Source organism: Streptomyces sp. NBC_01471, assembly GCF_041438865.1.
In the GTDB taxonomy this organism is placed as follows: domain Bacteria; phylum Actinomycetota; class Actinomycetes; order Streptomycetales; family Streptomycetaceae; genus Streptomyces.
This window is the reverse complement of the sequence record NZ_CP109450.1, coordinates 7,052,326-7,507,845: the sequence shown is the minus strand read 5'-3', so window position 1 is coordinate 7,507,845 and position 455,520 is coordinate 7,052,326. Positions and strand designations below refer to the sequence as shown.

At 69.3% G+C, this 455,520-nt stretch carries 446 protein-coding genes, 13 pseudogenes and 1 riboswitch (2 of these 460 cut by a window edge); of the genes and pseudogenes, 216 read left to right on the top strand and 243 right to left on the bottom strand.

Translation table 11 applies throughout. The features are described from left to right. Positions 1-1,158 carry the 5' portion of a sensor histidine kinase gene (locus OG285_RS33985; RefSeq protein WP_371793229.1) on the bottom strand. It extends 258 nt beyond the left edge of the window, so the window shows 1,158 of its 1,416 coding nt (coding positions 1-1,158); it begins with the start codon at positions 1,156-1,158; its stop codon lies beyond the left edge, outside the window. Positions 1,159-1,437: 279 nt separating this feature from the next. Then, on the bottom strand, positions 1,438-2,754 hold the full coding sequence (locus OG285_RS33980) for a geranylgeranyl reductase family protein (RefSeq protein WP_371793228.1): 1,317 nt from the start codon (positions 2,752-2,754) through the stop codon (positions 1,438-1,440). 166 nt (positions 2,755-2,920) lie between these two features. Here OG285_RS33980 and OG285_RS33975 point away from each other — a divergent pair, with 166 nt between their 5' ends. After that, complete coding sequence (locus tag OG285_RS33975; RefSeq protein ID WP_371793227.1) at positions 2,921-4,294, top strand: dipeptidase; 1,374 nt, start codon at positions 2,921-2,923, stop codon at positions 4,292-4,294. Positions 4,295-4,306: 12 nt separating this feature from the next. Here OG285_RS33975 and OG285_RS33970 read toward each other — a convergent pair whose 3' ends face one another. The 5 genes from OG285_RS33970 to OG285_RS33950 all read right to left on the bottom strand — a co-directional run bounded on the left by OG285_RS33970 (position 4,307) and on the right by OG285_RS33950 (position 10,393). Beyond that, positions 4,307-5,344 carry an NUDIX domain-containing protein gene (locus OG285_RS33970; protein WP_356831781.1) on the bottom strand — a complete coding sequence of 346 codons (1,038 nt, stop codon included), beginning with the start codon at positions 5,342-5,344 and terminating at the stop codon, positions 4,307-4,309. A 229-nt stretch (positions 5,345-5,573) separates the two neighbouring features. Next, positions 5,574-7,064, bottom strand: coding sequence for an FG-GAP-like repeat-containing protein (locus tag OG285_RS33965; protein WP_356831779.1), 1,491 nt, complete (start codon positions 7,062-7,064; stop codon positions 5,574-5,576). 184 nt (positions 7,065-7,248) lie between these two features. Next, positions 7,249-8,166 (bottom strand): carbohydrate ABC transporter permease, encoded by a 918-nt coding sequence (locus OG285_RS33960; protein ID WP_356831777.1) that lies wholly within the window; start codon positions 8,164-8,166, stop codon positions 7,249-7,251. Beyond that, positions 8,163-9,077: a sugar ABC transporter permease gene (locus OG285_RS33955; RefSeq protein WP_356831775.1), complete on the bottom strand. Its 915-nt coding sequence runs from the start codon at positions 9,075-9,077 to the stop codon at positions 8,163-8,165. Before OG285_RS33955 ends, OG285_RS33960 begins: the two co-directional genes overlap by 4 nt. A gap of 23 nt (positions 9,078-9,100) precedes the next feature. After that, positions 9,101-10,393: an ABC transporter substrate-binding protein gene (locus OG285_RS33950; protein ID WP_356831773.1), complete on the bottom strand. Its 1,293-nt coding sequence runs from the start codon at positions 10,391-10,393 to the stop codon at positions 9,101-9,103. 267 nt (positions 10,394-10,660) lie between these two features. Here OG285_RS33950 and OG285_RS33945 point away from each other — a divergent pair, with 267 nt between their 5' ends. After that, the gene (locus OG285_RS33945; RefSeq protein ID WP_371793226.1) at positions 10,661-12,691 is read left to right on the top strand and encodes an NPCBM/NEW2 domain-containing protein; all 2,031 of its coding nucleotides are present in this window, start codon (positions 10,661-10,663) and stop codon (positions 12,689-12,691) included. On the opposite strand, the gene OG285_RS33940 is transcribed toward OG285_RS33945, so the two are convergent. Continuing rightward, the gene (locus tag OG285_RS33940) at positions 12,681-13,640 is read right to left on the bottom strand and encodes an ROK family protein (RefSeq protein WP_356831769.1); all 960 of its coding nucleotides are present in this window, start codon (positions 13,638-13,640) and stop codon (positions 12,681-12,683) included. The two genes, OG285_RS33945 and OG285_RS33940, sit on opposite strands and share 11 nt — an antisense overlap. 137 nt (positions 13,641-13,777) lie before the next feature. Here OG285_RS33940 and OG285_RS33935 point away from each other — a divergent pair, with 137 nt between their 5' ends. After that, positions 13,778-14,806 carry a LacI family DNA-binding transcriptional regulator gene (locus tag OG285_RS33935; protein ID WP_371793225.1) on the top strand — a complete coding sequence of 343 codons (1,029 nt, stop codon included), beginning with the start codon at positions 13,778-13,780 and terminating at the stop codon, positions 14,804-14,806. Between the two features lie 128 nt (positions 14,807-14,934). Here the strand turns inward: OG285_RS33935 and OG285_RS33930 are convergent, their stop codons facing one another. The 5 genes from OG285_RS33930 to OG285_RS33910 all read right to left on the bottom strand — a co-directional run bounded on the left by OG285_RS33930 (position 14,935) and on the right by OG285_RS33910 (position 19,500). Beyond that, on the bottom strand, positions 14,935-16,233 hold the full coding sequence (locus OG285_RS33930) for an aldolase (protein ID WP_371793224.1): 1,299 nt from the start codon (positions 16,231-16,233) through the stop codon (positions 14,935-14,937). A 152-nt stretch (positions 16,234-16,385) separates the two neighbouring features. Continuing rightward, complete coding sequence (locus OG285_RS33925) at positions 16,386-17,348, bottom strand: electron transfer flavoprotein subunit alpha/FixB family protein (RefSeq protein ID WP_371793223.1); 963 nt, start codon at positions 17,346-17,348, stop codon at positions 16,386-16,388. Positions 17,349-17,409: 61 nt separating this feature from the next. Then, positions 17,410-18,195 (bottom strand): electron transfer flavoprotein subunit beta, encoded by a 786-nt coding sequence (locus OG285_RS33920; RefSeq protein WP_371789892.1) that lies wholly within the window; start codon positions 18,193-18,195, stop codon positions 17,410-17,412. A gap of 200 nt (positions 18,196-18,395) precedes the next feature. Next, the gene (locus OG285_RS33915) at positions 18,396-18,962 is read right to left on the bottom strand and encodes a flavin reductase family protein (RefSeq protein ID WP_356835916.1); all 567 of its coding nucleotides are present in this window, start codon (positions 18,960-18,962) and stop codon (positions 18,396-18,398) included. A 211-nt stretch (positions 18,963-19,173) separates the two neighbouring features. Continuing rightward, complete coding sequence (locus tag OG285_RS33910; RefSeq protein ID WP_371793222.1) at positions 19,174-19,500, bottom strand: TlpA family protein disulfide reductase; 327 nt, start codon at positions 19,498-19,500, stop codon at positions 19,174-19,176. Positions 19,501-19,861: 361 nt separating this feature from the next. On the opposite strand from OG285_RS33910, the gene OG285_RS33905 reads away from it, so the two are divergent. Next, a complete protein-coding gene (locus OG285_RS33905) occupies positions 19,862-20,590 on the top strand; it encodes a lysophospholipid acyltransferase family protein (protein ID WP_356835912.1) in 729 nt (242 codons plus the stop codon). Positions 20,591-21,054: 464 nt separating this feature from the next. Here OG285_RS33905 and OG285_RS33900 read toward each other — a convergent pair whose 3' ends face one another. Genes OG285_RS33900 through OG285_RS33890 form a run of 3 tightly spaced genes read right to left on the bottom strand, consistent with a single transcriptional unit; the run spans position 21,055 to position 24,286 of the window. Continuing rightward, positions 21,055-22,134, bottom strand: coding sequence for a low specificity L-threonine aldolase (locus tag OG285_RS33900; RefSeq protein WP_356835910.1), 1,080 nt, complete (start codon positions 22,132-22,134; stop codon positions 21,055-21,057). Continuing rightward, entirely contained in the window at positions 22,113-22,859 is a 747-nt protein-coding gene (locus tag OG285_RS33895) for an SDR family NAD(P)-dependent oxidoreductase (RefSeq protein ID WP_356835926.1), read from the bottom strand. The genes OG285_RS33900 and OG285_RS33895 overlap by 22 nt, the downstream gene beginning before the upstream one ends. Positions 22,860-22,885: 26 nt before the next feature. After that, positions 22,886-24,286 (bottom strand): DUF6421 family protein, encoded by a 1,401-nt coding sequence (locus OG285_RS33890; protein WP_371793221.1) that lies wholly within the window; start codon positions 24,284-24,286, stop codon positions 22,886-22,888. Positions 24,287-24,664: 378 nt separating this feature from the next. On the opposite strand from OG285_RS33890, the gene OG285_RS33885 reads away from it, so the two are divergent. Further along, on the top strand, positions 24,665-25,315 hold the full coding sequence (locus tag OG285_RS33885; RefSeq protein ID WP_356835924.1) for a glycerophosphodiester phosphodiesterase family protein: 651 nt from the start codon (positions 24,665-24,667) through the stop codon (positions 25,313-25,315). Positions 25,316-25,321: 6 nt separating this feature from the next. Here the strand turns inward: OG285_RS33885 and OG285_RS33880 are convergent, their stop codons facing one another. Then, the gene (locus OG285_RS33880; protein ID WP_356835906.1) at positions 25,322-25,888 is read right to left on the bottom strand and encodes a GNAT family N-acetyltransferase; all 567 of its coding nucleotides are present in this window, start codon (positions 25,886-25,888) and stop codon (positions 25,322-25,324) included. A 209-nt stretch (positions 25,889-26,097) separates the two neighbouring features. Here OG285_RS33880 and OG285_RS33875 point away from each other — a divergent pair, with 209 nt between their 5' ends. The 4 genes from OG285_RS33875 (at position 26,098) to OG285_RS33860 (ending at position 29,318) form a co-directional block, all read left to right on the top strand. After that, a complete protein-coding gene (locus tag OG285_RS33875) occupies positions 26,098-26,706 on the top strand; it encodes a DUF5134 domain-containing protein (RefSeq protein ID WP_371793669.1) in 609 nt (202 codons plus the stop codon). Positions 26,707-26,799: 93 nt separating this feature from the next. Then, on the top strand, positions 26,800-27,735 hold the full coding sequence (locus OG285_RS33870; protein ID WP_356835903.1) for a M56 family metallopeptidase: 936 nt from the start codon (positions 26,800-26,802) through the stop codon (positions 27,733-27,735). A 64-nt stretch (positions 27,736-27,799) separates the two neighbouring features. After that, positions 27,800-28,489 (top strand): HAD family hydrolase, encoded by a 690-nt coding sequence (locus OG285_RS33865; RefSeq protein ID WP_371793668.1) that lies wholly within the window; start codon positions 27,800-27,802, stop codon positions 28,487-28,489. 211 nt (positions 28,490-28,700) lie between these two features. Next, positions 28,701-29,318 (top strand): helix-turn-helix domain-containing protein, encoded by a 618-nt coding sequence (locus OG285_RS33860; protein WP_356835901.1) that lies wholly within the window; start codon positions 28,701-28,703, stop codon positions 29,316-29,318. Between the two features lie 13 nt (positions 29,319-29,331). Here the strand turns inward: OG285_RS33860 and OG285_RS33855 are convergent, their stop codons facing one another. Further along, positions 29,332-29,676 (bottom strand): transcriptional regulator, encoded by a 345-nt coding sequence (locus OG285_RS33855; protein ID WP_356835899.1) that lies wholly within the window; start codon positions 29,674-29,676, stop codon positions 29,332-29,334. A gap of 136 nt (positions 29,677-29,812) precedes the next feature. On the opposite strand from OG285_RS33855, the gene OG285_RS33850 reads away from it, so the two are divergent. After that, positions 29,813-30,892, top strand: coding sequence for an NADH:flavin oxidoreductase/NADH oxidase (locus tag OG285_RS33850; protein WP_371793220.1), 1,080 nt, complete (start codon positions 29,813-29,815; stop codon positions 30,890-30,892). A gap of 64 nt (positions 30,893-30,956) precedes the next feature. On the opposite strand, the gene OG285_RS33845 is transcribed toward OG285_RS33850, so the two are convergent. The 5 genes from OG285_RS33845 to OG285_RS33825 are packed head-to-tail and all read right to left on the bottom strand — an operon-like array spanning position 30,957 to position 36,383. After that, positions 30,957-32,045: a mandelate racemase/muconate lactonizing enzyme family protein gene (locus OG285_RS33845; RefSeq protein ID WP_371793219.1), complete on the bottom strand. Its 1,089-nt coding sequence runs from the start codon at positions 32,043-32,045 to the stop codon at positions 30,957-30,959. Positions 32,046-32,099: 54 nt separating this feature from the next. Next, positions 32,100-32,729, bottom strand: a complete 630-nt coding sequence (locus OG285_RS33840) for an LUD domain-containing protein (protein WP_356835893.1) — start codon at positions 32,727-32,729, stop codon at positions 32,100-32,102. Then, entirely contained in the window at positions 32,726-34,144 is a 1,419-nt protein-coding gene (locus tag OG285_RS33835; RefSeq protein WP_356835891.1) for a LutB/LldF family L-lactate oxidation iron-sulfur protein, read from the bottom strand. Before OG285_RS33835 ends, OG285_RS33840 begins: the two co-directional genes overlap by 4 nt. After that, complete coding sequence (locus OG285_RS33830; protein WP_371793218.1) at positions 34,141-34,896, bottom strand: (Fe-S)-binding protein; 756 nt, start codon at positions 34,894-34,896, stop codon at positions 34,141-34,143. The genes OG285_RS33835 and OG285_RS33830 overlap by 4 nt, the downstream gene beginning before the upstream one ends. Positions 34,897-34,943: 47 nt before the next feature. After that, positions 34,944-36,383 (bottom strand): sugar porter family MFS transporter, encoded by a 1,440-nt coding sequence (locus OG285_RS33825; protein WP_356835887.1) that lies wholly within the window; start codon positions 36,381-36,383, stop codon positions 34,944-34,946. A gap of 213 nt (positions 36,384-36,596) precedes the next feature. Here OG285_RS33825 and OG285_RS33820 point away from each other — a divergent pair, with 213 nt between their 5' ends. The 3 genes from OG285_RS33820 (at position 36,597) to OG285_RS33810 (ending at position 38,572) form a co-directional block, all read left to right on the top strand. Next, on the top strand, positions 36,597-37,460 hold the full coding sequence (locus tag OG285_RS33820) for a fumarylacetoacetate hydrolase family protein (protein WP_371793217.1): 864 nt from the start codon (positions 36,597-36,599) through the stop codon (positions 37,458-37,460). Further along, complete coding sequence (locus tag OG285_RS33815; RefSeq protein WP_356835883.1) at positions 37,460-37,783, top strand: L-rhamnose mutarotase; 324 nt, start codon at positions 37,460-37,462, stop codon at positions 37,781-37,783. Before OG285_RS33820 ends, OG285_RS33815 begins: the two co-directional genes overlap by 1 nt. A 108-nt stretch (positions 37,784-37,891) precedes the next feature. Beyond that, positions 37,892-38,572, top strand: coding sequence for a GntR family transcriptional regulator (locus OG285_RS33810; RefSeq protein ID WP_371793216.1), 681 nt, complete (start codon positions 37,892-37,894; stop codon positions 38,570-38,572). A gap of 57 nt (positions 38,573-38,629) precedes the next feature. On the opposite strand, the gene OG285_RS33805 is transcribed toward OG285_RS33810, so the two are convergent. The 4 genes from OG285_RS33805 to OG285_RS33790 are packed head-to-tail and all read right to left on the bottom strand — an operon-like array spanning position 38,630 to position 41,206. Next, positions 38,630-39,070, bottom strand: a complete 441-nt coding sequence (locus tag OG285_RS33805; protein ID WP_371793215.1) for a hypothetical protein — start codon at positions 39,068-39,070, stop codon at positions 38,630-38,632. Positions 39,071-39,117: 47 nt separating this feature from the next. Next, complete coding sequence (locus OG285_RS33800) at positions 39,118-39,861, bottom strand: methyltransferase domain-containing protein (protein WP_356835877.1); 744 nt, start codon at positions 39,859-39,861, stop codon at positions 39,118-39,120. Next, a complete protein-coding gene (locus OG285_RS33795; protein ID WP_371793214.1) occupies positions 39,858-40,532 on the bottom strand; it encodes a DUF2064 domain-containing protein in 675 nt (224 codons plus the stop codon). The genes OG285_RS33800 and OG285_RS33795 overlap by 4 nt, the downstream gene beginning before the upstream one ends. Next, a complete protein-coding gene (locus tag OG285_RS33790; RefSeq protein WP_371793213.1) occupies positions 40,529-41,206 on the bottom strand; it encodes a glycosyltransferase family 2 protein in 678 nt (225 codons plus the stop codon). The genes OG285_RS33795 and OG285_RS33790 overlap by 4 nt, the downstream gene beginning before the upstream one ends. Before the next feature lie 168 nt (positions 41,207-41,374). Between OG285_RS33790 and OG285_RS33785 the strand changes: the two genes are divergently transcribed. Continuing rightward, positions 41,375-42,262: a response regulator transcription factor gene (locus OG285_RS33785; RefSeq protein WP_371793212.1), complete on the top strand. Its 888-nt coding sequence runs from the start codon at positions 41,375-41,377 to the stop codon at positions 42,260-42,262. Further along, positions 42,259-43,374 (top strand): HAMP domain-containing sensor histidine kinase, encoded by a 1,116-nt coding sequence (locus OG285_RS33780; RefSeq protein WP_356835871.1) that lies wholly within the window; start codon positions 42,259-42,261, stop codon positions 43,372-43,374. The genes OG285_RS33785 and OG285_RS33780 overlap by 4 nt, the downstream gene beginning before the upstream one ends. A gap of 81 nt (positions 43,375-43,455) precedes the next feature. On the opposite strand, the gene argG is transcribed toward OG285_RS33780, so the two are convergent. After that, on the bottom strand, positions 43,456-44,907 hold the full coding sequence (argG, locus tag OG285_RS33775) for an argininosuccinate synthase (protein WP_356835869.1): 1,452 nt from the start codon (positions 44,905-44,907) through the stop codon (positions 43,456-43,458). 27 nt (positions 44,908-44,934) lie between these two features. Next, on the bottom strand, positions 44,935-46,014 hold the full coding sequence (locus OG285_RS33770; RefSeq protein WP_371793211.1) for a helix-turn-helix transcriptional regulator: 1,080 nt from the start codon (positions 46,012-46,014) through the stop codon (positions 44,935-44,937). A gap of 101 nt (positions 46,015-46,115) precedes the next feature. Between OG285_RS33770 and OG285_RS33765 the strand changes: the two genes are divergently transcribed. The 5 genes from OG285_RS33765 (at position 46,116) to OG285_RS33745 (ending at position 51,037) form a co-directional block, all read left to right on the top strand. After that, positions 46,116-46,694: a DinB family protein gene (locus OG285_RS33765; RefSeq protein WP_371793667.1), complete on the top strand. Its 579-nt coding sequence runs from the start codon at positions 46,116-46,118 to the stop codon at positions 46,692-46,694. A gap of 215 nt (positions 46,695-46,909) precedes the next feature. Beyond that, positions 46,910-48,121 (top strand): low temperature requirement protein A, encoded by a 1,212-nt coding sequence (locus OG285_RS33760; RefSeq protein WP_371793210.1) that lies wholly within the window; start codon positions 46,910-46,912, stop codon positions 48,119-48,121. Between the two features lie 161 nt (positions 48,122-48,282). Continuing rightward, positions 48,283-48,960, top strand: coding sequence for a uracil-DNA glycosylase (locus OG285_RS33755; RefSeq protein WP_371793209.1), 678 nt, complete (start codon positions 48,283-48,285; stop codon positions 48,958-48,960). Next, entirely contained in the window at positions 48,957-50,018 is a 1,062-nt protein-coding gene (locus tag OG285_RS33750) for a BadF/BadG/BcrA/BcrD ATPase family protein (protein ID WP_356835861.1), read from the top strand. Before OG285_RS33755 ends, OG285_RS33750 begins: the two co-directional genes overlap by 4 nt. Positions 50,019-50,110: 92 nt before the next feature. Then, a complete protein-coding gene (locus tag OG285_RS33745) occupies positions 50,111-51,037 on the top strand; it encodes a hypothetical protein (protein WP_356835859.1) in 927 nt (308 codons plus the stop codon). Between the two features lie 147 nt (positions 51,038-51,184). Here the strand turns inward: OG285_RS33745 and OG285_RS33740 are convergent, their stop codons facing one another. From OG285_RS33740 to OG285_RS33685, 12 genes are all read right to left on the bottom strand, one after another. After that, positions 51,185-52,228, bottom strand: a complete 1,044-nt coding sequence (locus OG285_RS33740) for a lactonase family protein (protein WP_356835857.1) — start codon at positions 52,226-52,228, stop codon at positions 51,185-51,187. 98 nt (positions 52,229-52,326) lie between these two features. Continuing rightward, complete coding sequence (locus tag OG285_RS33735) at positions 52,327-53,238, bottom strand: ABC transporter permease (protein WP_356835855.1); 912 nt, start codon at positions 53,236-53,238, stop codon at positions 52,327-52,329. Beyond that, the gene (locus tag OG285_RS33730; protein ID WP_356835853.1) at positions 53,238-54,242 is read right to left on the bottom strand and encodes an ATP-binding cassette domain-containing protein; all 1,005 of its coding nucleotides are present in this window, start codon (positions 54,240-54,242) and stop codon (positions 53,238-53,240) included. Before OG285_RS33730 ends, OG285_RS33735 begins: the two co-directional genes overlap by 1 nt. Continuing rightward, positions 54,239-54,493, bottom strand: coding sequence for a hypothetical protein (locus OG285_RS33725; protein WP_356835851.1), 255 nt, complete (start codon positions 54,491-54,493; stop codon positions 54,239-54,241). The genes OG285_RS33730 and OG285_RS33725 overlap by 4 nt, the downstream gene beginning before the upstream one ends. A 392-nt stretch (positions 54,494-54,885) precedes the next feature. Continuing rightward, positions 54,886-57,105: an NADP-dependent isocitrate dehydrogenase gene (locus OG285_RS33720; protein ID WP_371793208.1), complete on the bottom strand. Its 2,220-nt coding sequence runs from the start codon at positions 57,103-57,105 to the stop codon at positions 54,886-54,888. 105 nt (positions 57,106-57,210) lie between these two features. After that, positions 57,211-58,074 carry an endo alpha-1,4 polygalactosaminidase gene (locus OG285_RS33715; RefSeq protein WP_356835847.1) on the bottom strand — a complete coding sequence of 288 codons (864 nt, stop codon included), beginning with the start codon at positions 58,072-58,074 and terminating at the stop codon, positions 57,211-57,213. Positions 58,075-58,260: 186 nt separating this feature from the next. After that, the gene (locus tag OG285_RS33710; protein WP_371793207.1) at positions 58,261-60,369 is read right to left on the bottom strand and encodes a xanthine dehydrogenase family protein molybdopterin-binding subunit; all 2,109 of its coding nucleotides are present in this window, start codon (positions 60,367-60,369) and stop codon (positions 58,261-58,263) included. Between the two features lie 17 nt (positions 60,370-60,386). Beyond that, on the bottom strand, positions 60,387-61,376 hold the full coding sequence (locus OG285_RS33705) for a xanthine dehydrogenase family protein subunit M (RefSeq protein ID WP_371793206.1): 990 nt from the start codon (positions 61,374-61,376) through the stop codon (positions 60,387-60,389). Then, positions 61,373-61,942 (bottom strand): 2Fe-2S iron-sulfur cluster-binding protein, encoded by a 570-nt coding sequence (locus OG285_RS33700; protein WP_371793205.1) that lies wholly within the window; start codon positions 61,940-61,942, stop codon positions 61,373-61,375. The genes OG285_RS33705 and OG285_RS33700 overlap by 4 nt, the downstream gene beginning before the upstream one ends. Before the next feature lie 213 nt (positions 61,943-62,155). Continuing rightward, complete coding sequence (locus OG285_RS33695) at positions 62,156-63,211, bottom strand: chitinase (RefSeq protein WP_356835840.1); 1,056 nt, start codon at positions 63,209-63,211, stop codon at positions 62,156-62,158. Between the two features lie 160 nt (positions 63,212-63,371). After that, positions 63,372-64,502: a PP2C family protein-serine/threonine phosphatase gene (locus OG285_RS33690; protein ID WP_371793204.1), complete on the bottom strand. Its 1,131-nt coding sequence runs from the start codon at positions 64,500-64,502 to the stop codon at positions 63,372-63,374. A gap of 136 nt (positions 64,503-64,638) precedes the next feature. After that, positions 64,639-65,193, bottom strand: a complete 555-nt coding sequence (locus OG285_RS33685; RefSeq protein ID WP_356835836.1) for a YceI family protein — start codon at positions 65,191-65,193, stop codon at positions 64,639-64,641. A 275-nt stretch (positions 65,194-65,468) separates the two neighbouring features. On the opposite strand from OG285_RS33685, the gene OG285_RS33680 reads away from it, so the two are divergent. Next, on the top strand, positions 65,469-65,681 hold the full coding sequence (locus OG285_RS33680) for a hypothetical protein (protein WP_356835834.1): 213 nt from the start codon (positions 65,469-65,471) through the stop codon (positions 65,679-65,681). 96 nt (positions 65,682-65,777) lie between these two features. Here the strand turns inward: OG285_RS33680 and OG285_RS33675 are convergent, their stop codons facing one another. Beyond that, positions 65,778-66,488, bottom strand: a complete 711-nt coding sequence (locus OG285_RS33675; protein WP_371793203.1) for a hypothetical protein — start codon at positions 66,486-66,488, stop codon at positions 65,778-65,780. Positions 66,489-66,761: 273 nt separating this feature from the next. Between OG285_RS33675 and OG285_RS33670 the strand changes: the two genes are divergently transcribed. Together OG285_RS33670 and OG285_RS33665 are read left to right on the top strand one after the other, a co-directional pair. Next, a complete protein-coding gene (locus OG285_RS33670) occupies positions 66,762-68,153 on the top strand; it encodes a mannosyltransferase family protein (RefSeq protein WP_371793202.1) in 1,392 nt (463 codons plus the stop codon). A gap of 168 nt (positions 68,154-68,321) precedes the next feature. Then, positions 68,322-69,029, top strand: coding sequence for a DUF2470 domain-containing protein (locus OG285_RS33665; protein ID WP_371793201.1), 708 nt, complete (start codon positions 68,322-68,324; stop codon positions 69,027-69,029). Between the two features lie 21 nt (positions 69,030-69,050). Here OG285_RS33665 and OG285_RS33660 read toward each other — a convergent pair whose 3' ends face one another. Beyond that, positions 69,051-69,692 (bottom strand): DUF998 domain-containing protein, encoded by a 642-nt coding sequence (locus OG285_RS33660; RefSeq protein WP_371793666.1) that lies wholly within the window; start codon positions 69,690-69,692, stop codon positions 69,051-69,053. An 814-nt stretch (positions 69,693-70,506) separates the two neighbouring features. Here OG285_RS33660 and OG285_RS33655 point away from each other — a divergent pair. Next, a complete protein-coding gene (locus tag OG285_RS33655) occupies positions 70,507-70,857 on the top strand; it encodes a DUF6479 family protein (RefSeq protein ID WP_356835822.1) in 351 nt (116 codons plus the stop codon). A 251-nt stretch (positions 70,858-71,108) separates the two neighbouring features. Here OG285_RS33655 and OG285_RS33650 read toward each other — a convergent pair whose 3' ends face one another. The 11 genes from OG285_RS33650 to OG285_RS33600 are packed head-to-tail and all read right to left on the bottom strand — an operon-like array spanning position 71,109 to position 77,010. After that, on the bottom strand, positions 71,109-71,513 hold the full coding sequence (locus tag OG285_RS33650; RefSeq protein WP_371793200.1) for a hypothetical protein: 405 nt from the start codon (positions 71,511-71,513) through the stop codon (positions 71,109-71,111). A gap of 38 nt (positions 71,514-71,551) precedes the next feature. Continuing rightward, on the bottom strand, positions 71,552-71,965 hold the full coding sequence (locus OG285_RS33645) for a gas vesicle protein K (protein ID WP_356835818.1): 414 nt from the start codon (positions 71,963-71,965) through the stop codon (positions 71,552-71,554). A gap of 8 nt (positions 71,966-71,973) precedes the next feature. Continuing rightward, the gene (locus OG285_RS33640; RefSeq protein WP_356835816.1) at positions 71,974-72,183 is read right to left on the bottom strand and encodes a gas vesicle protein; all 210 of its coding nucleotides are present in this window, start codon (positions 72,181-72,183) and stop codon (positions 71,974-71,976) included. After that, the gene (locus OG285_RS33635) at positions 72,180-72,983 is read right to left on the bottom strand and encodes a GvpL/GvpF family gas vesicle protein (RefSeq protein WP_371793199.1); all 804 of its coding nucleotides are present in this window, start codon (positions 72,981-72,983) and stop codon (positions 72,180-72,182) included. The genes OG285_RS33640 and OG285_RS33635 overlap by 4 nt, the downstream gene beginning before the upstream one ends. Next, positions 72,980-73,417, bottom strand: a complete 438-nt coding sequence (locus tag OG285_RS33630; protein ID WP_371793198.1) for a gas vesicle protein — start codon at positions 73,415-73,417, stop codon at positions 72,980-72,982. Before OG285_RS33630 ends, OG285_RS33635 begins: the two co-directional genes overlap by 4 nt. A 34-nt stretch (positions 73,418-73,451) precedes the next feature. Then, the gene (locus OG285_RS33625; protein ID WP_371793197.1) at positions 73,452-74,618 is read right to left on the bottom strand and encodes an SRPBCC family protein; all 1,167 of its coding nucleotides are present in this window, start codon (positions 74,616-74,618) and stop codon (positions 73,452-73,454) included. Then, positions 74,611-75,171, bottom strand: coding sequence for a hypothetical protein (locus tag OG285_RS33620; protein WP_356835808.1), 561 nt, complete (start codon positions 75,169-75,171; stop codon positions 74,611-74,613). The genes OG285_RS33625 and OG285_RS33620 overlap by 8 nt, the downstream gene beginning before the upstream one ends. A 27-nt stretch (positions 75,172-75,198) precedes the next feature. Next, positions 75,199-75,456 carry a gas vesicle protein GvpG gene (locus OG285_RS33615; RefSeq protein ID WP_356835806.1) on the bottom strand — a complete coding sequence of 86 codons (258 nt, stop codon included), beginning with the start codon at positions 75,454-75,456 and terminating at the stop codon, positions 75,199-75,201. Positions 75,457-75,493: 37 nt separating this feature from the next. After that, entirely contained in the window at positions 75,494-76,207 is a 714-nt protein-coding gene (locus OG285_RS33610; protein ID WP_356835804.1) for a GvpL/GvpF family gas vesicle protein, read from the bottom strand. 3 nt (positions 76,208-76,210) lie between these two features. Then, the gene (locus tag OG285_RS33605) at positions 76,211-76,657 is read right to left on the bottom strand and encodes a gas vesicle structural protein GvpA (RefSeq protein WP_356835802.1); all 447 of its coding nucleotides are present in this window, start codon (positions 76,655-76,657) and stop codon (positions 76,211-76,213) included. A gap of 59 nt (positions 76,658-76,716) precedes the next feature. Then, entirely contained in the window at positions 76,717-77,010 is a 294-nt protein-coding gene (locus OG285_RS33600) for a gas vesicle protein (protein WP_371793196.1), read from the bottom strand. 250 nt (positions 77,011-77,260) lie between these two features. On the opposite strand from OG285_RS33600, the gene OG285_RS33595 reads away from it, so the two are divergent. The 7 genes and pseudogenes from OG285_RS33595 to OG285_RS33565 all read left to right on the top strand — a co-directional run bounded on the left by OG285_RS33595 (position 77,261) and on the right by OG285_RS33565 (position 81,845). Then, positions 77,261-77,503 (top strand): DUF6479 family protein, encoded by a 243-nt coding sequence (locus OG285_RS33595; protein WP_356835798.1) that lies wholly within the window; start codon positions 77,261-77,263, stop codon positions 77,501-77,503. Between the two features lie 162 nt (positions 77,504-77,665). Next, the gene (locus OG285_RS33590) at positions 77,666-77,794 is read left to right on the top strand and encodes an LPFR motif small protein (RefSeq protein ID WP_356835796.1); all 129 of its coding nucleotides are present in this window, start codon (positions 77,666-77,668) and stop codon (positions 77,792-77,794) included. A 245-nt stretch (positions 77,795-78,039) separates the two neighbouring features. Beyond that, a pseudogene (locus OG285_RS33585) lies at positions 78,040-78,501 on the top strand (LLM class flavin-dependent oxidoreductase); the annotation flags it as partial. A gap of 218 nt (positions 78,502-78,719) precedes the next feature. After that, positions 78,720-79,724 carry an acyl-CoA dehydrogenase gene (locus OG285_RS33580; protein WP_356832144.1) on the top strand — a complete coding sequence of 335 codons (1,005 nt, stop codon included), beginning with the start codon at positions 78,720-78,722 and terminating at the stop codon, positions 79,722-79,724. Then, positions 79,721-80,485, top strand: coding sequence for a PIG-L deacetylase family protein (locus tag OG285_RS33575; protein WP_371793195.1), 765 nt, complete (start codon positions 79,721-79,723; stop codon positions 80,483-80,485). The genes OG285_RS33580 and OG285_RS33575 overlap by 4 nt, the downstream gene beginning before the upstream one ends. Next, the gene (locus tag OG285_RS33570; RefSeq protein ID WP_371793194.1) at positions 80,482-81,099 is read left to right on the top strand and encodes an SAM-dependent methyltransferase; all 618 of its coding nucleotides are present in this window, start codon (positions 80,482-80,484) and stop codon (positions 81,097-81,099) included. The genes OG285_RS33575 and OG285_RS33570 overlap by 4 nt, the downstream gene beginning before the upstream one ends. Further along, positions 81,096-81,845, top strand: a complete 750-nt coding sequence (locus OG285_RS33565) for a glycosyltransferase (RefSeq protein WP_356832150.1) — start codon at positions 81,096-81,098, stop codon at positions 81,843-81,845. Before OG285_RS33570 ends, OG285_RS33565 begins: the two co-directional genes overlap by 4 nt. Positions 81,846-81,890: 45 nt before the next feature. On the opposite strand, the gene OG285_RS33560 is transcribed toward OG285_RS33565, so the two are convergent. Next, positions 81,891-82,217, bottom strand: a complete 327-nt coding sequence (locus tag OG285_RS33560; RefSeq protein ID WP_356832152.1) for a plasmid stabilization protein — start codon at positions 82,215-82,217, stop codon at positions 81,891-81,893. Between the two features lie 447 nt (positions 82,218-82,664). On the opposite strand from OG285_RS33560, the gene OG285_RS33555 reads away from it, so the two are divergent. Next, positions 82,665-83,306: an endonuclease gene (locus tag OG285_RS33555; protein WP_371793665.1), complete on the top strand. Its 642-nt coding sequence runs from the start codon at positions 82,665-82,667 to the stop codon at positions 83,304-83,306. 133 nt (positions 83,307-83,439) lie between these two features. Continuing rightward, entirely contained in the window at positions 83,440-83,619 is a 180-nt protein-coding gene (locus tag OG285_RS33550; RefSeq protein WP_356832154.1) for a DUF6480 family protein, read from the top strand. Between the two features lie 56 nt (positions 83,620-83,675). Here the strand turns inward: OG285_RS33550 and OG285_RS33545 are convergent, their stop codons facing one another. Beyond that, positions 83,676-84,173, bottom strand: a complete 498-nt coding sequence (locus OG285_RS33545) for an ion channel (protein WP_356832484.1) — start codon at positions 84,171-84,173, stop codon at positions 83,676-83,678. A 199-nt stretch (positions 84,174-84,372) separates the two neighbouring features. After that, on the bottom strand, positions 84,373-84,774 hold the full coding sequence (locus OG285_RS33540) for a PPOX class F420-dependent oxidoreductase (protein ID WP_356832156.1): 402 nt from the start codon (positions 84,772-84,774) through the stop codon (positions 84,373-84,375). A 131-nt stretch (positions 84,775-84,905) separates the two neighbouring features. Between OG285_RS33540 and OG285_RS33535 the strand changes: the two genes are divergently transcribed. The 4 genes from OG285_RS33535 (at position 84,906) to OG285_RS33520 (ending at position 90,064) form a co-directional block, all read left to right on the top strand. Continuing rightward, the gene (locus OG285_RS33535; protein ID WP_356832158.1) at positions 84,906-85,565 is read left to right on the top strand and encodes a pyridoxamine 5'-phosphate oxidase family protein; all 660 of its coding nucleotides are present in this window, start codon (positions 84,906-84,908) and stop codon (positions 85,563-85,565) included. 274 nt (positions 85,566-85,839) lie between these two features. Next, a complete protein-coding gene (locus tag OG285_RS33530) occupies positions 85,840-87,402 on the top strand; it encodes an MFS transporter (RefSeq protein WP_371793193.1) in 1,563 nt (520 codons plus the stop codon). Continuing rightward, positions 87,399-88,856, top strand: a complete 1,458-nt coding sequence (locus OG285_RS33525) for an amidase (protein WP_371793192.1) — start codon at positions 87,399-87,401, stop codon at positions 88,854-88,856. The genes OG285_RS33530 and OG285_RS33525 overlap by 4 nt, the downstream gene beginning before the upstream one ends. Positions 88,857-89,074: 218 nt before the next feature. Then, complete coding sequence (locus OG285_RS33520; RefSeq protein ID WP_356832164.1) at positions 89,075-90,064, top strand: phospholipase D-like domain-containing protein; 990 nt, start codon at positions 89,075-89,077, stop codon at positions 90,062-90,064. Between the two features lie 54 nt (positions 90,065-90,118). Here the strand turns inward: OG285_RS33520 and OG285_RS33515 are convergent, their stop codons facing one another. Then, positions 90,119-91,006: an RNA polymerase sigma factor SigF gene (locus OG285_RS33515; RefSeq protein WP_356832486.1), complete on the bottom strand. Its 888-nt coding sequence runs from the start codon at positions 91,004-91,006 to the stop codon at positions 90,119-90,121. A 179-nt stretch (positions 91,007-91,185) separates the two neighbouring features. After that, positions 91,186-91,305, bottom strand: a pseudogene (locus OG285_RS33510) (PRC-barrel domain containing protein); the annotation flags it as partial. A gap of 99 nt (positions 91,306-91,404) precedes the next feature. Here OG285_RS33510 and thpR point away from each other — a divergent pair. From thpR to OG285_RS33480, 6 genes are all read left to right on the top strand, one after another. Further along, the gene (gene thpR, locus OG285_RS33505) at positions 91,405-92,001 is read left to right on the top strand and encodes an RNA 2',3'-cyclic phosphodiesterase (protein WP_356832166.1); all 597 of its coding nucleotides are present in this window, start codon (positions 91,405-91,407) and stop codon (positions 91,999-92,001) included. A 341-nt stretch (positions 92,002-92,342) separates the two neighbouring features. Then, positions 92,343-92,426, top strand: coding sequence for a putative leader peptide (locus OG285_RS33500; RefSeq protein WP_356832488.1), 84 nt, complete (start codon positions 92,343-92,345; stop codon positions 92,424-92,426). Between the two features lie 185 nt (positions 92,427-92,611). Continuing rightward, positions 92,612-93,481, top strand: a complete 870-nt coding sequence (locus OG285_RS33495) for an ABC transporter permease (RefSeq protein ID WP_356832168.1) — start codon at positions 92,612-92,614, stop codon at positions 93,479-93,481. Then, complete coding sequence (locus OG285_RS33490; protein WP_356832170.1) at positions 93,454-94,191, top strand: ABC transporter ATP-binding protein; 738 nt, start codon at positions 93,454-93,456, stop codon at positions 94,189-94,191. The genes OG285_RS33495 and OG285_RS33490 overlap by 28 nt, the downstream gene beginning before the upstream one ends. A gap of 64 nt (positions 94,192-94,255) precedes the next feature. Then, positions 94,256-95,299 (top strand): ABC transporter substrate-binding protein, encoded by a 1,044-nt coding sequence (locus OG285_RS33485; protein ID WP_371793191.1) that lies wholly within the window; start codon positions 94,256-94,258, stop codon positions 95,297-95,299. Continuing rightward, positions 95,296-96,453 (top strand): LLM class flavin-dependent oxidoreductase, encoded by a 1,158-nt coding sequence (locus OG285_RS33480; protein WP_371793190.1) that lies wholly within the window; start codon positions 95,296-95,298, stop codon positions 96,451-96,453. Before OG285_RS33485 ends, OG285_RS33480 begins: the two co-directional genes overlap by 4 nt. Positions 96,454-96,633: 180 nt before the next feature. Here OG285_RS33480 and OG285_RS33475 read toward each other — a convergent pair whose 3' ends face one another. The 6 genes from OG285_RS33475 to OG285_RS33450 all read right to left on the bottom strand — a co-directional run bounded on the left by OG285_RS33475 (position 96,634) and on the right by OG285_RS33450 (position 105,231). After that, positions 96,634-98,907 carry a PQQ-binding-like beta-propeller repeat protein gene (locus tag OG285_RS33475; protein ID WP_371793189.1) on the bottom strand — a complete coding sequence of 758 codons (2,274 nt, stop codon included), beginning with the start codon at positions 98,905-98,907 and terminating at the stop codon, positions 96,634-96,636. A 207-nt stretch (positions 98,908-99,114) separates the two neighbouring features. Beyond that, complete coding sequence (locus OG285_RS33470; RefSeq protein ID WP_371793188.1) at positions 99,115-100,317, bottom strand: cytochrome P450; 1,203 nt, start codon at positions 100,315-100,317, stop codon at positions 99,115-99,117. A gap of 91 nt (positions 100,318-100,408) precedes the next feature. After that, positions 100,409-101,530: an XdhC family protein gene (locus tag OG285_RS33465; RefSeq protein ID WP_371793187.1), complete on the bottom strand. Its 1,122-nt coding sequence runs from the start codon at positions 101,528-101,530 to the stop codon at positions 100,409-100,411. Continuing rightward, complete coding sequence (locus tag OG285_RS33460; protein ID WP_371793186.1) at positions 101,523-103,670, bottom strand: xanthine dehydrogenase family protein molybdopterin-binding subunit; 2,148 nt, start codon at positions 103,668-103,670, stop codon at positions 101,523-101,525. Before OG285_RS33460 ends, OG285_RS33465 begins: the two co-directional genes overlap by 8 nt. Beyond that, positions 103,667-104,659, bottom strand: coding sequence for a xanthine dehydrogenase family protein subunit M (locus OG285_RS33455; protein WP_356832184.1), 993 nt, complete (start codon positions 104,657-104,659; stop codon positions 103,667-103,669). The genes OG285_RS33460 and OG285_RS33455 overlap by 4 nt, the downstream gene beginning before the upstream one ends. Next, entirely contained in the window at positions 104,656-105,231 is a 576-nt protein-coding gene (locus OG285_RS33450) for a 2Fe-2S iron-sulfur cluster-binding protein (RefSeq protein WP_356832186.1), read from the bottom strand. The genes OG285_RS33455 and OG285_RS33450 overlap by 4 nt, the downstream gene beginning before the upstream one ends. Before the next feature lie 189 nt (positions 105,232-105,420). On the opposite strand from OG285_RS33450, the gene OG285_RS33445 reads away from it, so the two are divergent. Then, on the top strand, positions 105,421-106,008 hold the full coding sequence (locus OG285_RS33445; RefSeq protein ID WP_356832188.1) for a helix-turn-helix domain-containing protein: 588 nt from the start codon (positions 105,421-105,423) through the stop codon (positions 106,006-106,008). 201 nt (positions 106,009-106,209) lie between these two features. On the opposite strand, the gene OG285_RS33440 is transcribed toward OG285_RS33445, so the two are convergent. The 5 genes from OG285_RS33440 to OG285_RS33420 all read right to left on the bottom strand — a co-directional run bounded on the left by OG285_RS33440 (position 106,210) and on the right by OG285_RS33420 (position 110,943). Continuing rightward, the gene (locus OG285_RS33440; protein ID WP_356832190.1) at positions 106,210-106,917 is read right to left on the bottom strand and encodes a glycerophosphodiester phosphodiesterase family protein; all 708 of its coding nucleotides are present in this window, start codon (positions 106,915-106,917) and stop codon (positions 106,210-106,212) included. Continuing rightward, positions 106,914-108,281: an ABC transporter substrate-binding protein gene (locus OG285_RS33435; protein WP_356832192.1), complete on the bottom strand. Its 1,368-nt coding sequence runs from the start codon at positions 108,279-108,281 to the stop codon at positions 106,914-106,916. Before OG285_RS33435 ends, OG285_RS33440 begins: the two co-directional genes overlap by 4 nt. Beyond that, positions 108,278-109,156: a carbohydrate ABC transporter permease gene (locus OG285_RS33430; protein ID WP_356832194.1), complete on the bottom strand. Its 879-nt coding sequence runs from the start codon at positions 109,154-109,156 to the stop codon at positions 108,278-108,280. The genes OG285_RS33435 and OG285_RS33430 overlap by 4 nt, the downstream gene beginning before the upstream one ends. Continuing rightward, a complete protein-coding gene (locus OG285_RS33425; protein WP_371793185.1) occupies positions 109,153-110,112 on the bottom strand; it encodes a carbohydrate ABC transporter permease in 960 nt (319 codons plus the stop codon). Before OG285_RS33425 ends, OG285_RS33430 begins: the two co-directional genes overlap by 4 nt. Before the next feature lie 408 nt (positions 110,113-110,520). Continuing rightward, positions 110,521-110,943 carry a secondary thiamine-phosphate synthase enzyme YjbQ gene (locus tag OG285_RS33420; RefSeq protein WP_371793184.1) on the bottom strand — a complete coding sequence of 141 codons (423 nt, stop codon included), beginning with the start codon at positions 110,941-110,943 and terminating at the stop codon, positions 110,521-110,523. Between the two features lie 131 nt (positions 110,944-111,074). On the opposite strand from OG285_RS33420, the gene OG285_RS33415 reads away from it, so the two are divergent. Continuing rightward, entirely contained in the window at positions 111,075-112,178 is a 1,104-nt protein-coding gene (locus OG285_RS33415) for an NAD(P)-binding domain-containing protein (RefSeq protein WP_356832206.1), read from the top strand. Between the two features lie 387 nt (positions 112,179-112,565). Here the strand turns inward: OG285_RS33415 and OG285_RS33410 are convergent, their stop codons facing one another. Then, entirely contained in the window at positions 112,566-114,368 is a 1,803-nt protein-coding gene (locus tag OG285_RS33410) for an ABC transporter ATP-binding protein (RefSeq protein ID WP_371793183.1), read from the bottom strand. Between the two features lie 186 nt (positions 114,369-114,554). On the opposite strand from OG285_RS33410, the gene OG285_RS33405 reads away from it, so the two are divergent. The 4 genes from OG285_RS33405 (at position 114,555) to OG285_RS33390 (ending at position 121,824) form a co-directional block, all read left to right on the top strand. Then, the gene (locus OG285_RS33405) at positions 114,555-115,013 is read left to right on the top strand and encodes a MarR family transcriptional regulator (RefSeq protein WP_356832210.1); all 459 of its coding nucleotides are present in this window, start codon (positions 114,555-114,557) and stop codon (positions 115,011-115,013) included. Positions 115,014-115,093: 80 nt separating this feature from the next. Further along, entirely contained in the window at positions 115,094-118,042 is a 2,949-nt protein-coding gene (locus OG285_RS33400) for an FAD-binding and (Fe-S)-binding domain-containing protein (RefSeq protein ID WP_371793182.1), read from the top strand. A 135-nt stretch (positions 118,043-118,177) separates the two neighbouring features. Then, positions 118,178-120,046 carry an ABC transporter transmembrane domain-containing protein gene (locus tag OG285_RS33395; protein WP_371793181.1) on the top strand — a complete coding sequence of 623 codons (1,869 nt, stop codon included), beginning with the start codon at positions 118,178-118,180 and terminating at the stop codon, positions 120,044-120,046. Further along, positions 120,043-121,824, top strand: coding sequence for an ABC transporter ATP-binding protein (locus tag OG285_RS33390; RefSeq protein WP_356832215.1), 1,782 nt, complete (start codon positions 120,043-120,045; stop codon positions 121,822-121,824). Before OG285_RS33395 ends, OG285_RS33390 begins: the two co-directional genes overlap by 4 nt. A 47-nt stretch (positions 121,825-121,871) precedes the next feature. On the opposite strand, the gene OG285_RS33385 is transcribed toward OG285_RS33390, so the two are convergent. Continuing rightward, positions 121,872-122,666, bottom strand: a complete 795-nt coding sequence (locus OG285_RS33385; protein ID WP_356832217.1) for a metal-dependent hydrolase — start codon at positions 122,664-122,666, stop codon at positions 121,872-121,874. 72 nt (positions 122,667-122,738) lie between these two features. Here OG285_RS33385 and OG285_RS33380 point away from each other — a divergent pair, with 72 nt between their 5' ends. The 3 genes from OG285_RS33380 to OG285_RS33370 all read left to right on the top strand — a co-directional run bounded on the left by OG285_RS33380 (position 122,739) and on the right by OG285_RS33370 (position 127,061). Further along, positions 122,739-125,321 (top strand): DUF3516 domain-containing protein, encoded by a 2,583-nt coding sequence (locus OG285_RS33380; protein WP_356832219.1) that lies wholly within the window; start codon positions 122,739-122,741, stop codon positions 125,319-125,321. Between the two features lie 70 nt (positions 125,322-125,391). Further along, positions 125,392-126,282 (top strand): acyl-CoA thioesterase, encoded by an 891-nt coding sequence (locus OG285_RS33375; protein ID WP_371793180.1) that lies wholly within the window; start codon positions 125,392-125,394, stop codon positions 126,280-126,282. A gap of 383 nt (positions 126,283-126,665) precedes the next feature. Continuing rightward, positions 126,666-127,061, top strand: a complete 396-nt coding sequence (locus tag OG285_RS33370) for a hypothetical protein (protein WP_371793179.1) — start codon at positions 126,666-126,668, stop codon at positions 127,059-127,061. Positions 127,062-127,345: 284 nt separating this feature from the next. On the opposite strand, the pseudogene OG285_RS33365 reads toward OG285_RS33370, so the two are convergent. After that, positions 127,346-127,822: pseudogene (locus OG285_RS33365) on the bottom strand (ATP-binding protein); the annotation flags it as partial. Between the two features lie 677 nt (positions 127,823-128,499). Here OG285_RS33365 and OG285_RS33360 point away from each other — a divergent pair. From OG285_RS33360 to OG285_RS33350, 3 genes and pseudogenes are all read left to right on the top strand, one after another. Further along, a pseudogene (locus OG285_RS33360) lies at positions 128,500-128,828 on the top strand (hypothetical protein); the annotation flags it as partial. A gap of 26 nt (positions 128,829-128,854) precedes the next feature. Next, positions 128,855-129,166: a hypothetical protein gene (locus OG285_RS33355; protein WP_371793178.1), complete on the top strand. Its 312-nt coding sequence runs from the start codon at positions 128,855-128,857 to the stop codon at positions 129,164-129,166. Positions 129,167-129,176: 10 nt separating this feature from the next. Further along, entirely contained in the window at positions 129,177-133,604 is a 4,428-nt protein-coding gene (locus OG285_RS33350) for a DUF6531 domain-containing protein (RefSeq protein WP_371793177.1), read from the top strand. Between the two features lie 1,806 nt (positions 133,605-135,410). Here OG285_RS33350 and OG285_RS33345 read toward each other — a convergent pair. The 3 genes and pseudogenes from OG285_RS33345 to OG285_RS33335 all read right to left on the bottom strand — a co-directional run. After that, positions 135,411-136,064, bottom strand: a complete 654-nt coding sequence (locus tag OG285_RS33345) for a hypothetical protein (protein ID WP_371793693.1) — start codon at positions 136,062-136,064, stop codon at positions 135,411-135,413. Positions 136,065-136,192: 128 nt separating this feature from the next. Beyond that, positions 136,193-136,354, bottom strand: a pseudogene (locus OG285_RS33340) (recombinase family protein); the annotation flags it as partial. Positions 136,355-136,493: 139 nt separating this feature from the next. Next, a pseudogene (locus tag OG285_RS33335) lies at positions 136,494-136,934 on the bottom strand (recombinase family protein); the annotation flags it as partial. Positions 136,935-137,140: 206 nt separating this feature from the next. Between OG285_RS33335 and OG285_RS33330 the strand changes: the two are divergent. Both OG285_RS33330 and OG285_RS33325 read left to right on the top strand, forming a co-directional pair. After that, positions 137,141-138,331, top strand: coding sequence for a serine hydrolase (locus OG285_RS33330; RefSeq protein ID WP_356832223.1), 1,191 nt, complete (start codon positions 137,141-137,143; stop codon positions 138,329-138,331). A gap of 105 nt (positions 138,332-138,436) precedes the next feature. Next, on the top strand, positions 138,437-138,925 hold the full coding sequence (locus tag OG285_RS33325) for a glutathione peroxidase (RefSeq protein ID WP_371793176.1): 489 nt from the start codon (positions 138,437-138,439) through the stop codon (positions 138,923-138,925). Positions 138,926-139,008: 83 nt separating this feature from the next. On the opposite strand, the gene OG285_RS33320 is transcribed toward OG285_RS33325, so the two are convergent. After that, complete coding sequence (locus OG285_RS33320; protein ID WP_371793175.1) at positions 139,009-140,238, bottom strand: acyl-CoA dehydrogenase family protein; 1,230 nt, start codon at positions 140,236-140,238, stop codon at positions 139,009-139,011. A gap of 206 nt (positions 140,239-140,444) precedes the next feature. Here OG285_RS33320 and OG285_RS33315 point away from each other — a divergent pair, with 206 nt between their 5' ends. Further along, a complete protein-coding gene (locus OG285_RS33315) occupies positions 140,445-141,104 on the top strand; it encodes a TetR family transcriptional regulator (protein ID WP_356832229.1) in 660 nt (219 codons plus the stop codon). Between the two features lie 60 nt (positions 141,105-141,164). Here OG285_RS33315 and def read toward each other — a convergent pair whose 3' ends face one another. Beyond that, positions 141,165-141,698 carry a peptide deformylase gene (gene def / locus OG285_RS33310; protein WP_356832231.1) on the bottom strand — a complete coding sequence of 178 codons (534 nt, stop codon included), beginning with the start codon at positions 141,696-141,698 and terminating at the stop codon, positions 141,165-141,167. Positions 141,699-141,813: 115 nt separating this feature from the next. On the opposite strand from def, the gene OG285_RS33305 reads away from it, so the two are divergent. The 5 genes from OG285_RS33305 to OG285_RS33285 all read left to right on the top strand — a co-directional run bounded on the left by OG285_RS33305 (position 141,814) and on the right by OG285_RS33285 (position 146,242). Next, entirely contained in the window at positions 141,814-143,052 is a 1,239-nt protein-coding gene (locus tag OG285_RS33305) for a MurT ligase domain-containing protein (RefSeq protein ID WP_356832233.1), read from the top strand. Positions 143,053-143,069: 17 nt separating this feature from the next. Next, on the top strand, positions 143,070-143,798 hold the full coding sequence (locus OG285_RS33300; RefSeq protein WP_356832235.1) for a glutamine amidotransferase: 729 nt from the start codon (positions 143,070-143,072) through the stop codon (positions 143,796-143,798). A 141-nt stretch (positions 143,799-143,939) separates the two neighbouring features. Beyond that, positions 143,940-144,965 (top strand): 6-phosphofructokinase, encoded by a 1,026-nt coding sequence (locus OG285_RS33295; protein WP_356832237.1) that lies wholly within the window; start codon positions 143,940-143,942, stop codon positions 144,963-144,965. Between the two features lie 106 nt (positions 144,966-145,071). Continuing rightward, positions 145,072-146,025 carry a cytochrome c oxidase assembly protein gene (locus tag OG285_RS33290; protein WP_356832240.1) on the top strand — a complete coding sequence of 318 codons (954 nt, stop codon included), beginning with the start codon at positions 145,072-145,074 and terminating at the stop codon, positions 146,023-146,025. 55 nt (positions 146,026-146,080) lie between these two features. Then, positions 146,081-146,242, top strand: a complete 162-nt coding sequence (locus OG285_RS33285) for a hypothetical protein (protein ID WP_356832242.1) — start codon at positions 146,081-146,083, stop codon at positions 146,240-146,242. 17 nt (positions 146,243-146,259) lie between these two features. Here OG285_RS33285 and OG285_RS33280 read toward each other — a convergent pair whose 3' ends face one another. Next, positions 146,260-146,658, bottom strand: coding sequence for an SSI family serine proteinase inhibitor (locus OG285_RS33280; RefSeq protein WP_356832244.1), 399 nt, complete (start codon positions 146,656-146,658; stop codon positions 146,260-146,262). A gap of 282 nt (positions 146,659-146,940) precedes the next feature. On the opposite strand from OG285_RS33280, the gene OG285_RS33275 reads away from it, so the two are divergent. Then, complete coding sequence (locus OG285_RS33275; RefSeq protein WP_356832246.1) at positions 146,941-147,642, top strand: lysophospholipid acyltransferase family protein; 702 nt, start codon at positions 146,941-146,943, stop codon at positions 147,640-147,642. Between the two features lie 88 nt (positions 147,643-147,730). Here the strand turns inward: OG285_RS33275 and OG285_RS33270 are convergent, their stop codons facing one another. Then, on the bottom strand, positions 147,731-149,242 hold the full coding sequence (locus tag OG285_RS33270; protein ID WP_371793664.1) for an alpha/beta hydrolase: 1,512 nt from the start codon (positions 149,240-149,242) through the stop codon (positions 147,731-147,733). A 772-nt stretch (positions 149,243-150,014) separates the two neighbouring features. Beyond that, a riboswitch (cyclic di-AMP (ydaO/yuaA leader) is annotated at positions 150,015-150,232 on the top strand. Between the two features lie 3 nt (positions 150,233-150,235). Between OG285_RS33270 and OG285_RS33265 the strand changes: the two genes are divergently transcribed. Continuing rightward, positions 150,236-150,709 carry a C40 family peptidase gene (locus tag OG285_RS33265; RefSeq protein ID WP_356832250.1) on the top strand — a complete coding sequence of 158 codons (474 nt, stop codon included), beginning with the start codon at positions 150,236-150,238 and terminating at the stop codon, positions 150,707-150,709. A 31-nt stretch (positions 150,710-150,740) separates the two neighbouring features. Here OG285_RS33265 and OG285_RS33260 read toward each other — a convergent pair whose 3' ends face one another. After that, a complete protein-coding gene (locus OG285_RS33260; RefSeq protein WP_356832252.1) occupies positions 150,741-151,172 on the bottom strand; it encodes an ATP-binding protein in 432 nt (143 codons plus the stop codon). Between the two features lie 235 nt (positions 151,173-151,407). Between OG285_RS33260 and OG285_RS33255 the strand changes: the two genes are divergently transcribed. Both OG285_RS33255 and OG285_RS33250 read left to right on the top strand, forming a co-directional pair. After that, positions 151,408-152,265 carry a helix-turn-helix domain-containing protein gene (locus OG285_RS33255; protein ID WP_371793174.1) on the top strand — a complete coding sequence of 286 codons (858 nt, stop codon included), beginning with the start codon at positions 151,408-151,410 and terminating at the stop codon, positions 152,263-152,265. A gap of 9 nt (positions 152,266-152,274) precedes the next feature. Then, positions 152,275-152,523 (top strand): DUF397 domain-containing protein, encoded by a 249-nt coding sequence (locus OG285_RS33250; RefSeq protein WP_356832256.1) that lies wholly within the window; start codon positions 152,275-152,277, stop codon positions 152,521-152,523. 53 nt (positions 152,524-152,576) lie between these two features. Here OG285_RS33250 and OG285_RS33245 read toward each other — a convergent pair whose 3' ends face one another. Then, positions 152,577-153,734 carry an 8-amino-7-oxononanoate synthase gene (locus OG285_RS33245; protein ID WP_371793173.1) on the bottom strand — a complete coding sequence of 386 codons (1,158 nt, stop codon included), beginning with the start codon at positions 153,732-153,734 and terminating at the stop codon, positions 152,577-152,579. A 143-nt stretch (positions 153,735-153,877) separates the two neighbouring features. On the opposite strand from OG285_RS33245, the gene bioB reads away from it, so the two are divergent. The 8 genes and pseudogenes from bioB (at position 153,878) to OG285_RS33205 (ending at position 161,720) form a co-directional block, all read left to right on the top strand. Continuing rightward, positions 153,878-154,939 carry a biotin synthase BioB gene (gene bioB, locus OG285_RS33240; RefSeq protein ID WP_356832260.1) on the top strand — a complete coding sequence of 354 codons (1,062 nt, stop codon included), beginning with the start codon at positions 153,878-153,880 and terminating at the stop codon, positions 154,937-154,939. Beyond that, positions 154,932-156,203, top strand: coding sequence for an adenosylmethionine--8-amino-7-oxononanoate transaminase (locus OG285_RS33235; protein WP_371793172.1), 1,272 nt, complete (start codon positions 154,932-154,934; stop codon positions 156,201-156,203). Before bioB ends, OG285_RS33235 begins: the two co-directional genes overlap by 8 nt. A 1-nt stretch (position 156,204) precedes the next feature. Beyond that, positions 156,205-156,957, top strand: a complete 753-nt coding sequence (bioD, locus tag OG285_RS33230; protein ID WP_356832264.1) for a dethiobiotin synthase — start codon at positions 156,205-156,207, stop codon at positions 156,955-156,957. A 64-nt stretch (positions 156,958-157,021) separates the two neighbouring features. Next, the gene (locus OG285_RS33225; protein ID WP_356832266.1) at positions 157,022-157,705 is read left to right on the top strand and encodes a class I SAM-dependent methyltransferase; all 684 of its coding nucleotides are present in this window, start codon (positions 157,022-157,024) and stop codon (positions 157,703-157,705) included. Positions 157,706-157,759: 54 nt separating this feature from the next. Beyond that, a pseudogene (locus tag OG285_RS33220) lies at positions 157,760-158,176 on the top strand (GNAT family N-acetyltransferase); the annotation flags it as partial. Between the two features lie 183 nt (positions 158,177-158,359). Continuing rightward, positions 158,360-159,730, top strand: a complete 1,371-nt coding sequence (locus OG285_RS33215) for a hemolysin family protein (protein WP_371793171.1) — start codon at positions 158,360-158,362, stop codon at positions 159,728-159,730. Continuing rightward, positions 159,727-160,761: a hemolysin family protein gene (locus OG285_RS33210; RefSeq protein ID WP_356832270.1), complete on the top strand. Its 1,035-nt coding sequence runs from the start codon at positions 159,727-159,729 to the stop codon at positions 160,759-160,761. Before OG285_RS33215 ends, OG285_RS33210 begins: the two co-directional genes overlap by 4 nt. A gap of 107 nt (positions 160,762-160,868) precedes the next feature. Beyond that, a complete protein-coding gene (locus OG285_RS33205; RefSeq protein ID WP_356832272.1) occupies positions 160,869-161,720 on the top strand; it encodes an SGNH/GDSL hydrolase family protein in 852 nt (283 codons plus the stop codon). Between the two features lie 73 nt (positions 161,721-161,793). Here OG285_RS33205 and OG285_RS33200 read toward each other — a convergent pair. Both OG285_RS33200 and OG285_RS33195 read right to left on the bottom strand, forming a co-directional pair. Beyond that, positions 161,794-163,327, bottom strand: a pseudogene (locus tag OG285_RS33200) (ATP-dependent DNA ligase). 231 nt (positions 163,328-163,558) lie between these two features. Then, positions 163,559-164,185: an alpha-ketoglutarate-dependent dioxygenase AlkB gene (locus OG285_RS33195; RefSeq protein WP_371793170.1), complete on the bottom strand. Its 627-nt coding sequence runs from the start codon at positions 164,183-164,185 to the stop codon at positions 163,559-163,561. Between the two features lie 117 nt (positions 164,186-164,302). On the opposite strand from OG285_RS33195, the gene purB reads away from it, so the two are divergent. Together purB and mug are read left to right on the top strand one after the other, a co-directional pair. Next, the gene (purB, locus tag OG285_RS33190; protein WP_371793169.1) at positions 164,303-165,736 is read left to right on the top strand and encodes an adenylosuccinate lyase; all 1,434 of its coding nucleotides are present in this window, start codon (positions 164,303-164,305) and stop codon (positions 165,734-165,736) included. Positions 165,737-165,743: 7 nt separating this feature from the next. Beyond that, on the top strand, positions 165,744-166,328 hold the full coding sequence (gene mug, locus OG285_RS33185; RefSeq protein ID WP_371793168.1) for a G/U mismatch-specific DNA glycosylase: 585 nt from the start codon (positions 165,744-165,746) through the stop codon (positions 166,326-166,328). Positions 166,329-166,472: 144 nt separating this feature from the next. On the opposite strand, the gene OG285_RS33180 is transcribed toward mug, so the two are convergent. The 3 genes from OG285_RS33180 to OG285_RS33170 are packed head-to-tail and all read right to left on the bottom strand — an operon-like array spanning position 166,473 to position 168,644. Continuing rightward, on the bottom strand, positions 166,473-166,919 hold the full coding sequence (locus tag OG285_RS33180; RefSeq protein ID WP_371793167.1) for a hypothetical protein: 447 nt from the start codon (positions 166,917-166,919) through the stop codon (positions 166,473-166,475). A 45-nt stretch (positions 166,920-166,964) separates the two neighbouring features. Continuing rightward, the gene (locus OG285_RS33175) at positions 166,965-167,708 is read right to left on the bottom strand and encodes an ABC transporter permease (RefSeq protein ID WP_371793166.1); all 744 of its coding nucleotides are present in this window, start codon (positions 167,706-167,708) and stop codon (positions 166,965-166,967) included. Between the two features lie 3 nt (positions 167,709-167,711). Further along, positions 167,712-168,644, bottom strand: coding sequence for an ABC transporter ATP-binding protein (locus OG285_RS33170; protein WP_371793165.1), 933 nt, complete (start codon positions 168,642-168,644; stop codon positions 167,712-167,714). A 108-nt stretch (positions 168,645-168,752) separates the two neighbouring features. Here OG285_RS33170 and OG285_RS33165 point away from each other — a divergent pair, with 108 nt between their 5' ends. The 3 genes from OG285_RS33165 (at position 168,753) to OG285_RS33155 (ending at position 171,783) form a co-directional block, all read left to right on the top strand. Continuing rightward, positions 168,753-169,877 (top strand): sensor histidine kinase, encoded by a 1,125-nt coding sequence (locus OG285_RS33165; protein ID WP_371793164.1) that lies wholly within the window; start codon positions 168,753-168,755, stop codon positions 169,875-169,877. A 4-nt stretch (positions 169,878-169,881) separates the two neighbouring features. Next, positions 169,882-170,532 carry a response regulator transcription factor gene (locus OG285_RS33160; RefSeq protein WP_356832290.1) on the top strand — a complete coding sequence of 217 codons (651 nt, stop codon included), beginning with the start codon at positions 169,882-169,884 and terminating at the stop codon, positions 170,530-170,532. A gap of 90 nt (positions 170,533-170,622) precedes the next feature. Beyond that, positions 170,623-171,783 (top strand): ROK family protein, encoded by a 1,161-nt coding sequence (locus OG285_RS33155; RefSeq protein ID WP_371793163.1) that lies wholly within the window; start codon positions 170,623-170,625, stop codon positions 171,781-171,783. A 109-nt stretch (positions 171,784-171,892) separates the two neighbouring features. Here OG285_RS33155 and OG285_RS33150 read toward each other — a convergent pair whose 3' ends face one another. Beyond that, positions 171,893-172,660 carry a GntR family transcriptional regulator gene (locus tag OG285_RS33150; protein WP_371793162.1) on the bottom strand — a complete coding sequence of 256 codons (768 nt, stop codon included), beginning with the start codon at positions 172,658-172,660 and terminating at the stop codon, positions 171,893-171,895. Positions 172,661-173,046: 386 nt separating this feature from the next. Beyond that, the gene (locus OG285_RS33145; RefSeq protein WP_371793161.1) at positions 173,047-173,931 is read right to left on the bottom strand and encodes an RNA polymerase sigma-70 factor; all 885 of its coding nucleotides are present in this window, start codon (positions 173,929-173,931) and stop codon (positions 173,047-173,049) included. Positions 173,932-174,250: 319 nt separating this feature from the next. Here OG285_RS33145 and OG285_RS33140 point away from each other — a divergent pair, with 319 nt between their 5' ends. After that, complete coding sequence (locus OG285_RS33140; RefSeq protein ID WP_371793160.1) at positions 174,251-175,081, top strand: alpha/beta fold hydrolase; 831 nt, start codon at positions 174,251-174,253, stop codon at positions 175,079-175,081. A gap of 84 nt (positions 175,082-175,165) precedes the next feature. On the opposite strand, the pseudogene OG285_RS33135 reads toward OG285_RS33140, so the two are convergent. Then, positions 175,166-175,954 (bottom strand): annotated as a pseudogene (locus tag OG285_RS33135) (EamA family transporter); the annotation flags it as partial. Between the two features lie 47 nt (positions 175,955-176,001). Here OG285_RS33135 and OG285_RS33130 point away from each other — a divergent pair. Together OG285_RS33130 and OG285_RS33125 are read left to right on the top strand one after the other, a co-directional pair. Next, positions 176,002-177,444 (top strand): PLP-dependent aminotransferase family protein, encoded by a 1,443-nt coding sequence (locus OG285_RS33130; RefSeq protein WP_371793159.1) that lies wholly within the window; start codon positions 176,002-176,004, stop codon positions 177,442-177,444. Between the two features lie 186 nt (positions 177,445-177,630). Beyond that, positions 177,631-179,100 (top strand): GNAT family N-acetyltransferase, encoded by a 1,470-nt coding sequence (locus OG285_RS33125; RefSeq protein ID WP_371793158.1) that lies wholly within the window; start codon positions 177,631-177,633, stop codon positions 179,098-179,100. On the opposite strand, the gene OG285_RS33120 is transcribed toward OG285_RS33125, so the two are convergent. Next, entirely contained in the window at positions 178,991-180,229 is a 1,239-nt protein-coding gene (locus tag OG285_RS33120) for a PLP-dependent aspartate aminotransferase family protein (RefSeq protein WP_371793157.1), read from the bottom strand. The two genes, OG285_RS33125 and OG285_RS33120, sit on opposite strands and share 110 nt — an antisense overlap. 59 nt (positions 180,230-180,288) lie before the next feature. Here OG285_RS33120 and OG285_RS33115 point away from each other — a divergent pair, with 59 nt between their 5' ends. After that, positions 180,289-180,762 carry an Lrp/AsnC family transcriptional regulator gene (locus tag OG285_RS33115; protein WP_356832306.1) on the top strand — a complete coding sequence of 158 codons (474 nt, stop codon included), beginning with the start codon at positions 180,289-180,291 and terminating at the stop codon, positions 180,760-180,762. Between the two features lie 66 nt (positions 180,763-180,828). After that, positions 180,829-182,520, top strand: a complete 1,692-nt coding sequence (locus OG285_RS33110; protein WP_371793156.1) for a DUF885 domain-containing protein — start codon at positions 180,829-180,831, stop codon at positions 182,518-182,520. Between the two features lie 177 nt (positions 182,521-182,697). Here OG285_RS33110 and OG285_RS33105 read toward each other — a convergent pair whose 3' ends face one another. The 3 genes from OG285_RS33105 to OG285_RS33095 all read right to left on the bottom strand — a co-directional run bounded on the left by OG285_RS33105 (position 182,698) and on the right by OG285_RS33095 (position 188,029). Beyond that, complete coding sequence (locus OG285_RS33105) at positions 182,698-185,709, bottom strand: AAA family ATPase (RefSeq protein ID WP_371793155.1); 3,012 nt, start codon at positions 185,707-185,709, stop codon at positions 182,698-182,700. Beyond that, complete coding sequence (locus tag OG285_RS33100; RefSeq protein ID WP_371793154.1) at positions 185,706-186,872, bottom strand: exonuclease SbcCD subunit D; 1,167 nt, start codon at positions 186,870-186,872, stop codon at positions 185,706-185,708. The genes OG285_RS33105 and OG285_RS33100 overlap by 4 nt, the downstream gene beginning before the upstream one ends. 167 nt (positions 186,873-187,039) lie before the next feature. Next, on the bottom strand, positions 187,040-188,029 hold the full coding sequence (locus OG285_RS33095; RefSeq protein ID WP_356832314.1) for an NADPH:quinone reductase: 990 nt from the start codon (positions 188,027-188,029) through the stop codon (positions 187,040-187,042). Between the two features lie 93 nt (positions 188,030-188,122). Here OG285_RS33095 and OG285_RS33090 point away from each other — a divergent pair, with 93 nt between their 5' ends. The 6 genes from OG285_RS33090 to OG285_RS33065 all read left to right on the top strand — a co-directional run bounded on the left by OG285_RS33090 (position 188,123) and on the right by OG285_RS33065 (position 195,623). Then, positions 188,123-188,563 carry a GNAT family N-acetyltransferase gene (locus OG285_RS33090; RefSeq protein ID WP_356832316.1) on the top strand — a complete coding sequence of 147 codons (441 nt, stop codon included), beginning with the start codon at positions 188,123-188,125 and terminating at the stop codon, positions 188,561-188,563. Positions 188,564-188,651: 88 nt separating this feature from the next. Then, positions 188,652-189,194 carry an SRPBCC family protein gene (locus OG285_RS33085; protein WP_356832318.1) on the top strand — a complete coding sequence of 181 codons (543 nt, stop codon included), beginning with the start codon at positions 188,652-188,654 and terminating at the stop codon, positions 189,192-189,194. A gap of 94 nt (positions 189,195-189,288) precedes the next feature. After that, entirely contained in the window at positions 189,289-190,863 is a 1,575-nt protein-coding gene (locus OG285_RS33080) for an AMP-binding protein (RefSeq protein WP_371793153.1), read from the top strand. Continuing rightward, positions 190,860-192,116 carry an FAD-dependent monooxygenase gene (locus OG285_RS33075; protein ID WP_371793152.1) on the top strand — a complete coding sequence of 419 codons (1,257 nt, stop codon included), beginning with the start codon at positions 190,860-190,862 and terminating at the stop codon, positions 192,114-192,116. Before OG285_RS33080 ends, OG285_RS33075 begins: the two co-directional genes overlap by 4 nt. Before the next feature lie 55 nt (positions 192,117-192,171). Beyond that, on the top strand, positions 192,172-194,199 hold the full coding sequence (locus tag OG285_RS33070) for an FAD/NAD(P)-binding protein (RefSeq protein ID WP_371793151.1): 2,028 nt from the start codon (positions 192,172-192,174) through the stop codon (positions 194,197-194,199). Next, complete coding sequence (locus tag OG285_RS33065) at positions 194,196-195,623, top strand: adenylosuccinate lyase family protein (RefSeq protein WP_356832326.1); 1,428 nt, start codon at positions 194,196-194,198, stop codon at positions 195,621-195,623. Before OG285_RS33070 ends, OG285_RS33065 begins: the two co-directional genes overlap by 4 nt. Before the next feature lie 173 nt (positions 195,624-195,796). Here OG285_RS33065 and OG285_RS33060 read toward each other — a convergent pair whose 3' ends face one another. The 8 genes from OG285_RS33060 to wrbA all read right to left on the bottom strand — a co-directional run bounded on the left by OG285_RS33060 (position 195,797) and on the right by wrbA (position 204,864). After that, entirely contained in the window at positions 195,797-196,993 is a 1,197-nt protein-coding gene (locus OG285_RS33060; protein WP_371793150.1) for an MFS transporter, read from the bottom strand. A gap of 179 nt (positions 196,994-197,172) precedes the next feature. After that, positions 197,173-197,427 carry a hypothetical protein gene (locus OG285_RS33055; protein WP_371793149.1) on the bottom strand — a complete coding sequence of 85 codons (255 nt, stop codon included), beginning with the start codon at positions 197,425-197,427 and terminating at the stop codon, positions 197,173-197,175. Between the two features lie 74 nt (positions 197,428-197,501). Further along, a complete protein-coding gene (locus OG285_RS33050) occupies positions 197,502-199,100 on the bottom strand; it encodes an FAD-dependent monooxygenase (protein WP_371793148.1) in 1,599 nt (532 codons plus the stop codon). Next, positions 199,097-200,671, bottom strand: a complete 1,575-nt coding sequence (locus OG285_RS33045; RefSeq protein WP_356832333.1) for an AMP-binding protein — start codon at positions 200,669-200,671, stop codon at positions 199,097-199,099. The genes OG285_RS33050 and OG285_RS33045 overlap by 4 nt, the downstream gene beginning before the upstream one ends. Positions 200,672-200,825: 154 nt before the next feature. Continuing rightward, the gene (locus tag OG285_RS33040; protein WP_371793147.1) at positions 200,826-202,763 is read right to left on the bottom strand and encodes an anthranilate synthase family protein; all 1,938 of its coding nucleotides are present in this window, start codon (positions 202,761-202,763) and stop codon (positions 200,826-200,828) included. After that, positions 202,760-203,383: an isochorismatase family protein gene (locus tag OG285_RS33035; RefSeq protein ID WP_356832337.1), complete on the bottom strand. Its 624-nt coding sequence runs from the start codon at positions 203,381-203,383 to the stop codon at positions 202,760-202,762. Before OG285_RS33035 ends, OG285_RS33040 begins: the two co-directional genes overlap by 4 nt. A gap of 34 nt (positions 203,384-203,417) precedes the next feature. Continuing rightward, positions 203,418-204,188: a 2,3-dihydro-2,3-dihydroxybenzoate dehydrogenase gene (locus OG285_RS33030; protein WP_371793146.1), complete on the bottom strand. Its 771-nt coding sequence runs from the start codon at positions 204,186-204,188 to the stop codon at positions 203,418-203,420. A gap of 58 nt (positions 204,189-204,246) precedes the next feature. Beyond that, the gene (gene wrbA, locus OG285_RS33025; protein WP_356832341.1) at positions 204,247-204,864 is read right to left on the bottom strand and encodes an NAD(P)H:quinone oxidoreductase; all 618 of its coding nucleotides are present in this window, start codon (positions 204,862-204,864) and stop codon (positions 204,247-204,249) included. Between the two features lie 440 nt (positions 204,865-205,304). Between wrbA and OG285_RS33020 the strand changes: the two genes are divergently transcribed. Beyond that, the gene (locus tag OG285_RS33020; protein WP_371793145.1) at positions 205,305-207,314 is read left to right on the top strand and encodes a helix-turn-helix domain-containing protein; all 2,010 of its coding nucleotides are present in this window, start codon (positions 205,305-205,307) and stop codon (positions 207,312-207,314) included. Here OG285_RS33020 and OG285_RS33015 read toward each other — a convergent pair. Then, positions 207,268-208,494, bottom strand: a complete 1,227-nt coding sequence (locus OG285_RS33015) for a transposase (protein WP_356832345.1) — start codon at positions 208,492-208,494, stop codon at positions 207,268-207,270. The genes OG285_RS33020 and OG285_RS33015 overlap by 47 nt on opposite strands. Positions 208,495-208,724: 230 nt before the next feature. Then, positions 208,725-209,351 (bottom strand): YigZ family protein, encoded by a 627-nt coding sequence (locus OG285_RS33010; RefSeq protein WP_356832347.1) that lies wholly within the window; start codon positions 209,349-209,351, stop codon positions 208,725-208,727. A 58-nt stretch (positions 209,352-209,409) separates the two neighbouring features. Between OG285_RS33010 and OG285_RS33005 the strand changes: the two genes are divergently transcribed. Continuing rightward, positions 209,410-209,829, top strand: a complete 420-nt coding sequence (locus OG285_RS33005; protein ID WP_356832349.1) for a CoA-binding protein — start codon at positions 209,410-209,412, stop codon at positions 209,827-209,829. 37 nt (positions 209,830-209,866) lie between these two features. Here the strand turns inward: OG285_RS33005 and OG285_RS33000 are convergent, their stop codons facing one another. Next, on the bottom strand, positions 209,867-210,421 hold the full coding sequence (locus OG285_RS33000) for a YbaK/EbsC family protein (RefSeq protein WP_371793144.1): 555 nt from the start codon (positions 210,419-210,421) through the stop codon (positions 209,867-209,869). A 211-nt stretch (positions 210,422-210,632) separates the two neighbouring features. Beyond that, a pseudogene (locus OG285_RS32995) lies at positions 210,633-210,746 on the bottom strand (transcriptional regulator); the annotation flags it as partial. A 19-nt stretch (positions 210,747-210,765) separates the two neighbouring features. Here OG285_RS32995 and OG285_RS32990 point away from each other — a divergent pair. Next, the gene (locus tag OG285_RS32990; RefSeq protein WP_371793143.1) at positions 210,766-211,584 is read left to right on the top strand and encodes an EamA family transporter; all 819 of its coding nucleotides are present in this window, start codon (positions 210,766-210,768) and stop codon (positions 211,582-211,584) included. 66 nt (positions 211,585-211,650) lie between these two features. Here OG285_RS32990 and OG285_RS32985 read toward each other — a convergent pair whose 3' ends face one another. Further along, positions 211,651-212,373 carry an acyltransferase gene (locus tag OG285_RS32985; RefSeq protein WP_371793142.1) on the bottom strand — a complete coding sequence of 241 codons (723 nt, stop codon included), beginning with the start codon at positions 212,371-212,373 and terminating at the stop codon, positions 211,651-211,653. 160 nt (positions 212,374-212,533) lie between these two features. Between OG285_RS32985 and OG285_RS32980 the strand changes: the two genes are divergently transcribed. The 3 genes from OG285_RS32980 (at position 212,534) to OG285_RS32970 (ending at position 214,008) form a co-directional block, all read left to right on the top strand. Beyond that, a complete protein-coding gene (locus OG285_RS32980) occupies positions 212,534-213,058 on the top strand; it encodes a gamma carbonic anhydrase family protein (RefSeq protein WP_371793141.1) in 525 nt (174 codons plus the stop codon). A gap of 99 nt (positions 213,059-213,157) precedes the next feature. Then, positions 213,158-213,673, top strand: coding sequence for a CrcB family protein (locus OG285_RS32975; protein WP_371793140.1), 516 nt, complete (start codon positions 213,158-213,160; stop codon positions 213,671-213,673). Next, positions 213,670-214,008, top strand: a complete 339-nt coding sequence (locus OG285_RS32970; protein ID WP_371793139.1) for a DUF190 domain-containing protein — start codon at positions 213,670-213,672, stop codon at positions 214,006-214,008. The genes OG285_RS32975 and OG285_RS32970 overlap by 4 nt, the downstream gene beginning before the upstream one ends. Positions 214,009-214,077: 69 nt before the next feature. Here the strand turns inward: OG285_RS32970 and OG285_RS32965 are convergent, their stop codons facing one another. Both OG285_RS32965 and OG285_RS32960 read right to left on the bottom strand, forming a co-directional pair. Continuing rightward, the gene (locus tag OG285_RS32965; protein ID WP_356832364.1) at positions 214,078-214,734 is read right to left on the bottom strand and encodes a DedA family protein; all 657 of its coding nucleotides are present in this window, start codon (positions 214,732-214,734) and stop codon (positions 214,078-214,080) included. Positions 214,735-214,940: 206 nt separating this feature from the next. Then, positions 214,941-215,378, bottom strand: coding sequence for a DUF4442 domain-containing protein (locus OG285_RS32960; RefSeq protein ID WP_356832490.1), 438 nt, complete (start codon positions 215,376-215,378; stop codon positions 214,941-214,943). A gap of 109 nt (positions 215,379-215,487) precedes the next feature. Here OG285_RS32960 and OG285_RS32955 point away from each other — a divergent pair, with 109 nt between their 5' ends. Together OG285_RS32955 and OG285_RS32950 are read left to right on the top strand one after the other, a co-directional pair. Beyond that, positions 215,488-216,534, top strand: coding sequence for a hypothetical protein (locus tag OG285_RS32955; RefSeq protein ID WP_371793138.1), 1,047 nt, complete (start codon positions 215,488-215,490; stop codon positions 216,532-216,534). A 113-nt stretch (positions 216,535-216,647) separates the two neighbouring features. Beyond that, positions 216,648-218,021: an MFS transporter gene (locus OG285_RS32950; RefSeq protein ID WP_356832367.1), complete on the top strand. Its 1,374-nt coding sequence runs from the start codon at positions 216,648-216,650 to the stop codon at positions 218,019-218,021. On the opposite strand, the gene OG285_RS32945 is transcribed toward OG285_RS32950, so the two are convergent. Then, the gene (locus OG285_RS32945) at positions 217,983-218,828 is read right to left on the bottom strand and encodes a spermidine synthase (protein ID WP_371793137.1); all 846 of its coding nucleotides are present in this window, start codon (positions 218,826-218,828) and stop codon (positions 217,983-217,985) included. The genes OG285_RS32950 and OG285_RS32945 overlap by 39 nt on opposite strands. Before the next feature lie 87 nt (positions 218,829-218,915). Beyond that, complete coding sequence (locus OG285_RS32940) at positions 218,916-219,878, bottom strand: phosphatidylinositol-specific phospholipase C (protein WP_371793136.1); 963 nt, start codon at positions 219,876-219,878, stop codon at positions 218,916-218,918. A 358-nt stretch (positions 219,879-220,236) separates the two neighbouring features. Here OG285_RS32940 and OG285_RS32935 point away from each other — a divergent pair, with 358 nt between their 5' ends. Beyond that, positions 220,237-220,941, top strand: a complete 705-nt coding sequence (locus OG285_RS32935) for a TVP38/TMEM64 family protein (protein WP_371793135.1) — start codon at positions 220,237-220,239, stop codon at positions 220,939-220,941. 123 nt (positions 220,942-221,064) lie between these two features. After that, on the top strand, positions 221,065-221,940 hold the full coding sequence (locus tag OG285_RS32930; RefSeq protein WP_371793134.1) for an undecaprenyl-diphosphate phosphatase: 876 nt from the start codon (positions 221,065-221,067) through the stop codon (positions 221,938-221,940). Positions 221,941-222,465: 525 nt separating this feature from the next. On the opposite strand, the gene OG285_RS32925 is transcribed toward OG285_RS32930, so the two are convergent. Continuing rightward, on the bottom strand, positions 222,466-222,627 hold the full coding sequence (locus tag OG285_RS32925) for a hypothetical protein (protein ID WP_371793133.1): 162 nt from the start codon (positions 222,625-222,627) through the stop codon (positions 222,466-222,468). A 207-nt stretch (positions 222,628-222,834) separates the two neighbouring features. Here OG285_RS32925 and OG285_RS32920 point away from each other — a divergent pair, with 207 nt between their 5' ends. The 5 genes from OG285_RS32920 to OG285_RS32900 all read left to right on the top strand — a co-directional run bounded on the left by OG285_RS32920 (position 222,835) and on the right by OG285_RS32900 (position 225,252). Next, positions 222,835-223,326 carry a hypothetical protein gene (locus OG285_RS32920; RefSeq protein WP_371793132.1) on the top strand — a complete coding sequence of 164 codons (492 nt, stop codon included), beginning with the start codon at positions 222,835-222,837 and terminating at the stop codon, positions 223,324-223,326. 10 nt (positions 223,327-223,336) lie between these two features. Further along, entirely contained in the window at positions 223,337-223,582 is a 246-nt protein-coding gene (locus OG285_RS32915) for a hypothetical protein (protein ID WP_371793131.1), read from the top strand. Then, positions 223,579-224,001, top strand: coding sequence for a hypothetical protein (locus OG285_RS32910; protein WP_371793130.1), 423 nt, complete (start codon positions 223,579-223,581; stop codon positions 223,999-224,001). The genes OG285_RS32915 and OG285_RS32910 overlap by 4 nt, the downstream gene beginning before the upstream one ends. A gap of 500 nt (positions 224,002-224,501) precedes the next feature. Beyond that, positions 224,502-225,038, top strand: a complete 537-nt coding sequence (locus OG285_RS32905; protein ID WP_371793129.1) for a hypothetical protein — start codon at positions 224,502-224,504, stop codon at positions 225,036-225,038. A 67-nt stretch (positions 225,039-225,105) separates the two neighbouring features. Next, positions 225,106-225,252: a hypothetical protein gene (locus OG285_RS32900; protein WP_371793128.1), complete on the top strand. Its 147-nt coding sequence runs from the start codon at positions 225,106-225,108 to the stop codon at positions 225,250-225,252. Positions 225,253-225,813: 561 nt separating this feature from the next. On the opposite strand, the gene OG285_RS32895 is transcribed toward OG285_RS32900, so the two are convergent. Next, positions 225,814-226,323 carry a helix-turn-helix domain-containing protein gene (locus tag OG285_RS32895; RefSeq protein WP_371793127.1) on the bottom strand — a complete coding sequence of 170 codons (510 nt, stop codon included), beginning with the start codon at positions 226,321-226,323 and terminating at the stop codon, positions 225,814-225,816. A gap of 420 nt (positions 226,324-226,743) precedes the next feature. Here OG285_RS32895 and OG285_RS32890 point away from each other — a divergent pair, with 420 nt between their 5' ends. The 7 genes from OG285_RS32890 to OG285_RS32860 all read left to right on the top strand — a co-directional run bounded on the left by OG285_RS32890 (position 226,744) and on the right by OG285_RS32860 (position 234,259). Then, the gene (locus OG285_RS32890; RefSeq protein WP_371793126.1) at positions 226,744-227,136 is read left to right on the top strand and encodes a hypothetical protein; all 393 of its coding nucleotides are present in this window, start codon (positions 226,744-226,746) and stop codon (positions 227,134-227,136) included. A gap of 138 nt (positions 227,137-227,274) precedes the next feature. Further along, on the top strand, positions 227,275-228,579 hold the full coding sequence (locus OG285_RS32885; protein WP_371793125.1) for a hypothetical protein: 1,305 nt from the start codon (positions 227,275-227,277) through the stop codon (positions 228,577-228,579). 57 nt (positions 228,580-228,636) lie between these two features. Beyond that, positions 228,637-230,814 carry a phage tail tip lysozyme gene (locus OG285_RS32880; protein WP_371793124.1) on the top strand — a complete coding sequence of 726 codons (2,178 nt, stop codon included), beginning with the start codon at positions 228,637-228,639 and terminating at the stop codon, positions 230,812-230,814. 196 nt (positions 230,815-231,010) lie between these two features. Continuing rightward, the gene (locus OG285_RS32875) at positions 231,011-231,991 is read left to right on the top strand and encodes a hypothetical protein (protein WP_371793123.1); all 981 of its coding nucleotides are present in this window, start codon (positions 231,011-231,013) and stop codon (positions 231,989-231,991) included. Further along, positions 231,988-232,689, top strand: a complete 702-nt coding sequence (locus OG285_RS32870) for a hypothetical protein (protein WP_371793122.1) — start codon at positions 231,988-231,990, stop codon at positions 232,687-232,689. Before OG285_RS32875 ends, OG285_RS32870 begins: the two co-directional genes overlap by 4 nt. A gap of 74 nt (positions 232,690-232,763) precedes the next feature. Beyond that, positions 232,764-233,552 (top strand): hypothetical protein, encoded by a 789-nt coding sequence (locus tag OG285_RS32865; RefSeq protein ID WP_371793121.1) that lies wholly within the window; start codon positions 232,764-232,766, stop codon positions 233,550-233,552. Next, positions 233,549-234,259, top strand: coding sequence for a hypothetical protein (locus tag OG285_RS32860; RefSeq protein WP_371793120.1), 711 nt, complete (start codon positions 233,549-233,551; stop codon positions 234,257-234,259). The genes OG285_RS32865 and OG285_RS32860 overlap by 4 nt, the downstream gene beginning before the upstream one ends. Before the next feature lie 218 nt (positions 234,260-234,477). On the opposite strand, the gene OG285_RS32855 is transcribed toward OG285_RS32860, so the two are convergent. From OG285_RS32855 to OG285_RS32785, 15 genes are all read right to left on the bottom strand, one after another. Next, entirely contained in the window at positions 234,478-234,699 is a 222-nt protein-coding gene (locus tag OG285_RS32855; RefSeq protein ID WP_371793119.1) for a hypothetical protein, read from the bottom strand. Positions 234,700-235,273: 574 nt separating this feature from the next. Further along, positions 235,274-235,696: a hypothetical protein gene (locus OG285_RS32850; RefSeq protein WP_371793118.1), complete on the bottom strand. Its 423-nt coding sequence runs from the start codon at positions 235,694-235,696 to the stop codon at positions 235,274-235,276. 77 nt (positions 235,697-235,773) lie between these two features. Next, positions 235,774-235,914: a hypothetical protein gene (locus OG285_RS32845; RefSeq protein ID WP_371793117.1), complete on the bottom strand. Its 141-nt coding sequence runs from the start codon at positions 235,912-235,914 to the stop codon at positions 235,774-235,776. 102 nt (positions 235,915-236,016) lie between these two features. Continuing rightward, a complete protein-coding gene (locus OG285_RS32840) occupies positions 236,017-236,925 on the bottom strand; it encodes an AAA family ATPase (RefSeq protein ID WP_371793116.1) in 909 nt (302 codons plus the stop codon). After that, positions 236,925-238,010: an RNA ligase gene (locus OG285_RS32835; protein ID WP_371793115.1), complete on the bottom strand. Its 1,086-nt coding sequence runs from the start codon at positions 238,008-238,010 to the stop codon at positions 236,925-236,927. The genes OG285_RS32840 and OG285_RS32835 overlap by 1 nt, the downstream gene beginning before the upstream one ends. Positions 238,011-238,139: 129 nt before the next feature. Continuing rightward, entirely contained in the window at positions 238,140-238,286 is a 147-nt protein-coding gene (locus tag OG285_RS32830) for a hypothetical protein (RefSeq protein WP_371793114.1), read from the bottom strand. A 117-nt stretch (positions 238,287-238,403) separates the two neighbouring features. After that, positions 238,404-241,202 (bottom strand): UvrD-helicase domain-containing protein, encoded by a 2,799-nt coding sequence (locus OG285_RS32825; protein ID WP_371793113.1) that lies wholly within the window; start codon positions 241,200-241,202, stop codon positions 238,404-238,406. Positions 241,203-241,515: 313 nt separating this feature from the next. After that, the gene (locus OG285_RS32820) at positions 241,516-241,767 is read right to left on the bottom strand and encodes a hypothetical protein (protein WP_371793112.1); all 252 of its coding nucleotides are present in this window, start codon (positions 241,765-241,767) and stop codon (positions 241,516-241,518) included. A gap of 130 nt (positions 241,768-241,897) precedes the next feature. After that, positions 241,898-242,341, bottom strand: a complete 444-nt coding sequence (locus tag OG285_RS32815; protein ID WP_371793111.1) for a hypothetical protein — start codon at positions 242,339-242,341, stop codon at positions 241,898-241,900. Positions 242,342-242,615: 274 nt separating this feature from the next. After that, complete coding sequence (locus tag OG285_RS32810) at positions 242,616-242,903, bottom strand: hypothetical protein (protein WP_371793110.1); 288 nt, start codon at positions 242,901-242,903, stop codon at positions 242,616-242,618. Positions 242,904-243,013: 110 nt separating this feature from the next. Next, positions 243,014-244,921, bottom strand: coding sequence for an AAA family ATPase (locus OG285_RS32805; RefSeq protein WP_371793109.1), 1,908 nt, complete (start codon positions 244,919-244,921; stop codon positions 243,014-243,016). Positions 244,922-245,097: 176 nt separating this feature from the next. Continuing rightward, positions 245,098-246,783, bottom strand: a complete 1,686-nt coding sequence (locus tag OG285_RS32800; protein WP_371793108.1) for a hypothetical protein — start codon at positions 246,781-246,783, stop codon at positions 245,098-245,100. A 104-nt stretch (positions 246,784-246,887) separates the two neighbouring features. Then, a complete protein-coding gene (locus OG285_RS32795) occupies positions 246,888-248,129 on the bottom strand; it encodes an AAA family ATPase (protein ID WP_371793107.1) in 1,242 nt (413 codons plus the stop codon). A 338-nt stretch (positions 248,130-248,467) separates the two neighbouring features. Next, complete coding sequence (locus OG285_RS32790; protein ID WP_371793106.1) at positions 248,468-249,514, bottom strand: hypothetical protein; 1,047 nt, start codon at positions 249,512-249,514, stop codon at positions 248,468-248,470. A gap of 100 nt (positions 249,515-249,614) precedes the next feature. Beyond that, positions 249,615-250,538 (bottom strand): hypothetical protein, encoded by a 924-nt coding sequence (locus OG285_RS32785; RefSeq protein WP_371793105.1) that lies wholly within the window; start codon positions 250,536-250,538, stop codon positions 249,615-249,617. Between the two features lie 283 nt (positions 250,539-250,821). Between OG285_RS32785 and OG285_RS32780 the strand changes: the two genes are divergently transcribed. Next, entirely contained in the window at positions 250,822-251,292 is a 471-nt protein-coding gene (locus tag OG285_RS32780) for a LysM peptidoglycan-binding domain-containing protein (protein WP_371793104.1), read from the top strand. 116 nt (positions 251,293-251,408) lie between these two features. Here the strand turns inward: OG285_RS32780 and OG285_RS32775 are convergent, their stop codons facing one another. The 8 genes from OG285_RS32775 to OG285_RS32740 all read right to left on the bottom strand — a co-directional run bounded on the left by OG285_RS32775 (position 251,409) and on the right by OG285_RS32740 (position 257,335). Further along, positions 251,409-251,726 (bottom strand): hypothetical protein, encoded by a 318-nt coding sequence (locus OG285_RS32775; RefSeq protein ID WP_371793103.1) that lies wholly within the window; start codon positions 251,724-251,726, stop codon positions 251,409-251,411. Positions 251,727-251,822: 96 nt separating this feature from the next. Further along, positions 251,823-252,455: a hypothetical protein gene (locus tag OG285_RS32770; protein WP_371793102.1), complete on the bottom strand. Its 633-nt coding sequence runs from the start codon at positions 252,453-252,455 to the stop codon at positions 251,823-251,825. 31 nt (positions 252,456-252,486) lie between these two features. Continuing rightward, positions 252,487-252,978: a hypothetical protein gene (locus tag OG285_RS32765; protein WP_371793101.1), complete on the bottom strand. Its 492-nt coding sequence runs from the start codon at positions 252,976-252,978 to the stop codon at positions 252,487-252,489. After that, positions 252,975-253,145, bottom strand: a complete 171-nt coding sequence (locus tag OG285_RS32760; protein WP_371793100.1) for a hypothetical protein — start codon at positions 253,143-253,145, stop codon at positions 252,975-252,977. Before OG285_RS32760 ends, OG285_RS32765 begins: the two co-directional genes overlap by 4 nt. A gap of 335 nt (positions 253,146-253,480) precedes the next feature. Beyond that, positions 253,481-253,828, bottom strand: coding sequence for a hypothetical protein (locus tag OG285_RS32755; protein WP_371793099.1), 348 nt, complete (start codon positions 253,826-253,828; stop codon positions 253,481-253,483). Positions 253,829-254,606: 778 nt separating this feature from the next. Further along, positions 254,607-255,176: a hypothetical protein gene (locus tag OG285_RS32750; protein ID WP_371793098.1), complete on the bottom strand. Its 570-nt coding sequence runs from the start codon at positions 255,174-255,176 to the stop codon at positions 254,607-254,609. A gap of 104 nt (positions 255,177-255,280) precedes the next feature. Further along, entirely contained in the window at positions 255,281-255,937 is a 657-nt protein-coding gene (locus OG285_RS32745) for a hypothetical protein (RefSeq protein ID WP_371793097.1), read from the bottom strand. A gap of 879 nt (positions 255,938-256,816) precedes the next feature. Then, positions 256,817-257,335 carry a hypothetical protein gene (locus OG285_RS32740; RefSeq protein WP_371793096.1) on the bottom strand — a complete coding sequence of 173 codons (519 nt, stop codon included), beginning with the start codon at positions 257,333-257,335 and terminating at the stop codon, positions 256,817-256,819. A gap of 692 nt (positions 257,336-258,027) precedes the next feature. Here OG285_RS32740 and OG285_RS32735 point away from each other — a divergent pair. Genes OG285_RS32735 through OG285_RS32725 form a run of 3 tightly spaced genes read left to right on the top strand, consistent with a single transcriptional unit; the run spans position 258,028 to position 261,097 of the window. After that, on the top strand, positions 258,028-258,876 hold the full coding sequence (locus tag OG285_RS32735) for a helix-turn-helix transcriptional regulator (protein WP_371793663.1): 849 nt from the start codon (positions 258,028-258,030) through the stop codon (positions 258,874-258,876). Further along, the gene (locus OG285_RS32730) at positions 258,873-259,670 is read left to right on the top strand and encodes an SAM-dependent methyltransferase (RefSeq protein WP_371793095.1); all 798 of its coding nucleotides are present in this window, start codon (positions 258,873-258,875) and stop codon (positions 259,668-259,670) included. Before OG285_RS32735 ends, OG285_RS32730 begins: the two co-directional genes overlap by 4 nt. Continuing rightward, on the top strand, positions 259,667-261,097 hold the full coding sequence (locus OG285_RS32725; RefSeq protein WP_371793094.1) for a helix-turn-helix domain-containing protein: 1,431 nt from the start codon (positions 259,667-259,669) through the stop codon (positions 261,095-261,097). Before OG285_RS32730 ends, OG285_RS32725 begins: the two co-directional genes overlap by 4 nt. Positions 261,098-261,170: 73 nt before the next feature. Here the strand turns inward: OG285_RS32725 and OG285_RS32720 are convergent, their stop codons facing one another. From OG285_RS32720 to OG285_RS32685, 8 genes are all read right to left on the bottom strand, one after another. Then, the gene (locus OG285_RS32720; protein WP_371793093.1) at positions 261,171-261,527 is read right to left on the bottom strand and encodes a hypothetical protein; all 357 of its coding nucleotides are present in this window, start codon (positions 261,525-261,527) and stop codon (positions 261,171-261,173) included. Beyond that, positions 261,524-261,652 (bottom strand): hypothetical protein, encoded by a 129-nt coding sequence (locus OG285_RS32715; protein ID WP_371793092.1) that lies wholly within the window; start codon positions 261,650-261,652, stop codon positions 261,524-261,526. Before OG285_RS32715 ends, OG285_RS32720 begins: the two co-directional genes overlap by 4 nt. Beyond that, positions 261,649-261,813: a hypothetical protein gene (locus OG285_RS32710; RefSeq protein WP_371793091.1), complete on the bottom strand. Its 165-nt coding sequence runs from the start codon at positions 261,811-261,813 to the stop codon at positions 261,649-261,651. The genes OG285_RS32715 and OG285_RS32710 overlap by 4 nt, the downstream gene beginning before the upstream one ends. Further along, the gene (locus tag OG285_RS32705; RefSeq protein ID WP_371793090.1) at positions 261,810-262,397 is read right to left on the bottom strand and encodes a hypothetical protein; all 588 of its coding nucleotides are present in this window, start codon (positions 262,395-262,397) and stop codon (positions 261,810-261,812) included. The genes OG285_RS32710 and OG285_RS32705 overlap by 4 nt, the downstream gene beginning before the upstream one ends. Then, positions 262,394-262,951: a hypothetical protein gene (locus OG285_RS32700; protein ID WP_371793089.1), complete on the bottom strand. Its 558-nt coding sequence runs from the start codon at positions 262,949-262,951 to the stop codon at positions 262,394-262,396. The genes OG285_RS32705 and OG285_RS32700 overlap by 4 nt, the downstream gene beginning before the upstream one ends. A gap of 303 nt (positions 262,952-263,254) precedes the next feature. Beyond that, a complete protein-coding gene (locus OG285_RS32695; protein ID WP_371793088.1) occupies positions 263,255-263,506 on the bottom strand; it encodes a hypothetical protein in 252 nt (83 codons plus the stop codon). A gap of 1,078 nt (positions 263,507-264,584) precedes the next feature. Further along, on the bottom strand, positions 264,585-264,929 hold the full coding sequence (locus OG285_RS32690; RefSeq protein WP_371793087.1) for a hypothetical protein: 345 nt from the start codon (positions 264,927-264,929) through the stop codon (positions 264,585-264,587). 281 nt (positions 264,930-265,210) lie between these two features. Then, on the bottom strand, positions 265,211-267,136 hold the full coding sequence (locus OG285_RS32685) for an SNF2-related protein (protein ID WP_371793086.1): 1,926 nt from the start codon (positions 267,134-267,136) through the stop codon (positions 265,211-265,213). A 258-nt stretch (positions 267,137-267,394) separates the two neighbouring features. Here OG285_RS32685 and OG285_RS32680 point away from each other — a divergent pair, with 258 nt between their 5' ends. Together OG285_RS32680 and OG285_RS32675 are read left to right on the top strand one after the other, a co-directional pair. Next, positions 267,395-267,604 (top strand): hypothetical protein, encoded by a 210-nt coding sequence (locus tag OG285_RS32680; RefSeq protein WP_371793085.1) that lies wholly within the window; start codon positions 267,395-267,397, stop codon positions 267,602-267,604. A gap of 109 nt (positions 267,605-267,713) precedes the next feature. Next, a complete protein-coding gene (locus OG285_RS32675; protein ID WP_371793084.1) occupies positions 267,714-268,865 on the top strand; it encodes a DUF4132 domain-containing protein in 1,152 nt (383 codons plus the stop codon). A gap of 71 nt (positions 268,866-268,936) precedes the next feature. Here the strand turns inward: OG285_RS32675 and OG285_RS32670 are convergent, their stop codons facing one another. The 10 genes from OG285_RS32670 to OG285_RS32625 form a co-directional block, all read right to left on the bottom strand. After that, the gene (locus OG285_RS32670) at positions 268,937-269,344 is read right to left on the bottom strand and encodes a hypothetical protein (RefSeq protein ID WP_371793083.1); all 408 of its coding nucleotides are present in this window, start codon (positions 269,342-269,344) and stop codon (positions 268,937-268,939) included. Positions 269,345-269,502: 158 nt separating this feature from the next. Then, positions 269,503-269,763 carry a hypothetical protein gene (locus OG285_RS32665; RefSeq protein WP_371793082.1) on the bottom strand — a complete coding sequence of 87 codons (261 nt, stop codon included), beginning with the start codon at positions 269,761-269,763 and terminating at the stop codon, positions 269,503-269,505. A 311-nt stretch (positions 269,764-270,074) separates the two neighbouring features. Continuing rightward, positions 270,075-270,371: a VRR-NUC domain-containing protein gene (locus tag OG285_RS32660; protein WP_371793081.1), complete on the bottom strand. Its 297-nt coding sequence runs from the start codon at positions 270,369-270,371 to the stop codon at positions 270,075-270,077. Further along, complete coding sequence (locus OG285_RS32655) at positions 270,368-270,868, bottom strand: hypothetical protein (protein WP_371793080.1); 501 nt, start codon at positions 270,866-270,868, stop codon at positions 270,368-270,370. The genes OG285_RS32660 and OG285_RS32655 overlap by 4 nt, the downstream gene beginning before the upstream one ends. Before the next feature lie 177 nt (positions 270,869-271,045). Next, complete coding sequence (locus tag OG285_RS32650) at positions 271,046-274,222, bottom strand: hypothetical protein (RefSeq protein ID WP_371793079.1); 3,177 nt, start codon at positions 274,220-274,222, stop codon at positions 271,046-271,048. A 65-nt stretch (positions 274,223-274,287) separates the two neighbouring features. Beyond that, positions 274,288-274,434: a hypothetical protein gene (locus OG285_RS32645; RefSeq protein ID WP_371793078.1), complete on the bottom strand. Its 147-nt coding sequence runs from the start codon at positions 274,432-274,434 to the stop codon at positions 274,288-274,290. A gap of 81 nt (positions 274,435-274,515) precedes the next feature. Then, positions 274,516-276,363, bottom strand: coding sequence for a phage/plasmid primase, P4 family (locus OG285_RS32640; protein WP_371793077.1), 1,848 nt, complete (start codon positions 276,361-276,363; stop codon positions 274,516-274,518). 1,374 nt (positions 276,364-277,737) lie between these two features. Further along, positions 277,738-278,148, bottom strand: a complete 411-nt coding sequence (locus tag OG285_RS32635; RefSeq protein WP_371793076.1) for a hypothetical protein — start codon at positions 278,146-278,148, stop codon at positions 277,738-277,740. 181 nt (positions 278,149-278,329) lie between these two features. Then, positions 278,330-279,133 carry a lysostaphin resistance A-like protein gene (locus OG285_RS32630; RefSeq protein ID WP_371793075.1) on the bottom strand — a complete coding sequence of 268 codons (804 nt, stop codon included), beginning with the start codon at positions 279,131-279,133 and terminating at the stop codon, positions 278,330-278,332. Positions 279,134-279,158: 25 nt separating this feature from the next. Beyond that, positions 279,159-281,012, bottom strand: a complete 1,854-nt coding sequence (locus OG285_RS32625) for a DHH family phosphoesterase (RefSeq protein ID WP_371793074.1) — start codon at positions 281,010-281,012, stop codon at positions 279,159-279,161. Positions 281,013-281,220: 208 nt separating this feature from the next. On the opposite strand from OG285_RS32625, the gene OG285_RS32620 reads away from it, so the two are divergent. Then, positions 281,221-281,556: an Lsr2 family protein gene (locus OG285_RS32620; protein WP_371793073.1), complete on the top strand. Its 336-nt coding sequence runs from the start codon at positions 281,221-281,223 to the stop codon at positions 281,554-281,556. A gap of 75 nt (positions 281,557-281,631) precedes the next feature. Here the strand turns inward: OG285_RS32620 and OG285_RS32615 are convergent, their stop codons facing one another. Further along, entirely contained in the window at positions 281,632-282,135 is a 504-nt protein-coding gene (locus OG285_RS32615; protein ID WP_371793072.1) for a hypothetical protein, read from the bottom strand. Positions 282,136-282,246: 111 nt separating this feature from the next. Then, positions 282,247-282,552 carry a hypothetical protein gene (locus OG285_RS32610; RefSeq protein ID WP_371793071.1) on the bottom strand — a complete coding sequence of 102 codons (306 nt, stop codon included), beginning with the start codon at positions 282,550-282,552 and terminating at the stop codon, positions 282,247-282,249. Between the two features lie 1,757 nt (positions 282,553-284,309). On the opposite strand from OG285_RS32610, the gene OG285_RS32605 reads away from it, so the two are divergent. Both OG285_RS32605 and OG285_RS32600 read left to right on the top strand, forming a co-directional pair. Beyond that, on the top strand, positions 284,310-284,744 hold the full coding sequence (locus OG285_RS32605) for a hypothetical protein (protein WP_371793070.1): 435 nt from the start codon (positions 284,310-284,312) through the stop codon (positions 284,742-284,744). Positions 284,745-284,802: 58 nt separating this feature from the next. Beyond that, positions 284,803-286,101 (top strand): hypothetical protein, encoded by a 1,299-nt coding sequence (locus tag OG285_RS32600; protein WP_371793069.1) that lies wholly within the window; start codon positions 284,803-284,805, stop codon positions 286,099-286,101. Positions 286,102-286,109: 8 nt separating this feature from the next. Here the strand turns inward: OG285_RS32600 and OG285_RS32595 are convergent, their stop codons facing one another. Beyond that, positions 286,110-286,964: a hypothetical protein gene (locus tag OG285_RS32595; RefSeq protein ID WP_371793068.1), complete on the bottom strand. Its 855-nt coding sequence runs from the start codon at positions 286,962-286,964 to the stop codon at positions 286,110-286,112. Between the two features lie 126 nt (positions 286,965-287,090). Between OG285_RS32595 and OG285_RS32590 the strand changes: the two genes are divergently transcribed. From OG285_RS32590 to OG285_RS32560, 7 genes are all read left to right on the top strand, one after another. Next, positions 287,091-288,092 (top strand): DUF6884 domain-containing protein, encoded by a 1,002-nt coding sequence (locus OG285_RS32590; RefSeq protein ID WP_371793067.1) that lies wholly within the window; start codon positions 287,091-287,093, stop codon positions 288,090-288,092. A gap of 81 nt (positions 288,093-288,173) precedes the next feature. Then, complete coding sequence (locus tag OG285_RS32585) at positions 288,174-289,388, top strand: recombinase family protein (protein ID WP_371793066.1); 1,215 nt, start codon at positions 288,174-288,176, stop codon at positions 289,386-289,388. Then, positions 289,385-289,777, top strand: a complete 393-nt coding sequence (locus tag OG285_RS32580) for a hypothetical protein (protein WP_371793065.1) — start codon at positions 289,385-289,387, stop codon at positions 289,775-289,777. Before OG285_RS32585 ends, OG285_RS32580 begins: the two co-directional genes overlap by 4 nt. After that, a complete protein-coding gene (locus OG285_RS32575) occupies positions 289,774-289,914 on the top strand; it encodes a hypothetical protein (RefSeq protein ID WP_371793064.1) in 141 nt (46 codons plus the stop codon). Before OG285_RS32580 ends, OG285_RS32575 begins: the two co-directional genes overlap by 4 nt. Next, positions 289,911-290,669 carry an N-6 DNA methylase gene (locus tag OG285_RS32570; protein WP_371793063.1) on the top strand — a complete coding sequence of 253 codons (759 nt, stop codon included), beginning with the start codon at positions 289,911-289,913 and terminating at the stop codon, positions 290,667-290,669. The genes OG285_RS32575 and OG285_RS32570 overlap by 4 nt, the downstream gene beginning before the upstream one ends. A 182-nt stretch (positions 290,670-290,851) precedes the next feature. Next, on the top strand, positions 290,852-292,600 hold the full coding sequence (locus OG285_RS32565) for a hypothetical protein (protein ID WP_371793062.1): 1,749 nt from the start codon (positions 290,852-290,854) through the stop codon (positions 292,598-292,600). A 486-nt stretch (positions 292,601-293,086) separates the two neighbouring features. Continuing rightward, complete coding sequence (locus tag OG285_RS32560) at positions 293,087-293,776, top strand: IS701 family transposase (protein WP_371793061.1); 690 nt, start codon at positions 293,087-293,089, stop codon at positions 293,774-293,776. Between the two features lie 181 nt (positions 293,777-293,957). On the opposite strand, the gene OG285_RS32555 is transcribed toward OG285_RS32560, so the two are convergent. The 19 genes from OG285_RS32555 to OG285_RS32465 form a co-directional block, all read right to left on the bottom strand. Continuing rightward, entirely contained in the window at positions 293,958-294,836 is an 879-nt protein-coding gene (locus OG285_RS32555; protein WP_371793060.1) for an ATP-dependent DNA ligase, read from the bottom strand. Between the two features lie 95 nt (positions 294,837-294,931). Next, complete coding sequence (locus tag OG285_RS32550; RefSeq protein ID WP_371793059.1) at positions 294,932-295,462, bottom strand: hypothetical protein; 531 nt, start codon at positions 295,460-295,462, stop codon at positions 294,932-294,934. Between the two features lie 360 nt (positions 295,463-295,822). After that, positions 295,823-298,405 (bottom strand): Helicase associated domain protein, encoded by a 2,583-nt coding sequence (locus tag OG285_RS32545; protein WP_371793058.1) that lies wholly within the window; start codon positions 298,403-298,405, stop codon positions 295,823-295,825. 94 nt (positions 298,406-298,499) lie between these two features. Further along, positions 298,500-299,066: a hypothetical protein gene (locus OG285_RS32540; protein ID WP_371793057.1), complete on the bottom strand. Its 567-nt coding sequence runs from the start codon at positions 299,064-299,066 to the stop codon at positions 298,500-298,502. Positions 299,067-299,092: 26 nt separating this feature from the next. Then, complete coding sequence (locus OG285_RS32535) at positions 299,093-299,599, bottom strand: hypothetical protein (RefSeq protein WP_371793056.1); 507 nt, start codon at positions 299,597-299,599, stop codon at positions 299,093-299,095. A 260-nt stretch (positions 299,600-299,859) separates the two neighbouring features. Further along, positions 299,860-300,240 (bottom strand): DUF6233 domain-containing protein, encoded by a 381-nt coding sequence (locus OG285_RS32530; protein WP_371793055.1) that lies wholly within the window; start codon positions 300,238-300,240, stop codon positions 299,860-299,862. After that, complete coding sequence (locus OG285_RS32525) at positions 300,237-300,509, bottom strand: hypothetical protein (RefSeq protein WP_371793054.1); 273 nt, start codon at positions 300,507-300,509, stop codon at positions 300,237-300,239. Before OG285_RS32525 ends, OG285_RS32530 begins: the two co-directional genes overlap by 4 nt. Positions 300,510-300,747: 238 nt before the next feature. After that, positions 300,748-301,191 (bottom strand): hypothetical protein, encoded by a 444-nt coding sequence (locus OG285_RS32520; RefSeq protein ID WP_371793053.1) that lies wholly within the window; start codon positions 301,189-301,191, stop codon positions 300,748-300,750. Positions 301,192-301,297: 106 nt separating this feature from the next. After that, positions 301,298-301,858, bottom strand: coding sequence for a glyoxalase/bleomycin resistance/dioxygenase family protein (locus OG285_RS32515; RefSeq protein WP_371793052.1), 561 nt, complete (start codon positions 301,856-301,858; stop codon positions 301,298-301,300). A 71-nt stretch (positions 301,859-301,929) separates the two neighbouring features. Next, positions 301,930-302,274 carry a hypothetical protein gene (locus OG285_RS32510; RefSeq protein ID WP_371793051.1) on the bottom strand — a complete coding sequence of 115 codons (345 nt, stop codon included), beginning with the start codon at positions 302,272-302,274 and terminating at the stop codon, positions 301,930-301,932. An 85-nt stretch (positions 302,275-302,359) separates the two neighbouring features. Beyond that, complete coding sequence (locus OG285_RS32505) at positions 302,360-302,572, bottom strand: hypothetical protein (protein WP_371793050.1); 213 nt, start codon at positions 302,570-302,572, stop codon at positions 302,360-302,362. After that, positions 302,569-302,814, bottom strand: coding sequence for a hypothetical protein (locus OG285_RS32500; protein WP_371793049.1), 246 nt, complete (start codon positions 302,812-302,814; stop codon positions 302,569-302,571). The genes OG285_RS32505 and OG285_RS32500 overlap by 4 nt, the downstream gene beginning before the upstream one ends. A gap of 323 nt (positions 302,815-303,137) precedes the next feature. After that, positions 303,138-304,817 carry a hypothetical protein gene (locus tag OG285_RS32495; protein ID WP_371793048.1) on the bottom strand — a complete coding sequence of 560 codons (1,680 nt, stop codon included), beginning with the start codon at positions 304,815-304,817 and terminating at the stop codon, positions 303,138-303,140. Between the two features lie 1,000 nt (positions 304,818-305,817). Continuing rightward, positions 305,818-306,243, bottom strand: coding sequence for an SLOG family protein (locus tag OG285_RS32490; protein WP_371793047.1), 426 nt, complete (start codon positions 306,241-306,243; stop codon positions 305,818-305,820). Next, a complete protein-coding gene (locus tag OG285_RS32485) occupies positions 306,240-306,512 on the bottom strand; it encodes a hypothetical protein (RefSeq protein ID WP_371793046.1) in 273 nt (90 codons plus the stop codon). Before OG285_RS32485 ends, OG285_RS32490 begins: the two co-directional genes overlap by 4 nt. A 177-nt stretch (positions 306,513-306,689) precedes the next feature. Beyond that, positions 306,690-307,082: a hypothetical protein gene (locus OG285_RS32480; RefSeq protein WP_371793045.1), complete on the bottom strand. Its 393-nt coding sequence runs from the start codon at positions 307,080-307,082 to the stop codon at positions 306,690-306,692. A 104-nt stretch (positions 307,083-307,186) separates the two neighbouring features. After that, the gene (locus tag OG285_RS32475; RefSeq protein WP_371793044.1) at positions 307,187-307,660 is read right to left on the bottom strand and encodes a hypothetical protein; all 474 of its coding nucleotides are present in this window, start codon (positions 307,658-307,660) and stop codon (positions 307,187-307,189) included. Next, positions 307,660-307,782 (bottom strand): hypothetical protein, encoded by a 123-nt coding sequence (locus OG285_RS32470; protein WP_371793043.1) that lies wholly within the window; start codon positions 307,780-307,782, stop codon positions 307,660-307,662. The genes OG285_RS32475 and OG285_RS32470 overlap by 1 nt, the downstream gene beginning before the upstream one ends. 137 nt (positions 307,783-307,919) lie before the next feature. Beyond that, positions 307,920-308,621 (bottom strand): hypothetical protein, encoded by a 702-nt coding sequence (locus tag OG285_RS32465; RefSeq protein WP_371793042.1) that lies wholly within the window; start codon positions 308,619-308,621, stop codon positions 307,920-307,922. 167 nt (positions 308,622-308,788) lie between these two features. Between OG285_RS32465 and OG285_RS32460 the strand changes: the two are divergent. Then, positions 308,789-309,004: pseudogene (locus OG285_RS32460) on the top strand (hypothetical protein); the annotation flags it as partial. Between the two features lie 204 nt (positions 309,005-309,208). On the opposite strand, the gene OG285_RS32455 reads toward OG285_RS32460, so the two are convergent. The 32 genes from OG285_RS32455 to OG285_RS32300 all read right to left on the bottom strand — a co-directional run bounded on the left by OG285_RS32455 (position 309,209) and on the right by OG285_RS32300 (position 345,067). Then, a complete protein-coding gene (locus OG285_RS32455) occupies positions 309,209-310,357 on the bottom strand; it encodes a hypothetical protein (protein WP_371793041.1) in 1,149 nt (382 codons plus the stop codon). Between the two features lie 362 nt (positions 310,358-310,719). After that, the gene (locus OG285_RS32450; RefSeq protein ID WP_371793040.1) at positions 310,720-312,093 is read right to left on the bottom strand and encodes a hypothetical protein; all 1,374 of its coding nucleotides are present in this window, start codon (positions 312,091-312,093) and stop codon (positions 310,720-310,722) included. Positions 312,094-312,443: 350 nt separating this feature from the next. Then, entirely contained in the window at positions 312,444-312,971 is a 528-nt protein-coding gene (locus OG285_RS32445; RefSeq protein WP_371793039.1) for a hypothetical protein, read from the bottom strand. Between the two features lie 306 nt (positions 312,972-313,277). Beyond that, complete coding sequence (locus tag OG285_RS32440) at positions 313,278-313,682, bottom strand: hypothetical protein (protein WP_371793038.1); 405 nt, start codon at positions 313,680-313,682, stop codon at positions 313,278-313,280. Positions 313,683-313,701: 19 nt separating this feature from the next. Continuing rightward, entirely contained in the window at positions 313,702-314,097 is a 396-nt protein-coding gene (locus tag OG285_RS32435) for a hypothetical protein (protein WP_371793037.1), read from the bottom strand. Positions 314,098-314,688: 591 nt separating this feature from the next. After that, a complete protein-coding gene (locus OG285_RS32430; RefSeq protein WP_371793036.1) occupies positions 314,689-315,171 on the bottom strand; it encodes a single-stranded DNA-binding protein in 483 nt (160 codons plus the stop codon). A gap of 106 nt (positions 315,172-315,277) precedes the next feature. Further along, entirely contained in the window at positions 315,278-315,616 is a 339-nt protein-coding gene (locus OG285_RS32425) for a hypothetical protein (RefSeq protein WP_371793035.1), read from the bottom strand. A 1,043-nt stretch (positions 315,617-316,659) separates the two neighbouring features. Continuing rightward, positions 316,660-317,946: a UDP-glucose/GDP-mannose dehydrogenase family protein gene (locus OG285_RS32420; RefSeq protein ID WP_371793034.1), complete on the bottom strand. Its 1,287-nt coding sequence runs from the start codon at positions 317,944-317,946 to the stop codon at positions 316,660-316,662. Positions 317,947-318,110: 164 nt separating this feature from the next. Beyond that, on the bottom strand, positions 318,111-319,667 hold the full coding sequence (locus OG285_RS32415) for a glycosyltransferase family 4 protein (protein WP_371793033.1): 1,557 nt from the start codon (positions 319,665-319,667) through the stop codon (positions 318,111-318,113). Positions 319,668-319,696: 29 nt separating this feature from the next. Next, complete coding sequence (locus OG285_RS32410) at positions 319,697-321,148, bottom strand: Gfo/Idh/MocA family oxidoreductase (protein WP_371793032.1); 1,452 nt, start codon at positions 321,146-321,148, stop codon at positions 319,697-319,699. A gap of 82 nt (positions 321,149-321,230) precedes the next feature. After that, complete coding sequence (locus tag OG285_RS32405) at positions 321,231-322,574, bottom strand: putative PEP-binding protein (RefSeq protein ID WP_371793031.1); 1,344 nt, start codon at positions 322,572-322,574, stop codon at positions 321,231-321,233. Between the two features lie 2 nt (positions 322,575-322,576). Beyond that, on the bottom strand, positions 322,577-323,920 hold the full coding sequence (locus tag OG285_RS32400; protein ID WP_371793030.1) for a UDP-glucose/GDP-mannose dehydrogenase family protein: 1,344 nt from the start codon (positions 323,918-323,920) through the stop codon (positions 322,577-322,579). Positions 323,921-324,026: 106 nt separating this feature from the next. Beyond that, positions 324,027-324,875 (bottom strand): class I SAM-dependent methyltransferase, encoded by an 849-nt coding sequence (locus OG285_RS32395; RefSeq protein WP_371793029.1) that lies wholly within the window; start codon positions 324,873-324,875, stop codon positions 324,027-324,029. Between the two features lie 496 nt (positions 324,876-325,371). Continuing rightward, positions 325,372-326,298 (bottom strand): hypothetical protein, encoded by a 927-nt coding sequence (locus OG285_RS32390; RefSeq protein ID WP_371793028.1) that lies wholly within the window; start codon positions 326,296-326,298, stop codon positions 325,372-325,374. Positions 326,299-327,242: 944 nt separating this feature from the next. Then, entirely contained in the window at positions 327,243-327,392 is a 150-nt protein-coding gene (locus OG285_RS32385) for a hypothetical protein (protein WP_371793027.1), read from the bottom strand. Beyond that, on the bottom strand, positions 327,389-327,877 hold the full coding sequence (locus tag OG285_RS32380) for a hypothetical protein (protein WP_371793026.1): 489 nt from the start codon (positions 327,875-327,877) through the stop codon (positions 327,389-327,391). The genes OG285_RS32385 and OG285_RS32380 overlap by 4 nt, the downstream gene beginning before the upstream one ends. A gap of 319 nt (positions 327,878-328,196) precedes the next feature. Next, positions 328,197-328,556 carry an HU family DNA-binding protein gene (locus OG285_RS32375; RefSeq protein ID WP_371793025.1) on the bottom strand — a complete coding sequence of 120 codons (360 nt, stop codon included), beginning with the start codon at positions 328,554-328,556 and terminating at the stop codon, positions 328,197-328,199. 552 nt (positions 328,557-329,108) lie between these two features. Beyond that, a complete protein-coding gene (locus tag OG285_RS32370; RefSeq protein ID WP_371793024.1) occupies positions 329,109-330,866 on the bottom strand; it encodes a PcfJ domain-containing protein in 1,758 nt (585 codons plus the stop codon). 457 nt (positions 330,867-331,323) lie between these two features. Continuing rightward, on the bottom strand, positions 331,324-331,500 hold the full coding sequence (locus tag OG285_RS32365; protein WP_371793023.1) for a hypothetical protein: 177 nt from the start codon (positions 331,498-331,500) through the stop codon (positions 331,324-331,326). 443 nt (positions 331,501-331,943) lie between these two features. After that, positions 331,944-332,960: a hypothetical protein gene (locus OG285_RS32360; protein ID WP_371793022.1), complete on the bottom strand. Its 1,017-nt coding sequence runs from the start codon at positions 332,958-332,960 to the stop codon at positions 331,944-331,946. Positions 332,961-333,379: 419 nt separating this feature from the next. After that, the gene (locus OG285_RS32355; protein WP_371793021.1) at positions 333,380-334,618 is read right to left on the bottom strand and encodes an ATP-grasp domain-containing protein; all 1,239 of its coding nucleotides are present in this window, start codon (positions 334,616-334,618) and stop codon (positions 333,380-333,382) included. Positions 334,619-334,691: 73 nt separating this feature from the next. Next, positions 334,692-335,927, bottom strand: a complete 1,236-nt coding sequence (locus OG285_RS32350) for an MFS transporter (protein ID WP_371793020.1) — start codon at positions 335,925-335,927, stop codon at positions 334,692-334,694. 382 nt (positions 335,928-336,309) lie between these two features. After that, positions 336,310-337,203, bottom strand: a complete 894-nt coding sequence (locus OG285_RS32345) for a hypothetical protein (protein ID WP_371793019.1) — start codon at positions 337,201-337,203, stop codon at positions 336,310-336,312. A gap of 724 nt (positions 337,204-337,927) precedes the next feature. Then, positions 337,928-338,512 (bottom strand): hypothetical protein, encoded by a 585-nt coding sequence (locus OG285_RS32340; RefSeq protein ID WP_371793018.1) that lies wholly within the window; start codon positions 338,510-338,512, stop codon positions 337,928-337,930. An 863-nt stretch (positions 338,513-339,375) separates the two neighbouring features. After that, positions 339,376-339,669, bottom strand: coding sequence for a hypothetical protein (locus tag OG285_RS32335; protein ID WP_371793017.1), 294 nt, complete (start codon positions 339,667-339,669; stop codon positions 339,376-339,378). 86 nt (positions 339,670-339,755) lie between these two features. Next, entirely contained in the window at positions 339,756-340,088 is a 333-nt protein-coding gene (locus tag OG285_RS32330) for a hypothetical protein (protein WP_371793016.1), read from the bottom strand. Positions 340,089-340,386: 298 nt separating this feature from the next. Continuing rightward, on the bottom strand, positions 340,387-340,689 hold the full coding sequence (locus tag OG285_RS32325) for a hypothetical protein (RefSeq protein ID WP_371793015.1): 303 nt from the start codon (positions 340,687-340,689) through the stop codon (positions 340,387-340,389). A gap of 2 nt (positions 340,690-340,691) precedes the next feature. Further along, positions 340,692-340,892: a hypothetical protein gene (locus tag OG285_RS32320; protein WP_371793014.1), complete on the bottom strand. Its 201-nt coding sequence runs from the start codon at positions 340,890-340,892 to the stop codon at positions 340,692-340,694. 274 nt (positions 340,893-341,166) lie between these two features. Continuing rightward, positions 341,167-341,975, bottom strand: a protein-coding gene (locus OG285_RS32315) for an IS5 family transposase (protein WP_371793662.1) whose coding sequence is annotated in 2 segments (ribosomal slippage) — positions 341,167-341,621 and positions 341,621-341,975 — 810 coding nt in all. Because the reading frame shifts where the segments join, the coding sequence is not laid out codon by codon here. Positions 341,976-343,122: 1,147 nt separating this feature from the next. Continuing rightward, complete coding sequence (locus OG285_RS32310) at positions 343,123-343,908, bottom strand: SAM-dependent methyltransferase (protein ID WP_371793013.1); 786 nt, start codon at positions 343,906-343,908, stop codon at positions 343,123-343,125. A 62-nt stretch (positions 343,909-343,970) separates the two neighbouring features. Then, positions 343,971-344,201 carry a DUF397 domain-containing protein gene (locus OG285_RS32305; protein WP_371793012.1) on the bottom strand — a complete coding sequence of 77 codons (231 nt, stop codon included), beginning with the start codon at positions 344,199-344,201 and terminating at the stop codon, positions 343,971-343,973. Beyond that, on the bottom strand, positions 344,198-345,067 hold the full coding sequence (locus OG285_RS32300; RefSeq protein ID WP_371793011.1) for a helix-turn-helix domain-containing protein: 870 nt from the start codon (positions 345,065-345,067) through the stop codon (positions 344,198-344,200). Before OG285_RS32300 ends, OG285_RS32305 begins: the two co-directional genes overlap by 4 nt. A 618-nt stretch (positions 345,068-345,685) precedes the next feature. Between OG285_RS32300 and OG285_RS32295 the strand changes: the two genes are divergently transcribed. The 5 genes from OG285_RS32295 (at position 345,686) to OG285_RS32275 (ending at position 350,133) form a co-directional block, all read left to right on the top strand. Continuing rightward, positions 345,686-347,029 (top strand): hypothetical protein, encoded by a 1,344-nt coding sequence (locus OG285_RS32295; protein ID WP_371793010.1) that lies wholly within the window; start codon positions 345,686-345,688, stop codon positions 347,027-347,029. An 11-nt stretch (positions 347,030-347,040) separates the two neighbouring features. Then, positions 347,041-347,820, top strand: a complete 780-nt coding sequence (locus OG285_RS32290) for a 2'-5' RNA ligase family protein (protein ID WP_371793009.1) — start codon at positions 347,041-347,043, stop codon at positions 347,818-347,820. Positions 347,821-347,834: 14 nt separating this feature from the next. Beyond that, positions 347,835-348,689: a hypothetical protein gene (locus OG285_RS32285; protein ID WP_371793008.1), complete on the top strand. Its 855-nt coding sequence runs from the start codon at positions 347,835-347,837 to the stop codon at positions 348,687-348,689. 138 nt (positions 348,690-348,827) lie between these two features. Further along, entirely contained in the window at positions 348,828-349,235 is a 408-nt protein-coding gene (locus OG285_RS32280) for a hypothetical protein (protein WP_371793007.1), read from the top strand. 10 nt (positions 349,236-349,245) lie between these two features. After that, a complete protein-coding gene (locus tag OG285_RS32275; RefSeq protein WP_371793006.1) occupies positions 349,246-350,133 on the top strand; it encodes a bifunctional diaminohydroxyphosphoribosylaminopyrimidine deaminase/5-amino-6-(5-phosphoribosylamino)uracil reductase RibD in 888 nt (295 codons plus the stop codon). Between the two features lie 395 nt (positions 350,134-350,528). Here the strand turns inward: OG285_RS32275 and OG285_RS32270 are convergent, their stop codons facing one another. From OG285_RS32270 to OG285_RS32260, 3 genes are all read right to left on the bottom strand, one after another. Then, positions 350,529-351,287 carry a transposase family protein gene (locus tag OG285_RS32270; protein ID WP_371793005.1) on the bottom strand — a complete coding sequence of 253 codons (759 nt, stop codon included), beginning with the start codon at positions 351,285-351,287 and terminating at the stop codon, positions 350,529-350,531. Between the two features lie 402 nt (positions 351,288-351,689). Further along, complete coding sequence (locus OG285_RS32265) at positions 351,690-352,745, bottom strand: aldo/keto reductase (RefSeq protein WP_371793004.1); 1,056 nt, start codon at positions 352,743-352,745, stop codon at positions 351,690-351,692. Next, complete coding sequence (locus OG285_RS32260) at positions 352,742-353,230, bottom strand: ATP-binding protein (RefSeq protein ID WP_371793003.1); 489 nt, start codon at positions 353,228-353,230, stop codon at positions 352,742-352,744. The genes OG285_RS32265 and OG285_RS32260 overlap by 4 nt, the downstream gene beginning before the upstream one ends. 1,247 nt (positions 353,231-354,477) lie before the next feature. Here OG285_RS32260 and OG285_RS32255 point away from each other — a divergent pair. From OG285_RS32255 to OG285_RS32160, 20 genes are all read left to right on the top strand, one after another. Beyond that, positions 354,478-356,766 (top strand): nitrate- and nitrite sensing domain-containing protein, encoded by a 2,289-nt coding sequence (locus OG285_RS32255; RefSeq protein WP_371793002.1) that lies wholly within the window; start codon positions 354,478-354,480, stop codon positions 356,764-356,766. Continuing rightward, a complete protein-coding gene (locus OG285_RS32250; RefSeq protein ID WP_371793001.1) occupies positions 356,763-357,197 on the top strand; it encodes a roadblock/LC7 domain-containing protein in 435 nt (144 codons plus the stop codon). The genes OG285_RS32255 and OG285_RS32250 overlap by 4 nt, the downstream gene beginning before the upstream one ends. A gap of 5 nt (positions 357,198-357,202) precedes the next feature. Continuing rightward, positions 357,203-357,565: a DUF742 domain-containing protein gene (locus OG285_RS32245; protein WP_371793000.1), complete on the top strand. Its 363-nt coding sequence runs from the start codon at positions 357,203-357,205 to the stop codon at positions 357,563-357,565. Beyond that, positions 357,552-358,133 (top strand): ATP/GTP-binding protein, encoded by a 582-nt coding sequence (locus tag OG285_RS32240; RefSeq protein WP_371792999.1) that lies wholly within the window; start codon positions 357,552-357,554, stop codon positions 358,131-358,133. The genes OG285_RS32245 and OG285_RS32240 overlap by 14 nt, the downstream gene beginning before the upstream one ends. A gap of 33 nt (positions 358,134-358,166) precedes the next feature. Next, complete coding sequence (locus OG285_RS32235) at positions 358,167-359,393, top strand: cytochrome P450 (protein WP_371792998.1); 1,227 nt, start codon at positions 358,167-358,169, stop codon at positions 359,391-359,393. Next, the gene (locus tag OG285_RS32230; protein ID WP_371792997.1) at positions 359,390-359,818 is read left to right on the top strand and encodes a hypothetical protein; all 429 of its coding nucleotides are present in this window, start codon (positions 359,390-359,392) and stop codon (positions 359,816-359,818) included. The genes OG285_RS32235 and OG285_RS32230 overlap by 4 nt, the downstream gene beginning before the upstream one ends. Positions 359,819-359,820: 2 nt before the next feature. After that, positions 359,821-359,994 (top strand): hypothetical protein, encoded by a 174-nt coding sequence (locus OG285_RS32225; RefSeq protein WP_371792996.1) that lies wholly within the window; start codon positions 359,821-359,823, stop codon positions 359,992-359,994. A gap of 59 nt (positions 359,995-360,053) precedes the next feature. Next, entirely contained in the window at positions 360,054-363,179 is a 3,126-nt protein-coding gene (locus tag OG285_RS32220; protein WP_371792995.1) for a lantibiotic dehydratase, read from the top strand. 64 nt (positions 363,180-363,243) lie between these two features. Continuing rightward, the gene (locus OG285_RS32215) at positions 363,244-365,154 is read left to right on the top strand and encodes a glycoside hydrolase family 15 protein (protein WP_371792994.1); all 1,911 of its coding nucleotides are present in this window, start codon (positions 363,244-363,246) and stop codon (positions 365,152-365,154) included. 52 nt (positions 365,155-365,206) lie between these two features. After that, positions 365,207-366,376: a hypothetical protein gene (locus OG285_RS32210; RefSeq protein WP_371792993.1), complete on the top strand. Its 1,170-nt coding sequence runs from the start codon at positions 365,207-365,209 to the stop codon at positions 366,374-366,376. Between the two features lie 77 nt (positions 366,377-366,453). Then, complete coding sequence (locus OG285_RS32205; RefSeq protein ID WP_371792992.1) at positions 366,454-366,675, top strand: hypothetical protein; 222 nt, start codon at positions 366,454-366,456, stop codon at positions 366,673-366,675. 89 nt (positions 366,676-366,764) lie between these two features. Continuing rightward, positions 366,765-366,989 carry a hypothetical protein gene (locus OG285_RS32200; RefSeq protein ID WP_371792991.1) on the top strand — a complete coding sequence of 75 codons (225 nt, stop codon included), beginning with the start codon at positions 366,765-366,767 and terminating at the stop codon, positions 366,987-366,989. Between the two features lie 45 nt (positions 366,990-367,034). Then, entirely contained in the window at positions 367,035-368,033 is a 999-nt protein-coding gene (locus tag OG285_RS32195) for an MvdC/MvdD family ATP grasp protein (protein WP_371792990.1), read from the top strand. Next, positions 368,030-368,407, top strand: a complete 378-nt coding sequence (locus OG285_RS32190; protein WP_371792989.1) for a DUF6415 family natural product biosynthesis protein — start codon at positions 368,030-368,032, stop codon at positions 368,405-368,407. Before OG285_RS32195 ends, OG285_RS32190 begins: the two co-directional genes overlap by 4 nt. Continuing rightward, entirely contained in the window at positions 368,404-369,300 is an 897-nt protein-coding gene (locus tag OG285_RS32185) for an SAM-dependent methyltransferase (protein WP_371792988.1), read from the top strand. Before OG285_RS32190 ends, OG285_RS32185 begins: the two co-directional genes overlap by 4 nt. Continuing rightward, entirely contained in the window at positions 369,297-370,100 is an 804-nt protein-coding gene (locus OG285_RS32180; protein WP_371792987.1) for a hypothetical protein, read from the top strand. The genes OG285_RS32185 and OG285_RS32180 overlap by 4 nt, the downstream gene beginning before the upstream one ends. A 278-nt stretch (positions 370,101-370,378) precedes the next feature. Further along, complete coding sequence (locus OG285_RS32175; protein WP_371792986.1) at positions 370,379-370,888, top strand: LuxR C-terminal-related transcriptional regulator; 510 nt, start codon at positions 370,379-370,381, stop codon at positions 370,886-370,888. Then, entirely contained in the window at positions 370,885-371,433 is a 549-nt protein-coding gene (locus tag OG285_RS32170) for a hypothetical protein (RefSeq protein ID WP_371792985.1), read from the top strand. Before OG285_RS32175 ends, OG285_RS32170 begins: the two co-directional genes overlap by 4 nt. A 52-nt stretch (positions 371,434-371,485) precedes the next feature. Beyond that, positions 371,486-372,430, top strand: coding sequence for an endonuclease/exonuclease/phosphatase family protein (locus OG285_RS32165; protein ID WP_371792984.1), 945 nt, complete (start codon positions 371,486-371,488; stop codon positions 372,428-372,430). A 50-nt stretch (positions 372,431-372,480) separates the two neighbouring features. Next, positions 372,481-373,374, top strand: coding sequence for an endonuclease/exonuclease/phosphatase family protein (locus OG285_RS32160; RefSeq protein ID WP_371792983.1), 894 nt, complete (start codon positions 372,481-372,483; stop codon positions 373,372-373,374). Between the two features lie 92 nt (positions 373,375-373,466). On the opposite strand, the gene OG285_RS32155 is transcribed toward OG285_RS32160, so the two are convergent. Continuing rightward, positions 373,467-373,850 carry a peptide deformylase gene (locus OG285_RS32155; protein ID WP_371792982.1) on the bottom strand — a complete coding sequence of 128 codons (384 nt, stop codon included), beginning with the start codon at positions 373,848-373,850 and terminating at the stop codon, positions 373,467-373,469. Between OG285_RS32155 and OG285_RS32150 the strand changes: the two genes are divergently transcribed. The 18 genes from OG285_RS32150 (at position 373,810) to OG285_RS32065 (ending at position 392,272) form a co-directional block, all read left to right on the top strand. Continuing rightward, positions 373,810-374,883: a Gfo/Idh/MocA family protein gene (locus OG285_RS32150; RefSeq protein WP_371792981.1), complete on the top strand. Its 1,074-nt coding sequence runs from the start codon at positions 373,810-373,812 to the stop codon at positions 374,881-374,883. The two genes, OG285_RS32155 and OG285_RS32150, sit on opposite strands and share 41 nt — an antisense overlap. 15 nt (positions 374,884-374,898) lie before the next feature. Further along, complete coding sequence (locus OG285_RS32145; RefSeq protein WP_371792980.1) at positions 374,899-375,276, top strand: hypothetical protein; 378 nt, start codon at positions 374,899-374,901, stop codon at positions 375,274-375,276. 20 nt (positions 375,277-375,296) lie between these two features. Next, positions 375,297-375,560, top strand: a complete 264-nt coding sequence (locus tag OG285_RS32140; RefSeq protein ID WP_371792979.1) for an HAD-IA family hydrolase — start codon at positions 375,297-375,299, stop codon at positions 375,558-375,560. A 611-nt stretch (positions 375,561-376,171) separates the two neighbouring features. Continuing rightward, the gene (locus OG285_RS32135; RefSeq protein WP_371792978.1) at positions 376,172-376,516 is read left to right on the top strand and encodes a hypothetical protein; all 345 of its coding nucleotides are present in this window, start codon (positions 376,172-376,174) and stop codon (positions 376,514-376,516) included. Beyond that, positions 376,513-377,382 carry a class I SAM-dependent methyltransferase gene (locus OG285_RS32130; protein WP_371792977.1) on the top strand — a complete coding sequence of 290 codons (870 nt, stop codon included), beginning with the start codon at positions 376,513-376,515 and terminating at the stop codon, positions 377,380-377,382. Before OG285_RS32135 ends, OG285_RS32130 begins: the two co-directional genes overlap by 4 nt. Beyond that, the gene (locus OG285_RS32125; protein ID WP_371792976.1) at positions 377,379-378,824 is read left to right on the top strand and encodes a phosphotransferase; all 1,446 of its coding nucleotides are present in this window, start codon (positions 377,379-377,381) and stop codon (positions 378,822-378,824) included. Before OG285_RS32130 ends, OG285_RS32125 begins: the two co-directional genes overlap by 4 nt. Beyond that, on the top strand, positions 378,821-379,861 hold the full coding sequence (locus tag OG285_RS32120; RefSeq protein WP_371792975.1) for a GNAT family N-acetyltransferase: 1,041 nt from the start codon (positions 378,821-378,823) through the stop codon (positions 379,859-379,861). The genes OG285_RS32125 and OG285_RS32120 overlap by 4 nt, the downstream gene beginning before the upstream one ends. Continuing rightward, positions 379,858-380,514: a M15 family metallopeptidase gene (locus OG285_RS32115; RefSeq protein ID WP_329155960.1), complete on the top strand. Its 657-nt coding sequence runs from the start codon at positions 379,858-379,860 to the stop codon at positions 380,512-380,514. The genes OG285_RS32120 and OG285_RS32115 overlap by 4 nt, the downstream gene beginning before the upstream one ends. Positions 380,515-380,552: 38 nt before the next feature. Further along, positions 380,553-382,877 (top strand): methyltransferase, FxLD system, encoded by a 2,325-nt coding sequence (gene fxlM, locus OG285_RS32110; RefSeq protein ID WP_371792974.1) that lies wholly within the window; start codon positions 380,553-380,555, stop codon positions 382,875-382,877. Beyond that, on the top strand, positions 382,856-383,662 hold the full coding sequence (locus OG285_RS32105; protein ID WP_329155956.1) for a PIG-L deacetylase family protein: 807 nt from the start codon (positions 382,856-382,858) through the stop codon (positions 383,660-383,662). Before fxlM ends, OG285_RS32105 begins: the two co-directional genes overlap by 22 nt. Before the next feature lie 60 nt (positions 383,663-383,722). Continuing rightward, positions 383,723-384,817: an NUDIX domain-containing protein gene (locus OG285_RS32100; RefSeq protein WP_371792973.1), complete on the top strand. Its 1,095-nt coding sequence runs from the start codon at positions 383,723-383,725 to the stop codon at positions 384,815-384,817. Between the two features lie 39 nt (positions 384,818-384,856). Further along, the gene (locus OG285_RS32095) at positions 384,857-385,378 is read left to right on the top strand and encodes a GFA family protein (RefSeq protein WP_371792972.1); all 522 of its coding nucleotides are present in this window, start codon (positions 384,857-384,859) and stop codon (positions 385,376-385,378) included. A gap of 160 nt (positions 385,379-385,538) precedes the next feature. Further along, positions 385,539-386,654: an NUDIX domain-containing protein gene (locus tag OG285_RS32090; protein WP_371792971.1), complete on the top strand. Its 1,116-nt coding sequence runs from the start codon at positions 385,539-385,541 to the stop codon at positions 386,652-386,654. Positions 386,655-386,753: 99 nt separating this feature from the next. After that, positions 386,754-387,710 (top strand): endonuclease/exonuclease/phosphatase family protein, encoded by a 957-nt coding sequence (locus tag OG285_RS32085; RefSeq protein WP_371792970.1) that lies wholly within the window; start codon positions 386,754-386,756, stop codon positions 387,708-387,710. After that, positions 387,710-388,195: a 2'-5' RNA ligase family protein gene (locus OG285_RS32080; protein ID WP_371792969.1), complete on the top strand. Its 486-nt coding sequence runs from the start codon at positions 387,710-387,712 to the stop codon at positions 388,193-388,195. Before OG285_RS32085 ends, OG285_RS32080 begins: the two co-directional genes overlap by 1 nt. A 114-nt stretch (positions 388,196-388,309) precedes the next feature. After that, positions 388,310-389,413, top strand: coding sequence for a tyrosine-type recombinase/integrase (locus OG285_RS32075; protein ID WP_371792968.1), 1,104 nt, complete (start codon positions 388,310-388,312; stop codon positions 389,411-389,413). Between the two features lie 19 nt (positions 389,414-389,432). Beyond that, the gene (locus OG285_RS32070) at positions 389,433-389,786 is read left to right on the top strand and encodes a helix-turn-helix domain-containing protein (protein WP_371792967.1); all 354 of its coding nucleotides are present in this window, start codon (positions 389,433-389,435) and stop codon (positions 389,784-389,786) included. A gap of 113 nt (positions 389,787-389,899) precedes the next feature. Then, positions 389,900-392,272, top strand: a complete 2,373-nt coding sequence (locus OG285_RS32065) for a site-specific integrase (protein WP_371792966.1) — start codon at positions 389,900-389,902, stop codon at positions 392,270-392,272. On the opposite strand, the gene OG285_RS32060 is transcribed toward OG285_RS32065, so the two are convergent. The 5 genes from OG285_RS32060 to OG285_RS32040 form a co-directional block, all read right to left on the bottom strand. Beyond that, positions 392,203-392,838 carry a 2'-5' RNA ligase family protein gene (locus OG285_RS32060; protein WP_371792965.1) on the bottom strand — a complete coding sequence of 212 codons (636 nt, stop codon included), beginning with the start codon at positions 392,836-392,838 and terminating at the stop codon, positions 392,203-392,205. The genes OG285_RS32065 and OG285_RS32060 overlap by 70 nt on opposite strands. Positions 392,839-392,978: 140 nt before the next feature. Further along, positions 392,979-393,158, bottom strand: a complete 180-nt coding sequence (locus OG285_RS32055) for a hypothetical protein (protein WP_371792964.1) — start codon at positions 393,156-393,158, stop codon at positions 392,979-392,981. Between the two features lie 27 nt (positions 393,159-393,185). Continuing rightward, positions 393,186-393,488 carry a hypothetical protein gene (locus OG285_RS32050; RefSeq protein ID WP_371792963.1) on the bottom strand — a complete coding sequence of 101 codons (303 nt, stop codon included), beginning with the start codon at positions 393,486-393,488 and terminating at the stop codon, positions 393,186-393,188. A gap of 574 nt (positions 393,489-394,062) precedes the next feature. Continuing rightward, on the bottom strand, positions 394,063-394,803 hold the full coding sequence (locus OG285_RS32045; RefSeq protein WP_371792962.1) for a hypothetical protein: 741 nt from the start codon (positions 394,801-394,803) through the stop codon (positions 394,063-394,065). Positions 394,804-395,142: 339 nt separating this feature from the next. Next, positions 395,143-395,403 (bottom strand): hypothetical protein, encoded by a 261-nt coding sequence (locus OG285_RS32040; protein ID WP_371792961.1) that lies wholly within the window; start codon positions 395,401-395,403, stop codon positions 395,143-395,145. Between the two features lie 503 nt (positions 395,404-395,906). Between OG285_RS32040 and OG285_RS32035 the strand changes: the two genes are divergently transcribed. The 5 genes from OG285_RS32035 (at position 395,907) to OG285_RS32015 (ending at position 400,656) form a co-directional block, all read left to right on the top strand. Continuing rightward, on the top strand, positions 395,907-397,091 hold the full coding sequence (locus OG285_RS32035) for a ferritin-like domain-containing protein (RefSeq protein ID WP_371792960.1): 1,185 nt from the start codon (positions 395,907-395,909) through the stop codon (positions 397,089-397,091). A 209-nt stretch (positions 397,092-397,300) separates the two neighbouring features. Further along, positions 397,301-397,528 carry a hypothetical protein gene (locus OG285_RS32030; RefSeq protein WP_371792959.1) on the top strand — a complete coding sequence of 76 codons (228 nt, stop codon included), beginning with the start codon at positions 397,301-397,303 and terminating at the stop codon, positions 397,526-397,528. 2 nt (positions 397,529-397,530) lie between these two features. Then, positions 397,531-398,862, top strand: a complete 1,332-nt coding sequence (locus OG285_RS32025; RefSeq protein ID WP_371792958.1) for an Nramp family divalent metal transporter — start codon at positions 397,531-397,533, stop codon at positions 398,860-398,862. A gap of 543 nt (positions 398,863-399,405) precedes the next feature. Beyond that, a complete protein-coding gene (locus tag OG285_RS32020; RefSeq protein ID WP_371792957.1) occupies positions 399,406-399,636 on the top strand; it encodes a DUF397 domain-containing protein in 231 nt (76 codons plus the stop codon). Between the two features lie 99 nt (positions 399,637-399,735). Next, a complete protein-coding gene (locus OG285_RS32015; protein ID WP_371792956.1) occupies positions 399,736-400,656 on the top strand; it encodes a helix-turn-helix domain-containing protein in 921 nt (306 codons plus the stop codon). 61 nt (positions 400,657-400,717) lie between these two features. On the opposite strand, the gene OG285_RS32010 is transcribed toward OG285_RS32015, so the two are convergent. From OG285_RS32010 to OG285_RS31995, 4 genes are all read right to left on the bottom strand, one after another. After that, entirely contained in the window at positions 400,718-401,548 is an 831-nt protein-coding gene (locus OG285_RS32010; protein ID WP_371792955.1) for an SAM-dependent methyltransferase, read from the bottom strand. A 99-nt stretch (positions 401,549-401,647) separates the two neighbouring features. Further along, entirely contained in the window at positions 401,648-402,166 is a 519-nt protein-coding gene (locus tag OG285_RS32005; RefSeq protein ID WP_371792954.1) for a hypothetical protein, read from the bottom strand. A 53-nt stretch (positions 402,167-402,219) separates the two neighbouring features. Next, positions 402,220-402,999: a hypothetical protein gene (locus OG285_RS32000; protein WP_371792953.1), complete on the bottom strand. Its 780-nt coding sequence runs from the start codon at positions 402,997-402,999 to the stop codon at positions 402,220-402,222. A 318-nt stretch (positions 403,000-403,317) separates the two neighbouring features. Continuing rightward, the gene (locus OG285_RS31995) at positions 403,318-403,626 is read right to left on the bottom strand and encodes a hypothetical protein (RefSeq protein WP_371792952.1); all 309 of its coding nucleotides are present in this window, start codon (positions 403,624-403,626) and stop codon (positions 403,318-403,320) included. An 813-nt stretch (positions 403,627-404,439) separates the two neighbouring features. Here OG285_RS31995 and OG285_RS31990 point away from each other — a divergent pair. From OG285_RS31990 to OG285_RS31955, 8 genes are all read left to right on the top strand, one after another. Continuing rightward, positions 404,440-404,664: a hypothetical protein gene (locus OG285_RS31990; protein ID WP_371792951.1), complete on the top strand. Its 225-nt coding sequence runs from the start codon at positions 404,440-404,442 to the stop codon at positions 404,662-404,664. Between the two features lie 177 nt (positions 404,665-404,841). Continuing rightward, positions 404,842-405,318: a hypothetical protein gene (locus tag OG285_RS31985; protein ID WP_371792950.1), complete on the top strand. Its 477-nt coding sequence runs from the start codon at positions 404,842-404,844 to the stop codon at positions 405,316-405,318. A gap of 336 nt (positions 405,319-405,654) precedes the next feature. Next, positions 405,655-406,515, top strand: coding sequence for a hypothetical protein (locus tag OG285_RS31980; RefSeq protein WP_371792949.1), 861 nt, complete (start codon positions 405,655-405,657; stop codon positions 406,513-406,515). Positions 406,516-406,945: 430 nt separating this feature from the next. Beyond that, the gene (locus OG285_RS31975; protein WP_371792948.1) at positions 406,946-408,952 is read left to right on the top strand and encodes a protein kinase; all 2,007 of its coding nucleotides are present in this window, start codon (positions 406,946-406,948) and stop codon (positions 408,950-408,952) included. Positions 408,953-409,106: 154 nt separating this feature from the next. Further along, on the top strand, positions 409,107-409,397 hold the full coding sequence (locus tag OG285_RS31970) for a helix-turn-helix transcriptional regulator (protein ID WP_352048231.1): 291 nt from the start codon (positions 409,107-409,109) through the stop codon (positions 409,395-409,397). Next, positions 409,394-410,413 (top strand): hypothetical protein, encoded by a 1,020-nt coding sequence (locus OG285_RS31965; RefSeq protein ID WP_371792947.1) that lies wholly within the window; start codon positions 409,394-409,396, stop codon positions 410,411-410,413. Before OG285_RS31970 ends, OG285_RS31965 begins: the two co-directional genes overlap by 4 nt. A 1,307-nt stretch (positions 410,414-411,720) precedes the next feature. Next, positions 411,721-412,404, top strand: coding sequence for a restriction endonuclease (locus OG285_RS31960; protein WP_371793661.1), 684 nt, complete (start codon positions 411,721-411,723; stop codon positions 412,402-412,404). Between the two features lie 156 nt (positions 412,405-412,560). Next, a complete protein-coding gene (locus tag OG285_RS31955; RefSeq protein WP_371792946.1) occupies positions 412,561-413,127 on the top strand; it encodes a restriction endonuclease in 567 nt (188 codons plus the stop codon). A gap of 108 nt (positions 413,128-413,235) precedes the next feature. On the opposite strand, the gene OG285_RS31950 is transcribed toward OG285_RS31955, so the two are convergent. Both OG285_RS31950 and OG285_RS31945 read right to left on the bottom strand, forming a co-directional pair. Beyond that, positions 413,236-413,469 carry a DUF397 domain-containing protein gene (locus OG285_RS31950; RefSeq protein WP_371792945.1) on the bottom strand — a complete coding sequence of 78 codons (234 nt, stop codon included), beginning with the start codon at positions 413,467-413,469 and terminating at the stop codon, positions 413,236-413,238. Next, positions 413,466-414,323 carry a helix-turn-helix transcriptional regulator gene (locus OG285_RS31945; RefSeq protein WP_266814758.1) on the bottom strand — a complete coding sequence of 286 codons (858 nt, stop codon included), beginning with the start codon at positions 414,321-414,323 and terminating at the stop codon, positions 413,466-413,468. The genes OG285_RS31950 and OG285_RS31945 overlap by 4 nt, the downstream gene beginning before the upstream one ends. 215 nt (positions 414,324-414,538) lie before the next feature. On the opposite strand from OG285_RS31945, the gene OG285_RS31940 reads away from it, so the two are divergent. The 15 genes from OG285_RS31940 (at position 414,539) to OG285_RS31870 (ending at position 429,221) form a co-directional block, all read left to right on the top strand. Continuing rightward, positions 414,539-414,961, top strand: coding sequence for an ATP-binding protein (locus OG285_RS31940; protein WP_371792944.1), 423 nt, complete (start codon positions 414,539-414,541; stop codon positions 414,959-414,961). 56 nt (positions 414,962-415,017) lie between these two features. Further along, entirely contained in the window at positions 415,018-415,479 is a 462-nt protein-coding gene (locus OG285_RS31935) for a GNAT family N-acetyltransferase (protein ID WP_371792943.1), read from the top strand. A gap of 145 nt (positions 415,480-415,624) precedes the next feature. After that, on the top strand, positions 415,625-417,052 hold the full coding sequence (locus OG285_RS31930; RefSeq protein WP_371792942.1) for an NAD(P)/FAD-dependent oxidoreductase: 1,428 nt from the start codon (positions 415,625-415,627) through the stop codon (positions 417,050-417,052). Continuing rightward, positions 417,042-417,518 (top strand): hypothetical protein, encoded by a 477-nt coding sequence (locus OG285_RS31925; RefSeq protein ID WP_371792941.1) that lies wholly within the window; start codon positions 417,042-417,044, stop codon positions 417,516-417,518. The genes OG285_RS31930 and OG285_RS31925 overlap by 11 nt, the downstream gene beginning before the upstream one ends. Continuing rightward, a complete protein-coding gene (locus OG285_RS31920) occupies positions 417,515-418,921 on the top strand; it encodes a glycosyltransferase (RefSeq protein WP_371792940.1) in 1,407 nt (468 codons plus the stop codon). Before OG285_RS31925 ends, OG285_RS31920 begins: the two co-directional genes overlap by 4 nt. Beyond that, complete coding sequence (locus OG285_RS31915) at positions 418,914-421,274, top strand: aspartate aminotransferase family protein (protein ID WP_371792939.1); 2,361 nt, start codon at positions 418,914-418,916, stop codon at positions 421,272-421,274. Before OG285_RS31920 ends, OG285_RS31915 begins: the two co-directional genes overlap by 8 nt. Beyond that, positions 421,271-422,155, top strand: a complete 885-nt coding sequence (locus OG285_RS31910) for a phosphotransferase family protein (RefSeq protein ID WP_371792938.1) — start codon at positions 421,271-421,273, stop codon at positions 422,153-422,155. The genes OG285_RS31915 and OG285_RS31910 overlap by 4 nt, the downstream gene beginning before the upstream one ends. Next, the gene (locus OG285_RS31905; protein ID WP_266814742.1) at positions 422,152-422,661 is read left to right on the top strand and encodes an NUDIX domain-containing protein; all 510 of its coding nucleotides are present in this window, start codon (positions 422,152-422,154) and stop codon (positions 422,659-422,661) included. Before OG285_RS31910 ends, OG285_RS31905 begins: the two co-directional genes overlap by 4 nt. Before the next feature lie 37 nt (positions 422,662-422,698). Further along, complete coding sequence (locus tag OG285_RS31900) at positions 422,699-423,718, top strand: monodechloroaminopyrrolnitrin synthase PrnB family protein (protein WP_371792937.1); 1,020 nt, start codon at positions 422,699-422,701, stop codon at positions 423,716-423,718. Further along, complete coding sequence (locus OG285_RS31895) at positions 423,715-424,821, top strand: hypothetical protein (protein ID WP_371792936.1); 1,107 nt, start codon at positions 423,715-423,717, stop codon at positions 424,819-424,821. The genes OG285_RS31900 and OG285_RS31895 overlap by 4 nt, the downstream gene beginning before the upstream one ends. Then, a complete protein-coding gene (locus OG285_RS31890; protein WP_371792935.1) occupies positions 424,818-425,462 on the top strand; it encodes a class I SAM-dependent methyltransferase in 645 nt (214 codons plus the stop codon). The genes OG285_RS31895 and OG285_RS31890 overlap by 4 nt, the downstream gene beginning before the upstream one ends. A 20-nt stretch (positions 425,463-425,482) precedes the next feature. Further along, the gene (locus OG285_RS31885) at positions 425,483-426,523 is read left to right on the top strand and encodes a hypothetical protein (protein WP_371792934.1); all 1,041 of its coding nucleotides are present in this window, start codon (positions 425,483-425,485) and stop codon (positions 426,521-426,523) included. Further along, the gene (locus OG285_RS31880) at positions 426,510-427,730 is read left to right on the top strand and encodes a hypothetical protein (protein WP_371792933.1); all 1,221 of its coding nucleotides are present in this window, start codon (positions 426,510-426,512) and stop codon (positions 427,728-427,730) included. Before OG285_RS31885 ends, OG285_RS31880 begins: the two co-directional genes overlap by 14 nt. Further along, a complete protein-coding gene (locus OG285_RS31875) occupies positions 427,727-428,485 on the top strand; it encodes a phosphotransferase (RefSeq protein WP_371792932.1) in 759 nt (252 codons plus the stop codon). The genes OG285_RS31880 and OG285_RS31875 overlap by 4 nt, the downstream gene beginning before the upstream one ends. Before the next feature lie 19 nt (positions 428,486-428,504). After that, complete coding sequence (locus OG285_RS31870) at positions 428,505-429,221, top strand: HAD family hydrolase (protein WP_371792931.1); 717 nt, start codon at positions 428,505-428,507, stop codon at positions 429,219-429,221. A 121-nt stretch (positions 429,222-429,342) separates the two neighbouring features. On the opposite strand, the gene OG285_RS31865 is transcribed toward OG285_RS31870, so the two are convergent. Continuing rightward, a complete protein-coding gene (locus OG285_RS31865) occupies positions 429,343-429,627 on the bottom strand; it encodes a hypothetical protein (protein ID WP_371792930.1) in 285 nt (94 codons plus the stop codon). 288 nt (positions 429,628-429,915) lie between these two features. Here OG285_RS31865 and OG285_RS31860 point away from each other — a divergent pair, with 288 nt between their 5' ends. The 8 genes from OG285_RS31860 to OG285_RS31825 all read left to right on the top strand — a co-directional run bounded on the left by OG285_RS31860 (position 429,916) and on the right by OG285_RS31825 (position 436,863). Beyond that, the gene (locus tag OG285_RS31860) at positions 429,916-430,389 is read left to right on the top strand and encodes a hypothetical protein (RefSeq protein WP_371792929.1); all 474 of its coding nucleotides are present in this window, start codon (positions 429,916-429,918) and stop codon (positions 430,387-430,389) included. Between the two features lie 224 nt (positions 430,390-430,613). Further along, positions 430,614-431,645 carry a glycosyltransferase family 4 protein gene (locus OG285_RS31855; RefSeq protein WP_371792928.1) on the top strand — a complete coding sequence of 344 codons (1,032 nt, stop codon included), beginning with the start codon at positions 430,614-430,616 and terminating at the stop codon, positions 431,643-431,645. A gap of 107 nt (positions 431,646-431,752) precedes the next feature. Then, a complete protein-coding gene (locus tag OG285_RS31850; RefSeq protein ID WP_371792927.1) occupies positions 431,753-431,944 on the top strand; it encodes a hypothetical protein in 192 nt (63 codons plus the stop codon). 391 nt (positions 431,945-432,335) lie between these two features. Then, complete coding sequence (locus tag OG285_RS31845; RefSeq protein WP_371792926.1) at positions 432,336-434,489, top strand: hypothetical protein; 2,154 nt, start codon at positions 432,336-432,338, stop codon at positions 434,487-434,489. Positions 434,490-434,549: 60 nt separating this feature from the next. Then, positions 434,550-434,780 carry a hypothetical protein gene (locus OG285_RS31840; RefSeq protein ID WP_371792925.1) on the top strand — a complete coding sequence of 77 codons (231 nt, stop codon included), beginning with the start codon at positions 434,550-434,552 and terminating at the stop codon, positions 434,778-434,780. A gap of 182 nt (positions 434,781-434,962) precedes the next feature. Further along, a complete protein-coding gene (locus OG285_RS31835) occupies positions 434,963-435,598 on the top strand; it encodes a hypothetical protein (RefSeq protein ID WP_371792924.1) in 636 nt (211 codons plus the stop codon). Next, the gene (locus OG285_RS31830) at positions 435,595-436,350 is read left to right on the top strand and encodes a hypothetical protein (protein WP_371792923.1); all 756 of its coding nucleotides are present in this window, start codon (positions 435,595-435,597) and stop codon (positions 436,348-436,350) included. The genes OG285_RS31835 and OG285_RS31830 overlap by 4 nt, the downstream gene beginning before the upstream one ends. A 192-nt stretch (positions 436,351-436,542) precedes the next feature. Then, the gene (locus OG285_RS31825; RefSeq protein ID WP_371792922.1) at positions 436,543-436,863 is read left to right on the top strand and encodes a hypothetical protein; all 321 of its coding nucleotides are present in this window, start codon (positions 436,543-436,545) and stop codon (positions 436,861-436,863) included. Between the two features lie 8 nt (positions 436,864-436,871). Here the strand turns inward: OG285_RS31825 and OG285_RS31820 are convergent, their stop codons facing one another. From OG285_RS31820 to OG285_RS31775, 10 genes are all read right to left on the bottom strand, one after another. Further along, positions 436,872-437,498, bottom strand: coding sequence for a hypothetical protein (locus OG285_RS31820; RefSeq protein WP_371792921.1), 627 nt, complete (start codon positions 437,496-437,498; stop codon positions 436,872-436,874). A gap of 14 nt (positions 437,499-437,512) precedes the next feature. Then, the gene (locus OG285_RS31815) at positions 437,513-438,724 is read right to left on the bottom strand and encodes a methyltransferase domain-containing protein (protein ID WP_371792920.1); all 1,212 of its coding nucleotides are present in this window, start codon (positions 438,722-438,724) and stop codon (positions 437,513-437,515) included. A gap of 14 nt (positions 438,725-438,738) precedes the next feature. Then, on the bottom strand, positions 438,739-439,635 hold the full coding sequence (locus OG285_RS31810; RefSeq protein WP_371792919.1) for a radical SAM protein: 897 nt from the start codon (positions 439,633-439,635) through the stop codon (positions 438,739-438,741). Positions 439,636-439,717: 82 nt separating this feature from the next. Further along, positions 439,718-440,854 (bottom strand): hypothetical protein, encoded by a 1,137-nt coding sequence (locus tag OG285_RS31805; RefSeq protein WP_371792918.1) that lies wholly within the window; start codon positions 440,852-440,854, stop codon positions 439,718-439,720. Beyond that, on the bottom strand, positions 440,848-441,744 hold the full coding sequence (locus tag OG285_RS31800) for a lactate dehydrogenase (RefSeq protein ID WP_371792917.1): 897 nt from the start codon (positions 441,742-441,744) through the stop codon (positions 440,848-440,850). The genes OG285_RS31805 and OG285_RS31800 overlap by 7 nt, the downstream gene beginning before the upstream one ends. Beyond that, a complete protein-coding gene (locus OG285_RS31795) occupies positions 441,741-442,919 on the bottom strand; it encodes a phosphotransferase (protein ID WP_371792916.1) in 1,179 nt (392 codons plus the stop codon). The genes OG285_RS31800 and OG285_RS31795 overlap by 4 nt, the downstream gene beginning before the upstream one ends. Further along, positions 442,916-443,227 (bottom strand): hypothetical protein, encoded by a 312-nt coding sequence (locus OG285_RS31790; RefSeq protein WP_371792915.1) that lies wholly within the window; start codon positions 443,225-443,227, stop codon positions 442,916-442,918. Before OG285_RS31790 ends, OG285_RS31795 begins: the two co-directional genes overlap by 4 nt. Next, positions 443,224-443,433 (bottom strand): hypothetical protein, encoded by a 210-nt coding sequence (locus OG285_RS31785; protein WP_371792914.1) that lies wholly within the window; start codon positions 443,431-443,433, stop codon positions 443,224-443,226. The genes OG285_RS31790 and OG285_RS31785 overlap by 4 nt, the downstream gene beginning before the upstream one ends. Continuing rightward, on the bottom strand, positions 443,430-443,741 hold the full coding sequence (locus OG285_RS31780; RefSeq protein ID WP_371792913.1) for a hypothetical protein: 312 nt from the start codon (positions 443,739-443,741) through the stop codon (positions 443,430-443,432). The genes OG285_RS31785 and OG285_RS31780 overlap by 4 nt, the downstream gene beginning before the upstream one ends. A gap of 39 nt (positions 443,742-443,780) precedes the next feature. Next, the gene (locus tag OG285_RS31775) at positions 443,781-445,034 is read right to left on the bottom strand and encodes a helix-turn-helix domain-containing protein (RefSeq protein WP_371792912.1); all 1,254 of its coding nucleotides are present in this window, start codon (positions 445,032-445,034) and stop codon (positions 443,781-443,783) included. A 137-nt stretch (positions 445,035-445,171) separates the two neighbouring features. On the opposite strand from OG285_RS31775, the gene OG285_RS31770 reads away from it, so the two are divergent. Together OG285_RS31770 and OG285_RS31765 are read left to right on the top strand one after the other, a co-directional pair. Then, entirely contained in the window at positions 445,172-445,576 is a 405-nt protein-coding gene (locus tag OG285_RS31770) for a hypothetical protein (RefSeq protein ID WP_371792911.1), read from the top strand. Between the two features lie 356 nt (positions 445,577-445,932). Further along, positions 445,933-446,628, top strand: a complete 696-nt coding sequence (locus OG285_RS31765; protein ID WP_371792910.1) for a restriction endonuclease — start codon at positions 445,933-445,935, stop codon at positions 446,626-446,628. Between the two features lie 24 nt (positions 446,629-446,652). On the opposite strand, the gene OG285_RS31760 is transcribed toward OG285_RS31765, so the two are convergent. Then, positions 446,653-447,132: a hypothetical protein gene (locus OG285_RS31760; RefSeq protein ID WP_371792909.1), complete on the bottom strand. Its 480-nt coding sequence runs from the start codon at positions 447,130-447,132 to the stop codon at positions 446,653-446,655. Between OG285_RS31760 and OG285_RS31755 the strand changes: the two are divergent. After that, positions 447,104-447,322, top strand: a pseudogene (locus OG285_RS31755) (ATP-binding protein); the annotation flags it as partial. The gene OG285_RS31760 and the pseudogene OG285_RS31755 sit on opposite strands and share 29 nt — an antisense overlap. 143 nt (positions 447,323-447,465) lie before the next feature. Next, positions 447,466-447,996 (top strand): GNAT family N-acetyltransferase, encoded by a 531-nt coding sequence (locus tag OG285_RS31750; protein WP_371792908.1) that lies wholly within the window; start codon positions 447,466-447,468, stop codon positions 447,994-447,996. Between the two features lie 639 nt (positions 447,997-448,635). Here OG285_RS31750 and OG285_RS31745 read toward each other — a convergent pair. From OG285_RS31745 to OG285_RS31730, 4 genes and pseudogenes are all read right to left on the bottom strand, one after another. Further along, positions 448,636-449,181, bottom strand: a complete 546-nt coding sequence (locus tag OG285_RS31745) for a hypothetical protein (protein WP_371792907.1) — start codon at positions 449,179-449,181, stop codon at positions 448,636-448,638. Between the two features lie 49 nt (positions 449,182-449,230). Next, on the bottom strand, positions 449,231-449,440 hold the full coding sequence (locus OG285_RS31740; protein ID WP_371792906.1) for a hypothetical protein: 210 nt from the start codon (positions 449,438-449,440) through the stop codon (positions 449,231-449,233). Between the two features lie 3 nt (positions 449,441-449,443). Next, a pseudogene (locus OG285_RS31735) lies at positions 449,444-450,237 on the bottom strand (IS5 family transposase); the annotation flags it as partial. Between the two features lie 80 nt (positions 450,238-450,317). After that, positions 450,318-450,755, bottom strand: a complete 438-nt coding sequence (locus OG285_RS31730; RefSeq protein ID WP_371792905.1) for a hypothetical protein — start codon at positions 450,753-450,755, stop codon at positions 450,318-450,320. Between the two features lie 322 nt (positions 450,756-451,077). Between OG285_RS31730 and OG285_RS31725 the strand changes: the two genes are divergently transcribed. Then, positions 451,078-451,761 carry a hypothetical protein gene (locus OG285_RS31725; protein ID WP_371792904.1) on the top strand — a complete coding sequence of 228 codons (684 nt, stop codon included), beginning with the start codon at positions 451,078-451,080 and terminating at the stop codon, positions 451,759-451,761. A 63-nt stretch (positions 451,762-451,824) separates the two neighbouring features. Here the strand turns inward: OG285_RS31725 and OG285_RS31720 are convergent, their stop codons facing one another. The 4 genes from OG285_RS31720 to OG285_RS31705 form a co-directional block, all read right to left on the bottom strand. Next, positions 451,825-452,316: a hypothetical protein gene (locus OG285_RS31720; protein WP_371792903.1), complete on the bottom strand. Its 492-nt coding sequence runs from the start codon at positions 452,314-452,316 to the stop codon at positions 451,825-451,827. Further along, positions 452,303-452,761 carry a hypothetical protein gene (locus OG285_RS31715; protein WP_371792902.1) on the bottom strand — a complete coding sequence of 153 codons (459 nt, stop codon included), beginning with the start codon at positions 452,759-452,761 and terminating at the stop codon, positions 452,303-452,305. The genes OG285_RS31720 and OG285_RS31715 overlap by 14 nt, the downstream gene beginning before the upstream one ends. A gap of 257 nt (positions 452,762-453,018) precedes the next feature. Then, the gene (locus OG285_RS31710) at positions 453,019-453,240 is read right to left on the bottom strand and encodes a DUF397 domain-containing protein (RefSeq protein ID WP_371792901.1); all 222 of its coding nucleotides are present in this window, start codon (positions 453,238-453,240) and stop codon (positions 453,019-453,021) included. Further along, complete coding sequence (locus tag OG285_RS31705) at positions 453,237-454,169, bottom strand: DUF5753 domain-containing protein (RefSeq protein ID WP_371792900.1); 933 nt, start codon at positions 454,167-454,169, stop codon at positions 453,237-453,239. Before OG285_RS31705 ends, OG285_RS31710 begins: the two co-directional genes overlap by 4 nt. A gap of 200 nt (positions 454,170-454,369) precedes the next feature. Between OG285_RS31705 and OG285_RS31700 the strand changes: the two genes are divergently transcribed. Both OG285_RS31700 and OG285_RS31695 read left to right on the top strand, forming a co-directional pair. Then, on the top strand, positions 454,370-454,834 hold the full coding sequence (locus tag OG285_RS31700) for an ATP-binding protein (protein WP_371792899.1): 465 nt from the start codon (positions 454,370-454,372) through the stop codon (positions 454,832-454,834). Between the two features lie 256 nt (positions 454,835-455,090). Beyond that, on the top strand, positions 455,091-455,520 hold the beginning of the coding sequence (locus tag OG285_RS31695; RefSeq protein ID WP_371792898.1) for a UDP-N-acetylglucosamine 1-carboxyvinyltransferase. 881 nt of this gene lie beyond the right edge of the window; the window shows 430 of its 1,311 coding nt (coding positions 1-430); its start codon is at positions 455,091-455,093; its stop codon lies off the right edge, out of view.

The window sequence follows — 455,520 nt, the reverse complement described above, 5'->3', positions numbered from 1 at the left end:
GACGCGCAGGACGAGGGACTCCGGGGCGTAGGCGAGGGTGACACGGGCAGTACGGGAGCCGGAGTGGCGCACCACATTGGTCAGCGCCTCCTGGACGATACGGAAGGCGGCGAGGTCGGCGCCGGGCGGGAGTTCGCTTCGTACACCTTCGGTCACGGTGTCCACCGTGAGACCGGCGGCGGACGCCTGCTCGACGAGTTCGGCGAGCCGGTCGAGTCCCGGGGCCGGGGCCCGCGGGGCCGCGCCGGGCGCCCGCAGGGTGTCGAGCACCTGGCGCACCTCGCCCAGCGCCTCCTTGCTCGCGGCCTTGATGGTGGTCAGGGCGGTACGCGCCTGCTCGGGGTCGGAGTCCAACAGGGCGAGCCCGACGCCGGACTGCACATTGATGACCGAGATGCTGTGGGCCAGCACGTCGTGGAGCTCACGGGCGATGCGCAGCCGTTCCTCGTCGGCGCGACGCTTCTCGGCGGCCCGGCGTTCGGCCCGTTCGCGGGCCCACCGCTCGCGCCGCACCCGGGCGAGCTCGGACGCGGCGAGGATCGCCACCACCCAGGCGGCGACCGCCAGTTCCTGCCCCCAGGGGGCCGCGTGGTCACCGGCGGGCGGGAGCCCGCGGTAGAGCCAGTGGGCGGCCAGGACGTGGCCGGCCCAGAGCATGGCGACGGCGGACCAGGCGGCATAGCGGTGGCCGGCGACGATGGCTCCGAAGCAGCCGACGGCGACGGTGAGGAACACCGGTCCGTACGGATATCCGGCGCCCAGGTAGACCATCGCGCAGGCCGCGGTGGCGAAGGCGGTGAGGACCGGGTACCTGAGGCGGAGCAGCAGGAACGCCTGTCCGGCCAGCAGCAGCAGCCGGGCCCATACATCGAGCGGAGCCCGGTAGCCGGCCTGCCCGTGGGCGGCGATGGTGGTCCCCACGAAGACGATCACGGTGAGGACCAGCGTGGAGCGCCACGGCACCCGGCCCGCCGGTGTTTTTTCCCACGGAGGCTGCCACCGGCCCGGGCCGCCGCCGTCCCACGCCGGATGCCGTCGGCCGCGTCCGCGGCGTCCGCCACGTCCTCGCGGCGTACGGCCCCGGCCGGACCGGGCGTGCGCCCATGGCGGCCCGTCCCTCAGGGATCCGCCTCGCTCGTCCGTGCCGGGCTGGTCCATGGAGGCAACGCTAGACCGGCGGGGGCGCCCGGCACGTCAGCCCGGCGTGGCGGTCACGTCTACTCCCGGCGGAGTAGACCGACGGAGTCGGCGAGGTTCTCCGAGGCCCGCTCGAAGAACACGTCGCGGTCCGTCACCACCCGGTCTTCCGCATCACCGCGTCGGAGTGAGACCCGGCACGGGCACCTGCGGAGGCACTGGCTCCGGCACCGATGCCTCCGCCGGACAGGACCGAAGGGTCACCGTCACCCTCCCGCTGCCCGGCCCGCTGGACAGTGCCTAGTCGACCGGGCTGACTTCCCTGCTCGCGTCCTCGCCGCTGCCCTCGGCGGCCTCGTCCTCCGCATCCGTGACCGGTGTCTTACCGGCCGTCCTGGCGGCCTCCTTGCGGTCCAGCACTCCGAGCGCGCGCTGTGCCAGCGGATGCGTACGCACCAGCTCGCCCAGGGACGTGGAACCCCGGGTGATCCCGGCGAACGCCTTCCAGGCCGGCCGGAACCCGGTGATCACCGCGTGCAGCATCCCCGGACGACGCTCGAACACCTTGAGCATCCGGCGCCCGACCGCCATCTCGACACCGAGCCCGGCCTTGATGGCGAAGGCGTAGTTCAGCGCCTGGCGGCGGGCGTCCACCGCGTCGTGCGCCTCGGCCACCCGGACCGCCCACTCGCCGGCCAGCCGGCCCGAGCGCAGCGCGAACGAGATCCCCTCGCGGGTCCACGGCTCCAGCAGCCCGGCCGCGTCACCGCACACCAGCACCCGGCCCCGGGACAACGGCGAGTCCTCGCTGCGGCACCGGGTCAGATGGCCGGACGAGACGGACGGCTCGAAACCGGCCAGCCCCTGCCGGGCGATGAAGTCCTCCAGATACCGCTTGGTGGCCGCGCCCTCGCCGCGCGCCGAGATCACGCCGACGGTGAGCGTGTCGCCCTTGGGGAACACCCAGGCGTAACTCCCGGGAATGGGGCCCCAGTCGATGAGCACCCGTCCGGCCCAGTCCTCGGCGACCGTCGGCGGAACCGGGATCTCGGCTTCGAGACCGAGGTCCACCTGATCCATCTTCACCCCGACATGGGCCCCTATCCGGCTGGCACTGCCGTCGGCGCCGACGACCGCGCGCGCCAGGACCGTCCCGCCGTCGGCGAGGACGACCGCGACCGTGCGCCGGTCGGGCACGGCGGATCCGTGCTGCTCGACACGGGAGACGGCCACGCCGGTGCGGATCTCGGCACCCGCCTTCTGTGCCTCCTCGACCAGCCCCTGGTCGAACTCGGGGCGGTTGATGAGCCCGAAGAGCATCTGCTTGGACCGGCGGGTCCGGGTCATCTTGCCGTTCATCGAGAACGTCACCGCGTACACCCGGTCGCGCAGCGGGAGTTCGAATCCCGGCGGCAGGGAGTCGCGTGACGGCCCGATGATGCCTCCGCCACATGTCTTGTACCGCGGCAACTCGGCCTTCTCCAGGAGGAGAACCCTCCGTCCCGCCACCGCCGCGGCGTACGCCGCGGAGGCACCTGCCGGACCTGCTCCGACCACCACCACATCCCATACCGGCTGGTCGTGCTCCGTGCCCGCGTCTGCGTTCTCGCTGCTCACGATGTGCTGCTGCTCCTGATCCGACCAGTGGCCCGTGCTTGTCGACGGCATACTACGGCGCGCTGCCGGCCGACCCCGCTGTGGGAGGATCGGTCAGCCCGCAAACGAACGCATGTGTGCACACACGTACACGTACTTCAACGTCGCACCCACGAGGAGCGTGCCCATGACCGCGAATCCGATTGCCGAGACCGTCGCCTCGCTGATGCCCCGCGCACAGACGGAGCTGACCGAGCTCGTGGCCTTCCAGTCGGTCGCGGATCCGGCGGTCTTCCCCCGCAGCGAGTGCGAGGGCGCCGCGGACTGGGTCGCCGGGGCGCTGCGCGCCGAGGGCTTCCAGGACGTCGCGCTCCTCGACACCCCCGACGGCTCCCAGTCCGTCTACGGTCTCCTGCCGGGCCCCGAGGGCGCGCCGACCGTGCTGCTCTACGCGCACTACGACGTGCAGCCGCCCCTCGACGAGGACGCCTGGCTCTCGCCGCCGTTCGAGCTGACCGAGCGGAACGGCCGCTGGTACGGGCGCGGGGCCGCCGACTGCAAGGGCGGGTTCATCATGCACCTGCTCGCGCTGCGCGCCCTCAAGGCGAACGGCGGCGTCCCGGTCTCCGTGAAGGTGATCGCGGAGGGCTCGGAGGAACAGGGCACGGGCGGCCTCGAGCGGTACGCCGAGGCGCGCCCCGAGCTGCTCACGGCCGACGCCGTCGTCATCGGCGACACCGGGAACTTCCGCGTCGGCCTGCCGACCGTCACCGCCACGCTGCGCGGGATGACGATGCTCCGGGTCCAGCTGGACACCCTCGAAGGCAACCTGCACTCCGGCCAGTTCGGCGGCGCGGCGCCCGACGCACTCGCCGCGTTGATCCGGCTGCTGGACTCGCTGCGCGCCGAGGACGGCTCGACGACGGTCGACGGGCTCGCCGCCGACGCCGCGTGGGAAGGACTCCAGTACCCGGAGGACGAGTTCCGCCAGGACGCGAAGGTCCTCGACGGAGTCGAGCTGATCGGCGGCGGCACGGTGGCGGACCGCGTCTGGGCGCGCCCGGCCGTCACCGTCATCGGCATCGACTGCCCGCCCGTCGTGGGCTCGACGCCGTCGGTGCAGGCGAGCGCGCGGGCCCAGGTCAGCCTGCGGGTGCCGCCGGGCACCGACGCCGCAGAGGCGACGGAGCTGCTGACCGCGCACCTGAAGGCGCACACGCCGTGGGGTGCGCGGCTCTCGGTGGAGCAGGTCGGCCAGGGCCAGCCGTTCCGCGCCGACACCAGCAGCCCCGCGTACACGTCGATGGCCGACGCCATGCGCGTCGCGTACCCGGGCGAGGAGATGCAGTCGGCGGGCATGGGCGGCTCGATCCCGCTCTGCAACACGCTGGCCACGCTCTACCCGGAGGCGGAGATCTTGCTGATCGGGCTGAGCGAGCCGGAGGCCCAGATCCACGCCGTCAACGAGAGCGTCTCACCGGAGGAGCTGGAGCGCCTCTCGGTCGCCGAGGCGCACTTCCTCGTCAATTACGCGCACGCTCAGAAAGCGAAGCGGGCGTAGCCACGGCGCCCGTCAGCCGACCGGCACCCCGGCCTCCAGGTTGAGCACGGCCGAGCGCTCCCGGGCGCGCAGGGCCCAGCGCAGCCGCTGGTACCGGTTGGGCGGCAGCAGGTGTGCCGCCTCCTGTTCGCTGACGAAGCGCCAGCCGCGCAGTTCGGAGCCGGGCAGCAGGAGCCTCTCCGCTTCGGTGCTGCCGAGGCGGCCGCCGTCGAAGAGGAGCCGCAGACCGCCGTAGCCGGGGGGCTTCGGCGGCTCCCAGTCGACCACCAGGAGTCTCGGGACCTGCTCGAGCTGTATCCCTATCTCCTCGGCCACCTCCCGGATACCTGCCTGCGCCGGGGCCTCACCGTTCTCGACCACCCCGCCGGGAAACTCCCAGCCCGGCTTGTACGTCGGGTCGACGAGCAGCACTCTGTCCTGCTCGTCGAAGAGGAGGACGCCGGCGGCGAGCGTCTCGGCGGTCGGCTCCGGGGTCTGGACGATCTCACAGGCCCCGGCGGCCCCGGAGCGCAGCGCCCCGGCGATCCGCTCCGCGGTCGCGGCCGGGGTCAGCGCGGTGTTGTCGACGGTGTGGGCGTCGGCGGTGAGCCAGCCGAGCGCCGTCCGGTACGGCTCGATGTGCTCGTAGCACCACTGCCGGACGCGTTCGCTGCCCCCAGGGTCGTCGGGCAGTTCCACGCGCCCCTCGATCCGCTCCCGCAGGATCGTTTCCTCTGTTGTCAGCAGCACATGACAGACCGGGATCCGGCGGGAGGCGAGCCCGCCGAAGATCTCGTCGCGGTACTCCTGTCTCAGCAGCGTCATCGGCACCACGAGCACCCCGCCGGCATCGGCGAGAAGCGCGGCCGCCGTGTCGACCACCATGCGCCGCCAGACCGGCAGGTCCTGGAAGTCGTTCACCTCGGCCAGTCTCTTCTGCGGCAGCAGGAGACGCAGCGCCCCGCCGAGCACCTCGGGGTCGTAGAAGGTGCTGTTCGGGATCAGGTCGATCAGTTCTCGCGCGGTGCTCGTCTTGCCCGCGCCGAACGCACCGTTGATCCAGACGATCACGGTTCCCCCCTCTTCCCGGCCTGATCCGGACGAAAGGCCCCAGGCCCCAGTGGTTTGCCCGCAACACCCTGCCACGGAAACCCGGTTGTGCGGCATGGTGCATCGGCCGGGCGATTCGCCGTGCGGCCGTCGCCGCCGCCTCCGGTGTACGGGGCCGGGCGGGGCCGGCACAGAGATGCCCAGGGCGGGCCCTGGGCATCCTGTGTCAGCGGTTGGTGCTGCCTGCGGGTCAGCGGTTGAAGGACGACCCCAGCCCGGCGTTCGTCGGGTCGGTCCCGAGCGTGCCGGCGCCGAAGGTCAGCGAACCGGTGCCGGTCGTGCCGGCGGTGCTGCCCGGCAGGACCCAGACGGATCCGGCGTTGGCGTTCTCGCCGGGCGAGCCCACGACGAGCTCGGCCCGGCCGTCGCCGTTGGCGTCCACCAGCGACGTCGCCCCGCCGAAGGCGTCGTTGGGCTCGGCGGCACCCTCGACACCCGGGGTGTCCTGGTTGTACGCCTTGGAGCCGGTGCCGGTGGGACCGGTCGCGGTGCCGGGCAGGACGATCACCTGTCCGGCCTTCGCCTTGGTGCCGAGGGCCTCACCGGGGAGGCCGACCGCGATGTCGCCGTAGCCGTCGCCGTTGGTGTCACCGACGGAGACCGCCTGGCCGAACTTGTCGCCCACCTCGGACGCCCCGGGGACGCCCGCACTGTCCTGGCTGAAGGCCTTGGCCTTGGTCCCCTGCGGGCCGGAGGCGCCGCCGGGGATGTACATGATCATCCCGCCCTTGGCGAGGGGCAGGTTGACATCGCTGTCGTAGCCCTCCACCGGACGGCCGACAACGATGTCGGCGTAGCCGTCGTGGTTCACATCGCCCGTGGTGACGTGCTCGCCGCCCTGGACCCTGTCGCCCTTGGCGTCCTCGACGACCGTGGGGGCGCCGAGGCCCTTCGCCGTCCCGGGCAGGAAGCGGACCCGGCGGAAGTCGTACTCGTCACCGTCGTAGACCGTGCCGACCAGGTCGGTGACACCGTCGCCCGTGACGTCGCCGGCCGCGATGTCGAGGTAGCGGGAGTCCTCGGTGTCGCGGATGATCGACGTGCTCTTCGCCGATCCGTCCCGCGTGAAGGGGCCGGAGAACACGCGCAGGTGCTGGTTGCCCGCGACGGTCACCACGTCCTGGCCGCCGTCACCGTTGAAGTCGCCGACGGCCAGCCTGTCGCCGATGTCCCCGGAGTCGGTGTCGCCCTTGGCGAGCACCGCACCGCCCGAGAGGCCGGTGGCGCTGCCCCAGAGCACGGTGAGCGTGCCGAGCTTGCCGACGCCCGCGTCCTCGTTCGACGCGCCCACGATGAGATCCGTGTAGCCGTCGCCGTCGAGGTCGGCGGAGGCGATGGCGCTGCCGAAGGCGTCGGCGGACTCGGCGGAGTCCGGGACACCCGCGGAGTTCTGGTCGATGACCTGTTTGGAGGCCTTGTTCACACCGGACTTGGAGCCGTACATCACACCGACGTATCCGGCGCCCTTCTTGCCACCGACGGTGGCCGACGGTGCGGTGAAGGCGGTGTCGGCGAAACCGTCGCCGTTGAAGTCGGCCTTCTTGGCCGTTCCGGCGGCCGGTGCGGACTGCGCGGTCCGTATGGAAGACGGGGACGCAGCTTGGGCTGCGGGTGCGGCCACAGCGGCGGACACCACTGCTACGGCGATGGCCAGACCTGCGCCCAGGGCTCGGGATTGCACACGAACTCCGATCATTTGGAAAGCGGTTCACCTCCCCTGACACACGGGAGCCCGCGATGGTTGCACCCGCCAACACTTTGCCGGAACATTTCGGTTCGCAGAGCCCGGTTTGACCTGATCCGACGTCGGTGGTGGTGGTGCGGACGGACCGCCACCGGGCCTGCCCGCGGCCGGCGTCGCCCGCTCACTTGGTGGATCCGAGGGTCAGCCCCGCGATGAAGTGCCGTTGCAGCAGCAGGAACACGACGAGCGTCGGCAGCGCCACGATCACCGAACCCGCGGCCAGCAGGTTGTAGTCCGTGAAGAACTGGCCGCGCAGGTTGTTCAGTGCCGAGGTGATCGGCAGTTTGTCCCCGTCGGACATGAAGACCAGCGCCCACAGGAAGTCGTTGTACATCCAGGTGAACTCAAGGGTGGCGAGTGCGGCGATGGCGGGGCGGCACAGCGGCAGGGTGATCCGCCAGAACTGCGTCCACACGCCCGCGCCGTCGACGATCGCCGCCTCCAGGATCTCCTGCGGCAGCGTGCGCATGAAGTTCGCGAGGACGAAGACGCAGAACCCGATCTGGAACCCGACCTGGACCAGGACGACGGCCCAGTACGAGTCGAACATCGTCATCGAGTCGGACATCCAGTACGGCAGCGGGATGCGGTTGAACACGACGTACAGCGGGGTGACGATGACCTGCTGCGGCAGCAGGTTGCCCGCGGTGAAGAGCATCAGCAGGACGATGCCGCCGCGCAGCCGGATCCGGGACACCGCGAAGGCCACGAACGACGCGAGGAAGAGCGTGACGATGACTCCGGGCACGGCGATGATCAGCGTGTTGACGAAGTACTTCGTCATGCCCGAGTCGCTGAAAGCCTGCTTGTAGTAGTGGAAGGAGAGATGCCGCGGCAGGGAGAAGTAGCCGTACTTGGAGGTCTCGTCGTACGGCCTGAGCGAGGCGTAGACCGCGAGCAGCAGGGGCGCGAGGAAGGCGATCGAGACGCCCATCAGGAACACGTGCAGCCCGATCCGGCCGGGGCGGGTGCCCCGGCGGCGGGCGGCGGGCGCGGACGCCGGGACCGCGGTGGGCGGCGGAGCGGTGTCGACGGTCATCGGGACTTCTCTCCTCGGATCTCCTGCACCAGATACGTCACGACGAAGCCCATGGAGACGGCCAGCAGCACCACGGCGATGGCCGAGCCGAAGCCGATCCTGCTGGCCTCGCCGATGATGTTGTCGGTGACGAGCACCGAGAGCACTTCCAGGCCGTTGCGGCCGTGGTTGACCGCGTAGACGATGTCGAAGGCGCGCAGCGACTCGATGACGGTGATGACTCCGACGATGACGTTGACCGGCCGCAGGGTCGGGAAGACGACCCGGAAGAAGGTCTGCGCCTCGCTCGCGCCGTCGATGGCCGCCGCCTCCTTGAGCGAGGGGTCCACGGCCTTCAGCCCGGCCAGATAGAGGATCATCACGTAGCCGGTGTGCCGCCAGGCGGCGGCCAGCAGGATCATCCAGATGTTGAGCCTGGGGTCACCGAGCCAGTCGACGGGGTTCTTGGTGTTGCCGATGACGGCGTTGAGCACACCCTGGTCGCGGGAGAAGATCAGCTGTGCGATGAAGCCGACGACGGCGAGGGAGAGCACCACCGGCATGTAGAGCGTCGACTGGTAGAAGCGGCTGAAGCGCACGCCCCGGTCGATCAGTACCGCGAGCAGCAGCCCGAACGGCACCGCGACGAGACCGAGGAAGCCCAGCCACAGCAGGTTGTGCCGGACCGCCGGCCAGAACGGCGGGTAGTTGGTGAAGAGGTTCGCGTAGTTCTGCGTTCCCACCCACTTGATGGATCCGACGCCGTCCCAGCTGGTGAAGGAGAGCACGACGGACGCGAGGGTCGGTCCCCACACGATGGCGATGTCGAGCAGGACGGGTATGCCCAGCAGCAGCCCGAGTACGACGAGGTCGCGCCGGGTGAAGCGGCGGCGGCCTCGTCGTGCGGAGCGCCGCGCGGTGTTGAGCGCCACGGTCTGTTACTCCAGGGGGCTGTTCACTCGGAAGCGAAGATGGTCTTCTTCTGCCGCTCGATGTCGTTGCACAGTCCGTCGACATCGTTCGGGGTGGAGATGAACTTCTGGATGGCCGGGATCATCACCGTCGACGCGAAGTCCGGGCGGGTGTCGCGGTCCATGAACTGCGAGATCTGCTTCGCCCCGGCTATCAGCTCGGCCGACTTCTTCTGCAGCGCGGTGTACTTCGACAGGTCCGCCCCGCTGTTGACCGCGATGTTGTTGGGGTCACCGGCCAGGTAGACGTCCTCGGCCTTCGGGGTGGCCAGCCACCTGAGCAGGTCCTTGGCGCTCTCCATGGACTTCTTGTTCTTGAGCTCCTTCGACTTCTTCGCCAGCAGGAACCCGTCGATGGGCGCCTCGACGGCGTCCTGGCCGTGCTCCGGGTTGATCTCGGGGAAGGCGAAGAAGTCGATGTCGGACCGCTCGGCGGCGGGGAACTGCTGGCCAGGGTGCGGCATCCCCAGGACCACCATGCCGATCTCGCGCTTCTGGAGGCTCTGCCCCGTCTCCTGCCAGGTACGGCCGTTGGCGCCCGGCTGGCAGTACGGGAGGAGGCGCCGCCAGGTGTCGAAGACGTCCTTGACCCGCTTGTCGGTCCACGCCTCCTCGCCCGCCATCAGGGACTTGTGGAAGTCGTAGCCGTTGGTCCGCATGTTGATGTAGTCGAAGGTGCCCATCGCGGGCCACCCGTCCTTGTCGCAGAAGCCGATGGGGACGAGCTTGTCCTTCTTCATCTGCTTGGCGAGTGCGATGTACGCGTCGAGCGTCTTCGGGGCCTCGTAGCCGTACTTGGTGAAGAGGCTCTTCCGGTGGAAGACCGCCCACGGGTAGTAGTAGTACGGCGTGAAGTACTGCTTCCCGTCCGCACCCGTCGACTGGGCCTTCAGCGCGGGACTGAACCCCTTGTAGTCCTGCCAGAGGTCGCTGATGTCGTACAGCAGGCCCTTCTTGGCGAAGTACTGCATGCGGTTCCCCGCGAACCACATGAAGACCTCGTCCGGGTCGCTCTGCAGATAGCGGTTGATGTTCTCCTGGAAGCTGTTGTGGTCAACGGTGTTGACCTTGATCTTGCGGCCTTCCTTGGACTGCTTCTCGTACGCGGCGAAGGCGGAGGCGAATGCCTTCTCCGGTACCGCGTCCGACGAGTTGGACCCCAGCTTGATGGTCTTGCCGTCTCCTCCGGGCCCGCTGCTGCACGCCGTCAGGAGCGAAGGCAGCGCCACAGCACCGGCACCGAGGGCCGCGCCACGCAGAAGATTCCGACGGGACATCCGATGTCCAGCCACACTTCCGGGCACGACTGAACCGTTGTACGAAGACTGCGCCATGTCCCCCTCCTCCAGGGTGAAACTCAACACAACCGAACGCGAGGATTGGATCTCACTCCCAACTGACGTGCCAGTCAAGGGTTCTGGCGAGATATCGGACAACCGTTACCGCGCCCCTTCCAACAGACTCAAACAAGCCCTACCGTAAACGCTCGCCATGACGCGTACATGAAGACATCCGATCACGGGCACCTACGGAGGAACGTCACGATGCGTCACCTTCCCCCCAGCCACTCCCGTCCCCTGCGTCAAAGAGTCCTCGGAGCACTGGTCACCGCACTGCTCTGCGCCGGCGGGCTCGCCTCACCGGCCGTCGCCAGCAGCGCGCCGGACACCGTGACGCCCAAGGCCGACAACGGCCTCGCGCTCACACCTCCGATGGGTTTCAACAACTGGAACTCCACACACTGCCGCGCGGACTTCAACGAGGCGATGGTGGAGGGCACCGCCGACCTCTTCGTCGACAAGGGTCTCAAGGCGGCCGGATACCAGTACGTGAACCTCGACGACTGCTGGGCGCTCCCCCAGCGGAACGCCGACGGGAAACTGGTGCCGGATCCGGTGCGGTTCCCCAACGGCATCAAGGCAGTTGCCGACTACGTCCACTCCAAGGGGCTCAAGCTCGGCATCTACACGAGCGCGGGCACCAGGACCTGCGACAGCACCGGGCTGCCCGGAGCCCTGGGCCATGAGGCCAGTGACGCCCAGCAGTTCGCGGACTGGGGCGTCGACTACCTCAAGTACGACAACTGCAACAACCAGGGCGTCGACGCCGTGAAGCGATACACCGCCATGCGCGACGCACTCGCCGCCACCGGCCGCCCGATCGTCTACAGCATCTGCGAATGGGGCTCCAACAAGCCCTGGGAGTGGGCCGGTGACGTCGGGAACCTCTGGCGTACGACGGGTGACATCAGCGACAACTGGGCCTCGATGCTGTCGATCCTCAAGCAGAACCTGCCGCTCGCCGCGGCTGCGGGGCCGGGGCACTGGAACGACCCGGACATGCTGGAGGTCGGCAACGGCGGGATGACCGACACCGAGTACCGCACACACTTCTCGATGTGGTCGGTCATGGCGGCGCCGCTGCTGATCGGTACGGACCTGCGCAAGGCGTCGGACGAGACCTACGACATCGTGACCAACAAGGAGGTCATCGCCGTCGACCAGGACCCGCTCGGCAAGCAGGGCACCGTCCTCTCGTCCGGCGCCGGGCGCTGGGTCGTCGCCAAGGAGATGAAGGACGGCAGCCGCGCCGTGGCGCTCTTCAACGAGTCGGACAGCCCGCAGCGCATCTCCACCACGGCTGCCGCGGCCGGTCTGCCGAAGGCGGCCGCGTACACCGAGCGCGACCTGTGGCAGCACAGGACGTACAGCACCGCGGGCACCCTCTCGGCCACCGTGCCGGCGCACGGCACGGTGCTGCTGCGCGTCAGGGCGGACCGCGCGTGGGCCAAGTACCCCTCGGCCGTCGACACCGGCATCAGCGGCCCGCTGCTGGCCGAGGCGGGCAAGGCCACCGGGGTGACCACCACGGTCACCGACCTGGGCCGTGTCCCGGCCCTCCAGGTCGGCGCCTCGCTCACCGGCCCGGCCGGCTGGACCGTGAAGGCACTCTCCAGGGCCTCCGCGCCCGCTGTGCCGACCGGGAAGTCACTGAGCACCTCCTGGCAGCTCACCGCTCCCCCGGGGACGGCCGCTGGCGACTACGAGATCGAGCTGGCTTCGACGTACCGCTCGGCGAGCGGCGAACGTATCCGGTCCGGGCAGCCCGTCCCGGTGCATGTCGTCGTGGCACCGCCCGCCGGGAGCCCGTACCTCAGTGATCTGCGGGCGCTCTCGTCCAGCAACGGCTGGGGCCCGGTGGAGAAGGACACCAGCAACGGCGAGGACCAGGCGGGCGACGGAAAGCCGATCACGATCGGCGGGACCGTGTACGCCAAGGGGCTCGGGGTGCACGCGCCGAGCGCCGTCGAGTACTACACGGGTGGCGCCTGCTCCGAGGTGAGCGCCGAGGTGGGGGTCGACGACGAGAAGGACGGCAAGGGGACGGTCGCCTTCGAGATCTGGGCCGACGGCCGGAAGGCCGCGTCGACCGGCGTCCTCACCAACGGCATGCCGGCGCAGCCGCTCTCGGCCGATGTGAGCGGAGCGCGGACGGTACGCCTGGTGGTCACCGACGGCGGGGACGGGAACGACTCCGACCACGCCGACTGGGCCGGAGCGCGGCTCAGCTGCTGACGCCCGCTGCCGCCCCGTCCGGTTCGCCGAGCGTGGCGGCAGCCGCAGCCCCGACCAGACCGGCGTCGTTGCCCATCAGAGCGGGAGCCACTTTCAGCTGCTGCACGAAGGAGAGCGTGGCGTAGTCCCGCAGTGCGCGGCGCAGCGGACCGAACAGCACGTCGCCCGCGCCCGCCACTCCCCCGCCGATCACCGCGATGTCGATCTCGACCAGGGTCGCGGTGGCGGCGATCCCGGCGGCGAGCGCCTGGGCCGCGCGCTCGAAGGACGCGAGGGCCGTACTGTCGCCCGCGCGCGCCGACGCGGCCACCGCGGCGGCGGTGGCGTCGCCGTCCGGGCCGGGGCGCCAGCCGCCCGCCAGGGCGCGGCGGGCGATGTTCGGGCCGCTGGCGATGCGCTCGACGCAGCCGCGCGAACCGCACGGGCAGGCGTCCCCGTCCAGATCGACGCTGATGTGGCCGATGTGCCCGGCGTTGCCGCTGGGGCCGGGACGCAGGGTGCCGCCCAGCACCAGACCACCGCCCACGCCTGTGGAGACGACCATGCACAGGGCGTTGTCGTATCCGCGGGCCGCGCCCTGCCAGTGTTCCGCCGCGGTCATGGCGACGCCGTCCCCGACGAGCGTGACCGGCAGGCCGCCGACCGCGCCGCGCACCCGCTCGACGAGCGGGTAGTCGCGCCAGCCGGGCACGTTGACCGGGCTGACGGTGCCGGCCGACGCGTCCACGGGCCCGGCGCTGCCGATGCCGACAGCGGTGGCGCGCTCCCACCTGGGGTCGGCCGCGAGCCCGTCGAGCACCTCCTTGACGGCGCCCATCACGGTGTCGCCGTCCTCCCTGGCGGGTGTCGGCGCCTGCGCTCGTACGAGAATCTGCCCCCTGCCGTCCACCAGCGCGCCGGCGATCTTTGTGCCGCCGATGTCCAGCGCGGCTACGAGGTGGTTGTGCATTGCTGTCGGATCTCCAGGTGACAAGGGGTAATGAGGAGTGTAAGTGGTCAGTCTCCATTCACCTGACAACGTTGTCCAGGCCCTATGCTCGACACGCATCTCCCACAGCACACCAGCCGACGACAGGACAGCGCACCGTGGACCGGACCACCAGCCACTCCGAGCCCCGCTACGGCAACCGGCCGACGATGAAGGATGTCGCCGCGCGTGCCGGAGTCGGCCTCAAAACAGTGTCGCGGGTGGTGAACGGCGAGGCGGGCGTCACGCCCGACACCGAGCGCCGGGTTCAGGAGGCCATCGAGGCCCTCGGATTCCGCCGCAACGACAGCGCACGCGTGCTGCGCAAGGGCCGCACCGCGAGCATCGGCCTGGTCCTGGAGGACCTCGCCGACCCTTTCTACGGGCCGCTGAACCGCGCGGTGGAAGAGGTGGCCCGGGCCCACGGCGCGCTCCTCATCAACGGTTCCAGTGCCGAGGATCCGGAGCGGGAGCAGGAGCTGGTCCTCGCGCTCTGCGCCCGCAGGGTGGACGGGCTGATCGTGATCCCGGCCGGGGACGACCACCGCTATCTGGAACCGGAGATCGCCGCCGGGGTCGCCACCGTCTTCGTGGACCGTCCCGCCGGGAAGATCGACGCGGACATGGTGTTCTCGGACAACTTCGGCGGCGCCCGCGACGGCGTCGCCCATCTGATCGCGGGGGGCCACCGCAGGATCGGCTTCGTGGGCGACCAGCCGCGGATCCACACGGCCACCGAGCGCCTGCGCGGCTACCACGCTGCCATGGCGGAGGGCGGACTGGAGGTGAACGACGCCTGGGTCTCACTCGGTGTCACGGAGGCCGACCGCGTGCGGGCCGCGGTGGAGACGCTGCTGGACGGTCCCTCACCGGTCACCGCGATCTTCGCGGGCAACAACCGTGTGACGGTGACCGCCGTACGTGTCCTGGCCGAGCGCGAGCAGCAGGTGGCCCTCGTCGGGTTCGACGACATCGAGCTGGCCGACCTGCTGGGGATCACGGTGATCGCGCAGGACTCGGCGGCGCTGGGGCGTACGGCGGCCGAGACGCTCTTCCGCAGGCTGGACGGCGCGGACGACGCCCCCGCGCAGAAGGTGCTGCCGACCCGGCTCATCGCGCGCGGTTCGGGCGAGATCCCGCCCGCGTAGCAGCGTTCTCGGTACGGACTCAGCGCTGCCCCCGCCGTTTGTCCGGACGGGGGCAGCGCTGTCGGCGCACCCTGGTGGCGGGACCGGGTCCCGGTGCGTGAGCCGGGGTGCGGTCGGGACGGCGACGGTCAGGGGGCGGTGATCGTCAGGTCCGCGCGGCGCGGGCCCGAGAAGCCCTCCATGTCGGCGCGGGTCAGACCGGTGAGCCGGGTGACCTCCGCGTCGTCGAGTGCGCCGCAGTCGAGGCCGCGCAGCAGATATCCGCTGAGCGCCTTGGCGGTCGCCGGCTCGTCCATGACGTCACCGCCGGCCTTGGCCACGTAGGCGGCGAGCCGGGCGGCAGCCGGTTCCAGGCCCTCCCGGTAGAAGGCGAACACCGCCGCGTAGCGGGTCGGCAGATGCGCCGGGTGCATGTCCCAGCCCTGGTAGTAGGCGCGGGCCAGCGCCCGGCGCGTGAGGCCGTAGTGGAGCCGCCAGGCCTCGTGCACGTGCTCGGTGCTACCGATCGGCAGGACGTTGGTCGAACCGTCCGACACACGTACACCGGTGCCGGCCGCCGCGACCTGCATGACGGCCTTCGCGTGGTCGGCCGCCGGGTGGTCGCTGGCCTGGTGGGCCGCGCTGACGCCGAGGCAGGCGCTGTAGTCGAAGGTGCCGTAGTGCAGCCCGGTGGCCCGGCCCTCCGCGGCGCCGATCACCCTGGCGACGGCCGCGGTCCCGTCGGAGGCCAGGATGGACTGGCTGGTCTCGATCTGGATCTCGAAGCCGATCCGGCCGGCGGGGAGGCTGTGCGTCTTCTCGAAGGCTTCGAGGAGACGCACGAAGGCGGTGACCTGCTCGGGGTAGGTCACCTTGGGAAGGGTCAGGACGAGCCCTTCGGGCAGGCCGCCCGCCTGCATCAGACCGGTGAGGAAGATGTCGGTGGTGCGGATGCCGCGGTCGCGGACCGCCGCCTCCATGCACTTCATCCGGATGCCCATGTACGGAGCGGCCGTGCCGTTCGCGTACGCCTCGGAGACCAGCCGGGCGGCGCGGGCCGCTGCCTCGTCCTCCTCGGCGTCCGGGCGGGGGCCGTAGCCGTCCTCGAAGTCGATACGCAGGTCCTCGACGGGCTCGCGCTCCAGCTTCGCCCGCACCCGGTCGTGGACGGCCGTGGCGAGCTCGTCGCCGATGCCGAGAAGCCCGGCGAAGGAAGCGGCGTCGGGGGCATGGGTGTCGAGGGAGGCCAGCGCCTGATCGCCCCAGGAGCGGATGGTGCCCGCGTCGAACGCGTCACCGGGGACGTACACGGTGTGGACGGGCTGACGGGTGCCCGGGTCCCCCGGGTAGCGGCTCGCCAGCTCCTCGTCGACCGGGACCAGGGAAGCGCTGATGTCCTCGCTGACCGCACCGGCGAGGCTCGTTGCCACCTTCTCCTGCTGACCCATCCTGCACCCTCCTATTTTCCGCTTCACGGAATCAACAATCCGCATAGCGAAGTTAACGGGCGGTCATGACCTGCGTCAATGGTTGGCTGAAACAGCCGGGGGCCGCGCGGCGAAAGTCACCGCGCGGCCCCCGGCCACTGAGAAGAGGCAGGTCAGCCCTTGCGGGTGGTGACTTCTTCGGTGAGCTGCGGGACGACCTGGAAGAGGTCGCCGACGATGCCGTAGTCGACGAGGTCGAAGATCGGCGCCTCGGCGTCCTTGTTGACCGCGACGATGGTCTTCGACGTCTGCATGCCGGCCCGGTGCTGGATCGCCCCGGAGATACCGTTGGCGATGTAGAGCTGCGGCGAGACGGACTTACCCGTCTGACCGACCTGGTTGGAGTGCGGATACCAGCCCGCGTCCACAGCCGCACGCGAGGCGCCGACAGCGGCGCCGAGCGAGTCCGCGAGAGCCTCGATGATGTGGAAGTTCTCCGCACCGTTGACCCCACGCCCACCCGACACCACGATCGCGGCCTCGGTCAGGTCCGGGCGGCCCGTCGACTCACGCGCTGTGCGCGAGACGACCTTGGTGCCCGTCGAGTTCTCACCGAAGGACACGGACAGCGCCTCGACCGTGCCCGCGGCCGGGGCCGCCTCGACCGGCGCCGAGTTCGGCTTGACAGTGATGACCGGGGTACCGCGGGAGACGCGGGACTTGGTGGTGAACGACGCCGCGAACGCCGACTGCGTGGCGACCGGACCATCCGCACCCGCCTCCAGGTCGGTGGCGTCGGTGATGATGCCCGAGCCGATACGCACCGCGAGACGCGCGGCGACCTCCTTGCCCTCCGCGGACGACGGCACCAGCACCGCGGCCGGGGACACCGCGTCACAGGCGGCCTGCAAAGCGTCCACCTTCGGGACGACGAGGTAGTCGGCGAACTCGGGGGCATCAGAGGTGAGAACCTTCACCGCACCGTGCTCCGCGAGAGCGGCAGCGGTGTCGGCGGCACCCGCGCCCAGCGCGACAGCGACCGGGTCACCGATCCGCCGGGCCAGCGTCAACAACTCCAGCGTCGGCTTGCGAACGGCACCATCGAGGTGATCGACATAAACGAGAACTTCAGCCATGGGATTGCTCTCCTGCTGCGAATACGAAGAATCTGAGGGCGATTGAGAGGCTCGGGGAGCCTCAGATGAACTTCTGGCCCGCGAGGAACTCCGCGAGCTGCTTGCCGCCCTCACCCTCATCCTTGACGATCGTGCCGGCGGTACGGGCCGGACGCTGCGCCGCGGAGTCGACCTTCGTCCAGGCACCCTCCAGACCGACCTCACCGGCCTCCAGGCCCAGGTCCTCCAGGTCCAGGGACTCCACCGGCTTCTTCTTCGCCGCCATGATGCCCTTGAACGACGGATAGCGGGCCTCGCCCGACTGGTCCGTCACGGACACCACAGCCGGCAGCGAGGCCTCCAGCTGCTCACTGGCGGTGTCGCCGTCACGCCGGCCCCGCACCGTGGTGCCCTCGACCGACACCTCGGACAAAAGCGTCACCTGCGGGACACCGAGCCGCTCCGCGAGGAGCGCCGGGAGCACGCCCATCGTGCCGTCGGTCGAAGCCATCCCGCAGACGACCAGGTCGTAACCGGTCTTCTCGACGGCCTTCGCCAGCACCAGCGACGTACCCATCACATCAGTACCGTGCAGATCGTCGTCCTCGACATGGACCGCCTTGTCCGCACCCATCGACAGCGCCTTGCGCAACGCGTCCTTCGCATCCTCCGGACCGACCGTCAGGACAGTGATCTCCGCGTCGTCAGCCTCGCCCGCGATCTGGAGCGCCTGCTCCACCGCGTACTCGTCGAGCTCCGACAGCAGCCCGTCGACATCATCACGGTCCAGCGTCAGGTCATCGGCGAAATGCCGGTCACCAGTGGCATCGGGCACATACTTCACACAGACAACGATCCTCAAGCTCACGCCGGCTCTCCTACTGCATCGTCTTTTCCGGGCTGCCTTGTTGCTCGCAGCATAGGCGCCTGATGGGGCGATTTCCGGTTGGGGGTTCCGACGCCCCCAACGAAATATTACTCGCCAGTACATCCAGAATGTACCCACTGAGCAAGCGCTTTGAACTGTGACGTGAGCAACGCTCCGTAGCCGGGGATTCCGGGAGAGCCTCAGTCCCGCAGCGCGTTGAAGCGCCCCTGGTGATAGAGCAGCGGGCGCCCGGCCCCGGCCGGATCGCCCGTGACGACCTCGGCGATCACGATGCGGTGGTCCCCGGCGGGGATTCGCGCCACGACCCGGCAGACCAGCCAGGCCAGTACGCCGTCCAGCAACGGCACGCCCTCGGGGCCGCTGCGCCAGCGGGTGGGAGCGGCGAACCGGTCGGCGCCGCTGCGCGCGAAAGTGGTGGCCAGCTCCTGCTGGTGTTCGCCGAGTATGTGAACCCCGACGTGTTCGGCCCCGGCGACCACCGGCCAGCTCGACGAACCCGTCCCGACTCCGAAGGAGATCAGCGGCGGCTCGGCGGCGACGGAGCTGACCGAGGTGGCGGTGAAGCCCACCGGCCGCTCACCGGCCGCCGTGATCACCGCGACACCCGCGGCGTGGCGGCGGAAGACCGAGCGGAGCAGTGCGGGGGCGTCGAGCGGGCCGGCTCCGGGATGCGCGGGCGCCGGGGCGGTCCGCGCCGCAGGTACGGCGGGCGGCGTTGACGGCTGGGTCGGCGTGGGTGTCGTCATGCGGGTGTCCTTCTCCGGTGTGAGCGAACAGGGCCGGGGATGGTCAGACACCCGGACAGCCCGCGCAGGCGTTCCTGGCGGGGTCCGCGGGGACCCGGCGATGGACACACCGGCCGTCAGAGGGAGAGAGCTGCGACATAGCGTCAGATTGATGATTCAGGGGACGCCCCGTCAAGGGTGTTCCGGGATGTGGGAGATCACTCACGGTGAGTCAGACCACTTGTCCCAGCGCGGCGATGACGTCGGCCTTGCGCGGCTGCCCCGACGCCCGGCGGACGATCCGGCCCCGCGCGTCCAGCACCAGGACAGTGGGGGTCCGGAGGATGTCCAGCTCCCGTACGAGCCCGAGCCGGGCCTCGGCATCGAGCTCGACATGGGTGACTCCGTCGACCATGGCGGCCACCTCCCGCAGCGTCCACCAGGTGGCCCGGCAGGGCCGGCAGAAGGCGCTGGAGAACTGGACGAGCGTCGCCCGCTCCCCCAGCTCCTCGCCCAACTCCGCGGCCCCGAGCCGCCTTTCGCCGTCCTGCCCGTGCACGTCCTGCTCCGTTCCTCGGCCGCCGTACCGGCCGGAAGCCGTACGGTTCCACCACCGCCGGTCCGGCCGCGCGTACCGCCACCAGCCGCACCCGCGGTCTCCCCGGGTGCAGCGCTTGCGCGGCCAGGATGATTCCCGTGGCGGCGCGCGGGGCCGCGCCGGTCGTGCCGAGCGGTGTATGTGCTGCTCGGGAGCGGTGCGGGCGGATTACGCACGACGTGACGAGGATCTCCCGGCCCCACGTCACCAGGGGTGGCTACTCTGGTCGCCATGGGGCACGATCTGCCCCATGCCGCAAACCTACGGCAGCGTAACTTCCGCCGGGGGGGCACGTCCCCGGGCACAGAAGGGTCTTCTCCAGATGGCAGAACTCGTCTATCGACCGGTCATCGGCGCCGCTCGGGGGCTCTTCAAGGCGCTCGACCTCAAGATCGATACACAGGGTTCGGAGAACATCCCCCGCTCCGGCGGGGCGGTGCTCGTCAGCAACCACATCGGCTATCTGGACTTCATCTTCAACGGTCTGGCCGCACTCCCGCAGAAGCGCCTGGTGCGCTTCATGGCCAAGGAGTCGGTCTTCCGCCACAAGATCTCCGGGCCGCTGATGCGCGGCATGAAGCACATCCCGGTGGACCGCAAACAGGGCGAGGCCGCCTACCGGCACGCCCTCACGGCGCTGCGCTCCGGCGAGATCATCGGCGTCTTCCCCGAGGCCACGATCTCGGAGTCCTACACGCTCAAGAGCTTCAAGTCAGGCGCGGCACGGCTGGCCCAGGACGCGGGCGTACCGCTGATCCCGATGGCGCTGTGGGGCACCCAGCGGCTGTGGACCAAGGGCAGGCCGCGCAATCTCAAGCGCAGCCACATCCCGGTCACGGTCCGGGTGGGCGAGCCCATGGAGGCGCCCACCGACGAGTACGCGGGAGCGATCACCCGCAGGCTCCGCGAGCGCATGCAGGAGCTGCTGGAAGCGGCGCAGCGCGCCTACCCGGTACGCCCGAAGAACGCTTCGGACACCTGGTGGATCCCGGCCCATCTGGGCGGTACGGCGCCGACTCCCGCGCAGGTGCGCGAGGCCGGGGCCGGCTGAGACCGGGTGCGGGTCCCTCGTCCCGCCCGCGTTCCCGCGCCGGGCGGCGCATCGCGGGGCTCGCATCGCCGGGGTCAGAGCGCGGTCGGCAGCGTCCGCAGCGGGTGCGCGGAGTCCGGGGCCGTCCGCAGGGCGTCCAGCACCGCCGGGTGCGGTCGGCGTACAGCATTGGATAGTCCACCTCGCCGAGCTGCGGACGCACCCGCCAGGCCGGCCGCTCCGCGCCGAGGGAGAACCGCGTGCTGACGCCCGGCTTGTCGCCCCGGGCGTCCTGGCGGGCCCAGCCGCGCCCCTCCGGCAGCCGCACCGCGACCGGACCGTGGACCACCGGATCCGATCCGCCGTCCTCCGTGAGCCGCTGGCAGCAGAAGGCCGTGGGGACCGACCCGGCGCGCGGCAGTGCGGCGAGCGCGGATCGCACATTTATGCACCCAAGCCCAAGGGGCCTTTCAGCAGCGGTCCGTTCAGCGGGCCAGTTCTTCCTTCAGCGCCAGCAGAAAACCGTCCACGTCTTCTTCCGTGGTGTCGAAGGAGCACATCCAGCGGACGTCGCCCGCGGGCTCGTCCCAGAAGTAGAAGCGGTAGCGCTTCTGCAGTCGCTCGCTGACGTCGTGCGGCAGCCGTGCGAACACCGCGTTCGCCTGGACGGCATGCAGGATCTCGACCCCGTCCGTGTCACGTACCCCCGCCGCGAGTCGCTGGGCCATGGTGTTGGCGTGGCGGGCGTTGCGCAGCCACAGGTCGCGGGTGAGCAGCGCCTCCAGCTGCACGGAGACGAAGCGCATCTTGGAAGCGAGCTGCATGGACATCTTCCGCACATGCTTCATGTGCCGCACGGCGTCCGGGTTGAGGACCACGACGGCCTCACCGAAGAGCATGCCGTTCTTCGTGCCGCCGAAGGAGAGGATGTCCACGCCCACCGCGTTGGTGAAGGCACGCATCGGCACGTCGAGCGATGCCGCGGCGTTGGCTATCCGGGCCCCGTCGAGGTGCACCTTCATCCCGTAGCCGTGGGCGTGCTCGCAGATCGCCCGGATCTCGCCGGGTGTGTAGACCGTGCCGAGTTCGGTGTTCTGCGTGATCGAGACGACCTGTGGCATCGCCCGGTGCTCGTCGTCCCAGCCGAAAGCCTGACGGTCGATCAGCTCGGGTGTGAGCTTGCCGTCGGGCGTGGGTACGGTGAGGAGCTTCAGCCCGGCGACGCGTTCGGGGGCACCGCCCTCGTCCACGTTGATGTGCGCCGTCTCGGCCGCGACGACGGCGCCCCAGCGGTCGGTGAGTGCCTGCAGCGCGACGACGTTGGCTCCGGTGCCGTTGAAGACCGGGAAGGCCTCGGCGCTCGGGCCGAAGTGGCTGTGGATCAGCCGCTGGAGGTGGTCGGTGTACGCGTCCTCGCCGTACGCGATCTGGTGCCCGCCGTTGGCGACGGCGAGCGCGGCCAGGATCTCCGGGTGCGCCCCCGCGTAGTTGTCACTGGCGAAGCCACGGACCTGCGGGTCGTGGTGGCGTACGGCATCGGTCCTCACGGGGCGGGTGTCAGCCACAGGCGCTTTCCGTTCACGTCTCCGGCGGGCTGGTCCCAGACACCGGCGATGGCCTCGGCCAGCTGCGCGACGTCGGTGAAGCCCGAGAACTTGGCATTCGGACGCTCGGCACGCATCGCGTCGTGCACCAGAGCCTTGATCACCAGGACGGAAGCAGCCGTCCGCGGACCGTCCTCGCCGCCCGCCTTGCGGAAGGCGTCGCCGAGCGCCAGGGTCCAGGCCTCGGCCGCGGCCTTCGACGCCGCGTAGGCGGCGTTGCCCGCGGTGGGCTTGGACGCACCGGCCGCGCTGATCAGCACATAGCGGCCGCGGTCGCTGCGCAGCAGCGCGTCGTGGAAGGCCAGCGAGGTGTGCTGCACCGTACGGATCAGCAGCTTCTCCAGCAGGTTCCAGTCGGCGATCTCGGTCTCGGCGAAGCTGGGGCTGCCGCGCCAGCCGCCCACCAGATGCACCAGACCGTCGATACGGCCGAACTCGGCCTCCGTACGGTCGGCCCAGGCCCGGGTGGCCTCCAGGTCCAGCAGATCGACCGTCTCACCGGTGACGGTGGAGCCGCCGTGCGCGTAGCGCGCCGCGTCCACCGCCTCGGCGAGCCGGGCGACGTCGGCGTCGGCGCCGACCACGGTCGCCCCGGCCTCGGCCAGCCTCAGCAGCGCGGCGCGGCCGGCCGGCCCCGCGGCCCCGGCCACCGCGACCACGGCTCCGTCCAGCGATCCCTTGCTCATCGTCTCCGCCTCCTGCCTGCGGGCGCTCACGCGGCTTCCCGCTCGGGAACGCCCGCCGCGGTGATGCCCTTCGTCGAGGCGACCACGCTCTTCAGCTTCTTGGCGAGCGCCTCATAGAACATGCTGAGCGGAAACTCGTCCGGAAGCACGTCGTCCACAAGTTTACGCGGCGGCTGGCTCAGGTCCAGGGCGTCGGGCCCCTTGGCCCAGCGCGATCCCGGGTGCGGGGCGAGGTAGCGGGAGACCAGGTCGTAGGCGGCGAACCAGTGGACCAGCTTGGGGCGGTCGATGCCGGCCCGGTACAGGTCCTCGATCTCCGCGCAGAGCTGCTGGGTGACCTGCGGGGCGCGCTCCCAGTCGATCTTCAGGGTGCTGTCGGTCCAGCGCACCACGTCGTGCTGGTGGAGATAGGCGAAGAGCAGCTGGCCGCCGAGGCCGTCGTAGTTGCGCACGCGCTCGCCGGTCACCGGGAAGCGGAACATCCGGTCGAAGAGCACGGCGTACTGGACGTCGCGGCCCTGTCCGAAACCGTCGGCCTCCAGCCGCACGGCCTCCCGGAAGGCGGTGAGGTCGCAGCGCAGCTCTTCGAGGCCGTACATCCAGAACGGCTGGCGCTGCTTGATCATGAAGGGGTCGAACGGCAGGTCGCCGTGGCTGTGGGTGCGGTCGTGGACCATGTCCCACAGCACGAACGCCTGCTGGCAGCGGTCCTGATCGGAGACCATCTCCCGGATGTCGTCCGGCAGTTCGAGCCGCAGGACCTTCACGGCGGCCTCCGTGACGGCCCGGAAGCGTGCCGCCTCGCGGTCGCAGAAGATGCCGCCCCAGGTGAAGCGGTCGGGGGCTTCACGGACGGCGATGGTCTCGGGGAAGAGCACCGCGGAGTTGGTGTCGTACCCGGACGTGAAGTCCTCGAAGGTGATGCCGCAGAAGAGCGGGTTGTCGTAGCGCGTGGCCTCCAGCTCGGAGAGCCACTCGGGCCAGACCATGCGCAGCACGACCGCTTCGAGATTGCGGTCCGGGTTGCCGTTCTGCGTGTACATCGCGAAGACGACCAGGTGCTGGAGTCCGTCGGCGCGCAGGTCGGCCGGGTGGAAGGCGAGCAGTGAGTCAAGGAAGTCCGGGACGGCGAATCCGCCTTCCGCCCACGCGCGGAGGTCGGCGACGAGCGCCCGGTGGTACGCGGCGTCGTGGGGCAGCAGCGGGGACAGCTCCTCGATCGCGCCCGTCACGCGTGCGAACGCGGCGTCGACGGCCGTTCGGGAGGGGGCTCCGTCGGCTGCGAAGTCGATGGAGCCGTCCTTCGACTGCCAGGGCCGGATCTGCTCGACGGCATTCTTGAGCACGGGCCAGGCCGGGTGCTCGACCACGCGCTGGGCGCCGGATATACCGCCGTCGACCGCGTCCTGCACAAGAATTTTCGTCATGTCACTTCCTCCACAGCAGAACTTACCGTCCAAGCGCTGGGACACCGTATCCATGTTGAGAGCGCTCATTCAAGGGCGCATGCAACAGATTGTCCCGCCGAACCCCCTTGATCGCAGCGAATCTTCCTGCCGTAGCCCCCTGTGGAACCGCTTCCACCCCCACAGGGCCCGGAAAAACCGCACATCGAGAAGTCAGCGATACGGTCCCCCTCCGGCCGGAAAAGCGGACGCTCCGCGGCATCACCGGGACCGGGGACGGCGGCGGGGCCGGAACGTTAGGCTGCGGTTCTGCCAGCTGGGTAGCAATGCCACGCGAGAGCCGCCGTCGACGGAAGCGAGAGAACCTTGAGTCTCCTCATCATCGGACATCGCGGGGTCATGGGCGTCGAACCGGAGAACACCCTGCGGTCCTTCCGCCACGCCGAACAGGCGGGTATGGACGCCATCGAGCTCGACCTGCATCTGAGCAAGGACGGCGCACTCGTCGTCATGCACGACACCGACGTGGACCGCACGACCGACGGCAAGGGCGCCATCGCCGACCGGACGCTCGCCGAGCTGCGTGAGCTCGACGCCGGGCAGGGCGAGCGGATCCCGGTCTTCGAAGAGGTGCTGGACGCGGTCGGCTCACCGATCCAGGCCGAGATCAAGGACGCCGCCGCCGCGCGGGCACTCGCCGAGGTGATGCTCCGGCGCGACCTGGCCGGACGGGTGGAGGTCTCCTCGTTCCACGACGAGGCGGTCAGCGAGATCGCCGCGCTCGTGCCGGGCGTACGGACCGTGCTCATCGCGAGCCGCTGGGGGCCGGACATCGTGGCCCGCGCCAAGGCCGCCGGCGCCGCGACGGTGGCGCTGAACATCCGCAGGCTGACCCTGGAGACCGTCGAGAAGGCGCACGCGGAAGGGCTGAAGGTGCTCGGCTGGGTGGTGAACACCCAGGACCACCTGCGGCTGGTCCGGGCGCTGGATCTGGACGGCGCGACCACCGACTACCCGGAGATCCGGCGCACCGGGCGGTTCACGGCCTGAGCACCGCTACTCCGTGCGCGCTCCGGGGATTCCGGCCGGGAGCGGCTTGACCAGCAGCTCGAACTGCAGGTCGTCGCGGAGCGGGATACCGAACCGCTCGTCGCCGTACGGGAAGGGGAACATCCTCCCCGTACGGCGGTAGCCGCGCCGCTCGTACCAGGCGATGAGGTCGTCCCGTACCGAGATCACCGTCATGTGCATCTCGTCGGCGCCCCACTCCGTGCTCACCCGGCGTTCGGCCTCCGCGATGATCCGCTTGCCGAGTCCGGCACCCTGCAGAGCCGGACTCACAGCGAACATCCCGAAGTAGGCCGCGTGGCCGCGCCGCTCCAACTGGCAGCAGGCGACGGGCTCGCCGTCGCGCTCCACCACCATCACCCGGCTAGCGGGCGCCGCGATGACTCCGCGCACCCCGTCCGGGTCGGTGCGGCGGCCTCCCAGGATGTCCGCCTCCGTGGTCCAGCCGGTGCGGCTGGTGTCGCCGCGGTAGGCCGACTCGATCAAGGTGACGAGCGCCGGTATGTCGGTCTCTGCCGCGTCCCTGAAAGTGATCCGGTCGGGGGCGGTGTCCATGGGGTGAGGTCTCCCGTCGAAGGCGGTTCCGGGCGGTCCGGAGCTGTCGGCCGCTGCTGTCCAGACAGTAACGCGCCCATGACGCGCTCCCCTGTGCCCCCCTGCGCTTGCGTGCGCTCCGCCCGGTCCGGGCATCGATGCGTCGAGGCCCGGACCGGGCGGAGCCGACGCGTCGAACGGGGAGGTACGCCGTGCACGGTGGATCCGCGATGTCCGGCTGGCTGCTGATGTCACTGAGCGCGGCCACCGGCGCCTACTGCCTGCTGCGGATGCGCAGCACCTCGCAGCGGGCGCGGACGGCTGCGGGGAGCGAGGCGGTGATGGGGTTCGGCATGGCGGCGATGGCCCTGCCCGCCGCGGTGGCCACTCCCCCGCAGTGGGGCTGGACGGTGCTCGCCGCGGTCTTCGCGGCGGGCGGCCTCCGGGCGCTGTGGCAGCTCCGCACGAGCGCTCACCATCTGCACCATCTGGTCGGCTCGCTCGCCATGGTCTACATGGCGCTCACGATGGCAGCGGGGACGGCACCGGGCGGAGCGTCCGGCGGAACCAACATGGAGCACGCGGCGCACTCGGCGGGCGGGGTCCCGCTGCTCACCGGCGCGCTGCTCGCCTACTACGCGGTGTACGTACTGCGCGCGGGCGCCACCCTGGTGCCCTCGCCGGCGACGCCCGGCCCCGTGACGGGCGGGGCGGCTGCCGGTGGTGCGGCACTGGGTGCGTCCGGCGGGGCCATCGGCCGGGGCGCCGGGCCGGAGCTGGCGCTCGCCTGCCGACTCGCCATGGGAATGGCCATGTTCGCGATGCTGTTGACGATCTGACCCCGGCAGGGCGGCGGAAGCCGACCGTGTCCTGCGTCACTTGCGGGCCGAGGCCATACCCCGGTGGGGCGCCGACTCCATAAGCTGGCGACCATGGTGGTCTCCCTAGCGCTGTTGCTACTCGGAGCCGTGGCTGCTGTTGCGGCACCGCGGCTTCTGGCGCGCGCCCAGTGGCCCGAACGGGAGCCCGTGGTGGCGCTGTGGGTGTGGCAGTGCGTGGTGGCCGCCGTGCTGCTCTGCTTCGCGCTGGCCATGACCTTCAGCGCGTCGGCGGCCTGGCAGCTCGTGCGGGGCAACGTCTTCGCCCCCGCCCCGCACGCGGTTGTGGAGGCGTACGCACTCGGCGCGTACGCCCAGTGGTCGGCGGCGACAGCGACGGTGCTGGCCGCGGGCGGTGTCTGGACGGCCGCGATGCTCACCCGGGAGATCCGCCGCGCACGGGCCGCCCGCCGGCGGAGCCGCAGGGAGCTGCTGGTGCGCTCCCCCGTGCTGCCCGGCGAGGAGCCCGGCAGCGAGCGTCTCGTCGTGCTGGAGGGCGAGCGTCCCGACGCCTGGTGGCTGCCCGGTACGGCCCCCCAACTGGTCATCACCACGGCGGCACTTCGGGGGCTGAAAGGCCGTCAGCTCGACGCGGTGCTCGCCCACGAGCAGGGCCACGCGCGGGCCCGGCACGACTGGCTGCTGCACTGCTCGGCCGCGCTGGCCGTGGGCTTCCCGCAGATCCCGGTCTTCGCCGCCTTCCGCAACGAGATGCACCGGCTGGTGGAGCTGGCCGCCGACGATGTGGCGTCGCGCCGCTTCGGCCGGCTGACGATCGCACTGGCGCTGGTCCAACTCAACGAGCACCGGGGGGTGTTCGGCCCCTGCCCGACCCCCGACGCGGAGCTTCCGCACCGCGTCGACCGGCTGCTGAGCGCGGCCCCGCGCCTCACCACTGGCCGCAGGCTGAGGCTCACCGCCGCCGCCTCGCTGGTGCCGGTCGTGCCGCTGCTGGTGGCGTTCGTCCCGGGACTGCGCGCGCTCGGATAGCGGTGGCTGCGAGAACGCCGGCGACTGCCGCGACAGCAGGCCGGGAAAGAATGCCCCCATGACGATCAAAGCCGTACTCTTCGACTTCTCCGGGACGCTCTTCCGGGCCGAGTCCGTCGCGGCATGGCTGCGCGCCACCCTGGACCAGGCGGGCGCCACGCTGAGCCAGGAGGAATTCGCCCTCCGCACAGCGGAGTTGACGGCCGCAGGCGCACAACCCGGCGGGCCGGTCCCCCAGCGGGTGCCGTCCTCGCTCGCCGGGCTCTACGCCTCCCGAGACGAGAGCGCCGAGCAGCACCGCGCCGCGTTCACGGGCCTCGCCCGTCAGGTCGCGCTGCCGGATCCGGCGCTGTACGACGCCCTCTACGCACGCCATATGACGCCGGCCGCCTGGAGCCCCTACCCGGACACGGCCGAAGTGCTCGGCGCCCTGCACGCCCGCGGGATCGGGGTCGGGGTGGTGAGCAACATCGGCTGGGACCTCCGGCCGGTGTTCCGCGCCCACGGGGTCGATCCGTTCGTGGACCACTACACCCTGTCGTACGAGCACGGCATCCAGAAACCCGACGTACGGCTGTTCCGTGCCGCCTGTGAGGCACTGGGCCAGGACCCGGGCGAGACCCTGATGGTCGGCGACGACCGGCGCGCCGACGGGGGTGCCCGGAATCTGGGCTGCGCCGTCCATTTCGTGGACCATCTCCCGGCCACTGAACGCCCGGACGCACTCCGCCCGGTCCTGGATCTCACCGGCTGACCCGCCCGCACGGCCGGATCGGCTCGCCAGAAATCAGCACGAACCGTCCTGAACCGGCTGAAATCCCCTGGATGGAGACAGCGGAAATCCGGACCGGACAGTCCCCCGCGCCGCCCGGTCCGGACGATTCCCGCAGGAGGACCCCTGACGGGGCCCTGTGCAGGATGCGCTGATTATAGTTGGCTGAGAGCCAGTCAACGCAGGAGTAAGCATGTCCCCGCGCAGCCAATCGGTCAATGAGGAGTTGCGGCGGCGTTCCCGCGAGCGGCTTCTGCAGGCCACAGTGGATCTTGTCGGCGAGCGCGGGTACGAGGCGACGACACTGGCGGACATCGCCGACCGTGCCGGATCCGCCCGCGGCCTCGTCTCGTACTACTTCCCGGGCAAGCGCTACCTGCTGCAGTCCGCCGTGCACCGCCTGATGCACCGCACGCTCACCGCGGCCCTGGAGCGCGAGCCGCGCACCGACGACGGGCAGGAACTGCTGGCGCGGGCCATCGACGCGATCCTGGGGCTCGCCGCCGACCATCCCGTACTGATGCGGACCCATATGGCCGGAATCCTTCAGGAGCAGGGGTTCGTGCAGTGCCCCGAACAGCAGCAGCTCGCCCGGGCCCTGCGCTCGACCGTGGAACGGTACGGATCACCCGACCCGGACACCGACTACCCGCTGCTGCGTGCCCAGCTGATGGGCACGGTCTTCGCACAGCTGCTGCCGGGCGCACCCATGCCGCCCGCGCGGCTGCGGGCCGAACTGTTCCAGCGGTACGGACTCGACTGGAAGCTCGGAGCGCCCCCGGACGACGGGGCCGCCCCGCCACCGTCCTGACAGCGGCGGGGGTTCACGCCTCCCGCGCGGCCTCGGCCGCCGCCGCGGCGAGGACACTGTCCAGCAGGCCGGGGAAGACCGCGTCCAGGTCGTCCCTGCGCAGCACGTTCATCTTCGCGGTCCCCCGGTAGATCTGCCGGATCACACCGCTCTCGCGCAGCACCCTGAAGTGGTGGGTGGTGGTCGACTTGGTCACCGGAAGGTCGAACCGGGAGCAGGTCAACTCCCCGCCGTCCAGAGCGAGTTCCCGCACCACGCACATCCGCATGGGGTCGGCCAGCGCATGGAGCACACCGTCCAGACGGATCTCGTCCCGCGCCGGATGAGCGAGTGCACGGCTGCTCGTTGCGGTCGCCACGACGGCTCTCCTTCATTCGGGCCCGGACGGATTCGGGGACGGCTCCATTGTACGAGTTCCATCGTAGTTTGACATTCACCGTACTACGACGAGTATCGTACAAGCTGTCCCGACACCGTTGTGAATGGAGCCTGTCGTGAGCGCCCTTTTCGAGCCGTACACCCTGCGGTCGCTGACCTTCCCCAACCGCGTATGGATGCCGCCCATGTGCCAGTACTCGGCGGCCACTTCGGGGCCCGGCACGGGCGTCGCCAACGACTGGCACTTCGCGCACTACGCCGCGCGGGCCGCCGGGGGCACCGGCCTGGTCATCGTCGAGGCCACCGCCGTCAGCCCCGAGGGCCGGATCAGCCCCGCCGACCTGGGCATCTGGAACGACGCCCAGGTGGAGGCGCTCCGCCGGATCACCACCTTCCTCAAGGGGCAGGGCACGGTTCCCGGCATTCAGCTCGGTCATGGCGGACGCAAGGCCTCGACCGACCGCCCCTGGAACGGCGGCGGCCCGGTCGGCCCGGACCAGGACGGGTGGCAGCCGGTCGCCCCCAGCCCGGTCCCGTTCGCCGCGGGCGAGCACGTGCCCGACGAGCTGACCACCACTGGGATACAGGAGATCGTCGGCCAGTTCGCCGATGCCGCCCGGCGTGCGCTCGACGCGGGGTTCCAGGTCGCCGAGATCCACGGCGCACACGGCTATCTGGTGAGCGAGTTCCTCTCGCCGCACAGCAACCACCGCACCGACGAGTACGGCGGATCGTTCGAGAACCGCACCCGCTTCGCACTCGAAGTCGTGGACGCCGTGCGGGCGGTGTGGCCCGACGAGCTGCCGCTCTTCTTCCGCATCTCGGCCACCGACTGGCTGGACGAGGGCGGCTGGACGGCCGACGACACGGTGCGCCTCGCCCCGCTGCTCAAGGAGCACGGCGTCGACCTGCTCGATGTGTCCACCGGCGGCAACGCGCCCGGGGTCCGCATCCCGGTCGGCCCCGGCTACCAGGTGCCCTTCGCCGCGCGCGTCAAGGCCGGGACATCCCTCGCTGTCGCCGCCGTCGGGCTGATCACCGAGGTCGAGCAGGCCGAGAAGATCCTGGCCAACGGTGAGGCGGACGCGGTCCTGCTCGGCCGCGAGCTGCTCCGCAACCCGTCCTGGGCGCGGCACGCGGCCCGGGTGCTCGGCGCGGACGTCCACGTACCGCAGCAGTACCACCGCTCCGTCTGAGCACCGGCCGGGAGGGCGCGGCGCCCTCCCGGCCGGCTCCCGGGTCTGCGGGGAGGGGACTGCCCTACGCGACCCGCAGATCCGCGATGGCGTCCTCGTCCCACTCGATGCCGAGCCCGGGCGTCTCCGGCGGGACGACACAGCCGTCCTCGATGACCAGCTCACTGCGGGTGATCGCGCCGAGCTGCGGAATGTGCTCCACGTACATCCCGGCGGGCACCGCGCAGGCCAGGCTCGCGTGCAGCTCCATCAGGAAGTGCGGGGCCACCCGCACATTGCATGCCTCGGCGGCGTGCGCGACCTTCAGCCACGGGGTGATGCCGCCGACGCGGGCCACATCTGCCTGCACGATCCCGGCGGCGCCCGTCGACAGGTACTCGGCGAAGTGCCCGACGCTGTACACCGATTCACCCACCGCGACCGGCACCGTGGTCGAGCGGGCGAGCCTCAGGTGTCCCGCCACGTCCTCGGCCGGCAGCGGCTCCTCGAACCACGCGATGTCGAGCGGCTCGAAGGTGCGGGCCCGGCGGATCGCCTCCGCCCCGGTGAGCGACTGGTTGGCGTCGACCATGATCTCGAAGGCGGGCCCGGTCTCCTCGCGGACGGCCGCGAGCCGCTCCGCGTCCTCGACCGCGGTGGGCTTGCCGACCTTCAGCTTGGCTCCGCGCAGCCCCGACGCCTGGGCCGCCGAGACGTTCTTCACCAGTTCATCGGTGCTCAGATGCAGCCAGCCGCCCTCGGTGTCGTACACGGGCAGCCGGTCGTGCGCCCCGCCCGCGAGCCGCCAGAGCGGTTCACCGGCGCGCAGGCACCGCAGGTCCCACAGGGCCGTGTCGACGGCGGCCAGTGCCAGTGAGGTGAGGAGCCCGAACGCGGTGGCCCGGGTCGCCGCGAGCATCCGGGCCCAGACCGCCTCGACGTTACGGGCATCGGCGCCCAGCAGCGTGGCGGCGAGGTGGTCGCGCAGCAGCGCCAGTACGGAACTGCCGCCGGTGCCGATCGTGTAGGAGTACCCGGTGCCGCTCAGCCCGTCGTCGGTCCCGACGGTGACGAGGATGGTCTCCTGCCGGACGAAGGTCTGGCTGGCGTCGGTGCGCAGCGTCTCGGGCTCGATGAAGACGAGCCGGCAGTCGACGCTCGTGATTCTGCTCATGGGTGTGGTCTCCCGCTGTTCCGTCGCTCGTTGATGGTCCCCACGGCCCCGGTGTCACTCCTCGACGAGGACGACTTCGAGGGTCCGGGGGCCGTGGACGCCTTCGACCCGGTCGAGTTCGATGTCGCTGGTGGCCGAGGGGCCCGAGATCCAGGTGAGCGGGCGCGCCGGGTCGAGGCGTGGGAGGGCCTGCGGCACCGAGGCGACCACCTGGGCCGGGGCCCGTACGACGCAGATGTGGTGGTCGGGGACGAGGGTGATCCGGCGGCGGCCCTGGCCTGCGCCGCCGTCCAGGACGAGGGTGCCGGTCTCGGCGATGGCCACCGCGCATCCGGTGACCACACTGTCCACGGCGTCGAGTTCCTGTGCGGTCGACGCCGGTGTGTCAGCGGTCAGGGTCGCAGTGGACCCGGCCAGCCACTCGGCGGGCAGCCCGGGCGGTGCAAGTACCGTCGTGGCGCCGCGCCCGGCCAGCAGCCGGGCCAGGAGCGCGGGCAGCCCGCCGGGCCGGGTCCGGTGCACGAGGGCGCGGTAGTCCGCGAGGTTCTCGTGGAGGAGGTCCAGCACGGCCGCCGGGTCGTCGGCGGTGTGCGTGGTGAGGTAGTCGCGGGTGACCTCGGGGGCCTCCGGCGCGTCGGCGACCGCGGCACGTACGCGGGCGAGGATCTGGTCGCGGGAGCTCATGTGCGGTTCTTCTTCCACCAGTCACGGAACGGTTCGGGCGGCAGCTCGGGCAGGTCGCGGCTGTCGGTCCACGCCGCCGCGCCCGGCAGCCGCTTGGGGTGCAGCCCACGGGTCCTCGATGCCGCCCTCTCACCCGCGGCGAGTGCGGCCGGATGGTTCAGCACCCAGCCGGCCGCCTTCATCGCCGCCTTCTCAAGACGGTGGCCCCTGCCGCCCTGGCCTGCGACCCGCTCCCGCAGGTGGACCAGGACCTCGGGGATGTCGATGGCGACCGGGCACACGTCGTAGCAGGCACCGCAGAGCGAGGAGGCGTACGGCAGCGAGGCGTCGATCTCGCTCTCCGTGCCCCGGAGTTGCGGGCTGAGGATGGCGCCGATGGGGCCCGGGTAGACCGAGCCGTACGCGTGGCCGCCCGCCCGTTCGTAGACCGGGCAGACGTTGAGGCAGGCCGAGCAGCGGATGCAGCGCAGCGCCTGGCGGCCGACCTCGTCGGCCAGGGTGGCGGTGCGGCCGTTGTCGAGCAGCACCAGGTGGAAGTCCTGCGGTCCGTCCGCGTCGGTGGTGCCGGTCCAGGTGCTGGTGTACGGGTTCATCCGCTCGGCCGTCGACGACCGCGGCAGGGTCTGGAGGAAGACCTCCAGGTCCTGCCAGGTCGGCACGATCTTCTCGATGCCCACCACGGAGATGAGCGTCTCGGGCAGCGTCAGGCACATCCGGCCGTTGCCCTCGGACTCCACCACGACCAGGGTGCCGGTCTCCGCGACCATGAAGTTGGCCCCCGAGATCCCCACCTTCGCCCGGAGGAACTTCTCCCGCAGATGCAGCCTGGCGGCCTCGGCCAGTTCGGCCGGGGAGTCGGTCAGCCCCTCCGGGGCCGGCCGCCCCCACTCGCTCATCGTCCGGGCGAAGATCTCACGGATCTCGCCCCGGTTGCGGTGGATCGCCGGGACCAGGATGTGGCTGGGGCGGTCCTCGCCCAGCTGCACGATCAGCTCCGCGAGATCCGTCTCGTACGCGGCGATGCCCTCGGCCTCCAGCGCCTCGTTGAGACCGATCTCCTGGGTCGCCATCGACTTGACCTTGACGACCTCGCGCTCGCCGGTCGCCTTCACGAGCCCGGCGACGATCCGGTTCGCCTCGTCGCCGTCGGCCGCCCAGTGGACGGTGCCCCCGGCGGCCGTGACCGACTCCTCCAACTGCACCAGGTACTCGTCCAGATGACGCAGCGTCCGGTCCTTGATCTGCTTGCCCGCCTCCCGCAGCTGCGCCCAGTCGGCGAGCTCCGCCACGGCCTTCGCCCGTTTGTCGCGGATGGTGTGGGTGGCGTGCCGGAGGTTCCCGCGCAGCGTCTCGTTGTGTACGGCTTCCCTGGCCGCCTTCGGGAAGGACGGCATCCCGAGGTAGGTACCGCTCATGCGTGGGGCTCCTCTTCGGTGCTCGCCAGGATCTCGGCCAGGTGGAGCGCCCGCAGTGGCGCGTCCTGGCGGCGCAGGATGCCGCCGATGTGCATCAGACAGGAGTTGTCGGCCCCGCACAGCACATCGGCGCCGGTCGACACCGCGTTGCGCACCTTGTCCTCACCCATGGCGGCCGACACGTCCGCGTTCTTCACCGCGAAGGTCCCGCCGAAACCGCAGCACTCCTCGGCCCCTTCCAGCTCCCGCAGCTCCAGCCCCCGTACCGCGTCGAGCAACCGGCGCGGCCGGTCACCGAGCCCCAGCATCCGCAGGCCGTGGCAGGACGGGTGGTAGGTCACCGAATGCGGGAAGTACGCCCCGACATCGACCACCCCCAGCACATCCACCAGGAACTCCGTCAGCTCGTACGTCTTTGGCACGGAGCGGGCCGCCGCGTCGGCGAGCTCGTGGCCGCGGTGCTCCGCCGCCGCCTTGCGGCCGATCCGCGGATAGTTGTCGCGGACCATCGCCGCGCAGGAGCCCGACGGCGTGACGACGTAGTCGTAGGGAGCGAACTCCCGGTCGTAGCGACGGACGAGTGGTTCGGTCTCGCGCCGGTAGCCGGTGTTGAACTGCGGCTGTCCGCAGCAGGTCTGTCCGGCGGGGAAGCCGACCTCCACCCCCAGCCGCTCCAGCAGCTTCACCACGGCGATTCCGGTCCGTGGATACAACGCGTCATTCACACACGTCACGAAGAGTCCTACCCGCATGTGTCCTTCTCGGGGTCGTCCACGGCTCGGGGCCGCGGCGGATGTGGTCAGGCGGCGGCCGGGGCGGAGGACTGCGCCGCGTCCCTGCGCCGCCACTCCGCCTCGATCTCCTCCAGCGACCGGTTCGCTGTCTCGGGTACCCGGCTCAGGACGAATGCGAGCCCCAGTGCGGAGATCACCGCGTAGATGCCGAAGACCCAGAAGCCGATCGCATCGAGGATGTCAGGAAAGGTCAAGGAGAAGAGGAAGTTGAAGAGGTACTGGGTGAACGTGACGGCTCCCATGCCGAGCGCGCGGGCGCGCAGCGGCAGGATCTCCGGGATGTAGAGCCAGAAGACCGGGCCGAGCCCGAACCCGAAGGCGAAGGTGAAGACGAAGACGCAGATGACGTCGAGAGCGGACGAGTGCGGGAACAGGGCCAGCAGGATGAGCGGCGGCACCTGGCCGCCCAGACTCCAGGCGAGCATCCTGACCCGGCCGAGCCGGTCGATCAGCGGCAGCGAGATGGCGGTGGAGATCACCAGGGCGCCGCCGACACTGTAGTTGGCGATGATGCCGGTGTCGGCGGAGTGCCCGGTGGCTCCGGCGAAGACGGTGGGCGCGTAGTAGACGACCGCGTTGATCCCGGTGAACACCTGGAAGAAGGTCAGGAGCAGTCCGATCCGCAGGGCGGGGCGGTAGCGGTGCAGCAGCTCCCGCAGACCGGCCTCCTGCATCCCGAGGCTCTGCTGGATCTCGGCCGCTTCCGCGTCCGCCTCGGCGCGCGACGACCGCAGCCTCATCAGTACGGCATGGGCTTCGGCCTCCCGGCCGCGCAGGCTCAGCCAGCGGGGGCTGGCGGGGCTGAGCACCATGCCGACGAGGAAGAGCAGGGCGGGCAGCGCGCCCAGCCCGAGCATCCACTGCCAGGAGCCCGAGCCGCGCAGGGCGTCACCGGCGCCGTAGGCGATCAGGATGCCGACGTTGACGCTGAGTTGGTAGAGCGCGCTGATCAGGCCGCGCACCCGCTTCGGCGCCAGTTCGGTGAGGTGGATCAGGCCGAACATATTGGCCAGGCCCACGGCGAGGCCGAGGACGAACCGGGAGACGAGCAGCATCGCGACGCTGGTCGACAGGGCGCAGCCGAGCGACCCCACGGCGAAGACGACTCCGGCGACGATCAGCAGATGCCTGCGGTCGAACCGCTTGGAGGCCAGCGACCCGACGACGATCGACGGCAGCGCGCCGAGCAGGATCAGGCTGGTGACCAGGCCCTGTTCGGTGGAGGAGAGGCCGAAGCGGTCGGTGGCGAAGGGCAGTGCGGTGGCGATGGCGCCGGAGTCGTAGCCGTACAGCAGACCCGCCATTCCGCCGAGCACGGCGACGGCCTTGACGAACCGGGGAAGCGGCGGGGTGACCGCTCCGGTGGTTCCGGGGGCGGATCCGGGTCCGGGCAGGTCTCCGGACGGTGGGCGCGCGGTGGGGACGGAGTGGGGGGAGTCGGCCATGACGCCTCCAGAACAGCCGGATTTTTCCTATAGGAAATTGAGGATCATCGGAGGTTAGCCATGGCGCCCTGGCACACGTCAACCCTTGAGTCGGGCTTTTCTGGCCCTACAGAGGCCATATGAAGACCGGGGTTCTCCCCTGCCTCGTTTTCCTATAGCTTTCGTCTCATTAACATCCGACCTCTGAGTCCGACACATGAGGAGGCTGCTGTCATGCAGCTCATGCGACTGGGCGATCCGGGCAGCGAACGCCCCGCCGTACGCGAAGCCGGTGTCCTCTACGATCTCGGCCCGCTGACCGACGACATCGACGGGCGGTTCCTCGCCGGCGGCGGTATCGCCCGGGTGCGCGAAGCCCTCCGGGCGGGGGCGCTCACCGAACTCCCGGGAGCGGAGCGGCTCCGGGTGGGCGCACCGGTCGCCCGGCCCGCCGCGGTCCTCTGTGTCGGCCAGAACTACGCGGCCCACGCGGCGGAGTCGGGCAGCGAGCCGCCCACCGCACCGATCATTTTCTTCAAGCACCCCAACACCGTGGTCGGGCCGTACGACGACGTCCTGATCCCGCCCGGGGCGAAGACCGTGGACTGGGAGGTCGAACTGGCCGTCGTCATCGGGCGCACCGCGCGCTACCTGGAATCGGCGGACGCGGCGGCGGAGTGCATCGCGGGGTACGCGGTCTCCCATGACGTATCGGAACGGACGTACCAGCTCGACGAGTCGGGCGGCCAGTGGTCGAAGGGGAAGTCGAGCGAGACCTTCAACCCGCTCGGGCCGTGGCTCGTACCGGCCGGCGAACTGCCCGGCGGGCCGCAGGCCCTGAACCTCCGCAGCCGGGTCAACGGCGCGCCGCGCCAGGACTCCAGCACCGCGGACATGATCTTCGGGGCGCATGAGCTGGTACGCCACCTCAGCCACTATCTGGTCCTGGAACCCGGCGACATCATCAACACCGGCACCCCGGAGGGTGTCGCGCTCTCCGGCCGCTTCCCGTACCTCTCGGCGGGCGATGTGGTCGACCTCGAAATCGACGGGCTCGGCGCGCAGCGCCAGACGGTGCGAGCGGCGGTGGCGGGCTGATGCGGCGGGTCGCGCAGGTGATCCGAGTACGTCCGGAGAAGCTGGCGTACTACCGCGAACTGCACCGGGCGGTCCCGGAGCCGGTACTCGCCCGGCTGCGGGCGAGCCATATCGCCAACTACTCGATCCATCTGCTCGGGGACCGGCTCTTCAGCTATTTCGAGTACCACGGCGACGACCTGGCAGCGGACCTCGCCGCGATGGGCCGGGACGAGGCCACCCGCGCCTGGTGGGAGCTGACCGATCCCTGCCAGGAGAAGGTGCCCGAGGCGGGACCCGACGACTGGTGGACCCCCATGGAGCAGGTCTTCCTCATGGAGTAGGGAGGCACGATTCCTATAGAATCGGCGGACCCCGGGGCGGGGCCGTTCCGGTGGATCAGGCCGGGCCCGGGAGCCCTGGTCGCCATCCGACGGGCTGGAGGAGGCCGGATGCTGTCGGACGAAGGAACGTCGTCGCCGCAGCGCCAGGTACTGGGCGACAGTGTCTACGAGGCTGTCAAGGCGATGGTCATGGACCACGAGATCAGGCCGGGCGCACGGGTCGGTATCGAGGCGCTCGCCCGTACATTGCAGGTCTCGCCGACGCCGGTACGCGAGGCGCTGGCCCGGCTGGAGTCGGACGGCCTGGTCACGAAGCGGTCCCTCGCGGGGTACCGGGCCACCGAACTGCTCACCCCGCAGGGCCTGGAAGAGCTGTTCGAGATGCGTCTGCTGCTCGAACCGGCTGCGGCGGCGCTGGCCGCGGCCCATGCTGACGACGAGCAGCTCGACAGCATCGAGAGCCTGGTGGAAGAGATGCGCGACCGCCCGGGCTCGGGTGAACGGTACGCCGTCTACCGGGAGTTCGCGGCGGGCGACCAGCGCTTCCACGACACGATCGCCCGGGCCGCCGGCCGTCCCCTGCTGGCGGACGCGGTGAGCAGACTCCACTCACATCTGCACATCTTCCGCCTCAGCAGCATCCAGGGTGCCACCGAGCCGACCCTCGCCGAGCACGACCGCGTTCTGCGCGCCGTGCTGCGCCGCAGCCCGGAGCGCGCGGCGGAGGCGATGACGGACCATCTGCGGCGCAGCATCGAACGCCAGCGCAGCCGCCAGCAGCAGCGCTGACCTCGGGATGCGGGGCGGGCGGGCGCCGGGGCAGCCGGCGCGCCTCACACCTGGCGGTCAGCCAGCGATTCGGCACCTGACGAACGTGAGACCTTGCTGCCCGCTGCTGGAACCGCCGCCGGTTCCCGAGTTGCCCTCCCGGACCTGCGCGAGGAGCTTCTCGCAGGTGTCCGGCGCAGCGCCGGGGCAGTCGGCCTCGAGCCGCTGCTCGCACTCGGCCTGCGGGTCGGTGCGGCCGGACGGCTGCGGCGCTTCGCCGGCCTCCCATGTGCCGATCCCGTAGGAGACGGCGACGGCGATCAGGACGATCGCACCGAACACCATGAGCGGCCGGAACCGCCCCACCGCCCGGGCCGTGCGGGGCCTTCGGATGCGGACCGGGGCCCCTGCCCCCGGTATCGCACGGGTGAGTCTTCGTTTCCAGTACACAAGACGGTAGTAGTGCTTGAGCACCGTCATCCCCTCCTTGATCAGTGCCGCGCCGTTGACACCGTACAAGGGACCAGTGACAGGACGGCTCTCGGCACCGTGGAGGAACCAGGTCCTCAACAGCGGCCAGGTGAGGAGGAGTTGCCCGGCCCTGAGCAGGGCGGGTGGACCGCCTTCGCAGCCGAGTGCGCCTGGTGGACGACGGAACCGGACCGGCGGAGGGCGATGAAGGGGCGGCCCTCCTCCTGCCACTGGCCGGCCGCGTTCCAGCCGGTCGCGCGCGCATGGCCGAGGAGCGCCGACACACCCACCCGGGCCCAGGGGAAGTCGGCCCCCGCGCCGCCTCGTCCGTCGTCGACCCGGACGCGTACGCACTCGTCGACATCCACCGGAGCCGCCTCGGCCAGCAGCAGCCCTCGGGGGGCGATGAGCTGCGCGGCCCGGCCGAGCAGGGCGCGCGGGTCGCCGCCGATGCCGATGTTGCCGTCGATGAGCAGCGCCGTGCCCCAGCGCCCCTCCCCCGGCAGCCGGTCGAAGACGGAGCGGCACAGAGCGGACGCTCCGGCACGTGCGGTACGGGCGACGGCCGCGTGGCTGACATCGACACCCAGGGCGCGGTGGCCGAGCCCGGCCAGTGCGGCGACCAGCCGGCCGGGGCCGCAGCCGATGTCGAGGACCGTCCCCTCGCAGCGGCCGAGCACGGACATGTCGGCGCGGTCGGCGGCCGCGCACCAGCGTTCCACGTCGAGCGGGAGGAGCCAGCCGTCGGCGCGGCGGAGGAACAGCGGGCCGCGTCCGGTGCGCAGGGCGTCGGTGTACGGGTCCGACTGCCAGCAGCGGGCCCGGACGGGAGCGCTCACGTGCGGGCTCCGGCGGGGTGGCCGGACTGGGCCGGTGTGCGGTGACCGGAAGCCGGGAGCGCGGCTGCGGCGGCCGCCGCGAAGCCGCTGTCCGGGACGGCGGCCGCCACCGCCCGTACGTCGTCCGCGGTGTCGACGTCACGCAGCGCGGGCAGATCACGGACGGTGAGCCCGGCCCCCGTCAGCCTCGCCCGCTGCGCCGCACCGGTGCCCGGGGTCGACATGGGAACACCGCGGATGAGTTCGGGACGGGGTTCGGCGAATCCGAGTGCCCAGAACCCGCCGTCGTCGGCCGGACCGAACCAGGCGTCGCAGCTGGTCCAGCCACCGGGCCCGAGCGCGGGTTCCAGCAGGGCCGGGGTGAGTTGCGGGGTGTCCATGCCGACGAGCAGCGCGGGGCCCGTACAGAGTGCGAACGCGGCGGCGAGCCGTTCGTCGAGTCCGCCACCGCTCTGCGGGACGACCTCGATACCGGGCGGCAGCCACTTCCCCGGCGCGCCTTCGAGTACCAGGATCCGGCGCCGGGCCGGACAGCCCAGGACCGCCGTGAGCGTGTCCCGGAGCGCGGCCTCGGCGATGTGCGCCGCCTGCTGCGGGGTGCAGGGCGGGGTGAGCCGGGTCTTGACCCGGCCCGGACGCGGCTCCTTGGCGATGACGAGCAGCGTGGTCATCGCACCGCCCCCTCTGCGGGCGCCGGGGCGTTCAGTACGGAGCGCATGTCGCCCACCGCCTGCCAGGTGCCCCGCCAGGTGCCCGTGACCTTGGATTTCCCGGTGCGCGGCCGGTAGGGCACGTCCTGCTCGGTGATCCGCCACCCCGCGTCGGCCGCTCGTACGACCATCTCCAGCGGATAGCCGCTGCGCCGGTCGGTCAGTCCGAGGCCGAGCAGCTCCGCACGGCGGGCGGCGCGCATCGGGCCGAGGTCCCGCAGGCGCAGCCCGGTGCGGGTGTGCAGCATCCGGGACAGGGCGTAGTTGCCCGCACGAGCGTGCAGCGGCCAGGCACCGCGCCCGGTGGGACGCCTGCGGCCCAGCACGAGATCGGCCTCTCCGTCCGCCACGCGCCGGACGAGACCGGCCAGCAGCCCGGGGTCCAGTGAGCCGTCGCAGTCGCAGAAGCACAACAGCTCGGCCGTCGCGGCACGCAGACCCGCGTGGCAGGCGGCGCCGAAACCGCGGCGGGGTTCGTGGACGACAGTGGCCCCGAGGCCGGAGGCGATGGCGGCCGAACCGTCGGTGGAGCCGTTGTCGACCACGAGCGCCCGCCAGCCGGACGGGATGCGCTCCAGCACCCGGGGCAGTGCTCCGGCTTCGTCCAGGCAGGGGAGGACGACGTCCACCGTCATGGGGGGCACGGGGCTCGGGGGCCTCAGAGGCATCAGGTCGGTCACGTCCCTCACCGTACGAACCGAACGGCGCGGGATGGCTCTTCCGTTCCTTACGAAACGCGGACGTCCGCGCACAACCACCCGTGCGACCGGACGCCCGCCGCAGCCGGGTGACACGCTGGGGCCATGCAGAACCAGCGCCCAGCCCTCCCCCCGCCCTGCGTGCTGGTCGTCGACGACGACCCGACCGTCTCGGAGGTCGTCGCCGGTTATCTCGACCGCGCCGGGTACTCCGTGGACCGCGCGGCCGACGGCCCGGCCGCTCTGGAGTGCGCGGCGCGGCGCAGGCCCGATCTGGTGGTGCTCGATCTGATGCTGCCGGGCATGGACGGCCTGGAGGTGTGCCGCGCACTGCGGGACCGCGGCCCGGTTCCGGTGATCATGCTGACCGCGCGCGGCGACGAGGACGACCGGATCCTGGGGCTCGAAATAGGCGCGGACGACTACGTCACCAAGCCGTTCAGCCCGCGGGAGCTGGTGCTCCGGGTCGACTCGGTGCTGCGCCGCAGCGGTAGGGGCGGCGACCGGCCGGGCCCGCTGCTGCACGCCGCGGGGCTCACGGTGGATCCCGCGGCCCGGCGTGCCGTCAAGGACGGACGCGAACTCGCCCTGACTCTGAGGGAGTTCGACCTGTTGGCCTATCTGATCGGGCACTCGGGGCAGGCCTGCGGCCGGGAGCAGCTGATGCACGAGGTGTGGGGCTGGGAGTTCGGCGATCTGTCGACCGTCACGGTCCACGTACGCCGGCTCCGCGGCAAGATCGAGGACGATCCCGCCGCACCGAGGCTGATCCGGACCGTGTGGGGGGTCGGCTACCGGTTCGAGGACGGAACGGGCCGGATGGACGGGACTGACCGGCTGGACGGAACGGGCCGGATGGACGGAACGGAGTCCAGCGGCGCGGGCACGGATGCAGGCACGGGTACGGATGCGGGTGCGGACGGGGCCGACGCGGGTGGTGCCGGGTCCGGGCCGGGCGCGGCCGCCCGGTCCGGCGAGGCGGGCGCCCGATGAAGGACCTGCTGCTGATCGCTCTGTACGCGTTCCTCGGCGCCGGCGCGGCCGGACTGATCGGGGCCGGCGCCCTGTGGCGGCTGCGCCACCGCTCGGTCGCCCTGTCGCTCACCGTCATCTCGGCCGTCGCGGTGACCGCGATGCTGGCGGGGACGCTGGCGGTGGCCAGGGCGATGTTCCTGTCACCGCACGACCTCAAGGTGGTGACCCTGGTGGTGGCCATGGCCGCTGTGGTCTCGCTGGCGACCGCGCTGCTGCTCGGCCGCTGGGTCGTCGCGGGCAGCAGGGCACTGACTCTGGCTGCGCGCTCCTTCGGCGACGGGGGCGACTTCGCCGAACCGGGCGGAGCGCCCACCGCCGAACTGGCCGACCTGGGAAGGGAACTCGCGGCGACGAGCGAGAAGCTTGCGGTGTCACGCCGCCGCGAACAGGCGCTGGAGACCTCACGGCGTGAGCTGGTGGCGTGGATCTCGCACGATCTGCGGACCCCGCTCGCCGGGCTGCGGGCGATGTCCGAGGCGCTGGAGGACGGAATGGCCGCCGATCCCGAGCGCTACTTCCGGCAGATCCGCACGGAGGTGGACCGGATGAACACGATGGTCGGCGACCTCTTCGAACTGTCCCGCATCCATGCGGGAGCGCTCACGCTGACCCCGATCCGGATGTCCGTGTACGACCTGGTGGGCGATGCGCTGGCCGGGGCGGATCCACTGGCCCGCGAGCACGGCGTCCGGCTGGAGGGCCGTGGGGTGCAGGCCCTGCCCGTCGAGGTGGACGGCAAGGAGATGACCAGGGTGCTGGCCAATCTGCTGGTGAACGCGATCCACCGGACCCCGGCCGACGGCACGGTGGCGGTCGCGGCCGAGCAGCGGGCCGGCTCCGTCGTCCTCTCGGTGACCGATGGCTGCGGCGGCATCCCCGAGGACGATCTGAAGCGGGTGTTCGACACCGGCTGGCGGGGCAGCGAGGCCCGCACGCCCCCGGCGGGCGCCGGTCTCGGCCTGGCCATTGTGCGCGGCATCGTCGAGGCGCACGCGGGCCAGGCCGCCGTACGCAATGTGACGGGCGGCTGCCGCTTCGAGGTCACCCTGCCCGCGGCCCGGAACGGGTGATCGCCCCGGTGAGACGTACCGGCGGCAGGACGGTCCGGAAGCCGTTGTCGCTTCCCGGACGGTGTGCTGCCGCCGATCCGGTCAGTCGGTGCCGAACTCCATCGCGGCGCGGTCGAGCATCTGGTCGTCGTCGCCGTCGACCTTGCCACGGGAGGCGATGACCTCGGCGCCGCCCTGCGGCATCGCGCCGATCAGCCCCGTCGAGGCGGCCTGGGCGGCGCCGACGAGCGTCGCGTGCGTGTTGCCGACGATGCCGAGATCGGCGTACTGCTCCAGTTTGGCGCGGGAGTCGGCGATGTCGAGGTTGCGCATGGTGAGCTGGCCGATCCGGTCCACCGGGCCGAACGCCGAGTCCTCGGTGCGCTCCATGGACAGCTTGTCCGGGTGGTAGCTGAACGCCGGGCCCGAGGTGTTCATGACCGAGTAGTCCTCGCCGCGCCGCAGCCGCAGCGTCACCTCTCCGGTGACCGCCGCGCCCACCCAGCGCTGCAGCGACTCGCGGATCATCAGGGCCTGCGGGTCCAGCCAGCGGCCCTCGTACATGAGACGGCCGAGGCGCCGGCCCTCATTGTGGTACTGGGCGACGGTGTCCTCGTTGTGGATCGCGTTGACCAGGCGCTCGTACACGGCGTGCAGCAGCGCCATGCCAGGGGCCTCGTAGATACCGCGGCTCTTGGCCTCGATCACCCGGTTCTCGATCTGGTCGGACATGCCCATGCCGTGGCGCCCGCCGATGGCGTTCGCCTCCATCACCAGGTCGACCGGGGAGGCGAACGCCTTGCCGTTGATCGTCACCGGACGGCCCTGATCGAAGCCGATCGTCACGTCCTCGGCGGCGATCTGTACATCGGAGTCCCAGAACCGGACGCCCATGATCGGGTCGACGGTCTCGACTCCGGTGTCGAGGTGCTCCAGGGTCTTGGCCTCGTGGGTGGCGCCCCAGATGTTGGCGTCGGTGGAGTAGGCCTTCTCGGTGCTGTCGCGGTACGGGAGGTCATGGGCGACCAGCCACTCCGACATCTCCTTGCGGCCGCCCAGCTCGGTGACGAAGTCAGCGTCGAGCCACGGCTTGTAGATGCGCAGGTGCGGGTTGGCGAGCAGCCCGTAACGGTAGAACCGCTCGATGTCGTTGCCCTTGAACGTCGAGCCGTCGCCCCAGATCTGCACGTTGTCCTCGAGCATCGCCCGGACCAGCAGGGTGCCGGTGACGGCACGGCCGAGCGGTGTCGTGTTGAAGTAGGACCGCCCGCCGGACCGGATGTGGAACGCACCGCAGGTGAGCGCGGCCAGCCCCTCCTCGACCAGCGCGGCACGGCAGTCGACCAGGCGCGCGATCTCGGCGCCGTACGCCAGCGCACGGCCGGGCACCGACGCGATGTCGGGCTCGTCGTACTGGCCGATGTCGGCGGTGTAGGTGCACGGGACGGCACCCTTGTCGCGCATCCACGCGACCGCGACGGAGGTGTCGAGGCCACCGGAGAAGGCGATGCCGACGCGCTCGCCGGTGGGCAGGGAGGTAAGAACCTTAGACATGGAAAGAGTATGCGACACAATGCATGATCATGCAAAGTGGGTGTTCTGGGTGCCGGTGTTCCGGGCGCTGGTGTTCCGGGCGCTGTTGACAGCCGCCTCCGTCCGTTCCGCGGGTACGCCGGTCGCGGCGTCGGCACAGCGGCGGGCCAGGTGCGCGAAGGCGTCTCGGAGTTCGGGTGGCCCGATGACCTGGATGTCGGCGTCGAACCTGCCGATGGTGGCGGCGAGTCCGGCCCATGACCACCCGCCCAGGACGAGGCGGCAGCGGTCCGGGCCGAGTTCTTCGACGGTCCCGTCGAACGTGTAGCAGGCCACGGCCGAGGCCGGCCGGCCGAGGATCACCTCGCCGCGGCAGGGCCGGCCCCCGGAGCCGTCGGAACCCTGGAACCGGTCGGCGACGAAGGCGGCCACCTCCCCGCCGGGCAGTTCGCGCGGGGTGAAGCGGGGCCCCGTCGGGGTGCGCGGAGTGATCCGGTCGGCGCGGAAAGTACGCCAGTCGTCGCGGTCCAGGTCCCAGGCGACCAGATACCAGCGCCCGCCCCAGGTGATGAGGTGGTGTGGCTGCACCCGGCGCGGCGGAACCACGGCACGGGCCCCGCCGGTGCCTCCCGGAGGGGACACGGGGACGTAGTCGAAGTGCAGCTCTTCGCGGGCGTGGACGGCTGCGCTGAGTGCGACGAGAACGCCGGAGTCGGCCTGTGGATTCGGCTCGGTCCCGGCGCGCTCCACAGCGGTGAACCGCACGGCGTCGACGCGATGGCGCAACCGTGCGGGCATGACCTGCCGGACGGTCTGCAAAGCGCGGGCCGCGGCCTCCTCGATGCCGGCACCGGTCGTGGTCGCGGTCTGGAGCGCGACGGCGAGGGCGACGGCCTGTTCGTCATCGAAGAGCAGCGGGGGCAGTTGCGTACCGGCATCGAGCCGGTAGCCCCCGTCGGGGCCCTTGGCGGCCAGTACGGGGTAACCGAGCTCGCGCAGGCGGTCGACATCACGGCGCACGGTGCGCGGGCTGACCTCCAGGCGTTCGGCCAGCAGCTGCCCCGGCCAGTCGCGGCGGGCCTGGAGCAGGGAGAGCAGGGACAGCAGTCGCGCTGACGTCTTCGGCATGACGTCGACCCTGCCCCAGGAAGAGGACACAACCTGACCGCTTCCCCTGCGAGCGTGGTCACGTGCCGGACAACGAGAACAATCAGAAGGACCCGATCACTGTGAACGCCACGACCGTGCCCTCTTCCCTTCCCGACGGCGAGCGGGCCGACCTGCTCGCCGAGCTCGCGGCCGCGCGGGCCGCCCTGACCCGCACCGTGCACGGGCTCAGCGACGAGCAGGCGAGCGAGCGCCCGACGGCCAGCACGCTGTGTCTGGGCGGCCTGATCAAGCACGTCGCGCACATCGAGGACGGATGGCTGCGCTTCGCGGTCGACGGGCCGTCAGCGCTGCGTTACGACCTGCCGGAGGGTGTCACCTGGGCCGACCTCGCGGCCGGCACGGCACGTGAGTACCCGCAGTGGGCGATCGACCACCAGAACGCCTTCCGGATGCTGCCCGGTGAGACGCTGGCCGCGATCCTCCAGCACTACGAGCGGGTGGCCGCCCGGAGCGAGGAGATCATCACCGCCACACCCGATCTGTCGGCGACGCACCCGCTGCCCGAGGCCCCGTGGAACGAGCCGGGCGGGGTGCAGAGCGTCCGCCGGGTCCTGATGCACGTGATCGCCGAGACCGCTCAGCACGCCGGGCACGCGGATCTCCTGCGCGAAACGCTCGACGGGCAGAAGTCGACCTGACCGCTGGGTACAGCGTCGGCCGGACGTCCTTCTCCGTACCGGCGCCGTCCCCCCGGGAGCCCAGCGCGGCAGGTGTGCCCCACCGCGGTGGGCTCGCGGGTGTCGGTCCGGACGGGCGCACGGCCGCTGTGTCATGACGTGTTCCGTACCCTGCGCGGTGCATCCTGATCTCCTTCCGATGCCCTGTCGGGGGCGCCAGGACCGGAGAAGTCTCCATGAACGATGCGACCGCACACGGCCCTTCCGATCCGGGGACCCGGCCGCGGACGCAGGCTCCGCCGGCCACGGGCGGCGCCGGTGAAGAGCGCCACTCCTCATGGCTGGAGCTCTTTTTCGATCTGATCGTGGTCGCCGGGGTCGGGCAGCTCGCGCATCTTCTGCACGGCGACCCCGGCCCGGCCGGCCTGGGCCTGTACGTGCTGTTGTTCCTTGCCTTCTGGAACGCGTGGGTCCTCTTCACGATGTACGCGAACGTGGCCGGGGACAGGGCCAGAACCATGATGGTGATGGCCGGCATGTTCGGCATGGCGGTGATGGCCGCGGCCGTTCCCGGTGTCCGTGAGCACAACGGACGCGCCTTCGCCCTCGCCTACGTCCTGGTGCGGTTGCTCTCGTCCCGCGTGTGGGAACACCGTCGCGAGGTCATCGTGGACCTGCCCATCGCGCAGATGGGCGCGGGGCTGACGCCCTGGGTGGTCTCCGTGTGGGTGGAGGGCCACGGCCGCTACATCCTGTGGGCAGCGGGTCTCGCCATCGACCTGGTCTCCATGTTCACCGGGTCGGCGGGCCGGGTACTCGAACAGTCGCGGAAGACCCGCGAGCGTCGTCCGCGACTGCCTCCGCTTGTCCCGCGGTACGCCGACGGAGGCCACCTCGACGAACGGCTGGGCCTGTTCGTCCTGATCGTTCTGGGCGAGGCCATCGTGCAGATGGTCGACGCTGCGGGCGAAGCCGTCTGGGACCGGGCCCTCTACGGTGTGGCGATCGGCGCGTTCATGCTCCTGCTGCAGTTCTGGTCGCTCTCCCTGCGGCACGGCACGGGCGGGGTGCCGCTCCTCGCTGCCGGTGCCGTACCGGTGCGTATCGCGCTGATCCTGCACTGCGTCGTCGCCGGATCGATCGCGGCGCTCGCAGCGGCCCTGGGGGACAGCGTGGCGTTCACCGATGCGCATCTGCCGGCTGGCGCCCGCCGGCTCATGTGTGGTGCGGTCGCCGTGTACCTGGTCATCGCGACGGTGGCCGCGCCCGCCTCGGGCCGGGGAATCCGCCACGTCCTGCTCAAGGAGGTCCCCGCCCTCCTGGCGGTCGTCGCACTCGGCCTGTTCGCCGGTGCCTGGCCTCCGGCCGGTGTCATCTGGCTGCTGGTGGCCGCGGTGCGGTGGCTGGTCCCCTGGCCTCGGCGGAGGGCGCGCCCCGCCGCCGCCTGACCGGCGGTCCGCGACGGATCCGCACGGCGCCGCCCGGGCATCGGCGTGCCCCGCACCTGCCCGATGGGCGCGGTCCGGTGTGTGCCGGGCACGGGCGGAGCTGCTCGCCCCGGCCGCACCCGGGACAGCGCCGGTGCGGTGTGCCAGTAGAGTGACGCCCCGTGGCAGCACGACCGTTGAATGAAATTGTCGAGGCGGGGTGGGCGCAGGCGCTCGCTCCCGCAGCCGAACGGATCACGGCGATGGGCGAGTTCCTGCGCGCCGAGGTCGCCGCGGGACGCACTTATCTGCCGTCCGGGGCGAACGTGCTGCGCGCGTTCCAGCAGCCGTTCGACGAGGTGCGCGTTCTGATCGTCGGCCAGGATCCGTATCCGACACCGGGGCACGCCGTGGGGCTGAGCTTCTCGGTGGCGCCCGAGGTACGGCCGGTACCCGGCAGTCTGGACAACATCTTCCGCGAGATGCACGCGGACCTGGGCCTGCCCCGCCCCTCCAACGGCGATCTGACGCCATGGGCCGAGCAGGGCGTACTGCTGCTCAACAGGGCGCTGACGACGGCGCCGCGCAAACCGGCGGCACACCGCGGCAAGGGCTGGGAGGACGTGACCGAGCAGGCCATCCGGGCCCTGGCCGCCCGGGGGAAGCCGCTGGTCTCGGTGTTGTGGGGACGCGACGCCCGTAACCTCCGGCCCCTGCTGGGGAACCTCCCGGCGGTCGAATCGTCCCATCCCTCCCCCATGTCGGCGGACCGCGGCTTCTTCGGTTCGCGCCCCTTCAGCCGGACCAACGACCTGCTGGTACGCCAGGGGGCCCAGCCAGTGGACTGGCGGCTGCCGTGACCTGGGTGCTGGGGGTGGACTCCGGCGGCTCCGGGCTCCGGGTCGCGCTCGCCGCCGCGGATCAGGCGCTCACCGGGCCCGCTGTCTCCGGATCCGCAGCATCCGGATCCTCGGCCTCCGCGCCCGCGGTTTCCGATTCGGTGTTTTCCGGGTCCGTGGTCTCCCGGGTTCCCGTGCGCACCGGCGCCCGCGGCATCGAAGCGGACCATCTGCTGGAGCAGTTGCTGCCCATGGCGGAGGAACTGCTCGGCCGCGCAGGTGGCACCCGGGTGTCGGCGGTGGCGATCGGCGCCGCCGGAATGGCGACGCTCGGGGACGATCTGCGCGCGGAGCTGCCTGCGGCGCTGGAGCGCTCGCTCGGTGTACGGCGGCTGGCACTCGCCGCGGACGGGGTGACGGCGTACGCGGGCGCCCTGGGCCAGCGGACCGGAGCGGTCGTCGCAGCGGGTACCGGGATGATCGCGCTGGGCACCGACCTCAGCCGGTGGCGCCGGGCGGACGGCTGGGGCCATCTGCTCGGCGACTGCGGCGGCGGGGCCTGGATCGGCCGCGCCGGTCTGGAGGCCGGGATGCGGGCGTACGACGGACGGCGGGGCGGTTCGGCCGTGCTGCTGGAACGGCTGGAGGCCGTTTTCGGACCGGCGGCCGGCCTGCCGGGTCGCCTCTACCCGCGTTCGGACCGGCCGGCGGTGCTCGCCTCGTTCGCTCCGGAGGTGGCCCGGTGCTCGGCCGGCGACCCCGTGGCGGCCGCCATTCTGCGGGACGCGGCCCGGCAGATCGCCGAAGCCGCCGCCGCCGTGTGCCCGGCGGAGCCGGCCCGGTCAGGCGCGCGCTGTGAAGTAGCCCTCACGGGTGGTCTGTTCAAGATGGGAGACCCTCTGCTCACCCCCGTGCGCGAGGAGTTCGCCGCCCTGCTGCCGTCTGCGGCACCCGTGCCTGCGGCCGGAGATCCGCTGGTGGGAGCGGTACTCATCGCCTCGGCTCTCGCCACGGGGAGTCTTCGGCTGCCACCTCATCCACAGCTCTTGCGTGTGGTGGCGGAACAGGATACGCGATGAGGCGGAGACGCAACGGATAAATGAGGACAGACGCCGCACGAACGCACCCTCCCCGAACAGCGAGGCCTGCAAAGCCAGTAGCATGCGGCGCCATGAGCTCCCCCAATGGGCCCGCATCCGGCCTGCCTGTACGAATGCCGCGACCTCGCCAGACCGGACGGCATCGCCGCCCGGAGCCCGCGGTGGCTCCTGAGGGCGCGCCCGCACTGGTTCTCGCCGTTCCCGGCACACCCTCCGCCGCTGTGCGCAGCCTGGCGGAAGAGGTCATTTCCATCGCCCGCTCCGAGCTGCCCGGTCTGGATGCCCGTATCGGTTACCTGGACGGCGCCGACGACGAGTTCCCCGCCCTCGAGTCGGTCCTTTCCCACACCGCGGCCGAGCGTGTGGCGCGCTACGCGCAGGCGAGGGCCGCCGGACGTGAGGTGGCCGAGCCGACCGGCGCCACCGCCGTCGTGGTGCCCCTGCTCGCGGGCCCCGACGCGGCCACCGAGCGGCGCATACGGCAGGCCGTGATGGACAGCACCACTGCCGCCGAGCTGACCGAGGTGCTGGGACCGCACCCGCTGCTCGCGGAGGGTCTGCACGTGCGTCTCTCGGAGGCAGGTCTCTCCCGCGCCGACCGGGCCAGGCTGTTCACGGTCGCCACGGCGGCCGACGGCATCATCCTGGCGACGGTCGGCGGTGACGAGGCCGTGCAGGCGGCCGGAATCACCGGCATGCTGCTGGCCGCGCGTCTCGCCGTGCCGGTGATGGCCGCCGCACTCGACGTGGACGGCTCGGTCTCCGCCATCGCGGAGCAGCTGCGGGGTTCGGGTTCGGCCCAGCTGGCGCTCGCGCCGTACCTGATCGGCCCCGAGGTCACCGAGGAGTTGCTGGCCGGGGCGGCCAAGGAGGCGGACTGCGCCGCCGCCGAGGCGCTCGGCGCCTACCCGGCGGTCGGCAAGCTCGTCCTCTCGAAGTACACGACCGCGCTGGGCATCACCCCGCAGCAGCCGTCCCAGGGAGCGCCGGTCGGCTGACCTGCGGAAGACCGCCGCGTAACGGGAAGGGGCCCGCACCGGAGCAGCACGGAGTGCCGGTGCGGGCCCCTTCCCGTACGTCCCGCCTCACCTGACCCGAGCGGGGTGTCAGGTGAAGCGGGCGGCCACGACGGGGCCGTGGTCCGGTCAGGCGAACACCACGCACGAGGCGGCGGCCACCTGCACGGAGCCGGAGCGGCTCGGAATCCCCGTCCGCGGATCGATGTCGAACCAGGTCACGTCCCCCGAGTGCTCATTGGCCGCGTACAGCCGCCGTCCTCCGGGGTCCACCACGAGGTCGCGCGGCCACCTGCCACCACAGCCCACCGTGGCGGTCAGGACGGGTTTCTCCCGGCTCGCGTCGATGGCGAGGACCGAGATGCTGTCCTGCCCGCGGTTCGCCGCCCAGACGAAGCGTCCGCCGGGCGCGACGGCCACTCCCGAGCCGTAGCTCTCCCCCGCCGTGCCCTCGGGCAGCAGCGAGGTCCGGCCGACCGGCTCCAGCGTGCCCGCTCCGGCGTCCCACCGGCAGACGGTGAGCGTGGGCTCCAGCTCGTTCAGGACGTAGACGTGGGTCCCCGCCGGGTGGAACGCCAGGTGGCGCGGCCCGCTGCCGGGCCGCAGCGCGGTCTCTCCGTGCACGGTCAGTTCGCCCGTGAAGCCGTCCAGTGCGCAGACCCGTACGGAGTCGGTGCCGAGGTCGACACTCAGCACCCAGCGCCCGGTGGGGTCCTGCGTCACCTGGTGGGCGTGCGGGCCCTCCTGGCGGGCCGGGTCCGGTCCCCGGCCCTCGTGCCGCAGCACGGAGACGGGCGCGTCCAGTCCGCCGTCGGCGGCACGGACGGGCAGCACACTGACGCTTCCCGAGCTGTAGTTGGCCGTGACGACATGCCCGCCGGTGAGTACGAGGTGGGTGGGGTCGGCGCCGCCCACCGCGACCGGCTCACCGATCGGCCTGGGCCGCGCGCCGGTGATGTCGAAGGCCGCCGCCGCGCCCGTGCCGGTCTCGGAGACGGCGTACAGGACCGAGCCGCCGGGGGCCGGGGCGAGGAACGAGGGGTTCGGCACGGTGTCGACGGCGCCCAGCACGGTCAGCGCCCCCTCCGCGTCCACCGAGGCGGTGACGAGACCCGGTCCCCCCGCAGAGGTGAACGACCCGATGAACGCGCGCCCGGCGCCTGTGGTGACCACCGTGCTCCCCTCTCGACCGCGCCCGGTCCGTGTGTGGCCGGGCTCCGGCAGACGGTAGCAGGAGCGGTCCGGACCAAGTCGGGCACGCCGCCGCCCGGTCAGGACAGCACGCGGCGGCGGAAGTTGCGCAGCCCGAGGGCGAGGAAGAGCGCACAGAAACCGGCGAGAACCGGATAGACGACGTACAGGTGCATGTGGGACACGTCGGTGAAGCCGGCCCGCATGCCCTCGCTCATGTAGATCAGGGGGTTGACCAGCACCAGCACCTGGAGCCAGTGGAATCCGCCCACCTGCACGGGGGCCAGTTTGGTCCACTGGTAGTAGGTGCCGCCGAGGAAGACGAGCGGCAGCACGACGAAGCCGAACATCACGCCGATGTTCCTCGGCTGGAACGTGGTGCCCAGGAGCAGTCCGAGCGAGGTCATCGTGAGGCAGGACAGCGGGATCAGAGTGACCACGACCCACCAGTGGATGCTGAGTTGGGGGTGCACCCCCGGTGCGTGCACGACGGCCGCGATCGGCAGCACGATGGCCGCCGAGATCAGTCCCTGGGCCGATCCGGACAGCACCCTCGCCACCGCCACCAGCCAGATCGGGCACGGGGCCTGCACCCGGTCCTCGATCTCGCGGGTGAAGCCGAACTCCTGGGACATCTGGATGGCGACCGACTGGATGCCCTGGAACATGATCGCGATGGACACCACCCCCGGGACCAGCACGGTGGCGAAGGCCGACTCCCCCTTGGCACCGCCGCCCGAGCCGATGCCCTGGCCGATGAGGGGGAACACGTACAGGAACACGAAGACCAGCAGGAACGGCTGCATGACGGTCCGGCCCGCGAACTCGCCGAAGTTCTTCATCAGGACGGTCAGATCCCGCCGGACGAGCGCGCTCAGCGCGGAGCGGCTGGAGGACGCGGCCGACCGGGCGGGCCGTACGCCGATGGGGCGCCCGGACCGGCCCGCGGACGGGACGTCACCGGGCGGCGGGACGGCACTTGACGCAGCCATCAGTCCCTCAGCTCCTGTCCGGTCAGGCTGATGAACACCGTTTCCAGGGTGCTCTCGGTGATCGAGAGGTCGACCAGCTCGAAGCCGCCGGCCTCCGCACTCGTGACGACCCGCGGCAGCAGCCGCTCGGCGCCCTTGACCTGGATCTCGACGGCTCCGTCGACGAGCCGGGTGCGGACGACGCCGTCGATGTCGCTGTTCAGCCGGGCCGCCAGGCCGTCCTGGCTGCCACTGGTAGCGACCGTGACCACGGCATCGGCGCCGAGCCCCTGTTTGAGGGCCGCGGGCGTGTCCAGGGCGAGGATCCGGCCGTGGTCGATGATCGCCACCCGGTCGCAGAGGTGGTCGGCCTCGTCCATGTTGTGCGTGGTGAGCAGGATGGTCTGGCCGTCCGCGATCAGCCCGTCCAGCGCCTCCCAGAGAGCCAGCCTGCCCTGCGGGTCCAGTCCGGCCGTCGGCTCGTCGAGGAAGAGCACGGCGGGGCGGTGGAAGATCGCGCGGGCCACCATCAGGCGCTGCGCCATCCCGCCGGACAGGGCGAACACCGATGACTTGCCCCAGCGGGACAGATGGAACTGTTCGAGGAGTGCGTCGGCCGTGCGGCGGGACTCCCGGCGCGGGATGCCGAACAGGAGGCCGTGGAAGTACAGGTTCTCCCACACCGTCAGCGAGCGGTCCAGGGTGTTCTGCTGGCTGACGACGGCGATGAGCTGCTTGGCCAGCGTCGGGTCCGCGACCACGTCGATGTCACCGACGTACGCCGAACCCCCCGTCGGCACCACCCGGGCGGTCAGCATGCCGACCGTGGTGGTCTTGCCCGCCCCGTTGGGCCCGAGCAGTCCGAAGATCTCCCCCTGGCGCACCCGGAGGTCGATGCCGTCCACCGCAGGGACGGAGGACTTGGCGTAGGCCTTGGTGAGTCCGGCGGCACGGATGACGGTGGCCGCACCGGGCGCCGGACCGCTCTGCTGCTCCAGGTCGCGGTCGACAGGGGGGGTGGTCATCGTCTCGGCAGCGGGGGCACGTGCAGGGGGTGGGCGGAGGCGTCGGCGAGCGCCAGCCGTTCCTGGTCCGCCTGGTACTCCTCCTGCCCGACCCGGCCGGCCAGCAGATCGGCGGGGCGGGGACGCCCGGTGTGCGCCGCCGGGGGCGCCTGGGTCGCGAAGTGCTGTACGACGAAGCTGCCGACGGCCCTGACCGAGCCTGTCACCAGCCGTATGAGGTCTCTGAACACGGTGAGGATGGCTGTGGACATACCGCATCTCCTTTCAGGACCGCCGCCCCGCGCGCCCGGGGGTACGCGGGGCGGATTCACGGCGCGTGTCCATGAGGGCGGCCGGCTCGCACCGGTCCGGCCGGACAGCCGCACGCCGCCCTGAAAGTCGTGGAATCAGCCTGATGTGCAACCCCGTTGCATCCGCTCGGCAGATACGGCGGGAGCATCAAGCACTGACATCTCTCATGGAACCACGCAAGCCGGTCCCCGGCATCCGGCGTCGCTCCGGGCCTGGTCCGGGCTGCTCCAGGCCCGCTCGGCAGCGGGTCCCGCACACGACGCGGCCGCCCCGGCCGGCGGGATGCCGGCCGGGGCGGCCAGGGTGCGTGACGGCGGACCGGCCGCCGCTGGGACGGCCGGTCCGCCGGACTTCAGCCGAGCGTCGCGATGGCCTGGTTGAAGGTCGCCGACGGGCGCATGACGGCCGAGGCCTTCTCCGGGTCGGGCTGGTAGTAGCTCCCGATGTCGGCCGGGGAGCCCTGGACCGCGACCAGCTCGCCGACGATGGTCTGCTCCTGCTCACCGAGCGTCTTGGCGAGCGCCGAGAACGCCCCGGCGAGCTGTGCGTCGTCGGTCTGCGCGGCCAGCTCCTGGGCCCAGTAGAGCGCCAGGTAGAAGTGGCTGCCGCGGTTGTCGATGCCACCGAGCTTGCGGCTCGGCGACTTGTCCTCGTTGAGGAACGTGCCGGTCGCGCGGTCGAGCGTGTCCGCGAGGACCTGGGCGCGTGCGTTGCCCGTCGTCTGCGCGAGGTGCTCGAAGCTGACCGCCAGGGCGAGGAACTCACCGAGGCTGTCCCAGCGCAGGTAGTTCTCCTTGACGAGCTGCTGGACGTGCTTCGGCGCGGAACCGCCGGCACCCGTCTCGAAGAGGCCGCCGCCGTTCATGAGCGGGACGACGGAGAGCATCTTCGCGCTCGTGCCCAGCTCCAGGATCGGGAACAGGTCGGTCAGGTAGTCGCGCAGCACGTTGCCGGTGACGGAGATCGTGTCCTCGCCGCGGCGGATGCGCTCCAGGGAGAACGCGATGGCGTCCTCCGGCGTCATGATCTCGATCTGCAGACCGTCCGTGTCGTGCTCCGGGAGGTACGCCTTGACCTTGGCGATCAGGGCGGCGTCGTGCGCGCGTCCCTCGTCGAGCCAGAACACGGCCGGGGTGCCGGTCGCGCGGGCGCGGGTGACGGCGAGCTTGACCCAGTCCTGGATCGGCAGGTCCTTGGTCTGGCACATGCGCCAGATGTCCCCGGCGCTGACGGCGTGCTCGAGCACGGCGTTGCCCTGGCCGTCGAGGACCCGCACCGTACCGGTGACGGGGATCTCGAAGGTCTTGTCGTGGCTGCCGTACTCCTCGGCCTTCTGCGCCATCAGACCGACGTTGGGCACGGAGCCCATCGTCGACGGGTCGTAGGCGCCGTTGGCGCGGCAGTCGTCGATGACGACCTGGTAGATCCCGGCGTAGCTGCTGTCCGGGATGGTGGCCAGGGTGTCGGCCTCGCCGCCGTCCGGACCCCACATGTGGCCCGAGGTGCGGATCATGGCCGGCATGGACGCGTCGACGATGACGTCGCTCGGTACGTGCAGGTTGGAGATGCCGCGGTCGGAGTCGACCATCGCCAGGGAGGGGCCCTCGGCCAGCTCCGCCTCGAAGGACTCCTTGATCTTCGCGCCCTCGGGCAGCGACTCCAGGCCCTTGAGGATGCCGCCGAGACCGTCGTTCGGGGTCAGCCCGGCGGCGGCGAGCGCCGCGCCGTGCTCGGCGAACGTCTTCGGGAAGAAGGCGCGCACCACGTGGCCGAAGATGATCGGGTCGGAGACCTTCATCATCGTGGCCTTCAGGTGGACCGAGAAGAGCACGTCCTCGGCCTTGGCGCGGGCGATCTGCGCCGTGAAGAACTCACGGAGCGCGGCCACGCGCATCACCGAGGCGTCGACGACCTCGCCTGCCAGCACCGGCACCGACTCGCGCAGCACGGTGGTGGTGCCGTCGTCCCCCGCCAGCTCGATACGGAGCGAGCCGGGCTCACCGATGACGGCGGACTTCTCGGTGGAGCGGAAGTCGTCACCGTCCATGTGGGCGACGTTCGTCTTCGAGTCGGAGGACCAGGCGCCCATCCGGTGCGGGTGGGCCTTGGCGTAGTTCTTCACCGAGGCGGGGGCGCGGCGGTCCGAGTTGCCCTCACGCAGCACCGGGTTCACGGCGCTGCCCTTGACCTTGTCGTACCGGGCGCGGACGTCCTTGTCCTCGTCGGTCTGCGGGTCGTCCGGGTAGTCCGGCAGCGCGTAGCCCAGCTTCTGCAGCTCCGCGACGGCGGCCTTCAGCTGGGGGATGGACGCCGAGATGTTCGGCAGCTTGATGATGTTCGCGCCGGGCGTCTTGGCGAGCTCGCCGAGCTCGGCGAGTGCGTCCTCGACCCGTCGGCTCTCGTCAAGACGATCGGGGAAACTGGCGATGATCCGCCCCGCGAGAGAGATGTCACGGCTCTCCACGGTCACACCGGCCGTCGAGGCGTACGCCTGGATCACCGGCAGGAACGAATACGTCGCCAGGGCCGGGGCCTCGTCGGTATGTGTATAGATGATGGTCGAGTCAGTCACCGGGTGCTCCGCTCCACGTCTGCAACATTGCTCGACATCAAGATATCTCCTGAGCGCCCCCCTCTCGACAGGGCCCCGTCCCCCGGGCCGGCCGGACCACGCTCGTCAGCCGGTGGGATCGCACCGCCGGTACACATGAGCCCGTTCTCCGGCCGGGCTCACATCGCGGTCGCGCAGCGTGATCGACAGCTTCCGGCCCCAGGAACGGCAGGCCCGGTCGAAATCCTTGGTGCCGTACTCGATGTCGAAGACCCTGCCCCGGTAGGCGGTGGCGAACTCGGTGCACTCCTCGAAGCGCCCGCACTCCTCGACGACGGCGAAGTCGAACCCGATGCGGTGGCGCTCGCCCAGCAGGTCGGTGGTGTTCTTCTGGGCGATGGCGAGACCCCGCCGGTGTGCCCGCGCGGCCAGCAGCCGGGCGAAGGAGGCCGCGTCGTCGGCGGTCAACAGGTGGTCCGAGCGCTCGTACGAGTCGAGGTTGTCGGGCTCCACCGCGTCGAAACCGGCATCGGCGCAGCCGTCGATCCAGCGGCCGACGATGCCCGCGAGCTTCTCGCGCCCGGCCGCGCCGGAGATGTCGAGAAGGGGCTCCTGCCAGTCCTCGTCGACGACCGGCTTGCCGTGGCGGTCGTGCAGCAGCAGGTCGGGGTGGTGCTTGCGCCACCAGCCGACAGCCCCACCGGGCTGCGACTGGAAGGCGTTGACGTAACAGATGTTGTACAGCCCGGGTACGGGATCCGCGGTGCGGTCACGGGAGACCGCCCGCACCCCGGCGGGCGGCCGGTACGGCCCGCCCAGCTGGTAGTCGAAGGCGGCCCGGGCCGGGGGCTCGCGGACGCCGCCGTCCCGCGCGGAGGCCGAAGCGGCCGGCGAGGAGCCGCCGGAGGGATCGCCGGACGAACATCCGGCCACGAGAACCATCAGCGCCGGGGCGAGGAGACGAGCGGCACGGCGGAACACAAGAGACACGTCGGGGCTTTCGCGCTGGGGAAAGAGGAAGGCGATTCCACCACGGAGGCAGCCCCGGCGGCGAACCCGTACCGTCCGCGGCGGTACGCGCCCCACCGCGGCTGCTCCGCCCGAATAACGGCCTGGAGCATCAACAAAACCTCACGAAGAGGGAGTTGATGCGGACGTCTGCCCGCACCGAGCCCGTCACTCCTGGGGGCGGTCCATCGCCTCCAGCACCTTGTCGACCGTGAGCGGAAGCGAGCGCAGCCGGACACCGGTGGCATGGTGGAAGGCGTTGCCGATCGCGGCGGCCGTACCGACGATGCCGATCTCGCCGATTCCCTTGCTGCCCATCGGGTTGAGGTGCTCGTCCACCTCGTCGATCCAGTGCGCCTCGATGTTCCGGACGTCCGCGCAGACCGGGACGTGGTACGAGGCCAGATCGCTCTCCACGAAGGCACCGGAGGCGGGGTCGACCGTACTGCCCTCGGTGAGAGCCATCCCGATGCCCATCACCATGCCGCCGATGAACTGTGCCCTCGCCGTACGGGAGTTGAGGATGCGTCCGGCCGCGTACACGCCCAGCATCCGCCGGACACGGACCTCACCGGTCACCTTGTCGACCTCCACCTCCGCGAAGTGGGCCCCGAAGGCGTGCCGGGCGTAGGGCACCGGTTCTCCGGCCTGCCCACTGGTGTCGGCGGCGGTGTGCAGGCCCTCGGGCGGGAGTGCTCCGGCGTGTTCGACGAGCAGCTCGCCGAGCGAGGTGCACGCCTCGTGGACCGCCCAGCCCCAGGACGCGGTGCCCGAGGAGCCGCCCGCGAGCGGGGCGCTGGGCAGATCGCTGTTGCCGATGTCGACCGCCACGCGGTCCAGCGGTACGTCCAGCACATCGGCGGCGATCTGAGCGAGGACCGTACGGGCTCCCGTCCCGATGTCGGTGGCGTTGATCCGTACCCGGAAGGTGCCGTCGGGAGCCGCGTGGGCGGTGGCCTCGGACGGGGAGACGAGAACGGGGTAGGTCGCGGCGGCGACACCGGTTCCGACGAGGAGCCCGCCTTCGCGCCGGACTCCGGGGCGCGGATCCCGGCCGCTCCAGCCGAAGCGCCGCGCTCCCTCCTTCAGGCAGTCGGTGAGATGGCGGCTGCTGAACGGCAGCCCGCTGTCCGGCTCGGTGTCCGGTTCGTTCCGCAGCCGCAGTTCCACCGGGTCCAGGCCGGTGGCGACGGCGAGTTCGTCCATCGCGGACTCCAGCGCGTACATCCCCGGAGCCTCGCCGGGGGCCCGCATCCAGGAGGGGCTGGGGACGTCCAGGGCCGCGACGCGATGAGTCGTCAGGCTGTGCGGCGAGTGGTACATGACCCGTGCGGGGACGGCGGCCTGCTCCACGAATTCCTTGATCCGCGAAGTGTGGGTGATCACTTCGTGCGCCAGAGCGGTGATGACACCGTCGTCGCCCGCCCCCAGCCGGACGTGGTGCAGCGTGGGGGCACGGTGGCCGACGGCCTCGGCCATCTGCCGCCGCGGGAGCGAGAGGGTCACGGGGCGGCCGGTGTGCAGGGCGGCCATGACGGCGAGCACCACGTGGGGGCGCGGGGTGCCCTTGGAGCCGAATCCGCCGCCGACGTGTTCGGAGACGACGGTGATGTCGCTCTCCGGCATTCCGAAGAGCGTGGAGAGGGCCTGTCGGACCGCCGTCGCACCCTGGCTGGAGTCGTGCACGGTCAGATGTCCGCCGGTCCACTCGGCGGTGCTGGCATGGGGCTCCATCGGGTGGTTGTGGAGCGGGGACACGGCGTACGAGACATCGACGCGGACGGGCGCCCGGGCGTGAGCGGCGGCGAAGTCACCGCGTTCCCGGTCGGCGGGGTGGCCTCCGTTGGCGGATTCCGGCGCGTAGATCGCGGGGTCGCCGGCGTTCAGGACCGAGTCGTGGGGGTCGCTCTCGTACTCCACCCGCACGGCCTGGGCCGCGGCACGGGCCGCTTCGAGGGTCTCGGCCACGGCGAGGGCGACGTGCCAGCCGTGGTGCGGAACCCGGTCGTTCTGGAGGACGCCGAGGGTCGGGTCGTCGGTGGCTCCCAGCCGGGGCGCGTTGTCCGCGGTGAGTACGGCGATGGTGCCGGGCAGCGCCAGCGCCTCCCCGGTGTGTACGGCTCTGACCCGGCCGGACGCGATCGCGGCGGGGACCGGCCAGGCGTGGACGCGGCCGGACGTGCGGTGTTCGGCCGCATAGGAGGCCGTGCCGGTGACCTTCGCCCGTCCTTCCCGGCGGCGGACGGGGGCACCGGTCGCGGGCGGTTGCTGATTCACAGGGGGTGCTCTCTTCCTCAGCCGCGGTCCGCGAGACGGACCAGGGTGTCGACGGCCAGATCGCGGGCGAGCTTCACCTTGAACGCGTTGCCGGACAGCGGTGCGGCATGTGACATCTCGGCCTCGACCGCCCGCCGGTAGGTGTCCTCCCCGGCCGGCCCTCCGATGAGGAGCGACTCCGCGGCCACCGCACGCCAGGGTTTGTGCGCGACACCGCCGAAGCCGAGGCGCGCGTACCGGATCAGGCCGTCGTCACCGACTGCCAGGACGGCCGCGACGGAGACGAGCGCGAACGCGTAGGAGGCGCGGTCGCGCACCTTGCGGTAGGCGGAGGGCATGCCGGCGGACGACGCGGGAATCAGCACCGAGGTGATCAGCTCCCCCGGCCGGATGACGGTGTCCTGCTCGGGGCGGTCCCCGGGAAGCCGGTGGAAGTCGGCCACGGGCAGGGTCCGTTGGCCACCGGGGCCGACGAGTTCGACTTCGGCGTCGAGGGCCGCCAGGGCCACCGCCATGTCGGAGGGATGGGTGGCCACACAGTGCGCGGAGTGGCCGAGGACCGCGTGGTCCCGGTTGACCCCCTCGACGGCCGCACAGCCGGAGCCCGGTTCGCGCTTGTTGCAGGGCTGCCCGGTGTCCTGGAAGTACGGGCAGCGTGTGCGCTGAAGGAGGTTGCCCCCGGTGGTGGCCACATTGCGGAGCTGGCCCGACGCGCCCGACAGCAGAGCCTGGGACAGCACGGGCCAGCCCCGGCGTACGGCCGGGTGGGCGGCGAGATCACTGTTGCGTACGGTCGCCCCGACGCGGAGCCCGCCGCCGGGCAGTTCACTGATGGTGTCGAGGGGCAGTGCGCTGACGTCGATGAGGGTGCCGGGGGCTTCGACACCGAGTTTCATGAGGTCGACGAGGTTGGTGCCGCCGCCGAGGAAGCGGGCGTCCGGCAGCGAGACGAAGCTGTGGACGGCGTCCTCGGTGGTACGGGCCTTGACGTACCCGAACGACTTCACGCGCTCACGTCCCCGACGGCTTCGACGATGCGGGGGTAGGCGCCGCACCGGCACAGATTGCCGCTCATACGCTCACGGATCTCGGCGGGGGTGAGTTCGGCAGGGCCCTCGTCGGCGAGGGCGCCCGCAGCCGTGGCGTGGGAGGGGTGCCCTGCGGCGGCTTCGGCCAGCAGGCCGACCGCCGAGCAGATCTGCCCCGGAGTGCAGTATCCGCACTGGAATCCGTCCCGGTCCAGGAAGGCTTCCTGCACGGGGTGCGGGGAGCCGGCCTCACCGAGCCCCTCGATGGTGGTGATGCGGGTGTCCTGATGGGCGACGGCCAGCAGGAGACAGCTGTTGACCCGGCGTCCGTCGGCCAGGACCGTGCACGCGCCGCACTGTCCGTGGTCGCAGCCTTTTTTCGCACCCGTGAGCCCGATCTTCTCGCGGAGGGCGTCCAGGACCGTGGTGCGGTGGTCCAGGTCCAGGGTGTGGGACGTTCCGTTGACCCGCAGGGTCACGGTCGACCACACGGGCGCCTTGCCTGACGGGACTCGCGGCGCGGTCCCTCCGGTGCTCGACTGCATCCGTCCTTCACACCCTTTCTGCTCCCACTTGATGCCACACGGCCACCCCGTGCCACTGGGCGGAGGCCGTGCGGGGCATGAGCGGCTGATACGCCTCATTCGAGCACCGGTCCGACCGGGACGCGCGCCGTCACCGGCCGGGGCACCGCCATCTGGCCCAGCCACCGGCGGGCCGTACCGGGGGTGCCCCGGCCGTCATGGGGGCGTCGGGCATCAACGAGCTTGCAGGGACTTGACGTTGTCGCCGAACGTCCAGTTCTTGGCGCCGTCCCAGTTGAGCGACCAGGTCATGAGGCCCTTGAGGCTGTTGCCATACGTGTTCCACGCCTGCGCGACCTGCCCGGTCGTCATGTACCCGCCGCCCGCACCCGGCTGCGCGGGCAGTCCCGGCACCTGCTTGTCGTAGGGGACCTTGACCGTGGTGCCCTGGACGACGAGCCCCTTGTTCAGGCAGTCCGTCTGCGCGGTGAAGCCTGCGACCGTCCCAGCGGAGTACGAGTCGCCGGAGCAGCCGTACATGCTGCCGTTGTAGTACTGCATGTTCAGCCACCAGAGCCGGCCGTTGTCCGCGTACTTCTTCACGATGGGCAGATACGCGCCCCAGATCGAGCCGTAGGTGACACTGCCCCCGGTGACGTACGCCGTCTCGGGCGCCATCGTCAGACCGAAGTTCGACGGCATCCGGGCGAGCACGCCGTCGATGATGCGGATGAGGTTGGACTGGGAGGCGGAGAGCTGGTTGATGTTGCCGCTGCCGGTGAGTCCGGTCTCGATGTCGATGTCGATGCCGTCGAAGTTGTACTGCTTCAGGATCGGCACGACGGTGTCCACGAACCGGTCGGCGACCGCGGTGGAACTGAGGTCGATGCCCGCGGTCGCGCCGCCGATGGACATCAGTGTCGTGAGGCCGGAGGCTTTGGCCTGGCACATCTCGGCCGGGGTCGGGACCTTCACCGTCGAGTCCATCCCGTCCTCCCAGAGGGCGGTGCCGTCCGAGCGGATGACCGGGAAGGCCGCGTTGATCACGTTGTATCCGTGGGCGGGGATACGGGGGTCGGTGATCGGGATCCAGCCGAGCGGCGGGTGCACACCGTTGGCTGCCCCGTCCCAGTTCTCCCAGTAGCCCTGGAGCACCTTGCCCGCGGGCTTCGACTTGACCGCGCAGGTGTCACTGGCCCGCGCACCGCCGGGGGCGGCAGCGACCAGCATCTGCACGACAGCAGCCGTCGCGAGACCGACCCCCAGAAGACGTACCGTCCGACCGATCATGTCGTGTCCCTTCCTGGCCCGGCGGACCGACGGAGCATGAGCGTCACGTCCTGTCACATAACCGGGTGTCACGGACCTGACAATTTAAGGTGGTCCAGACCTTCGGTCAATAGGTCTGGACCAAGCAGGAGCAGGCCGGGGACAGCGACAGGCTGACCGCTCAACCGCCGGTCGGCAGCCGCTCGATGGCGACCATCGCCGCGTCGTCGCCCAGGCTGCCGCCGGCATGCCGCAACAGGTCGGCGCAGAGCCGTTCGAGCAGCGCGTCCGGGCCGCCGGTGCCCCACGACGCGATCCGGTCGGGCAGCGGATAGAAGCGGCCTCCGGCGTCCCGGGCCTCGATGACGCCGTCGGTGTACAGGAGCAGGATGTCGCCGACACCGAAGTCGAACGTCTCCGCGGTGAACACGCTGCCGCTGATCAGGCGGCCGAGCCCCAGGGGCGGCGCGGGCTCCCGTACCTCCAGGGTGTGCACCCGCCCGGCGCGCACGACCAGCGGCGGCGGATGACCGCAGCTGACCAGCTGAAGTTGCGGGTCGGTGTCGGGGATGTCGAGCACTGCGGCGGTGACGAAGGCCTCCCCGCTGTCTTCACGGGCCCCCTGCGCCCCGGCCGTGTCACTCCGGTCGGCCGCGACACCGGCCTCCAACTGGTCTACCGCTTCGGACAGTCCGGGATCATGGTGGGCCAGTGCCCGGAAGGCTCCGAGGACGCCGGCCGCCTCGCCCATGGCGTCGAGTCCCTTGCCGCGTACGTCACCGATGATCACGCGGGTGGTCCCGTCCGCCGTGCGCGTCACCGCGTACAGATCGCCGCCGAGCTGCGCCTCCTCCTCCGCTGCCAGATAGACCGAGGCGATCCGCAGCGGCCCGCTCCGTTCCGGCAGCGGCCTCATCACCACGCGCTGCACAGCGCGCGCCACCCAGCGCAGGTGGGTCATCTCGCTTTCGTGCCGCACCCTCAGATACGCGAAGAAGGTGACGAAGACGGAGATCAGGAAGAGCGCGGCGAGCTGATAGGTGTGGTTGAGGTCGGTGACGCTCGCCCGCGAACCGGCCACGAACGCATCAGCCGCGAGGGCGACCGCACCGACGAACGCGGTGGTGCGGGGACCGGCGAACGACGCCGTCATGGCCGGCGCCGCCACCAGGAAGGGTCCGAGATGCACAGCCGGCGGGGTGAGGACGTCCACCACCGTGACGGCGGCGATCAGAGCGAACGGCGCCGCCATGAGCGCCTTCGGATGCCTTCGCGGCTCCTGGAGCGAGTGCAGAAAGCGCAGCGAACTCATACTCCTGCCTACCTCACCCGGCCCACGCCCGCGCCCGCGCTTCGGGTGGCTGGGCCTTCGGTCCGGCCGGTGGTCCAGCCTGCCGGCGACCTGGACGGCCGCGCCGCGGACAGCCCGTACCGGAGACGGCCGGCGCTCAGCTCTGCTTGATCGCCGAGACGTCGAACTCCAGCACCACCTTGTCGCCGACGAGGACACCGCCCCCTTCGAGGGTGGCGTTCCAGGTCATGCCGTACTCCTTGCGGCTGATCGCGACCTCGCCCTCGAAACCCACCCGCTGGTTGCCGAACGGGTCCTGGGCAGTACCGGTGAGCTCGAAGTCGATACCGATCGGCTTGCTGGTGTCCTTGATCGTCAGGTCGCCGTTCAGCCGGAAGTGGCTGCCGTCCAGCTGCTCGATCCCGGTCGAGGTGAAGGTGATCTGCGGGTAGCTCGGTGCGTCGAGAAAGTCGTTGGTCCGCAGGTGTCCGTCGCGCTGCTCGTTGCCGGTGTCGATGCTCTCGGTCTTGATGGTGACCGCGACGCGTGAGTTGGCGGGGTCGGCACCGTCCAGCTGAAGCGTCCCCTCGAACTCGCCGAACGAGCCCCGGACCTTCGTGATCATCGCGTGCCTGGCCACGAAGCCGATCCGGGTGTGCGCCGGGTCGAGCACATACGCACCGGTCAGGTCGGCGAGGGCGGGCATCGTCATGGCGTACTCCATGGGTCGCGGAAGACGGGCACCTCACGCTAGGCAGACCGGGCAGTACGGGAGCCGGGCCGCGCCACCGGGCCTCACCCGGTCACCCTGATGGGCCAAGGGCGCGGAGCCCTGGAGCCGCTGCGGGCGGGTCCGTGGGAAGGGCGTGACGGCCCGCTGTCCGCGCACCGGCCCGGCGCTCTTCCGGCACGGGCGGGGCTACGGGCCCGCCGGAGCGCGCCCCCTCCCGGCGTGCCGGAACAGGCGGCCGGACGCACCCTGAGGTCATGGACAGCACACCGATAGTGGTGCACCCGCCCTCCCCCAGCGGAGGACGGCGGGTGACGATCCAAGGAGAGATCGCGGGTCTGGCCCACGACGACGCGGACGTCGTCGAGTTCCTGCGGCGGGCCGGACTGCTGGACGCGGACACCCTGCTGGACGACGAGGCGTGGGTGAAGTGGCGGGGCGGGCGAGCCCACCAGTACGCGGCGGCGTGACCTGTCACCTCCCGGAGCACCGGTGCGGCGTCGCCGGCCCCGTGGCGCTCCGGGCAGGCCACCGGGGCGAGCCCTGAGCCCTCGCCCGCCACGCGCTCAGGGGAACAGCGGCCGCCACGCGATCCGCCAGTGCGGGCCGACGCCGGGTGCGAAGAGTTCGCCTGTCGGGGACGCGCGCCTGGCGTCCTCGGAGAGCAGGAACGGCAGGGGGCAGTAGGACCGTCCGTCCTTCGGCTGGCGGACCCGGGTCTGCTCCGTGTACGCGGCCGAGTCCTGCGGGTGGACGAAGACATCGTCGTACGGCTCGCCCTCCCCGCGCTGGATGGCGGCCTCCTCCTCGCGGGTCGGGGGCCGTGCACCGCGGCTGCCGAGCACCGAGCCCGCCAGCGCCTCGTACCCGTCCGCCAGGATGTTCGCGACCGGATGGAGCCCCTCGGGGTCGCGGTCCACGGCGGCCTGGGCCGCCCGGGCCGCGTCCTTGGCGGTCGCCGCGAACTCATCACGCCGGGACGACGTGTTGTTGACAGCCGTGCCGAGGGCCAGCTGCGCCGTGTCCCGGGCGAGCAGCGCCGCCTGACCCGCCGTGGTGCTTCTCGCGGTCTCCGCGGCGGCGCCCCCAGCCGTCCGCCCGGCGCTGTCCCGGGCCTGGACTCCTCCGTAGGCGGCGGCGCGTGCGGCGGCGCAGGCTGCTCGCGCGATGTGGCGCGCCAGCCCCCGCCGGGCGGACTCGGCCGGATGAACGGGACCGGCCGGGCCGACCGGATCGCCCTCGGAGTCGTAGAGCTCAGTGGGGTGGGGCGTGCTCATCGGCGTTCCTCCGGCGTCTGCGAACTGACGGCAGACATTCGGAGCTGACGGGGTGCCGGATTGGGCCCTCCGCCGATCCGACGCGCGGTCGTGGCACCCGGGACGGGTTGCCGGGGCCTCCGGTTCCGTGACGATCATCACGCCCCTTTCCCGGTGATCCGTGTCAGCCGGATGACCCGTCCCGGGCGTATTCCCAAGGAGAGCGAAAGACGCAGGAACCGCGGGCGCCACCGGTCGTCCCGGGACGCCCCCGCACACCAGGAGAGAATCCCCATGCCGTTCTTGCCGTCCGGGCCGCGTGAGAACACCCCCATATCCGCGCGGCCCTCCGGCGCGTCCGGCCGGCGGCCGCACCCAGCGCGGAGCGGAGCCGGGCCGCACGGAGCAGAACCGGACGGAACCAAGCCGTACGGAGACCGGCCGTACGGAGACCGGGCGATCGGAAACCGGCCGATCGGCGGCTGGTGCGGAGGCCGGCGGCACCGAGGCGAGCCCGGCCCCCGTCCGCGGGCGGCCGCCCTGCGCTCGCTCCTGCTGAGGGTCGGCCCTGCCGACCGCGAGGTGCTCTGGCTGTATCTGACGACCCGTATGGGCATCTGGGCCACGGCCTACTGCGCCCGGTGGCTGTTTCCCGCCGACCGCAACTCCCGCGACGCGGGTCCCGTGCTGGCACCCTTCCAGCAGTGGGACTGGACCCACTATCTGCACATAGCCCGCGACGGCTACTTCCCGGGGCAGGGCGAGTTCCTGCACAGGACCCTGGACCACAGGGAGGCCTTTCTGCCCGGCTTCCCGCTCGTGCTGCGGGCGGTCCACACCGCCGTCCCGAGCTGGGCCGCGGCAGGCTTGCTGATCTCCTTCGCCGCCGGGGCCGTTGCCGTTCTGGCGCTCTCCCGGATCGCCCGGCTGCATCTGCCCGACCACGAGGCCGGCCGGCGCACCGTGATGTTCCTGCTGCTCTCGCCGTGTGCGGTCTTCCTGGCCGCCGGCTACACCGAGGCGCTCTTCCTCGCGCTCGCCCTGCCCGCCTGGCTCGCCGCCCAGCGGCGCAACTGGCCGCTCGCCGCCACCTTGACCGCCCTGGCCACCACGGTGCGCGTGAACGGCCTCTTCCTCGCAGCCGCCGTCGCACTGCACTTCATCCTCACCGCCCGCACCGGCCGCCACTGGCGCCGGCTCCCCTGGCTCGCCCTGCCCGCCGTGCCCCTGGCCCTCTACAGCGGATATCTGCACGCCCACACCGGCGACTGGATGGCCTGGAAACACGCCGAGGAACAAGGCTGGAACCGCACGTTCCACACCCCCTGGGAGGCCTGGTCCAACACCTGGCACAACGCCTTCAGCCATGCCCAGACCACCGGTTACGCCGTCATGTTCCAGGCCGAACTCCTGGCCATGCTCGCCGGACTCGCCCTGCTCGCCCTCCTGGCCAGACAGCGCCGCTGGGCCGAGGCCCTGTACATCGGCCTCACCCTGTGGGCGCTCGGCACCTCGTACTGGTACATGTCCATCCCCCGCTCCACCCTCCTGTGGTGGCCGCTGTGGATCACCCTGGCGGGATGGAGCCTGCGCCGGCCGGGGTTCAAAACCCTCTGCCTCGGTCTTGCCACCCCTGTCACGACCGCCGTCGCGCTGACGTTCCTGTCGGGGCGATGGGCGGGGTGAGTGGGCGGGGTGAGTGGGCGGCCCCCGGCGGGGCGGCCACGGGGAGCCGCGTCGGCGCTCCCGGCCCGGCACGCCGCCGCGCTACCCGAACTCCGGTCGATAGGTTAGGTTAGGCATACCTAAGTAATCGCAATGAGGCCTACCCGCCCGCTCCTCTGGAGAACTTGGATGCGTCCTTTCAACTCCCGCGTCACGCAGCCGACGCCCGCCGAACGTCTGCTGTCGATCCTGACAGCAGCCCACTCGATGACGGTGGTGAGCGACGGACACGACCCCATTGAGGTGCACCGTCTCGACGGCACGGGCGCGATGGGCCACATCCACCTGCACGCACCGCCCGAGGTCCGCCCGGCCCATCCGGGAACACGCGCTCCGGTCCGGCTGGAACTCACCGACATCGCGCCCACTCCCGTACGGAACCGGATGCGTGCCCGCGTCACGGTGACCGCCCTGCTGTTGACCGAGTACAGCATGGAGACCACGGCAAGCACCTGCATGGAGTTCGGCCAAGCCGTCCTCGACGACCACAACGGCCGGGCGTACGTCACGTACGCGGCACTGCAGGAGGTGGACCCGGATCCCATCGCCACCAGCGAGGCGGCGATGCTGACCCACCTCGTGGACGGCCACAGCGAACTCGTCCCCCTCCTCCTGCGCCTCGTGCAGCCGCAGCCGGACAAGGGCATGGTGCGGGTGCTCCCGCTGGCGATGGACCGGTACGGCCTGACCCTGCGTCTGGAGTACCCCGGCACTCACCGTGATGTGCGTCTGCCGTTCGCGAAGCCCGTGACCCGGGTCGATCAGGCCGGCCCCCAGATCCACTCCCTGCTGGCCACGGCCCGGCGCGCTTCCCACCGCAACCAACTGCTCGCCTGACGACGGGCGGGGCGGGCTGGGTTACGTCGGTTCGCTTGCGACCTGGTGCGGCCAGCAGGAGACGACGACCAGGAAGGGCCACAGTGCCTGCGCGAAGGTCAGGACACGTTCGGCGACCCCAGGCAGGCCCTGGAGCTGGAGCCCGACGAGGAACCAGACCGCGCAGGCACACATCGCGGCGCTGACCGCGATCGCCACGTCCGGCCGCAGCCCCCACGACGCGCCTCCGTCCCCGCGGGCCAGAGCAGGCCGCAGTCCCCACGGCGCTCGCGCGCCACGGTCGACGGCCAGCACCGGCCAGATGGCCAGCAGCCCGAACCCCACGGTGACCACGGCCCCGTGACCGAACGAACCTCCACTGGGCGGCGCGGGTACGAGCGTCAGCACCATCGCCGAGATCCCACCCCCGGCGAGCGCGGCCCGGCCGAGGAGGGTGGCGGCGCGCAGCCCGAACGCGGTGACGATGTAACAGGCCCCGAGGACGAGCAGCATCCCGGTCATCACGCCGTACCCGGGCATGCCGTACGCGGCCAGGACACTTATCGTGCGCGTCGTGGGGTCGTAGCCGGGCCCCTGCATCCACTCCGCGAGATTCCAGCCCCCGATGAGCAGCACGGGGGCGCACCCGGACGAGAGCAAGGCCCACCAGGGCACAAGTCGCATTGGATCACCATAAGATGCCCTGCTCCGAGGTCGCTGCATCCCACACGGGAACGGCGGGCGGCAAGAGCCACTCGGACCACCGGCCGGATCCGGCACCGGGGCGAGATCACGACACAGGGCAGCATCGCAGCTCCCGGCATCGCGATTTCCCGTCCGAGCGAAGGCGAGGCGGCGCCCCTCGATGACCAGAACACCGTAGGGCTGCCGGGGGTCGCCGAGCGGCAGGCGATCGGCCGTCGCCGCGTCCGCGACCTCACGTCCGTGTCCCACGGCTTCGTCCGCGAGCCGGGTGAGCCGCTGCGATTGCTGAGGCAGGGTGGTTTCGTCCAGGGTGCTCAACGCGAGCGCGAGCGCGGGCGCGGCGACCGCGTCCGGCGGACTCGCGTAGCGGTGCAGGAAGCGGGTGTACTCAAGGGGGCTGTCCGGCTCCTGCCACTGGTCGAGGCTTCGCGTGAGCGACGCCATCTGGTACAGGGCGCGCTCCAGCGCGGCGAGCACGGACTCGTAGCCGTCACCGCGGTTCCCACCACACAACCGATCACCACGAGCAGCACGATCTGTGCCAGTCGGGTGGCGCGTGTCGAGCCGTCCGCCCTCTCGCGGGCGGGTGAGCGGACACCGTGCGACGCCGGCCCGCAGGCGCGCGCACGCCACGCAGGTACCCCTCCGCCGGGTGCGCAACCTGAGGGGCGGCGGCACCGGCCGGGGCCGCCCCGGCGACGGCACGCTGGGCAGCCGCGTTCACTCACCCTCGCAGCGGGGTGAGTCCCTTATAAACCGGTATGGAAGCCTTGCGTGCGGGTACGGAAATCGAATGGAAGCCTCGACATCTCAGCTCGCTGTCTCATCCGGTACGGCCATGTTCATGCTCCTGACCGGAATCATTGTGGTTGCCGTACTCATCGGTGCTTTCGCCTGGGGGCGCCGGATCCGCGCCCGGGAACTCCCGCCGCCCCGGCCGGACGAGCAGCCGCACCTTCCCCCGGAAGGCGCGGTCCACGAAATCCGGGAATACCGGGAGCCGGAGGAAATGCCCCACAGTGACTCACGCCTGTTGCCGCATGAACTCAAGAACTCCAGCACGCACCGCAGCCCTTCGCAGGAGCCGCCGGCGGAGGACGACGGCGATGGCAGCAGTTTCGGCAGTGGCGGCCTCGGCAGCTGAGCCCGTGAATTGGATTTCCGTTCGCCATCCGGCCGGGCACTCCTTCTGCCTCTGCCGTCGGTAGTCCGGCGTACAGGACGGCCCGCCGGCAACGCAGCCGGCGGGCCGGACACAGCCGTGACAGGCCGTGAGCAAGCAATGAGCCTGCGGGAGGTGGGCGGGGAGCAAATCCCCCGGCCACCTCCCGCAGGCTCTTCTCTGTATCTCTGTATCTCTGTTCTCTGTCCGGCTGTACGGGGTGCCGGGCGACGTCAGATGCGGCCCTGGGTCAGCCGGGAGAGCAGGCCGACCGGGGGCTTCGCCGTGTGGCGGCCCAGGGCGAAGGCCGCCCCGACGACGCCGACCGTTCCGGCGGCCGCTCCAGCGGCGATGGCCTTGCGGTTCTTGATGACGGTCGCCGCGGTCGAGACCTTGGCAGCGGTGGAAGCAACTGCCTTCTGGCCGCTCGACAACGCCTGCGACGCCGTTTCACCCGCCCGTGCGGTCGTTTTGCGTGCAGCTCCCGCACCTGCCTCCGTGGCCTTCTCAGCAGTCCGGGCGGGAGACTTCGCCTTCGAGACGGCGGCCGTACTCTTCACTGCTCGGCTACCTGCCGCCTGGGCCTTCTTGTCCGTCGTGCCGCTGCTGCGCTTGGCCGTGTTCTCGTTGTCAGTCATAGCGAACGTGTTGCCTACTCCCCGATGGTGAAACACAGTTACTCGGATCCGGTGCCGGAATGAGGCAACAACGATCCCAACGGGCCCAGATCCAGGTTGAGATCGTCCATGGTGAGGCCGTACCGGTCGCAGAGTTCGGTCATCCGGTCCTGCAGAATCATCAGGGTGAGCCCTATGCGCTCCTCCTGGTCCTCACTGAGGTCACCCTGGTCCACGCGGTGCAGCGCGGTGCGTTCCATGAGCTGGCGCAACAACTCCACAATGGTGAGCACCAGTTTGATGAGATCGCGCTCCACGGTTTCCGGGTCCGTCTCCAGACGCTGTGCGGCGCCCCGGTGATGGCGTTCCTCATCCGGTCCTGCCGGAAGGAGATCAAAGGCGCGCGCAGCCGCCTGTGCGATATCGCCGAAATTGCCCTTCTCGGAAGGGTTGCTGGAATTCTCGCCCGTCATGACGCTCCTCACCACGGTGCCGGTTCGTCGGAAGTGATCGAGCGGATGACCGCACGCAAGTTGATGTGCACCAGGTCGACGTCGGCGATGGAGAGGACCAGATCGCCGGTGAGGACAGCCCCGCCATTGAGCAGGCGGTCCAGCAGATCGATGAGTGCGACCTGCCGTCCGGCCAGGGACTCGATGTCCGTACCGGCGCCGTCCGGCCCACCGCTCACCGGGCGCCGCCCTGCGCCACCGCCGGCGGTGTGGCGAACGAGTAGGGCGCCCACGGCCCAGTGATCTCGATCCGTACACCGGACAGGCCGTCGGCCAGTGTGTCCAGCGTGCGCCGGAATTCCTCGACCCGCGCTGCCGGGACGAGGTAGGCGTCATTGGCGATGTTCTCGCCCGGTGAGGATGCCAGTTCGCCCTGCTGCGGCCGGTGCACGACCCTGGCGCGGGCCACGGCGGCCACGCGGCCGGGGACTTCTGCCGCCAGGCCCCCCGCTATCCGGTAGGCGTCCTGCTGATGACTGCGCTGCGCCTTGCGCCGCTGCAGATAGGCCCGCCCCGGACTGGCGGGGGCGGCGGGGCTCTCCGTCTTCGGAGGCTGAGCATCCGCCGGGCGGTGCGGGTCCGCGTACACCTTGACGCCGAGTTCGACATGGCCTTCGAGCCAGGAGAGCAACTCGTCGAACTCCGCACGCCGTTCATCGAGCATGGCGGCCACGCGTGCGTCGCTGAGATAGACCGTCGCCAGGCGCAGGGGGAGGACCGTCGTGGCCCCGTAGGCGGCTTCCACCACCGCGTGGTGGCCGCGGGCGATCTCCTCCAGCCGCTTCAGATCCTCCATCTGCGCCTGCATGCCCTCCGTGCCGAAGGCCTCCTCCGGCACGGAGGAAACCAGGGCTTCAAGGCCGTCGGCACTCACCGTCCGCAGCGCGCCTCCGTCCAGGCCCGGTACGCCGCCGGAGGTCACGTCGCTGAGCGTGCCGGACCGGCTCACGGCGTAGACATAGGAGATTCCGGTACTCATCGCTCGGCCTCCCCGTCCACGTTCCCGCTCCTCTCCGTCTCCTGCGCGGACCCGGCGGGAAGACCCGCGGCCTGCCTCAGTTCGGCCAGTTCGGCCTTGAGGCGGGCGTTCTCCTGGGCCAGTGGGTCGTTCGTCGCGGGAGTGTGCGACTTCTCGGTCTGCTGGGGTGAACGAGCCCGAGAGGACAGGGAGGGGTCGTGCTCCCACCAGTCGATGCCCATCTCCTTGGCCTTGTCCACGGAGGCGACCAGGAGCCTGAGCTTGATCGTCAACAGCTCGATGTCCAGCAGGTTGATCTGGATATCGCCCGCGATGACGATGCCCTTGTCCAGGACACGTTCGAGAATGTCGGCCAGATTGGCAGAGGAACCTTGCTGGCCGTACGGGGACACCCCGGAGGGGGACCCCATACGGCCGGCCAGTGAATCGGACACCTTTATTCAGCCCTGTCTGTGATGTCGGCTCATGTCAGGAACGGGCCGAGGCGGTACGGCGCCGGGTGCGGCGGGCCGGCCGGTCTTCTTCTTCGTCCTCTTCGACCTCTTCGTCGTCAGCCAGGTCGGACCCGGCTTCCGGGCCGTCCTCCGCGTCGGCTTCCCCGTCGAGGGCCTCGTCGTCCTCATCGGCTTCATCGAGGCTCTCGTCGTCGTACTCGGCGCCGGGCTCACCCTCCTCAGGGAGCTCCTCGTCGTCGGCGTACTCACCCTCGTCCTCGTCCTCGTCGAGCGCGTCGCTCTCGCCGTCCTCGTCAGCCGGGTCGGCCCGGTCGGCATCCTGCGTATCCTTCGCGGACTGCGCCTGCTCCTCCTCCACGGCGTCGTCGTGCTCCACGACCACCTCGCCGTCCCGGATCTCACCGCGCCAGCCGTCAGTGGCTTCGCCGCGCATCATGATGAACTTGCGGTAGAGCTTGAGGTCCAGGCGTGCGCGCCGACCCTGAGCACGCCAGATGTTGCCGGTCTTCTCGAACAGCCCCTTGGGGAAGTATTCGAGTACCAGCAGCACACGGGTGAGGTCGCTCGTGATGGGGTGGAAGGTCACGACGCCCTTGACGGTGCCCTTCGCCCCCTCCGTGGTCCAGGTGATCCGCTCGTCCGGCACCTGTTCGGTGACGTTCGCCTTCCAGCTGCGGGTGGACTTGGCGACCTTCACCTTCCAGTTGCTGGTGGTGTCATCGGCCTTCTCGACGCTGACGACGCCCTTGGCGAACGTGCTGAATTCCTGGAACTGCGTCCACTGGTCGTACGCCTCGCGCACGGGAACGCCGACATCGATGTCCTCGACGATCGTCACGCTCTTGGACTTGCCGCCGCCGCTCTTGCGGCCCTTGCCGAACATGCCCTTGACCTTCTCCTTGAGCGTGTCCTTGAGGTGGGCGGTGCCCGCGGACAGGGCGGCCTGAGCCGGTGACTTGCCCTCCTTGAGGGCTTGTCCGCCCTTGGCCAGGCTGCCCGCCAGCCCGCCTTCGCCGGGCTCGCCCAGCTTGCTCACGCCCTCGCCCAGTTTGTGTCCGAGCTGGGTGACCGCGTGCTCGGCCCGGGCGTGCAGATAGTTCTGCAGTTCGTCCTTGAGCCTGTCGGTGGCCGGATTCCGCGCCACCTCGTCCTTCAGCTTGCTGAAAGCGGAGTCACTCACTGCGGTCGCCCCCGTTCTTGGTGCGCGTCCGCGACGCCGGCTTGCGGGTGCCGGACGCAGCCCGGCGTGCCGTCGACGACGTCTTGCGGGCACCCTGCGACGCCTTGCCCCGTGCGGTGGAGGAGGTCTTGGCCGACGTGGACTTGGCGGCCCGCTTACGCGGTGCCGGCTCATCCTGCTCGTCCTGCTCGTCCTCGGCGGCCTGCTCCCGGTCGTCGTCCTCCTCGGGCTCTTCGTCGTCGCCTCCGCGACCGGCCGAGTCGCCGAGTCCCAGCGTCCGCTCGTGAAGAGAGTCCGCAAGACCGCTCGCACGCTTCGTCAGAGCGGAGGTGGCCGCCGACTTCGTCGCCTCGACCAGCTCCTTGCGGACCTGGCTGTTGAGGCTGCCGAGCACTGGGGAGTTGGCCACCAGCTTGCCCAGCTGCGCCGGATCCAGGCTCATCTTCTTACCGGCCAGGAACATGCCCAGGCCGATCGCCAGTTTCGCCTTCTTGGTGCGTCCCAGCAGGTAGCCACCTACCAGGGCGACACCTATCTTGCCGTTGCCTGTCATCTTTCGTGTACCTCGGTCTCCCTGTTGTCAGGTGTGGGCCCGCAGGCGCCGCTGGTTGGCTTCGAGCCATTCCAGCCGGTCCAGCAGCTCGTCCTCGCGACGATCGAACTCGTCCTCTTCGATACGGCCACTCAGCAGCTCCTCTTCGAGTGCGGCCAGTTCGGCGCGCACGGGCTCCGGGTCGTAGTACTCCCGCTCCGCCGTCACCAGCACCTGGTCGACGACCCATACGGTGCCGCGCAGCGGTGCCAGCGGCAGAGTCAGGATGTTCGTGATGAGGCCCATGCCGGGTCCTCCGCTCAACCGGGATCGGTTCGCAGGCTCAGACGAAGCTGTAGGGCGGCAGCGGCCCGTTCAGGGAGTGCGTGAAGGCGTCTCCCCAGCGTTCGGCTTCTTCGTGCACGGCCTGCGTGAACGAGGCCGCCCGGTCGCGCTTGACGAGGAACGACACGTTCACGAAATGCGTCTTGGTGGGCTCGCCGTTCGCGACGCGTACCGCAGCCGGCTCCAGCCTGGCCACGATCTCCTCCCGCCCGCGCTGCTCCCGCGCCTGGACCTCCTTGGAGATCAGCTCTCCGAGAGCGACCATGTCGTCGTGGGCCGCGGGGTTCTGGCGGGTGCGTTCGCGCAGCTCGCGTACCTCACCGGAGTCACCGACGATCTCCCGCAGCAGATCCTGCTCGTCACGGGTGACCTTCAGGTTGTACTCAAGGCACCCCTCGAGTTCCTTGAGCCGGGCGCTGTAGTCGTCACTCTGCTGTTCCAGTGCCGCGACCACCTGGTCGTCGTCGGGACCCAGCAGGCCGAACCGCATCGGCAGCGCGGCGCCGTCCGCCAGCAGGCTCTCCAGCACGGTCTGGTGCGCGACCAGATCACGGCGCTTGGCCCGCAGTTCCGGCGGCGCGTCACTCACGACCGCGCTCAGCTCCTCCGTCCCGACGACGCGCAGCTCCGACGGCGGCTGGCCGACACCGACCACATGGTCGAGGCGCAACGGGTGCTGCGCACTGGTGATGGCGTAGATGTATGTGGACACGGGTTACTCCTCCCGCCGGCTGGAGCTGCGGCGGCTGCTGGAAGCGGACTTGCGCGCCGGGCGCTCCTGCTTCTCCTCCGAGTCGTCGTGGCCGCCCTGGAGCGACTCACTGAACGCCTCGACCGCTCCTGACAGAGCGCCCTTGGACTTGCCCTTGGCGCCCTTCTCGGTCATGTCGCCCACCAGGTCGGTGAGCTGGCTGGGCGCCTTACGGCCGGATTCAAGATCCAGCCGGTTGCACGCCTCGGCGAACCTCAGGTAGGTGTCGACGCTCGCGACGACCACACGTACATCGATCTTGAGTATCTCGATACCGACGAGAGAGACTCGGACAAAGGCATCGATGACGAGACCCCTGTCCAGGATGAGCTCAAGGACATCGTAAAGATTTCCCGAGCCACCCCCGCTCGATGACCTGGTGCTTGCATTTGACTGCTGAACAACACTCATGGTGAATCTCCTTTCCAAGGAACTGCCGCAACTCGGCGGCCTCTTGGCGGGACCTGACCTCAGCGGTCGATCTGCCCCTTTGCGTAACGGCGAATGCGCTCGTAGCCCACGAGTTGCCCCTGCAGGTCGAGCGAAACCTGGTAAGTGGCCATCACACTGGCGGTGTCAGGAACTTTCTCCAGTTCCACCACCTCAATGCTCGCGGTCCAGCCGTCGTCCGACGCCTTCAGCGCAGACACCGAACTGGGTTCACACTGCAGCAATTCAGCGAGCTGACCGGCGGCCCGCCGCATTGCCGTAGGAACATCGAGACGTTCGCCGCCTTTACTGTCCTTGCTGTCCGTCGTTGCCATCATCCCGCCTGTCACACGCTTAAAGACTTCGCGGGCTCCGAGTAGAAGTCCGGTGAACCGCTTCTGCGGTAGTAGAGCGCGTGCCCATGAGTACGGAACGTATGCCTCTCCCCTGAAGCAGCCATTTCCGCGCGGCCGCACAAGCGAAGATCGGAATGCCGGCCCGGGCCGGACGCGGGTCATGGCGGTGGGCGATGAGCCCGGTGAATGCGGGACCGGTGATCTCACTCGTCGGGGGTAGCCGAAGGTCATGAATCCTTCGATGGTCCTCGCGGCCACGCCCGTGTCTTCGCTGGCGCTGATCGCTGTTGGCGTGGTCGTTGTCGTTGTCCTGATCGCCGCGGTCGTCGTCGGCAGCCGTCGTACGGCCCGGGCGAGGCGAGCAGCTGACGTACCTGCCCGGACCAGGGAGGGGGCAGGCGATGCCGACCAGCGGGGCGAGACATGGCAGACGATCGACGACGACCCCGACCAGGGAAACCCGCATCGCTGAACCGCCCCCGTCGAGCGGGGCAGCCATTCACCCCTCCGGATCACGCCGGGCGACTGCGTTCCGTTTCCATCCCCACCCAAGGGGTACAGGCCAGGTGAATGGACGTTCGGTGGAATTCGTAAATATTCCACTTCCCACGGTGCCACGAGAGAGGATTTGCCCATGCTGACAGCAATCGCAGACGTCCTGAGGTCTATCGGCGGGGCGATCGCCACTGTCGTGACCCTGCCTTTCAAGGCGGTGGCGCGGCTCTTCGGCGGGGCCGCGGACAGCGCCCACGGCCGCCACTGACACCGCAGGGCGCACTGCCCTCCGCCCCCCCGGAGGGGTCGGGCGGTGGCCTGAAGTGCCGGGAGCAGCGGTTCGGCGCCGACGGTTGACCTGAGTGGTTCTCTCCTGTCGCGGGCCGCCATCCGCCGGTGTGAAGTAGGTATGGCTGACGGCGCCGCAGCCGGTCAGACGCTGGGTGGGCCGTCGGGAGGAGAGAGATGACCGCGTACGGGTATTTCCTGTCGTCCGAGGAGTTCAGTCCGGCAGAACTCCTGGCTCAGGCCCGCTCGGCCGAACAGGTCTCGCACCGCGGGAATCACTACACGGTGGAGAACGCCAGGCTGTACACACTCCCTGACGAGCCTCCGCCCCTTTACGTCTCGGGGTTCGGGCCGCAGGCCGCCGCTCTGGCCGGCCGGATCGGGGACGGCTTCGTCACGATGAGCCCCGACGCCGGGCTGGTGGGCCAGTTCCGCCGTTCGGGAGGCGGGGAGAAACCTCAAGTCCTGCCGACCCCGGCGCACTTCGAGCAGGCGGGCACACTGGTCACCGAGGAGATGGTGGCGGAGAACGTCGTCTGCGGCGACAGCGCCGCCGGCCATCTGGGCGCGGTGCGCGCCTATGCCGACGTGGGATTCGACGAGGTCTACGTCAACCAGATCGGATCCGACCAGCAGGAATTCTTCGACTTCTACCGCACGAGCGTCCTGCCCGAACTACGGACATAGACGTCGCACCGCACCGCAGCCCGCAGGCACAAGGACCCCGGCCGGTCCCGCTCCGGCGGTCGGCCGACTCCCACGTACATGGGCCTTCCGCAAGGCCACCCTCCGCTCACCCGGGCACACGAGAGCGTGATCGCCACCGGGCCGGGGTTCACCAGGTGCCCGGCCCCGCATGTGCGCAGGGCGGCCACCGGGCTTCCCCCCCCCAGAAGAGAGACAAGATGACCGCTGACAGCACCCCCACTCTCCAGCCTCCGGGCCCGGACGACCGGCGTCGCGCGGTCTCCGCGCGTCTGACGGCTCTGGTCGGGAAGGGCGCCCTGAAGCTTCCGCTGCCCGGGGGCGGCCGTACCGATGACCGCTTCCGGGCGCTGGCAGAACTGGGCCGCGAGGACCTGGCGCTGGCCCGGCTCGCCGAGGGCCATGTCGACGCGGTCGCCATCCTTCACGAGATCGAGGGATCGCAGCCCGACGGCGGGGAGTGCTGGGGCGTGTGGGCCGCCCAGCCTCCCGGCCCCGGTCTCACCGCCACCCCCGGCGGCAGCGGGTGGCGCCTCGACGGTGTCAAGCCCTACTGCTCGGGCGCGCACACCTGTACACAGGCTCTGGTCACCGCGGACAGCCCCGAGGGGCGCCGTCTGTTCGCGGTGGCAGTGGCCGACGACCGTGTGACGCCGGTGGAGGGGACCTGGCAGGCCGTGGGAATGGACGCCAGCGACTCACCCGACGTGACCTTCTCGCATGTGCCGGCCGTCGCCGTCGGAGGCGTGGAGGACTACATCAGCCGGCCGGGCTTCCAGCACGGCGGCATCGGCGTCGCAGCGTGCTGGCTGGGCGGCGCCCGCGCCGTGGCGGACACCCTGGTGGAGGCAGCGGTTCGGCGTTCTCCCGACGCGCACACCGCGGCGCACCTGGGCGCCGTGGACATGCTGATCAGCTCGGCGGAGACCGTGGTGGCGCGCGCCGCCGCCGACATCGACGCCGACCCCCTGGACCTCTCCGGCGGAGCGCGGGTGCGGAGCCTGCGGGTGCGCGCGTTCGTGGAGAAGGTCTGCACCGAGGTTCTGCACCACGTGGGCCGCGCCACCGGCGCCGCTCCCCTGTGCCACGACACCCGGCACGCCAGGGCCGTCGCCGACCTCACCGTCTACATCCGCCAGCATCACGCGGAACGCAACCTCGCCGAGCTCGGGAATCTGCTCAGCCCGCACACGGAACAGCCGTGACCGGCGGGCGGCAGGCAGCGGCCGCGGCCATCGACGCCCCCGGCACCCCCGAAAGCCGGTGGGCCGGCTGGGACGGCCTGCTCCGGCTTCCCACAGCCCCGCTCCCCCACGGGCCTGTCGTGGTCGTCGCGGCGCATCCCGACGACGAGGTACTCGGTTTCGGCGGCGCGATGGCCACCCTCGCGGCTCAGGGCGGCGACGTACACCTCGTGTCGGTCACCGACGGCGAGGGCTCCCACCCGCGCGGCACCGTGGTCTCCCCCTCCGAACTCATCGTGATGCGGGAGGCCGAACTCGAGCGCGCGGTGGCCGACCTGGGGCTGCCCGGCCTTCGGCCGCGCCGGCTCCATGTGCCCGACTCCCGCGTCCACCGGCACGAGGACCAGGTGCAGGACGCCATCGCCGCGACGCTGCGCGAAACCGGCGCCGCACTGTGCGCGGCGCCCTGGACAGGTGACCTCCACAGCGACCACGAGGCAGCCGGACGGGCGGCCCGGGCCGCGTGCCGGGCGGTCGGCGTGCCCCTGTGGCTCTACCCGGTATGGATGTGGCACTGGGCGCGTCCCGGCGACGAACGCGTCCCCTGGGCGGACGCCGCGCGTATCGCGCTGCCCCCGCGGGCCTCCGCACGCAAAGAGCTGGCGATCCAGCGGTTCACCAGCCAGATCATGCCGCTGACCGCGGGCGAGGGGGACGCGGCCATTCTTCCCCCTGAGGAACTCGCCCATCATCTGAGGCCGTTCGAGGTGGTCTTCCGATGAGCACTCCGGCCGGCTACTTCGACCGCATGTACGCCGGGGCCCCCGACCCGTGGCGTCTCGGCGAGCGGTGGTACGAGCAGCGCAAGTACGCTCTCACCGTCGCCTCGCTGCCGCGCCGCCGCTATCGCAGCGCCTTCGAACCCGGGTGCTCCGTGGGAGCGCTCACCGCGCAGCTCGCCGGCCGCTGCGACCGTCTGCTGGCCACCGACCGGGTGGCGTCCGCGGTCCGGGCCGCCTCTGACGCCACCCGCGACCACCCGCATGTGGACGTCAGGGAGCTGGTCGTTCCCGACGAGTGGCCGCAGGCCACCTTCGACCTGATCGTGCTGTCCGAACTTCTCTACTACTTCGACGACCGGACTCTCCGGGAGGTCCTGACGCGCACGGTTGCCACCCTCGAACCCGGAGGAACACTCGTCACCGTGCACTGGAACCACCCGGTGCCCGAGCACCGGCTCACCGGCACGCAACTCGCGCCGCTGCTCACCTCCGTGCCGGGCCTCGACACGCTCCTCGATGTCCGGGACCCGGACTTCACCCTCCACGTCCTCACCCGGCAGCACCCTGACGGACGGACGACGCCCAGCCCCGCTGCCGCAGAGGGGCTCGTGTGAACCCCCGGCCCACCGCCTGCGCCGTGATCATCCCGGCGCACAACGAAGCCGCCACTCTCCCCGCTACCCTGCGGAGTCTCAGGGCGGCCGCCGCCCATCGGGCGGTGTCCGGCATCCCGCTGGTGACCGTAGTGGCGGCCGACGCCTGTACGGACGGCACGGCCGCTGTCGCACGGAGGATGGGCGCACGGGTGGTCGAGCTGGCCCGGCGCAACGTCGGGATGGCACGCGCCGCAGCCGCCGCGGAGGCTCTCCAACAGCTGAGGCCGTACGAGCCGGGCCTGTGGATCGCCACCACCGACGCCGATACTGTTGTTCCCGCGGACTGGCTGGCTCATCAGCTGCACCACGCCGCGGAGGGGTGGGAATGCCTGGTGGGCACCGTCCGGCTGACGCCCCACCCCCTGCTGCACCCGGCCGTCCTGGCGAAACACAACGCGCGGTACTTCGCCGGTCGCCCCGACGGCTCCGTCCTCTGGACGCACCCTCACATCCACGGCGCCAACCTCGGTGTGACGGCGGCCGCCTACCGTGCGGCCGGCGGCTTCCCGCCTCTTGTCCACAGCGAGGACCGGGCTCTCGTCACCGCACTGCAACGGCAGCACCGCCGGATCCTGCGGACGGACCGCTGCCCGGTCCTGACATCGAGCCGCCCGGACCACCGGGCCCCGCACGGACTGGGCGCCACCCTCAACGTCCTCGCCCAGACCCCCGGCGGCGGCCCCGCGGACGGCAGGGACTGCTGACCCCTCCCTCCCGGCCCACCCGGTGCGGCGAGCCGGGAGGCCGCTTCAGCGGCCGACGGCCTTGCGCAACTGCTGCTTGTTCATCGAAGAGCGGCCTTCGACGTTCTTCTTCCTCGCCTCTTCGTAGAGCTGGTCCCTCGTCGGCCCCCGCGCGCCGCTGTGCGAGCGCTCGCCGCCACGCTGGGAGGCGGACTTCGGGTCCCGGACCGAGACCTTGCCGGGCGACTTGGCCTCACCGGAGCGTGCCCGCTCCTTGTTCACGGTGCGCGCGGCGATCTCCTCGGCCAGCCCCTCCGGCGTGCCCCGCTTCTCCGCGCTCGCCTTGACGTGCTCGTACTGGCGCTCACGCTTGCGGCTGGATCCTGCCGGCATGACGTTCCTCCTCATCGATGCGTGCTCTGCTCGCGCGCCTGCCCGGATTCCGGCGCATCTCACACCCTCCGTCGGGGAGCGCACCACGGCAATCGGAGAGCCACCCACCGGGCACGGGCGGTCGGCCCGACGCCCGGCGCCTGCTGAGCCCGTGTCCCGGCCGGCCGCAAGGGAAGCGCAGGTCGAGGCGCGCCGCTCGCCGGGCGGGCCTCCTCACGCGCGGCATTCGGACGAAGCACCGGTGCGTCAGCGGGGCAGCGCCTCGCCCCGTGGCCATAGTCGTCCGTGGCGATCGCCCGGACTTGTCCGTGGTGGCCGCCCAGTCGCCGGAGTCCGCATTGGAGCGCCCTCATGCTGAAGCCCACCGGAACCATCCTTGCTCGCGTCGAGTGAGCTGAGCAGCTCGATGCCGGGAGGAGATGATCGGTTGTGAACAACCGTAGGACGATGGAGGCCCTGCTCACGGAGCACGGCAGGACGTTCGCCGACGAGGCGGGCATCCGGCTGCGGGACACCCCCCAGCCCCTGTATCAGCTGCTGGTGCTCAGTCACCTCCTGAGCGCCCGGATCAGGGCGTCCGTCGCGGTGGCCGCCGCACATGCACTCTTCAAGCAGGGCCTGCGCACACCGCGCCACATGCTCGAAGCGACCTGGCAGCAACGCGTGGACGCTCTCGGGGAGGGCGGCTACCGCCGCTACGACGAGAAGACCGCCACCCAGCTCGCCGAGGGGGCCGAGCTGCTGCTCGATGCGTACGGCGGCGACCTGCGGCGCCTTCGCCGGTCGGCCGACGGCGACCTCGACGCGTTGCGGGACGGCCTTCGCCGGACACCTGGCATCGGTCCGGCGGGCGCGGACATCTTCCTGCGCGAGGCGCAGGACGTGTGGCCGGAGACAGCGCCCTACTTCGACAAGAAGGCACTGCAGGGCGCGGAGCAGCTGGGCCTTCCGGCCTCACCGGCGAAACTGGCAGAGCTGGCGAAGCAGGCGCGGCCGACCGGCCGTCATGACCCCGCTGCCCTCGCGGCGGCGCTGGTACGCGCGGCGCTGGACAAGAACGTCGTGGCGGACGTACAGGCACACGCCTGACCCCGGCGCCGGCGCCGACGTGGTGGTCAGGACGGAACGGGCCGGGCAGGGGCGCGATCCGGCGGGGGCTGTGATCCCGGAGCGCCGGACGCCGCCGGATGCGGAAAGCTTCGTACGGACTCACCATGGATTCATGGTTGATGTCATCACTCCTCCCGGCGAGACCCCGCCTGCCGAGGGCTGTATCGCCGAAGCCCACGAGGAACGCCCCGACGGCGGCATGTGGGAACACCCGCGCCTGTGGGCCGGGCTCATCCTGCTGGGCGCGCTTCTCTTCTCCGCCTTCTTCATCGCGCGCATCTTCTCGGCCTGAGCTGCCGTCGTCACACATCCGCGTCGGCGGGACCGCGCGGCCGGAGTTCGTCGGCCTCAGCGCGGTGCGGCCGGCCCGCCGCCCTCCCGCAGGAGCCGCTCAAGCCGGTCGAATCGCTCGTGCAGGGCCCTGACCTCGTCCGAGGCGTCCTCGCGCCCCGCGTACTCGGCGTGCTTGAGCGTCCCGCCCAGTACCCGCAGGCTGCGGGCTGCGCCGCCGACGAACCAGGTCGCGAGGGCCGCCGTCACGATCCCGAACAGGGCGATGCCGACGAACATCACCACGCAGGCGATGACACGCCCCCACGCCGTCACCGGATACATGTCTCCGTACCCGACCGTGGTCGCGGTCTCGATGGACCACCACACCGCGAGGGGAAAGGAGGTGATGGTGGCGCGCGGCGCCGACGCCTCCGCGCGCACGACCAGCCACGCCCCGCCGAGCAGCACGATCGCGGTGATCACCGCTGCCCACAGCGATGCCCGCACGTGGAGCCGGCGCTGCTGCGCGCTCAGCAGCCACCTCAGCAGGGTGGAGACGAAGACCGGCGGCATGGACGTACCCCGTTCGGGAAGGGCGAACATTCGTCACGAACGTACTCGCGGTCACCCGCGGCGTCCGGGACGGGCCGGAACGCGCGCGTCGCGCCGCCTCGACTGCTTCGGTCCGTACCGCAGACTTCCCCGCCGGCCGCCCCAACTCCCACTCGAAAGCATTCTGTTGGGGCAGGCGGACCGCAAGGAACAGCGGCGTTCAGCCGCGGGGGCCGCTGATCCGTTCGGGGCTGATCACATAGATCACCCGGACTTGGTCACGGCCGCCGAACCACGGGTAGGGCCCGCCGAGATACTTCTGCGCGAGCGCCTCGATGTGGTCGACCGCCCCCTCGGTGGTCACACGCACCACCCGGCCGCGGATCTGGACGTACGAGGCCGGCTCCGACGGGTCGGAGACCGCGACGGCCACCCGCGGGTCGCGTGCGATGTTCCGGGTCTTCTGATGCGACTCAACGCTGTTGATCAGGACGTGCTCGCCGTCGGTGTCGACCCATGTCTGGGTGAGCTGGGGCGAGCCGTCGGGCATCGTCGTGGCGATGTAGCAGGTGCTGGGGCCGCGCAGCAGCGCCACCACTTCCTCACCGAGGGGTACGGACACGGGAGTTCTCCAGAGGTCGGTTCGCCGGGGGTACTGGGGCAACGGTAGTCACGGCAGCCCATCCGGCTCTCCCCGCCCCGCGCAACCCGCCGACCACCGGCTCGTACGGAGTCGCCGGACCACCCGCAGTTATGGAATTCGTTGAACCATTCCCTTCACGCCACCGCCGGCTCCGCGAACAGGGCAGCCTCGAACGCGCCGACCTCGACGCCATCCTGGGCGCGGGCTTCATCTGCCACCTCGGAGTGACCGTGGACGGCACCCTGATGGTCGTGCCCACGGTCTACGGATCGGACGGCACCACGCTCTACTTCCACGGCTCCGTCGCCAGCCGCAGCCTGGCCGCGTCCCCGGAGACAGCCGTGTGCGTCACCGTGACCCACGTGGACGGACTGGTACTGGCCCGCTCGGTCTTCGAGCACGGCGTCAACTACCGCAGCGCCATGGTCTTCGGCATCCCCCGCTCCGTCACCGATCCCGACGAGAAGACCGAGGGCCTGCGCTGCCTCACCGAACAGGCCACCCCGGGCCAGTGGGACTACGCCCGCCGCCCGAACCGCAAGGAACTGGCCGCCACCGCCCTGCTCGCCCTCTCCCTGGACGAGGCATCGGTGAAGATCCGCACCGGCCCCCCGGACGACGGCGAGAGCCCCGACGCCGAACTGGGCGTATGGGCAGGCACGCTCCCTCTCCACACCACCTGGGGCACCCTCGAACCGGACCCCCTGCTCACCCCCGGCACCAACGCCCCACCCCACATCGCCGACCGCACCGGGACCTCCGCGACATAGCGGGCGGGCCCGCCCTCCGCGGCGTTCCACCACACGAATCCCTTCCGTAATCCCTTCCGCACCCCTGGCCCATACCGACCAGTCGGTACTACCCTCCCGACCATGCGCGGAGGCGCACGCACTCATCGGCAGGGAGGCCAGGATGACGGTTTCGTCACCGGCGGGGACAGCGCGGCCGGCGGGCCGGGCGTTCCCTTCAGCGTGGAGAGGTCTGGTCAACCGTCAGCTGGATCGCTACCCGGAGAGTCGTCGTCGCTATTGGTATCTGGCGATCGTGGTGCTCGCCACGGTCGTGCTGTACTACCAGCTCTACGTCCAGTACGCCGTGTCGACGGCCATCATCAGCCATTACCACATGACGTTCCAGTACTTCGTCTACATCTCGGTGGCCGCGAACGCGGTCGGGGCCTTCGCCTCCCTCGTTGCCGGGCTGGCCGACCGCTGGGGACGGGCGAACATCGCGGTGTACGGCCTGCTCCTGGTCGGCCTGCTCACCACGTTCGCCCTGCCGAACGCGCCCGGCAAGGTGAGCTATCTGGTCATCTACGCGTGCGTCGCACTCGTCGAAGGCATGATCCTGGTGGCCACCCCGGCCCTGATCCGCGACTTCTCGCCGCAGCTCGGCCGCGCCTCGGCCATGGGGTACTGGACGATGGGCCCGGTCGTCGGAAGTCTCGTGGTCACGGCGGTCACCGGACGCACCTTCACGGGCACCACCACCTGGCAGGCGGAGATCCGCTACGCGGGGGTCGCCGGACTGGTCGTGTTCGTGGCGGCGCTCCTCGGCCTGCGGGAACTCGCCCCGGCACTGCGCGGCCAGATCATGGTGAGCCTGCGCGACCGTGCGCTGGTCGAGGCCCGCGCCAAGGGGATCGACGCCGAGTCGGCCCTGCACGGACAGTGGCGCCAGATGCTCCGTGCCGACGTCCTCGGCTCGGCTCTCGCCGTCAGCCTCTACCTCCTGCTGTACTTCGCCGCGGTCGGCAACTTCGTCGTCTATTTCGCCACGAATTTCGGATACTCGGCGCAGCGTACGAACTCCCTGCTCAACTGGTACTGGGGGACGAACGCGGTCTTCCTGGTACTGGCCGGTCTCGTCTCCGACCGCCTGCGGGTGCGCAAGCCGTTCATGCTGATCGGCGCGCTCGGTTCGATCGGATTCACCCTCGCGTTCGTGCTGCACACCACCCAGCCCCACACGGGCTATTACACCTTCGCGTTCATCGTGGCAGGCATCGGTGCCACCAGCGGCGTCGCGTACTCACCGTGGATGGCGAGCTTCACCGAGACGGTCGAGCGGCACAACCCCGCGGCCATCGCGACCGGACTGGCCGTGTGGGGGTGGCTCATACGGATCACGGTCGCCGCCTCCGCGGCCTGCTTGCCGCTGGTCGTGAGCACCGTGACCCCGCTCATCGAACACGGCACGGAGGTCAGACAGGCCTCCGCGCAGGCTGCCCCCGCCCTGGCCATCACAAGGGCCCATCCGCAGCTCTTCGCGCAGCTCTCCTCCCATCCCCCGGGCAGGGCGCCCGCACCGCTGGTGGCGCGGGCGGTGAAGGAGGTCGGCGCGGGCGGCCTGCAGACCGTCCAGAGGGCCGCCCCGCAGTTGAAGATCCTCCGCGACCACGGTCCGGAGGTGCAGCAAGCAGCCGCACACAACGCGCACGAGTGGCAGACCTGGTGGTGGGTCTGCCTGGGAGGCCAAGTCCTCTTCCTGCCCTGCCTCTTCGTGATGACAGGCCGCTGGCGCCCGCGGGCCGCACGCCGCGACACGGAGGCCCATGAGCGCCTGGTGGCAGAGCAGCTCGCCGAGATGAAGGAGATCAGCACATGACGGAAGTGACCGGAGAAACCGGAGCGACCGCACAGGCGGGGACCGGCCTCCACCAGCTCAGCGCACTCGACCAGGCCGCCGCCGTACGCAGGGGCGAGGTCAGCCCCCTGGAACTCGTACAGCACCAACTGGCCCGTATCGAGGAGCTCAACGACCGCTACGGAGCCTTTCTCACCGTCACCGGCGACGAGGCCGTCGCGCAGGCCGCCGCGGTCCAGAAGGGACGGGGGAAGGAGGACACCTCACCGCTGTTCGGCGTACCGACGGCTGTCAAGGATCTGGTCGACACCGCCGGTGTGCGCACGACGTACGGCTCGCGGGCCTTCGCCGAGTCCGTCCCGGAGGTGGACGCCCACACGGTGACACGGTTGCGGGAGGCCGGCACGATCAGCTTGGGAAAGACCAACACCCCCGAATTCGGCTGCTGTTGCTATACCGACAACGACCTGGCGGGCCCGGCCCGCAACCCCTGGGACCCCGCACTGTCCGCCGGAGGCTCCAGCGGCGGGGCGGCGGTCGCTGTGGCACTCGGCATGGTGGCGGTCGCCCACGCCAGTGACGGCGGAGGATCGATCCGGATCCCGGCGAGCGCCTGCGGACTGTTCGGCATCAAGCCGTCCCGTGGCCGGGTGAGCGCCGGGCCGCGCGGCGCGGAGGTCAACGGCCTCGCTGTGCAGGGCCCGTTGGCCCGCACCGTACGGGATGCCGCAGCCATGCTGGACGTGCTGGCCGGGCCCATGCCGGGCGACCCGCACTGGGCGCCGCCGCTGCCGGCGGGCGAGACCTTCCTGGCCCACGCCGACCGCGGCCCCGGGCGACTGCGTATCGGCCGGTACGCGAAGCCCGCAGCCCTGGGCCTGGACGTCGGCCCCACCTGCCTGGCCGCCTGGGAGCACGCCTCGCGGCTCCTGGAGGAGCTCGGGCATGACGTAGAGGACGTCGCCACACCGTTCGGGCCCGGGCTCGGCGACTTCTTCGCCGCCGTATGGGGTGTGCAGTCACTGGGTTACACCGTGGAACCCGGGGCGGAGGAGTTGCTGCGCCCGGTGACCCGCGCCTGGCGCGAGTACGGGAGGGCGGTCACCGCTGAGCAGTTCGCCGCCGCGATCACCGGCATGCAGCGGGCCGCCCGAAGCGCCGTCGAGGCGACCGCCGGATACGACGTCGTCCTCACCCCGACGCTGGCGGCGCTGCCGCAGGCGGTGGAGTTCTTCGCCGAGACCGGCGACCCGCTCGTCAACCTGCGGCGTCAGAGCGCTTTCAGCGCGTTCACCAGCCCGTACAACATGACGGGCCAACCGGTCGTCAACGTACCGCTGTACTGGTCGCAGGGCGGGACGCCCGTCGGTGTCTCCCTGGTGGGGCGCCCGGCCGACGAGACCACGCTCATCTCACTCAGCGCCCAGCTGGAGGAGGCATGCCCCTGGAAGCACCGGTACGGAAGTCTCCTCTGAGGCGGAAAGGGCCTCACTGCGAACAGGGCTTCGGTCTCCGCGATGCGCCAACCGCACAAACCACCGAGGCAGTTGATGCCGGAGTGACCGCAGTGGCGCTTTGCACAACGCTGCCCCTCTGTTCACTCAACTGAGCTTCAGCGAGCCCCGGCGCTGTGACCTACTGGGTTTCGCTACGCGCGTTGCGCGCTCCCCCCACGACGTCAGGAGAGCCCCCGGTGAACCCCACACGCCGCCTCATGCCCGCTCTGACCGCAGGCGCCTTGGCCGCAGTATGTGCCCTTCTTCCCACTGCCGCCCACGCCGCAAGCAGCTACTCCCTGGTCGTCCTTCCGGACCAGAAGGAAGGCGCGATCTACGATTTCGTCAACTCGGCCAAGAAGTCGGTCGACGTGACGATCTACGAGTTGCGCGACACCACCCTCGTCGACGATCTGGTGAAGCAGCAGAAGGCCGGCGTGAAGGTACGGGTGGTCTTCGACTCCCAGCACGCGTCCATCGACGGGACCGCCTACAAGGCGCTGTCCGCCGCCGGCGCCGGAGTCACGTACTCGTCCTCGGCGTACGTCTACACCCACCAGAAGACGATCACCGTCGACGGCGCCAAGTCGTACATCAGCACCGGCAACTTCGACACCGAGTACTACTCGACCTCGCGTGACTACGGCGTATTCGACTCCGACAAGGCCGATGTCGCAGCGATCGAGAAGGTCTTCGACGCCGACTACGCGAAGACCTCCGTCACCCCGTCCGACGGTACCGACCTGGTCTGGTCGCCGACCGACTCACAGAGCCATCTGCTGGCCCTGGTCACGGGGGCGAAGAGCAGCCTTGACGTCCAGGAGGAGGAGTTCGGTGACTCCGCTCTGGTGAACGCGGTCGTGGCGGACGCGAAGCGTGGCGTCGCCGTTCGCGTGGTCGCGGAGAACCAGTCCTCGAAGTACAGCGAGGAACTGCAGAAGGTCACTGCCGCGGGAGGCAAGGTGACCACCTACACGAGTTCCACCGGCTTCTACATCCACGCCAAGGCGATCGTCGCCGACTACGGCACATCCGCCGCGAAGGTGTTTGCCGGCTCGGAGAACTTCTCCGACAACTCGCTCAACCACAACCGCGAACTCGGTCTCATTGTCAGCGACTCCGCAGTCATCAGCGGCATCGAGAAGGCGTTCGACGCCGACTTCCGGAAGACCTCCGGCACGGTCTGACGGCATCAGGCTCCCGGGCACGGCTGCTCCGCACCCCGGCGGTTGTACGAGGTATCAGTCCTGGGCGAGCATGCCCGCCCGGAGGCCGGTCAGGGTGCGGTTCAGGAGCCGTGAGACATGCATCTGGGAGACACCGAGTTCCGCACCGATCTGGGACTGGGTCATCTCCTGGGCGAAGCGCATGCGCAGGATCTCGCGCTCGCGGTCGTCGAGGGTGCCCAGGAGCGGGGCGAGCGTCTGGAAGTCCTCGACGAGTTCCATGGCCGGATCACAGCTGCCGACGGTGTCGGCGTACGTGCGGTTCGTCGGGGCCGGACCTTCGTCGCTGTCCTGCGACATGTCGAGGGAACCGGCGGTATAGCCGTTCGAGGCGATGATCCCCTCGATGACCTCGTCCTCGCTCAGGTCCAGGTGTGCGGCCAGTTCGGCCACGGTGGCCTGCCGGTCCAGGGCCAGGAAGAGGGATTCCTGCGCTTTGGCCAGACTGATGCGCAGCTCCTGGAGCCGGCGCGGGACGTGGACGGCCCAGCTGGTGTCCCGGAAGAACCGCTTGATTTCGCCGACGATGTAGGGGATCGCGAACGTGGTGAACTCGACCTCGCGAGAGAGCTCGAAACGGTCGATCGCCTTGATCAGGCCGATCGTGCCGACCTGGACGATGTCCTCCATGTCGCCGCTGCCCCGGTTGCGGTAACGGCTCGCGGCGTACCGGACCAGCGACAGGTTCATCTCGATGAGCGTGTTCCGGGCGTACTGGTACTCGTGAGTGCCCTCTTCCAGAACCTGCAACTGATCGAAGAACAAACTGCTCAGAGCCCTCGCGTCCTTCGGCGCGATCTTCTTCGCATCCTCGATCCGCGGGAGTTCACCCGCCTGGGCATCCCGCGACGTCGTGTCACCGCCGGGCCCGGTGGTTCTGGCTGGGGCGGCGGGCGCGGACATCGACACGACAATCACTCCCTGATCATGGACGGCTTATCTGCCTCCTGCCCGCCGAGCGTCACCCCATGCTTCCGGATCCGGCGGTGTCCGAAAGGAGAGCTACGTCACGGAGGAGTTACGTCCGTTGGCGGCAGCGCCCGTTCACAGGCGGGCGTGCGTGAAGCCTCGCAGGCGGGCGCGTCCGAGTGCTTGTCGACCTTTCCGAACTTTCCATCGGTGGCCTCGACCTTGCACCCCGTCAGGTCGGTGCCCGCGGTGCGGCCGGTGGTCGGCTGGTAGCCCCAGATGCTGTCACTCATCCAACGGCTCCCTCATTGAAATACTGCCCCTCCCCCTCCCTGGAGCGCCGCTCCCTACCGCCGTCGCACTCAGTACGCGGGTGCGGTAGGAAGTCCGTTGTGAACGACCAGACTCAGCCACCGACCGTTCGTGTGTTCATCGCCCTCGCCCCGCCCGATCACGCGAAAGAAGAACTGGCCCGGGAGCTGCGCCCGGCCTACGGCACACACCCTCACATGCGGTGGAATCGCATGGAGGACTGGCACATCACCCTGGCGTTCCTCGGTGAGCTGCCGGCCGCGACGGTTCCGCTCCTGCGGCCGCCACTGGCCCGCCTCGCAGCCGGCCACCGACCGCCCTGTCTGGCGCTGCGCGGCAGCGGAAGCTTCGACGAACGCGTGCTGTGGAGCGGAATCGACGGAGACCTCGATGAGCTGCACATGCTCGCCGCCGATGTGCGTACCGCTGTCAGACACTGCGGGGTGACTTTCGAGGACCGTCCGCTGCGGCCCCATCTGACGTTGGCTCGTGCCCGCCGGGGGGATCGGTCGTCAGCAGGAGAAATCGCCGAAGGGTTCGCCGAATTCACCGGCCGCCGATGGCCAGCCGAACGACTGCACCTGGTCGGCAGCAACGACGGCCGTGGCCGCGGGCCGATCCGCTACCGCGACATCGAAGCGTGGGCCCTCGGCAGCGGGAACACCATGGAATCCTGAACGGACCAACGGCGTCTGGGGAGAGGTGATCGCCCCGTTGTGCCGCAGTACGTGCGCGACTCGTCCTGTGCGAGAGAGCGGGCGCGCCACCGATGCGGCCCGCGCCGTGAGCACGGTCGTGGAAGCCGCCCGCAGCGAGGTCGAGCAGTTCCTCGACGGCGGCTCGGCCTGCGCCCCGGGCGGCTGACTCAGCTCTCGCACCGCGCGGCCACCGGCGGCCCTCGCCCCAGCGGGCCGAGCGTGTCCACCCCGATGCGGCACCTGGGGCTCCGGGCCGTTCGGAGTCCGCGTGGCGAGACGCCCATTGACCAGGCAGTCGATTCATCGCTACGTTCTGCGCCATGTTGCGTACAGCTCTGCTCACCACGCGCGGTCACATCGACCTGCTGCGGGTGGCTTCCGCCGCGTGTTGTCGCGGCTGCTGACGCCCTTTCAGTTCTCACGCGAACCCCTGTAGCCCCTACGGCTCAGCCGGCATCGCGTCCCTTCCCCGCCATCACCACAGGCGTGCCGCCCGCCGCGGCCTCCCTCTCGCCTGCCTGATGCGTGTGCCGCCCTGCCCTCCTTCGTGGGCCGGGGCAGCTGCACCTCCCCCGTCGAGGAGACCTCCATGACCGTCGACCACGCTCCGCCCGACATATCCGTCACATCACCATCCGTAGTGCCCTTCGAGCTGGAGACCGTCACTCCCGTCAGCGGCCGCGGAGGCGGATTGCGTTCCGTTCCCCGATGGCTGCGCCGCACCATCGGTCCCCTGCTGCTCCTCGTCCTGTGGCAGGTGCTCAGCGCCACCGGTGTCCTGCACCCCGACATCCTGGCCTCGCCCGGGACCATCGCCCGTGCGGGACGGGATCTGATCGCCGACGGCACACTGCCCTCCGCGATGGGCATCTCGCTGCAGCGGGTCGCTGTGGGTCTGTTGCTCGGCGGGGTGGTGGGCACCGGACTCGCGCTGGTCTCCGGGCTCTCCCGGCTCGGTGAGGACCTGGTCGACGCGAGCGTGCAGATGCTGCGCACTGTGCCGTGGGTCGGCCTGATCCCTCTCTTCATCATCTGGCTGGGTATCGGTGAGGCGCCCAAGGTGGCACTCATCGCCCTCGGTGTCGCCTTCCACCTGTACCTCAACGTGTACGCCGGAATCCGCGGCGTCGACGAACAGCTCATCGAGGCCGGCGAGTCGCTGGGGCTCGGCCGGTGGGGGCTGATCCGCCATGTGATCCTGCCGGGCGCGCTGCCCGGCGCGATGACCGGACTGCGCTACTCGCTGGCCACCGCCTGGCTGGCCCTGGTCTTCGGGGAGTCCATCAACGCCGACGCCGGCATCGGCTTCCTGATGAACCAGGCGCGCGAGTTCTTCCGTACCGACGTGATCGTCGTCTGCCTCGTCGTCTACGCCTTCCTCGGCCTGGTGGCCGACGTCATCGTCCGCACTCTGGAAAGGCTGCTGCTGCAATGGCGACCGACGTTCAAGGGACAGTGACCACGGCAGCGGTACGGGTCGAGGGGCTGACCCGTTCCTTCGACGGCCGCCCGGTCATCGACCGGCTCGACCTCACCCTGCGCCCGGGAGAGTTCACCGCGCTGCTCGGACGCAGCGGATGCGGCAAGTCGACCCTGCTCCGCGTACTGGCCGGGCTCGACCGGGAGATCGAGGGGACCGTCCTCGTTCCGAAGAAGCGGGCGGTGGCCTTCCAGGCTCCGCGGCTGATGCCGTGGAAAAGAGTCTGGCGCAACGTGCTGCTCGGCCTGGAGGGGCACCCCGAACGGGCCGTCGCAGAAAACGCGCTGGAAGAGGTGGGACTGGCGCACCGCTCGGGCGCCTGGCCCAAGACGCTTTCCGGCGGAGAGGCCCAGCGTGCCTCGCTCGCCAGGGCGCTGGTGCGCGAGCCCGATCTCCTGCTGCTCGACGAACCGTTCGGGGCGCTCGACGCACTGACCCGGATCAAGGCCCAGCAGCTGGTGGCGGAGTTGTGGCAACGGCGTGGTTGCGCCGTGCTGCTGGTCACGCACGACGTGGACGAGGCGCTGCTCCTCGCCGACCGCGCACTGGTCATGCGTGACGGAGTCATCGCCTACGAGACCCCCGTCGATCTGGACCGCCCCCGCTCAGTGGGAGACCCCCGGTTCGCCGGGCTGCGTTCCCGGCTGCTCACGGAGCTGGGCGTCGACGAGCCCGCCCCCGCCGTCTGAAGAACCGACCCGGGCCCCTCGTACCACCGGGGCCCGCACCCATCCGGAAGAGAGACACACGTCCATGCGACGCCCATACCTGCCCGCGCTCGTCCTCCCCCTGTCCCTGCTGCTGGCCGCGTGCGGCGGCGCGACCTCCGCGAATACCGGGGGTGCGCCGGGCGACGGCACCGACGGATCAGGCAGCCTCACCCTCAATGTCGGGGATCAGAAGGGTGGCAGTGAGGCCGTTCTGCGGGCCGCCGGAGAACTCGACCACCTCAAGTACAAGATCAAATGGTCGACGTTCACATCCGGTCCCCCGCTGCTGGAGGCCGTGAACGCCAAGGCGGTCGACATCGGTGCCGTCGGCAACACCCCGCCGGTCTTCGCCGCGGGGTCGAACTCGAAGATCTCTGTCGTGGCCGCCTCCCACGGATCCTCGGCGGGTGAGGCGATCGTCGTCCCCGGGAACTCACCGCTGAAGTCCGTCGCCGCGCTCAAGGGCAAGTCGGTCGCCGTGGCGCAGGGCAGCTCGGCCCACTTCCAGCTGCTCGCCTCGCTCAAGCAGGCGGGTCTGAAGATGAGCGACGTGAAGGTGAAGTATCTGCAGCCGGCCGACGCGCTCGCGGCCTTCAGCCGCGGCAAGGTCGACGCCTGGGCGGTCTGGGACCCGTACACCTCGCAGGTGCTCAAGACCGCTCACGGGCGCATCCTGACCACCGGCCAGGGTGTGGTCAACGGGCTCTCCTTCCAGGTGGCCTCGCCCTCGGCGCTCAAGGACAAGCGCAAGTCCGCGGCGGTCTCCGACTACCTCACCCGCCTCAACCGGGCACAGTCGTGGGTCTTCAAGCACCCCGAGGCATGGGCGAAGGTCTGGGCGAAGGAGACCGGACTGCCGTACGGCGTGGCACTCGCCGCGGTGAAGCGCACCAACGGGACGCGGGTACCCGTCGCCGTGGACGACGCGGCCATCGCCTCCGAGCAGAAGATCGCCGACGCCTTCGCCGGACTGAAGCTGATCCCCCGCCGCTTCTCGTTCAAGGACTACGTCGACCGGCGCTTCAACGGCACCCTTCCCCCCTCCACCACAGCGCCTCTCTCCTACGCGAAGGGTTCCTCCTCATGAGCGTCCACCTGAACTGGTTCCTCCCCACCGGCGGGGACGGCCGCACTCTGGTCGACCGGCACGCCTACACCGACGGGGGCATCAAGCGTGACCGCATCACCCCGGTCAGCGGTGTGCGCGCGCCCGACATCGAGTACCTGGCGCAGATCGCCAAGGCCGCGGAACAGCTGGGTTTCGAGGCCGTGCTCACTCCGACGGGCACCTGGTGCGAGGACGCCTGGCTGACGACCGTGGCGCTCGCGCAGCACACCGAGCGGCTGAAGTTCCTGGTGGCGTTCCGGCCCGGCGTCATCTCCCCGGTACTGGCGGCCCAGATGGCGGCGACGTACCAGCGGATCACCCGGGGGCGGCTGCTGCTCAACGTGGTGACAGGGGGTGACTCCACCGAGCAGAAGCGCTTCGGTGACCATCTGGACCATGACCGCCGCTACGAGCGGACCGCCGAATTCCTCTCGGTCGTGCGTGGTGCGTGGAGCGGGAAGCCGTACGACTTCGACGGCAAGCACTACCAGGTCGAGGGCGGGCTGACCGCGCTGCCACCGGACCCGCTGCCGGAGATCTTCTTCGGCGGTTCGTCCCCGGCAGCGGGCCCCGTCGCCGCCGAGCACGCGGACGTGTACCTCACCTGGGGCGAACCTCCGGCCCAGGTGAAGCAGAAGATCGACTGGATCCGTTCACTGGCCGAGGAACGCGGACGCACCGTGCGGTTCGGTATCCGGCTGCACACCATCTCCCGGGACTCCGCACGCGAGGCGTGGGCGACCGCGGACCGGCTGCTCGACGACCTCGGCCCGGAGACGGTCGCCGCTGCCCAACAGGCCCTGGGCAAGAGCGAGTCGGTGGGCCAGCAGCGCATGCTCGCACTGCACGGCGGATCGCGCGACAAGCTGGAGATCTCCCCGAATCTGTGGGCGGGCGTCGGGCTCGTGCGCGGTGGTGCGGGTACCGCACTGGTGGGCAGTCACGCCGATGTCGCGGACCGGATCGAGGAGTACCACGCGCTCGGCATCGAGCACTTCGTGTTCTCCGGCTACCCGCATCTGGAGGAGGCGTACTGGTTCGGTGAGGGCGTGCGGCCCGAGCTGGCGTCCCGTGGTCTGCTGCCGGAGCTGGCGGCCACCGGCGCGCCGGTCCAGTTCGCGGGTGGTCGCTGACCGGGAGCGACGGCAGGACCCGCCGCGTGGCTGAATCGGTGCCCCGGTCGATGCCGGGGCACCGTGCCCGGAGGCGGTCAGGTCAGAGGTGCGGCGGCGCCCGACCGGGCAGGCGCCCGGTCGGTCTGCCGGCCGGGTCTCCCGGATCATCACGCAGTTCCGCAGCGGGTGGTGCCGCAGTCAGCCCGCCTTCGGCGGCTTCAGCGCGTCGAAGGCGAAGAGAGAGTTCTTGGCCGCGGCCACGACCACCGCACGCCCCACGACGGTCACGCGCGGGCTTGCGCCCTGCTCGCCCGTCAAACCGTCGGCCTGCGGATCTGTGGTCCACAGGGGCTTGCCGTCGTACGGCGACAGCGCGACCACCCGGCCGGTGGCCGAGCTGAAATACAGCGCGCCGGCTCCGCTCACGGGTCCCGACGCGCCCTCCACGCTTGTCTGCCGCGCCCACCGCTGCCGGCCGGTCCCGGGGTCGAGCGCCGTGACGAGACCGGTCTGCCCGCTCACGTAGAGGGTGCCGTCCGCCATGCCGGGCGTCCCCGCGTACGTCCTGGCCAGCCGGGAGTACGTCACCTTCCGTGAGGCCGGGTCGACCCGCGCCACCCCGTCGTAACCGGCCAGCGCCGGTCCCTCCATGTGCTCCTGAAGGAGTACGAGCCTGCCGTCGGCGACGCCCATCGGCACGGCGGGGCCGTTGACCGCGATGGGCCTGCCCAGGGTCCCCGAGGCGCGGTCGACCGGGTAGAGGGTGGGGTGGCTCACCTCCAGGGCATTCACCTCCGCATTCGTCGCGCACATCGCGAAGAGCCGTGGGCCCACCCCGACGGGAGCACACTGCGTGCCCGCGGGGAACGGCGTCGTCCAGGTGACGTTGCCACTGTGCGCCTCCCGGGCCTCGAAGCGGGAGTTGGAAGCATTGACCGTCACGACGGCGGAGCCGGCCACCAGGGCGTCCTGGCTCCGGCCCGTGACGGCCTGCGACTGGCCGCCGGACGGCGCGGACCACAGCTCCCGGCCGTTGTTCGCGTCGATGGCCACCACCTCGCGGGGAGAGGCCTGCGGATCGTTCTGGGCGGCGAAGCGGTAACCGAGCACCGTGTCGTCGGTGGCTCCGACCAGGTGCATGCCCTCGACAGGGACGCCCGGACTGTTCGCCGTCCACACCCGCGAGCCGTCCCGGGCCCTGATACGGGTCGCTACCACACCGCCGCCCCCGCAGAACAGCGCGTCGTCGCGCGCGACGCAACGCAGCTCGTCGGGGATGTCCTTACGACCGCCCAGCACAGTCTTGCGCCACGGCTCGAACCCGTCCGGAAGTGGAAGTGCGGCTCCCGGCACCGCGACGCTGTGGTCCTTGTGGCCGCCGCTGCTCCCCCCGAAGCCGCCCGCCTTCAGCGCGGTGGCTCCCCCGCCGATCGCCGCCACCGCGACCGCGGCCGCGACCACGGGCCGCCACCGGCGACGCAGACGGCGGGCGATGGGGACGCCGGTGCTCCCCGTGTCGGGACCGGCCGGGGCAGTGGTCGGGGCAGTGAGCGGGTCGGTCGGCGGGACGGTCGGCGCCGGGGTGGCCGGCGTCGCGAAGTGGTGCTGGGTGATCATGTCGCGGGTGCGTCCCGCGCCGGCCCCGTTCGTGTCGGTCCCGCCGAGGTCGGCAGGCAGGTCCCGCAGCAGCACGAGGAGTTCGTCCGCCGAGGGGCGCCCCTCCGGCTCCTTGGCCAGGCACGACTCGACGACCGCACGCAGAGTCACCGGAACGACACCCAGTGACGGCTCCTCGTGCACCACCTGATAGGCCGTCATGTACGGGCTGTCCGCGTCGAAGGGCCCGTGGCCCGTGGACGCGTACACCAGCAGGGTCCCCAGCGAGAAGACATCGGACCGCGGCCCCACACCACGCGGCGCCTGCAACTGCTCCGGCGACATGAAGGGCGGCGTACCGATGACCCGCCCCGTCATCGTCAGCGTCTGCTGGTCGACGGCGCGCGAAATGCCGAAGTCGATGACGCGCGGACCCTCGGGCGAGAGCACGACGTTCGAGGGCTTCAGGTCACGGTGGACGACCCCCACCCGGTGGATGTCGCGCAGCGCCTCCGCCAGCCCGATGGCGAGCTTCCGCAGCTCCGCTCCGTTCAGCGGGCCCTCGGTGGCGATGCGCTGGGCGAGCGTGTGCCCCTCGATGTAGGCCGTCGCCATCCACGGCTGGTCGGCCTCAGGGGCGGCGTCGACCACGGCGGCGGTGAACGCGCCGCTCACCCGCCTCGCCGCCGCCACCTCCTGCCGGAAGCGGATGCGGAACTCGTCGTCCGCCGCGAACTGCTGGTGGATCAGTTTGATCGCGACAGGCCGCCCCGAACTCGTACGGGCCAGGAAGACCGTGCCCATGCCACCCGAACCGAGCCGCGCCTCAAGCGGATAACCGCCGATCTCCGCTGGATCGCCTCCGCGCAGCGACACTCTTCCCGACCTCTCGTCCCCCGTGCACCTCTGCCACCACGGGCCTGCGTACCTGTCCTGGAGACAAACTAGCCGCAGGGCAGTGCGTCAGAGCAAAGCGGGTGGCGGACAAGGAGCCCACGACTGCTCCCGTGGCGCACCCGACGGCCGGTATCGCTGGTGTGCGCAGCCGCCACACTCCGCCGGGGCGGCGGATCCGCCCTGTCCTCAGAAGCGCACCGGCAGGCCGAGCAGCCCGCGGGAGCGCATGGACGGGCGCCACCGCAGTACGTCCGGAGCGACGTCGAGGGCCAGGTCCGGGAAACGGTCGAGGAGCGCGGCGAGAGCGACCTCGGTCTCCATCCGGGCCAGCGGTGCGCCGAGGCAGTAGTGGATGCCGTGACCGAGGGCGAGATGACCGGCGGCGTCACGGCCGATGTCGAGCCGGTCCGGCTCGGTGAAGCGATGCGGGTCGCGGTGCGCGGCGGCCAGGGACAACAGGACGGTCTCACCGGCCGGGATGCCGACCCCTCCGATGGTGATGTCCTCGGTGGGGAAGCGCCGGATGGCCAGGGGCACGGGACCGTCGTAGCGGGCCAGTTCCTCGACCGCGCCGCCCAGCCGTCCGGGATCGGCGCGGACCGCGCTCAGCTGGTCGGGATGGCTGAGCAGGGCCAGGGTGGAGTTGCCGATCAGGTGCACGGTGTTCTCGTACCCGGCGACCAGGATCAGGAAGGCCAGCGACATGAGCTCGTCCTCGCTCAGCCGGTCCGCGTCGTCGCGTACGGCGATCAGGGACGAGAGCAGGTCGTCTGCGGGTGAAGCGTGCTTGTCGGCGATGAGCCGGGTGAAGAAGGCCAGCATGCTGCGGACGGATTCCTTCGCCCGGTGCGGTTGCGCCGGGTCCGGGGCGACCAGGGCGTCGGTCCAGGAACGGAAGTCATGGCGATCGTGCGGAGCCACACCGAGCAGGTCACAGATCACGGTGATCGGCAGCGGTGCGGCGTACGAGGCGATCAGGTCGGCGTGACCGTACGGTTCGATGGCGTCGAGCAGTGAGTCGGCGGTTTCCCTGATGGGTCCGCGCAGGCGGGCGATGTGGCGCGGGGTGAACGCCCGGGACACCAGGCGCCGGATGCGGGTGTGGTCCGGCGGGTCCATGTTCAGCAGGTTCGCGTCCAGCGCCGGCGGCAGCGCGAGCCCGTGGTAGCCGCCGGGCGCCGCATTGCGCTTGTCGAGAGAGAGCCGGGGATCGGCGAGGGCCTGGCGTACGTCGTCGTAGCGCGTGACCACCCAGGCCGGAAGCCCGTCCGTTCCGGTGATGCGGTGGACGGGCCCGGCCTCGCGAAGGCGGGAGTACGCCGAGTACGGGTCCGCGACCAGCTCTGCCGGATCAACGAAGGGGGACTGACTGGGCGTTGTGGTGACCATGGACTCCACCCTAATGAGGGGGGCCCGGCGAAGAGGCCGAATGATACGGAGGGGGCGCGGCCCGGTAGCCGGGCCGCGCCCCCTGACGGCCTCACGCACGGCCCGGGCGATGGATCGGCCCCCCGCCACGGCTCAGCGGTGCCCCGTCGCCGCCCCGGAGGACCGCGACGATCTCGGCGCCGATGGAGACAGCCGTCTCCTCCGGTGTGCGGCCGCCGGTGTCCAGGCCGATGGGGGAGCACAGCCGTGCAAGCTCGCTCTCCCCCACCCCGGCCTCCCGAAGTTTGCGGAGCCGGTCCTCATGGGTGCGGCGCGAGCCCATCGCACCGACGTAGGCGACCGGCAGCCGCAGGGCGACCTCCAGCAGCGGCACGTCGAACTTGGAGTCGTGCGTGAGCACGCACAGCACGGTCCGCTCGTCCGTGACGGTGTCGCGCAGATAGCGGTCCGGCCACTCCACCACCACCTCGTCCGCCTCGGGGAACCGGGCCGGTGTCGCGAAGACACCGCGAGCGTCGCAGAGGGTCACGTGGAAGCCGAGCAGTTTGCCCACCCGCACCAGCGCCCCCGCGAAGTCCACCGCTCCGAACACGATCATCCGCGCGGGCGGCACGCTGGACTCGACGAACAGGGTGACGTCGCCGCCGCACCGAGCCGAACTCTCCGGCACCACACACTCCCCGGTCCGCCCGAGGTCGAGCAGTGCCCGGGCCTGCGCGGCGAGCCCGGAGTCGTCCACCGAGCCGAGCGCCCCCTCATCCGACCCGTCGGGCCGCACCATCAACACCGCTCCACTATCGACGAGTTCGGCGGGGCCGTCGAGGATCCGGGCCAGCGCCACCGGCTCGCCGCGCACCGCGGCAGCCAGCGCCCTCTCCACCGTCGTACGGGACGGCGCGTCCGCGCGGACCGGAACGACGTGCACCTCCACCGTCCCGCCGCAGGTGAGCCCGACGGCGAACGCGTCGTCGTCGCTGTACCCGAACCGCTCGCGGCGTACCACCCCGTCGCGCAGTGCCTCGACGCACAGCTCGTACACGGCGCCCTCGACGCACCCGCCGGAGACCGAGCCGATGACCTGCCCCGAGGCGTCCACGGCGAGGGCCGAGCCGGGCGGACGGGGCGCGCTGCCGGTCACCGAGACGACGGTGGCGACCGCGAAGTCCCTTCCCTGCCCGGCCCATTGGCTCAGGTCGGCGGCGATATCAAGCATGCCGCTCGTCTCTGTGCGCCTCGGCGAGGATCACCCGGTCGGGCCGGAGCGGCAGATCGCGGTGGCGCACTCCGGTGGCGTGCCATACGGCGTTGGTGATGGCGGCGGCCGTGCCGACGATGCCGATCTCGCCGACGCCCTTGATGCCGACGGGGTCGTCCGGGTCGGGGTCGTCGACCCAGTCGGCCTCGATGGCCGGCACGTCTGCGTTCGCGGCGAAGTGGTAGCCCGCGAAGTCCGCGCCGATGTGGCCGCCGGACGCCTGGTCACGCACCGCCTCCTCGTGCAGCGCCATGGACAGCCCCCAGGTCATGCCGCCCACCAACTGGCTGCGCGCCGTCAGGGGGTTGATTATCCGGCCGGCCGCGAAGACCCCGAGCAGCCGCCGTACCCGCACCTCCCCGGTGGTCACGTCGACGGCGACCTCGGCGAACTGCGCGCCGAACGAGTACCGCTCCTTCTGGGCGAGCGCCGCGATGAGTGCGGCGGTGTCGGTGCGGGCCGTGAGACCGTCCTCCGGGATCTCCCCGCCGGCCAGGACAAGCCGCTCGCGCAGCTCGCGCGCCGCGGACATGACGGCCCAGCCCCAGGACCGGGTGCCCATCGAGCCGCCCGCCACCCAGGCCGCCCCGAAGTCGCTGTCGGCGATGCGGACGTGGACCCGCCCGGGCGTCACGTCGAGCGCGTCGGCGGCGATGAGGGTCAGGGCTGTCCGTGCGCCGGTACCGACGTCGGCGGCGGTGATCCGGACGGTGAAGGTGCCGCCGGGCTCCGCGGTGACCGAGGCCGTCGAAGCGGCCGCGCCCGCCTGGAACGTGGAGGCGGCGACACCGGTGCCCAGGAGCCAGCGGCCCTCGCGGCGTATGCGCGGACGGGGGTCACGTGCGGCCCAGTCGAACCGCCGGGCGCCCTCCTCGAAGCAGGAGAGCAGGTTGCGGCTGCTGAACGGCAGCCCGGAGAGCGGGCCGACCGCCGGCTCGTTGCGGGCGCGCAGTGCGATCGGGTCCATGCCGAGCCGCTCGGCGAGCTCGTCGAGCGCCGACTCCACCGCGAACGAACCCGGGGCCTCGCCGGGGGCCCGCATCCAGGTGGGTGTGCCCACATCGACGGGCACGACACGGTTGACGGTGTGGTGCGCGACGGCGTCGTACATGGTGCGTCCGTAGGAGGCGCTGCCCTCGACGAACTCCCGCAGGTTCGAGGTGAGCGACTGGTTCTCGTGGGCGAAGGCGCGCAGCCGCCCGTCCTCGTCGGCTCCGAGCCGCACCCGCTGAGTGGTGGGGCTGCGGTATCCGGTGATCGCGAACACCTGACGTCGCGTCAGGGCCACCCGGACCGGACGCTGCAGCTCCGTCGCGGCCATCACGGCGGCGACGTGGTGCGAGCGCAGCCCCTTGGAGCCGAAGGCGCCGCCGACATGCTCGGAGCGTACGTGCACGGCGGACAGGTCGAGCGAGAACAGATGGGCGAGGTCGTCGGCGATCCACTTGCTGCCCTGGTTGGAGTCGTGGACCTCCAGCCGCCCGCCGTTCCAGCGCACCGTCACGGCATGGGGCTCCATGGCGCAGTGGTGCTGCTCGGGCGTCGTGTACCTGGCGTCCAGTACCACGGTGGACGCGGCGAGTTCGGCATCCAGGTCGCCCTTCGTGCTCTCCGCGTCCTGCGGTGTGTAGACGCCGTCCTTGTCCGCGTGGAAGCCGACGTCGTGCGGCTCCTCGTCGTACTCGACGACGAGCGCCTCGGCGGCCTCGCGCGCCTGCTCGGACGTCTCGGCGACGACCAGCGCGACGGGCCACCCGGCGTGCGGGATCCGGTCGTGCTGGAAGACCTCGACGATCGGGTCGGGGCGGCCGAGCGCCCCGACGACGTCGTCCCTCACACGTGGCGCGGCGCGGTGGTGCAGGACGGTGAGCACGCCGGGCATGGCGCGTACCGCGTCTTCGTCGATCGAGCGGATCCGGCCTCGGGCCACGGTCGACAGCACCAGCCAGCCGTGGGCGAGTTCGGTGAAGGGGACCTCGCTCGCGTAGCGGGCGGCGCCGGTGACCTTGTCGAGGCCCTCGATGCGGGTGTGGGAGACGCCGACCGCGTCCGGCTTCGCCGTGACGGGCGCTGTGGGCGCTGTGCTCGGTGTGGTCATCGGGTCGCCTCCTGCTCCAGCTCCGTGAGGAGTGCCACGACCAGATTGCGCATCAGTGGCACCTTGTACGCGTTGTGCGGCAGCGCGGAGGCCTCCGCCAGCTCGGCGTCGGCCGCGTCGGCGAACGAGGTGCCGTCCGCGGGCCTGCCCAGCAGTTCCCGTTCGGCGGCCCGGGCCCGCCACGGCCGCGACGCGACCGCGCCGAAGGCGATCCGCACATCGCGCACGACCCCGTCGCGGACATCCAGCGCGGCGGCCACCGATCCGATGGCGAAGGCGTACGAGGCCCGCTCGCGCACCTTGCGGTAGCGGGAGTGAGCGGCGACCGGCGCGGGCGGCAGGGTGACGGCGGTGATGAGCGCGCCGGCGGGCAGCGCGGTCTCCAGGTGTGGCGTGTCGCCGACCGGGCGGTAGAAGTCGCCGAGTGCCAGCTCCCCCGTACCGTCCGCGGTTTCGTACTCCACCACGGCGTCGAAGGCGGTGAGCGCGACGCCCATGTCGGACGGGTGCACGGCCACGCAGTGCTCACTCGCGCCGAGGATCGCGGCGTTGCGGTGCTCGCCCCGGACGGCGGGACATCCGCTGCCCGGCACGCGCTTGTTGCAGGGCTTGCTCACGTCGGTGAAGTAGCCGCAGCGGGTGCGCTGCAGCAGGTTCCCGCCGACGGTGGCCATGTTGCGCAGCTGGCCGGACGCCCCGGCCAGCACGGCCTGGGCCAGCGCCGGGTAGCGGCGGCGCACTTCGGGGTGCGCGGCGAGATCGCTGTTGGTGACGGTCGCCCCGATCCGCAGGCCGCCGGCGCTCGTCCGCTCGACCCGGTCGAGGGGCAGGGCCCGTACGTCGACGAGGCGTGCGGGCCGCTCGATGCCGGCCTTCATCAGGTCGACGAGGTTCGTACCGCCGCCGAGGTACCGCGCCTCGGGGTCGGCGCCGAGCACCGCCACGGCGCCCGGCACGTCGTGCGCCCGCTCGTATGCGAACTCCCTCACGCCACCTGCTCCTTCACTCCGTCGGCCGGCTGAGCGGCCGCCTGCGCGACGGCCCGCACGATCGACACGTAGGCGCCGCACCGGCACAGGTTCCCGCTCATCCGTTCTCTGATCTCCTCCGGCGTCAGCGGGGGCGGCCCGGCCTCCGGCCGCACGTCCTCGGTCACGGCGCTCGGCCAGCCGGCCGCGTGCTCCTCCAGAACGGCGACGGCCGAACAGATCTGTCCGGGGGTGCAGTAGCCGCACTGGTAGCCGTCCAGTTCGACGAACGCCTGCTGGACGGGGTGCAGCCCGCCCGTGAGGCGTTCGTCCGCGATGCCCTCGATGGTGGTGATGTCGCGACCCTCCGCGGCGACCGCGAACTGCAGGCAGGAAACGGTCCTGCGCCCGTCGACCAGCACGGTGCAGGCTCCGCACTGCCCCTGGTCGCAGCCCTTCTTCGTGCCGGTCAGATCGAGCCGCTCGCGCAGGGCGTCGAGCAGTGTGGTGCGGTGATCGACGGGCAGGGTGTACTTCTCTCCATTGATGTGCAGCGTGACGGTACTGGAGGCGGGTATGCCCGCTGGGGCCATGAGGGGGCCTTCTTTCGGGTTCCTGTGTGCGGGAAGAATCAGCGCTGTATGCAGGAGGAGCGCCGGGACCATGGCCGCCGCTACGGTGGTCCATGCGAAACGGACAACTGTCCACTCCGAGTTTCCGACCGTAGTGGACAACTGTCCGCCCAGCAAGGATCATTCCCGGCCGCTTTCGGAGGAGGACTGATGCGACACCCCAACAGGCAGGCGGCGCTGCGCTCGGACGCGCAGCGCAACCGTGAGCGCATCCTTGCGGTGGCCCTGGCCGAGCTGACGCACTCGGCGGACACACCACTGAGCGCGATCGCGCGGAAAGCGGGTGTCGGGCAGGGCACGTTCTACCGGAATTTCCCCAGCCGGGAAGCACTGGTCCTGGAGGTGTACCGGTACGAGGTGGAGCACGTCGCTGAGGCGGCCGGGCAGTTGCTGTGCACCCGGCCGCCCCGTGAGGCGCTGCGCGAGTGGATGGACCGGCTCGCGCAGTACGCGATGGCCAAGGCGGGTCTGGCCGAGGCACTGCGCGAGGCGACGGCCGCCCGCGGCGCCATGAAGAGCCTCGCGCACGGTCCGCTGACGGAAGCGGTCACGCTGCTGCTCGCGGCGAATGAGAGGGCGGGCACGATCCGCCCCGGCGTGACCTCGGACGACTTCATGCTGGCGATAGCGGGCCTGTGGATGATCGACCCGCACGGTGACTGGCAGGCCCGCGCCGGCAGGCTGCTGGACCTGGTGATGGACGGGCTGCGAACGGGGGCGCCGGAGGCGTCTGCGTGAGCATTCCGACTGCGGGGTTCATGGGCAGGACCACTCATGGGCAGGACCGCTGACGGCAGGACCGCTGATGGCAGGACCGCTGATGGCCGGGCCGAGATGGCCGCCGGGTCCGCTCGGTGGTCACGGGGGACACGGCCCCGGTCCCCGGGAATCGGCCCCGGCCTCCTCCCACCGCCAAGAGGTCCGGCGCGGGGCACACCGTCAGCTGCCGGACGCGGCCAGCCACTCGTCGATCCGCCCCGGGTGGTCCGTGGTCACGGCGTCCGCTCCGATCCCGACCCAGCGGAGCAGGTGGGCACGTTCCGCGGTGGGCCAGGCATCCACCTGGATGCCGCTCTCGTGACAGCGGTCCACGAGGTCCCGGGTGAGCTCGGGCTTCAGCTCCGGACACACCCAGGTGGCCTTGAGGTCCAGCGCGTCCTTGATCATTTCGTCGCCCGGGTGGTGGGTGATCAGGCCGCGGGGGACGTGCGGCAGCCATCGGGCGGCCTCTTCCACCGCGGTCCTGCTGAAGGAGGTCAGCACTACGGACCCGGGCAGCGGAGTGTGGCGCTCCCGCTCGGCAAGCGCCTCCACCGCCTCCAGGGCCTTGATCTCGATCTGGACGACGTCCCCGCAGACCTCCATGGCCTCGTCGAAGGTGGGAATGCGCTCTCCCTCCCCGGCGTCCAATGCCTGGAGGTCGGCCAGGGTGAAGTCGGCGACGAGGCCGGTGCCGTCGGTCGTACGGTCCACGGCCTTGTCGTGGATGACGACGAGGCGACTGTCGGAGGTGAGCCGGATGTCGAGTTCGATGCCGTCGGCGCCGAGAGCGAGAGCCCGCCGGAAGGACCTCACGGTGTTCTCCGGCTCATCGGCCCGGGCTCCACGGTGCGCGTACACCACAGGGCGCCTCACGGGGTGGTTCACAAGTGCTCCTCAATCATGGGGCCGTAACGGTCAACGCCCTTGCGTAGCTGGTCGGCGACCTCCGCGAAGGCCTGCTGTGCGGGGGTGTTCGCCGACCATATGCGCTGCAGAGCGGTGTAGATACGCACATTCGCGTTCGGGATCGTCATGCGCACCTGGTCGCAGGGGCGCGTGAGGTCCAACTGCCGCACGGCCGTGGCGAAGTTCGGGTCGTCGCTCATCAGTTTGACGAGGGTGGGCTCCTTGACCGCCGCCGGCACCACGGGGAGATAGCCGGTCTCGACGGCCCACTGTGCGGCGTTCTCGGGGCGGGCCAGGAAGCGCACGAACTGGGCCGCGGCCTCCTTGCGTTCCCGCGGGACGCGCTTGAAAATGCCCAGGCCACCGCCGCCCGTGTTGACCGCGAACTTCTCCTTCTTCGGCAGGAAGCCGGTGCCCAGCTCCCAGCCGTTCGCCTTCGCCATCTCGTTGATCTTCTTCAGGCCACCGGTGGAGGTGACGAGCGTGGCGATCAGCTGGTTGCCCATGTCGGCGGTGGGCTCGGTCGCCATGTAAGCGATCTTGTCCTTGAAGATCAGTTTGCGCTGCCACTCAGCCGCCGCCACGGCGCCGCCCTCGTCGACGGTGACGTCCAGCCCCTTGGAGTACGCCCCGCCCCACTGCCAGGCACTGCACTGGAACTGCCAGTCCCCGTCGACTTTCTGATATCCCTCCAGGGCTACCCGCTTGCCGCCCACGCTCTGCCGGGTGATGTGGTGCGACCAGTCGTAGAGCTCGTCGTAACTCTCCGGGGGGCGCACCGGGACGCCGGCCTTCTTGAAGAGCGTCTTGTTGTAGTAGAAGAGCGGCGTGGAGCGGGCCAGCGGCAGCCACCAGGTGTGCCCCTTGCGGACGCCCTCACCGAGCAGCCGCGGATTGTAGGTCCCCTCCAGCTCGCCCTGTGTGAAGTAACTGTCCCAGGGCTCCAGGGCATCGCCGAAGTAGAACTTGTACCACTTGACGTCGGACAGCACGCACAAGTCGGGAGCCTGGGCGCCGAGCAGGCTGATGACCGCCTTCTGGGCGCACTCGTCGTAGGTGCCCTGGAACTGCACCTCCACGTACACGTCCCGCTGCTCGCGGTTGAAGGCGTCGACCAGTTTCTGCAGGGCCGGGCCCACCGGGTCCGCGAACGTCGACCAGAGCACCACCCTGGTGCGCCCCCGGAACCCATCGGGTACCGAACCGCCGGGCTGTGCGACGGTCCCCGTGGTCTGGCCGCAGGCGCTCAGCGCCGCGGCCAGTCCCAGCCCCGCGCCTGCCCCGAGCATCCTGCGCCTGCCGAGCACGGGGCCCGCGAACTCCCGCAGCGAGGTCCGCGTCATTTTCCGGCTCCCTGGGTCAGCCCGGCGATGATGTAGCGCTGGGCGAAGAAGAACATGACGAGGACCGGCACGATCACCATGACGGCACCGGCGAGGATCGCTCCCCAGTTGGCGAAGGTCTCGGTGTTCTGGAGGAAGAGCAGACCGATGGGGAGGGTGCGCATGTCCGCGCTGCTGGTGACGATCAACGGCCAGATGAAGTCGTTCCACTTGCCGACCATGACGACCAGGGCGACGGTGATCACCATCGGGCGCGACATCGGCAGCACCACCCGGAAGAGGATGCGCAGGTGCCCCGCTCCGTCGATCTTCGCCGCGTCCGTGATCTCCTGAGGCAGCGTCAGCATGTGCTGGCGCAACAGGAAGGTCCCGAAGACCGAGCCGAGGCCCGGTGCTATCAGGCCGGCATAGGAGTTGACCCAGCCGAGCTGGGCGATGGTCAGGAAGTTCGGCAGCAGCGTGACGTGGCCGGGCACCATCATCGCGCCCAGCAGGAACAGGAAAAGGACCTTCTTGCCGGGGAACGGCAGGAACACGAAGGCGTAGGCACAGAGCAACGCGGCGATCAGCTCGACCGTGGTGCCGATCACGGACACGATCAGGGAGTTGAGGAAGAACCGGCCGAACGGCGCGGCGCTCCAGGCGTCGGAGAAGTTGGACCAGCGCAGGTCCGTGGGGATCCAGTGCGGTGGGTAGCTGTAGATCTGCGGGTTGGTCTTCAGGGCCGAGGAGATCAGCCAGTACAGCGGGCCACCCGCGATGACGGCGACCAGGACGAGCAGCGCGTACAGGCCGAAGCGCTTGGCGCGGCGGGCACCGGAGCGGCTGCCCGCGGTGACCGTGCGGGCGTCCGGCAGGGAGTCGGCGACTGTCACTGGTAGTGCACCTTTCGCTGGAGGAAGCGTGCCTGGAATCCAGTGATCAGCAGCAGCACCACGAACATGATCATCGCGGAGGCCGAGGCCCGGCCCGCGTCGAAGGTGCGGAAGCCCTGGTCGTAGATGAACCAGCTCAGGATCGAGGTGGAGGTGCCGGGGCCGCCGTTGGTCATCACGGCGATCACATCGAACGCCTGGAAGGTGGTGATGGTGCAGGTCACCAGCAGGAAGAAGGTGACGGGCGAGAGCAGCGGCAGGATGATGCGGCGCAGCCGCGTCCACGCTCCCGCGCCGTCCAGCGCCGCCGCCTCGAACACGTCCCTGGGTAAGCCCTGCAGACCGGCGAGGTAGACGACGGCCACGAAGCCGGTGTTCTTCCAGAGGTAGACCAGGACGAGACCGGACAGCGCCCACTTGGAGTCGGTCATCATCGCCGGCGCCGCCATGCCGAGAGGGGCGAGCAGGGGGCGTATCAGTCCGTAGTTGGGATCGAAGACGAACAGCCACAGGGTCCCGACAGCGGCTCCGGAGAGCACGTACGGGGCGAAGGCCAGCGTCCGCACGACGTCCCGCCCGCGCAGCCGCTGGTTGAGCAACAGGGCGGTGGCGAGGCCGAGTAGCAGTCCGCCCGCGACGATTCCGACGACGAACAGCACGGTCGTCCACAGGCTGCCGCGGAAGTCGGGGTCGGCGAACAGCGACGTGTAGTTGTCCAGGCCGATCATGTGCCACGACGAGGAAATCATGTCCCAGTCGGTGAGGCTCAGATAGGCGTTGTAGATCACCGGCCAGTAGGCGAAAACCAGCAGGAAGAAGAAGTTCGGGGCGGCGAAGGCGGCGAACAGCAGGTACTCGCGCCGCCGGCGCCGTGCGCGGGCCCGGGGCCCTGCCTCGCCGGCGGTCGCCGGATTCGGCGGGGCCGCTCTGCCGTCCTGCGTCAAGTCGGTCGTCAAGACAGCGTTGTCCTTCCGGCGAACCGTACAACGCGCCCGGCTGGGCGCCGTATCGGCCCTAGGAATACCAACAAAGTGAACGAGAAGAGAACACTCCTGCGTGTTACGAATTGGCAGCCGGGACACCGGACGGCCCCCGCGCGATACCTGTCGTTCCCGCCGTGACCGGGCACCCACCTGGGCATCAGGGGGCGCCATCCATCTCACATCCGCCGTGTGATGACGGCCGGCGTGACGGCGCGGACCGAGCTGAACCAGATGCGCGGTGCCGCCGGCGCACGCGGCGCTGCGTGGCAGGGCACGGTGCTCGGCCACGTGCTCCAGAGGTCGCGCGCCGCGGCAGAAGATGGCGCCCGCGAGATGTCGGCGGCAGCACTTGGGCGGCACGGCCGCTGGGGGCGATCCTGGTCAGCCCAGGAAGCTCAGCCGCACCCGGCGGTCCGCATTGTCGACGTTCGTGTCCACCAAGCACACCGACTGCCACGTCCCCAGTTCCAGCCGCCCGCCGATCACCGGAAGGGTCGCGTGCGGTGCCACCAGAGCCGGTACCACGTGGTCCCTGCCGTGGCCCGGGCTGCCGTGGCGGTGCTGCCAGCGGTCGTCCGCGGGCAGCAGTTCGTGGAGGGCCGCGAGGAGGTCGTCGTCGCTGCCCGCGCCGGTTTCCAGGATCGCGATACCCGCCGTGGCGTGCGGCACGAAGACGTTGAGCAGGCCGTCGCGGCCCGCCGCGGCCTGGCGGAGGAAGTCCTCGCACTCCCCCGTCAGGTCGGTGACGGTCTCGCGGTCGCCGGTCGCGATGTGCACGGTGCGCGTCGTGAAGGTGTCTGACATGTGTCCCATCCTCCCGCGCACGGAGCACGCGTGCCTGTCCGGGCGGGAGCCTGTTCGGGGGGGGCGTCCCGGCACTGCCCGTCCCCCGCCCGGGCGGGAAGATCCCGGAAGCCCGAGCTGTTGGACGAAGCGTGAATGACTTCGGGGTACGCGCAGTGGACGTGGTGGTCATCGGCGCCGGACAGGCGGGCCTGGCCGGCGCCTATCACCTGCGGCGTACCGGGCTGGTTCCCGGGCGGGACTTCGTCGTACTGGACCACGCCCCGCGGCCGGGTGGCGCCTGGCAGTTCCGCTGGCCGTCGCTGACCTACGGCAAGGTGCACGGCATGCACGCGCTGCCCGGCATGGAGCTGACGGACGCCGACGGGGACCGGCCCTCGGCCGAGGTGGTGGGTGAGTACTTCACGGCGTACGAGGAGGCCTTCGGGCTCCGGGTGCGCCGGCCCGTCGAGGTCACCGCGGTACGCGAGGGCGACGGCGGGCGGCTGCGCGTCGAGACGTCCCAGGGTGTGTGGACCGCGCGCGCGGTGATCAGCGCCACCGGTACCTGGGACCGGCCCTTCTGGCCGCACTACCCGGGCCAGGAGACCTTCCGGGGAAGGCAGTTGCACACCTCGGGATACCGCGGCCCGCAGGAGTTCGCCGGGCAGCGGGTCGTGGTCGTCGGCGGTGGGGCCTCCGGTACCCAGCATCTGATGGAGATCGCGGACGTCGCCGCCGGGACGACCTGGGTGACACGGCGCCCGCCCGTGTTCAGGGACGGGCCGTTCAACGAGGAGTGGGGCCGGCGGGCGGTCGCGATGGTCGAGGAGCGTGTACGGCGGGGGCTGCCGCCGCAGAGCGTCGTCTCGGTGACCGGGCTGCCGGTGAACGACGCGATCCGGGCCGCACGGGACCGGGGCATTCTCGACCGGCTGCCCATGTTCGACCGGATCACACCGGACGGGGTCGCCTGGGACACCGGCCGCACGGTGGCGGCGGACAGCATCCTCTGGGCCACCGGGTTCCGGGCCGCCATCGACCATCTGTCACCCCTAAGGCTCCGTGAGCCGGGCGGCGGCATCCAGCTCGACGGCACCCGCGCGGTCCGGGACGAGCGGATCCATCTGATCGGCTACGGGCCCTCGGCCTCCACTATCGGCGCCAACCGGGCGGGGCGCTCGGCGGTCAGGGACATCCGGCGGCTGCTGGAACGGTCCGGCGAGCCCGTTCCCGTCGGCACGCCGGCGGCCTGACGCGGCAGCCCGGTCCCACGGAGAGCACGAACAACGGAGAGTACGAACACACGAACACACGAACAGGGGATCGGGTGTTCGCCAGAACGTGTGGTCGTACCGGATTCGCTTGCCCGGCTACCGCACGAAGCACGACGCTTACTGTGCGCAAGCGACGGGCTGCAGACCGCGACTGCGCAGTCCCACTGATGAACCATGCAAGGAGAACGCACCACCATGAACTTCCTCACCGACCTGCTTGCCGGCATCGTCCACTTCGTGGGGTGGCTCGTCTGACGCTCGTCCCGACCGGCGCCGTCGCTTCCCGTCCCACGGGAGCGGCGGCGCTGTCGTGCCCCGTGCCGTGCCGACTCCTGGTACGCCGTGCCATTGTCCTGACACAGGGCGTCACACGGTCGGGGCCAGTTCGCCGTCCCGGCGGACCAGTGCGGCGTACCGGCCGTCCAGACCGAGCAGCTCGTCATGCGTGCCGCGCTCGGCGACCCGGCCGCCGTCCAGCACCACGATCTGGTCGGCGTCCCTGACCGTGGAGAGCCGGTGCGCGATGGTGATGGTGGTGCGGCCCGCCGACAGTCCGTCGATGGCCTGCTGCACCGCGTGTTCGGTGCGGGTGTCCAGGGCGCTGGTCGCCTCGTCGAGGATCAGGACCGGCGGGTCGCGCAGGATCGTCCGGGCCAGGGCCAGGCGCTGTTTCTCCCCGCCCGAGAAGCGGTAACCGCGCTCGCCGACCAGGGTCCGGTACCCGTCGGGCAGCGAAGCGATGTGCTCGTGGATCTGTGCGGCCCTGGCCGCCTCTTCGAGCTGGGCGTCGGTGGCGTCCGGCTTGGCGAAGCGCAGGTTGTCGGCGACCGACGCGTGGAAGAGGTACGTCTCCTGCGAGACGACGCCCACGGCCCGCGCCAGGGTGGCGAAGTCGAGGTCGCGTACGTCGACACCGTCCAGCGTGACCTTTCCGCCGGTCACGTCGTACAGCCGGGGCACCAGATAACTGAGGGTGGACTTGCCCGAACCGGTGGGGCCGACGACCGCCAGGCTGCCGCCCGCTGGCACCGCGATGTCGATGCCCTCCAGGGTGGGGCCGCTCTTCTCGTCGTAGCCGAAATCGACGTGCTGGAAGCGCACTTCACCACGGACCTCGTCCAGCGCGACCGGACTCTCAGGTTCCGTGATGTCCACCGGCAGGTCCAGATACTCGAAGATCCGCTGGAAAAGGGCGATCGACGTCTGCATGTCCACACCGGTCGAGAGGAGGCTGACCGCCGGGCGGAAGAGGCCCTGCTGGAGCGAGACGAACGCGACGAGCGTACCGATGGAGACCTGGGGGCCGCCTTCCTGGAGCGCCAGACCCGCCGCCCAGTAGATGACGGCCGGCATCGCGGCCATCACGATGCCGATGGTCGACATCCGCCACCGCCCGGCCATGCTGGAGCGCACTTCGAGGTCGACGAGCCGCTCGGACTCCGTGGCGAAACCCTGCGTGAGCGACTCGGAGCGGCCCATGGTGCGCCCGAGCAGGATGCCGCTGACCGACAGCGACTCGGTGACCGTGGCGGCCATCACCGCCATCTGCTTCTGCCGCTCCGTGGTGATCCTCTTGCGCTCGCGGCCGACCCGGCGGCTGATCCAGACGAACACCGGGAGCAGCAGGAGCGACACGATCGTCAGCCGCCAGTCGAGCGCGACCATGGCGACGACCGTGGCGATGACGGCCGTCAGGTTGGAGACGAGGGAGGTGGCGGTGGAGGTGACCGTCGCCTGCATACCGCCGATGTCGTTCGCGATGCGGGACTGGACCTCGCCGGTACGTGTCCGGGTGAAGAAGGCGAGCGGCATCCGCTGGAGCTGGGCGTAGACGGCGGTGCGCAGATCGTGCATGACGCGCTGGCCGACCGTGGTCGAGATGAGGGTCTGGAGCACTCCGAAGACGCTGTTCACGACGGCGGTGGCGATCATGCCCAGGGCCAGCAGGCTCAGCAGACCGGTACGGCCCTGCGGGATCGCGGTGTCGAGGATCGCCCGCAGCATGAACGGCGAGGCGACCGAGACCAGCGACGAGGCGCAGACCAGCAGTCCGACGAGCGCCAGGCGCGCGCGGTAGGGGCGGAAGAGCCGGATGATGCGCCGCGCTTCGGGGGGCGGCTGCCCGGCCCCTCGGGGCGGGGGCGTCCAATCGGGGCGGTCGGGTTTCATGAGCTCCTTCGGCAGTGACTCGACAGGGATTCGCGCGGCAGGGATTCGGCAGACATTCGACAGCGGTTCGGCAGGGATTCGGCAGCGATCGGGCTGTGACTCGACGGTGAGTCGGTCGTGGGCTCGTAGAGCATAATGCACTGTTACCTATGCTCACAATGTACATGGTCCTGTTATTGTTCCCCCATGTCATCACCCCCCGGTGTTCCCGACACCGACGGCCTGCTGGCCGAGCAGCTCCTCCGGCTGACGCGCAGGCTCCACCGGATCCACAAGCAGCACCTGGAGCCGGTCGGCATCACCCCCGCGCAGTCCCGTCTGCTGCGTACGGTCGCGCACTGCCCCGAACCACCGCGCATGGCCGACCTGGCCCAGCGGCTCGAAGTGGTGCCGCGCGCGGTCACCAGCCTCGTCGACGCGCTGGAGGAGGGCGGCAGCGTCCGCCGGGTGCCCGATCCGAACAACCGCCGGGTGGTACGGATCGAGCTGACGGACAGCGGCCGGGCCACCCTGCGGGCCCTGCGTGACGCGCGGCGCCGGGCCGCGGAGGAGATCCTTGCCCCACTGGCCGCCGACCAGCGCGAAGTGCTCGGCGAGCTGCTGTCCACCCTGCTGGACGGCGGCAGCGGCGACCACCACCTCTGACCGCTTCGCGCCCGCCCCTGCACCGGTCCCGGCCCTCCGTCCGTACACCTCTCCAGCCGTCCAGCCGAGGAGACTCCCCCATGCCGCTGCTCGACCCGAAGCCCGGCGCTCTCCGGCCGCGTACGAAGAGGACGCCGGCACCCGACCGGGTGTCCGGCACCCGGTCGGCCGGTACGCCCGAGCCGCTGCGCGGCGATCTGGTCGCGCTGCTGGGCGAGGAGAAGGTCCTCTCGAAGGTCTCCGACCTCGTGCGGTACGCGTCCGACGCCAGCCCGTACCGCTTCGTTCCCCAGGTCGTGGTGGTCGCCGAGACCATGGGCGACATCTCGGCCGTGCTCTCCTACGCGAAGGACAACGGCCGCCAGGTCGTCTTCCGGGCGGCGGGCACCTCGCTCAACGGACAGGCGCAGGGCGAGGACATCCTCGTCGACGTCCGCCGTCACTGGTCCGGCGTCGAGGTCATGGACGACGGCGCACGCGCCCGCATCCGGCCGGGCACCACCGTCGTCCGCGCCAATGCGACGCTCGCCCGGCACGGCCGCGTCCTGGGCCCCGACCCGGCCAGCGCCATCGCCTGCACCCTCGGCGGAGTCGTCGCCAACAACGCCTCCGGCATGACGGCGGGCACCACCCGCAACTCGTACCGCACGCTCGCCTCACTGACCTTCGTGCTGCCGGGCGGCACCGTGGTCGACACCGCCGACCCGGCCGCCGACGGCGCTCTCGCCGCCGCCGAGCCCGGCCTGTGCGCGGGGCTGCTCGCGGTCAAGGCGGAGATCGAGGCGGACCCGGAGCTGACCGCCCGGATCCGGGCCAAGTACGAGATCAAGAACACCAACGGCTACCGGCTGGACGCCTTCCTGGACGGCGCCACCCCCGTCGAGATCCTGCGCGGGCTGATGGTCGGTTCCGAGGGCACCTTCGGCTTCATCTCCGAGGTCGTCTTCGACACCCTGCCGCTGGACCGCAAGCTCTCCTCGGCACTGCTCTTCTTCCCGACCCTGCGGGCGGCGGCCGCGGCGGTCCCGGTCTTCAACGAGGCCGGCGCCCTGGCGGTCGAGCTGATGGACGGCAACACCCTGCGCGCCTCGGTCAGTGTGGCGGGGGTCCCTGCCGACTGGGCCGCGCTGCCCAAGGAGACGACGGCGCTGCTGGTCGAGTTCCGCGCGCCGGACGACGCGGGCAGGCAGGCGTACGAGCGGGTGGCGGCCGAGGCCGTCGCCGGGCTGGATCTGGTGGCGCCCGTCGCCTCGGTCACCAACGCGTTCACCCGCGACCCGCAGACCATCGCCGGGTACTGGAAGGCACGCAAGGCCTTCGTCACCGCGGTCGGCGGTGCCCGTCCGTCCGGCACGACGCTGATCACCGAGGACTTCGCCGTACCGCCGTCGAAGCTCGCCGACGCCTGCACGGCGCTGCTCGAACTGCAGACCCGGCACGGCTTCGACGCCGCCGTGGCCGGTCACGCGGCCCACGGCAATCTGCACTTCCTGCTCGCGTTCGACGCGGGGCTGCCCGCGGACGTCGCACGCTATGCCGCCTTCATGGACGAGTTCTGCCGGCTGACGGTCGAGCGCTTCGACGGCTCGCTCAAGGCCGAGCACGCCACCGGCCGGAACATCGCACCCTTCCTGGAGCTCGAATGGGGGCCGCGGGCCACGGAGTTGATGTGGCGGATCAAGCAGATCATCGACCCCGGCGGAGTGCTCGCCCCCCGCATCGTGCTGGACCGGGACCCCGAGGCCCACCTGCGCGGGCTCAAGACCATCCCCGGGGTGGAACTGATCGCCGACCCCTGCATCGAGTGCGGATTCTGTGAACCCACGTGTCCCAGCCACGATCTGACGACAACTCCCCGTCAGCGGATCGTGCTGCGCCGCGAGATGATGCGCCAGTCCCCCGGGTCCCCCGTCGAGGCCGCTCTGCTGGACGCCTACGGATATGACGCGGTGGACACCTGTGCGGGTGACTCCACCTGCAAGCTCGCCTGCCCGGTGGGGATCGACACCGGCGCGATGATGAAGGACTTCCGCCACCGGCGGCACTCCCCGCGCGAGGAGCGGATGGCCGCGCTGACCGCACGGAACTTCAGGACGGTCGAGGCAGCGGCGCGGCTCGCGGTCGGCGCGGCGGACCGGATCAGCGACCGGCTCCTGGAGTCCGTCACGGGCCTCGCCCGCAGGGCCGTCCGCCCCGACCTGGTACCGGAGTGGCTGCCGGAGATCCCGGGCGCGGCGGCCCGCAGGCTCCCGCCTACCTCCCGCAAGGCATCGACCGCCGTCTACTACCCGGCGTGCGTCAACCGGATCTTCGGTGAACCGGCCGGATTCCAGGGGCCGTCGCTCCCCCAGGCCGTGGTGGCCCTCGCCGAGCGGGCCGGACAGCCCGTGTGGATCCCGGACGATGTCGCGGGGACCTGCTGCGCGACGATCTGGCACTCCAAGGGGTACGACGAGGGCAACACCGTGATGGCCAACCGCATCGTCGAGGCCGCCTGGGGCTGGACCGGCGGCGGCAAGTACCCGCTGATCGTGGACGCGTCGTCCTGCACCCTGGGCATCGCCCACGAGGTGGTCCCCTACCTCACGGACGACAACCGTGCGCTGCACCGCGAGCTGAGGATCGTCGACTCAGTCGTCTGGGCTGCGGACGAGCTGCTCCCCCGCCTGACCGTGCTCCGCAAGACCGGCTCCGCCGTGCTCCACCCCACCTGTTCCATGCAGCACCTGGGCGACGAACCGCAGTTGAGGGCCGTCGCCGAGTCCTGTGCCGAGGAGGTCGTCGTCCCCGACACCCTCGGCTGCTGCGCCTTCGCGGGGGACCGCGGGATGCTCCACAAGGAGCTCACCGCCGCCGCGACGGCTCCGGAGGCGGCCGAGGTCAACTCCCGGCGCTTCGACGCGTACCTCTCGGCGAACCGGATGTGCGAGGTCGGTATGGACCGGGCGACGGGGCGCGGTTACTACTCCGTACTGCTTGAGCTGGAGCGGGCGACCCGCCCGGACCCCGGGTCGAGCCGGACCGGCTGACCCGCCGCCACCGACGCGGTGGGGTCCGCACGACGGTGTCCTGTTCGGGACCCCGGGCGGAAATTCGATTGCCCCGAAGCGTGGTGGAGCGCGAACCTTGCACGGTTTGAGCCCGTCATCGACTTCTGGGATCCCATGCAGATTCGCGATCTTCCCTATCCAGATCCAGGCGATCCCGACGTACGGTCAGGTCCCCGTTTCCTCTACTGGCTCGGGCGCAATCAGCTCGGCGGCCAGTGCCGGTCGCTCGCCTGGGGGCTGCTGCACCAGTGCGCGATCGCCGGACTTCCACTGGCGGTCGGCTTCGCCGTCCAGGCGGTGGTGGACCGCTCCGGCGGCCGGCTCGCCCTCTCCGGCGGGCTGATCATGCTGCTCGGCGCGGCGATCGCGGTGGGCGACACCATGCTGCACCGGACCGCGATCACCAACTGGATCACTGCTGCGGCCCGTGTCCAACAGCTGCTCGCCCGCAAGACCGCCGAGCTGGGTTCGGCGCTGACCCGGCGGGTCGCCGCGGGTGAGGTCGTCGCGGTGTCCACAGCCGACGTCGAGAAGATCGGCTGGTTCGTCGAGGCGCTCTCGCGCTTCCTCGCCGCCGCGACCGTGCTGGTCGTCATCTGTGCCGGCCTGGTGCTGTATCTGCCGTCGCTGGGCATCGTGGTCGCGCTCGCCATGCCCGTACTGGCGCTGGCCGTCCTGCCGTTGCTGTCCAGCGCCACCGCACGGGCCGATGTCCAGCGGGAGAAGGCGGGCCGGGCCACCGAGCTGGCGGCCGACACCGTCGCCGGGCTGCGAGTGCTGCGCGGCATCGGGGGCGAGGAGCTGTTCCTCGGCCGGTACCGCAGCGCGTCCCAGGAAGTGCGCCGGGCCGCCGTGCGCAGCGCCCGTATGTGGGCACTGATCTCGGGGATCCAAGTGCTGCTGCCGGGGCTGCTGCTGATCGGTGTGGTCTGCTACGGCGCCCGGCTGGCCGCCGACGGACGGATCGAGGTGGGTCAGCTCGTCACCGTGTACAGCGCGGTGACGCTGCTGCTCTTCCCGCTGCGGCACTTCCAGGAGATCGCCATGGCGTACTCCTTCTCCCGGCCGTCGGCGAAACGCGCGGCACGGGTGCTGGCGCTGGAACGCACGGCGTACGAGGGGACGGCCGACCGCCGGCCGGCCGGCACCGCGGTGTGCCCGGAAGCGCCGGACGGCGATCTCTACGACCCGGTGACCGGACTGCTCGCGTCGGCCGGTGAGTTCACCGCCGTGGTGTGCGGCGACCCGGACGTCGCGGGCGCGCTGGCCGAGCGGCTCGGCGGGCACGCCACCGTGGAGGACGCGGAGAAGCTCCCGTCCGTGCTGCTCGGCGGGGTCGCGCTCGACGATCTGCCGCTGGACACGGCCCGTACGGCCGTCCTGGTCCAGGACAAGGACCCGGTGCTGCTGTCCGGCACCCTGAGCGAGCTGCTCGACGTGCCGTCGTCCGGCCGGGTGCCGGCCGCGCGGGCGCTGGCCGCCGCACACTGCGCGGACGTCCTGCAGGCGCTGGCCCAGGCCGCCGTCGAACCGGGCGGCGATCCCCTGCGGACCAGGATCACCGAACGCGGGCGGTCGCTCTCCGGAGGACAGCGGCAGCGGCTGGCGCTGGCGCGTTCGCTGGTGACCGACCCGGAGGTGCTGGTGCTCGACGAGCCGACGTCGGCCGTCGACTCGCACACCGAGGCGCGGGTCGCCCGCGGGGTGAAGGAGCTGCGCACGGGTCGTACGACGGTGGTCTTCGCCTCGTCGCCGCTGCTGCTCGACCATGCCGACCGGGTGGTCTTCGTCCACGAGGGCGTGGTCGCCGCCACCGGCGCGCACCGCGAACTGCTCCACGGCGACGTGCGGTACCGCGCGGTCGTCACCCGCCATCCCGACGAAGGAGCGGACGAGGCGGGCGGCTCGGACGAGACGTCCGCGCCTCCCCCGGCCGCCCCACCCGTCCCGCAGGCTTTCGCAGACATCGAGGAGTCGGCATGATCGGCGTCGCGCCCCCGCCCTACGACCCGGCGGCACCGGAGACGGCGACCACACTGCCCGTCGGCACACCCACGACGGTGCGGACCTACGTACGCGAGCTGCTGGGCCGCCACCGGCGGGCGTTCGCCGTGCTCATCGGGGCCAACGCCCTCGCGGTGATCGCCTCACTGGTCGGCCCGTATCTCCTGGGCGGTCTCGTCGAGGACCTCTCGAACGGCGGCCACGACCTCCATCTGGGCCGCGTCGCGGTGGTGTTCGCCGTGGCACTGGCCGTACAGACCTTCTTCGTACGGCTGGTGGGGCTGCGCGGCGCGATGCTCGGCGAGGAGATGCTGGCCGACCTGCGCGAGGACTACCTCGTACGGTCGGTCGCGCTGCCGCCCGGTGTCCTGGAGCGGGCCGGCACCGGTGACCTGCTCTCGCGTATCACCACCGACATCGACCGGCTCGCCAACGCGATGCGTGAGGCGGTGCCCCAGCTCGCGATCGGCGTGGTGTGGGCGGGGCTGCTGATCGGCGCGCTGACCGTGACCGCGCCGCCGCTGGCGCTCTCGGTGCTGATCGCGCTGCCGGTGCTGCTGGCCGGGTGCCGCTGGTACTTCAGGCGTGCGCCGTCGGCCTACCGTTCGGAGGCCGCCGGATACGCGGCGGTCGCCGCGATGCTCGCCGAGACCGTGGACGCGGGGCGGACCGTCGAGGCGCACCGCCTCGGTGCCCGCCGGGTGGCGCTCTCCGAGCGGCGGGTCCGAGAATGGACCAGCTGGGAGCGGTACACATTGTGGCTGCGGTCGGTCCTCTTCCCGGTCATCAACGTCACCTATGTGACGATCCTCGGCGCGGTGCTGATGCTCGGCGGGGTCTTCGTGCTCCAGGGCTGGATCAGCGTCGGCCAGCTCACCACGGGGGCGCTGCTCGCCCAGATGATGGTCGATCCGGTCGGGCTCATCCTGCGCTGGTACGACGAGCTCCAGGTCGCCCAGGTCTCGCTGGCCCGGCTCGTCGGTGTGCGTGAGATCGAACCGGACGCGGGCGACGGGTCCGTCGGCCCGGACGGGCGTGCGGTGCGCGCCGACGCGGTGCACTTCGGTTACCGGGAGGGCGTCGACGTACTGCACCGGGTGACGCTGGACGTGGCTCCCGGTACCCGGATGGCGCTGGTCGGGCCGTCCGGCGCGGGCAAGTCCACACTGGGGCGGCTGCTGGCCGGGATCTACGCACCGCGCACCGGCGAGGTCACCCTGGGCGGCGCCGAGCTGTCCAGGATGCCCGCGGAGCGCGTACGGGAACATGTCGCGCTGGTCAACCAGGAGCACCACGTCTTCGTGGGTACCCTGCGCGACAATCTGCTGCTGGCCAGGGCGGGCGCGGACGACGCGGAGCTGTGGGCGGCGCTCGGCGCGGTCGACGCGGACGGCTGGGCCGCCGCCCTGGACGGGGCGCTGGACACCGAGGTCGGCTCGGGCGGTCTGGCGCTCACCCCGGCGCAGGCCCAGCAGGTCGCGCTGGCCCGGCTGGTGCTCGCCGATCCGCACACGCTGGTGCTGGATGAGGCGACGTCACTGCTCGACCCCCGGGCGGCCCGCCATCTGGAGCGCTCGCTGGCCCGGGTGCTCGACGGGCGCACGGTCGTGGCGATCGCCCACCGGCTGCACACCGCGCACGACGCGGATGTGATCGCGGTGGTCGAGGAGGGCCGCATCAGCGAGCTGGGCAGCCATGACGAGCTGGTCGCGGCGGACGGTGCGTACGCGGCGCTGTGGCGGTCCTGGCACGGGTGAGCACGGGCCGGGGGCGGAGAAGCGTCCGCCCCCGGTTCGCCGTCCGCTCAGATGACGCCGAGCGCGAAGGCGCAGCTGACTCCGCCCGCCACCATGAACACCGGCATGAGGATCTTGAGCTCCACCCAGCTGCCCGCACGGAACCGCATGAACTTGGGCGGGCCGACATGACGCCAGTGCTTGCGGCCGAGCGGTATCGGCCAGAAGATCGGGCAGCCCGAGACCGTGATGGCGTCGCCGAGGTCGTGGATCAGGGCGCCCAGGACGATCGGCAGGCCCAGCCACATGTAGTTCTGGCCGGGGTCGGTGAAGAGCCAGTCCGAGCCGTTGCCCGGCTTCGCCAGGATCTCGGCCAGGATCCACGCACCGGCGGCACCCAGCAGCCACACCAGCACGGTGCTGCTGGACGGGCGCGAGGCCCTCCAGAGCAGTCCCTCGATGGCGAGCACCACATGGACGAAGAGGATGCCGAGGACCGCCCAGCGGCCGCAGTAGATCGCCAGGGCGGAGGCTCCGGCGCCGAGCAGGACCGCCCACAGCCAGGTGTGCGTGAGGGTCCGGTGGCCGCCCGCCCTGCGGGGGTCGCCCTTGCCCCGCGTCGCCTTGTACACGAGGGTCGCCAGACCGTCCACGACCGCGCACAGCCCGTGCGACAACGGGCCGAACGCCGTGGAGATCGTCGCGGCCTTGTGATCGAGGTCCGGCGCCAGCGCCGCCCCGGCGCTGATCAGCGCACCGACGACGAGGACCGGCCACGGCATCGGATGTCCGTACGCCGTCGCCGCCGCCCCCACCCCCAGCCAGGCTGCTGCTCCTGACAGGGAGTGCGCCGGTCCCATCATGGTTCGTTCCGCCCCGTTTTCCGTTGTGCTGAAGCCCAGTTGAGGCCCGTTCGAGAGGGAAGCGTATCGCTCATGATCTTCACGCCGGCAGCCGGTTCCCCCTTGAGCGGGGAAGGCAGGCAAGATGGAGGCGTGACCCTTATCGATCAGCTCCCCACGACCGCCGATCCCGACGCACTCTTCGAGGCCTTCTCGTCGTGGGCGGAGGGTCAGGGCATCACGCTCTATCCGGCTCAGGAGGAGGCGCTGATCGAGGTGGTGTCCGGGGCCAACGTGATCCTCTCGACCCCCACCGGCTCCGGAAAGAGCCTGGTGGCGGCAGGTGCGCACTTCACCGCGCTGGCTCACGACAAGGTCACCTTCTACACCGCGCCGATCAAGGCCCTGGTCTCGGAGAAGTTCTTCGACCTGTGCAAGCTCTTCGGCACCGAGAACGTCGGGATGCTCACCGGCGACGCGTCCGTGAACGCGGACGCCCCTGTCATCTGCTGCACGGCGGAGGTGCTGGCCTCGATCGCGCTGCGCGACGGCAAGTACGCCGACATCGGCCAGGTCGTGATGGACGAGTTCCACTTCTACGCGGAGCCGGACCGGGGCTGGGCCTGGCAGATCCCGATCCTGGAGCTCCCGCAGGCGCAGTTCATCCTGATGTCCGCGACCCTCGGTGACGTCTCCCGGTTCGAGGAGGACCTGACCCGGCGCACCGGCCTGCCGACCTCCGTGGTCCGCTCGGCGAGCCGCCCGGTCCCGCTCTCGTACGAGTACCGGCGGACCCCGATCACCGAGACGCTGACCGAGCTGCTGGAGACCAAGCAGTCGCCCGTCTACATCGTGCACTTCACCCAGGCCGCGGCGGTCGAGCGGGCGCAGTCGCTCATGAGCATCAACATGTGCAGCCGGGAGGAGAAGGACCGCATCGCCGATCTCATCGGCAACTTCCGCTTCACCACCAAGTTCGGCCAGAACCTCTCGCGTTATGTGCGCCACGGCATCGGCGTCCACCACGCGGGCATGCTCCCCAAGTACCGCCGGCTCGTCGAGAAGCTGGCGCAGGCGGGCCTGTTGAAGGTCATCTGCGGTACGGACACCCTGGGCGTGGGCGTCAACGTGCCCATCCGCACGGTGCTGTTCACCGCCCTGACGAAGTACGACGGGACCCGCGTCCGTACGCTCCGGGCCCGGGAGTTCCACCAGATCGCGGGGCGCGCGGGCCGGGCCGGGTTCGACACCGCGGGCTTCGTCGTCGCGCAGGCCCCCGAGCACGTCGTCGAGAACGAGAAGGCGCTCGCCAAGGCGGGCGACGACCCGAAGAAGCGCCGCAAGGTGGTCCGCAAGAAGGCACCGGAAGGCTTCATCGCCTGGAGCGACACCACCTTCGAGAAGCTGATCGCCGCCGACCCCGAGCCCCTCACCTCGCGGTTCCGGGTCACCCACACCATGCTCCTCTCGGTGATCGCCCGGCCGGGCAACGCCTTCAAGGCGATGCGCCACCTGCTGGAGGACAACCACGAGCCGCGCAAGGCGCAGCTGCGGCACATCCGCCGCGCCATCGCGATCTACCGCTCGCTCCTCGACGGCGGTGTGGTGGAGCAGCTGGACACCCCGGACGCCGAGGGCCGCATCATCCGGCTCACCGTCGACCTCCAGCAGGACTTCGCGCTGAACCAGCCGCTGTCCACGTTCGCGCTGGCGGCGTTCGACCTGCTGGACGCGGAGTCCCCCTCGTACGCCCTGGACATGGTCTCGGTGGTCGAGTCGACGCTGGACGACCCGCGGCAGATCCTCGCCGCCCAGCAGAACAAGGCGCGCGGTGAGGCGATCGGCCAGATGAAGGCCGACGGCATGGAGTACGAGGAGCGCATGGAGCGGCTCCAGGAGGTCACGTACCCCAAGCCGCTCGAAGAGCTGCTGGTGCACGCGTACAACGTCTACCGCACGAGCCACCCGTGGGTCGGCGACCACCCGGTGTCGCCGAAGTCGGTCATCCGTGACATGTACGAACGGGCCATGACCTTCACCGAGTTCACCTCTCACTACGAGCTCGCCCGTACCGAGGGCATCGTGCTGCGGTACCTCGCGGGGGCGTACAAGGCGCTCGACCACACCATCCCGGACGACCTGAAGTCCGAGGACCTCCAGGACCTCATCGCCTGGCTGGGCGAGCTGGTCCGCCAGGTGGACTCCAGCCTGCTCGACGAGTGGGAGCAGCTGGCCAACCCGGAGGTGGAGACCGCGGAGCAGGCCGCCGAGCGGGCCGACCAGGTCAAGCCGGTCACCGCCAACGCCCGGGCCTTCCGGGTGCTGGTGCGCAACGCCATGTTCCGCCGGGTGGAGCTGGCGGCGCTGGACAACGTGGCCGCGCTCGGCGAGCTGGACGGCGACGCGGGGTGGGACGAGGACGCCTGGGGCGAGGCGATGGACGACTACTGGGACGAGTACGACGATCTGGGTACCGGCCCGGACGCGCGCGGCCCCAAGCTGCTGATCATCGAGGCCGACGAGGAGAACACCGCGCACGGGCTGTGGCGCGTGCGGCAGATCTTCGCCGACCCGAACGGCGACCACGACTGGGGCATCAGCGCGGAGGTGGATCTCGCGGCCTCCGACGAGGAGGGCCGTGCGGTCGTCCGCGTCACCGCCGTCGGCCAGCTGTGACCCGGGCGGCCACCGTGGACCAGGCTGGCGCCTGGGTCTGGGAGACCGCTGTGACCTGGGAGGACACCGTATGACGAACCCCACCGAGAAGCTGATCGACCTGCTCGACCTGGAGCAGATCGAAGTCGACATCTTCCGCGGCCTGAGCCCCCACGAGTCCCTGCAGCGGGTCTTCGGCGGGCAGGTCGCCGGGCAGGCCCTGGTGGCGGCGGGCCGCACCACCGACGGCGAGCGGCCGGTCCACTCGCTGCACGCGTACTTCCTGCGTCCCGGCAGGCCGGGCGTGCCGATCGTCTACCAGGTGGAACGGGTCAGGGACGGCCGCTCGTTCACCACCCGCCGGGTGACCGCGGTCCAGCAGGGCCGGACCATCTTCAATCTGACGGCGTCCTTCCACCGGCCGGAGGAGGGCAGCTTCGAGCACCAGGCGCCCCCGGCCCGCGACGTGCCGGACCCGGAGTCGCTGCCGACGGTCTCCGACGAGCTCCGTGAGCACCTGGGCGAGCTGCCCGAGGCGCTGGAGCGGATGGCCCGGCGGCAGCCCTTCGAGATCCGCTACGTGGACCGGCTGCGCTGGACCCCCGACGAGATCAAGGGCGCCGATCCGCACAGCGCGGTGTGGATGCGCGCGGTCGGCCCGCTCGGCGACGACCAGCTGATCCACACCTGCGCGCTCACCTACGCCAGCGACATGACGCTGCTCGACGCGGTCCGCATTCCGGTCGAGCCGCTGTGGGGGCCGCGCGGATTCGACATGGCGTCGCTGGACCACGCCATGTGGTTCCACCGCCCGTTCCGTACGGACGAGTGGTTCCTGTACGACCAGGAGTCGCCCATCGCGACCGGCGGCCGGGGGCTGGCCCGCGGCCAGATCTTCGACCGCGCGGGGAATCTGCTGGTCTCGGTCGTCCAGGAGGGGCTTTTTCGTCCGTATGTTGCGGGTCACAAATCGACACCCTGATCGGTGGTTGATCTGTGCGGACCAGCCCGTCCCGGGTGTGGTGCCACGCAATGCGTGGCACCACACTACCCGGCACCCCGGATCCCAATCCACAGCCCTGGCCGGCGATGGAGCTTAGGCAGAGTTCAGCCGGTACTGGGAGCTGAGCGGGGCGGCGGGTCCACGACGGAAAGTTCACGGGAGTGCAACGGGAACGAGAGGGAACCGGAGCGGATTCGGCAGCAACTCCCCTGACTGTCGCAGGTGTTGCCGGTGCATCCTGCGCCCGTATGTGGCGCTGGGCCGCTGAACCGGCCCCGCTCCGGCATCGGGAGTCGATGGCCGGGCGGTTCCTGGACGCGGTTTCCCCGCTGGCTGTCAGTGCCGCGTCCTGGCCCTCCTGCATGACAACCACACCTCGCCGTCCGGCGCGCGAGCTGCCAGGAGATCCCTCCCGCCTGTTCCTGGATTATGGCCATGCACACCCGATCGAACCGAACGGGTACGAGGACAATCTGGAGTTCCTGTACGTCAACGCCACTTACGGACAGCGGGGCGACGAAGGCTACGAGGACGACGATGCTCTCCCCGAAGATGGCAAGACCCTGGAAGCCGGCAGCCCGGTCGGCCACTTGGTCCTCTGCCGGTTAAGGGCGTACACCGGTGAGAGTCGGTGGGAGGTCGCCGATGCCGAGTCAGGAGACCTCGAAGTCATCGCGTCTGCCATTCTGTCGCCCAAGAGCGGCGAGTACGCGAAGTCCTTGAGCGCGCGACCGAGATCCAAGTCGGGGACCTGTTGATCCTCGACCGCGTCTTTCTGCAGAATCCGTGGCGTGGGTTCGGCCTGGGGCCCGCGCTCGCTGCGGAAGCGATTCGCCGACTGGCCGACGGGTGTTGCGCCGTCGCTGCCTACCCAGCCCCAAGCGAAAACGGAATCCGGAACGCTCGACTCCTATTCACTCTCAAGGTGTGAATATCGCCAAGAACGACCGAGAGCTGTCACTCCAAATCACCTATACGGGGGCGGAGTTCACGGTTCCGTGAACTCCATGCCCGGGTGACCGAAGCCCGCTCGAAGGCGAACTCACCCTCCGCCGCCGCGACACCCGCCGTCCCGACCGGCATCCGCCACGGATCGATGACGCGCAGCCGCACAAATGACGGACGCCGGCGGCAACGGAAGAGCCACCCACGCCACCTTCATGTTCCGACCGCAGGTGACCCCCCAAGCTCCCTTGGTGAGTTCCTGCACGATATGCAGCCCCCTCCCTCGCTCGGACCACAGGGCGCAGAGCGCGTCCAGCCCGCCCCCGCGATCCTCTTCCGCCGGTTCGTACGGAGCTACAGCCGGGAACTCCGGAATCTCCGGGATGCGCGGGTCACCGTCCTCGACATCACAGATGACCTCGGCCGCTGTGCACCGCAGCCGCATCTCGTACGGCCCCACCGCATGCTCGGTCGCGTTCGCGACCAGTTCGGAGACGGCCAGCACCGCATCGCTGATCGTCGCGCCTTCATAGCCGAGTTCAGCCAGCGCGCGGCACATCGCGGCCCGCGCCTGCGTGGCAGCCCCGGGGTGACAACTGCCTCAGCGGAACAGCACGTTCGGGACGGCCTCCGATCGCCTTCGTGCGCTCATCGTCGTCCTCCCCCGAAGGGGGCCGCATGTGCTGCCTACGTACGACAAGCCGATGGCACCCACGCCAGGGCGTACACAATCCCACGCCTCATACAGCGTGAACGGGCCGGCAGCCGTCATGAACGGCATCAACAAGACAGCGGTGAAGAGAATGGGTGCCACGCCAAGGACCTCCACGGTGATCGCATTGGCGGACACGACCACGACACCGTGGGTCCGCGAAGAGCGGAACCCCACTCTCACAAGCGCTTTCAAGTCCTTTGCCCGAGATCGGAAATAGTGCCCCGGACAGTCGAGCCCTCTGTGCGGTGGCGGGCACGGCAGGGGTGGCGGAGTCCACGGTCTCGCGCGGGAAGCGGAGCGTGGGGAGCGGTCCGCGAGCCGGGCGAATGGCCCTGGGCCGGATGATGGCTCGCCCTGGGGACGGTTGCATCCGTAATCAAACCTGTCCGCTTCAACAGACTTTGCGGCGCCTCTCCCCTGACTTGATACGGCCCGGCTTGGTGCTGCCACGCACCACGGGGATAGCTTTGGTTCGCTCGAACGCACCCTCGCCCCACCGGGAGTCGCACCGTGAACCGCCGTACTTCGCCTGTTGTGTATGGGCGGAGACCACCGCCAAGCCGGTCAGCCTCCATCTGGACCCGGGCACGGAGGACGCCTCGACCTCCCCGACCGATGGCGGATGCCCCGTCAATACGGACGGAAGCATCGGTGCCCCTCACACCAAGGGCGATGCCGAGAAGACCCCTCCGTGCGGTATCAGCTAACTGCGGGCCTCCAGCGGGCAGCCGTACGAGCTGAAGGCTTCCATCACGTGGGAGATCACCTGGAAGGGCTCCGGCGGCACCGGCGGCAACCTCCCCAACGGCCTTTCGACGGCACTCAGGACATCAACGTCCAAGAAAACCAGTCCACCAACCGCTGAAGCAGCACCATCACGACGGGGGATCCATGTCCGACCTGAAGAAAGAGCCCGTCTCGCTGCACAAGGCGGCCGCCAAGCTCGCCAAGGTCTCGCACCACACCGCGAAACCGATCGTCGAGTTCACCGCCGCCTCGAAGGACCTCTCCGCCTTCGGCGCGCCCGGCTCCCTGATGAGCATCACCGGCGACATACACGACGGCATGGAAACCCTCGCCAAGCTCACCAAGGGCCTCGACGAGGAGTGGAAGGGCGAGGCGAAATTCCTGGGCGACGTCAGCGACGCCTTCGACCTCCTCGACGCCCTGCTCGCCGCCGCAGCCCCCAAGAAGAAGGGCTGAGGGCCCGGCCGTGGTCGACCTCAACCCCCTGCACTGGATCGACAAGGCCAACCACGCCTTCGGCGACACCCTCGCCAGCGGTCTCGAATTCCTCGGCATCACCGACCCCGCCGTCGACCCCGACGGCATCCGCGAGATAGCCAAGAAGTGGCGCGCCCTGGCCGGCGCCCTGGACGCCGCCGCCCACGACGCCGACCTCGCCCTCAAGGACGTCGTCTGGGAGGGCAAGGCCGCCAAGGAACTCCACAAACGCGCCAGGACCACCCGCACCCAGGCCACCAAGCTCGCCGGATCCCTCCGCACAGGCGCCACCGCGCTGGACAAGTTCGCCGACGAGGCCCACGAACTCATCACCGAGATCGGCGTGATCCTCGCTGAGATCGTCGAGATGGAGATCGCCGGACTCGCCCTGTCCGTCCTCACCGGCGGCCTCACCGCGATCGCCTCCAGCCTCGCAGCCGGAGCTCGCGCCGCGAAGATCATCACGCTGATCGCCCGTATCGAACAGTCCGGCTCCCGCATGGGCTCGGTGATCCGCGCCGTCCTGGAGGCGATACGCAGCGCCGAACGCGCCCTGAAGGCCCTCAAGGAGATCAAGACCATCGCGAAGGTCGGCAAGATGGCCGGCGAAGGCATGAAATTCGCGGCCTTCGACGCCGCCCTGCAGAACCCCGCCGCGTTCAAGGATCCCGCGAAACTCGCCGAACTCCTCGCCTCCAGCGCCGCGTTGGGCATCGGGGCCGGCGTCCTCGGCAAAGTTCTCGGCAAGGGCCTCAAGAAACTCAAGCCCAGCGAACTCGCCGCCCTCGCAAAGACGTTGAAGCTCGACGGCACCGGCCTCTCCCGCCTCAACCTCCGCCCCGGCGAGTGGGAGAAACTCCCCGCCTCCATCCGCAACATGTTCAAGAAGTGCGCCCGCGACCCCATCGACGTCGCCACCGGCGACATGCTCCTGGCCCAGACGGACGTCGAACTCCCGGGCACGCTCCCGCTGGTCCTGGAGCGCACGCATCTTTCGTCGTACCGGCACGGCGGCTGGTTCGGGCCCTCCTGGGCCTCCACCCTCGACCAGCGCCTCCAGGCCGACGAGACCACCCTCACCTACGCGGCCCCCGACGGCGCCCGCCTCGTCTACCCCCACCCGGTCCCCGACACCGGCGCCCCCGCGTACCCGGAGCAGGGCCCGAGCCTGCCCCTGACCTGGGACACCGAGGTGGATGGGGCCTTGCGTATCACCGACCCGGACACGGGGCAGGCGTACATCTTCCACTCCCCACTGCCTGCGGACGACGGCCAGGCCGTCGACCTCCCCCTCCAGCACATCCAGGACCGCAACGGCCAACGCATCACCGTCCATTACGCCCCCGACGCCACCCCCGTCGAGATCACCCACTCCGGCGGCTACCGCATCGCCCTCGACACCCACCGCCACCTCCCCCGCATCACCGGCCTCCGCCTCCTCGACCCGGAAGACCCCGACAGCCGGGGAACCACCCTCCTCTCATACGGCTACGACACCACCGGACACCTCACCGAGATCACCAACTCCACCGGCCAGCCCTTCCACTTCACATACGACACCGAGGGCCGCATCACCTCCTGGACCGACCGCAACAACACCGTCTACGCGTACACCTACGACGAACACGGCCGCGTCATCCGCACCGACGGCTCCGCCGGCTACCTCTCCGGCACCCTCGCCTACGACGACCCCACCCGCACCACCACCATCACCGACTCCCTCGGCCACACCACCCACTACGCACACAACGAAGCCCTCCGCCTCATTTGCCAGACGGACCCCCTCGGCAACACCACACACCAGGAATGGGACGCAGAACACCGGCTGACAGCCGTCACCGACGCCCTCGGCCGCACCACCCGTTACGAGTACGACGAGGCAACCGACGCGGTCGCCCGCGTCGTCCGCCCTGACGGCCGCGAAACCACCGCCGCGTACAACGACCTCGGCCTCCCGGCCCGCATCACAGGACCGGACAACCTGACAGTCCACCTGAAGTACGACGACCGCGGCAACCGCACAGCTGTCACCGACCCCACCGGTGCGACGACCCGCTTCACGTACAACGCGGCCGGGCACCTCACCACCGCCACCGGCCCCCTCGGCCACGCCACTCACGTCCGCAACAACCGCGCCGGTCTGCCCACCCAGATCACCGACCCCCTCAACGCGGTCACCCGCTACACCCGCGACGCCTTCGGCCGCCCCACCACCCTCACCAACCCCCTCGGCGCAACGACGCACCTCGACTGGACACTCGAAGGCCACCTCGCCCGTCGCACCGACCCCGACGGCACCACCAACACCTGGGCCTACGACGGCGAAGGCAACTGCACCCACCACACCGACCCCCTCGGGGCCGTATCCCACTTCGAGTACACCCACTTCGACCTCATGAGCACCCGCACCGGCCCCGACGGCGTGCGCCACGAATTCCAGCACGACCCCGAACTCCGCCTCACCCAGGTCCGCAACCCCCAGGGCCTTGCCTGGAACTACACCTACGACCCCGCCGGCCGCCTGACCTCCGAAACCGATTTCGACGACCGCACCCTCACCTACACCCACGACGCCGCCGCGCAACTCACCACCCGCACCGACGCCCTCCAACAGACCGTCCGCTACACCCGCGACGCCCTCGGCCGCACCCTCACCAAGGACAGTGCCGGCGCCGTCACCACCTACACCTACGACCGCTTCGACCAACTCGCCGAAGCCGCAGGCCCCGACGCCACGGTCACTTTCCAGCGCGACAACCACGGCCGCCTCGTCTCTGAAACCGTCAACGGCCGCACCCTCACCTTCGGCCACGACGCACTCGGCCGCCGCACCTCGCGCCGCACGCCATCTGGAGCGGCCAGCACCTGGACGTACGACGCCACAGGCCGCCGCGACACCCTCACCACCTCAGGCCGCACCCTCACCTTCGAACACGACGCCGCAGGCCACGAACTGACCCGCCGCATCGGCGAATCGGTCACCCTCACCTCCGCCTACGACCCCCTCGGCCGCCTCACCGACCAGCGGATATCCAGTACGGACCGCAGCATCCAGCAGCGCGCCTACACCTACCGTCCCGACGGATACCTCACCGGCATCGACGACCAGCTCTCCGGCCCCAGCACTTTCACTCTCGACCCCGTCGGTCGCGTTACTCACGTCAATGCCCCTAACTGGTCGGAGAGTTACTCCTACGACGCAGCCGGAAACCAGACCACCGCCTCCTGGCCCACCACCCACCCTGGCCGGGAAGCCACCGGCGCTCGCGACTACACCGGCACCACCCTCACCCGCGCCGGCACCGTCCGCTACGAACACGACGCCCTCGGCCGCACCACCCTCCGCCAGAAACCCCGCCCCTCCCGCAAACCTGACACCTGGCACTACACCTGGGACGCGGAAGACCAACTGACGCACGTCACCACCCCCGACGGCACCCACTGGCGCTACCACTACGACCCCCTCGGCCGCCGCACCTCCAAACAGCATCTGGCCGCAGACGGGGCCCCTGTCGTCGAACGAACAGAGTTCACCTGGGACGGCACCACCCTCTGCGAGCAGACCACAGTGGCTGATGAGTTGCCCCACTCCATCACTCTCACCTGGGACCACCAGGGGCTGCACCCGATCGCGCAGACCGAGCGCATCGGTGTCGACCAGGCTGCCCAGGTCGAGATCGACTCCCGCTTCTTCGCCATCATCACCGATCTCGTCGGTACCCCGACCGAACTTGTCGATGAAGCAGGCACGGTCGCCTGGCGCGCACGTACCACTCTGTGGGGAACAACGTCCTGGACGTCCAGCAGCACGACGTACACGCCGCTGCGCTTCCCGGGCCAGTACTTCGACCCGGAGACGGGACTCCATCACAACCACCACCGGTACTACGACCCGGAATCCGCGCGCTACCTCTCCCCTGATCCGCTGGGCCTCGCACCTGCCGCCAACCCATCCGCCTACGTGCACAACCCGAAGACGTGGACAGACCCCCTTGGACTTGCACCCGAGTGCGAGGAGGCCATCCTTGGGTATCGCAAGCAGACGGACTTCCCCCAGAGCCGACGCATCCACATCGGAGAGAACGGCAAAGTAACGATCACCGGCAAGGGGTTCTTGTACGTCAACCTGAGTGGCGACCTCGGCCATACAGTCAGGTTCCGAGGTGAAGCTGGGCAGATCGTAGAGTTCCAGATATCCAGGGAATTTCGCGACAACATCAGAAGGACGGCAATCCCACAAGAACAACCTCCAGGACTTGGGTTCACCAAGGAGGAATGGAAGCAGATGAAGAAGATCTGCCCCGAGATTTCAGACCCCACCATGGGGGAGGATCTTTATGGAATTCCTGGCGGAATGCTCAAAGAGTTCCGGGAAGAACTAGCAAAGTATCCTGGAAGAGTTGTCCAGGACGGGTAGTGGAGAGGCACTGAAATGTTTCACGAAATCGAAGATATCCAGCACGAGTTGGCGCGCCTGTCACGCCGCCCGTCGCCCGTAGATGCGCCACCTGTCCTGTGCGCCTTCGATGTCCGAACGAGTACCCCAGTACCGGACTTCGAAGCGAGAATGAGGTCCATTCTGGCCCCCGCGCTCCAACTCGCAGTGGTGCATCCCTACGACGGATCCGACCTTCCTGTCGACACACTCCCCGACTGGTTCGTCGCCGCAGCCAGGGGGTCCTCGGCGTCAGTTCCGGAGTTTGTATCTCATGGAGCCGAGCGCTATGCCGCTGCACTGGACCAGGGGCCGTGGGACCTGCAGGAATGGCTGTACCAGTTCGACCCCGAATCCGAATCCCGCGGTTGGGCGTGGTGGGACGTGACCCAGTCGGGCGAGAATAAGGTGCGTATCTGGGTGGACACGTGGGGCGAGTCCTTCTTCGCGTGCAATGAACTGAGGTGGGGTGCGTACATCTCTGGGGGCACCGAAGTTGCTGGCCCTATTCTCGTGCGGACCAGCGAATGGGTTGCTGCGGTCACACCTTGACAGAGGCGAAAGTGCAAGATCACGAATGATCCAACAGGCCGCTTGGAGCTCGTAACAAGATCTCGTCGAGATGTCCTGGTCGGGCGTGGCCGATGGGCTGATTCAGCAAATCGCGTCGCGTGACGGCTCGGCGGTGGTTCGTGGAAACGGTCCCCTTCGTATCGAGTTCACCGTGTAGAGACCCCACTGGGAGTTTCGCCCGGTACTGCTCCCGCCGCATGATCCAGGCATCATGATCCGGGCCCCCTCGGCGTTCGGCGGACGATGGAGTGCCCGGAGGGCTCGGTCCCGGGGCGATGACCGGGCGTAAACGACGGAGGCAGACCATGAAAGCAGGCGCGGATGCAGGTTCGCTGAACTGGGCGAGGGCCTGGATGTGCGTCACTTTTACCCGGGGGCTGGGCCCCGAGGAGGTGTTCGCCCGGTACGGGGCCGATCCGGACCAGGCGCACCTCCTCGACTGGGACGCGGCTCGGATCTGCCCTCGGGTGACTCCGGCGACGGGATGGTCTCGCTGCTGCGGGCCGGCAAGATCGGTGAATGGGCCTTCTGCGTCGAGGAGGACGGTGGCATCAGCTTCGAGGAGGCAGTGCTCGCAGAGTTGTCTCGGGGCTCTGAGACGTACAGCGTGGCGACCACCGACGGATTAGACGTCTTCTGGTATGGCGTGACGGCGAGTACTTCGAGCCCGGCATGCACAGCCGGTCCGAACCGTTCGGCCCCTGGTGGGAGCGGGTGGAATCGGTGCTCGCCGCACACGAGGGAGAGGGCACTGGGATGGCGCCTATGGTGGCTCTCGTACTGGACCACCTCGGCCTACGCGGTGAGGTAGGCCTCGGTGGCGAGTTTGGAGACGGCGTACGGGCCACCACAGCTACGGCCTCCCCGTCTCCTCCCCTTCCGCTTCTTCAACGTCTACGGCCCCAGCCGGCGCGCAGACCAGAGGGGCCTTGACCGAGCGGGGAACGGGGGGGAGGGCTGCATCGCTGCTGAAACTGGCCAGAACGATCGAGGAGCGGGCCGGCAGCGCCCTCCCGATAGAGCGCTCAGGTCCGCGAACGGGCAACATTCTGGCTTCTCAAGCAGACCCGACGCGACTCCTGACCCTCTTCCCGAGGATCAACCCCACTTCGCTGGGAGCCGGATTGTCAGCAACCTTCCAGTGACTGTCGGACGAAAGCCTGCGGTGACGACGCCAGCGCGACAGGCCGCTGCTGCCTGGGCCCCGTTAGCCCATCACGCCGCTCGTTGGAGCGCACCGAACTCTTCGACGGCGATACCCTCAGCGTCTCCGCCACCCTCACCACCATCGCGCCGGCCCCGACCTGTGATGTTCGTGATCTCCTCCACTCCCCGATCCGTCAAGCCGCGCGAGAAGACGTACTTCCTTCTGTTGTCTCCTCCGGAAGGAAGGAGATGTCCATCGGGAATCGCGCCAGATCGCGCAACGCTTTGCCGGTCGCCTCCTCGTCTCGCGTGGCCTGTTCCAGCATCGGGTTGAAGAGGCGAGGCAGCCGGTCCCTCGTAGACTCCGGCCTGCCGGTCGGCGAGCAGCCGTTGCAGTGCGGATTCAGCAGCCTTCGCGGCGGCCCGCGTTGCTGCGATCTCCGCCGTCCCGTCGAGACAGGTCAGCGCCAGCCACCTTTGTGCGGCGACGACGAGCATCGGGTCGCTCGGCTGTATCCTCAGCAGCCGGTCGCGCCAGCTCTCCGTACCGTTCGAGACTGCCCCGGATCGCCGAGGCGCGCGCCTCGCAGGGTTTGCCCGCCTTTTGGCCACGCAGGAGTATGAACTGCCGGTGCTCGGCATGCGGCTTCCGCAGCCCTCGCACCGCAGCAGGCCGGTGAGCAGGTGTTTCGCCCGGCCGTGCCCACTCTTCTCCACCGCCATGTGGGTGATCCGGTGCCCTCCGGCCGTCTCATGGGCAGGGCGGTGCTCCTCGTCGCTCCCCCCTCCCCCACCCGGACGGGGTGGCCGTTTCGGTCCATGTAGCGCACGGGGATACCATGCCCGCGGTTGAGGCGGGTGACCTGCCATCCGGCGTAGACCGGGTTGAGGAGATGTTGGTAGACCACCTGTGGACTCCACCGACCGCCGGTACTCGACGGGATCCCATCGGCGTTCAGCCTGCGGGCGATGGCCCGGGTGCTGTGCCCCCCTCGATCGCCTCCGGGTACCACCTGCGTGCGACATCGGCCTTGCTGGGGCCCGCCGGCTTGTCTGGGACGGCGGGCCTCGGTCCGGCTCCAGCTTTCGGGTCTCCTCTGCGACCTTCATTCCGTAAGGCGGCCGTCCGGAAGCCCCCATGCCGTGCTCCCGCTGGTAGTCCTTGGTCTCCCGTACGCGCATTGAGGTGCGCTCGCTCTCCTCCCTCGCGTCCTCCGCGCGGTTGATGATCTGACGGCGGTCACGGGGGTTGGAGCTGTCCAGGTAGTCACCGTGGAAGATCAGACGCCTCGGCGGTGTCCCGTCTTCCGGGTCGATGATGTCGAGCACCGAGTGAGCGCCCTTGCCGCTCCACCGGTCGAGACGGAGGCACCAGAGTCCGCTTACCTCACGGGAACGCACAGCATCGAGTGCGGCGTCGTAGTCGGTGCGCTTGACGTCCTTGTACCCCGAGGCGATGTCCTTCCAGACCCGGCGTACCTTCTTGCCCGCCCGTTCCGCTTCGGCCCGCCCAGCGCCTCTTGGGCTCCTGTCGGTGCCCTCGGACGAACGCGGACTTACGAACGTAGATGTCCCAGTACTCTTCAGGGTCATGCCCCTCACCCATACCGCTCATGTAGAGACCCTTCTCCCTCTGGTCGCGGGCGACACATCGTGCGGATGTGTCGCTCCGCCCCAGGAGGGGCTGTTCCGCAGGCTCGGCGCCTGACCAGGGGGCGAGGAGCCGCCGTACCGGTCGGGGCCGGGCAGTCGGGCTAAGCCACGGAGCGACCCTGTCCGACTTCTCCTACGGTGTGATCATGTCGCAAGCGATGTGGTGTTCTGTCAGGTTCCGTGCGGCCGTGGCCGTTTCCCTGCCCGCACTGGTGCTCGCCTCCCTCTCCCCGGCCGCGCGGGCCGACAGCCCGCCCGCGCCGCAACCGGCCGCGAACAGCGGGCAGTCCGCGCTGTACCGCACCGGCGTCCAGGTCGCTTCGGGGGTCGCCAGACCACCCGCGGCGACAGCCCTGTCGTGGATGGTGACCGACCTGCGGACCGGCCGGGTGCTGGCGGCCAGGAACGCGCACCGGCAGCTGCCGCCGGCCAGCACGCTCAAGACGCTCTTCGCGCTGACCGTGCTGCCGAAGTTCCCGCCCCAGGAGGTGCACCGGACAGCGGAGACCGACCTCACCGGGCTCCAGCCGGGGAGCAGCCTGGTCGGGATGAAGGAGGGCACCCGGTACACGGTCGCCGATCTGTGGCGGGGTGTGTTCCTGGCGTCGGGCAACGACGCGGTGCACACCCTCGCGGTGATGAACGGCGGCGTACCGGCCACCATCAAGGACATGCAGGCCACCGCCCGCCGGATCGGGGCGCGGGACACCGTCGTGAAATCCGCCGACGGATACGACACCCCGGGGCAGCACTCCTCCGCGTACGACCTGTCCGTGATCGCCCGCGCGGGTCTGACCAATGCGGAGTTCCGGCGGTTCGCCTCGACCAGGACGGCGCGCTTCCCGGCCTCGGGCGGTCCCGGCGCGTTCGGCATCCAGAACACCAACCGGCTGCTCGTGGGGTCGCACGGCGTCGTGCAGTACCCCGGCCTGCTCGGGGTCAAGAACGGCTACACGACCGAGGCGGGCAACACCCTGGTCACCGCCGCCGAGCGGAACGGGCGCACCCTTCTGGTGACCGTCATGAACCCGCAGTCGGGGCAGCCGAACGACGCCTACAACGAGACGCGGTCCCTGCTGGACTGGGGCTTCGCCACGTCGCCCACCGCGTCCCCGGTCAGCGTGCTGCCCGGCCTCACCCCGGCACGGCCCACCTCCCCCGCCGGGACCCCGGCGCCCGCGGAGCACACACCTCCGGTCGCGGCGTCGCAGACCTCGCACGTCACGGTCTCCGGCTGGACGGCGTTCGTCTTCGCCGGCGGGGTGGCCGCGGCCGCGCTGGCCTGCGCCCTGCTGATCGCACGGCGCCGGGCGCGCAGGCAGGGCGGGCAGGCCTGAGCCGGTGAACGGCCGCAGGCCGGGGGCGTCGACCGGGTGTCCGGAGGTCTCTGGAACAGTACGTACCACCGAGTACGTGCCACTGACCTACGACAGGAGCTGGCGATGAGCCTGTACGACGTCCCCCTGCGCACCCTGACCGGCGACGCGACCTCCCTGGCCGACTACCGGGGCAAGGCGGTGCTGCTGGTGAACGTGGCGTCCAAGTGCGGTCTCACCCCGCAGTACGCCGGTCTCGAAAAGCTTCAGCAGCAGTACGGGGAGCGCGGCTTCGCCGTCATCGGCGTGCCCTGCAATCAGTTCGCCGGACAGGAGCCGGGCAGCGCGGAGGAGATCCAGACCTTCTGCTCGGCCACCTACGGGGTGACGTTCCCGATGCTGGAGAAGGCCGACGTCAACGGCGCCGGGCAGCACCCGCTGTACGCGGAGCTGACGCAGGTGGCCGACGAGGCCGGTGAGGCCGGGGACGTCCAGTGGAACTTCGAGAAGTTCCTGATCTCCCCGGCGGGTGAGGTCGTTGCCCGGATCCGCCCGCGTACCGAGCCGGAGGCGCCGGAGGTCGTGGCGGCCATCGAGGCGCAGCTTCCGGCCTGAGAACACCGGCCGGACCATACGGAACGGGCCTGCGGAGGTGCGCCTCCGCAGGCCCGTTCGGGTATTTCGGGGGTACGGCCGGGTCAGCGGATCGGCGTGCCCGACAGGGTCCGGGCGATCACCAGGCGCTGGATCTCGCTGGTGCCCTCGAAGATGGTGTAGATCGCGGCATCGCGGTGCATCCGCTCGACCGGGTACTCACGGGTGTAGCCGTTGCCCCCGAGGATCTGGATGGCCTGGGCGGTGACCTTCTTGGCCGTCTCGCTCGCGTACAGCTTGGACATGGAGCCCTCGGCGGCGGTGAACGGCTTGTTCGCCGATGCCATCCAGGAGGCCCGCCAGACCAGCAGGCGGGCCGCGTCGATCTGCGTCCGCATGTCGGCGAGCTGGAAGGCGACGCCCTGGTTGTCGATGATCGGGCGGCCGAACTGGCTGCGGGTCTTCGCATAGTCCAGCGCGACCTCGTACGCGGCCCGTGCGGTGCCGACCGCCATGGCGCCGACCGCCGGGCGGGAGGCCTCGAAGGTGGCCATCGCCGCGTTCTTCACGCGCTCGCCGCCGCCCTGCTTCGCGCGCTCCCGGGCACGGGCCAGCCGCTCGTCCAGCTTCTCCTTGCCGCCGAGCAGGCAGTGGCCGGGCACCCGGACGTCCTCCAGGACGACCTCGGCCGTGTGGGAGGCGCGGATGCCGTGCTTCTTGAACTTCTGGCCCTGCGAGAGGCCCGGCGTCCCCGGCGGGACGATGAACGAGGCGTGGCCCCTGGAGCCGGCCTCGGGGTCGACGACGGCGACCACGACATGGACGTTGGCGATGCCGCCGTTGGTCGCCCATGTCTTGGTGCCGTTGAGCACCCACTCGTCCTTGGCCGCGTCGTAGACCGCGCGGGTGCGCATCGCGGCGACGTCCGAGCCGGCGTCGGGCTCGGACGAGCAGAAGGCCGCGACCTTGACGTCGTCCACGTCGCCGTACATCTGCGGGATCCAGGTGCCGATCTGCTCCTCGGTGCCGTTGGCGAGGACACCGACGGCGGCCAGACCCGTACCGACGATCGACAAGGCGATGCCCGCGTCGCCCCAGAAGAGCTCCTCCATGGCCATGGGGATGCCGAGACCGGTCGGGTCGAAGAACTGCTGGGCGTAGAAGTCGAGCGAGTAGATGCCGACCTTGGCCGCCTCCTGGATCACCGGCCAGGGCGTCTCCTCACGCTCGTCCCACTCGGCGGCAGCCGGGCGGATGACGTCCGCGGCGAATCCGTGGATCCAGTCGCGGACCTCCTTCTGGTCATCGTTGAGTTCGAGCGTGAACTCGGCCATGTCCCCTCCAGCACTGCGTTCCATTGACTTGTTACTTGCGGTAACCGCAGTCTGTTACTGGCAAGTAGCACCTGTCAACCTCCACGGTCGCCCCCGACGCGGGCCACCGGCCGGGTGTTACGTTTCGGCGGGGGCCGGATCAATCGGCGGACGCAGCACGGGTCCGTGTCACAGAGCCAGAATCGCAGGGCGGGGAAGAGATACCCATGGGGACCACACAGGCCACACGTGCAACACAGGCCGCGCAACAGCGCTCGGCCCACAGCCGTCGCCGGGAACTCCTGGAGGCAGCCGACCGGGTCGTACTGCGGGACGGGCCGAAGGCGTCCATGAACGCCATCGCCGCCGAGGCCGGGATCACCAAGCCCATCCTCTACCGGCACTTCGGCGACAAGGGCGGCCTCTACCGCGCACTCGCCAAGCGCCACACGGACGCACTGCTGAGCGCGCTGCGGGCCGCGCTGGACGCTCCGGCCGGCCGCCGTGAGCGCGTCGAGGCCACGCTGGACACCTATCTCGCGGCGATCGAGGCCAGACCGCAGGTCTACCGCTTCCTGATGCATCCGGCCGACGACAGCCAGCAGCCCGAGCAGGCCTTCGACGTGGGGCTGCACTCGGCGCCGCTGCTGCGCAGGCTCGGCGAGGAACTGGCCAAGGTGATCGCCGAACGCGTCGACCTCGGACCCGACAGCGAACAGCTGGCGCGGGTCTGGGGCCACGGCATCGTCGGGATGATGCATGCGGCGGGCGACTGGTGGCTCGGCGAACGGCCCTGCTCCCGGGCGCAGTTGGTCAGCAGTCTCGCCGATCTCCTCTGGGGCAGGCTCTCCGCGGCCACCGACCGTGCGGGCGGACCGGGTTTCTGAACACCGGGCGAACCGAAGCGGTCGTCCGGCCTGATCCGGACGAAAGGCCCTGTGGCCCTGTCAATGTCCCGCCTTGCGGGCGGCCCGCAGCGCCCTGCCGCGGCGCCAGCCCGACAGCCGGTCCGTGTACATCAGGCCGTCGAGGTGGTCGCACTCGTGCTGGAGGCAGCGGGCGAAGAATCCGGTGCCGCTGACCGTCACCGGGGCGCCGGTCACGGAGAAGCCCTCCACGACGGCGTGGTCGAAGCGCGGGGTGCCCGCCTCGATGCCGGGCAGTGAGAGGCAGCCCTCGGCGCCGCGCACGGAGACCCCGTCCGCCTCCACCAGCCGGGGGTTGACCAGGTGCCCGAGATGGCGGACGTCCTCGTCGTCGGGGCAGTCGTAGACGAACACCCGCAGCCCGACGCCGATCTGATTCGCCGCGAGGCCGACACCCCGTGCCGCGTACATCGTCGCGAACATGTCCTCGACGAGCCGGGCGAGCGAGGCGTCGAAGCCGGCCACCGGCTCGCAGGGCGCGTGCAGCACGGGATCGCCGTGCGGACTCATCGTCCGCACGGCTCCGGAACTGCCGGGGATCGGGCGGTTTCGCATGGCGGCAAGCGTACGTTCCCGCCGGAACGGCGCCGCCCCGGTGGTGCCGAGGTCGGGCGCACGGCCGGATCTCGATAGGCTGAGCCCCGCGCCGACGCAAGGAGGATCTAGGACGATGGACGGCAACACGGAGCCGCTGTCGCCGCGGGCCAAGCTGGCCGTGACGGCAGGCAAGGCCGCGGCAGCGGTATCGCGCGCCGCGGGGCGCGGCAGCGGATCGGTGATCGGCGGCAAGGTCGCACTGAGGCTCGACCCCGACCTGCTCGGGCGTCTCGCCCAGCATCTGGACGTGATCCTGGTCTCGGCGACGAACGGCAAGACGACCACGACCCGGCTCATCGCCGAGGCACTGCGGGCCGCGGGCCCGGTCGTGTCGAACGCCCTGGGCGCCAACATGCCCGCGGGCATCACCTCCGCGCTGGCCGGCGGTTCCGACGCCCGCTTCGGCGTGATCGAGGTCGACGAGAAGTACCTCGCCGGGGTCGCACGCGACACGACGCCCAAGGCGATCGCCCTGCTGAACCTCTCCCGGGACCAGCTCGACCGGGCGGGCGAGACCCGCATGCTGGCCGAGAGGTGGCGCGAGGGGCTGGCCGGGACGAAGGCCGTCGTCATCGCCAACGCCGACGACCCGCTGGTCGTGTGGGCCGCGTCCTCCTCCCCCACCGTGGTCTGGGTCGCGGCCGGCCAGGAGTGGAAGGACGACGCCTGGTCGTGCCCGTCCTGCGGCGGCGTGCTCCAGTGGCCGAACGACGAGTGGTTCTGCGCGGACTGCGGTTTCCGCCGTCCGGCGCCCAGTTGGGCGCTCTCCGGCGACTACGTCCTGGATCCGCACGGCTCGGCCTGGCCGATCCACCTCCAGCTGCCGGGCCGGGCGAACAAGGCGAACGCGACCACGTCGGCTGCCGTCGCCGCGACCTTCGGTGTGCCGCCGCAGGTCGCCCTGGAGCGGATGTACGGAGTGCAGGCCGTCGCCGGGCGCTACGACGTCGTGTCGTTCCTCAACCGTGAGGTGCGGCTGCTGCTCGCCAAGAACCCGGCGGGCTGGCTGGAGACGTTCTCGCTGATCGATCCGCCGCCCACACCGGTGATCCTCGCCGTCAACGCCCGCGGCGCCGACGGCACGGACACCTCCTGGCTCTGGGATGTCGACTACACCCGGCTGGCGGGCCACCCGATCTTCGTCATCGGCGACCGCAAGCTGGACCTCGCGGTACGGCTCGAAGTGGCCGGTCTCCAGTTCCACGTCTGCGAGACCGTGGACGAGGCGGTCCAGTACGCACCGCCCGGCCGGATCGAACTGATCGCCAACTACACCGCGTTCCAGGACGTGCGCCGCCGCGTCGGCAACTGACCTCAGAGGAAACGATGATGAGCGACAACAGCCTGCGTCTGGTGTGGATCTACCCTGACCTGCTGAGCACCTACGGCGACCAGGGCAACGCGCTGGTGGTGGAGCGCCGGGCCCGTCAGCGCGGCCTCGACGTGACCCGTGTCGACGTGCGCAGCGACCAGCCGGTGCCGACATCCGGCGACATCTATCTGATCGGCGGCGGCGAGGACCGGCCGCAGCGGCTGGCCTCCGAGCGGCTGCGCAGGGACGGCGGCCTCAGCAGGGCGGCCTCCAACGGCGCGATCATCTTCTCGGTCTGCGCCGGGTACCAGATCCTCGGCCACGAGTTCATCAACGACCTCGGAGAGCGCGAACCGGGCCTGGGACTCCTCGACGTGATCTCGACCCGTGGCGAGGGCGACCGCTGCGTCGGCGACGTGTACGGCGACATCGACCAGCGGCTGGGCCTGCCGCCGCTGACCGGCTTCGAGAACCACCAGGGGATCACCCATCTCGGCCCGACCGCCCGCCCGTTCGCCCGGGTCCAGCTCGGCCGGGGCAACGGCACCGGCGACGGCACCGAGGGCGCGTACAACGACACCGTCTTCGGTACGTACATGCACGGCCCGGTGCTGGCCCGCAACCCGCAGATCGCCGATCTGCTGCTCAAGCTGGCCCTGGACGTCAACGCGCTGCCTCCGACCGACGACCGCTGGTACGAGGCACTGCGGACCGAGCGGATCGCGGCGGCAACACAGCCCGCATGAGGCCTTATACGTACATCTGAGCGGCGTCCAGCAGGCGGACGCCCGCTACGTCTCCGTCGCCCTCCGCCGGTAGGGTGACGGGCATCCAGCCCGGACGACGTGGTCCGGTCACAAGCCCACGTTGCAAAGGTAAGTCGGGCAATGCGAATTGGTGTCCTCACCTCCGGCGGCGACTGCCCCGGTCTGAACGCCGTCATCCGCTCGGTCGTGCACCGGGCCGTCGTCGACCACGGCGACGAGGTCATCGGCTTCCACGACGGATGGAAGGGCCTGCTCGAGTGCGACTACCGCAAGCTCGACCTCGACGCGGTGGGCGGCATCCTGGCGCGCGGCGGCACGATCCTCGGGTCCTCGCGGGTGCAGCCCGCGCATCTGCGCGACGGTGTGGAGCGCGCCCGGGGCCACGTGGCCGACCTGGGGCTCGACGCGATCATCCCGATAGGCGGCGAGGGCACGCTGAAGGCGGCACACCTCCTCTCCGAGGCCGGGCTGCCGATCGTGGGTGTGCCGAAGACCATCGACAACGACATCGCGTCGACCGATGTCACCTTCGGCTTCGACACGGCCGTCGGGGTCGCGACCGACGCGCTCGACCGGCTGAAGACCACCGCCGAGTCGCACCAGCGGGTGCTGATCGTGGAGGTCATGGGGCGCCACACCGGGTGGATCGCGCTGCACTCGGGCATGGCGGCGGGCGCGCACGCCATCGTCGTACCGGAGCGCCCCTTCGACATCGGTGAGCTCACCGAACTGGTCGGCCGGCGCTTCTCGGCGGGCAAGAAGTTCGCGATCGTGGTCGTCGCGGAGGGCGCGAAGCCGCGCGAGGGCTCGATGAGCTTCGACGTCGGCGCCAAGGACATGTACGGCCACGAGCGGTTCGCCGGTGTCGCCAGGCAGCTCTCCATCGAGCTGGAGGAGCGCCTCGGCAAGGAGGCCCGGCCGGTGATACTCGGTCATGTACAGCGCGGCGGGACCCCCACCGCGTACGACCGTGTCCTGGCCACCCGGTTCGGCTGGCACGCGGTGGAGGCGGCGCACCGCGGCGCGTTCGGCATGCTGACCGCGCTGCACGGCACGGAGATCACCATGGTCCCGCTCGCCCGGGCTGTCGAGACCCTCAAGACCGTGCCCCCCGAGCGGTACGCCGAAGCCGAGTGCGTCCTCTGACCGGTCCCCATTCGCCCGATACAGTACGAACTGCCCCCGGTCGCAGCTGCGCCCGGGGGCAGTTCTACGCTGGTGCGGACATCAGGCACGAATCAGGAGTGAGCGGATGGACCACAGCGGGCACGGCATGACCATGGATCTGCCGCCGTTCACGCTGGGACGGGGGCTGGGTTTCTCCGCGGACCCGTTCTTCCTGATCAGCTGTCTGGTGGGGCTCGCACTGTACGGCTGGGGCGTGGTGCGGCTGCGCCGGCGCGGTGACAGCTGGCCGGTCCACCGGATCGCGCTCTTCGTCCTCGGTGTGCTGACCGTCGGCCTGACGATGTGCACCAAGCTCAACGACTACGGCATGGTCATGTTCAGCGTGCACATGGTGCAGCACATGATCATCAGCATGCTCTCCCCCATCCTGCTGCTGCTCGGCGCACCGGTGACGCTGGCTCTGCGCGCCCTGCCCGTCGCCGGGCGGGGCAACCGCAAGGGGCCGCGGGAGCTGCTGCTGATGCTGCTCCAGAGCCGCTTCATGCGGATCGTGACTCACCCGGCGTTCACCATCCCGCTCTTCATCGCCAGCCTCTACGGGCTCTACTTCACCCCGCTCTTCGACTTCCTGATGGGTTCGAAGACCGGGCACATCGCGATGATGGTCCACTTCCTCTTCGTGGGTCTGGTCTTCTTCTGGCCCATCATGGGCGTCGACCCGGGCCCGCACCGGCCGGGCTACATCATGCGGATGCTGGAGCTCTTCGCCGGGATGCCCTTCCACGCGTTCTTCGGTATCGCGCTGATGATGGCGACCGAGCCGATGGTGCAGGTGTACAAGCACCCGCCCGTCTCGCTGGGCATCGACGCGCTCTCCGACCAGGAGGCCGCGGGCGGTATCGCCTGGGCGTTCAGCGAGATCCCGTCCGTGCTGGTCCTGATCGCCCTGGTCTTCCAGTGGTACAGCTCCGAGCAGCGCGTCTCGCGCCGCTCCGACCGGGCCGAGGACCGCAACGGCGACAAGGAGCTGGCCGCCTACAACGCCTACCTGGCGTCACTCCAGGCGCGCGGCCAGTAGCGGAGAAGGCCCCTGCCGGGCGACGATGGCCCTCCACCCCCTAGGAGGAGCGGCCATGCCCGGTTCTGTGAAAACGATGGGTGTCGTCACCGTGGGAGCCCTGGTCGCGGTGACGGGATATTCGGTGGCGCTCGGCAGCAACGGCTGGCTGTGGTTCGGCTGGGTGGTGCTGGGCCTGGTCACCGTCGGCATGGTCGCGTCGCGCGGCAGCGGCTGAGCGGCCGGGCCGGACGCTCAGAAGCGGAAGACCGGGCCGGTCGCCGCGTCGAGCGAGCAGGCGTTGGCGAAGGTCCGGTCCCAGTGCGTGGGACGGCCGCCCCAGGTCCCGGCGACGGTGACCGTCACCGGATCGGACTGCCGGGTGCAGGGCCGGGGCTCGCCGTCGAGGCGGTCGAAACTGCCGCCGGCCCGGTCGAGTGCCTGGCACGCGGCAGCGGCTTCGGGGTGTGAGCCGTCGCTCCGCTCCGGTTCGCACCGCAGCAGCACGCTCCGGTTCCGGTCGGGGTGCGACGGCGAGGCGACCGTGAGGACGAGTCCACCCGGGCGGATGGGCGGCGCCCCGGCTGCCTGCGCGGGCACAGCCGCGGCGAAGGCGAGCAGAGCCGCTGCGGCGGACATCGTACGGGGGCGCATCCGGGACTCCTGGAACTCGACACGAGGGTGAGAGGCCAGAGCACCCGGCCACCCGGTGCGACGGCAAGCCACCACGCCGCCCTGTCACCCGTAAGGACGCGGATTTCTGCGCCGGATACGCACGTACGGCCGGTACGGGACGGCACAGGCAGCTCTGACGGGGCTCGGCAGGGGCTTTCCGACAGGGGCGGCCGGGCCCCGACAGGCGCGGCCGGGTTCCGCACCGGGCGGTGCGGCGGCTACTGTGCCTCGGCACGGGGCGACGGGGAGGCGGGACCACGATTGTTCTACTACATCCTGAAATACGCCGTTCTGGGGCCGCTGCTGAGACTGCTCTTCCGGCCCAGGATCGAAGGGCTCGAACACATCCCGGAGGACGGCGCGGCGATCGTCGCGGGCAACCATCTGTCCTTCTCCGACCACTTCCTGATGCCGGTCGTCCTCAGTCGGCGCATCACCTTCCTCGCGAAACAGGAGTACTTCACCGGGCCGGGCGTCAAGGGGCGGCTGACGGCCGCCTTCTTCCGCAGCATCGGTCAGATCCCGGTGGACCGGTCGGGCCGGGAAGCGGGCAGGGCCGCGGTCCGCGAAGGGCTCGGCGTGCTCGGCCGGGGCGAGCTGCTCGGCATCTATCCGGAGGGCACCCGCTCGCACGACGGCAGGCTCTACAAGGGCAAGGTCGGGGTCGCCGTGATGGCCATCCAGGGCCGGGTCCCGGTGGTGCCGTGCGCCATGGTGGGCACCTTCGAGATCCAGCCGCCGGGCCAGCGGATGCCGAAGATCCGCCGGGTGACCATCCGCTTCGGGGAGCCGTTGGACTTCAGCCGCTACGCGGGTCTCGAGAACGAGAAGGTGGCGCTGCGGGCCGTCACCGACGAGATCATGTACGCGGTCCTCGGGCTCTCCGGCCAGGAGTACGTCGACGCGTACGCCGCGGACGTGAAGGCAGCACAGCCGAAGAGGTCGCCGGGAAGGTCGCGCTGACACCGGGTCAGCCATGGGCAGAATCGCCCGGGCATGAGCCCTCCGACCGGGGAACCGCTGGCCGAGCGGTTCCCCGGCGAGGGGGGTGCTACGGCTTCGGTGTGGCGTGCGGGGCGCACGTCACATCGTGACGGCCGGTGCCGCCGGTGAGCAGATAACGGTCCACCCGGGTGTTGATGCACGGGTTGACCAGGCCGGTCACCCCGTGCGATCCGGCGTCCTTCTCGATGACCAGACGTGAGCCCTTGAAGCGCTTGTGCAGATCGACGGCCCCCTGGAACGGGGTGGCCGCGTCACGGGTCGACTGCACGATCAGCACCGGCGGGAGCCCCTTGCCCGTGTGGACGTTCACCGGGGTCTGCTGCTTCGCGGGCCAGGTGGCACAGGGCAGGTTCATCCAGGCGTTGGACCAGGTGAGGAACGGGTAGTCCTTGTTGAGCCGGGTGTTGTCCCGGTCCCATGTCCGCCAGTCCGTCGGCCACTTGGCGTCCGCGCACTCGACCGCGGTGTAGACGGCCGTGCCGTTCTCCGCGGAGATGTTGCCCGCGGTGTCCGACATGTCGGGTCCTGCGGCATCGATCAGCGGCTGCGGGTCACCGGCGAGGTACTGGCTCCAGGCCTTGGCGACCGGCGCCCAGGAGGAGTCGTAGTACGGCGCGTTCTGGAAGAAGGCGACCAGTTCGGCGGGGCCCACGACACCGCCGATCGGATGTGCCTTCGCCTCGGCTCGCAGCTTCACCCACTGCTGTTCGACGGCGGCCGCCGTCTTCCCCAGGTGGAAAGCGGCGTCGTTGGCCGCGACCCAGGCCTGCCAGTCGTGCCAGCGGCCCTGGAAGGCGACGTCCTGGTTGAGGTTGGCCTCGTACCAGATGTTCGACTTCTTCGGGTCGACCACACTGTCGACGATCATCCGGCGGACGTGCCCCGGAAAGAGCGTCCCGTACACCGCCCCCAGGTAGGTGCCGTAGGAGACGCCCAGGTAGTTGAGTTTCTTCTCGCCGAGCGCCGCCCTGATGACGTCGAGGTCGCGCGCCGTGTTCGGCGTGGTCAGATACGGAAGCATCGCACCGCTGCGCTTCGCGCAGCCGGCGGCGTACTGCGCCGCGAGCTTGCGCTGAACCCGCTTGTCGGCCGTGCTGTCGGGGACGGGATCGGCCTTGGGGGCGCTCACGTACTCCTGCGGGTCGACGCAGGAGACCGGCGCCGAGTGGCCCACCCCGCGCGGGTCGAAGCCGACGAAGTCGTACGCCTTGGCGGTGTTGACCCAGAGTGCGCTCTTGGTGGTGGTCCTGGCGGGGAAGCGCATGCCAGAAGCGCCGGGGCCACCCGGGTTGTAGACGAGGGAGCCCTGCCGCTCCGACTTCGCGCCGGTGCTCACGGCACGGTCCACCGCGAGCTTGATCGTCCGGCCGTCCGGATGTGCGTAGTCGACCGGCACGGTCACCCACCCGCACTGGATCGGCTTCGCGAGCGCCCAGTCCGCAGGACAGTCCCGCCAGTCGATCCCGGCCCTCGCCGCCCGCGCGGCGGCGACGGCCGCGCCGTGTGCCTCCGAGCCGGCGTGGCCGCGGCCGTCGGCGGTGGCCGACGGCGCCGCCATGGCGCCCGCTATGAGAGTCGCCGCGGCCAGAGCGCCGGCCGAGCCGAGCACTGCGGTGCGTCTCACGTGGTACCTCCCCCTGTGCGAAGCGCCGTTCGTACGGCGCTCTCCAGTACGTACAGGGGATCCTTTCTTGTGAACGGTCCCTGACAACAGGCCGCATGAGCGTTCTTTACCAAGCCGAAATGCGGAGAACCGGCCCCGGTGAGCGGTGCAACACAAGCGGCTGACCGGCGGCTCTCAACGCGGACCAGAATCGGAGACGTTGGCCGGTCGAGGGTGAAGTACCACTCCTGCGGGCCGAGTTGCCGGTGCCGGGACGCTCGCCCCCGCGGGGCATCCGGTACGCACGTCCACGACGCGGTGAACCGTTCGCCCAACCCGTCACCGTGCGGGCCGTCTCCGCGTGGCCACGCGGGCTCCGGCGCCCGTACGCCGGCATCCGCACAGGAACACGGCCCGGATCCACCTTCCGGTGGCCGCCGGTACACCGATGGGTGCCCCCCGGAAGGCGTAGGCGGACACCGGTCCGGCGGCCGCGCCGAGTTGCGGATTCCAGCGGCTCAACCACCCTGGACCCGCGCTGCGCCCCAGGTGAGGGCCGTGCGACCGCGGAGTCCGGCGGCGCGGCGCCCGCGGTCCCCACTCGAACAGATCAGTGGCTCGAAACATCACAAATCGGCGCGGTCAGCCGGAAATCCGCCACGCCATGGGTGAAGATCCGGGAGACGACAAGCCCCCGCCACCACGGCGGGGCGGTCCGGGCGGACGCCGAGTCCTGCCGCCGTACCCGGATGTCTGGTCGACACGAGTGGATCGGCAGGAGTGGAGGACCCAAGCAGTCCGGGGCGACAGCGACGTCGCTCCTCGGGGTGAAGCCGCCCGGCAGGATGACCGACTTGATCAGTCGGTCATCCTGCCGGGCGGCCGGGCAACTTCGCCGGCCCGAACCCGACAGGTCATCCTTCACAGGCGGTTTGCGAAGGGTTGCGCATGACTGCGCAGATTCATATCCCGTCTTTGCTCTCCCGGGCCGGAACAGCCTCGGCCCTCACCCTCGCGGCCGTCGCGGGGACCTCCCTGGCACCGGGCGCGACCGTGGACGCCCAGGCCGCCGCGCACGCCGTCCGAGCGGTGCAGATCGCGGCCTCCAAGAAGGGATCGCCCTATCAGTGGGGGGCGGCGGGGCCGTCGCGCTTCGACTGTTCGGGGCTGACGCTCTACTCGTACAAACAGGCCGGCAAGAAGCTGCCGCGCACCGCCCAGGCGCAGTACAACCGCGTACGCCACATCCCGGCGTCCAGTCGGCACCGCGGTGACCTGGTGTTCTTCCACTACGGCCGGAGCGTTTACCACGTCGGCATCTACGCCGGGAGCGGGAAGATCTGGCACTCCCCCAAGACCGGCGCCGTGGTCAGGCTGGAGAAGATCTGGTCCCGCAGCGTCTGGTACGGCCGGGTGGGCTGAAGCGGGGAGGCATCAGCCACCGCGGGCTCGTTCAGCCCTGGACCGGGGCCGTCCAGGGCAGGGCGATCCATACGGTCTTGCCGCCGTCCCGCGTCGGGGTGACGGAGAGCCGGCCGCCGTGCTCGGCTGCCAGCCAGCGGATGATGACCATGCCCCGGCCGTTGTCCTGCTGCACGGCCGCGGGCAGCCGCTGGGGCCAGCGCGGATGGCTGTCGGTGACGCCCACACACAGCCGCTCGTCCCGCTCCAGGACGGCCTCCACCGTGAAGGTGGGGGACGCGCCGAAGGTGTGCTGCACCGCGTTGGTCGCGAGCTCCGAGACGATCAGCCGGATGGTGTCCGCCAACTCGGCTTCGGGGGGCAGCCCCCAGCCGGTGAGCACACGGGCCACGAACGTCCGGGCGGCCGGGACCGAAGCAGCCTCGCTCGGCAGGGTGACGGATGCTTCCTGGTGGTCTGCCATGACGGCCTGTCCCTTTCCCACCGCTACCGGCGCAGGTCTCGTGACGGATGGCACTTCGAGACGGCCTCAGGTGGCACTTCGTGCGAGCGTGACACTCATAGTGACCGCAGTACCGGCGATCCACAAAGATGTGCATATATCTGTCGCTCAAAGTGATGAACTCTCCGACGCGAGACCGTATTTGACGGCCGGGATGGCACGTTGGCAGAAACGGCCGACCGGAGGGAGAACGCGGGTGCGGAGCAGCCCGGAGGTACGCCGCGTCAAACTCGGTGCCGAGCTGCGCCGGTTGCGGGTGCTGGCCGGGCTGACCAGCGCGGCGGCGGCCCGGCAGGCGGGCTGGCACCAGTCGAAGGTGAGCAGGATCGAGACCGGGCGCAGTGGCGTGAAGCCGTCCGATGTGGCCCTGCTGCTCGATGCGTACGGGGTACGGGACGCATCGCAGCGCGAGCTTCTGGACGCACTGTGCGGTGCGGACGCCGCCGAGAGCGCCGGCTGGTGGCACACGTACCGGAGTCTGCTGCCCGCCCAGTACCGGGATTTCATCAGGCTGGAGTCCCAGGCGTGCACGGCGCACACCTTCGAGACCTCGGTGATGCCCGGCCTGCTGCAGACGCCCGGTTACGCGAAAGCGGTCACCCGGGCCTCGCTCGACGGGCTGCCGGCCCGGACCGTGGACTCGCTGGTCGATGTGCGGCTGGCGCGGCAGCGGGTGCTGGAGGCGGACCCGCCGCTGGAGCTGAGCGCGGTCGTCGACGAGGCGGCCCTGCACCGCCGGGTGGGCGGGCGCGGGGTGATGGCCGAGCAGTTACGGCATGTACGGGAGGTCGCCCGGCTGCCTCATGTGCGGTTGCAGGTCATGCCGTTCGCCGCGGGAGGGCACCTCGGGCTGACGGGTTCTTTCACAATCTTCTCGTTTTCGAACATCGTTGATCTGGATGTGGTCGTTCTCGACCATTTGATGAGTAGTCGTTATCTGGAACGGAAAGAAGAGCTGGAGGCGTACAGCGCCGCGTTCCGCAGGATCCAGGCGCGCGCCCTTCCACAGAAGGAATCGTTGGATCTCATCGCCGGGCTCGGTGACGGCGTCTAGGGAGGCATCATGTCCGCACGTCCTGCGAACGTCCCTTCCAGCACTTCTCTGAACGGCGCGCGGTGGCGGCGCAGCAGCCGCAGCACCGGAATGAACAACTGTGTCGAGGCCGCGTTACTCGACGGCGGTCTGCTGGCCGTCCGGGACTCCAAGCGGGTGAACCGCCCGGCGCTGCTCTTCGGAACGGGCCCGTGGACCTGCTTCCTGGCCTCGGTGCACGACCCGGGCACCGGAGGACCCGGCACCGCGGGCCGCTGAGCGGCGACTTGAGCGGGCGGCCAGGCAGGCAGACGACGCCCACCGGATACCCGTCATCCGGTGGGCGCGGTCTGCAGCACCGTGTCCACCGCCCACTCGATCTGCTCGTCCGTCAGATCGGCGCGGGCGGTGAGCCGCAGCCGTGAGATGCCGTCCGGTACCGACGGCGGGCGGAAGCAGCCGACCACCAGTCCCGCTTCGCGGCAGTCGGCCGCCCAGCGCACCGCCTGCCCCGGCGAGGGAGCCAGGACGGAGACGACGGCGGCCTGCGGCCGTACCGCGCTGAGCCCGCCCGCGGTCAGACGTGTGTGCAGGCTGTGCGCCACCGTACGGGTACGCCCGGCGAGCAGGGGTTCGTTCCGCAGCAGCCGCAGGCTCGCCAGTGCGGCACCCACGGCGGCGGGCGCGAGGCCCGTGTCGAAGATGAAGGTGCGTGCCTCGTTGACCAGATGATCGATGACCCGGGCGGGCCCGAGCACCGCGCCGCCCTGGCTGCCCAGGGACTTCGACAGGGTGACCGTGGAGACCACGTCGGGAGCGCCCGCGAGTCCCGCCGCGTGCACGGCGCCCCGTCCGCCGTCGCCGAGCACGCCGAGGCCGTGGGCGTCGTCGATGAGGAGCGCCGCTCCGTAAGTGCGGCAGACCGCGGCCAGTTCCGGCAGCGGTGCGGCGTCACCGTCGACCGAGAAGACCGAGTCGGTGACCGCGACGGCCCGGCCGCCGTCATGGGCGTCGAGTGCCTTGCCGACGGCCTCGGGATCGCTGTGCGGGACGACTTCGGTCGCCGCCCTGGAGAGCCGGCAGCCGTCGACGATCGAGGCGTGGTTGGCGGCGTCCGAGACGATCAGCGAGTCACGGCCGGTCAGCGCGGTGAGCACGGCGAGGTTGGCCGCATATCCGGAGGAGAAGACCAGCGCCGCCTCGAAACCGCAGAACTGCGCCAGCTCCCGCTCCAGTTCGGCGTGGAGCTCGGTCGAGCCGGTGACCAGCCGGGACCCGGTGGCGCCCGCACCCCAGCGGCGGGCCGAATCGGCTGCGGCTGCGGTGATATCGGAGCGGCGGCTCAGCCCGAGGTAGTCGTTGCTCGCGAGATCCAGTACGTCCGGGGCCGCGGCGCGCGGCCGGAGCGCGCGTACCAGCCCTGCGTCCTTCCGGCGGCGTGCAGCGGTGTCGGTCCACTCGAAGGGCTCACGGGGCGCGGCTGGAGTCATGATCGGTCCCTTTTTGTAGGCAGTTCACAGACCCTAGCCGGGGGGATGCGGGGTCAGGGTGTGGCAATACACACACCCCAGGTCGGCGGTGTTGTTCGGTTCCTCCTTGGCCGGAGGCCGTGCCGTAGGCCAGGATCACCCTTATGGACCTGCTGAACACGCTGGTGGACAAGGGGCTGCGGCGCGAACTGCCGACCCGTGAAGAGGCGCTCGCCGTGCTGGCGACGACCGATGACGAACTGCTGGACGTGGTGGCGGCAGCCGGAAAGGTGCGCCGTCAGTGGTTCGGGCGGCGGGTGAAGCTCAACTATCTCGTCAATCTCAAATCGGGCCTCTGCCCGGAGGACTGCTCGTACTGCTCGCAGCGGCTGGGCTCCAAGGCGGAGATCCTCAAGTACACCTGGCTGAAGCCGGATGAGGCATCGAAGGCGGCGGCGGCCGGAGTCGCGGGCGGCGCGAAGCGGGTCTGCCTGGTCGCCAGCGGCCGTGGGCCGACGGACCGCGATGTCGACCGCGTTTCGGAGACGATCGAGGCAATCAAGGAACAGAACGAGGACGTCGAGGTCTGTGCCTGCCTCGGGCTGCTCAAGGACGGTCAGGCGGAGCGGCTGCGGGCGGCGGGTGCGGACGCGTACAACCACAACCTCAACACGTCGGAGGCCACCTACGCCGACATCTGCACCACCCACGACTTCTCCGACCGGGTCGAGACGGTCCAGCACGCCCAGGCCGCCGGGCTTTCGGCCTGTTCGGGGCTGATCGCCGGGATGGGTGAGAGCGACGCCGACCTGGTCGACGTGGTCTTCGCGCTGCGCGCCCTCGACCCCGACTCGGTGCCGGTGAACTTCCTGATCCCCATGGAGGGCACCCCGCTGGCCGGGGACTGGCATCTGACGCCGCAGCGGTGTCTGCGCGTCCTGGCGATGGTGCGGTTCGTCTGCCCGGACGCGGAGGTCCGTCTTGCGGGCGGGCGCGAGGTGCATCTGCGCTCCCTGCAGCCTCTCGCCCTGCACCTCGTCAACTCCATTTTCCTCGGCGACTATCTGACGAGCGAGGGCCAGGCGGGCCGGGCCGACCTGGACATGATCGCGGACGCCGGTTTCGAGGTGGAGGGCTCGGAGACGACGACGCTGCCCGAGCACCGCGAGGGTCTGGTGGCGGTACGCCGCAGGGGCGCCGGGACGGATCTCGCTCCCAATGCCTGACACGCCCGAGCTGCTCGACCTCGACCGGCGCCATGTCTGGCACCCGTACGGCCCGATGCCCGGCCGGCAGGAGCCACTGCTCGTCGAGTCGGCGTCCGGTGTGCGGCTGCGGGTCGCCGGTGCGGGCGAGCTGGTGGACGGCATGTCGTCCTGGTGGTCGGCGATCCACGGCTACAACCACCCGGTGCTGAACGAGGCCGCACGCGGCCAGCTGGACCGGATGAGCCATGTGATGTTCGGCGGGCTCACCCATGAGCCCGCCGTCCGCCTCGCGGCGAAGCTGGTGGAGATCACCCCGGAGCCGCTCCAGCACGTGTTCCTCGCCGACTCGGGTTCGGTGTCGGTCGAGGTCGCCGTCAAGATGTGCCTGCAGTACTGGCGTTCCGTGGGCCGTCCCGAGAAGCAGCGGCTGCTGACCTGGCGGGGCGGTTACCACGGGGACACCTGGCAGCCCATGTCGGTGTGCGATCCCGAGGGCGGGATGCACGACCTGTGGTCGGGAGTGCTGCCCCGGCAGGTCTTCGCGGACGCCCCTCCCGCCGAGTACGAGCAGGGGTACGCCGACCGTCTCCATGAGCTGATCGGCCGTCATGCGCACGAGCTGGCAGCGGTGATCGTGGAGCCGGTGGTCCAGGGCGCGGGCGGGATGCGTTTCCACTCCCCCGCATATCTGCGGGTGCTCCGCGAGGCGTGCGACGCACACGACGTGCTGCTGGTCTTCGACGAGATCGCCACCGGCTTCGGCCGTACGGGCAGGCTCTTCGCCGCGGACCACGCCGGTGTCCCGCCGGATGTCATGTGTGTGGGCAAGGCCCTGACCGGCGGCTATCTGACGATGGCGGCGACCCTCTGCACCTCGCGGGTGGCCGAGGGCATCGCGCGGGGCGAGGTGCCGGTGCTGGCCCACGGGCCGACGTTCATGGGCAATCCGCTGGCGGCCGCGGTGGCCTGCGCCTCGGTCGACCTGCTGCTCGGGCAGGACTGGGAACGGGAGGTCAAGCGCCTGGAGACGGGTCTGCTGGACGGTCTTTCCGGGGCGGCCGGGCTGCCGGGCGTCCGGGATGTCCGGGTCCTCGGTGCGATCGGAGTCGTCCAGCTGGACCACGAGGTGGACATGGCGGTGGCGACCCGGACGGCGGTGCGCGAGGGCGTCTGGCTGCGGCCCTTCCGCGATCTCGTCTACACCATGCCGCCGTACATCACCGGTGATCAGGACCTGGAACGGATCTGCCGTGCGGTGTGCGCGGTGGCACGGGAGGCATGACATGACGATCCTCGTGGTGACAGGGACCGGCACCGAGATCGGCAAGACGGTGGTGACCGCCGCGGTGGCGGCCGCCGCGCGCGGCCGGTCCGTTGCCGTCCTGAAGCCCGCACAGACCGGGCTGCTGCCCGGCGAGCACGGCGACGCGGCCGAGGTGGCACGGCTGGCGGGACCGGTGACCGCCGTCGAACTGGCGCGGTTCCCGGACCCGTTGGCCCCCGCGACGGCCGCCCGGCGCGCCGGGCTCGCCCCGCTGCGCCCGCAGGACGTCGCGGACGCGGCGCAGAAGCTGGCCGCCGAACACGATCTGGTGCTGGTCGAGGGCGCGGGCGGACTGCTCGTACGGTTCGACGACGAGGGCGGCACCCTCGCGGACGCGGCCCGGCTGATGGAGGCGCCGGTGCTGGTGGTCGCCGCCGCCGGTCTCGGCACGCTGAACTCGACCGCGCTGACGGCCGAGGCGCTGCGTGCCCGGCAGCTGGACTGTGCGGGGGTCGTGATCGGCAGCTGGCCCGCCGAGCCCGGTCTGGACGCGCGGTGCAATCTGCTGGATCTGCCGGTGGCCGCCGGGGCTCCGCTGCTCGGCGTGGTGCCGGAGGGTGCGGGCCGGCTGGCGCCGGCCGTCTTCCGTGACCGGGCGCGCAGCTGGCTCGCCCCGCGTCTGGGCGGGATCCGGGAGCCCGCACAGCACCTGCCGGACATCTCCGGGGGTCGTCCACGGCCCCCGGAGTGCGCCGGGCCATCGGGGGCATGAGTGGGGCGGGCGGGGTGACAATCACCGTGTCCCTGCCCGTCCCGTCCGCCGGAGGAGCCCCGCGATGCCGCTGCGCAGCAGCACGATCCCGAGCGACACCGTGCACCATCCGCTCTTCGCCCGCTTCTACGCCCGGTTCAGTGTCAACGCCGACCGCACGGCCGGGGTGGCGGCCCACCGTGCCGAGCTGCTCGCGGGCCTCTCCGGCCGGGTGATCGAGGTCGGCGCGGGCAACGGGCTGAATTTCGCGCACTATCCGGCAGCGGTCTCCGAGGTGGTGGCCGTCGAACCGGAACGCACCCTGCGGCAGTTGGCGGTGCGGTCCGCGATGCGTGCCGCTGCCCGGGTGGACGTGGTGCCGGGGACCGCGGAGGCTCTCCCCGTACACAGCGAGACCTTCGACGCGGCCGTGGCCTCGCTGGTCCTGTGCACCGTACGCGATCTGCCACAGGCGCTCGCGGAGATCAGGCGTGTGCTGCGGCCCGGCGGTGAACTGCGGTTCTTCGAGCACGGTCTCGGCCGGGGGGCCGTGATGGCCACGGCCCAGCGGGCCTTGGACCGTACGGTCTGGCCGCGGCTCTTCGGCGGGTGCCACACGGCGCGGGACACGCTGGCCGCGATCGAGGCGGCGGGATTCGAGCTCGGCACGTACCGGCGGCTGACCGTACCGGAGAGTGGTCTGCAACTGCCTTCCTCACCCTGCGTACTGGGCAGGGCTCGGCGGGTGGATCCCCCGGTTGCTTCGTGAGACCGTCGCGAAAGCGTTCGCCGGGCAAACGGGCGATCTGGTTGGCTCACCACCATGAGTGATCTTCACATCCGCCACGCCACCCTCGCGGACACCGACGCCGTTCTGCGGTTCTGGCGCCTTGCCGCGGAGGGAACCAGCATCAGCGACGACCACGACGGCATGGCCCGCCTCGTCACCAGGGACCCCGAAGCCCTCCTGCTCGCGGAGCGCGACGGCCTCCTCGCGGGGACGGTGATAGCCGGTTTCGACGGATGGCGCTGCTCCCTCTACCGGCTTGCCGTTCGCCCGGACTGCCGCCGCCAGGGCATCGCCGCCGCCCTGCTGGAAGCGGCGGAACAGCGATTCGCCGCCCTCGGCGGGCGACGCGGGGACGCCATGGTCCTGGAGGACAACGAGCGGGCCCACCGCACCTGGGCAGCGGCTGGCTACGATCGCGAGGACCACTGGCGACGGTGGGTGAAGCGTCTCCAGCCCGGAGGTTTCATGGAGCCGGGCGGTCCCGGAGCCGCCGGGCTTTGCCTTTCCTTTACGATGGATGTCCGCCGTACCACCGACCGAAAGGTGTGAACGTCCGCCCATGGGCGAGCCCCCCAGTAGCCGACATCGCGCGTTCCTCCACTCCCTGGCCGATCATGGGACGGAGGTGAACCGATGACCGAAGTGCTTCTGCTCATCGTGGCGCTGCTGCTCTCGCTGGCCTGCTCGGCCTTCGTGGCGGCGGAGTTCTCGCTCACGACCGTCGAACGCAGCGAACTCGAAGAAGCCGCCGAACGGGGTGAGCGCGGCGCTGCGAGCGCCCTGCGGGCGGTGCGCGGCCTCACCTTCCAGCTGTCCGGCGCCCAGCTCGGCATCACCGTCACCAACCTGGTCATCGGCATGCTCGCCGAGCCCTCGATCGGGAAGCTGCTGCGCGGGCCCATCGAGTCGGCGGGCCTCCCGTCCGGTGCGGCCTCATCGGTGGGCCTGGTGATCGGTACCGCCCTCTCCACCGTCTTCCTGATGGTGGTCGGTGAGCTGGTCCCGAAGAACTGGGCGATCTCCTCCCCTCTGGCCGTGGCGAAGGTGGTGGCCACCCCCCAGCGGTATTTCAGCGCCGTCTTCCGCCCGCTGATCAGCCACCTCAACAACACCGCCAACCGGCTGCTGCGCCGGCTCGGCATGGAACCGACGGAGGAGCTGGCCTCGGCCCGCTCGCCCCAGGAGCTGGTCGCACTGGCCCGGCACTCGGCCAAGGCGGGCGCACTGGAGGAGGACACCGCTGAGCGGTTCGTCCGCACGCTCAACCTGGCGGATCTGACCGCCGAGAACGTGATGACGCCCAGGGTCCAGGTGGTGGCACTCGACGTGCAGGCCAGCGCGGAGGACGTCGCCAACGCCACCCGCGCCACCGGCCTGTCCCGGTTCCCGGTCTACCGGGGCAGCCTCGACCAGGTCGTCGGCGTCGCCGACATCAAGGACGTGCTTGCGCTCCCGGCGGAGCGCAGGCCCCGGTTCCCCGTGTCCGAGCTGCTCCGCGAGCCCCTGCTCGTACCGGAGACGCTGACGGTGGACCGGCTGCTCGACCGGATGTACGGCAAGCGCACGATGTCCGTGGTGATCGACGAGTACGGCGGCACGGCCGGTGTCGTCACGCTGGAGGACATCGTCGAGGAGGTCGTCGGAGAGGTACGCGACGAGCACGACCCGCACGAGACACCCGACCTCGCCGGTGCGGGCGAGGACGCCGACGGCCGGCCGGTCTACTCGGTCGACGGGGCCGCCAGGACCGACCAGCTGGAGTCGATCGGCCTGCGGGTGGCCGAAGGCCCGTACGAGACTCTGGCGGGTCTGGTCGCCACCGAACTGGGGCGTATCCCGGCCGAGGGAGACAGCGTCGAAGTGTCGGGCTGGCGGATCGACGTGGTGGATGCGACCGGGCGGCGCGCCGCCCGGCTGCTGCTGCACACACCGGCGGTGGCGGACGGCGATGACGACGGCACGCACGACAAGGGCGACGACGACAGCAAGGAAGATGCGCGATGACCGTGATCCAGCTGTTCATCGGGCTGCTGACCCTGGTCGTCAACGCCTTCTTCGTCGGCGGTGAGTTCGCCCTGATCTCCGTCCGGCGCAGCCAGATCGAACCGGCCGCCGAGGAGGGCGACCGGCGGGCGCGGAGCGTGCTGTGGGGGCTGGAGCACCTGGCGGCTCTGATGGCGGCGGCGCAGCTCGGCATCACGCTCTGCACGCTGGTGCTCGGTGTGGTCGCCGAACCGGCCATCGCGCATCTGCTGGAGCCGGTCTTCCATACCGTCGGGATGCCCGGCGGGCTGATCCATCCGGTGTCCTTCGTCATCAGTCTCGTCGTCGCCACCTATCTGCACATGCTCTTCGGCGAGATGGTGCCGAAGAACATCGCCCTGGCCGGTCCGGTGCGGACGGCGCTGCTGCTCGGCCCTCCGCTCGTCACGCTGGCGCGTGCGCTGCGGCCGGTGATCTTCGCGATCAACTCCTTCGCCAACGCTCTGCTGAAGCTGTTGCACGTCGAGGCGAAGAGCGAGGTCGCCGCGACCTTCACGGACGACGAACTGGCCCGTCTGGTGACCGACGCCTCGGCGGCCGGACTGCTCGACGACCGGGCGAGCGAGCGGCTGCACGATGCCCTGGAACTGGGCCGGAGGCCGGTGCGCGATGTGGTCGTGCCGCTGGAGCGGGTGGTGTACGCGCGCCTCGGAACCACTCCCGAGAAGCTGGAGCAACTGTCGGTCGAATCCGGCTTCTCACGGTTTCCCGTGGTGGACGACAACCGGCGGATCCTGGGCTATCTGCACGTCAAGGACGCGCTGGACGCGGTCCCGCGGGATCTGCCGTTCACGGTCTCCGCGATGCGGGCCATCGCCCGGGTGCGCGCCGCCAGCCCGCTGGACGACGTCCTGACGGCGATGCGCCGCAGTCGTACGCACCTGGCGGCGGTGATGGGCGACGACGGCACACTCGCCGGTCTGGTGACGATGGAGGACGTACTGCGGGAACTGGTCGGGCGCCCGACAGCACCGGCCGGGACCGGCGACTGACCGGGCGCCGCCGTCCCGCCCGGGTGATTTCCGGGGACCTCGCCGATCTCCGGGGACTCCGGGACACGGGGCGGGACGGGGACGCGTCACGGTAGGATCGCCCGGCCATGAAATTGAATGCCTCCTACACCAGTCTGGTCGCGGTCGGTGACTCCTTCACCGAGGGGATGTCGGACGGCCTGCCCGACGGCTCGTACCGCGGCTGGGCCGACCTGCTCGCCGCGCGCCTGGCAGCACGGGCTCCCGGCTTCCGGTACGCGAATCTCGCCGTACGCGGAAAGCTGATCGGCCAGATCGCCGACGAACAGGCGGAAGCGGCGGCGTCGCTCCGGCCGGACGTCGTGACGCTGGTCGGCGGGCTCAACGACACACTGCGCCCCAAGTGCGACATGGGGATGGTCCGCGGGCGCCTGGAGGAGGCCGCAGGACGGCTGGCTCCCGCCTGCGGACAGCTGGTACTGATGCGCAGTCCGGGCCGGAACGGACCGGTGATGGAACGCTTCCGTCCGCGCATGGAGGAGCTGTTCGCCTTCATCGACGACCTGGCCGCGCGGCACGGCGCCCTCGTCGTCGATCTGTACGGTGCTCCGGTGCTCGGGGATCAGCGGCTGTGGGACGTGGACCGGCTGCACCTGACGGCCGAGGGCCACCACCGGGTGGCCGAGGCGGTGTGGCAGACGCTGGGGCTGGCGGCCGAGGACGACTGGCGCGCGCCGCTGCCGCCGGCCGCGACGGCCCGCTGGGTGGCGCGGCGGAGCAGCGACCTGCGGTTCGCGCGCGAGCATCTGGTGCCCTGGATAGGGCGGCGGCTGACGGGACGCTCATCGGGTGACGGGCGCAGTGGCGCCCAGTTCTGCCCGGACAGCGGAACGGCGTTCTGGATCACGCCCGCGGACGACGGCGCCCCGGGCCCCGTGACGGGCTGGCGCCGGCTGGAGGCCGCGCCGGACGTGCTGTAGGCGCGGGTACGGGGCGCGGTTACGGGTACGGGGCGGCTCGCGCACCGGCCGGATCACCGCGTTGCACCGCGGATCACAGGGCATCGGGGGCGAGAGCGCGGAGCGCGGACACCGTGTCCGCGTCGGCGGGGCCCTTGTCCTCGCGGTAGCGCAGGACGCGTGCGAAGCGGAGGGCGAGACCGGCCGGGTAACGGGGGCTTCGCTGCAGCCCGTCGAACGCCACTTCCACCACCAGCTCGGGCCGGACCCGTACGACGTATCCGTCCCGGCTCACCTCGCGCGCCAGCAGTTCGCGGGTCTGCCAGGCCAGAAGTTCATCGGTGAGGCCCTTGAAGGTCTTGCCGAGCATCACCCACGGACCGGAATCTCCCTCCTCCCCGCGAGCGGCGAGATGAAGATTGCTGAGCAGGCCCTGTCGCCTGCCGTGCCCCCACTCCGCCGCCGTCACCACCAGATCCAGCGTGTGCCGTGGCTTACTTGATCCATCCGGCCACGCGGCGCCCCGCCGCGTACGGCGCTTCGGGATCCTTCACCACCACGCCCTCCTGCCCCTGCGCGACGGCGTCCGCGAAGAAACGTTCGGCCTCGGCCGTCTCGCCGGTGGCCGTACGCGGAACACGCAGTTCCACAGGGACCACCGCGTCGAGGGCCTCCCAGCGGGCCCGTGCGGGCAGGTCGATGAGGTCGGCACCGTCACGGTGCAGCAGGTCGAAGAAGTACACCCGCAGCGGCACTTCGGCACGCAGCCGGGCCGGGTCCTGCCGCGACGCGGTACGGGCGGCCGTCACCTGGAACGGCAGGGGGCGCCCGTCCGGCCCCACCGCGATGGCCTCCCCGTCGAACACGGCCGAGTGCACCGGCAACTCCGCCGCGGCCTCGACCACTTCGGGCACCCGCGAGGTGATGTCGTCCAGGCTCCGGGTGAAGACGGCCACTTCGTCGCCGTTCCGGTGGACCTGCACCCGGATACCGTCCAGCTTCCACTCCAGAGCAGCGGGCCCGACCCGCTCCAGCGCCGCTGCCACATCGGGTGCCCCCGCGGCGAGCATCGGCCGAACCGGCCTTCCCAGCTCCAGACCGAACGCCCGCAGCGCCTCCTGCCCGCCGGACAGGGCAGCGGCGGCCACGGCGCGGGCCGAACCGCGGAACATCAGCGCCCGCCGGACGTCCGCCGCCGCCACTCCGGCGGCCTTCGCCACCGCGTCCGCGACCACGGAGTCGAGTGCGCCCTGGCGCAGTTCACCGACGAGGACGGCACCGAGAAAGGACTGCTCCGGTGCGGTGGCCCGGGAGAACAGCCCGTGGAGCAGGGAGCTCCGTTCCTCGCGCGAACCGGGACCGTGCACCGCGGCCAGCGCGTCCAGGATGTCCTGCGTCTCCCGCACACCGAGCGACGGGTCAGCCGCGGGTTCCGGAAGGTCGCGCAGAGCCGCCGGCCCGACCCCGATCCGCATCCGCCGGGACTCACCGGAGAGCAGTGACACCGCCACGGGCAGATCGTCGGGTCCCAGGCTTCTCAGGTACTCCGCCAGCAGGGCGGTCTTCGCGTTCCTGGCGGATTCCGAACCGACGGCTCGGGAGGTGGCGGCGAGTTCTTGAAGCAGCATGGCGGGGCTCCGGGCCGGTGGAAGAAGCGGGGCGAAGGCGCAGGATCCGTACCCGTTTTCCACTGCGCCGTCCCGGTGCGGACGGGTGCGGACCCGGGCCCGTACGGCGTCGACCTGGCCGACACGCCTCGGAACGCGGGAGGGAGGACTGGACCAGGGCGGCGCGGTGCGGTGCGGTGCGGGCGGGTGCGCAACTACCGTGGCTCGCCCGCGCCGCACCGCGCGCCGGGCTCAGCGGACCCCGTGCGGGCGGAACTGCACGCTGATGCGCGGCCCTACGGGCCGGGACGTCTTGAGAATCGCGTGTTCCCAGGTGCGCTGGCAGCTGCCACCCATCACGATGAGGTCGCCGTGTCCGAGCGGTGTGCGGACCGTGTCGCCTCCGCCGCGCGGCCGGAGCACAAGGTTCCGGGGAGCCCCGAGCGAGAGGATCGCCACCATGGTGTCCTCCCTGCTGCCCCGGCCAATGGTGTCCCCGTGCCAGGCGACGCCGTCCCGTCCGTCGCGGTAGAAGCACAGTCCGGCCGTGGTGAAGGGCTCCCCCAGCTCCTCCGCGTAGTGCGTTCCGAGCGCGTCACGGGCCTCGTCGAGCACCGGGTGCGGCAGGGGGTCGTCAGCACCGAAGAACGACAGCAGTCTCGGCACCTCCACCACCCGCTCGTACATGACACGCTGCTCCGCGTGCCAGGGGACGTCCCGCACCAGTACGTCGAAGAGCGCGTCCGCCCCGGCGAGCCACTGCGGCAGTACATCGATCCAGGCGCCCTGACCCAGATGGCTGCGGTGAGCCCCGGCCAGCGGGCGCAGACCGGTCGCGTCACCCTGGTCGAAGAGGGAACTCTGCAGGTGGACAGCCATACCGCACAGGATACCCGAACGTTTATTCGAACGCAGAGACCAGATCCGAACGCCGTAGCAATCTACAAAGACATGCGGGGCACCGACCTGCAGAAACCGCCAGTAGAATCACTTCACGTGACTGCAAAGCCTCGCATCCCCAACGTTCTGGCCGGCCGCTACGCCTCCACGGAGCTCGCTGTCCTCTGGTCCCCCGAGCAGAAGGTCAGGCTGGAGCGCCGGCTCTGGCTCGCCGTGCTGCGTGCCCAGCAGGACCTCGGGATCGAGGTGCCCGGGACCGCGCTCGCCGACTACGAGCGGGTGCTCGACCAGGTCGATCTGGCGTCGATCGCCGAGCGCGAGAAGGTCACCCGGCACGACGTGAAGGCGCGGATCGAGGAGTTCAACGCCCTCGCGGGGCATGAGCAGATCCACAAGGGGATGACCTCGCGTGACCTCACCGAGAACGTGGAGCAGCTCCAGATCCGGCTCTCGCTGGAGCTGATGCGCGACCGGACCGTCGCGGTGCTCGCGCGTCTCGGGAGGCTGGCCGGTGAGCACGCCGAGCTGGTGATGGCCGGGCGTTCGCACAATGTGGCAGCGCAGGCGACAACGCTCGGCAAGCGCTTCGCGACGACCGCCGACGAACTGCTGACGGCGTACGGACGTCTTGAGGACCTGCTGGGGCGTTACCCGCTGCGCGGGATCAAGGGCCCGGTCGGTACCGCACAGGACATGCTCGACCTGCTGGGCGGCGACGAGTCGAAGCTGGCGGAACTGGAACAGCGGATCGCGGGGCACCTCGGCTTCGCCCATGCCTTCACATCGGTCGGCCAGATCTACCCGCGTTCGCTCGACTACGACGTGGTGACCACGCTGGTCCAGCTGGCGGGCGCGCCCTCGTCCATGGCCAAGACGATCCGGTTGATGGCCGGGCACGAGCTGGTCACGGAGGGGTTCAAGCCGGGGCAGGTCGGCTCGTCCGCGATGCCGCACAAGATGAACACCCGCTCCTGCGAGCGCGTGAACGGTCTGATGGTGATCCTGCGGGGTTACGCGTCGATGACCGGCGAACTGGCCGGTGACCAGTGGAACGAGGGCGACGTGTCGTGCTCGGTCGTCCGCCGCGTCGCCCTGCCCGACGCGTTCTTCGCGTTCGACGGGCTGCTGGAGACCTTCCTGACCGTTCTCGACGAGTTCGGCGCGTTCCCGGCGGTCGTGGCCCGCGAACTGGACCGCTATCTGCCGTTCCTGGCCACCACCAAGGTACTGATGGGTGCCGTAAGGGCGGGCGTCGGCCGCGAGGTGGCGCACGAGGTCATCAAGGAGCACGCGGTCGCCTCCGCGCTCGCCATGCGCGAGCAGGGCGCTGAGCGCAACGAGTTGCTGGAGAAGCTGGCGGCCGACGAGCGGATGCCTCTCGACCGGGCGCAGCTGGACGCCCTGATGGCCGACAAGCTCTCTTTCACCGGCGCTGCGGGCGCACAGGTGGCCGCGGTGGTCTCCCGGATCGAGGAGGTCTCCAAGCAGCACCCGGAGGCCGCCGTCTACGCCCCCGGCTCCATCCTCTGACCCGCCGGTGAAGCCCGAAGAGCTCGAAGCCGCCCGTGACCGCATCGTCCCCGATGTGGTCACGGCGGGCTTGAGCGTGCTGTTCTGCGGGATCAACCCCGGCCTGATGACGGCCGCGACCGGCCATCACTTCGCCCGGCCCGGAAACCGTTTCTGGCCGGTGCTGCACCTGTCGGGATTCACACCCCGCAGGCTGGCCCCGTCGGAGCAGGACGAACTGCTCACCCTCGGTCTCGGCATCACCAATGTGGTGGCACGGGCATCGGCCCGCGCCGATGAGCTGAGCCCCGAGGAGTACCGCGAGGGCGGGCGCATTCTGACGGCCAAGGTGGAGAGACTGAAGCCGCGTTGGCTGGCCGTCGTGGGAGTCACCGCCTACCGCACGGCATTCCGTGAACCCAAGGCAAGAATCGGACCGCAGACACGGACGATCGGCTCCACCCGGATCTGGGCACTGCCCAACCCGAGCGGCCTCAACGCCCACTGGACCGCTGCGACGATGGCCGAGGAGTACGGAAGACTGCGCGAAGCCGCGCAGACCACGCCCGCGGAGCCCACGCCCGCAGACCCCACATGGGGGCACGCGCCGTAACCCGGCGGCGATCCGGCGCACCCCCCGGACCGCAATCCGACCAAGACCGCCCTCAGCCCACAGCCCGGCTACCGGCTACCGGCTACCGGCTACCGGCTACCGGCTACCGGCTACCGGCACGATTGCACGGCTGGGCGCCCCGGGCTACGGCGGATCCACGTCGGTAACCGCCACGATCAGCCGGACCTCCTGGTCCTGGCCTCCCTGAACGGCGCCGACGGCGATCCAGCGGTCCTCTGCCTTCCAGAGATGGAGGGACGACATAGTGGTGCACAACTCGTCCCAGGGCTCCGGTATCTCCTCCCCCTCCATACGCCGGGCCAGCATGCTCCAGAGGCTGAACGTCTGCGCCTCGCCCCACCGCGCGTCGAGCACGGCCAACAGGGCCTCGCGCTCGGCCCCGATCTGGTCGTCGGCCTGCACATCCGGAACGGGGGCGGCGTCCCCGCCCGTCGGGAGGGCCTCGCGGGTGATCAGAGCCGCCAGGTGGTATCCCGGGCCGCCGCGACCGGTGTCCGACCATCCGGGCCGCGCAGGGAACGCACGGGCCCGCAGCCGGTCGATGGTGGAGACGTACTGAGCGGTGGTCATCCCCTCAGTAAACCCTCCGCCACTGACAGTTGAACGCCGGGGCGGTCAGGCGTCACGCCGGTGCAATGCCATCCAGCCGGCACTCAACGCGACAGCCACCCAGCCCGCAGTGACAGCGAGTCCAGTCCACGGCCCCAGCGATCCGCTGGAGTGCTGCAGCAGGACCTGGTGCCCGGCTCGGTCCGGCAGGAAGTCGGCGATACCCGCGCCATGGTCTACGTCACCGATCACGAACGACACCAGGAGCAGGAACGGTATGAGGATCCCCATGACGGCGGGCCCGCTCCGGACCACGGTCGCCAGGCCCGCAGCGAACAGTGTGATCAGTGTCAGATAAAGCGCGCAGCCCACTGCGGCGCGCAGCCCACCGGGCTCACCGATCCCACCGCCGGGAAGACCGATCAGAGCCTGTCCTCCGAGAAAGCAGGCAAGGCCCGTCACCAGGCCGACCGCACAGGCAAGTCCGGCGATGACGGAGAGTTTCGCCACGTAGAAGAGACCTCTGCGCGGCACAGCGGTGAGTGAGGTACGGATGGCGCCGCTTCCGTACTCGCTGGTGATGGCTGTAGCCCCGAAGCAAATGGCCGCGATCTGACCGAAGTTGAGGCCGAGGAACGAGGTGAGGACCGGGTCGAACCCAGGCTTGCCGGCGTTCTCGTGGCCCATGGTCGCACTGCCGAGGAGGGAGAAGGACACCGTGGCGAAGAAGACGGCCAGTAGCGCACCTCCCAGGGCGCGCACCGAGCGGATCTTGATCCACTCCGAGTGGAGCACTGCGGAGAAGGTCATGGCTCATACCTCCGGTGCGAGAGACGGCGGGCGGGCCGAGAATTGGGCCTCGCCGACGGTGAGGTCGAGATATGCCTCCTCCAACGTGGCCTGCTCTGTGGCGAGTTCAAAAATCGTGATGCCCTCCTCAGCCGCGATACTCCCGATTTCCTCGGCTCTGGCACTCTCGACGGCCCAGCTGCCGTCACCCCGTTCGACCGGGACGAGGCCCTTGCGGAACAGCAGGGAACGCAGGCGCTCGCCTTCGGGACTGCGCAGCCGAACCCGTGGCCGGATCCGCGAGTCGATGAAGTCCTGCATCGGGGTGTTCGCGAGAAGCCTGCCCTTGCCCAGGACTACGAGATGGTCCGCGAATGAAGCTGTCTCGTTCATGAGATGGCTGGACACCAGCACAGTCCTGCCTTCCGCGGCCAGGCGGCGCATCAGTTCCCGTATCCAGATGATCCCTTCGGGGTCCAGACCGTTCGATGGTTCGTCCAGCATCAGCACGGACGGATCCCCCAGCAGAGCAGCGGCTATACCCAAGCGCTGCCGCATGCCCAGCGAGAACGTCCTGATCCGATGGGCGGCAACGCTCGCGATTCCAGCATCCTCCAGCACTTCGGCCACTCGCCCTCGCCCCATGCGATGGGCGGCAGCAAGGGCCAGCAAGTGATCGCGTGCGGTGCGCGCGCCGTGCGCGGCGTTCGCATCGAGCAGCGCACCGGCCAGCCTCAGCGGTTCTGCGGCATGCGCATAACGGCGGCCGCCGATGGTGGCGGCCCCTGAGGTGGGGCGGTCGAGGCCCAGGACCAGTCGCATGGTCGTGGACTTGCCCGCTCCGTTGGGTCCGAGGAAGCCGGTGACCCGGCCGGGCAGGACGGTGAACGAGAGCCCGTCCACTGCCCGGTTCGAACCGTAGTCCTTGGTGAGTTCGCTGACTTCGATACTGGTCATGGCTCCACCTTCCCGGTGGCCCACTGTCCATGGCCTCCCCCGGCCGGGGGGATCCGCTCCCCCGTGCGGGGGAGCCGCCGGAGTCTGGCCGGCTGGCACGATTACGGCATGTTCCGCCTCATTCGGCCGCTGCTTCGCCCGGTCACCTACACACGATGGCTGCATGTCTGCGTCCCACTCACGTTCGTCGCCGTGTGGCTGTTCATCGACATGAAGCACTTCTACGTGCCGGTGTTCCTCGTCGTTCCGCTCGGGCTGATCCCTGCCGTCCGGCTGGAGGAGGCGCTGCAGGCCCAGTTGCTGCTCACACCTGACGAACGGGAGCGGCCCGAAGCATCCATCTCGGTTGCCCCGTCCCTGACTTGGGCGGATCGCTGGCGTACCGTGCTGTGGCTCGAAGCGCGGCTGGTCTCAGGCGTCCTGGGTGTGCTCGCTCCCGTGCAGCTGCTGTTTCTGAGCCTCCGGCTGTTCGATGCCGGGCCCTGGTGGTACGCCCTTCTCGCGCTCCTGCCGATCCTGGCGATACCCGTCTGTGTTGTCGCTTCCGGCACGCTGATCACAGCTGTCGCCCGCGTGCTGCTCGGCCCTTCCCGGGGACAGCGCTTGACCGCACTGGAGGAGCGTACGGAGCAACTCCTCGAACGCAACCGCATCGCCAGGGAGTTGCACGACTCCATCGGTCACGCCCTCACCGTGGCCGTGGTGCAGGCAGGCGCAGCCCGGGCCGCGAACGACCCGGCGTTCACCGACCGGGCGCTGGCCGCCATCGAGGAGACGGGACGGGAGGCACTGGAAGATCTGGAGCGGGTACTGCTCATCCTGCGCGAGGTGGCGACCCCGCTGGGGCAGCGCCCGTCGCTCAGCGAGGCAGACCGCCTTCTGGAATCGGCCCGCAGCTCGGGCGCGGAGGTGGACGCCGAGGTGAGTGGTCCGGTGGAACTGGTACCCGGCCCGATCTCACGGGAGGGATACCGCATGCTGCAGGAGGCACTGACCAATGTGCTGCGCCACTCCGGCCCCGTTCCCGTGCGGGTGCGGATCGCCGTCGTTGCCGGACAGCTCAGCCTGGAGGTGACCAATCCACTGACCGGTTCGGCTGGACGGTCCAACGGCGGAAGCGGGTTGCGCGGCATACGGGAGCGCGCGGCACTGCTCGGCGGGACGGCGGAGACGGGACCGCACGGGGGCGATTGGAGGGTATATGCACGGTTGCCGCTCGACGGCCTAGGCTGACCGGGTGCCGATCTCTGTGCTGCTTGTCGACGACGAACCCCTCGTACGTGCGGGGCTGCGTGCCGTACTTGAAGCCCAGGGCGACATTCAGGTGGTGGGCGAAGCCGCTGATGGTGCGGCCGTGGTGCCGCTGGTGCGCCGGCTGCGCCCCGATGTGGTGGCCATGGATGTGCGGATGCCCCTGCTGGACGGCATCGCGGCCACTCGGGCAGTACTGCGGTCCTTTCAGCCGCCGCCGAAGATCCTCGTCGTGACGACTTTCGAGAACGACGAGTACGTCTATCAGGCGCTGCGCGCCGGTGCGGACGGATTCCTGCTGAAGCGTGCCCGGCCCGCCGAGATCGTCCACGCGGTGCGGCTGATCGCCGAGGGAGAGTCGCTGCTGTTCCCCGCAGCGGTCCGGGCGCTCGCCGCCGAGTACGGCAACAAGGCAGCGCGAGAGGCGCTGGACCGGGCGGCTCTCACCGAACGGGAAGCCGCCGTGTTGCGGCTGATGGCGCGCGGCCTGTCGAACGCGGAGATCGCGGGTCAGCTGATCATCGGCGCCGAGACGGTGAAGTCCCACGTCAGCGCCGTGCTGGCCAAGCTGGGTGCCCGCGACCGTACGCAAGCGGTGATTGCCGCGTACGAGTCCGGGTTCGTCGCGCCCGCCTGACCCGCCGCCGTCCCGGCAGCCACTCGCCGCCCGACCTGTCACCCGGTACCATCCGGCACACACGCATGAGCTGAGCTGGGAGGACAGACGTTGGGGCAGCTGACCGGCGGGGATCCCTCGTTGCTGCGACGGATCAACTCCTCCGTGGTGCTGCACGCACTGCGCGGCGAGGTGTTCCCGACTCTGACGGATCTCACCCGAATCACCGGCCTTTCGCGGCCGACGGTCGAAGGCGTGATCGAAGGCCTGATGGCGGCCGGCCTCGTCGTCGAGGACGCCCCCGGGGAGGAGGGCGAGACCCGGCGCCAGGGACGGCCGGCGCGGCGGTTCCGTTTCCGTGCGGAGGCCGGGCATCTGCTGGGCATCGAGATCGGACCGCACCGGGTCGCCGCCCTGGTCTCGGGTCTCGACGGAGAGATCATCGGCTCCGGTTCCCGCGCGGTGCCCGAGACAGCACCGGCGGACGAGCGGCTGGAGCGAGTACGGAGCACGGTGGCCGATGTGCTGCGCCGGGCCGGAGTCGCGCGCAGCACGCTGCGCGCAGTCGGGGTCGGCAGCCCTGGCATCGTCGAGGCGGACGGAACCGTCCGACTGGGCACGGCACTCCCCGACTGGACCGGGCTCGCGCTGGGCGAGAGGCTGCGGCGGTCGTTCCGCTGCCCGGTCCTCGTCGAGAACGACGCCAACGCGGCAGTCGTGGCCGAGCACTGGAAGGGCGCCGCGACCGATTCCGACGACATCGTCTTCGTGCTCGCCGGGCTGAGCCCTGGGGCGGGATCGCTGATCGGCGGGCGGCTGCACCGCGGTTTCGGCGGCGCGGCGGGTGAGATCGGCGCACTGCACCTGCTGGGCCGCGGAGTCACACCCGAGAAGCTGCTCTCCACGACCGACGAGCCCCTCCACCCGCTGGACGAACTCGCGGTCGCCGAGGTCTTCACGCATGCGAAAGAGGGCGACACCCGGGCCCGGGCCGCCGTGGAGCGGTTCATCCAGCGGCTGGTCCACGATGTGGCGGCGCTGGTGCTGGCGCTCGATCCGGAACTGGTGGTGATCGGCGGCTGGGCGGCCGGGCTCGACGGGGTACTGGAGCCGCTGCGGGGCGAGTTGGCGCGCTACTGTCTGCGCCCGCCCCGGGTCGCACTGTCCGTGCTCGGTGAGGCCGCAGTGGCGACCGGAGCGCTGCGGCTGGCGCTCGACTACGTGGAGGAGGAGCTCTTCGCCGTGGAGAAGACGGTGACGGCCCGCCGCTGAGTGCGGCGACGGGACCCGTCACACGAGGTACCGGGGGACGCCCCCCGTCACACGTGGTACCGGGGACGGGAGCGGGCAGGGGCCTGCGCCCGGACAATGGACGTCCGGGTCAGGAGGCCTTCTTGCCACCGGGCAGTTGGTCGCTGATCTCCACGTCGCCCGAGTCGCCGAAGGTGAGCCGGCAAGTGTCCGCCCGATAGGTGGCCACCGACACCGCGACCGTTTTGCCGCCCGCGATGTACCGGGTGGTGACGACGAGCACCGGAGCGCCGGGCAACCGGTCGAGTTCCTTTGCGTCGTCGGCGCGGGCCGATCCGAGCTCCACCGCGCGATCCTGGCCGTCGAGGTCAAGATGCTGCAGCTCACGCAGGACGGCGCGAGCACGCGCCGGGCCCGACGGAGCTTCTATGGCGGACAGTTCGGGCACGGAGGCAACCGGTACGTACACCAGCTCCGTGGCGACGGACTGACCGTGCGTCATCCGGATCCTGCGTACGGTGTGCACCGCGTCGCCGGCGTCCGCCTCGAGCAGCCGGGCCACGGCGGCCGGCGGGGCGTCGCTGCCGCACTCGACGGGCTGCCAGGCGTCGTCCGACGCTCCGGGCCAGGTCTGCTGGGAAGTCGACACGTCGACACCGACACGCGGCGGGGCGACCGTGGTACCCACCCCCCGGCGGCGCTGCAGACGCCCTTCCAGCTCCAGCTGCTCCAGCGCCTGACGCAGCGTGGCGCGCGCGACTCCGAAACGCGCGGCCAGTTCACGCTCGTTGGGAAGGACCTCCCCGACCGCGAATTCCGAGTCCAGCGCGTCAGTGAGCACGGTCTTGAGGTGCCAGTACTTCGGCTCCGGCACCGATTCCAGCTGCGTGGTCCCCACCCTGATCCTCCGCAATCGCCGTGTCCCCGGCGGCTTTTCTGTGCCTTATTTATTAAAGGTTCCTGCACTAACTCTGCGAGAGTAGGGCGGCACCTCTTCTTGGTCAAGACCAATCCTCGCCCGATAGCGGAGCGCATCCGGTTCATGACGCAGAGCGTTCACGGGAAGTTATCGGTCGGTCGGCCACTCAGGCCAGCCGGACAGCCGGAACCGGACAGCTGCCGGCGAACTGCCGAACGCGCACGGCCGGTGCCCGGCGGCCGCGCACAGCGAAGAGACCCGCGACGCATCCGGCGCACGGGGCCCGGGACGGGCCGAGGGTGAACCCTTCCGGCAGGGGCCGCCCCCGGACAGGGGTACGCCCCTGCTGGGGGAGCTGAAAGGCTCTACTCCGCAGAAAGCAGGAGGAGTTTGTCAGGGTTGCGCACGATATAGATCTCGGCGATCCGACCGTCCTTGATCTCGGCCTGCACCACGGTATCCACCGCGCCACCCGTGAGCACCACGATCGCCGGAGCCCCATTGAGCTCCCTGATGCGGAACTCGACGCCCTCGACACCCTTCTCCGCGATCCCGATCAGGAAGCGGCTCACCTTGTCCGCGCTCTCCAGGACGCGCAGCGGCGCCTTGGACTTGCCGCCACTGTCCCCCACCAGACGCACTCCGGGTGTCAGCAGGGCCAGCAGCTCGTCCAGGTTCCCGCCCGCGGCCGCCGCGAGGAACCGCTCGGTGAGATCCCGGCGTTCGGCCGGATCGACGTCGTACCGCGGTTTGCGCTCCTCCACATGACGCCGGGCCCGCCCGGCGAGCTGGCGCACGGCCGCCTCGCCCCGGTCGAGCACGACGGCGATCTCCGCGTACGGGAATCCGAAGGCCTCCCGCAGCACGAACACCGCACGCTCCAGCGGAGAGAGCGACTCCAGCACCACCAGAACGGCGAAGGACACGGACTCGGCGAGCACGGCCTGCTCAGCGGTGTCGGGAACGGCCGCACCGAAGTCCGTGGCAAGCGGCTCGGGGAGCCACGGCCCCACATACGCCTCGCGCCGCGACTGCACATGCCTGAGCCGGTCGAGAGCCAGCCGGGTCGTGATACGGACGAGGAAGGCCCGCGGTTCGCGCACATCTCCGCGATCCGCCGCCGACCAGCGGAGCCATGCCTCCTGTACGACGTCCTCGGCGTCGGCAACCCGGCCGAGCATGCGGTACGCCACTCCGGCCAGTACGGAGCGGTGTTCTTCGAAGAGGTCGGTCGCCATGTCGGTCGCCACTCCCCCATCCCAGCGGACCGACCCGCCCGTGTCCAGAAGGAATCGCCGCAGGAGAGCGGATCCACTGCGTGCCGCCCGCTCCTGGCAGGCACGGTGCTCTCGTCGCGCCACCGCGTTCTTCGCGCCACCCCGTTCATCACTCCACCCCGCCTCTCACTCCGCCCCTCCACCGCCCGCTCTTCGCTCAGCCCCGTTCTCCGCGCCACCTCTTTTCGCGCCACCCCCTTGAAGTGCAAGCTACTGAAGGGTAATTGTTACTGACGCATCGTCTAAGTGCTGGTTCCTGCCCTCAGGGACCCCCACCCCAGGGAGCAGCAGCATGACCGACCAGGTCTCCTTCACGATCGACACCCCGACGGGGCAGAAGCCGGTCTCGGTCGCGTACGAGCGCACCGGATCCGGCGTTCCGCTCCTGCTGCTGCACGGCATAGGCCACCACCGGCAGGCATGGGATCCCGTGGTGCACATCCTGGCCGCCGAGCGCGAGGTGATCGCTGTGGATCTGCCTGGGTTCGGCGCCTCACCCGCGCTGCCCGCCGGCGTGCCGTACGACCTCGCGTCGGTCGTGCCCGTACTCGGCGCGATGTGCGAGGCGCTCGGCGTCCAACGGCCCCATGTGGCGGGGAACTCGCTCGGCGGTCTGCTCGCGCTGGAACTGGGCAGCAGAAGGCTCGTACGGTCGGTGACCGCCCTCTCCCCGGCCGGCTTCTGGACTCCGGCCGAGCGGCGTTACGCGTTCTCGACGCTGACGGCGATGCGGCAGGGCGCCCGGCTGCTGCCGCCCACGGCTGTGGAGCGGCTGTCGCGCTCGGCGGCCGGGCGGGCGGCCCTCACCGGCACCATCTACGCCCGGCCCGGCCGCCGTTCACCGGAGGCCGTGGTCGCCGAGACCCGGGCGCTGCGCGCCGCGACCGGCTTCGGCGAAACGCTCGCCGCCGGCCGGGACGTGCTGTTCACCTCCGAGGTGAGCGCCGTACCCGTCACCGTGGCCTGGGGCACGAAGGACCGCATCCTGCTGCGCCGCCAGGGCATCCGGGCCAAGCGCACCATCCCCGGCGCCCGGCTGGTCCGGCTGCCCGGCTGCGGCCATGTCCCGATGAGCGACGACCCCGCCCTGGTGGCCCGCGTCATTCTCGACACCAGCCGCTGAACGGCGTCGGGCCACCCCGGACCCGAGGACCACGCCCATCGCGACCAGCGCGCTGCCCACGGCCTGCGGTGCGCCGTAGCCCCCTGCGCCGACCAGGGGCGCGGTCAGTGCGGCAGCCACAGGGATCAGGCCGGAGAACAGCGTGGCCCGCTCGGCGCCGATCCGGCGCATCCCGCTGTACCAGCAGACGAAGCCGACGACGGTGACCACGACCGCCTGCCAGCCGAGCGCCACCGCCTCGGCGGTGTCCGGCGCACGGACAAAACCGCGTCCGTCCACGGCGATGCCGAGCCCGGCCGATTCGAGGGCCGCCACCGCGCACACCGTGGCGGACAGCAGCTTCGGGCCGAGGGGCCGTAGCACCGGAGGGGCGAGTACCGCGAAGCCCACCTCCCCCGCGAGTGCGCCCGCCGAGCAGCCGACCCCCATGGCGTCGGTCCGGCCCCAGCCCTGGACCGCGAAGGCGCCCGCGGCCACCAGAAGCGCGCCCAGGAGGACGGGCCCGGTCGGCCGCCGCCCGCCCGCCAGCGGCACGAGCACCGCGACGACGACAGGCGCGCAGCCGACGAGGACACCGGGGACCGCCGGCTCCGCGCTCCGTTCCGCGGCCAGCACCGCCAGGTTGAACCCGACCATCCCGACGGCGGAGAGCAGGCCGAGACGCCCCCACTGGCCCGCGCCGAGCGCCCGCAGCCGTGCCAGGCCGCCCCGCCCGAGCAGCGGCAGGAGCAACAGGGCGGCCAGCGCGTACCGCAGGGCCTGGCCGCCCGCGTAGGGGTAGTCGCCGAGCACGCTGTTGGCCGTGAACGACCCGCCGACCAGGAGACAGGCGAGAGACGCGAGGAGCGCTCCCCGCAAGGGAGTTGATGTCATGCGAACGACGCTAGGGGGGCCGGTGGCCCGTATTAGGGTCCACTCGTATGACGTTATCGGGGACCAATCCGCCCGAGGTTCCGGCCGTGCGTCCCTCTGCCGCGTCACCGGCCTGGGAGCTGCTGCTGCCGGTCGCGGCCGCGCCGTCCCGCCGTCGCGGGCGGGAGCTGCGGGAGGCACTGCGGGCAGCGGTCCGGGCCGGGCGGCTTCCGGCCGGGACCCGGCTGCCGTCCAGCCGTGCGCTCGCGGCCGACCTCGGCGTTTCGCGCGGTCTGGTCACCGAGGCGTACGAGCAGCTGACCGCGGAGGGCTATCTGCGCACCGGCCGCGGCGCGGGCACCTGGGTGGGCGGCTCCGTGCGCGCCCCGGTGAGCGGTGCGCGGGACAGAGCTCCGCGCGCGCCCGGCGTACAGGTGGACTTCCGCCCGGGGACACCCGATCTCTCGCTCTTCCCGCGCGCCGCCTGGAGCGCCGCCCACCGGTCCGTACTGACGAGGCTGCCGCACGACGCACTCGGCTACCCGGACCCGCGCGGCCTTCCCGAGCTGCGCACGGCGCTGGCGGAGCTGCTCACCCGGCGTCGCGGTGTGGTGGCCGATCCGGAGCGGCTCGTGGTCTGTTCCGGTGTCGCGCAGGCGACGACCCTGCTCGGCCTGGCGCTCCACGCGCGCGGTCTGCGCGCCGTCGGTACCGAGGATCCCGGCAGCCCCGAGCACACGGCCCTCTTCGCCGCCGCCGGGCTGCGTACCGTGGCGCTGCCGCTCGACGCGGAAGGGCCGGCTCCGGGCCCGCTCACCGAGAGCGGAGTGCGCGCCGTGGCGGCCACCCCCGCCCACCAGTTCCCCACCGGCATCGCCTGCACGCCGGCCCGCCGCTCCGAACTCCTCGGCTGGGCGCGCTCGGTGGACGGGCTGGTCATCGAGGACGACTACGACGGTGACTTCCGTTACGACCGCGCGCCGGTCGGGGCCCTCCAGGGTCTCGATCCCGACCGTGTCGCATACACCGGTTCGGTGAGCAAGTCCCTCGCGCCCGGCCTTCGGCTGGGCTGGCTGGTCGCCCCGGAGTGGATCACCGACGAGATCGTCGCCCGCAAGCGCACCATGGATCTCGGCAATCCCGTCATCGACCAGGCCCTGCTGGCCGAGTTCATCAGGAGCGGCGGCTACGACCGCCAGCTGCGGCGCTGCCAGCGCGCCTACCGGGACCGGCGGGACGCCCTGGTCCGGGCCCTCGGCGAACACGTCCCGGGGGCCGCGGTCAGCGGGATCGCCGCCGGACTGCATCTCATCGCGCGGCTCCCGGAGGCGTACGGCCCGGAGGACCGGTTCCTGGAGCGGGCGGCCCGGGCCGGTGTCGCGGTGCGGCCGCTGTCCGGCTACGGAACCGCCCGCCCCCGGGACGGCGTCGTACATCTGGTGTTCGGATACGCACATCTGGCGCCGCCGGAGATCGAGCGCGGTATCCGGCTGCTCGCAGGAACCAATTGAGGCCCTTGTCGGTTCACTTGGGGTGAGGGGGTACGTTCAATGGCAGCTGCATCACCATGGGGCACCGGGGCTGACGTTTCGCGTCTTTCCCGGCGGAAAAAGGTTCCCAATCAACCAAAATCACACTTAACCCATGAGTCACAGGGCGTTCGTGATCACGCAACACCGCTCGGTCACAGTGAGGGCATGACCGATGTGAATCCCGCGAAGAGCGCCCGCCGCCCGCACCACTGGCGACGGGACCTGATCGAACTGGCCGCCCTGTTCACCGCCGTCGCGCTCGCCGATGCCGTAGCCAATCTCGTCGCTCACGGGCCCGACGGCCCCGTTCTCCTGATCGCCGCCGCGGTGGCGCTCGTCGGCACGGCGGCGTTCCACCTGTGGTGGGCCCAGCGCCACAGCCACGCGCCACCTCCCCGGCGGTCGGGCGCGAGCGGCCCTGCCGCCACGTCCGGTGTGCCCCGCGACGAGCCCGTACTCGGCGCCAGCGACAGCGCCGCGCACGAGATGGGGCGGTCCGAGACCGTGCTGTGGCGGATGCGGACGACCGTACGGGACGAGCCCGGCAGCCTGGCCGCGCTGTGCACGGCGCTGGCCCGTCACCAGGTCGACATCCTGACGCTCCAGACGCACCCGCTCGCCGACGGCACGGTCGACGAGTTCCTGCTGCGCGCGCCCGCCTCCTTCCAGTCCCGGCAGCTCGGCCACGAGGTCGCCGCGGCAGGCGGGCACGACACCTGGATCGAGCGCGCGGACGCCCACGACCTGGTCGACACACCGACCCGCGTCCTGGGCCTCGCCACCCGCACCGCCCTGGACGCCGCCGAACTTCCCTTGGCGCTTCGCCAGTTGCTCGGCCGTTGCACCATCCACTCGCTGCCCCCGGTGTCGGTCGGCGGCGCACCCGCCGAGGATTCCGCACCCGACGAGGGCGTGCTGGAGGAGCGGGTGATGCGGCTGCGCGATCCCTCCGGCGGCACGATCACAGTCGAACGGCCCCATCTGCCGTTCACCCCGACGGAGTTCGCGCGCGCCCGGGCCCTCATCGAACTCGACGCGCGCCTGGGCCCGCGGATGCCCCGCAGCCAGGATGTCTTCACCCTCCCCGAGGGCAACGAGATCACCGTCCGCAGGGCGGGGCCCGACGACGCCGAGGCGGCCAGGGCGATGCACGACCGGTGCACCGACCGGACCCTTGGCCTGCGCTACCACGGCCCTGTGGGCGACGCGGACCGCTATCTCGGCCATCTGCTGAGCCCTCGCTTCGGCCGTACCCTCGCCGTGCAGACGGCTTCAGGACGCGTCGTCGGCCTCGGCCACCTCCTGTGGGACGGCGACGAGACCGAGGTCGCGCTGCTCGTCGAGGACGCCTGGCAGCGCCGCGGTATCGGCTCCGAGCTGCTCGGACGGCTGGTCCAGCTGGCGGAGGAGACCGGGTGCGAGAGCGTGTACGCGGTGACGCAGGCGTCCAACACCGGGATGGTGGCGGCGATGCGCGGCCTGGGGCTGCCCCTCGACTACCAGATCGAGGAAGGCACCCTGGTGATCACCGCGCGGCTGGCGACGACGCCCGCGCACGCCCGGCCGGCACACGACCTGCCGTCGGGCCTTCCGCGTGAACTGCCGTACGGGCCGAGCGAGCAGGGCGGCCACTGAGCGCCCCGTCCAGGTCCGCCCAGAGATCGTCCACGTCCTCCAGACCCACCGACATCCGCAGCAACTGCTCGCTCACGCCTGCGGACCGCCGGTCTCCCTCGGCCACAATGCGGTGGCTGATGGAGGCGGGATGCTGGATGAGAGTGTCGACGCTGCCGAGGCTGACGGCCGGGGTGATCAGCCGTACGCCCGCGATCACCCGGTGCGGATCGCCGTGCACCTCGAAGGCCACCATGGCGCCGCCCAGCTTCGGATAATGGACCGCCGCGACCCTCGGGTCGGCGGCCAGTCGGCGGGACAGCTCAGCGGCCGTCCCGGCGGCGGCCCGCATTCTGACCGGCAGGGTCGAAAGACCGCGCAGCAGCAGGTAGCCGGACAGCGGGTGCAGGACACCGCCCGTCGCGAAGCGCAGCTGCCGCAGCACCCGTGCGAAGTCCTCGTCACAGGCCACCACACCGGCCAGGACATCGCCGTGCCCGCCCAGGTACTTCGTCGCGCTGTGCAGGACGATCCGCGCCCCGTGCTCCAGCGGCCGTTGCAGGACCGGGGTCGCGAAGGTGCTGTCGACGAGCAGCGGCACCGCACCACAGGAGTGCGCCAGCGCCCGGATGTCGATTTCCGCGAGGGTCGGATTGGCCGGCGTCTCGACCATCACCAGGCCGGTCCCCGGACGGATCGCGTCGGCGACGCCCGCCGGGTCGGTCCAGGTCACCTCGGTGCCGAGCAGCCCCGCGGTGAGCAGATGGTCGCTGCACCCGTACAGCGGGCGCACCGCGACAACATGGCGCAGCCCCTGGCTCGCGCGGGCGAGCAGCACCGCGCTGAGCGCGGCCATTCCACTGGCGAAGGCCACCGCGCTCTCGGCTCCTTCCAGCCGGGCGAGCGCCGTCTCGAAACGTGCGGTGGTGGGGTTGTCGAGCCTGGCGTAGACCGGCGCCCCCTGCGGGCGGGCGCCGGTGGCGGCGAACTCGTCGAGCCTGGCCGCCTCCTGCCTGCTGTCGTACGAGGGGTACGTCGTCGAAAGATCGATCGGGACGGCGTGCAGGCCGAGACCGGCGAGGTCTTCGCGTCCGGCGTGCACAGCTTCGGTGGCCAGGGTCCTGGATGTGGTCGGGGCATCGGATTCCATGGGGGAACTCTGAACAGCTGCCGGGCAGCTCGGCCAGAATCCCGTGTTACGTTCGGCCGATGGCCGAATCTGTCGTACTCGACCCGGTCGATCTGCATCTGCTCCGCCTGCTGCAGAACGACGCCCGGACCACGTACCGGGAACTGGCCGCCGAGGTCGGGGTCGCCGCGTCGACCTGCCTCGACCGGGTGGCCCGGCTGCGCCGCTCCGGAGTGGTCCTCGGCCATCAGCTGCGGCTCGACCCGGCGAAACTGGGGCGCGGTCTCGAAGCGCTGCTCTCGGTGCAGGTACGGCCGCACCGCCGGGAGCTGGTCGGCCCGTTCGTGGAGCGGATCCGGGGACTGCCCGAGTCGCGGGCCCTCTTCCATCTGACGGGGCCGGACGACTACCTGGTGCATGTGGCGGTGGCGGACACCGCGGACCTGCAGCGCCTGGTCCTGGACGAGTTCACGGCCCACCGCGAGGTGGCCCGGGTGGAGACCCGGCTGATCTTCCAGCAGTGGGACTGCGGGCCGCTGCTGCCACCGGCCTGACCGGCCCCGGGAGCGCCGGCCCGGAGAGTGATGGCGCGGAACTCGCCGCCGTACGAAGATGTCCGCATGTCACAGATTCCCAGCAGCCCCCTGCCCCGTCAGGTCGCCGACGCCTACGTCGACTCCCTGATCGCTCTCGACCCGATCACCGGCACCTATCTCGGAGTGCGCGAGAGCTCCCGCGGTCTCCCCGATTTCTCCCCCGCCGGGCAGGCCGCCCTCGCCGCCCTCGCGCGGACGACGCTGGCCGAACTCGACGCGGCGGAGCGCCGGCCGGGCGGGGACAGCGATGCCGAGCGGCGCTGCGGCAGGCTGCTGCGCGAGCGGCTCAACGCCGAACTGGCCGTCCACGAGGCCGACGAGGCGCTGCGCGCCGTCAGCAACATCCACTCCCCGGCCCATGCCGTGCGCGAGGTGTTCACCGTGACACCGGCAGAGACCGAGGAGGACTGGTCGGCGGTCGCCGAGCGGCTCGGCGGGGTGCCCGCCGCGCTCGACGGGTACCGCGAGTCCCTGGCCCTCGGGCTCGAACGCGGGCTGCTGGGCGGTCCGCGCCCCACCGAGACCTTCATCGGCCAGCTCTCGGAGTGGGCCGGGTCCGGCGCGGAAGGCACCGGCTGGTTCGAGAAGTTCGCCGCCGCGGGCCCGGATTCGCTGCGCAAGGAGCTGGACTCCGCGGCCCGCGCCGCGACCGGCGCCGTGGCCTCGCTGCGCGACTGGATGCGCGATGTCTACGCGCCGGCGGTCGAGGACGCACCGGACACGGTCGGCCGCGAGCGGTACGCCCGCTGGTCGCGCTACTTCAACGGCACCGACCTGGATCTGGACGAGGCGTACGCGTACGGCTGGTCCGAATACCACCGGCTGCTGACCGAGATGAAGACCGAGGCCGAGAAGATCCTGCCGGGCGCCGGGCCGTGGGAGGCGCTGGCGCACCTGGATGAACACGGCACCCACATCGAGGGCGTGGACGAGGTCCAGAAGTGGCTCCAGGGGCTGATGACGGAGGCGATGGACGCGCTCGACGGCACCCACTTCGAACTCGCCGACCGGGTACGGAAGGTCGAGTCCCGCATCGCACCGCCCGGCGGCGCCGCAGCCCCGTACTACACGCCCCCGTCCGAGGACTTCTCGCGCCCCGGATGCACTTGGCTGCCGACCATGGGCGAGAACCGCTTCCCGGTGTACGACCTGGTCTCCACCTGGTACCACGAGGGCGTCCCCGGGCACCATCTCCAGCTGGCGCAGTGGGTGCACGTCGCGGACCAGCTCTCCCGCTACCAGGCGAGTGTCGGCATGGTCAGCGCCAACGCGGAGGGCTGGGCGCTCTACGCCGAGCGCCTCATGGATGAGCTCGGCTTCCTGCCGGACGCGGAGCGCAGGCTCGGATATCTGGACGCGCAGATGATGCGCGCCTGCCGCGTGATCGTGGACATCGGTATGCACCTGGAGCTGGAGATCCCGGCCGATGCGCCGTTCCACCCGGGTGAGCGCTGGACGCCGGAGCTGGCGCAGGAGTTCTTCGGGAACCACAGCGGGCGGCCCGCCGATTTCGTGGAGAGCGAGCTCATCCGCTATCTGTCGATGCCGGGCCAGGCCATCGGATACAAGCTGGGCGAGCGTGCCTGGCTGCTGGGCCGGGAGAACGCCCGCAAGGCGCACGGTGACTCGTTCGACGCCAAGGCCTGGCACATGGCCGCGCTGTCACAGGGGTCCCTGGGGCTCGACGACCTGGTGGACGAGATTTCGAAGCTGTAGGGACGGACGTGCCGGCGTGGGCCGTCCGGCACGGTGCGGCGGTGGCCGGGCGCGCGCGGGATGCGCGGGCCCGACCGCCGTCAGCAGCCGCAGTCGGCCGGGCCCGCCGGGGCGGTCACCACAGCGTCGTCCACTCCCCGCCCCGGCCGGAACGGCCGCGCCCGCGCTGCCCCCGGCTCAGCGGGAGGCTCCCGCCGAGTGGTGCCGGACCGCCGAGCCGCTCTGCTCCTTGACGATCTCCAGCTGGGCCGGGATCCGGCGGCGCAGGTCGCCGACATGGCTGACGATGCCGACGCTGCGGTCGCGTTCACGCAGGGAGTCCAGGACGTCGAGCACGTCGTCCAGCGTCTGGTCGTCCAGGCTTCCGAACCCCTCGTCGATGAAGAGCGTGTCCAGCCGGATGCCGCCCGCTTCGTCGGTGACCACGTCGGCCAGGCCCAGCGCGAGGGCGAGTGACGCGAAGAACGTCTCGCCCCCGGACAGGGTCGCGGTGTCGCGCTCCCGGCCGGTCCAGGAGTCCAGCACGTGCAGCCCGAGCCCGGAGCGGCCCCGGCCGCCCGCTCTGGCATCGGAGTGGACCAGGGTGTAGCGCCCGCCCGACATGGTCTGCAGCCGGACGGTGGCCGCGGCGGCGACCTGCTCCAGACGCGCGGCCAGGACGTACGACTCCAGACGCATCTTCCGTTCGTTGTCGGCCGATGTGCCGGCGGTGAGGGTGGCGAGGCGGGCCACTCTGTCGTACTCGGTGCGCAGCGGACCGAGGCCGGTCAGCTCGTCGGCGGCCTGCCCGGAGAGCCGCCGGAGCGCGGTGCAGCGCTGGGCTGCGGCGTCCAGTACCGACGACGCCTCCAGGAAGGCGCGCTCGGCGGTGTCGAACTCCGCCCGGGCGCGGCCGGGGTCGGCCGGCGGGCGACCGGCCGCGTCGGCCGCGTCCTGCTCGGCGAGGCGCTCGGCGAGGGCCGCCTCCTCGGCCTGCCAGGCGTCCAGGCGCTGTTGCAGGCTGCGCTGTTCGCTGTCACCGGTCAGTTCGGCGGCGGCCGCCTGGGGGGTGTCGAACCCGGCCCGGAAGGCAGCGTCGGCGAGCCGGTCGTCGGCCTCCTTGAGCCGCTGGGCGGTGGTGTCGACCGTGCGTACGGCGTCGGCCGCCCGGTCCAGGAACCCCATCCGGTGCTTGAGCAGCGTTGCGTGGTCGGCGACGCTGCCCGCACCGCCGCGCGCCCGCACCAGCTCCTCCTCGATCGCGGCCTGCTCCCGCTCCAGCGCCTCGCGCTGCGAGGTCCGGGCCGCCGAGCGGCGCTCGGCCTGCTGCTGGGCGGCGGTCCGCCCGGTGTGTTCGCGCTCGGCCCGGGCGCGCTCCTCCCGGGCGGCGTGCATCCCGGCGGCCGTACTGTGCGCCTCGGCGTGGGCGCGCTGCAACTCGTCCACGAGACGGGCCAGTTCAGCGGCGGTGGCGCTGCCCGCCCCCGCCCGTGCTTCCGCGACCGCCTCGCGGACGGCGCCGAGGGCGTGCTCCGCCTCGGCACGGACCTCGTCGGCGCGGGTGTGCGTCTCGTACGCCGCCTCCTCCGCGGCGCGGTCCACGTGCCCCGCCCCGGGCCTGGCGGGCGCCGGGTGCTCAGCCGCGCCGCACACCGCACAGGGCTCGCCGTCCAGCAGTCCGGCCGCCAGCTCGGCCGCGACACCGCGCAGCCGGCGCTCCCTCAGGTCCAGCCAGGTCTCGTGGGCGGCGTTCGCCCGCTCGCGCGCGGCGTTCAGCCGCCCCTCCGCAGCCGCCGCGTCGGTGCTGAGCCGGTCGCGGGCGCGGGCCGCCTCCAGCCGGCGGCGGGCCGGTTCGAGCTGTCCTGCCAGCTGCTCGGCACGGTTCGCCGCTTCCTGCGCGGCCTCGATGCGGTCCTGGCAGCGGCGGATGACGGTGTCCCAGTCGGCCAGCCAGCGGGCCGCTTCGCGGATCACCTCGTCGTCCGCGTGCGCCTGGCGGTCCAGGCCCGCGCGCTCGGCTGTGATCTCCGCGCTGCGCCGCTCGGCACGCCGCGCCGCGTCCAGCGCCCCGAGGTCCTGGCGGAGCCTGCGCTCCAGCGCGGACAGCTGGTCCGCGCCCGCTTCGGCCAGCTCCGCGGGGAGCTCGCGCCGGGCGCGCTCCCGGGCGCCGACGGCCTCGCGGTGCTCCCGGACCGCGTCGTCGCGCCGTGCCAGCGCGTCGGCGACCCGCTCCGCCCGGCGCGCCCGGTCCAGCCTGGCGCGCAGCTCCTCGCGCTCGCTCCGGCGGTTCGCCAGCTCGTCGGCGCGGCGGCGCGTCTGCTCGAACCGCTCCTGAAGCCTGGCCAGGTCGCGCTGGTCGTCGAGCGCGGTCCGGGCCGCGGCCTGCCGGCTCTCCGCCGCGGACAGCGCGGCCCGAGCGATGTCGAGCCGTTCGCCTGCTCCGCTGCGGGCCACCGCGGCCCACTGCAGGACGGCCTCCGCGAGGCCCGGTTCGCCCGGCCGGTCGGCGGGCAGCGGCCAGTCGTCGGCGGCCGTGCCCGCGGCTTCGGCCATCCGGTGCGCGAGGGTCAGCAGCCGTTCGTCACCGGCGAGCACCTGTGTCCCGGCCGTCCGGCGCAGTGCGGCGAGGCGCTCCTCGACGGCGGCGAAGCGCCGGGTGTCGAAGAGCCGGCCGAGGAGCCTTCCGCGCGCCTCCGCGTCCGCCCGCAGAAAACGGGCGAAGTCGCCCTGGGGCAGCAGCACCACCTGGCAGAACTGCTCCCTGCTCATCCCGATGAGCTGGGTGATCTCCTCGCCGATCTCCTGGTGCGACTTGCTCAGCGACCGCCAGTTGCCGGTCAGCGGGTCGTACTCGCGCAGTCTGCTCTGCGCCTTCTCCGTGACGAAGCCCTCGCCGCGCTTCTTGGGGCGCGGCTGGGCGGGCAGCCGGGTGACCTCCAGCCGGCGGTCTCCGACGCTCAGCTCCAGTGAGATCTCGGTGGGTTCCCCCGCCGGGGCGTGGTCGCTGCGCAGGGAGGCGCCGGGGGTCTGCCGTGCGCCGGGTACCGCTCCGTAGAGCGCGTAGCACACGGCGTCGAGCACCGAGGTCTTGCCCGCGCCGGTCGGCCCGTGGAGGAGGAAGAGGCCGGCTTCGGAGAGGGAGTCGAAGTCGACTTCCTGGCGTACGGCGAAAGGGCCGAAGGCGGCGATGCGCAGGGTGTGCAGCCTCATCGCGGCACCTCGTTCGCCCCGTCGTCGACGCGTACGTCGTCGATGGCACCGGAGAGGACCCCCCGCTCCGCCGCGTCGGGTCCCGATCCGCCCCGTACATGGGCCACGAAGTCCTCCGCGATCTGCTGGTCGGTGCGTCCCCTGAGGCGCTGGGCGTAGGAGGGGAGCGGGTCCCCGGTGCTCCGGTCCGGCTCGAAGACCAGGCTGAGCGTGTGCGGGAAGCGCGCGGTCAGCCGGGCCATCGGCTCGGTGGGCCGCACCGGGTCGGTGAGTGTGGCCTCCACCCAGGACTCCTCGTGCCGTTCCAGCGCCGGGTCCTCCAGCAGCGCGTCAAGACGGCCGCGGATCCTGGCGAGCCGGCGGGGGACGGGGCAGTCGATCCGCTCGGCGTCGATCTCCCCGGCGGGGCCGAGGTCGATCAGCCACATCGTCTTGCGGTGGGCGGCCTCGGAGAAGGAGTAGGCGAGCGGGGAGCCCGAGTAGCGGACCCGCTCGGTGAGCGTCTGGCTGCCGTGCAGATGGCCGAGTGCCGCGTAGTCGACGCCGGAGAAGACTCCGGCCGGTACGGCGGCCACCCCGCCGACGGTGATGTCGCGCTCACTGTCGCTGGGCTCTCCCCCGGCGACGAAGGCATGCGCCAGGACCACGGAGCGGGTGCCGGGGGCCCGGCCCGCGAGGTCCGCGCGCACCCGGTCCATCGCGGCGGTCAGCACGGCTTCGTGCCCCGCCCTGACCGCCTTCAACTCGTCGCGGACCAGGGCCGGTTCCAGGTACGGCAGCCCGTAGAGCGCCACATCGCCGTGCCGGTCGGAGAGGATCACCGGGGTGGCGCAGTCCGCCGGATCGGTGCGCAGATGTATTCCGGCCAGCCGGATGAGACCCGCGCCCACTCCGAGTCTGCGGGCCGAATCGTGGTTGCCCGAGATCATCACCGTCGCGACGCCCGCATCCGCGAGCCGGTGCAGCGCCCGGTCGAAGAGCTCAACGGCGGCGAGCGGGGGTACCGCCCTGTCGTAGACGTCCCCGGCCACCAGGACCGCGTCCACCTCGCGCTCCCGTACGGTCGCCACCAGGTGGTCCAGGTACGCGGCCTGGGCGTCGAGGAGGCCGACGCGGTGGAAGGACCTGCCCAGGTGCCAGTCAGATGTGTGCAGGATCCTCAATGTACTGCTCCGACCTGCACTTTTACCCTCACTCCTCTTACCGGACCAGCACTGGACGAGTGCCGGACCCGGCCGGCGTCATCGGGTATGCCGGCCCCGGACGCCGCCCAGTCCATCACGGGCCTCAGTCTGCCACCGGCGTCAGGGGCGATGCCGCCGGTGCGCCGTCAGTGGTCCGGGCGGAGGACGGCCCTTCTGCCGTGGAGCCGGCCGGCTTCCATCCGGCGGTGGGTCTCCGCCGCGGAGCTCAGCGGGAGGGTCTCGGTGGCGCGGGGCCGCAGGCGGGCCTCGCTGAGGAAACCGTTGACGGTGACGGCGGCCTCGGCCAGCTCCGCCGCGGTGGCGTGGGAGATGACGAAGCCGACGACCGAGCAGTCCTTCATGTAGAGCGGTCCCGCCGGCAGGACGGGCCGGGACCGGGCCCCTGCGAGGAGCACGATCCTGCCGCGGAGCGCCATCAGATCGACGGCGTTCGTCAGATCGTTCTCGCCCGCGGTGTCGAGGTAGAGGTCCACGCCGTGCGGTGTGACGGCCCGGATGCGCTGGAAGAGGTCGGGATCCCGGTAGTCCAGGACCTCCGAGGCGCCGAGCGAGCGGCAGTACCCGGCGTCCCGCGCCCCGGCGGTGGCGACGACCCGGGCACCTGCCCGTACGGCCATGAGCACCAGCGCGCTCCCGACGTTCCCCGCGGCTCCGGCGACGACGACCGTCTCACCGGCGCGGATCCTGCCGTGGGTGAACAGGGCGAGATAGGCCGTCGCGGCGGGGTGCACCACGGCCACCGCCTCGTACGGATCGACACCGTCGGGCAGGTGGTAGAGCCGGTCCGCCGCCACCACGACCTGCTCGGCGGCGGCCCCCTGCCGGCCACCGTGGCCGAGACTGTTGCTCCACACCAGATCGCCCACCGCGAAGCCCGGTGCTCCCGAACCGGCCGTGGAGAGAGCGGAGACCCTGCCGACCAGGTCCCGGCCGATCACGAACGGGAAGCCGACGGGGGTGCGGAAGGCTCCGGAACGGACGAAGGTGTCCACCGGATTGACCGTGGTGGCCAGCAGATCGATGAGTACGTCGGTGGGGCCGGGCAGGGGCTGCGGCAGCTCTCCGTAGCGGATGACGTCCGGTGTGCCGAGCTGTTCTATGTAGGCGGCATGCATGGCTACGGATCATGACACAGCCCGCGCGGAGCGTCGCGGACCGGAGCCGTTGTCCGTCAACTCGGCCCGGCGGCAGGGTCATAGGGTGCCGGTGTGGAACTGACAACAGCCGACATCATGCCCGGACAGGCCGCCATGCGAGCCGAAATAGGCCCGCTCCTGCGGGCGTTGCGGCCGGATCTCACCGAGACGGCGTTCATGGCTTTCGCCGAGGAGGCCCATCGGCAGGGTCTTGTCTTCACCGCTGCCTACGACTCGGACGGGCGGTGTGTGGGCGTGGCGACGCACCGGACGCTGGCGACGAGCCGCGGCCGTCTGCTGTTCGTCGACGACCTGGTCACCGACTCGCGGGTGCGGTCGGGTGGCGTCGGAAGCCTGCTGATGGAGGAACTGGAGACGCGGGCCCGGCGCGCCGGCTGCACCCGGATCGAACTCGACTCGGGGGTGGCCAATCACGGCGCCCACCGCTTCTACCACGCCCGCCGCATGGTGATCGCGGCCCACCACTTCGCCCGGGACATCAGCCCGGACTGACGGCACGGGACGGGGCCGGCGAGACGACTTGACAGACCCGGACCCCGGGCTTTGACCGGCGGCGCGGGACATCTGCAAGCTTCCGGGCATGGACCGAAGCATCAGTGATGAATCCCCGCTCTTCGAACTCCGCGCCCGCGTGGACGTGTCCGCGGCGCCGGAGGATGTGTACGCAGTCGTCAGCGATCTGCCCCGCAGTGGCGAATGGAGCTCCGAATGCCTCGGAGGCGAATGGGTCTCCGGCGAACCCGCCACGGTCGGCGCCGTTTTCCGGGGTGAGAACCTGCGCGACGAGAGCGTCGTCGCCTGGGCACCGGTCGTCCGGGGAAAGTGGATCACTCAAGCCGAAGTCGTCGCCGCTGACCCCGGTCTCACGTTCCGCTGGGCCATGCGCGACACCTCCGGGAACAGGCAGCAGAGCGTCTGGGGTTTCGACATCGAGCCCACGGAAGGCGGATGCACTCTGACCCACCACTTCCGTATGGACCGGGCGACCGAGGGTATCCGCGGCATTGTCGCGGAGATGGACGAGCAGGAGAAGCGACGGTTCTTCAGTGAATGGGGCGCCAAGGTGGAGGCCGATGTGACGGCCACCCTGGAGCGCGTCAGGGCCGTCATCGACAAGGGCTGAGCAGTACCGCAATTCGACTCCTGAACTCTCCGGCCGAAGCAGTGACCAGCATGCGGCGGCAGGATCCTCCGTCCACCGACGAGAGCTTGGCGGCATGCTTCTACAGCGCACAGGAAATCGCGGATTCCGGCTGGGAACGCTTTTCGAGCGGGCAGCGGCCCGGCATCCGGCGAATGTTCTGATTCTCGACCACGAACTGGGCATCGCGCCGTCGGCCGGTCTGCGGACGACCGTCGCCGAAGTGGCGGACATCGTCGACGACTTCGCCTCCCGGCTGTGGGCCGCGCGGGTACGCCCCGGTCAGAAGGTGGTCGTCCACAAGTCGGACGGGTTCGACATCATCCTCCTCGCCTGTGCGGTGGCCCGCATCGGCGCCGTACCCGTGCTCCTGTCCCCCGCACTGGACGGCACGACGGTCGCGGAACTGATCCGGCGGGTGGGCAGGCCCTTCCTGGTGACCGACCCCGACAAGCTCGCGAAGGAGCTGCCGGACACGGTCTTCGAGCTGGCGGAGCGGGTGCTGCTCACCACCGGAGCCCACGACGGAGCCACCTCCCTGACCTCGCTGGCCGGCGTCGGCCGTGTCGCTCCGGTGGACCTGCCTCCCGAGCGTCCGGCGCTCATCACCCACACCTCGGGGACCACCGGTACACCGAAACTCGCCGTCCATACCGGCCACAGCCTCCAGGCCCGGTACCGGCCCCAGTTGTTGGCCGTCGCTCCCATCCTGGTCAGGCGCGAGACCATCGCCCTGCACGTGTCGTTCGTGCACTCCCGGCTCTTCACCGCGCTCGCCATCTCGCTGCTGCGCGGATTCCCGATCGTGGTCCTCGCCGATTCCGACGTGAAGCGGGTGGGCGACCTCTTCGCCCGTATCCGTCCCGGCGTCCTGGAGGCGCACCCCAACTCCTTCATGGAGTGGGAGCAGCTGGCGGACGACCCGCGTGAGCCACTGGCGAACGTCAAGCTCTTCAGCAGCACCTTCGACGCCATCCACCCGCGGACCGTGCACCGGCTGCTGCGGGCGTCACGGCGTACCGCCCCGGTCTTCGGCCAGCTCTACGGACAGAGCGAGGTGGGCCCGGCCGTGGTGCGCGCGTTCACCCGGCGGCGGGCCCCGGAGGCGGACGGGCGCTGCGTCGGGATGCCGTTCCCCGGTATGACGGAGGTCCGCGTCGTCAGCCGTGCCGGCCGGGCGCCGTCGGAAGCCAGCCCGGGATACATCGAGGTGCGCAGCGACGGCCGCATCGTGACCTACCTCGGCGAGCACGACCGCTATGAGCAGCAGGTCTCCGACGGCGGATGGTGGCGGATGGGCGACGTCGGCTACCGGACGCAGTGGGGGTGCGTCCACCTCCTCGACCGGGAGGTGGATCTGATCGAGGGGTTCGGCAGCACGCTGGCCGCCGAGGACACCCTGCTCGGCAGGCTGGCGGAGCTGAACGAGGTGGTCATCGTGCGCGGCGCGGACGGCACGGCCGTGCCTGTCGTCTGCACCAAGGACGACAAACCGCTGGATCCGGCGGCGTGGGAGGCCGCGGCGGCCGGCCTGCCGCCCATGGCCGCGCCCGTGCACCAGCGGCTGGACGATCTGCCGCAGACGGCCACCACCAAGATCAAGAGGCTGGAGCTCGCGCGGCTCCTCGCAGCGGAGGGCCGGCAGGCGTGAGGGAGCGCGGAAGGAGCAGGACGGCGCGGGCAGTCGTCGTCGGCGGCGGCATCGGCGGACTGGCGGCCGCACTCGCCGTCGCGGGGCAGGGCCATCAGGTGCTGGTCCTCGAACGGGCCGACCGCTTCGCCGAGATCGGCGCCGGTATTCAGCTGGCGCCGAACGGCCTGCACGCCCTCGACCGCCTCGGTCTGGGGGACGCCGTACGGGAAACCGCCGTACGGATGGAAGCCCTGCGGTTCATGGACGGGGTCACCGGTGAGCACGTGGCGAGCATGCCGCTCACCGACGGGTACCGGCGCCGCTTCGGAAATCCGTACGTCGTCGTGCACCGGGCCGAACTGCACGGCCTGCTGCTGGACGCGTGCCGCCGCCACCGTGCGGTCGAACTGCGCAGCGGCAGCGGCGTCGCCGGCTACGAGCAGGACGGCGCCAGTGCGACGGTCGTCCTCGACGACGGCCGCCGGGTCAGCGGAGACGCCGTGATCGGCGCCGACGGCATCCACTCGGCGCTGCGCGGGCAACTCGTCGGCGACGGCCCGCCGGTCGTCTCCGGGCTCACCGTCCACCGTGCCGTCATCGAGATGGGGCGCGTGCCCGAGGAGCTCCGCTCCCCCACCGTGACCTGGTGGGCCGGCCCGGGCTGTCACTTCGTGCACTATCCCATCGCCGGCGGGAAGTACCTGAACCTCGCCGCCAGCCGTGACGACGGCGCGACGGAGGCGTTCTCCGGTGTCCCTGTGACGCGGGAGCGCGTCCGCCGCGAGTTCACGGCCCTGGGTGACGTTCCGCACCGGCTGCTCGAACTGGGCGAGGACTGGAGGTCCTGGGTGCTCGTGGACCGTGAACCGGTGCGTGACTGGACGGACGGGCGGGTGGCCCTGCTGGGCGACGCCGCCCATCCGATGCTGCACTACGCGGCCCAGGGCGCCTGTCAGGCACTGGAGGACGCCGTGCTGCTCGGCAGCCTGCTCGGCGATGCCGCCGACGAACTTCCCGCGCGGTTCGAGAAGTACAACACCGAACGGCGCGACCGGACCGCCCAGATCCAGCTTCTCGCCCGCCACAGCACGCAGTTGTGGCATCCGGCCGGCCCGGCTGCCCGGGCGAGGAACGCGCTGCTGTCCTCCCTGTCGGCGACCGAGCTGCACGACCGTGTGGCCTGGATGCACGGCGCCCGGACCTTCGACTCGGCGGATGCGCTGCCCGGCCCGGGCCCTGCCGTACGCGCCCCCCGGCGGGCGGAAGCATGACCGTGCCGCCCGCCTCACTGATCACCATCGGCCATCTGAGATCGGAGTGCCCGCTATGAGCAGCAGCCGTATCGAGGTCTGCGTCGTCGGCGCCGGCCCGCGCGGACTGTCCGTGCTGGAGCGGCTGTGCGCCAACGAACGGCGGTCCCCCTCGCATCCGTCGGTGACGGTGCACGTCGTCGACCCGGCCACGCCTGGCGCCGGCGCCGTATGGCGCACCGAACAGTCCCGGCACCTCCTGATGAACACCGTGGCCTCGCAGATAACCGTCTACACCGACGGCAGTTCACAGATCGACGGGCCGGTCGAGCCGGGTCCGAGCCTCCACGACTGGGCCCAGGAGCTGGTCGAGGCCGCCCGGGCCGACGACGGCCGGGACGGCGGGCAGGCCGACGACAGTGAAGGCGGGACGGGAACCATCGAGGCGGCGACCCTCGCCGAGGCCCGTGTGCTGGGACCGGACACCTACCCGACCCGTGCCTTCTACGGCAGCTATCTGGCCGACCGGTTCCGGCACATGGTCGCCCACGCACCCGCCCATGTGACGGTCCATGTGCACCGGTCGCGGGCGGTCGCGATGGCCGACACACACGGCGTGCCCGGCGGGCCGCAGGGCGTCCGGCTGGAGGACGGTACGCGGCTCGACCACCTGGACGCCGTCGTCCTCGCGCTCGGTCACGTCTCGGCCCGCCTCACCCCGCACGAGGAGGGGACGGCGAGTCTCGCCCGTATCCACCACCTCACGTACATCACTCCGGCCAACCCGGCGGACCTCGACCTCAGCGGGATCGAGCCGGGCCGTCCGGTGCTGCTGCGTGGTCTGGGCCTCAACTTCTTCGACCACATGGCGCTGTTCACCGCCGGGCGCGGCGGGACCTTCGACCGGGAGGGCGAGCGCCTGGTGTACCGGCCTTCGGGACAGGAACCGCTGCTCTGCGCGAGTTCGCGTCGCGGCATTCCGTATCAGGCCCGCGGCGAGAACGAGAAGGGCGCCTTCGGACGGTACTTCCCCCGGCTGCTGACCCCGGAGGTGATCGACGGGCTCCGCAGCCGGCCGGCGGACGGCGGCGGGGTCCGCTTCGCCGCGGAGCTGTGGCCGGTCATCTCCCGGGAAGTGGAGAGCGTCTACTACGGCACCCTGCTGGCGGCCCGGGGACGGGCCGCGGACCGCGAGCCCTTCGTCGAGCAGTACCTGGCCCTGCCCCTGGGACAGGATCCGTCGGCGCTGCTGGACGCCTGGCGTATCGGCACGGCCGACCGCTGGAGCTGGGAACGGCTCACCAAGCCCTACGGGGACCGGGTCTTCACCGATCGCGACGGATTCCGGGCCTGGCTGCTGGACTACCTGGCGCACGATGTGCGGCAGGCGAGAGCGGGCAACGTCAGCGGCCCGCTCAAGGCCGCACTGGACGTCCTGCGGGACCTGCGGAACGAGGTACGGCTCGCGGTCGACCACGGGGGCCTGGACGGCGACTCGCACCGGGACGACCTCGAAGGCTGGTACACACCGCTGAACGCCTACCTCTCCATCGGCCCGCCGGCCTCCCGTATCGAGGAGATGGGCGCCCTCATCGAAGCGGGCATCCTGGAGATCACGGGTCCGGGCACCCGTATCCGCATCGACACCGTCGACCCGGCCTTCGTCGCCGACTCCGCTCTCGTGCCGGGCCCTCCGGTGCGGGCCCAGGTGCTGATCGAGGCGCGGTTGCCCGAGCCGGATCTGCGCCGCACCGCCGATCCGCTCCTGCGCCATCTGCTGAACACCGGTCAGTGCACCACCTACCGGATCCCCGGCGGCCGGGGGGGCGGCTACGAGACCGGAGGGCTCGCCGTGACCCCGCGGCCCTACCACGTCCTCGGCCCACAGGGCCACGCCCACCCGCGCCGGTTCGCCTACGGGGTTCCCACCGAGTCCGTGCACTGGGTGACAGCGGCCGGAATCCGGCCGGGAGTGGACTCCGTGACCCTGGCCGACTCCGACGGGATCGCCCGCGCCGTTCTCGCCCTTCCGCCGGTCGCTCATGTCCCGGCCGCGGTACGCCCGGCCGCGACCGACGCCGACCTCCTGGGAGTGATCGTATGAGCGAGGCGTCCGATGCGCTGACCGACGCCGGTCTGCTGTCCCCCGTGCGGGCCGGCACACCTGTCGAAGCGGCAGTCTGCGACCGCGCCTGGCTCCAGGCGATGCTGGACGCGGAAGCGGCCCTGGCCCGTGCGCAGGCCCGGCTGGGAACCCTGCCGGGGCCGGCCGCGGACGCCATCACCCGGGCGGCGCGGGCGGACCGCCTCGATCTGCGGGCTCTGGCCGTCGCGTCCCGCGAGACCGCCAACCCGGTCGTCGGCCTCGTGCGGGCGCTCAGCCGGGCGGTGGCGGCCGACGACCCGGCCGCCGCGGAGTTCGTGCACCGCGGCTCCACCAGCCAGGACATCTTCGACACCGGCGCCATGCTGGTCGCCGCCCGGGCGCTGCGGATCGTACGGGCCGATCTCGCCCGGGTGGCCACGGCCCTGGAAGATCTCGCCCGCCGGCACCGCGACACCGTGCTGGCGGGCCGCACACTGGCCCTGCACGCCGTGCCCACCACGTTCGGCCTGAAGGCGGCGGGCTGGCGGCACCTCGTCCTGGAAGCGGACGCACGGCTCGGCCGGCTTCTCGACGGAGGGCTGCCCGTCGCCCTCGGCGGGGCCGCGGGAACGCTCGCCGGGTACCTGGAGTACGCCCGGATCGACGGCGGCGGCGCGGTCGGAGCCATCGGGCAGCCGGACCCGGGCGGCTACCTCGACCGGCTGCTCGACGCCTTCGCGTCGGAGACGGGACTGGCGCGGCCCGTTGTGCCCTGGCACGCCCTTCGCACCCCGGTCGCCGACCTCGCGGCAGCCCTGGCCTTCACCACCGGGGCGCTGGCCAAGATGGCCGTCGACGTGCAGTCGCTGACCAGAACGGAGGTCGGCGAGGTGGCCGAGCCGACCGCCGCCGGCCGCGGAGGCTCCTCGGCCATGCCGCACAAGCGCAATCCGGTCCTGGCCACGCTGGTACGCAGCGCCGCGCTGCAAGTACCCGTCCTGGCGACGGGACTGACCCAGTGCCTGGTCTCGGAGGACGAGCGGTCCGCCGGTGTCTGGCACGCAGAGTGGCAGTTGCTGCGGGAGTGCCTGCGGCTGACCGGCGGGGCCGCCCACACGGCGGCGGAACTGGCCGGGGGTCTGGAGGTGCGCCCTGAGCGGATGAGGGCGAACCTCGAACTCACCGGGGGCCAGATCGTCTCGGAGCGGATCGCGGCCGTGCTGGCGCCCCGGATCGGGAAAGCGGCGGCTCAGCGGGTACTGAGCGAGGCGTCCACGGCAGCGGTGCGGACCGCCCGGCCGCTGCACGACGTCCTGGCCGGGGCTCCGGAACTGCAAGGACATCTGGGCGTGGCCGAGCTGGCCGAGCTGTGCGATCCGGAGCGCTACACGGGTGCCGCGGCCGCGCTGGTCGACCGCGCGCTGCGCCGGACGATGACCTGAGAGACGGCCGCCGGAGCCTGCCACGGCATGGGCCGGCCCCCGCGCACCGGGGGTAACGCGCGGGGGCCGACCTCTGGCCGCGTTGCGCCGAGGACGGTCGGCGCAACGCGGCGGTTCATGGGGGCCGGTGACCTACCGGGATCACACTCGGGCGGAGTCCCGGCGGCGCGCCCTCAGGCGAGTCGCGCCTTCCTGGACGAGCCCACCGCCACCGCGGTCAGGACGACGAGGGCAGCGCCCAGCCACAGGACACCGGACGTCGAACCGTCCACGACGAACCCTCCGATCAGGGCCCCGAGGGCGATCGACAGGTTGAACATCAGGACGAAGAGGGACGAGGCGGCCTCGTTCGCCTCCGGGGCGGCCTTGAGCATCCAGGTCTGCAGGCTCACCGAGACTCCGCCGTACCCGAGACCCCAGACGACCAGGAGGATGACCCCGCCGACATGTCCGGTGCCGAGGACGGGGATCAGCGCCATGGCGGCCGCCAGCACGATCGCGATGACGAGCAAGGTCCGCCGGACGTGCGTCGCGGCCCGTGAACCGGCCACGAAGTTGCCGACGATGCCCGCCACTCCGTAGACGAGCAGCAGGGAGCTGGTCGTGTTGCCGTCGAAGCCGGAGATGTCCTGGAGGACCGGGCGGACGAACGTGTACGCGAGGAAGTGGCCGGTGATGAGCAGGAAGGTGGCCAGCACACCGATGCGGATCGCCGCGTTCTCGCGGAGGAGTCCGGGCAGTTCCGGAAGAGTGATCGTGCGGGCCGCCGGCAGCGGCGGCACCATGAGCACCAGGCAGACCAGCGCTGCCAGAGCGAGCACCCCGACCGCGGCGAAGGCGGTGCGCCAGCCGCTCAGGTCGCCGAGCAGGGTGCCGGTGGGCACCCCCAGGACGGAGGCGGTCGACACACCGCCGAAGATGACCGACATGGCCCGGGGGACGTGTTTCTCGGGCACCAGCCGCAGGGCGAGACCACCCGCGATGGCCCAGAAGCCGCCGACGCTCACGCCGATGAGGAAGCGGGCGATGAGCAGGGTGGCGAAGTTCGGGGTGAAGGCCGAGGCCAGGTTGGCCGCGCCGACCAGGCCGATCAGTACCGCCAGGACCAGCCGGCGGTCCACCCGGCCGGCGCCCACGGTGATCAGCGGCGCCGACACCGCGGCCACCAGACCGGGCACCGTGACCATCAGTCCGGCCGTCCCCTCGGAGACGTTCAGCTCGGATCCGACGGGAGTGAGCAGGCCGACCGGCAGCAGTTCGGACGTCATCAGGGAGAAGATTCCCAGGGTGACGGCGGAAACGGCCAGCCACCCCCGCAGCGGTGACCGGCCCGTACCGGTGGTCGGCGTCGGGGTTTCGAGGGCCGTCATGCCCTGCCCCCGATCCGGTGCCGCAGCGGTCGCGGGTCCGCCGCCCGCCAGGGCAACGCCTCGCGCCCACCGATGAGTTCCGGACGATCGGTCATGGTTCAACCCCTTGAGTATCAGGATAAAAATGTTCAGGATCGCCCTGTGCGTCCGCCCCGCCGGCGCGTGGGGCCCGTAGACGCTCAGACGCCGGCGTCGGCCAACCAGCGCCGCACCCGGGCCGGCACACCGGGGGCGGTGCGCTCTGCCGTCGCCTTGATGTCGGCGAGGGTCTGCCCGGCCAGCTCACGCCTCCAGATGAGCCCGGCCCGGCGCATGGCGTGCGAAACGGTGCACGGCGCGCGGCAGTTGTCCGGCATTCCGGCGCCGGGCCCCCGCTGCCGGATCTCGGCCAGGTTGAGGCAGCTGTGCAGCGCCCATTCCACGCCCTCCCGCATCCCCATATCGTGGATATTAAATGTCTTGGATATCAGGGTGCAACCCCAACGGCCTTGTCCCCGGGCGAAGATGCTCAGGGGCGCGGCAGCAGGCCGGAGCCCAGTTCGGTCTCCAGCCGGTTCAGGTCACGCTCGTGGCCGTGGGCCGCGATGTGTCCGTCCGGACGGACGAGGTAGTAGCCCGGCCTCCCGCAGCCGGCGTCGGCCGCGAGGTCCCCGTGCGACAGCCGCACGACGCGCACCAGCGGCCACCGGGCGACCAGATGCCCGATCTCGGTCAGCCAGGCGGCGCTGTCCTGAGGCGCGGTGACGGCGACGGACCAGGCCGACGGGTCCACGTCCGGGCCCGAGATGCCGAGGGCGACCGCCCGTTCCCGGGGGAAGACCGCGCCGACCTTCAGACCGCCGGGAAGGCGGGTCCGAGGCGGGCAGCCCGACCGGCGCGCCGGGTACTGGGTGTCACGGGCGGGCGCGTAGGCGAGGCGCCGGCCGGCCATCACCGGTGCGTACAGCCGCGACACCGCGCCGGACCGGTCGAGCAGCCGGAAGGCGGCGTCGCGGGCCCGTATGCGCACCTGGCCGTCGGCCATCCAGGCCCTGGTCTGGAGGTCGGTGTCACGGACGATGCGGCGGGTCGCCTCGGAGCGTTCCGGGCCGTAGGTCAGGAGCAGCGAGCCCGGCGCCCGGCCGTGGATCACCGAGGCGAGTTTCCAGCCGAGGTTGTTGGCGTCCTGGAGACCGTTGTTCATGCCCTGGCCGCCTGCCGGACTGTGCACGTGGGCCGCGTCGCCCATGAGGAAGACGCGTCCGCGCCGGAAGTCGGTGGCGTGCCGGGCGTGGACCCGGAAGACCGTCTGCCAGACCGGTTCGGTGATCCGCACCCCGCGCGGCCCTCTTTCGTCGAGGATCTTCTGCATCATCGGCACGCTCACCTCCCGGCCGCCGGGCATGACGGACAGGAACCGGAAGACACCGTCCGGCATCGGCACGATCACCAGCGTCCCCGCCGGGGACTGGTAGTAGCGGATCTCGTCCGGCGGCAGGTCGCCCTCGATGCGTGTGTCGATCAGGGCGAAGGCCATCTCGTACGTGCTGCCCTCGAAGCCGACCCCGAGCTGACCCCGCACGGAGCTGCCCGCTCCGTCGGCACCGATGACGAACGGCGCCCGGACGCGTTCCACTGCCCCGTCGGCATGCTCCAGTACGGCGGTGACACCGTCCGTGGCCCCGATGTCCCCGGAGTGGTCGATGTCGTCCAGGGCCAGCAGCCGTACCCCGCGCTCGGGTTTGCCGCCGAGGGTCTCCAGCCTTCCGGTGAGGGCCTGTTCGGTCTCGTACTGCGGGAGGATCCGGGACGCCAGGTCCTCGGAGAATCCGAAGGAGGCGAGCGGCCGGCGGTCGGAGAAATAGCTGAAGGCGTCGATCCGCGTGGAGTTCCGCCGGATCTCCTCGCGCAGTCCCACGTCCTCCAGGATGTCGAGGGCGCGCGGCCACAGTGACAGGGCCTTCGGAGCCCGCACGGGCTGCGGCGCCCGGTCGATGACGCGCACCCGCACCCCGCGCCGCAGGAGCTCACAGGCCGCCATCAGCCCGCTCGGCCCGGCACCGACCACGAGCACGTCGAAGTCCGGTGCGGGGGCCCGGCCGTCGGCCCCGGTCCTCTGCTGTGTCACGATGCCCGGCCCTCCTGCCCGCGCAGCCGCTGCGACAGTTCGATGCGCTTGATCTTCATGGTGGCCGTACGGGGCAGCTCCGCCAGGGGCAGCTGGACCGGATCTGCCATCGGCGCGAGGTCGGCCACCGCGGCCCGCCAGCGCTCGGCGTGCAGCGGGCGGTCGTTCCTGGTGCACACGACCGGGACGGGCTCCTGGTGCGGGCCCGCGACGACGACGAGTTCGGTCAGTTCCTCCAGCCGGCCCAGCACGGTGTCCTCGACCGCAAGGGTGCTGTGGATGGTCGGGATGACGTCGACCTCACGGTCCAGCAGATGCAGGCAGCCGAACGCGGAGCGGTACCCGACGTCACCGCCGCGCCACCAGCTGCCGTGCACCTGCTGGTCGAAGCGCTCCCGCTCCCCGAAGTAGGTCAGGGCGCGGCCGCCGGTGCTGACCTCGATGTAACCCGGGTTCTCCCGGGACGGTTTGGCGCCGTTGCGGCTCACCAGCCGGAAGTTCGTCACGCCGGGCATGGCGAACCCCAGGCAGCGGCCGTCGGCACGGTGCGCGTTCTTCCGGGTGTAGCCGCGGCCCACCAGCGGGCCGCACTCGCTCTGGCCGTAGATCTGGAAGAACAGCGGGGCTCGGCGCTCCGAGGCCCGCAGCAGCCGGTCCATGGTGCTCGGGTGGATGGCGTCGAACGTGCTGCTGAAATAGCGGACGTTGGCGAGCGGTTTGCGCGGGTGGTCGACGAGTTCTTCCCACTCCATGAAGGAATTCGGATGGGTCTCGATGAACCCGGGCCGTGTTTCGGCGAACAGCTCCGCGACTTGGGCGGGCTCCGAGTCGTTCATGATGACCAGCGGCATGGCCCGCGGCAGGAGCACGGCCAGCGCCAGGTACATCCGGGAATGCACGTACGACACGTGGATGGCCACGGTCTCGCGCCGGCGGACGAGCGACGCGAGCCGCTCCTGCGGGCGGAACCTGCCGCGCAGGGAGCGCGCGGAGTGAACGACGAGCTTCGGCAGCCCGGTGGTGCCGGAGGTGTGCGTCATCAGCGCGGGCTGGTCGGGGTGGAGCAGCACAGGCCGCTGCCGCGGGGCTCCGGCCAGCCCGGCCAGCGAGACGGCGCCCGGCCGGGAGCCGGTGGTGACGATGATGCGGTCGGTCAGGCCGGCCAGCGGAACGGCGGACAGCGTCCCGTCCAGCTTCGTTCCGTCCGTGAGCAGATGCGGCTGGTCCAGCCGTTCGAGCAGTGCGGCGACGCTCTCGCCCTCCAGAGCCGGTGACAGCATGACCGGCACGGCGCCGATACGGGCGGCCGCCGTTGCCAGCACGTAGATGTCGAATCCGGGGCGCATATGGACCGCGACGTGTTCGCTGGGCCGGACCCCGGCGGCCCACAGGCGGCCCGCCATGTCGTCGACGTGCTCGGCGAGTTCGGCGACGGTCAGCATGCGCCCGACGCCGGGGAGGGTGTCCATGTCGTGGTCGAGTGTGATCAGTGTGCCGCCATTCGTCGCGGCGGCCGACTGGGGCACCGTTCCGAGATAGAGGCCGTTGTTCCTGGAAGGTATCCGTAACATCAGGATGTCCTCACGACTGCGGCTGCAAGGGTGGGTTGAGGTCTGGAGAAGATGACATCCCCGGCGCGGGCCCGCGTACAGGAACCGGCGCGGAGTCCGTCATCTGAGCGGATCGGGACGTGTCATCGGCCCGTCCGGGACCGCGTCCGCGCTCTCACGCGCTCAGCACCTCCGCGGTGAGCCGTTCCAGGATGCGTACACCGTCCTGGGTGAGCAGGGACTCGGCGTGGAACTGCATCGAGGCGAAGTGGGCGCCGCGCAGGCCGTACACCTCACCGGTGCCGGCGTCGCGGCTCACCTCCACGATCCCCGCTCCGCCACAGTCCACCTTGTCCTGGGAGGCGACGGCGGCGAAGGTGTTGTAGAAGCCGACCCGCTCCCGGAGGCCGAAGAAATCGATCTCGCGCTGCACGCCCTGGTTCGGGGTGCCGCGGCGGACCACCTCGAAGCCGAGCTCGCGGCTGAGGACCTGATGGCTGAGACAGACCGCGAGAAAGGGGCGCCGCTCGGCGAGCAGGGTCCGTATCGCCGCCCGCAGGTGTGCGATCTTGGGATGGCCGCTGTCGTGCGGGGAACCCGGGCCCGGCCCCATGATGACCAGGTCCCAGCCGTCGAAGCCGTACGGCTCGTCGAACCGCCGCACTGTCACGGCGAGCCCCACCGAGCGCAGCTGGTGGGCGAGCATCGCGGTGAAGGTGTCCTCCGCGTCGATGACGAGCACCTTGCGGCCCGGGCCGGGGAGCGCGTCGTTCTCTCCGCCCGGGGCGGGTCCGCGGACGTGGGGCGCCTGCCCGTCGGCGAGCCAGAAGCCGGAGATGGTCGCGTTGCGTTCCGCCAGCGCCGCCCTCACCCGGGGGTGCGACGCCAGAGTCACCGGCGCGTCGGCCTCCAGCGCCGAGAGCAGCCCGGCGGCCTTGGCCCGGGTCTCCGCGACCTCGGAAGCCGGGTCGGAGTGGCGGACGAGCGTCGCGCCGACGCTGATTCCCACCCGGCCGTCCTGGCCGATGTCGGCGGTGCGGATGAGGATCGCGGAGTCGAGGGCGCGGGCGCCGCTGCCGTCCTGCCCGATGAGCGCCACGACGCCGCTGTAGTAGCCGCGCCCCTGCGGCTCGTACGTGTGGATGACCCGGCAGGCGTTCTCCAGCGGGCTTCCGGTGACCGTGGGGGCGAACATCGTCTCGCGCAGAATCTCGCGCGGATCCCTGCTGCTGCGGCCCTCGATGAGGTACTCGGTGTGCGCGAGGCGCGCCATCTCCTTGAGACGGGGGCCGGTCACCCGGCCGCCCTCCGGGCAGATCCGGGCCATCATCTTCAGTTCCTCGTCGACGACCATGTAGAGCTCGTCGGCCTCCTTGCGGTCGGAGAGGAACTCCATCACGCCGGGCAGGGTGGGCCCCGACGGCGGATAGCGGTAGGTGCCGCTGATGGGGTTCATCAGGGCGGTCCCGTCGCGCAGGCTGACATGGCACTCCGGCGTGGCACCGACGAACGTACGCGTCCCGGTGTGGACGATGAACGTCCAGTACGCGCCGGACTCCCCCACCAGCAGCCGCCGGAAGAGGGTGAGCGCGCTGCGCGGCGCATAGCCGGTGATGTCGGCGACGAACGTGCGCTTGAGGACGAAGTTGGCCCCCGCGCCCTGGCCGATCTCGTCGGCGATCACCCGGCGGACGGTGGCCGCGTAGGTGTCGTCGTCGACGTCGAAGTGCCCGTCGGACAGCTCCATGGCGGTGTCCGGAATCCGGGCCAGCGCCTCGTTGACCGGAGCGGTCGTCTGGTCGACGACGGTCATGGCGATCAGCGGTGCGCCGTCGTCGGTGCAGACGAAGCCGCGCTCGGCGATCTGCCGGTAGGGGACGAGGACCAGCATCTCGTGGTGGGGAGCGCCCGGCCCGGCGGGCGCCTGCGGCAGCGGGATCTCCGCGAGCGTGGCGGGCGTCGAGACCTCACCGAGCAGGACGTCCAGCGTTCCCCGGCCCGTCGCCCCGGGACGGTGGAGCAGCGCGAAAGGCGGCGGCCGGTGGGTCAGCACCTGCCCGAGCAGGTCGGGGCGGTCCGGGGGCAGGGGCGCGCGCTCTCGGGTTCCGGTCACAGCAGGATTTCCTTGGTCGTGACCGCCATCGCACAGCGGCTCGCCGCGTATTCGACGGCCTGTCGGTGCTGCTCCGCGGAGAAGTCGGCGACGGCGTCCGCGACGAGGAAGGCCTGGATGTCGTTGGTGAACGCGTCGACGGCGGTCATCAGCACACCGACGTGCGCGTACACGCCACAGATGATCAGTTGGTCGCGGCCGGCCTGGCGCATGTGCTTCAGCAGGTCGGAGCGGAAGAAGGCGCTGTAGCGCCACTTGGTGAACACCCAGTCGCCGGGGACAGGGGCCAGCGGCTCGACGACCGCCCGGTCGGCGGGGGCGGTGCGCATGCCCGGCCCCCAGAAGTCGGCGAGCAGGCCGCGCTGGTCCTCGGTCATCCCGCCGGGCTGCGCCGTGTAGGCCACCGGGATACCGAGCGCCGCACAGCGGTCGCGCAGCGCCGCCGCGTTGCGGACGAGCTCGTCGCGCAAGGTGGCGGGCAGGGGCTGCAGGAAATAGCGCTGCATGTCGTGGATGAGCAGGACGGCCCGCTCCGGGGCGACGGTCCACCGGGCGACGTTGGCGGGCAGCTCGGTCGACGTGGGCATCGGGTACGGCTCGATACGGGGAATGCCGGGCACGATCCTCCTCCGCTGGTTGGAGTCACTGGGATGGTCAGACACCGAGTGCGGCACCCCCGTCGACCGTCAGGTCGTGCAGGGTGATGTGCGAGGACCGGTCCGAGAGGAGGAAGACGACCGCGTCGGCGATGTCCGAGGGACGTGCCACCCTGCCGAGCGGGATGCCCACGCGGAAGGCTTCGGGCCGGCCCTCGATGGTGCCCTTCGGCCCGCTCTCGTCGTGCCACATCGAGGTGAGCATCGGGGTGTCGGTCGACCCGGGCGCGACCACGTTGCAGCGGATGCCGTGCCGCGCCAGTTCCAGGCCGAGGCTCTTGGTGAACATGGACGCCGCCGCCTTGGACGCGGCGTACGCGGCCATGTCCGTGCGGGGGGTGCCGGCCGCGTTCGAGGCGACGGTGACGATGCCTCCGCGCGAGCGGGGGACCATCCGGTTGGCGACCGCACGGCACACGTGGAAGACACCGGTGGTGTTGACCGCGAACGTCGATGCCCAGTCCTCGTCGGTGAGGCGCCGGGCCTCCCCCAGGCGCAGCACCCCGGCCGCGTTGACGAGGTAGTCCACGGGCCCCAGCTCAGACTCGACCCGCTCGACCGTCGATTCGACGTCCGGGGCGCGCGTCACGTCGCAGGGAAACGCGTCCACCCGCAGACCGTCCGTGACCGAATCACCCACCGTCCGCCGGAGGCGGTCGCCGTCCCGGTCGACGGCGGCGACCCGCACACCACGCTCTCCCAGTGCCCGGACCACGGCTTCACCGATACCGCCGGCTGCCCCCGTGACGAGGGCGATCTTTCTCTCCATGCGTCGGACCTCCTGTGATGGCGTGCGTGCTGACGCGGTCTGTACGGCGGCGGGCTGGTCAGCCGGCCTGGAACCCCCGCTTGAGGGCGGCAGCGATCCCGGCGACCCGGCGGGCCTGGAACTCCATGGCCGCGAGGTTCTCCTCGCTGACGTTGCCCGGCCGATTGCCGGAAACGCTGCTGACGCCGTACGGGTTGCCGTTGCCCGGCGTGGACAGGACCGGGTCCACGGCGCCTGTCGGAACGATGATCGCGCCCCAGTGGTAATAGGTGTTGTTCAGCGCGAGGATGGTGCTCTCCTGCCCGCTGTGCCCGGCTGCCGTGGAGGTGAACGAGGAGACGACCTTGTTCACCAGCCTGCCCCCGAGGGACAGCCCCACGGTGGTGTCGAGGAAATGCTTGAGCTGTGCGGCGGGGAGGCCGAAGCGGGTGGGGGTGCCGAAGAGGATCGCGTCCGCCCACTCCAGGTCGTCCAGGGCGGCCAGGGGGATGTCACGGGTCGACTCCAGATGTGCCGCCCAGGCGTCGTTCCCGGCCACCCGCGACTGCGGGAACACTTCCGCGACCCGGCGCAGACGTACCTCGGCGCCCGCCTTCTTCGCGGAGACAGCCGCCGCGTCGGCCAGCCGGTGCACGTTCCCGGTTGACGAGTAATAGACCACAGCGACGTTCAACATGGCGCTTCCCCTCGGTGGATGAACGAGACGTACGGGGACCCGGCCGGCCGGGAGGCGCAGGCCCGCTTCGCAGTGCCCCGATCCTGTGACGTGGACGAAGCACCCGCCAAGGCCCGCCGACGCAATCCGTCAAGTGGCGGGTACTCCATCAGGTTCCGGCGCGGACGCAGCCGGATGCCGGGTACCGGGCACCCGCAGGAGTACCCAACACGCCTTGGCTGCCGCGCTGTTCGGCCCCTCTTGTGCGGTGCGCCGTCCGGCGGGGTGGCCCGGCGACACTTCCGGGCGTCCAGGGAGTGCCCCCGCCACCGTGACGACGGCCCGGTTCACACCTCCCACCATCGTTCAACAAACTGTTGACTCCGTCAGGTCGCCTGCGTAGGTTCCGAGGGGCTGCACAAAGGGGAACGCAGCTGCGAGAACATGGCAAAGGGAGCATCGTGTCGCAGATCAGGGTGGGGTCCGACGCGCTCGCCGTGCTGGAGTTACTGGCCGGCGAAGCACCGGTGGAGCAGGTGGAAGCACTGGTGACGCGAGCCCTTGAGGAAGGTGTCGCCGAAGCGGAGCGGGATGTGCTGACGCGGGCCAGGGGGCTGGCTCTGCGGATCCACGCGCAGTCGGGGCGGCGTCAGCAGCGGGAGATGGGACTGTCCGCCCTCGTCGACACCGCACGCGAGCTCGCCGCGTCACAGGAACTGGATGCCGTCCTCAAAGTCGTCACACGCCGGGCCCGGCTGCTGCTCGGCCTGGACATGGCCTTCATCAGCTTTCCGGCCGAGGAGCAGGGGTTCGTACACGTCCGCAGCTCCGACGGTCACACCTCGACCAGCACGGTGGGCCTGCGGCTGCTGGCCGACGCGGGGCCGGTCGGTGAGGCCCTCGTCAACTCCGCCCCGTTCTGGACGCCCGACTACCCCGCCGACAAACGGTTCCGCCACCACCCGGCCTTCGACGAAGTGGTCGAGGCCGAGGCCCTGCGCGCGCTGGTGGCGGTGCCGCTGAGCCTGGGCGCCCGCCCGGTCGGCGCCCTCTACGTCGCCGACCGGAACGTGCGCCACTTCAGCGCCGACGAGATCTCGCTCATGAGCTCCCTTGGCGACCTCGCGGGCGCGGCCATCGAGAGCGCGCGGCTGCTCGACGCGGCCACGGCCGCGGTCGCGGCGCTGGAGGGGCCCGCCCTGCGTCGGGAGCGCGAACTGAGCGAGACGCAGAGCCTGTTCACCGGACTGGTGCTGAACGGCGGAGGTCCGCAGCCCCTCGTCGCGGAGCTGGCCCGCCGGCTGGACGGCGCGGTGCGGGTGCACGCGCTGGACGGCACGCTCCTCACCACCGCAGGTGAGCCGCCGGACACGGGCGGGACCGCTCGCCCTCCTGCCACGTCCGAGGCGCGGGCCGCCGGTGCACCGGTCGCGCTGGCCGATGGCTCGTGGGCCGCACCGATCGTCGCGGGCGAGGAGCACCTCGGCACCCTGCTCACTTTCCCGGGACAGCGGTTCACCGAGTTCGACGAACGGTTACTCGGTCTCGGCGCACGGTTCACCGCCATCGCGCTGCTCCTGGAGGCAGGCCGGAGCGCCGGTGTCCACGGCCGGATCCGGCACAGTCTGCTGGACGAACTCCTGGGGCTCGCCGGGCGCCCGCCCCATCTTCTGGAGGCACGCGCCCGTCGCTGCGGGATCGACCTGGACGAACCGCATCTCGTGGTCATCGCCCGCCCCGAGAGGTCGTTCGGGAGCGAGCTGGGCTCCTGGGCGGCCTCGTACACGCAGCGCATGAACGGCCTCATGAGCCTGCGCAAGGACTGCGCTGTTCTCCTTCTCGCGGGCAACGACGCGGGAGCCGCGGCCCGGGCCGTCCATGACGAGCTGTCCCAAGTGCTCGACCAGCGCGTGACGGTGGCCGCGGCGGGGCCGGCGACCGGAGCCCGGTCGGTCACCGGCACCCACCAGGAGGCCCAGCGCTGCGTCGACGCCATGACCGCCGTCGGAGCCGTCGGCCGCGCCGCCTCCCCCCGCGAACTGGGCGGTCTCGGCGTACTCCTGTCGGGCAGCCACGACGTCGGCGCGTTCATCGACGCCACGATCGGACCGGTGGCCGACTACGACCGTCAGCGCCTCACCGAACTCGTCCCCACACTGGAGGCGTACTTCGACACGGGCGCCAGCCCGACGTACGCGGCCGAACGCCTTCACGTGCATCCCAACACGGTCACCCGCCGCCTGGAGCGCATCGGCGAGCTGCTGGGGTCCGGCTGGCAGCAGCCGGAGCGGGCGTTCGAGGTACAACTGGCCCTGCGTCTCTCCCGTATCCGCCACGTCCTGCGGGGCGGGGGGCCGCCGTCGGCCGGCGCCGTCCTCGGGAGCCCGGACGTCTGGCGCCCGCCGCGGCGTCGCCCGCGCGACGTCACGAAGCCCGGGACTCCCGCTCTGGCGAGCCGGCCACGGCGGTGATCGCATGGGCGGCCGAGGCGAGGGTGATGTGCCGGTGCCAGCCGCCGAAGGAGCGCCCCGCATAGTCCCGGACCCCCACCTGATCGGCGATCTCGGCGCAGTCGCGGTCGACGCGGCCGATGAGCTTGCTCAGCCGCAGCAGGGCGCCGGGCTGGGCGTCGGTCAGGTCCGTGAGCCACAGCCCCGTGGGCCAGCGGCCGCTGTCCCGCCACTCACCGAGCAGCAACAGACCGCGCCGGTCGGCGGCTTGCTCCGGAGACCCGAAGCGGGACGGGCGCACGGGCAGGCCGACCCGCAGGGCCGCCACCAGGCTCGTCCGCGTCACCGCCTCCGGTCCGTGGTCGGTCCAGACGGCCTGACGCCGCAACTCCCTCGCCACACCCATGATCTGGTGTGCCGGAAGCTCGCTGCGACGGGCCGGCGGGGTGGCGTCCGCCGCGGTCAGCAGCTGAGTGCCGCTCACCCTGATCAGGAACGGCAGGCCGACGGTGCGCAGTTGCCGGACCGTGGTGGCGGCCTCTGCCTCGCGGGCGTCCAGCACCACCGGAAGACGGGGCAGCCCCTGGCCCGCCACCAGTTCCCGGCACGCTTCGATCGCGCACTCGCCCAGCGTCTCCTCCGGACTGAGTGATTCGGGAATCGAAGCCCGGATCCTGCGCTGCCCGTCGTCGAGCCACGCCCCGGACAGGTGCAGCCGCCAGTTGACCGGGCTGCTCATCCGGTCGGACGCCGCCCAGACTCCGAAGGCCTGCTGGGCATTGAGGACCTGACCGAAGGCGGGGAAGTACCGCCGGTCGACTCCGACGGAGTGCTCTCCGGCCTTCGGAATGATCATCGGTCGCACCACCCACGCACTGGGCAGCGCGACCCGGGCCAGGTACTGGGCCAGCCGCCCGCGCACCTCCGCCCAGTCCCACGTGGAACCGCTGACGAAGTGGTGCAGTCCCTGCTCGGTGGTCGCCCCGCCGGTGAGTGCGGCCATGTTCCGGATCGATTTGCGCCCCTCGGCCGCCAGGAGGCCGCGTACGTACTCCACTCCCCGTCTGCGCTGGTCCCGCCGCGGCAGGGACGCGAAGAGCACCGAGCACAGTTCGGTGAGCACTTCCTCCTGGGCCCCGGCATGGACGGACGCGTGCACCTGTCTCTGTACGTCTTGCGCGCACAGGGCAACACCAGACATTGATCTCCCCCACCTTCTCGCGCACGGGACAACCGTGCTCGACGCTGTTTCTCAACGGTGCGGGGTACTGTCGAGTAGCGCATAGGTATTCAGAACACACTGCTGGGGCCCGGTCCGGTGACTTGGTCACCGCCGCGCGGCGGCACCCCGGGACGACAGCGGAGGGGTGCGGTCCGAATGTGGTCCGGCCACCGGGCGCAGCGGCCCGCGAGGCGCGTGGTGCCGGGATCTCAGATGTCGCCGTAGGCCTCGGCGCCGAGCTCCAGGGACGCCGCCCCCGCCGTGCTGTCGGCGAGCCAGGCCCGGAAGCCCGCGACCTCCGCGTCGGGCAGTCCGATCCCGATCGTCACCGACTCCGCGTAGCGGACCTCGCGGACGACTCGGCCGGTGGCCCGCAGGTCGTTCTCCAGCTTGCCCGCGCGCTGGTGATCGACGGTGACCGTGGCCAGCCGGTAGCGCTGTCTGACGATGGTGCCCAGCGTGTCCAGGGCCTCACCGACGGCTCCGCCGTAGGCCCGGATCAGCCCGCCGGCTCCCAGCTTCACGCCGCCGTAGTAGCGGGTGACGACGGCTACGGCGTACCGCACCTCGCGTCGCAGCAGCATCTGGAGCATCGGCACACCGGCGGTCCCGCCGGGCTCACCGTCGTCGCCGGCCCGCTGCACGGAGGCGTCGGCGCCGATGACGTACGCGAAGCAGTGGTGGGACGCACCGGGGTGCTCCCTGCGGACGCGTGCGAGGAAGGCCTGCGCCTCCTCCTCGGTCGCGGCGGGCGCCAGTGCGCAGAGGAAGCGCGATCGGTTGATCTCGGTCTCGTGCACACCCTCGCGGGCGACTGTCCGGTACTGGTCCTGCATCGGGCCAGCCTATGCGGACCTGCGGGAACAGTCCCGGCCGGTACTCCGTTGTCCAGTCATGTACGCAGACAAGGACACCATCCGCAGGATCCTCACCACGACCGGCGACACCTGGGCGGTGGTGGGTCTGTCGAGCAACAGAGGGCGGGCGGCGTACGGCGTGGCAGGGGTGCTCCAGCGCTTCGGCAAGCGCATCGTGCCGGTCCATCCGAAGGCGGAGACGGTCCACGGCGAGCAGGGGTACGCGTCGCTCGCCGACATCCCGTTCCCGGTCGACGTCGTCGACGTCTTCGTCAACAGCGATCTGGCGGGTGCGGTCGCGGACGAGGCGGTGGCCGTCGGGGCCAAGGCCGTCTGGTTCCAGCTCGGGGTGGTCGACGAGGCGGCGTACGGGCGGGTCCGGGAGGCCGGCCGCGACATGGTCATGGACCGCTGCCCGGCCATAGAGATCCCCGCTCTGGGCGTACCGATGGGCTGACCGGCGCGCGCCGGGGCCGGAAGCGGCCCCGGCCGCCTCAGCCGCCCAGGCCCTCGATGACGACCGCTCCCGGCAGCCCGGCGAACGTCTTCCCGGGAACGATCAGCTTGCCCCTGCGGCTGCCACTGCCGACCAGCACCCATTCCAGGTCCACCACGGCGGAGTCCACGAGCAGCGGCCAGGCGGCGGGCAGTCCGAGCGGGGTGATCCCGCCGTGTTCCATGCCGGTCTCACCGGTGGCCGTGTCCATGGGCGCGAAGGACGCCTTGCGTGCGCCGAGTTGCTTGCGGACGGCGCCGTTCACATCGAGGCGGGTGCGGGAGAGCACCAGGCAGGCGGCGAGTGAGGTCTCTCCGCCGCGCTTGCCCGCGACGACGACGCAGTTCGCCGAGACGTCGAGCAGCTCCGGCCCGTAGTGCGCCACGAAGGCGGCGGTGTCGGCGATGTCCGGGTCGCTGTCCACGTAGATCAGGTCCTGGGCGGGGACGTCCCCCGCCCACTGCCGCACCGCGTCCGCGACCGGTGCGGTGAGCAGGTCCAGGCAGTCCCGGGCGTGGCGGACATCGTCGAAAGTACCGATGGGAGCGCGCATACGGGCCACGCTAACAGCCGCCGCCCACGCTCCGGTTGACGGCCGCCGCACACCCGCCCGGTGCGGCGCCCCCGGAAGGGCAGGCCGTCCCGCCGCGGACTATGGGCGCTGCCGGGCGACCGGTGGGATGGAGACAGCCATCGTCATCTCGACCGTCTCCGTGCCCTCATTTCGGTAGGCGTGCGGCACAGTGGCCTCGAAGGTCGCCGAAGCCCCGGCTGACGCCGGCCCGCGCCGCCAGCGCGTCGAGCGTGAAACCCCGCTCGCCCCGCCAGCGCTTGAGGTTCCGGGCGAGCGACTGGGTGAGCTGGTCGAAGTCCGACACATTCAGTCCATTATTCTGGATGACGGTCGGCGGGCTCCTCACCCGGCGGATTCCCGCCCTGACAGTGGTCGTCGTCTCACAGACGGTGGCCGTGGTGGTGCTCGGCTCGGTCGTGGTGGCCACCGGCGGCTGGAGCGAGTTCGGCCCGCAGCTCTGGTTCGCCGTGGCGGCCGGCGTGGTGGGGCCGGTGGCGATGCTCAGCTTCTACAAGGCCCTCGCACTCGGTCCAATGGGCGTGGTGTCACCGCTCGGCTCGCTCGGTGTCGTCGTCCCGGCCGGTGTCGGCCTGGCGCTCGGTGAACGGCCCGGCATCCCGCAGGTCGCCGGGATCGCGGTGGCCGTCACGGGCGTGGTGCTCGCGGGCGGACCCGAGCTGCGGGGAGCACCGGTGCAGCGGCGGGCGGTCGTACTGACGCTGATCGCCGCCCTGGGCTTCGGAACGGAGATGTCCCTGATCGCCGAGGCGTCCACCACCGTCACCGGCCTCTTCCTCGCCCTGTTCGTGCAGCGCGTCGCCAATGTCACGGTCAGCGGGACGTCCCTGTACGTATCGGTGCGGCGCGGGGCACGGGCACTGCCCGAGGGCGGCGGGGCGGGGCTGGTCCTGCGGTCGATGCCGGCCCTCGCCTTCGTCGGCCTCGCCGATGTGGCGGCCAACGGCACCTACTCGCTCGCCGCGCATTCGGGGCCGGTCACCGTCGCCGCCGTCCTCGCCTCCCTCTACCCGGTGATCACGGCGCTGGCCGCATTCGGATTCCTGAAGGAGCGGCTGCGTGCGGTGCAGGCAGCCGGAGCCGGGCTGGCGCTGGTGGGAACGGTGCTGCTCGCGACCGGTTGACGGGAGAGCACCAGAGCCGTCCGCCTTCTGGAAATCGCCGGCGCGCAGGACCGGGCGCGCGAGCGGTCAGGAAGCGTCCGGCTCCAGGCTGCCGAGGGCGAGCAGCTGTTCCGGGGTGACGCCCTCCGGGATGGGGACGGGAGCGGGCGTACGCAGCGGGGGCTGCCACCCGTTCTCCGCGTCCCAGCTCCGTACGATCCGCGCCGGCGCTCCGGCGACCACCGAGTGGTCGGGCACCTCACCGCGTACGACCGCACCCGCGGCGACCACGACATTGCGGCCGAGCCGGGCGCCCGGCAGGATCACCGCCCCCGTACCGAGCCAGCACCCGGGACCGATCACGACGGGTTCGGTCCGCGGCCACTGCTTGCCGACGGGCTCGTGCGGATCGTCGTAACTGTGGTTCGTGGACGTGATGTAGACGTACGGGCCGCAGTAGGTGTCCGATCCGACGGTGACCCTGGTATCGGCGATGACATGGCTGCCGCGCCCGAGCACCACACCGTCGCCCAGCGTCAGGATCGGCTCGGGACCGAGGTCCAGATCGGGCATCATCCCTGCGGTGAGCGTGACCTGTTCACCGATGACGCAGTGGTCGCCCAGCTCGATCCAGGGCTCACCGAAGACGGCGCCCTGCGGAAAGGCGAGCCTCGTCCCGGCGCCGATCCGGCGGAAGCGCAGCTTCCCGGGCCGCTCGGCCGTCACCGCGCCCGTGCGCTGCACCCAGCGCCACCCGGAGTGCAGTGCACGGGATGTCAGCGAGGAGAACGTGTTTCTGTTCCGGGCCACTCCCACACCGTACTCAGCGGGCCGGGCGCCGATCAGAGGGGCGGGCTGTGATCTTCGCCCCAGCGTCGCTTACGGTGCCGGAGGGCGCGGCGCGCACCACACGGAGCAATTCCCGGGTCCCGGTAGCACGGGCAGCGATGCGGGAAGCAAGGAGACAGCAGTGTCGGAGCAGTCCTTGATCAGCGGTGTCGGCGGCCGGGAGCCGGTGGTCGACCCGCGGTCCTTCACGGCGCCGACGTCCGTCGTCGTCGGCGATGTGACGCTGGCCGCCGGTTCCAGCGTCTGGTACCACACGGTGCTGCGGGCCGACTGCGGGCCGATCGTGATCGGCGCGGACAGCAACATCCAGGACAACTGCACGGTCCATGTCGACCCCGGGTTCCCGGTCACGGTCGGCGAGCGGGTGTCGGTCGGCCACAACGCGGTACTGCACGGGTGCACGGTCGAGGACGACGTACTGGTCGGGATGGGCGCCACGGTCCTCAACGGCGCGCACATCGGCGCCGGTTCACTGATCGCCGCGCAGGCTCTCGTCCCCCAGGGCATGCGGGTGCCGCCGGGGTCGCTGGTCGCGGGGGTCCCGGCGAAGGTCAAGCGCGAGCTGACCGATGAGGAGCGTGAAGGCATCAAGCTCAACGCGGCGATGTACCTGGAGCTGGTGAAGGGGCACCGCGAGGTCGGCTGAGCCCACCGCGTCCGGATGGCGGGGCCCGGTCGGCCGAGGCTAGCCTGGAGGCGCGCCCGCGCCGTGCGCGGGCGCCCTGCGACCAGGAGACGGATGTCCATGGGTGCGGACCGCACAGGGGGCCGGCCGTACGGCCCGGTCCCGGGCCGTACGGCGCCGCTGCCCGCCGCACGGCGGGCACGGCGGGCACGGCGGGCACGGCGGCACGGTCCGCTGCTCGGCCCGTGGCCGGTACTGGCGGTGGTGTCCCTCGGCGGCGCCACCGGGGCGTCCGCCCGGTACGGCGCCGCACTGCTCTGGCCCACCGCGGCCGGCGGTTTCCCCTGGACGACGCTGCTGGTGAACGTCGTGGGGTGCGCCCTGATCGGGGTGTTCATGGTCGTGATCACCGATGTGTGGGCGGCGCACCGGCTGGTGCGCCCGTTCTTCGGCACCGGCGTGCTCGGCGGGTTCACCACGTTCTCCACCTGCGCGGTGGACGTCCAGCGGCTGGTGGACGGCGGCCATGCCCGTACCGGCCTGGCGTATCTCGGATTGACACTGCTCGCGGCCCTCGCGGCGGTGTGGAGCGCGGTGTGGGTGACACACCGCGCAGTCGCGTGGAGGCAGACATGACCGGGCCGAGCGGCACCGCCGCCCTGCGGGCGACCGTCTTCGTCGGGGAATCCGACCTCTGGCACCACAAGCCCGTGTACGCGGAGATCGTGCACCGGGCGCACCGCGCGGGGCTGGCAGGCGCGAGTGTCTTCCGCGGCATCGAGGGCTTCGGCGCCTCCGCACTGATCCACACCCAGCGGCTGCTGTCGCTGAGCGAGGACCTGCCGGTGGCCGTGGTGATCGTGGACACCGCCGACCGGGTCCGGGCGTTCCTGCCCCAGCTCGACGAGCTGATCACCGAGGGCATGGTGACCCTCGAAGACTGCGAGGTCATCCACTACCCGGACCGGTGAGGACGTGCAGCCGGACCGCTGAGCCGCCCCCGTCCGCGACCGGGTGCGGGCCCGCCCGCCGGGCAGGGCCTATTCGGCGGGCACCGAGTCCGGCGTCTCGGCAGCAGCCGCTTCGGCCTTCGCGTGCGCCTTCTTCGCCCGGTTCTTGATGACGAGCATCGAGGCCACCCCGAGCACGGCGGCCGCGGCCAGGCCCGCGTACGAGAAGTTCTTGAACCACGACTCGGCGACGACGCCCACGTAGTACACGGCGGCGGTCGTGCCGCCGGCCCAGAGGATGCCGCCGAGCATGTTGGCGATGAGGAACTTCCAGTACGGCATGTGCAGTACGCCGGCCAGTGGTCCCGCGAAGATACGGAGCAGGGCGATGAAACGGCCGAAGAAGACCGCCCACATGCCCCACTTCTCGAAGGACCGCTCCGCCATGGCGATGTTGGCCCCGCTGAAGTGTCCGGGGAATTTGCGGCCGAGCCAGGCGATCAGCGGGCGGCCGCCCTTGCGCCCGATGGCGTATCCGATCGAGTCGCCCACGACGGCGCCCGCCGAGGCGCAGATGCCCAGCACGAGCGGGTCGATGTGGCCCTGCTGCGAGGCCAGCAGCGCGGCGCTGACCAGAACGATCTCGCCCGGGAGCGGAATCCCGAGGCTCTCCACCCCGATGACCACCCCGACCAGGAGATAGATGCTTACCGCCGGAATCGTCTCCAGCCACGCCTGGATGTGCAACGCCGGCCCCTGCCCTTCGAAGTACCCGTGTCTGCCGGGGGGCGCGCCCCCCGCGCCGCCTGCCGGAAGCCTACCCGCTCGCCCGGCAACGGTCGCGGACAGCGGAAGGCGCCCCCGCCGGGGCGCCTTCCCGGTCCCTCAGCATCTGCGCGGCAGCGGACCGGGCAGGGCAGGTCCGCGGACCGTCAGCCGCCGCCGGTCAGCGGTCAGGAGTTGGGGCGCAGCGTCCAGACCACCGTCATCTCACCGGTGACCGCCTCGTCCGCGCGCCGGATCGCGATGTGGACCGGGAACTCGGGGCGCTCCCCGGCGTCCAGCTCCGCCACCACGTCGGCCACCGGCCGGCCCAGCGTGGCGGTCGCGGTGACGTCGCCCATCGCGAGCTTCTTGTAGTCGATCTCGGCGCGGACCGCGAGCGGCACGGCACGCGTCATCTGGTCGCCGAAGGCGGCGATGACGATCGCACCGCTCGCCGATTCCGCGAGCGTGAACATCGCGCCCGCGTGCGGTCCGCCGACGTGGTTGTGGAAGTCGGCCTGGTCCGGCAGCCGGACGACGGCACGCTCCGGCGTCGTCTCGATGAAGTCGAGGTGGAGGGTCCTGGCCATGGGCACGGTGGCAGCGAGCAGCTCACCTGCGGACATCTGATCTGCGGTCATGGAACGGGAGGTTACCCGCGAGTAGGTCGGCTTGGCCATCCCGGTCGGGGGCGGACGTAGCGACGTGCCCCTGTCACCTCTATGGTTACTCGCCATGTGGCCAGGACAGCAGCCGCCCGGGGGCGAGCAGAACCCGCAGGACCAGAATCATCCGAATCCCTATCAGCAGCCGGGGTACCAGCAGCCGAACCCTTATCAGCAGGGACAACCTCAGCCAGGACCTCCGCAGCAGGGACCCCCGCAGGGTTACCAGCAGCCCAACCCGTACCAGCAGCCGACGGCACCGCAGTACGCGGTGGGAACGCCGCCCGGCGCACCCCGATCGCCCGAGGACAAGAAGAAGACGACGATCATCGCGATCATCTCCGCGACGGCGGTCGTCGCCGCCGCGGTGATCACCGGTGTGGTCGTGTTCAAGGACGACGGCGGCCAGGGCGGCACGGTCCAGGCCGGCCCGAAGTCGCCGTCCGCGTCCGCACCCTCGAAGCAGCGGGACACGCCGCCCGCGGCCAACCCGCGGGCCGGGGGCGGGGCCGTCAAGCCGGTCATCGCCGGGTGGAAGGTCGTCGTGAACCCGAAGTGGGGTACGGCCTTCGACGTGCCGCCCGAGTGGGAAGTGGCGGCGTCGGGCACGTTCAGCGGCTTCGAGGACGACAAGGGCAAGACCCTGATCGGCCAGTCGGCGCCCGCGTTCTACAAGTCCAAGTGGTGCACGGACGACTCCGACAAGGACGGCTACACCGAGGACACCGGACTCGGAGGGGCGGGGACCAAGGGGGCGGACGGCGCCAAGGACACCAAGGAGGTCGCCGAGAACCAGGTTCCCTGGTGGGTCTACGGCGCGTACACCCAGCCGAACAAGAAGCTGGTGAAGACCTCCAAGTCGAAGCCCTACACGACCAAGTCCGGGGTCACGGGCAGCCTCGCCCGCGCCTGGGCGACCGGGGTGCCGAAGAAGTCCAAGTGCACCACCGACGGCCAGGCCATCACCTTCGGCTTCAAGAACTCCGCGGGCGACTTCGTGGCGTTCTCCCTCTACAACAGCACGGGCGTCCCCGGGGCGATCCCCCAGGCGACGGTCGACAAGATCCTCAGCACCGTGCGGCTGGCGGGCAAGCCCAGCGGCGGGACCGACGACTGAGGTTCGATTCCTGATGGAATCCGGCTTAAATCGACCGATTGCGACTGGTTTTCTCCGAATCGGTATCGCCAAGGCGTTTGGCATCGGGGGACGGCGGCAGCGATAGTCCCAGAGTGACGACTCCTGCCGCCGCTCCCGCACCCTCCCGCCGCCCCGCCTGGGCCGGGCGCAATTACACCCTGCTCACGGCGGCCGCCGTGGTGACGAGCCTGGGCAGCAACGGAGCCCTGATCGCTTCGGCGTTCGCGGTGCTGGACTCGGGTGGCGACAGCAGCGACGTGGGCCTGCTCGCGGCGGCCCGTACGCTGCCGCTCGTCCTCTTCCTGCTGATCGGCGGAGCACTGGCCGACCGGCTGCCGCGCCACCGCGTGATGGTCGCGGCCAACTCCCTGAACTGCGTCTCCCAGGCCGCCTTCGCCGTTCTGGTCCTGACCGGGCACCCGCCGCTCTGGCAGATGATGGTGCTCACCGCGCTGTGCGGTACGGGCCAGGCGTTCTTCTCGCCCGCCTCCGAGGGCATGCTGCTGTCCAGCGTCCGGGGCGACGAGGCAGGCCGGGCCTTCGCGTTCTACCGGATGGCCATGCAGGGCGCGGGCATCGGTGGCGCCGCGGTGGGCGGCGCGATGATCGCCGCCATCGGTCCTGGCTGGGTGCTCGCCGTCGACGCGGCGGCCTTCGCCGTCGCCGGATCGCTCCGGGCCTTCCTCGACGTCAGCCATATCGCGCCGCGCGCACCGGGCGGCGGGATGCTCGCGGATCTGCGGGACGGCTGGCGCGAGGTCACCGGGCGGCCCTGGCTGTGGAGCATCATTCTGCAATTCGCCGTCGTCAACGCCGTCATCGGCGCTGCGGAGGCGGTGTACGGGCCGCTGGTCGCGCGGGATTCGCTGGGCGGCGCGGGCCCCTGGGGGCTGTCGCTCGCCGCCTTCGGCGCGGGCACGGTCGGCGGTGCGCTGATCATGACGCGCTGGAAACCGCGCCGGCTGCTGCTGACCGGGACGCTGTGCGTCTTCCCGCTGGCGCTGCCGTCGGCGGCGCTGGCCGTGCCGGTCCCGTTCGCCGCCCTGGTGTGCGTGATGTTCTTCAGCGGCGTGCTGGTCGAGACGTTCGGCGTCTCCTGGATGACGGCGCTGCACCAGGAGATCCCCGAGGACAAGTTCTCCCGGGTCTCCGCCTACGACTGGCTCGGCTCGCTCGCGATGCTCCCGCTGGCCACGGCGCTGGCGGGCCCCGCGGAGCAGGCGTTCGGGCGGACGGCCTCGCTGTGGGGGTGCGCGGGACTCGTTGCCCTGCTGACGGCCGCGGTGCTGTGCGTCCCCGACGTACGGAATCTGACGCGCCGGTCCGCCGCGGACCGGACGGGCGATGACCTCGCGGCTTCGGGTACGGCCGCGGTGGACACGGCGGCCGGTGTCCTCGCTCCGGAGCGCGTCCCCGGCGCCGCGGCGTCACCCGATGCTGAAAGCCCCGTCGGGCGGCACGGGTGAGGCGACCGCTTCCGCGTCCGTGACCGGCCGGGCGCCCCCGGTGAACCGGGCCAGCGACGCCCCGTGCTCGACCCGCGCCGGAAAGGCGTCGGAGGCGGTACGGCGGCTCAGCGCCGAGGTGTCCAGTTCGGTGTGCGAGGCGACGAGGACCGCGTTGCCGAAGCGCCGGCCGCGCAGCACGGACGGTTCGGCGACGAGTGCGACCTCCGCGAACGCCTGTGAGAAGGCGGCGATCTGGGTCCGCAGGAAGTCGAACGGCGCACCGTCGGCGAGGTTCGCCGCGTAGACCCCGCCGCCGCGCAGCACCCGGGCGGCCGACCGTGCGTACTCGACGGAGGTGAGGTGGGCGGGCACCCGGGAACCACCGAAGACGTCAGCGATCAGTACGTCGGCGGACGCGGCGGGCCGGCCGTCCAGCCAGGCCCGCGCGTCCATGGCGTGGACGGTGATTCCCGAGCCGTGCGGCAGTGGCAGAACCTCGGCGACCAGGGCGAGCAGTCCCCGGTCCGCCTCCACCACCTCCTGCCGCGATCCCGGCCGGAGCGCGGCCACATAGCGGGGCAGCGTGAGGGCTCCCCCGCCGAGGTGCACGACATCGAGCGGTTCTCCCGGACGGGCCGCGCAGTCCACGACGTGGCCGAGCCTGCGCGCGTACTCGAACTCCAGGTACGCCGGGTCGTCCAGGTCCACGTACGACTGCGGAGCGCCGTCGACCGTCAGCAGCCAGGCCCGCTCCCGGTCGACGTCGGGCAGCAGTCGCGCGGTGCCCTGGTCCACGTCCCGGATCACCGGTATCGCCTCGTTCACCGTCCCATTGTGCCTTCCGTGCCGACCTGCTCGGCGATTGCGTTCGTGGGCGTACAGGTTCTGCCGGGGGGCGGCGCGCGGCAGGGCTCAGTGCCAGTTCCAGTCGACGAGGGTACGCAAGGTGTCCGAGTGGAAGTCCGGGAAGTCCATCGGGACGATGCCGAGGTGAGTACGGTCCGACAGCTTGGCGTTCAGGTAGCTCTGCACTCCGGGCATGATCGCGTCCGCGTTGACCTTGGGCCAGCCGCCTCCCGCGTAGCTGGTGAAGTTGATGTACATCAGCGCCGAACTCTGGTCACCCGTGACGTTGTCGAACTGCTGGGTGACCTTCGCGGTCTTCCGGGACGGCAGGGGCAGTCCCTGGTAGATGTCCTGGAGCGAGAACCACTGGTTGGACAGGAAGTCGTTGTCGCCGCCCGGCCACTGCAGGACCGGCCAGTCGTTGTCGAACTGCGCGACGAGGACGATCCGCCCGCGCGCCTCGCCGAGCGACGGGACCCGGTCGGCCAGGAGGAACCAGGGGCGCCAGCCCTTGGTGTCGAGGTAGACGTTCAGGATGTCCTTGAAGCGCGCCCCGACATCGTTGTTGGTGCCGTTCTCCTTCTTCAGCCGCATCACGATCGTCTCCCGCGGATGCTGCTGCAGGAAGTCGCGGCACTGTTCCAGCACCCCGTCGAAGGTGATGCCCTGGTAGTACGCGGCGTGGTAGATCCCGAACGCGTCGTCGGGCCGGCCCTGGAGACCATTGGCCCGGATGTCCAGGAACCTCACACCGCGCTGGAGTTGCTCGGCGATCCCCCAGTTCTGGGTGTGCGACCACTCGGTGCCGTTGGCGGGATCGGTGCAGCAGGAGTCGTGCGTGCCGGGGATCGTCATCCTGAGCAGGGACAGTGCGTCGGGCAGCGCACCCATCCAGTCGGCGGGGATGTCGCTGCCGGTCGTGGTGATGGCCCGCGAGGCGGTCGCGGCGCGCGCGACACCGCCGCCGGTCACGAGCGCGGTGGTGGTGACGGCGGCGGAGCATATGAGGGAGCGACGGGTCAGTGTCATGGGGCGGTACCTGCCCCATTGGACGGCATTCGCAACATCCCCCTCCCGCCCGGCGCGTTCGGAGGCCGGGTAGGACCTCGGCCGACGTCGTGGGCAGCGCCCCATGGTGCCGATGCCGAGGTGGGGGTTGGTGCGCACGTATGCCGTCTTGGGCATGGCCTTTTTCTTCCTCGCGAAATTCGGGAAATACCGAAGCGTGGCGGAACATGTCGCTGCCCCTCCCCCCTCGGCGTCATCGGCACGTCGACCGCTCTTCCGCCCGTGCGTGGCTCGCTCACGGCCCGCCGGGCGCGCGGGGGCGAGCTGGAGAGCCGGAGCATTACGGCGATCACACACGGATGTCGGTTAGTCTCCCGGGATGCTGGAGCCCGCTGCCCGACCCTCCGCCGGCCTGACCGCGCGCTGCGTCAGGGCACTTGCCTCGCCGTGGTCCCGGCTCTCCCTGCTCGTGGTGCTCCTGGTGGCCGCGGCGACGCTGATGCTGCTCTTCCAGCCGCAGCGGCTGCTCGCCGCGGGCTGGCCGCCGCAGCTGAGCGGTATCTCGGCCGTCGTGCTGTTCTCCGCCGCGTACGGCGCGTGCACGGCCGCCTTCGTACCCCGGCCGCTGCTGAATCTCGCGGCGGGCGCCCTCTTCGGCGGACAGGTCGGGCTCGGCGCGGCCGTCGCCGGGACGGTGCTGGGGGCCGGTGTCTCCTTCGGCCTGGGCCGGCTGCTCGGACAGAGCGCGCTGCGGCCGATGCTGCGCGGGCGCTGGCTGAAGGCGGCCGACGGGCAGTTGAGCAGGCACGGCTTCCGTTCGATGCTCGCGCTGCGGCTCTTCCCCGGGGTGCCGTTCGCCGCCGCCAACTACTGCGCCGCGGTGTCCCGTATGGGGTGGCTGCCGTTCCTGCTGGCCACCGGTCTCGGATCGGTCCCGAACACGGCGGCGTACGTCGTCGCGGGCAGCCAGGCGTCGTCCCCCACCTCACCGGCCTTCCTGATCTCGATGGGTTTCATCGTGGTGTCGGGGGCGGGCGCCGCGTGGATCGCCTGGCGCAAGCGGCACCGGCTGCGCGGTCACTGACACCGACCGGGGTCGTGGCGGGGGCAGTTGGCCGACCGTACGTGAGCGGGTCACCGGCCGTACACCTCCGGCGGTTACGTTCCTTGCGCATCAGCCCCTTGATCCTCTGGACGGCACCCACCCATGTCTTGGTTCGAATCGTTCGTCCTCGGATTCGTGCAGGGGCTGACGGAATTCCTGCCGGTGTCCTCCAGTGCCCATCTGCGCCTCGCCTCTGCCTTCGCGGGCTGGCCGGACGCGGGCGCGGCCTTCACGGCGATCACGCAGATCGGCACCGAGGCCGCGGTCATCATCTACTTCCGCAAGGACATCGCCAGAATCGTCTCGGCGTGGTTCCGCTCGCTCACCGACCGCTCGCTGCGCGGCGACCACGACGCCCGGACGGGCTGGCTCGTCATCGTCGGGACGATACCGATCGGGGTGCTGGGGATCCTCCTGAAGGACCAGATCGACACGTCGTTCCGGGATCTGCGGGTCATCGCCTGCACCCTGATCGGGATGGGCCTCGTGCTGGGCACCGCCGACCGGCTGGCCGCCCGCGACGAGAGCGGTGGCAGGCACAGGGCGGGCAGGGAGCGGAGGTCACTGGAGGAGCTGAGTGTCAGGGACGGGCTGGTCTACGGGCTCTGTCAGGCGCTCGCGCTGGTCCCGGGCGTCTCCCGTTCGGGCGCCACGATCAGCGGCGGCCTGTTCATGGGCTACACCCGTGAGGCAGCCGCCCGGTACTCGTTCCTGCTGGCGATCCCCGCGGTCCTCGCCTCCGGGGCCTTCGAGTTGAAGGACGCGGCCGGGAGCGGCGGGGCTCCCTGGGGGCCGACGCTGCTCGCGACGGTCGTGGCGTTCGCCGTGGGGTACGCGGTCATCGCGTGGTTCATGAAGTTCATCTCGTCGAAGAGTTTCATGCCGTTCGTGGTCTACCGGATCCTGCTGGGCGCAGCCCTGCTCCTCCTGGTCGGCACGGGCGCGCTGAGCCCGGACGCGGGCCCGGCCGGGGGCTGACCGCGTGCAGGCCCTGGGGGTCCCACACCTCCGACCTAGAGTTTTCCAGAGGCGATTCGAGCTCTCCCGACTTGATCATCTCCCATCCGTCTCCCATTTCACTCCCACATCTGGACAGAGGAAGACCAGGGGCGAGTCCGCCACCGGGAAGGGCGGACTCGCCCACTCGCCCTGGTCGATCTACGTAACGAACGGCCCAGGCAGCTCTCCTCATCAGGGGTTGCGGCGAGCAGCTCTCGGGGGGGCGAATTCTGAGGAGGGACCGCGGGGATCGGCCACAGCATCAGGCAGAGTCTTCATGGCAAGGGCCTCCGTAGCTCCAATGGATGATCGACGGGGGCACGTTGGGGCAGTCGTGCCAATCCGGGCCGGTGTCGGGTCTCCGGTGCGGCGGAGCGCCCCCGCCCAGCCGCAGCTTCTAGGCGGGGGCCGGCCGGGCGGATGCCTACCTGTCGACATACCGGGTTGGCGCAGATCCGCCCAACTTCGCAATCGGTGAAGGGTGGTTGGCATCACGCGCTCAGTTCAGCGCAGGCCGTCTGTGACGTCATGTTCTTCGTCGATTGAGAATGGCCGACGGTCCTCCCCGGGATCCTCGTTGTAGATGACCGCGGAGACCGTGCCGTCGTAGGCGTCGTTGAGGGCGTTGCCGCCTGTGCCGAGTATGTTCTCCCAGTCGATCCCCATGGCTACGAGCCTAGAGCTTGTCCCGGCGATCACGGGTGGAGCCAAACGAAGAAGGCTGTTGCGAGGGGCGGCGCGGGTGACAGTGGTCGCTCAACGGCGGGTGAGGGTAGCCTTCGAGAACTTCCGGAAGGGAGGACATGGCAGCTCGTCGCCCGTAAGTTGGGGGGCATGGCTGACACGCGGAATCTATGGTGGGCGACGGGCCGAATGGCCTTCGACGTCGCGGAGCAAGGCGACTTGCGTAACAGGCGGTGGGCCGGGTCCTTGCGTCGCTCCGCCACGCTGTTGGAGCCGGTCTGGCCCGAGACCTCCACCTTCAGTAGCGGCCCCTTTATCTCCGCTCTCCCGACCATCGCGCTATTCCTGTACGCGGTCCCCCAGGTCGATGCCCCGCAGCTCGTGTCGGTGGACGACATTACGAAAGCGTTCACCCCGCGCCTGGCTGACCCGAGCGCGCCGTCCCTCGAAGACGCCGTCCGTGAATGCCTGATTGAGCGGCGGCACGACCTGGACGACGACTCCGAACTGTCCTCGCTGTTCCGTAGTCTCACCGTCTGTCGGCCGCCGCTTGCCTACAGCCTGGGCGGGTTCGAGCTGACGGCTATGGACAACGATCCCGGCGGCACATTGATGGGTGCAGCAGCGAAGTGGGTGAACTACACCTTCACCCACCACTACCTGCGCCGAGACAGCGCATGACGACCCGTGAGTGCCACGGTGTTCAGGCCACGCGAGCGCCCTGGAGGCATCCGGGGAGGTCGTCGTCGGCAACGTCTCCGTCGTACCGAACCGGCGCGACGGCGGCGCCCGGGTCTTCATTGAGGTGCTGCTCCTGGAGGCGCCGGCCGTGCCCGGCGACGACCAGGAGGTGACCGTCGAACGCACCGGCGGGCCCCAGCCGTGTATCTCCCGGTGGGCCCTGCCGCGCGGCGGCCGCGAGAAGGTGGGCGCATGACGTCCGCCTCCGACGTCTGGCGTTCCCCGGGCGACGAGCACTTCCGGCTCTCCTGGAGTGAGAGGGCGGGCCCCTCCGTCGTCACGCTCCGGCCCGTCGTCTACGACCCCGACACCGGACAGTGGAGCTCCGACCGTAACGCCTTCCCGGTCGAGGTCGACGCGGCCCTGTTCGAGGCGACGTACGTCCAGGAGCCGCTCGAACGGCTGCGGGATCCGCGTATCACCCGGCTTGCCGGTCTCGTCCACGAGCTGCTCGCCAACTACGAGAGCAGCACGGGCAGTCCGCCGACGGACGCGGACGCCATCCGCGCCGCCCTGGACGACGTCGCCGACATCCCGGAGGAAGCCAGGAAGCGACGTCACGGAGCTGCCCGCGCAGCAGGACGCCAGGGCTTCCACCGAGGCCGTGGGCGGTAGGCGGGCGGCCTGGCATCTTCTGCAACTTTTGTTCCGTCCGGTCGACGAGGACCAGGAGGTGACCGTCGAGCGCGCCGACCGCGCTCAACGGTGTCCCCAGAGTTCGCTGCTCTCCTGCGGACGTCTTCCCTACTGAGCCGGGGCCCGGGACGCAAGGACGTGTGAATGTGCACTCTCCGCGGTGTCTGCCCCACTGGCAGACACCTACGAGAGAAAATGCACTGTGACCGCTTGGACTCCGAAGCTGACGAACGTGAAGGGCACCAACGGCGCCAACGGCACCGGGGTCGGACGGATCGAAGCTTGACCGCCTGCGGGTGACCAGCACTGCCAACGGTGCGGCGGTGGAGAACGTCGGCTTCCTGTACGGCGAAAGCGAGGGTGCCAAGGAGGGGGAGATCATCACGGTGACGGGCTCGTACCCGACCGCCTGATCCTCCACCAGCTGCGGGTTTGGCGGGAAACTCTCCGTCGGCCCCGCAGCCGTTTATGCTCGGGTCATGAGTAGCGCACGGTTCGTCGGTGGCCCCTTCGACGGGGCCTCGAACCCGGACCCCTTCATTGACGAGATCGCGATGCTGACGCTGCTCAGCTCCGGCCGGTACGTCCGCGCGAAGTGCATCTTGACCGCTTGGACTCCGAAGCTGACGAACGTGAAGGGCACCAACGGCACCAACGGCGCCGGCAAGTATGCCGAGGCGAACGGCATTGTCGCCTTCACCGCGCAGATCGTGGCGAAGAAGGAGACGAACGCCGCGACCAAGCACGGCTTCGGCCTCACCCTGCCGAAGGCCGCGAAGGCTGGCGTCCGGTACGTCTTCAACCTGTCCCTGGACGGCCGCGACGCCGACAGCGGCGTGTGGACCGGTGAGGCTCAGATCTACGCGGGGTCGGACGGATCGAAGGTCGATCTGCTGCGGGTGACCGGCGCGGGAACCGGTGCGGCCGTGCAGAACATCGGATTCCTCTGCGGCGAAAGCGCGGGGGCCAAAGAGGGGGAGATCATCACCGTGACGGGTTCGTACCCGATCGCCTGATCTTCCACCAGCCGCGGGGCCGATGGGAAACATTCCGTCGGCCCCGCGGTCCGTCTACGCTCGGGTCATGAGTAGCGCACGGTACGTCGGTGGCCCGTTCGACGGGGGCTCGAGTCTCGACAGCTTCATCGACATGATCGAGATGCGCAGCCCGGCCGGCTGCGGCCGGTACGTATTTGGCCAGGACGAGTACGGCACGGCGGTGTACCGGTGAGGTCCGGATTAGGACTGAGGCGTCCGGCCGGCGGATCTCTACCGCTTGGCGGCGATCTTATCGGCGAAGAAGTGGCATTCCGGGTCGGTGAGGGTGAACGCGACGGTGGCGCTGACGTCCCCGGCGTGGTGTGGCTGCGGGGATGCCAAGGGCGAGGAGACATCGTGCCTCGTCCGGCTCGCAGCGCAGGGTGAACGCCCCGTCCGGGCGCCCGTCCCATAGCGCGCCGGCGTGGATGCCCAGTCGGCGGCTGAGGGCGAGGAGTAGTCGCTGGCTCGCGGCCTACGGGTCGTCCTTCTCGACCGTCCGGCCGTCGATCACGGTCTCTTCGTGGGCTCGGATGGCTTCCCAGTCCGGCTCGACGTGCTCTCACCGCGGCACGTCACCTCGATGGCGACGGGATCGCCGTACGGGTCCACCGGCAGATGCTAAAGGACGGCTTCTGGGCTTAGGGGCGTCAGCAGCTCCGGCGGCACGGTATTGATCGTGGCGCGGGCCCTCCCCGGGCCGAGTCGGTGAACGTCTACGACCGGGAGTTCAACACCGTCGTCCACAACAGCGTTATGCGTCTGGGTCTGCGATCTCGTTGGTCGGCCTGTTACGGGTGGAGCTCATCCGGGCGTCGAGAACGGCCTGGGTCTCAGGGTTGAGGTTGTAGTCGCCGGCGGTGTCAGGGGCGACGCCCAGGGCGTGGGAGCGGGAGGCTTCCCGCTCGGCGGAGAGCTGATGGATGGTCTGGGTGATTCTGTGGATCTTCTGACGCAGCCTTTCCCACTCTTGCTCGGCCAGTGCGAGCTCGGCCAGCTGGTTCTGAATCTCTGCTTCGTTTTCCCGTGCGTAGTTGTCGGTTACCAGCGTGATCAGCGGGACCCCGAGCGCCTCGGCCGCGGCGACGGCTTCGTCGAGCCTGACGGCCCGAGTCTGCTGTTCGATGCGCGTGACTGCGGTGGCGTCGACGTTGGAGCCGAGCCGCGCGGCCATGCGGCGTGCCACTTCCGCCTGGCTGACGCCAAGGCGTTCGCGTTCTTCACGAAGTCGGCGGGCGAAAAGGTCCCCGGGCAGTGGGCTCATGGCGGTTTGGTACTTCCTGGTCAAGATCGCGATCGACGGGTGTACAGGGTGGCCGCCTCGAAATCGAGCAGGCCAGCGTCGCAGTAGCGCTGGAGCAGCACATTACACATCTCGCACTGCGGTTTCCACAGGTCGGCGCCGCATCCCTGCGGTCGCGCACCACGACGTTGATTCACCTCATCTCTAGGCTCTTCTCGGCTCCTTATGGACAAACCTTTTGAGTCCCTGAGACTCGCTACTCGAATGGGGTAGATTAGTTATTACAGATGTGCACATATACGAGTCGGTGGAGGAGTAATCGACAGTGACACCGATCACTCCAGATCCCATCACTGCCCGTACGGGTGGGCGACCTGCGCTTGTTGCCTTGTGGCTCACTGCCATGTCACCGGATCATTCCAAAGGGGAGAGGGAAGAACCATGACGAAGCTCTACGAGGCAACCGTCCTCACACAGGCTTCGCTGCCGAATGCAGCGTGGGACCTGACCAGCTTTCTGCAGAACGCCAAGTCCCAGATCCAGCTTTGGGGTGGCCTTCTGCTCATGCTGCTCGGCGCTGTCGGCCTGGTCTGGGGCGGCATGCTCCTGATCAAAAAGCTGATGGCCAACCCGCAGTCCGCGGGTCAGCAGCAGGGCTGGGGCACCATCGCGCTCCTCATCCTCGTCGGCGGAGCTCTGGGCTCCGGCGGGTGGTCGCTGATCTCGACGATCGGCTCCGGTGGCCAGCAGACCATCACGGACCTCGGCGGCGGCACGGTGATCGTCCAGACCGTCGATCAGGTCAGCGGGTTCCTGAGCGGCCCTTCCAAGTAAGGGGCCGTCACAAACCGTGCACACGAACGGGAACAGAGGCGTCGCGCGAACCGGGTCAGTTGAGGGGCGAGGCCTCCGCCGGCCCGGTTCGCCGTAGCCGGGCCGGCGCTGTGCTGCAGGCACGAAAGAGAGCGGATCATGGGAATCAAGGACAAGGCACTGGCCTTCAACAGGAAGTTCAAGCTCGACTCGCATCACGCGATCGAACGTTTCGGGGTGTTCTTCGGCATCTTCGCGGTCGCGGGCGCGATCGTGATCAGCGCATCGGGGGTCTCGGCGTACCAGGCGGGGCGTGACTCGTTGTCGCAGACGGCGCTGTACACCAATAACTTCACGACGTCGAAGACGGATCTCGACGGCACCGTTGATGGGGTCTACACGAACAAAAGCGGTGAGAAGGCGCTCGTGATGATGCACTTCAGTCCAACCGCTCAGATCTCGTACAACGCCGCGGACTACAAGGCGTTTCTGCTCGGGTCGGACACCTCGCTGAACAGCGAGTCGGTTAGCACCAGCGGGATCACAGGCTCCTTCTATGCCTTCGGCTCGACCGGCTACGTCGGGGTTCTCCTGAAGGCCGATCGGCCCTTCGACCGCCAGGTGCTGAACTTGACAGTCCGCGCGAACGCCGAACTCGCCATGCCTGGAGCGGGGCAGACCAAGGATTCCGGCAAGCTGGCTGGCGACGAGACCTTCTCCAAGTACGACCAGTGGCGGGTCTTCTTCAACCCCGGTGCGTCGGGGGTCACGAGGATCGCGGCGCTTGACGCCCTGAACTTCGATCCGGCACATGCCTACTACGAGGTAGTGCTCAAGGAGAAGGAGGCCGAGGCACGGGGCGCCCTGGACCAGAAGCTCGTCGAGCTGCGCTCGAATCTAACGCAGATTCAGACGTACACGTCTGACCTGCAGATGACGAAGATCGACGGCCTTTTCCTGCGTCCGCCGACTGTCCCAGCCTCGATCGCCACTGACAAGATCACGGGCGTCTCCGCAGTCGAGGCCAAGGACGGGGTCTCGACGTTGGCACTGCAGACCAAGCACGTCGCCCCGGGCGGCTTCGACCTCAACTGGCGTGCCGGCGACGTCTATAACGGCTACCTCGACGCCCTCGTGCCAGCCGGGCTTAGCTACGCCCAGTTCTTCACCAAGAAGCGGGACGAAGGCTTGGATCCGACGAGCCAGCAGATCTCGGACATGCAGTGGATCCTCTCGGACGGCACCAGCCTCACCAAGGACTACCAGTCCTCTGACGTGACGATGCGCCCGCTCATGAACATCATGAACAATCTTTCACAGGCGTATCAGGACTACTCCAGAAACAAGTTGCAGTACGAGTCGGACCTATCGCTCGATCTGCTCCGACTGGACATGAGCCTGCGGGACGTACAGTCCAACAGCACCATCCGCGAAGATAAGAACTTCCTCACCACCCTCTATTGAGTGCTGCATATAAGTGATGTGGTTCACGGCCTGGCATTGATCCGGAAAGGAAACGACATGGCCACCGACAAGCCGAATCGGAGTCCCAGGACGGGGACGCCGAAGGACCAGCCGAACACGTCGGTGAGTCAGGGGGTATCCCGGCAGGGCCGCGGGACCAAGCGCCTCGGACCTGAGGAGGGCGCTGAGAGGCCTCGCGAGTTCAAGGCCCGCATGCCTAAGCAGCTCTCGGGGGCCGGGGCCGAGTCTCCGCGCGCGGCGATCGCCGCTTCGAAGGGGCCGGATGCGGCAGGCGCCGCGGAAACCGCGGGCAACGCCACTGGTGCCGCGAGTGCCGGGGCGAAGCTCAAGCAGGGCATGAACGGTGTCGCCGGGGGCATGGCAGGAGGTGCGGCCCAGAGGGCGATCGAGGGGGACGGCAGCAGCGCGTCCCGGCGTCACGCCGGGCGCTACGCAGGAGCGGCCGTCTCTGGTGCCGTTGCCGGCTCACAGGTCGGCGGGCCCCTTGGAGCCGCGGTCGGCGCAGCGAAGAATGTTGGAGTCGAGAGCGTCAAGGACACAATTGAAAGTGTGTCCAAGGTCACCGGCGGCAGTCCCGTCGCTGAACCCGCGGGCAAGCGCCTGGGTGCAGGCGGCACGGGATACGAGCGTGGCGCCGGTATGGATGAGGGGGGCCTGGGCTCGAAGGCGGCCAAGGGCGTCGCCGTCGGCGGCAGTGCGGCTGCTGCCCCCCCGGCCACGGGTGTGGTCATGGCCATGGCCTTCCTGAACTGGCTGAAGTCCATGTTCTTCGCCGCCATGGCGATGGCCCTCAACGCAGGCAAGCTGCTGTGGACGCTCTTTGTCAGCATCCTCAAGTGGGTCGGTCATGCGATCGCTGCGCCGTTCATAGCGATCGGCGGCTTCATAGCCAACACCGCCGGCGCGGTTCTGGGCATCGCCGTTACGGCGACGATGGCCCCTGTGGCCGCCGCGGTGTCAGGTGTGGTTGCGATGACAGCCACCGTGGCTCTGTTGAGCACGGTCTTCACCAGCGTCCTCAACTCAACGGCGTTGACTGAGGGCAGCATCAACGCGAACGGGACGGCGTGCGTCGTCAACGCGGGTCTTACTGGCAACGGCTCCGGCGCCACCGTCCCGGCGGACGTGGAGAAGAACGCCAAGGAGATTTACTCGGTGCTCAGCAGCTGGGGAATGCCGAAGGAGAACATCGCAGGCATCCTCGGCAACTGGGCGCAGGAGTCGGGGATCGATCCGACGAGCGTGCAGAGCTTCCCCACGAGGACGTACGCCATGACCGCCGAGAAGGCCAGCGCCGCGAAGAACGTGGACAACGGCATCGGCCTCGGCCAGTGGACGTTTGGCCGCAATACGCTGCTGCGCCAGTACGCGAAGGGCAAGGGCGTGGACTGGTACACCGTCAAGGCCCAGCTGGCCTTCATGGCCAGTGGCGACAACCCGGGCGACGTCACGGTCTTCAAGGACATGCTCAAGAATGCGCAGGGCTCCCCGCGTGCGGCGGCGCTGCACTTTCACGAAAAGTGGGAGCGCTCCGCTGACGGCGCTGCCGGGCTCACCGCACGCGGCGACAACGCTGAGATGTGGTTCGGCAAGATGAGCGGCTGGTCGGTCGACAGCTCCGTCGTGGGCGGCGTCGAGAACATCGTCGGCGGGAGCATCGAGAACATCAGCGACGGGATCAACACGATCCTGGACAACTGCAGCACGAAGGGCGGCACTTCCGTCTCGCTGAAGGACGGTGGAATGACGCAGGAAGAGGCCCAGGCCCTCGTCGACCTCTTCAACAAAGAGGGCGACAAGTTCCTCGACGACCGCTACGGAGACAAGGGCGGCCCTGGCTCGTGCAAGAGCAACCACGCGATGAACTGCACGTCGTTCTCGACCTACTTCGTGAACAAGTACACGACGTTCCAGACCTACCCGGCCGGTGATGGCAAGGAGACGGCCTACACGATCGCGAGGGAGACCGGCAAACAGATGTCCTCGACCCCGACGGCGTACTCAGTGGGCTCGGGTCCGGGCTCCGGTCCCGCTGGCCACACCCTCGTGGTACTCGGCGTCCAGGGCGACAAGATCATCGTCGGCGAGGCGGGCTACTGCGCCTTCATGGGCCGGGTGCGCGTCGAGAGCGCGGCGCGGATGGCGGCCGCGGGCTGGAAGTTCGTGGACATGAAGGATGCGATGCTCTCCTCCGACAAGATCAAGACGGCCTGATGCACGGCATTTGATCTTGAAGCAAGAAGCCGGTGCCCAGCGATCCGGGCACCGGCTTCTTGATGCCCGGGCAGAGCCTGTACGCCGGCGTACCACCTTTCAACCTCCTATCGAATCCATTCATACTCGTATACACATTCCTTTCGAGATAGACTTGGGTAGTTTATGAGTGCAATACGAGTGAGGAGTGTGTTCCGTGACGACAGTCCACGACGAGGCTGAGAGCACGGGCCCAGAGCAGGAGAGCGGGCCGATCCCCGAGGAGGAGTCGGCGGCACCGAAGACGCGCCGGAAGCTCACCGGAGCCCAGCTCGAAGAGCGCTTCGAGGGCTGGACGATGCGCCAGCGCGAGAAGGTCCGGGCTCGTACTTCGGAGGACAACGCACGCCTGATCCGGGGCGGCGTCATTGCGGTGATGGGGGTCGGGACCCTCGCCCTGGTTGTCGCCACGGGCGTGTCCGGCGAGGGCTTCAAGGCGAGCACGGTGAACCATGCAGCTCACGTCGTTCAGCTCAGGGGGCAGCTGGATGATGCCCGATCCACGCCTGTGAAGGCGGACGCCGGCGTGCGGCTGTCCAAGCTCACCGAGAAGGCAGCCGCCGATGCGAAAAAGGTCGCGACCGGGGAGCAGACCTTCGCCACCCTGTATCACCAGGCCAGTGTCCAGCCCAGTCCGAACAACGGCACTCCGAACAAGGCCATGCTTGAGATCATCAAGCACCGCCGGGACATGGCAACGCTGTTCAGCAGGGAATCCTTCCTGGCCAGCGACAAGGAGGCGTACAGCACATCGTCACTGACACCCTTCGACGCGACCACTGAGATCGATCCGCGCCACGCCTGGTACATCCGCTACGACGGCCCGAATGCAGCCGCCCCGAGCACGTATGCCTGGAAGGTCGAGACGGTGATGCCCGACTTGAGCGTGAAGGACACTTCGGGCGTGACGAACCAGGCGGAGGTCGTCTGGCTGTGCCGGGACACGAAGAGCGGCGAGGTTCTCGCCTGGGCGAGCGCGCGCTACGTGCACAACGGAACGATGGGGACTTTTGACCACTTGGCGCGCGTGGTGACCGCCACCGGGGCACAGCACGAGAATCCAGCGATCAAGACGGACGGATCCAAGGTCCCCGAACTCAACAGCTCGGGTACACAGAAAAGGGGCGGGAAGCGATGACGGAGCAGACGGCGACGCCCACGCGGCGGGGATTCTTCAGGCGCAACGCCTGGGTCCTGGCGACGGCAACGGTCCTGACAGTTGTCGGGACCGTTGCCGGCGCGACCTGGAGCAGCCAGCACGCGGCCCTGGCCGAGCAGAAAGCACAGATCAGAAAGGCCGAGGGGCAGCTGGCAGGCGTCCAGAAGAAGGACGCCGAACAGGAGAACGCGGACGTCATGGCGGCCCTGGGCGTCAGCCAGGACCGGCTGAGCGCCGACGGTGAGCGCATCAAGTCGTTGCTCTCGACGGCCTTTTCGTGGGACTCGGGGCAGAGCTACGAGGCGGCGCGCGAGAGCCTGAAGAGCCAGTTCGGCCTTACGGAGAACGAGGCGTTTTTGAAGTCGTTCATGCCTCCGTCGCGGTACAACGCGGACTCGCAGGGACGGCGCTATTACTACATCGACGCGGTCGGTCTGAACTCGGCCCTCGGCGCAGATCTGGACGTCGAGGTCGTCGATATCAAGGCGGGCGTCTACACCTATGCCGCCCTGGCCGACGTCGAAGCCACCTCCGACGCGGTGACCCAGAACCAGGCGAGCAAGGCCAGCATCACGGCACACCGCCGTGCACTGCTCTTCGTCACGATAGACACCCAGGGCAGGGTCTCGAAGCTCTCCGGCGTTCCGGCGAGTGGCGAGACTAGCCATTCCGGATGACACCGACTCCCTTTCGACTCATCTTATTGATAAGGTTGCCCTGGTATTCGAGTGGAGCAGTGATTTGAGGACTGATGGCATCGACACAGAACGATGAGTCGGGCGAGAGCGTGGTGCGCAAGACGCGCTTCGTCGCGACGTCCAAGTCCTCACATGACGGCGCAGAGGCTTCAGAGCAGGTGGTGCCCACGGGCGGGCTGCACAAGCGCACCATCGTGGCCGGCGTGAGCATGGGTGCGGGCACACTGCTGTGTTTCGTCCTCTCCGCGGGGTTCTCCGGCGGTCAGAGCGCAGTGAGTGAAACGGCCGCGTCGGAGATCTCCACTCTGCAGGAGCAGATTCGGACTACCGAGGCGAAAGCGGCGGGCCTGCCGAAGGTCGACGACGCCGAACGCGGTCTGACTGCGGCGCTGACGGCTGCCGGTCAGGTCGCGAAGTTCCAGAACGACTACCGCTTCCTGACGCCCAGAGTGGCGGCAGCCGGCGGCAAGCTCGACGCTGGGACGTCTCAGTCGACGCTGCGCAACCTCATCCCCTACTTCGCACCATCGGTGCACCAGGCAGGCCTGGGGCCGTGGTACCTGCTCGCCAGCGACAAGGACGTACCTGCTGGCGCCGGGGTCCCGATGAGCTTCAATTCCGGCTTCAGATGGGTCGCCCAGGTGCCTTATCTGGTCAACGCCGACAGCACCATCACGGTGACCTGGCTGGCCATGGAGACCAGGACGGGTGCGGGCGAGAAGCCGGCAGTGCTGGCCTGGGCCCGTGCTGACTACGACCTGGTCCGCAAGGCGTTCCTGAACATCCAGACCGGCACGACAGTCGCGGGCGAGGCCTTGAAGCAGGAGGTGAAGGCACCGTGAACGAAGAGATCAAGGACAAGCTGCGCCAGCACGGCGGGAGGATCCTGCTCGGCGGCACCGGGGTGCTGCTCGCGCTTTCGGTGGTCACGCTCGGCGCCAGTCTGCTCAGCGACGGCCCGGCCGCGTCGGGTACTCAGGCTGATGCAGCCGTTCGGAAGCTCGAAGGCAAGCTCAGTGACGCCCAGGCCAAACTCGCAACTCAGCACACGGCGCTGCTGACTCAGCTGCCGGGCATGGACATCGAACGGGTGAAGCGTGACAGGGCGACGGGCCGGTCCCTTCTGCTCAGCCTCACTGACAGCTCGGCATCGGCCCGGACTGTCAAGGAGCAGCAGGTGCTGCTCGATGCGCGCTACGGCTTTCTCGACCACACCTCCCGGGTCCTTACCGAGTTCGTACCGGAGTGGATGACGGTGACCGGGGCCACGAAGGGCACTGGGACGAGGTACACGCTCGCCGACCTGGACATCGATGTGAGCCGGGTGCAGGGCCTGAACTACTCCTACACGGGGGTGGCCTGGCTCGATCCTGTCCGCGTCGGACCGGCGCAGAACAGCCCGGCCAAGAGCGAGCTCGTGGTCTTCACCTACGTCACCCCCCAGGACGGCACGGTGACGTCGTTTGACGCCTACCGGGCCTCCAACAAGGCCCGCGACACCCTCTCTGCCGCCAACGAGAGTCAGCCCTCCCCCACGCCGGGCGGGTGAGTGAAGCAGCCACCGCTTCAGCGTGCGCCCCAGCAGACACCGACGAGACGAAGGACAAGCGTATGCCGACCCAGCCCCTGGAGAAGACTGAGACGACCGCCCCGACAAACACGGTCGCGACGGTGAAGAGGACCACGGCAAAGCCCGTGAGGGCGAAGAAGGACACGAAGCTGCGCGCTGGGTGGCGGCGTCTGGCCCCGAAGCAGGAGGCCGGCAGGTTAGGCCTTGCCCGCATCGACGCCTTCCAGCGTCACCGTGCCGGTGAGAAGGACGTCGTGGCAGTCGATCTCCAGCAGCCCGTAGTACGACCGGGCGTTTTCGGGAGTGGCACGGTGCACCTGGAGCGCGACGGCGTAACCCTCATGGAGGAAGTGGGCGGTGCCGTCGACGTCCAGGCGGAAGCCCGGGTCGGCGGGGGCACCGAGTTGCAGGAGTTCCATTCAAGACCTCTCAGTGTGGTGACGCCGAACCCTGCTGGCCAGTGCGGGCCGATCGCGGCAGAACCGCAGATGGTCAGTAATCCCAGAGGGGGCCGTAGTGGTACTGGTAAAGGTCGATGACTTCGTGGATGTCAGCTTCGGTGAAGCCACATGCCTCGGGCGTGAGCGGGCCATGGGAGAAGTTGATGGAGATGTCCAGCAGGACGCTGAGCAGGTCGTCGAGGTCGCGAGGGCCGGGGTGACAGTGTGATGGGGGCTGCCGGGGAGGAGCTGGGCGGCCATGAGACGGCCCAGCAGGCACCAGGTCGGATTGGGCCGGCCACCGAGTTCGGCGCACACGTGGCGGGCGATCGCGGTAGGCAGGGTGCCGATCGGCGCGACGAGCATGACGTTCGGTCGGTAGCGGTAACGGGCCACAGGGGGTGCTCCTCACAAGGGCAGCGGTACGGGCCGGTGTTTCTGCGGGGATCCAAACCCCGCTCCCCGACTGAAAGACCGGCGTCTTACCCATGGACGACAGGAGCCGGGACGGCTGCGGCCGCAGCCGGCGATCGGCGAACGGGTGGGGTGTGTATCAGCTCTCCGGAAAGGTCGGCGGTGCCGGGGGGTTGGCGTTGACGAACTGGAGGAACCGGTTGGGTATCTGGCCCAGCTCGGCGTGGTAATGGGTCCAGATGTCCCGGACGGGGCGGCGGTCCAGGCTCCCGTCCGGCAGGATCACGTGGCTCGTCATCTCGATGCTGTTCCAGCGGGGCGTGGCATCGCCGTCCTGGAACCAGCGGATACGCAGCCGGACGGGCCGGACGCGGTGGCTGTCCTCGCCGTCCTCGATGGTGAAGTCCGGGCCGCACCGGCCCTGCCACACCTTCTCGTAGGTCCGCTGCGGAGGCTTGGCCGTCCCTACGTCGTCGTACTGGACCACCTCGTCGAACCGCTCCACACGCAGCGAGGGCGTGAACGGCCCGGGCGCGCAGAGGCTGTCGGTCGTCTGCTTCATGTCGTGCTCCTCTCCATCACAAGGGGCGGTCTGGGCGGGGTGCTACCGGGGCGGTTCGCCGCAGCGGCGGGCCGGGTTCAAGAGGCGGCGTAGCCCACGAGCAGGCAGGTACCGTCGCTGACCGGGATCACACCGGTCGGCCCCCGCCTGTCGCGGATCCGCTCGTCGTCGGTGTTCAGAGGGTGTACCAAGTACTCCTCGGCGGCGTCCGGGGTCATAGGGCCGCCCGCCACAGGACGAAGTCGCCCTTCTCGTCGATCGTCCAGGTGTGCCCACGGCGTCCGAACTCCCTGCACACTTCCGCCCTGACGGCCGCGACGTCAGAAGTCGCCGTCGTCGACCTGAAGGACGGTCAGCCCGATGGCTCTCCACGCCTGGACGACCTGAGTGCGGTCGTCGAGTACGCAGGTGACGTTGTAGGTGTCGCGTACATGTGCGTCGAAGAGCTCGACCTTCACGATCGAGTCCTTGCGACAGTCGCCGATGCGCCGCATGAAGGGCCCGTCGTACGGGACGCCGACGTTCTCGTTCAGCCATGCCTTGGTGACGGCCCAGCAGCTGTCGGACCGGCCCGAGAGGAACACGATGGCCTGACCTGCCGCGTGCAGGGCCCGTACGACGCTGATCACCGGGGCGTTGGGGAGGTCCTGGTGCACCCGGGTTTCGTCGAAGGGGCTGCGGCCGTCCATCAGGGCGACGGTTCCGTCGATGTCCACCAGGACGGCCTTGGGGCTGTCGGGCTTCGGCTCGTACCGCAGCCCCACCCGGGCGGCCGCGCGGCTGTCCTCGGGCAGGGGAAGCGGCGACGACTTCCCCGCCAGGAAGCGCTGGTGAAGTCCGCGGATGGTGTCCTCTCCGACGGACGCCTCCCTGGCCGCGTCGCGCTCCAGGCACGTGTCCAGCAGTACGTGGGTGAAGTCGTGTACGTCGAGCGCGGCGCCTGCGCGGTCCGCGAGGCGGGCCAGGTCGCGGGCGACGCGCTGCGGCAGGTTGGTGTCGTCGCAGACCACGTCGTAGCCCTGGTGCAGCAGCTCGAGGATCGTCGCGTCGCGGACTGCCATCACGCGCTTCTCGGTGACGCCCTTGATGTGCTCGCTGGAGTTGAGCATGGCGCGCAGGTCGTCCCGGTTGACGCGTACCCGGCCCGCGCGGTTCTCGGCGGTCCAGCTGCGCGCCCAGGTGGTCTTGCCGCTGGCAGGCAGGCCGCGGGTGAAGTGCAATGTGGGCATCAGGAGTTGCCCTCGGTGGTGTTGACGGGCCGGACATCGGCCTCGGGCCGCAGGGTGTGGAAGATCCGGGCCGACGGGTCGCGGCCGTCCAGGAGCATGAACAGCCAGGCCCGCATCGGCGAGCGGCTGGCGTGCAGGGCGTAGTCCTTGCGCGTCCGCCCCTTCGGCAGCGCCTCCACGATGCGCTGATGCTCTTCGAGGGACTCAGCGAGGATCTCGTTGCACTGTCCCGCCAGTTCCGCGGCGACGTCCTTGACCCAGTCGTGGAATTCGTCGGGCAGGCCGTCGCAGATCTCGGCCACGGTGTCGCCCGCGCCGAGTCGCTCCCAGACCGCGCGGGCGTTGAGCCCGGTGATGATCCGGTGCAGTGCCACGTAGTCGTCCTGCTTGACCTTGATCATGGTGTTGTCGTGGCCGGGGAAGCGCAGCACAAAGCCCTCGGCGCCGGGGCGCGGCGGCGCGGCCAAGGCGTCGGCGAGCGTGCTGAAGGCAAAGGTGTCGACGCGGGGGCCGTCCCACGGCAGCTCGTCTGCGGGCAGCGGGGTGCCGGTGGCGATGTCGACGCCGCCGAGTAGCACCAGGTCGTCCAGGGCGCCGTAGTCGCAGACGATCCGGTTCTCCGGAAAGATGATCTCGAAGAGGTAGGTGACGCCGGGCTTGATCGACGCGGTGCCCGCGTAGCGCTCCTGCCAGATCTTCGTGGCGTGCAGCGCTTGCTCGGAGGCGAACGAGCCACGGGTCGCGATGGCGTGGCCGCCGTCGGGCAGCGGGTAGAGGATGCCGAGCGAGCCGTCGAGCTTGTCGGTCACCACGACCGTGTCTTCCAGGCAGAAGGTGCCCTCGGGGTGCTCGGAGTAGTTGAAGAACTTCGCGTACGGCCGGGCGAGGATCCGTCCCTGGCGGTCGATGACCAGCCCGCGGCACTGCCGGGTGACTTCATTCCACTCCCGCTCGAACACGGCCTTCTCCGCGTAGTTGAAGATACGCAGCGGCAGGGCGGGGTGGGTCTGCTCGCGGACGTAGCCAGCATGGAGGCTACGCGCGAGAAGAACGGGGTCGAGCAGGTCATCTATGTGGGAGTGCATTGCCTCTCCTGGGCTGGGGCGGAATAACAGATCATGTACATGCGTCGCCGCTTGGCGCCTGCGGATTTCTCGGGGCGGGAGCGCCGCCATCTGTCGGGCAGAGAGCCTTTTGGCCGTTGCGCCGGACAGCTATTGCAAGCAGCGGGGCCGCTGCTGGGGCGAGTCGTAGTGGTCGTGGAAGACGATCCGGTCCTGGTGGCAGATGATCAGGTCGTAGGTGGCCGGCGGGCCGCAGACGAGCTCGTCGGAGTCGCCCTGTGTGCCAAGCGCGGGCATGGCATGCTCCTTCGGGCCGCGTCATTCAGCGGTGTGACGTGTGCAAGACCGCAGGGGCGGATGTTCTTGAGGAGCGGGACACTCGCCCCTGCGGCATGGGGTGGTGGCGGCGGTTGGTCAGACGGTCGCGGTGACCGCGGAGCGGTCGTCGGCGCTGCCGGGAGCAGCGCTGTCGTCTTCGCCCATGAGATCCGGATCGATGCCGAGGGCGCGAGCGGCACTCCTCTTGTCACGCTCGGTCAGAGCCGTCACGATCTGCTCGTAGCTGCTCTGGATCGGAGGCTTCTTCACGGTGCCGTAGGCGAGGACGTACTGGCTTGTCATCGCACGGGTGAAGGCGACGTAGAACATCCGCTTGGTGTCTTGGGGCATTTTCGTGTCCTCCCTGTAGAGGACGACGGTGTTGTCGAATTCGAGGCCCTTGGCACCGTGGATCGTCGAAACGACCAGATCAGCCTTGGACTCCAGGTTCTTCTTCTTGCGTTCCTGGTTCTTCTGCTTATTGATGTTCAGCTTCTTCTGGTTCCGCTGAATCTCGAAGGAGAGGAGGTTGTCGCGCAGCCGGTCGAAGAACGCCGCGTGCGTGAGCGTGCCCTGGTGGCAGAGCGTCACCCAGCCGTTGATGGTCGCGCTGTTCTCGATCCACCACTCGGAGATCGTGCGCAGGATCGCCTTCTCAACGTTGGCGTTGGCTGCGTTCTTTGTCAGCTTGTCCATGTTGTCCTTGATCCCCTGGGAGACCACGAACGCGGCATTGGCCGGCGGTGCCTGCAGGACGTCGTTCCAGAAGAACTTGATGTACTTCGAGAAGATGTCCGTGGCGTACACCTGGTCACTGACGAGCGAGGCGATGTGGCGGTCCGGATAGCGCTTTTCGAGCACGTCCTGGAGCAGAGCCACCTCACGGCGCGAGTAGGCCAGGAAGGCCACCTGCTCGCCTCGGTCCAGGCACTTGTCCACGTAGTCGGGGATGACCGTGTTGCGCACAATCGCCGGTAGATCCTGGGTGACGAACCCGGTGAGCCTGGCCACCTCGCGGTACTCCAGGGTGACCTTCTCCTGGAACGAGTCGGCCGTGGGCATCGCGAGCGAGTTCGCCTGCAGCTGGATGTTGGCGAACTGGTTGGTTTCCAGTCCGCCGAGTACGACGTTCGCGAAGTCCAGGATCTCCTGGTTACTCCGGTAATTCGTCGTGAGCTTGAAGGTCGCGAAGACCCCCGAGCTTTCCAGCGTGTTGAGCGCCCTCGGGTTCGCCGAGCGGAACTCGTACAGCGTCTGCGAGGCATCGCCGACGATGAACAGGGATTGAGCGTGCTTGGTGATGTACTTCAGCACGTAGATGAACTCGAAGACGGAGTTGTCCTGGACCTCGTCGATGATGAGGTACTTCGACTGCACGTGAGCCGGCTCGGTCATGTCGTCGATCTTCTGGTAGCAGAGGATGATCTGCAGCTCCAGCGACGTCTGCTCGATTCGGTCGAGCAGGGCGATCACCTCGTCGAAGTGGCTCTCGACGAAGGTGTTCAGGGCTGTGAATGCGCCGGCCTTGTTCTGGTCGACCTCCAACAGGCGATGGCGGAAGGTCGCCCCGAACTGGCTGTTCGGGTAGAAGATGTCGATCGAGTTGATGATCGTGTCGATGACCGAGACCTTGTGGGTCGGGTGGTTCATTGAGTAGATGTCGATGATCATCTTGGCGATCGTCATCGAGCCGACGTTCGGATTCTTCGACGTGATGTTGTCGGCCGCGGCGTTGGTGAAGCTCAGCACCGTGACGTCCGAGGCGGGAACGCCGCAGGCTTCCAGGTACTTGATCCGCTCCAGGATCACGGTCGACTTGCCGGTGCCCGCTCCCGCTTGAGTCATCACCAGCGGCTCGTGCGTGGTGAGCGCGTTGAGCTGCTGCTTGGACAGGTGGGGCGACAGATTCGGAGGCGTGGCCGGCTGCGCAGGCACGATCAGCTGAGCCTTCATCTGCTCCAGGTGGTCGAGCGTGTGGTTCATCAGCAGGCTGAGGTTCTGCTTTGACAGCTTCGTGGCGATCTGGTCGGAGAAGGTCGTACCCAGTTGCTTATGGATCTGGCGGTAGGCCTCCAGCGGGACGTTGTAGTTCTCCAGGTAGCGCAGCTGGACGGCGAGCATGTTCAGCTGCTGCTCCGTCGGGCCCGCGGGCATGTCCTGGATGTAGCGGCAGACCTCGTCGGCGATCGCCTCGGAGTCCCAGATCTGGGCCAGGCGCGTGATGCGCTCGTAGATCGAGTACTGGCGTATCCACTCGTCGAACTCATCGCCGAGGTTGGAGGCCGTCAGGCCGGCGGATGTGAGCACGTCCTGGACGTAGTCACGGGCGTTCTCCAGCGGGCTGGTGTCCCACTGCAGGAAGACGGCGGCGGCGTGGTTGCCGTAGCCGGCCGAGCGCGGGACGGCGGTCGCGTACTCCGGTTCGGGCAGCCCCTGCTTGAAGAAGTACAGCTCCATCCGGTATTGGATGACGAGGTCGCGCGTGGACTTGCCGCCGGACTTGTCCTCGTAGAACACGAGGGCCTGCGGGGTCATGTCGAAGACGACGTCCCAGTCGTCGAACCGGCCGGAAGAGGTGTCGACGGCAAAGCGGTCATCGACGTGCGGGACAGGCAGAGTGAAGGACCCGCCGGCGTTCAGGGCGCGGCGCGTGATCGGTGCGAGCGGGATCAATGTCGTGGTGATGTCGTGCTGCGTCGAGCTCTGCTTGACCTCGATGTCGGTGGCCATGGCGTACGCGGTGTTGGTGGCAGTGTTGATCGGCAGTAGGGACTCATTGAGCAGGCCGACCTTCTTGCCGTTGCCGGTGAGCTTTGAGGAGAAGAACTTCGGGTCGACGGTCTTCTGGGCAACGGCATTGGCCGAGAGGTCGAGGTCGTCAAGCAGGACAGGCATGACAACACCTTTCATCAGTGGATCGATAGGTGGATTGAGAGAAAATACAAATGACGCAACATAGCAATTCTGACAAGTGCCGATCGCCAGTCGAATGTCCGAATTCGGCTGGATATCGCAGCGGTAGGGCTGGGGCATGGGCGCAGGTATGAACACGGGCGGGGCTCTCGTCAGATGGCGAGCCCCGCCCGTGTTCCTCTCAACCCACCCGTCAGGGGCCGTTAGGCCCCTGAATCCGGGGTACGTGACGACGCCACACCCCGGACACCGCGCGCTACCCAGGCGCGCGGTCGTTCTTCAGCGGCAGCTCGGTTTATTCCTCGGAAGATCCCGAGCGCCGGTCGGAACCATCGGCGGCAGCGTTACCGTCATCGAGATCCCAGGGGCAGGCCGTGACGAGGGATCCGGTGGGATCGACCTCGATCAGGCCAAGCATGAGGCCAAGTTCGCGGAGTTCATCGGTGCTCCGGACATGGGTGGCGAGGTTCGCTCGGGCTGCGGCGGCGAGTTCCTGGGCTCGTTTTCGCTGCTCTTGGAGCACAGGTTCGGGGAGCATGGTGGACATGGCTGTTCTCCCTTACTGGGGATAAGGACGCGAAGCTGCGGACCAGGGCGCAGCGAAACCGGCAAGCAGGCCGGGGTACACAGTCGGATGGAGGGGGCGTGGGCAAGGCGGGCCCGGGGGCAGCCTGTCTTCACCCGGCCGCAGTGACGGCCGCATTCGCGGAGGCCAGCTGCTCGGCAAACGAGCGCAGTTGGGCGAGCTGCTCGGGAGTCAGGTGGTATTTGCTGGCTTCCTTGCCGGACGCCCGACCGGTAGCGTCCGCCGAGGTGATGCTCACGGACTTGAGGCCCGCCAGGCGCTCACGCTCGGCTGCCCTGGCCCTACCCTTCTCCAGGTCATCCCACAGGAACTCGGCGACCTCGACGGTCCTGCCGACCTTCCAGCCGTCGGCTCGGCGGACCTGATGGCCGTCCGGGTCGGTGATGACGATGGCATCGACGTGCCCACCCTGCATGCCGGTGAGGAGGACGGTGTATCCGTTCTTCGTGACAGCCTCGACCCTGTCAAGGCCCCAGTGCTTCTTGGCAAGGCGGCCGATCTCGGCGGCAAACGCGCTGCGCTGGTCGGTGGCCATGTGTCTCCTCCTTCTGATTGGTGTTCGCTGATTTCGCCCGACGACGCCCGGTCGCCCATGGCCGAAGACGTCCCGTGTAGAGGGTTCTTGACCGCCTTCTGGCGAGGTCACAGCCAAAGGGCCGACGACCGCTCCACGGCCAGGAGCTGCGGGCGTCCTTCTGGCCGGATCACCATTGCGCCGGGCGCGGTCATCCGTGCCAGGTCGAGCGGCCGGTCGGACGGGCGGCGACCGCGAACCCCGGGAGGTTGGGAGCTTGGGACTGCGGATTGTCCTAACAGAGGGACAATGCAGCTGCGGCATCGTCTCGTTGCAGGAGCCGGGACAGGGGCAGGACGTGCGCGACGCCCTGGCGGCGTTCGCGCAGGATCGTTACATCGCTGAGCAGCTCGCGCAGGCCGGCCTTCTGGCGCTCGGCCTCGGCGAAGTGGTCAGGCAGCACGTCCAAGGTGAGCTTCCACTGCTCCCGGCCTGCCCGTACCCACAGCCCCCGGGTTTTGGGCGAGTAGCACAGTACGGCTCGCGTGGTCCTCCAAAAGACCATCAGCGCTGTAGTGGTCACCGAATGCGCGGAATAGGCCGCTGTCGCTTGCGCTTCTGCGCATAGCGGAGTGCAGTCATTCGGGGGATGGAGCTACTCGCCCGGCTCACAAAAAGGGAGCAGGCCGTTGCTCAGTCGTCCGACGGAGATGTTACGGCTGTGCTGCCGGTCTGGGCGACCAGCAGGTGGTCCTCGATCCAGATGCGGACAGCCTTGCGCGCCGGGCGCGCACCCTGGGACTCCACGTAGGTGGCCTCCTCGATGGCGCGCAGCTCGTCGTCGGGCATCGAAGCTGGCAGCGTCTGGGCAAGCCGGGGTTTGGCTTCGACGATCCGCTCGCGCTGCCGCTCGTAGTCGGCGGCCATGATCTGCCGGTAGGTCTCCCGGTCGATGGGGTTGAACCCCACGACCAGTGAGAACCTGCCCAGCAGTTCGGCGTCAAAGGCCTGCTGTAGCGCCCTGGTGAGGCTCTGGTTTGAGATGGACTTCGGGTTGCTGCCGAAGCCGATCATTCTGCCGTCGAGCGCTTCCTGCGCGGCGTTGGTCGTGCAGATGACCAGTGCCTTAGAGAAATCCAGCATCTTGCCATGGGCGTTGCGGATATAGCCCTCGTCGAACGCAGAGAGGAACAGACGCTGCACGGCCTTGTCGGCTTTCTCGAACTCGTCGAGCAAGATCACCCGGTGGGGGTTGGACTCCAGCGTGTCGAACGGAAGCTCCTGGTTGGAGTCCGATCCGACGAAGCCGGGAGGTGCGCCCAAGATCTTCGACGTCGACCACGCGGAGTGGAATTCGGTCATGTTCAGAATGATCGGCTCCATACCGGTCATACCCTCGGCGATGAGCTTCACCGTCTCGGTTTTACCCACGCCCGAAGCTCCGGCGAACAGCCAGGTCGTGGGTGTCTTCGTCGGGAACAGATTGAGCTCTTCGCGGGTCAGGCGGTCCATGAGCGTGGCGAATACCTCGTCCTGCCCCTGGAGCCGGCTGGTGAGCGTCGCGCCCAGTGCAGCAATGTCGAGGTCCTTGCGCTGGGCGTTTCCCGTCATGAGGCGTTTGGCGACATCGAGCACACGGGTGCTCGTCAGCGGCACCTGTGGGATGAACCGCAGGGTCTGCGCGAGTGCCGTATCACCGGCGTTCTCGGCTTGGACGATGAGCTTCTTCTGCTCCAACACCCGATCAGCCATCGCCCGGTCAAGCAGGGTGATGGCGTGGTCCGGGCGGTGCTGGCCTGCTCGCGAGATCGCTTCGGCGATCTGAACAACCGAGCCCAGGACGTCGTCGGAAACTCCGATCCGGTGCAGGTAGTGCGCCATCAGGCCAGGGCGGACCGTGGTCAATACAGCCAGCGTCTGCTCCACGCTCAGCTCGTCGACGATGAGCCGGGAGAAGCGGCGGGCGAAGGCCGGATCCTCGTCGAAGGCCCGAGATTCGGTGCTGGTGGTCGCACCGATGACAGACATGTCGCCCCGGGCCAAGGCAGGCTTGAGGATCTGCGAGATCTTGCGGCCGGTCGCGTCGCTGTGACTGCTGGAACCGCCGGTGATCTGGTGCATCTCGTCCATGAACAGGATGACCTTGTTCTTGGGGTCCGAGGCGAACTCGACGATCGCCTTGACCTTCTCCTCCAGCGAGCCGACGACGCCGGTCCCGGCAATGATGTTGGCGATGGGCAGCTCGTAGATTGTGTGGTTCTTGAGCTGGTCGGGAATCAGAGTGTCGCCCAGGGCGATGCGGCGCGCGATGTCCTCGACGATCTTTGTCTTGCCGACGCCGGCGGAGCCGACCAGCAGAGCGTTGGGCTTCGTCTTGCTGATCACGACCGAAAGGACCTGCTCGATGAGCGTGTCGCGGAACATGGTGGGATCGGCGTTCTTGAACTTTTCGTTGTAGTCGACAAGAAGGTCCGTGACGTCATCGGGGGGGCCACCGCTAGACGGCATTCCCATCGACGGAGAGCGCGGAGGGAGGCCGCCGCCACCGCCGTTGCCCGTGCCGTCGTCAGAACCGGGGGGCATGAAGTTGCTGAGACCCATCGGGTCCTCCTTCGCGGTGCGGGTAGCTCGGCGTAGTGGCGCGCTGGGCGGTGCGCCACGGTGTCCCGAGCAGGGATTGGATGGATGAGAGAGAGTCAGGGGTCGCCGAGAGCGGCGCCGGGCACGGGGTGTTGGTCGCGCGGCACCGCTCTCGGCGGCTCTTGGGGGCGGCAGGGTCAGACGACCATGCCGAGGAGCTTCTGCCGGACGCTCGGGTCAATGTGCTTCATCGAGTCGGCGTAGCGCTTGGCCCTGCTGACCATGAACGACCAGTCCATGGCAGAGCACGGGGCGTAGTACAGGTTCTGCGGGTGGTCCTGACGCGTGGTTGGCGGCAGCCAGTCGAAGTCCGTGATCATCAGCGAGAGCTGGTGCTTGCGCTTCGGGGAAGCGTTGATGTAGTCCCAAATCTGCTGGTAGTTCGTGCCTCCGGTGACCTTGGGTACGCGGCGGAACTCCTTCCAGATCTGCCGCGTCGACTTGTTCTCGACCCGTAGCAGCGTCTCCTGAGAGAGGATGTGGCTGAACGAGTTGAAGTACAGGTTGATGTTGAGCTTCTTGGCGATCCGGATGAGCATCATGGCTGCCTCCTGGTAGTTCTCCTCGGAGATCGAGCCGGAGGTGTCGACGTAGACGTGCAGGTCGGGCATGTACTGCACCGAGGTGATCCGGCCGGGCTTGTTGAAGTCGTCCGGGTTCCGGCGGTTGGCCTTGAGGAAGGTCGCCTTCGTCGCGCGGAATATGTTCTGCGACTTGCCGACCTTGCCCATACGGCGCAGCACGCGGGTGATGTCCCTGAACAGGTCGAGCTTGCTCGGCGGTTGCTTGCGGAACGTCACCTGGGCGCTGCGGCTGCCAGGCTGACCCGGCTGCTGCCTGGCTCCCATGGCGGCGGCCCGGGCGGCGGCCCGCGGCAAAGACGTGAGTTTGGACAGCGAGGCGTTAGAGACGATCTGCACCGGCGAAGCCAGCGACTGGTTGATGAGGTTCCACTCCTGCGTGATCTTCGCGGCGCTGGCCCGGGCATGTGCCTCGACGTTGACCAGGACCAGGGAACGCGGGCAGAACAGCTCTCCGATCGTGAACGGCAGGATGCCGGCGCTGACCTGCGTTCCGCCAGCCTTCAATTGAGTCCTCTGCTGCTCGACGTACTGCATGAGCACATGGACGATCAGACGCGCGAAGGACAATTCGTCATTGTTGTCATCGTCGTCCTGGCGCAGCAGCAGGGATTCCGTCAGACCCTGCAGAGAGAGGCCCGCGAAGTCGCCGAGGAGTTTGACGGTGCTTCCAGGCAGGGTCGAGGCCATCACCTGGGTCTGCTGGGCCAACAGGACCTTGAAGTCGTCGAAGGCCGCGGAGGACTGGAACCAGAACCCGAGAGTGTCAGGATGGAAGGTGTAGGCGATCGAGGCGAAGAAGGCACTCTCGTCGCCGGTCCCTGCCAACAGAGTCTTCGCGGCCGGGAGGATGTCGGCCTGCGCCGTGTAAAGCACCCGTGGGGAGGGCGCAGGCATTTTGTTCTGCTGCCCGGCCTGGACGGCGAAGAGTTCGGTGACTGGCAACGGTGTGCCCTGGTCGAAGTTGATCAGGGTCTGTCCGAGCAACTCCTTGACGGTCTGCTCGCCGGTCACGTTCGGCGTGTCGCCGATGCAGCTGAGGACCAGGTCCGGGACGTCCGGCGTCAGATCAGCGCCCTGGGCATCGGTGATGCTCGCCGGGACACTGGGGTTCAGCGGCTGCAGCAGCGGGTCGACGAGGGTCTGCTGGATCGCCGGCAAAGGGTCATAGTCGCCTGTGCACCCGATGGTGTGCAGTGCGTCGAGCACGGCCGGTTTCTGATTCGTGACGTTGATCGTCATGGGTCGTGGTCTCCTTCCGGGACAAGGCAGCTCAAAAAGCCGCCGGTGGTGGGGAGTTGCAGCAGGGACTGCACCGCAGAGCAGCCCCCACCACCGGTGATCGATCAGAGGAACGCCGAGATGATCGGCTTGGCCTGGTTGACGATCGGTGCGTCAGTCCCCATGAACGCCTCCAGGTTCTGACGGTCGAACTGCTGGCTGGTCACCATCTCGATGAGCGTGCGGGTGTGCCCCGGTTCGATCTGAGTGGTCGCCAAGGCCAGCTGCTCGATGAGGCGCGCGTTGTCCTTGCTCTCCTTGAGCGCGTACAGCAGCGACCCGGACCTCTCGTTGTCGGTCAGCGTCGCGATGATGGCGGTCATGTCGGTCACGGTCGCTGCGGCCTTCAGGCTCGGGTAGCAATTCGGCTTAGGGACGTTCACCCGGGTCTGCTGTATGCCGCCGACGTTGTTCGCCAGGTCCTGGGCGATGGTGGCCACGAGCTGCGTGGTGAACGTGGTGTCCCCGACGAAAGCTTCGATGGCCTCGTTCAGCAGCGAGACTTCGCGGTCGCCGACCTGGACCGGGGTGGCCAGGTACTGCGCCAGCTGCTGCTGGTCAGCCACGTTGAGCCAGTTCGACAGGTTGTCGATAGTGCGCGGCGTGGTGAGCTGATTCATCTCCTCGCCGCCGTCGAACAGATCAGCCATCGTGACGTTGCCGTTGTCGTCGTCGTCCTGGCCGTCGACGACGATGGCCCCGGGCGTCGACTTCTGGAAGATCAGCGCGGGGTACTGCGTGAGCACCGTCTTCACCCAGGGGTTCAGGTTGTCGCCGAGGACCGACATGAGGGTGGCGGCATCGGGCTCGACGTGGAAGATCGCGAAGCGGGACAGGCTGGCCTCGTCGAGCGAGGTGACGTTGCCCTTGTCGTTGCCGGCCACGACGATACGGACGTTCTTGGGCAACGCGACGTGGCCCATGCGGCGCAGTGTGACCAGGGTCAGCGCGCCGGAGGTGACGTCGGAGGTGGTCCGGTTGACCTCGTCGAGGAAGAGGATCGGCCACTCGCGCGGGTTTGCCTCGGCGTAGTCGATGCACTCCTGGATCACCTGGTGGGGATAAAACACCTGCTTGTAGCTCTCGGTGCCGTCGTCCTTGGTGTACGGCACCAGGCGGGCACCGGTCAGGTCAGCCTTGTCGGCGAGCTGATTGCACGGCAGTGTGAAGGCCTGAGTGCCCATGGAGTACGCCAGGGCCGCGACGAAGCTGGACTTGCCGATGCCGGGCTCCCCCATGAGAGCGGGCGTCGCGCCGACCTCGAGGGCCTGCTTGATGAGGGTCGTCAGGGTGTCGGTGAACTTCATGTCGATGTCTTTCTGCGCGTGGGCGAGGAAGAGAGAAGGAGAAGAGATGTCGGAGGACGGCGCTGCGCTGCTTTTGGCGTCGTCGAGGCTGAACAGGACGTGAACGCCCCGGCGCAGGCCATGGGCCGCGGGGTCGGAGCCGGGCGGAGACCTGCACCCCCGTCATCGGTGGCGACGGAGCCCCGCTGCGCATCGCCACCCGATCGCGCTCCGCGCGATCCAGCACTGTCCCCCACCTGAGCTCGGCCCTGTCGCAGCACCCGTCACCCACCCCACTCACTACCGGAGGCAGCAGGTGAACAAGGATCAGAAGCAGCAGCAGGAACAGTCGTAGATCGTCAGTTGGCCGACGCGGCGCATGCTTCGCGGTCGGCCACGAGCGCAGCCGCGCGGTCAAGGAGGAAGGGCCGGCCGTTACGCCGCTCGCTGTGCTTGGGGCGCGCCGGGATGACATCGAGCGCCGTCTTGTAGAGCAGCCACGCGGTGTCGCCTGCCGAGTACTCGACTCCAAGGGCGCTGTAGGCGCGCAGTTGCGTCCGCATCCAGCCGTAGAGCGAGGCGAGAACCGAGAACTCCCACCGGGACATGTCGTGGTTGAAGTCGCTGGGATCCCGAAGCTGATGGCGTGCATTAGACAGTGTTTGCTCGACGATTGCCTGTGAGTACGGGATGTCAGGCATGTCCTCGGCGGTGTCGACAGCTGATGCCGAAGCGCCCGAGCTCTCGCGGGCATTCACAGCCAGCTCCGCATAGAGATCCTCGATGGAGGCGAAGGCCGGCGCAGTGGGCACAGCGTCTTCCTGAGCGATGTCGCGACCGGGCACCGGCTGGCGGGTAAAGGTGGTCCAGTGGTCCAGGAGCAGCTCGTACCAGCCGTGCTCCTCGCGCAGGACGCGCTTGCCGGCGGCCACCGGGAAGTCGTGGAAGTTGGTCGGCATCGGCAGGATGAGATGAAAGCCCCGGCCGGACATCGATAGCTCCGAGTAGAGGATGCCCGGCAGTCGCAGCAGGTCGGTGGCCACTCCTGGCGGGCAGTCAGGCTCAATGTCAAGGACGACTAGCCCGTCCGTGTGGGCCTGAAGGTAGAAGGCGGTGTTCGCAGCATTCGGTATCGCCGCGGTGAGCTCGTCGAGGGTGAGCAGGCAGGTCTCGTCCAGGGCGAAGGCCCCTCGCAGCGGGCCGGCGTGCTTGCAGCTGGACGTGCAACCGGAGAGCAGGTGCCGCACGTCGATCGGGGCTTTACGCCTCGGCGGCTTGGTGGGATTGTCAGGGGCCTCCTCCCGGATCTGTCCGGAGATGGTCCACCGACAGGCACCGGCGAGAGTGCGGATCGCGAGGTTGCCGTAGAACTGCGGGAACCAGGCGTGGGGGTCGGCCGGAGTCATCGTGGGACACGTGCTTTCGATCGGAGGGACAGGAAGAGAAAGACAGGACCCCCGTACTGCACGCGTGCGATACGGGGGTCTCATCGATGGTCAGCACGTATCACCCCTGGTAGGTGATCCCCGCCTGCTCGGCCTGACCGGAGCCGTTGGTCACAGGCGAGCCCACGGCCGAACCCGCGTCCTTGAGGGAGACGTTCTCGGCCTCCAGACGCGCGAGCTTCTGCTCCAGGGTCTCCTGCTGAGCAGGGGTCGAAGCGGGAGCCACGGCCGGAACAGGGACAGCAGCGACGGCGGTCGGCTGAGCGACAGCGGCCGGAACCTGAACCGGAGCCTGCACGGCTACGGCCACAGGTGCAGATGCCGGCTGCGGGGTCGGGAAGGCCAAGTCGCCTTCGACCTCGGTTGCCACCGGGACGGCAGCGACAGAGACAGCACTGGCAGAAGCGGCCTGAACTGAGCGCGGCGTGCCGTTGAGCACGATGCCACGCGCAGCCAGCTCGGCCTGATCGACGCCGCCGGCGTTGTAGTAAATCGGGCTCTCGTGCACGATCACCTGCTCCAGGGCCAGGCCGCGGTTGCTGAAACTCTTGGGCTTGTAGGTACGCAGCACGAGAGTAACGTCGAGGCCCTGCGCAAGCTCCCGGCCGGACGTGTCCTGGTCGAAGGTGCCGTCGCCCTTCGGAGAAGGGATCGCGATGCCGGGCAGGGTACTGCCCTTGGAATCGATGGAGTAGTTGAGTCCGGTTTCAGGTCGCTTCGGGGAGGGGTAGCGGCGCTCGGCGACGAACTGCTCTTCGAGGGTGGGATTGTTCGGATCGGTGAACTCGACCTCGGCGTGAATGATCGTGGCGGTGGTGTGCGGCTTGCCGACGGGGCTCATGCCGTTCTGCGTCTTGCGCTGGTCGCTGGCTGCGAGCTCCGTGCCCTCGATGAGACGGGCGAGCACGGCGAAGCCGAGCTTCCCGCGGATGAAGACGTTCTTACCCTCGGTGATGTGGCTGGCGGAGATGGAGTAGTTGGCCATGGTGATGCAGTTCCTTCGTTCGGTTTGGCGATCGATGATTCAGGGTTCTATACAGGGGCTTCCGGACAAGATTCACACTGCCTTTCTTCCACCTATTCTATCAAATTGGGTTCGACTATGAGTAGAATGCCATTGCCGAACATGAATGATTGTGCGCGCCATTCGCGGCACTATTGATAGAGGGGTTGAGACAGGTATGTCGGCTACGACCCAGAGGTCAGTAGAGACGGTATTGAAGTCATCGGCACAGACGAGAGCAGATGCCGGGAGCCATGCCGGCCCGATGGGCTTCGGCAACGGACCTGTCGTCGCCGCCAGCGTCATGGTGGGCTGCGCAGCACTCTTCGCCGGATGGGGCCTGACGCAGCTCGCCTCCTCCGACGGCGGCGTGATCCAGGCGCTGCAGGGCCATCACGCCCCGGTCGAGATACCGGTGAATCCAGGCGAGAAGAATGTCGAGGACGGCAGCGAACAGCATCCGGGCGGAGACGGAAGGGGAAAGCAGGACGAGAGCGGAGCGAGCCAAGAGTCGACGCCGGGGCGCGGCAACGAAAACAAGGCCAACGGGTCGGGTGCGCCGGCGGTGAAGCCTGCGCCGAAGGCGAAGTCATACATCATCAAGCCCTGCGACACTCTCACCGCGATCTCGGGGGCGACGGGGGTGCCGATCGGCATCCTGGTCGAGAAAAACAAGATCCAAAATCCGGATCTCATCTACGCCGGTGCTTCACTGCTCATCCCGCCAGTGCGGTGAGCCGCCACAAGAAGGAGTACGGGACATGAAGAGGAACGGTGTTGCCTGCGGATCCCTGTTTGGCCGGGGTGAGTCCGACGACACTGATGCGGCGTGAGAGGCCACTACTTCGCACCTCATGACTCTCGGTTGTGATCGGCTGGCCTCTGGAAGCTGTCGCGGAGGGCCGTGATGGCGTGCAACGTGCTCTCCCCTGCACCCACATGCCGCAGGCAGGCGAGATAGAGGTTCAGGGACGTACAGCTGTGCCCGTGCCCGTCCCAGTACGCCTTCGAGTACTCAGTCCACAGGCCGCGCAACTCGTCGCACTGCCCGACCGTGTTACCGCTCAGGTGGATGACCTCGGCGCGGCCGAACACGTAGATCCGGCAGCCGCAGGGCAGCCGGTAATGACCGGTTTCAAGGCCGATCGTGTCTGCTGTGATATCAGCCATGCTGCATCTCCTCATTCCCGGTTCCGGTGAACTGCGGCGCGGCACTGTCGGGCTGGTCGGCAGCGGACTACGCGATACCCGACATCGAAATCTCGGTCACTTCTGCTCCTTCTCTTTCCGGAACTTGAGTTGTCCCTTGACTTGGTCCTGGTGGGAGTGGGCACCAGCCGCCGGCACCGTCTCCCTGCACACCGTGCAGATGAACTGATGCTTCTCCCAGGGCTGTTCGCAGTAGAAGCAGGTGTCGCTGTCGTACTCAGGTGTGTGCAGCAGCACGATGTCTCGCGGAGTCCCCACCGCGTGCACGGTGGCGTACTCGTGGGCGAATATCGCGGCGGCCTCGTGAACGTTGTCCTCCGTGATGAACTCCGGATGCGACAGACTCCACTCACGCAGCATCCCGGCGACCTCGCGGGCGAGGGCCGGTGGCAGCTCGTGCTTGCCCCTCACCCATCGGGTCAGCCCAGCCTCGGTCGGCGATTTCAGGCCGAGGACGAGCCACTTCCCGCACCTGTCGCCGGTGCACCGCTCGTCGGAGATGCTGCCGCTCTCCCCGTTTGGCCGCTCGGTCAGCTCGGTCTCGCACTGCTGCTCGGTGACCGTCTTCGGGAAGCTGTCGGAGTCATAGGAGCACTCATCGTCGAAGTCGACATTGAGGTTCTGCGCCGTGCGGCGGATCGCGTCCTCGTGCGGCTTGCCGCTCTGCACCTTGATGCCGTTCGCCCGCATCACCTTCAGCGTGCAGCTCGGGCACAGCTTCTCAGCCTGGTACGTCTAGCCGACTACGTCGTGCGGTATCACCTCCCGGGCAGCCGTTCATGCGCCGCGTAAGGTTGACCACCAGGGCGTCCGGGAGAGTGGGGGCAACCTCGAACAGGCGCAGGGGAGTTTCCTGGATGCGGGTCTTCGCCCGACCGGGCAATTCCGTGAACGTGGCTCCCGCCCATCCGTCAGGCAGGACGAACTCAACACCAACAAGCCGAGCTTCGGAATCCGGGCGCATGAATTCGTGCAGGGCGGCCAGCGTGCCCCCACCGGACCGGACGACGTACCGATGCGCGGCAAGGTCGTAGCTCAGCACGGCGGGCGGCAGCGGGATGCGCAGCAGGGCCGACTCGACCGTGCGGGTCACGAACTCGCGCGTCAACATCATGGCGGGCAGTTCGGGCTCCAGTCTCGCTAATTCCTGGACGCACCGGTACATGGGGCGCAGGTTGGAATCCACCGGGAAGCCTGGGTTGGGCGTGGTCATGCTCGGTCTCCCTCGGTCTCGTCGGCTGGCGCGATTGCGACGACGTCCACCCGGGTCAAGGGGACGCCAAGCCGTGCGGCCTCCCGCTCGGCCTCGGTGTGCGTGCGGGTCAGGGTGTCGACAAGCTTTGCAGGACCGGTGATCTCGGTCGTAATGTGGTTCGGCATGGCAACGATCTCCCTCGGATGTAGTTGCGTTCATGCGACAACGTCACCAGAGTGCGTCGCTGGACCAGTCGAGGTGATCTTCAAGCGAGCTGGAGCAGTGCCGTTGTTCTGGGGCCCTATCGGGGTCTCATCGGACTCCGTGTAGACAGCGCCCGCGAATGTCTGTCTCTGCCCGATGCCGTTGCCCGATCCAGGCCATGAGCACGGCGGAAATCAGACAGCCACGCGGAGCTTCAGGGAATCCGCCATGGGCTAGGACCACAGGACCAGGCCGGTGACTCGCTGACCTGGACACGAACGTGGTGGCACGAGCGGCAGGGCCGGCCCTGCGCCGTTCAGGCGTCGAGAAGCACGCAGACGGGACACTCAGGTGCCCCGGGTGGCACGGCGCGCTGCACGGTGTAGCCGCACAGGCAACCATGGAATGTGCCGTCGCTCACGTGCATGTAAGCGTGCTCTCGCCCTCGGATCCGGTTGCGGGCATCGGTGATGTCAGCCGGCTCGACGAAGGTGATGCTGTTGCTGTTGGCGCCCGTCGGGGCGAGGTTCCCAGCGATGGATTTCTTGAGGGCTGCCACATTCGGGTCGTCGTCATCGACGTTCAGGCCCGTGAACGTGACGCTCTGATTTGCCGGGTTCGGCTTGGAACTCTTGCGGGGCCTGCCTGCGGTGAAGTCCTGCATTGCGCTGTCATCCCTCTTTCATGTGTTGGCACAGCCAGCGCTTCGTAGTACTCGTAGCGGGCGCAGGAATACAAAAGCTCTAGGGAACACGGGTCCCCCAGGGCTTCTCGGCATCCCATACGTCGTCCGGGGCGGCTGCGCCGCCCGCTGCGTCGCACCGGCGTCGGGACCCGTACAGAGCTCGTAGCGCGTCGCCAGCCGTGCTGGATCAGCGGAAGTGTTCGTCGCTCTAGTCGATCCTAAGGTCCCGGCCGGTGGACCGGCCGATGACGGTGAAGACGCAGCCGCCGTCGGCAGAAAGCTGCGCGGTGCCCCGTCGGAAGTTCCTCCGCCAAGCACCCAGGGCGACTTGGGCCGGCGAGGCCTCCTCATTGCTGCCGATCTCCCACCGCACGAGGTTACGGTCCCATGGTCCATGTCGTCGGGGTCGGAGCATAGCCCGTGCGGGAGGCTGCCCTCCCCCGAAGAGCCACACCCGGTGACGAGCCCGCGACGAGTAGCTCGACGAGCCTCTCGTCGTTGACCGGCCCGCAGTGCAGGGTGAAGACCTCGTCGTCCCAGGGAATAGCGTCGGCCCTATGGGGCTCAGCCGGTAGCAGTGCGAGCGGCATCCATCCCGCTTGGCGAGAAGCAGCTAGTGGATCCGACGGGCACCGCCTCAAAGTCCTGGTAGAGGATGGCCCGGTGCTCGTGGTTCGCGACGGCGGCGTGGACGCAAGACCTGCGGTCTGTGGAGTCGGAGATGGCCGGTCCTCGTTTCTGCGCCGTGGCGCTGGGATCAGTCCTCTTCGTCTATGAGTGCGGCCAGCAGCTGCGCCAGGGGGCGGTCGTGGGAGAAATGACAGGTCGGCTTGTGCGTCTTGTAGCGCTCCTCGCAGAGGAACGTCGTGGTGCCGGCTGCGTTGTCGGTGTCCCGGTGGTACGTGGTGCCCGTGCCGCAGACCCGGCAGAACTGGTCGAGCTGCTCGCTGGTGATGATCTGCGAGCCGAAGGTTCCGCAGCGAGAGCAGAAGCCAGCGCCATTGCGGTAGCCACGAGCTTCCCAGTTGTGGGACCCACTGCCGTCGGAGCAGTTCAGGGCGCGCTGGTATTTGGCCCATGCGGTGTCTTCGCATGCCTCAGGAGTCGCGCCTTCGCCGCGGATGAAGGCGGCTTCCGGCGGGTACACCTCCATGAAAAGCATGGTGTACGACGTGCGTTCGCCCTCTTTGGCATTGCGGATGAGGACGACACCGCTGACTGCGCAGACCGCGGTCTCGGCCGGCCACGGGTGCCGGACTTCACAGGGGCCCTGACTGCGGAAGTCGATCGTGGTACCAGTGTCCTGGCAGGTCATAATCTCGCGCACAGTCAGATCTCCTCGTCATCCGCGTCTTCTTCGTCGGGGTCTTCGGTGTCGTCGTGGTCGAACTACTCGGCCCAGATCCCCTCGGTGACGAGGTAGCCCGATGCTCAGGGCGTGGGCTTCCTGGGGTTCAGCGCCATGTACCGGCGCAGGCTCTGCCCTGCACCAGCGAGGGCATCAGTGATCCACTCCGGGAACGTCACGTAGACGAAGTCGAGGGACGTGACCGTGCCGAACAGGAGCATCACGGCCTCGTCGCGCGGAATACCACGGCTCATCAGGTAGAACAGCGCGTCCTTGTCGAGGACCGGCTGTCTGTCCAGGGCATGGAGCATCGCGTCGGGATCAGATACGAGCGTCATGGGGCGGTCTACGACGACATACTCGTGCGGCCACAGGTGCAGGTCTCCCCCGGGCGTGGCGATGATCGCCTGCTTGGGGTGGATCTTCACGCCCCTCGAAACGATGGCCTCGGCGTTCAGCTCGTGTGGGCGGGCTCGCCACATACTCAGGGGCGGCACCCGGAAGCGGGAGCGCAGTTCGGTGAAAGGTTCCTCGACCACGATGATCCAAGCCCCGTCCTCCGGGACGGCTTTGCCGTCCCGTTCGGGGAAGTACATCGAGGGCTCGGCTCCGATCGAAGCTGCGAGGAAAAAACCATCGTCAGCAGCTTCGGCGCGGCGCTCGGCGTCCCACGCCTGCCATTCCGGAGTTCCCTGGGCGTGGCAGGAGTCGGTGTGCTTCTTCGGGACCTGCGTTCCCATGGATGCCTCCGTCTTCGGTGGTGATGGTTCGAGTGATGGCTCAGCCGTGCTCCAGGATGTGGTCGGCTTGTCTGCTGACGATCTGGGTGATCTCCTCGGCAGGCTCTCGAAGACCGGTGAGAGGTTTGAGACCCGGGTCGTGAGCGCCGGGGTCCCCTCGGGTTGCGCGAGCTCTCGGTCGTGGCCGGATGCGAGGAACCCAGGGATCGACATGATGTCGAGCAGGCGATCATCAGCTGTGATGCACCGCGTCCACCTCAATGTTCGCCCGTCGGAACGAGAAGACGCCGGCGCTACCGTTCGCCGGCTGCTACCTGGGAAACTAGCCGGGCGTGCCCCCGGCATCCGCCAACGAGTCCCGGTCGGAGGCCTGCGGCACGCTCGTGTGGTGGCCCCATCCGTAGTCGATCCGGTCGTTCTCTCCCTTACACCAGCACCCGTCGCACGAGTGCGGCATGAGCGGGTGCTGGTAGTCGTGCGGGCGCTGCCGGAATGGAACGTTAGGTAATCGAGCCTTCTTGATGTCTGGTTGACGGCCGATGCGTGGCCCGACCGGTGAACCGGCGAGACGCGTCGGTGTCTTGCTCGGCACATCGGTCGTCGACGTCGCCCTCACGTACAGCCAGTGGCAGTAAAACGTCTCATCAGGAGCATCACCGATGCCCCTGATGAGACGTAGACGTACAAGCGAGGAATGAGCTGAATGCGCGAACACCCGCCCCGTTTCGGCTTCTTCTCCGTCCCCGGGTCGGCTACGCCGGCCCAGCCCCGAGGCCAACACCCTAGGGCGCGAAGCTGAGGTGGCCACTCCGTCAGCCATCGGAACGCGACGCCAGGCGTGCAGCTGGCGGAGTTTCCTGAGGCACGAGGTCGTGGTTCTCACGCCGTATCGGTGTCGTCGGACTCACCCCGGCCAAACAGGAACCCGCGGACATCGCCGTTCTTTATCATGTCCTGTAGATGCGCGAGGAACACTGCGCGCTGCGCTGCCCGACGATCAGCCAAGGGATCGTACTCGCGTAGCGCCTTCAGGTTGACAACCCAGCCGTTTTCGCGGGCGATTGCCTGTTCAAGTTGAGATGTGGGCACAACGTCCATGTTGGTGAAGTCGTGGTCGAACTCCGGCGCGATGTCGAGGCGCTGGCTGGGCTCGTCGATGTAAAGGGTGTCGATACCGACCTGCTGGCCGGTCTGGTTGAACGCCACGAGGAACACACGGTCCGCCCTGGTGGTGTTGTCGACATGGACTGCTGCGACGTCGGCGTCAGCAATGAAGGCCGTCAGCTCTAACTGCTCGTGCACGCGGGCGCGAGCCTCATGACACCACATGAGGCGTCTGGCTTCGTTGAAACCCTTGAATTCATCAGAAGTGGACCCGTCGGTATGAGGGTCGGTCATCGGTCGACTCCTTGATATGCAAGATCCGGGAGGTGTGTGCTGCCAGGGGCGTATTGGATGCCTGATGCAGCGAGCCTGGCTCGGGTCGCGGCGGAATATCCACGCGAAGAAGAATGGGCAGACAGAATCACACCGGCCGCCCTGCGCTTGGCCAGCCGACGCAGGAGCCGGTCGAGCCTGTCCACCGTGGCGCCTGTCAGCGGCCGGGGCCCCAGGGCAAGGAAGACGAGTGCACCCGATGTCTCGGCAGCAGCCATCTGTTCGGCCTTGATTGCATCCCCCGTCAGGGAGACCAGCCCGCTCACCTTGACCCAGCCGCATCGTGCCGCACCCGTTCGAAAGCCCCTGCCAGTTGCCAGAAGGCCCACAGCATCGCTTCAACGAACGCCGCGATGGCAGCTTTCATCGTTCCAAGAGGCCCACGGGCCGGCTCATTGGTCAATCCTGTTCATCTGCTCTCCCCCCGCCCTGAATTCCCGAACTCGTCGGCCAAGCTCGGTGCAGCCAAAGACCCGTTCAACGCGGCGTATGCGAAGCAGCGGGATCCGGCGACGGTCATAGACAAGATCGCGGGACGCCCTACTACGCGGTAGCTGCGGCAGGTTGACCATACTCAGGGGTTGCGCACGAAGAATGCAAGGTACAAGGTATGCAATGTCCGCAGGATGCAGAAAGTGTCGGAGGGAGAGTTCGTGGCTCGCGAAAGGTCTGGTCGGACCGTCGCGCACCTAGTTCTCGCCACTCGGCTTAAAACCTTGCGTGAGGCCGCGGGGATGACCAGAGGGGAGGCCGCCGATGCACTCGGCGCTCACACGGCAACTGTCCGCCGTATCGAACTGGCTGAGACCTCTCTGGACGAGGGGCAAGTCCATACTCTGCTGAAGGCATACGGAGCAGGGTTCGCGGAAATTGAGGAGGTTCTCGGGCAACTCGCGAGGGCCAATCTGCCCGGTTGGTGGCATCCCTGGCGCTCAGTCATGGACTCCTGGCAGCTCGACTTGATGAGCGTGGAGTCCGCGACGAGCATCATCCGCGTCTGGGAACCAGCGCTGGTTCCGGCCCTGCTACGCACCCCGGCCTATGCCCGCGCCGTCGACGACGTTCGCCGGCCGGACCTCTCCCCCGAGGCCAGAGATCAACGAACTGATCTGTTGATGGAACGGCAAAGAAGGCTACGGGACCGCAAGACGCGCCTTTGGGCCCTCATGTCCGCCGCCGCCCTGAATACCACGGTGGGTGACGCAGAGGTGATGAACGACCAGCGACTCGCGCTCCGCGCCGCCGCGGAGCGCTCGGATGTGGCCTTGCAGATCCACCCGCTCAACGGACCGCTCCACGTCATGACCGGAATGCCGACCGTGACTCTGTACCGCGTCGACGTTCCCGAGATTCCAGACCATGCGGTAAGAGAGGGGACCCTGCCTGGAACCGCCGATGTCTCCAACAGCCTCCATACGGTGACGGCCTATCACATGCTGCTTGATCACGCGTGTGTTATCGCACCTCATCCAGACAAATCGAAAGAAGCACTTACCCCATGACAGAGCCAACCCGACTGTCTCCTCAGATCGACACGTCCGTTCCCCACTCCGCCAGAGTCTGGAACTACTGGCTGGGCGGAAAGGACCATTACCCTGCCGACCAGGCCGCCGGCGACGCCTACAGCAGCAAGTACCCCCTCATCGCCCCCTTCGCCGGGGAGTCTCGGGATTTCCTGCGCCGCACCACCACCTTCTTGGCCAGGGACGCCGGACTCCGGCAGTTCATAGACCTCGGAGCGGGGCTGCCCACTTCCAACAACACCCACGAAGTCGTGCAGCGGATCGACCCCACCAGTAAGATCGTCTACGTCGACCACGACCCGATCGTGCTGCTGCACGTCCATGCACTGCTCACCAGCACCCCCGAAGGCGCTACCGCCTATGTCGAGGCAGACATGCGCGATACCGAAAAAGTACTGAGCGGGGCATCTGAGACTCTGGACATGACGCAGCCGATCGGCCTGGTCATCAGCGACGTGCTCGGCCACATCGTCGGCTGGGAGGAGGCCCGCGGGCTGGTCAAGCGGCTGGTCGACCGGCTTCCCTCGGGCAGCTACCTTGCCCTGAGCCACTCCACGGCCGCCGACGCCGCCCACCAGGTCGTGCAGGACGAGTACAACAGCTCGGGCGCCATCCCGTACCTGCTGCGTGAGCCGTCCGTAGCAATCGAGCTCTTCGAGGGCACCGAACTGGTGGAGCCCGGATTCACCAGTTGGCCGCGCTGGCGTCCGGATGCCAACACAGGCACCCTCACCGACCGCGCCGGATGGGGAGGGGTGGCGCTGATCCCGTGACCACGAGCAGTGCGGAGCCCGCCTCGCCCGAGGAGAGCCGGTATCAGGTAATGCGACGGCTCACCCGCGCGGCGGCCCACTCCGATGCTCAACTGATCACCGAGGCCGCGGCCCTGGCCGACGGCTGGGTTGTGCTGGTGGACCTCATGGGCGACGTCATCTGCAGCACCCCTCGCACCGCTGGACCCGAGGGGGTGCGCGCCGCCGCGCACCCCCGGCCCCTTCCCCACCTCACTATCCGCAGGACCACTGACGCGGTGCTCGTCGTCAGCCCCGGTCCCGCAGTTGCCACAGCCCGCGTCGCCCTCATCGCGGAGACCTGTGTTGATCTCCTGCGCATACAGGCCCGCGTCCATCGAGCTGAAGAGACTCTGCGCGCCGAGCAGCGGCTGCACAGCGCCGCACTGCACCTCCTCCTCAACGGCCAGGTGGTGCTGGCCCTCAAGGTCCTGGGAACCGTCGGCGTCACGCACGCCACCGTGTGCCGCTTCACCGGCACCGCCATTCAGGCAGCTCATCAAGCCCTGTGGCGAACAGCCCAGGCCAGTACGCCACAGAACACCCCCCGCGCGCTGATCTGTATAGAAGGCGCCAATCTGGTGATCGTCCTCCTTCACAGCGGCAGCCCCGACATCCGCAAGGTCCTCCCCCGCCTCAGCGCGATAGCCGAGCGGCATCATCTGGCCGGCGGCGTATCAGACCCGGTCCCCCTGGACATAATCGCCACGGCATGGTCCGAAGCAGGGACCGCACGACTCAACGTGAGTGCGGGCCAGATCATCTCCGCAACGGGAATGGGAGCCAAGGGGCTCCTCCAGCTCGTCCCCGTGCACCGGCTGAGCGCCTGGTCGGCAGCCATTCTCCAACCGTTGGGTCGCGACCAGCACCGAACTCTGGAGGCGTACCTGCGGTCTGGATCAGCGCAAGCAGCCGCGTCAGCGCTCGATGTGTCCGAGGGAACGGTACGCACCCGGCTGCGCGGGATCAGCAGCGCACTGGCCGTCGAATTGGACAACGCCACTGTTCAGGCGCAACTGCTTCTCGCGGTACGAACGCCTACGGCTCCCATCAAGGCCCGATCACCCGCATGTCTAATCACCCACCCACCGCTACCGACCGAACTCCTAAGTCCCGACAACGCCTACCAGTGGGCAGCAGATGTTCTCGAACCCCTGGACGCTCCGCTCCGCATCGCTCTTCGGAGCTGGCTCCAGCACCGCGGCCGTACAGCCCCCGCCGCCTCCGAACTGAGGCTGAGCAGAAGCACACTTACCGAGTGGCTTTCCAAGATTGGCGACGCCCTGCACCTGGACTTGCAGTCTGCGGCCGTGCGAGCGGAGCTCCACTTGGCTGCAGAGACGATCGCAACGTCTGAGGACGCACCTGATTTCCTTCCCCGCCGGGGCGGCAGAACCTACCGGAATTGACGGCCTTTCTGAAAGCCCCAGGGGACAGCGACGAGGGCCTGCTCGACCTTCTCGGCGCGGGACATCTGGATCTTCATGCCGCGGCCGCCTTCGCGGCCAGCAACAGGGCGTCCACGATCTCAGCGGGTGTGCGGACAACCGAGTCGCTCCAGTTCGCGATCCGCTCAACCGGGTTCTCGTCCACCGTCACCGAAGCGATGCGCAGCGACAGGTCGGCGACAGCCTCCGCGAGCAGCCCGTCCAGTTCCTCCGGCGGCTGAGGATCCTCCGTCACCGCGATGGACAGGGCACCGAGAGCGCACACGCGGAGGCTGCTGCGGGGCTGTTTGCCCTCGGAGTGCAAGTCGTAGAACCAGTTCTTGCAGTGACCGTTCGTCTGAACTACATCGGCCGCCTTCTCGTACACGACCGCGAGCTGCGGGTTGTTCATGGCACCCCTCCACGGGTGCGCTTGGGCTGGCTGAGCACCCAGCGCCCCGCCGTCTGCGCCTCGACCACGGCGGCCGGTACGTCCCAGTCCTGTTTGCTGCGCGCCGGGATACCGATGGCGGTCATGACGACACCGCTGGCTTGGTGCCGCAGTAGACGCAGTGTCTGCCGTCCACAAGGAACGCGCTGTGCTTGAAGAAGTGCGGGCCCGAGTCGTTGCCAACCTGGTTCCGGAGGCAGGGCTCCGGCACGTCAAGGCTCTCGATCGAGTCCGTGGGAGTGGTCATGACGCCACCACCTGACAGGCCGCGTCGTACACGGGCGTCGCGTCGAACTTGCGCTGATATCGCCACTGGGGCTTGGTAGTGGTGTTCTCGAGCCACTTGATCGGGCCGTGGCACTTCCGCATCGGGTTGTGGAACCACGCCCGGCGGAAGGCGAGTTTGCCGCAGCCGGGGCAGGCGATCTGTGGGCCGATCGTTCTGCCGTAGCCCCGGGAAGCGAGGGCATCCTGGCGCTCCCACTGCTCCGGCCGCCTCAGCTCAAGATCGCCTCCGATGACGTCTGCGTCCTGCAGAGGGATGTCCGACCAGTCGTCGCCGTAGTGGGCGAGAGCCTGATCCTCGTCCTCGGCGTCGACCCAGATCACCTTCGTGGTCGTCTCGACGACAATGATCGGGAAGCTGCGATCTTCGATGCCCCATGCGTTACGGGGGGTGGCCGCTTGCAGTAACTCGTTGACGTTCCAGTTCGGTTCTGCCGGGACGGGACGCGGCCAGCGCTGGTTGAGGTACGCGTGGTCGTCGGAGTGACGGAGATCCTTGTCGCACGTCTCGTAGATGCCGCCGGGCTTCGGCTCTCCACAGTTCATCGCGCACCCCCGTTCAGCAAGCAGTCGGCAACGTGGTGGTACACCACAGGGATGGTGACGTCGTCGTTCTCGCGGACCGGCTTGCAGGTGCAGAGCCTCGACTTAAGCTCGGCGACCTGGGCTCGCAGCTGCTTCAGTTCGTCGCGCTGCTCTTGCCACACGGTGACGCCGGTCTTCTCGATCCTGCGACGCTCGATGAACTCCGCCATCGCAGCTTCGGCTTGGGCGACCGTCTCGGCCGGAACAGCGGCAAGCATGATGTCCGCCAATGGCTCGCGGAACGTGTCGGCCATCCCGGCGCCCCAGAGCGACCAGTCCAGCAACGACCACAGCGGGCCGTCCTCCGACGGCCGGGCCGCGCATGACTGGGCTCCACGGTTGAAGCGAGAGGTGAGCCCACGCTTGGCGTCCTCGTCGTCGAGGACCTCCATCTCGCACTCGTCGATCAGCTTGGAAGCCGCTTCATCCGAGTAGCAGGCGCCAGTCAAGGCGCGGTACAGAGCTTCACGGGCCGGGGCGATCCCGGGCTCGCGGTCTTGCGATGATGAAGACACGAGGTGCCTCCTTCTCTTGCAGTAGGGGTGGAGCTCGGAGGGCCATCTGCCGGGAAACAGGGAGAAAATCGTCTCTTTCCGCTGAGCGAGGACCTTGATTCAAGAGCATCGGTGGTGTCGACGAACTCCTCGTAGGCCTTCAGAGGACGGCTCGCGCACCCAGTGGGCCAACGCCGGTTCTGGGTGCCGCAGGAGCCCTCGACGGACTCGCGGTCGCGTTCCTGATGCTTGCGTTTGCCCCTGGGGGCCATCGCCTCAGCTGGTCGAGAGGGCACTGGTCCGGAGAGACGCAGTGTTGCTTCATCAGGCCCCGGAGCTGCCTTCACTCTCGGTGTCGTCCTCGTGGATGGGCTGAACGGTGTCCAGGTCGACGAGCTGGCCCACGCGAAGGGAGTTCAGTCCGCGCAGCGTCGCGACCAGCTGCTTCCGCTCCGCGATGCCCTCAGGGCTCAGCGGCCGGCCGTCCTGCCTGAAGTTGCCCTCCTCCAGAAGCTGTTCCAGTGAGATCTTCCAGTGGTCGACCTGGTACTTCTTAATCCTCTGCTTGCGGGCCATACTTCAGTCCTTGCTCGAAGGGCGTGATGTGTGGTGGAGGCTGCGGGGCCGACCTGGATCCAGCGCGAGCACGTCGTCGGCGGCACAGGAGTTCTTCTTCAGGTGGCTGGCGGTTACTGTGCGCTTGCGGAGTCTGGAGGCAAGACGGCCATACTCTCGGCTGCACCCCGCGGGCTTTACGCCGGTGGCGCCCGCCTCGCGGTTGTGCTCACCGATCACCGGGGCCTGTTGGCAGCCGAGGTTCTCCAGGGCGGTGGTTCGCATCGTCGGTCTGCAAGGCGATCTTCGTGTGGAGGGTGGATGCCCCGGCGGTCGAACAGCTTCATGGCGGCGTCACAGTTGGGCACTCGTGCGGGCCGTAGGCCGTGATCGTCAGTATCGCGTGCGTGGTCTTCGGGAAGTCACGCTTCGCGGTGGGGGCATGAGGAAGGTCCTACGTACCGATGGACAGATGCGCCGTCGGAGCACGTTCCTGAGGAGCCCTCCGGCGCCTGATTGGCGGCCGATACGCGTCTTGGCCAGGGTGCTGATGTGTCTCATCGACGTCTTCTTCGGGGCTTCGGCGACCTGCGTCGCCTTCGTCTCCGGCGAGTGGTTGCTGCAGCGTCTCGTCAGGTACACCACCGCTACCGGGGAATGCCCCTGACGAGACGTCAAGGGGGGAGAAGGGAACGGGCCGGATGCACGAACACCCAGCACCTCCGGTATCGTTCTCGCTCCCGGGTCGGCCATGCCGACCCAGACCCCCGAGGCCAGCGCCCACAGAGCGCGAAGCCGACGCCTGCGCCCTTCATGACCGGCGGTGATCCGCTGCATGAGTTCCAGCAGCACTATGCGGCCGGCGCGATCTCCAGGGGCTGCAGGCGACGTCCGGCGTTGAGGTGGCATTCACTGGCGGCTGATGGCCCTGACCCGGAGCCCACAGCCGAGACGTCCGCGCCGACCGGTCAGTCCTGCGGGCCCGCCACGACGCCCAGGACGGGTGTTCCGTCACCGGCATGGGGTCAGCGTCGCGGTCCTGCTCCGCTGTCATGGCCGGTGCAGGCGTCCGTCTGTCCCGCGTGGGCCGGGCCAGGGGCTACGGAACGGGGGACCGGGCTGCGCACGTGTTCTCTAGCGCGGTGAGTGCAGAGCACATCTCGTGCATGGTGCTCCACATGTTGGCCCGGCATTGGGTGACGGCTGGAAGGCCGGTCAGTTGTTCCTCGTAAAAGGCGCGGCCGACCGGTGTCGGGGCGACGAAGGTGTCGAGTTCGGGTTGTTCATCGTCGGCGAGACGCCTGACGAGCCCAGTGGCGAGCAGGGGCGCTACGTGCAGCTCGTAGCCGCCGAGGACATGCATGTACTTGGTGTCGTTGCCCTCCGCTGCGCCGCGCAGGATACCGAGGGTGCGAACCCAACTGACGGAGTCGAGGGTGCGCATACGGGTCTACCTTCCAGGGAGGACGGGTGGCCGGGTGCTTCCCGCAGGCTGGCGTAAGGGTGCGAAGCCGAGTCAAGCGGTTCGCGGCGGGGGCGAAGAGTGCGCGAATCCGCGCCGGTAGACGAACCGGAGTCGAGCCGCGCCGACCAGCCCCGATTTGGGCTTTATCATGTGGGGAAACGGGCGCAAAGACATGTCGATCGAACCCCGTTGTGAGAGAAGGCGACGGCCCAGCAGAGAGATCACAACCGGGCCGTCGTCAGATGGGAGAGGTTCGGCATTCAGAACCGCTCGGAAGCCCAGAGGTCGTTGAGGTCCTCGCGGATCTCCTCCTCCAGCGCGGCGAGGAGCGCCTGCTCGGCGGCGAAGTCCCCGGAGACGGCCTCAATGAGGTCGTCCTGGACCTGCTGCTTGTCAGCGAGCACCGAGGGCATCCGCTCGTCCTGGGTGCCCTTGGCGATGAGCCGATGGATGGTCACCGGCTGTGTTTGGCCAGTGCGGAAGAGCCGGCCGTTGGTCTGCAGGTAGTGCTCGAGCGAGAACGGCAGCGTGTACCAGATCATCGTCGAGCCGCCCTGCTGCAGGTTCAGGCCGTGCCCTGCGGCTGCAGGGTGAAGCACCATCACCGGGATCTGCTTGGCATTCCACCGGCGGACCATGTCGCGCGAGCCGTCGAAGGCCTGCGCGTCGATGCCGACCTTCTGGAGCCGCGTGAGCAACTGCTCCTTGTCGGACTTGAAGTGATAGGCGATGAGCACGGGCTCGCCGCCGTTGTTCCGCACCAGGTACTCGGTCATCTCGATCTTCTTGTCGTGGATGACCTCGTACCGGCCCTTCGTGTTCGGGTCGTCAGGATCCGCGGTGTAGAGCGTGCCCGAGGCGAACTGCATCAGCTTGCTCGTCAGCACCGCCTGGTTCGCGGCAATGATCGATTCGACGCTCTGCGTCAGCTTCCCGTCATCGTCGGTGTAGGTCTGCACGATGTCCAGGACCAGGTCGCGCTTGAAGTCCTTGTAGGTCTGAAGCAGGTCCGGCGGGAGCGTGACATTGACGTCCTGGATGCTGAGCGCCGGAAGCTGCAGGCTCGTGTTCTGCGCGCTCATCACCAGGTGCGAGATGGCCTGATGGATCTCGGTTTCGGCGTTTGCCGTGGGGATCCACTTCGCCGGTGTCGTGGTGCCGGGCACCATCTTCGGCGTGAACCAGCGGTTGCGGTACGCGGTGATGTTGTGACCCAGCGTCTGGCCCTGGTCGAGCAGGTAGACCTGGCTCCACAAGTCGTGGAGACCGTTAGGGCTGGGCGTTCCCGTCAGCTCGATGAGTCGGTTCATGGCCGGCCGCACCGTCGCCAGGGCCAGGAAGCGCTGCGAGTCGTGCGACTTGAAGCCCTGGGACTCGTCGATGATGACCGTCTGGAAGGGCCAGATGATGGTGTTCTGGCCGTTGATGTTCTGGAACGGCAGCTGGTCGACCAGACCGAAGCGGCATCCGGCGCAGCCTGCTCCGGTGCAGGTCCGGCAGGCATGGGTTTCGTGCGTCACCAGGGCCGACTTGACCAGCTCCTGAATCCAGGCTTGAACCTTGGACTTAGAAATCGGGTTGTTGACGTCGACGGCGACCAGGCCCCGGTAATCGGCGATTAGCTCGTCCTGGCTCAGCGGCCCCCGTGCTCGGAGCAGATCCAGGATATCGATGGCCTCGGACGAGACAGTCGGGGCAGCCGTGGCACCCGGCACTGGGGTGATGAGCCTTCTCCTTTGGGAAGACTGTGTGAGCAACTCCTGGTTGATGAAGTACATCGTCGGCGGGTCAGTGAAGACCTCCTGGAAGCGCTGGAGGCGCTTGGCCTTGGCCAGCTTCCTGTCGTTCTCGTTGACGATGAGCGACTTCGTGCGGATGGGGAAGCCCCACTTCTCGATCTCGTCAATCCAGGTGGATCGGGCGATCGCCACGGGTGCTACGACGAGAATGTGGCCCATCGGGCGGACCGTCTGCAGAACACTGAGGGTTGTCAACGTCTTGCCGGCCCCTACCCCGAGCCATGCGCCGGCGAAGGGCCGGTCGACGAGGAAGTCGTGGATCTGCTGCTGATGCGGCATCAGCGAGATCGAGGATGGAGTGGTAGCCGGGACGACAGCCACGGTCATATCGCTGGTCCTGCCTTTCTTCAGTGGATGGTAAGACACCCCATGTCGTTGGGGTGTCAAGCCGGCTGGGAATAGGTGTGGTGTGACCACGCGGTTGCTTCGTCGTAGTGAGTGCGGGTTTTAAGCAGCCGACGCGTTGTCTGTCGTAGTAACGGCCGGTGCCGGGTGGAGCCCTCAGCGCGCAGAAGGTTGGGTTTGGAGGTCGCCGGGGAAAGCCGCACGCAGGGCGCGCAGCCGCTGGAAGGTGCGGGTGAGTTCCCGGATCTAGGCCGTTTCGTTTGGATCATCAGGCTGCACCAGGGAGACAGGGGCGAGCGCGTGGGCTACGTCGTCGTGGAAGGGACCGTCGCCACGGAGTCCATCGAACCCTGGTCCTGGCGCCTGCTGGCCTCCTTCTCCACCGCCCCGCACTGGGCCGCAGCCCTGCAGAGCAGCTGCCAGTCCCTCGGCCTGACCGCCCATGTCCGAGGCCGGATGGCTACTCGTTCACGACTTGAGCTGACCTGCCGCCCCCGACGGGCACACTGACGGATTGCACTGGTCGGCCCGGCAGTTGTTCACGCCACCGCCCCTGACTCCTCGTCGCGCCTGACGTAGCGGCGCCGCTCGTGTCAGTGCCCTGGGGCAGGATTGCAGGATGACCGATCTTGTACAGAACCTGTTCGACCCCGGAAACGACTGGAGCAATCGCACACGGCACCGATTTACTGGCTTGTCACCAGAGCTGATTGACCTGGTCCTGCACTTGGGTACCACCTCCGAGTTCTGGGACTACCGCTACAAGGTCGACACCGTCTGGAAGCGTCGAGCCAAGGCCCTGCTCAAGACACCCGGCGCCCGCGAGCTGGTCCAGTACGCCGTCCGGGAACTGGCCCAGTCAGGCTCCTTCCACGGCGTGACCGATCCGCGACACGTCATCAGGGAGCTCGGACAGACGAAGCCTCCTGCCCTGGCTCGGAGCCTGGCGATCGGTGCAACGCTCGCCGCAGGATGGCTCGCTGGGGACACAAGCGAACTCGCCGAAAGCCTCGCTGTAGTGGGCCGCAAGAACGCGCAGGCCATGAGCACCCATTACCGGGTGGACGACGACATCGCTGGCGCTGCATTCCTGGCCCTGGGCGAACTGCCCGGCCGGGACGCATTGGAGGAACTATGGGCACTGCACTATTGGGTCGTTCCGGCCCGGCACTCGCACAAGGTCCTGGTGAAGTCCGTAAAGAAGGCCGCGACCCGCGCCGGGGTCCCACCCCACGAGCTGGCCGAACGCACGGTGCCGCGTCACGGACTGGAACCGGACGGAACGCTGACGCTCGGCTGGATCGGGCGCGGCGCACACTGGTGGAACGCCGCGCTTGACGCGGTCATCGCGGTCCACGACAGTGGCCAGGTGACCGTCGACTGGATAGATGACGAGAACGCAACGCACACGCGCACCACGGCACCTTTCCGATCCCCCGCCGGCTACAAGACGCGAACCCGAGCCGAAAGCGTCGACGGTGTGCGGCGTCACGCCCAACGCATCGTGAAGACCCTGGCCGCAGAGCGGCTCCGACTCGCCACCGCGGCCTCCGAAAAGCGCACCTGGCTCTGGTCGGACTGGTCGCGGTACTACCGTGACCACCCGATCACCAGCGTGGTCACGCGTTCGTTGGAATGGGAGTACGAGACACCTGGCGAACACGGCTACCGGCACCTCGGCACCAGCGCCGCCGGCGTCGAGATCGAACCCACAGCACGGGTCCGGCTGCGGCCCGCCGGTTCCGGATCAATCACCGGCCGAGCTGCCTGAGCAGTAGGTTGGCACGCACTCCGCCCTGTACGGCTCCTCCCCCAGGAACCGCACAGGCTGGGTATTGCGGGCTATCCGGCGGTGTGGGCCTCGGTCGGAGGCGGTGCTACATCGCCCGCGAGGGCGTGCACGAACAGCCATTCCATCGTTCCGAGGTGGTACGGCTGCTCGACGTACTCCACCGTGTAGCCGACTCGTTGCAGGACTGCCGTCAGCTCCCCGTACGCCGCCTTCGTGTCGATGGCCAGTTGGTCAGCGGCCTCCTGGTCCCGCAGTGCTGCTGAGCGGCGGGCCCAGGAGTCGTCGAGGGTGTAGCGGATCTCCTTGCACTCCACAGCGCCCTCGGGCCAGCGTTCTCGCCGGACATGGTGCATTGCCCAGCTCGGTCCCGGGATCGGGACGTTCGGGCCGACCGGGCACCCCTGCCGATATCCAGCGGCGACTAAGTGCCCGGTGACGTGCTGATGAGGAATGTCCATGCGCTGGATCGTAGCCATGATGCAGCGCGCCTACCGGCCAGTTGGCCAACTCGCGGACGTCGCGCTCGGTGGCGGGCTGCGCTGATGTGTCGACGGCCAGTAAGGCCCATGGTGTGGGGCCCTCCCGCTTGCCTCGGAAGGGCCCCACACCATGGGCCTCAGAGTTCGATCTGCCGTCCGGTCCGGGGGTCAAACGCCCTGTCAGCCCCCCACTCGCAGGCCTCCTCAACGTTGCGGAACCGATCCTGCGCGGTGACCACCTCGATCTCGCAGGCCTTCTTGCCCTCGTTCTGCCAGGCCCTTTCCAGGGCCATGGTCCCACCGGGGAAGCACAGGCGGCCCTGCATCTCGCGAGTGAGCTCGAAAGTCTTGACCTTCTCGCCAATCACGTTGGTCTCGGCAGCGGAAAGCCTCGGCATCCTGATCGCCTACCCTACTTTGATTTGTCATAGTTCATTCTGACATCCACCAATTTCCAGGGCCCCTAGAGTCATGGCCTGACCAACGAACCGGCATCCCTTATCAACAGCGACGCGCTCGACAAGGCCCTCGCTGCCGTCGCGGATCCCGTTGCCCGGGAGCCGCCCGTGACCTTCATCCACGCGCTCTGGCATCGAGACTTCTCGGGTCAGGCGGGACGGTGCGAACCGCGGGCGGCCGATGTCCTTGGTTTCGTACTGCGGCCGCTGGGGCGCAGATGGGTACTTGCGGGTCATGGTGCTGTTCTCTGTTAATCGGATGGAGACTGGAGGAGGTGCGCGATGAACGTGTCGACGCCCGGCATGTCGTCAACGACGTGGACTTCAGCTCCGTGACAACGCAACTTGGCGTGCATGAGCTGCTGCAGCTTCCGCAGCCGGCCGCCAGGGCGCTTGACCTCGACGAACACAACGCGGCCCAGGGCAACGACGATCCGGTCGGGCACTCCCCCGCGGGCCGGCGAGACGAACTTCAGACACAGGAAGCCGTGTGCCCGGCACTGGGCCAGGAGGTAGTCCTCGATGACCCGCTCACGCGGGGACGTCATCGGCTCTGAGTCTTCTCGTCCGACGAGGCCGTCGGCGTGCCGTACTTCAGCTCACCGGGCCCGACGAGGCGTAAGCCCGTGGGGTGCTTGTGCATTCGGGAGACGCTGAGGGTGGAGTACTTCGTGCCGTAGTGATCCCGGACTTGGGCCTCCCCGTCCGCAACGGACTCGACGACGCGGCGCTTGCTCTGTCGGGTGTCGAGGTCTTCCCAGATCTGGCCCCGGCGGACCAGGATGCCCTCGCGGGTCGTGTTCTTCTCCTGCTGGGCCTGGGCGTCGTCGTCCTGGGCGGAGGTGTCGGTCGGCACGGCATCGGACACGATCTCGTACTTCTTCAGGAACGAGCCGAGCTTGGTGACCGTCCGACGCTGCGCTCGATGATGGACCGAGCGCCGGAACTGGAAGGGTGAATCTACGTGAAGGACCTTGGTCAGGACCCCATCACTTTTGCGCCGCCAGCGCTGACCGGGCTGGACTGGTTCGGGGGCGGCACTCATAACTTGTCGCCTCCTTCAACGGTGCGGACGGGACGTGTGGTCCGGAACATGACGTCTCTCGATTCTCTTGCCGTGGCGAGCCAGACTCGCCTTCGACTCGAATTGGACTCGGGTGCCGAGCAGCGTCGTGTCGGCACGACCCGGCACCTGCGGTCGGATGGTGGTGCGGGGAGCTGATCAGGAGGCGTTCTTCCAGTTCTTGGTGAACGTCTCGTCGAGCATCCGGGCGTAGATGGCGAGGTCGAGCGCCCCGATGAGCTGCGCGACCCGGGAGGCAGGCAGAGTGCGGAGGTCATCATTGACGACGACCATCGACCACCTCGGGTCGATGCTGTTGATCCGGCGGATCACGACGTCCTGGTCATCGGGGAGCAGCGTGAGGCCATCGGAGGTGCTGGCTTCGCTGCGGTTCTTCGCCCACCCGTGATGACGTAGGACCTGAAGCGCGATCGGGTCGCGCCGCACCCCGGAGTTGCCGGACTCGCGACGCTTGGCCTGGCTGACCGGGTTCACCTTCCACGCGCCGGCGTTGTGCAGACTCACGGCTCCATCGCTACCGTTGTGGACGATGAAGACCCTGTTGACCATCTGCAGAGCGCGCGGGTTCACCAGCTGCGCATCAGTATCAACGTCTTCGGCCTCGCCACTCACGGATCCAGCGTTGAGAGGGTCAGCGGCGAACGGGTAGGTGATCGAGCTCCGGGACGCGGCGATGACGTTCTGGAACAGCAGCAGCGTCTTGACCGGATCGTCGGGGGAAATCGCCTCCTCGATCATCTTCCGGCCCAGCGCGGAATCGAATGACTCGGCAAGAGCCCCCTCTCCCCTGCCGGCGACGGCCTGCAGGTAGCGAGCCAGGGCGAAGTCGATCACAGCAGGGTGGGCCAGCGACTTCGTCGGGGTCGGACCTGCGTGGCAGGCCAGCGTTCCACCGGAAGCAGTGATGATTGGGCTGTCCGCGACGGTCCGGCCTTGCCCGGGTGCTTCCAGTTCGAGCCGGTTGTTCGAGTCTTTGCTGATGAGGAACATCAGTTCCGGCTCGATGGCGATGCCGATGGCCTTCTGCTGCTCAGCGAGCACGCGGTTGTTGGTGGCCTCGTCGAAGTCGTTCTCCCCGACGACGGAGTAGAGACCGTCGGTGTTTGTCGAGATGATCCGTGCGCCGCGCAGCGTCTGTGCCTGCCCGATTCGCCAGCTGAACAGCTGGCCGAGGATCCGCATCGAGATGGTGCGGTTGTTCATCCGGATCGGGGTCCGGTGGGCGGCGTCAGCGGCACCAGAGGCTGAGTTCAGGATCAGCTTCGTACCGTTGCGCAGGGTCGTGAGCCGGGCCTTCTCCTCAGCGGAGATCCCCGGCTTCTTTATCGCACGACCCAGGCGCTCCTTCTCGAAGAAGATCGTCGTGTAGCGGTCCTCGCCCAGCTCCGGGTTCCAGAATGCCCTCATGTTGCGCAGCAGGTTCGGGTAGTAGCTGGTGAAGTCCTCGTGGATCACCAGACCTGCCGAGGTCCGGGCGAACTTCGGGTGCAGCTTGGTTGACTTGTCGGTCTTCGCGATGAACAGCTCGGGGGCTTTCTTCGACGGCTCGTCACGGTACGCGGCCTTGGCCTCCGAGGTGACGGCCAGGACGAGCTTGCCGTCGAGCACCGTCCCGTCGGCCAGGCGCACATGCAGCGCTTCGGCCTCCGGTCGCTGAGCAGCCAACAAACCCGCCGGATCCGGGACCTGAGCCTGCGCACGCGCAAGCTGCTCGGCCTGATCCGGGTCCGCGTTCTTCGGCTTGCGGTACTTCACCTTCTCCGGATCCGAGCCCAGCAGCACGAGCCGTTTGTCGACGGACGTGCCGTCGGGCAGCGAGAGCCGGTTGTGCTGGCGCTTGGCCTCGGTCACGAAGGCTCTGGCGTTGGGGTAGATGAGACGGGCGATGCCGATCATGGCCGCCTGCTCCCGGTGCTCGAAGGAGTCGGTGTCGAAGACGCTCATGTCGGCTTCGGCTCCGTGTATACCGCCCGTGCTGAACGTGGCGAAACACGACGACGGGGAGGCGTCCCGATGGAAGTAGGGCACGTTGCTCGGCGTCTTCGGCAACTCGCGCAGGTTTTTGGCCGGGAGGCTGAACAGGTCCCGGTACTCCTCGGAATCGTTGAAGTTCTGCCCCTCGATCGAGCGGTAGTAGTCGACGACCTGTATGAACTGGCGGTGCGCTGCGCGCTGCTCCGGCGTCGCCTCGGGGTGCGCGGCGGGGTCCGGAGCTACGTTCTCCTCGAAGAAGCGCAGGCACTCGTCGAGTACGTTGACCGGGCAGATTCCCCGCTCCTTGGCCACCTGGGCGTCCGGGTAGAGGTAGGACACGGCCTCGATGTCATTCAGCGCGGTGTACGGCGCGAGAATGCGGCCGACGAACTTCGCCGAGGACGAGTCGATGGTCAACCGGTCTCGGCGCACGGAGCCGTTCTTGGCGTAGACCGTCTCGGAGTACTGCGCCAGCAGGCCGGCCTTCAGGTCGAAGTTGCTGGCGTAGGCCGGGTGCTGGAAGAGCTGGGCCAGGCCCACGCAGTCGGAGACGTTGTAGGCCAGCAGCTCGTAGAGATCCTCGATCGTGGCGATCTGGGTGTCGTGGCTGAGCTTCTCGGATTCCTTGATCTGGCGGCCGAGCATCCCGAGCAGGCGCTTGAGGCTCACCTTGGTCTGGAGCTCGTTGAGACGAGCGACGTCCAGATACCGGCCCGAGTGAAGCATGGCGCGGCGGATCTTGGCAGCCGGGGCGTCCCAGCCGAGGTAGCCGGGCATGTACTCGATGTGCTCGTTGAACAGCTTGTCGTTGTGCTCGCGCATCTCGCGCGCCGTGGTCGGCTGGAAGAGACGACCCGAGTGCGGAGCCGGGAAGGTCTCCATCAGATACAGCGCGAGCATGACCGTGTCATAGTTCAGCGAGTTGTACCCAGCCAGGAACGGGTGCTTCAACGGGTCGTACTCGAGATCCGTGTCGCAGACCGGGCGCAGGCCTGTCGGATAGGACGAGACCGCGGCACGGTCGTTGACCAGATCGGCGTTCGAGAGGCCCACCAGCTCGGCAAGGCGGAGGTTGCCCCGCTCGCCGCGCAGGTTCCACAACTGAATGCTGACTGCGGGAAGGCCCGGGTTGGAGCGCACCACGGTTTCATAGAGTGCCTGCGGGTCCACGGCATCGGAGAGCCGCTGGGCGTCGGCGAGGAAGAAGATCTCCAGGTCGTCGACGGCTCCGTCGGGCCGCGGGGTGTACGCGCAAAGAGTGAAGACGTCCGACAACGACTCGATGTCGTAGAAGCTGAAGCGCGCCCTCGAAGCCGTGACGGGTGTTCGCTGTGTGGTCATGATCGGGGATCTCCTTTCGTCGGTCCGACCATCACGGCCGGTATCTGGGGAGGAGGCACGCGGCCTCAGAGGGAGTCGAGAGGGGGCCGGTGCAGGGCATCCGTACGTCGGGACGCCTCACTCTTGAGCCGGGGCATCTCCCCGGGGTCCGCCGTGATCTGCGAGCTGACGACGAGGTTGGTGATCCGCTGCTCGTGCACGACGTCGGACATCGCCGCTCATGCCCCCAGGCAGGTTCGCAAGCGGCCGGGGTGAGTTCGCCGGGTGCGCCAGCGGCCTTGGCACTGGCCGCATCAGTCCTCTTCGGCGGTCGTGCCGTCGGTCGGGGCCGGCGCGCCCGTCTGCCGGAGCAGGCCGCGGTAGCTGGCGGACAGCTGCAGCTTCGGCTGGGATGTCTTCAGCGCATTGCTGCCGTTGTTGCTCGGGTTCGCCCACTTCTTCAGCTCGTACTCGGCGATGAGCGGCTCGGGGCTGCTCATCATCGGGCCGGGTCGGATCTTGCGGGTCTTGTCCGGGCAGTGCCACAGGGCATCCGGCCGGACGATGGCGACCAGGTCGGTGATGAACTGCTTGTTGCCGACCGGCGAGCCCGAGGGCGAGACGTCGGTGAACCAGGCCTTGTACAGGTCGTAGAGGAACGTGAACGGTGCCAGATCCCAGACCAGCCGGCCGCGGAACTCCTCCCAGAAGGCGCGCACGGGGTCGTTGGCCTCCTTGTACTCGGCCAGGACCGCCTTGGTCGCTACCGGCTCGGAGAGCTGGTAGTAGTCCCCCGGAGAGGACGTGCCGGCGCGGTTGATCGCGTGCCAGAAGACGTACTCCAGGACCTCGGGGCGCTGGAGGTAGTCGTCCTTGATGTACTTCTTCTCGGCTCCGGTGAAGCTCTTGGTGAAGGGCACGAATTGCTGCCGCCGGTAAAACGACTCGGACTTGTCCTTCACGCGCGGAAACTCGTTCAGGCACTGGACCATGAAGCCGAAGAACTGGTAGGCGATCGGCATCCGGTACTTGCGGTTGATCTGGATGACGTCGTTGGTCACGATCGCCTTCAGGTTGGCCGCCTTGTCGATGAAGGTGCCGACGTCATTCTCGTCGACGATGATCGCGTTGGCGCGCACCAGCGGTTCGAGCGCAAAGTCCTTGCCGAAGTCCGAGAGCGGGATCGAGGTGTGCGCACCGCTGCCGACCAGATTGCGCATGAGCGCGCAGAGCGTGCCCTTGCCGTTGTTGCCCTGCTCCGAGTAGAACCAGGCGGTCTTGCCCCAGCGCACGTGCGGCCGGATGATCGCGCCGATGATCTCCCAGATCAGATCGGCGAGACCCTCGTCACCAGGCTGGTCGAAGAGCTCCTCGATCCAGGAAACGACGTCCCAGTTTCCGTCCTCGGGGTGCGTGATGATCTGCTGCGGGGCGTCGTCCACATAATCGACATCATTCTTGGTCAGCAGCACGATAGCGGGGTCGAAGGGGTGGACCTGCTTGGGCTCGAAGTGGAAGTCCTTGCCGAAGACCGTGACGTCCAGTGGTTCGGTGCCGTAGAAGACGATGCCGTTGCGCGCGGCGATGAAGTCACGGTTCGTGCTCTGGTGCCGGCGCGGGCTGTCCTCGCGCAGAACGGCGAGGACCTCGGCGAATTCCTTGAGGGTCAACTGGGTGTTGTACATGCGAACCGCGGTGCGGATGTCGTCCTCGCTGGTGGTATACGTTCCGCGCGCGCGGCCGTTGGCCTGGTACATCGCCAGCAGGTCGTACTCGCGGTCGGTGTCCTTGGCGTTAGGTGCGATGCGGATGACGTGGTGCAGACGCAGCAAGATCTGCGCGACCTGCCAGTACGTCAGACACCGCAGCAGCGGCAGCCTCTCGGTGGCGGTGGCCGCTTTGAAGTTCTCCGACTTGCAGACGCCATTGACGATCGCCAGCAGCTGCTTCTCCAGGACGCGAGGCGTCGGAGGGGTGTCTAGATCGATGTGATCGAGGTAGACCGCAGTGACGTACGTGATGATCTCGTTCTGCGGAGCCATGTCGTCGCGGCCCGAGAAGTACTTCATGACGCTGGACAGGACGTCGGCGACGGGGTTGGTGCGCGGTCCGGCGATGCAGCCGTCGGCAGGTAGAGACGTGGGGGCATCAGGAGGCGTCATGTCGCTGCTTTCTCGATCGAGATCCTGCCGGCGATGCGTGGGAAGCCGATTGGACTCGCAATCGAATGGAACGTGATCTCAACCGTATGCCATCCGAGTATCCTATCGCAACGATTCAATCATCATTCAACAAGAGGAATACCGGGGTCCTCCATGGCGCGCAAAAGAGATCCGGATGGGCCACCGACAGGCACCGAGGGGACGCGCGCGACCGCCACGGCCGTACCACACGCCTCGCAAACCTGGATCAGACGTGAGAATCAGTGACCCGGGGGTGCACACCTTCGGAGTTACCGACTTCCCATGCTCGACCATGCACCCGCGGGCGGCGTGAGCCGCCCGGCCCGTTGGTCGAGGTCCGGAGGAGTTCTTCCGGCCAGCCGGGCCAGCCACTGCCAGCACACCGACCGAACGTCCCCCCAGGACGGTTTCCAACGCCTCATACCCTGCAGGGGTATCGGTGCCTGTACCACTTGACGTGGTACACCTATTTTCCCAGGTCAGAGCAGAAATCTCGGGAGCCCAAGAGCAGGGTGTACCACGTGACATTTTCTACGTGGTACAGGCATTTACCCAGGTCGGGAAGGGGTTATATACCCCCTGTACCACTTGTACCGGAAAATAGAGACTGGATACATGCGCAAGAGGGGGCTAACGAAGCAGGCCGTCCAGCCAGCGCTGGAGCCGGTCGGCGCTCTCGAACACGTCCCTATGTAAACGATGAAAAAAGTTTGGTACACGTGGTACATCGATGGGAAACGCAGGTTGACCAGGCAAAACGTCGTACCACCTCGCTTTTCCCACGTGGTACACCCGGTGCGAGGCAGACCCTCGTGGGACAGGTGTCCTCCCACGTCAGACGTGAGTTCCGGAGGTGTACCACGTCTCGTGGTACACGCGGGGCTTCAGCGGCCCGGTGCGCATTCCTGGCGACCACCCTGAGGCAGCCTCCCGCGTCGGGTTGCTGCGCGGCTCTCAGGCGGCGCGACCAGATCTGAGCGAGGGACCGCCGCGCGCTGGCCTGGACCGGCCTACACGATCTACCAGATCGTGTAACTGGTTCGTGTAGCGCGAAAGCGGGCCGGCCTCGGCGCTCTTAGGCTCATCGAGAGCCCCTGACGGGCCCTCCGGACATGATTCAGAGTTGCGCCAGAGTCGCTTCGTTCACGAGACTTCACTCGAAGCGAAAGGGGCTGGACTGGCATTCGCCGCTCATTGCGAGTGATCTGCGCCAGCTGCTATCGTTGGCGCCAGGTGATCGATGTTGCACTGGAACGTGAAACCAAAGAGGCCGGAGAGTCTCCCCGTGGGAAGGGAACTCTCTGGCCTCTTTGCATGTGCCGTTGACTACGAGGCGCGGACGGCGCGCATCACCTAAGGGGTGACCGTGCTCCAGCCCCGCCGGTATCCCTCATTGGGGGACACAGAACTGCGGCTACGGGATCGCTCGTCCGATTCGACGACGTACAGGATCTCGTAGGAAATCGTGGTGTTGAGGTTGAGCGGGTTCTTGCTCTGACGCTTCTGCACAGTGATCTTGTGGCAGCCGCGAACGGCCTCGACCCGATCGAAGAACTGGCGTAGCCTCGCGCCCACGCGCCCACGGGCCTGCTCGGCGGTGACGCCCATGTCGGAGACGACGAAGACGTGCGTGTGACCGCGCTCGAAGGTCGGCTTCTCACCAATGTCGAGGTCCAGACGGATCTTCGCACGACTGATATCGAGCGGGTCGGGGCGGACGAGCCGTCCTCGCGAATCGTACGTACAGGTACTGACGATGGCCATGATGAGATCCTCTCCTCTCCTGATGAGTATGACTGAACAGTTACTTTCAGTCATACCTCGGTGATCGGATCACTCCGGTCACCACGAATAGGCTCTCCGCACCAGCGACCAGCGGACAAATAGCCCGTCAGGTCCTGCGCAGAGAGCACCATCGTCTTCCAGAAGAGGCTGAGAACCTCGCTTACGGCATCACGGACTCGTCTCCCGTGCCCGGGACTGCGCCCGGCGGGGTCCCGCTGGCGACCCGCCGGTAGAGCCCCACAGAACACCCGGCAAATGCCAGGCACAGGAACATCGCAGAGACCGGGTTCGCCAGAGCGCCCATCGCCTGCGCCGGAGCGAGGGTCGCGGTGAGATTGAAGCCCAGGTGCAGGAGCACACAGAGCCACAGTGCGCGCGTGCGTTCGTAGAGCAGGGCCAGGAGTACCGCCAGCGGCAGGGTCGAGGCGAACTGCACGGCATTGCCGTGCAGCAAGCCGAACACCACGGCAGAGACCAGCGCTGAGACGGGGACGCCCATCCGCTTGCGCAGCAACGGGTAGATCAACCCTCGGAACAGGAATTCCTCCCCCACCGGCGCCGCGACGAGGGTGAGCAGAAGAGTTGCCACCGCTCCGGCCGCGTGCCTGGTCTGGTTCGAGGCGTCGAAGCCGGTGGATCCGGCCGTGCGGTAGATCCACAAGGCCAGTGACTGGCCGGCGAGGAAGGCCAGGGCTGCACAGCCCAGGACGGTCCATCCGAAGCCGGGGGTCTCTCTCTTCGGGCATGGGGCCGCTGCATGCGCGAGCCACGCCGGCCGCAGGATCCTCGTCGCGCCCACGAGGACCACGACGAGCATGCCCAGAGCAGCGGTCGCGAGGACCGGCTCCCCGACGAGGAGGACCGCGCCCGTCCCGAGGCCGAGGTAGACAGCGACGACGGCCAACGGCACGAGGACGCACCAGGCGATGCTGAGCAGATGCGAAATGATCGGTGACGCCGCCATGGCCTCCCCTCCCCCTTCGTGCATCTCACGCAGCCGTGGTGATCTGCTCGCCGATAACGGCCTGTACCCGGGTGTCACCGCGGAAGGTATTCAGCTGCAGCGAGGCCACGAAGCGCAGCGTTCCCAGCTCGGTACGGCTGGCGCGCCGCCCCAGGCTCTGGAGCACCTCGTACTTCTCCTCGGCGACGTTCCACCACAGGCAGGACAGGCCGGACCGGGTGACCAGGCGCAGGTGCTGCGATTCGGATCCGATCCGGTCCACGCGTAGGCCCAGGGGCTCGATCGCGATCTCGACGACCGGGGCGGTGAAGCCGTGACCGAAGGGCTTGAGCCCCTCGGTCCGGCGCACCAGCTCGAACAACGGCTGCAGGTCCTCGAGGCCGGCGTCGCAGTCGTCGTCCGGGCCGAGCACGAGATCACCGTTCGGGCCATCGGTGCTGACGGCGAGCAGGGCGACCTGAGTCGCCTCCTGCAGCACCGTGACGAGGTCGCCCAGCTTCTTGGCTTTCGCGACGCGGACGCCGCAGGCCTGCTGGTGCCCGATAGCGCTCAGCCCGTCATAGGGTTCCAGGCTGTTGATGATGTTGAACCATCCCGGCGCGCGACCGGAGCCCGAGACGAAGTCGTCGGCACCGGCGGGCCGGTTCACCACGACTACCGGATGACCGTTACGCTCCATCATCTGGTTGGCCAGCAGCCCGTACATGCCCGGGTAAGCGTCCGAGAAGTACACCCACGGGGCCAACGGCTGCTCCCCAGTGCCGAGTTCTTTCATGTGCTTGATGACTAGCTGTTTGCGCAGCTCGTTGGTCTCGATCACCTGGTGGGCGGCCTTGAGCTTCTCGTCAGCGCCGGCGGCCGTGAATACCTGGAAGCACGGCTCCAGCGAGGCCTCCGTGCGCCGCGGGCTGTTCATCGCCGGGGCAAGGTAAAAACCGAAGAAGCCCTCGTCGAGGTCGTCGAGATCGCGGATCTTGCCGATCTGAGCGAAGGCCTTGAGCACGATCGCGAAGCCCTCGAAGGTCCGCAGGAATACGGGGTGGTGGGGCTCAGTGCGCAAGAGTTGCATCAGGATCGACTGCTCGACGTCGATGGCATCGGGGTCAGCGTCGAACCCGCCCCAGGGATTGGGAATCGTCTTCGGCGCGGCGACGCGCAGCAGCCGGGCGATCGAGATCGCGTCACGCACCAGCTGACGGTTCTCGTACAGCACGGGCATGACGTCGGAGACAGTGCCGAGGCCGGCGAACAGGCGCAGCAGGCGGATCTCCCAGAGTTTCACGGTCCGGTGTACGCGGGCGTAGGCCTCAATCACCTGGTAGAGCACGTGGGCACCGCAGATCCCAGTGTGGGCGTAGGTCTCGTGGATCCGGCACGGGTCGACGGTGACGTCCGCGGTCGAGCCCGGCGCGAGCTCCTCATGGTGATCGGTCACCAGCGTCGTCCAGCCCAGGGCGCGCGCGGCCGCGACGCCGCGGTGGGAGTTCACTCCCCCGTCGCAGGTGAGCAGAACCCGTGTGTCGGGCCACTTCGCGTGGATCTCGGCGATGTCCTCGGGCGCGAGCTCGTGGCCTCGGCGGTAGTCGGGCAGGTGCAGCTCAACATTGAAGCCGAGCTCGGCCAGGCCCGCGTAGCCGAGGACGCCGGAAGCGATGCCATCCATGTCGAAGTCGGGGGCGATGGTGATCTTCTTACCCGTGGTCCGGGCGTCATGAAGGGCTTCGACCATCTCGGCCAGGTCCAGGAGTTCATCATGCTCGGTGGATTCGATCTCCTTCAGATACTGGTCCGACCAATCCCGGCGCCGGCACAGCAGCTCGAAGAGGTCGGTGTCCTCGTCGGTGAGCGAATGGTCGTCGACGGTATGAAGCGTGGACATGGCAGGGACCTCTCGATCTGATCGTTAATCGGCGGAGCATGGGGTATGTAACACCCCTCAATGTTGCTGTGATTTTAGCAGTTCCATTTGAGCAATCTGCTCATATAGCAGCGCCTGTGGGTTTCATTCGGGTTCTCAATGACACGCTTATCTCGAATGACTGCGACAGGCTTTTCAAGGCCCTTGACAATCGGCTACTCTCGCCGACATGGTCAAACGAAGCATTGTCGAGTCAGATCTCAGCGGGAAACCGGATGCAGCTACAGCTACGTTCGGCCTGGGTGACACCTGGTACGAGGTCGACCTCACCTCTGAGGAGGAGAAGAAGCTTGAGGACGCGCTGAAGCCGTACCTGAAGGTCGGCCGGAAAGCCGAAAAGTCAGCGCCCAAGAAGCGATTCGTGCCCGAGACGACTCCCGAGGAGCGCGACAGGATCCGCGCATGGGCCAAGAAGAACAAGTACGAGGTCGAGGACCGCGGGCGCATCCCGAAGAGGGTCATGAAGGCCTACGACGAGGCGCACGACATCGATCGGAGCAGGTAGTACCGGTCCCTGGTGTTCGCCTCCCGTCCCACCCTGAAGGGTCCTGCGGCATGCTGCAGGACCCTTCGTGCATCCTCAGAACGGCGGCAGCGACGGACGGATCACGTCGGTTGTTCTGATCCCGGCGGCTCGCGCGCGAGTTCGGCAGTGGATCGCGCCGTGCGAGAAGTGCCCCGGCGTATGCAGCATGAACTGCTCCTGGCTCCGCTTCGTGCACCCAGGCTTCCGGCAGAGGCCGAGGAAGACCGTGCACAGTACCTGAGCTCCGGCGTCGCGCAACACGTGGGCTGCGTCGACCATCTCCTGATTGCGCTGGAAGCCGGCCCCCTTTCTATGAGCCGACCAGGCGGCGGGGAAGGTGCGGATCTCGAAGCCGGCGGCCCGCCACAGGCGCTCGCATGGCGTCGGCACCCTTGTGGCAATGCCCCGAGATGAGTACCGGCCGGGTGACGTTCTCGGCCCCCAGTCGCGCCAAGCATCGTTGAACGTCTCACCCATGCGCTTCTCGTCGTTCCAGCTGCGGGAACCTGTGACGAGCACGGCGTGCGAGAACGGTTCTGGAATCATTTCAGCAATCATTCAAGTCGCCTCTCCCTGTGACTCGGCGGTCTCCGGAGCTGGAGTCGAGAGCCAGAGGTCCGGCACCCAGGCCGCTCGTCGGACGTTCATGGTCTGGCGAGTTCCGCCGCTTCACGCCTGTCGTCCGGTGTCGGCTTCGATGGTGACCGTGCCCTTCTCGGCGTGGAGTTCGACACGGATCTGATCGTCGCTGCACATCGGCATGAGGTGGATGGTGTATATCCCGTCGTCTCCGCGGGAGACGTGCACGGTGACGATCGCGCTGTCCTCGTCGTCGGTGAAGTCGACGTTGCCGATGGCATCTTCGTCGCCGGAGCGCATCGCTGCAGCGACAGCTTCCCTGTGTGGCTGCCACAGCTTCGGCTCGCAGTGGGTCCTGGTGTCGTAGGGCGAGAGTTCGGACTGGGACTGCGTCATGGCGATGCCCCTTCCTGGTCTCGGGTGCGGGTGGCGAGCATCAAGCGCGAACCCCGGTGGGATGTGGTCTCGATGTTCGACGGTGCGCCCGTGCCAGCTCTGCTGGCTCGACGTCCCGGCAAGATCTGGCAGGTGTGATCTGCTCCCGGACGGCTCGTGCAGCGAGCCGTCGGCCGGGTCGTCGTTCCTCGCCTGAGCCCTGCGCGCAGCGCCAGGCGATCCACCACTGCTGCACACCCTTCGCTGCTGGCCACATCTGTGGACAACTACAGCGGGGCAGCGGTGGGGATTCCTTCCTCAAGCGCAGCGCTGGGCATAGCCGGAGGGAGCGCCAGCGACGGACGGACCGGCGAGCGAAGCGAGCGGTGGAACCCGTCGGCTATGCCGACTCACACGTCCTCGGAGCGCAGCGGAGAGGCCGAGCGGAGCGAGGGCCCGTAGGGCACGTGTTATCAGGTTCCCTTATGCCCTTTTGCCTCCTTGCCGTCGTCATCGCTGTCCCACTGCTGGAGCGTTTACGGATGCCTGGAACATCAGGGGAAACGGTCAGTACCCACTTGACCCGTACCCCTCCCCCTTATCCGCGCAGCGGGGGTACGGGTCCGACCGTTTCGCCTGGTCATCACATCTTCTCGGTGTACTGCTGTTTCGACGTCCGTGATACCGCCGTACCTCATGCTGATTCGTCGTCACTCCATCAAGATCTAGGGCCGGTTCGGGTCCGCGCCGACGCGCACATCCGGTGTGGCGACCCGCTGCCCAGGCCTGTGGAGCCGCCGATGCTGAATCGACTATCACCGGCAGACCGTGACCGCTGACGGCAGGAAGGGCTGATGTGGCGGATGTCGGAGCTGGCTGCTCCGGCATCCGCACGTTCGCTGCGCACGAGGGCCCATTCCCCTCCCCCTTCCCGACCATGACGGCCCGATGACATCCCTGTACCGACCGTCGTACCAGCGCTGCACCGTCACCGTGCTGATGGCTCGTCGGCGGACGTGCTGATCTCGGTCCTCTGACGGTTCACGGCCGTGTCGCCACGTCCGCGTACGAGCTTCGACAAGGGATTCGGCTAAGCATTTCGGCTCTATGAATAAGCAGCGAAACGGTGTCCCACTCGTGTCTCCAAAGTGATCTATCAAAACAAAATGGGGACGCTACTGAGACACGAATAAGACACCGACTGCTACCCATAAGTCCCTCAGAGTCCCGCGTACGTCCTCACGGTGTCTTGCGTACGCTCCGACCGTGTCGCAGACAACACCCTCGGTGGACGCATCTACTGAGGGGTGCCGGGTGGCGTCCCTCAGGAGGCACAGTCGAGACACCGATGGGACTTCTTGAGTACTCCCATGCGACTCCGTCTGGACGACGCCGTGACCCTAGGTGTCTCGCAAGTGGCCCATGAGAGCCCTTGGTACGTCGCATGTGGGGCCCAAAGGTGCATGGCGGCGACGGCTTGTACGTAGTCGACCCACGCGGGTGGCCACGGCGTCCCGTAAGCGCCCTCACCAGTACTCGATAGCGACACCAATGGTGTCACTAGAGCGTATCGAGAGTGACTTGCATAGAGCCAGAAAAGGACACTAGAGTGCACTCGCATCGATTCACATGCGAGAGAAAACGTGGAAGGGTGCGAATCCACATGGACGAGCAAGAGACTTCCGGCGAACGACCGGATGAGATGCACGAGCGAGTGGCAGGGCGAGGTGAGTACATTGGCGAACCAGTCGGGTGAACCTCGTAAGGTCCGTTGGACCGTGCCTGCTGCCGACACCTCGGTGATCGATTGGCTCAATGAGCAGGCGGACATCTCGCAGTCGATTCGGCTGCTCATTCGGGAGTCCATTCAGCGCGACGGGTACATCGACGTCTTCTACAAGCCCGTCGACCAGTTGCCGCGTCGTGGTCGGCCACCGCTGGAAAACACCGAGCAGCGCGAGGACGACGAGGCGGTCAGCGAGCGCCGTCCGACCGCCAGGGCAGTTCAGCTTCAGCCCGCAGTCGCCGACGAGGGCGAGGTCGACACGGAAGCCGTCGTCGAGAAGACAGCACCGGCGCCGGTAGCCCAGCCCGAGCCGGTTCCCGCACAGATCGAGACGGCAGAGGAGCCCGCGGCAAGCGCCCCTATTCCCGCGTTGGGGCCACCGAAACAGTCATCCATCGACGAAATCATGGCGAGCACTCGGCGCTGAGTGACGCGGTGACTCTCACCTTCCAGGCAGACAACACAGACACCGAGGGGCCGAGTTCATGAGCACGAACACCTCCGAGATCATCACTCTCACCGGCGGCATCGATGTCGGCAACGGCTACGTCAAGGGCGTCATCCAGAACACGAAGCAGGGGACTTTCGACGAGATCGATCTACCCAGCGCGGTCGTCTCGACGTCTCGCACCTCGCCGAAGGTGCCGCTCCCCGACGCGGATGCGGCCTCCGTGCTGGCCGGCGACTTCTACAACCAGATCGACTGCTCGCTCACCACTCCCCTGGTAGCGGCATCGGACCGCCGGATCTTCGGCCGGGCGGCGCTGTCCGTGCGCGGTTCGAAGTTCACTGAGTTCGAGGTGCTGGGCAAGCACTCCAAGGCCGATCAGGAGCTGAGCAAGGTTCTGGTCCTGGGTGTCTTCGCCGCGAAGGCCATGCGCGACTACGTCCGCGAGAACGGCACACTGCCCGATCACGAGCTCCGCGTGCAGGTGCGCGCCGGCCTGGCGCTGCCGATCTCTGAGTTCGTCGCGCGCCGTCACGCCTACGCCGCCGAGTTCATCGGTCTGTTGGGCAGCGCGGACCCGACAGTGCACCTGGTGACGATCAAGAACTTCAGCACTCCGGTCTCGGTGCGTCTGCAGTTCGTCGACGTCCAGGTGATGGCCGAGGGTGCCTCCGCGCAGTTCGCCATCACCGACAAGGGCGAGCCGCTCGCCCAGGCGCTGCTGGACGATCTGCGCACCCGAGACGCGTCCGTCGTCGAGGGCGTCTCCGCATCTGATCTGGTGGCGGTCCAGCACACCATCGGCGTCGACGTCGGCGAAGGCACCGTGAACTTCCCGGTCTTCACCGACGGCCGGTTCAACCCCGAGGCGGCCGCCACACTCGACGAGGGCTACGGCACCGCGCTGATGAACGCCATGGAGCGCATGAGCGAGTCCGACGCCAACCTGCAGTTCTCCTCGCGCAAGCAGCTGGCCGACTTCCTCCACGCGGAGCCGTCGGTGCTGGTGAAAAATCGTCACCAGCGTGCCGCCGGCTTCGTCGAGGACGAGGCCAGCTACTTGGTCGCCGAGATCGCCTCCTCCTTCGGTGACGTCCTCTCGCAGGCCGGTGCGACGACCGAGGTCGTCTACGTCTACGGCGGCGGCTCGGGTCCGATCAAGCACCTGCTGCACCCGGCTCTGCTGAAGGCCGCGGGCGACGTGCCTGTGCTCTACCTCGACTCGAGTTACTCGCGGCACCTGAACCGGGAGGGCCTGTACATCGCGGCCCGTCACGTTGAGCAGCAGGCCCTCGCCGCGAAGGCCACGGGCAAGCGCACTAGGGAGGTGGTGTGATGAGCAGGTCACTGCAGACTCCTCGAAGGACGCGGGCGGGAGGCCCGTACGGGGGGTGGGGTGACTGCGTCCCCGCCAAGGAAATCGAGCTGCAGCAGCCAGGGGCCGATGCCTGGTGCCAGCGTTGGAGCCACCGGTTGCCGACGTGGAGACGGACCCGGGACGGCGGCTTCGACCCGGAGGTGCACCGTGTCGTCCGGATCCCGGAGGCTCCGGCGAAGCGCTTCACTGTCGCCCATCACTACAGTGCGAGCTGGCCGGTCGTACGGCTCGCGTACGGCCTCCAGCGTGTCGACCAGCTTCCTGGCCCCGGCGAGCCAGAAGGCGGCCGTCTGGTCGGGGTGCTCGCCCTCGGGGTTCCGATGAACACGGCCGTCCTCAATGTGTTCCCGGACCTGGTCCCGCTCAAGGAATCGCTTGAGCTCTCGCGTATGTGTCTTCTTGACTCGGTGGCTTCGAACGGCGAATCCTGGGCCTGCGCGAGAGCATTCCAGGACGCCGCCGCCAAGGGAATCCGAGGGATCGTCGCGCACGCCGATCCCGTCCCGCGTGTCAGACTCACAGCCGACGGCCCCTCCCACGTGATGCCGGGACACATCGGCCATGTCTACGGCCACGGCCAGGGTTTCGCCTATCTCGGCCGTACCCGCGCCCGGCGTCTGGTTGTACTTCCTGACGGCACCGTGCTGAGCGACCGCGCAGCAGCCAAGGTTCGCCGAGACGAGACTGGCCACGCGGCAGTCGAACGGCGACTCATCGCACTCGGAGCCACCGCCCGCCGAGCTGAGGAAGACGGCGGGTGGTGGCTCGCTCGGGCGCTTGAAGATGTCGGGGCAACGGCGCTGTACCACGGCGGCTGCCACAAGTACGCGCGGACCATCGGCCCGCAGCGCAGGCAGCTTCTGCTAGCTGGGCCCGCACTTCCAGCTCCACGACATGGGCCCCGTTCCCCCTTACCGTCTACTCCAGAGATACGAGGAAGCCACCAGATGAGTCACGGCCTCAGCCCTACCGGCGCGAAGATCCTCGAGGCAAACGACGACGGTCTCGTTGCCGGGCACCCCGCAGCGCTCGCCAAGCTGATGTCCGATGACCTGGTCGTGCCGCACACCGCCGACCGCGGTACCTATCGGATGTCCGCGCTCGGACGGACGGCCCTCGACACCTGGCGGAAGGAAAATCCGGGTCGTGCTGCGCTGGCGGACGCCCCACGCTTCCTGCCGAAGCTGCCCGGCCGACAGCACGAGGCGGTACTCGCTGCCGCGCGGCGCCCCGACCAAAACGTCCCCGGCCAGGATGATCCGGCCTACCGCGCCGGCGAGGTATGGTTCCGGGGGTCCACCCTGCGGAAGATCGCGGCGAGCGGTTACGCCGCCATCCGGCCCGGGCGGTACGACAGGGGTCCGGCAACATGGGAGCAGACAGGCCGCCCGCTCTACCTCACCGAAGCGGGGCGGATCTACGCCCGGCAACGCGGGAGCATCGACGTCCGCCGACGACGTGTCGTCGTCATTGCCTGCGGCATGCAGAAGCTGCCGCATCCAGGCTTCGACGAGGTAGGCAACCCGCTCCCGGGCCACCCGGCCGGCGAACTGTACACCGATGACTACCACCGCTCCCTTCGCGAGGCGGCGGACGCTCTGACGGGCCCGTCGCTGATCTTCATCCTCTCCGCGCTCCACGGTCTCGTACCGCTTGACCGACGCCTGCTCCCCTACGACGTCACCCTCGAAGACGAGCAGGCGGTCACCCCGGAGACGATCTACTGGCAGGCGGCGGGTCTCGGCCTGGACGACGCGGATGTCATTTTCCTCGGCGGCCAGGACTACGCCGCGCTGCTTCTGCCGTCCGTCCCGCACCTGCACGCGCCGTTGGCCGGCGGCATGGGCGACCAGCGCGGCCAGTGCGCGCGAGCCCGCGATGAAGCCGACGTGCGCGAGGCCTGGTGGAAGAAGGCCGCCACCCTTCACAACGAGTACGCCACACAGTGAACGCCCCCCAAGGGGGGCCGCCTGGGGGCCGCCGGGGCCCCAGCAGAGCACCACTGTCCACTCCGAGTCCGTAGGAACGTCATGGCCAACCCGTTCGCCCCACCCATCGACCTCAGCCACCTACCCAACTACCGGCAGGCCGACGCGCGTCCTCGCCGCGCTGTGTTCCTCGGTCGTGTCTCCACCAAGGACAACCAGAACCCGGCCTCGTCCATCCCGCGGCAGGTGGTCCTCGCCTCCGAACGCTTGGAGGAGGGCGAGGAGTTCGTCGCGTACTTCTGGGACGTCGAGTCCGGGATGCTGCCCCCGGACCTGCGGGGCCTCGGGCCGCAGGAGATGTACGACGCCCTCGCCGTACCGACCCCCCGGGACGGCGGACTCCAGGACCTCGTGGACCGTGTCGAGCAGCTGGGTGTCACCCACGTCCTGTCTGAGCGCTCCGACCGCATGGCACGCGCCATGCTGACCAGCCTCACCGTGGAGGACGAGCTGGAGCGCCTCGGGGCAGAGGTGGTGTACGCCAACGAACCGGTCGGCGGCACCAAGTCCGGCCAGCTACGCAGCCGCCGCTACGGCCAGGTCGAGGCGGAGGTCTACCGCACCGTCCTGAACGAGATGTCGATGGGCGGGCAGATCCAGCACGCCATCAACGGCTGGAACCACGGCTATGCGCCGTACCCGTACATCACGCTGATCGATGAGAACGCCCCGGTACAGGGGAAGGGACGTTTCGGCGCGGAGCGGCCGAAAAAGAAGATCGCTCCGCACCCCGACCCGCGCCGGTTCGACGCCGCCCGGGAGCTGTGCCGCCTCCGGCGCGAGGAGCACCTGAAGGGCCCGGACATCGTCGCGATCCTCAAGGCGGAGCCCGACCGGTACCCGATCGAGGGCGAGTGGACCTACAACAGGGTCGAGGGTCTGGTCTCGAACCCGAAGCTGACGGGTTATCAGGTGTACAACCGGCGGGCAACCCGCACCGGCCGCGCCGGGTTCTCGCAGCGGAACCCCATTTCCCAGTGGGTGTGGTCGCCGAAGGTCGTACACAAGCCGGTGGTTAGCCTGGAGGAGTGGATGCAGGCCCAGGAGGTCACCGCGGGACTGCGCGCGGGCGTCGAAGGCGGCCCGCTGCTGCGGGTCCGGGCAGCGGCCTCCAGGCTCGGGCTCACCGTCACCACGGTCAGCAGCAACGCCATGCACACGCTGTACCGGATCGGGAACCGGCAGATCGTCCTGCCCGCGCCGGTGCCGGAAACGCTCGTCCAGCAGGTCATTGAGGACTTGGGGAGCGCGGCGTGAGCGAGACTATTGAGGGCCAGGCCCACCGGCGCGCCCAGACATGGGTGACGCACCTTGCCGAGCACGGTGTGTACGCACACGGGCGGACGCTGAGGGCGGTCGAGGCGAACGCCGCGCAGGGGCTCGAACTCGTCGGCGTAAGCGCCGAGGTCAGGCTCATCCCGGTGACACCGGAGCTGGAGACGCTCCGGGCCGCCGACGACGCACGCGAACAGGCTCTGCGCGCCGCGGTGCACGCCCTGGCTCTGCGGCGTGCCACGCAGCGTGACATCGCCCTGGCAGCACGGGCACCGGCTTGGCAGGTGAAACAGATACTCGCCGAACAGGCGAAGAAGGACGACTCACAGCCTCCTGCGGAATCAGCCACGACAGCCGAGGGCGCCGTATGACCGACGTATGCCCGTACGGGTTCCTGCGGCTCGCCGCTCAAGGGTTCTGGAACCCGCGCGTCGTTCCTTTCGATCCGGAGGTCCACTGTGTCGTCCGGGTCTCCGAGGTTCCGGCCATTGTGGTGCCGGGCGCATGAGCAGCTATCGCGAGATCGGGAAGCTGTTGGCGGCGAGCACCGGCGCGAAGCGGATGAGCGAAGTCTTCGACAACTTCGTCGAGATGGCGGCGCTGGCTCTGCGCAACGCCGTGGACGTCCGCGCGAGCGAGTGCTGGAACGCGCGTGAAAGGCAATACCTCCAGATCGTCGACGGCTTCAGCAGAACAGACTTGGATCGCTTCGCGCACGCCCTGGCGCTGGTGACCATGGAGTTGGAGCACGATCCGTGTGACGTGCTTGGCCGCCTCTACATGGAGTTGGAGCTCGGTAACGAGAGGCTGGGCCAGTTCTACACGCCCTACGACATTGCCCGGCTGATGGCCGAGATGCAGATCGACTCGGTGGTCGAGCAGGTGCAGAGGGACGGCTTCGCCAATGTGTATGAACCAAGCTGCGGCGCGGGCGCGTTCGTGGTTGCTCTGTCGCAGGCGATGCTCGGGCGCGGACTCAACCCGCAGACGCAGTTGCACGTGACGGCGGAGGATATAGCTCCCCAGGCCATGCACATGATCTACGTCCACCTGACGCTGCTGCACATCCCCGCGGTTGTGCGCCGTTGCAATGTCCTGACGCTGGAGACGTTTGACGCGTGGCCCACTCCCGCTCATGTCCTGGGTGGTTGGGGCCGGAAGCTCAGGCTGGCCCGGGCGTTCGATGGATCACGGCGGCTGATCGTCGCGTCGCCTCAGGACATCACCGGAAAACCTGCTGACGCTTTGGAGGTGCAGCGATGACGATCGCGCAAGGACGAACCGATCCTTCTGACGCCGAGAGCGACGATACTTCGGCACGGCATGGGAAGGATCCGGCAGCCGAGTCGTGTCCGGCGTGCCAGTGCAGGGAAGTCCGCTCTGGACGTTGCGGCGGATGTGCCGCAGCCATCGGTGCCGAAGCGGCGGCGGCCGCTTTGGAAGGTATGCCCAAGAACGCGCGCGCCCTCGTGCACGCGGCAGAGCAGCTGGGCTGGGACGTGCGTGCGGAGCGCCGCTGGACCGGCCGTCTGTGGGTGCGCGCCGCAGTGGTCTCCGGGCTCGTGATGGTGCGCGCCGGGGTGGAGGAGGCCGAGCACGTGTGCGCGTGGAACGAGGCGACGGGCAAGTTCGTGACGTCCGCTTCGACCGGCGGGTTCAAGGCTGTGCGTGAGTCAGTCAGGGCCGTGCGCGTCGTGTCGCGAGAGCAGGAGGCCACAGGTCGGACGGTGTGGGGGCGCGACGCCGCGGAGTGGGTCCGGCAGATAGAGGAGGCCGCGAACAAGGTCACTGCCGCGCTGCGCGACGCGCAGGATGCGTTCGACGCCCTCGACGGCTCAACGGCCACGGGTGACCGGGCGGTCGAATTCGCTTCCGGCGCCTACACGGAGGCGAAGACGGCACAGTGGTCGGCTGCCGACGCCGTGAAGGCGACGCGGGCGTGGCTGGCCGAGACCAACGGCCACGACGCGCGAGGGTGCGCGTCGTGGCGGCGTGCGATCGTGCTGGCCGGGCAGCACGTCAAGGAAGCCGGCGAAGCGATCGCCGACGCCGTGGCGCGCGCGGAGCGGGAGGCACTTGCCGCTCCCATCATCGAGGAGGCACAGGAACGGCTGAACGCCCAGGAGGCCGAGTGGCGCAGGCAGCTGGCCGAGTCGGGCCGTGAGCCGTCGGCGCGCGGGTACGCCGGGCTGATCGTGATGTTCGAGGACTCCTCACGCGCCTGGTGTGCATGGTTCGACGGCCACACCGACTACGACGGCGTCCCGCACCCCGGACACGGAGATCCCTCGCGGTCGTTCGTGGCACAGTACGACGCCTGGGTGAAGTCCAAGCGCTCCAGCCGGTCGGTGTACTACCCGTCGCGGTACACCTCCGCAGCGCTGATCGCCGGTGACCGGGTCGACGTAGCCGCTGTGGTGTACACACTGGCCGTGGTCGACCGGATCGAGGGGCGCGGCGCTGAGAACCTGCGGAAGGCGGCGGCCGCCGTCCGCAGGAACCCGAAGGGGTTCGGTACCGGGAACGAGCGTAAGCGCCTGGCCGACTGGGCCAAATACCCGCACAACAGCTACGGGGAGCCGGCCCGGCTTGCCGAGCACGCCGTTGTCGAGTGGGCGGCGCTTGAGACCGCCCAGGCCGCGTACAACGGCGTTCGAGACTTCGAGCGTGCCCTGCACTGGGATGCGCACTACGCCGGCGAGCGGGCTGAGGCGCGGGCGGAGGCCGACCGTGCCGGGCTGGCCGGACGCGACGAGGCCCGGGCCGAGCGCGCGGCGTCCGGCCGAGGGGCAGCCGCGTGGGAGGCGGCGGTGGAGCGGCTGACGACGGCCCGCGTCCGTGTGCACGAGGCGGTGGTGCTCGCCGCCGGTGACCTAAAACGGGCGCAGGCGTGCGGAGACCGGGTCCGCGAGGGTGATGCGCTCGCCGGGGACGTGTGGTCGGCTGTCCGGTCCTGCGAGGAGGCGTATGACGACGTGGACCGTGCGAAGCGGGACGCCGCACACTATGAGGACTCGGCAGAGGTCTACCGCGAGGCGGGTGCTCTGTCTGACTACATGGCCGAGTGCGCGCGTATGGAGGACGCTGCCGCCCGTGCCGAGGCCGCCCGTGAAGAGACGCTGAACCTGTACGGGTGCGCCTTCGAGGATGCTGCGAAAGCGGAGGAGGACCGGCATGAGGGTGTGCTCCGGTAGTGGCCACGTCGGGTGCGGCGCGGGCCAACAACACCGCTCGAATGGGTGGCACCGACACCGCCCGTGGCGAGCCAGCCGGTGCAGAGGTGGAGAACCGAAGCGCGGAGCAGTGGCTCGATGAACGCGATGCTTGAACCGAACTGCCCCGTATGGGCTGGTGCACGGGGCTGGCCGACGTGCTGGCTGCCGCGTACTCGGGAAACCTTCACGCGGACACGTCCGGGATCGTCCGCCGCCGCGAGGGCTCCTCCCCCGCCGCGCCGTGCGCCCACCGGGCCGCCTGCGCGTCCGTACGGGCCACCGCAGCCCCGCCGAGACCCAGCAACGCCAACAGGCGCCGCCACGGGCTCCTGCGGGCCCTAGTAGGGCTTTGTTATGTCTCTAGGCAGGTGGTCGTTCTGGTGGTTTCCTGATGGTATGAGGTTGGTTGAACTCGCTGCGTGTCGGGCTCGGTTGGAGGAGTTCGCTGGGGAGGTGTTCGCGCCTTTGGCGCGTGCTGATCAGCGGGTGAAGGGCGGGCTGTACCTGCGGGGCCTGCTGCTGGACGGGCGTCGGAAGTCGATGCAGCCGATGGCTGGCCGGCTCGGCATGGACCATCAGCAGTTGCAGCAGTTCATGACCTCGTCGACCTGGCCGGTGGACACCGTCCGCGCCAGGTTGGCCCGCCGGGCAGTGGCGGTGGTGCGGCCGCAGGTGTGGGTGGTGGACGACACCGGGTTCCCGAAGGACGGTACGTCCTCGCCCGGGGTGGCCAGGCAGTACTCCGGCACCCTGGGCAAAGTCGGGAACTGCCAGATCGGGGTCAGTGTCCACGCGGCGTCCGACGCCGCGTCGTGTCCGCTGTCCTGGCGGCTGTTCCTGCCGGGCAGCTGGGACGGGAGCGAGGCTGCCGGTCGTCGGGCCCGGTGCCGGGTCCCGGAGAGTGAGCATCACCGGCCGAAGTGGCAGCTCGCGCTGGACATGCTCGACGAACTGGCCACGGTCGGGCTGCGGCCGGCGGTGCTGGTCGCGGACGCCGGCTACGGGGCGAACGCCGACTTCCGCCATGGCCTGGAGGACTGCGGCTTGGCCTACGCGCTGCAGGTCAAGGGCGAGATGGCAGCTCACGCCGAGACAGTCGCCGAACGCGACGCCTGGGTCGCCAAACAGACCACCCCTCCTGCCAGAGGGACGTGACAGCCCACGGGATCGCAGCAGGCGGGGGTACGGATAACCGGGAGAGCCCCCATACTCGTGAGGCCAAGGTGCCGGTAGCGGCGGACCCACCAGGAGGCCATCGCTCAGTACCCCTTGACACTGTGGGAATCGCCCGGCGGCGCCCATCACCGAAGCCGATGCCACCGCCGGGCACCACGCCCTACTCCTTCACCCTGGTCGCAGACACCGTGGCGTGCCGCGTTGTCCCCGCCTGCACCTCCACGACAAGGCCCCGCGTGCACGTCAGGTACTTCTCCCCCGCCGTAGTCCGAGCGGCCCGGCCCGGACCCGAGTCCCGCAGCCACGCCGCGGCCGGCACCCGCACCGCCGCGGTGAGCGTACGAGTCAACGCCACCCGCCCATCCGGCAGCCTGACCGCGAGATGCGTCGGCCTCGCCGGTGTCCCCATGTAACCCACCACCGGACAGTCCACGGTCTCCGAGTGCCGGATCTTCTGCCACCCGCCCGACCGCCCCCGCGGGTACCGACCGTCCAGCCGTTTGGCGACGATGCCCTCGAGACCCTGCTCGGGCAGCACCTCGAACCAGATGCGCGCCTCGGCCAGGTCCGTGGTCATGGGCACCGGCTGCAAGGGCGGCCCCAGCGGCGCGAGCAGGTCCACGAGAATCTGCCGCCGCTCCGAGTACGGCCAGCCCCGCAGATCCTCCCCATGGTCCGGGTGAGCGAGGACATCCCACGCCGCGAAGGACGCGGGCATGGATGCGGCGAGTTGCCGGGCACGGAGGCTGCTACTCGACGCCCTGCTCCGAACCGCCCCGAAGTCCAGCCGGCCGCCGCGCCAGACGCAGATCTCACCGTCGAGTAGCACTCCGGCAGGTAGGCGCTGGGCAGCTGTCACCAGGTCCGGCCAGGACCCGTTCACCACCCGGCCCGCCCGCGACCGCATCGTCACCGTGTGCTGGCCACGCTGGACCGTCGTCCTGTCACCATCGAATTTCGGCTCGTAGGCCCAACCCTCGCCCTCTGGCAAGGCATTTGCGGCCCGCGCCAGGGCGACCTCGAGCGACGCGCTGTCCATGCCCCCAGCATCTCCCTGGCTGACGCTCACGGCAGCCGGAGCCTGCAACCGCGAGGTCTGTAAGCGATAGCCAGGCCTGGACCCGGCCATCCTGACTAGGCCGTGGCCTGCCCCTCGCCGGAGTGGGCCGCTTCCGTGTTCCGGGCGTGCTGCTTCGGGAAAGACCCCCTTCCGCGCGCCTTCAGAGCGGCACTCAAGCGAGGACTGTCCGCAGCCCGGTTAAACAGTGTTTGCCTCGACACCTGGGCAAGCCGACTCGCCGCCGCGACGCTCGCGCCCTGCTCCAAGTGGGCGGCAGCCGCATCAAGCTGGTCGAGGGTGACGGGTCGGCTCGGCCCATTGACGCGGTGTCGTTTGACGAGGCGCGCGTTCGCCGTACTGATCCACGCAAGAACGGCGACGACCACCGCGTCGAACTCTGGGTCAGCATGCCGCCAGCTATGCGGCATGGAGGGGTGGATTCCGATGGCCTGGGCGGCGGCTTTCTGGTCCCCGCCCAGCCGCGTGAGTGCCGCCAGCCAGTCCCAACTCCGGGCAATGACCTGGACGGCTTGGGGCATCCCGTCGAGCGCCGCCCGCAGCTCTCCGTCCGCCCTGGCCGCCTGCGACAGCGACTGCGGACTCACCCCCGCAGCGTCAGCAGCCTCCCCCGGGGTCCCACCGTCGCGCCGAAGCGCCCTCAGGGCCCGGCTCCGCTGGTCGTCGCTCAGGCCGCGGCGTGCGGCGTCGGCCCGGTTGTGGGCGGCCCGGCACGCAGGGCACCGCCCGCCGGCTCTCCAGCCTGACGGGGTCCCGCAACTTGTGCGGGGGGCCTTGCATGAAGTCATTGTCGCCACACCACTTTCGTTGTTACAAAGAACTCTTGGTCGGTCACGCTTCCCCTGCGGGGCACGGGCAACGGCCAGGCCTGGAACCTCCTGGGCAACCCGGGCGGCGACCGCACGACGCCAGCCTGCCGGAAACAGCACCGCGAGTGCGCGGGCCCGTCACCCGTTGGAGTGAAGGCCGGTGTGCGCGGGGCAACTTTGGCGAGCAGCGCGCATCGGCCATCGTCCGGTCTTGCGGTAGCCCTGGATTTTCGTGTTGAGCTGCGACCTGTTCATCCCCAGCGCGGCCGCGATGCTGGACTGGGTGACCTTGAGGTCGTCAACCAGTCGCATGACCTCCGCTCCGAGACCGGACGGGGGCAGAGACGCAAGGGTTCTCGCCTCGTCCTGGGTCGCGTCGCGGCCCGGTTTCGTTGTCCATACCGATTCCCAGGCCATGCCCCGCTCGTTCAGAGCGCGCACGCGATCAGGAGAGACTGCAGCCTGTCTGCCGTTCTTGCTTCTCGTGCCGTTCTTCAGATTCCGGTAATACATGACAGAGCTGCCCAGGGGGTATCCCTCATCATCGACGTAGTCCTTCCGGACCGTCTTGAGGCTTCCGTGCAGGGCGACATACCGGTCCGCGGCAGCCAGGAACCGTGCCCACGCGCCGGCCCTTCCGCCCTGGTCGGGCCTCCATCCGAGTTCTTCGAGGGACGCCAGCTCTGCCGGGTCGATGGTTCCCTGCTGCCACTTCGTCCGGTACCGCTTGAGGCGACTCCCCAGCGTGTAGCCGTCCTTCGTCTTCCATCCGGCTTTCACGCTGTTCAGGTCTCCCCCTTCCTGGACGTACTCCTGGCAGGCGGTGAAGAACTCCTGCCAGACCAGGTCGCGGCTGTCCCAGATCATTCCCAGCTCGTCCAGGACGGCGCGTACGGCTGCCGGTGTCCGGGTCGGCTCGGTGCGCGTCTTATTGATCTTCGATCCGAGGGTGTAGCCGGTCGGACTGACGTAGGACTGCGGGACACGGACGTGCCCGAACTGCGCCCGGTAGGAGCGCAGTTCCTTCAGGAACCGGTTCCAGGGCACCTCAGCCGTGTTCCACACCATGCCAATGCTGTCCAGAGCCGCGATGCGTTCGGGCCGCAGCCATCCCTTGCGGCGGTGCTGGCGGGCGTTGATCACCCACCGGCCCAGCTGGAATCCGTCCTCCGTGACGTAACCGGAGGGAACGTTCAGATTGCCGTGAACCTCGAAGTAGGCGCGGGCGTGGCCGAAGCCCTCCCACCACGGGGAGGTGACCTGCTTGATCGTCAGGGCTTTGATCCCGGCCAGTACGTCGTCGCTGGTGCCCGGGGGCAGCTCCACGGTAATCCGGGACGGCAGCTGCGGATTGCCGCTTCGCGCATGTGAGGCTTGGGTGTCCAGCTCGATGCCGAGGTTCTCGTCGTGAGCGCGCATGGCCCGCAATACCTGCCACAGCACCCGGTACTCGCCCGGGTCGAGGTCTCCGACCTCCTCGGCGGAGTCGGGAACCACGATGGGCACGATCACCGTGGCGATGCCTTGTTCGCTGCCGGAACGCCGCACGGCACGCCCGACCGCCTGCACGATGTCGACCTGGGAGGTCTTCGGGTGAGTGAAGGCGATCGCGTCCACGGTGGGCACATCCACGCCTTCGGACAAGCAACGCACGTTCGTCAGCACGGTCCACCCATCCGGGCCTCCAGGGGGCGTCCGAAGGGACGCCAGCGCCTTCTCCCGCTGACGGTGGTCCATGTCCCCCGAGACCCGCTCGGCGTACACCATGCCCTCGGGGCGGCTGCCGGCGGAAAGCCGGGCCAGAGTGGCGGGTAACGTCCGGGTGAGTTCCGCCGCCGCGTCAAGACGACTGCTGAAGGCGATGATCCGGCGCAGTCCGTACTGCCGTGCTGCCTGCGCAATCACTGCCTGCGCCGCCAGGACACGCAGGTCGGGTGCTCCCGGCCCGTCGACGAGCAGACGGTCATCGTTGAGGACCTGCACCAGTTGCGCCCGGGTCACCCCGATGACGACAACCCGGTAGTCGTCCAGATAGCCCTCGCGGATCGCTCTTGCCCACGGGTACTCGTAGAGCACCGGTCCGAACACGGTGGTGTCCGACATCGACACCAGGCCCACAGCCGTCTCGGCCCGCACCTCGTCGATCTTCGGGGTAGCCGTCATGAAAAGCCGGCGCCGGGCCGGCAGGAACGCCTCGTCCAGCACCCGGCGGGTCGCGTAGTCGATTCTCCCGGCCAGATGGTGCGCCTCGTCGAGTACCAGGAGGTCTGCCTGCACGTCCTGGTCGGTCAATGCCTCGGCCAGCCGGTGGGCGGAGAGGTAGGTGCCCACGACCAGCCTGCGGCCGCTATGGGTGCACAGCCAGTCCTTGATCTCCGCCGGGGTTGTGGTCACCTCGCCCTCGATGTCCTCCACGTGCACCGGAGCGTCGATGACCGTGTCGTCGGAGCACACAGCCAGAACCGCGTCGATCCGCGAGAGGGTCCGCCAGGCCGTCACGGTCTGCGCCACCAGGGAGAGCGACGGGGCCAGCACAATCACCAGCCCGCTCCCTGGGACCAGTTCCCTGGCGGAGATCACCGACATCAGCGTCTTGCCGCTGCCACATGCCGCGTGAAGCTGACCTCTGCCCCCATCGGCGAGACCAGTGGTGATCGCCGCGACCGCCTCGCCCTGATACGGGCGCAGAACGGGCTCCACCGTGCCGGTGTTGCGGTCCACAGTGTTTCTCCTCCAGCAAGCTGATGATGAGAGATGGCGCCCCGCCCGGTTCAGCGAGCGAGCGGGGCGCGGCCGGGCCGGTCGACGAGAACCGCTACGCCGCGTCCCTGTCGGTCCGCTTGCCCTGCCCGAGGCGGGCCTCCAGAGCGGCACGGACCTCCCCGGCGAGGAAATACGACTGGGCGCGCCCGGACTGCGGGTTCGGCCCGTGGTAGAACGCCTTCACCCCGTACCGGGCCATGGCCGCCGACGCGACCTTCCCGGGGGTCTTCGACTGGGATTTGAGCTCATGGCGGCCGATCGACTCCAGTGTCAGAGGGTCGTTGCGCTCCACGATCGGCTCCAGATCGATGTCCTCCAGGACCGCGGCGAGGTCGAGGGCGCCGTGCTTGTCGGTGGCGTAGCCGTCGAACTCGTCGTCGTCCGGGTAGGCGGGGCCGATGAACTCATCCCCGCACAGGGAGATACTGGGCGGCAGAGCCGCGTTGATCGCGTTCCGGTACTCGTCCCGGATCAGCGCCAGGGCCCCGGAGTTCTCCAGGAGCTCCCGCCAGTCGCTGTCCCCGCCGTTGATGACGTTCAGGACGTCCGCGTCGGGACTGGTGGAGTACTGGTTGATCCGGTTGCACCAGGTGCCGTAGCTCTTGGTCGTGTCACTCATTGGGGTACTCCTTCTGGGTGGTGTGGTCAGAGGGCGGCGATAGCGGTACGGATGCCGGCGATGACAGCGGCCCAGACCTCGTCGCGGGTGGCGACGCGGGACTCGCTGTAGCCGTAACGGCCGTGGAGCTTGCCGGTGGCGGCGTCGAACCAGACCTTGTCGATCGAGCCGAGGAGCTGGCCCGCCTGGGAGTTGGAGATCCCTTGGCCCTGGTAGGAGGCGGAGCTGATGCTGCCGGTGTTGTAGCGGGTGGTCTCGATCCCGGCGAAGGCGGCCCAGTCGTTGATGTAGACGCGGTCCATGCCGTTGCGCTGCCAGCGGTTTCCGCCGATGGCGAGCATCGTCTCGATGGAGTAGATGACCCTGCGGGCGGGGCGCTTCATGGCGCCGATCGCGATGCGGCGGGCGAGGGAGGCGCTGCCGATGACCCACCGGCCGGCGGTCTTGGTGGCCTCGATGACGCCGCGGCGGGCCCAGTCGCGGATGGTGGCGACGGTGACCTTGGCGGTGTCGGCGGCGGCAGTGGTGTTCATCGGGTTCCCCTGTCCCTTGGTGATGACTCCACTATGCTGTACGTACAGCGAAGTGTCAACAGGGATCCCCCATCAACTTCCACACCCACTCAAAATCAAGGGGCTCCAGGAGCGCGGCCTGCCGCCCGAAGCCGAGATGCGCCCCCGGCACCCGTGATCGTGCGCCCGCCGCCGTACTCGTCCACTCCCTGACCATCAGGCCCTACAACCTCGGCGAGAGATGCACCGCCGGCTCCACACCCCCGCCTGACAGGTGCAGCTCACAGCAGCCCCAGCACCGTGTCCGGACGGCACTGGATACACGGATACGCGCCCTCCACGGTGAGCGCGCGCAGCGCCTGCTCCCGGCTGATCGGCCGGACCCGCGCGTAGTCCACCTCGGCATCCCAGCACGTGTCTGCAGAGTCCCCGAGCGTCGTGTGGATCGTCGGCGGGCCAGCACCGACACCGTTCTGCGCCACCCACTCCGGCGGCGGCTGCGCGGCACGCTCCTGGCGGCGCTGCTCCTCCTGGACCTCGCGCTCGGCGGCCTCGATCCACCGGCGGGTCTGCTCGACCTGCTGGAGCTGGACGCGCAAGAGGAATTGCAGCATCTGCAAACGCTCGGCCGTGGTGGGCTCCGGGTCAGGCTGGCCGGTCATGCCGCTCCGTCGTCCTCAGCGTGGAGGGCCTGGTAGGTCACCCACGATTCGACCTTGAAGCGGTTCACGCCGTGCACGGCCGCGTGCTGGGTGATCGCCGCTTGGAGTTCCTGCGCCGCCTCCCGCCACGGCGTCCACCCCTTGGCCGAGTACGGGCTGGCCAGCGCGGCCGCCTGCGCCTGCTCGGCTGTGCGCTTCAGCTCGACCAGCAGGGCTCTCGCCGCCAGCTCGGCCTGCTCTTCTGCACTCAGTGTCTTCTGCTTCGCCACAGGTCCGGAGCCTAAACGGTGCCTATGACAGCCCCGCCACAGCACGCCCAGAGCACGAAAGCGGACCCGCCCATGAGGAGGCGAGTCCGCAGGCACTCACTGAGGCTATTTGTCCGACCAGGGCGGGACGCCCCTGTAGCAGTGGGCGGGGTAGCCCTTCGCTGTCTTCTTCAGGTGTCCCTCGTACGTCCGGGCTCCGCACTTACAGCTCAAGTTCATGGTCGTTCTCCTTCTGAGGTTAATTTTCGGCTCGGGAAGTCTGAGATCCACGGTACGAGCGGCGTGCGGTCATCGTCCGCGAGATGGTCTGCCCGAACCAGAGCCGCGTACCGTCTTCGGTTGTCTGGTCGGGGGCAGGCCAGCGCTCACGGCTGATGTCTGCGTAGATGGTGTCTGCGGCGAGTCCGGTTACGGCGGCGATCTCCTTGACCGTGTAAGACCGCTTCGACTCGATCCCGAAGAGCACCCGGGTGTGATGTGCGGCAACGAACGCTTCGACCGCACTCGGGTCGTACTCGCCGGACTTGCCGCGCTTCCCCACCCGGGCTGGCCACTCGGGGTGCCGGCCCCAGCGGGCGTTCTCCGCGACGTAGCGGGCCGTCAGCCCGTAGTGCGCAGCGATCTCCGGGAACGTCACACCGTCCCGGCCAGGCGGTGGTACGGGCGGTCCGGCGGATACCATCAGGTGTTCTCCTCTGGAGGAATGTGCGGCCGACAGGGCTTGCTCCCCACCCTCGGGTGGTGGGTCTTCGGACCCGGCCCTGTCGGCCCTTTCACGTACTCGGGGGTCAGGCGGAGGCCGCGTCACGAACCGCGGCGAGCGCAGCCTCGAGGTTCGGGGCGGTCTGGTCGTGGCCGGAGAACCCGTCGTCCTCGCCCGGGTCGAGCGTCCACGCCCACCCGGTCTCCGGGTGCCCGTCGATCGTCGCCGCGTGCCCGCCCGTATGGACGGTGATGGACAGGTTCCCCGCGGGGAACATCTTCGCCTCCGCGCGTGCAGCACCGCCCAGGGTCTGGCGGACCGTGTCGAGGGCTTCCTGCTCTGTCATGGGTTCCTCCGGGGTGACGGTGAGGACGACCGTGCGGCCGTCCGGGTCGGTCAGAACATGCCGGCCCACAGGGCGCCAGCCCGTGCTGGCCCGGCCGGTGAAGCCCAGCCGCAACCTGCCCGTGGGCGGCCGGCCCCCGGCGGGGTACAGCTCGAACACCATCCCCCCGTCGAGGACAGTTGCGTAGTGCTCCGGGCCGGTACCGTGCTGCTCTTTGTCGAAGTCCAGCCCCAGGCCCGCGTAGAAGGTGTGGCAGTCGTCGAGGCGCTCGGTGTAGATGACGGTCAGGTCGGTGTGCATGGGTCTCCTGGTGGCGGTAGTTGTGACGGAAGGGTGCCCGCCCCGACTGGTGGCCGGGGCGGGCGGTTGGTCTAGGCGCCGGGGCGCTGGTAGACCGTTTCGCCGGTCCGCCTGCTGGTGATGATCAGTGCCCCGTCCGGTTTCGCGTGGATCACGTTGCCTTTGGTGACTGCCACCAGCGTGCCGTCCGCTTCTTCGGTGGTGTAGTCCGCGCGGGGCGGGTACATCCGGCCGTCGAAGGCGAGCCCGGGGTTCGGGTCCTCAGGGATTCCGCTGTGTTCGTCTTCGACGCTGGTGAGCGTTTCGGCGAGCTGGGTGAGGGCTTCCTGTGGGCCTGTTGCCGGGGGTACCGCGGTTAAGCGCTGGTAGACGAGTTGGAGGCGTTCTCCGAGGGAGAGTCTCTGTCCGTCTGTCACGGCTACCTCTTTTGAGTTGGGAATGTGCGAGCCGGTCACCGGCAGCCGGACGGGTTCGGCGCGGCCTGGTGACGGATACGGGTGGTCACGGCACGTCCTCGGCGTTCACGGTCTCGAAGTGCCACCAGCGCCCCTCGGACCACTGCTCCACCCGGGCCTCCTCAGCGGGGCTGTCACCGCCGAGTGCTGCACGGATGAGGCTGTAGGCGGCGTCCTCGCTGGTATGCGCGGACTCGGCCCGCACGTCGGGGCCGGTGATGATGACGCGCCACGGCTTCCCGGGCTTCTTCGTGCTCACCGACCCGCCTCCAGCTCGGCAACCCGGGCGCGCAGCGCAGCGGTCTCCTCGGCGACGAGAGCGTCCAGCAGCGTCCGGGCCGAAGCCGCGCCGCATCCCCGGGCCCCGGACAGGATCAACAGGACGGCCTCACTCGCGGGCCGGACGTGATTGCAACCGGTGCAGTGCTGCTTGTCCGCAGCCCACTGGTGGCCGAAGGGGTGAGTGGGGCAGGTCCAGCCGACGGGGTGATTGGTAGTCATCAGAGTCCTTCCAGAGGCGGGGCGGGATGTGTGTGCTGGTCCGGCGTCGAGTTCCAGGGCAGTGACGACCGGGTGAGGTGGAGGGACGTTCAGGTGAGGCGGAAGGCGGGCCCATCAGGCTTGTACTGATCGATGAGTGCCTGCATCCAGTCGGGTATGTCGGCAACGGGAGGGACAAGGTGTTCGTGTCTGGCGCGCGGGGGCCAGTTGTTCAGGTGCGCCGGATCGGAGCTCGCGCCGGATGACCCAGCACGCGATGAGCAAGAGAAGAGCCCCGGCCTGATGCCGGAACACCAGGCCGGGGTCCATGCAGAGATTTGGCGTCAGTGAGTCCTCTGGGGCAGTCGCAGCCCGTCCATGCCCAGAGCATCCGAGTGGAAGCCGACTTCCATGGCTCCCAGCCCGTCGACGACCTGCTGGGCCGCTTCGCCGAGCTCACGCACGGCGTCGCAGTTATTCTTCCCGAGGATCTGCTCGACGCCATGCGACTGCGTGATCTGGACGTTCAGACGCACACGGCCGTCCGCTTCGCAGACCGCGGCGAACACGTCCAGCTCCAGCTCGCCGGAGTATGCGCCGATGCAGTTGTTGAGCATCGCACCCCAGCGCGAGAGCGTCTCGGCATCACGGGCGACGACGAAGCTCAGACCGGGGGCTGCTTCACGACCATCCAGCAGTGCGGCCGTCTGCAGTGCCCACTGGTGGCGCTGGGCCTGCCTCGCGATCCGCTCGAGGCGGCGGGCCTCCTCGCGTTCGTAGCGCTCACGATCGCGGGCAGCCATCAGCTCGCGCCGACGGTCCTCGATCAGACTCAACGCCTGCACGCGGAATGCCTCGTCCTTCCAGAGGTCCCAGTCAGCGACCTGGGCCGTGCCCTCGGGAAGCAGCCGGATCTCGCGGTTGTAGTGCTCCATCTCGCGAAGGGCGTAGATCTCCTCCTGCATGACACGCTGGGCCGTGCGGCCCCGGGGGTCGTGCCAGCGCTCGATTGCGGGCAGGTCCCGGACCAGGTGCTCGAGGTCACGGGAGCTGCGGACGCGGCGCTGCCCGCGGGCAGTGATTATCTCCGGAAGGAGGTCGAGGTCACGGGTGACGGCCAAACGGTGAGCCGTGCAGTCGGCTGCATCGGCCAGCGTGCGCCGCGCCTGGTGGACGGGCTCCTTCAGGATCCGTCGCAGCACCGGCTGCGGAGTCCGGCGCAGGATCGAGCGGATGCCTCGCTGCTGCAGGGATGAGAGTGACGGCTGGCGCATCAAGTTGCGGCCGCCTGCTGTTTCCGTGGTGCGCATGGCGTCGATGAGCCAGTCCACGGGCACCAACCCGCGGAACATGGCAAACCAGCTCAGGGTGCCGATGTCCAGACGCTCCACCTCGCGGGCCAGCGGCCGGCGGTAGGCGCGCACGCCGAAGAGGTTCTTCGCGACCTGCTTATGGTCGTAGGCATCGAGATAGGGCAGGTAGGCGGCGGCCGGACGAGCCTGCCGGCCGTCCTTGAGCAGCGGGAAGCGGTCGTTCCAGCGCGGCAGCTCGCCGATGTGTTCGCGGATCGCGGCGATCGCCTGGTCCACAGCGTTGCCTACTCCTTCAGGGTCCGGTCCTTCGAGCCGGCGGGCCTGCGGGCTGCTGCGCATCCAGCTCTGCAGCGTCTCGGACAGTCCGTGAATCCAGGACTCGACCATGGTCTCGGAGAAGACATGGCGGGTGGTGGATTTGCCATTGCGGCGGTCGATCTCGCGCAGAACGACGAGGTCCTTCTTCGTGCGGGCCATCGATGTGAGCTTCTCGGAGATCCAGTAGTGGAATACCCTGCCCGAGGGGCGCATGCGGTGCACGCGCCTGTAGAGCGAGACGGCGACGGACGTCCGGCCGTCAGGCAGAGCCCGCGCCAGAATCCTCAGGCTGATGCCGGAGATCGCGCCTTCGACTGCGGTGGCACCCTGCTCGGCAAGGGCGTCGTCGACGTACTTGATGTAGAGCAGGGTGTGTTCGGTGCGTTCGGGCATGGTGGTCTCCCCGGGAACGATGTAATGGATTCGGCAGTGAGACCCCCGGCGCTGCCTTGCAGCGCACTGCCCACGTCTCATCCGATTCCCTCTCCCCCAACTCGCCCCCCGTCAGACCATTTTGGATTTCCTGTCGATTCGATGCCATGCTATTTAAAAGACCTTTCGACAGGGAATGCGCAGCCCGGCTGATTCGGAGTGAGAAGCCGGGGCCGAGCGTGCAAAATACTCAGACAAAGAAAAACCCCCGCCCAGCGAGCGTGATGCTCAGCAGGCGGGGGCTCTGCGGTGTTCAAGGAACCGGCGGGCGGTCGGCCGTTTGGTACACCGAGGGCGGGGCCGTGGGAACAGGGTTCGGCGCAGGCCCATGCCGGCCTCGATCGCGTCTCCCTCCTCCTGCTGGTCCGCCAGCAGGGCTCGCATGGGTCACTCTCGGAGCACTCCGTGCGGGGCTGGCCGTTGGGACATCGCTCACCGACGGGCTGGGCGGGGAGGGGGCGGTTCTGCTGGTGCCGCACTCGCACGTGTGGGCGTAGCGCTCGCAGTCCTCGTAGACCAGGTGTGGGCAGCAGCTGCAGGGCAGGAGCCGGTTCGGCGGCAGGGCACAGCGGTGCCTGGCCTCTGCCGCGGTAGGTGTGCTCCTCCTCAAGGGCACCATGCTCGCTCTGTACCCGAAGACGGCTAACCCCCGGCACGGATGCTCGCGACCCCGAAGGTCTGCAAGGGGACGCACCGGCCGGAGCACCGGAGTAGCGAGCACACAATATTCGTGGCCCGGATCCGGTCGGCGACTGTGTGCAGGTACACGGCCAGCCCGGCGCGTTGCGCGGTCTCGAGCCGGTCGACGTACTGGTCGACGCCGGGGAGCGGCTCCGCGGCCGCCATCAGCCCTCCACCGCCGTGCCGGGGCCCGGATGGTGGCAGGTGCACTGACACGGGGCGCGGGGCTCGGTGTAGACGCGTTGCGCGAGCAGGTCGTACCGCTGGAGATCTGGGTCGGTCATGCGGTGTACCTCCGGACGGTGATGCCTGCGCGCTCGGCTCGATCTGCACAGCCGGTGGTGCCGTGCGAACCATGCGGCTGAGGGCGGGTGCAGCTGGCCTTGCGGCAGGGCATGACGAACGCCAGGCATAGATCGGCACCGAGAGAGATCATGTGCTGGTTGCGGCGCGGGCCCGCTCCTGGCCACGGCCCGAAGTCCTCAGTGGGGTGACCCTTCGCAGGATGCTTCTCCTCGGTGATGCCGAGGAGCTGGTAGCGGCGGACCCACCAGGAGGCCATCGCGTCAGCGCCGGACGGGCACGCCCCGTGGACGATGACGGCGGGCACGTGCTGATAGGTCACGGTGGCGAGGGCGTCCCGGACGAGGTCGTGGTCGGCCCAGTCACGGGATCCCGTGACCAAGATGCGGTACGGCTCGGTCACGGCTGCTCTCCGAGGATCGTCCGGGCCACCGTGAGTGCGGGCTGGTCGGTCTGCTTGGCGACCCAGGCGTCGCGCTCGGCGGCTTCGTGCGGTTCGGGCCAGACGCTGGCGGCGCCCTTGGCCATCGCGTCGTGCGCGTGCGCTGCCGCGTCCAGCCAATCGGCGACCGGGTCGGCGAGTCCGGCGAGGGGACCGGTGATGTCCGGGGCTACGTCTTGGAGGGCGGTCGCGGCGGCGCGGAGCGCGGCGGCCGGGGTGAGATCGGTCATGCCTGGGGCTCCTTCTTTCGAGTGCACGCGATACGTCGGGTGCAGGCGTGCGGGTCGGGGCACTGGGGTTGCCCGTCCCACCAAGGCGGGGTCCCGGAGACGGGCAGCCCCCACCACTGGCAGACCGGGAGCGCGCCGCTCATCGGAACTCCGGCGGGCACAGTCGGCTGGGCCGGCTCATCTGCTGGTCTCCGTGGTGGCGGGCGCGGAGAGGACAGCCAGCACCGCGTCACAGATTGCGTCCTGCGGCCGCTGCTCGCCGAGACCACGCTCCCAACGGGTGAACACCTCGTCGATGGCCGCGTCCAAGCGGCCGCGGAGCGCGGCCCGGTCGCTATCGGCCGGAAAGCCGCCGAGAAGGCGGTCCGCGACGGTGACGCCGGCGACCCGCACGTAGGCCGGGCCGAAGTCGGGCAGCACTGCGATCATGGCGTCGGCCTGACGCAGGTAGTCCTGGTAGCTGGGGCTCCTCGTTTTGTCGAACCCCTGAGCCCACACCCATCCGTCGGCGTCTGCGAGCGCGTCGGCGATGCCCTGGCGGAGGTCGGCAGGTTGCGGTTGATCGGTCACGGTCTTCTCCTGGGTGTCGGGACGTGATGGGGTGGTGGGGTGCCCGCCCCGGATTCACCCCGGTGCGGGCATACGCGTGTCACTGCTCGTCGCGGTACGAGGCGCTACCCCTCGCCGTCGGCCCGGTAGTGGCAGTGGGCTTGATCCGCATAAGTGCGAGCTGCAATGGACTGCTCCAGCAAGATGCGTCCCTTGGCGGTCTTTTTCACTCCCGCCAAGTCGGCGACACCGTCGATCTGCGACAGGAGAACAGCTGTGACACGTTCCAGAGCAGCGATGTACATGGCTGCCCTTTTCAGTTCCGCGTGATGCTTCTTGACGGGCACGTGATTCAGGACCACGTGAGCCTGGCGGTAGTTGGCGAATTCGGTACTGAGCTGCTCGCGTTCTGCTTCGCGCTGGTCGTGACTGGTGAGCATGTTGCGGCTGGCGAAGAGACGACAGATCGCCTCTGAGAAGGGCACTTCGTCCTGGCCGTAGATGTCGGCGCGGTGCTTCTCGATGAAAGCCGCGGCATCTTGGATGAGCTGTTCGGTGATCTGCTTGGTGGCGAGGGCGGGTGCGGTGGGCTGAGTCATCAGAGGCTCCAGGGGCTGGGGTGCATGGGACTGAGCTGAAGAGCGACCTGACCGGGGATCACCTCCGGCACGTCACCCCGATCGGGGACGGTCACCCTGGCCGCCGTAATGGCCTGGGTCATCGGCTGGTCTCCGTGGTGGTGTGATCGGGGCAGAGCTCGCGGTGATGGGCGACCGTGACGGGGTCTGAAGCGTTCGTTGCCGCGCTGCTCGGCGTTGACGAAGGCGTCGCATCGGATTGTGTGGACCAATCCGGCGCTCACTGAGTCACCTCGTGGTGGCCATCAGGGCCGGCCAGGTCCTGGCGCAGTACAGTGGCCCGGTCGGGGGTCAACTCCAGCCCGTACGGTTCTCCGTCCGGTCCTGACAGCAGGACGGTGACGGTGTCGTCATCGCCCCAGAGGACATCGTTCAGGCCCCAGCGGAGCGGTGTCGGATTGTCGGCCGACGCAAGATCCTCGCCCTGCTGCGCCCCGTCGGCCATAAGTGCGGCGCTGACTAACCCCCTGTACTCCAAGGCGGTGCGGTCTACGACGGGCTCCGTCTCCAGGACGTGGCGGACTTCGTCAGCAGCTTCCCGCAGCACGGTGGCCTGCTCGACGGGTTCGGGGAGTACGGCCAGCACCGCATCGGCGACTTCCCCGTACTCGTCCGGCTCCAGCATGTCCGTATCCCATCCGAAGCCCTCGGCCTCGCATACGGCGCAGCGGATCCGGTCGCGGAGCGTGGCCCGGTCGGTGGCCGAGGACACGGTGGCTGGCTTCCCGGCGGCGGCCCGGACCGCGGTGACCAGTTCCTCCACACGGTCGGCGACGACGTAGACGGCGCTGCGCCTGCCTCCCTCGGTGATGGTCATCGAGACGCTGCCCGTGGGGACGCGGAGAAGGCGGGTGGGCCAGATCTCGAGAGTGTCCAGGTCGGCGTCGGTGTACGTGTACGGCTCGGGCTCCAGCTGGGTCACGGGTTTCTCCGTAAGGTGTTAGTCGGCCCGGGAGGGCCGGATGTGGCTGACGGGTTTCTGCCTTCTGTCGCTCCCCAGGAGTGGCCGTCCGGCTCTCCGGGGCGCCCTGGCTGCTGATTGAGATATGCGCGCCATGTGCGGTCGCTGATTACGGAGATGACAGCGGGGTGTTCCTCGGGCCGACGGCACGCTGTTCGGAGCGAGGAGGGGCAGGGGGCGAGCGAACTGGTGCTGCCTGGGCTGGTGTTCATGCTGGCAAGGGTCATCACTGGGCAGCCGTGGTTGACGAGGTCGGCACGACGTTGTGGTCGAAGAAAATCGACAACGACGAGGCGGCAATCCTGACCGCGCGTGCGTGTCACGGGTCGGGACAGGTCTTGGCGCGGTACGGCCGTACGCTCCGGGTTGAGCTTGAGCCAGTACGGCTCACCGTTCGGGCTGACTCCAGCCGACGAGCCGGAGCTCATTTAGGCCCAGACGAGGCGGAGGATCGAGTCTCCTTGGGACGCGTGTTGGCCGCGTGGCGCCGAACCAACCGGCTGCGCTCCGCGGTGATCGTGGTGACTGTCATCGAGTCGGATCCCGTCTCAGTTGCCCTTGCGAGCCGCTGCACGGGCCTGTACTTCGGCGTCCCTGGCAGGGATGGTGGCGAGGAGTTCGCTGGCGTTGTCGGCGTGGGCCTCGCTTTTGGTTCGGGCCGGGTCGGCGTACAGGGTCCACACGTCGCCGCCCACCCGGGGCCGGTAGGAGAGCTGCCAGAATCGGCGGTTGGCGTAGCAGATCTGCCAGGAACGCGGGCCCGACGGGTGCGCGCTCACACCGGCCGGAAGGTCTGGCAGTTCCGGCTCAGGGCCGTACGCGCGGTCTATGTAGGCGAGGTGTTCGGCCGTCGCCGTGATGGCGACGCGTATCGTGTGCGGCCACCGATGCCCCTCGGGCAGCATCGGCGCCCATTCCTTCCACTGCGCCTCGCTGCTCGCGCCGCCGGTGTACGGCGCCCAGGCCGCGCCGCGCGCGTAGTTGAAGCCGAGCCGCATCAGGTGCCACCCGGCGGCGATCTTCAGCCCTTCCGTGTTCGCGCCGTCGGTGATGGCGTCCAGGTAGATCCCGGCGGGGTCGTTCTCCCGCCCGGCCGCACCCCGCTCCGTGAGCGGGATCATGTGGCGTTCCGCCGTGCTGCCCTCGGCGGTCATCAGCCGCAGCGTGGCACCACCACCGGCGAGCGGGTACGCCATCCGGATTTCCGCGACGGTCGGCAGGGCGGCGGGTTGGCCCGCACGCATCCGCTCCAGCCTCTCGGTCATGGTGGCCGACACCTGAGAACGCTCGCCGCCCTCGGCGGCCATACGCCACGCGGGGCCGTGTGCACGGGTAACCTGGTCGCGAGTTGTCGGCGCGGCCGTCACGGTCGCGGCCGTCTTCTCCCGCTCGTGGGCAACCGCGCCGACCGCGAGCGCGAGAGCGCCCTTACGGGTGGTGCTGTGGCTGCCGACCTGCCGCCGCTCGCCGCCGACTTCGCGCATCTGCCAGAACAGCATCCCGCGTTCCGATACCTGGTAGGCGGCATACGTGCTCTGTGGGAACCGGCGCCCGTTGAGCGTCTCGCCGGGCAGCGTGAACAGCCAGCCGTCGACGCCGTACTCGGTGCCCGCCGGCGCACGGCCGTTGGTCGGCGTGTACCGGGTGTAAGACCGAGTGACGATCTCCCGGACGATGCTGCGGGCCTCGCTGCTCATATCGTGGGAATCCTCTCCTATGATCGGTCGTGCATGAGTTGCGTCCGCCCGGCTGCTTTTGCGCGCGCTTCGGCGGCCGGGCAGGGCCAAGACCGAGGCCGGTGACGGCCCCGGCACGTTTCGGGGGGCAGTCGCTGGTTCCGCGCCGGTGTTCGCGGCGTGCGGCCAGGGTGGCGGCGTGCAGCTCGGCCGCATAACGGCAGATCATCACCCATGTTTCCCGGCTTCCGTTGGCGAGCGCGTCACGGAAATGGTCGGCTGCCAGCCACGCCTGACGGTCCGCCCAGTCGGCCGCCGCGCTGTCCTTCTTCTGTGCGGCGTAGTCGAGGTGGCGGGCGGCGTTCATGACCGCGTTGTGGCCTTCAGGGCACAGGTCGGGCAGGTGGGTCGCGGGTTCGCGGGCGAACATGTCCCCGGCCGGCGGGTTCGGGTCGAACGACCTGTCGCGGTCGGCGCTGTAGAAGTGTGAGCGGATCTCCACGAGGTAGCGGGTGACGAGGTCCCAGGTGAGTTCGCTGCCGTCGCCCATGCGGGCGTGGAAGGTGGCGGTGGCGTGGCGGGCGATGTGTGCGGCGGGGGCGAGGTACTGCCGGTCGCGGTGGCGGCGGAAGTCCTCCAGCCGTACGGCGGCCTCGAAGATGTGCATGTGGCCGGAGTAGGCGTGCTCGCGCAGCGAGCCGCCCAGCAGGCTCGATGATCCGGCCTGTGACGGCTCCGGCTCGCCCGTCGCCTCGGCCGGTGCGGCGGGCATCGGGGTGCCGGTCTCGGCGGCGGGCTTCGTGGTCCGGACGGTGGTGCCTGTGGGTGCGCCGGTGCTGTCGGGGGCCCAGGCGACCACGCACAGGGGTGTGGTCCTGTTCGACGAACCATCCGGCTTCGTGGAACCGGTCGGCGTAGATCTTCTTCTCCATCGTCCAGGTCGCTTCCTGGAGATGCGCGGCGTCCTTGGAGAGGCGGGGGTAGCGGTGCGCGAAACGCGTGTGCTTGCCTGCGAGGAGTGCGTAGATCTTCACCATGCCGGGCTGACCGGCGGGGACGACCCACGCGCCGCGGGCCTCGTTCTCGTCGTAGGTGGAGGGCTCGGTCTCGTCGTACTCGTCGCGCAGGAGCGCCAGCTTCAGCGACATGTGGTGCTTCTGGGTGCCGCCGAGGACGCGGAGGGCGGCGCGGACGTCCTTATGGTCGGCGTCTTTGGGGAGGCTGCCCTTCGTGCCGTTCTCCCACCGGCCCACCACCGCGCCCTCAACCGCCTCACGCCGACGCCACGCCTCGTCCTGCTGGGCCTGGTCGGCAGGGCGCAGGTGCGGCAACACGTTCGCCTGAGGCGCCGGGACCGGTTGTACGGTTCGGGTGACCTTGACCGGCGGCAGGCTGCCGCCGAGGACGTGGGGTCCGAGCGGGGACGGCCCGGTGATGTCCGGGATGTTCACGGCCGTGCTCGCCATGCCGTCGGCCGGCTTCTCCTCGGCGGCGACCTGGAGCATGGCCTTCTCTTCCTCGACTTCCCTGTCGATGGCGTCCATCGCCGCGTGAGCGGACTTGGCACGGGTCGCCTCAACCGTGCCCTCGAAGGGGTTGTCGCTGTAGTAGTCGGACGCCTGCCACTCCGATGAGTTGATCTTGGCGACGCGGACGGACCGTGTAGTGTCCACGCCGGTCGCTCCCTTGTAGCGGTACTGGAAGACGTAGCCGTTGCCGTCCCGGCTGTACTTGGGCTGAGTCCGCTCGGTGCTCATGATCTTCTCGGGTCCCTCTCTCGGGTTGCTGTCGTGATCGGTGGTGGGTCAGTTGGCGGCAGGAGTTCATCGAGGGCGTGGTCGTTGGCGAAGGCGACGTTTCCCGGGGGGCGGGCCATTCGACGGTGGCCCAGGGGTCGCCGTCTTCCTCGTAAAGGCGAGTGATCGTGCCGGGCTTGTCCCACGGCTCGTCGGTGGTGTGGTGGACGAGGTCGCCGACGGCGGGCGAGACGGTGTCGAAGGTGCGGGACATGCGGGGTTCCTCCCGGGGGTTGGTAGCTGGTGGGTCTGAGTGCTCCCCAGTCCGACCCGATCGGGCTGCACACCGTCTACGGCGGGAGCTGTGATGCTTAGAACGGGGCGCCGTCGTAGGGGTGGACGAGGTAGAGGCGGCCGTCGTGCACGGCCAGGCGCTCACCGTCGCCCAGCTCGAACGCGGAGACGTCGGCCCTGTAGCCGCAGCCGGTAGCGGTGCACACGTAGACCGGCCGTCCCTGCGCGTACAGGCCGGGAACGGGGGTGTAGCCGCCCCAGCCGCATTTCGCGCACACTTGCGGGCCGAACTCCTCGGACCCAATCACCATTTCGCCGGTGTGCTTCTCGGCCGCCCGCGCTGCGGCCTTCTCGCGCCGGTCGGTGCACGCGGGGTCGTCGCACGGCCGGTGCCCGATCAGGCCGTCCGTCGACGCGTGGCGGATCTCGATCAGGCCGTAGTCCTGGCACGAGCCGCAAAGCGGCTCCGGGGCGTGCGGCTGCTCACCGTCCACGCACCCGGTCCGGTTGGACGAGTTGTACCAGGCGCCTTGTCCGTCGGCCTCGATGTACTCGATTTCGCGGGCGCAGTGCAGACAGGTGCGGGTCTCGGCGGTGGTGCTCATCTGCCTTGGTCCTCTCTGGGGTTGGGCCGCACGCCGGTCGGTCGCGTGCCGGTGGACGGCGTCGATCTTCTGCTCTTCACCAACGGTGTACATATCGGAACTCGCTTTCTGCTGGGTGGTGTTGAGGGGCGTGGGGTCAGGGAACAGTGCGCAGCACTACGAGGACGAGGAGGACGGGAGAGGTTCTGGTGCAGGACATGGCGTCTGCTTTCTGCTTCAGCCGAGTGGGGAGGCGAGAACGAGGCAGCCCCCGCACGGCCTGATCCCTGCGGGGGCTGATGGTGCGGATGCGTTGCGCTCGTGGGGTCAGGCCTGGGCCGGTACCCCGGCGAGGTCGACCCTCAGGCCGCGGGCCAGCTCGGCGGCCGGGACGACGATGCGGTAGCCGCCGACCGGGTAGCTCGGGTGGTTGGAGAACACCACGGCGCAGGTCCAGTAGCCGGAGTGGCGCTTGCACGGCAGCGGCTCCGCCTCGACCCCCTCGGGCAGGACATCCTTGCGGAACTCGATCGGCACCACGACGACGCGGTACGACTGATCGGTGCGCGGCTGCTGCCAGGGCAGCTCGACGACCAGGTCCTTGGGCCAGCCTTCGATGGTCACGGGCAGGGTGGACAGGTAGTGGTTGATCGAGCCCTCGGAGGCCTGGGCCAGCCGGGCCTGCTCCTGTTCTTCGGTCTCGATGAAGCCGATGCAGCTGAGGAAACTCATGATGGTCAGTGCTCCTTGGTCAGTGCTTGTGCTGGGGGTAGGCCGCCGGCATGGGTTCGAAGAAGGCGAGCTCGTCGAGCTCGCAGCGCACGCCGTAGATGCGTGCGGCCTCCAAGGGGTGCACGAGGTCGCCAGGCTTCGTCAGCCAGTGGACGAACACCCCAGTGTCGTCAATGGGGTTCCAGGAATGCCGGGCGATGATGCCGATGCTGCCGGGGACTGCGCCGAACTCGCATTCGAGGTAGCTGCTGGGCCTGGCGAGGAGGACGTAGCTGCCGACGGCGGGCCGGACGCGCTGCTCGGTCTTGCTGCGGTGGGTCTTGGCCTTCGGCTTCCGTCCGATCAGGTCCGGCAGGAGGAAGGCGAGTCCCATCGTCGCGAGGGTGGAGGTGAGGACGATGAGAATGATGGGCAAGCCGGGCATGGTCTGAACCGCATTCATCGACACGGTCTCCTTCGAGATCGCAGTGGAAGAGAGAGGGGAAGGGAAGAAGAAACTGCTACTCAGCGAGTCTCGCTGTAACCGCACTCGGAGCACGTGTGCGTGACCTTCTTGGCCTTCTTGCCGGCTCGGACGCCGTGGGCGTTCGACGCCATGTCGATGGCACAGTTCGGGCAGTTCATGGCTCAGCTCCTGACGTGACGAGGATGTTCTTCAACGCCAGATCCGGATCAGCTCCGCTGATCCCTTGTGCTCACTTCCTTCACGGGACGAGCAAGGCGAGCCACGGAGAAGAAAAACACAGCACCCCGGCGCAGCTGCTGCCCGAAGGCAGAGCGCGCACCGGGGTGCTGGGGAAGCCGGAGCCGCGGAGATCTCCAGGGCGCGCCGCAGAGATCAGCTACAGCGCTCAGGAATCGAACCCGTTCCGCGGTCGGTCTGTACGGTGTGCCCACTGACGCACGCCGAGGATCAGTCGGCGCACTGCTGATTCGAACCGCTCCGTACAGAAGTCTGTGGCAGCTGCCCGAACGGGGCAGGCTCCATCACCGGTGGTGGCTTGGCTCAGCCGAACGGCAGCTGCTCATCCACGGCGCTGGCGTGCGCGACGGCCGGAGCGGCAGCCGCGACCGGGACGGGAGCCTGGGCCTGCAGATTCTGGTTCTGGGCCTCGGCCTTGGTAACGCGCCCGGCCAGGCGGGCCTGGGTGATCGCGCGGGACTCCAGAAAGGAGATGTTCTGGATCTCGAGCTTCACCTCGAAGACCTCCACACCGTCCTTGGTGTAGCGGTTCATTCGGGGCTCGTAGCTGAGGGAGACCAGATCGCCCTTGTGCACGTGCGTGAAGGGGCCGGTGCCCGGGGTCTGGGCGCGGACGAAAGCCTCGAACGGAAGGGCGTCGGAGATACGGTTGCCCTGGGCGTCGGTGTAGCCGCGGTCGGCGAAGACGGTGAGCATGACCTTCTTGGAACCGTCCTTGTTCCCGAAGACCTTCGGGTCGTTCGCCAGGCGGCCGATGACGGAAGCAGTGCTGTTCGGGTTCGACATGATGGATCCTCCTTGAATACAGCGCAGCGCCCGGATCGACGTCATCGTCCGCGCACAGTGGGTGGGTTGTTGAGATATTCAGTTGTCTGTCATGCCACCATCCGGATCAGGTTCGCTGATCAGATGACGTCCTCTTCCAGTGCTTCTTCCGAATCAGCTGTGCTGATCGAATGCTAGTCATTCCGAGTCCCGAATCGGCTTTGCCGATCAGACTCGTGTTCTTCACTGGGTTACCGGCCACTCCCCCGACCAGACCCCCGGCGTGGTGCCAACAGATATCCCGCAACTCGGCCTCCAGTTGGTCCGCTCGTGCGGTGTCGCCGACCTTGCAGGCGCGCCGGTAGGAATCTCCGAGATCGACGATCTTGCCTCTGTGGACGGCTGTCAGGGTGAACCAGAACAGCAGCAGGACCAGCCCGACGGCAATGAGGATCCCGAAACTCACAGCGTCACCTGCACTTCGTAGACCGTAGGCCCAAAGGGCCCGACGGTGAGTGTGTGCACGGGCTTCACCACACCCGCTCGCTCCAGGCGAGCCGTCGGGCCCGAATGCTCGGACCAGTCCTTGATGAAGACGTACCCGGGCGCGGGCGTGAGGCCGTGTCCGTGGACGCGGCCTCAGCCCCGATTAGAGGGTCTGGCATGTGCCGGTCGGTCTTGTGGCTGAGGACTTCCAGGCGATCGTGTGCAGTCAAGGGGAGGAGCTGGCGGTTTCCTCCGGTGTGCGCGAGGTTCCGCTGCACTTGTATGTGCCCGATGAGTCGTGGTGCCCTGAGTGGCTCGCACAAGTTTCAACCGCCCAGTAGGCAACACCATCGGGCTATAGCTCCGGACGCTCGTCGAGTCGGTAGCCGAGGCCGTCCATTACTAGCTGGTGAATGGCGTCGATCAGCCGGTCGAGGAGCGACTCGGCGAACACGGGGGCGGAGACGGGCCCGCTGCTCATGATGGATCCCGACCTGCGCGGGGACCCCTACGAGGTGACCGTACCCGGAGGCGAGGGCTTCTTCTACAGCGGCTGGGAGGCCGTAGGCGTCGACGTAGCCGCGGCACACGGCCTTCTGCCGGGCGGGGCGAGCGGCGGGAGGGGCGCTGTGGCAGACCACACATCCATGCCGCTGGAACCTGGCCTCCAGATGAACTCCTTTGTGTCCCGTGCGTGGTGCGCTGGCAGGCTGGGCGGTGGAGCTCGCCCGGGTCTTCCTTCGCACGTCGGCCCGGGCGGGCCACCACGCGCGGTGGCGGGTCAGTGGTGGGGGCTCCAGCGCCCGAAGCGGTACACGTTTCGTCGTCCCCCCTTCCCATACCTGCGGTCCGGACGCATGCGCCCGTTTCTGAGGACGAGGATCCCGTAGACACAGCAGGCAGGGTGGGGAAAACGCGGAAGTTCGCGCTGTGGGGTGTCGGCAATGACCTTCGGGTAGTCCGGTCAGGGGGCAGTAGGGGCCAGCCGAGGACGGGGGTCTATATCCCGCGAGGGACAAACGGTCAGGGACGCCCGACGGAGGTGTACCGGAATCCGATCTCGCGCAGGCGGGAGGGGTCGAGGAGGTTGCGGCCGTCGAACATGACCGGCGTGCGCATGAGGCCGTGCGCTTCGGTCCAGTCGACTTCGGCGAGCTCGGGCCATTCAGTCACGATCACTGCTGCGTCCGCGTCCGAGAGGGCCTGCTGCGGGGTCGACAAGCGGGTCACAGCGTCCCACGGTTCGTCGGCGGCTGGGCGGGCCAGGGGGTCCCAGGAGCGTACGTGTGCGCCTTCAGCGAGCAGACGGCTGGCGAGCACGGTGGAGGGTGCCTCGCGCATGTCGTCGGTATCGGGCTTGAAGGCCATCCCGAGGAGGGCGATGTTCTTGCCGGCGAGGTCACCGAGCTCGTCCTTGAGGTGCTGGATCGCGCGGCGCTTTTGGATGTTGTTGACGTTGATGACGGCGGTGAGGAGCTGGGGGTGGAAGCCGGTGTTGGAGGCCATCTGGCGCAGGGCTTCGCTGTCCTTGGGGAAGCAGGAGCCACCCCAGCCGATGCCGGGGCGCAGGAAGTGTGCACCGAGGCGGTGGTCCATGCCGACGGCGCCAAGGACGTCGGTGACGTTGGCGCCGGTGTTCTCGCAGAGCGTGGCGATCTCGTTGGCGAAGCTGATCTTCGTGGCGAGGAGCGCGTTGGCGGCGAGTTTGACCATCTCAGCGGACTTCACGTCCATGGTGGCCACGGGGGCGTTGATGCCGGTATGGAGGGCGACGACGAGGGCGCCAGCGGTGTTGTTGTCTTGTCCGATGACGATGCGGTCGGGGGCCATGAAGTCCTGGATGGCGCGGCCTTCGGCGGTGAACTCGGGGTTGGAGACGTAGCCGACGTGGGTCATGCCGAGCTCGTCGAGGAGGGCGCGAGCTCGGGCTCCGGTGCCGACGGGGACGGTGGACTTCATGACGACAGCCTTCAGGTCTTGGGCGTCGCTCAGAGAGCGGACGACGGACCACACTCGGGAGAGGTCGGCGTCGCCGGAGGCGGAAGGCGGGGTGTCGACGCACACGTAGGCCATCTCGGCGCCGGTGACGGCCTCTGCGAGGTCCTCGGTGAAGGCGAGACGTTCCTTGTTGCGGGCGATCATGTCGCCGAGTCCGGGCTCGTGGATGGGGACGTCACCGGCGCGCAGAGTGCGGACGCGTTCGGGGTTGATGTCGCGGACGGTGACGTGGTGGCCGAGCTCGGCGAGGCATGCTCCAGTCACCAGGCCGATGTATCCGGCGCCGAACACCGTGATGCGTCGCTCTGCCATGTTCTGTCCATCCTTCTCGTGCTGGTTCACGGGGTTATTCCGTTCTGTCCGGGTGGCGCCCGGATCTCGGGCGCCACCCTACTCGGCTGCGCTTTCACGTCCGGCATCGTGCCGTGTCCCGGTGGTGGAACTGCCGCGACGGACTGCCAGCTCGGGGTTTCAGGTCAACTCCGGTTGGCCAGGACCCCGTCATAGATGTCGAAGTAACGGGGGGCGAGGCTGCGCCAGGAGTAGTGGTCGCGGGCGAACTGGCCGGCGGCTTGGCCTCGGCGGGCCAGCTCGGCCGGGTTGGTGAGGGCGTGTTCGATGGTGGCGGTGAGGTCGGCGAGGTCGCCGGGGGCGGGAAGCCAGCCGGTTGCGTGAAGGCCGCTGGTGGTGACGTAGCCGAGGGGGCCACCACTGGCGGAGGCGATCACGGGGGTGCCGGAGGCCATCGCCTCCAGGTAGACGAGACCGAAGGGCTCGTCTACCGACGGCGCGGTGAGGAGGTCGGAGCAGTGTAGGCCGTCGATGAGGTCGCTGTGGGGGCGCCAGCCGGCGAAGAAGACGTCGTCGGTGATGCCGAGGTCGCCGGCCAGGGTGTGGGGGTGGACTCCCTCCCATTCGCCTGGGTTGCCTCCCAGGATCAGGAGTGCGGGGCGCAGGGGGGTGCGCTCGCGCAGGACGGCCACCGCCTTCAGGAGGAGGTTGAGGTGCTTGAAGGCGAGGAAGCGGCCCATCCACAGCAGCAGTGGCCGGCGTCTGCCCTGGTCGTCGTGGAGCAGGCGGCGAAGGTCGCCGGTGGTGTATCGGATGGTGCCGGGTGCCTGGCCGGGGAGCCAGCCCTGGGGGTCGTCGACGAGCCACCGGTGGAGGATCTTGTAGCGGTGGGTTTCGTCGAAGGTTGCGGGCGGGGTGAAGAGGTCAGTGTCGACGCCGTTGGGTACGAGGTCGATCCGGCTGTCGGGGATGCGGACGAGGGACTGGGCGAGGGAGCGGTCCTGTTCGGAGATGACCACGGTCCGGTCGCTGGTTGCAGCGTAGGCGTGCAGGCGGTCCGCCCAGTACCGGGCGTGGATCCACATGTGCCAGCGGTCGGTGAGCAGGGTCTCGGCCTCGTCGAGACCGGGGGCACCCGCGGTCTGGGTGATGCGCCGCAGGGTGGCCCTGGGCTCGCTGCGGTACTGCTCGCCGAGGTCGGCGATGGACAGGTCGAAGGCGTCGGCAAGGCGCAGGCGGCGCAGGGCGTTGGCGAGGAACTTCAGCTCGGTGCCGTGCAGGGTGGTGACCACTGGCCTGTCGTGGCCATGGGCGATGCCGTGCAGGGGGGTGAGGTGGTGCAGGTGGAGCAGTCCGGCCTGGCCTGCGTGGTGGGTGGTGAGGTGGCGCCGCCAGTAGGCCTCGATGGAGTCGGCGGTGGCGGGGGCGACCGCGGCGAAGACCCGGTCGGGGGCGCTGGTGCGGTCCTCGTAGCTGGGGTGGAGGGGAACGGTCTGGGAGAGGGCGTCCGCACCGTGGGTGTGGGCGGTAGCGGCCGGGTTGTAGTCGGTGACTGTCAGGGGCAGGCCGTCGTAGAACGTGGGGGCGTGGGAGTAAGCACCGGGCTGTCCGAGGGAGCCGGCGAAGATGCGGGCCGGGCAGCCGGCGGCGAGCGTCTGCTCAGTGAGGTTCTTGACGACGAGGGAGGAGCCGCCGCGGGGAAAGAAGAGGATGCCGTGGTCGATGGCCGGGAGCGGGTTCATGCCGGTGTCCTTCCAGTGGGCGTAGGAGGTCAGCGGATGTCGATGCGGAGCGACGGTGTGAAGGCCGTGCGGTGCTCGGCGTCGGCTTCGTGGCGGGCCGCGATCAGCCGGTACATGGCCGCGTAGATCCGCTGGGTGAGCGTCTGGTCCGCGAGGTGCGTCATGCGGCTGGCGACGAGCTCGTCCGGGGGGCAGCCGGCGGCGGCGCGCAGGAACTCGGCTGTCATCGACTGGGGGGTGACGGTGCTGGCGCTGTGCGCGTTCTCGTACACCGTGTCCGCATACCGCCCGCCGGAAGGGTCGATCAGGGGGTTGCGGCGGTGTTCGAGCCGGATGCGGTAGTGGTCACCAACCACGTCGTTCTTGGTGATGCGCACGTGCTGGAGCGGGCCCTGGTGGATGTCGACGACGAATTGGGACATGCGGCCCTTCTCCCTGAAGGGCAGGTGTCCGGCGCGGTCGGCCTCTTGGAGGCCGACTTGGCGGTGGGAGTAGCTGTTGGAGGTGAAGGTGTAGGTGAGGTAGCCGTGGACCCGGGCGGCGTCGTCGAGGAGTTCGAGGGTGAAGGCGAAGTCCATCTCAGCCAGAGCGGTGCGCCGGTCCATGCCGACGGTTGCGGCCGGCTCCGGTGACAGGGGGCGCAGGAGCGCTTCGAGAGCGCGGTTCTGGCCGGTTGCGAGGTAGTCGCCCACGCGCCTCACGTAGTGGCTGGTGATGCGCAGGGCGGTGACGGGGCCTTGGGCCTGGCGCAGGTACCAGGCCATGAGGTCGATGTAGTGGTAGCTGGAGAAGGCGAGCGCGCCGACGCCGTGGGTGTAGCCGTGGGCGTTGCCGAAGGCGTATTCCTCGGGGAGGCGGAAGTGGCCGCCGGTGACCGTGAAGTTGGCCATGGTCAGGGGTTGGCCGTGATTTTCATAGACCTCAGTGATCAGGCGGGAGGACTCGACGAAGGCGTCGTTGGCGCGGCGGCGCATGGGGAGGGCGAAGAGGTGGCCGGGGTTGTTGAGGTGGGCTTTGAGCAGGGTGTCGAAGTGGGTGTCGATGGTGGCGGCGGCGTGCACGTCCCATGCGGCGTCCGCGACGGCGAGGATCGGTTTGTCGCACAGGACGTGGATGCCGCGCAGGGTCGCCCAGTGCAGGTAGGGGTAGTGGGCGACGGGGTCGCAGGCCACGATCGCCACGTCGAAGGTGCTGTGTGCGTGCGCGTCATCGAGGCGGCGCTCCAGGTCTTCGGCCTTCTCCCCCGGCCGGGGTTGAATCCACTGGGGCCGGTCGTAGCACAGGAGATCGAGCAGGTCGGGCATGTGGCGGAGCAGGTTCTCGTCGTAGGGGTCGCGCAGGTCGCAGATGGCGCTGACTCGGACCGGGAATCCGGAGCGCTGCAGGGTGAGGATGGCCGGGACGTGGTTTTCGGTGGCGGCCCAGTGGCCGCAGCCGCCGATGAGCAGGACGTTGATCGGGCGGGGCGTGGTCGAGGGCATGTCGAAGTCGACCCTTCCGGTAATGAGGTGGTGGGCGACCCCGGCACACATGCTGTGCGCCGAGGTCGCGGGAGCCGTTCGGTCAGAGGCCGAGGAGGGTGGTGACGTACTCCGTGAGGTGACTGGTGCCGCCGATGGTGAGAGATGAGTGCCGGATCGACTGGCGGGCGGCGGCGTCGAGGCGGGTGAGGGCCTCGTGGACGGCGGGGATCGCAGGGAGCGCGACGGTCAGGCCGCTGACACCGAGCGATGCCAGGACGGCGGCGCCCACGGGGCTGGCCGCCAGTCCTCCGCAGGCGGTGACCGGAACGCCGGCGGAGTGGGCGGTGTCGGCGACGTGGGCGACGGTGCGGTTCACCGCGACGTGCAGGGCGTCGATGTCGCGAGCCAGGGCCGGGTTGGTGCGCGAGGCTGCCAGGAGGTATTGGGTCAGGTCGTTGGTGCCGATGCTGAGGAAGTCGACGTGCTCAATGAAGAGGTCGACGGCCAGGGCGCAGGCAGGCACCTCCACCATGACTCCGACGGGAACCTTCGGTGCCGCGAGTCGTAGACGGACGTCCTCGGCGATCGCTGCTGCCTGGGTGAACTCCTCGATGGTGGTGACCATCGGGAACATGACCCGCAACTGTGCCCCGTCTGCGGCCGCTCGGTAGATGGCTCGCAGCTGGGGGATCAGGAGGTCGTCCGGGCGGCGCAGGGCCAGACGGATGCCGCGGACGCCGAGGAAGGAGTTGTCTTCCTTGGGCAGGTTCAGGGCGGGGAACGGTTTGTCGCCGCCGATGTCGAGGGTTCGTACGGTGATCTGTGCGCCGCGCGCCGCCCGGGACAGGTCGAGGTAGGCCCGGTAGTGGGCGGACTCGTCGGTGATCTCGTGCTCACGGCCGAGGAAGAGCAGTTCGGTGGCCAGCAGGCCGATCCCCCTGGCGGCGCTGCGTGCGAGTTCGACGGCCTGTGCCGGCTTCACGAGCATGGTGGAAAGGACGATCCCGCCCGGGGCAGGGCCTGCGGCCAGAGCGGCTTCGCGCCGCAGCCGGTCCCGCTCGACCTGTGCGTCTTCGCGGGCAATCGCCCGGTGGAGGTCTGGGCCCTTCAGTCCGGCGTGCAGGAGGCCGCCGCCGCCGTCAAGCGCGCACACGGTGCCCGTCGCCAGGGTCAGGATGCCTGCGTCGGCCGCGACGACGGCGGGGATGCCCAGGCCGTGCGCCACCTGCACCGTATGGGAGGTGGGGCCCCCGCTCGCCGTGCAGAACCCTGCCACGAAGGCGGGGTCGAGGCGAGCGGTGTCGGCCGGGGTCAGATCGGCGGCCACCAGGATGTACCGGCTTTGCGGGGCTGGGTCGTTGAGGCCTCGCACGGGGGCGACAGCCCAGCCGCGTGTTCCGGGTACCCCGCGGTGCGTCGCCGCGTTCTCGAACAACTCGTCCATGTTCAAGCCTCCTGGGGGGTGTGGTGGCGGAACGCCCCGAGCTGCTGGTGGTCCCAGCCGACGGCCCGCCAGCGGTCGGGGTCCAGGCAGCGGCGGGCGTCGATGACGGTCCGTGTGGTGCTGTCGGCCAGGGACGCCGGGTCCAGGGCGGTGTAGCGCGGCCAGTCGGTGGCCACGATCAGCACCCCGGCGCCGACCAGCGCCTCGGCGGGGGCGTCAACCACCATGAGCTCGGGATAGTGGCGCCGCACCAGGTCGTTGACGCTGGGGTCGTGGACACGGACTTCAGCGCCCGCGCGGTGCATCCGGACGGCGATGTCCAGCGCGGGTGAGTCGCTGATGTCTCCGACAGACGGCTTGTAGGAGGTTCCCCACAGGGCAACGACCGCCCCGCGGAGACCTCCCGGCAGGACGGATTCGGCGTGCGCGACGGCGAGCTCGCGGCGTGCGGTGTTGGTCTGCTCCACGGCGGAGAAGAAGTCGGCGGCGGCGCTCTGGCCCAGCGACTGGGCACGGTCGGCGAAGGCCCGGATGTCCTTGCTCAGGCACGAGCCTCCCCAGCCGAGGCCTGCCGTCAGACCGAACGGGCCGATCCTGGGGTCCAATGCCATGGCGGTAGCGACCGTGCGGGAGTCCGCGCCAGCCGCCTGGCAGACGTCGTCGACGAGGTTGGCGAAAGAAATCCGCGTGGACAGGAAGGCGTTGGAGGCAGCCTTCGTCAGATCGGCCGTCACGAAGTCGGTGGACAGCAGCACCACTCCGGCGTCCAGCCAGCCGGCCCACACCCGCCGCGCGGTGCTCTCGACGGCGATCCGGTCGGCATCCGAGGATCCCAGGACCAGCCGCGCGGGGTTCAGGCTTGTCTCCAAGGACAGCGCCTCGCGCAGGAAGTCCGGGCTCCAGCCCACCCGCAGCGGCACTCCCTCCGGGGCCGCGGCGGCCGCCAAGACCGCCAGGCGAGCGCCCTCCCCCACGGGAAGGCTCGACTTTCCGATCAGTACCGCGGGCCGCATCAGCCGGCGGGCGAGCGAGACGATGGCCTCCTCGACCGCGCTCAGATCCATCGTCATCGCCCCCTCGCGCTGCGGGGTCGGCACCGCGAGGAAGAACACGTCGCCGTGGGCGGCGGCCTCGTCGTAGGAGTCGGTGAATCGCAGCTGGCCAGCCGCGATGTGCTTGGCGATGTAGTGCGTGATGCCGGGCTCGTCGAACGGACAGCGTCCGGCCTGCAGTGCCGCCAGCGTCTCGGGGTTGATGTCGAGACCGAGTACGTTATGCCCCAGCTCGGCCAGGGCGGTCAGGTAGGGCACGCCCAGGCGGCCCATACCGATGACGGTGATCTTCATCTTCTTCTCCCAGATGGTGATCCCGCGACAGCGCGCGGGAGGGTGGTCGCGGCTAAGCCCGGGGGCGGCGCTCCGAGAGGGGGCGGGTTGGGCGTAGAGGGCGTTCTCAGGTGGCCTCGGCCGGACGGCGACCCACGATGACGGCGGCCTGAAGGTCGGCCTCGAAGACGCCGTCGGGACGCACGGCCGTCAGCGTGCGGCGCAGTTCCTCCTCGAAGGGGGCCAGCCGGTCCCCGAGCGTCGCCGGTGAGGAGTAGGCGTAGGTGCGCTGGAGGCCCACCAGTTCTTCGAGGGTGTAGGTCTGCCGGTAGTCCGTGCGCAGGACGGACACCTGGCTGAACGCGGACCGCCGCAGGGCCTCCTCGTGTCCGCCGGCGGGTTCGACATACGCGGTGGCAGGGCCCGCGAGGTTGACCGATCCCAGCCAGCGAAGGCGCAGCTGTTCAAGGAGCGGATGCCACCACTCGCGCTGGGTGCCGGGCGCCCGGTATCCGACAACGGCAACGAACCCGCCAGGACGCACGGCCTGGTCGAGGGCTACCAGGACCTGCGGCCGGTCCATCCAGTGGAAGGCGTCCGCGATCGTCACGCCGTGGAATAGCCCCGTGTCCTTCGCAAGGGCCGCCGCTTCGATGGCATCGGCGCGCTTCCAGGTAACCGACGTGATGTTGCGCGTCTGGGCCCAGCCACGGCCGGCCGCCAGCATCTCCTCCGACACGTCGGCTGCGGTGACCGAGGCTCCGCGCTCGGCCAGGTCGAGGCTCAGAGTTCCCGGCCCACACCCGAGGTCGAGGATGCTGGGCCGGAGCGTCGCCCGGCCCCACTGGTTCGCGAGGTAGTCGACGACGGCCGGGGGGTGCGGACGACGGTAGGCGACGTACGGAGCACCGCACGAGGCGAAGATTCCGTCGGCGTTCGCGTAGCGGGTCGTGGGGCTTTGGACGTCTTGGGGCACAACAACCTCCGGGGCTGGCGGTTGGGAAGGTGGGTTTTGTAGTCGGGTGGCCGCCCTCGCTGATGTGCGCACCGATCCGCGTGCCGTCTGCGGGCCGGGTAATTCGGCCACGGCTCCAACGGGTTCGGCTCATCGATGGGGCGTCCGTAGCGGATGTCGCGCAGCCGTTCGCGGCGGCGATCCTGGACGTAGCCGCGGCAGAGCAGGGCATCGTGCCGGTAGGTGGGCTCCTTCGAGGCAGTCGCGCACCACCCGCAGTGCGATGTACGGATCAGGCGGCGCCGGATGGCGAGATTGAACAGAGTGGCGGCGCAGCCGAGCAACGCGCCGATCTCAGCCACCACGTGGTGTCTTCGTCCGTCGTGGTGGTGTTGGCGGCAAGGCACTCGGTCTCGACCTTGACCTGTCGCAGGGCTCACGAAGCGATCGCGCCCGTGGGCGAGGGGATGCAGATGCCTCTACAGATCTACTTCCGGATCGAATGTGTCGATCCAGATCAGTCGCCAGTCAGCGCCCGCTCGCGATAGAGCTCGCTGATCCGGGCAACGGCTCCAGCTGGAGGTTCGTAGACCGGCGGCAGCCTGCTGATCGCGATGTCGAGGTCTCTGGCATCTGGCAACAGCGCGGGCCGCGGCATCGCTGCTCCGTCGGCGGTGCGCAGGTAGAGCTCGATCGCGCGCTCAATACGCCTGTTGCGGGTCAGCACTCTGCTGATGCCGTTGATCTCGTCGAGTCCCAGGGCGAGGAGCACAGCCCGGTTGAGTGCCCGGCGCATGCGGTCTTCGACGGCGCAGTGCAGGTCCAGATCGACGTCGGTGCCGTCGTATCCGAGCAGCGCCCCGTCGAAGACACCGTCGATGCTGTCCGGGAGATGCCAGCCGGGCAGATGCCCGAAGGTGCCGTCGGTCTCTCGGTCGTCGGCGTCGAGCAGATGGTTCCAGTCATCGTGGCGGCGCTTCCACTCCTTGACATGTATCCCACCCGGTTGGTCGGTCTGGGTCTGGTAGTGGTAGTTGACGAAGAGGGGCTGGCCGTTGGCTTCGAGAGCCATGAGCGCGTCGGTATACGCGCGGTTTGCGGCGAAGGGGTACACCAGCCGGCGTGTGCCCCACTCATCGTCGACCTCGCCGAAGACGATGCTGAAGCGCAGCGGGTCGTGGAATGTCATCCGGTCGTCCAGGCCGGCCTGTTCGTCGAGCCAGAGCTTCCGGGCCCGGTGGACGAGGTAGTTGTGCAGGGGGCCGCCCATGTCGCGTTCGCGTACCTCGGCGTCGTCGACGACGCGGGCGACGTTCCTGGCGATGATGGGTACAGCCAGCTCGCGGAAGACCTCGCGCATGCGCTTGGAGATCGCGCGGGTGAGTTCGAAAAGGTCGGGCGCGTGCGCTGTCAGCCGCAGCCCGTCGTACAGCTTGGCGCCCATCGGATTTCCGTTCTCGAGATGCTCCTACAACTGTCAAGCAGCTGGAGTCGTTTTGAGTGATTTGTGTGGCCGGTGTGCTGGTCCAGGCGCGGTGGACCTCGCGCGCGACGGCTCGCTTGAGGCAGCGCGTGATGTCCTTCTTGGACAGCCCTTCCCTTGTGCGGCGTTCGGCGTGAAGCGCGCGAGTTCCAGGACTCTCGCGGGTGTGGGGCAAGGAACCCGTCTGCCGTCCTGCATATGGCGGCAACGAGCGGACGGGTTCAGCAGGATCGTGGTTGTGTCCGCTGGGGTCAGTGGTCGCCGGGAGCGTCCGGGTGCACAGTGCACGGGCCGAATCCCGTTCCCTGTCTCATCGGGTGCACGTGTCGGCGGCCGGACAGGCTGCAGGCGGTCTTAGGGTCCTCGTCGCAGAATTCCACGCACGTGCAGTCCTAGATTTCGTCCAGACTGGTGCGCGCGGGAGCGCTGGGGATCTGTGGCAGACACCGGTGGCGGTCGACCATGAGGTCGAGGCGGGCCAGCGTCCATCCCCTGCCGTCGACGCCTGCCTGGGTGGTGATGGAGCCGCAATTCGTGCACCGGCCCTTCGGCCACATCGCAGTTGCTGCTGAGGGCGGAGTTGACGATCTCGAACTTGTCGCGAGGGAGCGCGTCGGATGAGTCCAGGGCGGCGGTCTCGCAGCCGCCGGTGAGGAACTCCAGGAACTCCAGGGGTAGGTCGACCTCGTGGCCACGCTGGTGGACGTTGCGAGTGGCCGCCCCTACGCCACGAGCAATCGCGGAGCGGAGCCGGTCGACCTCATCTTCCATGTCCAGCAGCCGACGCAGGACCGGGCCCATGCGCTCGCCCATCCACGAGGTGAGGTTCATGCAGTACAAGTCCTCCCGCAGGGTGCTGTGATCGTGCTCGCGGCAGGAACGTACGGACTCGGCGATCCGGTAAATCACAACCGCCCGTAGAAATCGAAAGGGCCCGGCGACTCCGTCGGGCCCATCTGCATGTATTGCTGCTGCTTGCCGTCCTGCTTCTGCAGCGGCCTCTGGAAAGGAGTGCGGTCAACACGACGTTCGGGTGGGGCACGGTTCTGGCTCATGCCGGGAACACTTCCGGATGGTTGGCTTTCCAGTTGAGCCAGTGCTGCATGGGCTCGTCTGCGACGGTGTGGGAGCAATCCATGACCTGCACCAGCGTCATGGCGGGGAGACTGGCATCGTCGCGCTGACTACCGCGCAGTCGTGGCGCGGCCGGCAGCCAGAACGGACCGTACTGCCAGGTGCCCACTCGGTACGACCAGTCGTCGTCATCCCACTTGTGGAAGATGCGGGTGACAGCGTCGACGTCGAGGGGTCGTTTCAGGAGCTTGACCTTGTACCAGTCGTTGAAGCAGCGCGCTTTGTATTCCTGGATGTATGAGGCGAGCATTGCCGCTTCGGCATCGGTGGGCCGGGCCCCGGAGTCCCGGTCGAAGGCGGCGATGTACCGCCACTTCGGGTGTGTGCTCGTCACGGGGATACGGAGCTTGGTGAGGGGGTCGTGCTGGTCGGCATCAGTGCCGAACGGCCAGTTCTCAGCGCTCACTGCTGCACGCCGTCCTCGGTCGACAGGCTGGCACCCATGCGTTGGCGAGCGAATCGGACAACTCTGCGGCCCAGTCGTGCGGTTGCCCGACAGCGGTACGGGGCTCGGGCTGTTTCATGCCGGTCCTTTGGTTGGTCAACGACGGGATCATTCAGAGGCATACCGTTGGAACGAGCGACAATTGGTCAGACACCGGCCTGCTCAGCTGGGGGTGCCGTCGGCGAACCGGTGGGCGCGCTGTTCGGATGCGTCGGCCACTTTTCGCGCCAGCAGGGGTCGGGTGCGGTGAGTGTGGTTCGGAGGTCCGGGTCAGCGGTCATCAGGCAGCGGTCTTTGTCTTCGGGTGCTTGCGGATCGTGGCCGCCGCCGGGTTCTTCGCGGCCACCAACTCGCGCAGCCGGGGCGACATCCGAAACGTCAGCTCCTGCCGGGCGGGGATGGACACCGGCTCACCGGTGATCGGGTTTCGGACCGTCCGGACCAGGCGGTCGACAGGCACCCACGTGCCAAAGTTGGTGATGGCGACGGTGTGTCCGCTGACGACAGCGCGGGTGATGACATCGAAGACGGCCCGGACGGCACGGGCACCTTCTTCGTTGCTGACGCTGAGTTCTATGGCGACGGTTTCGCCGAGGAGGGTGGTGTTGAGGCGGTCATTGATGCGGGCGATGATGGCCATCAGAGTTGTCCTTTGCTGGTAGGCGTCGGCGGCCTGTTACCGGATGGGGTCTCGGCGCAAAGCTTGCGCGCCGGAGACCGCTTGCTGTCGCGGAGGTGAGTCGGCCGGTCGCAGTACCGGCAGAGCTTTTCGGTCCAGGACCAGTGCGATGGGTCCCGCCAGTCGGGGAGTGCACCGGGCGTCGGCTTCGGGCGTGTTCGAGGAAGTTGGCGAAGGTGCGGGGCGGCTGCGCCGCCGGCAGGGGCATCCCCAAGGTCGTCTCGTCGAAGCTGCAGAGGAAGAGCCGAAGCCGTCTCGGACCATCAGCGCTGAATTTCGTGATGGCGGGGATGTTTTGGTGGGAGTCGCTGCCGGTGCGGATGGAGCAGGCGCGTCGGACGGTTGCAGCGGTGCCCTTGGAGGCCCGGCCGGAGTGGTACGCCGGGCGTGATGCTGCGGTCGTCCGCACCGTCGGGTGTGGGTGTCATGGCGGCCAGCCGGTCGCGGATCCCCGCCTGCACAGGAAGGAAGCCTCCCCGGCACAGCACGGGCATGCAGCCGGGAAGGGCTCGGTCATGCGCCCACCACATCCTGGGCGGACAGTACGAGCTGCCGCAGTCCGAGCGCGTGCTTCCCCACCGGGATCCCGACGCCAGAGATCGCGTCGAGCACCTGCTGCGCCGTCTCCTTCCCCATCTCCTTGACCGCGTCGCGGTTGTTCGTACCGAGGAACTGGCAGATGCCGCGCTCCTGGTTAATCTCGATGTTGAGCCGGACGCGGCCGCTGCCGTCGAGCACACCGACAAAGACGTCCAGCCCCAGTTCGTCGGCGTAACCGGCAATACAATTGTTGAGCTGTGATCCCCAGCGGGCCAAGTCGTCTGAGCTCTGGGCGGCAATTAGCCCGTATTCCCCGACGCGGACGCCGTGAAGCTTCTCGGCCGTATCCATTGCCCATGCGGCACGGACCTTCTCGCGGGCGATGCGTTCCTGGCGTATCCGCTCGGCATGTATCTGGTACTCACGTTCCTGGGCGGTCATCAGCTCGCGCCGGTGCTCGGTAAGGAACTTCTCGGCGACCTCGCGGAATTCGGCATCCTTCCATTGCTCCCAGGTCGCAACCGGTAGGTCACAGTTTTCGAGCTGGGCGATGTGCTGGTTGTAGTCGTTCATGTGGTACAGCGCGTTCGCTTCGTTGCTCAAAACGTCGACTGTCCGGTTCGAGCGGGTGAACCGGGGGTCCTCCAACTGCGTCAGGGGCATCGAGCGGACCAGGGCTTCCAGATCCCGCGCATCGCGGATGCGGCGCTGGCCCCGGGCCTTGATCAGCTCGGGCAGGAGGCCCAGGTCGCGCAGCTGCAGGTGGCTGTTGCCAAGGTCACGCACCGTGTTCTTGATGGGTCGCACGCTCTGCGCGACCGGCTCGGCGAGGATCCGTCCCAGGATCGGCTGGGGCACGCGGCGGAACAGCGCCCGGGCCTGCGCGAGCTCGGCCGGTGTGAGGCCGATGCGGTGGTTCGTCTCGGTGCGGCGCATCGACTCGATGATCCAGTCGATCGGCACCAGTCCGCGGAACAGGCGGAACCAATTCAGCACGCTGAGGTCATGGGACTGGCGCCAGTCCCGGTTGGCCCTCATGCACTCGGTCAGGCGCTGGGTCTCGCGCGCCAGGGGCCTGCGGTACCGGGACTTGCCGAACACGTTCTCCGCGACGGCCTTGAAGTCGGTCGCGTCCAGGTAGTGTGTCTGGCCCGAGTGTGCGAGCCTCAGGGGGGAGACTGCCTCCAGCAGCGGGAACCGGTCTGCGGCGATCGGAAGATCGCCGATCAGACGCAGGATTTCGCTCTGCAGGTCCCGGAGGACCGAAGTCATCTGGGCCTGCATCAATCTCGCGGCGAAGTTCTGGACCTCAGGGCCTTCGACGACACGGATGTTCTGAGGATTCCACCCGTAGTGGTATATCGGGTTCAGCAGGAGGTCCAGTAGGAAGCGGTGCAGCAGGCCCTGGAGCTGGAGCTCGCCTCCGGCGAAGAGATGCTGGGTGCTGTTCCTCCTGCTGCTGTGCTCCAGCACGCGCAGCACGACAAGACCGGCCTTGGTACGCAGCAGCGAGAACGCCTGCTGGGTCTGCCAGTAGCGGAAGACTTTGCCGGAGGCGCGCATCCGGTGCACGCGGTACGACACGGAGCCCGACACCGAGACGCGGCCACTCGGCGTAGTACGCACGACGACCCGGAGACTCGAACCGGTGTGGACGCCTTCGGTAGTCGGCTCGAACTGATCGTTGAGGAACTTGATGTGCTCCAGCACGCGCTCGCTAGTCTCCGACATGGTTGCCTCCCGAAATATGGAATGTGAGAGCACGGCACGGCGCTGTTCGGTGGGCCGTGTTCTTCGGGGGGGCACCCGAGATCGGCTTCGCCGATCTGCTTGTAAAAAAGAAGGGCCCCCGCCGCAGCGAGAGGCGCTCCGTACGGCGGGGTCTTGTCGGCGGATCGCGATGATCACGGCCGGCGGGCCGACCGAGACGGTGGTCTGGTAGTGCGGGAGTGCAGTACCGCAGTGGTCAGCGCCTTCGTTGCCCCGATGCGAGCGCGGGCCATGGCAGGCGGGGCCACCAGGGGGCACCGACTGCTGGTGCCCCAGCCGACACAGGGCTTGGCGCCACGCTTCAGGAGGGCGGTGCGGCCCGGCGGCCAGGGAGCGCCTCCGCGAGGTCAATCTCGGCTCAGTACGCGGCCGAGTAGGGACCGGAGCGAGCGGACACGGCCGCGCCCGGGGTCAGGGACTACAGCGTCTTGGGGTTCTGCTTGCTGGGACGGGGGTGGGTCTCGGCGGCGGCTTCGCGGGCGGTCGGTCGTGTCGTGTGGCGATGAGTGGGGATGATTCCGGACCGTTCCGCGAGGTGTCGTTCCGCGGCGCGGTCGGAGGCGTCCAGTTCGTCGTCGTCGTCGTGATCGGCCATGGGGACAGGCTCCTTCAGTGGCAGGGACAGCAGGCGCAGAAGTCCGGGGTGGACCTCGACGATGGTTGTGGCGTTGACGGTGATGGGGACGAAGGTGGTGTCGCTGTCGGCGGGGGCGATGGCGTGCCGGTGGGTGCGGGTCCAGCGGTGAGGGCCTGGGTGAACTCGGTGGCCGGGACCGTGCGCGGGGACGCACCGGGCGCAGGAGAACGCTGCGGATTTCCGGGTGGGGAATAGGCGAGCGCAACAGGCACCGGGCACCGGTCACCACAGGTGCTGAGCTGGCCGCGTGGAGGCACTGAGCGGGGGACCCGGCCTGGATTTGCCCTGCCATTCCTGTGTACTAGCGCTTCGCACGCTCACACCGTCGCAGATGGCAGGGCAAATCCGTGTTCCTGAGTGGTCTCCCGCAGCCGCCAGGCCAGAGGATCAAGGGGCTGGTGTCAGTGTGAATCAGTCATCTGGTACTCGCTGCTGATCAGGCGGGCCTTCCCGTGAGTAGGAAGTACCGCGAGCACCTCGCCCTGGAACGTGTCGTCGACCTCCATGCGCCGACCGGGGGTGTAGATGGCTTCCTCACGCAGGGGGGTGATTTCGAACTGGTTCGCGAACTGGGGCTTGATCGCGTAGGTACTGGAGTGGGCGGTGGGGGCGAGGGCCAGAGTCCCGCCGTCGCTCAGCTTCAGTGTGTAGACCTTGTCCTCCTGCGCCGCCTGCTGGGTGAAGTACTTCGTGGTGAGTTTCCCGTCCCGCCCCGCGGGCCGCTCCTGATGGACCTTCAGCGCACTCTTGGCGGTTTCGTTCGTGAGAGAGAGCGCCTTCCCGGCTCCCTTCCCTCCGGTCACGAACAGGTCCTCGTACGCCTGGTTCAGCCCCTCAGGAGCGAGACCGTTGACCTCCTTCGTCACATGCACTGCGGTGGCCAGCTTGTGATTACTCGTGTCGATCTTCGGCAGAGGGCTCCACAACGCCAGCGCCGCAGTGCACTTCCACCCACCAGAGTGGTCCTTGTCGAAGATGATGAAGCTCGGGACCTTGCTGCGGCTGCCCTTCGTCTTGACGGCGAACCAGCTCTGGCCAGCGGGGATGATGTAGGTGCGGTCCGTGTAGTAGAACGGACGCTGATATTCCCTCTGATCTTTGGCCTTCATCGTCGACCACTGTTCGAAATCGGCCTTGCTCCGCAGGAACAGCTGACCGCCCTCCACCGTGCTCAGCAGCTTCGGACTGCGGGTCGCGTTGGCCTTGTTATTGACAGCCACGTAGTGGTCGACGATGGCCTTGGCTTGCGTGGTAGTGACGGCTCCGGTCGGCGGAGGCGTGGCACGGACCTTGTGGGTGTTGCTGGTCGGTGCCGCATCCTGACTGGGCGTGGTGCTCGAGCACCCGGCAAGAACGGCCACGGCGGTGGTGCCGACGGCAGTGAATATCAGGGGGCGTATCCGGTGACGACGGGACATGGGTGCTCCTCTTGAGGGGGGGGCAGCGCTTGGTGCGCCGCACTGAATGGGGCAGATCGGTTGCCCCGAGCGGGGGCTTCGCCCGTCACCTCCAGGCCGCGGAAGCATCCGTGCGAACGGAAGCAGCCTGGCCTAACGCGGCCGTGCGCTGCCGAAAGGCAGGGAGGGGGCGAGGATCGTGGTGGTCCTTCGGCCTTCCGAACGGGGTCAGGTAGGCCGGCGCCGAACATCGCGGTTTCTGGGAGGCCGGTTTCCAGGATCCCGGCGCCGCAGGTGGTGGAAGTCCGCGATGCGACGACGTCGGATCCGGGGGCGGGGAACCCTGCGGGGAGAACCACTCCGAGCTGGGAGGGCGTGGGTGGCCGGTGAGGCGTTCAGTCAGGACGGTACGGCGTATGGAGTGAAGTGCACTGGGGTGTTCATCCGGCGTGAGCCAGGTTCGAGCGGACACCGATGACGGCACGGTCCAGGACGTCGTCCAGATGTGCGCAGGCCTCCTCGGCTGTGTCGCCGGTGACGATGGCAAAGCCCGCCCGGGTGTTGTTCGGCGTCTGCGGTGAAGGGGTGAGGGTGACGTGGTCGCCGATGTCGCACAGCCACTGCAGGTGCTCCAGGTGTGTGTCGTCACCGGGGGTCAGTACGTGGCTGGTCACAACGCCGTCAGCAGAGGGGTAGATCATGCCGATGGCTGCGCTGCGGTTGCGGGTGCGCTCCAAATTCGGGCTGCCGCCGCAGGCCAGTGTGGCCGCAGCACGTGCCAGGTCCACACCCGTTGCGTGGCAGACGAGTTCGCCGATGCGGTCGCCGCCCAGGCGGGCGTTGACCTCAATCAGTCGGGGCCCGGAACTGGTCAGTTTCATCTCGACGTGGCTGATGCCGTGGGTGATACCAACAGCGCGCAGTGCGGCCGCCGCGATCGGCGCGACTTCGTCCAGGAGCGGGTCGTCGGCAGTGACGACGTGTCGGGTCTCCATGAAGAACGGTGCGAAGCCGGTGGACTTGCGGGTGACAGCGATTGCGGTGGTGACGCCATGCTCGGTGACCGTCTCAACGGATACTTCGGGGCCGTCGAGGAACTCCTCCAGGAGGACGCCCTCTCCTTCGGAGCCCTGGTGGGCCGCTCCGGCGCTGGCGATGTCCCACCTGGTCGGCAGCTCAGTCAGGTTATCCACGCGTACGACACCGATGCTGGCAGCCTGCGCGGCCGGCTTGAGGACGACAGGGAAGCCACCGATCCGTTCGGCCGCGGAGGCTGCCGCCGCGAGGCTGTGCACCCAGGTGGAGGCGGCTGAGGGAACATCAGCCGCCGCGAAGCGTTGCCTGCTGGCCGCCTTGTCCCGGGCAGCGGCGATGGAGGTCACTGAGTTCCCCGGCAGATCGAGGTGTTCACAGAGCCGGGCCGCGGCCGTCAAGTGGTACTCATCGAAGGTGAGGACACCCGCAATGTTCCAACAACGGGCCAGCTCCTCTGCGGCCCGGATCACCGCGGAGGCGCTGCGGAGGTCGGCGATTTGGTGGTCGACGACGTACGGACGCTGCCATGTCGGTGCCACGGTGTCGATGAGCAGAAGCGGGAAATCGGTGGCGGCCGCCTGCAGCATGTAGTGGCGCATCAGCTCCGGTCCGGAACCGATGAGGAGGAGCGTCGGGTGAGCCATGGTGATTCTCCTGAGTACGGGGTCATGCGGCGTCGTGCAGATTGCGTCGCGCCGCCTGCGGTTGAGGGGTGGGCTATGAACCGACGGCCGGGTAGGTGTACGAGGTGCGGTGGCGCCACAGACCACGGAAGGCAAGAGCCATGGCCATTCCCTGCAGCACGGCGCAGATCAGCAGCAAGGAGTTCAGCGCGGAGGCAGGAAGCAGGGCCACCAGGGCGCCGGCGAGCGGCATGGGGATGACGACGAGGACGATCGTCACGCTCAGGGTGCTTCCGAAGACGGCCCTCGGGATCAACCGTGCGCGCAGGGTGCGCAGCACGACGGTCAGCGCACCCTCGCCGGCCATCATGACGCCGATGGCGACGGCATAGCTGACCAGTTCGGGAGCCAGCGCAATGGCAAAGCAGGCCACGCAGGCGGTCCCGGCCGCGGCGGCTCCGACGGGCCACAGCCCGTACCGGTCGACGAGCTGGCGAGAGACAGCAACGGCCGACAGTGAGAGCACGCCTGCCGCACTCCACACGGCGCCCACGGTCAGGGAGGAGCCGCCGAATGCCTGCAGCACTGTGATCGGTGCGCTCGCCTGGGCGACTGCGACGGCGAGGTTGCTGGCTATCAGGCCGGCAACGAGGCATGTCAGAGCCGGGATGGCGAGGACGGTGCGCCACCCGGTGCGCAGGCTGGATAGGACGGACGGATGCCTGGCAGGCAGAGCGACAGGTGCGTCGGTCTGCCGGGTGGTGGCGAGCATCGCGGCTATCGAAAGGATCGCCACCACGATCAGAAGGCAGGACGGCCCGGCCAGCAGGAGGAGGCCGCCCAGGAGCGGGCCAATGAGCAGGGCACTTTGATCGATGCCGATCTGGATGCTCTGTACCCGGTGGGCCCGCTCGCCGGCTCTCCGGCTGGTCTCGGCTCCGATCGTCTCCACGGCTAGGAACGCAGCCTGCGCCAGGAACCCGCTGATCGCTCCGACGGCCATGACGACGGCGGTGGTGAGAGTGCCAGAGCCAGGTAGCAGAGCGAGGGCGGCTGCCGCGGTGATGAGCAACAGGCTGCGGACAGCGGTGGCTGCTCGGAAGACGCGGTCCGCGCGGTATCGGTCCACCAGAGGACCACCTACGGTGAAGGCGGCCAGTCTGGGCAGCCACTCCATCAGGAAGGCCACACCGGTCAGCGAGGCGGAACCGGTTGTCGTCAGCACGAGGAGCGGGACCGCGTACATGAGGACGTTGGTGGCAAGCGCGTCGCTGGCGCGCATCAGAGTCGGCCGGGTGAGAAAGTCACCGGCACGGGCAGAGAAGGGCATGGAGTGACCACCTGCGGTGAGAGCGGAACTGCGGGGATGGTGTGGCCACGTGAACCTGAGCCACCACGGGGCCGGTCCAGACACCAACGGGAGGTGTTGGTGTCTGGACTGAGCAGCGGGGAAGCCACCGGAGCTGTTACGCGATCGCGCTAGCGGCGTGTCCGGGTGGACGGAGAAATCCTTGGGCTCGCGTACGGGCTGATGGACGTGGCGGAGTTCCTGCGCCGTGCTGGCCTGGAGGGCTTGGACGGAATTCGGAACTGACGGGGATACGTCCTGGGCGTGCGCGGAGCAGCCGCTCGGCGGAGGTGGGGGGTCATTGTCTGCTCCCGAGAATGACGCGGGCGATGCAGAGGGCGTGACGGAGGTTCATGTGTGCTGCTCAGTGGTGGGGGTCGTCGTCGGGGATGGCGTATCCCGCGCAGTGGTCGACGCCCGGTTCCGGTGCCACCGGATCGCCGGTGTCGGCATCGGTGCAGTAGGCGCTGAACACCTCGCCCGCGGTGAGCGGCAGCAGTCGGCCGCGCTGGAGCCGCCAGCCCCTGACCCTGTCGTCCTGGCCCGGCACCGTCGTACGGATGACGATCCCGCCGGGGCTCTCCAGGGCCATACCGGCGGCGAGCACGGTCACGAAAGCCGCGCCCTCCGTGTGGTCGAGCCGGGGACGGGCGCCCTCCCCACTCTCGGCGTGCAGGACGGCGAGGAGCGGTTCGTCCTCGGTGGGAATGCTGCAGACGAGATGGTGGACTCCGCACTCCGCGCCGTCCAGCAGGCTCTTCAGTGCGCGGGAGGCCCGGTCGAAGGATGTCGTGCCGATGTCCCGGCCGCAGTCGGCGCACTCCCCCGCCTCGGCCAGCACCATGGTCGCGTACTCCAGGGTGGCCCGGCATACCGCGGCGTTGATGAGGAGCGGGACGAGTCGGTCGATGGGCTGGCCGGTGTACGGGACGGTCGCACCGACCGCCGCGATGCCCGCGGTGAAGCGCGTCCGGCTGTCCGCCGAGTCCGGGTCGAGCCCGGCCGCCGTGCAGAACTCCTCGTACTCCTCGGGGTCGAAGAGTGCGACCGTCGTGTGCACCTCCTCGGCGGTGAGGGCCCGCAGCAGGCCCTCGACCTGCTGGAGGTAGGCCGTGTGGTCGTCGAAGGTGAAGGTGCGGTAGCGCCGCATCGCCGCGAAGTCCTGCTCGTCGGCCAGCAGGCCGACGGTGCTCGGTGCTTCGCGGCGCAGTGCCTGCCGCATGGATCCGGTCCGGTCTCCTTCGGCGGCGCGCTTCATGATCTGAACTCCTTCGGGGTGGTCGCGGAGGGCGGCCAGGACCGTGTCGGCGAGGGTGCTGAGCTGCCGCTTCGGGGAGAGCTGGCCGAGGTCGACGTGCTGTCGAGGTATGCGTTCATCGCGCCATAGATGCGCCGGCGGAAGATATCGTCGGTACGGCGGGCGGCGGGACAGGCAGTCATCAAGTGCTTCTTCCGGGCAGGGCGACGCACATGGGAAGTCGGGGAGACTGGTGGAGCTCACGGGGATCAAACCCGCGGCCCTGCCCGTGCGCCCGGAGGGCGTATCAGATCGCCCGCTTTCGAGTGCGGGCTTGTTGCCCGGGGCTTACCGGACCACTGATCGCGGACGGGGAATCCCGACTGAGTCAGAACGCCGAGCGCTCTGCCACAGAACTGGAGCGCCGTACGGCCGGCCGGGAGGTTGGTCGAGGTGAATCCAGGCGTGATGATGGCCTCCATCGCCAGACCCGGATCAGCTCCGCTGATCCCCCGCCCCTTTCGCTCAGCTGCCGTTCACCCGGCAACCGGCCCGGCATGGCGTGGGCGGGCGGTGAGCAGAAGCCAGAAAGCAGGAGCCCCCGCGGGCCCGTCGCTGAGGAGCGTGGTGACCAACGGGGGTTTCAGGTGTGAAGGCGGAGGTGAGAAGCCTGCTGTCGGGCGACGCGCTCGCCGACACCGGACATGACTCAGTCTCGACGCGGGCCGCGTGACAATCAGCCCGGTCAGGAGCCGGAGACCGGACCGGCCGGTACTTCACCTTTGGATCCGCCGGGGGCCAACGGCACGTCCGGACCGCTACCCCGGGACAAGTGCGCCCACCAGATCTTGGTGGCGAGGGTGATCACAGCGTGGGTGGTGTCCGTGTCCGGGTCCCACAGGACGTAGTAGCCCTCGTCGGTGTATGTGACGGTCACGGGCGTGGCCTGGGTCGGTTCAGTGAACCGGGCCCCGCCCTTGCCGCCGTACAGGATGCGGGTGCTGTGGCTGCTGGCCTTCACCCCGGGGACGGAGCGGAGCGCGGTCATCGACCACTTCCCGGGCTCGGGTTCCGGGGTGCGTTCCACGGAGCCTGCGTCGGAGAAGAGGGTGGTCCAGGTGCTGCGCTCGCTGGGATCGGTGCCCTTGGCGCCGACGCACAGCCGGAGTCCCTTGGCAGACGAGCCGTCGCGTCGCGCGTTGACGAGCTTCGGCTCAGCGAGCAGGTAGCCGGTGCGGGTGACCTCGTGACCACGAGTGTCGGAACCGGTGGTGGTGACGTGGTCACCGGCCGAGAAGCCGTCGACCAACTTGGGGAGTTCGGTCTTCATACGGGCATTCCTCTGTCTGGGAGTCTGTGCGAGTTCGTGCTCGGGGATGTCTTCGAGGACGGTGAGCCGCGGGGCGTGCAGGGTGCCAACGCAGACTGCGCAGTCACAGTCGTGGCAGCAGTAGCGGCAGTTGATGTCGTCGCAGAAAGGATCGGGGCCGTGAGAGTGGCTTGGATCGGGTTCTTCGCAGCCCCAGCTGCGGCATGACCGGTCTCCCGACTTCGGGAAGACCCGATGCTCGGGAGTCAGCCCGTGGGCGAGCCACACCCCAGGGCAGGCAAATGACGAGCGGTGGGCCGCGGTTTGGGTAGGCCAGGCCGCGCGGCACGCGGTGCACTGGTACCAACGTTCCCGGCGGAGGCGCGTGGAGTGCCTCATCTGGAGTGGCCATTCACCATGGGTTTGGATCTCATGTCTCCGGTTTCGCACATAGTGCTGTGCGCCCCATGCCTGGAGCGCCGGACCCGGGATCGCTGGGCGATCTCCGAGGCTGCGGCCGTATCAGCTCCGCTGATTCCCGCCCCCCGTCGGCGATCTAGAACAGCGCCCCGGGGCAGCGCCTGGCCCTCGAGGGAGCCGAGACGCGCACTGGGGCGCTGTGGGAAGCTGGAGCTATGGAGATTTTCGGAGACGCTCCTCAGGGATCAGCCGGCTCACTACGGGGCCGAACTGCTTCGCGCGGAAGTCACGGGGCGTGAAGCCGACTTGGACGCCGCGATATCAGCGGCGCTGACGGCTCAGGCAGCGCACGATCCGGGTAAGGTCCTGCTGGACGTGCCCTCTGTCGGTCGTGCTGAGCGAGGACCGCCTCGCGATATCGCCATGATGCGAGCCGAGTCGGCTGTACGGGGCCGGCCGGCGCATCAAAGGATCTTCGAGCCGCGCAAGAGCTGGCAGATCTCCATGGCCACTCCGGGCTCGCCCTCGGTTCCCTGCTCGGGGTCCACGGTGGTGACCAGCCTGTCCAAACGGACGTACGGATGCGTGACGATCACGGTGCTCGCGTGGCTGAACAGCATCTCCGCAGAAGCACGTAGTGCGATGTCCTTGATGTCGGCGCCGTCGGGAGCATAGATGCCCGCCAGCGTCTCGCGGGCGCGGTACTGAAGGGTCGCGATGTCCTGCCAGCCCCCAGGCACGCACATCTGGTGGCTCATGCGGTAGGTCGTCCAACCCTCGGTCGGGTGTGCGCCGGGCAACTCCTTCAGGATGGTGCTTCGCTCGCCAAGCCGGGGCACTGGTCTCACGGGCGGCTCCCGTCGTCGGCGGGCAGCTCGTCGAGCAGGGCGGCGCCGCCGGGTCCGCCCGCAGAGCCGGAGCCCTGGCAGTGCCCGCAGTAGCCAGACTCGTCGGGGTGGGAGTTGCGCATGGTGTCCAGCTCGCCACGCACCAGAGTGGTCACCCAGTCGAGCTGTCCGGGCTCGATGGGGACCGGGTACTGCTCACCGGTCATCGGGTTGGTGATCGTGACGGTTACGAGGGCGGTGCCCTCGGGGTCGGTCGGGAATCCGTCGGCCAGCTCGGCGAGCGCCTGGGCGAACGCGACGGCGGCCGGGAGGGTGGTCGGGGTGCTCACGCGGTGACTCCATCTGTTGACATATGAGGCATGGGCGTGCTGCGGCCGCCCGTCCTTACTGGGCGGCCTTGAGAGCTACGTCGTACGTGGTCGTGTCGGTCCTGAACTCGAGGTGCCGGGTCGGCGGAAGGCTGCAGTCGCGTTTGGTGTTCGTCTCCAGACGGTCGCGTCCTATACAAAGCTCCTGCTCGACCGACACTCACAACGGGTCGGTGCCCGGGCAGGTGCAGTCCGGGGAGTCGGGGACACGGCACGGGGCCAGGTGCTCCTGCCGCATCGCGTCCAGGTCAGCCTGGCTCTAAGCGAGCTCAACCTCTTCATCGACCGGGGTGCCCTCCAACTCGGATACTCGGGCGCGTAGCCGGTCGACCTCGGCCAGCAACTCGGGAACGGAACGGCGGGCGCTCGCGATGAATTGCAAGTCCGCCTCGGTCGCCGCGCGAGGCACGAGCAGCGGCAGACCCAGCACTCTCCCGCCCTCGCCCTCGCGTTCGATGTAGACGAGATTGTCGGCTACGAGCCATGGTCCAGCCGTGACCTCGTCCAGATTGCGGTTTCGGATCTCGGCCAGGCGTTCCGCGGTCATCGAGGTGTCTGTCATGGTCAATTCCCCTTAATGGCATAAGAGTTGCGGTAGGCGCTGAGTGTGCTGATGACGTCATCGATGAGCCCGGCGACGAGTGAGTCGAACAAGGCGTCGAGGCGCTGGACTTCGCTCTGCTCCAGTCGGCCGTAGCCCTGATGGGTCTGGAGGCCGATGTCTCGGGCACGGCATCCGTCGCGCTCTGCGGCGCGTGCGTACATGACCTTGAGCAGGCCGTAGCGGCGGGTCTCTTCGGCGGCGAGGCGGCGCTGGTCCCGAGCGAATGGAATCTTGCCGGTTCCAGAGCACGGGAAGCAGAAGACGGGACCACTGGTGGCCTGGAACGTGACGGTCCCGCTGCAGTCAGCTTCATGTGGTCACTCCCCGGCCTCTGCAAGTAACTGAATGTCGGGGGGGGTATTGCTCGCCGAGATCACGGCTTCGTCGTCCCTGCGGAGAGCGTTCACGTACGTCCGGATGGTCTTAGACGTCGTTTCAGTTGGTGAGTCTGCGGTAGTTGATGAGGCTGGTGGCGATGGCTGTGAAGGCCAGGAAGTGTTCGGGTTTGCGTTCGTAGCGGCGGTGCAGGCGCCGACAGCCGGCCAGCCAGGACATGGTGCGTTCGACGACCCAGCGGTGCCGGCCCAGCCGGGCGGAGCTCTCTTTGCCGCGGCGGGCGATGCGGGGTGTGATGCCGCGTCCACGCAGCCATCGCCGTTGGTGTTCGTAGTCATAGCCCTTGTCGCCGTGCAGTTTGTGTGGCCGACGACGCCGTGGCCCACGCGGACTGCGGACGGGGGGTATGCCCTGCACGAGAGGCTGGAGAGCGAGGCTGTCGTGGGTGTTCGCAGCGGAGATGGCTACGGAGATCGGCAGGCCCGACCCGTCGACGATCAGGTGGATTTTCGATCCGTTCTTTCCTCGATCGGTCGGATTCGGTCCCGTCAGCTGCCCCCTTTGAGGGCGCGGACGCTGACGGAGTCGACGGCGCAGCGCAACCAGTCCAGCTCACCTCGGGCACCGAGTTCGTCGAGGATGACGCGATGCAGCCGCGCCCAGACACGCGCCTTCGTCCACTGGGCGAAGCGCCGGTAGACGGTGGGCCAGGCCGGCCCGAACACCGGCGGCAACTGACGCCAGGAGCAGCCGGACGTCGCCACGAACACGATCGCGGTCAACACCTCGCGATCGCCGGCCCGCCTACGCCCGCCGCCCTGCGGGCGTATGACCTCCGTCGGCGGCACCACCCGCCGAAATAACTCCCACAATTCGTCCGGCACCAACCGCTCCGCGAGAGTCGTCATGCTCAGCACAACGAACGATCAAGCCAAAGGAAACGACGTCTTAGCAGTCGGCGCTCCGGAGTGCCGCCGCAGTAGCGACCGAAAGTAGTTCGTCTGACGGTCGCTGGCGGGGCCGCGCCGGCTGGAGCATGTACAGCACGTCACCGTCGCGAACGCCGGCCTCACCACCGGGTCAGCACACCATCCGTGAGTCAGCGAAAAAGAGACGTTCGAGTGGCCCCGGTTCCACCTGGTGTCCAGTAGTGACCGCCAGATGCCCCTACTTGGACTCCGCCGAGTCCCTTCGGTGTTCGGCTCGGTGCCTCGGTGTCCGCTGCCGTAGCCCGTGCGTCCGTCGATGGGGGGAGGATGCTTCTTCGGAGACACCGTCGAGCCTCACTTGGGTGCTGTACATGCAGCGAGCCCGGTCTACTGCTACGCGACCGGGCTCGCTGACTGCGTGAGGGTCTGGATCTGGTTACTGCCGGATCCAGGTCCTCGGTCGTTCGAGAGGACCCTCAAACCTGCGCGGACCTTCCTGTGCGACTCAGATGTTGCGCTCCACTCTCTTACGGCATCGCTAATCGTGCCGTCTCATGAGGTTGGTGCCGCGGCTGCGATCACTGCACGGCCGGGGTCGCCTTCTCGCTGATCTCCTCGCGTGCCGCTGAGACGTTCACGAGCAGCCCTGGGGGCAGAGCGGTAGGCGGCACCGGGTGTTGTGCGGGTGTCAAATTTGCCCCCGGGTCGGCTCTGCCGACCCAGCCCGCAGGACGGGCTCGTTTCAAGACGGACAGAAACGGGGGGCCGCCTTCAAAGATCATCCGGGTGATAGATTATGGTGCACTGGTACGTCGTCATGAACTCAATTACTGGGAGTGGGAGTTACGCGCTTCGCTGATACGCAGGGCTGCGACGGGGGAAGTGCGACTCGATCGGGACGGCGGCCGCCTCAACCGCAGGTATAACGCGCTCGGTCATCCGGGAACCACTCCCTGCGTACGGAAGCTCTATCCCGAATAGAGGTGACAACGGGCCTTCAGTGTGATGGGCCGCGCCTACGGCCTCGAACGAGACGCCTGTGTGGCCAGCCTCGATATTGGGCAGAAGCGATCGTTCCGATGATCCGGGGCGGTTAGCGGCTCGGGGAGAAATTTGTAGGCTGACGCTATGGTTTCCGCGCGACGCCAACGTATAGAGGCACCTGCTCATCGCCGAACTCCTGATTCGGCTCCGGATGCCAGCTGGTGACTACCTGGACCCCCGGGTCGATAAGGTCAAGTCCCGCGAAAAACCGCACAAATTCATCCCGTGACCGTACTTGAGCGGGCACACCGCTCTTGCGGTAGATCTCGACGGCTCTATCCCAGCTGGCAGCGTCGAAGTCTCCGGTCACGTGCGAGAGCATGAGGAAGCTACCGGAGGGGAGCGGAGCCAGGAGCTTGTTGACGAGATCGTAAGGACGGTACTCGTCGGAGACGAAGTGCAGGAGGGCAACGAGCGAGAGGGCGACTGGCTCGTCGAGATTGATGACCGCCTTGGCGCCTTCGATGATTTTCTCGGGCTCGCGTAAATCTGCCTGGATGTACTTCGTCGCGCCCTCGGGCGTGCTGCGCAGGAGTGCCTCTGCGTGACGGAGAACGATGGGGTCGTTGTCGAAGTAGACTACGCGTGATTGCGGATTGACCGCTTGGACGACCTGGTGGAGGTTGGGCTCGGTCGGGATTCCGGTTCCGATGTCCAGGAACTGATTCACGCCGCGGTCGGCCAAGAGTCGGGCTGCGCGATTCATGAATTTTCTGTTGGTTCGGGCGGCAGTTCTGATGGCTGGCAGGAACGATATGACCTTTTCGGCAGCATCTTCGTCGACCGAGTAGCTGTCCTTGCCACCGAGATAGTAATCGTACATACGGGCCGGGTGGGGCCGACTGGTATCGATGGGATCTAACGCCATTGTTCTTCGGCATCCTTCGTGTCGGAACTGCGAAATGGGGATGGCGGGCTACACCAGAAAGATCAGGTGAGGAGAAAGTCGGCTTCCCCGGCCTTAGCCCCGATAATGAAGGCTGCGATCTCTCCCTGGTTGTAGATCAGTGCGGGCCCGTCGGGGTCGGTCGACTGGCGCAGCGCAACGCGGCCATCATCGAGAGGCTTCGCCTCCACGCAGTTGCCCGCATTGCTACCGCTCCAAGGCTTTACCCACTGCTCGTGGCCGAGCTCTGCGGCAGCGCGGAGGACGTGACTCATAGGTACAGCTCCTTGCGAATATCACCAAGAAATTTCTTGGTTTCCTGCTTCGAAAATGCGTAGACGCTCATCTGGCCCAGCGCTTCGCGGAAGAGGGCCGCTTCTTCCTTTTCTTCGCTGTACCCGGCGCGACTTAGGCTGTCGGTGCAGACGATGTCCGGAAGCTCCGGAATCTCGAACCGAAAAATAGTGAAAGGACCGAAGGCGCCCGGGTGGAGACCTGCTTCGAAGGGGCACACTTGCAGTGTCACGTTCGGGAGGTCGGCCACGTCCAAGAGGTGCTCGATCTGCTCGCACATGACGGCTGCGCCCCCGGCAGGGCGCCGTAGGCTCGTCTCGTCCGTCAGGACCCAGAGTCGGGGAGGAGCTGGTTCTTCGCGCGTGAGGAGCTCTTGGCGTTTGGTGCGCAGGTCGACACTTCGTTGAAGGATGTCGGGCGCCATACGAGGTAGCCCTCGTTCTATGACGGCGCGCGCGTAATCGGGCGTCTGAAGCAGGCCTGGGATGACTCCGGGCTCGTAGCCGCGGATCTCCGTCGCTGCTGTCTCCAGCGAAACGTGGACTCCGAACCAGCCGGGGAGCACATCGCGGAAACTCTGCCACCAGCCAGGCGTGCTCGCTTGGTCAAGGAGGGCGAGGAATTCTTCAATCTCGGCCTGCGGGACACCGTAGATCTCGAGAAGAGTCTTCACCATGGCGTACTTCAGAGAAGTCTCGGCCTTCTCCATCCTGGTGACCGTCGTCTGCGCGATCCGTAGTTGCTTGGCGGCATGAGCGGCGGTGAGGCCGGCCGCATCGCGCAGAGCGGCCAGGCGTCGGCCCAAGACGATAGCCAGCACGGTCGGGGCGGACCTCGCTTCACTCACGCCGGTTCTCTCCCCTTCGGCCCGCAGCGGTCACTCTCTGAAGTGTGCCACGCCGCCCACGAGGCGTACAGACTGCAGCTCGAACTATGCAGGTTGCAAAGTGGGGCTTGCCAACTGGGTTGGGTCGTGACCATAGTTGCGTAGTGACGCAGCTCACTTAGCACAGAAGCACGCTCCCCCGCCTTCGCCACAGGAAGGTTCGAGATGCCAGCCCGCCCCACGTTGTTCCGTCCGCTCGTCCAGGAGCGCCAATGGGACAACTGGAGTGTTTTCGCTAGCCACTTGGAACGGGCAGCCCGTGACCTGGCCGCGAAGACCGACGAACCCCGCCTCTTTGGGGTATTCGTTGCCCGGCGGTCGTTCGACCGTTGGATGATCGGTGACTTGGACAGCCTGCCGCACCGTGATCACCAGGTGGTCCTGGAACATCTCCTGGGGTACCCCTGTGCCGAGTTGTTTGGACTCCCCTTCGACGTCTCCGGCCCGGACTGCGAGAAGAGCTATCACGACCGGCTGTGCCCAGATCGGAGTGGAGACGAGTGTGGTTCCACCGCTCGTCTGCTGGACCCCGGAGAGCAAGCCGGTACGGCGTAGCAATGCTGGTACGCGCCGAGCGCCATGGAGGTTGAAGTGCAGACAACACGGATGACGATGTTTCGTCAACTGGCCCAGGAGCGGCACTGGACCACGGTCCATTCGTTCAACACGTACTTCGCCAGGGCAGCGCGGGAACTGGCCGCAATCACCGGTGAACACCGGCTCGCTGACGTGACCGTGGCGCGCCGTACCTTCGACCGCTGGATGGCCGGTGAGCTGAGAGGCATGCCTCAGCGGGATACTCGGACCATCCTCGAGCATCTCTTCCAGCAGCCCGTCGCTCTGTTGTTCGCCACGCCGGAGGGCGCAGAGCCGGCAGGTCTGTCACGCGGCGAGGGCGTCTTCGACGATCCATTGGCTGTGATCAACCAGACCGAGTTACTGACGCAGTCCGGCACCGGCGTGGCAGCACTGGATCACTTCAGAGGCGAGATCCAGGAGATCGTCGACCGTTACGAGGCCCAAGGCCCACAAGCGTTGGCTGGTCAGGCGCGTTCTCTTAACGGAGAACTCAGCGCCCGGCTGAAGAGCGGGCAGTATTCGCCGGCCGTGCACACCGAGCTGTTCCGGCTCACCGGGCAGACGGCGGGCCTCTTGGCCTACATGGCCGTGAACGCCGGGACCAGACCTGCCTTAGCAGAGGCCTACTGCGTGCAGGCCGAGACCCTGGCCGGGTACATCGGAGATACGCGGCTGCAGATGTGGTCTGCGGGAACCCGATCGCTCAGCCTGTATTACCAACATCGGTACACCGAGGCCGATGCAGCCGCGGCGGCGGGAATCGACCTGGCACCCAGTGATGGTCAGGCTATCCGGCTTCTGGTCAATGGCCGGGCGCGGGCTCTTGCTCGTCTCGGTGACCGAAGGGGTGCGGAGCGGACCATCGGCAGAGCGCTGGACCTCTCCGAGCAGCAGCCCTCCTTGCCCTCCGGGATCACGTCGTGCATCTCCTTCGAGACGTACAGCCTGGCCCGGACCCTGGCCAACGAGATCACCGCGCGGCTGTCCCTTGACGACACCAGCGAGGTCTTCTCCTGCGCGAAGCAGATTGACGGTCTGATCGAGGAGTCCGACTCCGAGTGGAGCCGGGCACTGGTGCGACTCGACGTCGCCGCCGCTTTTCTGCAGCACAGGCAGCCGGAAGTGGAACAGGCCATGGCTCTGGGGCGCCGTGCTCTCCACGCCGGTACCAGCGCACCCATCACTTCTGTGTGGCAAAGGGCGAACGAGCTGTATGAGCGGGCCGAGCGCTGGCACGCCGAGCCGGATGTAAGTGACTATGCCGAGGAACTGCGAACCTGGCGCTCACTCCCTGAGGCCAGATCAATCGTCAGTGGCTCGGGTGTAGAGCTGGCACCGAAGTAGTAAGGAGAGCCGTGACGCCCGACCTGGACGTCTTCCCCGGGGCGTTCCCCCACCGCCCGCCATCAGACCTGGACAGCCCTGACCTGATCATTGACAACGACTGGCAGGCGTTCCGAGCTGTCGAGCGGATGACGGACCACTGGGCACGTCCGGGCTGGCACGCGGGGGTCCGCTCCTACTACTGGATGTTGACGTTCCCTCATGCCGACGAGCTGATGAGCCGCGCGCGGCAGTGCCAGGAGGCACTCGCACATCTGGGCATGGACTGCGTTCCCGAAGACGGGCTGCACGTGACGTTGGCCCGCATCGGGAGTACCGACCTGGTGTCTGACGATCAAGTGCATTTCCTCGCCGGCCTGGCTGAGCAGATGGCGCTGTCGGCCTTCGAAGTCGCCGCGCACCCGATGGCGGGGTCGAGGGGGGCCGTCCGCTTCACTCTCGCGCCCTGGTCGCCGTTGATCCGTCTGCACGCTGCTCTCAGTGAGGCTGGACGACGTGCGAACGTGCCCGGGGGCAAGCCCACCGCTGCTTTCCGCCCCCACCTGGGCGTGCAGTACAGCAACCGGGAGCGTCCTGCAGCGCCTGTCATCGAGAGCGTGGCCCGCCTGCGCGATCTTGAGCCGGTGCCGTTGGAGATCAGCAGTGCAGAGCTCGTCGAACTCTGGCGCACGAGCGGCCCCTCGCCCGCCTACCGCTGGCGGGTAGTGCGCAGCGTTCCTCTGCGCCCACGCTCGGTTCCGCCCTCCCCTCCGGCTGCCAGCAGGGCCGACCTAGGACCACATAGATCTTGACGAAGCTCACGCGAATGTCGCTGTTCCGTCAGCTGGTTGAGCAGCGGAACTGGACCACGGTCGAGACGTTCAACACCCACTTCACCAGAGCAGGACGGGAACTGACCAAGGAGTCCGGCAACAGCCGTTTTGCCGCCATCTCCGTCTCTCGCCGCACCTTCGACCGATGGATGGCCGGCGAACTGAAGCGCCTGCCGCAGCGGGACACCCGGACCATCCTCGAGCATCTCCTCCAGCAGCCCGCCGTCAAGCTGTTCGGCACGGTCGACGCGGACGGCGCGCGCGCCGCCGCCCGACTCCAGGCATCAGACGCTCTCACCGCTCTTCAAAGCCTTCCTTTCGGGTCGGAATCGGCACAGAGGGGAATCCTTCCTCCGAGTCCGTACCTCCCGCAGGAAGGCGACGACGTGAACCGACGCCAACTGCTCCGCGCAGGGAGCGCCGCGGCAGCACTGCCTCTCCTTGCCGGACCTGCCGGGGGTGCGAGACCCCACCTCGGCCGGATGACGCCGGGCCAGTCAGAAGCCCTGCTCGTACACATGCGCGAGATGTGGCATCTGCTCGTCCAGAGCGGCAACCTCCTGGGCCCGCTCCACGCGCTCGCCGGCGTGCATCAGAACCTCGGCGTGCTCCAGGAGCTCCTCGAGCGCGCCGATCAACCCGTACGCGAGGAAGCTCTGCTCCTGGCCGCCCGCTATGCCGAATCCGCGGCCTGGCTTCACGAAGACTGCGCTGTCGACGCCGCGGGCGCCGCACAGGCCGCACACTGGACGAACCAGGCTATGGCCTGGGCTATCGAGGCCGGCGATGACGCGATGACCGCGTGGACCCTCTTCCGGCGCGCCCAACAGGTGACCGCCAGCGGTTAGGCCACCCCGAGTATCAGTCTGTCCCGCGCCGTCCAGCGCTACGATCACGTCCTCACCCCGCAGATGCGCGCCGCCGCCCTCCAGCAGGAGGCCCATGGATACGCTTTGGCCGGTGACGAAGTCGCGTGTCTCCGCCTCATGGACCAGGCCGAATCCTTCGCCGCGCGACCTGAAGACGCAGGAGACGGACGCAGCGGTCACGGTGACTTCGCGACCCCGGCGTACCTGGAGGGGCAGCGCGCGAACTGCTGGCTGCTCCTGGGGCGCGCGGACCGTGCTGTCCCGATCCTGTCGACCGCGCTCGCCGCCATGCCCCAGATCTACCGGCGGGACCGCGGCCTCCTTCAGGCCCGCCTCGCCACCGCCCACGCTCGGGCCGGCGAAGCGGACCAAGGCGTAGACCACGCCCTCCAGGCGCTCATCGTCGCCCGAAGCGGCGGTTCGGCCCGAGTCCTCCATGAGACGATCGCTGCCGTTGACGCGATGCGCTCTTCCCCTGGCACCCCCGGGGTGGCCGAACTAATCCGGGCCGTCGCACAGAGCTGAGGGAGGCGCCGTGGCCACGCCGGTGGAGCTGGCGGCGATGCGTCGCGCCATCATCATTTCCGCAAGCGGTCTTGGCGCAACCAGCCCGAACCCACCTGTCGGCTGCGTGATCCTTGATGCCACCGGCCACAGAGCGGCGGAGGGGTATCACCTACGCAAAGGCGACCCGCACGCCGAGGTCAACGCGCTCGCTGCCGCCGGCGGCCGAGCCGCGGGTGGCACGGCAGTGGTGACGCTGGAGCCCTGCAACCACCAGGGCCTCACGCCGGCCTGTCACCAGGCTCTCCTGGATGCCAGGATCGCCCGCGTGCTGATCGCGGTCATGGACCCCACCTCCCGCGGTGAGGGTGGAGCCGCGCGACTGCGCTACGCCGGTGTCGACGTCCGAACGCACGTCCTGGAGGAGGAAGCCCTGGTCGTGCTCGGTCCGTGGCTCGCCGCTCTGTCGCACCGGCGTCCCGTCCTGCACCTGCTGATCCAGACGGATGCTGCGGGCAACGCCGCCGCTTTGTCGGCAGAGGCCCTCGCCGAGATCGAGATCGAGCGTCACGCGCACGACCTGCTCATTTCCCTCGACGGATCAGCCGAGGAGGGCCGGACCGGTAGTCACGGGCGTGGCTTTTCGGTGCCCACCATTGCGGTGCCCGACGAGCCAGAGGGCGCACTGGCCGTGCTCGCAGAAGCAGGAGCCCGCACCGTGTTGCTCGCCGGCCTGTCGAACTTGGGGAAGCAGCTGCTCAGCACGTCGCTGGTCGACCGTCTCACCCTCCTGATACCGGCTCCGGAGCCGTCGCAGCCCACGACCACGGCCCCCGCCCCACTGCTCCCGGACGGCTACATACTGTCCCGGATTTCGCGCACGGACAGCCAACTCATCGTCCACGCCGAGTGCTGCTGACCAGAACGCACGCGGTCCCACCACGCGCGTGCGTTCCCGTCTCATCGCCGAGAAGAGCCTGAGCGCCACCCCCTGACGTGTTGGCACCTGACGCCTCGCTCAACGTCCTAAAGGGAGGGTCTGCGCGCCGCACCGCACGTGCTGCATTCGCTCGGCCAGGGCATCGAACGGGCACCGGGAAACCGGACCTTCGGCTCGTAGCCCGCGGAACGCATCGTCTCCTCGTGCTCTCGCTCGTCAGAGGTCGCGGGGGAAGACGTCGCCGGCGGACTGCTCACCGCGGATTTCGGCAGCAGCCCCTCGTGGAAAGGGGTGAATCCGCCGATCAGCAGGCCCTAACGAGCTCGTGCACGGTTAGCGGTGAGACGTCGAAGGCGTCGGTGGGGCCTCGGTGCTCACGTCTGCCAAGCCAGGGTCAGGTCTGCGATTTGCTGCTGGGACAGCAGGCCGGCGATGGCTTGGACGGTGTCGTCCATGTGCTCGCGGCGGCCGAGGTGACGGGCCAGCGCCCGCCAGTTCTTGAGGTGGGCGATTCCGTGTTCGACCCGGATGCGTCGGGAGGAGTGTGCCTTGCGCTGGCGTTCGTGCATTTCCCCGTACCAGTCCGGGGCGTTCTTCTTGAACTTGCGGTGCGGTGGCGTCACGACGCGTCCGCCGGTCTGCGCCCCGAGTCCTTGGTAGCCGGCGTCGGCAAGGATCTCGACCGGTGGACCTTCGGCCAGGAGCTTGACCAGCCCTAACTCTCGGGCATGGGTGATGTCCGCGCAGCTGCCGGGCTTGGTCGGGCTGCAGAACATGAGTCGCCCGTCTTCGTCGGTGAAGATCATGGCCTTCACGGCGTTCTGCTTGTTCTTGCCGGAGATGAACTTGTCCCGGTTCTTGCGGCCGGCGGCCGGGCGGCGGACCCGGATCTCGGTGCCGTCGATGATGCCGGCCTTACCGGTCGCGCCGAGATGGTCGACGACCTCGGCCAGGGTGCGCAGACGCACGTCGGGGCTGATGGTGCATCCCCGCTCGGCTAGCAGGGGCCGCACCTCACCGATGGCCCGGGTGACAGTCGAGCGGTCCACGCCGAACCAGCAGGCCAGCACGTCATGAGTCACCCCGTGGCGAAGATGCACGAGCGTGGCCAGGAGCCGGTCGACGAAAACCATGCGGTGCTTCGCACCGGCGCCCACGGCACGCTTCCGCGGCCGGGATGCAAGCCTGGCCTGGTGCCGTTCATGCCACAACGACCCTACCTCGGATACGAGTTCAGCGATCACAGCGGCCGACAAGCCCGTGATCCTCCGGTCGCTGATGATCGCTGTGCGCGTCACGTTCCCCACCACGCAACCATGATCGAGGATCCAGGGCTCGACGTCTCACCGCTAACCGTGCACGAGCTCGTTAGGCTCACCCAACGCTTCAACTCTGGCGATTTGTCCATGGCTCTTTCCCCCTCCGCGCCGCAGTCAGGTCGACGTGCGGCGCCTCCATTTGCTGTTCCGGTCGGTCTCGCGCAGCAGTCCTGGGCCGTCGTGTAACAACAGGCGGCGCTACTGGACGTGCGGTGGTCATGGCTGAAGCTCTCTGACGGGCGAGTGTGCCGTCGCTGCCCGCACGTGCGCGCGCAGCCCGGCATAGACGTCGTCGACGACGCCGAGCTCCAGCTCGGTGAGCGGTTCGCCCAAGCAACTGAAGTTCTCCTCCACCTGTCCCGCGGTGCTGAATCCGGCAACGACCACGCAGTGATCGCCGCGTTGCAGGCTGGAGCGCAGGGCCACCCGCGCGAGCGTGCCGGGTGTGTCCCCGAAGTGGGAGCGGAGGGAGCGGAGTTGTTCATCGACCCGGTCTCGGAGCGAGGGCATCAGCCCAGCGTGTCGCGGAGGTGCCGGCTCGTGCGGTGCGGAACTCGCCGTTCCTTTTCCAACGAGCACGCCGTGGGCCAGAGGAGCCGCCAGCACCAGGCCGACCCCGTGCCGCGCCGTGAAGGTGAACAAGTCCTGGCCTTCGAGTGAGACCGCCGGCGTGAACGCGTTGAACCGTGTCCAGACGACGTCCGGCTTGATCAGCCGGAACAAGTACAGGAAGCGCTCCGCCTCGGCGGCCCATTCTTCCGGGGAGGCAGCGTAGTGCGTGAAGGGCCCCCGCATCCCGATCGCCCTGATCGCCTTGACGTCCCGAAGCGTACGCATCGCGTCGATGGCGTTGCCCAGATAGCGGTCGCCGGGGCCGAAGTCGAAGCTGTCCAGCGTGTAGAGGTGCAGTTCCTCGGCGTACAGGTTCTCCAGGGTCTGGTCGAGCTGGTGGTGGATGTGCCGACCTGCGTACGGATGCTCTGCACTGCCGCGTACCTGGCCGACCTTGCTGCTCAGCTGGAGAGCAAGATCCGGGCGCTCGCGGGCGAATTGGCCGAGGACACGCTCGGAGTGCCCGTACCCATAGGAGTCGGCGGTGTCGAAGAACGTGGCGCCACTCCCAACCGCACGGGCGAGGCCGTCGAGGAACCGGCTGGCCCTCACCGATCCGTCGGGAGGAATCTGGTCCGTGGGGATGTCGCAGTGGAGCCCCAGCGGATGAGTGATAATACCGCGGCACAGATGCCGGAGCCCGAGGTCGTGACCGGTCACGCGGCACTCACTGCCAAGCAGAAAGCAGCGGTCACGACCTTGCCCTCGCGGGCGGGTTCGACCCCCCATCCACTGGCGAAAGCACTGACCAGATGCAGGCCCCTGCCACTCGTGTGCAAGTCACATCCATCAGCCTCGCCAGGTGTCTCGTCCTGCAAGCTGGCCAAGAAACTGACGACATCGGCCGGAAGGGCAGTGATGTCAGTCCCGCGGTCAACGACGCCCACGGTGACGCCTTTCTCGTAAAGGTCGAGAGTGAGCGATACAGGCCCGCCCCCGTGTCGGATTGCATTGGTGAGAAGTTCAGTGACGACCAACACAGCGTCGTCGATTCGTTCCTGGTCGGTCTGCCCGTGGAGCAGTCGGCGGACCGTCGCGCGGGCCCACACAAGGGGCTCCTCCTTAGACGTGAGCGCGAAGAAATGGTGGTCCACGCGTCGCCCCAAGGGTAGTTCCCGGATCAGATCGGCTGCTGTCGGCGGCACCTTTGTCTCCTTGCGTATCGAGACCCCCTATGGCGCGGACCGGAGATCCGACCCACCACCAACCCTCACCGACCGGCCATGGCACCGATACGCCAAACCGTGGCCACGTTGTGGCCATCTCTCCCGTACGGATTCAGTTCGAGATGCCCGGGCGAGAGGGAAGACCCTGGCCTGCTCGCGGCGCAGCGCAACCCGCCGACAAGATCACAATCTGGACCTCTCGGACGCTGACCTACCAAGTCCCCTTGGTGCGAGCGCCTTTGAGAGCCCAAGTACTGACCGGCCACTCCTAGACAGGAAGGCAACAGCCGCAGCATCTCGAAGCGATCGAACGGGCCCGGAACGCGATCAGCGCCGCCCTCCACGGTGCGCCCGCTGCTGGTCGCGTGCACTGCGCCTAAACCACGCAATATCACCTTTCAAACTCACGCTCGCGCCCGCCGGAACCCGTTTCCCTCAGACGACGATGCCTCCAAAACGCTAAGCACTCTCACCGACATAGCATCCATAACACCTTCAAGCGCCACCTGTGCGAGTGCGATCGAACGGCCACTGTCAAGTGGTTCCGGAAAGGTGGCCACAAGGTGGCCACGCGCCGCGCACTGCCTTGCGGGAGCACCACAGCGGGGGTCTATGTCCACATTTGAAGCCTCGATGAAAGCCTAGAGCGACGCTGAACAGCTGGCCGCGCCCTCAACATGGCCACGAGATGGCCACGCTTTGGCGTACCGGTGCCACGACGAGGCGATCACGCTTGGTTCCGGATGAGTTCCGCGACCCGAGACAGCAGCCCCGTCCCTCCTGGAGTTCCGATGACCCTCCCCGCCACCACACATCGGCGACTCCGTTCTGGCCCTAGACCGCCCTGCGGCGTCACGAGATTCCTTTGCGGTGCTCGGCCGGACGCCGGCACCGGATGTCACCCCCACCGGCCCCTCGCGTCGCGAGTCAAGTCCGGTGGCCGAGTTGGTCAGTGCCGCGGCGGGTCGCTACCGGGCTGCGGGCCGCCCGCTTAGACCCGAGCCCGACGGCCGCCCCTCCGCCGGTGCTCGCTCGTGGGCTTCGGTTTCCGACTCTGGGGGACCGCTCGGCGCACACTCGCCGGACGGATCCCGGAAGCCGTGAGCGAGGTGGCAAGCCCCCGTCTTGCCGCCGTCCCGGCTGTCGCGATTCCCAGAGCCACCCCGCGGCAGCCGGTCCACACCCCGCTTTCCGTTCGACTCCCGACCCCTTCGTCCGAGGACTCCATGACCCCCGACATCTCCCCCACCCAGCCGAGGCAGCGCAGAAAACGCCGGCGCGTCGTGACCGTGCGCGCCCGGCTGGTCCTGGTCGCGGTCATCACGGTCGCCGCCTTGATCGGCGCGGTCGCGGTGAACGCATGGCCGGACTGGCAGCGGCAGGACAGCCTGCGACGCGACTCGGCCACCGGCCGCCTCGGAGGGGAAGCGAGCCTGCCGCTCTTCGTGGGCGCACAGACCGAACGCAAGCTGACCGCTGCGTACTTGGTCCACCCCACTGCCGGGAACAAGGCCGCCCTCGCCAAGCAACGTCGGCTGACCGACCAGGGCATAGCCAGCTTCAAGACGCTGTCCGGCACCACGCTCAAGACGGACGAGCGGCACCGCTGGGAGTACGTCCAGGACATCTACACGCACCTGAAGAAGCTCCCGCAGATCCGCCACGACATCGACACCCGTACGGACACCACCGACGACGCGACCGGCTACTACACCGACCTGATCGCGCGGATGATCGCCTTCTACCAGGCATTGTCCGCGATGGACGACGGGCCGCTCGCGCTGGAGACCCGCCCGCTCGTCGGTCTGTTCTGGGCCAGCGACGCGCTCGCGCAGCAGGACACGCTGCTGGCCGCTTCCCTGCCGTCGGGTCGGATGACTCCCGCCAACCGGGCGGCGTTCGCCTCTGCCTTCGGCGTGCAGCAGGTGATGTATGAGCGGTGGATCGCCCCGTACTTGCCGGCAAAGGAGAAGGCGCAGTACGACGCCATCGTGGCCAGTGCGGACTGGAAGGCGCTGCTGCGCGCCGAGCAGGCCGTGATCAACGCGCCCAGCGGGGACGGCGGCGCCGACCTGCAGAACATCGCCACGCTGCGGGACTGGGACGGCACGTACGCCCGGGTGAGTCAGAAGATCGCCGCGCTGAACCTGGCCCGTACGCAGGGGCTGCTCGTTCACGGCTTCCAACGAGCGGATGAGATCCGGGCTCAGGTGCTGTGGTTGGTGGGCGGCAGCCTGCTCGCCATTGTCGTGATCACGGTTTTGATCATCGGGCTCCTGCGGACCGTCATCCGGCGCTCGCGCCAGGCGAGCGACCAGGCGACAGCCGTGGCGACGCAGCATCTGCCGGCCATCGTCGAGGCCCTGCAGCACGGCCGGGCCGCCGATACCTCGCTCTTTCCTGCCGAACCCATCGTCGTTGGTGACGAGTTCACCCGCATCGAGAGCGCGGTTCACTCCCTGGCCCGTCAGGCCGCTGACGCGGCGCTCACGGTCTACGAGGAGCGAGTCGGCTTCCAGCGGTTCAGCGCGATGGCCGCCACCCGGGCCGCGGGGTTGTCCCGCGCCCTGCTCGCCGACTTGGACACCCTGCAGCAGCGATACGACTCCGACCGCGAACTGGTCAGCCTCCTCTATGGGCTTGAGTACACCGCGACTCGCGAGCGGCGCCTGCTGGAGAATTTGCTGGTGCTCTCCGGGGGCTGGCTGGACGAGGGCTCCGACCGCCCCGTCTACATCGCGGATGTCGTGATGAGCGCGATCAGCGAGAGCGCCGGCATGGGGCGGACCAAGGACGATGTGCGTGCGCAGGCCTGGATCAAGGCCGGAGCGGCGCCCGAGCTGATCCACCTCCTGGCCGAACTCATCGAGAACGCTGTGAAGTTCTCCCCGAAGGAGTTCGACGTCATCATCCGCGTCTCGGGCACCTCGGCAGGAATCGCCGTCGAGGTCGAGGACCGCGGGCAGCCGATGGGGCCGGAGCACCTGGCGGAGCTCACCGCCCGCCTGGCGCATACCCCGCTGTACCGGGAGCTGACAGAGGCGGACCAGTTCGGCCTCTTCGTCGTCGGCCGGCTTTCTCAGCGCATGGGCCTGACGGTGACACTCCGGGACTCCCCCTACGGCGGGGTGACGGCCATCGTCCTCGTGCCCTGGGCCCTGCACGCCGAAGCCCCCGTAGACCAGCCGGACACAGAGCCCGCACCTGCCCCGGCACCGTTCGTCACGGGCAGCGGCCTGCATTTCCGCCGCACCCAGCAGGACGCGAAGGCATTGGGCACGGCTCCGGCCTCGCCCGTGACGCCCGCCCCGCGCCCAGGCCAGGCATCGGACAACGCGGCCGGAGGGCTGCCCGAACGGCAACCGGGCAGCCACCTCGCTGCCGAGCTCCGGACCGACGCACCAAGGCGGAGTCCCAGCCCGTCGGCGCACGCTGCGGCCCCGCCCGCACCCGACGCCGACATGTTCGACGCCCTCGACGACATCAAGTACACCGACACAGGAGAGCAGCGATGAGCCTCACTCAGTCCTCGAACTCCGTCGCCCCCAAGAAGCCGGGTGAGGCGCAGCAGTTCGACACCCTTCGCAACCAGCTCGCGGAGAACGTGTCCGCGGCCATCGGCATGCTGTTGCTGGCCACGGACGGTCTGGCGCGGTGCGCGTACGGGCTGCCCGACGGCCAGGACGACACGGTCGCTGCTGCTTCCTCGGGGCTGGCCAGCCTCGGCAGCGGGATGGCTGAGGCGCTGGAGGGCGGCAGGTTCAAGCACCTGAACCTGACGCTGGAGAGGTACCACGTGATTGCTACCGCGTGCGGCGAGGGATCCGTGCTGGTCGTGGTGCTCCCCATCGACGCTCGTCTCGGCGACGCCGTGCGCGAGACGGTCCGCATCGCCGCCGCGTTCCGGCCCCGAATGGACACCGCGCCCCGCCCCGTCGGGAGCTGAGCACGATGCCCTCGCATCGCGGGGTCCGTCCCTTCGCCTGGACGGCCCCGCGCCTGGCCGCGATGGGCGTGGACGAGGGCGGACGGATCATCATGCAGACGTTGATCCGCACGACGGCCCCTCCGGGCCGGCTCGCCAGCGTCCCGGAGACGTGGCAGATGGTCCTGCGTCTCGCCGACCGGCCCACCGGGGTCGCCGTGGCGGAGATCGCCGGAAACCTCCGCCTCAAGCTCACCCCCACGGCTGCCCTCGTCGCCGAGCTCGAGAACCGCGAACTCGTCACCCGTCAAGGCACCGTCGGCGACACCACCAGCAACACCGACACCGACCTCCTCCTCAGAATCAGGAACGGACTTGAACACCTCTGACCCGCGCAGCGACCCGCCGCAGAGCGTGAAGATCCTCGTCGCCGGAGGCTTCGGCGTCGGCAAGACCACGCTGATCGGCGCCATCAGCGAGATCAAACCACTGCGCACCGAGGAACGCCTGAGCCAGCTCAGCACCACCGTCGACGACCTGGCAGGCACCCCGGACAAGGACACGACGACGGTCGCCATGGACTTCGGCCGGATCACCTTCGCCACGGACGTGCTCATGCTCTTCGGAACCCCGGGACAGGACCGGTTCTGGTTCATGTGGCCGGACCTCGTGGAAGGCGCCAAAGGGGCGATCGTCCTGGTCGACACCCGCCGGCTCGAAGCATCCTTCGCCGCCGTCGACTTCTTCGACCAGTGCGGCGTGCCGTACGTCGTTGCCGCGAACTGTTTCGACGAGCGGCAGGACTACACCCGCAGCCAGATCGCCGCGGCCCTCAAGACCGTCAGCGAGGACGACATCTGCATGGTCGACGCCCGTGACCGCAGTTCCGTTCGCTACGTACTGCTCGCCGTGCTCGACCGGGCGATCTCTCGCTCCCGCGCCAACACGACCGCCTGACCACCGCTGATCAGCCCCCGATTGGGAGAGACCATGCAGACCACCACTCCCTCCAGCTCCATCCCCCTCTTCACCGACGAACTCCTGGCCGACCCCTACCCCGCGTACTTCGATCTGCGACGTGCCGGCGCCGCCGTGCACCTGGAGAAGTACGGCGTGTGGGCCATTCCCCGGCACGCCGACATCGCCGCGATCCTCAAGACCCCCGAGGTCTTCGGGTCCGAGGGCGGCATAGCCCTCACCGACCGGGCCAACCAGGAGATCCTCGCCGGCACGGTCCTCGCCTCGGACGGCTCCGCTCACACCAAGCTCCGCCGGGTGCTGTCCACGCAGCTCGCTCCCCGCGCGATGAAGGCCCTGGACGGCCGTATCACCGCCCGCGCCGAGCGCCTGGCGGACCAGTACACGGCGGCCGGCAGGTTCAACGCCGCCGCCCTGGCCCGGCACGTGGTCTGCGACAACGTGATGGAGCTGATGGGCCTGCGCGACGCGGACCGCGAGGTGCAGCTGGCCGGTGCCGCCGCCACCTTCGACGTGTTCGGCCCGCACGGCGACCGCTACCAGCAGGCGCTGCCGCTGGCGTCCCGCATGGTCGAGATGCTCCACGAGCAGCTGGTCCGCGAGAACGTGACCCCGGGGTCATGGATGGCGTCGATCTTCGAGGCTGTCGACGCCGGACAGATCGAGGAAGGCGACGCAGTACCCCTCGCCTCGGCGTACACGGCCGCAGCCATCGACACCACCGTCCTGGGCCTCACCGACAGTCTCGTGCAGCTCGCCCGGCACCCGGAGCAGTGGCAGATCCTCCGCCGCAACCCCATCCGCTGGGCCATACCCGCCTTCCACGAGGCTCTGAGACTCGAAGCCCCCATACAGGGCTTCGGCCGCCTACTGACCAAAGCCACCGACATCGGCGGCGTCCACCTGACCGAGGGTGACCAGGTGTGGCTGCTGTACGGATCCGCCGGCCGCGACCTCCGCCACTGGGGAGACGAAGTCGCCGACTACGACATCCGGCGCCCCCGCAACAACCAGCACCTCGCCTTCGGCGGCGGCCCCCACCTGTGCGCCGGCATCCGGCTCGCCGAGCTCCAGGCCCGAGCCGTTCTCCGGGCCCTGGCCGCCCGCTGCACGCACCTCGCCCTCGACGGCGACCCCACCCGCGTCCTCAACAACCTCCTGCGGGGCTACAGCCACGCCGCCATCGCTGTCGAACTCTGCCCCCGCGCCTCAGCCTCGGGCGAAGGACCTACTTCGTGACTGCCGCAACTCTCCTCTCACAAAACGGCCTTGACCTGCCTACCCGACCCGGCCTGCGGCTCCAGACGCTGACTGTCGGACCCGACTGGGAGGTCCTGCTCATGCCCGAGCCGCTCGCGCAGCTCGTCATGGCCAGGCTCGCGCGATCGGCAGCAGCTTCCGCGATCGGCTGGATCTTCACGCACGCCGACCGGTGGGGGATCTTCCTGCCCGTAGAGTCCGGCGACCCCGCCTGGCCGCACGGCACCACCTATCTCGGGGTGGGCGAGAGCGTCACGGTCCCGCAGCTCTCCGCGCACGACAACGCCTCCAGGTGGATCAACCGGGACGGCCCCCTGCTCAGCCGGCCCTTGCTGGTCCACCCCATCGTCACCCTGATCGCCGCCGAGATGTCCCGCTTCACCTCTCCCGCACCGGAGTCCTGACCATGCCCACGCTCTGCCGCGTCTCCTCTCCGGCGACCGCCACCTCGCCTACCGACGGCCACCGTGACCCGCACGACCAGCCCCCGCGCCCCGACCTCGTCAAGGTCCTTGATCCCCAGGAGTCCGAAGTCCCCCGCACCGCGCACGCGCTGGAGCACTTCTTCCCCGAAGCCTGACCGGCAGCGCCCGGCCCCCACCACTACGACAGCTGTCTCCAGCAGGAAGGCCAAGAGCCATGGGCTCCCGACCACTGTTCCGCGCCCAGCCCGGCATCATGGTGCGGTCCGTGCTCCTCCACGACCTCCCCGTCCCGCCGGCGCCGGACCTGACCACGGCAACGACCGCCGCGACGCCCTCGTGGCGACGCTGGGCGCTCGATGTCTGGGACGTCCAGCAGATCGCGCCCGCCGTCCGGCACGCAAGTCCAGACCTCGCCCGCGAACTCGACAACCTGAAGGACACGCCCGCCGACGCGGAGTCCATGCGGCGCATCGCCCTGACCCTGCTCAGCTACGTCCTGCGCCTCACCCACCGGGCGACCCCCTTCGGCCTCTACGCCGGCGTCACCGATGGCCATTTCGGGGCGCGTGCCGAAGCCCGGTGGGGGAGCGAGCACCGGACGGTTACCCGGGCCGCCGGGATGTGGTTCGCCACGGTCGTGCAGCAGCTGGAAGCCGTCCCCGAGGTCCGGCGGGGCCTGCGGCTCTGCGCCAACAACGCGCTGCGCGTACGCGGCGAGCGCCTGGTCCTGCCCTGGCAGCCACGCGAGGTGGAGGAGACGGGCACGGCTGTGCGTGAGGTGTCGGTCCGGCACACCGCCGCCGTCAGGGCGGCCATCCAGCTGGCACACACTCCTGTGCCGTACCGGGACATCGTGTGCGAACTCAGCGCCGACCACCCCGACCTCGGCACGCACGGAGCCGAAGAACTGCTGGACGTGCTCATTGCCCGGCGGATGCTGCTGACCAGTCTGCAGCCCTCGGGCACCGAGACGGACACTCTGGGATACGTGGCCGGTGAACTCGACCGCGTGGGTGCCATGGACAGCGGCCCGGCAGCGGACCTGGCCCTCGCCCTGCGGGAGATTCACGCACAAATGCGTGACCTCGACGGCCACAACCCGGTGTCGGAGAAGGCCGACCGGCAGCGAACCGCGATCGTCACCCGGATGCGGCGGATCGCCGACGAGCCCACCCCGCTCGCTGTGGACACCCGCGTGGACGCGGAGCTCGTTCTCCCGAGGGCGGTGGCCTGGGAGGCGGAGACGGCCGCCGGCGTCCTGGCCCAGGTCACCCCGGAGCCGCGAGGGACCCAAGCGTGGCTCCGCTACCGGGAGCGCTTCCGCAACCGTTACGGGGAGGGCACGTTGGTCGCGCTGACGGACCTGCTCGACCCGCACTGCGGCCTCGGCCTGCCCGAGGACTTCCTCGGCACCGCGCGGGCCCCCGAGCCCGACACCCTGCACCGCGACCGGCTCCTGATGACGCTCGCCCAGCGCGCCTGGGCAGCGGGAGAGGAGCTCGTCCTCGACGAGGACCTCATCCACCGGCTCACCGCCGGGCAAACACCCACGACTGCACAGGACGTGCCGGCGCACGTGGAGCTGACCGCCTCGGTGTATGCCGCCAGCGTGCAACGCCTGGACGCCGGTGACTTCAGCCTCGCGGTGCGCCGCACCGGCCGCGGGTGGGGCCACTTCAGCGGCGGCCGGCTCGCCGCTCTGCTCGCCGAGGACAGCTCGCCCAGTGACCTGCTGGGAATGCTGGCCCGGCGGCCGACGACGGTACAAGGCGCCTTGCCCGTTCAGGTGTCCTTCCCCTCACTGATGCCGAAGGCGTCCTACATCACACGCACACCCCGTCTGGTCGCCCCCTTGATCTCCCTGTCCGAGCACCGGCCCGCGGACCCTGACCTCATCCCTTTGTGCGATCTTGCGGTGACCTGCCACGGGGAGCGGCTGCACCTTGTCTCCCTGTCGCGGGGACGCGTGCTGGAGGCCGCGATCCCTCACCCTCTCCAGCTCGAATGCCAAACGCCCACGGTCGCGCGGTTCATCGACGAACTCCAGCGCGGCCAGAGCAGCCGGCTCATCGGCAGCATCGGCAACCTCGACGCGTGGGACTGGGGCGCGGCCCGGCACCTGGCGTTCCGGCCGCGCGTACGGGCCGGACGCAGCATCCTCAGCCCGGCCACCTGGCGCCTGGACCACACCGGTCTGCCCACTACGAGCGCCTCGACCGCCGAGTGGGACGAGTCCTTCGCCGCACTGCGCGAGCGGTGGAGGCTGCCGCGCCACGTCTACCTGGAGCGCTACGACAACCGGCTCCGCCTGGACCTGGAGCACCCGGCGCACCGTGAGCTGCTGCGCTCCCGCATGGACCGGCCCCACTTCGGTCAGCTCACCCTCGCCGAGGCCGAGCCGGAAGACGCCTACGGCTGGTGCGGCGGGCGGTCCCACGAGTTCGTCGCCTACCTGGCGTCCTCGGCGCCCGCCCGGCCCGCGCCGGTCGTGCACAGCGCGCCGGTCGTCCGCCGCGACCATGCCCACCTGCCCGGCGCCTCCCGCTACCTCTCCGCCCGCCTGCACTGCCAGCCCCAGGTGCGTCGCGCGCTGCTCACCGATCACCTCCCGCCGCTGGTCGCCGATCTTCCCCACTGCGTGTGGTGGGTCACCGCCCACGACGAAGGCGACCATCCGCACACCGAGTTGACCCTCCGTCTGCCTCATCCGGCCGACGCGGCCGACGCCCTGTGCCGGTTCGGACAGTGGACCGCACACCTGAACGACGCCGGAGTCGTCGGCGAGGTCACCCTCGTCCCGTACCGGCCGCACATGGGCCTGTGGGGGGCAGGGGACACGCTGACCGCCGCGGAGAACACGTTCAGCGCCGACACGGAGGCCATCGCCTATCAACTGGCTCGCCCGCCCTTCCCGGCCCCTCAGCCGGTACTGGTGGCAGCCAACATCCTCGCCATCGCGGCCGGCTTCCACCAAGACGTCACCGAGGGGATGAAGTGGCTGGCCGCCCAGCCCAAGCCGGCCGCTGCCGCGCCGCTGCCCCGCCCGCTGGTGCAACAGGCCCGCACGCTCGCCGCCCCTGACGACGGGTGGGCCGAACTGCGACGCATCCCGGGCGCCACCGGTCTCGTCGACGGTCCCTGGGCGCGACGCCACGAGGCACTGGCCACGTACCGCAACGTCCTGCGCACCTCCCCTCCTGTGGATCCGGACGCCGTGCTCCGCGCACTGCTGACCGCCCACCTGCACCACGTCGGTGAGACCTCCGAAGGCACCGCGTGGCGCCTGGCCCGGGCCATCTCCCTCGCCAGCACGCGGCCCCGCCGCCAGCAGACGCACTGACCGCCCGTACCCGCATAAACCGCCGGCCGCTTCGAAGCCGGCGCTCAACCTGAACGGACCCTTCATGACCGCGCTCATCGAGGACCACGCTCTCGTCGGTGACATGCACACCGCCGCTCTGATCCACCACCGCGGCTCAGTCAGCTGGCAGTGCCTGCCCGACTTCGACTCCCCCGCCGCGTTCGCCTCGCTGGTCGGCACCCCGCAGCACGGCTCGTGGGACCTGCGCCCCACCGCCTCCGATGCCCAGGTACGACGCCGGTACCTGCCGGGCACCCTCGTACTGGAGACGACCTGGACCACGCACAACGGACAGGCCCGCGTCCTGGACTTCATGCCGACCCGGACTCCCGGCTGCGGCAACCCCCAGCTGATCCGTGTCGTCCAAGGCGTCCGCGGCCTGGTGCAGATGTCCTCGCGGATCCTGGTCCGCTTCGCCTACGGCAAGGTCGCGCCCCGCCTGGTGCGTCACCCCCATCAGTTCGGCGGTGACCGGTACGCGGCACTCGCCGGACCGGACGCCCTCTACCTGGACTCCTCGACACCGCTAAGTAAGCACGCGGACGGGAACGTGGAAGCCACGTTCTGCGTCCCCACCGGGGAGTATCAGGTCCTCGCACTGTCCTGGCAGCCCTCCCACCTGCCCGCGCCGCCCCGCCCCGATCCCGCGGCCGCCCTGGAAAGCACTATCGCCTTCTGGTCCGACTGGTCCGCCCGCAGCACGTACACCGGCCCTTACCAGGAGGCTGTGAGCCGCTCGCTGATCGTCCTCAAGGCCCTCACCTACGCTCCCACCGGCGGTATGGTCGCCGCGCCTACCACCTCGCTGCCCGAGGAGATCGGTGGCGAGCGGAACTGGGACTACCGCTACACCTGGCTGCGGGACGCTGCGATCGCGCTGAGCGTCCTGGCGCTCACCGGTCACGTGGAAGAAGCAGCCGCCTGGCGGGACTGGCTCGCCCGGGCCATCGCCGGCGACCCCGCCACCGTGCAGATCATGTACTCGATCAAGGGCGACCGCGACCTCCGTGAGAGCACCCTGCCCCATCTTCCCGGGCTGGAAGGCTCCCAGCCGGTACGCATCGGCAACGGCGCCGCCCATCAGCCACAGCTCGACGTGTTCGGTGAAGTCCTCGACGCCTTCCACCTCGCCGAGGAAGCCGGCCTCGCTCCCTGCGACGACGCCTTCGCCCTCCAGAGCGCTCTGCTCACCCAGGTCGAGGCCCGCTGGCACTTGCCGGACGCGGGAATCTGGGAGATGCGCGGGCCCGAGCGGCACTTCGTGCACTCGAAGGTCATGGGCTGGGTCGCCGCCGACCGGATGGTCCGCCGGATCGAGGCCGGCCGCGCCACCGGCCCCGTCGAGAAGTGGCGCAAGCTGCGGGACGCCATCCATGCCGACGTGTGCGCCCACGGCTACGACCAGGTCCGCAACACCTTCACCCAGTCCTACGGCTCCGCCGAACTGGACGCCTCCCTGCTGCTCATTCCCCTGGTGGGCTTCCTCCCGTCGGACGACAAGCGGGTCATCGGCACCATCGAGGCGATCCAGCGCGAGCTGTCCACCGGTGGCGACGGCCTGATCCTGCGCTACCGCACGGCGGGAACCGTGACCGGAGCCGACGGCCTGACCGGCGACGAGGGCGCCTTCCTTGCCTGTTCTTTCTGGCTGGTCGAGGCCCTGACGATGATCGGCCGGACCGCGGAGGCGACCGCACTGTTCGAAAAACTCCTGTCCCTCGCCAACGACGTCGGACTGCTCGCCGAGGAGTACGACTGCGTCGCTCACCGGCAGCTCGGCAACTTCCCACAGGCCTTCAGCCACTTCGCGCTGGTCTCCGCCGCGCTCCGGCTGGCCTCCGAGGACCAAACCGCAGCCCGCGACGATGTGGGGCCGTTTGTCTCGTTCAGCAGTCCAGCCGCCACTGAACCTTCCCGCCCCCTCGGGTCCGGAACACCCGTCGCGCGCCACTGACACCAACGGCATCACTAACGACAGGGCGAACACCCCGCCCAGAACGGACTCCATGAGCACGGCCACGGCGAACAGCCCGTTATTCACCCCCGGCACCCCAGCACGCATCTGGCGCGATGTGACACTGCTGCTCCTCATAGCGTGCTTCACACCGCTCGGCGCAGCCCTCGCCGCATTCGTACAAATGCTCGGCGTACAGGACCCCCGCGTCTGGACGCTGCTCGCATACGGCGAACTGGTGCTTTCGTTCGCCAAGTTGATCTGGCTCGGGTGGCTGGTCATATGCCGGACGGTGAGTTACCGGCGTCACCACGCCTGGAGGGTCTGTCAGCGATGGCTCGCCGTCGCGGCCGGCGCTTCCGCCGTGCTGCTCTCCGCGCCGGGTGCAGGCCACCCATACATCCAGCCGGCTGCGGCCACAGTCAGTCTCGCCTGGCTGGCACTGGAGGTATGCGCGCGTCACGGAATCACAGCCCACCGGCTGGGCATCGCCGCCCCGGAGCACAGGACGCACACGAGCCGTGTCAGCGCCTGGGAGGCCGGCCAGAGCGCCATGATGGTGTGCGTGGCAGGAGGCGGGCTCGCAACCGCACTCGCTTCGGTCATGCTGTATTTCGACTGGGGCCCGGTGATGCAGACCAGCCAGCTGACAGCCATCGGCGTCACCTCACCCTGGCAGGTCATCATTGCCGTGCCGGCCACCGTGGTCCTGGAGGACCTGGTCATGGTCGGCGCGACTACCGCTCTGCTGTCCGCCGCCCGGCGCCCCGCCTGGGAGATCTACACCCTGATCTGCGGCCTCGAAGTGGTTGCCCACCTGTACATGGGACTCCCCGGCCTCGGCATGCTCGCCTTCGCCGCCGGCCGCGTCTACCTGTACCGCCGGTGGCACCGGCTCACACCGCTGGCCGTCGCCCACGCCTGCTTCGACACCTTGACCTTGTTCCTCATGCCGCTGCCCTTCCTTACCGTTCGTGTTCCAGTCGGCATCGCCATAGCCGTCCTCGTGGGCCTGTTCGAGCGCTACGTGGTGAACCGCCGCCGAACCGCGAGCGAGCCGGCAACCGGCCCCTCTGAAGAACCCGGCGCCAGCACGCCCGAACAGGCCCACGGGGAAGGCTCAGCGAAATCGGAGCTGGTTCCCACCGGGCTCGACGGACGGCACGAGACGCTGTCCAGCGTCACCTCCGCCCCGGGAGGCCGTGATGGTCGCCGTGGATGACATCGGGTCAGCCCCCAACAGGAAGACCCGGCCCCCCTGGGCGCGGGTGTCCTCAGCTCGACCTCGGGGGGCTCTCCGTGATCTGCCATGCGGTCTTCGAATACGGCGTGCTGCCCGCATTCCTGGCCGCCCTCGGACGTCACGTCCTCGCGAGGCATCGTGTCCTCAACGGCTCCACGTCGCCCAAACCACGGCCCGAACCAAGCTTCATCCGGGCGTACTGGCTGGGCTGCGCAGCCTTCCCACTCGTCTGCCTGGCCCTGCTCTCGCTGGCCATGCTGCCGGGCCGCATCCCGTAACTCCCATGAGCACTCGCCCCTTTGCCGCTGAGCCTCCGCATCGCGGCGAAGAGGCGACCATCCACACTCCCTCTACCAATGGAGAACCCGTGACTCCCCTCGCTCCGAACGTGATTCCCCTCGCTCTGACCTTGTGCACCGCTCCGCAGCCCGTCCCCGCTCAGGAGTCCGACCTGCCGTTTGACTACGCCCGGCAGATCACTCCTCGCCCGGCCGGGCACGACCTCCCCACCACCATGTCCTCGGGCGGAGCCACGGGCGAACCCGACCGCTCCGGTCACCTGTGGCACGACGGCAACGGCGGCCTCTGGTAATCACCCCGCGCTTGCTGATCTCGTTCCTACGTACGGAGAATCCCCATGTCTTTACCGGCGGAGCGCCCCTCACCAAAGTCGGGCCCTGCATGCGTCATCGTCACCACCCAGGACAACGTCACCGCGGACCTGGTCATCCCCATGATCGAGCGGCGCGCTGCGCGCGTAGTCCGGCTGGACCTGGCTGACTTTCCTCACCACGTGCGGCTGACCGCATCCGGCCCGGACTGGGCCGGCATGCTCAGCGTGCGCGACCACCACGTGCGGCTGGAGGACATCCGCACGGTGTGGTGGTGGCACCCGCAGCGCGCCCGTCTCCGCGCCGGCGCTGGCATGTTGCCGGAACAGGCCGAGTGGGCCAGCAATGAAGCGACCGCCGGGGTGACCGGCGTCCTGGCCGCCCTGCCGGACTGCTTGCACGTCAACCACCCCACAGCCACTCATGCCGCGCAGTCGAAACCAGACGTGCTCGTGCAGGCTCCGCGGTGCGGCCTCCCGGTGCCGCCCACATGGATCGGCAACCAGCTCGAGGGTGCCCGCCAGTTCGCGCGCGACCACGGCGACCTGATGTGCAAATCGATCGCCAGCCCAACGGTTCTGCACGGCGATTCGATATCGCGCTTCTTCACAACCCCTTTGAGTGCCGACGGACTTGACACAAGCATCACGGCCTGTGCGCACCAGCTCCAACAGAAGGTAGCCAAAAAATTCGAGGTGAGGCTGACCTCGGTCGGCGGAAAGCTCTTCGCCGCCCGGATCGACACCCATTCCGTAGCCGCGCAGTCCGACTACCGAGCCGACTACGACGCCCTGACGTATACCTCCATCCCGGTGCCGGACGCCGTCCGCTCCGGAGTCTCCCGGCTGCTGGCTCACTACCGGCTCCACTACGCCGCGATGGACTTCCTGGCCGACGCCGACGGCCGCTGGTCACTCGTCGACCTCAACCCCTCCGGCATGTTCGCGTGGATCGAACAGGCCCTGCCCGAACTGGAGATCACCGCGGAACTCGCCGGGCTCCTGGCCGTAGAGGAGGCCGCGTGAACCCCCCAACCGCCATCCCGGACAAGGTGCAGATCCTCGCCTTGGTGAAGACGTCCCTCTGCTGGAACCTGAACAGCAGCGATGATCTGCCTGCCCTCGCAGTCAGCCTCGACGTGCTGGAGCAGTGCACGTCCTACGGACAGGCCCTGGAAGGCGACCTTCGCGAAAGGTGCGACGGACTGCCGGTGCAGTCGGCAGCCTACCGCCGCGCCCAGGAGACGCTGGGCGAGGCCGGCCGGCGGCTCCACGGTCCTGCGCCAGCCCGCACAGCATTCGCAGCAGCGCGCCGAGCGCAGAACGTGGCGCGCCTTGTACAGACCCTGCTCCGAGTCACGGGGAGTGCTGCCCCGGTGGAGCCGGGGAGCCGTACGTGACCCAGTCATCCACCCGTCGGCGCAGAGACTGGCTCCTCCGTCCCTCGGTCGCGCGGATCGACAACTTCTTCCTGAGCGGATCCGACCACTACCCTCCGGACCGCCACCTCGCCGGACTCCTCTACGAGGAGGCGCCGTGGCTTCCGGACATGGTGCTGATCAACCAGCAGCACCGCCCCAAGGCCGTCACCGCTCTCGCGCGTGATCTCGGGATCCGCCGGTTCGTGGACCTGGGATGCGGGCTGCCCTCTGCCTGGAACAGACGACTCCAGCAAGCCGGATCTACCTACGACGCCGCCAGCGCCGTCCACCCGGACGCTCATGTCGTCTACGTGGACAACGACCCGATGGTCGGCGGGCACGCACGCATGACGCTGTGCGAAAGCGTCCCGGGCACGGCTTCGGTCGAGGCCGACATCCGCCAGATCCACGCGCTGCTCCAGCACCCCCGGATCGAGGGCCTCCGCACCGAGCCGGTCGCCGTGCCCCTGCACGACCTGCTGCCGTGGATGTCCGATGAGTCGGCATGGACCGTGATGACCGCCTTGCACGTATGGCTACCAGCCGGCAGCGCCATCTCCGTGACCCACACGTCGAGCGACATGGCACCGGAGGCGATGAAAACCCTCACCAACCACTACGCCAACGCCGGCATCACCTACCGGCCGCGCACGCTGGACGAGATCAAGACCCTCCTGGATCCGTGGACACCCCTCCCACCCGGCATCACGCCCACCTCACAATGGCCCACCCCCAGCAGGAAAAGCACCGCTCTCAGCCTGCGTACACCCCACCCCGGCCACTCCTTCGCCTACGCCGCCCTCGCCGTACCGGGAACCCCGTCGGACCCAGCGTCGCCCACCGCCGCTCGAACGCCGAAGGCGGCATCATGAGCAGCCAGACACCTCCACCGGAGCCGGAGCGCAGCATCCGAACGGCTACCGGCAGCCTGGCCCGGGCGCTGAACGACGCGGGCTGGCCAGCCACACCGCAGTACGAGGACAAGACCATCACCGTGATGGTGGTGTCCGTCCAGGACATGTGGGACGAGGAGTCCGGCGATGAGCGACTCGTGCCCGATCCGGCCCTGCCCTTAAACGAGTTCCTGCAGCGGAACAACGTGGATGCCACGGTGCACGCGCAGGGCCACCGCCTGCGCCTGACCGTGGCGCGCACAGAGGACGCCGACCGGCTGGCGGACATCGTCGCCGGCACGATGCGCGCGCCCCACCGGGCCGCACTGGCACTCAAAACAGCTCTGAGGGATGCCGGTCTGGTCCCCTCGTCCAGGCTCGCGGTCGCGGTCGTCAGCGGCATGGTCGACGTCGGGGACCTGGACCTGGAGGCCGCACTGCGGCTGCGGGACCTGCTCGACAGTCATCCCGAACCGCGATTCGACGCGGACCACGCCACCTGGCACACCGTGGAGGAGATCGCCGCGCTGGTGGGGCGACTGCTCGCGCGCTTGTGCGGCGAGGACGTTCCGGTCACGGCCGCTCCGGCCTGCATGTCCTGCCACCTGGCGCGTGAGCACCAGGTCACAGTCGGACAGGTGAGTCCGCCCGCGGCGCAGCAGCTGGCCCACGCCATCGACGCGGCCACCGCCGGCCACGAGGAGCCGCACCCATGCGCTTCCGTCCTGGGGCGCGGAAAGAGCGACCCGCACGCAGTGGAGCGAGGCGACCGCTCGTGACGCCCGGCCCTCATCCCCTGACCGTGCCCAACTGGCTCCCCCGCCGTGAGGGTGCTCGCGACCACCTCGCCTTCGGCCACGAACCCCCACTGTGCCTGGGCGCGAATTCGCCCGCATCTGAATCCGGATCGCCCTCGACGCGCCCTTCACCCGCTCCCCCGCCTTCGCCTGGCCATCGCCCCCGATCAGCCCCTGCCCCATCTCCGACGGCCACCTGCAGCTCCCCGTCCAACCGGCCACCCCGGCCGCTTGACCACCCTCAACTGACCAGGACCCAGATGACCACCACCATCACACCCCTCACCCCCGCCCAGAAGCGAGCTGCCGAGCTCGTGATCCAGGGTCTGAGCAACAGTGAGATCGCCATCGAGGGATGCCTGTCCCCCGACACAGTGATCTTTCACATCACCTGCATGCGCCAGAAGCTCAACTGCCCGCCTCACGCATCTCGCCCGGTCCTCGCGCACGCGCTTCTCCTGCACCGCCAAGTCCCCACACCGTCGATCCCGGCGTCACGCCGGAAATTCACGCCGAACGAGGACCAGCAGAAGTTGCTGAAGGCCATCGCCGAGCACTCCAAAACGGCCGGCATCGCCCGCGCCGCCGGCATCGCCCCCGCCGGCATCGCCCCCGCCGACGTCAAGTCCCTCACGAAGAACCTCCTCAGCGCTGCAGGGGTCGCCAACTCCACGCAACTCGTCGCCTGGGGCCATGCCATGGACCTCCTTGGCACCAACGGACAGAACGCCCCAGGCCCGTCCGCGGCTCGCGTGGGAGCGGCACGATGAGCACCACCACCACCACCATCGCGACCGCAGCCAAGGCCGAGACGCAGACGGGCCGCCAACCGCCCAGTCGCACGCTGCGCCCGCGCGGATACGGCCAACGGCCTGAACCGGAAGAGCCCTTGCCCGCACCGGGCTTCGACGCACTGAAGACCTTGCGTCTCACGATGAACCGCGTGGCCCTCGCCGCTCCGGGCCCGCTGGAGGTGGTGCTGTACGCCCTGACCGGACCCAATCGGGAAACGCACGGTGACCTGAGCGCCGTTCGGGGATACGCCGCGGCAGAGCACCTGACCGTCAACGGCCCGCCCATCGTGGATGCCCTTGATGACGTCGACGCGCGAACCGGCGCCGAGAACCCCCTCCTGCGGCGCGGCTACGCCCGCGCACTGCAGGTGCTGGCCGACCCCAACTGCCCGGTGCGCGGGGTGGTCGCGGTTAGCCGCACCTCGATCACCCTCGCCGACCGCATCTACCAGGACCAGCTGACCTGGTACGCCGCCCAGAGTGCCGGGCTGTGGCTCGTACGCGGCGAGACCCCGATCTGACCCCTGCCCCTTCGAGGACGATCGTCCACCATCCGCTCAAGGAGATGAAGTCTTGACCTTTCCCGAGACCGCTGACGACGCCGATGTGATCCGTGTCGCGTGCTGGAACGTGGAGCATAACGGCCTGCCCGGTCACACCGCCGGCGGCGACGACCGGCGCTGGCACCTCGCGCACGAGGTCCTGCGTGCTCACCGGCCGCACATTGTGCTGCGCCAGGAGTTGACGCTCGCCCACCTCGACGGCAAGCGCACTCTGCACGAGGAGGGCAAGGCGCTCGGCTTGTCCGCGGTGATGGCCCCGGGCAACCCTGAGAGCCCCAACCCCACGGGCGTGTTGTACGACCCGCAGATCTTTGCCCTGCACGCGGAATACACGCACGTCACGAACGGCTGGCACCCGATCTGCAACCCGGTCCTCACGCTGCGCGGCGACACCGAGGCCACCAAGCCGCTGTCTCTCGCCTCGTTCCACCTGTGCCCCTACGACCCCGCGACCCGGGAGACCGAGGCCAAGCGCCTACTCACCCTCGGCAGCCAGAAGCGCACCGCCATCATCGGCGGTGACTGCAACTCCTATCCGCACCGCATCGCCGCCGAAAGCGTGCCGCTGCCCGACTGGGACGAGGTGACGGATCCGGCGCATTTCGAGCACCGCACGGTCCGCACCGCCTTCGGCAGGATCTCCGACACGATCCCCGACGAGGTCTTGGCCAGCACCAAGCCCGGCGGCGGCCGCATCTTCGTCGAGCTCGGTCATCACGCCGCCACCGAGCTCGCACAGCCCAGCGCACTGGAAGCGACCGCGAGCCTGTGGCGCACCGGGAAAGGGCACCGCAGCCGCATCGACCGGATGTACTGCACGGCCGACCTCGCGTCGGCGCTGCGGTCCCTGGAGGTCTTCGCCGACGACACGGTCGCCGAGGTCTCCGACCACGCCCTGGTCCTGGCCACCTTCGACCGCGAGGCCTTCCGCCGCGTCCTCACCCCCGCCCGGTGAGCCCCGACGCGTCCGTCCACCGTCGAGACCACGAACAGGGAATGCCGTCTGTGACTGATGAAGTGCGCGTCGCCTGCTGGAACATCGAGCACAACGGCCGCGGCCGGAGCGGAGGCGACGACCACCGCGACCTCGCCCGCGACATCCTCGCCTCCATAGAACCGCACATCGTGCTGCGCCAGGAGCTGACCGGCGCGTGGGACCGGGGGAAAGCCGACCTGTACGCCGAGGCCAACCGGCTCGGCGGCCTCACGCCCTTCATGGCCGCGCCGCGGGAGGGGCGCAGCAAGAACCCGGTCGGCGTGATGGTCGACCCCACCCTGTTCTTCGTCGACGGCGAGTTCGAGCACGACCTGCCGTGGAAGCCGATCTGCAACCCCCGCGTCCGCCTCAAGGGCTGCTCCAAGTCGCTCGACCTCGCCTCGGCGCACCTGTGCCACTACGACCCGGACCTGCGCGCGACCGAAGCGAGGCGGCTCACCACCCTCGCCGACAGCGGCCGCAGCGCCTTGGTGGGGATGGACGCCAACAGCTACCCGCACCAGCGGGCGTTGGAGGTCGTGGCGCTCCCGGACTGGGACAGGGTTGAGGACCGCGTGCACTTCCAGCACCGCACCATCGAGCGCGACGGCCGGCGCGTATCGGACACCCGACCGGACGAGGTCCTCACCGGCGGCAATCCCGTCTTCACCGACCTCGCTTTGCACGCCAGTACTGTTCTCGGCCAGCCCGGCGCACTCGCGGCGACGGCGAGCCTGAAGCGCACCGATCAGGGGCCTGCCCAGCGGATCGACCGGGTGCTCGGCACCCCTGACCTCGCCCCGGCCCTCCGCGCTTTCGACGTTCTGGCGACCGACGAGGTGCGGGAGGTGTCCGACCACGCTCTGTTGGTCGCCCGCTTCGACCTCGATGTTCTCCGCCAGGTTCTCACGCCCGTCCGCTGACACTTCCATCTCTGGGGGAAAGCTCCATGCTCATCAACGCGTTGATCTGCAACTTCTCGGATCGGGGCCGGGAGCTTGCGAAGGCCCAGAACTCATTGGTAAGTCCAGTTCTGGCCGGTCCCGCGGTACTCCTCTACAGGGACCGGTTGCACACCCGGTCGCATGCGCTCGCGGTACAGCGCGCCGCCCAGGTGGTCGACCTCGTGGTGGACGAGCCGGGACAGGCCGTGGGTGAACCGCGACAGGTGGGTGGAGCCGTCGAGGCTGCTGTGAGCGACGACGATGCTCAGCGGGCGAGGCACGAGTCCTCGGACGTCGAAGAAGCTGAGGCAGCCTTCGTCTCGACGTTCAGATCCCCTGGCTGCCACACGCCGACCGGGCCCGCTGGGCAGAGGACCTGGCCCGCCACATCGAGACGACCCTCGCGGACATCCGATGACCGCCCCCGTCCGTGCCGGACTCCTCGGATGCGGCATGATCGCCGACGAGTACGCCGCCACCCTCAATGCCAGCGCCAGCGTCCACCTCACCGCCTGCGCCGACCTGAACCACGAGCAGGCGCAGGAGTTCGCCGTCCGGCACGGCTGCGCGGCCGTGCCCGTCGCAGACCTCCTCAATCCGCAGCGCGTCGACCTCATCGTGATCCTCACTCCGCCGCACACCCACGCCGAGCTGGCCGAGCGAGCCACCACCGCCCGCATCCCGGCGGTCTGGATCGAGAAGCCCCTCAGCACCGACCCCCGCGCGGCGAGCGCACTGATCGCCCAGGCCGAGCGGACGGGGACACTGCTCGGCGTCGCACCGGACACCCTGCTCGGCCCTGCGCTCCAGACGGCCTCAGCAGCACTGCGTGACGGCCTCATCGGTGACCTACGCTCCGCAGCGGCCACCCTGCTCAGCACCGGCCCGGAACGCTGGCACCCCTCCCCCGCTGCCTTCTACACCCAACACGCGGGCCCTCTGGGAGACATGGGCCCCTACTACCTCACCGCCCTCGACTTCCTCCTCGGGCCGCTGCGGGTGTCCGCCGCCACCGCCCGCACACACGCCGAGCGGCACATCCGCTCGGGCCCTCACGCGGGACAAGCCTTCCGCGCCGAAGCCCCGACGTATGTCGCCGCGCTCCTGGAGACCGACGACCACGTACCCGTCACCCTCACCGCCAGCTTCGACGCCGCCGCCACCCACACGCCCCACCTGGAGATCCAGGGCACTGAAGGCACCCTCGTCCTTCCCGACCCAAACTTCCACGACGGCCAGGTCCTCCACCACCCTTACGGCTCCCGCGAGGCCAGCACCCTTACGCAGACCGCCACCGCCCTGCCCGGCACCCGCGGCGCGGGGGTGCTGGACCTCGCCGAGGCACTGCGCGAGAAGCGGACCCCGGCCTGCACCGCCGAACGAGCGACCCGAACCGTCCACCTCACGCACGCGATCCTGCGCGCAGCCTCACCGACCTTCCCGTCCCAGCCGCCCGCGCACGACACCGCGTCGGCCACCGCCCACTAACGAGGAGCCACACCCGTGTCCTACAGAGCCGTCATAGTCGACTTCGGCGGAGTCCTCACCACCAACCTCGACCTCAGCGCCTGCGCCTTCGCCCGGGAATGCGGACTCCCCGACGACGCCTACCTCCACGCCGTCACCGTCCACCCCGAGGGCCGCCGCCTGTACGCGGAACTCGAGCTGGGCAACATCACCCAGGACACCTGGAACGCGGGCATCGCCGCGCTCATCGGGATCGACGGAACCGACCTGATGCGCCGCGCGCTTTCCACGCTGGCGCCCGAGCCTCTCGTCGTGGAAGCCGTCCAGGCCATCCGCCGGGCCGGTCTGAAGACCGCAGTGCTGTCCAACAGCATGGGCAGAGCCCGTTCAACCCCTACGAACGGTGGGAGCTGACGGACAGCCATGACGTCGTCGTGCTGTCCGAGCAGGTTCGGCTGCGCAAGCCGGACCCGCGCATCTACCAGCTCGCCCTGGATCAGCTCGGGCTGCGGGGCTCGGAGTGCATTTTCGTCGACGACATCGCCACGAATCTGCCTCCCGCCCAGGCCCTCGGGATCACGACGATCCACGCCACGGACCCGACACACACCGTGCAGCAGCTGCGCAATCTTCTGGGCCTCCCCTTGCCGGGCGCGCGCAGCACGCACGACATCGGCCCTGCGGCCATCCGCAGCTGAGGGGCGTCCGGGGCACAGGCCCAGCACCTCCTGCACACTCCGTGACCCATCCGCGGTAGCCGGAGGACCTGGCTGATCCCGCCACGAGCGCGCAAGCCCCTGATCGGGTGTCGCCCGTCGTCAACCACTCGAACGTGTGGGTTCAAAAGCGACCAGGCAAGCACCGCTTGCCTCAAGAGCCTCGCCCGTATCTGCGTTCGAGAGATTCGCCCGTCCGGGGCCGTGACGGCCCCGGATTCGGCGCGTTCTTAGAGCACCAGTACCAACCAGCCGCCCAGACGGAGGACACACCATGAACACTGAGCCCGCTCCCACTCATCGCCCCGGATTCGAACAGCGGCGGCGGTCCCCGCTGGCTTCACCGACTTGCGGACTTCGGCCGTCCGACGTCTACGCGCGCCGCTCAGCACGGCTGGATACGAGGTGGACCGCATGAGCGAGCCCACCCATGCAGCGGCCAGCCGCCACGGCGGGACCGGGGCGCGCCGCCACGCCCCTTCGGCGCTGTCGCCCGCCACCCACGACGGTGGCTGCCGGGCGGCATCTTCCAGGATTCTGCCCGTCAGCCGGCCTGTCCCGGCAGTGAGGACCGCGGTCACCGGGTGCCGGTCATGACCGATCCGCTGCGCCCGGCCGCACCGAGCGCCCGATCCGTGCCGCACGCCCGTACCGAGCCCTTCGGCGCCGAGCACGTCGTGATCGGCGCGCCTGGCTGCGGATCCTGGATGCGCGCGGAGCCGGTGGGCCACCGGCGCTGGAGCGTGACCGTCCAAGGGCCGCGGGACATCTGGAAAGAGATCCAGGACCTCGCCGACCGGTGGCGGGCCGCACGCTCCCCCGACCGCTACCGCCTCTACTTCGACGCGGACGGCGGGCAGCGGGCCGCGTCCGAGTGCGGACGCCTGTCCTGGCAACTGCCCATCGCCCGCCCGCTTGATGAGGGAGCCACCTCGTGACCTACCCTGACGGGCCCCTTCCGGGCCTTGCACCGGAGCAGGAGGCCATGTTCGAGGGCGCGGCGTTGACCTACGCCCGCCACCGCCCCGGCCTGCCGGACGCGGCGGTGCGACTGCTCGCCGACACGCTGCGGGGCCGACCGTCCCCGGTGCTGCTCGACCTGGGCACCGGAACCGGGCAGGTGCCCTTCGCGCTCCTGTCCGCCGGCGCTGACCTGACGCACATCGAAGCGGTCGACGTCAGTCCGCAGATGCTGCATCAGGCCAGGCAAGCCCTCACCCCCGTGCTCGGCCACTGCACCCTCAGCCTGGTCCACGCGGCGGCCGACGCCTACGAGCCGCTCGCGACGCTGCCCGGAGAGCCGGACTCCGGCCCGGACCTGATCACCTGCTGCCGTTCCTACCACTGGATGAACGGTGAGGCGGTCCTGGAGATGGCCGACCGGGTCGCCACACCGGGCGCCGCGGTGGCGATCATGGGCGACGGGAGCCTGTGGACTCACGACGCCGACTGGACCCGTGCGCTGCGCGAGTTGATCCAGCGCTACCTGGGCGCCGAGCGCCGGGCGGGCGCCCGGCGTTCCTACGCCGAGCCCCGCCGCTCGTACGAGGAGGACCTCGCCGCCTCGGCGTTCAACGACGTCACCGAACACCTCTTCCCGGTGACCCGCACGTGGGCGCCGCACGAGGTGCTCGGCTACCTGCGCACCACGTCCTTCGCCGGGCCTGAGCTCTTCGCAGAGCGGCACCAGGCGTTCGAGGACGAGGCCCTCGCCCTTCTCCACGCGCACGCGGTGGACGGGTCTCTGGTCGAGGAAGCGGCGTTCAGGGTTCTGCTCGCCCGGCGTCCGGAGGGAGCGCGATGAGCGGCGGGCAGCGGCACACCGAGCCGGTGGACGTCCACCTGATCCTGCGCCGGGAGACCGCCGACGGGCCTCAGGTTCTGTTGTCCCGGCGGGCCGGGCAGGTGTACGCCGCCGGCCTGTGGCACCTGCCGTCGGGGCATCTGGACGGTCCGCATGAGGACGTGGTCACCGCCCTGATCCGCGAGGCGCGGGAGGAGACCGGGGTCGTCATCGACCAGGCCGACGTGCGGGCCGCCGTGACCGTGCACCACCGTAGCCCCGGAGGTGCCTCCCGTACCGGGCACTTCTTCGAGGTCCGGCGGTGGAAGGGCGAGCCCGGGATCGCGGAGCCGGACGTCTGCGACGCGATGGACTGGGCACCCCTTCACGCCCTGCCCGCCCAGATGGTGGCGTACTGCCGTGCGGGCCTGGACGCCTACACCGCCGGCGCGCGCCTGGCCGTGCACTTCCAACTGCCCGGCGACAGCATCGCCTTCGACCCCGGCGCCGACCGGCTGCGCCTCGTGCCGGACGTGACCGGCCAGACGTCTACCGCCCGTCCCGACGCCGCGGTCGTGAAGTTCGCGGAGCAGGCGGTCGGCCGGATCACGCAGTGGACGGATACGTCATGGGCGCGCGAGGAGAGCCGCGTATGGCGCGTCCACGGCGTCCAGGGCGGCACCTGGTACGTGAAGGTGCACCAGAACGAGCGGTTCCACGGCCGGGAAGTGCGAGGGCTACGGACGTGGGCGCGGGAGCTGGGGGCGGCCGCCCCCCGGCTGGTCGCCGCCGACGAGACACTGCGGGCGGTGGTCCTCACCGCGGTGCCGGGCCGCCCGCTGCACGGCGCTGTCCTTGCCCCGGAGCGGGAGAGGGAGGTCTTCCAACGGATCGGCGCGCTGGCCCGCCGCATCCACCAGGCCTCTCCCCCACGGCCCGCTCCTGCCGGCAGCGGCCCAGCCGTCACCAAGGCCGACCGGCACCTGGCCGGGGCGCGGTCTCATCTGCGCCCGGGTGATGAGGAGTTCGTCCGCGAGCTCGTGCGGCAGGCCGAGGCCCTGCCACCGCTGGAGTGGGTGGAGACCCATGGAGATTTCCAGCTCAGAAACGTCCTCGCCACTTCTGACGCCGGTGCCGAGACGGACGACCGTGAGGACTTCGTGGCGGTGATCGATTTCGAGCGTAGTGAGCCGGGCCCGGCCGTGCGGGATCTGGTCCGTCTGTCCGACGCCTGGGCCGGCCGCGACGACCTGTTCGAGGCGTTTCTGGCCGGGTACGGCAGGACCCTGACCGCCGCCGAGGAGGCCCGGCTGGTCATCGACGCAGCTCTGGATTCCGTGAGTGGGATCGCCTACGGCGCCGCCCACGGTGACCCCGAGCTCGTCGAACGCGGCCGGCGGACGCTGGCCCGGCTGCGCGCCGAGCACCGTGCAGCCCTCTCACCGACAGGAGATGAGACGTGAACGCCGACACGGCACCCACTACCGCGGCCGAGCCGCGCGACGCCGACGGACGGCCGCCGGTCCGCACGGCAACCGCCGCTGACGCCGAGGCCATCACCCGGATGCGCTCCGAACATGTCCTGTCCGCACCGTTCACCGAGGACTGGCTCCGGCGGTGCACGGACGAGCTGGCGCCACGGCTCACGCCGGGGGGAGACGCCCGGGCCGTCGTCATCGACGCCCCGGACGGCACGATGGCCGCCTGCGCCCTCGGCCTGATCCACCCCGTGCTCCCAGCCCCGGCCTACCCCCGAGGCCGGGCCGCCCGCGTACAGCTCGTCGCCACCCAGCCCGAGTTCCGCCGCCGCGGCTACGCCCGGGCCGTCGTGTCCGCACTCCTGGACCACCTCGCCGACGTCGAGGAAGTGACGCTGTTCGAGCTGCACACCAGCCCGGAGGCCGCGCCCCTGTACCGGGAGCTCGGCTTCAGCGGCAACCCGGCACTGATGCGGATGACCCGCCACCACCATCTGGCCGGTGCCGTGCCCGGTGCGCAGCCGGAATCGACGTGGGTGCCGCCGCAGCAGTACGCCGACGCACTGCCCCGGGCGGCCGCGTACGTGTGCCTCTACGTCACCGACGAGGACGACCGGCCGCTCCAGCTGCACTCCGTCTACTCCCCCGGCCACCCCTGGCACATGATCGGCGGCGCGATGGACCTGGGCGAGCGGCCCTGGGACGCGGTGGTGCGCGAGTGCCGGGAAGAGACCGGCATGACCGCCGCAGGTCTGCCCCGGCTGCTGGCCACCGTGTACGGGCAGCCCCGGGCGCAGCGTCCGTACAGCACGCTGCAGCTGATCTTCGACGGCGGCCGCCTCACCGCTGAACGGATCCGGGGCATCACCCTCAACCCGCGCGAGCACGACGAGGCCCGCGTCCTGCCCCTGGCCGAGTGGGAGGCCTTGATGCCGACCCGCGATTTCACGCGGCTGTGCGCCGTGGAGGAGGCCCGCCGCACCGGCGTGGCCGCATACGTCGACACCTGGGGAAACGCATGACCACCAGCAGCATCGTCTTGATGTCCGACCCGCGGGTCGCCGCGATCCCCGTCCAAGAGCGCGGCGAGGCCCTCCTCGACGCCCGGGTGCACGGCTTGATGGTCGACGACCGCAAGCAGGACGCTGCGGGCGCCTGGGCCCACATCCGCCGGGGTGTGCTCACGCGGCTCCAGCAGGCGCAAGCGCTGCTACCCGGCGGTGTGCGGCTGCTGTTCATTGAGGGTTACCGGCCCCCGTCTCTGCAGCGCCGGTACTTCGAGGAGTACTCCGATGAGCTCGCGCGCGCCAACCCGGACTGGCACGCTGCCGAACTCCGGGAGGCAGCCAGCCGCTTCGTGTCGCCTCCGGAGATCGCGCCGCACTCCGCCGGCGCGGCCGTCGACGTGACCCTGATCGACCACCAGGGCCGCGAGCTGGACATGGGCACACGCGTCAACGCCTCCCCGGAGGAGTCCGACGGCGCCTGCTACACCGACGCCCCCGGCCTCAGTGTCCGGGCCCGCACGAACCGGGCCACCCTGGCCGGCGCGCTGTCCACCGCAGGCTTGATCAATTACGGGACCGAGTGGTGGCACTGGTCGTTCGGCGACCGGTACTGGGCGCTGCAGACCCAGCAGCCCGCCGCCCTCTACGGTCCCGTCGAACTGCCCTGACACCGACCACCCCACCCTTCACGAACAAGGAGCGATCTGTGGGAACCATCCGGACCGACTGGTCCAAGCACTACACCCAGGGGCGAGGCTTCCGGCGGCTCGGGAACGAGGAGAAGACCCTGCTCGTCGAGCACGCACCGGCGCCCGAGGGCGGCCGCGCGCTCGACGTCGGCTGCGGAACGGGCGAGATGTCCGTCTACCTCGCCTCGCTCGGGTACGAGGTGGACGCCCTCGATGCGGTTGACGCCGCGCTCGCGCGGGCCCGCACGGACCACCCCGACGCGAAGGTGCGCTGGCTACGCCTGGACATCGAACGCGACGACCCAGCCCCACTGGACGACACCCGGTACGACCTGGTGGTCTTCCGGATGTCGGTGGCCTTCGTGAACGACCGCACCCGTGTCCTGCATGCTCTCGGACGCCGGCTGCGCGAGGGCGGCACCATGCTGGTCATCACCCCGCTGGCCGCGAGCACTTCCGCCGAGAAGCGGCACATCGCACTGGACGAGGATGAGGTCAGCGCCCTCACCTGCGGATGGACGAGCGTTCAGCGCATCGCCGTCGGCGAAACGGCGGCACTGGTCCTGCGCGGGCCGTGCGCGGACACGGTCGCCATGGAACGGTCCGTGCCGGCCACCGGCTACGCCGTTGCCGGGGCGCTGGCCGTCGTCACCGACGAGCACGGGCGCGTTCTGCTCGGCTGGTCAAAACGCGGCATGTGGGAAATTCCGGGCGGGAAGATCGAGGGCGCCGAGCCGCTGGACGGAGCCGGGGTGCGCGAGCTCGCCGAGGAGACCGGCCTGCACGCCACCGGCGCCACCGTGGTGACCATCCTCACCGACGCCGCCCAAGGTGTCCCGCGGCTGACCGCCGTGATCCGGATCGCCGGCTTCACCGGCACCCTCACCACCGCGGAGCCGCACAAGTTCACCCGCTGGGAATGGCACGACCTCCACGGTCTGGCATGTCTCGGCCCGGTGTTCACCCCGAGCGCCCAGGCGCTGAACGCCGTCTGGCCCGGCGTCATCCCCGGCCTGCCGCCAGTCCACTCCTATCCGACCGCCACCGAACCGGCTACAGTCCCCGGGGAGCCGGCCGAAGCCCTCCGGCTGCGCCACCGCATGGCAGATGCCGTCATCGCAGGCGGCTGGGCGCCCTCCATCGTTGTCCAAAAGGCGCTGCGCACGGTGCCGAGGCACCGGTTCGCGCCGGAGACGGACCTCAAGACCGTTTACGACGACGACCTGGCCGTCGTTACCCGCCGGGACGAGAACGGCCGGGCGACCAGCTCGGTCAGCGCCGCCTGGCTCCAGGCTGACATGGCCGAGCAACTCCAGCTGAAGGCCGGGGCGACCGTCCTCGAGGTCGGCTCCGGCGGATACAACGCGGAGCTCCTGGCGCACGTCCTGGGAGAGCGCGGCCGGGTGGTGACTGTGGATGTCGACCGGTACGTGGTGCAGCGAACACAACGGCTGTGTGCGGAGGCCGGCAGCGGCCGGGTCACCGCCGTCCTCGGCGACGGCGGACTCGGTGCGCCCGGCCACGTCCCGGCCGACGGCTTCGACGGGATCATGATCACGCACAATGCGTCCGACATCGCACCCGCATGGCGAGAGCAACTCGCCGAAGGGGCCCGGCTGGTCGTGCCACTGGAGATGGGCGGCTACACCCGTTCCCTCACCCTGGTCCGGCGCGGCGACGTGCTGCACTGCGAGCACTGGACGTACTGCGGGTTCGTACGCGACCGCGGCGCCGCCGCCCGTACCGCCCCGGCCGTCCCTCTGGCCGACGGCAAGGTCACGGTGCGGTGGGAGGACGGGACGCCCGGCGACACCGCCGGCCTCGACGAGGCTCTGCGCGGGCCCCGGCACGAGCGCTCCACGGGCCTCGTCGTACAGGGGATCTTCAACTTCGAGACGTTGCAGGTCTATGCCGCGACCACCCTGGCGGGGTTCTGCCGCCTGTCCGCGCCGGAAGGGTCCACGCTCGTGGAGCAGCAGGACGCGGCCGCGATCCTGGCGGATGGCTCGCTCGCCTACTTGACGTACCGGAAGGTCAAGGATGCTCCGGAGCCGGCCGACCGCATGACGGAGTTCTTCATCCACGCCTACGGCCCCGCAGCCGAAGAGGTGGCTGAGCGCTTCGCGGAGTGCGTGCGTGTCTGGGACCGCGAGGTGCGCGAGAGCGGCTACCCGCCGATGACCGTCCACCCGGCCGCAACGCCCGACGACCAGCTGCCGCCCGGCGACGTGCTCGAGAAGCCCAGCGCACGGCTTGTCCTCCAGTGGCCGGGGCGGACCCCCGCCGACGCACTGAGCCTCTCAACCGCAGGGGGGACAGCGTGTCTGACTCCGACGAGCTGACCCCCGAGAAGGCGGCGTCCTCCGCCTGGCCGTCCCTGCTCGGCGTGTTCGCCCATCCTGACGACGAGAGCCTCCTCGCCGGCGGTGTCCTCGCCCAGCACGCCGCCGCGCACGCGCGCACCGCTGTCGTCACCATGACGTGGGCGCCCGACAGCCCGAGGGCTCCTGAACTCGCCGACGCCTTGCGGGCGCTCGGCGCGGGTCCCCCTCGCATGCTCGGATACGGCGATGCCCGCAACGAGCGGGCGGCTCCCGGCCGTCCCCGGCTCGTCGACGCACCGCTCGACGAGGTGGTCGCCGCCCTGGTCCAGCAGATCCGCTCGTTTCGCCCCGACATCGTGGTCACGCACGACGCCCTGGGCCAGCTGACCGGTCACCCGGACCACCGCCGCACCCACCAGGCCGCTCTCCTCGCCGTTCAGGACGCGGGGCTCGCACACCTTCACCCCGAGGCAGGTGAGCCCTGGCAACCGCGCGCCGTGTACTGCGCCACGCACCCCGAGTCCGGTGTCGGCAAGCTCGGGCCGCTTCTGGAGGCCGTCGGCAAAGCCGTGCTCGCGGTGCCGGACCCGTACGCCACCACCACCGTCGACGTCACCCCGTGGCTGGAGCAGAAGTGGGCAGCGGTACTCGCGCACCGAGGGGAGGTTGCCCGCGAACGGCCGCTGCCCGGCATCCTCGCCCGCCTGCCCGATGAGATTCGGCGCGGCATCATCGCGACCGAGTACTTCACCCGGCTCGCGACCGGGCCACTCCCCGGCGCTCCCCATCGGCTCACTGCCTGACGGCGGCCAACCGCCTCACTCGTCCCCGGGCTCGACCAGCCCCTTCTGACCTGGAGAGTCATGACGACCACATCCGTTCCCGGCGAGCTGCCCGGCACCGCCATGACCTACGAGGCGTACGGCGCTCTGCGCGCCTCGGCCGCCCTGTGGGTCGGGACGTCCGTGCTGATCACCAACCGGCTTGGGCAGGTCCTGGTCCAGCACGTCGACTATCTCGACACGTGTCTCCTGCCGGGTGGTGCCGTGGACAAGGGCGAGTCCCCCGCTCACGCCGCCGCCCGTGAACTGGGCGAGGAACTCGGGATCACTGCTGCCCCCAACCAGGGCCTGGCCGTCGACTGGGTCGCCGCCGGCAGCACCAGCGCGCCAGCGGCCATGCGATTTCCCGGCGAGCTCCTCCATGTCTTCGACGGCGGAGTCTGGGACGACGACCGGATCGGCGAAATCCGTCTACCGCCCAGCGAGATCACCGCGGTCGAGTTCGTCGAACCCGCACGGCTGCCCGAGCTGCTCTCCCCGGCCGACGCTCGACGCGCCCTGTCCGCGCTGCGGGCCCGGATCAACTCCGCCGGCACGGCACTCCTGGAGAACGGCCAACCCATCGCCCCCGGGGTCCTGGACCGCCTCGGCGTTCTGCGGACCGCCCGCCCGGCCTACCGCTACCCCTGGCACCCCGGACCGGCCCCGCACGACCTCACCGTCACGCAGGTGTGGGGCTGGCTGTTCGCGCCGGACGGACGCGTCCTGGTTCTCCTTGAACCCGCCACCGCAGTCGCCATCCTGCCTGGCGGCACACCCGAGGAGCGGGACCACGACGACCCTGTAGCCACCCTCCGCCGCGAGACCGAAGAAGAAGCAGCCGCCCGGATCACCAACCCGCTGCTCCTGGGACACGTCACCGACCCCGCCAACCAGCGCGGATACCTGCGCTACGCCGCCGCACTCACCGAAATCGGTCCCGCCCAGCCCGACCCGGCCACCGGCCACACCTACACCCGCATCCTGGCCACTCCCGAACAAGCCGCCGAACTCTTCGACTGGGGGCCGGCGACCGCACACCAACTCGCCGCGGTCCACCAGGCCCGCCGACAACTCGGTCTCCCCCGGGCCGCCCGCCAGCCCGTCACCGAACTCACCGACCCCATCACCTGGTAGTCCGTCCGCTTCCGTCTCCCCCACCTTCCCGAGGAACCCATGAACCCCTCGCTCCGCATGACAACGCCCGCCTCTGATGACCCCGCTCTGCCACCTACGGCTGATCCGGTCCGGCCCGCGCCCGCTCCGGGTGCCGCGGCGGCAGGACTGGAACCGGAGCGCCGCACGGGACACTGCCAGTGCGGTGACATCGCATACGAGGTGCTCGGCACGCCGGACGACCCGCACCTGTGTTCCTGCGAACATGAAACCCGCATCTCCGGCGGCCCCGCCGTGCTCTGGGTCGGCTTCCACAAGGACGGACTGAAGTGGACCGGTCCCGGCGGTGAACCCACCTGGTTCGCGACCTACCCCACCCTCAAGCGGGGCTTCTGTCCGCGCTGCGGGACCCATCTCGTCTCCGTCGCCAACGGCTCGGACATGGTCATGGTGACCGGCTTCAGCCTCGACGACCGCAGCGGCACCGATCCCGTTGGGCACTCCTTCCGCGAGGAAGCCGTGCCGTGGATGAACATCACACTCGCCACTGATCCGTGTGCCTCGCAACCTGCCGCACCCTGACCCCTGCTCCGCTCAACCGCCCGACCACCGAACTCTGTTGACCGTCACCTGGCTGCCCTCCGTCGCGCACCCGGCACGAGGGCATCGCCGACTGCAGCAGTGCCCCAGCCCGGCCGGCACTCCCGAACCCCCAGACCCGCGCGCGGACAAGGAATCCTTGATGAATACGGAGCACGAGACCGCCCCCGCCCTCCCTGAGCAACCGCAGATGCCGGAGGCTGAGTACGCCCGCTCCCGGAACGCGGTCTGGATGAGCGTCGCGGCCCTGTTCACCGACCCGCTCGGCCGCGTTCTGCTGGTCAAGCCCACCTACCGTGAGCAGTGGCTGCTGCCCGGCGGTGGCGCCGAGCCCGGGGAGAGCCCCGCGCAGGCGTGGGTGAGGGAGATCCGCGAGGAACTCGGTATGGAGCGGACGCCGGGTCGGCTTCTGGCCGTGCACTGGCTGCCCCCGGATCATCCGAACATCGAATCCGGCATGACCGTGCCCGGTGAGGCCCGGTACATCCTGGACGGCGGCACCCTCACCGAGGAGGAGATGGCGGCGCTGCGCGTGCCCGCCGACGAGTTGCTGGGATTCGAGTTCGTCGACTCCACGCAGGCCCGCGAACGGATGATCCCGGTCGACGGCCAGATCATGCTCGCCGCGCTGCGTGCCCGGCTGTCCGGCACGACCGCGCACTTGGAGAGCGGCCGGCACGTCGGTGAGGTCCCGCCGCTGGACCGCCACGACGTGTATGTCCGGCCCCGGGCCGGTCGCACGTGGCCCTGGCATGCGGAACCGGTGCCGGAGGGGTTACCGGTGATGCAGTCGTGGGGGTGGCTGTTCGTACCGGACGGCCGCGTGATCCTCGTCGTGGACCCCGGCAACCGGCTCCCCGCGCTGCCGGGAGGAACGGTCGAGACCACGGACGCCTCGCCCGAGGAGACGCTGCGGCGCGAGGCGATCGAAGAGGCTCAGGTAACGATCGGCCACGACATCGTCCGGCTCGGCTGGGTCCATGACGCGACGGGGGAGGTCTACGGGGGCATCGGGCCGTGCGCACGCCTCCGCCTGGCGGCCCCCGTCACAGGTGTCGGGCCGGCCGGGGTGGATCCGGCCACCGGCCGCGTCTTCGCTCGGTTGCTTGCCACCCCTGACCAGGCGGCCGCGCTCCTGGGCTGGGGCGAGAGCGGCTACCAGCAGGCCGAACTCGCCGCTCGCTGGGCGCATGAACGGTGGGGTATCCCCCGCGCGGCAGCGGGCCCGGTTACCGAACTCCGCGCGACGCGCGTATGAGCGCACCGTTCGCCCCGGCACGCGCCCCGCCCGTGCCGACGGCTCGTCCAGATCCAGCACACCAGCATCAACCAACATCCCATAGCAGGAGGGGACTTCGTGCGGACCATACGTCTTGCCAACCTCAACGCCTACAAGCTCGGCCGCGACACGATCGACACCGCGTCGTGGAAGGCGCGCGTGACCGCGATCGGCGAGATCGCCCCGGACATCCTGGCCCTCCAGGAGGTGATCGTCGACGAGACCCGGCCGTCCGAAGAGTGGGCGACCGAGGCATCGACGGTCATCCAGCAGCTCGCCGCCGAGACCGGGCTGAGCGCGACCACCCTGCGCGCCGATGGCACGCCGGGCCCCACCGCGATGGCCAACAACCTGGCGCGCGGCTGGTACACGGCACTCCTGTGGAACCCCAGCACCGTCAAGCCGGTCGCAGGAGGCTTCCGCCCGTACGGCGCCCCGGACTTCTGGCACGGCTTCACCACGGTGCGCTTCGACATCGGGTCCGCCGAGCCGGTCACGGTCGCCTCGTACCACGGCGATCCGTTCCGCGGGAACTGGCGCCGGGACGAGGCGTTCCGCATCAAGAGCGCCTTCCGCACCACCGGCGGCGCCAAGCCCGGCCTGGCGCTGGGGGACTTCAACGCCCTGTCCGCCGCGAACGTCGACGGGCCGGAGGGCGAGCAGTACTACGATCCCGAGCCCTACCTCGACCATGACCACGACGACCTCGAGTACCAGCTGTTGGAGGGGACGATCGGTAACACGCAGCTGGCCGACCGCCGCCAGAGCGAGGTCCTCCTGCGGCGCGGGTTCATGGTCGACGCAGCCGCCCATCTCGGGGTGCCGTGGCAGGCGACGGTCGGGCACTGGGAGGACGGGCAGGGTGATCCCGACCCGTGGGGTGCGCGCCGTATCGACCTGGTGTACGCCACCCGGCCCGTCGTTCCGGCCCTGGTCAGCTACAGCACGCACACGAGCCCGGCCGCGAGGGAAGCCTCGGATCACCTGCCGGTGATCTGCGAGATCGACCCGTCCAAGATCTCCATGGAGGCGTGATGCGGGACTTCTGGGAGACCCACCACTGGCCCGAGGGGGAACGGCGGGCGCACTGGCATCTGCTGTTCGAAGACCAGCCCGCCGTGCACGACTTCGCACGGGCCCATGCCGGCCTTCTGGCTCAGCACGCTGAGTTGAGCCCGGTACCAGTGGAGTGGCTGCACGCCACGCTCCAGTCGGTCGGTCCGCTGACGGCCGAGACGGCGGCCGCGGTAGCGGATGCCGCACGGCTGGCACTGGTCGGGATCGAGCCGTTCGAGATCGAGATCGGACCGGCACAGGCGATCCACAACGGCGTCGTGCCGGCGATCTACCCCGAGGACCGGATCTCGGAGCTGTACTGGGCGCTGCGGCGCGCGACCGAAAGCGTGGTCGGCGCGGACACAATGCCCAAGGCCCCCGAGCGGTTCTGGCCGCATCTGAGCCTGGCCTACAGCAAGCCTCGGGAGTTGCATCAGACGGGCGCGTTCGCGCTGGTCGCCTGATAGACGAGCCCCTCGACTCTACTCATACGACAGCACAATTCGGCTCCTCTACCTGGACGTTTGCCGACTCGATCTCTTCTGATGCATGATTTGCGCGCCAGAAGGGATCGGCTCATGACGCGACGACCAGGTACAGAGTTAGCCGGATCTGCCAATCTGGAGCTCCTGCCCGGGGCTCTGCACTTCCGGCCGCAGGACACGGTGTGGGAAGCGATGCTGAGCGGCTGGAGGTCGCAGCAGCAGGCCCGCAACCTCAAGAAGGGGACCTACGAGCCGCGCGAGAAGCTGGTTCGCGCCTTCCAGGCATACTCGAATGAGTACCCGTGGCTCTGGACGCCGGCCCACATGGACGAGTGGTCGGCCAATCTGACGACGGAGAAGGGTCTCGCGCCTTCGACGGTGCGCGGTTACCAGGGCACGGTGCGGCTGTTCTCCGAGTACCTCATCGACCGCCGCTACGACTGGGCGCTGGCGTGCGACGGGCAGTTCGGGACGTACCCCGTGGCGATCTGCCACGAGTGGAACACGATCCCGCACCTACAGGACTACGAGGGCGATCCAGAGGCCCGACCGTTCGCGCGTGAGGAACTGCAGCTGTTCCTCGACTTCGCGGACGACCAGGTCGGCAGGGCGTTGCGCAGCGGTCGCAAGGGCGCGCTGGCCGCGTACCGGGATGCCACCTTGTTCAAGGTCATTTACGGGTGGGGGCTTCGCCGGACGGAGACGTCGAAGCTGGACCTGGTGGATTTCGGCAGGAACCCGAAGGTGCCGCAGTTCGGCCGGTACGGAACGCTCAACGTCCGCTACGGCAAAGCGAAGAAAGGCCAGCCGCCGCGTCGCCGGAACGTGTTGTCCGTCATGGATTGGGCCGTCGAGTCGGTCGAGGACTACATCGTGAACGTCCGGTCCCGCTTCGGCTTCCCGGACCAGCCCGCGCTGTGGGTCACCGAGCGTGGCGGCAGGCTCAGACCGGGCTCCATCAACGACCGGTTCGAGGAGTACCGCGATGCCCTGGGGCTGCCGAAGGAGCTGACCCCGCACTCGCTGAGGCACAGCTACGTCACGCACCTGACCGAGGACGGGGTGGACCGGATGTTCATTCAGCAGCAAGTTGGCCACGAGTGCGACAGCTCTCTGGCCATCTACACGCACGTCAGCAACGACTTCATGAACACTTCTCTCCAGAATGCCCTGGCTCCGGCCTTCACCGGGGTGTGACGAGAAGAGGAATACCGCGATGACTGCCAAGCTCGACTACCAGTGGCACCTGCGCAAGGTCATGGCCGAGCGCGGGATGTTCTCCACCACCGACCTCACGGAGCCCTTGGAGAAGCGCGGGATCCAGCTCTCATCGAGTCAGATCTACCGCCTAGTCGTGGAGCGCCCGGAGCGCCTCAGTCTCAAGATCCTCATGGCCCTGCTGGACATCCTGGAGTGCCGCATGGACGACCTCATCGAGCCCATCCGGGCGGCAGGAGCCGGTGCTCGTCCTAAGAAGGCAGCCGCGGGTGGAAGCTCAGCCGAGCCCCCGTCAGCGGAGCTGGGGAATCTGCGGCCCAAGCGGGCCAGGATCATCAGGAGTGATCAGTGACGACAGCCACCACGCACGACCGGAGCACGGTAGCGGAGCGGGAGCCACTGGACGCGCTTGTGGACGTGTTGTGCCAGGTCGAGACCTCTCTCGACCGTGGAGTCGTCCGCGCGGTGACGGCCGATATCGTTCGGCAACGCGCTCGGCAGCGCCGGCTCGCCACCGAACTGGCCCAGGCTCCCGAGGTGCTGCGCACGGGGAAACCGCCCGCGGCCAACCAGGTCGGCAAGCTGCTGCTCGCCCTGAAGCAAGCCGGCGCCGAGCAACTGGCCGCCCCCGTCTGTGGCGTGTGCGGGCGAGGGCTTCGCACCCTCACCTTTGCGAGGCGCATGTGGGGGTGCTCGCGCTGTGTGTCGTCTGCGAGTCGGGTGGCCTGCACGGAGTGTGGGCAGCAGCGGGAGGTGCGTGCGCGGGATCGGGACGGCCGCCCCTTCTGCCGGGCATGCTTCATCGACGACGACGGGACGACGCGGCTGGCCGAAGTGGTGACCGGGGTCGCCCCGGAGGTGAACGCTGAGCTGGTCCTCGATGCTCTGGGGCGTGCCCACCGGCGCGCGGCCGGGCGCCGCCAGATCGCTGCCGCTGTCATCGAGCGTCCACAACTGCTCACCGGTGACGGCGCCTCGGCGCCGATTCCGGGGGTCCTGCGGTTCCTCGAAGAGCTGCGCGCGGCCGGGGCTACGTCGGTGGTTGTCCCGCCGTGCCCCACCTGCGGTCGCACAAAACGGCTGGAGCGGCCGCTCGGAGCGGTACGCGTGTGCGGCAACTGCGCCGCGAAAGCGGGAGCTTTGATCTGCTCCCGCTGCGGCAAGCAGAAACCGATCAACCATCGCGATGAGAACGGCGACCCCTTCTGCCAGTCCTGCTGGGCGCGTGACCCCAGGAACCTGGAAGTCTGCACCGGATGCGGCCATCGGCGCCGTGTGTACGGACGGACCGCGGCTGGCCCGGTTTGTCTGCAGTGCTGCCCGCGGCCCGAGCGTGTGTGCTGCATCTGTGGACGCACCGGCCACGGCACCATCTCCCGGGCCACCGGAAAGCCGCTGTGTGACCTGTGCAAGGGGCACTGGATTGTCTGCGCCGTGTGTGGAGACGGCGCCATCGTCCGTGGCGGGACGCTCAAGGAGCCGCTGTGCGCCCGCTGCGTCAACCCCGACCCGGACTTCTGGAAGCGGTGCCGCATCTGCAGCACGACGTGGCAGCTGACAACGGCTCCGTGCACCCGGTGCAGTCTCGACGCCCGCCTGCGCAAGCTGTTTACGGCTGACGATGGCACCGTCGCGCCCGAGCTCGACCGGCTGCGTGAGCGCTTGGTCCAGGTCGACCACCCGAACTACGCGATCACCTGGCTGCGGAAGAAGAACGTCCAGACCACCATCACCGCGCTGGTGCGTGAGCACCCTGAGATCAGCCACGCTGCACTCGACTCCATGCCGCCAGGCAAGACCCTCGACCACTTCCGCTCCATGCTGGTCTCCATCGGCGCCCTGGAGTTCCGCGACGAAGGCTTGGTGCGTCTCCACCGAGAGGTGCAGGCCACCCTTGACGGACACACACCGGGCGAACACCGGCAGGCCGTGAAAGGGTTCATCCTGTGGCACCTGCTACGCAGGCTGCGCGGGCGGCTGAAGGACAAGCCCGCCAGCGTCCAACAGATCATGAATATCCGAGCCCACCTGGCCGGGGCCAACGGCCTGCTGCGCTGGCTGGAAGGCCGGGGCACGTCGCTGAGCGACTGCACGCAGGCAGACGTGGAGAGCTACCTCAGCGCCAATCCCGCGCACTCGACAAGGTGCGCTGCCTTCGTCCGGTGGGCTGTGCGCCACAGGTACGCCGCGGCGGGCATCAAGGCCCCGGCGATCCGCTGGACGGGTCCGGCCGGCCCGCACGACCAGGACGAGCGGTGGGCAGCTGCCCGACGGCTGCTGAACGACGATTCTGTTGCCACGGCGGACCGTGTCGCGGGACTCCTCGTGCTGCTGTACGCACAAACGGGCAGCAGCATCCACCGCCTGACCACCGACCGCGTCACACGCGACGGCGACCACGTCCTCCTCCACCTGGGCGATCAGCCCATCCAGCTGCCGGCACCACTGGACCGCCTCATGCTCGATCTGGTCGCGTCACGGGGCACGGACAGCCTGATCCGGCACGAGGGCGACTGGCTCTTCCCGGGCCGTACGGCAGGCCAACCGATCCATGAGTCGCAACTGCTGCGCCGGCTCCGCAGTGCGGGCGTCAAGTCTCGCCAGGGCCGCAGCACGGCGTTGTTCGCGCTCGCCCAGGAACTTCCTGCAGGGCAGTTGGCGAAGATGCTCGGCGTCCATGTGGGGGTGGCTGTCGCCTGGCAGCGCGCGAGTGGCGGGGACTGGATGACGTACGCCGCCGCGGTGGCCGCTCGATGTGCAAGCCGACCTCAAACGGGATCCGACAACACTGCTGGAACCTGGCCAAGTTGGAACTCCTCGACCACCTTCCATGTGTAGTAGCCGAGGTCGGGGTGTTGGTACTGGGTGACGAGGTGGACCCTGCTGATGGTGATATCAACCCGCGGGGGCCGCAGCGCGCGCAGTGCCCGGTTGAGCTTTCGCCCAGGGAAGTTCCTACGCGCGTAGGCTAGCGTCGAGTGGGCCCAGAACCGCAGCTCGGGGGCCCTCAAGGTGATCCCGGGAACCCTCTCCATCGCCATACGGGCGCGGCCGTTGAGCTCGGCCATCCCGTCCTCCGGATAGACGGCGACCGTAACCGCGGTGACACCGGGCCATACCGGTCCGAGCTGGACCTGGAAGGGGTTCATGCCGGCCAGCTCCTCGCGCACGGCGACCCGAAGCATGTCCCTCTGGTCTTCATCGATCGCGTGGTGCACGCCCTGGACCGTGGAGTGCAGCCACTCCTGAGGGATCACGCCGAGCTTCTCGCCGTACTCGGCAAGCAGCTCGTGGTGGGCGCGGGCGTACTCACGGAACTCGGGATACTCGCTGAGCAAGATGAGGACGTGCGGGAAGGGTCCGCCGTCCTTCCAGATCTTCTTGGGAACGAAGAAGTTCTCCACGGTCGTGCTCCTGATCCGGTCTGTCGGTGGTGGCGTGCCGGCCGTCGCAGGCCATGACGAGCCGGGAGATGCGCAATCAACGGCGCCTGCTGGTTGTTCAGTTGACGAGGCAGGGCAGCGCTGGCCGTCGGCGGCACCCGTCAGGGTCTGATCCACTTCGCGAGCCACCACTCGCGGCTGAGTGTGAGCTTCTCCGCCAGGAGTTCGTGGGCGGCTCGGTAGGCGTCTTCCTCGTGGCCGCCGTCGGCCCGATAGAGCATGTCGTTGACGACGTCGACGGGGGTGGTGTCCCACATCCGGGCGATGTTGAAGTGGCCCACCAGTGCGACCGGGTGTCCGGTGAGGCGTCACACCTCGTTGACGAAGACGTCCTTGGCGCCCGCGCAGTTGGTCGGGGTGACCGCGGCGGCCCCCAGGGTGCCGTCGGCCAGTTCGCGGAGGTTCAGGAACGGCTCGTCGGCGTGCGGCCCGAGCCACGCTCCGTCTCCGGTCGCGTCGCCGTGGAGATCAGCAGTGACCATCTCGCCCGGCTCGGAGTCCCTGAGCGCGGCGGCGATGTCGTCCTTGGTGCGGATCGGCCGGTCGTATACCTCGGAGACCCACTCGGCTTCCCGAGCGCGGTCCAGCTTGCGGCACAGTCTTCTCCCCACTCACACGTCGCGGTCCCGCTGACCGCCTGATCATCGTTGCACCGCGCGGGCCCCGGCATGGCCAGTCGACGGAACTGGCGGGATCGTGCGGTCTGCGTAATCCGCCTACATCCGGATACTCATGCCCCTCCGCAGAGAGGGAGTCGTTGGCGGTCTCGGGCAGCAGCTCGGCGGACGCGCGGCCGTCGTGGCGGCATCGCGACAGCCATGCGAGCCGACGATCGCCTCGCCGGGCGAGGCGGAAGATGTCCGGGTGGCGCTCCCCGGCGCTGCCAGTAAAGAAGTCCTCCTCATCAGCAGTCCGTTCTCAAGCAACCGAGTCGTTGTCTCAGGCGCCAAGTCGTGCGGATTGCCCGCTCGTTCCCGTGCGGCCGGGCCGATGGCGGGAGAGTGCAGCGTGTCGTGGCCGTGCGGTTGGGCAGGAGGGGGCATGCTGTTGCGGTCCGGAGCTCGCCCCCTGGACGAGGTAGTGCGGGCGCATGTAAGCCCGCAGCTTCGTGTACCGCGCTGCCACGGCTGGCAGCCCCGGAGCCCGCCCGGCCCACCGGGGCTGCCAGACCTATCCGGTTCGACGTCAAGGATCGCAGCGGCTGCAGTCGGGAGTCGCGTGCGGTGGTGGACTTTGGGTGATAAGCGGGCGCCAGGCGAGCCGCCAGTGCAGGCCGACGCCAGGTGCGAAAAGTGCGCCGGTCGGTGATGCATTCCGGGCGTCTTCGGAGAAGAGGAACGGCAGGGGCCGGTAGGTGAGCCCGTTTTTGGGCTGGCGCACGCGAGTCTGCTCCGAGTAAGCGGACACGTCCTGGGGATAGACGTAGACGACGTCATACGATTCGTCTTCAGCGTCCACGGCAGTCTCGCCACCCCGCCTAGGGATGTGCAGCGCGTCAGTGAGAGCGGCGGCGGCTCGTGTTTCGTAGCCGTCGGCCAGGACGTTTGTCAGCAGATCCAGACCGGGGCTGGCGGATTCGATGACGTCCTGGGCCGTCTGTGCAGCTGCCCTTGCCGTTGCCGTGAACGTATCGCGCTGGCATGAGGTGTTGTTCACTGCGGCGTTGAGGGCAAGCTGCGCGGCATCGTGTGCCAGGCGGGCAGCGTGTTCGGCTGTGATGGCGACAGCGCTCTCGGCGGCGATGCTGGCGGCTGCGCCTTGAGTGCGTTCCTTGGCCTTGGGCTGGCCGCTGCTGTAGGCGAGGGCTCGAACGGTGGCGGCGCGGGTCCGCGCGCGGTGACGGGCGACGGCCCGCTCAGCAGTCTCGATGGATGGTGTGGGCTTATCCCACGAGTGCCCGGTCCACGTGGGGCGGAGAGTGCTCATCCGTTCACTCTCGCACCCGGAAAGCGCGCTTCGCGGGGTGGACCGAACGTGTGTCGACCAGGGGTTGTGACGTCACCAGCGTTGCGCGGCTGGGACCGGGGCACGTTTGCCCAGCGGCCCGTCAGCGATTGCAGGGGACGTGTTCCGTGTCGAGGGCCGGCTCGTGGCAATGTTCTGGCAGCCCGCCGGAGGAGGGTCGGGCTGCCAGATCGTCCAGCGTAGTGCTGGCGGGTGGGATGACCGCTTCACCACGCTGGGCCTCGCTGACGGCTGCGCGGGCATCGTTGGTTATGGCGGCTTCGAGCGTTTCCGTTCGCCGCCGGCCGATGCTCGGCTAGGTCAGAGAATGCCGAGCAGCCCGCCGAGCAGCCCGGTGCGGCGCCCGTATCCATTTCCGTACCCGTTGCCGTAGCGGCCGTCCTCGTACCGGTCGTGGGTGCGGGCCTGGGTGCAGGTGCTATCCGTCCAGGCTCCGTGCTTGTTGGCCGAGGTCTTCTCGTGGCAGTAGGAGGACTCGTCGGCTGAGGCCATACCGGCGGCGGCCATGAGGAGCGGGGCAGCCAGTGCACCGACAACGGCGACTCGGGTGATCTTGCGCATCGCACATCCATTTCGATCCGAGGGAAGGAACCCGACTCAAGCTAGACCGACTTAATTACTTACGCGCCTTATGTACGTGTCTCTTAGGCTGACTGGCGCTCAGGCGCAGGCGGGCTTCGGCGCTCTTGCTCTGCCACGGCGGTGAGGGCCGGCCGGGCGCCTCCGGGGCCGGTCCAGATCTCATGCTCTTCGGTCCGCGCCCGCGCAGGGCCAGCGGTGCGGCCCCACTACGTGAGGTTCTTCCCGTCTGCCAGCCCGTAGGGGCCAGGAGCGGGACGGTACGGAGCTGACCGAGGGAAAAGCCCCTTAACTGCGCGTGTCGTGCTTGCGGCGCGGGATGTATAGGACCGGCTCCGCTGCTCGGCGCAGGCCCGCTACGGCAGGGGCAGCGGCGTCCGCCCCATCCGGTCACTGGCCGGCCCGGCGTGGGCTGCCGCGCTCCGAGAAGGCACCGACCCGTCCGTGTGCTCCGCATCTGCCGACTCTCACCCTCATCACCAAGCGTGATCGACTGGAAGGGTTCCACTGTGTTCGGGAAACAATATGTGCGTGAACTGATCACCCGCAGTGCCGAGAACGGCGTTGACCGCCGCCGCTTCATGAGGGGCGCCGGTGCGGCCGGGCTCGGCGTGGTCGGCGCCGGCCTCGTGGGCGCGTCCGCCGCGCCGGCCTCCGCCACAGCCGTGTCCGACGGCCCGAGCGGCGGTGACTCCGGTGCGATCAGCGATGCCGCGATTCTCAACTTCGCGCTCAACCTGGAGTACCTGGAAGGCCAGTTCTACTCCTACGCGGTCAACGGATACGGCCTCCCCGACGCCCTGACGACCGGCAAGGGCGACCGGGGCAGCGTCACCGGCGGACGCCAGGTCAAGTTCCGCTCCCAATCGGTACGCCAGTACGCCGAGGAGATAGCCCGCGACGAGCGGGAACACGTCGCGTTCCTGCGCGGCGCACTCGGCTCGGCCGCCGTCGCACAGCCGAAGATCGACATCCAGAGCAGCTTCACCGCTGCCGCGCGGGCCGCGGGACTCATCGGTCCCAACCAGACGTTCGACCCGTACGCCAACGACAACAACTTCCTGCTGGCGGCGTTCATCTTCGAGGACGTCGGTGTCACCGCGTACAAAGGTGCCGCCCCGCTCATCAGCAACAAGACCTACCTCGGTGCCGCCGCCGGGATCCTCGCCGTGGAGGCGTACCACGCCGCGAACATCCGGACGGCGCTGTACGAGCGCGACCTCGCGGACCAGGCAGGCAAGATCTCGGATGCGCGCGACAGCCTCGACGGGCCGAGCGACGACGACCAGGGCATCGTGAAGAACGGCAAGGCGAACATCGTGCCCGCCGACAACAACGGTCTGGCCTTCGGGCGCACCACCGAGCAGGTGCTCAACATCGTCTACCTCACACCGAAGAAGGCCACCTCCGGAGGCTTCTTCCCCGCCGGAGTCAACGGCTCCATCCACACCAGCGGTGCGAACGACACCGGCCGCACCCCGGTCGGCGGCATGGCGACCGGTGGGGGCGGCACCCAGAACACCCAGAAGGCCGGCATGGTCGTCGGCGGTGCGACGCTGGCCGCGGCCACCGTGGCGGGCGCCGCCGCGATTACCCGCAGGAACAGCCAGGCAACTGGCGCCGCTGCGGGCGCAGCCGATAACGAATCGGACCACACGCCGACTCGGTGAGAACCCTTCACGACCGGGTCGCGACCGCGCGTCGCTCGCCGATCCGCGAGATCGCCCTAGGCACTGCCGAGTACTGACGCGACGCGCACCGTGTCGACGCATCACCCCATCTCCTGCGTATGCACGGTGCGCGGGTCACCACCTCAACCAGACCTGCAAAAAGGTCTGTTGCAGGAGCAGGTCCCACCAGAACGTCGGTTGGAGCAACGGTGCAGGCAACGCAGTGGACGATCACCCTGATGCAGCTGGGACTGCTCGGTGGCACCGCCATGACCGTGTACCTGGAGGCATACAAACGCGTGAGCCTCGCGCTCCTGCCCTCCGGCTGCCGACGCCGCGTTCAGATATGGCGCAGGGTGGCACCCCCGCTGCGCACCGCATCGGTGTGCGTCCTTGCGGCCGGGGCTCTGGCGTTCCTGATCACCGCGGTCGGCTGATCATGGCCGGACCCGTCGTGACGAAGAAGAGCACCGCGCCGCCGCCTGCGGTGTCCGCGGCAGACCGGCTCCCGCAAACCGCTCCCGTCGGGCCGGCGGGGACTGGGACGGGTGCGCGGCGACCGGGCCGACTGCGGGCCGCATGGTCGATGTTCGGCCCGGCGTTCGTGGCCGCCATCGCCTACGTCGATCCCGGGAACTTCGCCACCAACATCTACGCGGGTGCGCACACCGGATATCAGCTGGTGTGGGTGGTGCTCGCGGCCAGCATCCTGGCCATGCCCATCCAGTACCTGTCCGCGAAAGTGGGCATCGTCACCGGGCGCACCCTGCCGGAGCTGTGCCGCGAGCGGTATCCCCGGCCCGTGCTGTGGTGCATGTGGGCGCAGGCTGAACTCGTGGCGATGGCCACCGATCTTGCCGAGTTCATCGGCGCGGCCATCGGTCTCAACCTGCTGTTCGGCGTCCCGCTCTTCACCGCCGGACTCATCACCGCAGCGGCCGCCTTCCTCGTTCTCGGGCTCCAGACACGCGGCTACCGCCCCTTCGAACGCGCCATCGCCTTCCTCTTCGTCATCGTCTGCGCGGGCTTCGCCTACGAACTGTTCCGGATCGGCCCGGACACGCGCGCCACAGTGGGCGGCCTGGTCCCCGACCTCAGCGGCCACGGCACCGTATATCTCGCCGCCGGAATCGTCGGCGCCACCGTCATGCCGCACATCGTCTATCTCCACTCCGCCCTGACAACCCAGCGCACCCAAGGCAACACAGCGGCGGAACACTGCACCGCGTTGCGCTACGAACGCTGCGACATCGTCATCGCACTCGGCGCCGCCGGCGCCGTCAACCTCGTCATGCTCCTCATCGCCGCGAAGCTCTTCCACGGCACCCTCAGCCACGAGGTCACCACGATCGCCCAGGCGCACGCCGAGCTGTCAACGCTGGTCGGCGGCGGCGCCGCACTCGCCTTCGCGGTCGCGCTCGTCGCCGCAGGCATCTCCTCCTCCAGCGTCGGCACCTACGCCGGGCAAGTCATCATGTCCGGCTTCCTCGGCCTCCGCCTGCCGCTCTTCGCCCGGCGTGGGATCACCATGGTCCCCGCCCTGGCCGTTCTGCTGGCCGGCGCCGACCCCACCGCCGTACTCGTACTGAGCCAGGTCGTCCTCAGCCTCGGCATCCCCTTCGCCCTCGTCCCGCTCGTACTCATCACAGGCGACAGCAACGTCATGGGACGATTCGCCAACCCGGCCTGGCTCACCAAAGGCATGTGGGCAGCCACCGCCACCATCACCGCCCTCAACGCCACACTGCTCTACCAGCAATTCCTCGGCTGACCCGGGCCATGCGGGCCGGCCGGGCCCCTCCACCGGGTCGCGGGCAGGCACCTTGATTCCGGGCGGCCCTACCTGGGCCTAGACCATTTCGTCTGGATCAGTAGGGCGCTGGTCCAGGTGTGTGCCGTTGACTGACGCGCAGTGGGCGCGGAACGCTGCATCAACAACCTGAACCAGTGGCGGGGGAGTTCCACCCGTTACGAGAAGACCGCGACCGTCTACATGGCCGGACTCCATATTGCGGGGTTCCCTCTGGCCTGCCCGGTGGTCCAAACGACAGAAGCTGGGGGCGGCGGCGCCCTGTCCGCAGGTGAAAACCAGCATGGTGCTGTTCCGCCGGTGCGAGCGGCGGTGCCGAATGGGCGTCACACGCCATGCAGATTAGAACATTCATAAGAAAAGAAGCCCTGAACTGCACTCTTTCGGGGACATGCCCTGTCGGGTTCCCGTGGCTAGCATTTTGCGCGGCAGTAACTGCGCATTCCCATATGGGAACTGCCAGTCCGGCATGACGGAACGGCGACGACAGGAGATCGAGCGAACATGATCGCGAACGGTGTGCAGGCGGACCAGATTCCCGGACTCTCCTGGCAGAAGGCGCGGGCCAGTCTCAACAACGGGAACTGCGTCGAAGTGGCTTCCCTCCCGGAGGAAGGTGTGGCCGTGCGGAACTCCAGGTTCCCCGAGGGGCCCGCTCTCGTCTTCACCAAGGCGGAGCTGGCCGCGTTTATCCACGGCGCGAAGGGAAAGGAGTTCGACCACTTCGTCGCGTGACGCGTAAACGGAGCGTCGTGCGTTGGCCATAGATTGTGCGGCGGGCATGTGCGCGGGCATTCTGGGGCGACTACTGTCCCAGTACTGTTCGGAGTTCACATGTCCGTCGCCCGGCAATGGCAGTCGGATTCTGATTCGTCGGTTGTTGCTCTCTCGTCGGCGAGTGGCGAGCGCCCTGCTGATCAGCTCCTGGGTGAAGAGCTTCGGCGGCATCGGGAGAGCCGGGGATACACCCTTGGGGCTGCGGCCCGGGCCATCAGAGGTTCGACATCCAAGATGAGCCGGCTGGAGCGGGGGGAGAGTCCCGCCAAGCCGCGGGACGTGTACGACCTTGCCGTCTTCTACGGCCTGTCCCGGCAGGATCTGGCCCTCCTCGAACAGCTCCTGGCCCATGCGGCGAACTCGGAGTGGTACGAGCGGTTCGCCGATGTGACGCCCAGCTTCCTCAAGCGCTTGATCCGCATGGAGGGGCGCGCCGCGATGATCACGATCTTCGAGAACCAGGTGATTCCCGGGCTCCTGCAGACCGAGCGCTACGCCGAGGCGTTGATCCGGATGATGGAGGCCAACCCTGTCTCGCTCGCGGAGATCGCGCGGATCGTTGCGCTGCGGATGGGCCGGCAGATGATCCTCGATCAGGACCTTCCCCGGATCACTGTTGTGCTGGATGAAACCGTTCTGGAGCGCAGGCGGGGGACCGCAGACGTCATGCGCGAGCAGATGGAGCATCTCCTCGCCGCTGCCGAGAAGCCGAAGGTGAACGTGCGGATCATCAGCAAGGACGCGGTGTCTCCGCCGATGGCCATCACCTATCTCCAGTTCCCGGACGGTGTGCCGGGTGACCTCGCCTACCTGGAGAACATCGAGGGCGCGACCTACGCGACGAAGCAGCGTTCGCTGGACAACTACCGCAAGGTGCTGACCGATGCCCGTGACAACGCCATGTCACTCGATGGCAGCATCGAGGCCATACGACGCGCTGCGGAGCACTGGGCTGAGCGGGCCGTCCTGGAGCGGTGACGCCTGACCGTCTCGTGGTCGGGTGTCACCGCTCCGGCACTGGTGGCCGGGAACGGGCAGCTCATGCCTCGATCTTGGCGACGCCGCCCCACTCGACCCAGTCAGTGGGGCGTAGGTGCGTTGGCGGTGGCGGATTGTCGGGTTGCCAGTCGATGACGTCGACGAGGCCGGGCGGGTTGATGATGGTCATGCCGTCGAAGTACTGGCGGACCTCGTGCCGTTCTCGCACCCGGCCCCAGCTGTTGTGGGTGGCCTCGGCCATGAGCTGGGTGACTCTGTTCCTCACGGCGGTGTCGTCGCTGACGAGCTGGCAGATGACCATATAGCTGCCGGAGGGCAGTTCGGCCGCTACACGCTTTATCAGGGCTGCGGGGTCTTGCTCGTCGTCGGTGTCGTCGAGGCAGTGCAGGACGGATACGAAAAGAGCCGCGATCGGCTGTGTCCAGTCGAGGAAGTCGTCGGTGGCGGCGCGGATCTTCTGTGTCTCGCGCATGTCCTGGTCGATGACCATGACGTTGTTGTTCTCGTGCAGTTGGGTGCGGCCGTGGGCGAGGACCATGGGGTCGTTGTCGACGTAGGCGACCTTGGCGTCGGGCGTGATGCGCTGGACGACTTCGTGGACGTTGTCCAGGGTGGGCAGTCCCGAGCCGTGGTCGAGGAACTGCCGGATGTTCATGTCCCGGGCAAGGACGCGGACCACCCTGCGGAGGAAGTCGCGATTGCTGCGGGCCAGTTGCTGCGTACTGGGCGCGATCTTGAGGAGATCGACACAGGCGTTCCGGTCGACCTCGTAGTGCTGACTGCCTCCTAAGAGGTACTCGTACATGCGTGCGACACTGGGGGTGGTCGTGTCGATGGGGCGGCGAGATTGGGGTTTCTCCCCGTAGGCCATGCGTCAACTCCTCGCAGCCCTTGGTCCAGGGCTGTGTCCTCGGCTAAAGAGATCCATCGTAGGAGTGCCGCAGCAGGCCCGCTAGTCCCTAAAAGGGGCTCAGCGGGGCCAAGTTAACGATTTCGATCCGTACGGAGTGCTCCCCGGCGCACACGGTGAAGCGTCGTGCGCTGCCGTGCTCCGGGGAGCGTGCAGGCGCGCGGCGACGCATAGGGGCAATGCGTCGAGGGCTCGCTCGGCGCTGCGCAGCAGTGCACGCACCGCGTGCTCGTCGACGCCCATCAGGCCGGCAGTCTGCTTGATGGAGAGCCCGAGGCGGTGGTGCAGCAGGACCGTGTCGGCCTGGGCGTCGTGGAGCAGGCAGTGGATGCTCCAGCTGTGCCCCTCGGCGCAGGTGGTTTGCTCACCCGCCTGGTCACGCAGCATCTGCCAGGCGCGGGCTGCGGGGCAGGCGCTGCGCAGAGCCGTCGCCCAGCCCGCGCTGAGATCGTCGAGGGCGGCCTCGACACAGTGGGCCGCCCGCGTCCACTCGCCCGTGCGTACGTAGGCGTAGCGCAGGTACCAGTCGAGATGGAGGTCGCGGAAGGCGGAGTATTCGAGGCAGAAGGCGGCCGGCATGCGCCCGCCCGAGAGTCGTGGTGGATGGCGGCTCGTTCGGTTACGGCTCACGTTCAGGGCCGCCGGTTTCGCGATGCCCGGTGGGCCGCCCACAGGCTCTTGAAGGGCTCCGGATCGGCGCCCAGCCGATGCAGTACGTCGCACAGCACACTCCATTCCGGTACGAGGCGTCCGTCGAAGACGGCCTCGGCTTCTTCCTCGGTGAACGCGGGGATGCACAAGGCCGCGGCCGCTGGGTAGCCGGCGGCGAGCCGGGCACCGCGCAGTCCCGCGGCGAGGTGCCGGCCAAGGCGTGGCGGATCGGGCCGGCGGGGCACGGACTTCGACGCGGACTCCCACAGCAGGCGAAGGTCTCCGGGCTGCCCGCCCAGCAGGTGAGCCAGGGTGTAGGTGGCGGCCCACGAGACCACGAACTGGCCCTCCATTACCCGGCGCACGGCGAAGACCGGCATTCCGGCGTCGACGGCGAGGGCGTCGAGGCCGACTTGCGAATGTTCGTGCAACGTACGCAGCGCCCGGCCGAGTGCGACTGCGGCCCGCCTCGCACGCCGGTCAAGACCAGTCGCCTTCCCGGAGCCGCCCGGAGTGCCGCACGGTCGGCCTGCCCATGGAGCCGGTACACGGGCAGACAGCCGCTGAGCGGAACGTGCACCGCCCCAGCGCGCCCTGGCTTGCCCCTCGCTGATCCTGGCCGCTACGCCGATCTCGGCCCAGCTTCGGCCTGTCGAGCGCTCCTCGACCACGGCGGCCGCAGCCGCACACTCGGCGTCGTCCACGACCCTGGCCGCCAGCTCCAGGACCCCGCCGAGGGGAACATCGCCGAAACACGCCATCACCAACTCATCTGCTCGAAAGGCGAGTTCCGCTGCGATGAGGCGGTGGGTGAACCGAGGAACGGCGCCCAGGAGTTCACGGTCCCGTTTACGCTGCGCACGGCGGCGGCAGACTCCGTGGCAGTAATCACGCGGCCGTCCGCCACCGGAACGCTGGACGATGGCCCTTCCGCAGAAACCGCAGCTGGCCTCGCGTGAGGCGTCAGACATCACTGCATCCCTTCACCCCGCCCTTCCGCACGTCCGAGCACGGGCGGGCAGACGGCAGGCAGTGATCCGTGGGGGGCCGCCGCGCGGCGCCCCCCACAGTGCTGGAGGTCAGACCTGGCGCACGCGGACGTACCGCAGGTAGCTGCACTTCGACATCGCGAACAGAAGGCCGATCAGGGGCAGGAGGAATGGACCGACCAGCGGCCACACAACGGGCAGCTGCTCCCGGCCCGGCCACACTGTCGGGAACACGGCGATGCCCACCAGGGTGATCAAGAGCACGAAGAAGAGGCTGGCGCAGATACGCAGCTCATACAGATTCGCGCCGCGGGGTTTGAGGCCCTCAGAGGCAGGGATAATCCCCGAAGGGACGACCGGGGGAACATTAGCCTGCTCCCGGTTGGTTTCCATGGTCACAGTTGGACCTTTCTAGGTTGACGATGGCCTGCCGGGTGGTCTCGGGGTGGAGCCCGAGACCACCTGCGCACAGCGTGCCATCACTCCGCTGCGCGCTGTCATTCCACACATTAGCTGCGTGGTGGACCACTTCACGACCGTTTCCTCTGCCTCGGAAAATTTTCCCATTTTGGGACGGCGTCCCGCATGCAACGGGCGAGTGTTCGGGTCCACTTCGGACCAGATTGCTTTCGCTCCTTTCCGATTCATGGCTGAATCCGGCTCGCTCGGACGATGCATCCGTGCTGCATAGCAAGCTGTTTTTGACCCACGCGCAGCAATCCCGCAGCTCAGAAGAGTTTTGGAGTCAATAAAAGGTTGGCGAGCCTTCTTCTCGATCCGGAACCGTCACATCCATTCCTTGTGCACGGGCTTATGGGAATAATGCAAACGTTGCGCAAGTAATTGCCCGACTGCGGTGCGTGAGGATTTCGGTTGTACGACTGCGCTGCGTGTCCATTTACCGCCTGGGAGGGGCTTTGCGGCCCGGCGGGGGCGCTTTGCCCGCAAACGGCGCAACGGGCAGGCTGGTGCACGTCGCGGGAACTGCCGTGACTTGTGTCACAGTTGACATGCTTGGCGGTTCGGTCGGCCCCAGCGGGTGAGTGTCTGCCGACCGGGCCCATCGATGGCGGGGCGACCCGTTACTGCCGGACCGGACACCGAAGCGGGGAAGTAGTGGCGCGATCACCGGCAGGTGATCGAGAAGACCGCGTCAAGCGCCGCACCAGCACCCGTGGATGGACCTGCCCGAGCACTTCGGCTCGTGGAAAGGTGCCCACAACCGGCCGCGGAAGTGGGCTGCCGACGGAACCGGGGGAGAAGGTCTTCACCGCGCTGCTGGCCCAGGCCGACATCGAAGGCGACGTCGCCTCGATCGGCGCGGTCGACTCCACCGTCGTCCGGGCTCATCAGCACGCCGCCGAGGCTCGCCCAAAGGGGATCCCGCCGGCGAGCCTGACGACCACGCCCTCGAACGGCGTCCCGCGGGCGGGCTGACGATCAAGCTCCACCTCTTCGCCGACAGTCACTACCGACCGCTCGCGGTCCTACACGCCTCGTCGGCATCCATGCGCTCTGCTACAGCACATGGGCCCGGCTCCCGGCCGTCTTGTCTCCGACGGCCGCGTGCGTATAGGAGTTGGCCTTCGCGCCAACCCAGTGAAGGATGACCGCATGACGACGATCAACGAGCAGTCTCGGGCGTGGCAGGGCGAGGGCGGCCCCGCCGAGTGGACGCGGGCATGGGACCGCACCCGCGAGCTGATCAACACCCGTGCCAACCGCTTCAGCGAAAGGGACAGCGACGCCTCGCAGGAGGACGGGATCTCGGCGCTCGCCACAGCCATATACATCGTGGCCCGAGAGCAGCGCATCGAACCTGCCGCTGTGGCCCGGCAGGCGGTCGACGATCTGATTCGCCGGCGCCCCGGGGAGACCGATCTTGACATCGTCCGGCGGTGGGAGGCACACCTGGAGAACCTGGGGCACGATAACGACGACAAGACCGACCCGGTCTCTGTCCGCTGGCAGCAGCTGCGCTACGAGCACGACCCCGACGAACGGAACTGGGACGACTCCTTGGCCCGCCACGGATACGGCCTCACCGCCATCCACTACGTCCTCAGCGACCACGTGGCGTTGGTCTTCTGAACGACACGTTCGAAGCCGGGAACGTCAGGGTCTTGTTGAGCCTCACTAAACGGGGCGCAGTGTGCTGCCGGCTATTCGGCGAGTTCCAATACCCGACTGCACCATCAGGTGCCCAGTGGGATCACGACGAACTGACCCGGGCCCTGGTCAAGCTCCGCCCGCCGCGCCCCCGGATGACGGTGACCCGAGCCGTCCTCGTCGACCAGGAACAGGCCTGGCGAGACAAGTACACGTGGACGGTGATCGCCGAGGTGCCGCTCGGCGAAGGCGGCGCTCAGACGTAGCCCCGTCGGCCCCACCGATGCGTGCCAACGCCCCGACCTCAGTACAAAGACGATGAAAGGCAATCCTGTGCAGATAGCGACCGGGGAACTCTCCGGCGGTGGCCGCCCGTCCGAGGACCGCATCCTCGTCAATGCCGATTCCACCCTGGTGGTCGTCCTCGACGGCGTCTCCACCCTCACCGACGACACCCCGCGCGGCGGCTGGTACGCCCAGACCCTCGGCGAGGAGGTCATCTCCGTTCACGAACGCGCCCAGCACCTCGACCTGCGCATCACGCTCCACGAGGCCCTGACCACGGTGGCCGGCGAGCAGGGCCTGGTCCCGGGGGCCTCGCCGGCGGCCACCGTGGCGATCGTGCGCCACCGCCCCCACGACCACATGGTCGACGCGCTCGTACTCTGCGACACGCCCGTGGTCGTCGAGCAACGCGACGGCTTCGAGGTGCTGCGCGACGAGCGCCTGGAGACCCTCGTCCGCCTCTCCCCCGCCCGGGACGTCATGTTCGAGCAGCTCCGCGCCGGGTGCGGGTTCACCGCTCCCGAACACCGCCGGGTAGTTCAGCAGTTGCGAGATCACCAGATACAGCACATCAACCAGGGCGGTGACCCGCTGGCGTACTGGGTGGCCGAGGCCACGCCGGCAGCCGCCCGCCACGCCGTCGTGCGATCCTGGCCGGTCTCGGACATCAAGCGCATGTGGGTCATGACGGACGGCGCCCTGGCCGGTGTCGAGCCCTACGGGCTCTGGTCCTGGGACGCCTTCGCCGACGCCTGCACCGCGATCGGACCCCAGCAGGTGGTCGAGACCATCCACTCCTACGAGCACGACGACCCGAGCGGTATCAAGCACCCCCGCTACAAGGTGTCCGACGACAAGGCCCTCGCGTGCATCGGCTTCGGGCCGATGGCATGAGCAGCCCGACGCTGTTCTGGGCGCATGGACGCCCCGGCGAACCTGGCCGGTCGCCCGCTCCCGTGAAGCCACCGTGGGTACGGCGCTGAGGAAGGAGACCAGATCGTGAAGAGGTCCACTCCGTAGTTCAGGGGGCCACCTCGCCCGACAGGCTGACGGTCCTGCACGCTACCTGCTGCTGTTCGATGCGTGATGCCGTCGGGCGCAGTCAGTTCTGCAGCCGTGGCCGGTCCCGGTGGCCCGGGCAGTGACCTATCAGATCACCACGGTCTTCGACGCCGCGGACCTTGTGGCCGGATATGACGTGCGCCCCTGGTGCGCGACAACCAGGAGCTCGGCACCAGCCAATGAAGGAGGTACCCGGTTCTGCCTCTTCCACGCCTGACAGGGGGCGTGGCCGAGGCAGAACCGAGGGCCGAGAGGGACGACAATGAACGACGATGCGACGCGGATGCTCGGCAGGCGGTACCGCCTGCCCGCAGAGAGCCAGCCGGAAATAGCCGATGCGCCCGTCGTGCACGGTGTGGACACGCTCACCGGGCACGAGGTGAAACTGACCCGCGTCGTCCTCCCCGAGACGCTCACCGCCGACCGGCTGATGTACGCACCTGCTGCTTCGCCAGACGGCCCGCAGGTGGAAGAACCCACGCGCACCGCATGCGAGGCGGTGCGTACCCTCACGCGTCTGCCCGACCATCCTCATCTTGCCCAGGTCTTCGACGTGTTGATCGAGGACGAGACGCTGTGGATCGTCAGCGAGCGCGTCGCCACGCGCCCGCTGTCGGCCCTACTCACCCGTACGCCGCTGACGCCGTTCCGGTCCGCCGAGATCGCGCGGGAGATCCTGCGCGCGCTCCGGCACCTGCACGCGCGCGGCTGGCTCCACCGCAACATCACGGCGGACACCGTGTTCATCGGCGACGGCGGCAGCGTTCTCATTGACGGCCTCGCGCAGAGCGTCGCCGAGGAGGCGCTGTGCGGTTACCGACCCCGGCCGCTCCCCCACCCTCGCGGCGAAGAGACCGCCCGCCGCTCGTCCCTCAACCGGCCGGAAACCTCCTCCGCGCCCGGTCCTCAGACGCAGTTGCCCTGGCCGGGGCGGCTGCCGACGGGGTTCACGCACGCGCGCGGCGTTGGCGGGTCGGCCGCCCTGCGCGCCGACGCCCAGCGTCAGACAGCCGCCCTCCCCTCCCGCTCTGCCGGTCACCCGGCCACGTCCGGCCCGGACCACGTCGGGCCGCCAACTGCTCTCGGCGACGAGGCGGACGTCTTTCCCGGTCCGACCTCGGCGCTCGAGGCGCGCCGGGCGCGCGATGCGCGGATCGTGCGGATCGGCGCCGTCACCGAGCGGTGGGCGCCCGAGCAGGCCGCGCCCGTCACCGAAACGTGGCAGCTCGCGCCGCCGGTCGGGCCGGGTGTCGACCTGTGGGCGCTCGGCGTCCTGCTCTTCCGCGCGCTCCAGGGCCATCCGCCCTACCCGGAGGAGGATGTCGAGGAACTCGTCGCCATGGTGTGCGCGGACCCGCCTGCCTTCGCCGAGGACTGCGGGCAGATGCGCGCCGTCATCGAGTCGCTGCTGCGGCAGGACCCCGCGCAGCGGTTGTCCATCATCGAGGCCGAGGCCTGGTTGGTCTCCCTGCTGCGCGACGCTCGTGAGCCCGCGCCGCCGAGGGAGCCGGCCGATTCGCCGGCCGGGCGGCTGCCGGTGCTGCGCTTCCGCGGCCACCTGGTCCGCATCCGACCCGCCGGGCCAGTAGCCGTGCGGCAGGGGCGACACCGTCGTACGCGGGTGATCCCTCGCCTGCGCGGACGCACCCTCCTCATCGCCACCGCACTCCCCCTGGCCCTGGGCGCGACGGTCTACGCAGTGCTCACCCTGTCCCGTCCAGGCCAAGCTGATACCCCGGGCTCCCTGGCCACGACCACGCCGGCCTCGGCACACCCCGCAGATCGCCCCATCCCCTCGGGCCAGTCGTCCGCCGGCGCGACTCCTCACGACCGGGCTGGCTTCCAGGTCACCGTCGGCGCCGGGTGGAAACGCCACCCCGATCCTTCCCGGTCCCGCGTCCGCTTCACCCGCGACGGCCTCACCCTGATCGTCGTACCCGGCCGCGACAGCGCTGACGACTACCCGGACCCGCTCGACTACCAGAAGACCGAGCCGGAACTCGCCACCTACCGGGCCGATCCCGACGGCACTGCCAAGGGCGTGCGACGCATCGAGATCGGAGCGGGCCAGTCTCTCGCCGAGGGCCACTACACGTACACAGATGCCACGGGCGCCCTGCTCTACGCCTGCAACCAGGCTGCCATCATCAACGGCCGCTACCACGTCATCTACGTCCAGGGCCCGGCCGCACAGCATGAGCGCGTCACCGAGGTCTTCAACCAGGCGGTCACCACGTACCGGTCAAGGTCTGCGGTCTCAGGAGGGTAGACCGCTTCACGGGCCGTCGACACGCCTGCCCGAGTGACTCACTCGGGCACACAGCACTACTTCACAGGCGAGTTGCTCGGCGCGGTCACTGATTTCCGTGCATCTGACCAGCACCTTTGACATACCAATAGTGGTATGGCATAACTTTTTTGGTATGGACGACATCCGCCATCACGCGACCGCGCCCCCCGGCCTCGAACCTGGATTCGAGCCGCTTACAGAACGCGACCTGGCCTATCTCGTCGCCCAAGCCGTTGCAGACCGGCGGAACGAACTCGGCTGGTCCCAAGGCGAACTGGGAGTCCGGACAGGCATGAAGCAGCCGCACATCTCCCGGCTCGAAAGCGCCAACAAGCTCCCCAGCCTCACCACGCTGCTCCGCATCGCCAACGCGATGGGCGTCAAGTTGAACGTCACTCTTGAAAAGGATCAGAAGACGCTGTGAACGGGATCTACTTCGCAACAACCAACCGCTTCATCGCGTGGCTCGCATGCCGTGGGCTGCTCCTCATCGCATTACTGCTGCCAGCAGCCGCCGTCATGGCGCAACTCAGCGACCGGCACTGGTTGTTCAGCGTGGGTCAGTGGGGACTCCTGGGAGTGAGCGTGATCCTCCTGGTCTTCCATATCGGGGGGCACGGCATCGAGCCCACCTGTCCGCGCGCAACCAAGACGGCCGACGTCCTGAAGAAGCGCCGCTACAGGCTCGTCCTCGCCTACGCGCGCCTGTGGCCCCTCGTCGTCGGAGTCTTCGTTCTCTGCTTCATCGCCACCCCTGTGTTCATGCCGTACAGGGAAGACCAGCCAAACGACGCGATCTCGCTCAGCGGCACCGCCAGGACCGTGGGCGTGACGTGGATCGGCCTCAGCCTCCTGGCCGCCTACCTCTTCAAGGCCCGCCACGCCGTATTCCTCCCGCCCCGGGAGCCCTCTGCACGCTCGCTGCGCCTCGCACAGCGACTGCGCCTGATCTGCCACCGCAGCCACTGGTTTGTCGTTGGCGCCATCGTCGCCATGGTCTGCGCGGTCGTCTTCGTCCCGGAGCACGGCCCCTGGAGCAGTATCACCAGCTTCGCGTTCTTCCTGGTCCTGGCGGCCTTCATCGCGGACGGCCGACACAGTGGCACTCTGTGCGAGCCGTGCGTCACCGAGTTCCGGGTCGACGCCCCCGAGTACGCGGCCGGGAAGAGCTGGCTCTTCAGCGTGGAGCACAAGGGCCGGCGGTTCTACTGGATCGCCGCACTCGTGGCCGTCGCGCTTCAGCTGTCCTTCAGCGGTACGCCGGTCTCCACGACGACCACCATCACCATCAACGCGCTGATCGTGGCGCAGACGTTCGTCAACCGTTTCCACCGGATGTACAACCCCTGGTGCCCCTACTGCCACCCGGGTAACGGCGGACACGAAGAAACACAGGTCCCCGACCCCACCGGCGGCCATGGCCGGCCTGTGCCAGCCTGAAAGCGATGGCGCCGCTGACCGTGGCACGGCCCCGTGGAGCCCAGGGCCTTGGGGCTGGTGCCGATCCACCCGGACCCCCTCGACTACCAGAAGACGGGGCCGGAACTCGCCGACTATGTCGATGGCGCCTTGTGGTGGTGGAGCCGAAGTACCCGGTCGTCGCTGTGCGACAGGCCCCAACGATTACGGAATGCTGTCCTTATGCGGGATCTTGAGCGACAACTCGTGGACGTGGCGGAGCTCCTGGACGACGTCGAGTCGCTGCCGCCGCTGGCCGTTACCTTCGCCTGCGATCGGGAGGAGGGCCCATACGTCATTATCGCCACCCCCCATCAACTGCCCCTGGCCGACCAACGGTTGGCGGTAGATCAGATCGCGGCCCGGGTGCAGGCGGTGCCCAAGGTCAGTGGAATCCTGACCGGCCGCTACGGCGCCTCGGCCCGCGGGCGATGGGCGGATACCGTCGTCGTCGCCGTCACGAACGCGGCCCCCCATCTCCCCGGAATGCCTGCCCTTCCAGAGCGTGCGGGTAGGGACCTCCGCCCTGCCAGATCTTCTTGGGGACGAAGAAGTTCTCCAACGTCGTGCTCCTGTCGTCTCGTGGGGCTCCGCTCCGGACGGTAGTGGTCGCATGCCGTGGCGCGCGGGTCGTTCACGAAACATCCGAGAGCGGAACAGTGGTACTTCTGCCGGTGCGCTGAGCCCGATTACCGGAGGCCGAAAAGCGGTGGCCAGATCCGGTGTCGGACGTTGATCGGCACCACTCTTTACTCGCCAACTGTGCGCCGCTTTCCACGGGCATTTTTCCGGCATCGACGCTGGTGAGCTCTCACCGTCCGACGGTGAATCGGCGGGACGCGATGGCACGCCTGCGAGGTATCACGGTCACACAGTGCAGGAAAACGCCAGGTCAGAGGCAGATCTCACCATGAACTCGGACTCACACGGCGGGCGTTGAAGGGCTCCTGGCTGGTTTGTCATCGATGCAGGCCAGCCGTCGTGATGATCCATCAGTTTTTGTCAGTGCCCGCTGATACACCCATATCCGGAAGGGCAGCATCATCAAGTTGCCAGGTCACAGGAGGGGAAAAGGGCATGCCGCCGGACGGATTTCACGAGGTTCGTCGCCACATCCGAAGGAATCCGCGACCCCGCGGAAAGAAGCTGGGTTTCTGGACCATCGCGGGCATCGCCGCCTTTGTCTGGCTGTGGGGACAGGTCATCGGGTTCGACACCAGCAGCAGCGGGGCCGAGACAGACAGGCCGGCCTCCCCCTCGCCGTCGGTGTCCGCCTCGTCGAGCCGGTGATGGGCGGCATCCGGCTGCGCGCGCCGCGCGGTCGCCGCGAACAGGTGGCAGCGGGCATCGTCGCTCTGGCTTTGGCCACCATGCTGGTCCAGGCTGCCACGGGCCTGTGGCACGCGATCGTGCGCGGGTGGCCACTCGCGGTCGCCGCGGCCGTGGCGGCCTTGCTGGCTGCCGTCGGATGGCAGATCAGGAGGACTCGTCAGCGGCGGGCCCAGGCCGCGCTCCTCGCGGTTCTCCGCCTCCCCCTGGTGCGGATCGACGCTCTCAGCGATACGGATTTCGAGTTCGCACTCCGGGATCTGCTCATCCGTGACGGCTGGTCCGCGCAGCAGGTCGGGCAGGCCGGCGATCAGGCCGCCGACGTCATCGGCCGGCATACCCAGTGTGGGCGGATCGTGTTGCAGGCCAAGCACACCACCGTCGGCGGGAAGGTCGGCTCCCAGGTGATGTACCAGGTCAAGGGGACTGCCAGGCCCGTCCACAAGGCCGATGTCGCGGTCGTGGTCACCAACGGCGGCTTCACGCGCGACGCCAAGGCATGGGGTGAGCGGCACCAGATCCACTGGGTCGACCGTGATCGGTTGCGGCAGTGGGCCGAAGACGGTGTCCCGCTGCACACCCTGTTGCGCCTGCCCGCCCGCAGACCACGCAGGACCACGGTTCGACGAGGACGGGTCACTTGACCCGGTGCTGAAGGGCATCCTCTGGCTGATCCTCGGCGTGGCCATCGCCAAGGTCGCCTGGAAGTGGCTGACGGAGGATGCGTGGCCCTGGGTTCGCGATGACGTCGGGGGCTGGTTCAGGGACGACGTGTGGGGATGGCTCATGGGGCATCCCTGGTGGTTCGCGCTGATCATCCTGGGCACACGCTCGTGGTGCTGTGCTTCGTGGTCTTCTCCGACCGGGGCGGCTACGTCGTCGCCTACAGCGACGCACCCGACGACAGCGCGAACGAGAGCAGCGTCAGCGAGCCCGGAAGTACCGCGCCGAAGGTCTTGACCTTCCGGATGAAGCAGCTCGCCGCGATGAGCGCGAACGGCTTCGAGCAGGCATGCGCAGACCTGCTGGCCCGGGACGGGTTCGTGCGCCCCCGCCGGGTCGGCGGCTCCGGAGACTTGGGTGCGGACGTCGTGGCCGTGGACCCGGACGACCACAAAGTCGTTGTGCAGTGCAAGCAATACAGCGCCCCGGTCGGATCGGGAGCGCTGCAGAAGTTCAACGGCACCGCGGTTCCCGAACATCACGCGGACATCGCCGTCATCGTGGCACTCAACGGGTTCACCAGGCCCGCAGTTGACTTCGCCCAGCGGCACGGCATCGTCCTCATCGGACGGCCCGAGCTCAAGCGCTGGGCGCACGGCGAACATCTGTACGCAGTCGTCGAGGAGCAGCGCTCTCCCGCATAGTGCTGCGAGTTCGGGCAGCGGTGCAGAGCGGTGGCTCGCGGCGATGCGTGAACGGAGGTCGGCCGAACCCGGACTGCTGGGACCGGCCGACTGCCGGGGCGATAGCGATCAGTTGCGGCGGAGTTCGCCGCGAAGGATGCCGCCGATGAAGGCGTCGTATTCGGCGTCGGTGAACAGGTGCGGCGGCACCGTGCCGATGTTCTTGGAGTCGCGCAAGGCGACGATGCCGTCGTCGAGGAAGGCGATCTGGACGCAGGTCGTGCCGCCGCTGCTGCTGGTTTGCCACTGGGCGTCGCGCAGCTGGGACTCGACCCAGGAGGAGTCGAGGTCGTTCTTGTTCATGCAAGGTCCTTGGCGATGGTGGTGAGTAGTGGAACAGACGCCTTCTGGGAGAGTGCGTCGCCTTTGAGCAGGTCACTGGTGGTGCGGTAGACCTCTACCGCCTCCGGCTCGTTCAGGTGGAGCAGGGCCCGCATGGACTCGATGCACACGAGGTCGCGCCCGGTGGGGAAGGACATGAGCATGAACGACCCGTCCATCCCGGCGTGGGCGCCGGCCCGGAACGGCAGTACCTGGATGGTGATGCTGGGGTTGGTGCCGGCGAGGTTGATGAGGTGCTCTATCTGGGCGCGCATCACGGTGCGTCCGCCGACTTCCTGGCGCAGGAGCCCTTCCGGCAGGACAGCCCAGATCTTGAGCTCGGGTTCGCGCTCCAGCATGTTGGTCTGGTGCTCCTGGCGCATGGCGACGAAGCGGTCGGTGGCGTCGGGGGTCTTCCAGGCCCGACTGCCCCTGGTCACGGCCTCGGCGTACTCGGGGGTCTGGAGCAGGCCGTGGATGGCGACGGGGTTGAAGACGAACAGGCTGCTGGCGCTCTCCACCAGGGAGAGGTAGTCCCCGAGCGGGTCGTCGACCGCGCCCTCGTACCGCTGCCACCAGTCCGCTTCGCCGGCCCTGCGGACGAGGCTGCGGAGTTCTTCGCGCAGGGGGTTGTCGGTGATCCCGTATACCTCGAAGAAGTGCGGCAGTTGCTGGATCTTGAGCCCCTGGACCCCCTTCTCGATCTTGCTGACCGTCGAGAAGGAGCGGTAGCCGAGGCGCTTGGCCGCTTCTTCCTGCGTCCATCCGAGTGCCTCACGGATGCGCCGGAGCTCTGCGCCCAGGCGGCGGCGTCGCGGGGTTGGCTCGACGGGCATGCCCACCTCCATGTGTTGCGCGAAAGAGTAGCGCCTTCGCCAGTTCGGGAATATGCCATTTCCCCGAGGGGAAAGACTTTCCTCAAGGACTGCTTGCCGACAGGGTAGTTGGCGGTCCATTATCGAGGCTCGCCTATCGGACGGTGGCGTACCGGTTACACCGTGCCACCGCGTTCGAGTGCACGTCCGCGCCGTTTGGAGGGCCAGTGCCTGGGATGGTGATCAACCCGGTGCGGCAGCACCACATGGTGCTGCCGGGGATCGGCCCCGATGCGATGGAGCCGGTGCGCGAGATCGTGCGGGTCCTCCTGCGGATGTGGTGCAAGAGCGACCTGAGCTTCGTGGCCGAACTCGGCGTCACCGAGCTGCTGACGAACGTGTGGAAGCACACGCCGGGCGACTGCGAGCTCCTGATCCGCGAGATGCCCGACGGCGTCCTGGTCGGCGTCACCGACTTCAACAACGCGCTCCCCGCGGTGAAAGAGCCGGCGGACGACGCCGAGTGCGGCCGGGGACTGTTCCTGCTGGCCGCGCTCGCCGAGGAACTGCAGACTCAGCCGCTCCTCACCGGGAAGCAGGTGTGGTTTCGCCTCGGCCTCACCCTCGCCGACAGCGAAGAAGGAGCGGGCCATTGCTGACCGATCGCGAAGGATCCGCTCGGCAGCAGCGGTCCCTCATTCTCAGGAGTACATGTATGCACGCTGTTCCCGCCGTCCGGGCCGATCTTCCCGCGTGGCTGTGCCTCGCGAGCGAGGTCGAGGATCTGTTCGGCCCCATGGTCGACGATCCGCAGTTTCGGGCGGCAGTGGAACGCAACATGGAGCGCGGCACCGCCCTGTGCGTGCGCGCCGCAGGGGGCGAGTCCGGCGAGCTCGCCGGCGGACTGCTGATGTCGGTCCACCCCCCTCGGTACGAGATCAGCTGGCTGGCGGTCGGCGGCGCCTGGCGGGGCCGGGGCATCGGCGAACTCCTGGTCCGCACCGCCCTGCGCGACCTCACTGTTGCTCCGGGCACGGTCGAGGTGACGACGTTCGGGCCGGACCACCCTGGCCGCGGCGCCCGGGGCTTCTACGAACACCTCGGCTTCGCACCGGCTTCGCACCTGTCCGCGGACGGCACACGCCAGACCTACCGACTCCGCCTGCCGGATGTGTGACGTCCGTTCCCAGCCATGTTCCGCAGACCCGCCGTCTTCGTCAGCCCAAGAAGAGACCATGCCGATCATCCATCGTTTTCCGGCAGCTGCGCTGGGGCGAATACAGGCACCGACAGAGTTCCGCCCGTGCGAGGAGGAGAGTGCCGTGAGGAACACCAGAGCCCGTACCGCCGCCCCGGTGGTGATCGTGGGCGCGGGTCCGTGCGGGCTGGCATGCGCTCACGAACTCCAGCGCCTCAGTCACCGCGAGTGGGTACTGCTGGAGTCCGCGCCGACGGTCGGGGGCTTGGGGTCCTCGGTCGTCGACGAGGCCGGCTTCACCTGGGATCTCGGCGGGCACGTCGTGTTCTCCACGATGAAGAGCTTCGACGAGTTACTGGAGGGGCTGTTCGCGCCCCATGAACTGCTGCACCACGAGCGCTCCTCATTCGTCCGGCACAGCGGGCGGTGGGTGCCCTACCCCTTCCAGCAGCACCTTGACCACCTTCCCCGGGCACGCGCCCAGAAGTGCCTGGAGGGCCTGGCCGCGGCTCAGGCCCATGGGCGTGCCCCTGCGGGAGCGGACTTCGGTGCGTGGCTGGAGGCCACTTACGGCACGGCCCTGGTGGAGGAGTTCTTCGCCCCGTACAACCGCAAGATCTGGGCTACCGCCCTGAGCGAGATGTCCGCCTCGTGGATAGCGGAGCGGGTGGCCCCCGCAAACGGCGGTGCGCTGCGCCAGCGGCTGGTGTCGCCAACCGCGCCGACCAGACGGTGGGGCCCCAACGCACAGTTCGCCTTCCCTGCGTCGGGTGGTACCGGCGCGATCTGGAAGCGGCTGGCCTCCCGTCTTGAAGGGGATGTCCGGACCGGTCAGGCCGTCCTGCACATCGATGAAGCGGCGAAGACCCTGCTGACCTCCGACGGCAGCGTCCTGTCCTACGGGAGCCTGGTGGCCACCGGCGCCCTCGACAAGCTCGTCGCGATGACGTCCGGCGCGCCTGGACAGGTGCGCCAGGCCGCCACGGTCCTGAAACACACCACGGTGGTCATGGTGGGACTCGGCTACGAGTCGCCGACCACCGATGGGCGTTCGTGGCTGTACTTTCCCGGCCGCGAGACGCCGTTCTACCGGGCGACGAACTTTTCCCGGTACGCGCCGGCCAATGTCCCGGGTTCCGACCCGGGCCGGTACTCGGCCTGGATGACCGAGACGTCTCTGCCCGCCGGAACCCTCCTCGATGGGGCGGCCCTGGTCGAGGAGTGCGATACAGCCCTGCGGCGCTGCGGTCTGGTTCCCGACGGTGCCCAGCGCGTCAGCAGCCACCTGGAGCTGATCCCGTATGCCTATCCGGTCCCGACCACCGGCCGGGACGCGGCCCTGGGGCTCATCCAGCCCTGGCTGGAGAGCCACGAGATCTACTCGCGCGGGCGCTTCGGCACCTGGCGCTACGAGATCGGCAACATGGACCACGCCGTCACCATGGGCCAGGACATCGCGCGGCGGCTCGTCCACGGCACCGCCGAGAGGATCTACACCGCTCCCCGCCCGACGGCCCGCTCAGCGACGCGGGAGGCCGTCCATGGGGGATGAGCTCCGCCTCGACGCCCACCCGGTGACGAACTGGCTTCTGCTCGGCGCCGCACCCGACAGCACCCTCGCCGTGGACGAGCTCCTCGACCGGGGCGTCACACACGTCTTGGACTGCCGGACTCCGCGCCGGGTACCGCCGCCCGCGTCCGTCCGCACTGGCCTGGTGTGGTGCTCGGCGCCCACCGCGGACGACGGCGCCTCGCGCGGCACCGACTGGTACACCGCCTGCGTGACCTTCGCCGCACTGGCGGCACGCGAGAACAGCGCCCGGCTGTACGTGCACTGCGCGGCCGGCGTGAATCGCTCACCGGCTGCCGCGTACGCGATCCTGCGCTCGCGCGGATGGGCAGCGTCCGCCGCGCGGGCCCGCATCCTGACCAGCCGCGTCCAGGCCCGCCCCCGCTACTTCGAGGACGCCGAACTGTGCCTGGCCGAGCTGGGCCTCGCCGAACAGGAGAGACCGTGATTCGTGCCAGCCGGCTGCTCGCCGCCGCCTACACCGCCCGCGCCCTCTATATGACGGCCTCCCTGGCCCTGTCCTACCGGTCTATGCGCGTCGAGGCCGACCGTCCCGAGGAGGAACTCCCCGAGGAGACGCCGGGCTTGACGGTGATCATTCCTGCGCTGCGGGAGCAGGCGGTGATGCCCCGCTCGCTTGAGCATTTCGCCGCGCTCGCCGCCCGGTGGCCCACGTTGCGCGTCCTGGTCGTCACCGCGGCACGCGAGGCCAGCGAAACCCCCAGCGGGACGTCGACGACGGAGGACGTCTGCCGGCGCCTCGCCGACCAGCACAACACCACCCTGGGCAGGGAGGTCTTCACCGTCGTGTCCTACCCGGGAGGGGGCCGTCGGGCATCCCAGCTCAACTACGCCGTAGCGGCGCTGGACGACCTGTTTCCGCCCGCGGACGACTACGTTGCGGTGTTCGACGCCGACGCGGTCCCCGATGCCCGCCTCGCCTCCCAGTTCGCCCGCGCCGCCCATGGTCGGCCCGCGATGATCCAGCAGCCGATGCTGCCCGCCTTCCCCGGCAGTAGCAGCGGGCGGCGCTCGGCGGTGATGTCCGGCCAGGATCTTGCCGCGTTCCGCCGAACCCTGGGCATCGAGTACCGCCGTATCCAGGTGGCCCGCTGGTGTGGTCCGGGCCGGCGCCCGCGGCTGCTGGCCGCGCTCGCGCGCCCGATGGTCTACGGGGTGGGCTCCGGGCTCATCGTGCGCCGCGACAAGATCGAGGACATCGGGTACTTCCAGGAACCGCACGACGACCTCGCCGTCGGTCACCGCCTGAGCATGGCCGGCGAGCCGATCGCGGTCCTGCCCTCGGTCAACATCGTCGAGCCCTACCAGAGTGTGCAGGCCATGGCGCGCGCGTTCAGCAGCGTGGCCTTCGCGAACGCCGCGACCCGCCACGACTACCGCTTCGCCGCCGCGCACCCCACCCGGCTCTCCGCTACCGGGCAGCGGTTGCTGGCGGCCCGCGCCCTGGCCGATGGGGCGGCCTGGGCGCTGGGACCGGCGGTGATGGGGGCCGCCGCCGCCCACTTGGTGGTGAAACGGCGGTTCAAACCGGTGGTGGCCGCCGCTGTGGCAGCGGGCCTGATCGAGCCGGTCGTGGCCTACCGGCTGCGCGGACGTGTCCTCGATGACTTCCGAGCCAGCGGCCCTGACGGCGGCACCTGGCGGCAGCCGGCACCGGCTGCGGCCATCGCCACCTACATGCTGCAGCCCGCAGTGAGCGCGCTGGGTCCATGGCTGCTGGGAGTGCGCGCCAGTGCCGCCCGGCTCACCGGACGGGACCTGAGGTTCACCAAGACCGAGCACCTGGGCGAGATCGCCCCCGACACCCGAGGAGGCACCGTTCATGGGTGATCTGGATATCGGCTGGGCCGTGCCCACCGCGTTCCCCGAAACCGGCTGGAGCCGTGCGTCGATCGACGAGCACCTCGCGCAGGCCCGGGGCGAGATACCGGCCTGGGACGATCCCGAGCAGACCCGGCTCGGCTTCGCGATGGCCGCTCCGCATCCGGAGGCGGTCCGTGTCCTGGGCGACTGGTCGGCGGTCAACACGAACAACGTCGGCACCCACACCCGCTTCGGCGAGGGCAAGGCAGGCACCCGGCGGCTGGAGAAGGAAGCCCTGGCCGTCCTCGCCAGCCTCTATCAGGGCGGCGCCCTCGACGGACACCTGACCAGCGGCGCAAGCGAAGCGACCCTCGCCGCCCTGCGCATCGCCCGTAACCTGCTGCGTGCCGACGGCCACCAAGTCCGCGTGATCACCTCCGACCTGTGTCACGCCTCCGTCGGCAAGGCCGCCGAGATCCTCGACCTTGACCTGATACGCCTGCCTGCCGGACCGGCCTGGACCCTGAACCGGGAGCAGGTCCGCCAGGCCGTCCAGGAGGCGATGGCGGACGGGATCACCGGCATCATCGTGGTGGCCACCGCCGGCTACTACAACAGCGGCTTCGCCGATCCCGTCGACGAGCTCGCCGCCGAGCTGCGCGACCTCGCTTTCCAGCGCCCCGGACACACTCGCTGCTTCCTGCACGTCGACGCCGCGCACGGCGGCTTCATCTTCCCCTTCACCGCCCCAGAGCTGCCCTTCGACTTCCGCAGCCCCGGCGTGCACTCCATGGCCGTCGATCCCCACAAGGCCGGCCTCATGCCGTACGCGTGCGGGGCCCTGCTCGTACGCAAGGGACTGCTCGAACACGTCACCCGCATCGACCCACACACCCGAATCCCCGACGACACCGTCCTGGGCTCCCGCCCCGGCGCCACCGCGGCAGCCCTGTGGGCCACGCTGCACACGCTGGGCCGCACCGGCTACACCGCCCTCACCACCCGCTGCCTCGAACGCCGCGACCAGCTCACCGCCGCCGTACGGGCCGCCGACCCCGACGCCCTGCTGGTGCCCGCCCCGCACGCACCCGTCGTCTCCGCCGCCTTCAGCCACCCCGGCGGACGGCTGCCGACGGAGTTGTGCGACCGCTACCGGCTCGTCCCCCTCAGCCTCCCGGGCCCACACGGAGGCGGGACACGCCTCTTCTACCACTTCTACGCCTCCGGCTCCCTGACCGACGCCCAGATCACCGCGTTCACCGGGCACTTGGCCGATGCCACCGCCCAAGCCCGCGCGACGGCTCCCGACGTCCGCGGCAGCGGCAGCGGGCGGAGCATCACCTCCGAGGTCGTCGCGGACACCCGCACCCACACCGACTGCTTCCGTCACTTCGTCGTCCACCCCGAAGGACGGCGCGACCCACAGGTGCCCGGCTACTCCTTCCACACCTTCGCCCACCGCCGTGCTACCGGCGAGCAGATGCAGGACCTCCGCTGGGGACAGGCACGGGCCGGCGGCGACCTGTGGGTCTACGCCCCCGACCTGAAGAATCCCTTCGTCCACGAGCTGATGGGCGTACGCACCGACCGTTACTTCCTCGAAGTCCTCGACCTCCACCAGCAGCAGCTGTCCCTGGTCGGCTCCATCCACGCCACGATGCTGCTGTCTGGCTCCCTGCGGGTCCTGCTGAACTTCGAAGCGGACGGCACCTTCCGCTCGGCCGAGTACAAGGCCCTCGGTGAGCACGGAGCCGACGAGCTGCAGATCTTCCCCGACGCCATCACCGCCAAGATCGGCAAGGACGCGGCGGGTTTCCTCCGCCCCCACAGCGACGACTACTCCTTCTCCATCGACACCTCGGCCGAGATCAGCGTGCACCGCACGCACGGCGCCGCCCCGCCCGCCGTACGGATGGCCCGCCACAACGCTGATGTGCTGCTGCCGCGCCGCCGGCACCTTCGTCGCGAGCAGTTCCGGCGCTTCCCGAACCGGTTCTTCGACACCGAACTGGAGATCGCCGTTGGCCAGACCTGGACGGGCACCGCCTACCTGGCCGAGCTCCTCGCCCCCACCCCCATCGGCACGGTACTGGCGGCCCGCTCCGCGACCGCGGGACTGTGTACCGTGGACGGCCGGGTCAGCGACAGCGGCCTGCACCTGGCGCTCACCGCGCTGTCCGAGCCCAGAACCGATGCCGTCGAACTCGCCGCGCCCTTCGATCTCGGCCGCCAGCTGCAGGACGCCATGCCCCGCCTGGACGTTCGCGACCCGGAGCAACTCGGCATGCAGCAGGTCATCGACTTCGCCGAGGACGTCCACGAGGCATTCACGCGCGGCGGACTGCCCGCCGGCCTCGTCACGACGGGAGTCGGCCGATGACCACAGCCATCCTCGACCGCACGGCGCTGGGCCGCATCCTGCCCGGCTCAGGAACCCTCAGCGCCCGCCCGCTGCCCCAGGGCCGCTTCAACACCTGCTGGCACGTGGCCGATGCCGACTCCGCCCACGCCTACCTCCTCAAGATCAACAATCGAGAGGGCGAAGCACATCTGCAGCAGATGGCCGCGGCCATGCGGAGCGCGCGGGCGGGTGGGGTCGCGGTCCCGGAGGTCCTGCGCGTGGGATCCGACCCGGGCCTGGGCCCCTTCCTGCTCCAGGAATGGCTCGATGGCCATACCTTCGCCGAAGCCCGCCAAGACCGCGCCATCGAGGCCGACCTGTGGCCGCGGCTCGGACACCAGATCGCCCTGTTGCACTCCATCCGGCCGCCGCGTTCCCTCATGGCGACACCGGCCTCCCGCGCCCGGCAGCTCTCCGACCTCATCGACGCCCTCATCCGGCACCGCCTGATTCCCACCGCTCTCGCCGAGGCGGCCCTGCAATGCGGTCTGCTGCTGGCCGAACAGCTCGGCAACTTACAGTGCGTGAATACCCATCAGGACATCCACCCCGATAACATCCTCATCCGTCCCGGCGGCACGATCGCCCTGCTCGACTTCGACCATGCCACCACCGCGGAGTACGCCAGCGACTTCGTCAAACCCGACCGCTGGTGCCTGCCCTCCGCCGACGACCGGCAACGGATGCTGGACGCCTACTGGCAGCAACGCGGGGAAGTGGTCGACCCGTTGTTCGAGCAGCGCCTTGCCTTTCACCGCCTGGTCATCACCCTGTCGTACTTCCTGTACTGGCACGGCCGTGACCCCACCCAGCTCCCCGGGTGCACCGCGGCCCTGCGAACCGAACTGGAGCGAACATGACCACCAACGAAACCGCCACCGCCGTCCCGGCTCCCGCACCGGTCACCGGGCCCGGCGTCCAGGTCGTAGCCGCGCTGCTGCGCCGCGGCGAGAACATCGTCCTGGTCCAGGAACAGCGCGACGGCCAGGAGATCTGGTCCATCCCCGGCGGTGGCGTCGAGCGCGGCGAACTCCTCACCGAGGCCCTGGTCCGCGAAGTCAGGGAAGAGACGGGCCTGAACCTGACGGCGGTGGGCCCGCTGGCCTACCTGGTCAACACCACGACCGACCGCTACCCCTCCACCGTCGTGCTGACCTTCGACTGCGCCGAGTGGGACGGCGAGATTGCCGTGCACGACCCGGACGGCAAAGTCACCGGCGCGGTCCTGCTGCCGCTGGACCAGGCCAGGGCCGTCCTGTCGTCTTCCACCGCGACCCGGCCCGAGATCGAACCCCTGCTGGACTACCTCGACCACCTCAGCGCCGGCCGCGTGTGGTCCTACCGGGACGACCTGCCCATCGAATGACCGCGCGCCCGACACCCCGGGAGCTGGGAGAGGACCTATGACGCTCACCCGTGACCTCGACTCGACCACGGCCGCGCTCGACCCGCTCGGCGCCGACGCGGTGATGAGGGCCCTGCCCCAGGCCAACATCGCGGCCGACACCGCCTGGCTGCGTACCCGAGCCGAGCACCTCTCCCGTACCGCCGCCTCGATCCGTGACGTCGCCCCCGCCCGGGCGGCGTTACGGGACCTGGGCCTGATCACCGCCTCCCTCGCCCGCCACACCGGGCGCCCGGTCCCGCCGCCCGCCGTCGAAGCGGCCATGCTCCACCTGGGCGCCACGGCCGACGAGGTCCCCCGGGAGACGGTGTACTCCTACGCGACCCGCAACCCCCGTGGTCCCCGCAGGCGTTCCTTCACCGACACCCCGGGCGAGCACGTGTTCATCGACGAGGTCACCGCCGCCAGCCACGCCCTCGACGACGCAATCCGGCACTGCGCCGACCTGCCCGCTGCTGCCAACCGGGAGGAGGCCGATGCTCTCGCCGCGAGCGTCCACGAGCGGCTACGGGACTTCGCCGCCCGTCTGCTGACGGTCAAACGCACGCTGACACCGCAGTACTTCACCGGTCTTCTGCGTCCGTACTACCCGCCCCTGGATATCGCCGGGACCACGTACTTCGCGCCGGGCGGCGCCCAGATGCCGCTGCTCGTGCTCGACGTGATGCTTCTCAGCCAGGCGGCCACCGGCAACCTCGCCGCCTGGTACGAGAAGTACCTCACCGACAACATCCTCTATCTGCCGCCGCACCACCGCGCCACGGTCGCGGAGGCCCGCCGGACTCCGGGCCTGGCCCGCCTCGCCCGCCGCCACCCGCATCTGCGGCCGGCCGTCGCTCTGCTCATCGACGACCTGCTGCGGTTCCGCCTGCCCCACCGCCAGCTCGCCCGGGACAACATGGCCGTCCGTGATGACGGATCCCTCGGCAGCGGCGGCTACACCACCAGCGCCCTCGACCGTCTGCTCGACGTCACCGACAGCGCCCGCGCTCTTCTCAGCCCCGGGAGTCCCCTGTGAGCACCTCCATCGACCGCGACTTCCCCCCTTTCCCGCTCGGCGCCCCACGCTTCCCGCTTGCACTCGACCCCATACCCAGCAACCCGCCACAGCCGGTCGCGGATCAGATACGCCTGGACTACCCCAGCCGCATCAACGCCATGGCCCTGGACTCCAGCAAGATCGTCCCCAGCCAGGGTGCCTACCTCGCGGGCGAACTCCTCTTCGCCTGTGACCTTATGCGCCGCGTCGAGGTCGAGATCGTCGGCGACGGACCCGCCGTCCAGACCACCCCCGACTGCGACCACCCGGTCCTGGCCCGGCACGCCGCCCTGCTGATGCGCACGGCCCTGGGTACCCGCGAGCGGCTGCGGGTGCGGGTGAGCGCCCCGGACCTGCCCGCGCACCTCGGGCTCGGCTCGAGCAGCGGGCAGATCGCCGCCGTGGCCGCGGCCGTCAACGAGCTCTACGGACGTCCCGTCCCCGCCCGCCGGCTCGTCAAGTTCCTGGCGCTCAACCACGGGGAGGAGATCGACCACGAGGACGGTCACCTTCTGCCGGTCCAGTGTTTGGGCGGATCCGCGACGGCCGGGCTCATACCCGGCGCGGTCCAAGTGATCGCCGGCGCACACGTGCCGCTGCTGCAGGCCGCCCTGCCAACAGAGATGCACCTCGTGCTCGGCATGCCCCACGACCCGGTGATCTGGGACGCACGCGACAGCCTCGCCGCCGAGGCCCGCCACTTCGACGCCTTCGCCACCACCGGCCGCACGTACGGCCCCGAGATCGCCTACCGGGTCCTGCACGACGCCTGGCCCGCCCTCCTCGACGGCGACCTGCGTCCGCTCGGCAGCCTGCTGTTCGACTACCGCTTCCGGATGGGGAGCCTCACCAACTGCGCCTTCTCCCACCCGGACTTGCTGGCCACCGGCGCGAAGGTCGAGCACATCTTCACCGAGCACCTTGCCGACGTCCTCACCCTTTCCTCCGTCGGCCCCACCTTCGCCGCCCTCACCCGCGCCCCCGAGCGGTGCGAGCAGGCATTCGCCGACGCGGGACTGCGGACCGTGCGCTGCCGGCCGTGGACCAGCGGCTACACCCTCCACGGCCAGGAGGAACGGTGACCCGCCCGGGACCGGCCCCCACCGGCACCTACTGGAACGACCGCGCCACGGTCGCCGCTTTCGCCGAGCTGCCCGCACCGCCCTACCTGACGGAGCTGCTCGCCGCCCCGGTGCCCGAAGCCGCCCTCGCGCTCGACGCGGGGTGCGGCGCCGGCCGGAACCTGCCCGCCCTGGCCGCCGCGGGTTACCGGGTCCTCGCGATCGACCGGCACCCCGGCATGCTCGAAGCGGCCCGCCGCCACACCGGACCCCGGACCGCATTCGTCGAAGCCGACGTCACCAGCCTCCCGCTGGGCGACCGGCGCGCCTCCCTCGTCGTGTGCCACGGGGTCCTGCACAACCTCCACCACCGCGACGCTCTCGCCAGGGCGCTGCGCGAGCTGTACCGGGTCCTTCTCCCCGGCGGAACACTGTCGCTGAACCTCTTCACCGCCGGCCACCTCGACCCGTGCCTCACTCCGCTTGGTGACGACCGGTACACGCTGCCGAACGGACAGCACATGACGCTCCTTGCCCCCGATGACCTGCTCGGCTTCATCCATGACTCGGGACTTGTCCCGAGCGGGGAGGCCGTGCAGTACCTCAGCCCGGGAGACCCGGGGCAGCGCTCGGTATGGCGCGCCACTCTCACCCGGCCGTAGCACCTTCGAAGGGACCACTCGTGCTTCTCGTCGCGGCCACCACCGATGCGCCGACCGACCCGGGCGTCGCCTACGCCCACCTCAGCGTCCCGGTGTCCGGCCCCGCCCTCGCGCTTGACGGGCCGACCCTGCGCGGTCAGCTGTGGCACGGGCCCGACGGCGGTCGCCCGAAACCGGCCGTCCCCGGGGTGTTCCACGTCCCCTTGTGGGCCTGCCAGATCGACGAATCCACCGGCGCGGCCGTCTTCTTCGTCACCGCGCAGTGGCGCCTGGACGCCGTCGTTCTGACAGCCTTCCACCGCACCACCGTGCCCGCCGACGCATCCGGAGACGTCGCGGCGTGGGCCTGCGTCATCGCCGATGAGCGTGCTGCGGTGAACTTCCCGCTGCCCCGCCCCGGCCATCTCTCCGGACAGGGCCCGGAGGCCGAGGAGAAAATCACGCTCACTGTCCCGGCCAACCCTGCCGCTGTCGCGCGCCTTTTGCGTGATCATCTGCCCGCCACCGGTGTGCCGGTCTTCGGCCCCACCATCCACCGGCGGGTCCTGCGCTCGGACATCTATCTGCCGCCCGGGTCCGGGCGGCGCGAGTACGCCGCGCTGACCCCCCGTTCCGATGGAACGTGGTGGGCCAAGGCCAAAGTCCTCAAGGACGGCCGTCTCCACAAGAGCATCCGCCCCGCCGCCACCCGTGACGAGGCCCTGGCCCAGGTGGCAGAGGTCCTCGGCCACCCGCGCCTCGTTCATACCGGCACGCTCCACCGTGCCACCTGGGACCTGCCCTCGCCGGCCGACGCGGACGGCCACTGGTCCACCGTCACCGTCGACACCACCACCCTCGCTCCGCACCCCGGCACCCTCCAGCAGGTCGAGCTCGAGTACGGGGCCTGCTTCACCGCCACCCCCGTCGCCGCGAGCGCCTCCCAGATCCGCCGGTCCGTGGCCGAGACCGCCGACTCGGTCGCCGCCGTCCTGACGGCTCACCACATCCCGCACGCCCGCAATGGCCAGAGCAAGACCGAACACTTCCTCGCCACCGGAGACGCCGATGCCCGCCGCTGATCAGGTCATACCCGTACTCGACGCCTTCCTCGACGGCGACATCAACTCGGCCTCCCTCGACGCGTGGTGCCCCGAGAAGATCACCGTCCAGCTCCGCGGTCTCACGATCGAGGTTCTCGCGTCGACTGCCGCGGCAACGACCTACGTACAGCGCCTGTTCACGCCCCCCAGCGAACTGTGGAACGTCGTCCACCCCGGCGCTGCAGCCACCGGCGTCACCGCGACGATGCACTGTCTCGCCCTGCCTCGCGATCGCGTCGCGGCCCTCGCCGAGCAAGTCCGCTCACGGGGCACCGGAGCACCACGCCACGTACGAATGCACGTCGGTGCCCCGGCAACATGGCACCAGATGCCCGGCGGCCCGGTGCTCCTGACCGATTCCGGTGCCGGGATCGCGCCGCAGATCATCGCCCGCCACCCAGGCGGCTTCACCGTCATCACCTGCGACGACACCGATGCCGCGATGAACACTGCCCGGCATCTGCGGGAGATCGGGTACCGCCTGGCCGAGGACGACGGCTGGGTGTGCCTGCACGCGTCGGCCGCCATCATGGACGGCCGCGGCATCCTGGTCGTCGGCGACTCCGGCGCCGGCAAGTCCACCCTCGCGCTCGCCCTGGCCGCGACCCCAACGGGCGCCTTCCTCTCCAACGACCGCACCATGATCACCGCCACCCCGGGCGAGGCTCCCCGGGCTGTCGCCATGCCCGGCCCGATCCGGCTCAACGGCGGCACCCTGCAAGCACTCGGCTACGCGAGCGCCGACCGGTGGGACCTCACCCGCCCCCAGTCCACGAAGGGCACCGACTGGCAGAGCTTTCACGGCGCCAACAAGCTGCACATCCTCCCCTCCGAATGGCACGAGCGCACCGGCACCCCACTGGCAATGACCGCAACCGTGGACCTCATCGTCTTCCCAAAGGTCGTCCAGGACTCCCGGGAACTCCATCTCCAGACGACGTACCCGGGGCCGGCGCACGAACTGCTGAGCACCCAGTGCATGTCGCCGGGCGACAACGTGTACGTCAGCGACTGGCTCGATATCCGCACACGCGGCGCCGATGACCTGGCGAGCAACGGCGCCCGTGTCCTCGACGCCCTGTGCGACCGGCCAGCCGTAAGCCTGCGCTTCGGCACCCGCACCCCGTACATCGCCGTCACCGAGACCCTGCGCGCGGCCCTCGCCAGCCCCGCCTCACGTATATGAGCGCCACAGCGATCCCCCCGACCAACCGACTTCTCCACCTGCCCGGCGCAGTGGTGAAGATCTACCGCGAACCGTGGCGCGCGCAGACCGAGAGAGCAGCTCTCCAGCGGCTGTCCGAAGCCGGTGTCCGAGCACCGTCCGTACTCGCGGGCGGTTCCCTCCGGGGCCGCCATATGCTGATCCTGCGACGTCTGCACGGCACGGCGCCAGGCGGTGGCGAGGAGGCGCTGCGGCGCGTCATCCCCTACCTGCACCGCGTCCACCAGATCACCGGTCCCGGCTTCGGCCGGCTCTTCGCCCCGGCGTCCGCAACCTGGGGTGAGTACCTACGCGAGCGGCTGGTCTCCTACCACGGCGCGCTCACCCGCCACGGCTTCCACGAAGCCGCAGCGACAGCCGAGGCACTGACGGGTGCGCCCCTGCCCGAGCCGGACGCACCCTGCCTCCTGCACAACGATCCGGAGCCCGGGAACTTCCTGTTCGGACCAGCCACTACCGCGGGCCTCGACTGGGAGCTCGCGATCTACGGGGTTCCGGGACTCGACTACGCGCGGGCCGCTCACGCATTCGCTGTCCGGCCGGTCCGGATGAGCCGACTCCTCACCGACCGCGGCATCCCGCACTCTGAGGAGACCTTGGGCACCTACCGCTCCGTGCACCTCCTCGGACGTCTCATGTCAGCAGTCACCGCAACCCCGCCCGACCCCGCTGCTGCCCGACGCCACGCACAAGACCTGACCACGAAAACCACCTGACGACGGTAGTGAGGCCAACATGCAGGCACGTCACCCCCAGATCGACGCTCCGGCCGACCAGCACTCGGCCACCTCATCACGGGAACGAAGCCCTCTGGGAGACGCTTCACCACCCGACGCCAGCTGCCCGGCACCCGGCGCCTGCGACCACCGAAATCCTCCGGACCCGGACCGCTACGACGCGGTGCTCTTCGACTGGGACGGAACGCTCGCCAACAGCCATCCGCTCAACTTCCGCGGCCTCTCTCGAGCCTGCGCCAGCTGGGGCCTCACCATGGACGAGTCGTTCTACACGGCCAGGATCGGAACCTCCGGGGCAGAACTGATCAGGGAACTGGCGGACACCGCAGGGACCCACGTGCCGATCGACGAGGTGGTCGCCCAGTGCCTCGACCTGATCCTCGACGGGATCGCCGAACTGCAGACATACCGGCCGGTGGTTCACCTTGCCGAGACCCTGCACGCCCGCCTGCCCCTGGTAATCGCCTCAGGCGGTGCACGCCGAGCCGTCCACGCCGGCCTCCACGCCACCGGGCTGCGCCCTCTGTTCACCGACGTCATCACCGGTGAAGACGCCCCTCGGGGCAAACCGGACCCCGGGCTGTTCCTCCTCGCCTCGGCCCGTCTCGCCGTGGCACCAGCCCGCTGCCTGGTCTACGAAGACTCGACCGAAGGCGTACAAGCGGCCAAGGCCGCCGGCATGGACGTCGTGGACGTGCGTTGCTTCCGTACGTAGCGCAGCCGAGCCTCCAAGCGCGAGTCGTCGTGAAGGGGGGCGCGCGGCGGATGGTCGGCGTGCAGATGGCCGCACTTTTGCCGTCCGCGCCGCCCAGCGCACCCAGGTGCTGGCCCGGCTCCTACATGGCCAGGATCTGGGCGGAGGCGCTGATGACGTTGTCCCGGAGGGTGACCAGGCTTTGGAGATGCTCCTCGTGCTCCGCGGCCTTCAGCGTTCCGTCAGCCGGCAGGGCACGGGTCGCTGTATCGACCGCCTCCAACGCACGCTCAAGGAGAACGTTCGCGGCACCCGGATTACGTCCGGCCAGCTCCCACCGGGCGCAGCGGTACAGCGCGCCAGCCAGCGCGCGGTAGCGGTCCATCTTTTCCAGTTCGGGCGGGAGCGGTCGATCGATTTCAGACATGCCGGTCCTTTGGTATTGGTAGTCCCGCCCTGGTCTTCCCTGATCCGCAAACGTTCACCGGGCCGGGCGCGGGGGTCAAGGGGGTTGGGCGAATCGCACCGAACGACGCTGAGGCAGCAGCCATCCGACCATCTACGCCACCATGGTCCGCCCGCTGCGCTGACTCACGCACCACCTCATCAGGTGACACGGCCACGGCGCACGCCGGCCCTGACTCTCCGCCGTCTTGTCTCAGACGGCCACGGGCGTATAGGAGTTGGCCTTCACCACGATCTCGAAGGATGCCGCATGATGACGATCAACGAGCAGTCGCGGACATGGCAGGGCGAGGGCGGCCCCGCCGAGTGGACGCGGGCGTGGGACCGCACCCGCGAGCTGATCAGTACTCGTGCCGACCGCTTCAGCGAACGCGACAGCGACGGCTCGCAGGAGGACGGGATCTCCGCGCTCGCCACCGCCCTCTACATCACGGCCAAAGAGCAGCGCGTCGAGCCCGCCGCCGTCCCCCGGCAGACTGTCGATGACCTGATGAGCCGGCATCCCGGGGAGACCGACCTCGACATCGTCCGGCGGTGGGAGGCTCATCTGGAGGATCTGGGGCACGATGTCGACGACAAGACCGACCCCGTCTCCGCCCGCTGGCGCCGCTTGCGCTACGACCACGACCCAGAGCTGTACTGGGACGACGCACTCGCACGCCACGGATACGGTCTCACCGAGATCCAGTACGTGCTCGGCGACCACGTAGGACTCGCTTTCTAAAGCCGTCATGCTCGGAGCCGGAGACAGCATGCTGTTGTCGAGTCTCACCGAACGGGGCGCGGTGCGCTCCCAACTATCAGGGGAACCGCTGCATGATCACTTCTGTTCGATTCGTCGTGCCAGTCGGCATCAGGGATGAGAGCCGCCCGAGCGGCGGAAACGTCTACGACCTCGAACTGCACCAGGCACTGTCGGAGCTCGGATGGACATCTCACCTGCTGCCCGTGGAGGGCACCTGGCCACGTCCGAGCGACGAGGACCGCCGCAGGCTGGCCGACACCCTGGACATCCTGCCCAGCGGCTCAACTGTGCTGCTCGATGGCCTGGTCGCGTGCGGCGTCCCCGAAATCATGGAAGCCGCTTCAAAGCGGCTTCGTCTGGTGATCCTCGTGCACCTACCCCTCGCCGACGAGACGGGCCTGGACCCAGTGGTGGCCCGGGAACTGGATACGGCCGAGCGTCGGTCCCTTCAGTGCGTGTCCGCAGTCATCGCCACCAGCGCCCACACTGCCGCCAAGATCGCCTCCCACCACAACCTGCCCGCGAACACCGTGCACGCTGCGGTGCCTGGCGTTCATGAGGAGTCCGAGGCGGCCCTCGGCTACGGCGGCGACTTGCTGTGTGTCGCCTCCCTCACACCGCGCAAGGGACATCCGACGATCATCACGGCGCTGTCGGGCCTTACGGACCTGACCTGGCACCTGCGGCTCGCCGGCAGCCTTGAGCAGGACCCCACTCATGTCGCCCGCCTCCGTCACATGATTGACGAGGCCGGTATCGCCGACCGGATCTCACTGGTCGGCACCCTAGTTGGCGCCGAGCTGGACGCCGCGTACCGCACGACCGACCTCCTGGTCCTGCCCAGCCATGAGGAGACGTACGGCATGGTCCTCACGGAATCCTTGGCGCGGGCAGTGCCGGTGTATGCCTCGGCCGTCGGAGGCGTGCCCGAGGCCGTAGGCAAGACGTCCGGCGGCTACCCGGGCCGGCTCCTCCCGCCAGGGGACAGCGCCGCCTGGGCTGGCGCTCTCCGCGAGTGGCTCGGTGACGCTGACCTACGCGACCGGCTGAAGGCTCGGGCCCAGAGGCGCCGGCCCACCCTGCCTACCTGGCGATCGACGGCAATGACCGTGGTGGGAGCCCTGTCCGATCGGCCCGCAGACATCTCCGGGCGCGGGCCCCGGCCGACAGTCTTCACCGCACCGTACTCGTGGCCGCCGGTCGACGTGGCCATCAACAAAGGCAGCGGATCTTGACGTTGATCTGCTGCACGTCACACACATGTCTCTTGTTCAGCCTCACCAAACGAGACGCGGTGCGCCCCCGGCTATTCGGGGAGTTCCGATACCCGACTGCACCATTAGTGCAGGACACCGACACCCCGGAGCTGGCGGCCCGCTCGGACCGGTTCGCATCGGCGATCGGCAGGAGTATCCGGCCGGGCCTGCGTACCACCGCCCGAGTCGACACGGTGTGGCTGGTGTGGGAGCGACAGCGCCCTGACCTGAACACCTACACCTTCTCGCGCGAGCACGCGCTGCGCCTGAGCGCCTGACGTGGCGTGTCCGCGGGGCGGAATCCGGTGACCGGGTCCCGCCCCGTGCGTCGACGGCCGTGGGGGCACAGCAGGCTGTGCCCCCACCTTCGAGGAGTTCTGTGATGGTGTTGTTGATCCTGGAGGGCGATACCCGGCCGGGCGCCTGGTGTTGAAGGCGACGGCCTCGACGAGGGCCTTGCGGCTCGCGCTGTTCGCGCGGCGCAGGCCGTGGTCCAGTTGCCTGATCATCCAGGGCGGGACCAGGCCGACCGCCCGGTGGTCGAAGGGCCGGAACGCGGCGACTGCGGCTGGCGGACGGCGGGCAGATCACGGCACTAGGGTGACGTCAAGGACACATAGAGCGAAGAGCGAGACGAGGGTGGGGATGGGGGCACACGAGCATGGGCCGGTGGAACTTCCCGGCGGCCCGGTGGACGACGAGGGGCGGGCGGTCAACGAGCCGCTGCTCGCGGCGTTGACGGGAGCAGCGGTGGGCGGGTGCGCGGAGTGCGTGCAGCGGCTGCTGGAGGAGGTCGCGGCCGAACCGGCGTGCGTGGCCCGCTTGGTGGAGGTGGCCCGCCTTACTGCGATCCATACGAACCGTGGTGAGCTCCCCGGGTACATGACCGAGGACGACGATCCGTCCGGCCCGGCCGCACCGGAGTTCAAGCGTCTTGTGCGCGCTGTGACCGCTGCCGAGGCGGTGACCGTGGTGTGCGAGCAGATGACGGGTGCCGAGCGGCACGCGGCGGCGAGCACCGCCGTCGAGATGCTCGTGGGGCAGCTGAGGGTCGCGAATTCGATCGGGTTCGATGACAGCGAGACCCTGGCCGAGTTGTGCTGCGCGGTCGCCGCCATGCTGGTCGAGTGGTGGTTCTCCAGTGCTGCCATGGCCCGCCGGGAGTTCACCGAGGCGTGGAAGCAGCACGCCTTCGGCCATCGGGAGGCGGGGCTACCGGACGACGGCACCAACGCGCTGGCGCTGCTGCTGGGTGCGCTCCTCCACCACCAGGCCCGTCAGGACCAGGTGGTCGGCGAAGACTTGAGGCCGCTGGTGTTCACCCGCGTCCTGCCCGCTCTGGAGAGCCCGGAGCGTGCTGGCGTCGTGCTGGCCGGGTTCGTGGCACCGCCCCACACCGACACCGTCAGCGTGCCGATCAAGCGCTACGCCCGCGCCAATCCAGAGTTCCTCGCCGAGCTGTGCCGCTACCTCCGCTCCGCGCTCACCGTGCACGTGAAGGACTGCCCGCACGGCCTGCGCGAAAGTGACCACGCCTGCACCCTCGCGCACCGCGGGCCCGCCCTGGGCCAGGACGCGGGCCCGCAGGTCGCCGCGCCCACGCCGGAGGAAGGCATGCGGGTCGCCCTGCCCTGGATCGGCTTTCGCGAGGACGAGCCGGCCGAAGACGCGCCCTCCGGCCACGACGCCGGCCACGTCTGGCAGATCAACGTTGACCGGATCGTGCTGGAGCGATGGGACGCCGACGCCGCGCACTGGAACGAGGCGATCTCCGAGGACTCCTCGGTCAGCGAGCCGAACTACCGCCACGAGGTCGGCCTGGAGCCCCTGTGCTGCCCCTCCTGCGACAGCCACGGCCCGTTCCTCGCCGAAGGCGCCTGGGACGATCCGCTGACGCTGCACTGCCGCTGCGGTGTGACCACCATGTCGCCGCTCGACGCCCGCCCCGACGACCTCGGCCGGCGCCTGCTCAAACGGCTGATCTTGTGCGAGGCGGATCCGTCCTACGCGGGCCGCCGGCTGCTCGCGCCCCTGGCAGGGTTCCGGGAGCGTGCGCAGAAGGCCCGGGAGAGCAATTGGTATCGCGGGCCGGACGACGAAGACGTGGCCGTCGCCGAGACGATCGACCTGGACCGCGGTGACCTCGTGGCGGCCCTGACCGACGCGCTCCAGCCGCGCCTGCCCAAGCGGCACGAGGGCCGGGCGCTCACCCTGCTGCTCCTGCAGATCCTGGAAGCGCTGTCCGCTCCGGCCGTCCACGACAGCCCGGACGGCCGGCGCCTCGCCCAGGCCGTGCGCGACCTGCTGACCGACCTGAAAGAGGAGAGCGACCGGTGGGCCCCGGCTCGGGCGCCGGTCGTGGACCGTCTGCGGACCTGGCAGGCCGAAGGCGGCCCGCAGCTGTGGCAGGACGCCTGGGCGCGCACCCTTGAGATGGCCGAGTGCTCCTTCGCCCGCTACCGCGTCGGCGACGGACTCATCGCCGACGGCTGCGCCGGCGTGACCCTCGCCCAGTACCTCCTGGCCCGCGAAGCCGACTGCGGCGTCGACCAGATCACGGCGGACGACGTGCGCAGCCTGACACTGCCGGGCGACAAGCAGAAAGCGGACCAGGATCCCTCACCGGTCATGCTCCGTTGCGCCGAGCGACTGAAGGCACTGGGCCACGATCTCAACGCGGACGACGACCCGGTCGCCCGGCTCTGGCAGCACCTGGCAACGGACCGGCCCACCGGCACGTTCGGCGATCAGCGAGCGCCCGCCCTGACCCTCGGCCTGGACACTCTCCTGGGCGAGCGGTCCTTCTACCGCGTGCGCCTCTGACGCACCGGCCGCAACCGGCCCTCCACCCTGTACGCCCGCGCATCCGTCAAGCAGGACGAGATGCACACGATCGAAGTTGGCGGCGGAGTGTGCCTCATCGGCTCCGGGCACCTCCGCCTTCCCGACCTGAGCAACCGTCGGCCGGGGATGAACTGGCAGGCGTTCCCGGCCGATCGGGGCATGAGCGAATGGATGTGCATGCAGAATGAGCGCATGACGCGATCAGCCCGCCTGCCTGCCGAATCCGACCCTCGCACGGATCCCGACGACGGCACGTCCATGGAGTTGTAGCCGCGGCCCAACGGCACTGGGAGGCCGCGCTCGACCAGCTCGAAGCGCACGCCGTCGGCCGCTTCAAGATCACCGACGTCATCGCCGACCTGGCAGCAGCCCGCCTCGAACTCGTCGAACGAGCTGGCAAGTTCGGGAAGTTCATCTCTTGGCTCGCGCACCCGACCGGCAGGAGTCAGCCCATGCCCCCTCGCTCACCGGCCTCCGCACCGTGGGACGAGGCCGTACGGCGCGCCACCGACGCCACCGCCGCCGACCGGCCCGGCGGGATGGACGAGCAGTGCTGGGACGACGTCGCGATGCGCTCCATCGTCGCCATGGTCCTCTACGCCCTGCACCTGCGCGAGCGGCAGCCGGTCGACGTGATCGGCTGGCCGTCGGTGCTGTGGCAACTGCGCGACGACGAACGGGTTACCGAGCTGGTCACCACCGTCCTGCCCCGCGCCGGACACGACCTGGCCCGCACCGCGGCGGCCGGTGACCCGATGACCGAGTGCTGGCGGTGGCTGACCCGAACCTGGGACCCGAACGCCCCCGTGAAGTCGGCCTTCCTCCAGCCCGTCCTCTCGCACGGGTCCCGGGACGGTTGGTTGCCGGACGCACCGGAGCCCCGGTGGGGCGGCATGAGCCGGGGCATCGGCAACGGCCTTCCCGACCCCGCGATCGTTATGAACAGTTCGGGTGTCTCACGACCCTCGCTGTCTCAGCAGAGCGGCGGGTTCCTCCTTGATCGCATGCGGTGGCCCGCTTCCCTCGGTGTCTCAGAAGTCACCGATAAACGTTACTCGTTCGAGACCATTTGGAGGCTCGCAGCATGACGCAGGAGCGTCCGGTGACCTGGGCCCAGGCGGTTCAACGCGCCGACGAGGTCGCGGCACTCGGACATCATCCGGCGGACTCGTGGGATGGGCGGGCGATTCGCGGCGTGCTCGCGGTGACCCTCCTGGGCCTGGCCAAGCGGCAGGAACGCTCCGTTGAGGAAGTGGACATTGGCAGCGTGCTGTGGCACCTCGACCAGGGACCCGCCACGGTGTACGAACTCGGGGGCGAGTTGGGAGCGGCATCTGAGGATGCCGAGCCTGGGAAGGCGGCTGTTGAGTGGGCGTGGTTGGTCCGCCGGTGGCCTACGGCGCCCGCGCTCGCCAACAGCGGCGGGATGCCGCGCGGAATCGGACGTGGTTCACCCCTACCTGCGGTCGACGTTGCTACCGGATGGGCCTGCTCAGCTGTGCAGACGGCGCTCGCCGCCGAGCGGCCAGCAGGACTGACGCCGAGAACCCGGGTACGGGTAGTCGCCGGCGAGGATAGGGGGCGAAGTGGGGAAGTCGTCGCCCCGGCTTGGCTGATGGACGACGAGCACCGCACGGTGCTGCCCGGGCCGCCGTCCGGTTACGAGGTGGTCCTCACCGTGTCGGGACAGGAGAGCGAGCCGGGGCGGTTGGCGATGTCGACCATCGGGGGCGAGATCCAGATCGAGGTCCCCGGCCCGCATGGCGAGCACGTGATCGTACGGACAGACGACCTCGAACCAGAGGAACACGAACCCGCCACTCAGCCGTCTTCACCGTAGATGTCGGCGAGTTGGCACGACGGCCACCGGGCCTTCGTGCGGCGGAATTGCCGCCGGCCCCGTATGGCGCACGCCCCAGAACGGGCCCAGCCGATCAGGTGACGACCACAGTGGCGCGCGGTCTGATGAACTGGGTCCCCATCGGGCCGCCTACCTCCCTTCGTACCCGCAAGCAGCATCGACTGGAGCCTCATGCCCGCAACCACCGTCATCCCCGACAAGGACGAGCTCTCACGCCGCATCGCAGAGGCGGATCCTGACCGCGTTGTCCCCGGTCTGTATCCGGGCATCCTCAAGATGGCCGGGCGGACTCTGAGCGGCTCGGGCGTGGCCGTCGCGCTGTCCCTCGCCATCGCGGGACACACGCGAGGACCGGACGGAGATAACGCCCCACCCCCCGTTTACGAGGCGCTGCTAATGAAGCTGCTGCCCGACTTCGTCAACGCGATCGTGGATGACGAACAGGTCCGCGCCGACGCCCTGGCGACTCTGGAGGAGGCAGGCCGCCGATAGGGCGCTCGTTAGTCCTCGTCGCCCCAGACCGTGGCGAGTCGGTCAAGTTCGTGGCGCTGCTGCTCGCCGATGAGGATGTCCCCGATCGTGCTGCCTCGCTCCCGGTACGGGCCGTCGGCCCGGGCGCCGGCGTGGCGGGGGCCAGCGTGACGCGCGTGGGTGCGTCTGGCGACGGTGTCCACGACGGTCTGGGCGGCCGTTCGGACCCGGTCCCACAGCAGCCGGTCGTCGGGGTGGGAAGAGAGGGCGTTGTGCATCAGCAGCGCCCGCGTGGGGCCCCCTTGGGCTTCAAGGTCGGGGCTGAGCTCGAGCGCCTTGTACGCCGACCGTCGCAGCGTGCCGGTCACGCCCCCTTCCTGCGGAGCAGCGAGCGGCACGAACACCGCGTCGGCGAACGACAGGTCCAGTTGCAGGATCCGCTCGTGCAGGGCGGCCGCGATCAGGAAGGACACCAAGGGCCGGTCCACCCCGGTGTACAGAGCGGTCTCCTCCTCGGAGAACTTGAAGAGCTGGCCGTGACGATCCTGCTCCAACGCTTCCATGTGAAGGCCGATCAGGAGGTCTGCCCAGACCAGGGAGGACTCCCACACGGTCTGAGGTGACGTCTCGGCCGGCGGCGGCTCAACGTGTGTCATGGCTCATCCCTCTGTCAGCTGCGGTACTGGGCGAGCATGCTGGTCGCGCCGATGATGGTGGACGACCAGCCCCTTCGAGAGAAAGTGGCCGCTCCGTCGGGGGTGATCGTCACCTTGGCGCCGCGGATCGGGAGGTCGCCGTCCACGGCGAGCCATGTCCGGATGCGGTCCAGCTCATCCCACAGCCGCCGGGTCCCGCCCTGGTGCACGATCGGGGAGTCCCTGCGCCCGGCGGCCGTGGCGCGTGCCCACGAGCCGTCCGCGTGAAGCATGTAAACGGTGCGGGTGCCGTCGTCCGCCGTGTGCCGGCGGTGGTCGATGCCAGGCACGAGGAGTTCGAGGGTGGAGCGAACGTCCCAGGTGTCCGGCACGTACATCAGCGGGTAACGGCTGGTGGTGATGCTCTCGCCCTCGGCGTGCTGAGCGGTCTGCCACAGCGGCGGATTCTCCGGGAAGGTGTCGTCGTAGTCGTCGCCGTGGCGCACGGACATGAACCCGGCCGCCTCCGGCGCTACGCGCCCGACGGCGCCGCCGTCCGGGGTCTTGTCCGCGACGATAACCAGCCCGGTGTCGGCAACGGTGGTCACCATCCGTCCGCCGGGAGCGAGCGACTCTAGCCACGACGTAGGCACGGCGGGCACGGCGACGGTGGAGATGATCCGGTCGTAGGTGCCCTCGGGCAGGTCTCCGGTCAGGTCGCAGACTTCGACACGCGGATGGTGGCCGGCCTCGGCCAGCCGTTTCCGTGCCGCCTGTACGAGGTACGGATCGACGTCCACGCTGGTGACCTGCTCCTCACCGAGCCGAACGCAGGCCAGAGCGGTTCCGTAGCCACTGCCACAGGTCACCAGCACGCGGGAGGTGTCAGTGATCCACGCCGCCCGGTACATCGTCAGCACCAGCGCGGGCAGCGTGGAGGACGAGGTGGAGCGCCCCGCTCGCCCCCGGGCAGGCGTCTGGCCTGCCTCGGCATGGTCGGCGTGGAGGGTCCCGACGCGGGTGACGAGCGTGGTGTCGGCGTAGACGTCCCGCAGCCACGCCTCGGGATCGCTCGCGCCGTCGCGCAGCTGCCACACCTCCTCGCCGTCGCCGCTTGTGGCCTTGGTCCACCACCGCGGCACGAACAGGTGCCGCGGTGTGGTGGCCAGCGGCTGACACCAGCGTGACTCGGGCCGGATCACGGTGCTGGCGGCCAGCCGCTGTGCTGCTGCTTCCCAGTCGTTCAAGGGGATCCTGCCTTTCAGCCAGCGGAGTTCGGGATGGCGCTGTCGTCAGCGGGGCCACAGGTTCCGCCGCCGCCCTGGCTGTCGTCGTTGGGACCGCAGTCGGGGCCGCACGGGTCGAGGCGGCCGGCCGGGATGCTCGCGGCGACCTGCTGCCACTGCGGTGAGGCGAACACCCGCTCCAACGGAGTGCCTTGGACGTGCCCGGCCGGAAGGAAACGGCCGATCACGCAGGGAGCCACGGTGCCGTCCGACAGGATCGCGGCGGTGCCCCTGGCGCACCGGCCGCACAGCTCGGACGTGGAGGGCAGACCGGTGCCCTTGGCCGCATTGCCGACGGCGCGGACTCGGTCGACGTGCACGTCCGTGATGCCGAGCCCCTCCAGCTCCGCGCGGGCCTCCTCGACACGCTGTCCGTCCCGCACGTCGACGATGCCGACCCGGACGCGGATGCCCCGGCGATGCGCCTCGATGATGTTCGCGCGGGTCGCAGCGTGGGATCCCTCGCGCCCCGTGACTTCGTCGTGCCCCTCGTCCGTGTCGGCGTAATAGGACGTCGCCAGGGAGACACCGGGCCGCTCGAAGAGCGTCCAGTGGTCGCGGCGGACGCGGAACAAGTTGGAATAAACCCGTACTTGGAGCCCTTCACCGAGGGCGTGTTCCACGATCTCGACGAAGTCCGGGTGGAGCGTGGCTTCCCCGCCGATCAGCTGGATCTTCCTGACGCCGAGGGCGGCGGCCTCACTGATGACCCGCTTCCAGTCCTGGACCGTCATGGTGCCGTGCCCCTGGGTCGGGCCCGCTTTGACGAAGCAGAGCGTCGGGCACGTGAGCTGATAGCGGCGGGTGATCTCCAGCTCAAGGAAGGCGGGGATAAGGGGTGTTGTCGTCGGGGCTTCGGGTGCGATCGTCACGGGGCCGTTCCCTTCGGTTGTGTTCCACGGTGGACCGGCCGCTCCCTTCGAAGGAAGGATTCCGGCCAATTCTGCGGCGCTTCTACTCAAACAGGAGGCCCTCGACGGTCTTGGCGAGCAGCTCGGCGCAGGCACGGCTGTCGTGTGTCAGGACCAGAGCGCGGCGCGGCAGGAGGGCGAGCCGGTCGGCGAGATCAGTGGCCGGGCCCGTCTTGTCGGGCGCGAGGCGGAAGATGTCCGGGTAGCGGTCCTCGGTCTTGCTCGTGAAGAAGTCCTCTTCCCCGAGAGCGCGCGGCGCCGGGACGAGCTGGGGCTCAGCGTCCTTCTCAACGCGGGGGAAGAGGAGCGCGGTGGCGCGGGCCTGGGCGGCGAGTGTCATGCCGAGGATCGAGGAGAGCTGGTCGGGGAAGAACTGCGGCTTGAGTTCCTTGCCCTTGGCGTTCCAGATCGGCTTCGTGCTGCCGGCGTGCAGCGCGTCGGTGACGCGCTGGTCCTGGGTGGGGTGCATCTGCTCGCCGTTCAGGACGCGGGCGCGCAACGGCTCGTACAGTTCGGTCGACTCCAGCAGGCCGAAGCCGATCGCGGCGGCCGACGGCCACGGCAGGACCCGCAGGCCCCCGTCCTCGGGTCGCATGAACACCCGGTCGTTGGCCAGGAGTTCGTATCCCTCGCGGGCGAGCAGGAGGGCGGTGGTGGTCTTGCCGGCGCCCTTGGGCCCGAAGGTGAGGAGCGCGCGGCCGTCGCGGACGACGCAGGAGGCGTGCAGGATGTGGAATCCGGCGCGCAGCAGCTGGCCGCGGATGAGTTCGCGGGCGAGGCGGGAGGCAGCGACGGCGACCGGCTCGGTGTGGGCGCCGACGATGACGAGTCGGTGGGCGGCCGGGTCGTAGTGGTAGGCGAGGCGTTCGGCGGGCTGGATCGCGTAGATCACGCCGTCCTCGTGCCGGGCGACCAGGGTGCGGGCGTTCGCGTAGTCGACTTCGTCGTGGTCGTAGTCGCCGACCAGGGTCTCGATGTCGGCCAGGCGGTCGTCGTCGACGTCGGCCAGGAGCAGGGCGCCTCCGTCGGCGATGCTGCCGCCGGTCGTGGCCGGGGCGGCCACGGCGGTGGCGTTCCACCAGCCGCCGAAGTAGCGCAGGGCCCACTCGGTGATGTCCTTGGTTTCGCTGACGACCGTGACGGTCGCCTCGGAAGCGTGGATTCGGGTGGCGCTCAGCACGCGATCGCTCCTTGAAGGGTCTGCTGGTAGGCGGAGTCAAGCTTGGAACGGGCGGCGGTGAACTGCCGCTGTTCATCAGGATCGAGGTCGGGCAGAGCCACGGTCAGGCGGCCCGCGGAGAACCGCAACGGGATTCCGAGCCACACGCCGTCGTGGTTGACGGAGAGCACCTCGGTGCCGTCGCTGACGCCGAGTGTCTTGCGCAGCGCGCCGAGGACTGCGCCAGCAGGACCGCAGCGGGTGCGGCCGATCCCGGCGTTGATCTGGCGCGGGCGCGCGGAGAGCTGGGCCCACTCCGACGGCACCTCGACCGCGCGGCCGTTGACCGTGGTGGTCGAGGCGCAGATGACCGCGCCGTCGCCGTGCTCGCCGATCACCCATCCGCGTACGGTGCCGGGCGGGACGCGGTGGTGGGCGGCGAGCGCGATGCGGTAGCGGGCGGAGTCGGTGCCGGAGCCGATGCCGTACACCCGCGCGGCCGGGCCGACGGCGGTCGCGAAGACGCGGGCCAGGACGTCGACGGGGTTGGTCACCACGATGACGTGCCCGCCGTACCCGGCCACCTTCTGGGCCAGGGAGCGGATCAGTGGGGCGTTCGCAGCCAGGCCCGCCATCCGGATATCGCTGGTCGCGGTGTTCGTGAAAGTGGCGCGCGGGCACACGACGATGGCGTCGGCCGCGCGCATCGCGGCGACCGGGGCGATCTCCGCTCGTACGGAGGACCGGGTGATCTCCCGCATGTCCTCAAGATCGGTGACGAGCCCGGTCGCGGACTCCTGGGTGCGCGAGGCGATCAGGAGGCGGGCACACCAGCGTTCCTGGACCAGGAGCGCGGCTACGCTCTGCCCGACCGCGCCCGGGCCGATCAGCCCGACGGTGAACCCGCTCATCGCCTCGCCGCCTTCGCCACGTGGCTCAAGGCCAGGCGCCAGGAGGCCGCGGGATCGGCGTCAGCCATCAGCAAGGCACTGACCCGGTCCAACAGCGTGCACACCGCCTCCACGCGTTCGACGACGGCCCCGGCGTGCTCGGGCAGCGGCAGACCGGCCGGGGCGGACAGATAGGTCGTGGCGATGTTGGTGGTGTCCATCAGCCACGTCACCAGCAACTTCCGCAGATACAGCCCGCCCATGGCACGGCGCATCGGCTGCAGCAGTTCTTGGACGAAGGCGTCGATGCCGTCGAGGATCGCCGTCGTCCCGTCCGGCGGGGGCACGGCGATCAAGGAGAGCACGGTGCGCGAGACGAGCTTGGCAGCATCCGCGTGCGCGGGCCCGCGCTGCAGCCCCGGGTCGATGAACACGGGAAGCTCATCGGGGCCGTCGGGGAAGAACACATGCTCCGGCTTGAGGTCGCCGTACAGGACTTGGGCGGGCCCGAGCGTCGGAGCAAGACGTAGCCGCAGAAGCCGCGCGATGACCTGCCGCACGATGACCGAGACGCCGCGCCGGGTCCGCTCCTCCAGGCGGTCGGTGCCGAGGTGATCGAGGTAGGCCCGGCCGGAGATCCCGTTGAACTTGCGGCGGAACGTCGCGTCGATGCCACGCTCGTTGATCGCGGCCCGGTCGGCCTGTTCAGCCACGACGGGACGCTGGAGAACCTCCAGGGCACTGAGCGTCCGGCCGAGTAACTCGCCGGTCCGCTCCGGTGACTTGAAGACCAGGTCGGCCAGTGTCGGTCCGGTGACCGGCTCGGTGAACAGCACCCCGCCGTCGCATCCGGCCGCCCGCGCGACGGCCAGGCCGCCCGCGGCCAGGGCGTCGAGGTGGGCGGCTTCGCGATGGAGCAGCGAGGTGGGCGAGGCGGCGTACGCGGTCTGCTCTGCCGCCACCTTCTCCCAGCTGCCGCAGGAGCCGCGCATCACCGAGACGAGCGAGACACCGAGCAGGCTGTGCTTGGCGAACAAGGGCCGGCCGCCCACCTCGATCTGCTGGACATACCCGGTGACGCTCGGCGCGACCGGGCCAAGGACCGCCTCCTGGCCAGGCCACAGCGTGGACGCTGCGTCCCGAATCTGACCGGAGCAGAAGTCGGACAGGGCGGCGGCGTCCACGACGGTGGTCACCGGCCCTCCCGCCGGCTGCTCGGGCCGCTCAGGTGTTCCTTCGCCCGGTCGATCTGTACGGCGCGGACCGCGAACGGATCCGGGATGACGAGGCTGGTGTCCTCGGTGGTGCCGTCGAGCCGGTGCACGGTGATCGGCCACAGGAACTCCTGCTTCTCGGGGCTTAGGTGATGTCCTTCTGCTGGGGCACGGGTCGCCCACCGGACGGGGCGGACGTTGGTGCCGGCCCTGTCGCCGGGACGGTCGGCGCCCGTCGGCCTCGGTGGATGCCAGGCGGATGCCTCACCGGCAGCAGGGCCGGAGCTCATGCGGGGGGAGCGATGTCGTCGGCCATCGCGGCGGGCCCCGGCGGCGAAGGCGCAGCAGCAGCGGTCGCGTGGTCGGTCAGGAGGTGGCCGATCAGCAGCGCGGCAGGAACGTGCAGCACGACCCATAGAGCCGTGAGGGCGCTGTCCCCACCGAGGGCCTTCATGTGCAGGCGGGCGGCGATGCCGGACTTGGGCTGCCTGCTCACGGCGTACCGTCCTCGTCCGGGGCGAACCCGCCGGGCGGTCTGGCCGCCTCGTCGAGGAAGAGCCCGTCCTCGGCATCGTCCGTGCACGGCGCGAGATGGTCCCGCATGGCCGGCCACGGGTCCCCGCCGCCCTCCGGGCACAGGTGGTACACGTTGGCGCCGGTGTCCTCGGGCAAGGCCACCACGACACCCGTGCGGCGGACCGCGGAGTCGTGTGCGAGGTCGCCGCGCAGTGGAGTCCACGTCGGCTGGCGGTCGGGTAACTCCGCTGTAGGGAGCGCCTGTTGGGGTGTGCGACTTCCCGTCATGCAACTGACGGTAGGGGCCCGGTTACCGTTGAATATGAATCAGGGGAATACTGCCTGGTCATCGAGGTGAAAACGGCTGGACATGCCCCTCAGCTTCTCGCGCGTGGCGACGCGTTCGGCGTAGACGATCTTGCGGAGGGTGGCGCGGGCGATGGGGTGGTTGCGTACGAGCTGCGGCGCGATGCGCTCAGCCTCCTCCAGCTCCGCAAGCGCCCGGTCCCGGTTGCCGTCCCACAGCCATGCCCGCGCCAGGTCCATGTGGTGGTGGCCACGGCGGGACTTGGGCAGCGGCGCCAAGTGGCCGGGGTCCGCACGCCGGTTGAGGTCAAGTGCCTTCGTGTGGTCGCCCGCTTCGAGCGCGACGCTGACCCGGTGGATCTGGACGTTGCCGGTAGAGAAGGTCAGCGAGTGCCGGTCGTAGACGGGCGGGCCGGCCAGCGCGTCCATCCGGTCGCTGGCCGCGCGGGCGTGCCCCAGGCGGTCCTCGGCTTCGCTCGTGTTGCCGCCGCGGGCGCAGGAGACCGCGGCCCGCAGCTGGAGGGTGCCCCACACGCGCAGCGCCAGTGCGTCGCCGCGGTCGTACTCGCGTTGCACGCTGCGCAGCGCCTTGTCGGACAGGGCGATCGAGTCCTGCCAGTCGGCTGTCGCCCACATGTCCCACACCCGCATCCAGTCGGCCACGGCGGGCATGAGCGGGTCGCCGGACAGGTGCGCGGACCACGCCGCGCGCTCGCAGGCCATGGCGATGAGCTCGGGGTGACCGAGGGCGTGGGCCGCGGTGTGGGCGAACTTGCAGCAGACGGCGTACACCGCGAACGCCTCCTCGCGCTCGTGCCCTGAGGAGACCTCGGCCAGGGCCCGTGCCTCGCGGAACAGGTCGGGCAGGGCCTTGAGGATCGCGATGTTCGCCGCGGCGTCGCGCAGGCGGTGCAGCCGGGTCATGTCCTGCCACAGTTCGTCGGAGGAGCGCGGGTCGCCGTCGAAGATCGGGGTGAGGTCGTAGCGGCGCAGCTCGCGCACGATAGATGCCGCCGCGGCCTGCCACTGGTTCTCGCCGATCGTTCCGACGTATGGCCGCTCCAGCAGCAAGTTGGGGTGGCAGTGCAGCGCGGCCGCGATCTGGTTGATCAGGCCGGCGCTGTCGAGTTCGATCTTGCCTGCCTCGACCTTGGAGACCCAGCCCTGGGTCTTGCCGACCGCCGCAGCGAGGTCGGCCTGCGTCATGCCGAGATTGAGCCTCTGCCGCTTGATCCTGCGGCCGATCGCCTCCTGCTCCTCGATCTCGTACGGCATCCTCGACCCCAACCCTCCTGGAACTCCGTCTCTACCGGAACGGTACCCGCGCTGCCGCCATCCACGGGGGCCAATGCCTCCACCAGGGAGTCCGGTCCACAGCCCGATTGTCAGTGCCGTAGGCGACCATGACGGGCATGACGACGGAACCCGACCGCACCGCAGAGCGGCAGATACCCACCTGGGCCTTCACCGTCGGGCCCGGCTGGGCCGCCCTGCTCAACCAACTCCACCACGATCTGACCGATCTCGACCCCAGCTACAGGGTCGAAGAGTTCGCCACGAAGCTCGGCGGCCTCCGCATCACCGTTGCCGATCGCTTCGTGGACGGTGAGTTCGACGGCGAGTTCGCCGACCGAACCGCCGCGCTCACCGACGTCGCCACGATCACTTCCGAACACACCTGCGAGGACTGCGGCGCTCCGGGCCGCATCCGCTTCCGCGGCGAGGGCGCCTTCACATGGATGCGCTGCCTGTGCGACGGCTGCCGCACCCGGCCGCAGGCCGTCGCCACACCGACCGGAAGCCGTCCAGCAACCTGACCGGCCGCCACGAAACGCTCGGGTCGTCGCCGTCCCGAGCGTCAGCGGCTGGCCGGATCAGACCGTCGGGGATGCCCGTTCATGACGCCCTGTCAGTGCCGCATGCTGTCATACCTCGTGCGGATGCCGCGTCCGCGACGGGAGGGGGATCACCCATGGAGCAACGCGTCCGCACCCGAGCCCGGGAACGGGCACCGCGCCGCGCAGGAGCATCGGGAACAGGCAGACGCCTTGGACTGCGGTGGCCGTCCCTTCGTCACCCGCGCGACTGGCTGAGCGATCTCCGCGCCTGCTCCATGCGCCGGGCCCGCATGGTTCGCCAGAGCCGGGTGAAGCAGCGCGGGACGGTCGATCGCGTGCGGCACGTCCGGATGGTGGTGTGGCGGGCGGTGTACCGCAGCTCGGGGTGGTGCCTGGTCTCGCTGACGGTGTGTGTGCTCGGTCTGCTCGCCGGCCGGTGGACTGGCTGGTGGCCCTCCCCGTACCCGGCGGCGGTCGACCTCGTCGGCGTGCCCATCCTCCTCACGTACGCCGTGTGGATGCAGCAGCGTGTCGACCGCGACAAGTGGAACGCCGCCCACAAAGACAGCCCTCGGCTGGAGATGTCGCTTGAGGACCTCGACGGGCTGGACCACGAGGAGTTCGAGTTCGCCGTACGGGATCTGCTGCGGCGCGACGATCTCGCGGCGGAGCGCGTCGGCGGGGCCAACGACGACGGCTGCGACGTCCGTGCCGTCGACCTCGACCGCCGCGTATGGGCGGTGCAGTGCAAACACCGGCGCGACGGGATTCGCGGCGACGCGGTCGATGTCCGCGTCGTCCGGGAGCTGAAGGGCACGGCCAGTGAGGTACACAAGGCCACCTTCGCCCTGGTCGTGACCAACGGAAAGTTCACCAACAAGGCTGTTCCCCAGGCCCGGACGCTCGGCGTCCACCTCATCGGCCGGGACCTGCTCGGCCAGTGGGCCTCCGGCACTCCGCTGTGGGAGCTGCTGGAGCCTGTTCCGGCGCCGCTGCGTCACCCCGCGGACGGGCGCCGCGTGGCCGCGTAGGCGGAACCGCTGCCGGGCCGGGTCTCAGTACGAGGTCTCTCCGGTGACCGCAGCGACCATGATCGTCGCGGCCCAGCTCATGGGGCGCTCGGCTTCGTCGAGTGCGGCGCGCTGGTCGTCGGCGAGCTGCTCGCGCTCCCATTCCTTCACCGTCTCCCGCCAGATCCGGTCCCGTGCTTCGTCGGCCGGCAGTCCACTGCGCGAGGTGTACTCCTCAATTCGGGCGGCATCGAGGACCGGTGGCGTGTGTTCCCAGGCGTTCAGGATGCGCTCCGCGTACGGCAACAGCCCTTGTCCGGCCTCCACATAGGCTGCGGCCAGGCGCCGCATCGGCGAACGCCGCAGCCGGAAGCGCAGCAGGGAGGCGGGCAGCAGCCGGGACTGGACCGCGCGGACCAGCCGGGCGTGCATCGTGAGGTGATGCACCAGGCTCCGGTCGAACGGGTGCTCCTCGGGCGGCAGCCCGTTCACGGCCGGGGCGAAGCTGCTGTTCCAGGTGTTCACCGAACGCGAGGAACGACGCGCGATCGCCATCGCCTCGAACGCCCCGTTCTCGGAGTGGAAGCAGACGTTCACCGATCCTCGGCTCTGCGCGGCGATCGTGGACCGGGTGACCTTCAACGCGCACATCGTCGAGACCGGCACCGACAGCTTCCGCTTCAAGAAGACCCAGGAGAAGCACCGCAAGTCTTGAAAAGGGGTGTCTGAGCCCCGCATGACAAGTTGCGCGGGGCTTCAGTCTCGCCGCACGACGTCCGCGAGCGTCTCGCGCCGGGCAGCATGATGCAGCAGACCCATCCCCCCGAGCGATCGACTTCAGGGCAGAATGACGGGCCCATGGACATGCATCCCCTCCGGATCACCGCTCACGGCCTGTTGCTTCGGGAATGGACGAGCGACGACCTCGCCGTTCTGCAAGAGCTGTTCGACGACCCCGACGTCGCCTATCGGACGCCCTTAGAGTCACCGTTCGACCAGGCCGCCGCACGGCGCTACTTGCACAGCGCGCACCAAGCGCGGCATGGACACAAGCGCATCCACCTGGCCATCACGACCGACGGGCAACAGGCCATGGGAGAAGTCCTGCTCAACCTGACCACTGGCGGCATCGGCTATATCGTGGGCGCCTCCCACCGAGGCCAGAGCCTCGCAGCGCGAGCACTTCGAACCATGACCGAGTACGCGCACCACACCACGGGCCTGACCCGGGTGATCCTCGAGATCGAGCCCGACAACCACCCCAGCATCGCCGTCGCCCGATCCGCAGGCTTCCGCCTCACCGACGTCAAACCCGAGACAGTCACCGACAAGGGACGGACCTACGACTTGCTCACCTGGGAACATCCGGCTCCAGCTACCCGAGGTTAAGCAAGCTGACCCGACCTGCTTCAAGAACCGAGGCCGGCGCCCCATGCGGGGCGCCGGCCTCGGCCCGGTTGGGCCCGAACCGTTCTCCGCCGGTCGCGCCAATGCCCGCCCTCGTCGTCCACCGCGGATCGGAGAATCCAGCGGTCCCGGATCGAACACGGGTCGAGATCCGCGGTGTTGTCGACGCGCCTGTCGGGGGCCCGCCGCCCGTCGGATCCGATGCGTTTCACGCTACCGCCTCAGCCCCCTCCCCCGGACAGGGAACCCACTCGTTCGGGGTGGGGCCAAAACAACTTGTCGGAGCGAGGTTGACGGCCCTCACCAGCCCCCGTCTCAACCCCCAGTGGGGCCAACTTCAATGTCGGAGTGGGGCCAAAAGAACCTGTCACAAACAATGTGAGCCGTCTCACCTGGGATTCTTCGCGGCACCTATTGATAAAGAGCGTGATGTGAAGCCAGCGGGCCTCCACGCAGGTGATCGAAAACTCCCGCAAGACCGCCCGTCCCCGGGTGTAGGTTCGCAATTGGAATGTCCCGTTCCGTCGTGACTACCTGCGTGTTCTCGCGTTGTCTCATTCGGATAGCCCGGCATTCTGTCTCACGATCTTGGCCCTTCGGGTCCGTTGACGCTGTGGCGGGCTACGCGGTGCCGCCGGGCAGCTCAGCTAGATACGACTCCAGGGTCGGGAACTCGTCCACTTGAGCCGGGTAGCCACAGCCGGTACGCGGAAGCGGCTGCCCCTTCCGTTCTCCGTACTGGTAGAAGCCCTTTGCGTACTCGTCCCGGGCGTGCTCGACCTTGGCTGCGAATTCGAGGGGGCCGGCCCAGGTCATGCGGATCGGCTCAGGCATCGTGGTCACCAAGACGGGACGTCCGTCGCGCTCGGCAAGGACGGTTACGGGCTCCTCGGGCAGCTGCACGAAGACCACGATTGCGTTGCCTCCGCGCGTGGACGCGGCCTTCAACAAGCCCTCGGCAGTCTTGAGAGGGTCTTTCGGCTGGTAGCGGATCCACCCGTAAGGCTCGCTGGAGGTCTTGATCTGGGTCACCAGGACCTGGTCGGCCGTCGCGAAGACGAGGTCGAAGTGCCGGGTTCGCGCGCCGACCCTGCCCTCGATGAGCTTCCAACCGCTGGCCTCCATGTACAGCTGCACAAGGCCTTCGCCGGCATCTCCCGTGCTCAAATCCGTTGTCCCTGTCTGTTGATGGTGTCCTGGTGTTCCGGTTCGACGGCTACGCGGGGAGGCTTCCGAGCGGAATCATCGCCAGGGTGTCCCAAGTGACGGTCTTCTCGGCGTCGTTGGCGACGACGTCGACCAGCGCGACGGTGTCGACACGGAGGGGCGCGTGACGGGGGCGTACGCGGCGTACGCGGCGGTGGATCTGGTGGTAATGGTCCAGGTCCACTTCGGCAGTGGCGTACGACTCCGTCAGGTGTAACAACGGCTAACACAATGAGCTGATCTGTCGGTGGGTGATGAGGCAGCAGGCGAGTTTGAGGAAGACTTCATGGATGTCTGCTCGTCGTTCCCAGCGGATGCGGAGGCGTTTGAAGCCGTGGAGCCAGGCGAAACTGCGCTCGACGACCCAGCGGTAGGCGCCCAGCCCGGTGCCGTGGAGGGTGCCGCGGCGGGCGATGGCCGGCACGATGCGGCGCTCTCGGACCTGGTCGCGGTAGATGTCGTGGTCGTACCCACGATCGGCGAAGAGTGAGTCCGGCTTGCGTCGCGGGTGCCCGACCCGGCCCCTGATGGGTGGGATGGCATCGATCAGCGGCATGAGCTGGGTGACGTCGTTGCGGTTGCCGCCCGTGAGGGTCACGGCGAGCGGTGTGCCGTGTCCGTCGGTGATCAGGTGGTGTTTCGATCCGGTTCGGCCACGATCGACCGGACTCGGTCCCGTCTGGCTCCCCCTTTTACGGCTCGCACGTGGCTGGAGTCGACCACCGCACGCGACCAGTCGAGACGGGCCGCCGCGTTGAGCTCGGCAAGCAGCACCTCGTGCAGCTGCTGCCAGACGCCGGCCTCGTTCCAGTCCCGAAGCCGCCGCCAGCAGGTCATGCCCGAGCCAAAGCCCAACTCCTTGGGCAGGAACTCCCATTGGATACCCGTGTGCAGCACGAAGAGGATGCCGCACAACACCTGTCGATCCGGCAGCGGCCTCCGTCCCGGGTGTCGAAACCGGCGCTCCTTGCGTGGCAGCAGCGGCTCTATCCGCTCCCACAGGTCATCCGACACGATCCACGGCGAAGTTCCCATGCCCGAACAACGCTGAACTTCTGACGCGGACACGGTCAACAGGACCGATCCACCTCATTGTGTTAGCCGTTGTACTCGGTGGCTCCGGAGCCGAATACGACCTCGAAGGCTCGGGTCGCGGCCGTTCGCAGTTCGTTCAGCGGCTCGTCGGGTCCAAGATCGAAAATGAGACCAGTACCGTACGCGAGGGTGCTGCCCACGGTGATGGTGAAGGGGGCGACGGTCTTCATCTGCCGGGTCAGTTCGGTGGCAAGGGCCTGCCGCTCGGCCTCCTGGATCTCCGCGGCGGGCTGTGAGCTCAGCTGATAGATCGTGATGTGGAGCCACTCGTCGCCGACGTGGGTGAGCGGGTCGCCCTTGGTCGCGGCGCGGACACCGTGGACAAGTTCGGCGAGTTCCGGGTTACGTCCGAGGGCTACGGGGACATAGACGTGAAGGAGGGAGGGGGCTGTCCCCTCTTTCCAGGGTTCTGTGCCCCACTGGAACGTGAAGGACTTCATGGTCATTCAACGTATAGACACGTGGGGCGAAGTGCACGAAGAACAGGGCAAGTTGGAGCCGCTCTGCCATGTGAGGGGATCTGCCGCTCTGCTTCGGTGCCGCCGCTCGTCGTCCGTCTGCTCATGGTGCCCACCATGCCGCACGCCACTGACAGCGCCTTCGCCGTGAGCTGTGGCTCTGGAAATCTGACCTGGGGTGGGTGCGCTTGGGCCGTCGTGGAGGCAGTGCCGGCGGCGGGCTCCTGGGGAACCTGCGGGATCTTGGCCCCTGGAAGTGGTCCCACTCGCTAGCGTGGACGGGTGCTGGAGGGAGGCCAATTTGATGACGACGCTGGTCGTGGGGTTTCGGCTGGGCAATGACACAACCAGTCGTCAAGTGACGGCGCTGGTGACCGAGTCAGGTGTTCTGCACCGTGCTCAAGGTCTCTACGGGAAGCTCCCCCGGGTTTCCCGGCCGGAACCTTCCCACGCCCTGACCACCCCGAATCCGGCCTTCCAAGGTGAACACCCCCTGGCCCGCCCCATCGCCAGCCTGCGAGAACACCATGCGCGATACAAGGCCAAGGGTTACATCCGCGCCCTGATCCCACCAGCTTCCGTGCGCCTTGACATCGAGGAACACCCCCTCCTGCCCGTAACTCCCCACCGCGAGCTACTGCAGGCTTTTGTCGGGGCGGCCCCGAACACGCCGCAGCCGCTCGACGTTGCTATCAAGGCATTCCGTGCGACTCTCGGGCTGCCCACCCGGCCCGCGAACGTCTCCTGGGCTCCCCGTGAGCAGCACCTCCCGCCACGCGTCGATGCCATGCTCCGCGCCCTTTCCCACGGATCGGCCATCAGCTCCCCGCAACGTCTGCCGGTCGGCTGGACCGTCACAGGTGATGGAGTGAGGCTGCACGTCGGCAGGACCGGCGAGACCATCGACCGGCAAGCGGTGATCGAACTTCAGGCGGCACTCAGCGCGTGGCTTCGCTTCACAGGAAAGCCTGAAGAGACTACCGGCTGAGCGGAATCCCCTACGCGGGCAGAGAGCTCTTCAGGCCGTGGAGAGGATTTCCGGATCTGGAGGTCAAGGCTGTGCGGGCGGGGCAGCCTGCCCATAGACGCGGAGACGTTCGAGCAGCTCAGGCACTTTGTCGCCCTGACGCCGGTAGAACGGCCGCTCCGGGGACCCGGACATCGTGTAGTCGACCATCATGGTGGCGAGGAACGCCGAGACCCGAGCTGGCGGAGGCAGCAGCCCTGCGCCCATCCACTGCCGGCCATCACCAGGCCGAGGTTCGGCGGGGATGTACTGCGTGTGGACACGCCAGCCCGAGACCGAATTCCACCACAGACCGAGTTCTTCCAGGTCAGGGCCGTAGTGGCGGGTGGTGAAGCCATCGGGGATGTCGATCGAGCCGTCCGCCTCGCCATCGAAGTCGTCGGGCGAGGGATCCGGAGGGATGCTCGACCCGGCGGCGGGTACCCCGTCCGCGACCAACTGGGCCACCACGGCAGCGAGATACGGCTCAGCAGCAGCTGCCACGATCTCGTGGATGGCCGCTTCACTGCTCGCCACGGGGTGACTCCAGGTAGCGGTTCGACTCGATCAGAAAGAGGTGCCCTTTGTCGCCGTATAGGGCAGCCAGCAGCAGCGCGACGACCGCCGCGTCGCTGGGCTTGCGCTCCAGGCCCGAGACGCTGTCCGGGAGGAAGAGCCATTCCTGAAGGTCTTGGGTGGCCTGCCCCCAGGGACTGGTGTCCCGGTCGTGGAAGGCGATCGTGCCCAGGGCCGCGAACACCTGCTCGTGCCCGACCTCGATCATCTCCGGCATGAGCGGGGCGCTGAGCCGGACCGACCACTTGTCGGGCTCGCCCAAATCGGCACCCTCGCCGGCCTTGAAGCGTTCCTTCCATTGTTCGTGGAGATCGTAGGTGGCGAACTCCTGGCCGTCGTCGAGGAACGGCATCAAGGGCAATGCCTGCTCGACCAGCTTGCTGGTGACGGCTGCGTCGACGAACACGCGGGTGTCTCCCTTCCGGCCGCCCACCGCGGTGCGGCCCATCAGTAGCGATCATCCAGGAACGCGCTGTCCGAGGGAACGGGGCCGGGCATACCCGTGCTCTCCGACGCCCTTGGCCCCCCCTCGGGCGTGCAGACCATGGTGGCGTGGGGGTGTGACAACGGGCGGTGATCAGGGTAGGGCTGACATACTGCGGCGCCTGCTTTCCCGCGGTTGGTTCGGGGGAAAGCAGGCGCCGTACATGCAGTTGGCGCTGGTCAGAGCTCTCCGGCGATCACACCTTGCCGGAAGGCTGCCCATTCGGTGGCCGTGTAGCGCAAGGGCTCACCCTCGGGGTGCTTGGAGTCGCGCACGGCCCGGGCGCCGCCGGGCAGGACGGCGATCTCCACGCAGTCGTTCTCCCCGCCGCTGAAGGACGACTTGGTCCAGTCGGCGTCGGAGAGGTCGAGGGCGTACAGCTCGGCCTTGTCGTGGTTCACGTACGAGTTCCTTCTTCCATTCTGCGGGTGATCAGTGCCAGCGAGTCGTCACTCGACAGCGCCGAGGCGACGACCCGCTCGAAGGCGTCGGCGTAGATCTGAACCTCGTCGACCGCCTCAACGTAGGACGCGCCGATGAGGTTCTCCAACAGCACCACGTCAGGCATGGGGCCGGGAAAGCCGACGAGACTGAAGCCACCGGTGGTGCCCGGATGCGGGCTGGCGTCCAACGGCATGACCTGGAGCGTGATGTTGGGCAGCTCGGCGACGTCGACCAGGCGCCGCAGCTGGTCGGACATGAGGGTGGGCCGGGTGGCGAACCGCTGGTGCAGGACGCTCTCGTGGATGATCGCCCACAGCTTCAGGGGACCCTCGGGGCGGGAGAGGACGGCCTGGCGGGCCATGCGGACCTCCGCGAGCGCGGTGACTTCCCCCGGGGTGCGGGTGGTCGCGTTGACCGCGATCGTCTCGCGGGCGTAGGCGGCGCTCTGCAGCAGGCCGGGGATGAGCTGGGGCGACCAGATCCGGATGTTCTCGGCATCGGACTCCAGCGAGATGTAGTCCGCGTACGCGGGGGCGACGACCCCGCTGTACGTCTGCCACCAGCCCTTCTGTCCGGCGTGGCGGGCCAGGCCCTCCAGCGCGGTGAACACCTCCGCGTCCTTCTCCAGCTCCATCCCGTACGCCTTCAAGACGTGGGTGACCTCGGCGGGGCGGATGTGGGCCTTGGCGGTCTCGATCCGCGAGAGCTTCGGGGAGGTCCAGGCGTTGCCGTCGCCGCCGACCTCCTTGTCGAGGCGGGCCAGCAGTTCGGCGGCCTCGTCGAGAGTGAGTCCCTTCCCATCGGGGCCGGCCTGGCTGCGGAAGCGACGCAGGGCCTCACCGAGGCGCCGGCGCCGCACGGTCGGTACTGGTCGCACATTCGGCATATGCGGAGTGTTTCACCACCGCACCTCTCAAGTCGATAGAACAACAGAACAGTCCTGCGAACTTCGGTGTCAATATTGCGAGTTGTGGGCCAAGTGCGTCATGCTCTCACTCAAGGGCGCGTCACTGACGGCCGGTTGCCGAGTACGTGGCGTTAGCGACATTGCGATGCGCGGCCGTGCGCCGTGCCACGGAGGAAGCCATGACGCTCATGGCGGAGACGGTGACGGAGGCCGCCCCCGGGTTCTACTTGATGACCACGGACCACGGTTTTGCGGTGCACATAAGCGCATCTGCCGACCATCTGCACCTGGTGCGGGAGCTGGCGGGCAAGACCCTTGCCGAGGCTGGCGTCGACAGTGCGACCGCGGAGAACGTGCAGCTCGTCGCCTCCGAGCTGGTCGGCAACGCGGCGCGGGCCTGCGGCGACCTGGTCCCGCTGGTCGTCGAGGTTGAGACGGACGCCGTAGAGGGCGGGGTGTGGGTCAGAGTCCATGACCCCGACCTCGTCCAGATGCCGGAGCGATCCGGGGTGGCGATGGACGATCCCACGGCCGTGTCCGGCCGGGGTCTTTCGCTGATCGACTTCCTCGCCCCGGGCTGGGACGTAGCCCTCACCCCGATCGGCAAGCAGGTCCGCGCCCGCCTCCCGTACGCGGACGGATGATCGACGCTGCTCTTCCGGCTCGTACGGCGCTCGCCCCGTGATCGGGCGCCGACGGGCCGGTGCCGCACCACCGTTTCCGGCGCCTCGGGACACGCGTGCGGCGGGCGCCGCCCACCCCTCCTCCTTGACGGGCGGTGCCGTACGCGGTCCGGCCGCTGCCGCACCCGATGCCGGCGGCCGGACCGCCCCTCATTGATGAGCAACCGCACCACGGCGCCGCCTTCAGCCCCAACCGTGCCTAACCTGGAGGTCCTTGATGTCGCTCGCCACCACCCGCGTGAACGGCGTCGACGCCGTGATCGTCCGCCCGGGCCGCCCGCTGGCCGGCACCGTCTCCGTGGACGGCTCGAAGAACGCGGCCCTGCCGCTGCTGGCCGCCGCCGCGGTGCTGGGCCGCTCCGTACAACTGTCCGGCATCCCCTCCAGTGCGGACGTCCAGCTCATGCTCGGCCTGCTGCAGCTCTCCGGCTACCGCGTCGACCGTCCCGTCACCGCCCCAGGTGACGTGATCGTGCGGCCCGGATCCGGCGGCGCCGAGGTGCCCGAGTTAGCTGATGCCGCGCGGATCAGGGCCTCCTACTATCTGGTGGCGCCGCTACTGGCCGCGTGCGGGGAGGCCCGCCTGCCCTGGCCGGGCGGCTGCCAGGTCGGCGATCGCGGCATGAACCTCCACTTCAAGGTCTACG

Bases quoted from the DNA above. Each gene is read 5' to 3' on its own strand.
- OG285_RS33975 (WP_371793227.1), top strand. From the start codon at position 2,921: ATGACCGCGAATCCGATTGCCGAGACCGTCGCCTCGCTGATGCCCCGC.
- OG285_RS33960 (WP_356831777.1), bottom strand. From the start codon at position 8,166: ATGACCGTCGACACCGCTCCGCCGCCCACCGCGGTCCCGGCGTCCGCG.
- OG285_RS33950 (WP_356831773.1), bottom strand. From the start codon at position 10,393: ATGTCCCGTCGGAATCTTCTGCGTGGCGCGGCCCTCGGTGCCGGTGCT.
- OG285_RS33945 (WP_371793226.1), top strand. From the start codon at position 10,661: ATGCGTCACCTTCCCCCCAGCCACTCCCGTCCCCTGCGTCAAAGAGTC.
- OG285_RS33940 (WP_356831769.1), bottom strand. From the start codon at position 13,640: ATGCACAACCACCTCGTAGCCGCGCTGGACATCGGCGGCACAAAGATC.
- OG285_RS33930 (WP_371793224.1), bottom strand. From the start codon at position 16,233: ATGGGTCAGCAGGAGAAGGTGGCAACGAGCCTCGCCGGTGCGGTCAGC.
- OG285_RS33925 (WP_371793223.1), bottom strand. From the start codon at position 17,348: ATGGCTGAAGTTCTCGTTTATGTCGATCACCTCGATGGTGCCGTTCGC.
- OG285_RS33915 (WP_356835916.1), bottom strand. From the start codon at position 18,962: ATGACGACACCCACGCCGACCCAGCCGTCAACGCCGCCCGCCGTACCT.
- OG285_RS33905 (WP_356835912.1), top strand. From the start codon at position 19,862: ATGGCAGAACTCGTCTATCGACCGGTCATCGGCGCCGCTCGGGGGCTC.
- OG285_RS33895 (WP_356835926.1), bottom strand. From the start codon at position 22,859: ATGAGCAAGGGATCGCTGGACGGAGCCGTGGTCGCGGTGGCCGGGGCC.
- OG285_RS33890 (WP_371793221.1), bottom strand. From the start codon at position 24,286: ATGACGAAAATTCTTGTGCAGGACGCGGTCGACGGCGGTATATCCGGC.
- OG285_RS33885 (WP_356835924.1), top strand. From the start codon at position 24,665: ATGGGCGTCGAACCGGAGAACACCCTGCGGTCCTTCCGCCACGCCGAA.
- OG285_RS33880 (WP_356835906.1), bottom strand. From the start codon at position 25,888: ATGGACACCGCCCCCGACCGGATCACTTTCAGGGACGCGGCAGAGACC.
- OG285_RS33875 (WP_371793669.1), top strand. From the start codon at position 26,098: ATGTCCGGCTGGCTGCTGATGTCACTGAGCGCGGCCACCGGCGCCTAC.
- OG285_RS33870 (WP_356835903.1), top strand. From the start codon at position 26,800: ATGGTGGTCTCCCTAGCGCTGTTGCTACTCGGAGCCGTGGCTGCTGTT.
- OG285_RS33860 (WP_356835901.1), top strand. From the start codon at position 28,701: ATGTCCCCGCGCAGCCAATCGGTCAATGAGGAGTTGCGGCGGCGTTCC.
- OG285_RS33845 (WP_371793219.1), bottom strand. From the start codon at position 32,045: ATGAGCAGAATCACGAGCGTCGACTGCCGGCTCGTCTTCATCGAGCCC.
- OG285_RS33840 (WP_356835893.1), bottom strand. From the start codon at position 32,729: ATGAGCTCCCGCGACCAGATCCTCGCCCGCGTACGTGCCGCGGTCGCC.
- OG285_RS33835 (WP_356835891.1), bottom strand. From the start codon at position 34,144: ATGAGCGGTACCTACCTCGGGATGCCGTCCTTCCCGAAGGCGGCCAGG.
- OG285_RS33830 (WP_371793218.1), bottom strand. From the start codon at position 34,896: ATGCGGGTAGGACTCTTCGTGACGTGTGTGAATGACGCGTTGTATCCA.
- OG285_RS33825 (WP_356835887.1), bottom strand. From the start codon at position 36,383: ATGGCCGACTCCCCCCACTCCGTCCCCACCGCGCGCCCACCGTCCGGA.
- OG285_RS33820 (WP_371793217.1), top strand. From the start codon at position 36,597: ATGCAGCTCATGCGACTGGGCGATCCGGGCAGCGAACGCCCCGCCGTA.
- OG285_RS33815 (WP_356835883.1), top strand. From the start codon at position 37,460: ATGCGGCGGGTCGCGCAGGTGATCCGAGTACGTCCGGAGAAGCTGGCG.
- OG285_RS33810 (WP_371793216.1), top strand. From the start codon at position 37,892: ATGCTGTCGGACGAAGGAACGTCGTCGCCGCAGCGCCAGGTACTGGGC.
- OG285_RS33795 (WP_371793214.1), bottom strand. From the start codon at position 40,532: ATGACCACGCTGCTCGTCATCGCCAAGGAGCCGCGTCCGGGCCGGGTC.
- OG285_RS33790 (WP_371793213.1), bottom strand. From the start codon at position 41,206: ATGACGGTGGACGTCGTCCTCCCCTGCCTGGACGAAGCCGGAGCACTG.
- OG285_RS33785 (WP_371793212.1), top strand. From the start codon at position 41,375: ATGCAGAACCAGCGCCCAGCCCTCCCCCCGCCCTGCGTGCTGGTCGTC.
- OG285_RS33780 (WP_356835871.1), top strand. From the start codon at position 42,259: ATGAAGGACCTGCTGCTGATCGCTCTGTACGCGTTCCTCGGCGCCGGC.
- argG (WP_356835869.1), bottom strand. From the start codon at position 44,907: ATGTCTAAGGTTCTTACCTCCCTGCCCACCGGCGAGCGCGTCGGCATC.
- OG285_RS33770 (WP_371793211.1), bottom strand. From the start codon at position 46,014: ATGCCGAAGACGTCAGCGCGACTGCTGTCCCTGCTCTCCCTGCTCCAG.
- OG285_RS33760 (WP_371793210.1), top strand. From the start codon at position 46,910: ATGAACGATGCGACCGCACACGGCCCTTCCGATCCGGGGACCCGGCCG.
- OG285_RS33745 (WP_356835859.1), top strand. From the start codon at position 50,111: ATGAGCTCCCCCAATGGGCCCGCATCCGGCCTGCCTGTACGAATGCCG.
- OG285_RS33735 (WP_356835855.1), bottom strand. From the start codon at position 53,238: ATGGCTGCGTCAAGTGCCGTCCCGCCGCCCGGTGACGTCCCGTCCGCG.
- OG285_RS33730 (WP_356835853.1), bottom strand. From the start codon at position 54,242: ATGACCACCCCCCCTGTCGACCGCGACCTGGAGCAGCAGAGCGGTCCG.
- OG285_RS33725 (WP_356835851.1), bottom strand. From the start codon at position 54,493: ATGTCCACAGCCATCCTCACCGTGTTCAGAGACCTCATACGGCTGGTG.
- OG285_RS33700 (WP_371793205.1), bottom strand. From the start codon at position 61,942: ATGCAGTCGAGCACCGGAGGGACCGCGCCGCGAGTCCCGTCAGGCAAG.
- OG285_RS33695 (WP_356835840.1), bottom strand. From the start codon at position 63,211: ATGATCGGTCGGACGGTACGTCTTCTGGGGGTCGGTCTCGCGACGGCT.
- OG285_RS33690 (WP_371793204.1), bottom strand. From the start codon at position 64,502: ATGAGTTCGCTGCGCTTTCTGCACTCGCTCCAGGAGCCGCGAAGGCAT.
- OG285_RS33685 (WP_356835836.1), bottom strand. From the start codon at position 65,193: ATGACGATGCCCGCCCTCGCCGACCTGACCGGTGCGTATGTGCTCGAC.
- OG285_RS33680 (WP_356835834.1), top strand. From the start codon at position 65,469: ATGGACAGCACACCGATAGTGGTGCACCCGCCCTCCCCCAGCGGAGGA.
- OG285_RS33675 (WP_371793203.1), bottom strand. From the start codon at position 66,488: ATGAGCACGCCCCACCCCACTGAGCTCTACGACTCCGAGGGCGATCCG.
- OG285_RS33670 (WP_371793202.1), top strand. From the start codon at position 66,762: ATGCCGTTCTTGCCGTCCGGGCCGCGTGAGAACACCCCCATATCCGCG.
- OG285_RS33665 (WP_371793201.1), top strand. From the start codon at position 68,322: ATGCGTCCTTTCAACTCCCGCGTCACGCAGCCGACGCCCGCCGAACGT.
- OG285_RS33660 (WP_371793666.1), bottom strand. From the start codon at position 69,692: ATGCGACTTGTGCCCTGGTGGGCCTTGCTCTCGTCCGGGTGCGCCCCC.
- OG285_RS33655 (WP_356835822.1), top strand. From the start codon at position 70,507: ATGGAAGCCTCGACATCTCAGCTCGCTGTCTCATCCGGTACGGCCATG.
- OG285_RS33650 (WP_371793200.1), bottom strand. From the start codon at position 71,513: ATGACTGACAACGAGAACACGGCCAAGCGCAGCAGCGGCACGACGGAC.
- OG285_RS33645 (WP_356835818.1), bottom strand. From the start codon at position 71,965: ATGACGGGCGAGAATTCCAGCAACCCTTCCGAGAAGGGCAATTTCGGC.
- OG285_RS33635 (WP_371793199.1), bottom strand. From the start codon at position 72,983: ATGAGTACCGGAATCTCCTATGTCTACGCCGTGAGCCGGTCCGGCACG.
- OG285_RS33620 (WP_356835808.1), bottom strand. From the start codon at position 75,171: ATGACAGGCAACGGCAAGATAGGTGTCGCCCTGGTAGGTGGCTACCTG.
- OG285_RS33615 (WP_356835806.1), bottom strand. From the start codon at position 75,456: ATGGGCCTCATCACGAACATCCTGACTCTGCCGCTGGCACCGCTGCGC.
- OG285_RS33605 (WP_356835802.1), bottom strand. From the start codon at position 76,657: ATGAGTGTTGTTCAGCAGTCAAATGCAAGCACCAGGTCATCGAGCGGG.
- OG285_RS33600 (WP_371793196.1), bottom strand. From the start codon at position 77,010: ATGGCAACGACGGACAGCAAGGACAGTAAAGGCGGCGAACGTCTCGAT.
- OG285_RS33595 (WP_356835798.1), top strand. From the start codon at position 77,261: ATGAATCCTTCGATGGTCCTCGCGGCCACGCCCGTGTCTTCGCTGGCG.
- OG285_RS33590 (WP_356835796.1), top strand. From the start codon at position 77,666: ATGCTGACAGCAATCGCAGACGTCCTGAGGTCTATCGGCGGGGCGATC.
- OG285_RS33580 (WP_356832144.1), top strand. From the start codon at position 78,720: ATGACCGCTGACAGCACCCCCACTCTCCAGCCTCCGGGCCCGGACGAC.
- OG285_RS33570 (WP_371793194.1), top strand. From the start codon at position 80,482: ATGAGCACTCCGGCCGGCTACTTCGACCGCATGTACGCCGGGGCCCCC.
- OG285_RS33560 (WP_356832152.1), bottom strand. From the start codon at position 82,217: ATGCCGGCAGGATCCAGCCGCAAGCGTGAGCGCCAGTACGAGCACGTC.
- OG285_RS33555 (WP_371793665.1), top strand. From the start codon at position 82,665: ATGGAGGCCCTGCTCACGGAGCACGGCAGGACGTTCGCCGACGAGGCG.
- OG285_RS33550 (WP_356832154.1), top strand. From the start codon at position 83,440: ATGGTTGATGTCATCACTCCTCCCGGCGAGACCCCGCCTGCCGAGGGC.
- OG285_RS33545 (WP_356832484.1), bottom strand. From the start codon at position 84,173: ATGCCGCCGGTCTTCGTCTCCACCCTGCTGAGGTGGCTGCTGAGCGCG.
- OG285_RS33535 (WP_356832158.1), top strand. From the start codon at position 84,906: ATGGAATTCGTTGAACCATTCCCTTCACGCCACCGCCGGCTCCGCGAA.
- OG285_RS33525 (WP_371793192.1), top strand. From the start codon at position 87,399: ATGACGGAAGTGACCGGAGAAACCGGAGCGACCGCACAGGCGGGGACC.
- OG285_RS33515 (WP_356832486.1), bottom strand. From the start codon at position 91,006: ATGTCCGCGCCCGCCGCCCCAGCCAGAACCACCGGGCCCGGCGGTGAC.
- OG285_RS33500 (WP_356832488.1), top strand. From the start codon at position 92,343: ATGTTGCGTACAGCTCTGCTCACCACGCGCGGTCACATCGACCTGCTG.
- OG285_RS33495 (WP_356832168.1), top strand. From the start codon at position 92,612: ATGACCGTCGACCACGCTCCGCCCGACATATCCGTCACATCACCATCC.
- OG285_RS33490 (WP_356832170.1), top strand. From the start codon at position 93,454: ATGGCGACCGACGTTCAAGGGACAGTGACCACGGCAGCGGTACGGGTC.
- OG285_RS33485 (WP_371793191.1), top strand. From the start codon at position 94,256: ATGCGACGCCCATACCTGCCCGCGCTCGTCCTCCCCCTGTCCCTGCTG.
- OG285_RS33480 (WP_371793190.1), top strand. From the start codon at position 95,296: ATGAGCGTCCACCTGAACTGGTTCCTCCCCACCGGCGGGGACGGCCGC.
- OG285_RS33470 (WP_371793188.1), bottom strand. From the start codon at position 100,317: ATGGTCACCACAACGCCCAGTCAGTCCCCCTTCGTTGATCCGGCAGAG.
- OG285_RS33465 (WP_371793187.1), bottom strand. From the start codon at position 101,530: ATGCTTGATATCGCCGCCGACCTGAGCCAATGGGCCGGGCAGGGAAGG.
- OG285_RS33460 (WP_371793186.1), bottom strand. From the start codon at position 103,670: ATGACCACACCGAGCACAGCGCCCACAGCGCCCGTCACGGCGAAGCCG.
- OG285_RS33450 (WP_356832186.1), bottom strand. From the start codon at position 105,231: ATGGCCCCAGCGGGCATACCCGCCTCCAGTACCGTCACGCTGCACATC.
- OG285_RS33445 (WP_356832188.1), top strand. From the start codon at position 105,421: ATGCGACACCCCAACAGGCAGGCGGCGCTGCGCTCGGACGCGCAGCGC.
- OG285_RS33435 (WP_356832192.1), bottom strand. From the start codon at position 108,281: ATGACGCGGACCTCGCTGCGGGAGTTCGCGGGCCCCGTGCTCGGCAGG.
- OG285_RS33420 (WP_371793184.1), bottom strand. From the start codon at position 110,943: ATGTCAGACACCTTCACGACGCGCACCGTGCACATCGCGACCGGCGAC.
- OG285_RS33410 (WP_371793183.1), bottom strand. From the start codon at position 114,368: ATGAAACCCGACCGCCCCGATTGGACGCCCCCGCCCCGAGGGGCCGGG.
- OG285_RS33405 (WP_356832210.1), top strand. From the start codon at position 114,555: ATGTCATCACCCCCCGGTGTTCCCGACACCGACGGCCTGCTGGCCGAG.
- OG285_RS33400 (WP_371793182.1), top strand. From the start codon at position 115,094: ATGCCGCTGCTCGACCCGAAGCCCGGCGCTCTCCGGCCGCGTACGAAG.
- OG285_RS33395 (WP_371793181.1), top strand. From the start codon at position 118,178: ATGCAGATTCGCGATCTTCCCTATCCAGATCCAGGCGATCCCGACGTA.
- OG285_RS33390 (WP_356832215.1), top strand. From the start codon at position 120,043: ATGATCGGCGTCGCGCCCCCGCCCTACGACCCGGCGGCACCGGAGACG.
- OG285_RS33385 (WP_356832217.1), bottom strand. From the start codon at position 122,666: ATGATGGGACCGGCGCACTCCCTGTCAGGAGCAGCAGCCTGGCTGGGG.
- OG285_RS33380 (WP_356832219.1), top strand. From the start codon at position 122,739: ATGATCTTCACGCCGGCAGCCGGTTCCCCCTTGAGCGGGGAAGGCAGG.
- OG285_RS33375 (WP_371793180.1), top strand. From the start codon at position 125,392: ATGACGAACCCCACCGAGAAGCTGATCGACCTGCTCGACCTGGAGCAG.
- OG285_RS33370 (WP_371793179.1), top strand. From the start codon at position 126,666: ATGACAACCACACCTCGCCGTCCGGCGCGCGAGCTGCCAGGAGATCCC.
- OG285_RS33355 (WP_371793178.1), top strand. From the start codon at position 128,855: ATGTCCGACCTGAAGAAAGAGCCCGTCTCGCTGCACAAGGCGGCCGCC.
- OG285_RS33345 (WP_371793693.1), bottom strand. From the start codon at position 136,064: ATGGCGGTGGAGAAGAGTGGGCACGGCCGGGCGAAACACCTGCTCACC.
- OG285_RS33330 (WP_356832223.1), top strand. From the start codon at position 137,141: ATGTCGCAAGCGATGTGGTGTTCTGTCAGGTTCCGTGCGGCCGTGGCC.
- OG285_RS33325 (WP_371793176.1), top strand. From the start codon at position 138,437: ATGAGCCTGTACGACGTCCCCCTGCGCACCCTGACCGGCGACGCGACC.
- OG285_RS33320 (WP_371793175.1), bottom strand. From the start codon at position 140,238: ATGGCCGAGTTCACGCTCGAACTCAACGATGACCAGAAGGAGGTCCGC.
- OG285_RS33315 (WP_356832229.1), top strand. From the start codon at position 140,445: ATGGGGACCACACAGGCCACACGTGCAACACAGGCCGCGCAACAGCGC.
- def (WP_356832231.1), bottom strand. From the start codon at position 141,698: ATGCGAAACCGCCCGATCCCCGGCAGTTCCGGAGCCGTGCGGACGATG.
- OG285_RS33305 (WP_356832233.1), top strand. From the start codon at position 141,814: ATGGACGGCAACACGGAGCCGCTGTCGCCGCGGGCCAAGCTGGCCGTG.
- OG285_RS33300 (WP_356832235.1), top strand. From the start codon at position 143,070: ATGAGCGACAACAGCCTGCGTCTGGTGTGGATCTACCCTGACCTGCTG.
- OG285_RS33295 (WP_356832237.1), top strand. From the start codon at position 143,940: ATGCGAATTGGTGTCCTCACCTCCGGCGGCGACTGCCCCGGTCTGAAC.
- OG285_RS33290 (WP_356832240.1), top strand. From the start codon at position 145,072: ATGGACCACAGCGGGCACGGCATGACCATGGATCTGCCGCCGTTCACG.
- OG285_RS33285 (WP_356832242.1), top strand. From the start codon at position 146,081: ATGCCCGGTTCTGTGAAAACGATGGGTGTCGTCACCGTGGGAGCCCTG.
- OG285_RS33280 (WP_356832244.1), bottom strand. From the start codon at position 146,658: ATGCGCCCCCGTACGATGTCCGCCGCAGCGGCTCTGCTCGCCTTCGCC.
- OG285_RS33270 (WP_371793664.1), bottom strand. From the start codon at position 149,242: ATGGCGGCGCCGTCGGCCACCGCCGACGGCCGCGGCCACGCCGGCTCG.
- OG285_RS33265 (WP_356832250.1), top strand. From the start codon at position 150,236: ATGACTGCGCAGATTCATATCCCGTCTTTGCTCTCCCGGGCCGGAACA.
- OG285_RS33260 (WP_356832252.1), bottom strand. From the start codon at position 151,172: ATGGCAGACCACCAGGAAGCATCCGTCACCCTGCCGAGCGAGGCTGCT.
- OG285_RS33250 (WP_356832256.1), top strand. From the start codon at position 152,275: ATGTCCGCACGTCCTGCGAACGTCCCTTCCAGCACTTCTCTGAACGGC.
- OG285_RS33245 (WP_371793173.1), bottom strand. From the start codon at position 153,734: ATGACTCCAGCCGCGCCCCGTGAGCCCTTCGAGTGGACCGACACCGCT.
- bioB (WP_356832260.1), top strand. From the start codon at position 153,878: ATGGACCTGCTGAACACGCTGGTGGACAAGGGGCTGCGGCGCGAACTG.
- OG285_RS33235 (WP_371793172.1), top strand. From the start codon at position 154,932: ATGCCTGACACGCCCGAGCTGCTCGACCTCGACCGGCGCCATGTCTGG.
- bioD (WP_356832264.1), top strand. From the start codon at position 156,205: ATGACGATCCTCGTGGTGACAGGGACCGGCACCGAGATCGGCAAGACG.
- OG285_RS33225 (WP_356832266.1), top strand. From the start codon at position 157,022: ATGCCGCTGCGCAGCAGCACGATCCCGAGCGACACCGTGCACCATCCG.
- OG285_RS33215 (WP_371793171.1), top strand. From the start codon at position 158,360: ATGACCGAAGTGCTTCTGCTCATCGTGGCGCTGCTGCTCTCGCTGGCC.
- OG285_RS33210 (WP_356832270.1), top strand. From the start codon at position 159,727: ATGACCGTGATCCAGCTGTTCATCGGGCTGCTGACCCTGGTCGTCAAC.
- OG285_RS33205 (WP_356832272.1), top strand. From the start codon at position 160,869: ATGAAATTGAATGCCTCCTACACCAGTCTGGTCGCGGTCGGTGACTCC.
- OG285_RS33195 (WP_371793170.1), bottom strand. From the start codon at position 164,185: ATGGCTGTCCACCTGCAGAGTTCCCTCTTCGACCAGGGTGACGCGACC.
- OG285_RS33180 (WP_371793167.1), bottom strand. From the start codon at position 166,919: ATGACCACCGCTCAGTACGTCTCCACCATCGACCGGCTGCGGGCCCGT.
- OG285_RS33175 (WP_371793166.1), bottom strand. From the start codon at position 167,708: ATGACCTTCTCCGCAGTGCTCCACTCGGAGTGGATCAAGATCCGCTCG.
- OG285_RS33170 (WP_371793165.1), bottom strand. From the start codon at position 168,644: ATGACCAGTATCGAAGTCAGCGAACTCACCAAGGACTACGGTTCGAAC.
- OG285_RS33165 (WP_371793164.1), top strand. From the start codon at position 168,753: ATGTTCCGCCTCATTCGGCCGCTGCTTCGCCCGGTCACCTACACACGA.
- OG285_RS33140 (WP_371793160.1), top strand. From the start codon at position 174,251: ATGACCGACCAGGTCTCCTTCACGATCGACACCCCGACGGGGCAGAAG.
- OG285_RS33130 (WP_371793159.1), top strand. From the start codon at position 176,002: ATGACGTTATCGGGGACCAATCCGCCCGAGGTTCCGGCCGTGCGTCCC.
- OG285_RS33125 (WP_371793158.1), top strand. From the start codon at position 177,631: ATGACCGATGTGAATCCCGCGAAGAGCGCCCGCCGCCCGCACCACTGG.
- OG285_RS33120 (WP_371793157.1), bottom strand. From the start codon at position 180,229: ATGGAATCCGATGCCCCGACCACATCCAGGACCCTGGCCACCGAAGCT.
- OG285_RS33115 (WP_356832306.1), top strand. From the start codon at position 180,289: ATGGCCGAATCTGTCGTACTCGACCCGGTCGATCTGCATCTGCTCCGC.
- OG285_RS33110 (WP_371793156.1), top strand. From the start codon at position 180,829: ATGTCACAGATTCCCAGCAGCCCCCTGCCCCGTCAGGTCGCCGACGCC.
- OG285_RS33105 (WP_371793155.1), bottom strand. From the start codon at position 185,709: ATGAGGCTGCACACCCTGCGCATCGCCGCCTTCGGCCCTTTCGCCGTA.
- OG285_RS33095 (WP_356832314.1), bottom strand. From the start codon at position 188,029: ATGCATGCCGCCTACATAGAACAGCTCGGCACACCGGACGTCATCCGC.
- OG285_RS33085 (WP_356832318.1), top strand. From the start codon at position 188,652: ATGGACCGAAGCATCAGTGATGAATCCCCGCTCTTCGAACTCCGCGCC.
- OG285_RS33080 (WP_371793153.1), top strand. From the start codon at position 189,289: ATGCTTCTACAGCGCACAGGAAATCGCGGATTCCGGCTGGGAACGCTT.
- OG285_RS33070 (WP_371793151.1), top strand. From the start codon at position 192,172: ATGAGCAGCAGCCGTATCGAGGTCTGCGTCGTCGGCGCCGGCCCGCGC.
- OG285_RS33065 (WP_356832326.1), top strand. From the start codon at position 194,196: ATGAGCGAGGCGTCCGATGCGCTGACCGACGCCGGTCTGCTGTCCCCC.
- OG285_RS33060 (WP_371793150.1), bottom strand. From the start codon at position 196,993: ATGACGGCCCTCGAAACCCCGACGCCGACCACCGGTACGGGCCGGTCA.
- OG285_RS33055 (WP_371793149.1), bottom strand. From the start codon at position 197,427: ATGCGGGAGGGCGTGGAATGGGCGCTGCACAGCTGCCTCAACCTGGCC.
- OG285_RS33045 (WP_356832333.1), bottom strand. From the start codon at position 200,671: ATGTTACGGATACCTTCCAGGAACAACGGCCTCTATCTCGGAACGGTG.
- OG285_RS33030 (WP_371793146.1), bottom strand. From the start codon at position 204,188: ATGGAGAGAAAGATCGCCCTCGTCACGGGGGCAGCCGGCGGTATCGGT.
- wrbA (WP_356832341.1), bottom strand. From the start codon at position 204,864: ATGTTGAACGTCGCTGTGGTCTATTACTCGTCAACCGGGAACGTGCAC.
- OG285_RS33015 (WP_356832345.1), bottom strand. From the start codon at position 208,494: ATGTCTGGTGTTGCCCTGTGCGCGCAAGACGTACAGAGACAGGTGCAC.
- OG285_RS33010 (WP_356832347.1), bottom strand. From the start codon at position 209,351: ATGCAGGACCAGTACCGGACAGTCGCCCGCGAGGGTGTGCACGAGACC.
- OG285_RS33005 (WP_356832349.1), top strand. From the start codon at position 209,410: ATGTACGCAGACAAGGACACCATCCGCAGGATCCTCACCACGACCGGC.
- OG285_RS33000 (WP_371793144.1), bottom strand. From the start codon at position 210,421: ATGCGCGCTCCCATCGGTACTTTCGACGATGTCCGCCACGCCCGGGAC.
- OG285_RS32990 (WP_371793143.1), top strand. From the start codon at position 210,766: ATGACGGTCGGCGGGCTCCTCACCCGGCGGATTCCCGCCCTGACAGTG.
- OG285_RS32975 (WP_371793140.1), top strand. From the start codon at position 213,158: ATGGGTGCGGACCGCACAGGGGGCCGGCCGTACGGCCCGGTCCCGGGC.
- OG285_RS32970 (WP_371793139.1), top strand. From the start codon at position 213,670: ATGACCGGGCCGAGCGGCACCGCCGCCCTGCGGGCGACCGTCTTCGTC.
- OG285_RS32960 (WP_356832490.1), bottom strand. From the start codon at position 215,378: ATGTCCGCAGGTGAGCTGCTCGCTGCCACCGTGCCCATGGCCAGGACC.
- OG285_RS32955 (WP_371793138.1), top strand. From the start codon at position 215,488: ATGTGGCCAGGACAGCAGCCGCCCGGGGGCGAGCAGAACCCGCAGGAC.
- OG285_RS32940 (WP_371793136.1), bottom strand. From the start codon at position 219,878: ATGACACTGACCCGTCGCTCCCTCATATGCTCCGCCGCCGTCACCACC.
- OG285_RS32935 (WP_371793135.1), top strand. From the start codon at position 220,237: ATGCTGGAGCCCGCTGCCCGACCCTCCGCCGGCCTGACCGCGCGCTGC.
- OG285_RS32930 (WP_371793134.1), top strand. From the start codon at position 221,065: ATGTCTTGGTTCGAATCGTTCGTCCTCGGATTCGTGCAGGGGCTGACG.
- OG285_RS32925 (WP_371793133.1), bottom strand. From the start codon at position 222,627: ATGGGGATCGACTGGGAGAACATACTCGGCACAGGCGGCAACGCCCTC.
- OG285_RS32920 (WP_371793132.1), top strand. From the start codon at position 222,835: ATGGCCTTCGACGTCGCGGAGCAAGGCGACTTGCGTAACAGGCGGTGG.
- OG285_RS32910 (WP_371793130.1), top strand. From the start codon at position 223,579: ATGACGTCCGCCTCCGACGTCTGGCGTTCCCCGGGCGACGAGCACTTC.
- OG285_RS32905 (WP_371793129.1), top strand. From the start codon at position 224,502: ATGAGTAGCGCACGGTTCGTCGGTGGCCCCTTCGACGGGGCCTCGAAC.
- OG285_RS32900 (WP_371793128.1), top strand. From the start codon at position 225,106: ATGAGTAGCGCACGGTACGTCGGTGGCCCGTTCGACGGGGGCTCGAGT.
- OG285_RS32895 (WP_371793127.1), bottom strand. From the start codon at position 226,323: ATGAGCCCACTGCCCGGGGACCTTTTCGCCCGCCGACTTCGTGAAGAA.
- OG285_RS32890 (WP_371793126.1), top strand. From the start codon at position 226,744: ATGACGAAGCTCTACGAGGCAACCGTCCTCACACAGGCTTCGCTGCCG.
- OG285_RS32885 (WP_371793125.1), top strand. From the start codon at position 227,275: ATGGGAATCAAGGACAAGGCACTGGCCTTCAACAGGAAGTTCAAGCTC.
- OG285_RS32880 (WP_371793124.1), top strand. From the start codon at position 228,637: ATGGCCACCGACAAGCCGAATCGGAGTCCCAGGACGGGGACGCCGAAG.
- OG285_RS32870 (WP_371793122.1), top strand. From the start codon at position 231,988: ATGACGGAGCAGACGGCGACGCCCACGCGGCGGGGATTCTTCAGGCGC.
- OG285_RS32865 (WP_371793121.1), top strand. From the start codon at position 232,764: ATGGCATCGACACAGAACGATGAGTCGGGCGAGAGCGTGGTGCGCAAG.
- OG285_RS32855 (WP_371793119.1), bottom strand. From the start codon at position 234,699: ATGGAACTCCTGCAACTCGGTGCCCCCGCCGACCCGGGCTTCCGCCTG.
- OG285_RS32850 (WP_371793118.1), bottom strand. From the start codon at position 235,696: ATGAAGCAGACGACCGACAGCCTCTGCGCGCCCGGGCCGTTCACGCCC.
- OG285_RS32845 (WP_371793117.1), bottom strand. From the start codon at position 235,914: ATGACCCCGGACGCCGCCGAGGAGTACTTGGTACACCCTCTGAACACC.
- OG285_RS32840 (WP_371793116.1), bottom strand. From the start codon at position 236,925: ATGCCCACATTGCACTTCACCCGCGGCCTGCCTGCCAGCGGCAAGACC.
- OG285_RS32835 (WP_371793115.1), bottom strand. From the start codon at position 238,010: ATGCACTCCCACATAGATGACCTGCTCGACCCCGTTCTTCTCGCGCGT.
- OG285_RS32830 (WP_371793114.1), bottom strand. From the start codon at position 238,286: ATGCCCGCGCTTGGCACACAGGGCGACTCCGACGAGCTCGTCTGCGGC.
- OG285_RS32825 (WP_371793113.1), bottom strand. From the start codon at position 241,202: ATGCCTGTCCTGCTTGACGACCTCGACCTCTCGGCCAATGCCGTTGCC.
- OG285_RS32820 (WP_371793112.1), bottom strand. From the start codon at position 241,767: ATGTCCACCATGCTCCCCGAACCTGTGCTCCAAGAGCAGCGAAAACGA.
- OG285_RS32815 (WP_371793111.1), bottom strand. From the start codon at position 242,341: ATGGCCACCGACCAGCGCAGCGCGTTTGCCGCCGAGATCGGCCGCCTT.
- OG285_RS32805 (WP_371793109.1), bottom strand. From the start codon at position 244,921: ATGGGTCTCAGCAACTTCATGCCCCCCGGTTCTGACGACGGCACGGGC.
- OG285_RS32800 (WP_371793108.1), bottom strand. From the start codon at position 246,783: ATGACGATCAACGTCACGAATCAGAAACCGGCCGTGCTCGACGCACTG.
- OG285_RS32795 (WP_371793107.1), bottom strand. From the start codon at position 248,129: ATGAAGTTCACCGACACCCTGACGACCCTCATCAAGCAGGCCCTCGAG.
- OG285_RS32790 (WP_371793106.1), bottom strand. From the start codon at position 249,514: ATGACTCCGGCCGACCCCCACGCCTGGTTCCCGCAGTTCTACGGCAAC.
- OG285_RS32785 (WP_371793105.1), bottom strand. From the start codon at position 250,538: ATGGCCAACTACTCCATCTCCGCCAGCCACATCACCGAGGGTAAGAAC.
- OG285_RS32780 (WP_371793104.1), top strand. From the start codon at position 250,822: ATGGGCTTCGGCAACGGACCTGTCGTCGCCGCCAGCGTCATGGTGGGC.
- OG285_RS32775 (WP_371793103.1), bottom strand. From the start codon at position 251,726: ATGGCTGATATCACAGCAGACACGATCGGCCTTGAAACCGGTCATTAC.
- OG285_RS32770 (WP_371793102.1), bottom strand. From the start codon at position 252,455: ATGCGGGCGAACGGCATCAAGGTGCAGAGCGGCAAGCCGCACGAGGAC.
- OG285_RS32765 (WP_371793101.1), bottom strand. From the start codon at position 252,978: ATGACCACGCCCAACCCAGGCTTCCCGGTGGATTCCAACCTGCGCCCC.
- OG285_RS32760 (WP_371793100.1), bottom strand. From the start codon at position 253,145: ATGCCGAACCACATTACGACCGAGATCACCGGTCCTGCAAAGCTTGTC.
- OG285_RS32755 (WP_371793099.1), bottom strand. From the start codon at position 253,828: ATGCAGGACTTCACCGCAGGCAGGCCCCGCAAGAGTTCCAAGCCGAAC.
- OG285_RS32745 (WP_371793097.1), bottom strand. From the start codon at position 255,937: ATGGGAACGCAGGTCCCGAAGAAGCACACCGACTCCTGCCACGCCCAG.
- OG285_RS32740 (WP_371793096.1), bottom strand. From the start codon at position 257,335: ATGACCGACCCTCATACCGACGGGTCCACTTCTGATGAATTCAAGGGT.
- OG285_RS32730 (WP_371793095.1), top strand. From the start codon at position 258,873: ATGACAGAGCCAACCCGACTGTCTCCTCAGATCGACACGTCCGTTCCC.
- OG285_RS32720 (WP_371793093.1), bottom strand. From the start codon at position 261,527: ATGAACAACCCGCAGCTCGCGGTCGTGTACGAGAAGGCGGCCGATGTA.
- OG285_RS32715 (WP_371793092.1), bottom strand. From the start codon at position 261,652: ATGACCGCCATCGGTATCCCGGCGCGCAGCAAACAGGACTGGGACGTA.
- OG285_RS32710 (WP_371793091.1), bottom strand. From the start codon at position 261,813: ATGACCACTCCCACGGACTCGATCGAGAGCCTTGACGTGCCGGAGCCC.
- OG285_RS32705 (WP_371793090.1), bottom strand. From the start codon at position 262,397: ATGAACTGTGGAGAGCCGAAGCCCGGCGGCATCTACGAGACGTGCGAC.
- OG285_RS32695 (WP_371793088.1), bottom strand. From the start codon at position 263,506: ATGGCCCGCAAGCAGAGGATTAAGAAGTACCAGGTCGACCACTGGAAG.
- OG285_RS32690 (WP_371793087.1), bottom strand. From the start codon at position 264,929: ATGCGCACCCTCGACTCCGTCAGTTGGGTTCGCACCCTCGGTATCCTG.
- OG285_RS32675 (WP_371793084.1), top strand. From the start codon at position 267,714: ATGACCGATCTTGTACAGAACCTGTTCGACCCCGGAAACGACTGGAGC.
- OG285_RS32670 (WP_371793083.1), bottom strand. From the start codon at position 269,344: ATGGACATTCCTCATCAGCACGTCACCGGGCACTTAGTCGCCGCTGGA.
- OG285_RS32665 (WP_371793082.1), bottom strand. From the start codon at position 269,763: ATGCCGAGGCTTTCCGCTGCCGAGACCAACGTGATTGGCGAGAAGGTC.
- OG285_RS32660 (WP_371793081.1), bottom strand. From the start codon at position 270,371: ATGACGTCCCCGCGTGAGCGGGTCATCGAGGACTACCTCCTGGCCCAG.
- OG285_RS32655 (WP_371793080.1), bottom strand. From the start codon at position 270,868: ATGAGTGCCGCCCCCGAACCAGTCCAGCCCGGTCAGCGCTGGCGGCGC.
- OG285_RS32650 (WP_371793079.1), bottom strand. From the start codon at position 274,222: ATGACCACACAGCGAACACCCGTCACGGCTTCGAGGGCGCGCTTCAGC.
- OG285_RS32645 (WP_371793078.1), bottom strand. From the start codon at position 274,434: ATGTCCGACGTCGTGCACGAGCAGCGGATCACCAACCTCGTCGTCAGC.
- OG285_RS32640 (WP_371793077.1), bottom strand. From the start codon at position 276,363: ATGACGCCTCCTGATGCCCCCACGTCTCTACCTGCCGACGGCTGCATC.
- OG285_RS32635 (WP_371793076.1), bottom strand. From the start codon at position 278,148: ATGGCCATCGTCAGTACCTGTACGTACGATTCGCGAGGACGGCTCGTC.
- OG285_RS32630 (WP_371793075.1), bottom strand. From the start codon at position 279,133: ATGGCGGCGTCACCGATCATTTCGCATCTGCTCAGCATCGCCTGGTGC.
- OG285_RS32625 (WP_371793074.1), bottom strand. From the start codon at position 281,012: ATGTCCACGCTTCATACCGTCGACGACCATTCGCTCACCGACGAGGAC.
- OG285_RS32620 (WP_371793073.1), top strand. From the start codon at position 281,221: ATGGTCAAACGAAGCATTGTCGAGTCAGATCTCAGCGGGAAACCGGAT.
- OG285_RS32615 (WP_371793072.1), bottom strand. From the start codon at position 282,135: ATGATTGCTGAAATGATTCCAGAACCGTTCTCGCACGCCGTGCTCGTC.
- OG285_RS32610 (WP_371793071.1), bottom strand. From the start codon at position 282,552: ATGACGCAGTCCCAGTCCGAACTCTCGCCCTACGACACCAGGACCCAC.
- OG285_RS32600 (WP_371793069.1), top strand. From the start codon at position 284,803: ATGAGCACGAACACCTCCGAGATCATCACTCTCACCGGCGGCATCGAT.
- OG285_RS32590 (WP_371793067.1), top strand. From the start codon at position 287,091: ATGAGTCACGGCCTCAGCCCTACCGGCGCGAAGATCCTCGAGGCAAAC.
- OG285_RS32585 (WP_371793066.1), top strand. From the start codon at position 288,174: ATGGCCAACCCGTTCGCCCCACCCATCGACCTCAGCCACCTACCCAAC.
- OG285_RS32575 (WP_371793064.1), top strand. From the start codon at position 289,774: ATGACCGACGTATGCCCGTACGGGTTCCTGCGGCTCGCCGCTCAAGGG.
- OG285_RS32570 (WP_371793063.1), top strand. From the start codon at position 289,911: ATGAGCAGCTATCGCGAGATCGGGAAGCTGTTGGCGGCGAGCACCGGC.
- OG285_RS32565 (WP_371793062.1), top strand. From the start codon at position 290,852: ATGCCCAAGAACGCGCGCGCCCTCGTGCACGCGGCAGAGCAGCTGGGC.
- OG285_RS32555 (WP_371793060.1), bottom strand. From the start codon at position 294,836: ATGGACAGCGCGTCGCTCGAGGTCGCCCTGGCGCGGGCCGCAAATGCC.
- OG285_RS32540 (WP_371793057.1), bottom strand. From the start codon at position 299,066: ATGAGTGACACGACCAAGAGCTACGGCACCTGGTGCAACCGGATCAAC.
- OG285_RS32535 (WP_371793056.1), bottom strand. From the start codon at position 299,599: ATGAACACCACTGCCGCCGCCGACACCGCCAAGGTCACCGTCGCCACC.
- OG285_RS32530 (WP_371793055.1), bottom strand. From the start codon at position 300,240: ATGACCGGCCAGCCTGACCCGGAGCCCACCACGGCCGAGCGTTTGCAG.
- OG285_RS32520 (WP_371793053.1), bottom strand. From the start codon at position 301,191: ATGGTATCCGCCGGACCGCCCGTACCACCGCCTGGCCGGGACGGTGTG.
- OG285_RS32515 (WP_371793052.1), bottom strand. From the start codon at position 301,858: ATGCACACCGACCTGACCGTCATCTACACCGAGCGCCTCGACGACTGC.
- OG285_RS32500 (WP_371793049.1), bottom strand. From the start codon at position 302,814: ATGACTACCAATCACCCCGTCGGCTGGACCTGCCCCACTCACCCCTTC.
- OG285_RS32495 (WP_371793048.1), bottom strand. From the start codon at position 304,817: ATGCCCGAACGCACCGAACACACCCTGCTCTACATCAAGTACGTCGAC.
- OG285_RS32485 (WP_371793046.1), bottom strand. From the start codon at position 306,512: ATGACCGATCTCACCCCGGCCGCCGCGCTCCGCGCCGCCGCGACCGCC.
- OG285_RS32475 (WP_371793044.1), bottom strand. From the start codon at position 307,660: ATGACTCAGCCCACCGCACCCGCCCTCGCCACCAAGCAGATCACCGAA.
- OG285_RS32470 (WP_371793043.1), bottom strand. From the start codon at position 307,782: ATGACCCAGGCCATTACGGCGGCCAGGGTGACCGTCCCCGATCGGGGT.
- OG285_RS32455 (WP_371793041.1), bottom strand. From the start codon at position 310,357: ATGAGCAGCGAGGCCCGCAGCATCGTCCGGGAGATCGTCACTCGGTCT.
- OG285_RS32450 (WP_371793040.1), bottom strand. From the start codon at position 312,093: ATGAGCACCGAGCGGACTCAGCCCAAGTACAGCCGGGACGGCAACGGC.
- OG285_RS32445 (WP_371793039.1), bottom strand. From the start codon at position 312,971: ATGAGCACCACCGCCGAGACCCGCACCTGTCTGCACTGCGCCCGCGAA.
- OG285_RS32440 (WP_371793038.1), bottom strand. From the start codon at position 313,682: ATGAGTTTCCTCAGCTGCATCGGCTTCATCGAGACCGAAGAACAGGAG.
- OG285_RS32430 (WP_371793036.1), bottom strand. From the start codon at position 315,171: ATGTCGAACCCGAACAGCACTGCTTCCGTCATCGGCCGCCTGGCGAAC.
- OG285_RS32420 (WP_371793034.1), bottom strand. From the start codon at position 317,946: ATGGCAGAGCGACGCATCACGGTGTTCGGCGCCGGATACATCGGCCTG.
- OG285_RS32415 (WP_371793033.1), bottom strand. From the start codon at position 319,667: ATGAACCCGCTCCCGGCCATCGACCACGGCATCCTCTTCTTTCCCCGC.
- OG285_RS32410 (WP_371793032.1), bottom strand. From the start codon at position 321,148: ATGCCCTCGACCACGCCCCGCCCGATCAACGTCCTGCTCATCGGCGGC.
- OG285_RS32405 (WP_371793031.1), bottom strand. From the start codon at position 322,574: ATGGACGAGTTGTTCGAGAACGCGGCGACGCACCGCGGGGTACCCGGA.
- OG285_RS32400 (WP_371793030.1), bottom strand. From the start codon at position 323,920: ATGAAGATCACCGTCATCGGTATGGGCCGCCTGGGCGTGCCCTACCTG.
- OG285_RS32390 (WP_371793028.1), bottom strand. From the start codon at position 326,298: ATGGGCGCCAAGCTGTACGACGGGCTGCGGCTGACAGCGCACGCGCCC.
- OG285_RS32385 (WP_371793027.1), bottom strand. From the start codon at position 327,392: ATGAGCCAGAACCGTGCCCCACCCGAACGTCGTGTTGACCGCACTCCT.
- OG285_RS32375 (WP_371793025.1), bottom strand. From the start codon at position 328,556: ATGGCCATCATCGCCCGCATCAATGACCGCCTCAACACCACCCTCCTC.
- OG285_RS32370 (WP_371793024.1), bottom strand. From the start codon at position 330,866: ATGTCGGAGACTAGCGAGCGCGTGCTGGAGCACATCAAGTTCCTCAAC.
- OG285_RS32365 (WP_371793023.1), bottom strand. From the start codon at position 331,500: ATGGCCGATCACGACGACGACGACGAACTGGACGCCTCCGACCGCGCC.
- OG285_RS32360 (WP_371793022.1), bottom strand. From the start codon at position 332,960: ATGTCCCGTCGTCACCGGATACGCCCCCTGATATTCACTGCCGTCGGC.
- OG285_RS32355 (WP_371793021.1), bottom strand. From the start codon at position 334,618: ATGGCTCACCCGACGCTCCTCCTCATCGGTTCCGGACCGGAGCTGATG.
- OG285_RS32350 (WP_371793020.1), bottom strand. From the start codon at position 335,927: ATGCCCTTCTCTGCCCGTGCCGGTGACTTTCTCACCCGGCCGACTCTG.
- OG285_RS32345 (WP_371793019.1), bottom strand. From the start codon at position 337,203: ATGAAGCGCGCCGCCGAAGGAGACCGGACCGGATCCATGCGGCAGGCA.
- OG285_RS32340 (WP_371793018.1), bottom strand. From the start codon at position 338,512: ATGAAGACCGAACTCCCCAAGTTGGTCGACGGCTTCTCGGCCGGTGAC.
- OG285_RS32335 (WP_371793017.1), bottom strand. From the start codon at position 339,669: ATGAGCCACCAGATGTGCGTGCCTGGGGGCTGGCAGGACATCGCGACC.
- OG285_RS32325 (WP_371793015.1), bottom strand. From the start codon at position 340,689: ATGACAGACACCTCGATGACCGCGGAACGCCTGGCCGAGATCCGAAAC.
- OG285_RS32320 (WP_371793014.1), bottom strand. From the start codon at position 340,892: ATGTACGCACGCGCCGCAGAGCGCGACGGATGCCGTGCCCGAGACATC.
- OG285_RS32310 (WP_371793013.1), bottom strand. From the start codon at position 343,908: ATGGCGTTAGATCCCATCGATACCAGTCGGCCCCACCCGGCCCGTATG.
- OG285_RS32305 (WP_371793012.1), bottom strand. From the start codon at position 344,201: ATGAGTCACGTCCTCCGCGCTGCCGCAGAGCTCGGCCACGAGCAGTGG.
- OG285_RS32295 (WP_371793010.1), top strand. From the start codon at position 345,686: ATGGAGGTTGAAGTGCAGACAACACGGATGACGATGTTTCGTCAACTG.
- OG285_RS32285 (WP_371793008.1), top strand. From the start codon at position 347,835: ATGTCGCTGTTCCGTCAGCTGGTTGAGCAGCGGAACTGGACCACGGTC.
- OG285_RS32280 (WP_371793007.1), top strand. From the start codon at position 348,828: ATGGACCAGGCCGAATCCTTCGCCGCGCGACCTGAAGACGCAGGAGAC.
- OG285_RS32270 (WP_371793005.1), bottom strand. From the start codon at position 351,287: ATGGTTTTCGTCGACCGGCTCCTGGCCACGCTCGTGCATCTTCGCCAC.
- OG285_RS32255 (WP_371793002.1), top strand. From the start codon at position 354,478: ATGACCCCCGACATCTCCCCCACCCAGCCGAGGCAGCGCAGAAAACGC.
- OG285_RS32250 (WP_371793001.1), top strand. From the start codon at position 356,763: ATGAGCCTCACTCAGTCCTCGAACTCCGTCGCCCCCAAGAAGCCGGGT.
- OG285_RS32245 (WP_371793000.1), top strand. From the start codon at position 357,203: ATGCCCTCGCATCGCGGGGTCCGTCCCTTCGCCTGGACGGCCCCGCGC.
- OG285_RS32235 (WP_371792998.1), top strand. From the start codon at position 358,167: ATGCAGACCACCACTCCCTCCAGCTCCATCCCCCTCTTCACCGACGAA.
- OG285_RS32225 (WP_371792996.1), top strand. From the start codon at position 359,821: ATGCCCACGCTCTGCCGCGTCTCCTCTCCGGCGACCGCCACCTCGCCT.
- OG285_RS32220 (WP_371792995.1), top strand. From the start codon at position 360,054: ATGGGCTCCCGACCACTGTTCCGCGCCCAGCCCGGCATCATGGTGCGG.
- OG285_RS32215 (WP_371792994.1), top strand. From the start codon at position 363,244: ATGACCGCGCTCATCGAGGACCACGCTCTCGTCGGTGACATGCACACC.
- OG285_RS32210 (WP_371792993.1), top strand. From the start codon at position 365,207: ATGAGCACGGCCACGGCGAACAGCCCGTTATTCACCCCCGGCACCCCA.
- OG285_RS32195 (WP_371792990.1), top strand. From the start codon at position 367,035: ATGTCTTTACCGGCGGAGCGCCCCTCACCAAAGTCGGGCCCTGCATGC.
- OG285_RS32180 (WP_371792987.1), top strand. From the start codon at position 369,297: ATGAGCAGCCAGACACCTCCACCGGAGCCGGAGCGCAGCATCCGAACG.
- OG285_RS32175 (WP_371792986.1), top strand. From the start codon at position 370,379: ATGACCACCACCATCACACCCCTCACCCCCGCCCAGAAGCGAGCTGCC.
- OG285_RS32170 (WP_371792985.1), top strand. From the start codon at position 370,885: ATGAGCACCACCACCACCACCATCGCGACCGCAGCCAAGGCCGAGACG.
- OG285_RS32150 (WP_371792981.1), top strand. From the start codon at position 373,810: ATGACCGCCCCCGTCCGTGCCGGACTCCTCGGATGCGGCATGATCGCC.
- OG285_RS32155 (WP_371792982.1), bottom strand. From the start codon at position 373,850: ATGCCGCATCCGAGGAGTCCGGCACGGACGGGGGCGGTCATCGGATGT.
- OG285_RS32135 (WP_371792978.1), top strand. From the start codon at position 376,172: ATGACCGATCCGCTGCGCCCGGCCGCACCGAGCGCCCGATCCGTGCCG.
- OG285_RS32125 (WP_371792976.1), top strand. From the start codon at position 377,379: ATGAGCGGCGGGCAGCGGCACACCGAGCCGGTGGACGTCCACCTGATC.
- OG285_RS32115 (WP_329155960.1), top strand. From the start codon at position 379,858: ATGACCACCAGCAGCATCGTCTTGATGTCCGACCCGCGGGTCGCCGCG.
- OG285_RS32100 (WP_371792973.1), top strand. From the start codon at position 383,723: ATGACGACCACATCCGTTCCCGGCGAGCTGCCCGGCACCGCCATGACC.
- OG285_RS32095 (WP_371792972.1), top strand. From the start codon at position 384,857: ATGAACCCCTCGCTCCGCATGACAACGCCCGCCTCTGATGACCCCGCT.
- OG285_RS32090 (WP_371792971.1), top strand. From the start codon at position 385,539: ATGAATACGGAGCACGAGACCGCCCCCGCCCTCCCTGAGCAACCGCAG.
- OG285_RS32080 (WP_371792969.1), top strand. From the start codon at position 387,710: ATGCGGGACTTCTGGGAGACCCACCACTGGCCCGAGGGGGAACGGCGG.
- OG285_RS32075 (WP_371792968.1), top strand. From the start codon at position 388,310: ATGACGCGACGACCAGGTACAGAGTTAGCCGGATCTGCCAATCTGGAG.
- OG285_RS32070 (WP_371792967.1), top strand. From the start codon at position 389,433: ATGACTGCCAAGCTCGACTACCAGTGGCACCTGCGCAAGGTCATGGCC.
- OG285_RS32045 (WP_371792962.1), bottom strand. From the start codon at position 394,803: ATGAGCACTCTCCGCCCCACGTGGACCGGGCACTCGTGGGATAAGCCC.
- OG285_RS32040 (WP_371792961.1), bottom strand. From the start codon at position 395,403: ATGCGCAAGATCACCCGAGTCGCCGTTGTCGGTGCACTGGCTGCCCCG.
- OG285_RS32025 (WP_371792958.1), top strand. From the start codon at position 397,531: ATGGCCGGACCCGTCGTGACGAAGAAGAGCACCGCGCCGCCGCCTGCG.
- OG285_RS32020 (WP_371792957.1), top strand. From the start codon at position 399,406: ATGATCGCGAACGGTGTGCAGGCGGACCAGATTCCCGGACTCTCCTGG.
- OG285_RS32015 (WP_371792956.1), top strand. From the start codon at position 399,736: ATGTCCGTCGCCCGGCAATGGCAGTCGGATTCTGATTCGTCGGTTGTT.
- OG285_RS32010 (WP_371792955.1), bottom strand. From the start codon at position 401,548: ATGGCCTACGGGGAGAAACCCCAATCTCGCCGCCCCATCGACACGACC.
- OG285_RS32005 (WP_371792954.1), bottom strand. From the start codon at position 402,166: ATGCCGGCCGCCTTCTGCCTCGAATACTCCGCCTTCCGCGACCTCCAT.
- OG285_RS32000 (WP_371792953.1), bottom strand. From the start codon at position 402,999: ATGGCGTGTTTCGGCGATGTTCCCCTCGGCGGGGTCCTGGAGCTGGCG.
- OG285_RS31985 (WP_371792950.1), top strand. From the start codon at position 404,842: ATGACGACGATCAACGAGCAGTCTCGGGCGTGGCAGGGCGAGGGCGGC.
- OG285_RS31980 (WP_371792949.1), top strand. From the start codon at position 405,655: ATGAAAGGCAATCCTGTGCAGATAGCGACCGGGGAACTCTCCGGCGGT.
- OG285_RS31975 (WP_371792948.1), top strand. From the start codon at position 406,946: ATGAACGACGATGCGACGCGGATGCTCGGCAGGCGGTACCGCCTGCCC.
- OG285_RS31970 (WP_352048231.1), top strand. From the start codon at position 409,107: ATGGACGACATCCGCCATCACGCGACCGCGCCCCCCGGCCTCGAACCT.
- OG285_RS31960 (WP_371793661.1), top strand. From the start codon at position 411,721: ATGGGCGGCATCCGGCTGCGCGCGCCGCGCGGTCGCCGCGAACAGGTG.
- OG285_RS31950 (WP_371792945.1), bottom strand. From the start codon at position 413,469: ATGAACAAGAACGACCTCGACTCCTCCTGGGTCGAGTCCCAGCTGCGC.
- OG285_RS31945 (WP_266814758.1), bottom strand. From the start codon at position 414,323: ATGCCCGTCGAGCCAACCCCGCGACGCCGCCGCCTGGGCGCAGAGCTC.
- OG285_RS31940 (WP_371792944.1), top strand. From the start codon at position 414,539: ATGGTGATCAACCCGGTGCGGCAGCACCACATGGTGCTGCCGGGGATC.
- OG285_RS31935 (WP_371792943.1), top strand. From the start codon at position 415,018: ATGCACGCTGTTCCCGCCGTCCGGGCCGATCTTCCCGCGTGGCTGTGC.
- OG285_RS31925 (WP_371792941.1), top strand. From the start codon at position 417,042: ATGGGGGATGAGCTCCGCCTCGACGCCCACCCGGTGACGAACTGGCTT.
- OG285_RS31915 (WP_371792939.1), top strand. From the start codon at position 418,914: ATGGGTGATCTGGATATCGGCTGGGCCGTGCCCACCGCGTTCCCCGAA.
- OG285_RS31910 (WP_371792938.1), top strand. From the start codon at position 421,271: ATGACCACAGCCATCCTCGACCGCACGGCGCTGGGCCGCATCCTGCCC.
- OG285_RS31905 (WP_266814742.1), top strand. From the start codon at position 422,152: ATGACCACCAACGAAACCGCCACCGCCGTCCCGGCTCCCGCACCGGTC.
- OG285_RS31900 (WP_371792937.1), top strand. From the start codon at position 422,699: ATGACGCTCACCCGTGACCTCGACTCGACCACGGCCGCGCTCGACCCG.
- OG285_RS31880 (WP_371792933.1), top strand. From the start codon at position 426,510: ATGCCCGCCGCTGATCAGGTCATACCCGTACTCGACGCCTTCCTCGAC.
- OG285_RS31875 (WP_371792932.1), top strand. From the start codon at position 427,727: ATGAGCGCCACAGCGATCCCCCCGACCAACCGACTTCTCCACCTGCCC.
- OG285_RS31870 (WP_371792931.1), top strand. From the start codon at position 428,505: ATGCAGGCACGTCACCCCCAGATCGACGCTCCGGCCGACCAGCACTCG.
- OG285_RS31865 (WP_371792930.1), bottom strand. From the start codon at position 429,627: ATGTCTGAAATCGATCGACCGCTCCCGCCCGAACTGGAAAAGATGGAC.
- OG285_RS31860 (WP_371792929.1), top strand. From the start codon at position 429,916: ATGATGACGATCAACGAGCAGTCGCGGACATGGCAGGGCGAGGGCGGC.
- OG285_RS31840 (WP_371792925.1), top strand. From the start codon at position 434,550: ATGCACACGATCGAAGTTGGCGGCGGAGTGTGCCTCATCGGCTCCGGG.
- OG285_RS31835 (WP_371792924.1), top strand. From the start codon at position 434,963: ATGCCCCCTCGCTCACCGGCCTCCGCACCGTGGGACGAGGCCGTACGG.
- OG285_RS31830 (WP_371792923.1), top strand. From the start codon at position 435,595: ATGACGCAGGAGCGTCCGGTGACCTGGGCCCAGGCGGTTCAACGCGCC.
- OG285_RS31825 (WP_371792922.1), top strand. From the start codon at position 436,543: ATGCCCGCAACCACCGTCATCCCCGACAAGGACGAGCTCTCACGCCGC.
- OG285_RS31820 (WP_371792921.1), bottom strand. From the start codon at position 437,498: ATGACACACGTTGAGCCGCCGCCGGCCGAGACGTCACCTCAGACCGTG.
- OG285_RS31800 (WP_371792917.1), bottom strand. From the start codon at position 441,744: ATGAGCGGGTTCACCGTCGGGCTGATCGGCCCGGGCGCGGTCGGGCAG.
- OG285_RS31790 (WP_371792915.1), bottom strand. From the start codon at position 443,227: ATGAGCTCCGGCCCTGCTGCCGGTGAGGCATCCGCCTGGCATCCACCG.
- OG285_RS31780 (WP_371792913.1), bottom strand. From the start codon at position 443,741: ATGACGGGAAGTCGCACACCCCAACAGGCGCTCCCTACAGCGGAGTTA.
- OG285_RS31775 (WP_371792912.1), bottom strand. From the start codon at position 445,034: ATGCCGTACGAGATCGAGGAGCAGGAGGCGATCGGCCGCAGGATCAAG.
- OG285_RS31770 (WP_371792911.1), top strand. From the start codon at position 445,172: ATGACGACGGAACCCGACCGCACCGCAGAGCGGCAGATACCCACCTGG.
- OG285_RS31750 (WP_371792908.1), top strand. From the start codon at position 447,466: ATGGACATGCATCCCCTCCGGATCACCGCTCACGGCCTGTTGCTTCGG.
- OG285_RS31730 (WP_371792905.1), bottom strand. From the start codon at position 450,755: ATGAAGTCCTTCACGTTCCAGTGGGGCACAGAACCCTGGAAAGAGGGG.
- OG285_RS31725 (WP_371792904.1), top strand. From the start codon at position 451,078: ATGACGACGCTGGTCGTGGGGTTTCGGCTGGGCAATGACACAACCAGT.
- OG285_RS31705 (WP_371792900.1), bottom strand. From the start codon at position 454,169: ATGCCGAATGTGCGACCAGTACCGACCGTGCGGCGCCGGCGCCTCGGT.
- OG285_RS31700 (WP_371792899.1), top strand. From the start codon at position 454,370: ATGACGCTCATGGCGGAGACGGTGACGGAGGCCGCCCCCGGGTTCTAC.